Annotated in this window: 417 protein-coding genes, 5 tRNA genes, 2 pseudogenes and 1 riboswitch (2 of these 425 cut by a window edge); of the genes and pseudogenes, 260 read left to right on the plus strand and 164 right to left on the minus strand. The window is 68.2% G+C overall.

Annotation, left to right across the window (positions count from 1 at the left end):
- The 37 genes from flgH to MJ605_RS02705 form a co-directional block, all read left to right on the plus strand.
- Positions 1 to 227 carry the 3' end of a flagellar basal body L-ring protein FlgH gene (gene flgH, locus MJ605_RS02525; protein ID WP_243039280.1) on the plus strand. The gene continues 457 nt to the left of window position 1, outside the view, so only the last 227 of its 684 coding nucleotides appear in the window; its start codon lies beyond the left edge, outside the window; its stop codon occupies positions 225 to 227.
- 194 nt (positions 228 to 421) lie between these two features.
- Positions 422 to 1504 (plus strand): flagellar basal body P-ring protein FlgI, encoded by a 1083-nt coding sequence (locus MJ605_RS02530; protein WP_243039281.1) that lies wholly within the window; start codon positions 422 to 424, stop codon positions 1502 to 1504.
- Entirely contained in the window at positions 1504 to 2460 is a 957-nt protein-coding gene (gene flgJ / locus MJ605_RS02535) for a flagellar assembly peptidoglycan hydrolase FlgJ (RefSeq protein ID WP_243039282.1), read from the plus strand. Before MJ605_RS02530 ends, flgJ begins: the two co-directional genes overlap by 1 nt.
- A 24-nt stretch (positions 2461 to 2484) precedes the next feature.
- Complete coding sequence (flgK, locus tag MJ605_RS02540; protein ID WP_243039283.1) at positions 2485 to 4362, plus strand: flagellar hook-associated protein FlgK; 1878 nt, start codon at positions 2485 to 2487, stop codon at positions 4360 to 4362.
- A gap of 6 nt (positions 4363 to 4368) precedes the next feature.
- Positions 4369 to 5595 carry a flagellar hook-associated protein FlgL gene (gene flgL / locus MJ605_RS02545; RefSeq protein ID WP_243039284.1) on the plus strand — a complete coding sequence of 409 codons (1227 nt, stop codon included), beginning with the start codon at positions 4369 to 4371 and terminating at the stop codon, positions 5593 to 5595.
- Between the two features lie 239 nt (positions 5596 to 5834).
- On the plus strand, positions 5835 to 7637 hold the full coding sequence (locus MJ605_RS02550; protein WP_243039285.1) for a flagellin N-terminal helical domain-containing protein: 1803 nt from the start codon (positions 5835 to 5837) through the stop codon (positions 7635 to 7637).
- A gap of 196 nt (positions 7638 to 7833) precedes the next feature.
- Entirely contained in the window at positions 7834 to 9354 is a 1521-nt protein-coding gene (fliD, locus tag MJ605_RS02555) for a flagellar filament capping protein FliD (protein WP_243039286.1), read from the plus strand.
- Positions 9355 to 9370: 16 nt separating this feature from the next.
- Entirely contained in the window at positions 9371 to 9802 is a 432-nt protein-coding gene (fliS, locus tag MJ605_RS02560) for a flagellar export chaperone FliS (protein WP_243039287.1), read from the plus strand.
- On the plus strand, positions 9799 to 10092 hold the full coding sequence (locus MJ605_RS02565) for a flagellar protein FliT (protein ID WP_243039288.1): 294 nt from the start codon (positions 9799 to 9801) through the stop codon (positions 10090 to 10092). The genes fliS and MJ605_RS02565 overlap by 4 nt, the downstream gene beginning before the upstream one ends.
- Positions 10093 to 10178: 86 nt before the next feature.
- On the plus strand, positions 10179 to 10760 hold the full coding sequence (locus tag MJ605_RS02570) for a PilZ domain-containing protein (RefSeq protein ID WP_243039289.1): 582 nt from the start codon (positions 10179 to 10181) through the stop codon (positions 10758 to 10760).
- 315 nt (positions 10761 to 11075) lie between these two features.
- Complete coding sequence (locus MJ605_RS02575) at positions 11076 to 12527, plus strand: sigma-54 dependent transcriptional regulator (protein WP_243039290.1); 1452 nt, start codon at positions 11076 to 11078, stop codon at positions 12525 to 12527.
- Between the two features lie 120 nt (positions 12528 to 12647).
- A complete protein-coding gene (fliE, locus tag MJ605_RS02580; RefSeq protein WP_243039291.1) occupies positions 12648 to 12971 on the plus strand; it encodes a flagellar hook-basal body complex protein FliE in 324 nt (107 codons plus the stop codon).
- A gap of 49 nt (positions 12972 to 13020) precedes the next feature.
- Complete coding sequence (gene fliF, locus MJ605_RS02585) at positions 13021 to 14730, plus strand: flagellar basal-body MS-ring/collar protein FliF (RefSeq protein WP_243039292.1); 1710 nt, start codon at positions 13021 to 13023, stop codon at positions 14728 to 14730.
- Between the two features lie 114 nt (positions 14731 to 14844).
- Positions 14845 to 15858: a flagellar motor switch protein FliG gene (fliG, locus tag MJ605_RS02590; protein ID WP_279237364.1), complete on the plus strand. Its 1014-nt coding sequence runs from the start codon at positions 14845 to 14847 to the stop codon at positions 15856 to 15858.
- Positions 15855 to 16505 carry a flagellar assembly protein FliH gene (locus tag MJ605_RS02595; RefSeq protein ID WP_243039293.1) on the plus strand — a complete coding sequence of 217 codons (651 nt, stop codon included), beginning with the start codon at positions 15855 to 15857 and terminating at the stop codon, positions 16503 to 16505. Before fliG ends, MJ605_RS02595 begins: the two co-directional genes overlap by 4 nt.
- Positions 16502 to 17866 (plus strand): flagellar protein export ATPase FliI, encoded by a 1365-nt coding sequence (fliI, locus tag MJ605_RS02600; RefSeq protein WP_243039294.1) that lies wholly within the window; start codon positions 16502 to 16504, stop codon positions 17864 to 17866. The genes MJ605_RS02595 and fliI overlap by 4 nt, the downstream gene beginning before the upstream one ends.
- Positions 17863 to 18300: a flagellar export protein FliJ gene (fliJ, locus tag MJ605_RS02605; RefSeq protein ID WP_243039295.1), complete on the plus strand. Its 438-nt coding sequence runs from the start codon at positions 17863 to 17865 to the stop codon at positions 18298 to 18300. The genes fliI and fliJ overlap by 4 nt, the downstream gene beginning before the upstream one ends.
- 30 nt (positions 18301 to 18330) lie before the next feature.
- Positions 18331 to 19554: a flagellar hook-length control protein FliK gene (locus MJ605_RS02610; protein WP_243039296.1), complete on the plus strand. Its 1224-nt coding sequence runs from the start codon at positions 18331 to 18333 to the stop codon at positions 19552 to 19554.
- A gap of 288 nt (positions 19555 to 19842) precedes the next feature.
- The gene (locus MJ605_RS02615) at positions 19843 to 20337 is read left to right on the plus strand and encodes a flagellar basal body-associated FliL family protein (protein ID WP_243039297.1); all 495 of its coding nucleotides are present in this window, start codon (positions 19843 to 19845) and stop codon (positions 20335 to 20337) included.
- A gap of 13 nt (positions 20338 to 20350) precedes the next feature.
- Positions 20351 to 21370 carry a flagellar motor switch protein FliM gene (gene fliM, locus MJ605_RS02620; RefSeq protein ID WP_243039298.1) on the plus strand — a complete coding sequence of 340 codons (1020 nt, stop codon included), beginning with the start codon at positions 20351 to 20353 and terminating at the stop codon, positions 21368 to 21370.
- On the plus strand, positions 21367 to 21705 hold the full coding sequence (fliN, locus tag MJ605_RS02625) for a flagellar motor switch protein FliN (RefSeq protein ID WP_243039299.1): 339 nt from the start codon (positions 21367 to 21369) through the stop codon (positions 21703 to 21705). The genes fliM and fliN overlap by 4 nt, the downstream gene beginning before the upstream one ends.
- A 5-nt stretch (positions 21706 to 21710) precedes the next feature.
- Positions 21711 to 22079, plus strand: a complete 369-nt coding sequence (gene fliO / locus MJ605_RS02630) for a flagellar biosynthetic protein FliO (protein WP_243039300.1) — start codon at positions 21711 to 21713, stop codon at positions 22077 to 22079.
- Positions 22076 to 22867 carry a flagellar type III secretion system pore protein FliP gene (gene fliP, locus MJ605_RS02635; protein WP_243039301.1) on the plus strand — a complete coding sequence of 264 codons (792 nt, stop codon included), beginning with the start codon at positions 22076 to 22078 and terminating at the stop codon, positions 22865 to 22867. The genes fliO and fliP overlap by 4 nt, the downstream gene beginning before the upstream one ends.
- A 168-nt stretch (positions 22868 to 23035) precedes the next feature.
- Complete coding sequence (gene fliQ / locus MJ605_RS02640; RefSeq protein WP_243039302.1) at positions 23036 to 23305, plus strand: flagellar biosynthesis protein FliQ; 270 nt, start codon at positions 23036 to 23038, stop codon at positions 23303 to 23305.
- Positions 23302 to 24072: a flagellar biosynthetic protein FliR gene (gene fliR, locus MJ605_RS02645; protein WP_243039303.1), complete on the plus strand. Its 771-nt coding sequence runs from the start codon at positions 23302 to 23304 to the stop codon at positions 24070 to 24072. The genes fliQ and fliR overlap by 4 nt, the downstream gene beginning before the upstream one ends.
- 10 nt (positions 24073 to 24082) lie before the next feature.
- Positions 24083 to 25219, plus strand: a complete 1137-nt coding sequence (gene flhB, locus MJ605_RS02650; protein WP_243039304.1) for a flagellar biosynthesis protein FlhB — start codon at positions 24083 to 24085, stop codon at positions 25217 to 25219.
- A 12-nt stretch (positions 25220 to 25231) separates the two neighbouring features.
- Positions 25232 to 27322: a flagellar biosynthesis protein FlhA gene (flhA, locus tag MJ605_RS02655; protein WP_243039305.1), complete on the plus strand. Its 2091-nt coding sequence runs from the start codon at positions 25232 to 25234 to the stop codon at positions 27320 to 27322.
- A gap of 125 nt (positions 27323 to 27447) precedes the next feature.
- Entirely contained in the window at positions 27448 to 28857 is a 1410-nt protein-coding gene (gene flhF, locus MJ605_RS02660; RefSeq protein WP_243039306.1) for a flagellar biosynthesis GTPase FlhF, read from the plus strand.
- 14 nt (positions 28858 to 28871) lie between these two features.
- On the plus strand, positions 28872 to 29801 hold the full coding sequence (locus MJ605_RS02665) for a MinD/ParA family protein (protein ID WP_243039307.1): 930 nt from the start codon (positions 28872 to 28874) through the stop codon (positions 29799 to 29801).
- Position 29802: 1 nt separating this feature from the next.
- Positions 29803 to 30582, plus strand: coding sequence for an RNA polymerase sigma factor FliA (locus MJ605_RS02670; protein WP_243039308.1), 780 nt, complete (start codon positions 29803 to 29805; stop codon positions 30580 to 30582).
- Between the two features lie 66 nt (positions 30583 to 30648).
- Entirely contained in the window at positions 30649 to 31056 is a 408-nt protein-coding gene (gene cheY, locus MJ605_RS02675; protein ID WP_243039309.1) for a chemotaxis response regulator CheY, read from the plus strand.
- The gene (locus tag MJ605_RS02680; RefSeq protein WP_243039310.1) at positions 31053 to 31694 is read left to right on the plus strand and encodes a protein phosphatase CheZ; all 642 of its coding nucleotides are present in this window, start codon (positions 31053 to 31055) and stop codon (positions 31692 to 31694) included. Before cheY ends, MJ605_RS02680 begins: the two co-directional genes overlap by 4 nt.
- A gap of 4 nt (positions 31695 to 31698) precedes the next feature.
- On the plus strand, positions 31699 to 33651 hold the full coding sequence (locus MJ605_RS02685) for a chemotaxis protein CheA (protein ID WP_243039311.1): 1953 nt from the start codon (positions 31699 to 31701) through the stop codon (positions 33649 to 33651).
- 1 nt (position 33652) lies between these two features.
- Complete coding sequence (locus MJ605_RS02690; protein WP_243039312.1) at positions 33653 to 34393, plus strand: flagellar motor protein; 741 nt, start codon at positions 33653 to 33655, stop codon at positions 34391 to 34393.
- A complete protein-coding gene (gene motD / locus MJ605_RS02695) occupies positions 34390 to 35475 on the plus strand; it encodes a flagellar motor protein MotD (RefSeq protein ID WP_243039313.1) in 1086 nt (361 codons plus the stop codon). The genes MJ605_RS02690 and motD overlap by 4 nt, the downstream gene beginning before the upstream one ends.
- A gap of 31 nt (positions 35476 to 35506) precedes the next feature.
- On the plus strand, positions 35507 to 35977 hold the full coding sequence (locus MJ605_RS02700) for a chemotaxis protein CheW (protein ID WP_243039314.1): 471 nt from the start codon (positions 35507 to 35509) through the stop codon (positions 35975 to 35977).
- An 81-nt stretch (positions 35978 to 36058) separates the two neighbouring features.
- Positions 36059 to 37942, plus strand: coding sequence for an AI-2E family transporter (locus MJ605_RS02705; RefSeq protein WP_243039315.1), 1884 nt, complete (start codon positions 36059 to 36061; stop codon positions 37940 to 37942).
- A gap of 51 nt (positions 37943 to 37993) precedes the next feature.
- Here MJ605_RS02705 and MJ605_RS02710 read toward each other — a convergent pair whose 3' ends face one another.
- The 4 genes from MJ605_RS02710 to fliK all read right to left on the minus strand — a co-directional run bounded on the left by MJ605_RS02710 (position 37994) and on the right by fliK (position 40505).
- A complete protein-coding gene (locus MJ605_RS02710) occupies positions 37994 to 38335 on the minus strand; it encodes a zinc ribbon domain-containing protein YjdM (RefSeq protein WP_243039316.1) in 342 nt (113 codons plus the stop codon).
- Between the two features lie 56 nt (positions 38336 to 38391).
- The gene (locus tag MJ605_RS02715) at positions 38392 to 38916 is read right to left on the minus strand and encodes a lipocalin family protein (protein ID WP_243039317.1); all 525 of its coding nucleotides are present in this window, start codon (positions 38914 to 38916) and stop codon (positions 38392 to 38394) included.
- A gap of 180 nt (positions 38917 to 39096) precedes the next feature.
- Entirely contained in the window at positions 39097 to 39369 is a 273-nt protein-coding gene (locus MJ605_RS02720) for an EscU/YscU/HrcU family type III secretion system export apparatus switch protein (protein ID WP_243039318.1), read from the minus strand.
- Complete coding sequence (gene fliK / locus MJ605_RS02725) at positions 39366 to 40505, minus strand: flagellar hook-length control protein FliK (RefSeq protein WP_243039319.1); 1140 nt, start codon at positions 40503 to 40505, stop codon at positions 39366 to 39368. Before fliK ends, MJ605_RS02720 begins: the two co-directional genes overlap by 4 nt.
- Positions 40506 to 40729: 224 nt before the next feature.
- Between fliK and MJ605_RS02730 the strand changes: the two genes are divergently transcribed.
- The 11 genes from MJ605_RS02730 (at position 40730) to MJ605_RS02780 (ending at position 52074) form a co-directional block, all read left to right on the plus strand.
- On the plus strand, positions 40730 to 41047 hold the full coding sequence (locus MJ605_RS02730; RefSeq protein WP_243039320.1) for an STAS domain-containing protein: 318 nt from the start codon (positions 40730 to 40732) through the stop codon (positions 41045 to 41047).
- Between the two features lie 14 nt (positions 41048 to 41061).
- A complete protein-coding gene (locus MJ605_RS02735) occupies positions 41062 to 41424 on the plus strand; it encodes a response regulator (protein ID WP_243039321.1) in 363 nt (120 codons plus the stop codon).
- A 198-nt stretch (positions 41425 to 41622) separates the two neighbouring features.
- Positions 41623 to 43596, plus strand: a complete 1974-nt coding sequence (locus MJ605_RS02740) for a chemotaxis protein CheA (RefSeq protein ID WP_243039322.1) — start codon at positions 41623 to 41625, stop codon at positions 43594 to 43596.
- A gap of 174 nt (positions 43597 to 43770) precedes the next feature.
- Positions 43771 to 45426, plus strand: a complete 1656-nt coding sequence (locus MJ605_RS02745) for a methyl-accepting chemotaxis protein (RefSeq protein ID WP_243039323.1) — start codon at positions 43771 to 43773, stop codon at positions 45424 to 45426.
- Positions 45427 to 45620: 194 nt separating this feature from the next.
- Complete coding sequence (locus MJ605_RS02750) at positions 45621 to 46103, plus strand: chemotaxis protein CheW (RefSeq protein WP_243039325.1); 483 nt, start codon at positions 45621 to 45623, stop codon at positions 46101 to 46103.
- 26 nt (positions 46104 to 46129) lie between these two features.
- Positions 46130 to 47845 (plus strand): methyl-accepting chemotaxis protein, encoded by a 1716-nt coding sequence (locus MJ605_RS02755; protein ID WP_243039327.1) that lies wholly within the window; start codon positions 46130 to 46132, stop codon positions 47843 to 47845.
- A 2-nt stretch (positions 47846 to 47847) separates the two neighbouring features.
- The gene (locus MJ605_RS02760) at positions 47848 to 48729 is read left to right on the plus strand and encodes a CheR family methyltransferase (RefSeq protein ID WP_243039329.1); all 882 of its coding nucleotides are present in this window, start codon (positions 47848 to 47850) and stop codon (positions 48727 to 48729) included.
- Positions 48726 to 49385 carry a chemoreceptor glutamine deamidase CheD gene (gene cheD / locus MJ605_RS02765; protein ID WP_243039330.1) on the plus strand — a complete coding sequence of 220 codons (660 nt, stop codon included), beginning with the start codon at positions 48726 to 48728 and terminating at the stop codon, positions 49383 to 49385. Before MJ605_RS02760 ends, cheD begins: the two co-directional genes overlap by 4 nt.
- A 76-nt stretch (positions 49386 to 49461) precedes the next feature.
- A complete protein-coding gene (locus tag MJ605_RS02770) occupies positions 49462 to 50559 on the plus strand; it encodes a protein-glutamate methylesterase/protein-glutamine glutaminase (RefSeq protein ID WP_243039333.1) in 1098 nt (365 codons plus the stop codon).
- 15 nt (positions 50560 to 50574) lie between these two features.
- On the plus strand, positions 50575 to 51759 hold the full coding sequence (locus MJ605_RS02775) for a methyl-accepting chemotaxis protein (protein ID WP_243039334.1): 1185 nt from the start codon (positions 50575 to 50577) through the stop codon (positions 51757 to 51759).
- Positions 51760 to 51771: 12 nt separating this feature from the next.
- The gene (locus tag MJ605_RS02780; protein WP_243039341.1) at positions 51772 to 52074 is read left to right on the plus strand and encodes an STAS domain-containing protein; all 303 of its coding nucleotides are present in this window, start codon (positions 51772 to 51774) and stop codon (positions 52072 to 52074) included.
- Between the two features lie 137 nt (positions 52075 to 52211).
- On the opposite strand, the gene MJ605_RS02785 is transcribed toward MJ605_RS02780, so the two are convergent.
- From MJ605_RS02785 to MJ605_RS02810, 6 genes are all read right to left on the minus strand, one after another.
- The gene (locus MJ605_RS02785) at positions 52212 to 53399 is read right to left on the minus strand and encodes a GGDEF domain-containing protein (protein WP_243039343.1); all 1188 of its coding nucleotides are present in this window, start codon (positions 53397 to 53399) and stop codon (positions 52212 to 52214) included.
- 243 nt (positions 53400 to 53642) lie between these two features.
- Positions 53643 to 54005 carry a hypothetical protein gene (locus tag MJ605_RS02790; RefSeq protein ID WP_243039344.1) on the minus strand — a complete coding sequence of 121 codons (363 nt, stop codon included), beginning with the start codon at positions 54003 to 54005 and terminating at the stop codon, positions 53643 to 53645.
- Positions 54006 to 54100: 95 nt separating this feature from the next.
- Positions 54101 to 54676, minus strand: coding sequence for an NUDIX hydrolase (locus MJ605_RS02795; protein ID WP_243039345.1), 576 nt, complete (start codon positions 54674 to 54676; stop codon positions 54101 to 54103).
- A 558-nt stretch (positions 54677 to 55234) separates the two neighbouring features.
- Entirely contained in the window at positions 55235 to 56137 is a 903-nt protein-coding gene (locus tag MJ605_RS02800; protein ID WP_243039347.1) for a 5'-3' exonuclease, read from the minus strand.
- Entirely contained in the window at positions 56125 to 56694 is a 570-nt protein-coding gene (locus tag MJ605_RS02805) for a nitroreductase family protein (RefSeq protein ID WP_243039349.1), read from the minus strand. The genes MJ605_RS02800 and MJ605_RS02805 overlap by 13 nt, the downstream gene beginning before the upstream one ends.
- Positions 56695 to 56786: 92 nt before the next feature.
- Complete coding sequence (locus MJ605_RS02810; protein WP_243039351.1) at positions 56787 to 57194, minus strand: cytidine deaminase; 408 nt, start codon at positions 57192 to 57194, stop codon at positions 56787 to 56789.
- 163 nt (positions 57195 to 57357) lie between these two features.
- On the opposite strand from MJ605_RS02810, the gene MJ605_RS02815 reads away from it, so the two are divergent.
- The gene (locus MJ605_RS02815; RefSeq protein WP_243039354.1) at positions 57358 to 58458 is read left to right on the plus strand and encodes an NAD(P) transhydrogenase subunit alpha; all 1101 of its coding nucleotides are present in this window, start codon (positions 57358 to 57360) and stop codon (positions 58456 to 58458) included.
- A gap of 50 nt (positions 58459 to 58508) precedes the next feature.
- Here the strand turns inward: MJ605_RS02815 and MJ605_RS02820 are convergent, their stop codons facing one another.
- From MJ605_RS02820 to MJ605_RS02830, 3 genes are read right to left on the minus strand one after another with little or no spacing between them, the layout of a single operon-like run.
- Positions 58509 to 59066, minus strand: a complete 558-nt coding sequence (locus MJ605_RS02820; RefSeq protein WP_243039355.1) for a DUF3106 domain-containing protein — start codon at positions 59064 to 59066, stop codon at positions 58509 to 58511.
- Positions 59067 to 59068: 2 nt separating this feature from the next.
- Positions 59069 to 59458, minus strand: a complete 390-nt coding sequence (locus MJ605_RS02825; protein WP_243039356.1) for a hypothetical protein — start codon at positions 59456 to 59458, stop codon at positions 59069 to 59071.
- Positions 59455 to 60039: an RNA polymerase sigma factor gene (locus MJ605_RS02830; protein WP_243039359.1), complete on the minus strand. Its 585-nt coding sequence runs from the start codon at positions 60037 to 60039 to the stop codon at positions 59455 to 59457. Before MJ605_RS02830 ends, MJ605_RS02825 begins: the two co-directional genes overlap by 4 nt.
- Before the next feature lie 141 nt (positions 60040 to 60180).
- Here MJ605_RS02830 and MJ605_RS02835 point away from each other — a divergent pair, with 141 nt between their 5' ends.
- Together MJ605_RS02835 and MJ605_RS02840 are read left to right on the plus strand one after the other, a co-directional pair.
- Positions 60181 to 60486, plus strand: coding sequence for an NAD(P) transhydrogenase subunit alpha part 2 (locus MJ605_RS02835; protein WP_243039360.1), 306 nt, complete (start codon positions 60181 to 60183; stop codon positions 60484 to 60486).
- The gene (locus MJ605_RS02840) at positions 60486 to 61919 is read left to right on the plus strand and encodes an NAD(P)(+) transhydrogenase (Re/Si-specific) subunit beta (RefSeq protein ID WP_243039361.1); all 1434 of its coding nucleotides are present in this window, start codon (positions 60486 to 60488) and stop codon (positions 61917 to 61919) included. Before MJ605_RS02835 ends, MJ605_RS02840 begins: the two co-directional genes overlap by 1 nt.
- 7 nt (positions 61920 to 61926) lie before the next feature.
- On the opposite strand, the gene MJ605_RS02845 is transcribed toward MJ605_RS02840, so the two are convergent.
- Positions 61927 to 62364 (minus strand): hypothetical protein, encoded by a 438-nt coding sequence (locus MJ605_RS02845; protein ID WP_243039363.1) that lies wholly within the window; start codon positions 62362 to 62364, stop codon positions 61927 to 61929.
- 193 nt (positions 62365 to 62557) lie between these two features.
- Between MJ605_RS02845 and sufT the strand changes: the two genes are divergently transcribed.
- The 3 genes from sufT to ppk2 (MJ605_RS02860) all read left to right on the plus strand — a co-directional run bounded on the left by sufT (position 62558) and on the right by ppk2 (MJ605_RS02860) (position 64673).
- The gene (gene sufT / locus MJ605_RS02850; RefSeq protein WP_243039365.1) at positions 62558 to 63115 is read left to right on the plus strand and encodes a putative Fe-S cluster assembly protein SufT; all 558 of its coding nucleotides are present in this window, start codon (positions 62558 to 62560) and stop codon (positions 63113 to 63115) included.
- Between the two features lie 173 nt (positions 63116 to 63288).
- Complete coding sequence (locus tag MJ605_RS02855; protein ID WP_243039366.1) at positions 63289 to 63507, plus strand: HP1242/YdcH family protein; 219 nt, start codon at positions 63289 to 63291, stop codon at positions 63505 to 63507.
- A 77-nt stretch (positions 63508 to 63584) separates the two neighbouring features.
- Positions 63585 to 64673: a polyphosphate kinase 2 gene (gene ppk2, locus MJ605_RS02860; protein ID WP_243039367.1), complete on the plus strand. Its 1089-nt coding sequence runs from the start codon at positions 63585 to 63587 to the stop codon at positions 64671 to 64673.
- A 69-nt stretch (positions 64674 to 64742) separates the two neighbouring features.
- Here the strand turns inward: ppk2 (MJ605_RS02860) and MJ605_RS02865 are convergent, their stop codons facing one another.
- The 4 genes from MJ605_RS02865 to MJ605_RS02880 form a co-directional block, all read right to left on the minus strand.
- The gene (locus MJ605_RS02865) at positions 64743 to 65234 is read right to left on the minus strand and encodes an asparaginase domain-containing protein (RefSeq protein WP_243039368.1); all 492 of its coding nucleotides are present in this window, start codon (positions 65232 to 65234) and stop codon (positions 64743 to 64745) included.
- Positions 65235 to 65291: 57 nt separating this feature from the next.
- A complete protein-coding gene (locus MJ605_RS02870) occupies positions 65292 to 66938 on the minus strand; it encodes an acyl-CoA dehydrogenase family protein (protein ID WP_243039370.1) in 1647 nt (548 codons plus the stop codon).
- Between the two features lie 100 nt (positions 66939 to 67038).
- Complete coding sequence (locus MJ605_RS02875) at positions 67039 to 67506, minus strand: cupin domain-containing protein (protein ID WP_243039372.1); 468 nt, start codon at positions 67504 to 67506, stop codon at positions 67039 to 67041.
- A 66-nt stretch (positions 67507 to 67572) separates the two neighbouring features.
- A complete protein-coding gene (locus tag MJ605_RS02880) occupies positions 67573 to 68493 on the minus strand; it encodes a transporter (protein ID WP_243039373.1) in 921 nt (306 codons plus the stop codon).
- Between the two features lie 169 nt (positions 68494 to 68662).
- Here MJ605_RS02880 and pdxR point away from each other — a divergent pair, with 169 nt between their 5' ends.
- Entirely contained in the window at positions 68663 to 70144 is a 1482-nt protein-coding gene (pdxR, locus tag MJ605_RS02885) for a MocR-like pyridoxine biosynthesis transcription factor PdxR (RefSeq protein WP_243039374.1), read from the plus strand.
- 42 nt (positions 70145 to 70186) lie between these two features.
- On the opposite strand, the gene MJ605_RS02890 is transcribed toward pdxR, so the two are convergent.
- The 3 genes from MJ605_RS02890 to wrbA form a co-directional block, all read right to left on the minus strand.
- On the minus strand, positions 70187 to 72688 hold the full coding sequence (locus MJ605_RS02890) for a S9 family peptidase (protein WP_243039378.1): 2502 nt from the start codon (positions 72686 to 72688) through the stop codon (positions 70187 to 70189).
- Positions 72689 to 72870: 182 nt separating this feature from the next.
- A complete protein-coding gene (locus tag MJ605_RS02895) occupies positions 72871 to 73218 on the minus strand; it encodes a DUF2069 domain-containing protein (protein ID WP_243039379.1) in 348 nt (115 codons plus the stop codon).
- The gene (gene wrbA, locus MJ605_RS02900; protein ID WP_243039381.1) at positions 73215 to 73817 is read right to left on the minus strand and encodes an NAD(P)H:quinone oxidoreductase; all 603 of its coding nucleotides are present in this window, start codon (positions 73815 to 73817) and stop codon (positions 73215 to 73217) included. The genes MJ605_RS02895 and wrbA overlap by 4 nt, the downstream gene beginning before the upstream one ends.
- A gap of 126 nt (positions 73818 to 73943) precedes the next feature.
- On the opposite strand from wrbA, the gene MJ605_RS02905 reads away from it, so the two are divergent.
- From MJ605_RS02905 to MJ605_RS02920, 4 genes are all read left to right on the plus strand, one after another.
- Positions 73944 to 75221 (plus strand): YihY family inner membrane protein, encoded by a 1278-nt coding sequence (locus MJ605_RS02905; RefSeq protein ID WP_243039383.1) that lies wholly within the window; start codon positions 73944 to 73946, stop codon positions 75219 to 75221.
- Entirely contained in the window at positions 75218 to 75697 is a 480-nt protein-coding gene (locus tag MJ605_RS02910; RefSeq protein ID WP_243039387.1) for a TlpA family protein disulfide reductase, read from the plus strand. The genes MJ605_RS02905 and MJ605_RS02910 overlap by 4 nt, the downstream gene beginning before the upstream one ends.
- 2 nt (positions 75698 to 75699) lie before the next feature.
- The gene (locus MJ605_RS02915; RefSeq protein WP_243039388.1) at positions 75700 to 75966 is read left to right on the plus strand and encodes an acylphosphatase; all 267 of its coding nucleotides are present in this window, start codon (positions 75700 to 75702) and stop codon (positions 75964 to 75966) included.
- 119 nt (positions 75967 to 76085) lie between these two features.
- Entirely contained in the window at positions 76086 to 76586 is a 501-nt protein-coding gene (locus MJ605_RS02920) for a VOC family protein (protein WP_243039389.1), read from the plus strand.
- 5 nt (positions 76587 to 76591) lie between these two features.
- Here the strand turns inward: MJ605_RS02920 and ppk2 (MJ605_RS02925) are convergent, their stop codons facing one another.
- From ppk2 (MJ605_RS02925) to hemA, 4 genes are all read right to left on the minus strand, one after another.
- Positions 76592 to 77383: a polyphosphate kinase 2 gene (ppk2, locus tag MJ605_RS02925; RefSeq protein WP_243039390.1), complete on the minus strand. Its 792-nt coding sequence runs from the start codon at positions 77381 to 77383 to the stop codon at positions 76592 to 76594.
- A 116-nt stretch (positions 77384 to 77499) separates the two neighbouring features.
- The gene (locus tag MJ605_RS02930) at positions 77500 to 79605 is read right to left on the minus strand and encodes an O-linked N-acetylglucosamine transferase, SPINDLY family protein (RefSeq protein WP_243039392.1); all 2106 of its coding nucleotides are present in this window, start codon (positions 79603 to 79605) and stop codon (positions 77500 to 77502) included.
- A gap of 72 nt (positions 79606 to 79677) precedes the next feature.
- The gene (gene prfA / locus MJ605_RS02935) at positions 79678 to 80757 is read right to left on the minus strand and encodes a peptide chain release factor 1 (protein WP_243039401.1); all 1080 of its coding nucleotides are present in this window, start codon (positions 80755 to 80757) and stop codon (positions 79678 to 79680) included.
- A 113-nt stretch (positions 80758 to 80870) separates the two neighbouring features.
- On the minus strand, positions 80871 to 82142 hold the full coding sequence (gene hemA / locus MJ605_RS02940; protein WP_243039402.1) for a glutamyl-tRNA reductase: 1272 nt from the start codon (positions 82140 to 82142) through the stop codon (positions 80871 to 80873).
- A gap of 110 nt (positions 82143 to 82252) precedes the next feature.
- On the opposite strand from hemA, the gene MJ605_RS02945 reads away from it, so the two are divergent.
- Together MJ605_RS02945 and lolB are read left to right on the plus strand one after the other, a co-directional pair.
- The gene (locus MJ605_RS02945; protein WP_243039403.1) at positions 82253 to 83989 is read left to right on the plus strand and encodes a tetratricopeptide repeat protein; all 1737 of its coding nucleotides are present in this window, start codon (positions 82253 to 82255) and stop codon (positions 83987 to 83989) included.
- A complete protein-coding gene (gene lolB / locus MJ605_RS02950; protein WP_243039404.1) occupies positions 83986 to 84615 on the plus strand; it encodes a lipoprotein insertase outer membrane protein LolB in 630 nt (209 codons plus the stop codon). The genes MJ605_RS02945 and lolB overlap by 4 nt, the downstream gene beginning before the upstream one ends.
- Positions 84616 to 84622: 7 nt before the next feature.
- On the opposite strand, the gene MJ605_RS02955 is transcribed toward lolB, so the two are convergent.
- Positions 84623 to 85192 (minus strand): hypothetical protein, encoded by a 570-nt coding sequence (locus MJ605_RS02955; protein ID WP_243039406.1) that lies wholly within the window; start codon positions 85190 to 85192, stop codon positions 84623 to 84625.
- Between the two features lie 153 nt (positions 85193 to 85345).
- On the opposite strand from MJ605_RS02955, the gene ispE reads away from it, so the two are divergent.
- The 6 genes from ispE to ychF all read left to right on the plus strand — a co-directional run bounded on the left by ispE (position 85346) and on the right by ychF (position 90474).
- On the plus strand, positions 85346 to 86740 hold the full coding sequence (gene ispE / locus MJ605_RS02960) for a 4-(cytidine 5'-diphospho)-2-C-methyl-D-erythritol kinase (RefSeq protein ID WP_243039408.1): 1395 nt from the start codon (positions 85346 to 85348) through the stop codon (positions 86738 to 86740).
- A gap of 17 nt (positions 86741 to 86757) precedes the next feature.
- Positions 86758 to 86834 (plus strand) — tRNA-Gln (locus MJ605_RS02965).
- A gap of 56 nt (positions 86835 to 86890) precedes the next feature.
- A complete protein-coding gene (locus MJ605_RS02970) occupies positions 86891 to 87829 on the plus strand; it encodes a ribose-phosphate diphosphokinase (RefSeq protein WP_243040008.1) in 939 nt (312 codons plus the stop codon).
- A 105-nt stretch (positions 87830 to 87934) separates the two neighbouring features.
- Positions 87935 to 88579 (plus strand): 50S ribosomal protein L25/general stress protein Ctc, encoded by a 645-nt coding sequence (locus MJ605_RS02975; RefSeq protein WP_243039411.1) that lies wholly within the window; start codon positions 87935 to 87937, stop codon positions 88577 to 88579.
- Positions 88580 to 88624: 45 nt separating this feature from the next.
- Positions 88625 to 89206, plus strand: coding sequence for an aminoacyl-tRNA hydrolase (gene pth, locus MJ605_RS02980; protein ID WP_243039412.1), 582 nt, complete (start codon positions 88625 to 88627; stop codon positions 89204 to 89206).
- Positions 89207 to 89382: 176 nt separating this feature from the next.
- Positions 89383 to 90474 carry a redox-regulated ATPase YchF gene (gene ychF, locus MJ605_RS02985; RefSeq protein WP_243039413.1) on the plus strand — a complete coding sequence of 364 codons (1092 nt, stop codon included), beginning with the start codon at positions 89383 to 89385 and terminating at the stop codon, positions 90472 to 90474.
- Between the two features lie 40 nt (positions 90475 to 90514).
- On the opposite strand, the gene MJ605_RS02990 is transcribed toward ychF, so the two are convergent.
- The 3 genes from MJ605_RS02990 to MJ605_RS03000 form a co-directional block, all read right to left on the minus strand.
- Positions 90515 to 90907 (minus strand): STAS domain-containing protein, encoded by a 393-nt coding sequence (locus tag MJ605_RS02990; RefSeq protein ID WP_243039415.1) that lies wholly within the window; start codon positions 90905 to 90907, stop codon positions 90515 to 90517.
- Positions 90885 to 93221 carry a SpoIIE family protein phosphatase gene (locus MJ605_RS02995; protein ID WP_243039416.1) on the minus strand — a complete coding sequence of 779 codons (2337 nt, stop codon included), beginning with the start codon at positions 93219 to 93221 and terminating at the stop codon, positions 90885 to 90887. Before MJ605_RS02995 ends, MJ605_RS02990 begins: the two co-directional genes overlap by 23 nt.
- A 121-nt stretch (positions 93222 to 93342) precedes the next feature.
- Positions 93343 to 93813 (minus strand): MarR family winged helix-turn-helix transcriptional regulator, encoded by a 471-nt coding sequence (locus tag MJ605_RS03000; protein WP_243039418.1) that lies wholly within the window; start codon positions 93811 to 93813, stop codon positions 93343 to 93345.
- A gap of 139 nt (positions 93814 to 93952) precedes the next feature.
- Between MJ605_RS03000 and MJ605_RS03005 the strand changes: the two genes are divergently transcribed.
- The 52 genes from MJ605_RS03005 (at position 93953) to MJ605_RS03260 (ending at position 136125) form a co-directional block, all read left to right on the plus strand.
- Positions 93953 to 95482 carry a DHA2 family efflux MFS transporter permease subunit gene (locus MJ605_RS03005; RefSeq protein WP_243039419.1) on the plus strand — a complete coding sequence of 510 codons (1530 nt, stop codon included), beginning with the start codon at positions 93953 to 93955 and terminating at the stop codon, positions 95480 to 95482.
- A 41-nt stretch (positions 95483 to 95523) separates the two neighbouring features.
- On the plus strand, positions 95524 to 96003 hold the full coding sequence (locus MJ605_RS03010; RefSeq protein WP_425600957.1) for a GNAT family N-acetyltransferase: 480 nt from the start codon (positions 95524 to 95526) through the stop codon (positions 96001 to 96003).
- 72 nt (positions 96004 to 96075) lie between these two features.
- On the plus strand, positions 96076 to 96564 hold the full coding sequence (locus MJ605_RS03015; protein WP_243039422.1) for an acyl-CoA thioesterase: 489 nt from the start codon (positions 96076 to 96078) through the stop codon (positions 96562 to 96564).
- A gap of 105 nt (positions 96565 to 96669) precedes the next feature.
- Positions 96670 to 96755 (plus strand) — tRNA-Tyr (locus tag MJ605_RS03020).
- Positions 96756 to 96785: 30 nt separating this feature from the next.
- Positions 96786 to 96859, plus strand: a tRNA-Gly gene (locus MJ605_RS03025).
- A gap of 27 nt (positions 96860 to 96886) precedes the next feature.
- Positions 96887 to 96962, plus strand: a tRNA-Thr gene (locus MJ605_RS03030).
- 65 nt (positions 96963 to 97027) lie between these two features.
- Positions 97028 to 98218, plus strand: a complete 1191-nt coding sequence (gene tuf, locus MJ605_RS03035; RefSeq protein WP_243039424.1) for an elongation factor Tu — start codon at positions 97028 to 97030, stop codon at positions 98216 to 98218.
- 154 nt (positions 98219 to 98372) lie between these two features.
- A tRNA-Trp gene (locus MJ605_RS03040) sits at positions 98373 to 98448 on the plus strand.
- Between the two features lie 81 nt (positions 98449 to 98529).
- Positions 98530 to 98925, plus strand: coding sequence for a preprotein translocase subunit SecE (gene secE / locus MJ605_RS03045; protein WP_243039426.1), 396 nt, complete (start codon positions 98530 to 98532; stop codon positions 98923 to 98925).
- A gap of 9 nt (positions 98926 to 98934) precedes the next feature.
- Positions 98935 to 99495: a transcription termination/antitermination protein NusG gene (gene nusG, locus MJ605_RS03050; RefSeq protein WP_243039428.1), complete on the plus strand. Its 561-nt coding sequence runs from the start codon at positions 98935 to 98937 to the stop codon at positions 99493 to 99495.
- 341 nt (positions 99496 to 99836) lie between these two features.
- Positions 99837 to 100265 carry a 50S ribosomal protein L11 gene (gene rplK / locus MJ605_RS03055; RefSeq protein ID WP_038620472.1) on the plus strand — a complete coding sequence of 143 codons (429 nt, stop codon included), beginning with the start codon at positions 99837 to 99839 and terminating at the stop codon, positions 100263 to 100265.
- A 3-nt stretch (positions 100266 to 100268) separates the two neighbouring features.
- On the plus strand, positions 100269 to 100976 hold the full coding sequence (gene rplA, locus MJ605_RS03060; RefSeq protein WP_243039430.1) for a 50S ribosomal protein L1: 708 nt from the start codon (positions 100269 to 100271) through the stop codon (positions 100974 to 100976).
- Between the two features lie 356 nt (positions 100977 to 101332).
- A complete protein-coding gene (rplJ, locus tag MJ605_RS03065) occupies positions 101333 to 101857 on the plus strand; it encodes a 50S ribosomal protein L10 (protein ID WP_243039431.1) in 525 nt (174 codons plus the stop codon).
- Between the two features lie 45 nt (positions 101858 to 101902).
- Entirely contained in the window at positions 101903 to 102274 is a 372-nt protein-coding gene (gene rplL / locus MJ605_RS03070) for a 50S ribosomal protein L7/L12 (RefSeq protein WP_243039433.1), read from the plus strand.
- Positions 102275 to 102469: 195 nt separating this feature from the next.
- Positions 102470 to 106630 carry a DNA-directed RNA polymerase subunit beta gene (gene rpoB, locus MJ605_RS03075; protein ID WP_243039437.1) on the plus strand — a complete coding sequence of 1387 codons (4161 nt, stop codon included), beginning with the start codon at positions 102470 to 102472 and terminating at the stop codon, positions 106628 to 106630.
- Between the two features lie 89 nt (positions 106631 to 106719).
- Entirely contained in the window at positions 106720 to 110934 is a 4215-nt protein-coding gene (rpoC, locus tag MJ605_RS03080; RefSeq protein ID WP_243039438.1) for a DNA-directed RNA polymerase subunit beta', read from the plus strand.
- 178 nt (positions 110935 to 111112) lie between these two features.
- Complete coding sequence (gene rpsL / locus MJ605_RS03085; RefSeq protein WP_199100721.1) at positions 111113 to 111487, plus strand: 30S ribosomal protein S12; 375 nt, start codon at positions 111113 to 111115, stop codon at positions 111485 to 111487.
- Between the two features lie 16 nt (positions 111488 to 111503).
- Positions 111504 to 111971, plus strand: coding sequence for a 30S ribosomal protein S7 (gene rpsG / locus MJ605_RS03090; RefSeq protein WP_243039440.1), 468 nt, complete (start codon positions 111504 to 111506; stop codon positions 111969 to 111971).
- Positions 111972 to 112004: 33 nt separating this feature from the next.
- Positions 112005 to 114122, plus strand: a complete 2118-nt coding sequence (gene fusA, locus MJ605_RS03095) for an elongation factor G (protein ID WP_243039442.1) — start codon at positions 112005 to 112007, stop codon at positions 114120 to 114122.
- Positions 114123 to 114227: 105 nt separating this feature from the next.
- On the plus strand, positions 114228 to 115418 hold the full coding sequence (tuf, locus tag MJ605_RS03100; RefSeq protein ID WP_243039424.1) for an elongation factor Tu: 1191 nt from the start codon (positions 114228 to 114230) through the stop codon (positions 115416 to 115418).
- 526 nt (positions 115419 to 115944) lie between these two features.
- Positions 115945 to 116256, plus strand: coding sequence for a 30S ribosomal protein S10 (rpsJ, locus tag MJ605_RS03105; protein ID WP_014402136.1), 312 nt, complete (start codon positions 115945 to 115947; stop codon positions 116254 to 116256).
- A gap of 20 nt (positions 116257 to 116276) precedes the next feature.
- The gene (rplC, locus tag MJ605_RS03110) at positions 116277 to 116918 is read left to right on the plus strand and encodes a 50S ribosomal protein L3 (protein WP_243039444.1); all 642 of its coding nucleotides are present in this window, start codon (positions 116277 to 116279) and stop codon (positions 116916 to 116918) included.
- An 11-nt stretch (positions 116919 to 116929) separates the two neighbouring features.
- On the plus strand, positions 116930 to 117532 hold the full coding sequence (gene rplD, locus MJ605_RS03115) for a 50S ribosomal protein L4 (protein WP_243039446.1): 603 nt from the start codon (positions 116930 to 116932) through the stop codon (positions 117530 to 117532).
- Positions 117529 to 117822, plus strand: a complete 294-nt coding sequence (gene rplW / locus MJ605_RS03120) for a 50S ribosomal protein L23 (RefSeq protein WP_243039447.1) — start codon at positions 117529 to 117531, stop codon at positions 117820 to 117822. The genes rplD and rplW overlap by 4 nt, the downstream gene beginning before the upstream one ends.
- Positions 117823 to 117840: 18 nt before the next feature.
- Positions 117841 to 118662 (plus strand): 50S ribosomal protein L2, encoded by an 822-nt coding sequence (rplB, locus tag MJ605_RS03125; RefSeq protein ID WP_243039450.1) that lies wholly within the window; start codon positions 117841 to 117843, stop codon positions 118660 to 118662.
- Positions 118663 to 118674: 12 nt separating this feature from the next.
- A complete protein-coding gene (rpsS, locus tag MJ605_RS03130; RefSeq protein ID WP_243039451.1) occupies positions 118675 to 118947 on the plus strand; it encodes a 30S ribosomal protein S19 in 273 nt (90 codons plus the stop codon).
- Positions 118947 to 119282, plus strand: a complete 336-nt coding sequence (gene rplV, locus MJ605_RS03135; RefSeq protein WP_109126891.1) for a 50S ribosomal protein L22 — start codon at positions 118947 to 118949, stop codon at positions 119280 to 119282. The genes rpsS and rplV overlap by 1 nt, the downstream gene beginning before the upstream one ends.
- Positions 119283 to 119297: 15 nt before the next feature.
- Positions 119298 to 120047 carry a 30S ribosomal protein S3 gene (gene rpsC, locus MJ605_RS03140; RefSeq protein WP_243039453.1) on the plus strand — a complete coding sequence of 250 codons (750 nt, stop codon included), beginning with the start codon at positions 119298 to 119300 and terminating at the stop codon, positions 120045 to 120047.
- An 11-nt stretch (positions 120048 to 120058) separates the two neighbouring features.
- The gene (gene rplP, locus MJ605_RS03145) at positions 120059 to 120472 is read left to right on the plus strand and encodes a 50S ribosomal protein L16 (protein ID WP_243039454.1); all 414 of its coding nucleotides are present in this window, start codon (positions 120059 to 120061) and stop codon (positions 120470 to 120472) included.
- Between the two features lies 1 nt (position 120473).
- Positions 120474 to 120659, plus strand: coding sequence for a 50S ribosomal protein L29 (gene rpmC / locus MJ605_RS03150; RefSeq protein WP_243039459.1), 186 nt, complete (start codon positions 120474 to 120476; stop codon positions 120657 to 120659).
- 12 nt (positions 120660 to 120671) lie between these two features.
- Positions 120672 to 120932, plus strand: a complete 261-nt coding sequence (gene rpsQ / locus MJ605_RS03155; RefSeq protein ID WP_199100441.1) for a 30S ribosomal protein S17 — start codon at positions 120672 to 120674, stop codon at positions 120930 to 120932.
- 14 nt (positions 120933 to 120946) lie between these two features.
- On the plus strand, positions 120947 to 121315 hold the full coding sequence (gene rplN / locus MJ605_RS03160) for a 50S ribosomal protein L14 (protein WP_038620422.1): 369 nt from the start codon (positions 120947 to 120949) through the stop codon (positions 121313 to 121315).
- Positions 121316 to 121329: 14 nt separating this feature from the next.
- Positions 121330 to 121644, plus strand: coding sequence for a 50S ribosomal protein L24 (gene rplX / locus MJ605_RS03165; protein WP_243039461.1), 315 nt, complete (start codon positions 121330 to 121332; stop codon positions 121642 to 121644).
- Positions 121645 to 121656: 12 nt separating this feature from the next.
- A complete protein-coding gene (rplE, locus tag MJ605_RS03170) occupies positions 121657 to 122199 on the plus strand; it encodes a 50S ribosomal protein L5 (RefSeq protein ID WP_243039462.1) in 543 nt (180 codons plus the stop codon).
- Positions 122200 to 122217: 18 nt separating this feature from the next.
- Positions 122218 to 122523 (plus strand): 30S ribosomal protein S14, encoded by a 306-nt coding sequence (gene rpsN, locus MJ605_RS03175; protein WP_243039464.1) that lies wholly within the window; start codon positions 122218 to 122220, stop codon positions 122521 to 122523.
- A gap of 222 nt (positions 122524 to 122745) precedes the next feature.
- A complete protein-coding gene (gene rpsH, locus MJ605_RS03180; RefSeq protein ID WP_243039466.1) occupies positions 122746 to 123141 on the plus strand; it encodes a 30S ribosomal protein S8 in 396 nt (131 codons plus the stop codon).
- Positions 123142 to 123151: 10 nt separating this feature from the next.
- Entirely contained in the window at positions 123152 to 123679 is a 528-nt protein-coding gene (rplF, locus tag MJ605_RS03185) for a 50S ribosomal protein L6 (RefSeq protein ID WP_243039468.1), read from the plus strand.
- Positions 123680 to 123762: 83 nt separating this feature from the next.
- Positions 123763 to 124122 carry a 50S ribosomal protein L18 gene (gene rplR, locus MJ605_RS03190; RefSeq protein WP_243039470.1) on the plus strand — a complete coding sequence of 120 codons (360 nt, stop codon included), beginning with the start codon at positions 123763 to 123765 and terminating at the stop codon, positions 124120 to 124122.
- Positions 124123 to 124240: 118 nt separating this feature from the next.
- Positions 124241 to 124750, plus strand: coding sequence for a 30S ribosomal protein S5 (gene rpsE / locus MJ605_RS03195; protein ID WP_243039472.1), 510 nt, complete (start codon positions 124241 to 124243; stop codon positions 124748 to 124750).
- Positions 124743 to 124940 (plus strand): 50S ribosomal protein L30, encoded by a 198-nt coding sequence (rpmD, locus tag MJ605_RS03200; RefSeq protein WP_243039473.1) that lies wholly within the window; start codon positions 124743 to 124745, stop codon positions 124938 to 124940. The genes rpsE and rpmD overlap by 8 nt, the downstream gene beginning before the upstream one ends.
- On the plus strand, positions 124940 to 125377 hold the full coding sequence (gene rplO / locus MJ605_RS03205; protein WP_199535325.1) for a 50S ribosomal protein L15: 438 nt from the start codon (positions 124940 to 124942) through the stop codon (positions 125375 to 125377). Before rpmD ends, rplO begins: the two co-directional genes overlap by 1 nt.
- Before the next feature lie 5 nt (positions 125378 to 125382).
- Positions 125383 to 126708: a preprotein translocase subunit SecY gene (secY, locus tag MJ605_RS03210; protein WP_243039475.1), complete on the plus strand. Its 1326-nt coding sequence runs from the start codon at positions 125383 to 125385 to the stop codon at positions 126706 to 126708.
- A gap of 137 nt (positions 126709 to 126845) precedes the next feature.
- Positions 126846 to 127202, plus strand: coding sequence for a 30S ribosomal protein S13 (gene rpsM / locus MJ605_RS03215; RefSeq protein WP_243039477.1), 357 nt, complete (start codon positions 126846 to 126848; stop codon positions 127200 to 127202).
- Between the two features lie 12 nt (positions 127203 to 127214).
- Positions 127215 to 127601, plus strand: a complete 387-nt coding sequence (rpsK, locus tag MJ605_RS03220) for a 30S ribosomal protein S11 (protein WP_007513384.1) — start codon at positions 127215 to 127217, stop codon at positions 127599 to 127601.
- Positions 127602 to 127613: 12 nt separating this feature from the next.
- Positions 127614 to 128240 (plus strand): 30S ribosomal protein S4, encoded by a 627-nt coding sequence (gene rpsD, locus MJ605_RS03225; RefSeq protein ID WP_038620398.1) that lies wholly within the window; start codon positions 127614 to 127616, stop codon positions 128238 to 128240.
- Between the two features lie 16 nt (positions 128241 to 128256).
- The gene (locus MJ605_RS03230) at positions 128257 to 129255 is read left to right on the plus strand and encodes a DNA-directed RNA polymerase subunit alpha (protein WP_243039478.1); all 999 of its coding nucleotides are present in this window, start codon (positions 128257 to 128259) and stop codon (positions 129253 to 129255) included.
- Positions 129256 to 129564: 309 nt separating this feature from the next.
- Positions 129565 to 129945, plus strand: coding sequence for a 50S ribosomal protein L17 (gene rplQ / locus MJ605_RS03235; protein ID WP_243039480.1), 381 nt, complete (start codon positions 129565 to 129567; stop codon positions 129943 to 129945).
- Positions 129946 to 130203: 258 nt separating this feature from the next.
- Complete coding sequence (locus MJ605_RS03240) at positions 130204 to 130701, plus strand: disulfide bond formation protein B (protein WP_243039481.1); 498 nt, start codon at positions 130204 to 130206, stop codon at positions 130699 to 130701.
- A gap of 24 nt (positions 130702 to 130725) precedes the next feature.
- On the plus strand, positions 130726 to 132099 hold the full coding sequence (locus tag MJ605_RS03245; protein WP_243039483.1) for a class II 3-deoxy-7-phosphoheptulonate synthase: 1374 nt from the start codon (positions 130726 to 130728) through the stop codon (positions 132097 to 132099).
- A gap of 127 nt (positions 132100 to 132226) precedes the next feature.
- The gene (locus MJ605_RS03250; protein WP_243039485.1) at positions 132227 to 133885 is read left to right on the plus strand and encodes an MASE1 domain-containing protein; all 1659 of its coding nucleotides are present in this window, start codon (positions 132227 to 132229) and stop codon (positions 133883 to 133885) included.
- Positions 133886 to 134092: 207 nt separating this feature from the next.
- A complete protein-coding gene (locus MJ605_RS03255; RefSeq protein ID WP_243039487.1) occupies positions 134093 to 134851 on the plus strand; it encodes a c-type cytochrome in 759 nt (252 codons plus the stop codon).
- Positions 134848 to 136125, plus strand: a complete 1278-nt coding sequence (locus MJ605_RS03260; protein WP_243039490.1) for a cytochrome c — start codon at positions 134848 to 134850, stop codon at positions 136123 to 136125. Before MJ605_RS03255 ends, MJ605_RS03260 begins: the two co-directional genes overlap by 4 nt.
- Here MJ605_RS03260 and MJ605_RS03265 read toward each other — a convergent pair.
- Positions 136097 to 136549, minus strand: coding sequence for a Rossmann-fold NAD(P)-binding domain-containing protein (locus tag MJ605_RS03265; protein ID WP_243039491.1), 453 nt, complete (start codon positions 136547 to 136549; stop codon positions 136097 to 136099). The two genes, MJ605_RS03260 and MJ605_RS03265, sit on opposite strands and share 29 nt — an antisense overlap.
- Positions 136550 to 136554: 5 nt before the next feature.
- Between MJ605_RS03265 and MJ605_RS03270 the strand changes: the two are divergent.
- Positions 136555 to 136653 (plus strand): annotated as a pseudogene (locus tag MJ605_RS03270) (LysR family transcriptional regulator); the annotation flags it as partial.
- A gap of 77 nt (positions 136654 to 136730) precedes the next feature.
- Here MJ605_RS03270 and MJ605_RS03275 read toward each other — a convergent pair.
- On the minus strand, positions 136731 to 137243 hold the full coding sequence (locus MJ605_RS03275; RefSeq protein ID WP_243039492.1) for a mismatch-specific DNA-glycosylase: 513 nt from the start codon (positions 137241 to 137243) through the stop codon (positions 136731 to 136733).
- Between the two features lie 178 nt (positions 137244 to 137421).
- On the opposite strand from MJ605_RS03275, the gene rng reads away from it, so the two are divergent.
- The 5 genes from rng (at position 137422) to MJ605_RS03300 (ending at position 146196) form a co-directional block, all read left to right on the plus strand.
- Positions 137422 to 138909 (plus strand): ribonuclease G, encoded by a 1488-nt coding sequence (rng, locus tag MJ605_RS03280; protein WP_243039496.1) that lies wholly within the window; start codon positions 137422 to 137424, stop codon positions 138907 to 138909.
- A gap of 45 nt (positions 138910 to 138954) precedes the next feature.
- Positions 138955 to 142830 (plus strand): YhdP family protein, encoded by a 3876-nt coding sequence (locus tag MJ605_RS03285; protein ID WP_243039498.1) that lies wholly within the window; start codon positions 138955 to 138957, stop codon positions 142828 to 142830.
- Between the two features lie 123 nt (positions 142831 to 142953).
- Positions 142954 to 144393 carry a metalloprotease TldD gene (gene tldD, locus MJ605_RS03290; RefSeq protein ID WP_243039500.1) on the plus strand — a complete coding sequence of 480 codons (1440 nt, stop codon included), beginning with the start codon at positions 142954 to 142956 and terminating at the stop codon, positions 144391 to 144393.
- A 178-nt stretch (positions 144394 to 144571) separates the two neighbouring features.
- Positions 144572 to 145987 (plus strand): YeiH family protein, encoded by a 1416-nt coding sequence (locus tag MJ605_RS03295; RefSeq protein WP_243039502.1) that lies wholly within the window; start codon positions 144572 to 144574, stop codon positions 145985 to 145987.
- Positions 145984 to 146196 (plus strand): hypothetical protein, encoded by a 213-nt coding sequence (locus MJ605_RS03300; RefSeq protein ID WP_243039506.1) that lies wholly within the window; start codon positions 145984 to 145986, stop codon positions 146194 to 146196. Before MJ605_RS03295 ends, MJ605_RS03300 begins: the two co-directional genes overlap by 4 nt.
- Before the next feature lie 19 nt (positions 146197 to 146215).
- Here the strand turns inward: MJ605_RS03300 and yjgA are convergent, their stop codons facing one another.
- Complete coding sequence (gene yjgA / locus MJ605_RS03305; protein ID WP_243039508.1) at positions 146216 to 146764, minus strand: ribosome biogenesis factor YjgA; 549 nt, start codon at positions 146762 to 146764, stop codon at positions 146216 to 146218.
- A 13-nt stretch (positions 146765 to 146777) separates the two neighbouring features.
- A complete protein-coding gene (locus tag MJ605_RS03310) occupies positions 146778 to 147020 on the minus strand; it encodes a DUF1653 domain-containing protein (RefSeq protein ID WP_243039509.1) in 243 nt (80 codons plus the stop codon).
- Between the two features lie 110 nt (positions 147021 to 147130).
- Between MJ605_RS03310 and pmbA the strand changes: the two genes are divergently transcribed.
- Positions 147131 to 148498, plus strand: a complete 1368-nt coding sequence (pmbA, locus tag MJ605_RS03315; protein WP_243039511.1) for a metalloprotease PmbA — start codon at positions 147131 to 147133, stop codon at positions 148496 to 148498.
- 168 nt (positions 148499 to 148666) lie between these two features.
- Positions 148667 to 149011 (plus strand): DUF4870 domain-containing protein, encoded by a 345-nt coding sequence (locus MJ605_RS03320; protein WP_425600976.1) that lies wholly within the window; start codon positions 148667 to 148669, stop codon positions 149009 to 149011.
- A gap of 24 nt (positions 149012 to 149035) precedes the next feature.
- Here MJ605_RS03320 and MJ605_RS03325 read toward each other — a convergent pair whose 3' ends face one another.
- The 7 genes from MJ605_RS03325 to dnaE form a co-directional block, all read right to left on the minus strand.
- Complete coding sequence (locus MJ605_RS03325) at positions 149036 to 149791, minus strand: hypothetical protein (protein WP_243039514.1); 756 nt, start codon at positions 149789 to 149791, stop codon at positions 149036 to 149038.
- Positions 149792 to 149852: 61 nt separating this feature from the next.
- Positions 149853 to 150752: a polyprenyl synthetase family protein gene (locus MJ605_RS03330; RefSeq protein ID WP_425600958.1), complete on the minus strand. Its 900-nt coding sequence runs from the start codon at positions 150750 to 150752 to the stop codon at positions 149853 to 149855.
- Positions 150736 to 150993 (minus strand): exodeoxyribonuclease VII small subunit, encoded by a 258-nt coding sequence (locus MJ605_RS03335; RefSeq protein WP_243039522.1) that lies wholly within the window; start codon positions 150991 to 150993, stop codon positions 150736 to 150738. The genes MJ605_RS03330 and MJ605_RS03335 overlap by 17 nt, the downstream gene beginning before the upstream one ends.
- Before the next feature lie 153 nt (positions 150994 to 151146).
- Complete coding sequence (gene tilS, locus MJ605_RS03340; RefSeq protein WP_243039524.1) at positions 151147 to 152436, minus strand: tRNA lysidine(34) synthetase TilS; 1290 nt, start codon at positions 152434 to 152436, stop codon at positions 151147 to 151149.
- Positions 152429 to 153181 (minus strand): NYN domain-containing protein, encoded by a 753-nt coding sequence (locus MJ605_RS03345; protein WP_243039525.1) that lies wholly within the window; start codon positions 153179 to 153181, stop codon positions 152429 to 152431. Before MJ605_RS03345 ends, tilS begins: the two co-directional genes overlap by 8 nt.
- A 163-nt stretch (positions 153182 to 153344) precedes the next feature.
- Positions 153345 to 154301, minus strand: coding sequence for an acetyl-CoA carboxylase carboxyltransferase subunit alpha (locus tag MJ605_RS03350; RefSeq protein WP_243039527.1), 957 nt, complete (start codon positions 154299 to 154301; stop codon positions 153345 to 153347).
- Positions 154302 to 154500: 199 nt separating this feature from the next.
- Positions 154501 to 158076, minus strand: a complete 3576-nt coding sequence (gene dnaE / locus MJ605_RS03355) for a DNA polymerase III subunit alpha (RefSeq protein WP_243039528.1) — start codon at positions 158074 to 158076, stop codon at positions 154501 to 154503.
- A gap of 227 nt (positions 158077 to 158303) precedes the next feature.
- On the opposite strand from dnaE, the gene MJ605_RS03360 reads away from it, so the two are divergent.
- Positions 158304 to 159743, plus strand: a complete 1440-nt coding sequence (locus MJ605_RS03360) for an amino acid permease (protein WP_243039530.1) — start codon at positions 158304 to 158306, stop codon at positions 159741 to 159743.
- Positions 159744 to 159794: 51 nt separating this feature from the next.
- Here the strand turns inward: MJ605_RS03360 and MJ605_RS03365 are convergent, their stop codons facing one another.
- From MJ605_RS03365 to rpsB, 15 genes are all read right to left on the minus strand, one after another.
- Entirely contained in the window at positions 159795 to 159995 is a 201-nt protein-coding gene (locus tag MJ605_RS03365) for a hypothetical protein (protein ID WP_243039532.1), read from the minus strand.
- Positions 159996 to 160350: 355 nt separating this feature from the next.
- Positions 160351 to 160971: a ribonuclease HII gene (gene rnhB / locus MJ605_RS03370; protein WP_243039534.1), complete on the minus strand. Its 621-nt coding sequence runs from the start codon at positions 160969 to 160971 to the stop codon at positions 160351 to 160353.
- The gene (gene lpxB / locus MJ605_RS03375; protein ID WP_425600959.1) at positions 160961 to 162241 is read right to left on the minus strand and encodes a lipid-A-disaccharide synthase; all 1281 of its coding nucleotides are present in this window, start codon (positions 162239 to 162241) and stop codon (positions 160961 to 160963) included. The genes rnhB and lpxB overlap by 11 nt, the downstream gene beginning before the upstream one ends.
- Before the next feature lie 18 nt (positions 162242 to 162259).
- On the minus strand, positions 162260 to 163033 hold the full coding sequence (lpxA, locus tag MJ605_RS03380) for an acyl-ACP--UDP-N-acetylglucosamine O-acyltransferase (protein WP_243039535.1): 774 nt from the start codon (positions 163031 to 163033) through the stop codon (positions 162260 to 162262).
- Positions 163030 to 163503 (minus strand): 3-hydroxyacyl-ACP dehydratase FabZ, encoded by a 474-nt coding sequence (gene fabZ, locus MJ605_RS03385; RefSeq protein WP_243039537.1) that lies wholly within the window; start codon positions 163501 to 163503, stop codon positions 163030 to 163032. Before fabZ ends, lpxA begins: the two co-directional genes overlap by 4 nt.
- Entirely contained in the window at positions 163496 to 164524 is a 1029-nt protein-coding gene (gene lpxD / locus MJ605_RS03390) for a UDP-3-O-(3-hydroxymyristoyl)glucosamine N-acyltransferase (protein ID WP_243039539.1), read from the minus strand. The genes fabZ and lpxD overlap by 8 nt, the downstream gene beginning before the upstream one ends.
- A 115-nt stretch (positions 164525 to 164639) precedes the next feature.
- Positions 164640 to 167114 carry an outer membrane protein assembly factor BamA gene (gene bamA / locus MJ605_RS03395; protein ID WP_243039541.1) on the minus strand — a complete coding sequence of 825 codons (2475 nt, stop codon included), beginning with the start codon at positions 167112 to 167114 and terminating at the stop codon, positions 164640 to 164642.
- A 215-nt stretch (positions 167115 to 167329) separates the two neighbouring features.
- Entirely contained in the window at positions 167330 to 168676 is a 1347-nt protein-coding gene (rseP, locus tag MJ605_RS03400; RefSeq protein WP_243039542.1) for an RIP metalloprotease RseP, read from the minus strand.
- Between the two features lie 22 nt (positions 168677 to 168698).
- Positions 168699 to 169889 (minus strand): 1-deoxy-D-xylulose-5-phosphate reductoisomerase, encoded by a 1191-nt coding sequence (locus MJ605_RS03405; RefSeq protein ID WP_243039544.1) that lies wholly within the window; start codon positions 169887 to 169889, stop codon positions 168699 to 168701.
- Positions 169886 to 170704, minus strand: coding sequence for a phosphatidate cytidylyltransferase (locus MJ605_RS03410; protein ID WP_243039551.1), 819 nt, complete (start codon positions 170702 to 170704; stop codon positions 169886 to 169888). Before MJ605_RS03410 ends, MJ605_RS03405 begins: the two co-directional genes overlap by 4 nt.
- A 13-nt stretch (positions 170705 to 170717) precedes the next feature.
- Positions 170718 to 171458 carry a polyprenyl diphosphate synthase gene (gene uppS / locus MJ605_RS03415; protein WP_243039554.1) on the minus strand — a complete coding sequence of 247 codons (741 nt, stop codon included), beginning with the start codon at positions 171456 to 171458 and terminating at the stop codon, positions 170718 to 170720.
- Positions 171459 to 171482: 24 nt separating this feature from the next.
- Positions 171483 to 172040 (minus strand): ribosome recycling factor, encoded by a 558-nt coding sequence (gene frr / locus MJ605_RS03420; protein ID WP_243039556.1) that lies wholly within the window; start codon positions 172038 to 172040, stop codon positions 171483 to 171485.
- 125 nt (positions 172041 to 172165) lie between these two features.
- A complete protein-coding gene (gene pyrH / locus MJ605_RS03425) occupies positions 172166 to 172888 on the minus strand; it encodes a UMP kinase (RefSeq protein WP_243039558.1) in 723 nt (240 codons plus the stop codon).
- 232 nt (positions 172889 to 173120) lie between these two features.
- Entirely contained in the window at positions 173121 to 173999 is an 879-nt protein-coding gene (tsf, locus tag MJ605_RS03430) for a translation elongation factor Ts (protein WP_243039560.1), read from the minus strand.
- A gap of 58 nt (positions 174000 to 174057) precedes the next feature.
- A complete protein-coding gene (gene rpsB / locus MJ605_RS03435; RefSeq protein WP_243039562.1) occupies positions 174058 to 174948 on the minus strand; it encodes a 30S ribosomal protein S2 in 891 nt (296 codons plus the stop codon).
- A 357-nt stretch (positions 174949 to 175305) separates the two neighbouring features.
- Between rpsB and map the strand changes: the two genes are divergently transcribed.
- The 6 genes from map to dapE all read left to right on the plus strand — a co-directional run bounded on the left by map (position 175306) and on the right by dapE (position 182577).
- Positions 175306 to 176073, plus strand: coding sequence for a type I methionyl aminopeptidase (gene map, locus MJ605_RS03440; protein ID WP_243039563.1), 768 nt, complete (start codon positions 175306 to 175308; stop codon positions 176071 to 176073).
- Positions 176074 to 176140: 67 nt separating this feature from the next.
- Positions 176141 to 178789 carry a [protein-PII] uridylyltransferase gene (glnD, locus tag MJ605_RS03445; protein WP_243039566.1) on the plus strand — a complete coding sequence of 883 codons (2649 nt, stop codon included), beginning with the start codon at positions 176141 to 176143 and terminating at the stop codon, positions 178787 to 178789.
- Between the two features lie 121 nt (positions 178790 to 178910).
- Complete coding sequence (gene dapD, locus MJ605_RS03450; protein WP_243039570.1) at positions 178911 to 179738, plus strand: 2,3,4,5-tetrahydropyridine-2,6-dicarboxylate N-succinyltransferase; 828 nt, start codon at positions 178911 to 178913, stop codon at positions 179736 to 179738.
- Between the two features lie 110 nt (positions 179739 to 179848).
- Positions 179849 to 180211, plus strand: coding sequence for a Spx/MgsR family RNA polymerase-binding regulatory protein (locus MJ605_RS03455; protein WP_243039572.1), 363 nt, complete (start codon positions 179849 to 179851; stop codon positions 180209 to 180211).
- An 88-nt stretch (positions 180212 to 180299) separates the two neighbouring features.
- Positions 180300 to 181361, plus strand: a complete 1062-nt coding sequence (locus tag MJ605_RS03460) for a VIT1/CCC1 transporter family protein (RefSeq protein WP_243039574.1) — start codon at positions 180300 to 180302, stop codon at positions 181359 to 181361.
- A 79-nt stretch (positions 181362 to 181440) separates the two neighbouring features.
- Positions 181441 to 182577, plus strand: a complete 1137-nt coding sequence (gene dapE / locus MJ605_RS03465) for a succinyl-diaminopimelate desuccinylase (RefSeq protein ID WP_243039576.1) — start codon at positions 181441 to 181443, stop codon at positions 182575 to 182577.
- A 106-nt stretch (positions 182578 to 182683) separates the two neighbouring features.
- On the opposite strand, the gene MJ605_RS03470 is transcribed toward dapE, so the two are convergent.
- Positions 182684 to 185104, minus strand: a complete 2421-nt coding sequence (locus MJ605_RS03470; protein WP_243039579.1) for a penicillin acylase family protein — start codon at positions 185102 to 185104, stop codon at positions 182684 to 182686.
- A 63-nt stretch (positions 185105 to 185167) separates the two neighbouring features.
- Positions 185168 to 185983 carry a phosphodiester glycosidase family protein gene (locus tag MJ605_RS03475; protein WP_243039582.1) on the minus strand — a complete coding sequence of 272 codons (816 nt, stop codon included), beginning with the start codon at positions 185981 to 185983 and terminating at the stop codon, positions 185168 to 185170.
- An 88-nt stretch (positions 185984 to 186071) separates the two neighbouring features.
- On the opposite strand from MJ605_RS03475, the gene MJ605_RS03480 reads away from it, so the two are divergent.
- On the plus strand, positions 186072 to 186560 hold the full coding sequence (locus MJ605_RS03480) for an NUDIX hydrolase (RefSeq protein WP_243039584.1): 489 nt from the start codon (positions 186072 to 186074) through the stop codon (positions 186558 to 186560).
- On the plus strand, positions 186557 to 186958 hold the full coding sequence (locus MJ605_RS03485; RefSeq protein WP_243039592.1) for an NUDIX hydrolase: 402 nt from the start codon (positions 186557 to 186559) through the stop codon (positions 186956 to 186958). Before MJ605_RS03480 ends, MJ605_RS03485 begins: the two co-directional genes overlap by 4 nt.
- Positions 186959 to 187533: 575 nt before the next feature.
- Here MJ605_RS03485 and MJ605_RS03490 read toward each other — a convergent pair.
- The 14 genes from MJ605_RS03490 to MJ605_RS03555 all read right to left on the minus strand — a co-directional run bounded on the left by MJ605_RS03490 (position 187534) and on the right by MJ605_RS03555 (position 199825).
- On the minus strand, positions 187534 to 189618 hold the full coding sequence (locus MJ605_RS03490) for an FUSC family protein (protein ID WP_243039594.1): 2085 nt from the start codon (positions 189616 to 189618) through the stop codon (positions 187534 to 187536).
- A gap of 79 nt (positions 189619 to 189697) precedes the next feature.
- Positions 189698 to 190444, minus strand: a complete 747-nt coding sequence (locus tag MJ605_RS03495; protein ID WP_243039596.1) for an N-acetylmuramoyl-L-alanine amidase — start codon at positions 190442 to 190444, stop codon at positions 189698 to 189700.
- A 97-nt stretch (positions 190445 to 190541) separates the two neighbouring features.
- Positions 190542 to 191105: an elongation factor P-like protein EfpL gene (gene efpL, locus MJ605_RS03500; protein WP_243039598.1), complete on the minus strand. Its 564-nt coding sequence runs from the start codon at positions 191103 to 191105 to the stop codon at positions 190542 to 190544.
- A gap of 172 nt (positions 191106 to 191277) precedes the next feature.
- Entirely contained in the window at positions 191278 to 192039 is a 762-nt protein-coding gene (locus MJ605_RS03505) for an SDR family oxidoreductase (protein ID WP_243039600.1), read from the minus strand.
- A gap of 173 nt (positions 192040 to 192212) precedes the next feature.
- On the minus strand, positions 192213 to 192788 hold the full coding sequence (locus tag MJ605_RS03510) for a GNAT family N-acetyltransferase (RefSeq protein ID WP_243039602.1): 576 nt from the start codon (positions 192786 to 192788) through the stop codon (positions 192213 to 192215).
- Positions 192785 to 193252, minus strand: coding sequence for a GNAT family N-acetyltransferase (locus tag MJ605_RS03515; protein WP_243039604.1), 468 nt, complete (start codon positions 193250 to 193252; stop codon positions 192785 to 192787). Before MJ605_RS03515 ends, MJ605_RS03510 begins: the two co-directional genes overlap by 4 nt.
- Complete coding sequence (locus MJ605_RS03520) at positions 193252 to 193848, minus strand: YdeI/OmpD-associated family protein (RefSeq protein WP_243039606.1); 597 nt, start codon at positions 193846 to 193848, stop codon at positions 193252 to 193254. Before MJ605_RS03520 ends, MJ605_RS03515 begins: the two co-directional genes overlap by 1 nt.
- An 8-nt stretch (positions 193849 to 193856) precedes the next feature.
- A complete protein-coding gene (locus MJ605_RS03525) occupies positions 193857 to 194342 on the minus strand; it encodes a GNAT family N-acetyltransferase (protein ID WP_243039608.1) in 486 nt (161 codons plus the stop codon).
- Positions 194339 to 195607 carry a metal-dependent hydrolase family protein gene (locus MJ605_RS03530; protein ID WP_243040011.1) on the minus strand — a complete coding sequence of 423 codons (1269 nt, stop codon included), beginning with the start codon at positions 195605 to 195607 and terminating at the stop codon, positions 194339 to 194341. Before MJ605_RS03530 ends, MJ605_RS03525 begins: the two co-directional genes overlap by 4 nt.
- A gap of 111 nt (positions 195608 to 195718) precedes the next feature.
- Positions 195719 to 196093, minus strand: coding sequence for a hypothetical protein (locus MJ605_RS03535; RefSeq protein ID WP_243039610.1), 375 nt, complete (start codon positions 196091 to 196093; stop codon positions 195719 to 195721).
- A 29-nt stretch (positions 196094 to 196122) separates the two neighbouring features.
- Positions 196123 to 196887, minus strand: coding sequence for a LytR/AlgR family response regulator transcription factor (locus MJ605_RS03540; RefSeq protein WP_243039611.1), 765 nt, complete (start codon positions 196885 to 196887; stop codon positions 196123 to 196125).
- Positions 196884 to 198140, minus strand: coding sequence for a sensor histidine kinase (locus MJ605_RS03545; RefSeq protein ID WP_425600977.1), 1257 nt, complete (start codon positions 198138 to 198140; stop codon positions 196884 to 196886). The genes MJ605_RS03540 and MJ605_RS03545 overlap by 4 nt, the downstream gene beginning before the upstream one ends.
- 139 nt (positions 198141 to 198279) lie before the next feature.
- Positions 198280 to 198906 carry a GIY-YIG nuclease family protein gene (locus MJ605_RS03550; protein ID WP_243039616.1) on the minus strand — a complete coding sequence of 209 codons (627 nt, stop codon included), beginning with the start codon at positions 198904 to 198906 and terminating at the stop codon, positions 198280 to 198282.
- Positions 198907 to 198925: 19 nt separating this feature from the next.
- Positions 198926 to 199825, minus strand: coding sequence for a hydroxymethylglutaryl-CoA lyase (locus MJ605_RS03555; protein WP_243040012.1), 900 nt, complete (start codon positions 199823 to 199825; stop codon positions 198926 to 198928).
- 459 nt (positions 199826 to 200284) lie between these two features.
- Here MJ605_RS03555 and MJ605_RS03560 point away from each other — a divergent pair, with 459 nt between their 5' ends.
- Together MJ605_RS03560 and MJ605_RS03565 are read left to right on the plus strand one after the other, a co-directional pair.
- Entirely contained in the window at positions 200285 to 200557 is a 273-nt protein-coding gene (locus tag MJ605_RS03560; RefSeq protein ID WP_243039618.1) for a type II toxin-antitoxin system Phd/YefM family antitoxin, read from the plus strand.
- A complete protein-coding gene (locus tag MJ605_RS03565; RefSeq protein WP_243039625.1) occupies positions 200554 to 200820 on the plus strand; it encodes a Txe/YoeB family addiction module toxin in 267 nt (88 codons plus the stop codon). The genes MJ605_RS03560 and MJ605_RS03565 overlap by 4 nt, the downstream gene beginning before the upstream one ends.
- A 121-nt stretch (positions 200821 to 200941) precedes the next feature.
- Here MJ605_RS03565 and MJ605_RS03570 read toward each other — a convergent pair whose 3' ends face one another.
- The 3 genes from MJ605_RS03570 to MJ605_RS03580 form a co-directional block, all read right to left on the minus strand.
- Complete coding sequence (locus MJ605_RS03570; RefSeq protein WP_243039628.1) at positions 200942 to 202939, minus strand: acetyl/propionyl/methylcrotonyl-CoA carboxylase subunit alpha; 1998 nt, start codon at positions 202937 to 202939, stop codon at positions 200942 to 200944.
- A gap of 193 nt (positions 202940 to 203132) precedes the next feature.
- On the minus strand, positions 203133 to 203525 hold the full coding sequence (locus MJ605_RS03575) for a VOC family protein (protein WP_243039629.1): 393 nt from the start codon (positions 203523 to 203525) through the stop codon (positions 203133 to 203135).
- An 18-nt stretch (positions 203526 to 203543) separates the two neighbouring features.
- Positions 203544 to 204338 carry an enoyl-CoA hydratase/isomerase family protein gene (locus MJ605_RS03580; protein WP_243039637.1) on the minus strand — a complete coding sequence of 265 codons (795 nt, stop codon included), beginning with the start codon at positions 204336 to 204338 and terminating at the stop codon, positions 203544 to 203546.
- Positions 204339 to 204576: 238 nt separating this feature from the next.
- Here MJ605_RS03580 and MJ605_RS03585 point away from each other — a divergent pair, with 238 nt between their 5' ends.
- From MJ605_RS03585 to MJ605_RS03595, 3 genes are all read left to right on the plus strand, one after another.
- Positions 204577 to 206526, plus strand: coding sequence for a M61 family metallopeptidase (locus MJ605_RS03585; RefSeq protein WP_425600960.1), 1950 nt, complete (start codon positions 204577 to 204579; stop codon positions 206524 to 206526).
- 239 nt (positions 206527 to 206765) lie between these two features.
- Positions 206766 to 207794: a quinolinate synthase NadA gene (gene nadA / locus MJ605_RS03590; RefSeq protein WP_243039639.1), complete on the plus strand. Its 1029-nt coding sequence runs from the start codon at positions 206766 to 206768 to the stop codon at positions 207792 to 207794.
- Positions 207791 to 209230 (plus strand): L-aspartate oxidase, encoded by a 1440-nt coding sequence (locus tag MJ605_RS03595; protein ID WP_243039641.1) that lies wholly within the window; start codon positions 207791 to 207793, stop codon positions 209228 to 209230. Before nadA ends, MJ605_RS03595 begins: the two co-directional genes overlap by 4 nt.
- 9 nt (positions 209231 to 209239) lie before the next feature.
- Here the strand turns inward: MJ605_RS03595 and MJ605_RS03600 are convergent, their stop codons facing one another.
- On the minus strand, positions 209240 to 210283 hold the full coding sequence (locus MJ605_RS03600; RefSeq protein WP_243039642.1) for an MBL fold metallo-hydrolase: 1044 nt from the start codon (positions 210281 to 210283) through the stop codon (positions 209240 to 209242).
- Positions 210284 to 210604: 321 nt separating this feature from the next.
- Between MJ605_RS03600 and MJ605_RS03605 the strand changes: the two genes are divergently transcribed.
- Genes MJ605_RS03605 through MJ605_RS03615 form a run of 3 tightly spaced genes read left to right on the plus strand, consistent with a single transcriptional unit; the run spans position 210605 to position 212987 of the window.
- Positions 210605 to 210850 carry a FeoA family protein gene (locus MJ605_RS03605; RefSeq protein ID WP_243039644.1) on the plus strand — a complete coding sequence of 82 codons (246 nt, stop codon included), beginning with the start codon at positions 210605 to 210607 and terminating at the stop codon, positions 210848 to 210850.
- Positions 210847 to 212691 (plus strand): ferrous iron transporter B, encoded by a 1845-nt coding sequence (gene feoB, locus MJ605_RS03610; protein WP_243039645.1) that lies wholly within the window; start codon positions 210847 to 210849, stop codon positions 212689 to 212691. Before MJ605_RS03605 ends, feoB begins: the two co-directional genes overlap by 4 nt.
- Positions 212688 to 212987, plus strand: a complete 300-nt coding sequence (locus MJ605_RS03615) for a DUF6587 family protein (protein ID WP_243039647.1) — start codon at positions 212688 to 212690, stop codon at positions 212985 to 212987. The genes feoB and MJ605_RS03615 overlap by 4 nt, the downstream gene beginning before the upstream one ends.
- A gap of 661 nt (positions 212988 to 213648) precedes the next feature.
- On the opposite strand, the gene MJ605_RS03620 is transcribed toward MJ605_RS03615, so the two are convergent.
- The 3 genes from MJ605_RS03620 to MJ605_RS03630 all read right to left on the minus strand — a co-directional run bounded on the left by MJ605_RS03620 (position 213649) and on the right by MJ605_RS03630 (position 218305).
- The gene (locus MJ605_RS03620; RefSeq protein ID WP_243039648.1) at positions 213649 to 214557 is read right to left on the minus strand and encodes a tetratricopeptide repeat protein; all 909 of its coding nucleotides are present in this window, start codon (positions 214555 to 214557) and stop codon (positions 213649 to 213651) included.
- A 134-nt stretch (positions 214558 to 214691) separates the two neighbouring features.
- Complete coding sequence (locus MJ605_RS03625; RefSeq protein WP_243039649.1) at positions 214692 to 216617, minus strand: hypothetical protein; 1926 nt, start codon at positions 216615 to 216617, stop codon at positions 214692 to 214694.
- Entirely contained in the window at positions 216614 to 218305 is a 1692-nt protein-coding gene (locus MJ605_RS03630) for a molecular chaperone HscC (RefSeq protein WP_243039650.1), read from the minus strand. The genes MJ605_RS03625 and MJ605_RS03630 overlap by 4 nt, the downstream gene beginning before the upstream one ends.
- A 114-nt stretch (positions 218306 to 218419) precedes the next feature.
- Between MJ605_RS03630 and MJ605_RS03635 the strand changes: the two genes are divergently transcribed.
- Positions 218420 to 218602 (plus strand): hypothetical protein, encoded by a 183-nt coding sequence (locus MJ605_RS03635; RefSeq protein ID WP_243039652.1) that lies wholly within the window; start codon positions 218420 to 218422, stop codon positions 218600 to 218602.
- Positions 218603 to 218629: 27 nt separating this feature from the next.
- Here MJ605_RS03635 and agaR read toward each other — a convergent pair whose 3' ends face one another.
- Positions 218630 to 219439, minus strand: a complete 810-nt coding sequence (agaR, locus tag MJ605_RS03640) for a transcriptional repressor AgaR (protein ID WP_243039653.1) — start codon at positions 219437 to 219439, stop codon at positions 218630 to 218632.
- A 148-nt stretch (positions 219440 to 219587) separates the two neighbouring features.
- On the minus strand, positions 219588 to 220865 hold the full coding sequence (locus tag MJ605_RS03645; protein WP_243039655.1) for a sugar MFS transporter: 1278 nt from the start codon (positions 220863 to 220865) through the stop codon (positions 219588 to 219590).
- A gap of 492 nt (positions 220866 to 221357) precedes the next feature.
- On the opposite strand from MJ605_RS03645, the gene MJ605_RS03650 reads away from it, so the two are divergent.
- Positions 221358 to 222554, plus strand: coding sequence for an SIS domain-containing protein (locus MJ605_RS03650; protein ID WP_243039657.1), 1197 nt, complete (start codon positions 221358 to 221360; stop codon positions 222552 to 222554).
- A 91-nt stretch (positions 222555 to 222645) separates the two neighbouring features.
- On the plus strand, positions 222646 to 223935 hold the full coding sequence (locus MJ605_RS03655) for a D-tagatose-bisphosphate aldolase, class II, non-catalytic subunit (protein ID WP_243039659.1): 1290 nt from the start codon (positions 222646 to 222648) through the stop codon (positions 223933 to 223935).
- A 12-nt stretch (positions 223936 to 223947) separates the two neighbouring features.
- Here the strand turns inward: MJ605_RS03655 and nagA are convergent, their stop codons facing one another.
- Both nagA and MJ605_RS03665 read right to left on the minus strand, forming a co-directional pair.
- Positions 223948 to 225081, minus strand: a complete 1134-nt coding sequence (gene nagA / locus MJ605_RS03660) for an N-acetylglucosamine-6-phosphate deacetylase (protein WP_243039660.1) — start codon at positions 225079 to 225081, stop codon at positions 223948 to 223950.
- Between the two features lie 4 nt (positions 225082 to 225085).
- Complete coding sequence (locus MJ605_RS03665) at positions 225086 to 226015, minus strand: ROK family protein (protein WP_243039662.1); 930 nt, start codon at positions 226013 to 226015, stop codon at positions 225086 to 225088.
- Between the two features lie 536 nt (positions 226016 to 226551).
- Between MJ605_RS03665 and MJ605_RS03670 the strand changes: the two genes are divergently transcribed.
- From MJ605_RS03670 to MJ605_RS03685, 4 genes are all read left to right on the plus strand, one after another.
- Positions 226552 to 229017 (plus strand): TonB-dependent receptor plug domain-containing protein, encoded by a 2466-nt coding sequence (locus MJ605_RS03670; protein ID WP_243039663.1) that lies wholly within the window; start codon positions 226552 to 226554, stop codon positions 229015 to 229017.
- Between the two features lie 144 nt (positions 229018 to 229161).
- Positions 229162 to 231483, plus strand: a complete 2322-nt coding sequence (locus MJ605_RS03675; RefSeq protein WP_243039665.1) for a beta-N-acetylhexosaminidase — start codon at positions 229162 to 229164, stop codon at positions 231481 to 231483.
- Positions 231484 to 231577: 94 nt separating this feature from the next.
- The gene (locus tag MJ605_RS03680) at positions 231578 to 233569 is read left to right on the plus strand and encodes an enterotoxin (protein WP_243039667.1); all 1992 of its coding nucleotides are present in this window, start codon (positions 231578 to 231580) and stop codon (positions 233567 to 233569) included.
- A 35-nt stretch (positions 233570 to 233604) separates the two neighbouring features.
- Positions 233605 to 235461, plus strand: coding sequence for a beta-galactosidase (locus tag MJ605_RS03685; protein WP_243039668.1), 1857 nt, complete (start codon positions 233605 to 233607; stop codon positions 235459 to 235461).
- Positions 235462 to 235480: 19 nt separating this feature from the next.
- Here MJ605_RS03685 and MJ605_RS03690 read toward each other — a convergent pair whose 3' ends face one another.
- The 3 genes from MJ605_RS03690 to MJ605_RS03700 all read right to left on the minus strand — a co-directional run bounded on the left by MJ605_RS03690 (position 235481) and on the right by MJ605_RS03700 (position 238834).
- Positions 235481 to 237088 carry a carboxyl transferase domain-containing protein gene (locus tag MJ605_RS03690; RefSeq protein ID WP_243039674.1) on the minus strand — a complete coding sequence of 536 codons (1608 nt, stop codon included), beginning with the start codon at positions 237086 to 237088 and terminating at the stop codon, positions 235481 to 235483.
- A gap of 144 nt (positions 237089 to 237232) precedes the next feature.
- Positions 237233 to 237499, minus strand: a complete 267-nt coding sequence (locus tag MJ605_RS03695) for a hypothetical protein (RefSeq protein WP_425600961.1) — start codon at positions 237497 to 237499, stop codon at positions 237233 to 237235.
- A 150-nt stretch (positions 237500 to 237649) separates the two neighbouring features.
- Entirely contained in the window at positions 237650 to 238834 is a 1185-nt protein-coding gene (locus tag MJ605_RS03700) for an acetyl-CoA C-acyltransferase (protein ID WP_243039676.1), read from the minus strand.
- Positions 238835 to 239061: 227 nt separating this feature from the next.
- Between MJ605_RS03700 and MJ605_RS03705 the strand changes: the two genes are divergently transcribed.
- A complete protein-coding gene (locus MJ605_RS03705; protein ID WP_425600962.1) occupies positions 239062 to 241890 on the plus strand; it encodes a S8 family serine peptidase in 2829 nt (942 codons plus the stop codon).
- A gap of 226 nt (positions 241891 to 242116) precedes the next feature.
- The gene (locus MJ605_RS03710; protein WP_425600963.1) at positions 242117 to 245020 is read left to right on the plus strand and encodes a S8 family serine peptidase; all 2904 of its coding nucleotides are present in this window, start codon (positions 242117 to 242119) and stop codon (positions 245018 to 245020) included.
- 109 nt (positions 245021 to 245129) lie between these two features.
- Here the strand turns inward: MJ605_RS03710 and MJ605_RS03715 are convergent, their stop codons facing one another.
- From MJ605_RS03715 to MJ605_RS03730, 4 genes are all read right to left on the minus strand, one after another.
- Positions 245130 to 246287, minus strand: coding sequence for an isovaleryl-CoA dehydrogenase (locus MJ605_RS03715; RefSeq protein ID WP_243039685.1), 1158 nt, complete (start codon positions 246285 to 246287; stop codon positions 245130 to 245132).
- 133 nt (positions 246288 to 246420) lie between these two features.
- Complete coding sequence (gene yccS, locus MJ605_RS03720; RefSeq protein ID WP_243039687.1) at positions 246421 to 248577, minus strand: YccS family putative transporter; 2157 nt, start codon at positions 248575 to 248577, stop codon at positions 246421 to 246423.
- A 98-nt stretch (positions 248578 to 248675) separates the two neighbouring features.
- Entirely contained in the window at positions 248676 to 249779 is a 1104-nt protein-coding gene (locus tag MJ605_RS03725; RefSeq protein ID WP_243039689.1) for a Glu/Leu/Phe/Val dehydrogenase dimerization domain-containing protein, read from the minus strand.
- A gap of 266 nt (positions 249780 to 250045) precedes the next feature.
- Entirely contained in the window at positions 250046 to 250369 is a 324-nt protein-coding gene (locus MJ605_RS03730) for a YXWGXW repeat-containing protein (RefSeq protein WP_243039691.1), read from the minus strand.
- Between the two features lie 171 nt (positions 250370 to 250540).
- Here MJ605_RS03730 and MJ605_RS03735 point away from each other — a divergent pair, with 171 nt between their 5' ends.
- The 5 genes from MJ605_RS03735 to MJ605_RS03755 all read left to right on the plus strand — a co-directional run bounded on the left by MJ605_RS03735 (position 250541) and on the right by MJ605_RS03755 (position 257661).
- Complete coding sequence (locus tag MJ605_RS03735) at positions 250541 to 251167, plus strand: TetR/AcrR family transcriptional regulator (protein WP_243039693.1); 627 nt, start codon at positions 250541 to 250543, stop codon at positions 251165 to 251167.
- The gene (locus tag MJ605_RS03740) at positions 251164 to 252102 is read left to right on the plus strand and encodes an alpha/beta fold hydrolase (RefSeq protein WP_243039694.1); all 939 of its coding nucleotides are present in this window, start codon (positions 251164 to 251166) and stop codon (positions 252100 to 252102) included. Before MJ605_RS03735 ends, MJ605_RS03740 begins: the two co-directional genes overlap by 4 nt.
- Before the next feature lie 182 nt (positions 252103 to 252284).
- Positions 252285 to 255752, plus strand: a complete 3468-nt coding sequence (locus MJ605_RS03745; protein WP_243039695.1) for a methylmalonyl-CoA mutase family protein — start codon at positions 252285 to 252287, stop codon at positions 255750 to 255752.
- A gap of 166 nt (positions 255753 to 255918) precedes the next feature.
- Positions 255919 to 256587, plus strand: coding sequence for a glutathione S-transferase family protein (locus MJ605_RS03750; RefSeq protein ID WP_243039696.1), 669 nt, complete (start codon positions 255919 to 255921; stop codon positions 256585 to 256587).
- Between the two features lie 780 nt (positions 256588 to 257367).
- Complete coding sequence (locus MJ605_RS03755) at positions 257368 to 257661, plus strand: HigA family addiction module antitoxin (RefSeq protein ID WP_243039705.1); 294 nt, start codon at positions 257368 to 257370, stop codon at positions 257659 to 257661.
- 265 nt (positions 257662 to 257926) lie between these two features.
- On the opposite strand, the gene MJ605_RS03760 is transcribed toward MJ605_RS03755, so the two are convergent.
- Entirely contained in the window at positions 257927 to 258727 is an 801-nt protein-coding gene (locus MJ605_RS03760; RefSeq protein ID WP_243039706.1) for a class I SAM-dependent methyltransferase, read from the minus strand.
- A 170-nt stretch (positions 258728 to 258897) separates the two neighbouring features.
- Between MJ605_RS03760 and MJ605_RS03765 the strand changes: the two genes are divergently transcribed.
- Positions 258898 to 259308 carry a VOC family protein gene (locus MJ605_RS03765; protein WP_243039707.1) on the plus strand — a complete coding sequence of 137 codons (411 nt, stop codon included), beginning with the start codon at positions 258898 to 258900 and terminating at the stop codon, positions 259306 to 259308.
- Between the two features lie 22 nt (positions 259309 to 259330).
- Here the strand turns inward: MJ605_RS03765 and MJ605_RS03770 are convergent, their stop codons facing one another.
- Both MJ605_RS03770 and MJ605_RS03775 read right to left on the minus strand, forming a co-directional pair.
- Positions 259331 to 260041: a DUF899 family protein gene (locus tag MJ605_RS03770; RefSeq protein WP_243039708.1), complete on the minus strand. Its 711-nt coding sequence runs from the start codon at positions 260039 to 260041 to the stop codon at positions 259331 to 259333.
- 112 nt (positions 260042 to 260153) lie between these two features.
- Positions 260154 to 260774 carry a hypothetical protein gene (locus MJ605_RS03775; protein WP_243039709.1) on the minus strand — a complete coding sequence of 207 codons (621 nt, stop codon included), beginning with the start codon at positions 260772 to 260774 and terminating at the stop codon, positions 260154 to 260156.
- A gap of 165 nt (positions 260775 to 260939) precedes the next feature.
- Between MJ605_RS03775 and MJ605_RS03780 the strand changes: the two genes are divergently transcribed.
- Both MJ605_RS03780 and MJ605_RS03785 read left to right on the plus strand, forming a co-directional pair.
- Positions 260940 to 262382: an alkaline phosphatase family protein gene (locus MJ605_RS03780; RefSeq protein ID WP_243039710.1), complete on the plus strand. Its 1443-nt coding sequence runs from the start codon at positions 260940 to 260942 to the stop codon at positions 262380 to 262382.
- Between the two features lie 123 nt (positions 262383 to 262505).
- A complete protein-coding gene (locus MJ605_RS03785) occupies positions 262506 to 264809 on the plus strand; it encodes a transferrin receptor-like dimerization domain-containing protein (protein ID WP_243039711.1) in 2304 nt (767 codons plus the stop codon).
- A gap of 585 nt (positions 264810 to 265394) precedes the next feature.
- On the opposite strand, the gene MJ605_RS03790 is transcribed toward MJ605_RS03785, so the two are convergent.
- Positions 265395 to 265661 carry a GIY-YIG nuclease family protein gene (locus MJ605_RS03790; RefSeq protein ID WP_243039712.1) on the minus strand — a complete coding sequence of 89 codons (267 nt, stop codon included), beginning with the start codon at positions 265659 to 265661 and terminating at the stop codon, positions 265395 to 265397.
- Positions 265662 to 265671: 10 nt separating this feature from the next.
- Positions 265672 to 266145, minus strand: a complete 474-nt coding sequence (locus MJ605_RS03795) for a hypothetical protein (RefSeq protein ID WP_243039713.1) — start codon at positions 266143 to 266145, stop codon at positions 265672 to 265674.
- 137 nt (positions 266146 to 266282) lie between these two features.
- Here MJ605_RS03795 and MJ605_RS03800 point away from each other — a divergent pair, with 137 nt between their 5' ends.
- Positions 266283 to 266942, plus strand: coding sequence for a 2'-5' RNA ligase family protein (locus MJ605_RS03800; RefSeq protein ID WP_243039714.1), 660 nt, complete (start codon positions 266283 to 266285; stop codon positions 266940 to 266942).
- 51 nt (positions 266943 to 266993) lie between these two features.
- On the opposite strand, the gene MJ605_RS03805 is transcribed toward MJ605_RS03800, so the two are convergent.
- Positions 266994 to 267545, minus strand: coding sequence for a Spy/CpxP family protein refolding chaperone (locus tag MJ605_RS03805; RefSeq protein ID WP_243039715.1), 552 nt, complete (start codon positions 267543 to 267545; stop codon positions 266994 to 266996).
- A 42-nt stretch (positions 267546 to 267587) separates the two neighbouring features.
- Positions 267588 to 267914 (minus strand): hypothetical protein, encoded by a 327-nt coding sequence (locus tag MJ605_RS03810; RefSeq protein ID WP_243039716.1) that lies wholly within the window; start codon positions 267912 to 267914, stop codon positions 267588 to 267590.
- A 169-nt stretch (positions 267915 to 268083) separates the two neighbouring features.
- On the opposite strand from MJ605_RS03810, the gene MJ605_RS03815 reads away from it, so the two are divergent.
- The 6 genes from MJ605_RS03815 (at position 268084) to MJ605_RS03840 (ending at position 273327) form a co-directional block, all read left to right on the plus strand.
- Complete coding sequence (locus MJ605_RS03815) at positions 268084 to 268680, plus strand: 2'-5' RNA ligase family protein (RefSeq protein ID WP_243039717.1); 597 nt, start codon at positions 268084 to 268086, stop codon at positions 268678 to 268680.
- Between the two features lie 101 nt (positions 268681 to 268781).
- Positions 268782 to 269549 carry a class I SAM-dependent methyltransferase gene (locus tag MJ605_RS03820; RefSeq protein ID WP_243039718.1) on the plus strand — a complete coding sequence of 256 codons (768 nt, stop codon included), beginning with the start codon at positions 268782 to 268784 and terminating at the stop codon, positions 269547 to 269549.
- A 4-nt stretch (positions 269550 to 269553) separates the two neighbouring features.
- On the plus strand, positions 269554 to 269766 hold the full coding sequence (locus MJ605_RS03825) for an oxidoreductase-like domain-containing protein (protein WP_425600964.1): 213 nt from the start codon (positions 269554 to 269556) through the stop codon (positions 269764 to 269766).
- Between the two features lie 97 nt (positions 269767 to 269863).
- Positions 269864 to 270676, plus strand: coding sequence for a creatininase family protein (locus MJ605_RS03830; protein ID WP_243039719.1), 813 nt, complete (start codon positions 269864 to 269866; stop codon positions 270674 to 270676).
- A gap of 40 nt (positions 270677 to 270716) precedes the next feature.
- Positions 270717 to 271892 carry a YncE family protein gene (locus MJ605_RS03835; RefSeq protein ID WP_243039720.1) on the plus strand — a complete coding sequence of 392 codons (1176 nt, stop codon included), beginning with the start codon at positions 270717 to 270719 and terminating at the stop codon, positions 271890 to 271892.
- Between the two features lie 436 nt (positions 271893 to 272328).
- Positions 272329 to 273327 carry an LLM class flavin-dependent oxidoreductase gene (locus tag MJ605_RS03840; protein ID WP_243039721.1) on the plus strand — a complete coding sequence of 333 codons (999 nt, stop codon included), beginning with the start codon at positions 272329 to 272331 and terminating at the stop codon, positions 273325 to 273327.
- Positions 273328 to 273679: 352 nt separating this feature from the next.
- Here the strand turns inward: MJ605_RS03840 and MJ605_RS03845 are convergent, their stop codons facing one another.
- The 7 genes from MJ605_RS03845 to MJ605_RS03875 form a co-directional block, all read right to left on the minus strand.
- Positions 273680 to 274717 carry an HDOD domain-containing protein gene (locus MJ605_RS03845; RefSeq protein WP_243040015.1) on the minus strand — a complete coding sequence of 346 codons (1038 nt, stop codon included), beginning with the start codon at positions 274715 to 274717 and terminating at the stop codon, positions 273680 to 273682.
- 100 nt (positions 274718 to 274817) lie between these two features.
- Positions 274818 to 276077, minus strand: a complete 1260-nt coding sequence (locus MJ605_RS03850; protein ID WP_243040016.1) for a TIGR03862 family flavoprotein — start codon at positions 276075 to 276077, stop codon at positions 274818 to 274820.
- 161 nt (positions 276078 to 276238) lie between these two features.
- Entirely contained in the window at positions 276239 to 276745 is a 507-nt protein-coding gene (locus MJ605_RS03855) for a hypothetical protein (protein ID WP_243039722.1), read from the minus strand.
- A gap of 60 nt (positions 276746 to 276805) precedes the next feature.
- A complete protein-coding gene (minE, locus tag MJ605_RS03860; protein ID WP_243039723.1) occupies positions 276806 to 277075 on the minus strand; it encodes a cell division topological specificity factor MinE in 270 nt (89 codons plus the stop codon).
- A gap of 5 nt (positions 277076 to 277080) precedes the next feature.
- A complete protein-coding gene (gene minD, locus MJ605_RS03865; RefSeq protein ID WP_243039724.1) occupies positions 277081 to 277896 on the minus strand; it encodes a septum site-determining protein MinD in 816 nt (271 codons plus the stop codon).
- A 43-nt stretch (positions 277897 to 277939) separates the two neighbouring features.
- The gene (gene minC, locus MJ605_RS03870) at positions 277940 to 278704 is read right to left on the minus strand and encodes a septum site-determining protein MinC (RefSeq protein WP_243039725.1); all 765 of its coding nucleotides are present in this window, start codon (positions 278702 to 278704) and stop codon (positions 277940 to 277942) included.
- A complete protein-coding gene (locus tag MJ605_RS03875; RefSeq protein WP_243039726.1) occupies positions 278701 to 279321 on the minus strand; it encodes a GNAT family N-acetyltransferase in 621 nt (206 codons plus the stop codon). Before MJ605_RS03875 ends, minC begins: the two co-directional genes overlap by 4 nt.
- A gap of 212 nt (positions 279322 to 279533) precedes the next feature.
- On the opposite strand from MJ605_RS03875, the gene MJ605_RS03880 reads away from it, so the two are divergent.
- From MJ605_RS03880 to MJ605_RS03915, 8 genes and pseudogenes are all read left to right on the plus strand, one after another.
- On the plus strand, positions 279534 to 280763 hold the full coding sequence (locus MJ605_RS03880) for a sensor histidine kinase (protein WP_243039727.1): 1230 nt from the start codon (positions 279534 to 279536) through the stop codon (positions 280761 to 280763).
- Between the two features lie 203 nt (positions 280764 to 280966).
- On the plus strand, positions 280967 to 281608 hold the full coding sequence (locus MJ605_RS03885; protein WP_019464490.1) for a response regulator: 642 nt from the start codon (positions 280967 to 280969) through the stop codon (positions 281606 to 281608).
- Between the two features lie 238 nt (positions 281609 to 281846).
- Entirely contained in the window at positions 281847 to 283196 is a 1350-nt protein-coding gene (locus MJ605_RS03890; RefSeq protein WP_243039728.1) for an SRPBCC family protein, read from the plus strand.
- A 168-nt stretch (positions 283197 to 283364) separates the two neighbouring features.
- Positions 283365 to 284297: an ABC transporter ATP-binding protein gene (locus MJ605_RS03895; RefSeq protein WP_243039729.1), complete on the plus strand. Its 933-nt coding sequence runs from the start codon at positions 283365 to 283367 to the stop codon at positions 284295 to 284297.
- Positions 284294 to 285028 (plus strand): ABC transporter permease subunit, encoded by a 735-nt coding sequence (locus tag MJ605_RS03900; protein ID WP_243039730.1) that lies wholly within the window; start codon positions 284294 to 284296, stop codon positions 285026 to 285028. Before MJ605_RS03895 ends, MJ605_RS03900 begins: the two co-directional genes overlap by 4 nt.
- Positions 285029 to 285030: 2 nt before the next feature.
- Positions 285031 to 286926 (plus strand): GldG family protein, encoded by a 1896-nt coding sequence (locus MJ605_RS03905; protein ID WP_425600978.1) that lies wholly within the window; start codon positions 285031 to 285033, stop codon positions 286924 to 286926.
- A 137-nt stretch (positions 286927 to 287063) separates the two neighbouring features.
- Positions 287064 to 287222, plus strand: a pseudogene (locus MJ605_RS03910) (transposase); the annotation flags it as partial.
- Positions 287223 to 287565: 343 nt separating this feature from the next.
- Positions 287566 to 288435 carry a cytochrome c oxidase assembly protein gene (locus MJ605_RS03915; protein WP_243039732.1) on the plus strand — a complete coding sequence of 290 codons (870 nt, stop codon included), beginning with the start codon at positions 287566 to 287568 and terminating at the stop codon, positions 288433 to 288435.
- A 31-nt stretch (positions 288436 to 288466) separates the two neighbouring features.
- Here MJ605_RS03915 and MJ605_RS03920 read toward each other — a convergent pair whose 3' ends face one another.
- Complete coding sequence (locus MJ605_RS03920) at positions 288467 to 288946, minus strand: copper chaperone PCu(A)C (RefSeq protein ID WP_243039733.1); 480 nt, start codon at positions 288944 to 288946, stop codon at positions 288467 to 288469.
- Positions 288943 to 289560 (minus strand): SCO family protein, encoded by a 618-nt coding sequence (locus MJ605_RS03925; protein WP_243039734.1) that lies wholly within the window; start codon positions 289558 to 289560, stop codon positions 288943 to 288945. Before MJ605_RS03925 ends, MJ605_RS03920 begins: the two co-directional genes overlap by 4 nt.
- Before the next feature lie 80 nt (positions 289561 to 289640).
- Between MJ605_RS03925 and MJ605_RS03930 the strand changes: the two genes are divergently transcribed.
- Complete coding sequence (locus MJ605_RS03930; protein ID WP_243039735.1) at positions 289641 to 290027, plus strand: DUF423 domain-containing protein; 387 nt, start codon at positions 289641 to 289643, stop codon at positions 290025 to 290027.
- Positions 290028 to 290033: 6 nt separating this feature from the next.
- On the opposite strand, the gene MJ605_RS03935 is transcribed toward MJ605_RS03930, so the two are convergent.
- The 5 genes from MJ605_RS03935 to MJ605_RS03955 all read right to left on the minus strand — a co-directional run bounded on the left by MJ605_RS03935 (position 290034) and on the right by MJ605_RS03955 (position 293442).
- A complete protein-coding gene (locus tag MJ605_RS03935) occupies positions 290034 to 290498 on the minus strand; it encodes a DUF1203 domain-containing protein (protein ID WP_243039736.1) in 465 nt (154 codons plus the stop codon).
- Positions 290499 to 290574: 76 nt separating this feature from the next.
- A complete protein-coding gene (locus MJ605_RS03940; protein WP_243039737.1) occupies positions 290575 to 290772 on the minus strand; it encodes a hypothetical protein in 198 nt (65 codons plus the stop codon).
- Between the two features lie 84 nt (positions 290773 to 290856).
- A complete protein-coding gene (locus tag MJ605_RS03945) occupies positions 290857 to 291045 on the minus strand; it encodes a type II toxin-antitoxin system antitoxin (protein WP_243039738.1) in 189 nt (62 codons plus the stop codon).
- On the minus strand, positions 291035 to 291904 hold the full coding sequence (locus tag MJ605_RS03950; RefSeq protein WP_243039739.1) for an SPFH domain-containing protein: 870 nt from the start codon (positions 291902 to 291904) through the stop codon (positions 291035 to 291037). Before MJ605_RS03950 ends, MJ605_RS03945 begins: the two co-directional genes overlap by 11 nt.
- Positions 291905 to 291978: 74 nt before the next feature.
- Positions 291979 to 293442, minus strand: a complete 1464-nt coding sequence (locus MJ605_RS03955) for a transglutaminase-like domain-containing protein (RefSeq protein WP_243039740.1) — start codon at positions 293440 to 293442, stop codon at positions 291979 to 291981.
- Positions 293443 to 293562: 120 nt separating this feature from the next.
- Between MJ605_RS03955 and purT the strand changes: the two genes are divergently transcribed.
- From purT to adhP, 3 genes are all read left to right on the plus strand, one after another.
- Complete coding sequence (gene purT / locus MJ605_RS03960; RefSeq protein WP_243039741.1) at positions 293563 to 294744, plus strand: formate-dependent phosphoribosylglycinamide formyltransferase; 1182 nt, start codon at positions 293563 to 293565, stop codon at positions 294742 to 294744.
- Between the two features lie 75 nt (positions 294745 to 294819).
- Positions 294820 to 296340, plus strand: a complete 1521-nt coding sequence (locus MJ605_RS03965; protein WP_243039742.1) for an FMN-binding glutamate synthase family protein — start codon at positions 294820 to 294822, stop codon at positions 296338 to 296340.
- 119 nt (positions 296341 to 296459) lie between these two features.
- A complete protein-coding gene (adhP, locus tag MJ605_RS03970) occupies positions 296460 to 297497 on the plus strand; it encodes an alcohol dehydrogenase AdhP (protein ID WP_243039743.1) in 1038 nt (345 codons plus the stop codon).
- A gap of 57 nt (positions 297498 to 297554) precedes the next feature.
- Here adhP and MJ605_RS03975 read toward each other — a convergent pair whose 3' ends face one another.
- From MJ605_RS03975 to MJ605_RS03990, 4 genes are all read right to left on the minus strand, one after another.
- Entirely contained in the window at positions 297555 to 298265 is a 711-nt protein-coding gene (locus MJ605_RS03975) for an arginyltransferase (RefSeq protein WP_243039744.1), read from the minus strand.
- Positions 298266 to 298356: 91 nt separating this feature from the next.
- Entirely contained in the window at positions 298357 to 298749 is a 393-nt protein-coding gene (locus MJ605_RS03980) for a putative signal transducing protein (RefSeq protein ID WP_243039745.1), read from the minus strand.
- 89 nt (positions 298750 to 298838) lie between these two features.
- A complete protein-coding gene (tesB, locus tag MJ605_RS03985; protein ID WP_243039746.1) occupies positions 298839 to 299702 on the minus strand; it encodes an acyl-CoA thioesterase II in 864 nt (287 codons plus the stop codon).
- Positions 299703 to 299757: 55 nt separating this feature from the next.
- Complete coding sequence (locus MJ605_RS03990; RefSeq protein WP_243039747.1) at positions 299758 to 300321, minus strand: N-acetylmuramoyl-L-alanine amidase; 564 nt, start codon at positions 300319 to 300321, stop codon at positions 299758 to 299760.
- A gap of 79 nt (positions 300322 to 300400) precedes the next feature.
- On the opposite strand from MJ605_RS03990, the gene MJ605_RS03995 reads away from it, so the two are divergent.
- The 3 genes from MJ605_RS03995 to MJ605_RS04005 all read left to right on the plus strand — a co-directional run bounded on the left by MJ605_RS03995 (position 300401) and on the right by MJ605_RS04005 (position 303588).
- A complete protein-coding gene (locus MJ605_RS03995; protein ID WP_243039748.1) occupies positions 300401 to 300928 on the plus strand; it encodes an alpha/beta hydrolase in 528 nt (175 codons plus the stop codon).
- Positions 300925 to 303120 carry a bifunctional 23S rRNA (guanine(2069)-N(7))-methyltransferase RlmK/23S rRNA (guanine(2445)-N(2))-methyltransferase RlmL gene (rlmKL, locus tag MJ605_RS04000; RefSeq protein ID WP_243039749.1) on the plus strand — a complete coding sequence of 732 codons (2196 nt, stop codon included), beginning with the start codon at positions 300925 to 300927 and terminating at the stop codon, positions 303118 to 303120. The genes MJ605_RS03995 and rlmKL overlap by 4 nt, the downstream gene beginning before the upstream one ends.
- A 132-nt stretch (positions 303121 to 303252) precedes the next feature.
- Positions 303253 to 303588, plus strand: coding sequence for a hypothetical protein (locus tag MJ605_RS04005; protein ID WP_243039750.1), 336 nt, complete (start codon positions 303253 to 303255; stop codon positions 303586 to 303588).
- Positions 303589 to 303649: 61 nt separating this feature from the next.
- Here the strand turns inward: MJ605_RS04005 and MJ605_RS04010 are convergent, their stop codons facing one another.
- Entirely contained in the window at positions 303650 to 304078 is a 429-nt protein-coding gene (locus tag MJ605_RS04010) for a DUF6491 family protein (protein WP_243039751.1), read from the minus strand.
- Positions 304079 to 304293: 215 nt separating this feature from the next.
- Here MJ605_RS04010 and egtB point away from each other — a divergent pair, with 215 nt between their 5' ends.
- Entirely contained in the window at positions 304294 to 305547 is a 1254-nt protein-coding gene (gene egtB / locus MJ605_RS04015) for an ergothioneine biosynthesis protein EgtB (RefSeq protein ID WP_243039752.1), read from the plus strand.
- Positions 305544 to 306530, plus strand: coding sequence for an L-histidine N(alpha)-methyltransferase (gene egtD, locus MJ605_RS04020; RefSeq protein WP_243039753.1), 987 nt, complete (start codon positions 305544 to 305546; stop codon positions 306528 to 306530). Before egtB ends, egtD begins: the two co-directional genes overlap by 4 nt.
- 12 nt (positions 306531 to 306542) lie before the next feature.
- Here egtD and MJ605_RS04025 read toward each other — a convergent pair whose 3' ends face one another.
- The 3 genes from MJ605_RS04025 to MJ605_RS04035 all read right to left on the minus strand — a co-directional run bounded on the left by MJ605_RS04025 (position 306543) and on the right by MJ605_RS04035 (position 311977).
- Entirely contained in the window at positions 306543 to 307661 is a 1119-nt protein-coding gene (locus MJ605_RS04025) for a calcium:cation antiporter (protein WP_243039754.1), read from the minus strand.
- A gap of 138 nt (positions 307662 to 307799) precedes the next feature.
- Positions 307800 to 311252, minus strand: coding sequence for a transcription-repair coupling factor (gene mfd / locus MJ605_RS04030; RefSeq protein ID WP_243039755.1), 3453 nt, complete (start codon positions 311250 to 311252; stop codon positions 307800 to 307802).
- Positions 311253 to 311368: 116 nt separating this feature from the next.
- A complete protein-coding gene (locus MJ605_RS04035) occupies positions 311369 to 311977 on the minus strand; it encodes a GNAT family N-acetyltransferase (RefSeq protein WP_243039756.1) in 609 nt (202 codons plus the stop codon).
- A gap of 197 nt (positions 311978 to 312174) precedes the next feature.
- On the opposite strand from MJ605_RS04035, the gene MJ605_RS04040 reads away from it, so the two are divergent.
- Both MJ605_RS04040 and MJ605_RS04045 read left to right on the plus strand, forming a co-directional pair.
- Complete coding sequence (locus MJ605_RS04040; protein ID WP_243039757.1) at positions 312175 to 312537, plus strand: MmcQ/YjbR family DNA-binding protein; 363 nt, start codon at positions 312175 to 312177, stop codon at positions 312535 to 312537.
- Positions 312534 to 312929, plus strand: coding sequence for a VOC family protein (locus MJ605_RS04045; protein ID WP_243039758.1), 396 nt, complete (start codon positions 312534 to 312536; stop codon positions 312927 to 312929). Before MJ605_RS04040 ends, MJ605_RS04045 begins: the two co-directional genes overlap by 4 nt.
- Positions 312930 to 312962: 33 nt before the next feature.
- Here the strand turns inward: MJ605_RS04045 and MJ605_RS04050 are convergent, their stop codons facing one another.
- From MJ605_RS04050 to MJ605_RS04060, 3 genes are all read right to left on the minus strand, one after another.
- On the minus strand, positions 312963 to 313871 hold the full coding sequence (locus MJ605_RS04050) for a cation diffusion facilitator family transporter (protein ID WP_243039759.1): 909 nt from the start codon (positions 313869 to 313871) through the stop codon (positions 312963 to 312965).
- Positions 313872 to 313939: 68 nt separating this feature from the next.
- Positions 313940 to 314458: a Slp family lipoprotein gene (locus tag MJ605_RS04055; RefSeq protein WP_243039760.1), complete on the minus strand. Its 519-nt coding sequence runs from the start codon at positions 314456 to 314458 to the stop codon at positions 313940 to 313942.
- 85 nt (positions 314459 to 314543) lie between these two features.
- Positions 314544 to 315419: a 23S rRNA (adenine(2030)-N(6))-methyltransferase RlmJ gene (locus tag MJ605_RS04060; protein WP_243039761.1), complete on the minus strand. Its 876-nt coding sequence runs from the start codon at positions 315417 to 315419 to the stop codon at positions 314544 to 314546.
- Positions 315420 to 315629: 210 nt separating this feature from the next.
- On the opposite strand from MJ605_RS04060, the gene MJ605_RS04065 reads away from it, so the two are divergent.
- The 3 genes from MJ605_RS04065 (at position 315630) to MJ605_RS04075 (ending at position 318692) form a co-directional block, all read left to right on the plus strand.
- Entirely contained in the window at positions 315630 to 315977 is a 348-nt protein-coding gene (locus tag MJ605_RS04065) for a hypothetical protein (protein ID WP_243039762.1), read from the plus strand.
- 79 nt (positions 315978 to 316056) lie between these two features.
- The gene (locus MJ605_RS04070; RefSeq protein WP_243039763.1) at positions 316057 to 317808 is read left to right on the plus strand and encodes a copper resistance system multicopper oxidase; all 1752 of its coding nucleotides are present in this window, start codon (positions 316057 to 316059) and stop codon (positions 317806 to 317808) included.
- On the plus strand, positions 317805 to 318692 hold the full coding sequence (locus MJ605_RS04075; RefSeq protein WP_243039764.1) for a copper resistance protein B: 888 nt from the start codon (positions 317805 to 317807) through the stop codon (positions 318690 to 318692). Before MJ605_RS04070 ends, MJ605_RS04075 begins: the two co-directional genes overlap by 4 nt.
- A gap of 46 nt (positions 318693 to 318738) precedes the next feature.
- On the opposite strand, the gene MJ605_RS04080 is transcribed toward MJ605_RS04075, so the two are convergent.
- From MJ605_RS04080 to MJ605_RS04100, 5 genes are all read right to left on the minus strand, one after another.
- Entirely contained in the window at positions 318739 to 319380 is a 642-nt protein-coding gene (locus MJ605_RS04080) for an NAD(P)-dependent oxidoreductase (protein ID WP_243039765.1), read from the minus strand.
- A gap of 69 nt (positions 319381 to 319449) precedes the next feature.
- The gene (locus tag MJ605_RS04085) at positions 319450 to 320379 is read right to left on the minus strand and encodes a DMT family transporter (protein ID WP_243039766.1); all 930 of its coding nucleotides are present in this window, start codon (positions 320377 to 320379) and stop codon (positions 319450 to 319452) included.
- A 94-nt stretch (positions 320380 to 320473) separates the two neighbouring features.
- A complete protein-coding gene (locus MJ605_RS04090) occupies positions 320474 to 322633 on the minus strand; it encodes an AsmA family protein (protein WP_243039767.1) in 2160 nt (719 codons plus the stop codon).
- A gap of 113 nt (positions 322634 to 322746) precedes the next feature.
- Entirely contained in the window at positions 322747 to 323541 is a 795-nt protein-coding gene (locus MJ605_RS04095) for a siderophore-interacting protein (RefSeq protein WP_243039768.1), read from the minus strand.
- A gap of 73 nt (positions 323542 to 323614) precedes the next feature.
- Complete coding sequence (locus MJ605_RS04100; RefSeq protein WP_243039769.1) at positions 323615 to 324556, minus strand: peptidylprolyl isomerase; 942 nt, start codon at positions 324554 to 324556, stop codon at positions 323615 to 323617.
- Positions 324557 to 324713: 157 nt separating this feature from the next.
- On the opposite strand from MJ605_RS04100, the gene MJ605_RS04105 reads away from it, so the two are divergent.
- Positions 324714 to 325535: a plasmid replication/partition related protein gene (locus MJ605_RS04105; protein ID WP_243039770.1), complete on the plus strand. Its 822-nt coding sequence runs from the start codon at positions 324714 to 324716 to the stop codon at positions 325533 to 325535.
- A gap of 318 nt (positions 325536 to 325853) precedes the next feature.
- On the opposite strand, the gene folE2 is transcribed toward MJ605_RS04105, so the two are convergent.
- The 8 genes from folE2 to MJ605_RS04145 form a co-directional block, all read right to left on the minus strand.
- Positions 325854 to 326801: a GTP cyclohydrolase FolE2 gene (gene folE2, locus MJ605_RS04110; RefSeq protein ID WP_243039771.1), complete on the minus strand. Its 948-nt coding sequence runs from the start codon at positions 326799 to 326801 to the stop codon at positions 325854 to 325856.
- A 34-nt stretch (positions 326802 to 326835) separates the two neighbouring features.
- Positions 326836 to 328137 (minus strand): S8 family serine peptidase, encoded by a 1302-nt coding sequence (locus tag MJ605_RS04115; RefSeq protein WP_243039772.1) that lies wholly within the window; start codon positions 328135 to 328137, stop codon positions 326836 to 326838.
- A complete protein-coding gene (locus MJ605_RS04120) occupies positions 328134 to 328766 on the minus strand; it encodes an anti-sigma factor (RefSeq protein WP_243039773.1) in 633 nt (210 codons plus the stop codon). The genes MJ605_RS04115 and MJ605_RS04120 overlap by 4 nt, the downstream gene beginning before the upstream one ends.
- A complete protein-coding gene (locus MJ605_RS04125) occupies positions 328763 to 329344 on the minus strand; it encodes an RNA polymerase sigma factor (RefSeq protein ID WP_243039774.1) in 582 nt (193 codons plus the stop codon). The genes MJ605_RS04120 and MJ605_RS04125 overlap by 4 nt, the downstream gene beginning before the upstream one ends.
- Positions 329345 to 329432: 88 nt before the next feature.
- The gene (locus MJ605_RS04130) at positions 329433 to 330203 is read right to left on the minus strand and encodes a TorF family putative porin (RefSeq protein ID WP_243039775.1); all 771 of its coding nucleotides are present in this window, start codon (positions 330201 to 330203) and stop codon (positions 329433 to 329435) included.
- A 204-nt stretch (positions 330204 to 330407) separates the two neighbouring features.
- The gene (locus MJ605_RS04135; protein WP_243040017.1) at positions 330408 to 330743 is read right to left on the minus strand and encodes a c-type cytochrome; all 336 of its coding nucleotides are present in this window, start codon (positions 330741 to 330743) and stop codon (positions 330408 to 330410) included.
- Between the two features lie 91 nt (positions 330744 to 330834).
- Positions 330835 to 332205 carry a cytochrome C gene (locus MJ605_RS04140; RefSeq protein ID WP_243039776.1) on the minus strand — a complete coding sequence of 457 codons (1371 nt, stop codon included), beginning with the start codon at positions 332203 to 332205 and terminating at the stop codon, positions 330835 to 330837.
- A gap of 29 nt (positions 332206 to 332234) precedes the next feature.
- Positions 332235 to 332753, minus strand: a complete 519-nt coding sequence (locus MJ605_RS04145) for a cytochrome b (protein WP_425600979.1) — start codon at positions 332751 to 332753, stop codon at positions 332235 to 332237.
- A 345-nt stretch (positions 332754 to 333098) separates the two neighbouring features.
- Here MJ605_RS04145 and MJ605_RS04150 point away from each other — a divergent pair, with 345 nt between their 5' ends.
- The 15 genes from MJ605_RS04150 to MJ605_RS04220 all read left to right on the plus strand — a co-directional run bounded on the left by MJ605_RS04150 (position 333099) and on the right by MJ605_RS04220 (position 348365).
- A complete protein-coding gene (locus MJ605_RS04150; RefSeq protein ID WP_243039778.1) occupies positions 333099 to 333536 on the plus strand; it encodes a sugar 3,4-ketoisomerase in 438 nt (145 codons plus the stop codon).
- The gene (locus MJ605_RS04155; protein WP_243039779.1) at positions 333521 to 334186 is read left to right on the plus strand and encodes an acetyltransferase; all 666 of its coding nucleotides are present in this window, start codon (positions 333521 to 333523) and stop codon (positions 334184 to 334186) included. Before MJ605_RS04150 ends, MJ605_RS04155 begins: the two co-directional genes overlap by 16 nt.
- Positions 334187 to 334190: 4 nt before the next feature.
- A complete protein-coding gene (locus MJ605_RS04160) occupies positions 334191 to 335144 on the plus strand; it encodes a glycoside hydrolase family protein (protein WP_243039780.1) in 954 nt (317 codons plus the stop codon).
- Positions 335131 to 336060 (plus strand): GNAT family N-acetyltransferase, encoded by a 930-nt coding sequence (locus MJ605_RS04165; protein ID WP_243039781.1) that lies wholly within the window; start codon positions 335131 to 335133, stop codon positions 336058 to 336060. The genes MJ605_RS04160 and MJ605_RS04165 overlap by 14 nt, the downstream gene beginning before the upstream one ends.
- Entirely contained in the window at positions 336060 to 337172 is a 1113-nt protein-coding gene (locus MJ605_RS04170) for a DegT/DnrJ/EryC1/StrS family aminotransferase (protein WP_243040018.1), read from the plus strand. Before MJ605_RS04165 ends, MJ605_RS04170 begins: the two co-directional genes overlap by 1 nt.
- A complete protein-coding gene (locus MJ605_RS04175; protein ID WP_243039782.1) occupies positions 337169 to 338443 on the plus strand; it encodes an O-antigen translocase in 1275 nt (424 codons plus the stop codon). The genes MJ605_RS04170 and MJ605_RS04175 overlap by 4 nt, the downstream gene beginning before the upstream one ends.
- Positions 338422 to 339369 (plus strand): glycosyltransferase, encoded by a 948-nt coding sequence (locus tag MJ605_RS04180; protein ID WP_243039783.1) that lies wholly within the window; start codon positions 338422 to 338424, stop codon positions 339367 to 339369. Before MJ605_RS04175 ends, MJ605_RS04180 begins: the two co-directional genes overlap by 22 nt.
- Complete coding sequence (locus tag MJ605_RS04185; protein ID WP_243039784.1) at positions 339366 to 340517, plus strand: hypothetical protein; 1152 nt, start codon at positions 339366 to 339368, stop codon at positions 340515 to 340517. Before MJ605_RS04180 ends, MJ605_RS04185 begins: the two co-directional genes overlap by 4 nt.
- Before the next feature lie 24 nt (positions 340518 to 340541).
- Positions 340542 to 341360: a Wzz/FepE/Etk N-terminal domain-containing protein gene (locus MJ605_RS04190; protein ID WP_243039785.1), complete on the plus strand. Its 819-nt coding sequence runs from the start codon at positions 340542 to 340544 to the stop codon at positions 341358 to 341360.
- Between the two features lie 483 nt (positions 341361 to 341843).
- Complete coding sequence (locus MJ605_RS04195) at positions 341844 to 342680, plus strand: class I SAM-dependent methyltransferase (protein ID WP_243039786.1); 837 nt, start codon at positions 341844 to 341846, stop codon at positions 342678 to 342680.
- 16 nt (positions 342681 to 342696) lie between these two features.
- Positions 342697 to 343917: an amidohydrolase family protein gene (locus MJ605_RS04200; protein ID WP_425600980.1), complete on the plus strand. Its 1221-nt coding sequence runs from the start codon at positions 342697 to 342699 to the stop codon at positions 343915 to 343917.
- Positions 343914 to 344612, plus strand: coding sequence for a class I SAM-dependent methyltransferase (locus MJ605_RS04205; RefSeq protein WP_243039788.1), 699 nt, complete (start codon positions 343914 to 343916; stop codon positions 344610 to 344612). The genes MJ605_RS04200 and MJ605_RS04205 overlap by 4 nt, the downstream gene beginning before the upstream one ends.
- 21 nt (positions 344613 to 344633) lie before the next feature.
- Positions 344634 to 346139 (plus strand): B12-binding domain-containing radical SAM protein, encoded by a 1506-nt coding sequence (locus MJ605_RS04210; RefSeq protein ID WP_243039789.1) that lies wholly within the window; start codon positions 344634 to 344636, stop codon positions 346137 to 346139.
- A gap of 70 nt (positions 346140 to 346209) precedes the next feature.
- Positions 346210 to 347256, plus strand: coding sequence for a glycosyltransferase family 4 protein (locus tag MJ605_RS04215; RefSeq protein WP_243040019.1), 1047 nt, complete (start codon positions 346210 to 346212; stop codon positions 347254 to 347256).
- A complete protein-coding gene (locus MJ605_RS04220; RefSeq protein WP_243039790.1) occupies positions 347253 to 348365 on the plus strand; it encodes a glycosyltransferase family 4 protein in 1113 nt (370 codons plus the stop codon). The genes MJ605_RS04215 and MJ605_RS04220 overlap by 4 nt, the downstream gene beginning before the upstream one ends.
- A gap of 19 nt (positions 348366 to 348384) precedes the next feature.
- Here the strand turns inward: MJ605_RS04220 and MJ605_RS04225 are convergent, their stop codons facing one another.
- Together MJ605_RS04225 and MJ605_RS04230 are read right to left on the minus strand one after the other, a co-directional pair.
- Complete coding sequence (locus tag MJ605_RS04225) at positions 348385 to 349590, minus strand: nucleotidyltransferase family protein (protein WP_243039791.1); 1206 nt, start codon at positions 349588 to 349590, stop codon at positions 348385 to 348387.
- A gap of 5 nt (positions 349591 to 349595) precedes the next feature.
- Positions 349596 to 351122: a B12-binding domain-containing radical SAM protein gene (locus tag MJ605_RS04230; RefSeq protein WP_425600981.1), complete on the minus strand. Its 1527-nt coding sequence runs from the start codon at positions 351120 to 351122 to the stop codon at positions 349596 to 349598.
- Positions 351123 to 351262: 140 nt separating this feature from the next.
- Here MJ605_RS04230 and MJ605_RS04235 point away from each other — a divergent pair, with 140 nt between their 5' ends.
- The 3 genes from MJ605_RS04235 to MJ605_RS04245 all read left to right on the plus strand — a co-directional run bounded on the left by MJ605_RS04235 (position 351263) and on the right by MJ605_RS04245 (position 354956).
- Entirely contained in the window at positions 351263 to 352282 is a 1020-nt protein-coding gene (locus tag MJ605_RS04235; RefSeq protein ID WP_243039793.1) for a phosphoenolpyruvate carboxykinase (ATP), read from the plus strand.
- Positions 352283 to 352402: 120 nt separating this feature from the next.
- Positions 352403 to 354121: an ATP-binding cassette domain-containing protein gene (locus MJ605_RS04240; RefSeq protein WP_243039794.1), complete on the plus strand. Its 1719-nt coding sequence runs from the start codon at positions 352403 to 352405 to the stop codon at positions 354119 to 354121.
- Positions 354122 to 354446: 325 nt separating this feature from the next.
- Positions 354447 to 354956 (plus strand): PepSY domain-containing protein, encoded by a 510-nt coding sequence (locus MJ605_RS04245; protein WP_243039795.1) that lies wholly within the window; start codon positions 354447 to 354449, stop codon positions 354954 to 354956.
- Positions 354957 to 355393: 437 nt separating this feature from the next.
- Here MJ605_RS04245 and MJ605_RS04250 read toward each other — a convergent pair whose 3' ends face one another.
- Together MJ605_RS04250 and MJ605_RS04255 are read right to left on the minus strand one after the other, a co-directional pair.
- Positions 355394 to 355837, minus strand: a complete 444-nt coding sequence (locus tag MJ605_RS04250) for a hypothetical protein (protein WP_243039796.1) — start codon at positions 355835 to 355837, stop codon at positions 355394 to 355396.
- The gene (locus MJ605_RS04255; RefSeq protein WP_243039797.1) at positions 355825 to 360501 is read right to left on the minus strand and encodes an RHS repeat-associated core domain-containing protein; all 4677 of its coding nucleotides are present in this window, start codon (positions 360499 to 360501) and stop codon (positions 355825 to 355827) included. Before MJ605_RS04255 ends, MJ605_RS04250 begins: the two co-directional genes overlap by 13 nt.
- Positions 360502 to 360762: 261 nt before the next feature.
- On the opposite strand from MJ605_RS04255, the gene MJ605_RS04260 reads away from it, so the two are divergent.
- Both MJ605_RS04260 and MJ605_RS04265 read left to right on the plus strand, forming a co-directional pair.
- Complete coding sequence (locus tag MJ605_RS04260; protein WP_243039798.1) at positions 360763 to 361128, plus strand: PadR family transcriptional regulator; 366 nt, start codon at positions 360763 to 360765, stop codon at positions 361126 to 361128.
- On the plus strand, positions 361125 to 362039 hold the full coding sequence (locus tag MJ605_RS04265; protein WP_243039799.1) for a sensor domain-containing protein: 915 nt from the start codon (positions 361125 to 361127) through the stop codon (positions 362037 to 362039). The genes MJ605_RS04260 and MJ605_RS04265 overlap by 4 nt, the downstream gene beginning before the upstream one ends.
- Before the next feature lies 1 nt (position 362040).
- Here the strand turns inward: MJ605_RS04265 and MJ605_RS04270 are convergent, their stop codons facing one another.
- The 3 genes from MJ605_RS04270 to MJ605_RS04280 form a co-directional block, all read right to left on the minus strand.
- On the minus strand, positions 362041 to 363240 hold the full coding sequence (locus MJ605_RS04270; protein ID WP_243039800.1) for a DUF1501 domain-containing protein: 1200 nt from the start codon (positions 363238 to 363240) through the stop codon (positions 362041 to 362043).
- Between the two features lie 10 nt (positions 363241 to 363250).
- Positions 363251 to 364804 carry a DUF1800 domain-containing protein gene (locus MJ605_RS04275; RefSeq protein ID WP_243039801.1) on the minus strand — a complete coding sequence of 518 codons (1554 nt, stop codon included), beginning with the start codon at positions 364802 to 364804 and terminating at the stop codon, positions 363251 to 363253.
- A 174-nt stretch (positions 364805 to 364978) separates the two neighbouring features.
- Complete coding sequence (locus tag MJ605_RS04280) at positions 364979 to 365266, minus strand: hypothetical protein (RefSeq protein ID WP_243039802.1); 288 nt, start codon at positions 365264 to 365266, stop codon at positions 364979 to 364981.
- Between the two features lie 117 nt (positions 365267 to 365383).
- Here MJ605_RS04280 and MJ605_RS04285 point away from each other — a divergent pair, with 117 nt between their 5' ends.
- Positions 365384 to 365992, plus strand: coding sequence for a class I SAM-dependent DNA methyltransferase (locus MJ605_RS04285; RefSeq protein ID WP_243039803.1), 609 nt, complete (start codon positions 365384 to 365386; stop codon positions 365990 to 365992).
- A gap of 43 nt (positions 365993 to 366035) precedes the next feature.
- On the opposite strand, the gene MJ605_RS04290 is transcribed toward MJ605_RS04285, so the two are convergent.
- Entirely contained in the window at positions 366036 to 367370 is a 1335-nt protein-coding gene (locus tag MJ605_RS04290; protein WP_243039804.1) for a carbohydrate porin, read from the minus strand.
- 294 nt (positions 367371 to 367664) lie between these two features.
- Positions 367665 to 369494, minus strand: a complete 1830-nt coding sequence (typA, locus tag MJ605_RS04295) for a translational GTPase TypA (RefSeq protein ID WP_243039805.1) — start codon at positions 369492 to 369494, stop codon at positions 367665 to 367667.
- Between the two features lie 589 nt (positions 369495 to 370083).
- Here typA and MJ605_RS04300 point away from each other — a divergent pair.
- The 3 genes from MJ605_RS04300 (at position 370084) to MJ605_RS04310 (ending at position 371159) form a co-directional block, all read left to right on the plus strand.
- The gene (locus tag MJ605_RS04300) at positions 370084 to 370269 is read left to right on the plus strand and encodes a hypothetical protein (RefSeq protein WP_243039806.1); all 186 of its coding nucleotides are present in this window, start codon (positions 370084 to 370086) and stop codon (positions 370267 to 370269) included.
- 87 nt (positions 370270 to 370356) lie between these two features.
- Positions 370357 to 370677, plus strand: coding sequence for a hypothetical protein (locus tag MJ605_RS04305; RefSeq protein ID WP_243039807.1), 321 nt, complete (start codon positions 370357 to 370359; stop codon positions 370675 to 370677).
- A complete protein-coding gene (locus MJ605_RS04310) occupies positions 370641 to 371159 on the plus strand; it encodes a hypothetical protein (RefSeq protein WP_243039808.1) in 519 nt (172 codons plus the stop codon). The genes MJ605_RS04305 and MJ605_RS04310 overlap by 37 nt, the downstream gene beginning before the upstream one ends.
- Before the next feature lie 114 nt (positions 371160 to 371273).
- Here MJ605_RS04310 and MJ605_RS04315 read toward each other — a convergent pair whose 3' ends face one another.
- Positions 371274 to 372671 carry a GntP family permease gene (locus MJ605_RS04315; protein WP_243039809.1) on the minus strand — a complete coding sequence of 466 codons (1398 nt, stop codon included), beginning with the start codon at positions 372669 to 372671 and terminating at the stop codon, positions 371274 to 371276.
- Positions 372672 to 372840: 169 nt separating this feature from the next.
- Between MJ605_RS04315 and MJ605_RS04320 the strand changes: the two genes are divergently transcribed.
- From MJ605_RS04320 to MJ605_RS04330, 3 genes are all read left to right on the plus strand, one after another.
- Positions 372841 to 375072, plus strand: a complete 2232-nt coding sequence (locus tag MJ605_RS04320; protein ID WP_243039810.1) for a TonB-dependent receptor — start codon at positions 372841 to 372843, stop codon at positions 375070 to 375072.
- A gap of 22 nt (positions 375073 to 375094) precedes the next feature.
- Positions 375095 to 376105 (plus strand): extracellular catalytic domain type 2 short-chain-length polyhydroxyalkanoate depolymerase, encoded by a 1011-nt coding sequence (locus MJ605_RS04325; RefSeq protein WP_243039811.1) that lies wholly within the window; start codon positions 375095 to 375097, stop codon positions 376103 to 376105.
- A 106-nt stretch (positions 376106 to 376211) separates the two neighbouring features.
- Positions 376212 to 379517, plus strand: coding sequence for a hybrid sensor histidine kinase/response regulator (locus tag MJ605_RS04330; RefSeq protein ID WP_243039812.1), 3306 nt, complete (start codon positions 376212 to 376214; stop codon positions 379515 to 379517).
- Between the two features lie 220 nt (positions 379518 to 379737).
- Here the strand turns inward: MJ605_RS04330 and MJ605_RS04335 are convergent, their stop codons facing one another.
- Positions 379738 to 380394 (minus strand): response regulator transcription factor, encoded by a 657-nt coding sequence (locus tag MJ605_RS04335; RefSeq protein ID WP_243039813.1) that lies wholly within the window; start codon positions 380392 to 380394, stop codon positions 379738 to 379740.
- 156 nt (positions 380395 to 380550) lie between these two features.
- Here MJ605_RS04335 and MJ605_RS04340 point away from each other — a divergent pair, with 156 nt between their 5' ends.
- The 3 genes from MJ605_RS04340 to MJ605_RS04350 all read left to right on the plus strand — a co-directional run bounded on the left by MJ605_RS04340 (position 380551) and on the right by MJ605_RS04350 (position 383587).
- The gene (locus tag MJ605_RS04340) at positions 380551 to 382383 is read left to right on the plus strand and encodes a 3-hydroxybutyrate oligomer hydrolase family protein (RefSeq protein WP_279237431.1); all 1833 of its coding nucleotides are present in this window, start codon (positions 380551 to 380553) and stop codon (positions 382381 to 382383) included.
- 113 nt (positions 382384 to 382496) lie between these two features.
- On the plus strand, positions 382497 to 383006 hold the full coding sequence (locus tag MJ605_RS04345) for a peptidylprolyl isomerase (protein WP_243039815.1): 510 nt from the start codon (positions 382497 to 382499) through the stop codon (positions 383004 to 383006).
- Between the two features lie 155 nt (positions 383007 to 383161).
- Complete coding sequence (locus tag MJ605_RS04350) at positions 383162 to 383587, plus strand: YidB family protein (protein ID WP_243039816.1); 426 nt, start codon at positions 383162 to 383164, stop codon at positions 383585 to 383587.
- 54 nt (positions 383588 to 383641) lie between these two features.
- On the opposite strand, the gene MJ605_RS04355 is transcribed toward MJ605_RS04350, so the two are convergent.
- A complete protein-coding gene (locus MJ605_RS04355) occupies positions 383642 to 383983 on the minus strand; it encodes a GlsB/YeaQ/YmgE family stress response membrane protein (protein ID WP_243039817.1) in 342 nt (113 codons plus the stop codon).
- Between the two features lie 165 nt (positions 383984 to 384148).
- Here MJ605_RS04355 and MJ605_RS04360 point away from each other — a divergent pair, with 165 nt between their 5' ends.
- From MJ605_RS04360 to MJ605_RS04410, 11 genes are all read left to right on the plus strand, one after another.
- The gene (locus tag MJ605_RS04360; RefSeq protein ID WP_243039818.1) at positions 384149 to 385348 is read left to right on the plus strand and encodes an aminotransferase class I/II-fold pyridoxal phosphate-dependent enzyme; all 1200 of its coding nucleotides are present in this window, start codon (positions 384149 to 384151) and stop codon (positions 385346 to 385348) included.
- A 72-nt stretch (positions 385349 to 385420) separates the two neighbouring features.
- Positions 385421 to 386407 carry a malate dehydrogenase gene (locus MJ605_RS04365; RefSeq protein WP_243039819.1) on the plus strand — a complete coding sequence of 329 codons (987 nt, stop codon included), beginning with the start codon at positions 385421 to 385423 and terminating at the stop codon, positions 386405 to 386407.
- Positions 386408 to 386538: 131 nt separating this feature from the next.
- A complete protein-coding gene (locus MJ605_RS04370) occupies positions 386539 to 386880 on the plus strand; it encodes a hypothetical protein (RefSeq protein ID WP_243039820.1) in 342 nt (113 codons plus the stop codon).
- A 97-nt stretch (positions 386881 to 386977) separates the two neighbouring features.
- Positions 386978 to 388873 (plus strand): propionate--CoA ligase, encoded by a 1896-nt coding sequence (gene prpE / locus MJ605_RS04375; RefSeq protein WP_243039821.1) that lies wholly within the window; start codon positions 386978 to 386980, stop codon positions 388871 to 388873.
- 217 nt (positions 388874 to 389090) lie between these two features.
- Complete coding sequence (gene prpB, locus MJ605_RS04380) at positions 389091 to 389978, plus strand: methylisocitrate lyase (RefSeq protein ID WP_243039822.1); 888 nt, start codon at positions 389091 to 389093, stop codon at positions 389976 to 389978.
- 61 nt (positions 389979 to 390039) lie between these two features.
- The gene (prpC, locus tag MJ605_RS04385; RefSeq protein ID WP_243039823.1) at positions 390040 to 391188 is read left to right on the plus strand and encodes a bifunctional 2-methylcitrate synthase/citrate synthase; all 1149 of its coding nucleotides are present in this window, start codon (positions 390040 to 390042) and stop codon (positions 391186 to 391188) included.
- A 449-nt stretch (positions 391189 to 391637) separates the two neighbouring features.
- Positions 391638 to 392594: a hypothetical protein gene (locus MJ605_RS19270; RefSeq protein ID WP_279237367.1), complete on the plus strand. Its 957-nt coding sequence runs from the start codon at positions 391638 to 391640 to the stop codon at positions 392592 to 392594.
- A gap of 129 nt (positions 392595 to 392723) precedes the next feature.
- Positions 392724 to 393146, plus strand: a complete 423-nt coding sequence (locus MJ605_RS04395) for a hypothetical protein (RefSeq protein ID WP_243039824.1) — start codon at positions 392724 to 392726, stop codon at positions 393144 to 393146.
- A complete protein-coding gene (locus MJ605_RS04400; RefSeq protein WP_243039825.1) occupies positions 393143 to 393829 on the plus strand; it encodes a C39 family peptidase in 687 nt (228 codons plus the stop codon). The genes MJ605_RS04395 and MJ605_RS04400 overlap by 4 nt, the downstream gene beginning before the upstream one ends.
- A gap of 11 nt (positions 393830 to 393840) precedes the next feature.
- A complete protein-coding gene (locus MJ605_RS04405) occupies positions 393841 to 394365 on the plus strand; it encodes a hypothetical protein (protein WP_243039826.1) in 525 nt (174 codons plus the stop codon).
- Positions 394366 to 394473: 108 nt separating this feature from the next.
- Positions 394474 to 395901 (plus strand): coiled-coil domain-containing protein, encoded by a 1428-nt coding sequence (locus MJ605_RS04410; protein ID WP_243039827.1) that lies wholly within the window; start codon positions 394474 to 394476, stop codon positions 395899 to 395901.
- On the opposite strand, the gene MJ605_RS04415 is transcribed toward MJ605_RS04410, so the two are convergent.
- A complete protein-coding gene (locus MJ605_RS04415; RefSeq protein ID WP_243039828.1) occupies positions 395898 to 396596 on the minus strand; it encodes a TerC family protein in 699 nt (232 codons plus the stop codon). The genes MJ605_RS04410 and MJ605_RS04415 overlap by 4 nt on opposite strands.
- 293 nt (positions 396597 to 396889) lie before the next feature.
- Between MJ605_RS04415 and MJ605_RS04420 the strand changes: the two genes are divergently transcribed.
- The 4 genes from MJ605_RS04420 to MJ605_RS04435 all read left to right on the plus strand — a co-directional run bounded on the left by MJ605_RS04420 (position 396890) and on the right by MJ605_RS04435 (position 402035).
- Positions 396890 to 398341 (plus strand): bifunctional 2-methylcitrate dehydratase/aconitate hydratase, encoded by a 1452-nt coding sequence (locus MJ605_RS04420; protein ID WP_243039829.1) that lies wholly within the window; start codon positions 396890 to 396892, stop codon positions 398339 to 398341.
- A gap of 210 nt (positions 398342 to 398551) precedes the next feature.
- A complete protein-coding gene (locus MJ605_RS04425; protein ID WP_243039830.1) occupies positions 398552 to 399667 on the plus strand; it encodes an OmpA family protein in 1116 nt (371 codons plus the stop codon).
- A 381-nt stretch (positions 399668 to 400048) separates the two neighbouring features.
- Positions 400049 to 401155, plus strand: a complete 1107-nt coding sequence (locus tag MJ605_RS04430; RefSeq protein ID WP_243039831.1) for an OmpA family protein — start codon at positions 400049 to 400051, stop codon at positions 401153 to 401155.
- Positions 401156 to 401300: 145 nt separating this feature from the next.
- Positions 401301 to 402035 carry a pseudouridine synthase gene (locus tag MJ605_RS04435; protein ID WP_243039832.1) on the plus strand — a complete coding sequence of 245 codons (735 nt, stop codon included), beginning with the start codon at positions 401301 to 401303 and terminating at the stop codon, positions 402033 to 402035.
- A gap of 95 nt (positions 402036 to 402130) precedes the next feature.
- Here MJ605_RS04435 and kbl read toward each other — a convergent pair whose 3' ends face one another.
- The 3 genes from kbl to tdh all read right to left on the minus strand — a co-directional run bounded on the left by kbl (position 402131) and on the right by tdh (position 408604).
- Positions 402131 to 403324 carry a glycine C-acetyltransferase gene (gene kbl, locus MJ605_RS04440; RefSeq protein WP_243039833.1) on the minus strand — a complete coding sequence of 398 codons (1194 nt, stop codon included), beginning with the start codon at positions 403322 to 403324 and terminating at the stop codon, positions 402131 to 402133.
- A gap of 123 nt (positions 403325 to 403447) precedes the next feature.
- Positions 403448 to 407113, minus strand: a complete 3666-nt coding sequence (locus MJ605_RS04445; RefSeq protein ID WP_243039834.1) for a DUF748 domain-containing protein — start codon at positions 407111 to 407113, stop codon at positions 403448 to 403450.
- Positions 407114 to 407569: 456 nt separating this feature from the next.
- Entirely contained in the window at positions 407570 to 408604 is a 1035-nt protein-coding gene (gene tdh / locus MJ605_RS04450) for an L-threonine 3-dehydrogenase (RefSeq protein ID WP_243039835.1), read from the minus strand.
- Positions 408605 to 408726: 122 nt separating this feature from the next.
- Between tdh and miaA the strand changes: the two genes are divergently transcribed.
- From miaA to MJ605_RS04490, 8 genes are all read left to right on the plus strand, one after another.
- Entirely contained in the window at positions 408727 to 409671 is a 945-nt protein-coding gene (gene miaA, locus MJ605_RS04455) for a tRNA (adenosine(37)-N6)-dimethylallyltransferase MiaA (RefSeq protein WP_243039836.1), read from the plus strand.
- Between the two features lie 170 nt (positions 409672 to 409841).
- Entirely contained in the window at positions 409842 to 410108 is a 267-nt protein-coding gene (gene hfq / locus MJ605_RS04460; protein WP_243039837.1) for an RNA chaperone Hfq, read from the plus strand.
- Positions 410109 to 410260: 152 nt separating this feature from the next.
- A complete protein-coding gene (gene hflX, locus MJ605_RS04465; protein WP_243039838.1) occupies positions 410261 to 411577 on the plus strand; it encodes a ribosome rescue GTPase HflX in 1317 nt (438 codons plus the stop codon).
- A gap of 346 nt (positions 411578 to 411923) precedes the next feature.
- Complete coding sequence (hflK, locus tag MJ605_RS04470) at positions 411924 to 413102, plus strand: FtsH protease activity modulator HflK (RefSeq protein WP_243039839.1); 1179 nt, start codon at positions 411924 to 411926, stop codon at positions 413100 to 413102.
- Entirely contained in the window at positions 413099 to 413968 is an 870-nt protein-coding gene (hflC, locus tag MJ605_RS04475) for a protease modulator HflC (protein WP_243039840.1), read from the plus strand. Before hflK ends, hflC begins: the two co-directional genes overlap by 4 nt.
- 14 nt (positions 413969 to 413982) lie before the next feature.
- A complete protein-coding gene (locus tag MJ605_RS04480; protein ID WP_243039841.1) occupies positions 413983 to 414168 on the plus strand; it encodes a DUF2065 domain-containing protein in 186 nt (61 codons plus the stop codon).
- Between the two features lie 146 nt (positions 414169 to 414314).
- Positions 414315 to 415607 (plus strand): adenylosuccinate synthase, encoded by a 1293-nt coding sequence (locus tag MJ605_RS04485; RefSeq protein ID WP_243039842.1) that lies wholly within the window; start codon positions 414315 to 414317, stop codon positions 415605 to 415607.
- A gap of 286 nt (positions 415608 to 415893) precedes the next feature.
- Positions 415894 to 418542: a M1 family metallopeptidase gene (locus tag MJ605_RS04490; protein ID WP_243039843.1), complete on the plus strand. Its 2649-nt coding sequence runs from the start codon at positions 415894 to 415896 to the stop codon at positions 418540 to 418542.
- A gap of 87 nt (positions 418543 to 418629) precedes the next feature.
- Here MJ605_RS04490 and MJ605_RS04495 read toward each other — a convergent pair whose 3' ends face one another.
- The 13 genes from MJ605_RS04495 to MJ605_RS04555 form a co-directional block, all read right to left on the minus strand.
- Positions 418630 to 420210, minus strand: a complete 1581-nt coding sequence (locus MJ605_RS04495; protein WP_243040033.1) for a carbohydrate-binding protein — start codon at positions 420208 to 420210, stop codon at positions 418630 to 418632.
- Positions 420211 to 420675: 465 nt separating this feature from the next.
- Positions 420676 to 423642: an aminomethyl-transferring glycine dehydrogenase gene (gene gcvP / locus MJ605_RS04500; protein ID WP_243039844.1), complete on the minus strand. Its 2967-nt coding sequence runs from the start codon at positions 423640 to 423642 to the stop codon at positions 420676 to 420678.
- 37 nt (positions 423643 to 423679) lie between these two features.
- Positions 423680 to 423773, minus strand: a riboswitch (glycine riboswitch).
- Between the two features lie 182 nt (positions 423774 to 423955).
- The gene (locus MJ605_RS04505) at positions 423956 to 424555 is read right to left on the minus strand and encodes a cytochrome c3 family protein (protein ID WP_279237368.1); all 600 of its coding nucleotides are present in this window, start codon (positions 424553 to 424555) and stop codon (positions 423956 to 423958) included.
- A 2-nt stretch (positions 424556 to 424557) separates the two neighbouring features.
- The gene (locus MJ605_RS04510) at positions 424558 to 425130 is read right to left on the minus strand and encodes a nitrate reductase cytochrome c-type subunit (protein WP_243039845.1); all 573 of its coding nucleotides are present in this window, start codon (positions 425128 to 425130) and stop codon (positions 424558 to 424560) included.
- Between the two features lie 13 nt (positions 425131 to 425143).
- Positions 425144 to 427633 (minus strand): periplasmic nitrate reductase subunit alpha, encoded by a 2490-nt coding sequence (gene napA / locus MJ605_RS04515; protein WP_243039846.1) that lies wholly within the window; start codon positions 427631 to 427633, stop codon positions 425144 to 425146.
- Between the two features lie 17 nt (positions 427634 to 427650).
- Positions 427651 to 427932, minus strand: a complete 282-nt coding sequence (locus tag MJ605_RS04520; protein ID WP_243039847.1) for a chaperone NapD — start codon at positions 427930 to 427932, stop codon at positions 427651 to 427653.
- 68 nt (positions 427933 to 428000) lie between these two features.
- Complete coding sequence (napE, locus tag MJ605_RS04525; RefSeq protein WP_345779512.1) at positions 428001 to 428162, minus strand: periplasmic nitrate reductase, NapE protein; 162 nt, start codon at positions 428160 to 428162, stop codon at positions 428001 to 428003.
- Positions 428163 to 428344: 182 nt separating this feature from the next.
- Positions 428345 to 428575 carry a formate dehydrogenase subunit delta gene (locus MJ605_RS04530; RefSeq protein ID WP_243039848.1) on the minus strand — a complete coding sequence of 77 codons (231 nt, stop codon included), beginning with the start codon at positions 428573 to 428575 and terminating at the stop codon, positions 428345 to 428347.
- Positions 428572 to 429423 carry a formate dehydrogenase accessory sulfurtransferase FdhD gene (gene fdhD, locus MJ605_RS04535; protein WP_243039849.1) on the minus strand — a complete coding sequence of 284 codons (852 nt, stop codon included), beginning with the start codon at positions 429421 to 429423 and terminating at the stop codon, positions 428572 to 428574. Before fdhD ends, MJ605_RS04530 begins: the two co-directional genes overlap by 4 nt.
- Positions 429410 to 432340 carry a formate dehydrogenase subunit alpha gene (fdhF, locus tag MJ605_RS04540; protein WP_243039850.1) on the minus strand — a complete coding sequence of 977 codons (2931 nt, stop codon included), beginning with the start codon at positions 432338 to 432340 and terminating at the stop codon, positions 429410 to 429412. The genes fdhD and fdhF overlap by 14 nt, the downstream gene beginning before the upstream one ends.
- A gap of 11 nt (positions 432341 to 432351) precedes the next feature.
- Entirely contained in the window at positions 432352 to 433911 is a 1560-nt protein-coding gene (locus MJ605_RS04545) for a formate dehydrogenase beta subunit (RefSeq protein ID WP_243039851.1), read from the minus strand.
- Positions 433908 to 434405 carry a formate dehydrogenase subunit gamma gene (locus tag MJ605_RS04550; RefSeq protein WP_243039852.1) on the minus strand — a complete coding sequence of 166 codons (498 nt, stop codon included), beginning with the start codon at positions 434403 to 434405 and terminating at the stop codon, positions 433908 to 433910. Before MJ605_RS04550 ends, MJ605_RS04545 begins: the two co-directional genes overlap by 4 nt.
- A gap of 88 nt (positions 434406 to 434493) precedes the next feature.
- A complete protein-coding gene (locus MJ605_RS04555; RefSeq protein WP_243039853.1) occupies positions 434494 to 436152 on the minus strand; it encodes an L-lactate MFS transporter in 1659 nt (552 codons plus the stop codon).
- A 269-nt stretch (positions 436153 to 436421) separates the two neighbouring features.
- Here MJ605_RS04555 and MJ605_RS04560 point away from each other — a divergent pair, with 269 nt between their 5' ends.
- The 16 genes from MJ605_RS04560 to MJ605_RS04635 all read left to right on the plus strand — a co-directional run bounded on the left by MJ605_RS04560 (position 436422) and on the right by MJ605_RS04635 (position 456488).
- Entirely contained in the window at positions 436422 to 437669 is a 1248-nt protein-coding gene (locus tag MJ605_RS04560; protein WP_243039854.1) for a molybdopterin molybdotransferase MoeA, read from the plus strand.
- A gap of 12 nt (positions 437670 to 437681) precedes the next feature.
- A complete protein-coding gene (locus MJ605_RS04565; RefSeq protein ID WP_243039855.1) occupies positions 437682 to 438026 on the plus strand; it encodes a hypothetical protein in 345 nt (114 codons plus the stop codon).
- A gap of 73 nt (positions 438027 to 438099) precedes the next feature.
- On the plus strand, positions 438100 to 438876 hold the full coding sequence (modA, locus tag MJ605_RS04570; RefSeq protein ID WP_243039856.1) for a molybdate ABC transporter substrate-binding protein: 777 nt from the start codon (positions 438100 to 438102) through the stop codon (positions 438874 to 438876).
- Between the two features lie 10 nt (positions 438877 to 438886).
- Positions 438887 to 439570, plus strand: a complete 684-nt coding sequence (gene modB / locus MJ605_RS04575; protein WP_243039857.1) for a molybdate ABC transporter permease subunit — start codon at positions 438887 to 438889, stop codon at positions 439568 to 439570.
- Positions 439563 to 440651, plus strand: a complete 1089-nt coding sequence (modC, locus tag MJ605_RS04580) for a molybdenum ABC transporter ATP-binding protein (RefSeq protein ID WP_243039858.1) — start codon at positions 439563 to 439565, stop codon at positions 440649 to 440651. The genes modB and modC overlap by 8 nt, the downstream gene beginning before the upstream one ends.
- 106 nt (positions 440652 to 440757) lie before the next feature.
- Positions 440758 to 441960 (plus strand): molybdopterin molybdotransferase MoeA, encoded by a 1203-nt coding sequence (locus tag MJ605_RS04585; RefSeq protein ID WP_243039859.1) that lies wholly within the window; start codon positions 440758 to 440760, stop codon positions 441958 to 441960.
- A gap of 1 nt (position 441961) precedes the next feature.
- The gene (gene moaA, locus MJ605_RS04590) at positions 441962 to 443011 is read left to right on the plus strand and encodes a GTP 3',8-cyclase MoaA (RefSeq protein WP_243039860.1); all 1050 of its coding nucleotides are present in this window, start codon (positions 441962 to 441964) and stop codon (positions 443009 to 443011) included.
- Between the two features lie 76 nt (positions 443012 to 443087).
- Positions 443088 to 443597 (plus strand): cyclic pyranopterin monophosphate synthase MoaC, encoded by a 510-nt coding sequence (gene moaC / locus MJ605_RS04595; RefSeq protein ID WP_243039861.1) that lies wholly within the window; start codon positions 443088 to 443090, stop codon positions 443595 to 443597.
- Positions 443594 to 444193, plus strand: coding sequence for an NTP transferase domain-containing protein (locus MJ605_RS04600; protein WP_243039862.1), 600 nt, complete (start codon positions 443594 to 443596; stop codon positions 444191 to 444193). Before moaC ends, MJ605_RS04600 begins: the two co-directional genes overlap by 4 nt.
- Positions 444190 to 444432: a MoaD/ThiS family protein gene (locus MJ605_RS04605; protein ID WP_243039863.1), complete on the plus strand. Its 243-nt coding sequence runs from the start codon at positions 444190 to 444192 to the stop codon at positions 444430 to 444432. The genes MJ605_RS04600 and MJ605_RS04605 overlap by 4 nt, the downstream gene beginning before the upstream one ends.
- A complete protein-coding gene (locus tag MJ605_RS04610) occupies positions 444432 to 445976 on the plus strand; it encodes a ThiF family adenylyltransferase (protein ID WP_243039864.1) in 1545 nt (514 codons plus the stop codon). The genes MJ605_RS04605 and MJ605_RS04610 overlap by 1 nt, the downstream gene beginning before the upstream one ends.
- Before the next feature lie 586 nt (positions 445977 to 446562).
- Positions 446563 to 447705 carry a GNAT family N-acetyltransferase gene (locus MJ605_RS04615; RefSeq protein WP_243039865.1) on the plus strand — a complete coding sequence of 381 codons (1143 nt, stop codon included), beginning with the start codon at positions 446563 to 446565 and terminating at the stop codon, positions 447703 to 447705.
- Positions 447702 to 448907, plus strand: a complete 1206-nt coding sequence (locus MJ605_RS04620) for an efflux RND transporter periplasmic adaptor subunit (protein WP_243039866.1) — start codon at positions 447702 to 447704, stop codon at positions 448905 to 448907. The genes MJ605_RS04615 and MJ605_RS04620 overlap by 4 nt, the downstream gene beginning before the upstream one ends.
- Positions 448904 to 452011, plus strand: a complete 3108-nt coding sequence (locus tag MJ605_RS04625; protein ID WP_345779513.1) for an efflux RND transporter permease subunit — start codon at positions 448904 to 448906, stop codon at positions 452009 to 452011. The genes MJ605_RS04620 and MJ605_RS04625 overlap by 4 nt, the downstream gene beginning before the upstream one ends.
- Positions 452008 to 455124: an efflux RND transporter permease subunit gene (locus MJ605_RS04630; protein ID WP_243039868.1), complete on the plus strand. Its 3117-nt coding sequence runs from the start codon at positions 452008 to 452010 to the stop codon at positions 455122 to 455124. The genes MJ605_RS04625 and MJ605_RS04630 overlap by 4 nt, the downstream gene beginning before the upstream one ends.
- Positions 455121 to 456488 carry an efflux transporter outer membrane subunit gene (locus tag MJ605_RS04635; protein ID WP_243039869.1) on the plus strand — a complete coding sequence of 456 codons (1368 nt, stop codon included), beginning with the start codon at positions 455121 to 455123 and terminating at the stop codon, positions 456486 to 456488. The genes MJ605_RS04630 and MJ605_RS04635 overlap by 4 nt, the downstream gene beginning before the upstream one ends.
- Before the next feature lie 185 nt (positions 456489 to 456673).
- On the opposite strand, the gene MJ605_RS04640 is transcribed toward MJ605_RS04635, so the two are convergent.
- Positions 456674 to 456946: the 3' end of a hypothetical protein gene (locus MJ605_RS04640; protein ID WP_243039870.1), read on the minus strand. Its footprint extends 567 nt past the window's final position; 273 of the gene's 840 nt are visible here — the last part of the coding sequence; the start codon falls outside the window, past its right edge; the stop codon is at positions 456674 to 456676.

Genomic DNA, 456946 nt, shown 5'->3' on the forward strand with positions numbered 1-456946 from the left:
GCAACCTGCTGGTGCGCGGCGAGAAGGAAGTCACCATCAACCAGGGCCAGGAGCTGATCCGCATCTCCGGCATCGTGCGTCCGCAGGACATCCTGCAGGACAACAGCGTGCCGTCCACGCGCGTGGCCGCCGCGCAGATCGCCTATACCGGCAAGGGCACGCTGGCCGACGCGAACACGCAGGGCTGGCTGTCGCGCTTCTTCAACTCCAAGTGGATGCCGTATTGATGAACGCGTCCGTCACAGGTCCGGTGCCGTGCGCTGGCGTGGCGCCACTCCCTCCCAGCCTCTCCCTGCAAGCAGGAGGAGCAGAGCATGGTGCTTCTCTCCCCTCGGTGGACAGGGAAGAAGCCAGGCGCCGCATTTTTCCCGCCCTTGCGCACAGGGGAGGGCTGGGGAGGGGGTGGGCTTTCATCCTCGCCATGCTTGCCTTCGCCATCCTCTCGGCCCCGCTGCATGCCGACAAGATCCGCGACCTGGCCCAGGTGGCCGGCGTGCGCAGCAACCAGTTGATCGGCTATGGCCTGGTGGTGGGCCTGGACAACAGCGGCGACCAGACCACGCAGACGCCGTTCACCACGCAAAGCCTGGAGAACATGCTGGTGCAGTTCGGCATCACGGTGCCGGCCAACGTGCGCCCGCAGCTGAAGAACGCGGCGGCGGTGACGGTCACCGCGCAGCTGCCGCCATTCGCCAAGCCGGGCCAGGCGATCGACGTCACCGTGGCCTCGATCGGCAACGCCAAGAGCATCCGCGGCGGCGAGCTGCTGATGACGCCGCTGCGCGGCGCCGACGGCAACGTCTATGCCATGGCGCAGGGCAGCGTGGTGGTCGGCGGCGTCAGCGCCTCGGGCAGGAGCGGCTCCAGCGTGCAGGTGAATATTTCCGCCAGCGGGCGCGTGCCCAACGGCGCCACGGTGGAACGGGCCGTGGCCTCGACCTTCGGCAATGGCGGCGACCTGGTGCTGGACCTGAATACGGCCGACTTCACCACCGCCACGCGCATCGCCGAGGCGATCAACCGTACCTATGGCGTCGGCACCGCCAGCGCCATCGATGGCGGTTCGGTCGCCGTGCGCGGCCCGGCCGATCCCAGCCAGCGCGTGGCGTGGCTGGGCGCCATCCAGGCACTGGACGTGACGCCGGGCGAGGCGCCCGCGCGCGTGGTGGTCAACTCGCGCACCGGCACGGTGGTGATCGGTTCCGAGGTGCGGGTGACGCCGGCCGCGGTGGCGCATGGCTCGATCCAGGTCACCATCAGCGAGCAGCCGCAGGTGAGCCAGCCCGGTCCCTTCAGCAAGGGCGGGCAGACCGTGGTGGTGCCGCAGAGCGACGTGCAGATCAGCGAGGACGGCGGCCACATGTTCAAGTTCGGCCCCGGCACCAACCTCGACACCATCGTGCGCGCGGTGAACCAGGTGGGTGCCTCGCCCAGCGATCTGATCTCCATCCTGCAGGCGCTCAAGCAAGCCGGCGCCTTGCATGCCGAGCTGGTGGTGATCTGATGGCGTTGCCGGGCGATGCTGCCAAGAGCCTCAGTACCTGGACCGACCTGTCCGGGTTCCAGGCGCTGCGGCAGAGCGCGCAGGCCGACGCGAAATCGACCCTGCCGGCGGTGGCCAGGCAGTTCGAGTCGATCTTCACCCAGATGATGCTCAAGTCCATGCGCGAGGCCAGTGCGGGCGACGGCCTGTTCGACAGCGAGGCCGGCGATGCCTGGCGCGACATGTTCGACCAGCAGCTGTCGATCGAGCTGTCACAGCACGGCAACGGGCTGGGCATCGCCCAGATGCTGGAGCGCCAGCTCGGCGGCGCCAGCACCAACGGCGCCGATGCCGCCAGCGTGGCGGCGGTGGACGACGATTGGCGCGAGCGGCTGCGCTCGGTGGCGGGCACGGCCCGCGCGGCGGGCGCGCGGGTGCTCAAGTGGCTGCCGCAGGATGCCCAGGATTTCGTGCGCCAGCTGGCGCCCTACGCGCAGAAGGCGGCCGACCGGCTGGGCGTGTCGGTGCGCGCCGTGCTGGCCCAGGCCGCGCTGGAGACCCAGTGGGGCCAGCGCCTGCCGGCCCATGCCAATGGCGACACCAGCAACAACCTGTTCGGCATGAAGGCCGGTGGCGGCTGGGACGGCGAGAAGGTGAGCGTGCCGACCCTGGAATTCGAGGACGGGGTGCCGGTGCGCCGCCATGCCCAGTTCCGCGCCTATGCCAATCCGGGCGAATCCTTCGACGACTATGCGCAATTGATTGCGGACAATCCGCGCTACGCCCGTGCGCTCAACCGCGGCGAGGACGTGGTGGGCTTCGCCCATGGCCTGGTCAGCGGCGGGTACGCCACCGATCCCTCGTATGCGCAAAAAATCGTGGCGATCGCCAACAGCCCTGCGATGCGTGACGCACTCGACACCATCCGCCGCGAGGCGCTCAAGAAAGTCGGCGACGCGCCGAATCCCTCCGAGTGATCCGACCCCCGGAATGAATGACCCATGTCCAATCTTCTCAACATCGGTGCTTCAGGACTCAGCGCGGCGCAGGTAGCGCTGAGCACGGTCGGCAACAACATCAGCAACGTCAACACGGCCGGGTACAGCCGCCAGACGGTGGTACAGGTCGAGAGCATTACGCAGTCGGCGGGGAACTACACCATCGGCAGCGGCGTGGACGTGCAGTCGGTGCAGCGCGCCTATAGCGACTTCCTCACCACCGCGCTGTGGAGCAGCAACTCCGGCCTGCAGCGCGCCACCACGTACAACGACCTGGCCACCACGCTCAACGGCGCGCTCAGCGCCAGCGGCAACCTGCAGAGCGCGCTGGACAATTTCTACGGCGCCTTCAGCACGGTGGCCAACACCCCGGGCGTGGCCTCCAGCCGCCAGTCGCTGCTGGGCAACGCCAGCTCCCTGGTCACCGTGTTCAATACGCTGGGCCAGCAGCTGGCCTCGCAGCAAAGCCAGGTGAACAGCCAGATCGGCAACACGGTCAACAGCATCAACAGCGTCGCCAGCAGCATCGCCGACCTCAACGCCAAGATCCGCGAGGCAGGCGACAACCCGCCCAACGACCTGCTGGACCAGCGCGACAGCATGGTGCAGACGCTGTCGGGCTACCTGGGCGTGTCCACCTACACGCAGAAGGACGGCACCATCAGCGTGTACGCCTCCAGCGGCCAGGCCCTGGTCAGCGGGGACAAGTCGTTCGCGCTGACCACCGGCGGCAACGCCTACGATGCCTCGCGCACCGACGTGTTCGACAGCACCGGCACCGACATCAGCAGCAAGCTGAGCGGCGGCAGCCTGGGCGCCCTGCTGGATTACCGCAGCAACGTGCTGGACGGCGTGCAGAACCAGCTGGGGCAGGCGGCCGTGGCGCTGGCCAGCAGTGTCAACCAGCAGCAGTCGATGGGCCTGGATCTCTACGGCAAGCAGGGCGGGTCGATGTTCAGCGTGCCTTCGCCGGCCGTGCAGGCCAGTTCCGCCAACCAGGGCAGCGCCAGCGTATCGGCCGCCATCAGCGACGTATCCCAGCTCACCAGCAACGACTACGTGCTGAGCTACGACGGCGCCAACTGGAACCTGCAGACCACCAGTGGCCAGAGCGTGGCGATGACCGCCAACGCCGACGGCACCTATTCGGCGGATGGCCTCACCTTCACCCTGTCGGGCACCGCGCAGGCGGGCGACAGCTTCCAGATCCAGCCCACGCGGCAGGCCGCCACCGGCCTGGCGCTGACCATGACCGACCCCAACGATATCGCCGCCGCCGCGGCGCTGGCGGCGACGGCGGCCACCAGCAACACCGGCAACGGCAGCATCGGTTCGGTGACGGTGGACGATCCGGCCAATGCCGCGCTGCTCAGCAACGCCACCGTCAGTTTCCCGACGGCCGGCACCTATCAGGTCCTCGGCAGCGATGGCGTCACCGTGTTGGCCAGTGGCAGCTATGCGCCGGGCCAGACCATCAGCGCCAACGGCTGGAGCATCACCCCCTCCGGCACGCCGGCGGCGGGCGACAGCTTCAGCATCGGCATCAACAGCAACGGCCTCAACGACACCAGCAACGCGCTGGCGCTGGCCGGGCTGGCCGACAAGGGCGTGCTTGCCGGCGGCACTCAGTCGGTGGTCGATGCCTACGGCACGCTGACCACCAATATCGGCACGGTGGGCAGCCAGGCCCAGACCAACCTCACCACGCAGACCAGCCTGTACAACCAGGCGATGTCGGCGCAGCAGAGCGTGTCCGGCGTGAACCTCGACGAGGAGGCCGCCAACCTCGTGCGCTACCAGCAGGCCTACCAGGCCTCCGCACAGGTGATCTCCACCGCGCAGACCATCTTTTCCAGCCTGATCACGGCGATCCAGGGATAATCCGTTATGCGTCTCTCCACCGCGTGGATGTACCAGCAGTCGCTCACCACCATGCTCAGCCAGCAGAGCGCGCTGGCGGTGACGCAGAACCAGGTCGATACGGGCAACCGCATCAACGTGGCCTCGGACGATCCGGCCGGCGCGGGGCAGGTGGTCAGCCTCAACCACGTCATCGCGGCCAATACCCAGTATTCGACCAATATCGACAGCGCCACCACCCGCCTGAATACCGAGGCGAGCACGCTCAGCTCGGTCAATAGCGCGCTCGACACCGTGCGCACGCTGGGCTTGCAGGCCGTCAACGGCACCCTGTCGGACAGCGACCGCCAGAGCATCGCCAGCCAGCTCAGCCAGATCCGCGACCAGCTGGTGCAACTGGCCAACACCACCGACAGCAACGGCAACGCGCTGTTCGCCGGCACCAGCACCACCACCACGCCGTTCCAGGTGGGCGCCAATGGCGTGGTCAGCTATTCCGGCAACGGCGGCGAGCAGTTCTCGGCCATCGGCTCGGGCCTGCAGGTCGTCACCGGCGATTCGGGCGCGGGCCTGTTCATGAACATCCCGCAGGGCAACGGCTCCTTCGTGGCCAATGCCGGTTCGGGCAATATCGGCACGCTGGTGGTCGGTTCCAACAGCGTCACCGATCTTTCGGCCTGGAGCAGCGCGCTGGCCGGCAGCGGTGGCGGCTATACCATCACCTTCGATGCGGACGGCAACTGGACGGCCGCGGATGCCAATGGCAATCCGGTGCTCGACAGCAGCGGCAACGCGGTGACGGGAACCTACACGGATGGCGGCTCGATCAGCTTCAACGGCATGACCATCGCCATGAGCGGCACGCCCGCGGCGGGCGACACGGTCAGCGTGGCCTCGGGCCAGCAGCAGGACGTGTTCAGCACCTTGAACAACATGATCGCCGCCCTGCAGGGCGGTGGCAGCGATACGCAGCTGACCAATGCCATGAACCGGCAGATCGAGTCGATCGATCAGGCGCAGTCGGCGATCAGCGCGACCCAGGTCGCCATCGGCGGACGGCTGGACACGTTGACGCAGCAGCAAGGCACCTACAGCGACCTCAACGTCACCTACCAGACCGCGCTGTCGGACGTGCAGGGCGCGGACGCCTATACCGCGATCAGCAACCTGTCGCTGCAATCGACGGCGCTGCAGGCGACGCAGCAGGTGTTCGCGCAGGTGAAGTCGATGAGCCTGTTCAACTACCTCAAGTAGGCATGGCGATCGACGGGCAGGATGTTGCGGTTTTCCCTCGGGCGGGAGGCAAGACGGAACGCAAGCTTGCGGTTTTGTCAGCGCGACAAGTGAGCTGCATCACGAAATGGCACCATCGGCTCAAGTAATCCGAGCCAGCGCCGAAAAGCTCACCGAGGCGGATGGTGAGCCCAAACGGGAACCCTGACGCCGGAACGACAACGCCAACAGACCGGCTACCGGTTCCGCAGGAGAAATCCATGTCTCTCGTTATCAATACCAATATTTCGTCGCTGACCGCGCAGAATAACCTGACCAAGTCGCAGAACGCCTTGTCGCAGGCCACGCAGCGCCTGTCGTCGGGCCTGAAGATCAACAGCGCGGCCGACAACGCCGCCGGCTTCGCCATCGCCCAGCGCTACACCACCCAGATCGGCGGCCTGACCCAAGCCAGCGCCAATGCCTCGGACGCCATCAACCTGGCGCAGACCGCCGGTTCCGCGCTGGACCAGGTCACCGCCAACCTGCAGGCCATCCGCGACCTCGCCGTGCAGTCGGCCAACGGTACCTACACCGACGACGACCGCAACTCGATGGACCAGGAAGTGCAGCAGCGCCTGGCGGAAATCACCCGTATCGCCAACCAGACCACCTTCAACGGTTCGAAGGTGCTGGACGGCTCGCTGGGCACCAAGAGCTTCCAGATCGGCGCCGACGTGGGCCAGACCATCAGCGTGAGCCTGGGCACCAGCGTGAAGGCCAGCGACATTGGCCAGATCGCGACCAGCAAGACCGGCGACATCAGCGGCCTGTTCAAGAACAGCGGCACCAAGAGCCTGACGCTGGCCGCTGGCGACCTGAGCGTCAATGGCACCGACCTGGCTGGCACGTATGCCTCGGCTCAGGATCTTGCCAATGCGATCAATACGGCCGTTGGCGACAACAACTTTGCTTCGGTCGATGCGACCAGCGGGGAACTGGACTTCTCCAACAGCTCCGCCACTGCCGTCACCTTTGCCGGCGCCCAGGCCGCGACGGTGGTCGGCGCCAACCTGACGGTTGCCGCCCAGACCACGGGTACGGTGCCCGGCACGGCATCCTCCACCGGCGTGCCTGCCGCTGTGGGCGGCGCCGGCCTCACGCTGGCGGCTGGCGACCTGACGGTCAACGGCACCAACGTTGCCGCTGGTACCTACACCACCGCGCAGCAGTTGGCCGATGCCATCAATACGGCTGCCGGCGGCAACATCGCCACAGTCGATGCGACCAGCGGCGAGCTGGACTTCTCCAACAGCACCGGCACGGCGATCACCTTCGGTGGTACCGAAGCCACCGCGCTGAGCCTGACCAACGTGCCTGCGGCCAGCGCTGGCGCCGCTACGCCGGGTACCGGCGCCACCACCGGCGTCGCCGCCGAGTTCGGTACCAACGGTGCGGCGGGCACTGCCCAGTCGGTGACCCTGGCTGCCGGTGACCTGAACATCGACGGCACCAACATCACGGGCACCTTCACCAGCGTGCAGGACCTGGCCGATGCCATTAATGCCGCCAGCTACAAGAACAGCGATGGTTCGAGCCTGAGCGTGAGCGCGGCGGTGAATGCCGATGGCACGGGCCTCAACCTGTACTCCAGCTCCGCGCTGACCATCTACGGCACGGCGGCCGATGCGGCCTCCACCGCGACCAACGCGCTGAAGTTCAGCGGTGCCGCCGATACCCAGGCGGACGCGACGGCCATCGCGACCAGCGGCTCGCTCGCCGGTTCCGACGTAAAGACGGTGGACGACGCCAATGCGCTGATCTCGCGCATCGACGTGGCCCTGCAGGCGGTCAGCGACTTCTCGGCGCAGCTGGGCGCGGTGCAGAACCGCTTCCAGTCCACCATCTCCACGGTGGCGGCGCAGACGACCAACCTGCAGGCCTCGCAGTCGACCATCCAGGACGCGGACTTCGCGGCCGAGACGGCCAACCTCAGCAAGGCGCAGGTGCTGCAGCAGGCGGGCATCTCGGTGCTGGCGCAGGCCAACTCCAACCCGCAGCAGGTGCTGAAGCTGTTGCAGTAACGGACGCACGCCGGCCACGCCTCTCCCTGGGCGTGGCCACGGCGACCGGCAGTACCACCCGGCGGGTCCGCTTCGAGCGGCCCGCCAGGTGTCACGGGAGCCACCGGCAAAGTCCTGGCGTGCGAGGATTTTGCCGGCGGCTCGATACCCCCGCCCGCAGCGGGATCAGTTCGGGACATTAAGGGATAGACAAGCGATGAGCTCTACCGGCAATGCCACCTCCGGCAACAGTCTCAGTGCACTGCTCAACCAGCTTTCCGGCGCGGGGAGCGGCAGCAGCGCTTCGTCCAGCAGCGCCACGGGCGCCACCTACGGCAACGCCTCGGGCGGCGGCACCATCAGCTCGCTGGGCATCGGCTCGGGGCTGGACGTCGACTCGATCGTCAATGCGCTGGTGAACGCGCGCGCGGCCGCGCCGCAGCAGCAGATCACCACGCGCACCAACCAGACCAATACCCTGCTGAGCGGCCTTTCCTCGCTCAATTCCGCCCTGGGCAGCCTGCAGAACGCGCTGGACACGCTCACCTCGGCCAGCACCTTCAGCAGCTATACCGCCACGCTGACGCCGGGCGGCGACAGCAGCATCGGCACCGCCACCACCATGGCCAACGCCCACCCCGGCACCTACAGCATCGAGGTGAGCCAGCTGGCGACGGCGCAGAAGCGCGCCAGCGGCGCCTATACGGCCGGCTCGGCGGTGGGGGCGGGCACGCTGAACATCACGGTGGGCTCCAGCACCATGAATGTCTCGGTGTCGGCCACCGATTCGCTGTCCAACATCGCCAGCGCGATCAACAATTCCTCTTCCAACCCGGGCGTCACCGCCACCATCGTCAATGGCGTGAACGGCCAGCAGCTGATGCTGAGCTCGAGCAAGACCGGCGTGGCCAATGCCTTCTCGGTCAGCGCCGACGCCACCAGCAGCGACGGCCTGCTCGGCCTGGCCAACACGCTGAACACCGCGGGCGCCAACGAGGCCCAGGACGCCAAGCTGACCATCGACGGCATTCCGGTCACCAGTGCCACGAACAGCGTGACCGGCATGATGGACGGCGTCACGCTCAACCTCACCGCCACCGGCACCAACACGCTGACGGTGGCACAGGACAACACGGCGGCGACCAACGCCATCCAGGGCTTCGTCACCGCGTACAACAGCTATGTCAGCACGGTGTCGCAGCTGTCCAGCTTCAGCGAGACCAGCAGCGTCGCCGGCCAGGCCAGCGGCACCGCAGGGCCGCTGCTGGGCGATACCACGCTCACCTCGGTGCAGCGCCAGATCGGCTCGGTGCTCAGCAGCTCGGTCAAGGGCAACAGCATCGGCACGCTGGCCAGCCTCGGCATCACGCGCAATCCGGACGGCACGCTCAGCCTGGATTCGGACAAGCTGGCCTCGGCCTTCCAGTCCAATTCCGCGGCGGTGAAGGACCTGTTCACCGGCACCAACGGCTATGCCACCACGCTGAACACGACCATCGACGCCTATACGTCGTCCGACGGCATCATCACGACGCGGATGAACAGCCTGAACGACACGCTGACCCAGCTGAGCCAGCAGCAGACCTCGCTCAATGCGCGCATGAACACCTACCAGACGCAGCTCCAGCAGCAGTACACCGCGCTGGACACGCTGATGTCCTCGCTCAACAACACCAGCAGCTACCTGACCACGGCGCTGGCGCAGTTGAACAACTCCAACAACAGCTCGAACAATTGAACGTGGGGAAGCGACCATGACCTACGGCTACATGCGCAACGCCAGCGCGATGTATCAGGACACCAGCGCGCGCGGCAGCGTCGAGGGGGCGGACCGTCACCAGCTGATCGGCATGCTCTACGACGGCATGTTCGACCGCATCAGCCAGGCACGCGGCGCCATGGTTCGCGGCGACGTGCCGGCGAAGGGCCAGCATTTCAGCCGTGCACTGGCCATCCTGGGCGAATTGCGCGCCAGCCTGGACCACGGCGCCGACGCCACCCTGGCCGGCCGGCTCGATGCGCTGTACGACTATGTGGGACGGCGCCTGCTGCAGGCGCAGCTCAACGACGACGAGCGCGCGCTGGACGAGGCGGTGGCCCTGCTGACGCCGATCCGCGACGCCTGGCGCCAGATCCGCGAGACCTTCCTGGCCTCGCAGCGTCCCGCCGCGGTGGCCGCCGCATGAACGCCCAGGCGGCGCCCGGGATCCTCGAGGTCAGCGCGCGCATGCTCGCCTCGGCCCATGCGGGGGAATGGCTGGAAGTGGCTGCGCTGGACCAGGAGCGGCGCCGGCTGCTGGCCGGGCTGCCGATGTCCGAGGCCGCCACGGCCGACACCCTGGGTGTCCTGCTGAGCCACAACGAAGAGCTGCGCACCCTGGCCGAGGATGCCCGGGCCAAGGCCCGCGATGCGCTGGACCAGCACCACCAACGCCACCGGGCGCTGAGCACCTATCTTCATGTAGGTATCGACTGACGCCAGTTCGAGGCTGTCGCCGCATCGAATACGCGCATAATGCCGACGTATTCCAGCGGCGCCGCCGCGGAGCGAATGAGGCGCCCATGCAAGACTCTCCCTGGCACGCATTCACCGACCGGGTCAGCTACGAGGATGAGCTGCACGCGGGCTGCGAGCCCCTGGCCGCCCCACTAGGCGAGCAGCAACTGGCGGCGATGCGCGAACGCAACCTGGGAGTGCTCGGCACGCTGGCCGCGTTCGGCGAGCGGCGCAACGACGCCCTGGACGACGAAAACCCGCTGGCGCAGGAACTGCTGCGGCTGGACAGCAAGATGAATGTCCTGATGGCGATGCTGGAGCAGTTGCTGCGGCGCGATGCGGTGCTGCCGCCGCGCCGGGCGGTCCGCTTCAACGCCGTCGGTGCGCTGCTGCCGCGCGCTTTGTGGCCCACCGGCGCGGCCGCCGCGCTGCTGCGCCTGCATTTCGACGGTTGCCTGGCGCTGCCGTTGGAACTTTCGGCACGGCTTATGCCTGTCGCCGCACAAGAGTGTGATGTAGATCACGTTTTCGCGGTGTTCGAGGCGCTCGACGAAGTGACGCTCGACGCCATCGAGAGGCTCGTGTTCCGTCACCACCGACGTAAAGTGGCAGGCAAGCGGCTGACAGGATTTTGGGAAGTAACCTGACAACACAACGACTATGTGAACTACATCACGTTACGAAAAGTCGACACGAAAAAACTTTGACGCGCTTCACGCGCGATTGCCGCGGAAGGTCACTTTCCGGCGCAGCTTCCTTCGCTGGCTTACGCCAGTAAATTCATGGACATGCTGCACACCCTTGCGAATCCCCACGGCAATTGGCCGCACAGGTGACGCTGTCCGGCAGCCGCCTGCGTCGAAAAAGCGTTGTGGACTGGCCTTCTTCTTGCTGAACCCCGGGCAAGGGGTGACGAGGGATCGTCGCTAACGAGCACGCAGTCCACGGTTCAGGGGTTACCGATGAAGCAGCACGCAAGCGAAGCAGGCGCAGGCAAGTTCGATGTACTGGTGATCGAAGCGGATCACCGCAGGGCGGAATCAGTCATGGCGGCCATGGAGTTCCTTGGTTATCGACCGCGGCATGGCGAAGTGATCGAAACCTTCGACGAAGCCTCCCATGCCTGGCGTGCCGTCTATGTGGGATGCGTGGATGACGATGCCGAGGCGGAGCGGCAGTTCTCGCTGCTGGGACCGGCCGCGGCGCATGTGATGGTGTTGCTGGCCTCCGATTCGGCCTGGTTGTCGCGCCTGGGGGCGGATGCCTCGCCGTGCGCCGGCCGTATCGGCATCCTCGAGTTCCCGCTGCGCTACGAGCAGCTGGCCGAGCTGCTGCGCGGGCCGCAGGCGCAGGCCGTCCCGCGCCGGCCGGAATTGCGGCTGGTGGGCAGCTCTGCCCCGATGGCGCGCGTCAACGCGCTGGTGCGCCAGGTGGCCCCGTTCGATTCCAGCGTGCTGGTGCTGGGCGAGTCGGGCACCGGCAAGGAAATGGTGGCGCGCAGCATCCACGAGTGCTCGCCGCGGCGCGACAAGCCGTTCGTCGCCATCAATTGCGGCGCGATTCCCGCCGAACTGCTGGAGAGCGAGCTGTTCGGCCACGAGAAGGGCGCGTTCACCGGGGCCATCAGCACCCGCAAGGGCCGCTTCGAGCTGGCCGAGGGCGGCACGCTGTTCCTCGACGAGATTGGCGACATGAGCCTGCCGATGCAGGTGAAGCTGCTGCGCGTGCTGCAGGAGCGTGTGTTCGAGCGGGTGGGCAGCAACCGCACGCAGCGATGCGACGTGCGCATCATCGCCGCCACCCACCGCAACCTGGAGGCCGCCATCGCCGATGGACGGTTCCGCGAGGACCTGTACTACCGCCTGAGCGTGTTCCCGCTGGAGATGCCGGGCCTGCGCGAGCACCTGGACGACCTGCCGGAACTGGTCAACGAGTTCAACCAGCGCCTGGCGCGCCGCGGCCTGGGCAGCGTGCGCTTCAGCGCGGGCGCGATGCATGCGCTGCATGGCTACAGCTGGCCGGGCAACGTGCGCGAGCTGTACAACCTGGTGGAGCGCCTGGCCATCCTCTATCCGCACAGCGAGGTGCGCGTGAACGACCTGCCGGAGAAATACCGCGGCCAGCAGGTGATCGAGGAAGTGCGCGGCGCGGCGTTGCTTTCCCTGATGACGGGACAGTCCAGCGTGCTGCCCGAGCCGATGACGGTGATGCCCGCCGACTCGCTGGTGATGCTGCCGGAGGGCGGCCTGGACCTGAAGGACCACCTGGCCGACATCGAGGTGGGCCTGATCCGTCAAGCGCTTGACGTCACCGGCGGCGTGGTGGCGCATGCGGCCAAGCTGCTGCGCATGCAGCGCACCACCCTGGTGGAGAAGCTGCGCAAGTACGGCCTGCAGCCGAGCCTGCAGGCGTAACACACGCCTTCGCCCTCGCCCCTCTCCTCGCGCTCCTACAAGAGGCTGCGCGGGGGAAAGGCCGTGGCACGCATCGTGCTTCTACACCCCTAGAACATCGTCACGCGTTGGAATTCCGACATGAGCCAGATCGACGTCAACAACCTGTTGTCGCAGATGCGCCAGCTGTCCTCGCAGCTCAAGCCCAATACCGAGCAGGCGATCGGCGCGGCGCCCGCGCAGACTGATTTCTCCACGCTGCTCAAGCAATCCATCGGCTCCGTGGCCGAGGCGCAGACCCAGGCGGGCCAGCTCGCGGCAGGTTTCGAGCGTGGCGACGCGGGCGCGGACCTGGGCCGCACCATGGTCGCCATCAACAAGGCGGACCTGTCGTTGAACACCCTGACCCAGGTGCGCAACAAGCTGGTCGATGCGTACAACAACATCATGAACATGTCGATCTGAGCGATTTTCCCGACCACGTTCCGGCACCCCTACCGCACGAGCTTCCTTCATGGCCGATAACGCCCTAGCGACCACCGACGACAAGGCCGGTTCTCGCCTGGACCTCAAGCAACTGGCGCGCACGCCCGCCACGCGGCAGCTGCTGCTGCTGGTGGGCGTGGCCGCGGCCGTGGCGCTGGGCGTGGCCGTGGTGCTGTGGTCGCGCGGTCCCAACTACGGCCTGCTGTACGCGGGCCTGGACCAAAAGGACGCCGCGGCCGTCACGCAGGCGCTGCAGGCCGCCAACACGCCCTACACGCTGGGGCCGGACGGCGCCTCGATCATGGTGCCCGCCGCCGACCTGGCGGCCATCCGGCTCAAGCTCGCCTCGCAGGGCCTGCCGCAGGGCAGCGTGGCGACGGCTACCACACCCGGCGGCGATTCGCCGTTCGGCATGAGCGACCTGGCCGAGCGCACGCGCTACCAGCAGATGCTGGAGACCGACCTGGGCAACACCATCGCCGGCCTGCAGTCGGTGCGCGCCGCGCGCGTGCACCTGGCGCTGCCCAAGCCTTCCGCGTTCATCCGCGACAGCCACGAGGCGAGCGCCTCGGTGCTGGTGACGCTCTATCCCGGCCGGCAGCTCGATGCCAGCCAGGTGGCGGCTATCGTGCACCTGGTGGCCTCCAGCGTGCCCAACCTCGATCCCAAGCAGGTGTCGGTGGTGGACCAGCAGGGCCAACTGCTCACCACCAGCGACCCGGGCAGCGCCAGCGCCATCGGCGATGCGCGGATGCGCCTGGCCACCCGCCTGGAGAACACCTACGCGCAGCGCATCGAGGAACTGCTGACGCCGCTGGTCGGTCCCGGCAAGGTGCGCGCGCAGGTCTATGCGGACCTGGATTTCAGCGAGACCGAGAAGGCCACCGAAACCTATGGCCACGACCACCCGGCGCTGCGCAGCGAGCAGACCAGCAGCGAGCAGCGCACCGGCACCGCCAACGACGCCGGCATCCCGGGCGCGCTGAGCAACCAGCCGCCCAACACGGTGGCGCAACCCACGGCGGCCCGCCCGAATGCCGGCAAACCGGCCACCGGCAAGGGCGCCAATGCCGCCGCCGTGGCCACGCCGCCGCCGCCCGGCGAGAATTCCAGCAGCGCCACGCGCAACTACGAACTGGACCGTACCATCAGCCACGTCAGCGACCCGGCGGGCCGGCTGGCCCGGCTTACCGTGGCGGTGGTGGTGGACAACAAGACGGTGCCTGGCGACAAGGGGCCCAAGAGCGTGCCGTTCACCGCGCAGGAACTGGACCACCTCACCACGCTCACCCGCAACGCGGTGGGCTACAGCGAGGCGCGCGGGGACAGCGTCAGTGTGATCAACCAGCCCTTCCACCAGGACGCTGCCCCGGATACCGCGCTGCCGGAGCAGCCGTTCTGGGAGCGTCCCGGCATGCTCGACCTTATCAAGCAGGCCGCCGGCATCCTGGTGGCGCTGCTGGTCGCCTTCGGCCTGCTGCGCCCGCTGCTGCGCGGCCTCGCCCGCGGCCCGGCGCCGGGCAAGGGACTGGCGGTGGCGCAGCAACCGGTGGCGCCGACCATCTCGGTGCGCGTGGGCGACAAGGACGAGGGCGACGAACTGGTCCGCCTCAACAACGGCGTGGCGCCGACCGTGGCCTACGAGCAGCGCATCGGCCTGGCGCGCCGCATGGTCAGCGACAACCCCAAGCAGGTGGCGCAGGTGGTCAAGAGCTGGGTGGGCGAGGATGGCGGCTGAGCACGCCATCGGGCTTGGGACGGGCCGCGTTCGGCCGATAAGACATGGGCGTGCCTTGCGTGGCGCGGCGCGGCGGACGGGTCCGGCAATGCAGGCGAGTGGGCGGAACGAATCATGAAGTCAGAATCGCAGATCGGTGGCGCGCAGCGCGCGGCGATCCTCCTGCTCACCCTCGGTGAACAGGATGCGGCCGAGGTGCTCAAGCACCTGAGCGCGCGCGACGTGCAGGCGGTGGGCACGGCCATGGCCAGCCTCACCGACGTGTCGCGCGAGCAGGTGGAGCAGGTGCTCACGCGCCTCAACGAGGACATGGGCCGCCATACCGCGCTGGGCGTCGGCACCGAGGAATACATCCGCAAGATCCTGGTCAACGCGCTGGGCGAGAGCAAGGCCGGCGGCCTGATCGACCGCATCCTGCTGGGCCGCTCCAGCAAGGGGCTGGAATCGCTCAAGTGGATGGAGAGCCGCGCCATCGCCGAGATGATCAACCAGGAGCATCCCCAGATCATCGCGCTGGTGCTGGCGCACCTGGAACCGGACCAGGCCGCCGAGGTGATCGGCTACCTGCCGCCGCGCGTGCGCAGCGACGCGGTGATGCGCATCGCCACGCTGGATGGCGTGCAGCCGCATGCCCTCAACGAGCTGGACGAGATCATGGAGCGCCAGTTCGCCGGCGGCAGCACCAAGAAGCTCAAGTCCGCCAACGTGGGTGGCCTCAAGGCCGCGGCCAACATCCTCAACGCGATGGAGTCGACGCGCGAGAACGAGCTGATGGCCGCCATCCGCAGCCACGACGCGGGCCTGAGCGGGCGCATCGAGGAACTGATGTTCGTGTTCGAGGACCTGGCCGAGATCGATGACCGCAGCATGCAGACCCTGCTGCGCGAGGTGCCCACGGCGCGCCTGGTCACCGCGCTCAAGGGCGCCGAGCCCAGCGTGCGCGAGAAGATCTTCGCCAACATGTCCAAGCGTGCCGCCGACATGCTGCGCGACGACCTGGAGGTATCCGGTCCGGTCCGCCTCAGCGAGGTCGATGCCGCGCAGAAGGAAGTGCTGGCCATCGCGCGCAAGCTGGCCGATTCGGGGGCGATCAACCTTTCCGGGTCGGGTGACGAGCTGGTGGTATGAGCGCCGTGATGAACCGCGACAACCACGTGATGTTCGAACGCTGGCTGCCGCCCGAGATGGGCGAGCCGCGCGCGCCCGAGCCGGCGCCGGCGGAATCCGCCGCGCAGCCCACCGTGCGCGAACTGGAAGCCCTGCAGCAGCAGGCCCGCGACGAAGGCTACGCGGCCGGCCACGCCGAGGGCATGGCCGCGGCGCGCGACCTGGTCCAGTCCCGCGTGGCGCGGCTGGATGCCTTGCTGGAATCCGCCGCGCGCCCGCTGCGCTCGATGGACGAACTGGTCGAATTGGAACTGGCGCGCCTGGCCATGACCGTGGCCCGCCAGGTGGTGGCGTACGAACTGCGCACCTCGCCCGACCTGGTGGTCGAGGCGGTGCGGCAGGCCGCGCTGGCGCTGCCCGCCGCATCCGGCCAGTTGCGCGTGCGCCTGCACCCGGACGATCTCGCCCTGCTGCGCTCGCTCGGCGCGGCCGAAACGGACTGGCAACTGCTGCCCGACGCCAGCCTGCAACGCGGCGACTGCCTGCTGGAAAGCGAGCGCTCGCGGTTGGACGCGCGCGTGGAGACGCGCCTGGCGGCCGTGGTCGACGCGGTACTGGGCGCCGAGGCCGACGGCATCGACGCGGCGGCCGACGAGGTACGCGGATGAACGCCGCCGCCGGCCATTCGCCTTCGGCGCTGTGGCAGGAACGGTTGGCGCGGCGTCGCCAGCGCGCGCTCGGCGCGCGCACGCTCACCGTCGAGGGGCGCCTGCGCCGCGTGGTGGGCCTGACCCTGGAGGCGGAAGGCTGCGAGGCGCCGCTGGGCGCGCGCTGCATGGTCACCACGGCGGACGGCAGCGAACTGGACACCGAGGTGGTGGGCTTCGCCGACGAACGCCTGCTGTTGATGCCGGTCGCCGAGATGCATGGCGTGCTGCCCAACGCGCGCGTGCGCCCCTGCGCGCATACCGGCGGGCTGCCGGTAGGCATGGCCCTGCTCGGGCGCGTGATCGGTGCCGATGGCGCGCCGCTGGACGGGCTCGGTCCGCTCGACGTGGACGAGCACGCGCTGCTCAAGCGCGAACCGATCAACCCGATGGCTCGCAAGCCCATCGACACCCCGCTGGATACCGGCGTCCGCGCGATCAACGCGCTGCTCAGCGTGGGGCGCGGCCAGCGCCTGGGCCTGTTCGCCGGCTCCGGTGTGGGCAAGTCCACCCTGCTGGGCATGATGACCCGTTACACCGACGCCGACGTCGTGGTGGTGGGACTGGTCGGCGAACGTGGCCGCGAAGTGAAGGAATTCGTCGAGCATACGCTGGGGCCGGAAGGCCGCGCGCGCGCGGTGATCGTGGCCGCGCCCGCCGACGCGCCGCCGCTCAAGCGCCTGCGTGGCGCGCAGTACGCCACGGCCATCGCCGAATGGTTCCGCGACCGCGGCCAGCGCGTGCTGCTGCTGATGGATTCGATCACCCGCTACGCCCAGGCCCAGCGCGAGATCGCCCTGGCCATCGGCGAGCCGCCGGCCACCAAGGGCTATCCGCCCTCGGTGTTCGCCATGCTGCCGGCGCTGGTGGAGCGCGCCGGCAACGATGCCGAAGGACGCGGCTCCATCACCGCCTTCTACACCGTGCTGACCGAGGGCGACGACTATCGCCACGACCCCATCGCGGATGCCTCGCGCGCCATCCTGGACGGCCATATCGTGCTCTCGCGCGACCTCGCCGAGGCCGGCCACTACCCGGCCATCGACATCGAGGCATCGATCAGCCGCGTGATGCCGGCGGTGGTGCGGCGCGAACACCTGCGCGCCGCCCAGCGCTTCCGTCAGATCTATTCGGCCTACCGCCAGCAGCGCGACCTGATCGCGGTGGGTGCCTACCAGAAGGGTTCCGATCCCCAGGTAGACCACGCCATCGCCATGTGGCCGCGCCTGCGCGACTTCCTGCAGCAGGAAGTCGATGCGCCGACCACGCTGGCCCAGTCCATCGCCTCGCTCGAACAGCTGGTTGCCGGAGGCGCGCCGTGAACTCGCGCGCCAATCGCCTGCAACCGGCCGCCGACCTGGCGCGCGAACGCCAGGAAGCGGCCATGCAGAAACTGGCCGAGCAGCAGCAGCGCCTGGCCAAGGCCGAGCAGCAGCTGGCCGAGCTGCAGCGCTACCGCCAGGAATACGCCGAGGCTTCCGGCGGCGTCTCGGTCAGCGCGCTGCTCAACCGCCGCCAGTTCGTCGAGCGCATCGACCAGGTCATCGCCCAGCAGGCGGTCGAGGTCGCGCGCCAGCAGCGCCAGCTCGACCACGCGCGTGGCCAATGGCGCGAGGCGCACGCACGCGAGCAGGCGCTGGACCATGTGATCGACCGCTATCGCGAGCAGGAGCGCAAGAGCGAGGAACGCCGCGAGCAGGCCGAGATCGACGAACGCATGCAATACCGGCGTCCACCGCGAGGCAGCCATGACTAGGCCAGCCCTCGCCATGAAGGAGAATCCCGCATGACGTCCCCCGTTGCCCTGATGGCGAACGTGGCGCCGCCGGCCAGCACGCCGGCGAACGACAGCGCCACCCGCGACACCTCCCCGTCCAGTGCCAGCGACTTCAGCAAGCCATGGCGGCAGGCGCACCAGCAGCTGGCGCAGCAGCGATCCCAGGCCGCGTCCACGCCGCCGGAACGACCCTCGCCGGGCAAGGCCGCGCATGCCGACGGCAAGGCCGGCAAGCATGCCCGCGACAAGGACGACGATCATCCGGCCTCCGGTCCGGATGCCAGCCACGACACGGCGGCGATGCTGGCGTTGCTTGGCCAGAGCGTGCCGGCCCAGGCCGCGCCCGCGTCGCCGGCCACGGCCACGGCCACGAGCGCGGCCGACGATGGCGACGATGCCACCGTGGGCTCGGCCGGCACGACGGGCAACGCCTCGTCCGCCACGGCATCGAACGTGGCGCTGCTGGGGGCGATCCAGGCCGGAGCCCAGGCGGGCAGCACCACGGACGCCACCAAGGCGCCGGATGGCCTCAAGGACAAGGCCTTGTCGCTGGACACGCAAGGCACCGCCGACGCGGATGCGGCCGATGACGGCAGCGATGCCGGCGCGACGGCATCGTCGCCGGGCGGCCAGGCCCAGGCCATCGACGCCAAGCTCGCCCAGGCATGGCAGTCCGCCACTACCGACACGACCCATCGCCAGGACGACCACAGCGACCCGCTCGACGCCTTGCACGCCCTGGCCAATCCCACGCTGGCGCCGGCCACCAACCCGGCATCCACGGTGGCGGCGCCGCATGCGCTGGCCATGCAATCCAGCGCCGGCACGCCCGCGTTCGCGCAGGAGCTGGGCCAGCAAGTCGCCTGGCTCGGCGGGCAGGACATCAAGCAGGCCCGCATCCGCCTGCACCCGGAAGACCTGGGCGAACTCGACGTCAAGGTCAGCGTGCAGCACGGCGGCAGTGTCGACGTCAGCTTCATGGCCCAGCATCCCCAGGCCGTGCACGCAGTGCAGCAGACCCTGGGTCAGCTGGACACCATGCTTGCGCACCATGGCCTTTCCCTGGGACAGGCCATGGTGGGGCAGGGCGGGCGCGGCGGTGACGCTGGCCACGGCGGGTCGTCGTCGGGCTCCTCTTCGAATGGTGATGCGGGGAGCGAGGGTGGTGCGGAGTTGGGGGCGATAGTGGCGCCGGTGGTGAAGGCGGTGGGGTTGTTGGATATGTTCGCGTAGCGAAGGGGGTTCTTGTTTGGCGTGCGCCAAGCCTTCCTTCTTCCCCGTGTAGGAGCGCACCGGGGGAGCGGGGTCCCCCCCCCCGCGCATCCTCCTCCCCGCCGGCAAGGCGTCGCGCCTAATCCCCGACACGCGTCAAGAAAGCGCCACCGGCGCCACCGCCACCACCGCAACTCCAATGGCGACAACGGTTTCCGTCGATGGCATGGCGCTTGCTACCAGCAGATACGAGGCTGCCCCCGGCGGGTGGCCGGAAGGTATCGGCAACTGACTGACGACGAGATCGGCATGGCTCAGAACGAGCAGACAACGGAAACCACGCCCCCCCCGGTGAATACCGGGGTGCCACGGAGCGTGATCGTCATGGGCGTGGCCTTGGTGGTCATGGCCGGCGTGAGCGCCTATGCGCTACTGGGAACGCGTCATGCGCCCCACGAGGAAGAGCCCAAGGTGGTGCTGTCCAAGCAGGAACAGTACCTCGCGCTCGATCCGCCCTTCGTGGTGAATTTCAAGGACGACCAGTCCATGCGGTTCCTGCAGGTGGGCGTGAGCCTGATGTCGCACGACAGCGCCGCGCTGGCCGTCGCCAAGGATGCCGACCCGGTGATCCGCAATGCCCTGGTGATGCTGTTCAGCAGCCAGGACTACACCATCCTCAGCGACGCCGCCGGCAAGCAGAAGCTGCAGGCGCAGGCGCTGGACGCCGTGCGCAAGATCGTCGAGACGCGCCTGGGCCGTCCCGGCGTCGAGGCGCTGTATTTCACCAGCTTCGTGATGCAGTGAGGGGAAGGCGCCGATGAGCGACCTGCTTTCACAGGAGGAAATCGACGCCCTGCTCGATGGCGTGGAGGGCGGCGCGGTCGAGACCGGCAACGACGAGCCGGTGCCGCTCGATGCGGTGGTGCCGTACGACTTCACCCAGCAGGACCGCATCGTGCGCGGCCGCCTGCCGACGCTGGAGATGGTCAACGACCGTTTCGCGCGTTTCTTCCGCAGCGCCATCTTCGGCGTGCTGCGCAAGACCTGCGAGGTGTCGGTGCTTGGCGTGAAGATGATCAAGTTCGCCGAGTACGTGCACAGCCTGGTGGTGCCGAGCAACCTCAACCTGGTGCGCATCAAGCCGCTGCGCGGCACCGCGCTGGTGGTGCTGGAGCCGCGCCTGGTGTTCAGCGTCATCGACAATTTCTTCGGCGGCGACGGTCGCTTCCATGCGCGCATCGAAGGACGCGACTTCACCCCGACCGAGAACCGCGTCATCCAGATCATGCTCACCGAGCTGTTCACCGCGATGGCCGAGGCGTGGGCGCCGGTGCTGCCATTGCACTTCGAGTACCTCAACTCGGAGATCAACCCGCAGTTCGCCAACATCGTCAGCCCCACCGAGACGGTGGTGGTGTCCAAGTTCCACGTCGAGCTGGACGGTGGCGGCGGCGAGGTGCACCTGACCCTGCCGTACGCGATGGTCGAGCCGATCCGTACCCTGCTGGACGCGGGCGTGCAGAGCGATCGCGTGGACCGCGACGACCGCTGGGCCGAGATGCTGCAGGACGAGGTGCTGGACGCGGAAGTGGAGCTGAGCGCGCTGCTGCTGGAGACGCGGCTGAGCATCGGCCAATTCCTGAGCCTGCGCCCGGGCGACGTCATCCCGATCCAATTGCCCGAACTGTGCACCGTATTCGCCGAGGACGTGCCGGTGTTCCGCGGCCGCTACGGCCAGTCCAACGGCCACAACGCCATTCGTTTCCACACGCCGACCGGCCGCCGTGAAATACGCCTGTCGACGGATACCCTCATTCCGGAGAAGAGCCTCGCATGACTCAGTCCAATGACGCCGGCGCCACCCAGCGCGTCGAGTTCGATCCGCTTACCGCCCCCGCCGCCGAAGGCCATGACGTCAACCTGGACATGATCCTCGATGTGCCGGTGACGCTGGCCATGGAGGTGGGCCGCACGCGCATCAGCATCCGCAACCTGCTGCAGCTCAACCAGGGTTCGGTGGTGGAGCTGGACCGCTCCGCCGGCGAGCCGCTGGACGTGTTCGTCAACGGCACGCTGGTGGCGCACGGCGAAGTGGTGGTTATCAACGAGCGCTTCGGCATCCGTCTCACCGACGTGATCAGCCCGGCCGAGCGCGTGCGCAAGCTGCGGTGATCCCCATGGTGCTTGCCCTGGCCCTGCCGGTCGCCGCCGCGCCGGAGATCAACGTGGGCGGCGAACTGGTGCGCGTGCTGCTGAGTCTGCTCGGCATCGTGGTGCTGATCTTCGCCGCCGGCTGGCTGAGCCGGCGCTTGCAGGCACGTAGCCTGCCGGGCGGCCGCCGCCTGCGTTGCGTGGAGAGCATGGCGGTGGGCGCGCGCGATCGCCTGCTGCTGATCGATGCCGACGGCAAGCGCCTGCTGGTGGGCGTGGGGCAGGGCGGCATCCGCACGCTGCATGTCTACGATGGCGCCGCGCCGGCATCAGAGCCGGCGCCGCCCATGCCGGGCTTTGGCGACGTGCTGGCCCGCTGGAAGCGCACGCCATGAGCCGGCACCGCCGCTGGCTCCTGCTGTTGCTGCTGCTGGTGCCGATGTTCGCCTGGGCCGCGCCGGCGATGCCCGTGATGCCGCAGATGCCGCAGATGCCGGCGTCGTCGGCCGGCATCCCGGTGCTGACCGTGCAGAACGCGCCGGGCGGCGCGCAGAACTGGACGCTCTCGCTGCAGCTGCTGGCGCTGATGACGGTGCTGACGCTGCTGCCGGCGGTGCTGCTGATGATGACCTCGTTCACGCGCATCATCATCGTGCTGGGGTTCCTGCGGCAGGCGCTGGGCACGCAGTCCACGCCGTCCAACCAGATCCTGCTGGGCCTGTCGCTGTTCCTCACCCTGTTCGTGATGTCGCCGGTGCTCAATCATGCCTACGCCGACGGCGTGAAGCCGTACATGGACGGCAAGCTGGCTGCCGAGCAGGCGGTGCCCGCCGCCGCCGCGCCGTTCAAGCGCTTCATGCTGGACCAGACGCGCGAGGCCGACCTGCAGCTGTTCACCCACTTGGCCAACGAGCAGCCCTACGCCAGCAAGGACGACGTGCCGTTCCGCGTGGCGATGCCGGCGTTCGTCACCAGCGAGCTGAAGACCGCGTTCCAGATGGGTTTTCTGCTGTTCATCCCGTTCCTTATCATCGACCTGGTGGTGGCCAGCGTGCTGATGTCGATGGGCATGATGATGGTGTCGCCCACCATCATCTCGCTGCCGTTCAAGATCATGCTGTTCGTGCTGGTGGATGGCTGGACGCTGCTGCTGGGGACGCTGGCGGGGAGTTTCTACTCGTGAGCGCCGCAGCACTTTTTTCTCCCGTTCCCCTCCGGGGTGAGGAGCGGGTGCTCGCGGTGGCGTTTCATTCCATGCGCCTAAACAAAGACAACAAGCTCCCTCGCAAGCCCCAACCCCTCACCCCACCCCTCTCCCCGGCGGGGAGAGGGAGTGAAAGCGGAGCGCGCCATGACGCCTGAATCGGTCATCGAGTTCGGCCAGCATGCGCTCTACGTGGCCATGATGGTCGCCGCGCCCCTGCTGCTCACCGCGCTGCTGGTGGGCCTGGTCATCGGCGTGGTGCAGGCGGCCACCCAGATCAACGAAATGACCCTGAGCTTCATTCCCAAGGTCATCGCGATGGCGGTGGTGGCGCTGATCGCCGGGCCGTGGATGCTGCGCACCCTGGTGCAGTTCACCCGCCAGCTGATCGAGAGCCTGCCGGGAGCGGTCAAGTGATCGACCTCGACGCCGCCCAGATCCAGCGCCTGCTCGGTTCGCTGCTGTGGGCGATGGGCCGCGCGGGCGGGCTGTGCCTGATCGCGCCGGTGTTCGGCGACGCCGTGGCGCCGCAGCGCGTCCGCCTGGGCGTGATGATGGTGCTGGCCTTCGTGCTGGCGCCGCTGGCGCCCACGTCCATCGACCTGACGAGTGCCGAAGGCGTGTCCACCATGGTGAGCCAGGTGCTGATCGGCGCCGCCATCGGTTTCGTGCTGAAGTTGGCGTTCGAGGCGGTATCGCTGGGCGGCCAGTTGGTGGGGCAGAGCATGAGCCTGGGCTTCGCCGAGACGGTGGACCCGAGCGGCGGCGGCAGCTCGACGGTGCTCAGCCAGTTCTATCTGCTGACGGTGACCCTGCTGTTCCTTGCGATGGATGGCCATCTGCGCCTGATCGCCCTGCTGGCGGACAGCTTCCACAGCCTGCCGCCGGGCCAGTCGGCCATCGATGGCAACGGGCTGCATGCGGTGGTGGCGTTCGCCACGCATTTGTTCGGCGGCGCGGTGCGGGTGGCGCTGCCGGCGATGACCTCGCTGCTGATGGTCAACATCGGCTTCGCCGCGATCAGCCGCGCGGCGCCGGCGATGAACCTGTTCGCGGTGGGCTTTCCCATCACGCTGACCCTGGGCCTGGTGGCGCTGTGGCTGTCGATGCGCAGCGTGCCGGGGGCGTTCGAATCGCTCGAGAACAGCGCTTGGTCGCTGATGCGCGAGCTGGCGGGCGGATAGGGGAGGCGCCATGGCCGAGCAGGACAACGAAGACCGCACCGAACAACCTTCGGAAAAACGCCTGCGCGAAGCGCGGGAGAAAGGCGACGTCCCGCGCTCGCGCGACCTGTCCGGCGCGGTGGTGGTGCTGGCCGGCGTGGCCACGCTGATCAGTGGCGGCCACGGCGCCATGGCGCATGTGCGCCGCATCTATGGGTTGGGCCTGGACTATGGCCGCGACGCCTTGTTCAGCGACGAGCTGCCGGTCCGCGTGCTGAGCCTGGCCATGCGCGAGGCCTTGCTGCTGTTGACTCCGGTGGCGCTGGCCACGGTGCTGGCCGCGCTGGCCGCGCCGGTGCTGCTGGGCGGCCTCAACTTCAGCGCCGAGGCCTTGCAACCGAAATTCGAGCGGCTCGACCCGGTGGAAGGGCTGGGCCGCATCTTCGCCATGCGCGGCTTGGTGGAGCTGGGCAAGTCGCTGCTCAAGCTGGTGCTGATCGGCGCGGTGCTGGTGCTGGTGATGAAGAACTGGCAGACCGAGCTGATGGGCACCGGCCGCGGCGACGTCGCCAGCGGCACGGTGCGGGCAATGACCCTGCTCGGGCGCGGCGCGCTGCTGTTCGGCACCGTGCTGGCGCTGATCGGCGGCGCCGATGCGCTGTACCAGAAGTACGACCACACCAAGCGCCTGCGCATGACGCGCCAGGAACTGAAGGACGAGGCCAAGGAAAGCGACGGCAATCCGGAACTGAAGGGCCGCATCCGCCAGCTGCAGTTCCAGATGGCGCGCAAGCGCATGATGCAGGAGCTGCCCAAGGCCGACGTGGTGGTGACCAACCCCAGCCACTTCGCGGTGGCCCTGCGCTACGACGAGGGCCGCATGGGCGCGCCGCGTGTGATCGCCAAGGGCGTGGACGAGCTGGCGCTGCAGATCCGCCTGGTCGCCGGCAGCCATCGCATTCCCACGGTGGAGGCGCCGCCGCTGGCACGCGCCTTGTATGCCACCACCCAGCTCGACCGCGAGATTCCCGCGTCGCTCTACGTCGCCGTGGCGCAGGTGCTGGCCTACGTATTCCAGCTCAAGCAGGCCACCGCGCGCGGCGAGGAACCGCCGAAGGCGCCGCAGCCCGAGATCGATCCGGACCTGATGGGTCCCTACCAGTTCTGACGGAACATGCGCATGGCCTCCGCTTCCGCCCTCGATAGCCTCAAATCATTGGGACGCCGCGGTGTCGGCGCGCCCGTGATCATGCTCGCCATGCTGGCGATGATGATGCTGCCGCTGCCGCCCTTCGTGCTGGACATGCTGTTCAGCTTCAACATCGCGCTGTCGCTGGTGATCCTGCTGGCGGTGATCTACGTGATGCGGCCGCTGGAATTCGCCGCGTTCCCCACCGTGGTGCTGATGGCGACCCTGCTGCGCCTGGCGTTGAACATCGCCTCCACCCGCGTGGTGCTGCTGCACGGCCACGACGGCCCCGGCGCGGCGGGCAAGGTGATCGAGGCGTTCGGCGAGTTCGTCATCGGCGGCAATTTCGCGGTGGGCCTGGTGGTGTTCGCCATCCTCACCATCATCAACTTCGTGGTGGTGACCAAGGGCGCCACCCGCGTGTCCGAGGTGACCGCGCGCTTCACCCTGGACGCGATGCCCGGCAAGCAGATGGCCATCGACGCCGACCTCAACGCCGGCCTGCTCAACCAGGAGCAAGCGCGCGAGCGGCGCCAGGAAGTGCGCGAGGAAGCGGACTTCTACGGCTCGATGGACGGCGCCTCCAAGTTCGTGCGCGGCGACGCCACCGCCGGCATCCTGATCCTCATCATCAACATCGTCGGCGGTTTCTTCGTCGGCGTGATGCAGCACGGCCTGTCCGCCAGCGACGCGGCCAAGACCTATACGCTGCTGACCATCGGCGACGGCCTGGTGGCGCAGGTGCCCTCGCTGATGCTGTCCATCGCCACCGCGGTGATCGTCACCCGCGTGTCCAAGGCGCAGGACATGGGCAAGCAGGTGCTGGGCCAGGTGTTCGGCCAGCCGCGGGCGCTGGCGGTGGCCGGCGTGGTGCTGGGCGTGATGGGGTTGATCCCGGGCATGCCCAACATCGCCTTCCTGTTGCTGGGCGGCGCCTGCGGCGGCTCAGCCTGGCTGATGATAAAGCGCGAGCGCGAGGCCAAGGAGCGCGTGGCCAGGATCGCCACCGAGACGCCGCCGCCCGCCACGCCGCCGGAGCGCGTCGAACTGGGCTGGGAGGACGTGGCCGGCGTCGATCCGCTGGGCCTGGAGGTGGGCTATCGCCTGATCCCGCTGGTGGACCAGCACCAGGGCGGCGAACTGATGGGCCGCATCAAGTCGGTGCGCCGCAAGCTGTCGCAGGAGCTGGGCTTCCTGGTGCCGCCGGTGCACATTCGCGACAACCTGGATCTGGGCCCCAACACCTACCGCATCACCCTGATGGGCGTGCCGATGGGCGAGGCCGAGGTACACAACGACCGCATGCTGGCGATCAACCCCGGCCGCGTGCAGGAGGGCCTGCAAGGCATCCCCACGCGTGACCCGGCGTTCGGCCTGGAGGCGATGTGGATCGAGCCGGGTCACCGCGAGCTGGCGCAGAGCCTGGGCTATACGGTGGTGGACCCGGCCACGGTGATCGCCACCCATCTCTCGCACATCCTGCAGGGCCACGCGCACGAGCTGCTCGGCCACCAGGATGTGCAGCAACTGCTGGACCGCCTGGCGCAGACCGCGCCCAAGCTGGTGGAGGACCTGGTGCCCAAGCGGCTCTCGCTGGGCGTGGTGGTGAAGGTCATGCAGAACCTGCTGGCCGAGCGGGTGCCGATCCGCAACATGCGCTCGATCGTCGAATCCTTGGCGGAACACGCGGGGCAGAGTCAGGATCCCGGCACGCTCACCGCCGCCGTGCGCGTCGCGCTCGGCCGCCAGATCGTGCAGGAGATCGCCGGCCTGGGTACCGAGATCCCGGTCATCACGCTGGCGCCGGAGCTGGAGCAGATCCTGCTGGGATCGCTCGCCAACGGCGGCGTGGCGGGCGCCGCGGTGGAACCGGGCCTCGCCGACCGCCTGCAGCAGGGCGTGGCCGAGGCCGCGCGCAAGCAGGAAATGAGCGGCGAACCGGCCGTGCTGCTGGTCGCGCCGCAGCTTCGCCCCTGGCTCGCGCGCTTCACCCGCCATGTGGCACAGAACCTGCACGTACTGGCCTACAACGAGGTGCCGGACAACCGCCGGGTGCGGTTGGTGCAGGCTTTGGGCCGCTGATGCGGCCCTGGGAATCGGGAATAGTGAATCGTGAATAGGAAAAGCAGGCGGCAGCAGGGTTTCGACGGTACGAGCTGCACCGATTCCCCATTCACCATTTTCCATTCCCGCGAGCGGAGCGAGCAATGAAGATCAAGCGTTTCGTGGCCACCGACATGCGGCAGGCCATGCGCGAGGTGCGAGAGGAACAGGGGCCGGATGCGGTGATCCTGTCCACGCGTCGCCTGGACGATGGCATCGAGATCATCGCCGCGGTGGATTTCGACGAGGCGCTGGTGCGCGAGGCGGCACGCCACGGCGCACCGTTGCCGGTGGAGTCGCGCGGCGCGCCGGCCGAGGCCCCGTTGCCCCGCCGCCCCGACGCCATGCCGCCGCCGCTGCCGCCGGTTTCCCGGCGCGACGACGAAGGCGTCAGCGTGACCTGGTCGCGCCGCGCGCCGTTGTCCGCGCATCCCGCCGACGCCCGGGAGCAACCCGTGGCCCGCGCCACGCCCGCGCCCAGGCCCGCCCCGGCACCCGCGCCGGTCCAGGCTGCCGCGCCGGCGCCGGTCGAGACGCCGCCGGTGGTGGACCCTTCCGCGCCGATCCATCCGCTGGTCGAACGCGCCATGCAGGACACCGCCCGCGTGCGCGCCGAACTGGGCAGCCTGCGCGATCTGCTGGAAACCCAGCTGTCCAGCCTGATCTGGAACGACATGGAACGGCGCCATCCGATGCGCGCCCGCGTGCTGCGCGAGATGACCCGGCTGGGCATCGAGCCGGACGTGGCCCGCCAACTGGCTGACGAGCTGCCGGCGCAGATCAATGCCGAGCAGGCGCGCTACCTGCCGCTGGGCATGTTGAGCCGCAGCCTGTCGATCAGCCGCCGCGACCTTGCCGAGCAGCGTGGCGTGACCGCGCTGGTCGGCCCCACCGGCGTGGGCAAGACCACCACCCTCGCCAAGCTCGCCGCGCGCGCCGTGATGCGCCACGGCGCCTCGCAGGTGGCCCTGGTCAGCACCGACCACTACCGCATCGGCGCGGCCGCCCAACTGGAACACTACGGCCGCCTGCTCGGCGTGCGCGTGTATCCCGCCTACGACGCCGACAGCCTGCGCCAGGTGCTGGCCTTGCTGCGCGGCTGCCATACCGTGCTGGTCGATACCGCGGGCCTGGCCGGCGGCGACCCGCGCCTGGCCGAACAACTGGAGGTGCTGGGCAACGGCGGCGAGCTGCGCGCCTGCCTGGCGCTGGCGGCCAATGCCCACGCGTCCTCGCTGGACGAAGCGGTGCGTGCCTACCTGCCGGTGCGGCCGCACGCCTGCATTCTCACCAAGCTCGACGAGGCGCCCAGCCTCGGCGGCGCCCTGTCGGTGCTGATACGGCACCGGCTGGCACTGGATTACGTCACCGACGGCCAGCGCGTGCCCGAGGACATCGCCACAGCCGATGCGCGCGTGCTGGTGTGCCGGGCCGCGCAGGTGCTCAAGGGCAACCTGCCGGCGGACGACGTGTTGATGGCGGAACGTTTTGGACTGGCGGTGGCAAGCGTATGAACGGAGCTTTTGCGATGCATCAGGCGACGGGTTTGGAAAGCATGTTGCGCGCGCTGGCCGAACGCCATGGCCGCCCGCCCGCGTCCGCTCCCGCGCCCGCCCCGGCCCAGGGGCTGGCCAACCCGCCGCGCCGGCGCTGCCGCACCATCGCGGTGGCCGGCGGCAAGGGAGGCGTGGGCAAGACCACCGTATCGGTGAACCTGGGCATGTCGCTGGCCATGGCCGGCCGCGAGGTGATCCTGCTCGACGCCGACATGGGCCTGGCCAACATCGACGTGCTGCTGGGCCTGACCCCCACGCGCCACATCGGCCACCTGCTGGACGGCAGCTGCGGCATCGAGGACCTGCTGCTGCCCGCGCCGCACGGCCTGAAGATCGTGCCCGCCGGCTCCGGCACCCGCCGCCTCGCGCAGCTGGGCAACGGCGAGCAGGCCGCGGTGATCCGTGCCTTCGACGACCTGGTGGCGCCGCCCGACTACCTGCTGGTGGATACCGCCGCCGGCCTGTCGGACAACGTGGCGATGTTCGCCGCCGCCGCCGACGACGTGCTGCTGGTGGTCTGCGACGAGCCGGCCTCGCTCACCGACGCCTACGCGCTGCTCAAGGTGCTCAGCCGCGATTTCGGCGTGCGCCGCTTCCGCATGGTGGCCAACATGGTGCGCACCCTGGGCGAGGGGCGCCAGTTGCACCAGAAGCTGGCCCGCGTGTGCGACCGCTTCCTGGACGTGGCGCTGGAGTTCATGGGCCACGTGCCCAGCGACGAGCGGCTGCGGCAGGCCATCCGCCGCCAGAGCGCGGTGGTGGACCTGTGGCCGTCCAGCCGCTCGGGCCAGGCATTCAAGCAATTGGCGGGTGCGGTCGATACATGGGGTGAACCCGAGCGACTGGGCCTGGACCGTATCGCCTTCTTCAGCAGGCAGGCCGCAGCAGCGACTGGGTGGTGAGATGAGCGTGGCTTCCGAATATCTGCAACTGCAACGGCAGAGTGCCGACGAACTGGTACGCCAGCATGCGCCGCTGGTGCGCCGCATCGCCTATCACCTGATGGGCCGCCTGCCGCCGAGCGTGGACGTGAGCGACCTGATCCAGGCCGGCATGGTGGGTTTGCTGGAAGCGGCGCGCAATTTCGCCACCGGTCGCAATGCGAGCTTCGAGACCTTCGCGGGCATCCGCATCCGCGGCGCCATGCTCGACGAGCTGCGGCGTACCGACTGGACCCCCCGCTCGGTGCACCGCAAGGTGCGCGAGATGGCCGAGGTGGTGCGGCAGATCGAGATCGAGACGGGCGCCGACGCCGACGATGCCGAGGTGATGCGCCGGCTGGGCATGGGCGCGGAGGAGTACCACCAGGTACTGGCCGACGCGGCGAGCGCGCGCCTGCTCAGTCTGTCCGCGCCGGACGACGCGGAAGGCGGCACGGCGTTCGACGTGGCCGATGCCGACGGCCTGGGGCCGCAGGACAGCGTCGAGCAGGCGGGCCTGCGCGAGTCGCTGGTCGAGGCGATCGCCAGCCTGCCCGAGCGCGAGCAGCTGGTGATGTCGCTGTACTACGAGGAGGAGTTGAACCTCAAGGAAATCGGCGCGGTGCTCGGGGTGACCGAGTCGCGCGTCTGCCAGATCCACGGTCAGGCCATCGTGCGCTTGCGTGCGCGCATGGACGGCTGGACCGAGGGTCAGGGAATCGGGCACAGGGAGAGGGGAGCTGGAAGGAGCAAAGCCCGCTGACCGCACGTCGTTGCCGATTCCCGATCCACACCACCCCCTTTTCCCTCGAAACACGTGGAGCCCCCTTTGGACAAGAACCTCAAGATCCTCGTGGTGGACGACTTTTCCACTATGCGGCGCATCGTCCGCAACCTGCTCGTGGAGCTGGGTTTCAGCAATGCGCTGATCCAGGAGGCCGACGATGGCGAAAGCGCGCTCACCATGCTGCGCGCGAACGCCTTCGACCTGGTCGTCACCGACTGGAACATGCCCAACATGACGGGCATCGAGCTGCTGCGCGCCATTCGCACCGATGCCTCGCTCAAGGCGATGCCGGTGCTGATGGTCACCGCCGAGAACAACCGTGACCAGATCATCGCCGCGGCCCAGGCCGGCGTGAACGGCTACATCGTCAAGCCGTTCACCGCCGCCACCCTGCAGGAAAAACTCACCAAGATCTTCGAGCGGCTTGCCGCCAGCGGAGCTACTGCATGAACGACCAAGGAACCCTGATGGCCGGCGAATCGCTGCCCCAAGAGCTGCACGACCTGCTCAACAGCACCGACGGCGCCGCCTTCGAACAGGCGCTGGACGCGCTGGTGCGCCAGCGCGAGCAGCGCCTGTTCCGCGCGCTGGGACTGCTGGCCCGCGAGTTGCACGACGCGGTGCGCCGCCTCGGCGGCGACCTCGCGCACGAGGGCGTGCCCGGCAGCGTGGCCGATGCGCGCCAGCACCTGCAGGACGTGCTGGAGATGAGTTCGCAGGCCGCCCACCGCACGCTCGACTTCGCCGATCGCATGCGCCCGCAGGCCGAGGCGCTGGCGGCGAACGCCAGCGAGGTGATCGACGGCACGCCGGAGGGCGACGTGGCCAACGTGCTGGCCCGGCAGGCCCAGGCCTTCGCCAACGATTGCCGCGACGGCCTGGCCGATTTCGTGGTGGCGCAATCGTGGCAGGACCTGTCCGGCCAGCGCATCAAGAAGGTGGTCAACTTCATCGGCAGCGTGGAGAACTCGCTGCTGGAACTGGTGAGTCTCACCGGCGCGCTGGCCAACGGCGAGGCTGCCGCCACGCCGGTCCGGGTCACCAGCCAGGACGAGGCGGACCGCCTGCTCAGCGAATTCGGCTTCTGACGGTATGGATCCCACGCTGGACAGCGAGCTGCGCAACGATTTCCTGGTGGAAGCCGGGGAACTGGTGCAGCGCCTGGGCGAACAGCTGATCGGGCTGGAAGCCTCGCCGCGCGATGCCGACCTGCTGAACGCGGTGTTCCGCGCCTTCCACACGGTGAAGGGCGGCGCGGGCTTCCTGGCCATCGAGCCGATGGTGCAGCTGTGCCATCACGCCGAGGACCTGCTCAACGTGGCGCGCAGCGGCCAGCTGGTGATCGACGCCGAGCGTATGGATGCGCTGTTGGAAGCGCTGGACCTGCTCAACGACATGCTGGTCGCGCTGGCCGGCGGCGGCGCCATGGCGATGCCGCCGCCGGATCTGCTGCGCCGGCTGTCGCCGAACGGCGCCGTCGCGGCGCCACCGGCGCCGCCCAAGCCGTCCGCCCCGCCGCCCGCCGACGGCACCATCGACGACAGCGAGTTCGAGGCGCTGCTGGACAGCCTCTACGGCGCCGGCGGCGTGCCGGGCGCACCGGCCGCGTCGCCGACCACGCCGGAAGGCATCTCCGACGACGAGTTCGAGGCCCTGCTGGACAACCTGCACGGCAAGAGCGGCGCGCCGGGCTCGTCCGATGCCGCGCCCCCGGCACCGGCCGCTTCCGGCGCCATCAACGACGACGAGTTCGAGGCGCTGCTGGACAACCTGCACGGCAAGGGCGGGGTACCGGGTGCTCATGCCGCGCCCGCGCCCACGCCGGCGGCCCCGGCGCCCGCCGCGGCGACGCGCCATGCCGCGCCGCCGGTGGAGAACACCGTGCGCGTGGATACCGCACGCCTGGACACGCTGGTGCGCCGCGCGGGCGAACTGGTGCTGGTGCGCAACCGCCTGCTGAGCCTGGCGGCCAAGCAGGGTGACGAAACCCTGGAGCTGGCCGCGAGCGAGCTGGACCGCGTGGCCGACGGGCTGCAGAACGCCGTGCTCGGCATGCGCATGCAGCCGGTGGGACGCCTGTTCCAGCGCTTCCCGCGCATCGTGCGCGACCTGTCGCGCCAGTTGGGCAAGGAAGTGGAACTGGTGCAGGAGGGCGAGGACACCGACCTGGACCGCAGCCTGGTCGAGGCGCTGGCCGACCCGATGGTGCACCTGATCCGCAACGCGCTCGACCACGGCGTGGAAATGCCGGAAGAACGCGAGCGCGCCGGCAAGCCGCGCAAGGGCAGGGTGACGCTGGGTGCCAGCCAGCGCGGCGAGCGCATCGTCATCACCGTGTCCGACGACGGCCGCGGCATGAACCCGGACGTCCTGCGCCGCAAGGCGGTGGAGAAGGGCGTGATCGACGAGGCGCAGGCCGCGCGGCTCACCGAGAACGAATGCTATGAACTGATCTTCCGTCCTGGCTTCAGCACCGCCGCCGTCGTCTCGGACATTTCCGGCCGCGGCGTGGGCATGGACGTGGTGAAAACCCGCGTGGCGGAACTGGGCGGCATGCTGCAGGTGCGCTCGAAGCTGGGCCGCGGCAGCACCCTGGAACTGGCGGTGCCGCTGACGCTGGCGATCCAGCGCGTGCTGATGGTGCGCGTGGGCACGCGCCTGCTGGCCCTGCCGCTGGGCAATGTCGAGGAAGTGTTCGAGCTGGCCGCCGGCCAGCGGCAGCAACTGGATGGCCGCGTGGTGGCCGCGCACCGCGGCCGCGCCCTGGTCCTGGCCGACCTCGCCGGCTGGGTCGGCATCGAGGGCCCGTCGGGGCGCCACGTGGTGGTGCTGCACATCGGCCACATGCGCCTGGGCTGCCTGGTGCACGACGTGCTGGGCCGTGAGGACGTGATGGTCAAGCCGCTGGGGCCCCTGTTCGAAGGCGTGCCCGCCGTGGCGGGGGCCACCGTGACCGGTGACGGCCGCCTGGCGCTGGTGATGGACCTGGCCGGGCTGGCGGGCGGCGACGGCCAACTTCTCCCTTCATTGAGAGTAAGCGCCTGACATGGACCTGATAAGTCTCATCGGCACGATCCTGGCCTTCCTGGTGGTGATCGTCGGCACTGTCCTGAAGGGTTCCAGCGTGGAAGCGCTGTGGAACCCGGCCGCCTTCGTGATCGTGTTCGTCGGCACCTTCGCCGCGCTGCTGGTGCAGAACCCGGGCCGGGTGCTCAAGCGCGCGCTGTCGATCTTCCCGATGATCTACAAACCGCCGCAGCACCAGCCGTCGGACCTGATCAGCCGCATCGTGGGCTGGAGCGAGATCTCGCGCCGCCAGGGCCTGCTCGGCCTGGAGCCGCAGATCGATTCGGAGAGCGACAGCTTCGTGCGCAAGGGCCTGCAGCTGCTGGTCGACGGCAGCGAGCCGGAAGCGATCCGCGGCGTGCTGGAGGTGGAGGTGGAATCGCGCGAGCATACCGACATCGCCGCGGCCAGGGTGTTCGAGCATGCCGGCGTGTTCTCGCCCACCATGGGCATCATCGGCGCGGTGATGGGCCTGATGGCGGTGATGCAGAACTTGGCCGATCCCAGCAAGCTCGGCCACGGTATCGCGGCCGCGTTCGTCGCCACCATCTACGGCGTGGCGCTGGCCAACCTGCTGATGCTGCCGATGGCCGCGCGCCTGAAGAGCCTGATCCACCAGCAGACGCAGATGCGCGAGATCCTGGTCGAGGGCCTGGTGGCCATCGCCGAGGGCGCCAACCCGCGCCAGATCGAAGCGCGGCTGCTGGGCTACCTGCCGTGAAAAAGGCTTCCCGCAAGCGCCGCGAGGAGCCGCACATCAGCCACGAGTCGTGGGCGATCCCCTATGCCGACCTGATGACGCTGCTACTGGCCTTCTTCGTGGTGATGTATGCCGTGTCGGTGGTGAACGAGGGTAAGTACCGGGTGATGTCCGAATCCATCATCGAGGCGTTCAACGGTTCCAGCCACGTGATCGCGCCGATGCCGTCCACCCGCGTGAAGCCGCGCAACGTGGACCCCGCCGTGGCCGCGCCCCAGCGCCAGCCCGGCGCCGCCACCACGCCGATCGAGGTGCCCATCCCGCAGCGCCCGCAGCCGATGCGGGCGGTGGACGTGCGCGCCGCGCAGCAGCATGCCGAACAGCAGCGCAATGCGGAGCGCAACCTCGAGATGATCCGCGACCAGGTGCAGCGCGCGCTGCAGCCGCTGATCGACAAGAACATGGTGATCGTGCGCAAGACCACCTCCTGGCTGGAGATCGAGCTGCGCACCGATATCCTGTTTCCCAGCGGCGTGGCCCGGTTGTCCGAGCCGGCCTCGGGCGTGCTCGACCAGATGGCCGGCATCCTCAAGCCGTTCCCGAACCCGGTGCGCATCGAGGGCTATACCGACGACCGCCCGATCAACACCGCGCTGTATCCCTCCAACTGGGAACTGTCGGCGGCCCGCGCGGCCAGCGTGGCGCGGCTGTTCGCCGAGCAGGGCGTCGATCCCACGCGGCTGGGCATCGTCGGCTGGAGCGAATACCGCCCCAGCGCGGACAACGCCACCGAGGACGGCCGCAACCACAACCGCCGCGTGCTGATCGTGGTGCTCAGCACCGAGGATGCGCCCAAGCGCTTCTACAACGATGTCGAGCACCAGGGGCAGTTCGCCGGAATGGACGAGGCCGGCCAGCCGGCCGCCGCGCCGCCCGTCGCGGCGGGCACGCTGCCGCAGGTGCCGGCACTGTCCCCGCTGCCCGTGGCCGCCGGCAAGGCCGTGCCGCCGGCGCCAGTCAGGGATGGGGGCACGCCATCGGGCGCCGCCGCCACAGTGACGGTGACCGCGCCGCGCCAGGCGCCGTCGGAGCGTGGACCATGACCGTGCATGCCCATGCCGGGGAGTCGAAGTCTTGAGCGATACCCAGTTCCAGCACAGCGACCAGCGCTGGCTTTCCTTCCGCATCGGCGGGCAGCTCTATGCCGCCCCGCTGGCGCAGGTCAGGGAGGTGATCCGCGACGGCGAGCTGACCCCGGTACCGGGGGCGGCCGCCGACGTGCTCGGCATTCGCCACCTGCGCGGGCGCATCGTGCCGGTGCTCGACGGGCGCCGTCGGCTCGGCCTGCCTGCGGACGAACAGGGCGGCGATGCCGATGCCCGCCTGGTCATGCTGATCTATGGCCAGCACCTGGTCGGCTTGCGCGTAGATGCGATCGGCGACCTGCTGACCCAGAACGGCAGCGACATCGCGCCGCCGCTGCCGGGCGGCGCCGCCCGCGCCGACGATCCGGTGCATGGCGTGCTGCCGTGGCAAGGCGGTTTCGTCGCCCTGCTCGACGTGCGGCGGCTGTGCCGCCTGCCGGAGGAAAGCGAGGCCGCCTGAGCCCGGAGGCGCGGCGCGTTGCGCCGCCGCCGCGTGGGCTATGCTTCGGCCTGCCTCGCGGTATCGCAGGACGAGCCCTCCATGACGCCAGAAACCAGCTCCCCGCCCGCCCCGGCCGGCCAGCACGCCATCACCCTGTTGGCCGCCGCCACCGTGTTGGCCCTGCTGTATTTCGGACGCGAGGTGCTGGTGCCCATCGTGCTCGCGCTGTTCCTCAGCCTGCTGATCGAACCGTGGGTACGGCTGTACCGGCGCCTCGGCCTGGGGCATGGCCCCTCCGTACTGGTGGCGGTACTGGCGGCGGTGCTGATCGCCGCCGGGCTCACCGCCGTGATCGGCTCGCAGGTGGTACACATGGCCCGGGGGCTGCCGCAGTACGAGGCCACCATCCACAGCAAGGTGCAGACCCTGCGCACGCTGACGCTGGGCCGGCTGGAGCTGGTGCGCGGCGAGTTCGGCAAAGTGATCGACGCCGCCGAATCGCCACCGGGGCATGCCGTCACGCCGTCCGCGCAGGCACCAGACGCGGGAGCCGCCGCGGCCACCGCGGCGCCCGCCACGCCGATGGCCGTGATGGCGCGCCTGCTCTCCACCGCGTGGATTCCGCTGCAGACGGCGGGCATCGTGCTGGTGGTGCTGGTGTTCGTGCTGCTGGAGCACGAGTCGCTGCGCGACCGCTTCATCCGCCTGGCCGGCGGCGCCGACCTGCGCGCCACCACGGCGGCGATCAACGATGCGGGCGAGCGGCTGTCGCGCTTCTTCCTTTCCACCTTCTCGGTGAACGTCGGCGTGGGCGTGGCGATCTGGGCGGGACTGTCCCTGCTCGGCCTGCCCAGCGCGCCGCTGTGGGGCGCGCTGACGGCGGCGCTGCGCTTCGTGCCGTATGTCGGCATCTGGCTGGTGGCGGCGCTGGCCGTGCTGTTCGCCGCCGCGGTAGGGCAGGGCTGGTCGCTGGTGGTGATGACGGTGGTCCTCTACCTGGCGGTGGAGTTGATCGTGTCCCAGCTGATCGAGCCGTTCCTCTACGGCCATACCACCGGCCTGTCGCCGCTGGCGGTGGTGGTGGCGGCGATCTTCTGGAGCTGGCTGTGGGGGCCGGTGGGGCTGGTGATGTCCACGCCGCTCACGCTGTGCCTGGTAGTGGCGGGACAGCACATGAAGGCGTTCGGCCTGCTTACCATCCTGCTGGGCGACGCGCCGGCGCTGACCATGCCGCAGCGGCTCTACCAGCGCGCGCTGTCCGGCGATGCCGGCGAGATCGTCGCCGAGGCGCGCGGCTACCTCAAGCGCAAGACCTTCGCCGCCTATTGCGATGTCGTGCTGCTGCCGGCGCTGCAGCTGGCGCGCATCGACCTTTCCCATGGGGCGATCAGCCCGGAGCAGCAGGCCGTCGTTCGCAACACCCTCGTGGCCGTGGTCGAGGCGCTGGGCGGCGAGGGCCGCCACCGCTCGCGCCGCCGGCGCGGCAGCGTGCTCGACGACGTCAGCATCGGCCGCCGGCTGCGCCGGCAGCGCGAGGACGTCAGTGGGCGCTGGCAGGGGCCCTTGAAGGTGCCGCCGGGATCGGTGGTGCTGTGCGTGGGCATGGGCACGGTGGTCGACGACCTGGCGACCGAACTGCTGACCCGCGTGCTGCGCGACCTGCACATCGACGCGCGCCACCTGGCGGTGGAGGATTTCGCCGCGTTCGACGCCGAGGAGCACCGGGACATGTCCGCTGACGCGGTGTCCATCGCCTTCATCGTCAGCACCGACCCGGCCGCCCAGCGCGAGAGCGTGGATACCCTCGCGGTGAATCTTCGCCGCCGCGTGCCGCAGGCCTGCATCATCGTCATGCGCCTGCCCGAGCCATTGGCCGCGCGCGAACTCAACCTGCCGGTGGGCGCCGAGGTGGACGACGTCGCGCATTCGCTGGAGGAGGCCGCCCAGCAGGCGATCTCGCGTTTTCCGGAGAATGGGACGTAAGCTTAGAGCGATCCGCTCGGCCCTCAGCACTATGAGTCGGGGGGCAGGCTCTCAGGCCTTGCGCAGGAAACAGACCTTGAGCACCAGGCCCTTGATCTTGTCGGAGTTCCCTTCGATGTGCTCCGGGTCGCCCTCGACCAGGCGGATGCCGCGGATCACCGTGCCCTGCTTGAGCGGAATGGACGAGCCCTTCACCTTCAGGTCCTTGATGACCACCACGGTGTCGCCGCTGGCGAGCGGATTGCCGTTGACGTCTCGTACCACCATCGCGGCCTCCTCGGCCTGCGCGGCGACCTGCGGCCATTCGTGGGCGCAGTCGGGGCAGATGTAGAAATCGCCATCCGGGTAGGTGTTGTCCATGCCACAGAGGGGGCAGGCGGGGATATCGGACATCGCGCGATCCAGGTTCGGGGAATCGGCCATTATAGGAGATGGCGCCAGCCCCACCGTCAGCCCAGGCCAGCCGCCGTGACCAGCCTGTCCACCGGGTAGCCGCGCAGCCCCGCGCGCAGACGCAGGCGGCCGAACAGCTCCGGGCTCATGCTGGGCGTGCGCGAGAGCACCCATAGGCATTTCCGGTTGGGGCTGCCGACCACCGCCCAGTGGTACTCGCTGTCCAGCTCGATGATCCAGTAGTCGAGCCACGCCAGCGGCAGCCAGGCCAGCGCGAAGCGCACGCGCAGCACGCCTTCGCCCTCGGCGGCCTGCCGCGCCACCGCGCGCACATGGCCGCGGCGGCTGCGGCAGGCATGGTGCATGGCGATGCTGCCGTCGGGCCGCAGCGTATAGGTGGCGACGACGTGGTCGGTGAGCGGCCGCTGGAAGTGCATCGGCAGATGGGCGATCTCGTGCCAGGTGCCGGCGTACCGTGCCAGTTCCAACTGGTCCACCGGCCGGATCGGCAGGGCGGGCGAGGTGGGCCGTGGCGCCGGCAGCGCGGCGAACAGCAGCGACAGGGGATGGCGGGGATACATCGCTGCCCCCTTTCAGGCACGGCCCGGGCCGCCGGGCCTGGCGCGGCAGGGCAGGAACGTGCGCCGCCGCCCGGCCGGGCCAGCGGCGAGATGGATGAATGCGGACATGGCCAATCCCGTGGGGAACGGCACTACTGTCGCCGAAGGCGCATGAAGGCCATGTCATGCGCGGCGACCGGCTCAGTGGGATTCTTCGGACGCCTCGTAGATGCTGGAAAGCACCGCCGCCGCCGCCGCGTACAGGGTGGCCGGCACGTCCTGCCGCAGGCGCAGGGAGGCGAGCAGGGCGGCCATCTGCGGATCGTGGTGCAGCGGAATGCCCAGCGCGCGGGCGCGGGCCAGCAGGGTTTCCAGCGATTCCGGCGGCAGGCTGGCCGCGGGCGCGGTGTCGTGCGTGCTGCTGGACAGGCGCAGGGTCACGCGGCGCTGGGCGGGCGGCATGGGCGTGCTCATGCCATGGTTCTCAGCAGGATGGCGCTGTGCGGGCCGCTCGACTGCGGCAGGCCCTGCTGGCAGCTCAACTGGTCCAGGATCAGGCCGCTGGCGGCCAGTTGCTGGCGCAGGCCGGGAAATTGCTGCTCCAGCCGTTGCACGGTGCCGAGGCGCTCGGCCCACAGCCGCACCGACAGGCGTAGCTCGCGCAGCTGCAGCTCGCCCTGCAGGGGGCCGAGTGCCGGCAGGTCCAGCGCGAAGCCCAGGGTCCAGGCCGAGCCGCCCTCGCCCTCGGCGTGCTGCTGCAACTGGATCTGCAGGATGTCGCGGCCGTCGTCGCCTTGGACCGGGATCTCGATCATCCAGGCTGGCACGGTGGTGGCCTCCAACTGCGCCACCTCCACGCGGGCCAGGGCGGCATGCACTTCGCCATGCAGGCGGCCGAGCAGCGCGTCCACGTCGTCGTTGAGCAGCTCGGGCGGCAGCGTGACGCGCGGTTGCACCTGCAGGCCGCGTTGTTGCAACGGCGGCGGCGTTTCGCTGCCGCCGGAGGCGGTGCGCCGGGGGGGCAGGTAGTCGTCCAGCAGGCTGGCCAGGCGCAGCAGCGCGCCCTTCCAGTCCTCCTGGCTCAGCACCGCGTTGTCCACCTCCGACTGCGCCAGCTGCGATTCCAGGAACAGGCCGCTGCGGTTGATCGCCTCGCGCAGCCCTTCGCCGCTGGTGATCTCGGCCGGCGTGCGCACGCCGTGTTCGAGCAGGGCCAGGGCGGGGCGCAGGTAGGCGGGCAGCTGGCGCAGCGCGGGACGCTGGGCCAGCGCATCCAGTGTGGCCAGCAGCGGCGCATAGCCGTTCTGCTGCGGCAGGCGCTCGCGCAGCGCCACTTGCAGGGCCGGCTCGGGCGTCTGCGGCGCGATCACCTCCAACTGCGGCTGCGCGCCCAGGCTCAGCACGCGCACCTGGAACTGCGAAGGCAGCTGGCCGCGCGGCGCCTCGGCCTCCACCGCCAGCGCGCCGATCTGCAGCACCAGCAGCCCCTGCGGATTGATCCCCAGGGGTCGCGCAGCCAGCACCGTGCCGATGCGCCAGCTCTCGGCGGCACTGCCGGAAGCGGCGCCGGCCCAAGTGAGGGCGGCGAAACTGGTGGGTTGTATGACCAATCGAGACTCCTTGCGGCCGGGTGTCCTGCGCGCGCCCTTCCGTGCCTGTGAGGATCGGCTGCCCCGGTGGAAACTTGAGCACGGTTTTGTGTCGCGGTTCGCGATTTCGCGATCGGTCGCCGGGCGGAGGGGGCCGCCAATGTGCGGCACAGCCCCTAAAGCGATCGCCGCCATGGCCGATAAGCAGGCCGTAGACCCCTGCGGGGGCGAGGCGAGGTCAGGCAATGGGCAAGGCGGCACAACGCAAGGGTGGCGATGGGGCGCGCGTGATCGTGCTGCCCGCGGATTTCCGGCTGGGCGCGGTCGCCGGGGTCAAGGCCGACCTGGTCGAGGCCCTCGAGGCGGCCGGGGCGCAACTGGACGGTGGCGCGGTGGAGCGTGTGGACACCGCGGCGCTGCAACTGCTGCTGGCCTATCGCCGCGAAGCGGCGGCGCGCGACCTGTCGCCGGCCTGGCGGGGCGTCAGCGAGGTGATGCGCGATGCCGCCGGGGTGCTTGGCCTGGCGCGAGATCTGGAATTGCCGGCGAACATGCCGGCCTGAAACTGAGGTGGAAGATGGCGAAGATTCTTGCGGTTGACGATTCGGCTTCGATGCGCGGCATGGTGGCCTTCACCCTGCGCGGCGCGGGCCACGAGGTGAGCGAGGCCGAGAACGGCCAGCTGGCGCTGGATGCGGCGCGCGGCGGTAGCTTCGACCTGGTATTGGCGGACGTGAACATGCCGGTGATGGACGGCATCAGCATGGTGCGCGAGCTGCGCGCGATGCCGGCCTACAAGGGCGTGCCCATCCTGATGCTGACCACCGAGTCGCACACCGACAAGAAGATGGAAGGCAAGGCCGCCGGCGCCACCGGCTGGCTGGTGAAGCCGTTCGACCCCGAGCAGTTGCTGGCCACTGTCAAGCGCGTGCTGGGCTGAGGCTCCTGATCCCTCTGATTGAGGGGGGCGGGCAAACAGTCCCTCTCCCGTTGAGAGAGGGGTTGGGGAGAGGGTGCGGGGCTTGTGCAACCCTCGACGGAGCGCTCTGCCCGCATCCCCATCCGCCTGCCGGCACCTTCTTCCACGGGGAGAAGGGACTCGATTCGCAAGTCACCGTTCCATGAGAGAAGCATCCCCATGAGCAAGGCCGGTCTGGCGCAGTTCCAACAGGTGTTCATCGAGGAGAGCCTGGAAGGGCTCGATACGATGGAATCGTCGCTGCTCGCGCTGGACAACGGCGGCGACGGGGAACTGGTGCACACCATCTTCCGCGCGGCGCACTCGATCAAGGGTGGCGCGGCCACCTTCGGCTTCCCCGAGATTTCCTCGTTCACCCATGAGGCCGAATCGCTGCTGGACGAGGTGCGCAGCGGCAAGCGCGCCATCGACGGCGGCATCATCGAGCTGCTGCTGCGCACGGTGGACTGCCTGCGCGGCATGTTCGCCCGCGCCCAGGGCGGCGAGCCGCTCAACGACGCGGTGGCCGCGGGGCTGCGTGGCGAGCTGGCCGCGGCGATGGGCCGTGGCGCGGCGGCGGGCGGCGCGCAGGAGCGGCGCGAGGTGGACCAGGCCGATGCCTGGACCGTGCGCTTCCGCCCGCATCCGGGCATGCTGGCCGGTGGCAACGACCCGCTGCGGCTGATCCGCGAACTGGGCGCGCTGGGCGAGATCGCGGTGACGCCGATCTTTGATCGCCTGCCCGCCACGCTGGCGGCGCTGGAGCCGACCGAGTGCCACCTGGGCTGGACCATCGCGCTGAAAGGCCCGGCCAGGCGCGCGGACATCGCCGCCGTGTTCGACTGGGTGGAGGACGAGTGCGACCTCGCCATCGAGGCCCAGCACGTAGTGGCGCCAGCGGCCGCCGCCGCGCCCGCCCCGGCGGCCGTGGCCGACGCGGGCGCGGCGCGCGCGCAGCGCGAGGCCAGCGCCGAGTCCAGTTCGGTGCGCGTGTCGATCGACAAGATCGACGGCCTTATCAACCTGGTGGGCGAGCTGGTGATTACCCAGTCCATGCTCGACACCTTCCGCGAGGGCGAGATCGACGCCGCGCGCATGGCCGTGCTCGAACAGGGCCTGGCCCAGCTGGCGCGCCACACGCGCGAGCTGCAGGAAAGCGTCATGGGCATCCGCATGCTGCCCATCGCCTCCGTGTTCAACCGCTTCCCGCGCATGGTGCGCGACATCAGCCAGAAGCTGGGCAAGCAGGTGAAGCTGGAAATGATCGGCGAGCACACCGAGCTGGACAAGACGGTGCTGGAGAAGATCGGCGACCCGATGGTCCACCTGGTGCGCAACGCCATCGACCATGGCCTGGAAACGCCGGACAAGCGCCGCGCGGCGGGCAAGCCGGATGTCGGCACGCTCACCCTGCAGGCCGCGCACCGCGGCGGCAGCATCGTGGTGGAAGTGTCCGACGACGGCGCCGGCCTCAACCGCGAGGCCATCGTCGCCAAGGCGGTCCAGCGCGGCCTGATCGCCTCCGGCGAAGGCTTGAGCGACGATGCCGTGGCCGAGCTGATCTTCCAGCCCGGCTTCTCCACCGCCGCCGTCACCACCGACCTGTCCGGCCGCGGCGTGGGCATGGACGTGGTCCGCCGCAACGTGGCGGACCTGGGCGGCTCGGTCACTATCCGCAGTACGCCGGGACAGGGCAGCGTGTTCACCATCACCCTGCCGCTGACCCTGGCCATCATCGACGGCCTCACCGCCGCGGTGGGCGAGGAACGCTACATCGTGCCGCTGGTTTCCATCGTCGAATCGGTGCAGCTGAAGGCCGAGGCGGTGCGCAGCGTGGCCGGCGGCGGCGAGCTGTTCCGCTTCCGCGGCGAATACCTGCCGGTGATCCGCCTGCACGACGTGTTCGGCTGCAGCGGCGCGGTGCAGGCCATCGACCAGGGCCTGATGGTGGTGGTCGAGGGCGACGGCACGCGCGTGGGCCTGTTCGTCGATGGCCTGATCGGCCAGCAGCAGGCCGTGGTGAAGTCGCTCGAGGCGAACTATCGCCGCGTGCAGGGCATTTCCGGCGCCACCATCCTGGCCGACGGCTCGGTGGCGCTGATCGTGGACATCGTCGGGCTGGTCCGGCTGCAGGGGCGCCGCAAGGCGGCCTGATCGCCCGGGCTTTTTCCGCTTTCCCGCCTCGCCATGCCGGCTAGCCGGCCGGCGGAGCCTACCCGAAGCCGCGACAGGAAGCCGCGGCCGCCGCGATAGCCGGCGAAGAGCAGTACATGGAATGAATCCGGGGGACATCGCAACCCGGCCTTTTCATTCTCAAGGACACGTCCCATGAAGTTCTCCCTGACGTATATCGATCGCCTGAGCCTCGCGGCCAAGGTATGGCTGGTCATCGCCTTCGTGGTGGCGGGACTGGCCGCGCTCACCCTGCTTTCCGCCGTGGACAGCCGGCGGCTGCAGATGCAGGCCCGGGTGAACGCCCTGGGCGACGAGGTGGCCACGGCCATGTCGCTGCTGGACAGCTACCACGCGCGCGCCGCCGCCGGCGAGCTGGGCGAGGACGAGGCGAAGAAGCAGGCACTGGCCGCGGTGTCCGCGCTGCGCTGGGACAACGGCACGGGCTATGTCTTCCTGTTCGATTCGGGCTATGTCATGCGCATGCACCCGATCATGCCCAAGCGCGTGGGCATGAACATTCGCGACGAGGCGGATTCGCAGGGCACCTTCATGTACCGCAGGATGCTGGAGGCCGACCAGCGCGACGGCCATGGCGCCACCGAGTACCTGTGGCCGATGCCAGGCGGCCGGCAGGACGAGCACAAGATCACCTACACCGCCTGGTACAAGCCGTGGGACCTCCACGTGGCCTCGGGCGCCTACTTCGTGGACATCAACCAGCAGTTCCGGCATGCACTGGCGATCAGCCTGCTGGAGGCCGGCCTGGTCGGCCTGCTAGTGATCGGCGTGGTCTGGCAGTCCATGCGCAGCATCCGCCGCAACCTCGGCGGCGAGCCGGCCTTCGCCCTGGCGATGGCGGCCCGCATCGCCGGCGGCGACCTGTCCGCCCAGGGCGAGCGGCGCTTCCCGCCAGGCAGCATGCTCGATGCGCTGGAGCGCATGCGGGCCCGGCTGGTGGAGATCGTGAGCGAAGTGCAACGCGGCTCGCAGGTGGTCTCCGGCGCCGCGCGGCAGATCGCGCGCGGCAACGACGACCTCTCCCAGCGCACGCAGGAACAGGCCTCCAGCCTGGAGGAAACCGCCGCCTCGATGGAACAGATGACGGCTAGCGCGCGCCAGAGCGCCGACCACGCCGGCCATGCCGACCAGCTCGCCCGCAGCGCCCGCCGGCAGGCCGAGCGCGGCGGCGACGTGGCCGCGCGCACCAGCGAGGCCATGTACGAGATCGAGGCGGCCAGCCGCCGCATCACCGAGATCGTGCAGCTGATCGACGAGATCGCCTTCCAGACCAACCTGCTGGCGCTCAACGCCGCGGTGGAAGCGGCGCGCGCCGGCGAGCAGGGGCGTGGCTTCGCGGTCGTGGCGGGCGAAGTGCGCAACCTTGCCCAGCGCAGCGCAGGCGCGGCCCGAGAGATCAAGGCGCTGATCGGCGACACCGCGGACAAGGTGCGCGCCGGCGCGGTGCTGGTGGACGAATCGAGCCGGGTGCTGGCCGACATCGTCGGCGGCATCCAGCGCGTGACCGATATCGTGGCCGAGATCGCCGCGGCCAGCCAGGAACAGTCCTCGGGCATCGACCAGGTCAACCGCGCGGTCACCCAGATGGACGAGGTCACCCAGCAGAACGCCGCCCTGGTGGAAGAGGCCGCCGCCGCCGCGCGCGCCATGCAGGAACAGGCCGAGGAACTGGCGGGCCAGGTCGGCTACTTCCGCCTGCAGGAAGGCGCCAGGGTTGCCGTTACCCGCCCGGCCCCGGCGCAGGGGCCCGCCCCACAGCTGGCCACGGCCAGCGGCTGGGCCGGCCTCTAGGCCCGTCCATCCCCCGGTAGGAGCGCACCCAGTGCGCGACCATGGCACGCCGGTCGCCTGGTCGCGCACTGGGTGCGCTCCTACCGGGAGAGAGGCGAAAACCCACCTTTGACCTCGCTCAAGTTTCCCTTCCCGCAGCCGATTCAGACCCAGAGAGGGGGCCACCGCGGCCGGCCCCGACGAAGAGGCAAACCATGTCCGACACGCAATACCTCACCGTCAACCTTGCCCACGAGGAATACGGCATCGACATCCTCGCGGTGCGCGAGATCCGCGGCTGGACGCCGGTGACGCGCATCCCGCAGGCACCGCACTACGTGCTCGGCGTGCTCAACCTGCGCGGCGCCATCGTGCCGGTGATCGACATGCGCCTGCGCTTCGGCCTGCCCCGCGAGGAATACGGCCCCACCACCGTCACCGTCATCATCACCGTGGCCGGCCGCAACTTCGGCGTGGTGGTGGACGCGGTGTCCGACGTGCTCGACGTGGTCGCCGACGCGATCCGCCCAGTGCCGGACATGGGCACCGCGGTGGATACCGAATACCTGAAGGGGTTGACCTCGGCCGGCGAGCGCATGGTGCTGCTGCTGGACGTGGACAAGCTGCTGCAACCTCAGGATGCCCAGATGCTGGAGGCCGCGCTGCCCGCAGCCTCCGATGTAAAAGCCGTAGCCTGACCGAATTAGCCGGAAGTGGAACCAACATGAAGAAGTTCACTCTGAAAATCCCCGCGTTGTCCGTCCGCAACCGGTTGCAAGCCGTGCTGGGCCTGCTGGGCCTGATGCTGATCGGCGGCGCCATCGTCGGCCTGGGCGGCATGCAGCTGCAGAACGATGGCATGGGCAAGATCTACGACGAGGAGATCGTGCCCTCCCAGTTGATCTCGCAGATCTCCACCCGTTCGCTGATGTCCTTCATCCTGCTGGGCGAAGCCAGCAACCTGGTCGGCAAGCAGCCGGACCAGGTGAAGGCCAAGCTGGCCGAGTACGACAAGCTGGAAGCGGAAATGGCCGCGATGAAGAAGCAGTACCAGGCCATTCCGATGAGCGAGGCGGTGAAGAAGAACTTCACCGACTGGAGCTCCACCGACGGCGACTACAAGGACGCCAAGGATTCCCTGGTCGACGCGCTCAAGCAGGGTGACACCACCTCGGGCGAACTGCTTGAAATGCAGGTGCGTCCGCTGATGATGCAGCGCCAGGACTCGCTGGCCAAGCTGGTCGATGCGCAGCGCGCCGACGCCAAGCAGATCTATGACGGACAGGTCTCGCGCTACCACCTGATCCGCTTCTTCAGCGTGGTCGCCCTGATCGGCGGCCTGTTCGTGGCAGCGCTGATGGCCGTGTTCCTGATGCGTTCGATCCTGAGCGCGCTGGGCGTGGCGGTGAAGGTCGCCAACGAGATCGCCGGCGGCCGCCTGGGTCATAACATCGTGGTGCGCAGCAAGGACGAGTTGGGCGAGCTGCTTTCCGCCTTGCGCACCATGGACGAGCGCCTGAGCACCATCGTGGGCGAAGTGCGCCATGGCGCCGGTTCGGTCAGCTCCGCCGCGCAGCAGATCGCGCGCGGCAACGACGATCTCTCCCAGCGCACGCAGGAGCAGGCCTCCAGCCTGGAGGAAACCGCCTCCTCGATGGAGGAGATGACCTCCACCGTCAAGCAGAACGCCGAGAACGCCAGCCACGCCAACCAGCTCGCCACGGCCACGCGCCGCCAGGCCGAGCACGGCGGCGAGGTGGCCTCGCAGGCCAGCGCGGCGATGCGCGAGATCAACGACTCCAGCCGCAAGATCTCCGACATCGTCAGCCTGATCGACGAGATCGCCTTCCAGACCAACCTGCTGGCGCTCAACGCGGCGGTGGAGGCGGCGCGCGCCGGCGAGCAGGGCCGCGGTTTCGCGGTGGTCGCCACCGAGGTGCGCAACCTCGCCCAGCGCAGCGCGGGCGCGGCCAAGGAGATCAAGGGCCTCATCAACGACAGCGCCGAGAAGGTCAAGGTCGGCTCGTCGCTGGTGGACCAGTCGGGCAAGGCGCTGGCCGAGATCGTGGACAGCGTGAAGAAGGTCACCGACATCGTGGCCGAGATCGCCGCGGCCAGCCAGGAGCAGTCAGCCGGCATCGACCAGGTGAACCACGCCGTGCTGCAGATGGACGAGATGACCCAGCAGAACGCCGCCCTGGTGGAAGAGGCCGCCGCCGCCGCCCGCGCCATGCACGAGCAGGCCGGCGAACTGGCCCGCCAGGTGAGCTTCTTCCAGCTCGGCCAGGCCTCGTCCGAGGCGCCGTCCGAGCAGGCGCGCGGCAAGACCGTGATGGCCGAGGCCGAGGCGGTGTTCGCCGCCGTGCGCAACACTCCGGCCTCGTCGCGCCAGCCGCGCGCCGCCGAGGCGGCCGACGCGGGCGCTTGGAAGGAGTTCTGAGCATGGCCGCCCAGCCCGCCGCGATGGATGGCAATGCCGCCGCGGCGGGCGTGGGCGGGCCGTTGCTCGGCGACGGCGAGTTCGATTTCCTGCGCGGCTTCGTGTACGAGCACTGCGGCATCTCGCTGGGCGAGCACAAGCGCCAGTTGGTGCAGGGTCGCCTGCTGCGGCGCCTGCGCGCGCTGCGGCTGCCCGACTTCGCCAGCTACTGCGAGTTGCTGCGGCGCGATCCGCAGGGCGAGCTGGGCGAACTGGCCAGCGCCATCAGTACCAACGTGACGTCGTTCTTCCGCGAGTCGCACCACTTCGATCTGCTGGCGAACGAACTGCTGCCGCGCTGGATCGCCGAGAAGAAGCACGGCGGCCGGCTGCGGCTGTGGTCGGCCGGCTGCGCCACCGGCGAGGAACCCTACACCCTGGCCATGGTGCTGGCCGAGGCGCTGGAAAAGCATGGCGCCGGCATCGACGCGAAGATCCTCGCCACCGACCTGTCGCCCCAGGCGCTGGACACCGCGCGCCAGGGCGTCTACCCGATCGACCGGCTGGAGGGCGTCAGCGCCGAGCGCCGCCGCCGCTGGTTCCTGCGCGGCGAGGGCGAGTACGCCGACTACGCCTGCGTGCATCCGCGCCTGCGCGAGCTGGTCAGCATCCTGCCGCTGAACCTGCTGCACGAGTGGCCGATGCAGGGGCCGTTCGACGCCATCTTCTGCCGCAACGTGGTCATCTATTTCGACAAGCCCACCAAGCAGCGCCTGTTCCAGCGCTATGCCGGCCTGCTGCCGGAGGGAGGCTACCTGTTCCTCGGCCACTCCGAATCCATGCACGGGCTCAACGACAGCTTCGACCTGATCGGACGCACGGTCTACCGGAAACGCAGTGCATGAGCGTCCCCGCCTTGAATCTTCCCGCCAGCGCCGGCTATGACCCGGCCCGGGTGCTGCCCGGCTTCGAGCACCTGCGCCGCTTCTGGGATCCGGCGCAGTCCTGCGTCACGGTGAAGGTGCTGCCCGGCGAGTTCTACGTCAGTATGCAGAACGAGATGATCTCCACCGTGCTCGGCTCGTGCGTGTCGGCTTGCATCTACGATCCCGCGCGGGGCATCGGCGGCATGAACCACTTCATGTTGCCCGAGCCACTGAACGGCGAGCGCGGCGGCTGGGCCGACACGGTGGGACGCGCCGCGCGCTACGGCAACGACGCGATGGAGCAGCTCATCAACGCCATCCTCAAGGCGGGCGGGCAGCGCGCGAACCTGGAGGTGAAGGTGTTCGGCGGCGGCCGCGTGCTGGCCACCATGACCGACATCGGCAAGCGCAACATCGATTTCGTGCGGCGCTATCTCCAGGCCGAGCACCTGCCGGTGCGCGCCGAGGACCTGGGCGACGTGCATCCCCGCCACGTGCAGTTCTTCCCCTTTACCGGCAAGGCCCGGGTGCGCCAGCTGAGCGGGCGCGCCGAGACGGTGCTGGCGGACGGCGAGCGGCTGTATCTCAAGCGTTTGGCGAACGATCCGATAAAGGGAGAGGTGGAGCTGTTCTGACGCGCACGCGCGGCGGCGTTCCCCACCGCAGTATCCGGGCCCGCAAGAGCCCGCACGAAGGCGAGACTTCTAAGCGATGGAAAGAGTACGTGTCCTGGTGGTCGATGATTCCGCGCTGGTGCGGAAGCTGCTGTCGACCATGCTTTCGTGCGACCCGGGCATCGAGGTGGTCGGCACCGCGGCCGATCCGCTGATCGCCCGCGAGAAGATCAAGCAGCTCAACCCGGACGTGCTCACGCTCGACGTGGAAATGCCGCGCATGGACGGCCTCACCTTCCTCGAGAACCTGATGCGGCTGCGGCCGATGCCGGTGGTGATGGTGTCGTCGCTGACCCAGGAAGGCGCGGAAGTGACCCTGCGCGCGCTGGAGCTGGGCGCGGTGGATTTCTTCGCCAAGCCCGCCAACGACCTGGCCAGCACCTTCGCCGAGGGCGCGCAGGAGATCTGCGCCAAGGTCAAGCTCGCCGCGCTGGCCAAGCCGCGCCAGCGCACCGCCGTGCACAAGCTCGACGTGCCGCCCAGGCTTTCCGCCGACGCCGTGCTGCCGCGCGCGCAGACCGCCGGCACGCGCGGCGGCAGCCCGATCATCGCCATCGGCGCCTCCACCGGCGGCACCGAGGCGATCCGCGTGGTGCTGGAAGCGATGCCGCCCGACGCGCCGCCGATCGTGATTACCCAGCACATCCCGGCCGCCTTCAGTGGCCCGTTCGCTGCCCGCATGGACGCCTGCTCGGCCATGCGCGTGAGCGAGGCGCGCGACGGCCAGCCGATCCAGGCGGGCCACGCCTACATCGCGCCGGGCAGCGAGCACCTGCTGGTGATGTGGGACGGCGCCAAGTACGTCTGCCGCCTGCACAACGGGCCGCCGGTCAACCGCCACAAGCCCAGCGTGGACGTGCTGTTCCGCTCGGTGGCGGCCAGCGTGGGCAAGGCGGCGATCGCCGCGCTGCTCACCGGCATGGGTGACGACGGCGCGCGCGGCCTGCTCGAGCTGCGCCAGGGCGGCGCCCAGACCCTGGTGCAGGACGAGGAAAGCGCCGTGGTATGGGGTATGCCGGGCGCGGCCTGGAAACTCGGTGCCGCCAGCGAAAAGCTCCCCCTCGAACAGATCGCCGCGCGCCTGCTGGCGCTGGCTCACACACCTCACCATCGCGCGGCCGCACCGGCCGCCTGACTTGCGGATATCTCCATGGATGCCTTTCTTTCCTTCCTGCGCGTGCGCCCCGTGGTCGGCCTGTCGGCCAGCGCGGTGGCCCTGCTGCTGACGCTGGTGTGGCCCTCGGCCTGGCTGGCCCCGGTGCTGGTGGTGCTGCTGGCCGGGGCCTGGATCGTCGAACTGCGTCGCGCCGCGCCCGTGGCCGAGCCGGTGATCGCCGACTCGCTGGAGCAGCACGCGCCGGTGCGCGAGGCGCTGGAAGAGGTGCGCAGCTCGCTGGTGGACGAGCTGGGCCACGCCTCGCGCGAGCTGCACCAGGCGCTGGAGCTGCTGCGCGATGCCGTGTCTGAGCTGGGCGGCGGCTTCGACGGCCTGTCGCGCAAGACCGGCCTGCAGCAGTCGCTGCTGCGCCAGATCATCGATGCGCAGAACGAAGGCGTGTCCGTGCAGGACTTCGCCGCGCGCACCGGCGACCTGTTGGAGCACTTCGTCGACGTGGTGGTGCAGATGTCGCGCGAGAGCCTGCGCATCGTCTACCGCATCGACGGCATGGCCAAGGAAATGGACGCGGTGTTCGGCCTGCTGAAGAACGTCAACACCATCGCCGAGGAAACCAACCTGCTGGCGCTCAACGCCGCCATCGAGGCTGCCCGCGCGGGCGAATCCGGCCGTGGCTTCGCGGTGGTGGCCGGCGAGATCCGCAACCTGGCCAGCCATTCCAACCAGTTCAACGAGCAGATCGGCAGCCACGTCGAGCGCGCCCGCACCGCGATGGAACAGCTGCGCGGCCTGGTCGGCACCATGGCCTCGCAGGACCTCAACGTGGCGCTGTCGGCCAAGGGCGGCATCGACGCCATGATGGCCCACGTCACCGAGAGCGACGCGCGCACCAGCGCGGTGGCCGATCAGGTGGTGGAGATCAACCGCGGCCTGGGCACCGACGTGTCCACCACCATCCGCTCGCTGCAGTTCGAGGACATCCTCAGCCAGCTCATCAGCCAGACCCGCACGCGCCTGGTCGAGCTGCAGGAGATCACCACCGAGTGCACGCGCGACATCGAGGAGCTGGCCTGCAACCCGATCGACGCCGAGCTGCTGGCCCAGCGCGCCGAGCGCGTGCGCAGCCGCCTGGCCATCCAGCGCGAGAAGGCGCGCCTGCGTTCGCGCGGCCCGGCGCTGCAGAACTCGATGGATGCCGGCGAGATCGAACTGTTTTAAGGGATGCGAGCCATGAGCCTGACCGTACACCACGACCAAGAACTCGATTGCGTCACCCTGCAGCTGGGCGAGCGCTTCGACTTCAGCGTGCACCGCGATTTCCACGACGCCTGCCTGAGCGGACGTCCCGCGCGCAGCTACGTGATCGACCTGGGCGAAGTCGCCAGCATGGACAGCTCCGCGCTCGGCATGCTGCTGCTGCTGCGCGAGTACGCCGGCGCCGACCGCTCGGAGATCCGCATCGTCAACGCCAACAGCAGCCTGCGCGGCACCCTGCGCGTGGCCGGCTTCGACAAACTGTTCGTCCTGCACTGACCCGGCTTTCCCCTCTCCCCGCCGGGAGAGGGGCGGGAGCCGCCCGGCGACATCGCCTGCTCGCGGCGTTTCGACCTATTTGCCCATTCCGCTTCTTTCCGGCATACCGATGCACCCGGGCCATGCCGGCGGAGATATCACTCGTCAGCCGCCATCAGCTGCGCGTCGCCGAGATCCGCCGAGCTGACGCCGTTGCGCCCGTCGAACTTGGTGCGATACATCGCCTCGTTGGCCTGGCGCACCAGGTGCTCGAAGCGGGTGCCGGCATGCGCAACCGCGACGCCGATGCTGGCGGTGACCGGGATGTGCTGGTCGTCGATGCGCGCATGCGAATGGGCCAGGGCCCACCGCAGCCGCTCGGCCACTTCCACGCCCTGCTGCAGGGTGGCGCCGGGTAGGGCGAGCACGAATTCCTCGCCGCCGTAGCGGCTGGCCAGGTAGCCCGGCCAGCGGGTGATCTCGCGCAGGATGCCGCTGACGTGCCGCAGCACGGCATCGCCCGCGTCATGTCCCCAGCGGTCGTTGATCTGCTTGAAATAGTCCAGGTCGAAGATAATCAAGGCGAACGGCTGGCCCCGCTGCTGGCAGCGCTCCAGGCTGGCGCGTCCCTCGGCCACGATGGCGCTGCGGTTGAGCAGGCCGGTCAGGCCGTCGGTACGGGCGGCATGGCGCAGGTCCACCATGAGCCGCTCGGTGACCAGTTGCAGCAGGGCGAAATAGGAGGCCAGCCCGGTCAGGATGCCGATCAGGTAGGTCGCCTCCACCGGCAGGCCTGCCTGCATGATGCTCTGCCCATGGCCAGGATCGGCCGGCAGGAACACCCGCGCCAGGTAGAACAGTCCATTGAGCAGCATCACCCCGCCGGCGATGCGGCAGCTGGTGCGGATGTCCGGTTCGCCGTGGCGCAGCAGCAGGTAGGCGTAGACCAGGTAGAACGCCATGGCCTGCAGGCTGCCCATCAGCAGGCGGGTACCCAGGTTGGGCGTGACATAGGCGAACCAGAAGATGCCCAGGGCATAGGCCAGCACGAAGGCCAGCGGCCAGCGCCAGCGCCACGGCAGCCCGAGGTGGGCGGCGATGCCCTTCAGGTACAGCATGTTGGCGAACACCAGCAGGCCGTTGCCCATCACGATCGACAGGCCATCGGGGATACGGGTGCGCAGGCCGATCAGGCTGATGGCGAGCGTGCCGATCCAGATGCCGGTCACCCAGATGCGCAGCACGCGCTGGGTGTGCAGCACGATCATGAGCGACGTGAAACCGATCGAGGCGCTGATGCCCATCAGCAGGCTGACCAGGGTCAGGGTCGGTATGTCCAGATGCATGGCGCTCCCTTGTGCCGCTGCGCCCGGTGTGGCGGAACGCGCTGGGTCTAGGCCGAGGCTGGCGGATCGACGTTGTCGTCGCAGGTCAAGCGGGATATCGGACGAAACGTCAAAAACTTGAACTGGATCACATTGTGCCAGGATGGAAGGCCATCGGACATGCGCCACCGGGGGGAGGGCACAAAAAAAGAGGCCCCTTGCGGGGCCTCAAGTAAGACAAGGGTTAGCTAAAAGAGGAAACCATTACCAGGTGCGCACGTCGGCGATGCCGATGGTGTAGGACTGCATTTCCGGGTCGAAACGGAACAGGCGGCCGAGGTCGAAATCCACGGTCTGGCCGGGGCCGATGTTGGTGGTACCCGCCGGCCAGCCCTTCTTGCTCTGCAGCACCTTGCCCGAGCCGTCCTTCGCGTCGATCACGATCTGGGCGGCCGCGGGTTCGGCGCAGTGGTTCACCAACTGGCCGCTCAGGCTCAGGCGGGCGCCGGCGCCGGCGCCGGTAATCTTCATCTTGAAGTCCTGCACCGTGAAATCGTTGGCGGAGCAGGCGGCATGGGCCGCCAACGGGGCGAACAGCAGCAGGGTGGAGGCAATCAGGGTCTTCATGGGCGGGTTCCGTCGAAAAGGGGTCAATCAAAAGGCACGCCTGACTGACATCGGCAGATCCGCCCGGATCTTTAAGGTTTGGAGACGCTTTTTGTTCAGCTTCGCGACATCAGCTCGGTGTGCTCGATGAACCACAGCCCGGCGAACAGCTTCGGGTCGATGGAATAACCCTCGGCGGCCCGGGCGAACAGCCATTGGCCGGCTTCCCGGCGCGGCACCTCGTGCACCACGATGTTCTCGGTCTCGTCGCCGCCGCCCGGACCGACCTTCTCCAGCTCCCAGGCGCGCACGAAGGTAATCATCTCGGTGCTCATGCCCGAGGAGGACGGCCCCTCATGGACGTATTGCAGCCGCTTGCAGCGGTAGCCGGTTTCCTCCTCCAGCTCGCGGCCGGCGGCCAGCAGCGCGTCCTCGTCGCCATGCTCGTGCAGGTCGCCGACCAGGCCTGCCGGCATCTCGATGGTGTTCTTCAGGATCGACACGCGGTACTGCTCCACGAACAGCACCTTGTCCTCCGGCGTCACCGCCAGGATGATCACCGCCCCGCCGGGATTGTTGCGCTCGGCGAACTCCCAGCGCCCACGCTTGCGCAGACTCAGCCACTTGCCGACGTAGAGCGTTTCCACGGGGGCGTGGGCGTCGGGGGGGATCATTGCGTCGAGGTGGGGCATCGTGGTCGGCCATGGCGGTGGGAAGGGGGCATGGTGCCGCGCGGATGTGGCAGCCACAACCACGTCGTCCATGGCTGTGGGAGCGCACCCTGTGCGCGACGCCTTTCGCCTCAGTCCCCATTGCTCGTCATCCCGGCGCACCCCGCAAAAGGGGGCAAGGGCCGGGATCCAGATGCGTCGGTCTTCGATTGTCGCGCTATCGCCAGGGTGCCGCCTACGACCGAAGGAAGTCCCTGTGGGACGCGGCGGGCGTTTCGACGTCCTGCCAGCGACGCGAAGCTAGTCCCCGTGAGGGGGCCGCCAACCCAAAGAGAATGGCCTCACAGGCTGGCAGCACTGTGTTGAATACAAGCTCGGGAGACCGAGGCCAGCCCGATAAATGACGTGCTACCTCAAGCGGCGCCGCTATCCCGCGACGCGCCGTGGCGGAGAGGAAGCGTAGCACTGCGCGGCATACAAGCCTTATAGGCTTCGCAAGCCGAATCAGTTTTTCCTTCCGCTACACACCGCGGCTACCCCGCGGGGCGTCAGTGGACTGAGGACTTAAAGCGGCGCGCCTTACCCTTCCAACAACGCCTTCAACCGCGTCCTGGTCAGCGGTCCGAAGCGTAGCCGTCCGCATAGCGCATCCATCATGTCGGCATCGCCACGCAGGCGCCGCAGCGCATCGGCTTGCGCGGCGACCGGCGCATCGAGGGCGATGCGGGTGAGCCGGCGGTAGAGCCGCGCGTCTTCCGCGTGGATGCGCAGCTTCGCCGCACAGCTGGCGGCGCCGCGCAGGCGCAGGAAGGGCACTTCGTCGACGCGTTCGAGCAAGGCGTCCAGGCTGCCGAAGTGGGCCAGCAGGGCCGCCGCGGTCTTGGCGCCGATGCCGGGCACGCCGGGAATGTTGTCCACCGCGTCGCCGCACAGAGCCAGGAAGTCGGCCACCTGGTGCGGATGCACGCCCAGCCGCTCGTGCACGCCGCCCGGTCCCCAGCGCAGGTTGCGCGCGTAGTCCCATTGCTCGTCGTGCTCGCCCAGCAATTGCCCGAAATCCTTGTCGGCGGACACGATCACGCCGCGGAAGCCATGCCCGCGCAGGCTCCACAACGCGCTGCCGATCAGGTCGTCGGCTTCGTAGGTGTGGTCGATCAGCACCGGCAGGCCCAGGGCCTGGGCCACTTCGCGGCACAGCACGAACTGGCGTTCCAGGTCGGGCGGCGGCAGTTCGCGGTTGGCCTTGTAGGCGGGATAGATCGCGTTGCGGAACGAACTGGTCAGCGAGGCGTCGAAGGCCACCGCCAGGTGCTCCGGCCGGGTCCGTTCGAGCAGTTCGCACAGGAAGCGGGTGAAGCCGTGCACCGCGTTGACCGGATGGCCGTCCTCGTCGTGGAACTCGTCCGGCATCGAATGCCAGGCGCGGAACACGTACAGGCTGCCATCGACCAGATGGACGGCTGGACGGCTCACGGGGTCCATACGCGCAGCACCTCGTCGAGCGCGGGGCGCTCGCGGTCGGGCACGTCCACCTGCGGCGTGCCGATGTGCACGAAACCGACGACCTGCTCGTGTGCGGCCAGGCCCAGGATGCCGGCTGCCTCGCGGTCGTAGGCCGCCCAGCCGGTGAGCCACTGCGCGCCGTAGCCCAGCGCGTGGGCGCCCAGCAGCAGGTTGTAGGCCACGCAACCGGCGCTGAGCTGCTGCTCGATCGCCGGCACCTTGCTGTCCGGGTCCAGGTGTGCGATCACCGCGACCACCAGTGGCGCGAAGGCATAGCGCGTGCGCTCCTTCTCGCGCTTGGATTCGGGCAGGTCCGGATGCAGGCGCAGCGACAGCGCCGCCATGCGTTCGCCGAACGCCCGCTTCGCCTCGCCGCGCAGCAGGATCAGCCGGAACGGCACCAGCTTGCCGTGGTCCGGCACGCGGATGGCCGCGTGCAGCAGGGCCTTCAGCTCATCCCCGGCCGGCGCGGGCTCGCCCAACTGGCGGGAGGGGGCGGAGTGGCGTTGCAGCAGCAGGGACAGGGGATGGGGCATGGGGTGGTCCGGCAGGGCAAAGCCGCCATGCTAAACCCCGCCAGCGAGTGAAGCGAGCATGGCGCGGGGCATCGTTCCCGTGGCGCCCGGCTTCAGCTGGCGAGCCGGAACGAGCCGGGCAGCAGCGCCTGCACGGTGGTCTTCTGCACGGCGCCGGCGAGATTGCCCAGCCATACCGGCATGGCCTCGTCGCACAGCTCGGCCATGACCTGGCGGCAGGCCCCGCAGGGACTGATCGGCGCGGGCGTGTCGCCGATCACGGCGAGCGCGGCGAAGTCGCCGGGCCGGCAGCCGGCGGCCACGGCGGCGAACAGGGCGGTGCGTTCGGCGCAGTTGCACAGGCCGTAGGCGGCGTTCTCCACGTTGCAGCCGGTGAAATGCCGGCCGTCCTTGGTCACCAGGGCCGCACCGACCAGGAAACGGGAGTAGGGCGCATAGGCGCGTTCGCGCGCCTGGCGCGCCAAGTCCAGCAGGACATCGGAAACAACCACAGCAGTCATCGGGATCTCCATGGCGGGATCCCCATCGGCACGGCGGCCTCGCGGGACGCCAGGACCGGTGGCGGGCCAGTTAACTCCCTTGGCGTGGCCGCCGCAAGTGGCCGGTGGTTCGCGCGCTCGGGCATGGGCTAGGATGCACGGACCTTTCCGCAGGGGATGCACGATGCCGATCACCGTGGCTGCATTGCGTGAAACCGCCGCCGGCGAGCGCCGGGTCGCCATCACCCCTGAAGTGGCGCGGAAGCTGCGAGGCAAGGGACTGCGCGTGCTGCTGGAACGCGGCGCCGGCGCCTCGGCGGGCTTCCCTGACAACAGTTACGCGGATACCGAATTTGCCGATGCCGATGGCGTGCTCGCCCAGGCGGACCTGTTCACCTGCGTGCTGCCGCCCGACGATGCCGTATGGGGCCGGTTGCGCGAGGGGGCCACCGTGGTCGGCCAGCTTCGGCCCTATGGCGCGGCCGCGCGCATCGTGGCGATGGGCAAGCGCCGGCTGACCGCCTTCGCGCTGGAACTGTTGCCGCGCACTACCCGCGCCCAGGCCATGGACGTGCTCAGCTCGCAGGCGGCGGTAGCGGGTTACCGCGCCATGCTGATCGCGGCCGAGGCGGCGCCGAAGTTCTTCCCGATGCTCACCACGGCGGCGGGCACCATCCGTCCGTCGCGGGTGCTGGTGATCGGCGCGGGCGTGGCCGGTCTGCAGGCCGTCGCCACCGCGCGCCGGTTGGGCGCGCAGACCGAGGGCTACGACGTGCGCCCCGAGACCCGTGAGCAGGTGGAGTCGCTGGGCGCGAAGTTCCTCGATCTCGGCGTCAGCGCGGCCGGCAGCGGCGGCTATGCGCGCGAGCTGTCGGCGGAAGAGCGCGCGGCGCAGCAGCAGGCGCTGGCCGAGCACCTGAAGTCGGTCGACGTGATCGTCACCACCGCGGCGGTGCCGGGGCGTTCCTCGCCGACCATCCTCACCGCCGCCATGGTGGATGGCATGAGGCCCGGCGCGCTGATCGTCGACCTGGCCGCCGAGGGCGGCGGCAATTGCGAGCTGACCCGGCCGGGCCAGCGCGTGGAGCATGGCGGGGTGACCATCCTCGGCCCGCTCAACCTACCGGCGGGCGCGCCGCTGCATGCCTCGGAGATGTACGCGCGCAACGTATTCAACTTCATCGGGCTGCTGGTGCAGGGCGAGGCGCTCGCACCGGACTTCGACGACGAACTGGTGGCCAAGACCTGTGTGACCCGCCAGGGCGAGCCGCACTTCCAGGGCTGAGCGGCGGCTTGCCGCCAAGAAAAAGCCCCGCGACGGCGGGGCTCTTCCGATCAATGGTGCGGCGGCCCGCCGGGCGGCCCGTGCAGGCCCGGAAGAGGCCCGTGGAAGGGCGGCGCATCCGGTACTTCCTGGCGCCACTGCCGCAGCAGCTCCTGGCGCTGGTCCGGCGGCAACTGCTGGAAGTGCTGGAACGCGGCGTGCAGGCGCTCGCGCTCGGCCGGCGGCAGCTGCTGGAAGCGGCGGCTGTTCTCGCGGGCCTGCTCGCGCTGCTGCGGCGTCATCTTCTGCCACTGGTCGATGCGCTGGCGGATCTCCGCGCGCTGGTCGGGCGGCAGCGATTTCCATTCCTGCGCACGGTCGAGCATATGGGCCTGGCGATCCGGCGGCAGCGTGTCCCACTTGCTCGCCAGCGGCGCCAGGATGTCGCGTTCATCGGCGGACAGGCTCGACCAGGGGCGTGGCCCCGGCGGCATGCGCACGCCCGGCGGTCCCATGGGCGCCGCCCCCGGTGGCGGGGGCGGCGGTGCGTTCTGGGCGAGGGAGGTGGAGGTGATCCCGCTCAGCCCGAGAGCCAACAGCATCAGCACGCAAATACCGCATCGACGCATGGTCACCTGCTCGCCTGGCTTTCGCCGTTCCTGGCCAACCATCCGTAGAAATCCATGTTCTGGTAGAGCGCCGGGTCGGCCGCGGCGGCGTCCGGCGGCAGTTCGCTGTCGGCATCCAGCACCGGGGCCGGCACCAGGCTGGTGGGCGTGGCGCTGTTGGGGTTTTCCACCGGCGTGGACAGCATCAGAGCCGCGAAGGCGATCGCCGCGAACGCCCCCGCAGGCAGCAGCAGCCGCAACAGGCGCTGGGCCGGCGATCCGCCCTCGGTGCCGGCCAGGGCCGCGCGCCGTGCCGCGCGCAAGCGAGCGGCGGTGGCGGGATCGAGCTGACGCGCTGCCACGCGATACAGTTCGCGGGCGCGGCGTTCCAGGTGGTTGTCAGGCGCATTCATCGCCAGTCCTCCAGTTGGTCGCGCAGGCGTTGCAGCGCGCGCGACAGGTGTGTTTTCACGCTCCCTTCCGAACAGCCCATGGCCTGGGCGGTTTCCGCCACGTCCAGGCCTTCCAGCACGCGCAGCATGAAGGCCTCGCGCTGGCGCTGGGGCAGCAGTTTCACGGCCGCTGCCATGTCCGCGTACGACTGGGCGTCATGCAACCGCTCCAGTGGGCCCGGCGCGGTGTCGGCCGGTTCCCAGCTGGGCAGGTCCTCCCCGTCCTCGTCCCTTCCGCCCAGCCAGCCCACCATGATCGAGCGCACCTTGCGGCGGCGCTGCAGGTCCACGATGCGCCGGCGCAGGATGCCCCAGAACAGCGGCGTCCATTCCTGGGCGGGCTTGTCACTGTAGTGCTTGACCAGCCGCAGCATGGCGTCCTGCACCGCGTCCAGCGCATCCTCGCGGTGGCCGAGGTTCAGCTCGGCCATGCGAAAGGCACGCCGTTCGACCTGCGCCAGGAAGGCGTCCATCGACGCCGGCACTGCCCTGGCGCCATCGGCCAACAGCTCGGCATCGAGGGTGGAGAGGACGCTGCTCATGGCGTCGTCGCCGTCCGCTTCGCCGGATCGAGCATGCTGAGACTCCATCGGTACGTCTTCGTGCATCAACGTCCGAGGCTCGCGCGGGTTGACCCGCACCCGTATGATGCGGGGACAACGATGTCCTGGCGGGGAGGGGTCATGATTGACGGGTTCCTGGCGCTTTACATCTTCATGCTGGCCGCGTTCACGGGGTACGAGATCATCGCCCGGGTGCCGGTGATTCTCCACACGCCCCTGATGTCGGGCTCCAACTTCATCCACGGCATTGTGCTGGTTGGCGCCATGATAGCGCTAGGGCACGCCCAGACCCCGTTCGAGCTGGCCATCGGCTTCCTGGGCGTACTCCTGGGTGCCGGCAACGCCGCCGGAGGTTACGTGGTGACCGAGCGCATGCTGGAGATGTTCAAGGCCAGCAAGCCCGCCGCCGGCAAGGAGCCGCGCTGATGGCCTGGCTCCCGGTGGTGATCAAGGCCTGCTATTTCCTCGCTGCCCTGCTGTTCATCCTCGGCCTCAAGCACATGAGCTCGCCGCGCAGCGCGCGCGGCGGCATCGTATGGGCGGGTTTCGGCATGCTGGTGGCGGTGGTCGCCACCTTCGCCCTGCCGGACATGCATCACCTCGGACTGATCCTGGCCGCCGTGCTGATCGGCGTGGCGGCGGCCTGGTGGTCGGGCCGCCGGGTGGCGATGACGGCCATGCCGCAGATGGTGGCCCTCTACAACGGCATGGGCGGCGGCGCGGCCGCGGCGATCGGCGCCGCCGAGCTGGCCGGCTACGCCGGCAATGCGATCACCTTGCTCGATGGCGGGCAGTTCACCGCCAGTGGCGCGGCCAGCCCGGGCACTGCCCAGCTGGCGCTGGCCGTCCTGGGCGCGCTGATCGGCTCGGTAAGCTTCTCCGGCTCGCTGATCGCCTTCGCCAAGCTGCAGGGATGGCTGGACAAGCGCTTCACCTTTCCCGGCCAGCGCGTGGTCAACCTGCTGGTGCTGGCGGCGGCGGTGGTGCTGGGGGCGATGATCGCCGGCGGCCAGCTGAGCATGCCGCTGATCGCGGCGTTCTTCGTGCTGGCGCTGTTGTTCGGCCTGATGATGACCCTGCCCATCGGCGGTGCCGACATGCCGGTGGTGATCTCGCTCTACAACGCCTTCACCGGCCTGGCCGTGGCGTTCGAGGGCTTCGTGCTGCAGAACGAGGCGATGATTATCGCCGGCACCGTGGTCGGTGCGGCCGGCACCCTGCTGACCCAGCTGATGGCCAAGGCGATGAACCGATCGATCGGCAACGTGCTGTTCGGCAGCTTCGGCGCGGCGGGCGGCGCGGCGGGCCAGGCCATCGGCGGCAGCCAGAAGCCGATCGAGGCCAGCGACGCGGCGGTGATGATGGCCTATGCCGAGCGCGTGGTGATCGTGCCGGGCTACGGCATGGCCGTGGCGCAGGCGCAGCACAAGGTGTGGGAGTTCGCCAAGCTGCTGATCGAGCGCGGGGTGAAGGTGAGGTTCGCCATCCATCCGGTGGCGGGGCGCATGCCGGGCCATATGAACGTGCTGCTGGCCGAGGCGGGCGTGCCCTACGACCTGATCGCGGACATGGACGACATCAATCCCGAATTCCCCAACACCGACGTGGTCCTGGTGATCGGCGCCAACGACGTGGTCAACCCCCTGGCCAAGACCGATCCGTCCTCGCCGATCTATGGCATGCCCATCCTCGACGTGGCCGCCGCCCGGCAGGTGATCGTCATCAAGCGCGGCAAGGGCACCGGCTTCGCCGGCATCGAGAACGCGCTGTTCTATGCCGACAACGCACGCATGCTGTATGGCGACGGCCAGGCGGCCGCGGGCCAACTGGTGGCGGAACTGAAGGCGCTGGACGGCTGAGCCGCGCTCAGGCGGCCGGGCCGTTGCGATCGAGGCGGCCCGCGGTCAGGGCCGCCAGCCCGATGCCGATGGCGTACCAGGCGCTGTCCGCCGGGGCATTGCCCAGCCTCGCCAGTTGCAGCAGCAGCGCGACGCCGGCGGTATGCAGCGCATCGACCAGGCCTAGTCCCATCAGCCCGGCGATGCGCGCGGCCGCGGTCAGCATGCTCATGTAGAGCGCCGCCGTCAGCGCGGCCAGAGCCGCCAGCAGCGCGGCGCCCGTCCCCGCCGGGCGCACCCAGTGGCGGACGGCCTTGCCCAGCAGCCAGCCGGCCGGCAGCGCCAGCCAGGGCAGCGGGCGCTGCAGGTAGAGCATGGGCACCATCCATACCGCGCCGGCCGCCAGGCCGAGCATGGCGGTGCTGAATAGGGCGAAGAGCCAGGAGAAAGCGGCCCGTGCGTTCATGCGCGGGCAGGATGGGGCTGGGCGGGCACGATTCTTCTCTGGCGTAAAAACCCCCATGATAGCGCGCCGCCCGGGTCGGCCGCCCCTTGAGATTCCCCGGCGTTGGCCTGACCTACGGGGCATGCCCCGCCATCTGGCGGCATAATGGATAGCTTGGCGCGACACCTTGCCGCGCCCATCGATGAGATTCGGCATGAGCGGTTTCAGTCTTAGCAGCGAGCCCTTCACCCTGGAGCGCGATTGCCAGGCGGTCATGGTGCCGCAGGGCGAGGTGGTGAGCCTGCCGGCGGGGCAGATCGGCTACATCACCCAGGCGCTGGGCGGCAGCTTCACCGTCTATGTGGAGGGCAACCTGTTCCGCATCGCCGGCAACGACGCCGATGCCCTGGGCAAGGAGACGCCGCCGCCGATCGAGCTGCCGGCCGATGCCACCGATGCCGATGTCGAGGCCCTGGTGTGGCAACAGCTGCGCACCGTGTTCGATCCGGAGATCCCGATCAACGTGGTGGAGCTGGGGCTGGTCTACGACGTCTCGCTCGAACAGCTGGCGCCCGGCCAGCGCAAGGTGTACGTGAAGATGACGCTCACCGCGCCGGGCTGCGGCATGGGCGACATCCTGGTGGACGATGCGCGCACCAAGCTGGAGCTGATCCCCACCGTGGCCGAGGCGGACGTGGACCTGGTGTTCGATCCGCCGTGGAACCACTCGATGATGTCCGACGCGGCCAAGCTCGAAACCGGCATGCTGTGAGAGTGTCCCTCAGAGGGATGAGCCAGAGCGCGCGCACTGGCTCCCTCCCCTGCGCGCAGGGGAGGGCTGGGGAGGGGGCTCTTATGGCCGCACCAGGCTGACCAACATCAAATAGCTGGGTCCCGGGCGATGCCAGACTGCCTTGCGCAGCCTGACCGTTACCTGGAGCGTGCATGTTTCCCGAGTTCCGCGATCTGATCACCGAGCTGAAAGGCCGCGATCCGCATTTTTCCCGCCTGTTCCACCGGCACAACGAGCTGGACCAGGAAATCAAGAACATGGAGTCGGGCGTGGTGCCTGCCGCCCCGCTGGCCATCGAGCAGCTCAAGAAGGAAAAGCTGCTGCTGAAGGACCAGCTCTACACCATCCTGCGCCGCGTCTCGGCCTCCTGAACCCTGCGCCTGTCCGCATCGCCGCGCCATAACCGGGGCGGCCTTCCCCTGTCCATCGTCCCAAGGGGTGACAAACCATGTCGTCGACCACCATTCCGCCGTCCGTTCCAGCCACGTCAACCGTCGACGATCCCGCGCTCGCCAGCGAACGCCGGGCGGTCAACGACGCCATTGCGTCCGCGCAGTCGCTGATGGCCGACGGCATGCAGGACATCCTGGAACAGGCCGCGGAACAGGAAGAGGAGGCGGGGGCGGACACGCTGTTCGACAGCGTGAAAACCATCATGGACGGGCTCTCGCCCGACGATGCCTCGCGCCTGCGCAGCCTGCTGCTGGAAGGCGACCCGCACCTGCGCAGCGGAGGCTCCCGCCATCCTGACGACGAACTCTCGCCCGGCTGGCGCAAGGGCGAGTACCCGTACCGCCACAAGATGTCGCGCCGCAACTACGAGAAGCAGAAATACCGCCTGCAGGTAGAACTGCTGAAGCTGCAGGCCTGGGTACGCGAGACCGGCCAGCGCGTGGTGGTCCTGTTCGAGGGGCGTGACGCGGCGGGCAAGGGCGGCACCATCAAGCGTTTCATGGAGCACCTCAACCCGCGCGGCGCGCGGGTGGTGGCGCTGGAGAAGCCGTCCGAATCCGAGCGCGGGCAGTGGTACTTCCAGCGCTACATCCAGCACCTGCCCACGCGCGGCGAGATCGTGATGTTCGACCGCAGCTGGTACAACCGCGCGGGCGTGGAGCGCGTGATGGGCTTCTGCACGGACGCCGAGTACGATGACTTCATGCGGCAGGTGCCCGAGTTCGAGCGCCACCTGGTCAGCAGTGGCATCCACCTGTTCAAGTTCTGGTTCTCGGTGAGCCGCGCCGAGCAGCGCCGCCGTTTCGAGGAACGCAAGCTGCACCCGCTCAAGCAGTGGAAGCTCAGCCCGGTGGATCTGGCCTCGCTGGACAAGTGGGAGGCCTACACCAAGGCCAAGGAGGCGATGTTCGCGCATACGGATACCGCCGATGCGCCGTGGATCGTGATCCGTTCCGACTGCAAGAAGCGCGCGCGGCTCGCCGCCATGCGCCATGTGCTCAGCCGGATGCCATACGACAACCGCGACGCCAAGGTGGTGGGGCTGCCCGATCCGCTGATCGTGGGACGCGCGCTGTTCGGTTGATGACCGGTCCCTGAAAACCGAGGGCCCCGCTGGCAAGGCGGGGCCTTCGTGGTTTTCGGAGGGGGGCGTTCAGCCGCCCGCTTCCTCGAAGCGGTTGGCCTCGCGGTTCTTGCGCACCTTGGCCGGGTCCCATACGCGGCCGTTCATGGTGATGTACACGCCATCGGGCAGGGTCTGCACGGCGGCCACGGCGCAACCGACGTTGAATACCGCATCCGAGCCCTGGAAGCGTGCCGGGTTCAGCGCGCCGGTGAGCACGATCACCTTGCCCTTGAGGCTGGCCAGTTCGCGCGCGGTCTCGACCATGGTGTCGGTGCCGTGCGTCACCAGCACGTGGCGGTGCGGCTGTGCCTCGATGGTGGAGCGCACCAGGGCGCGGTCCTCGTCGGTCATGTGCAGGCTGTCCTTGCGCAGGATCGGGATCACGTCGAACTGGAAGGCCACGCCGAGCTGGCTGAGGATCTCGCCGATCTGCGGCGAACCGATCTTGTAGTCCGACTTGTCGTCGAAATAGATCTTGTCGATGGTGCCGCCGGTGGTGACGATGGTCAGGTGCTGCATGGTCGAGGGCCGCAAGGTGGGGAGGCGCGCATTTTAGCCGGTGGTGCCGCCCCGTGCTCAGTGCGGACCCAGCAGCAGCGCGGTGTCGGTCGCATCGGTCACGCCCAGGCGCGACAGCCCATGCCCCACGAAGCGCCGCAGTGCCGCGCCGGCGCGGGCGTGGCCGTGCGGCGCGGCCCAGCTGTCGTGGCGCGCCAGCAGTGCCGCCGCCGCGCAGCGCGCCAGGGTCAAGGCAAGGCCGCGCGCGCCGGCTTCCAGCGCGTCGCGCTGCTTCGCCCCAGCTTCGAGAAAGGCTGCCGCTTCCTGCAGGGCGGCGTGGATGCGTTGGCGCGCGTGGGCATCGATGCTGTCGGCCAGCCAGCCGTCGATGGCAGTGTGCAGCGCGGCGAACGAATCGCCGGCCAGCGCGCGCAGGCTGTCCAGCGACAGCACGTTGGTGGTGCCTTCCCAGATCGCATACACCTGCGCATCGCGCAGCAACTGGGGCAGGCCGGTGTCCTCGATATAGCCGGCGCCGCCGAAGCATTCCAGCGCCTCCGAGCACAACCGGATCGCCAGCTTGCCGGTCCATAGCTTGGCCAGCGGCGTGAGCAGGCGCAGCAGGGCGGCCTCGTGCGGCTGCGCGGCGCCGTGCTCGACGCGGCCGAGCAGGTGCGCCACTTCGAAAGTCAGCGCGAAGGCGCCCTCGAACTCGGCTTGTATGTCGGCCAGGGTCTGCGCGTGCAGCGGTTGTTCGATAAGCGGTTTGCCGAAGGCCTGGCGTCGTGTCGCGTAATCGCGCGCCAGCGCGATGGCGCGCGCCATGCTGGCGGTGGCGCCCACCGCGTTCCAGGTGCGGGTGATGTTGAGCATCGGCGCCACCTGGCGCACGCCGTTGGCCAGCTCGCCCAGCGGCCAGGCGGGCAGGCCGTCAAGGTGGATCTCGGCGGTGGGCAGCTCGTGCGTGCCCAGCTTGTCCTTCAGGCGGTCGATGACCAGTTCCGGCCGGCGGCGCCCACCATCCATGGTTTCCACGTAGAACAGGGCCAGCGCGCCCGGACCGTGGCCGGCGCCCTCGGGCCGCGCCAGGGCCAGCGCCATCTCGCCCACCACGGCCGAGCTGAACCACTTGCGCCCATGGAGCCGCCACTGCCCGTCGGCATTCTGGCGCGCCACCGTCTCGGTGTTGCCCACGTCGGAGCCGCCGGTGTTCTCGGTCATCCATTGGCCGCTGAGCCAGAAGGTGGCCGGGTCGCGGCTGAGCAGCCGGGGCAGGGCGCGTTGCAGCAGCGCCTGGTTGCCCGAGGCCTTCAGCGCCGTCGCCGCGCCATCGGTCATCGCCAGCGGGCAGGTGTAGAACTCGCTGGCCACGTGATAGAGGTAGGCGCGGGCGAATTCCTCCAGCCGCGCGTGCTCGCTGGCCTCATGGCCGGCGGCCAGCACGGCGTGGCGGGTGGTGATGCGTGGGCCTTCCTGCCAGGCCTCGGTCAGCTCGATGCGGTCCACGCGATTGCCCCAGGCGTCCCACTGGGTCAGCACCGGTTTGCGCCGCGTGCTGCGGCCGACCCGCTGCCAGGCCATCACCGCGTAGTCGCCGAGCGCCTGCAGGTCGGCGTCCAGCGCGCCGCGCCGCGCGGGTGGCAGCGCGCGGTCGAGCATGGCGCGCAGCAGGTGGTCCTCGCGGTACGGGTGGGCGAGCTGCGGCGGATCTTGCACGAATCCCATGGTCGGCTCCCGACAGGTCAATACGCCCGAGTATAGTCGCCAGCCCTTCGAGCCTGTTCACGATCTCCGTGTGACCCGTGCTGAGATCGTGAACAGGCTTTTAGCCCGGCTGGATGGCGCCGAACTCGACCAGATCTTCCTGTTTGCCGTTGATGTAAAGGCGTAGCCCGCGATGCGGGTAGTCGCACACGTCCTGCTCCAGGCGCTGGCCGACCACCAGCAGGACCAGCGGCTCGTCGCTGCTGTTGCTCAGCACATGGGCCGGGCCGCCGCGCGCGAAGCCGAGGAAGTCGCCGGGTCCTACCGCATGGGCCCGCTCGTCGATGAGCGCGGTGCCGTGGCCGGACAGCACGTAGACGCATTCCTCTTCGTACAGGTGGCGGTGGTATTCGCTCGAGTCGTGTCCCGGCGCCAGCTCGATGCGGTGGAAGCCCAGTGCGGTGAGCCCGGTGGTATCACCCAGCGACTTGCGCTGGCGCACCGCCAAGGGGTTGAGTGCATGCACCTTGACGGTGGCTTGCATCGCCGCGATGTCGGCGGCCTTCAGCAGTTCGCGTGGCTTGGTCACGGGCGTCTCCGGCGTGGCTTGGCGGGCGTGTCGCGTCCATCCTACTGTGCCGCGCCGATGGCGGCCTCAATGCACGACGTTGAGCGCGATGGCTGGCGTGACCGAGGTGGGCGTGCGGCGCGTCGAGGGAATCACCCGCACGCCGAGCAGCACGCCGAGGTTGGACGACCAGTTGTATTCGATGGCGGGCGCGATCCCGACGTTGCTGGTGGGGCCGGCGCCCAGCGGCGCGGCGGGAGGAAAAGGATCGCCGGGCGCAGCCACTTCCTGCCCGCCGACGCGCGTGCCGGTGGTGTGGCTGTAGGTGAGGTCCAGCGCCAGCACCCAGCGCCGGGTCAGGCTGTACTCGGCCGCGACGTTGGCGAACTGGTTGTCGCCCGGCCGGGCATGGCCGCGAAAGGCGGCGTCGGTGCCGTACACGCTCACGCCCTCGACGCCGGCACGGGTGGAGAAGGAGGCCGATACGTTGAAGCGTAGGCGCAGCAGGCGGCCGTTCGGCAGCCACAGGTAGGTCTGCGTGTCGATGCCCAGCGTGGTGGTGTAGGCGCCGCTGCCCAGGCCGTCGGCGGGGCGATGGCCGAGCCGGTCGTACCTGCCGGTGGGAAAGGTCTGTTGCAGCAGCAGGGACACGGTCGGCGCCCAGTAGCCTTCCTGGAACTCGTGCAGGCGGTACTGCGCCTGCACGGTCCAGTCGCCTAGCTGGGCGCCGTTGCTGTTCGGGCCGCCGCTGACGCGGTTGTAGCCGAACACCGGGATCACCCCGACGGTGAAGCGGTCGGCCAGCCCATAGTTGAGATAGGTACGCGAGCCGAAGCCGTCCACGCCGGGCGAGCGGACGTCGTAGAGATACGGCTCGAACAGCCAGTGGCTTGGCGGCAGGGTCTCGGCCGAATTGGCCAGCATAGGGCCGGTCCACCAGGCGTCCTCGCGGCTTTCGGGCGCGGCCACCGATGCTTCCTGCGAGCAGGCCGGGACCGGGGCCGCCATCGCGAATACCAGGGCGAACCCACCCAGGCCGGCGAGGCGCCGGGCCAAGGGCAGGAGCGGGAAGGAAGATGGCGCCGCTTGCTTCATGGCGCGCAAGCTAGGCTGGGAAGTGGTTGCCTGGAATAACCACTTCCTGTCGACTGGATATGACCACTTGGAGCCGCCCGCCATGCGTCGCCTGCCCGCCAGCTACCTGCCGCCGATCGCGCTGGACCCGAGCGGCTCCACGCCGCTCTACCAGCAGCTTTCCGAGTGGCTTCGCCAGGCCATCCTCGATGGCCGCCTGCGCCCCGGGCAGCGGGTGCCTTCCACCCGGAGCCTGGCTGGTGAACTGGGCATCTCGCGCATTCCGGCGCTGGGCGCCTACGAGCAGTTGCAGGCGGAAGGCTACCTGGAGACCTTCCGGGGCGCCGGCACCTGCGTTGCCCGCGCCCTTCCCGACGACCTGGCGCGGCCGCTCAGGCCACGGTGCCTGCCGCCATCCGTGTCGGTGGACAAGGCGACGGCCTCGCGTCGCGTATCCCAGCGCGTCGCGGGGATGCGCCCGCCCGCGCAGACCTGGCTCGACAGCCTCGGCGCGTTCCGCGTGGGCATGCCCGCGCTGGACCATTTCCCGGCCGCGCTGTGGTCGCGCCTGGTCGGCCGGCATGCGCGCCAGTTGCCCATCGAGGGGATGATCTATGACGACCCGATGGGCTACCTGCCGCTGCGCGAGGCCGTCGCCGGCTACCTGGGCACGATGCGGGGCGTGCGCTGCGACGCCTCGCAGGTGCTGATCACCACCGGCTCGCAGCAGGGCTTGCAGATCTGCGCCCACGTACTGCTCGATGCCGGCGAGCGGATCTGGATGGAGGAGCCGGGCTATCCGGGCGCGCACCAGGCCTTCGCCACCGCCGGCGTCCGCATGGCGCCGGTGCCGGTGGACGAGGAAGGCCTCGACGTGGCGCGGGGCGAGGCGCTCGCGGTGGATGCGCGGGCGGCCTATATCTCGCCCTCGCACCAGTTTCCCCTGGGCACCACCCTGAGCGCCGCGCGGCGCATGCAACTGCTCGACTGGGCGGCGCGCCGCCATGCCTGGATCATCGAGGACGACTACGACAGCGAATACCGCTTCGGCAGCCGCCCGCTGGCGTCGCTGCAGGGCAGCGACCGCCATGACCGGGTGATCTACCTGGGTACCTTCAGCAAGGTGATGTTTCCCGCGCTGCGGCTGGGCTGCCTGGTGGTGCCGAAGGACCTGGTGGCGGATTTCCGCGCCGGCCGCGACGCCATCGATACCTTCACCGCCACGCTGTACCAGCGTGCGCTGGAGGAATTCATCCGCGAAGGCCATTTCGCCCGGCACATCCGCGCCATGCGCACGCTCTATCGGCAGCGCCGCCAGGCCGTGCTGGCGGGCCTGCGCGACCACCTGGGCGATCGCTTCCAGGTAATCGGCGCCGATGCCGGCATGCAGCTGGCCGGCCTGCTGCCGCCGGGCGTGGACGACGTGGAGGTATCGCGCGAGGCCGCGCGGCGCGGCGTGTCGGTGCGTCCGCTGTCGCCCTGCTACCTGGGCGAGTCCGCGCGGAGCGGGTTGATCCTGGGTTACGGCGGGGCGTCGCTGGAGGCCATCCGCGAAGGAGTGCGCCAGCTCGCCCGTTGCTTCTGAACCTGGGGAGGGACACCACCGGGTGCCCTCCCGCAGCGCTTCCTACGGCGCGGACTTGGCGGATGGGGCCGCGTCGGCCTTGGCCGGGGCGTTCTTCACGTAGCGGTCGAACCAGGTGAGCATCTCGTACACCTCCTGCTCGTTCGACTCCATCGCGGTGTACCAATGCGGCTCGTGCGGCAGCATCACCAGGCGGGTGGTGCCGCCGAGGCCGCGGATGGCCTGGAACAGCTTCTGCGACTGGATCGGCTCGGTGCCCGGGTTGGCGTCGTCCATGCCATGCATGATCAGCAGCGGGGCCTTGACCTTGTCGGCATGGAAGAAGGTGGACGCCTGCTCGTACACCGACGGCGCCTCCCACAGCGAGCGCCGCTCGTTCTGGAAGCCGAACGGGGTGAGCGTCTTGTTGTAGCTGCCGCTGGTGGCCACGCCGGCGCGGAACAGGCCGGTATGGGCCAGCAGGTTGGCGGTCATCAGCGCGCCGTGGCTATGGCCGGTGACGCCGATGCGGTTGCGGTCCACCACGCCCATGTCCACCGCCTTGTCGACCGCGGCCTGCGCGTCCATCACCAACTGGTCGATATAGGTGTCGTAGGCGGTGCGCGGATCGCCCACGATGGGGAACGAGGCGTTGTCGATGATCGCGTAGCCCGACAGCAGCAACAGGCGGTAGCCGCGCAGCACGTCGAATTTCTGCTGCGAGCCGCTGATCTGGCCGGCCTGGCTGGGGTCGGCGAAGTCCTGCGGATAGGCATACAGCACCGCCGGCAGGCGTGTGCCCGGCTTGTAGCCCGGCGGCGTATAGAGCGTGAAGGACAGTTCCACACCATCCTTGCGCTTATAGGTCACCAACTGCTTACCGATGCCGCGCACCTGCGGCGTCGGGTCGGCGATGTGCGTGATCGCCGCCGGGGTGGAGGCGAATGCCGCCTCGCCGTCCGCGGCGTTGGCGACCGGCTGGCCCAGCGTGTAGAGGAACAGGTTGGGCGGCTCGACCGGCGACTGGCGCGCGGTGATGAAACGTTCGCCGCCCGGCAGTACCGCCAGCGGCCGTTCGTAGCTATCGGCGCTGCTGCGGAACAGGCGTTCGGTGCGGCCGCTGGCGAGGTTGTAGCGATCCAGGAACGGACGGTCGCCCTTGGGCGTGCCGCCCGGTCCGGCCAGGTACACGTTGTCGCCGTCCTGGCGCACCACGGCGGCGCCGTTGGGCAGCACCTGCATCAGCAGCGAGCCGGGATTGCGGTAGACCTCGTTGAGCGAGTAGTCCCAGATCGTGCGCGCCGGCTTGCCGGGATGGGCCACGTCGATGCGCGTGACGTGGATCCACTGGCGGTTGGCGTCGAACTCATACACGAACGGCTCGTCGCCCTGGGCCAGCCAGCGCATGCCGCTGAAGCGTTGCGCGGTGCGGGCGATCTCCCTGGGCTTGCCGGTGAACGGCGCGCTCCACAGCATTACCTTGTCGCGCTGGGGCACGTTGACCTTCCAGTTGCCCTGGTCCAGCGCCTCCGGCCAGATCAGCGTGGCCGGCGCATTGGCGCGCCACTCCAGCTCACGCGGTCCCACCGGCACGCCGTGCACCGGCACGCGGTCGGCCACCGGCAACGTGGCGATGGGTGTGGACTGCCCGCTGCGCACGTCCAGCACGCTGACGTCGCGCGCGAAGCGCTCGTAGGTGGTCACGTAGGAATAGGGCCGCTTGAGCGTCTCCACCAGTACGTGCTCGCCATCGGGCGCGCCGGCCACGCCGGCCAGCACGCCGGGCTTGCCGACGGCATGGGTCTGCCCGCTGGCGGCGTCGACCACGGCCAGCTGCGCCGTGCCGTAATAGTCGAACAGCGCCTCGTCCTCCGGGCTGGCGAGCGTGTCGCGCGCCTCGTAGGTGCTGCTCTCGCCCTTACCCTGGATGGACTCCTTGATTTCCGGGCCGGCTTCGACCCCCGCCTTGGGCGCCGCGCCGAGGTTGGCCGGCACCAGCTTGACCAGCAGCGAATCGCTGCCGTGCAGCCACTGCACGGCATCCTTCATCACCGGGTTGAGCGATGCGCCCTCGACGCGGTGCACCGCGCCGGTGAGGGCGTCGCCCAGCCACAGCTCGGTACGCTCGCCGGTGGTGTTGGTGAAGGCGAACCGATGGCCGTCCGGCGACCACAGCGGCACGCTCGGGCAGGCATCGGCCGGCAGCATCACCGGGACCTGCTGGTGGCTGGCGACGTCTTCCAGCGTGAAGCTCTTCAGGCAGGCGCGGATGCCGTAGCCATTGGAGGCGTCATGACGACTGTGGTTGCGCGGCTCGATGCGCAGGCCGGCCAGCTTCACGTACGGCTCGGCCACGCGTTCGATCGACGGGTATTGGGACTGCTCGACCAGCAGCATGCGCTGGCGGGTGGGGTCGAGCATCGGGATGGCCGGCAGCGGCGCGTGCATCACGCCGAGCAGGGGTTCCGGCGGCTTGTCGTAGGCGGCCTGGAGGGCCAGCGGCAGCAGCAGGGTCAGGCATCCGGCAAAGAAGGGCGCCCGCCGGCGAACGGTGGCAAGAAGCATCGTGCATTCTCCCTGGGTGATCGTCCCGAGATAGCACAGCCGCCACCATCGGCATCCCTGCTGGAAGTCATGGCATACGGGATTTTCCGAAATGCCGGACGCAAGCTGCACGCCCGCACTTACTCCCTCTCCTGCGTGCAGGGGAGGGGTACTTGGCTACGCAGTGACCTAGAACGGGGCCTTTACGCCGCCGATTTGTGGCGCACGCCCCAGCCGAGCGTGCCGATCAGGGCCAGGGTGAAGGCTATCTCCAGCCAGGCCAGCCAGCGCTCGTCGGGCGCGCTCCAGGCCTCGGACACGCCATGGCAGAAGTAGAACAGGCTGAGGATGCCCACCCACAACAAGGCGCGGCGCACGTTGCGCAGGGCCAGCAGCGGCAGCAACAGCGGGATCACCGTAATGGCCAGCACCAACGGCGCCGGCAACTGCTGCGCAGGGAACAGCCAGCCATGCCATGCCAGCTGCAGCAGGGCCAGCGCCGCCCAGGCGGCCAGGCCGACGCGGTAGGGGGCGGCGAGCGGCGCGCTCATGCGCCGCCGCCCAGCCGGCGCGCCACGTCGGCGAGGCGGCGGCCCAGCGCGCGCGCCAGTTCGCGTTCGTGCTCGGTGATGGCGTGGTCGCCCCTGGGGCCGGCCACGTGGCTGGCTCCGTACGGCGTGCCGCCGCTCTGCGTGGCGCCGAGCGCGGGCTCGGTGTATGGCAGGCCCACGATCAGCATGCCGTGGTGGAGCAGCGGCAGCGCCATCGTGAGCAGGGTCGATTCCTGGCCGCCATGCATGGTGCTGGTGGCGGTGAACACGGCGGCGGGCTTGCCGGCCAGCGTGCCGCTGGCCCATTCGGCGCCAGTGCCGTCGAGGAAGTATTTCAGCGGCGCGGCCATGTTGCCGAAGCGCGTGGGGCTGCCCAGGGCCAGGCCGGCGCACTCGGCGAGATCCTCGCGGGTGGCGTAGGGCGCGCCGTCCTCCGGCTCGGGCGGCTGCGCCACTTCGGTCACCGGCGCCACCGGTGGCACCTGGCGCAGGCGGGCGCGCATGCCGGGCACTTCCTCCACGCCGCGCGCGATAAGGCGCGCGAGCTGGGCGGTGTGGCCGGTACGGCTGTAGTAGAGCACCAGGATGTCTTGGCTCATGGTTTGGGCCGCAGGGAGTTGATCGGTTAGTGTACCGGTCGATCAAGCCCATGTTGGCGGCCTGTTCACGTCGTGCCCATGCGGCATGGGGCATGCAGGAGCCGACTCGTGCACAAGGAAATCCCCATGGCCTTGCGTTTCGACCGCGATCGCCTGCGCAGCTTCAGCCGCTTCGTGTGGCGGCGCTTCATCGACGACAAGTGCTTCGAGACGGCCGGCGCGCTGTCCTACACCACGCTGGTGTCGCTGGTGCCGCTGATCGTCGCCTCGCTGGCGATCTTCGCCGCGTTCCCGGCCTTCGCCGAGGCGCGCACCACGCTGATCGAGTTCGTCTTCAGCAACTTCGTGCCGGCGGCGGGCGAGCGCGTGCAGGAATACCTCAACGGCTTCGCCGACAACGCCAGCAAGCTCACCGGCATCAGCGTGCTGGTGATGTTCTTCAGCGCACTGTCGATGATGGTAAGCATCGAGGACCGCCTCAACCGCATCTGGCGCGTGCAGCGCCAGCGAAGCTGGGGCTCGCGCCTGCTGCTGTACTGGGCGGCGCTGACGCTTGGGCCGGTGCTGGTGGTCGGCGGGCTCGCGGTGGCCTCCTACGCCACCGCGCTGCCCCTGCTCAACGAGGCCGCCGGCACGCTGGGCCTGGGCCAGCGGCTGGTGGGTGTGCTGCCTTTCATCGTGACCTTCTTCACGCTCGGCCTGATCTACATGCTGGTGCCCAACCGCCGGGTGCGCTGGCAGGAGGCGGCCATCGGCGCGCTGCTGGGCTCGGTGCTGTTCGAAATCGCGCGCTGGGGATTTTCGCGCTTTATCCATCACGCGCACACTTACCAGCAGGTGTACGGCGCGGCGCTGGCGGCGATCCCGATCTTCCTGCTGTGGATCTATCTCTCCTGGGTGATCGTGATCCTGTCCGCCTCGGTGGCCGCCTCGGTGTCGGCGTTCGAGTACGAGCCATCCGACGAGCACCTGCCCGAGGAGGCGGCCTTCCTGGGCCTGCTGGTGGTGCTGGGGCGTTTCATCGAGGCGCACCGGCAGGGACGCGAATTGCGACCGGAGGCCGTGCGCGACAGCGAGCCGAAGTTGCGCCGTGCCGCTATCGCCGGTTATTTCGACGACCTGGAGCGCGCGGGGGTGATTCGCCGCCAGGAAGGCGGCGGCTGGCTGCTGGGCCGCAGCCTGGACAGCATCGACCTGTGGCGAGTGTATGCTCATTGCGCGTACCGGGTGCCGCTGCGGCCCGCGCAGGAAGCGGCCGAATACGGCTTGCGCCTGCCGGCCGAGCTGGTGGCGCTGCTGGACGGCGTGGCCGGGTCGCTCGATGAGGCGCTGCACACCCGTCTCGACCAGATCTATCCGCCGGCGATGCCGGCAACGCATCCATCCGAGGAACTTCGTCCATGACTATGCTGAAGCCGCTTGCCGCCCTGGGGCTGGTGCTGGCCCTTGCCGGTACGGCGCAGGCCGCGATGCCCGAGCAGCCTTCCATCAAGGTGACCACGCTCGACGGCAAGCCCTACGATCTGGCCACGCAGCGCGGCAAGTGGGTGATCGTCAACTACTGGGCCACCTGGTGCGTGCCCTGCATCAAGGAGATGCCTGACATCTCCAGGTTCGTCAGCGCGCACCAGGACAAGGTGAGCGCCATCGGCCTGGCCTACGACGACAGCGACAAGGCCGATATCCAGGCATTTCTGGCCAAGCACCCGGTGAGCTATCCGGTGGCCCAGGTCACCATGGACAAGCCGCTGAAGGATTTCGACGAGCCACGCGGCCTGCCTACCACCTGGCTGATCGGCCCGGACGGCAAGGTGGCCAAGCGCTTCGTGGGCACGGTCAACGACGTCTCGCTCGGCCAAGCCACCGGCCTGGGCAAATAGCCGTGGCCACGCTGCGCTTCCTGGTCAGCGGGCGGGTGCAGGGCGTGTTCTACCGCGCGAGCGCCCGCGAGCAAGCGCTCGCGCTGGGCCTGGACGGCCATGCCAGGAACCTGCCGGACGGCCGCGTGGAAGTGCTGGCCAGCGGCTCGTCGATGGCGCTGGAGGCACTGGAGCGTTGGCTGTGGCAGGGACCGCCGGCGGCCCAGGTGGAACGGGTGGTTCGCGAGGCGAGGGATACGCCGGCGGCGCCCGGTTTCCATACGGGCTAGGTTCCCTCCCTGTGGGAGCGCACCCTGTGCGCGACCGCCTTTCGCCTCCTCGAGCCTGTCGAATCCGCTGCTTGTCGTTCGTCGAAGGGATGAGCCAATCGCTTCCATCGGAGCATGCCATGCCATCCCGCTTCCAGCGCATCACGCCTTTCCTCTGGTTCGACCGCCAGGCCGAGGAGGCCGTGGCGTTCTACGTCTCGGTGTTCGAGCACTCGCGCATCCTCGCCACCACACGCTTCACCGCGTCCAGCGCGGCCGCTTCCGGGCAGCCAGAGGGCTCGGTGATGACCATCGATTTCGAACTGGACGGCCAGCGGTTCGCCGCGCTCAACGGCGGCCCGCAGTTCCGCTTCAACGAGGCGGTGTCGCTGGTGGTGAATTGCCGCTCGCAGGAGGAAATCGACTACTACTGGGACCGGCTGGGGACGGGCGGCGACGAACGGGCGCGGCAATGCGGATGGCTGAAGGACCGTTACGGCCTGTCCTGGCAGGTAGTGCCGGAGGAACTGACCGGACTGCTCACCGATGGCGATGCCGGCAAGGCGGCGCGGGTGGTCGACGCCATCATGCGCATGCAGAAGCTGGATCTTGCCGAGCTGCGCCGCGCGGCGGCGGGATAAAGCGTTTAGCCGCTGTTGCCATCCCCGAAGGTGTCGGGCACCCATAGCGCCTTGCGGGTGACATGCTCGGTCTTGGGCTTGCCCTTGAGCTTGGGCAGCTTCGGTTCGGGAATCGTTTCGTCGTGCCGCGGCACCTGTTCCAGCATGTGCCGGATCAGGTTGATGCGGCCGCGCTTCTGGTCGTTGAAGTCCACCACGAACCAGGGCGCATGAGGGCGATGGGTGCGTTCGATCATCACGTCGCGCAGGTGGCCGATCTCGGTGTACTTGCCGCGCGAGGCCAGGTCGTTCGGCGACAGCTTCCAGCGCTTGAGCGGATTGGTGGCGCGCTCGGCGAAGCGTTTCTCCTGCTCGTCCTGGTCCACCGCCAGCCAGTACTTGAGCAGGATGATGCCGTCGTCCGCCAGCAGCCGCTCGAAGACCGGCGCCTCGGCCATGAAGGTCTTGTACTGCGCCTTGGTGCAGAACCCCATGGCTGGCTCGACCACCGCGCGGTTGTACCAGCTGCGGTCGAACAGCACGAGTTCGCCGGCGCTGGGCAGGTGCGCCACGTAACGCTGGAAATACCATTGGGTGGATTCGGTCTCGCTGGGCTTGGGCAGCGAGGCGATGCGGTAGCCGCGGGTGTCCATCGCTTCGGTGATGGCCTTGATGGTGCCGCCCTTGCCGGCGGTGTCGCGCCCCTCGAAGATCACCACCATCCGATGGCCGCTGCGCTTGAGCCATTGGTTCAGCCCGGCCAGCTCGATCTGCAGCGCCTCCATCGTGCGCCGGTAGGACTTGCCTTTCTTGGCCATGCGGAGCGTCTCCTTGGTTCGACCCGGAAGACATTGTGCATGCAGTGCGGGAGAAACGGGTGAAGAGGCTCGGCAGGCGTGGATCATCCCGTCACCCGGGATGTCCTCGCCGTTCCCTATAGATCCAGGTCCACCGGCTTGCGCCCGATCCGGTAGCGGGCGCTCATCGCCTGCACCGCGCGGTGGAAGTCGGCGGCGAAGCCGCGCATGTCGAACAATGTGCTGCGCGTGCGCTGCCGGGACAGGTGCTGGCGCAGCGTGGCGAGCGCCTCGCGGTCGTTGCCCAGCTGCGTGGCCATGGCCAGGAAGGCTTCCTCGTCCTCGCAGACCAGCTCGGGCAGGCCCAACTGGTGCAGCAGGCTGGTGGCGACGCGGCCGGCGAAGGTGGCGCCGGTGCAGGTGAGTATCGGGCAGCCTGCCCACAGTGCGTCGGAGGCGGTGGTGTGTGCGTTGTAGGGCAAGGTGTCCAGGAACAGGTCAGCATGGACGTAGCGCGCCAGGTAGTCCGCGTGCGGCAGGCGCGGAAGGAACACCAGCCGTTCCGGCGCCACCCCGGCCGCGCCGGCGGCGGTGCGCAGGCGGTCGTCGGCTCCCTCGGGGCCGCTGAGCAGCCATAGCACGCTATCGGGCACCTGTTGCAGCACCAGCATCAGCCGCGCGAACGCGGCGGGATTGAGCTTGTAGCTGTTGTTGAAGCAGGCGAACACCGTGCCCTGCCCGGGCAGCCCGCATTCGGCGCGCGAGGGCGGCGTGCCCACCGTGCGTGTGTTGTCGTTGGGCTGGTAGCAGCGCGGCAGGCGCATCAGCTTCTCGCTGACGTGGGCGCGCAAGGCGTCGGGCAGTACCTGCTTGTCGGCCAGCAGGTAGTCCATCCAGGGCGCGCCGGAACTGCCGGGATAGGCCAGCCAGTTCACTTGCACCGGCGCGGGGCGCAGCGCGAACAGCTCGGCGTTGTCGCGGCCGGAATAGCCGTTGAGGTCGAACAGGATCTCCACGCCGGTATCGTGGATGCGCTGCGCGACCTGGGCATGGTTCAGCGCGGAGACGTCGTGCAGCGTGGTGGCCGCCGCCAGCCGGCGGCGGATCGGGCCGCCGTCGTCCACGGTGGTGGCGAACAGGTGGATGTCCAGGTCCTCGTCGTCGGCCAGCGCCTCGAACAGGGCAACCACCAGCAGGCCGGTGGCATGCTCGTTGAAGCCGTCGGCGACGAAGCCCACGCGCACGGGTGCGTCCGGCGCGGGCTTGGCATGGCTGAAAGCCAGCTGCTTGCGCAGCGGCGCGGTCTGCTGTTCGATCGCGGCGGCATAGGTGGTGGCACAGCGCAGCTGCAGGGCGGCGTCCACGTCCTCGGCCAGCATCACGAAGGGGCTGACCATCGCCTCGCCGTCGCGGGCGGCCTGCTGGAAGCGGGCACTCAGGTCGTCCAGGTCGTGCCAGTCGCACAGCCGTCGGCGCAGGAACAGCAATTGCCCCAGCGCCGGGCCGTCGTCCGGATGGAGCCGCAGCGCCCGTTCGTAGGCTTCCGCGGCGGCACCGAGCCGGCCGGTGTCTTCCAGCGCCTGGCCGGCGGCGAACGGATACTGCGGGTTGCGTGGCGAGAGGCGCTCGGCCAGCAGCCAGGCTTCGGTCGCCTGGGCGGGCTGGCCCTGGCTCTGCAGGATGCGGCCGCGCAGCGCATGGGCGGCGTCGAAGCGGGGATGCAGTTGCAGCGCTTCGTCCGTGTGCAGACGCGCCTGGTCCAGGTGGCCCAGTTCCAGCTCGGCGGCGGCCAGGTTGAGGCGCAGGCCGGGGTGTTCCGGCGCGCCATGGGTCGCCATCGCATAGGACTCGCGGGCGTGGTGGTAGCGGGCCGCCGCCATCAGCGCGTTGCCCAGGGTCAGCAGCACGGCGGGATTGCCCGGCGACATGCGCAACGCGGCGCGCAGGCGCTCGATGGCGCCATCGGCATCGCCGCTGTTCAACTGCGCTGTGCCCAGGTTGCATTGCACCTCGATGCTCCGCGGGGCCAGCGTGGCGGCATGTTCCAGCGCCTGCAGCGCGTCGGCATGGCGCCGCAGTTGCATCAGCGCGATGCCATGCAGGCGGGCCAGTTCCGCATCGTCGGGATAGTGGCCGCGCGCCTGCCGGGCGGACTGCTCGGCCTCGGCGAAGGCGCCGCGTTCGATCTGCTCGACGATCTGCTGCGTCAGAGCCTCGGAGGAGGGGGTGAAGAGGTCGGTCATTCGCCCAAACTAGCGCAGGGCGCGGTGGCTGCCAATCCACCGTCGGCCACTGGCGGTGCCGCCTGGCCGGGATCAGCCCGCGGTGAGCGCCTTCAGTTCGTCGGCCTGGTTCTCGCGGGTCAGCGTATCGACCAGTTCGTCCAGGTCGCCCTGCAGCACTTCCGGCAGGCGATAGAGTGTGAGGTTGACGCGATGGTCGGTGATCCGGCCCTGCGGGAAGTTGTAGGTGCGGATGCGCTGGCTGCGGTCGCCGGAGCCCACCTGCAGGCGGCGCGACTCGGCCTGCGCGGCGGCCTGCCGGCTGCGCTCGTCGTCGAGCAGGCGCGCCTTGAGCAGGCTCAGCGCGCGGGCGCGGTTCTTGTGCTGGCTGCGCTCGTCCTGGCACTCGACCACGATGCCGGTGGGCAGGTGGGTGATGCGGATGGCCGAATCGGTCTTGTTGACGTGCTGGCCGCCCGCGCCCGAAGCGCGGAACGTGTCGGTCTTGAGGTCGGCCGGGTTGATCTCGATATCGTCGATCTCGTCCATCTCGGGCAGGATCGCTACGGTGGCGGCCGAGGTGTGGATGCGGCCCTGCGATTCGGTCTCCGGCACACGCTGCACGCGGTGCGTGCCGGACTCGAACTTCAGCCGCGAATACGCGCCCTTGCCCTCGATGCGCGCCACGATCTCCTTGTAGCCGCCATGCTCGCCCGGGTTCTCGCTGAGCACCTCGACATGCCAGCGGCGGCGCTCGGCGTAACGCGCATACATGCGGAACAGGTCGCCGGCGAAGATCGCCGCCTCGTCGCCGCCGGTGCCGGCACGCACCTCCAGGAACAGATTGGCTTCGTCGCGCGGATCCTTGGGCAGCAGCAGGATCTGCAGTTCCTCGTCCAGCCCGGCCAGGCGCTGTTCCAGCCGGCCGACGTCGTCGCGGGCCATCTCGCGCAGCTCCGGGTCGTCCAGCATCGCGCGCGTGTCGGCCAGCTCGCGTTCGGCCTGGTCGCGTTCGCGCAGCGCGGCGGTCACCGGCTCCAGCTGCGCGTATTCGCGCGACAGCTCGCGGAAGCGCGCGTTGTCGGCCAGCACGTCGGGCTGGGCCAGCAGCAGGCCGAGCTCCTCATGGCGTTCGGCGAGGGATTCGAGCTTGCGGCGGATGGATGGCGTCATGTGAGGGGCGAGAGAGTCTGGTGGCGATGGCGCAAGCCCGTGCGCCTGCTTGAGGGGCGCAAGGTTAGCGCACGACGGTGTGGGGCACGAGCGAGGCGGAACGGGCGCCCTCGCTACTCGTCCCTCTCCCCTTGCTCGACGATGCCGTAGAGGCGGCCGGCCGCATGCAGCAGGTCCATGTCGCCGCTCAGCGCGGCCTCGCGCAGGCGGGCGCTGGGATGGTGCAGCAGCTTGTTGGTCAGCGTGTTGGCGAGGAAGGCCAGCGCCTCGTCCGGCGACTTGCCGCGGGCGAGCATGGCGCGCGCCTTGACCAGCACTTCGTCGCGGTAAAGCTCGGCGTGCTGGCGCAGGTCGATGGCGGGATTGCGCAGGGTGAGCGCGCGGCGCCAGGCCATGTAGCGCTCCACCTGCAGGTCGATGATGGCGTCGGCCTCGCGGGCGGCGGCCTCGCGCGAGCGGCGGTTGTCGTCGATCACCTGGCGCAGGTCGTCGATGCCGTAGAGGAACACATCGCCCAACTCACTCACCGACGGCTCGATGTCGCGCGGCACGGCGATGTCCACCATGAACATCGGCTTGCGCCGGCGCGTGGCGATGGCCTTCTCCACCATCGCATGGGTGACCACCGGCTGGCGCGCCGCGGTGGAGCTGATCACGATGTCGGCATCGGCCAGGTGCTGCGGCAGGTCGGCCAGGGCAATGGCGTAGCCGCCATGGCGGCTGGCCAGTTCCTGGGCGTTCTCCAGGGTGCGGTTGGCCACGATCAGCCGGCGCACCTGCTTGTCCACCAGGTGGCGCGCCGCCAGCTCGATGGTGTCACCCGCGCCGATCAGCAGCACGCAGGCCTGGCGCAGGTCGGCGAACACCTGCTCGGCCAGGCGCACCGCGGTAAAGGCCACCGATACGGTATGCGCGCCGATGCGAGTGTCCGTGCGCACCCGCTTGGCCACCGCGAAGGTGTGCTGCAGCAGGCGCTCCATAGGGGCTCGCAGGGCCTGGGCGTCGCGCGCGGCCTGGTAGGCGTCCTTCACCTGGCCGAGGATCTGCGGCTCGCCCAGCACCATCGAGTCCAGCCCGGTGGCGACGCGGAACATGTGGCGCACGGCGGCGTCTTCATCGTGCCGATACAGGAACTCGTCCAGCCTGCCGGCAGTCAACTGGTGGTGGCGGCTCAGCCATAGTTGCGGGATTTCCTCGGCGCCCGCCGCGACGCTCACGTAGAGTTCGGTGCGGTTGCAGGTGGAGAGGATCAACGCCTCCTCCACGCCCGGCTCGCGGGTGAGCGCCTGCAGGGCGGTGCCGGTGGAATCCGTATCGAACGCCACTTGCTCGCGCAGGCTGACCGGCGCGGTGAGGTGATTGAGCCCTAGGGCGATCAGCGTCATGGTTTGGAGCGATCCGGGGCGGGATACATCCGGCGGCGTAAACTAGGCTTTGGCGACGGTCGTTCTACAGTGTGGCAACGGCCGTGACGGACGGATGAGCGGAGAATAGTGTGCTGAGCAGGTGGTTCAAGTTCAAGCAACTGCGGCATTTTGCGATCAGCGGGGCCGTGGTGCTGGCCGTGGCCGGGTGCGCCTCCATGCCGGGCGGGTCGGGCCGTTCCTCGTCCTCCGGCCAGCCGCTGGGGCACCTGGTGGTGGCGACGCCGGACGAGGACCACGACCTGATGGCCCAGTTGCTGACAGGCGAGATGGCGCTTACCCGCACCGACCTCAAGGCCGCTTCCGCGGCGTATGGCCGGGCCGCGGTGCTGTCGGACGACCCCAAGGTGGCCGAGCAGGCCGCCGCCCTGGCCATTGCCGTGCGCGATACCGGCGCCGCCCAGGCGGCCATCACCCGCTGGCAGGCACTGGGCGGCAAGCCGGCCCCGCTGGCCCAGGCACGCGCCCAACTGGCGCTGGGCCAGGGCGATACCGATGAGGCCCTGCGCCAGCTCCAGATCCTGGTGGGTACCGGCGATCCGGATGCCTGGCGCCAGTTCGGCCGGGTGCTGGTGGGCAGCCGCGACGCCGCCCAGGCCGCACGGCTGCTGGAGGCCGTGGCCACGCCGCAGCGCCTGCCCGCCGACCCGCAGGCCTGGATGGCGATGAGCGAGCTGGGCGACAAACTCGGCCGCCATGCCTACGCCCGGCAGATCGCCGAGGCGGCGGTCAAGCGTTTCGGCACGGCCGAGACCTATGCCTGGCTGGGGCAGATGAAGTATCACGACGGCGACAAGGCCGGGGCCAAGGCCCTGTTCGACAAGGCCATGGCCAAGGACCCGAAGAATCCGCACCTGCGCCTGGCCTACGCCACCCTGCTCGGCCAGGGCGGCGACTACGCCGAGGCGGCGCGCCTGCTGGACAGCGGCCCGCAGGACTCCGACACCTACGCCATGCGCGCCGCGCTGGCCGCCCGCGCCAACGACACCAAGACCATCGGCCGCCTCTATAGCCAGCTGCAGCGCTCGCCGGACGACGTGCGCCAGGGCAGCGCCTACCTGCTGGGGCAACTGGCCGAGATGCTGGACAAGAAGGAAGAAGCGCTGAAGTGGTACGACCAGGTGGCGGACGACGACGACCACGCCTTCGACGCCGACCTGCGCAGCGCCGTGCTGCTGCAGGACCTGGGCCGTAGCGCCGAGGCCCACGAGCAACTGGCCCAGATGCAGACCGACTACCTCGACCAGCCGGCCCAGCTGCGGCGCGCCTATGAGGTGGACGCCGAGCTGTACATGAACGAGCAGCAGTACGCCCAGGCCGAGCGTGCCTTCACCCGCGCGCTGCAGGTGGCGCCGGACGATCCGGCCCTGCTGTATGGCCGTGGCCTGGCCTACGCCGAGGCAGGCCAGACCGACCAGGCGGTCAACGATTTCCACCGCCTGCTGGAGCTCAAGCCCGACGATACCGACGCCAGCAATGCGCTCGGCTACACGCTCGCCGACGCCAATCGCGACCTGCCGGAGGCGGAGCGGCTGATCCAGGCGGCCCGCGCCGCGCGCCCGGACGACCCTGCCATCCAGGATTCCTGGGGCTGGCTGCAGTACCGCCTGGGCCACCTGGACCAGGCCGAGAAAGCCCTGCGCGGCGCCTGGACGGCGCACAAGGACGCGGACGTCGGCGTACACCTGGGCGAAGTCTTGTGGAAGCAGGGGCGCCAGGAAGACGCGCGGCGCGTTTTCGACGAAGTGCGTAAGATCGACCCGCAGAGCAGCAGCCTCCACGACACCCTCAAGCGCCTCAATCCATGAAGCATCCCCATCGTTTCCTCGCCGCGGCAGCCTTGCTGCTGCTTGCCGCCTGCGCCCACAAGGAGGCGGTGAAGCCGCAGCCCAAGGCGGATTTCGCCATGCTGCTCGACGAGCAGCGCGCCCGCGAACACCTGTTGGCCCGCACCGACCACTGGGTGCTGCAAGGCAAGATCGGCGTTTCCGGCGTGGTCAACGGCAAGAAGGACGGCGGCAGCGGCACGCTCACCTGGACCCAGAACGGCGACAGCTACGAATTCGTGGTGCATGGCCCGGTGGGCAGCAAGAGCTTCCGCCTCAGCGTGACGCCGGACGGTGCGGTGCTCGAGGGCCTGGAAGGCGGTCCGCAGCGCGATCCCAACCCCGAGCTATTGGTGCAGAACGCGTTGGGCTGGCATGTGCCGCTGCGCGACCTGCGCGCCTGGGTGCTGGGCACGCGCGCGGACAGCGGTCCGGCGGAACTGAAGTTCGGCGACGACGGCCTGCCCTCGACATTGGCCCAGGATGGCTGGAGCGTGGCCTACCCGGCGTGGGACACCACGCGCGAGCCGGCCGTGCCGTCCAAGGTCTTCGCGGACAATCCGCCGTACACGGTGCGCCTGTCGGTGGAGTCCTGGCACTTTCAGTAAAGGGCGCTCACCAGCGGCCAGGCCCGCCTTGCCTGAAGGCGCCGCCGGCCATCCGGGAAACCAGCGAAGGCAGGTCGGGCACCCTTCCGCCATCCACGCCGCCCCAGCTCAGCGTGGCCTTGCCTGCCGCCGACAGGTCGAACACGACCACGGCCTGGGTGGCCGCGATTCCCCCAAGCTCGTAGTAGACGAGGCATCGGTCGCGGGACAGGCCGCCGAAGATCAGCCGCCGCCAGGGCAGCGGCTGGCCCGGCCCGATGGCGTCCGTCGCCTGGTAGGGCTGACCGGGGTTCGCCAAGGCAAAAGCGGCCTCATGGGTGAGCTTGGCGAATGCCTCCCTGCACGAAGCGGGCAGGGCCTCGACCTTGCCTATCTCGACCAGGGAGCCGCTGGTCAGCTTGTCGATCTCGCGCTGTGGCGGCTTCGTCGAGTCGGCGAAGGATGGCTCCACGCGGGCTTGGGCTTCGGACGCGCCGTGGCCTTGGGCGTACGAGGGGGCGGCGAGTGCCATGCCGCACAGGAGAAGGGCCACGCGCATGCTGATGTCCTTGGGAATAGCCAGGATCGACGATGACATGATTCGCCGATTCGGCCGGCGCGGCGCGATGCCGCGACTGGTTTATGCTGATGGGCGATCTTTGGTTCGTGTGGCATGGACAGGCATGCCGGCCTTGCCTGGGCCGCGTCCGTCGCCGTGTATGAAAACAAGAAAGCAGGTAACGGAATACGCATGAGCTTCCATATCGAACGCGCCCGCCTGGACCAGACCGAGGCCCTGTGCGCCATCGAGCGCGCCGCGATGACGCTGTTCCGTGGCCATCGCGCCTGGGATGCCTATCGGCGCGTCTCGGTGCCGCCCGAGGTGCTGCGCGAGGCGATCGCCCGCGGGCTGGTCTGGGTGGCGGTGATCGGTTCCGGTGAACCGGTCGGCTTCGTCTGGCTGGATGCGGAGGCGGGCGGCGAGGTGATCGGCCTGGCCGAGATGGACGTGCTGCCCTCGCACGGCCAGCGCGGCATCGGCGCGGCCCTGCTGGAACATGCCTGCGGCTGGGCGCGCATGGCCGGCTACCACCGGGTGGACCTGGGCACCCTGGCCGACGTGCCGTGGAACGCGCCGTTCTATGCCCGCCATGGGTTCGTGACGGTGGACAAAAGCCGCCCGGAGTTCGCCTTCTACCGCGAGCGCGACCGCGAGAACGGCTTTCCCGACGACCTGCGCGTGTTCATGAGCCGCCCGTTGGCGCCGCCCGATCCCGCCGACTGGACCGTGTGGCCGGCCCCGGCCAAGCTGAACCTGTTCCTGCGCATCACCGGCCGGCGCCCCGACGGCTACCACGACCTGCAGACGGTATTCCGCCTGCTGGACTGGGGCGACGAGATCCGCCTGCGGCCCCGCCGCGACGGCCAGGTCCACCGCCTCACCGACGTGCCGGGCGTGCCCACCGACAGCGACCTAGTGGTGCGCGCCGCCCGCCTGCTGCAGCCCTATGCGCCGGCCGGCGCCGGGGCGGACATCGAGGTGGACAAGCGCATCCCGATGGGTGGCGGCCTGGGCGGCGGCAGCTCGGACGCGGCCACTGTGCTGGTGGCGCTGAACCGGCTGTGGGGTGCCGGCCTGGGCGAGGACGCCCTGGCCGAGCTGGGCCGCCAGCTGGGTGCCGACGTACCGGTGTTCGTGCGCGGCCGTTCAGCCTGGGCCGAGGGCGTGGGCGAGAAACTCACGCCCATGGCCCTGCCGCCGCGCTGGTACGTGGTGCTGGACCCCCACGAACACGTGCCCACCGCAGCGCTTTTTCAAGCGCCTGAATTGACACGAAATGCTCCGCCCGCCACAATTTCATCCTTTGCATCGGGCGAAACGGTCGAGAACGCGTTCGCGCCCGTGGTGCGCGCGCGTCACCCGCGCGTCGCCGCGGCGTTGGACTGGCTCGACGGTTTCGGCCGGGCAAGGCTTTCCGGCAGCGGTGCGTGTGTGTTCCTGGAGACGGAATCCCCGGAGCGCGCCGAGGCCATTGCGGAGCGTTGTCCCGCCAGTTTCACGGCCCACGTGGCCAGGGGCGAGGACGTCTCTCCGCTGCTCGTCGCCCTGGCGCGCCATCGCGGTGCCGACGGGGCGGCAGGCTAGGAAATTCCAGTTGATACTGGGGCGTCGCCAAGCTGGTTAAGGCACGGGATTTTGATTCCCGCATGCGCAGGTTCGAATCCTGCCGCCCCAGCCATTCCACACATGGCTCATCAGGTCCACAAAAACATGGCTCTCGACACCACCGGCCCGATGCTCTTCACGGGCAACGCCCATCGCGCGCTCGCCGAGGATGTTGCCCAGCGTCTTGGCGTGCCCCTCGGCAAGGCGCTGGTGGGCCGTTTCAGCGACGGCGAGACCCAGGTGGAGATCGAGGAGAACGTCCGCCGCCAGGAAGTGTTCGTGCTGCAGCCGACCGGCGCGCCGAGCGCGGAGAACCTGTTCGAGATGCTGGTGCTGGTGGACGCGCTCAAGCGCGCCTCGGCGGCCAGCGTCACCGCGGTGATCCCGTACTTCGGCTATGCCCGCCAGGACCGCCGTCCGCGCTCGGCGCGCGTGCCGATCACGGCCAAGATGGTCGCCAAGATGATCGGCACCGCCGGCGTGGACCGCGTGCTCACGGTGGACCTGCATGCGGACCAGATCCAGGGTTTCTTCGACATCCCGGTGGACAACGTCTATGCCTCGCCTGTGCTGCTGGCGGACATCTGGCGCAACTACAGCATGGACGACCTGATCGTGGTCAGCCCGGACGTTGGCGGCGTGGTGCGCGCCCGTGCGATGGCCAAGCGCCTGGACGACGCGGACCTGGCCATCATCGACAAGCGCCGCCCGAAGGCGAACGTCGCCACGGTGATGAACATCATCGGCGAGGTGGACGGCAAGACCTGCGTGCTGGTCGACGACATCGTCGACACCGCCGGCACCCTGTGCGCGGCCGCCGCGGCCCTGAAGGAGCGCGGCGCCCGCAAGGTGGTGGCGTACTGCGTGCATCCGGTGCTGTCGGGCGCGGCGCTGAGCAACATCGACAACTCCCAGCTCGACCAGCTGGTGGTGACCAACACCCTGCCGCTGCGCCCCGACGTGGCCGCCTGCGCCAAGATCCGCCAGCTCTCGGTCGCCGAGCTGCTGGCGGAAACGATCCGCCGCATCGCCTTCGGCGAGTCGGTGAGTTCGTTGTACATCGACTGAGTTTTCGCGGCTGGCGCATGCCGGCCGCCGCTTCACGGCTCCCCTGGTCGCGGGGGAGTCGCACGGCCGCCGCGAGGCGGTTCACCTACGATAGGCAATACCAACATGGCTATGATTCATGAAATCAAGGCGCAGAGCCGCAAGGACGAAGGGAAAGGTGCGAGCCGCCGCCTGCGTCATGCCGGCTTCGTGCCCGCGATCGTCTACGGTGCCGGCCAGGCCCCGCAGAGCATCCAGATCGAACACAACACCATCCTGCTCGCCGCCAAGCACGAGTGGTTCTTCTCGTCCGTGCTCGACCTGAGCATCGACGGCAAGGTGCAGAAGGTGCTGGTGCGCGACTGGCAGAAGCACCCGTACAAGCTGCAGATGCTGCACATGGACTTCCAGCGCGTGGACGAGAACGCCGCGCTGCGCGTCAACGTGCCGCTGCACTTCCTGAACCAGGAGAAGTCGCCGGCCGGCAAGACCTCGGGCGTGGTGATCTCGCACAATCTGACGGAAGTGGAAATCTCCTGCCTGCCGAAGGACCTGCCGGAGTTCATCGAGCTCGACCTGGCCGACCTCAAGCCCGGCGACATCATCCACCTCTCGCAGCTGAAGCTGCCCAAGGGCGTGGAAATCGTCGCCCTGCACCTGGGCGCCGACCACGACACCGCCGTGGTCACCGCCAACACGGTGAAGGAAGAGGCCGAGGAAGCGCCGGCCGCCGAGGGCGAGGCCGCCCCGGCCGAGGCTCCCAAGAAGTAAGCCGCGGCGGCCCGCGTCCCACCAGGGCGCGGGCCGCATGCCCGCATGACAGGTCTGCGACTCATCGTCGGGCTGGGCAATCCCGGCGCCGACTATCTCCGAACCCGGCACAACGCCGGGTTCTGGTTTGTTGACGCCCTGGCGTCGGGGCAGGGCGAGCGCTTCGGCCTCGACGGCAAGCTGCATGGCGAGACCTGCAAGGTCCGCATCGGCGGCCAGCCGGTATGGCTGCTCAAGCCCGCCACCTTCATGAACAAGAGCGGCATCGCCGTGGTTTCGGCGCTGCGCTACTACAAGATCGAGCCGGAGGAGTGCCTCGTCGCGCACGACGATCTCGATCTCGACGCGGGCACCGTGCGGATGAAGTTCGACGGCGGCCACGGCGGCCAGAACGGCCTGCGCGACATCATCGCGCACCTGGGGCACGCCAGGTTCCATCGCCTGCGCATCGGCATCGGCCATCCCGGTCACAAGGACAAGGTCACGCCGTGGGTGCTCGGGCGCCCGTCGGCCAAGGACGAGGACGCCATCGTCGACGGCATCGCGCGCGCGCTCGACGTGCTGCCGCTGGCGGTCGACGGGCAGTTCGACAAGGCGATGCAGAGGCTTCATACGCCAGTAGGGTGAAGTCGCTCGCGTTGCTCGCTGTAAGTCGCGCCTGCGGCGCTGTCAATGGTCAAAGCATACGGGCTCAGCGGTTCTGGCTCTTTCCATTTACCATCTACGATTCACCATTTACAGGCGCGCAAGCGCCGACTCCACCATTGACAGGCGCCGTAGGCGCCGACTTCACGGATTCAAACATGGGCATCAAATGCGGCATCGTCGGCCTGCCTAACGTCGGCAAGTCCACCCTGTTCAACGCGCTGACCAAGGCCGGCATCGCCGCCGCCAACTTCCCGTTCTGCACCATCGAGCCGAACGTGGGCGTGGTGCCGGTGCCCGATCCGCGCATGGACGCGCTGGCCGAGATCGTCAAGCCGCAAAAGACGATCCCCACCGCCGTCGAGTTCGTGGACATCGCGGGCCTGGTAGCCGGCGCGTCGAAGGGCGAGGGCCTGGGCAACAAGTTTCTCGCGCACATCCGCGAAGTGGATGCCATCGCGCACGTCGTGCGTTGCTTCGAGCACAGCGACATCGTGCACGTGGCCGGCAAGGTCGATCCCATCGCCGACATCGAGACCATCGACACCGAGCTGGCGCTGGCCGACCTCGATTCGGTGGAAAAGGCGTTGAACCGCGCCGAGCGCGCGGCCAAGGCCAACGACAAGGAGGCCATCGCCCGCAAGCCGGTGCTGCAGAAGCTCGCCACTGGCCTCAACGAGGGCAGGACCGCGCGCAGCCTGGGCCTGGACGAGGAAGAGAAGGCACTGGTGCGCGACCTGTTCCTGCTCACGCTCAAGCCGCTGATGTACATCGCCAACGTGCGCGAGGACGGGTTCGAGAACAATCCGCACCTGGACGCCGTGCGCGCCCGCGCCACGGAGGAGGGCGCCGAGGTGGTGCCGGTGTGCGCCGCCATCGAGGAAGAACTCTCGCAGCTGGACGATGCCGACCGCGACGAGTTCCTCAAGGACCTGGGGCTGGAAGAGCCCGGCCTGAACCGCGTGATCCGTGCCGCCTACAAGCTGCTCAACCTGCAGACCTACTTCACCGCCGGCGTGAAGGAAGTGCGCGCCTGGACCATCAAGCGCGGCTTCACCGCGCCGCAGGCGGCCGGGGTGATCCACACCGACTTCGAGCGCGGCTTCATCCGCGCCGAGACGGTGAGCTACGACGATTTCATCCAGTACAAGGGCGAAGCCGGCGCCGCCGCCGCGGGTCGCCTGCGCAAGGAAGGCAAGGACTATGTGGTGAAGGATGGCGACGTCCTGCACTTCCTGTTCAACGTCTGACGAAAAGGGCCGCGATGCGGCCCTTTTTCATTGGGGTGATTCAAGGCTCCTGGTCGTCGCCGTCCATGATCCGGCGCTGGATGTTGTCGAGATAGGCGTCCAGTTCCCGGGCGCTGGTGAATACCTCGTTCACCGGTACCGCCTTGACGATCTCGAATACCTTGCGCACCTGCGGCTGCGGATTGAGCAGCAGGGTGTGGCCGCCGTGCGCGCGCATGCTCTTGCGGATCTTGGCGATGCTGCGCAGGCCGGCGCTGCTGATGTATTCCAGCGCGGAAAGGTCGAGCACCAGGGTGCCACCTTCGGCGATCCGGGGCAGCAGGTCCAGCATGGCGAGGTCGAGCTCGCCGAACGTCTGTGCATCGAGCCGGCCATGGAGGTACAGCGTGGCGCGCTCGGACGATGCGCTTTCAGTGCTCAGGGTGAGCGTCATGGTCGTGCTCCGTACGTGCGGGGTGGAGGAAGCGTAGTTGCAGGTGGTTGCCTTGCTCGTCATGGCTGTAGATCAACTCGTTGGCCATGGCGCGGACCAGGTGGATGCCCAGGCCGCCGATCTCGTCCCGGTCGGCGAGGTCGCCGGGAAGTTCCGGCAGGGGCGCCTGCAGCGGATCGAACGGTTGCCCGTCGTGGTGCAGCTCGACCAGCACGGCATCGCCGCCCAGGCGCATGTGCAGGCTGATGCTGTCGCCGGCGGCGTGGGCCTGCCCGTGCTGCACCATGTTGACCATCAGTTCCTCCAGCACCAGGCGGATATCCTCCCGCGTGTCGGTCGCCACGCCCTGGGCGCGCAGCGAGGCGTCGCAGCGTTCGAGGGTGTCGAACACGTCGCTGATCGATGCGCGGATGGTCAGGTCCAGCATGGGAGCGTTCCTGTCGTCGAGGGCATGATGCCAACTGAGCGCGAGGACGGTGATGTCGTCGGCCTGTCCCGCGTCGGCGGCGAAGCGATCCACCTCGGCCAGCAACCCGTCGGCCAGGCCGGAGGCGGTGCGCGTGGGTAGCCGGGCAAGGCAGTCCAGCATCCGTTGCGTGCCGAACATGTCCTGCCGGGTATCGGTCGCCTCGGTGATGCCGTCCGTATACATCAGCAGCGTCTGGCCCGGCTGCAGGCGCAAGGTGTGGGACGGGTAGCCGGCCTCTTCGTCCAGCCCCAGCGCCGCGCCCGTCTCCAGTTCCAGCAGCCGCGCGCCTTCCGCGTCGCACAGCGCGGGGGGCTCGTGCCCGGCGCTGGCCATGACCAGTTCGCCCGTGTAGGTATCGAGCATGCCGCACCACAGGCTGACGAACATGCAGCTTTCGTTGTTGCGGCAAAGCTCCCGGTTGAGCATCGAGAGCAGTTGGCGGGGCGAGCCTGCGCGCGGCGCCAGCGCCTTGGCCAGCGTGATGGTACGGGCCATGAACAGGGCCGCCGGGATGCCCTTGTCGGAGACGTCGCCCACCATCACGCAGAAGCGCCGTTCGTCCAGCATGAAGTAGCTGTACAGGTCGCCGCCCACCGCGCGTGCGGGACGCAGCAGCGCGTGCAGCTCGAAGCTTTCGCAATGCGCGTCGAGGTAATGCTGGCCGGGCAGCAGTGCCGTCTGGATCTGCTGGGCGATGTCCAGTTCGCTGGCCAGGCGCTGCTGCTCGCGGGCATTGCGGGTGAGTTCGGCGATGTGCAGCGCCAGCTCGGTGCGCATGTGGTCGAAGGCCTGGGTGAGCCGGCCCACCTCGTCGGGGCGGCGCGCTGGAGGTAGTTCGAAGGCCAGCGCGCCGCGAGCCACCTGCTCAGCATGCGAGGCGAGGGTGCCGAGCGGGGCCAGGGTGCGCCGCACCACCGCCAGGGTGATCATGGCCAGCGCCACGAGGGCCAACAGGCCCAGGGCCATCGTATAGGCGAAGGCCTGGCGCACGCCGACATAGATGCTGTTCTCCGGCATGGCCAGGCCGAAACGCCAGCGCGTCCCCTCGATGGGCGTGAAGTAAATCCATACCGGCTGGCCTTCCGCCTGGGGATGCGGCGCCACGGTCAGTCGTACGTGGGACGCCTCGTGCTGCGCCAGCGCTTGCAGCAGGCTGGGGGCACCACGCTGGCCGACCATGGCCGGGTCGTCGTGGGCGAGATAGGCGCCGCTGTCGTCCAATACGAAGGCGTAGGCGCCGGCCGGTTTGGCAAGCGCCTTGAGGATGCCGTTGAGCCAATCGAGGCTGACGTCGGCGTTGATTAGCCCGATAGGGTGGCCGTCCCGCGTGATCGCCACGGCGTAGTCCACCAATTCGCGCTTGCGCGACTTCGAGTAGAAGTGCCGCTGCCAGCAACCCTGCGTACAGGCCAGGCCCGCAAGGAACCAGTTCGTTTCCCAATACCGGGTGGGGTCCTTGCGCATGTCGCGCTGGACCAGCGTGCCATCGTCCTGCCGACTCAGGAACGGGGAGGCCAGGCTCGGGGTATCGTCGGGGGTGAATACGGCAGCCAATCCCGAAAGGTCCTCGTTCCTGGCCAGTGCGCGCCGCAGTAGCACCTCCGCTTCCGCAGGCCGTGGCGCGACCACCGCGGCCAGGGTCTGGGTCGTGTCGGCTACGCGCGCCAACCGTTGCTCGATACGGTTGCCGGCCTCGTTCGCCAGGGCGGCCGCCTCGCTGTGGGATTGCTGCAGGGTCTGCTGCCTGACGCGCTGGAACAGCGCGCCGCAGGCGACGGCGAGCACCAGCGCGGAGCCGGCGAGGACCCCCAAAGACAGCCGTGAGGCGATGCTGCGCCAGACCATGCCAGTTCCCCCGTGGACGACGCATCTAGCCATGCTGGACATGACCTCGGCAAGTCGTTCGGATGGCTGTTCTCGCTTGTGACGACCAGCGCACAGATGGCGCGGCACCGGCCATGACCGCCTAGTCCCTGGCGTCATCCTTGGCGCTTTCGCTGTAGCGTCTCGCGCGATCCTCCAGCGCCTGCAGCACGCGCACGGCGGCGTCGATGTCCTCGGCAGGCAGGTCGCCCAGCACCTGGGCACGCAACGCGCTCAGTGCCAGCTCCATCTCCTGGGCCAGTCGCTTGCCCTCGGGCAGCAGGTGGATCGCCCGCTGCCGCCGGTTGCCCGGCACCACGCGTCGCTCCAGCAGTTGCGCCTGTTCGGCCTGGTCCAGGGTTCGCACCAGCGCGGCAGGGTGGACGCCGATGCGCTCGGCCAGCGCCTGCTGGGAGATGCCGTCGCCCATGCGCGATACCAGCAGGACGGGCGTAGCCAGCGTGACCGACAGGCCGACGCCGGCCAACACGATGCCGGCCGCCTGCTGCCAGGCCTGCCGGGTGGGCTGGAGGGCGACGGTGAGGGCGTAGTGCAGATCCTGGGGTCGGGTCATGGGCGTCCGCCGGGGCAGGGGCAGGACAATCTTTGCAGGTCAATCATTGGAATGCATATAGTTCATTTGACAATAATAGTCATGACATAAACAATTATGGACATGGGCCCGCCCGTGGGCCTCCCTGGCCCGCACTTCGATGACCACCTCGTTCCGCCCACCGAACATGGTCCTTGCGACCATCGGCCTGTCGCTGGCCACCTTCATGCAGGTGCTGGACACGACGATCGCCAACGTCTCCCTGCCCACCATCGCCGGCAACCTCGGCGTCAGCAGCGACCAGAGCACCTGGGTCATCACCTCGTTCGCGGTCAGTCAGGCCATCTCGCTGCCGCTGACCGGTTTCCTCAGCCGGCGCTTCGGGGAGGTGCGGCTGTTCGTGTGGTGCACGCTGCTGTTCGTGGTCGCCTCGTTCCTGTGCGGCGTCTCGCAGAGCATGGGCATGCTGATCCTGTTCCGGGCGATCCAGGGGGCGGTGGCGGGGCCGATGTATCCCATCACGCAGAGCCTGATGATCGGCATCTATCCCCCTAACAAGCGGGGCATGGCGCTGTCGTTGTTGTCGATGGTGGCGGTGGTGGCGCCGATCACCGGCCCAATCCTGGGCGGTTGGATCACCGACAACTATTCCTGGCCGTGGATCTTCTTCATCAACGTGCCGGTGGGTGTGTTCGCCAGCATGGTGGTGGCCAACCAGATGCGCGGCAAGGTGGAGGTCACCGAGCGGCCCCGCATGGACTACGTGGGCCTGGCCGCCCTGGTGATCGGCGTGGGCGCGCTGCAGATCATGCTGGACAAGGGCAACGACGAGGATTGGTTTCACTCCAATTTCATCATCGTCACCACCCTTGTCTCGGCGATCGCGCTGGCGGTGTTCCTGATCTGGGAGTTGACCGACGAGCATCCCATCGTCGACCTCAGGCTGCTGCGCCACCGCAACTTCAAGTACGGCACGCTGGCACTGGTACTGTCGTACTCGGCGTACTTCGCCATCAACCTGCTGCTGCCGCAGTGGCTGCAGCGCAACCTGGGCTATACCGCCACCTGGGCGGGCTTTGCCGCGGCGCCGATCGGCATCTTCCCGGTGCTGCTCAGCTTCGTGGTGGGCCGCTACGCGATGCGTTTCGACCTGCGCCTGCTGGCGTCCTTCGCCTTCGTGGTGATGGGCGTGACCTGCTTCCTGCGCTCGAATTTCTACCTGGAGATCGACTTCGCCCACGTGGCCGCGATGCAACTGCTGATGGGCCTGGGCGTGGCGCTGTTCTTCATGCCGGTGACGGTGGTGCTGTTGTCCGACCTCGACCGCAACGAGATCGCTTCCGGTTCGGGCCTGGCCACCTTCCTGCGCACCCTGGGTGGCAGCTTCTCCGCCTCGCTCACCACCTTCCTGTGGGAGCGCCGCGCCGTGCTGCACCATGCCCAGCTGGCCGAGCACGTCACCGTCTATGACCAGGACGCCATGGCCACCGTGAACCAGCTGGGCGGCGGCCATGTGCAGTTGGGCGCGGGCATCGTGGACGGCATGATTACCCAGCAGGGCTACCAGATCGCCTTCAACGAGTTGTTCCACGCCCTGGGCTGGATCTTCCTGGGTCTGATCGTGTTCGTCTGGCTGACCCGCCCGCCGTTCGCGGCCAAGTCGTCCGATGCGGGGGCAGGGGCCCACTGAACGGCTTGTAGGCGGACTCCCGGGCATGCTGTGATCCGGCGATGGAAAGCTTGCGGCTGCGGCTGGCTCGGGTCGAGGACGCGCCGGCCATCGCGGCGCTGGCGCGGCGGGTCGTGCGCCGCTGGATCAGCCCCGGGCAGCCTCCCGGGGGCGTGGCGGCGCTGGAAGCGACCTTCACTACGCCGTCCGTCCGGGCGAGATTGCTGGCCGGCTACCGGATGCACCTGGCCTATGCGGACGGCGCGCTGGCCGGCATCGCCGCCGTGCGCGACGACAGCCACGTCGCCCAGTTGTTCGTCGGCACGCGGCACCAGGGGAGGGGCATCGGTCGCCGGCTGTGGGAGCGGTTGCGCCGCGACTGCCTGCGGCGGGCCGGGACGCGGGTATTCACCCTCAACGCGGCCGAGGGCGCCGTGCCGTTCTATCTCCACCTGGGATTCGTCCGCGACGATGATCCGGCGCGTCGGCGGGGCGGGGTGGTCGCCGTTCCCATGATCTACCGGGTCTCTGGCTGCGATTGATCTATTTCATTTGTGTGCGACTAGGCGTCGCAGCGCATAATGCGGCTTTCCCGCCCTTGGAGTCCCCGGTCCATGCCCGGCAAGCAGCACGAAGTGAACTTCCGTTTCCTGGCCCAGCCCACCGACGTGAATTTCGGCGGCAAGGTGCACGGCGGCATGGCGATGAAGTGGATCGACCAGGCCGGCTATGCCTGCGCGGTGGGCTGGAGCGGGGCGTACTGCGTGACGGCCTCGGTCAGCGGCATCCAGTTCGTGGCGCCGATCCTGATCGGCGACCTGGTGACCGTGCGCGCGCGCCTGATCCATACCGGGCGTTCCAGCATGCACATGGCGGTGGACGTGATGGCGCGCGACCTGAAGAAAGACGAGCATCGCCTCGCCACCAGCTGCGTGATGGTGTTCGTGGCGCTGGACGCGCCGGACGGCAAGCCCACGCCGGTGCCGCCCTGGCAGCCGCACGACGAGCGGGAACATCTGCTGCAGCAGCAGGCCATGAAGCTGATGGAGCTGTCCAAGGAGATGGAGCGGCTGGTCGATATGCACGTGGCCGAGGATCTCTGACGCCGGGAGCTCGGCGCACGGGAAAAGATCGTGGGAAAACGCCGAAATTCCCGCGGCGGGTGTTGACAGTCACCGGGCCGATCCACACAATAGCCGTTCTTTGTTGGAGGGATACCCAAGCGGCCAACGGGGGCAGACTGTAAATCTGCTGGCTTACGCCTTCGGTGGTTCGAATCCACCTCCCTCCACCAGACGATTTCCGCAAAGGCTGATTCAACCAGGCGGGAGTAGTTCAATGGTAGAACCTCAGCCTTCCAAGCTGATGGTGCGGGTTCGATTCCCGTCTCCCGCTCCATTGAAGTCGTCGTAAGGTGTTTTCCGTGCTCATGTAGCTCAGTCGGTAGAGCACTTCCTTGGTAAGGAAGAGGTCGCTGGTTCGATTCCAGTCATGAGCACCATCTCACCGCGCTTCGCGGGTTCCATCCCACTTTTCATCATTTGACTCCATCGGGGTTTTAGACGTATGGCAAAGGGTAAATTCGAACGCACCAAGCCGCACGTCAACGTCGGCACGATTGGTCACGTGGACCACGGCAAGACGACGCTGACGGCCGCGCTGACGAAGGTGGGAGCCGAGCGTTTCGGAGGCGAGTTCAAGGCATACGACGCGATCGACGCGGCGCCGGAAGAGAAGGCGCGCGGCATCACGATCTCGACGGCGCACGTCGAGTACGAATCGCCGACCCGCCACTACGCCCATGTGGACTGCCCGGGTCACGCGGACTACGTGAAGAACATGATCACGGGTGCGGCGCAGATGGACGGCGCGATCCTGGTGTGCTCGGCCGCGGACGGCCCGATGCCGCAGACGCGCGAACACATCCTGCTGTCGCGCCAGGTGGGCGTGCCGTACATCGTGGTGTTCCTGAACAAGGCCGACATGGTGGACGACGCCGAGCTGCTCGAGCTGGTGGAGATGGAAGTGCGCGAGCTGCTGAGCAAGTACGACTTCCCTGGCGACGACACCCCGATCATCAAGGGTTCGGCGAAGCTGGCGCTGGAAGGCGACCAGTCGGAGATCGGCGTGCCGGCGATCATCGCGCTGGTGGACGCGCTGGACAGCTACATTCCGGAGCCGCAGCGCGCGATCGACCAGCCGTTCCTGATGCCGGTGGAAGACGTGTTCTCGATCTCGGGCCGCGGCACGGTGGTGACGGGTCGTATCGAGCGCGGCATCATCAAGGTGGGTGACGAAGTGGAAGTGGTGGGCATCCGCCCGACCCAGAAGACCACGGTCACCGGCGTGGAAATGTTCCGCAAGCTGCTGGACCAGGGTCAGGCGGGCGACAACGCGGGCCTGCTGCTGCGCGGCCTGAAGCGCGACGACGTGGAGCGTGGGCAGGTGCTGGCGAAGCCGGGCACGATCACGCCGCACACGGAGTTCGAGGCGGAAGTGTACGTGCTGTCGAAGGATGAAGGTGGCCGTCATACCCCGTTCTTCAAGGGCTACCGTCCGCAGTTCTACTTCCGCACGACCGACGTGACGGGCGCGATCCAGCTGCCGGAAGGCGTGGAGATGGTCATGCCGGGCGACAACATCAAGATGACGGTGACGCTGATCCACCCGATCGCGATGGACCAGGGCCTGCGTTTCGCGATCCGCGAAGGCGGCCGCACGGTCGGCGCCGGCGTGGTGGCGAAGGTCATCAAGTAAGCTGTAGAGTGGTAAGTCGCCCGCCCCGGTGGGGCGGGCTGTAAAGGGCAAATGGTGAAGGGCAGGAGCCAAGGCTGTTACCCATTGACCGTTTCCAGGCAGCGAAGCTGCCGGCTTTACAGCTCGCGCCAGCGAGCGGCTTCACCAAATTCCTACGCCAGTAGCTCAATTGGCAGAGCAGCGGTCTCCAAAACCGCAGGTTGGGGGTTCGAGTCCCTCCTGGCGTGCCATCTTTCCGAGGATCCACGGCGGATGGTGGATGGCATGCTGGCCGTGACCCGGTCGGTACCTCCCTCATTCGATCACGGCGCATGAATACGAAGGCAGAACCGACCAAGGGCGCCAGCGGCGCCGACATCGCCAAGCTGGTGCTGGCCCTGCTGGTGCTGGCGGCCGGCGTCTTTGCGTATTCGTGGTTCGGCGGCGACGGCTCCATCCCGCAGTCGGTGCGCCTGCTCGGCGTGCTGGTCGCCCTGGCGGTGTCGCTGGCCATTGCCGCCTTTACGGCGCCGGGCCGCCGCGTACGCGCCTTCCTTGGTGAATCGCAGTTCGAACTGCGCAAGGTGGTCTGGCCCACCCGCGACGAGACGCTCAAGACCACCGGCATCATCATTGTCGTGGTTATCGTCCTGTCGCTGCTGCTGGGCCTGATCGATCTGATCCTGAAGTCGGTCGTGCTCGACTGGCTGCTCAAGCTCGGTACGTGAGGTGATGGCATGAGCAAGCGTTGGTATGTGGTGCACGCCTACTCGGGCTTCGAGAACCAGGTGAAGCGCTCGCTGGACGAGCGGATCCGCCGGGCTGGCATGGAAGAGCGGTTCGGCGAAGTGCTGGTGCCGACCGAGGAAGTCATCGAGATGCGCAGCGGCCAGAAGCGCCGCAGCGAGCGCAAGTTCTTTCCGGGCTACGTTCTCGTGCAGATCGAGACGGACACCGAGGGCAAGGCGCCGCGCATCGACGACGAGTGCTGGCATCTGGTCAAGGAAACCCCCAAGGTGATGGGCTTCATCGGTGGCACCGCCGACCGGCCGCTGCCGATCCGGGATTCCGAGGCCGATGCCATCCTGAGCCGCGTCCGCGAGGGCGTGGAAAAGCCCAAGCCCAAGGTGCTGTTCGAGCCGGGCGAGATGGTCCGCGTCATCGACGGTCCGTTCAACGACTTCAACGGCGTGGTCGAGGAAGTCAACTACGAGAAGAGCCGCCTGCGCGTCGCCGTGCTGATCTTCGGCCGCTCGACCCCGGTCGAGCTGGAGTTCGGCCAAGTGGAAAAGGCGTAAAAGGATGAAATCGCCCGCTTTGCGGGCTGTAAACGGTAAAGCCCCCACAGCGTGGGCTGTAAATGGTAAGAGCTTGGCCGGCAAGGCGCTTTTGCCATTGGCCATTTACAGGCGGCGCAAGCCGCCGACTCGGAGCCCACGCAGCGGGCGACTTTACAGGGGTGCAACGGCACACCCCTTGCTTAAAACTTAATCAATCTCTATAGTATGCGGTTCACGCTGGGATTCTTGCCCCGGCGTGCCCGTGTTTCAGGGTCCGCAGGGCGGCGGATTCCCCTCCCATCAGGGATCGACAACACAGCGAGGAGCCGCAAGGCGCTTGAACTCGCGAGGAAAATTCAATGGCAAAGAAAGTAACTGGCTATATCAAGCTGCAGGTCAAGGCCGGCCAGGCCAACCCGTCGCCGCCGGTGGGCCCCGCCCTCGGCCAGCGCGGCCTGAACATCATGGAATTCTGCAAGGCATTCAACGCCGCCACGCAGAAGATGGAGCCGGGCCTGCCGATCCCCGTGATCATCACGGCCTACTCGGACCGCAGCTTCACCTTCATCACCAAGACCCCGCCGGCCACCGTGCTGATCAAGAAGGTCACGGGCGTCGCCAAGGGCTCGTCCAAGCCGAACACCGACAAGGTCGGCAAGATCACCCGCAAGCAGCTGGAAGACGTTGCGAAGCAGAAGGAGCCGGATCTCACGGCAGCTGATCTGGACGCCGCGGTGCGCACCATTGCCGGTAGCGCGCGCAGCATGGGCCTGGTGGTGGAGGGCTAAGACATGGCAAAGATCACGAAGCGTATGAAGGCGGCCCAGGCCGCTGTGCAGCCGGGCAAGCTCTATGGCCTGGAAGATGCCCTGAACATCGTCAAGGCCAACGCCAAGGCGAAGTTCGCCGAGTCCGTGGACGTCGCCGTCCGCCTCGGCATCGACGCCAAGAAGTCCGACCAGGGCGTGCGCGGCTCCTCGCTGCTGCCGCACGGCACAGGCAAGACCGTCAAGGTCGCCGTGTTCGTGCCGGCCGGTGAGAAGGCCGAGGCCGCCAAGGCCGCCGGCGCCGACGCCGTGGGCATGGACGACCTGGCCGAGCGCATGCAGGCGGGCGAGCTCGACTTCGGTCGCGTGATCGCCACGCCGGACGCGATGCGCGTGGTCGGCAAGCTCGGCCAGCTGCTCGGTCCCCGTGGCCTGATGCCGAACCCGAAGGACGGCTCGGTCACCGCCGACGTCGCCACGGCCGTGAAGAATGCCAAGGCCGGCCAGGTGAAGTTCCGCAACGACAAGGCGGGCATCATCCATGCCACCATCGGCAAGGCCACCTTCGAGGCCGCCCAGCTCGCGGACAACCTGAACGCGCTGGTCAACGACCTGCTGAAGGCCAAGCCGGCCACGGCCAAGGGCCAGTACCTGCAGAAGATCGCGCTGTCGTCCACCATGGGCGTTGGCGTGCCGGTCGACACCTCGACTCTGTCGATCTCGACCAAGTAAGCATTGAAGTCCCGCACCGGCGCATGCCGGTGCGGGCGCGTTTTTGAGGGCAGGCCCGGCTTTCCGGCCGGAGCCGCCGTCAAAGACCGCAGGCGCGAACAGCGCGCGGCGACGACGAGCAGGGAGCTCGTGTTGGCAAGGAAACGCCGTCGTCGCAAGCGAGTTCGCTTAATCGGGTTCCTCCGCGGATCCGGCCTGCGCAGATGGTGCTGCCCCTTCTGGAATCCTGATGTTCTAGGAATGTTTTCTGGAAAGGCCACCACCCGGGATCGATGCGATCCCCGACGTCACGGAAGGCGTCGCCCAGGACCGCAAGTGGCAGGAGTCGCGAGCGGATTTAAAAGTGGAGGAGTGATATGGCTCTGAATCTCTCTCAGAAGCAAGAAGTAGTCGCCGAACTGGCAGAAGTTGCCGCGAAGGCTCACTCCTTGGTCGCTGCCGAGTACGCGGGCACCACGGTCGAACAGATGACCGCGATGCGCAAGAAGGCCCGTGAATCCGGCGTGTTCCTGAAGGTTGTCAAGAACACGCTGGCATCGCGCGCCGTCGGCGGTACCGAGTTCGAGGTCGTCAAGGACGCCCTGACCGGTCCGCTGCTGTACGCGTTCTCGCTCGAGGAGCCCGGCGCCGCCGGTCGCCTGATCAAGGAATTCGCCAAGAGCAACGACAAGCTGAAGGCCAAGGTCGTCTCCGTGGAAGGCAAGCTGCTGCCGGCTGCCCACGTGGACGTGCTGGCCTCGCTGCCGACCCGCGAAGAAGCGCTGGCCATGCTGGCCCGCGTGCTCGCCGAGCCCGCTGCGATGTTCGCCCGTGCCGTCAAGGCCGTGGCCGACAAGCAGGGTGGTGGCGAAGTCGCCGCGGAAGCCACGGCTGAAGCCTAAGTTCGACGATTATCCAAATCGAATCAATTTCCAGAGGTAAATCAAATGTCCCTGACCAACGCACAGATCGTTGAAGCCGTCGCCGCCAAGTCGCTGATGGAAGTGATGGAGCTGGTGAAGGCCATCGAAGAGAAGTTTGGCGTGTCCGCCGCTGCCCCGGTCATGATGGCCGCCGGCCCGGCCGCCGCTGGCCCGGCTGCCGAAGCGCAGACCGAGTTCGACGTCATCCTGAAGAGCGCCGGCGACAAGAAGGTCGACGTGATCAAGGCTGTGCGTGCGATCACGGGCCTGGGCCTGAAGGAAGCCAAGGACCTGACCGAGGCCGGTGGCGTCGTGAAGGAGCAGGCTTCGAAGGAAGATGCCGAGAAGTTCAAGAAGGACCTCGAGGCTGCCGGCGCCACGGTCGAACTGAAGTAATCGGCGCTCTTGCGCGCCGTCAGTTTGATCCAGCGTCAAGCCAAGCCTGGGGGCGTAAGCCCCCGGGCTTTGCCTGTTTTTTGAAGGGAATGGGGAATAGGGAATAGGGAACAGTTCCGAACGAGCTTTTCCGATTCCCTATTCCCGATTCCCTGTTTCCGATTCATCGAATACACAACCGAGGCGGTACCCACCATGACCTACTCGTTTACCGAGAAGAAGCGCATCCGCAAGGACTTCGGCAAGCGTCCACCTGTACTGGGCGTGCCGAACCTGCTGACCATCCAGACCGATTCCTACCGCGAGTTCCTGCAGGAGCACGTCGCTCCGAAGGCCCGCGACGAGAAGGGTCTCCACGCCGCGCTGAAGTCGGTGTTCCCGATCGTGAGCTATTCGGGCAACGCCGCGCTTGAGTATGTCGACTATCGCCTGGGCGAGCCTCCCTTCGACGAACGCGAGTGCCGCAACCGCGGCATGACCTTCGGCGCGCCGCTGCGCGTGACCGTGCGCCTGGTCATCTACGACAAGGACAGCCCGGCCTCCAAGAAGGCCGTGAAGTACGTGAAGGAGCAGGAGGTTTACATGGGCGAAATCCCGCTCATGACCGAGACCGGCACCTTTATCATCAACGGTACCGAGCGCGTCATCGTCTCGCAGCTGCACCGTTCGCCGGGCGTGTTCTTCGACCACGACCGCGGCAAGACCCACAGCTCGGGCAAGCTACTGTTCTCCGCCCGCGTGATTCCTTACCGTGGCTCGTGGCTGGACTTCGAGTTCGACCCGAAGGACGCACTGTTCACCCGTATCGACCGTCGCCGCAAGCTGCCGGTGACCGTGCTGCTGCGCGCGCTCGGCTACAGCAACGAGGAGATGCTTGCCATCTTCTTCGAGCACAACGTGTTCCACCTGGGCAAGAAGGGCGGCACCACGCTGGAGCTCGTCGCCGAGCGCCTGCGCGGCGAGACGCTGAGCTTCGACCTGACCGTGGGCGACAAGGTGCTGGTGGAAGCCGGCAAGCGTATCACCGCGCGCCACGTGCGCCAGCTGGCCGCCGAAAACATCACCGCGCTGGAAGTGCCGGACGACTACCCGGTCGGCCGCATCCTCGCCATCGACGTGGTCGATGCGAAGACCGGCGAGCTGTTGGGCCAGGCCAATGACGAGATCACCGCCGAGCAGCTGGAGAACTTCCGCAAGGCGGGCATCGAGGTCGTGCCGACCTTGTACGTGAACGACCTGGACCGCGGCGCGTACATCTCGCACACCCTGCGCATCGACAACACCAAGACGCAGCTCGAGGCGCTGGTGGAGATCTACCGCATGATGCGCCCGGGCGAGCCGCCGACCAAGGATGCCGCGCAGAACCTGTTCTACAACCTATTCTTCACCTTCGACCGCTACGACCTGTCGGCCGTGGGCCGCATGAAGTTCAACCGCCGCGTGGGCCGCCAGGAGATCGTCGGCCCGGGCGTGCTGTACGACAAGAAGTACTTCGCCGACCGCAAGGAAGAGGAATCGCAGGCGCTGGTCGCCTCGCAGGGCGACCGCTCCGACATCCTCGACGTGCTCAAGGTGCTCATCGACATCAAGAACGGTCACGGCACCGTCGACGACATCGACCACCTGGGCAACCGTCGCGTGCGTTCGGTCGGCGAAATGGCGGAGAACACCTTCCGCATTGGCCTGGTGCGCGTCGAGCGTGCCGTGCGCGAGCGCCTCAGCCTGGCCGAGTCCGAGGGCCTGACCCCGCAGGAGCTGATCAACGCCAAGCCGGTCGCGGCGGCGGTGAAGGAGTTCTTCGGCTCCTCGCAGCTCAGCCAGTTCATGGACCAGAACAACCCGCTGTCGGAAGTGACGCACAAGCGCCGCGTCTCGGCCCTGGGGCCGGGCGGCCTGACCCGCGAGCGCGCCGGCTTCGAAGTGCGCGACGTGCATCCGACCCACTATGGCCGCGTCTGCACCATCGAGACGCCGGAAGGCCCGAACATCGGCCTGATCAACTCGCTGGCCGTGTACGCGCGCACCAACCAGTACGGCTTCCTGGAGACGCCGTACCGCAAGGTCGCGAACGGCAAGGTCACCGACACCGTCGACTACCTGTCGGCGATCGAGGAAGGCGACCACGTCATCGCGCAGGCGAACTCGCCGCTCAACAAGGACGGCAGCTTCGTCGAAGACTTCGTGTCCTGCCGTTTCCGCGGCGAATCCGAGCTGCGTCCGGCGGCCGAGGTGGACTACATGGACGTCTCGCCCATGCAGACCGTGTCGGTCGCGGCGGCGCTGGTGCCGTTCCTGGAGCATGACGACGCGAACCGCGCGTTGATGGGCGCGAACATGCAGCGCCAGGCCGTGCCGACCCTGCGTTCGCAGACCCCGCTGGTGGGCACCGGCATCGAGCGCGCCGTGGCGCGCGACTCGGGCGTCATCGTCACCGCCAAGCGCGGCGGCGTGATCGACCAGGTCGACGCGGCACGTATCGTGGTGCGCGTGAACGAGGAAGAGGTCGGCGACAACGACGCCGGCGTCGACATCTACACGCTGACCAAGTACACCCGCTCCAACCAGAACACCAATCTCAACCAGCGTCCGCTGGTGAACGTGGGTGACGTGGTGGCCAAGGGCGACACGCTGGCCGACGGTTCGTCGACCGACCTGGGCGAGCTCGCGCTCGGCCAGAACATGCTGATCGCCTTCATGCCGTGGAACGGCTACAACTTCGAAGACTCGATCCTGCTCTCCGAGCGCGTCGTTCAGGAGGATCGCTACACCTCGATCCATATCGAGGAGCTGTCCTGCATCGCGCGCGACACCAAGCTGGGTGCCGAGGAAATCACCGCCGACATCCCGAACGTGGGCGAGCAGGCGCTGGCCCGCCTCGACGAATCCGGCATCGTGTACATCGGCGCCGAGGTGAAGGCGGGCGACATCCTGGTCGGCAAGGTCACGCCCAAGGGCGAGAGCCAGCTGACCCCGGAAGAGAAGCTGCTGCGCGCGATCTTCGGCGAGAAGGCCTCGGACGTGAAGGACAGCTCGCTGCGCGTGCCGCCGGGCATGGACGGCACCGTCATCGACGTGCAGGTCTTTACCCGCGACGGCATCGAGAAGGACAAGCGCGCGCGCCAGATCGAGGAGATGGAGATCAAACGCATCCGCAAGGACTTCGACGACCAGTTCCGCATCCTCGAAGGCGCGATCTACAACCGCATGCGTACCCAGCTCGTCGGCAAGACCGCGATGAGCGGCCCGGGCGGCCTCAAGCGCGGTGCCGAGATCACCGATGCCTACCTGGACGGCCTGAAGAAGGACGACTGGTTCAAGATCAACGTCAAGGAAGAGGACGTCACCGAGTTCCTCGAGCGCGCCGCCGACCAGATCAAGCGCCACAAGGAAGAGTTCGACAAGCGCTTCAAGGAGAAGCAGGGCAAGATCACCCAGGGCGACGACCTCGCGCCGGGCGTGCTGAAGATGGTCAAGGTGTTTCTGGCCGTGAAGCGCCGCATCCAGCCGGGCGACAAGATGGCCGGCCGCCACGGCAACAAGGGTGTGGTGTCGAACGTGGTGCCGGTGGAGGACATGCCGTTCTCCGAGGACGGTACCTCGGTCGACATCGTGCTCAACCCGCTGGGCGTGCCGTCGCGCATGAACATCGGCCAGATTCTGGAAGTGCATCTGGGCTGGGCCGCCAAGGGCCTGGGCAAGAAGATCCAGAAGATGCTCGAGGCGCAGGCCAAGGTCACGCAGATCCGCGAGTTCCTCGACCAGGTGTACAACCACCACGTCGCCGGCGCCGTGCAGCATGTCGACCTGAAGTCGCTGACCGACGAGGAGATCCTCGCCCTGGCCAAGAACCTGCAGGAAGGCGTGCCGATGGCGACGCCGGTGTTCGACGGTGCCGAGGAAACCGAGATCAAGGCGATGCTCAAGCTTGCCGACCTGCCGGAGTCGGGCCAGACCACGCTGTACGACGGCCGCACCGGCGAGGCGTTCGATCGCCCGGTCACCGTGGGCTACATGCACTACCTGAAGCTCAACCACCTGGTCGACGACAAGATGCACGCGCGTTCGACCGGTCCGTACTCGCTCGTCACCCAGCAGCCGCTGGGCGGCAAGGCGCAGTTCGGCGGCCAGCGCTTCGGCGAAATGGAAGTCTGGGCACTGGAAGCCTACGGCGCGGCCTACACCCTGCAGGAAATGCTGACGGTGAAGTCTGACGACGTGCAGGGCCGCAACCAGATGTACAAGAACATTGTCGACGGCAACCACGAGATGGCGGCGGGCATGCCGGAATCCTTCAACGTGTTGGTGAAGGAAATCCGCTCGCTCGGTATCGATATCGATCTGGAAGAAGTGAAGTGAGTTGAGGCGGAGACGAGGAGCGAACCTCCGTTCCTCGTTCTCCCGGCTACCGATTCTCCATTCCCTATTCCCGATCTTCGGAGACATCCATGAAAGACTTGCTCAACCTGTTCAACCAGCAGCGCACCGCGCCTGACTTCGATGCGATCAAGATCGCCCTGGCTTCGCCGGAGCTGATCCGCTCGTGGTCGTACGGCGAGGTGAAGAAGCCGGAGACGATCAACTACCGCACCTTCAAGCCCGAGCGCGACGGCCTGTTCTGCGCCGCCATCTTCGGTCCGGTGAAGGACTACGAGTGCCTGTGCGGCAAGTACAAGCGCATGAAGCACCGCGGCGTGGTGTGCGAGAAGTGCGGCACGGAGGTGACGCTGGCCAAGGTGCGCCGCGAGCGCATGGGCCATATCGAGCTGGCCTCGCCGACCGCGCACATCTGGTTCCTCAAGTCGCTGCCCTCGCGCATCGGCCTGATGCTGGACATGACGCTGCGCGACATCGAGCGCATCCTGTATTTCGAAGCCTTCGTGGTGATCGATCCGGGCCTGACCGCGCTCGAGCGCGGCCAGTTGCTCAGTGAAGACCAGTACCTGGAAGCGGTGGAAGAGCACGGCGACGAGTTCGACGCCCGCATGGGCGCCGAGGCCGTCTATGAGCTGCTCAAGTCCCTGGATCTTCCGGGCGAAGTCGTGCGCCTGAAGGAAGAGATCGCATCCACCAATTCCGAGACCAAGCTCAAGCGCCTCACCAAGCGCGTGAAGCTGATCGAGGCGTTCCTGGAATCGGGCAACCGTCCGGAATGGATGGTGCTGACCGTGCTGCCGGTGCTGCCGCCGGACCTGCGCCCGCTGGTCCCGCTGGACGGCGGCCGTTTCGCCACGTCCGACTTGAACGACCTGTACCGCCGCGTCATCAACCGCAACAACCGCCTGCGTCGCCTGCTCGAACTCAACGCGCCCGACATCATCGTGCGCAACGAGAAGCGCATGCTGCAGGAATCGGTCGATGCGCTGCTCGACAACGGCCGCCGCGGCCGTGCCATCACCGGCACCAACAAGCGCGCGCTGAAGTCGCTGGCCGACATGATCAAGGGCAAGCAGGGCCGCTTCCGCCAGAACCTGCTCGGCAAGCGCGTGGACTACTCCGGTCGTTCGGTGATCGTGGTGGGTCCGACCCTGCGCCTGCACCAGTGCGGTCTGCCCAAGAAGATGGCGCTGGAGCTGTTCAAGCCCTTCATCTTCGCCAAGTTGCAGGCCCGCGGCGAAGCCACCACCATCAAGGCCGCCAAGAAGCTCGTCGAGCGCGAGGAAGGCCAGGTGTGGGACATCCTCGAAGAGGTGATCCGCGAGCACCCCGTGCTGCTGAACCGTGCGCCGACGCTGCACCGCCTGGGCATCCAGGCGTTCGAGCCGAAGCTCATCGAAGGCAAGGCGATCCAGCTGCATCCGCTCGTGTGTACCGCGTTCAACGCGGACTTCGACGGTGACCAGATGGCCGTGCACGTGCCGCTCTCGATCGAGGCGCAGCTCGAAGCGCGCGCCCTGATGATGGCGACCAACAACATCCTGTCGCCCGCCAACGGCGAGCCGATCATCGTGCCGACCCAGGACGTGGTGCTGGGCCTGTACTACATGACGCGCGAATTGGTGAACGCGAAGGGCACTGGCATGGTGTTCTCGGGCATTGGCGAAGTGCGTCGCGCCTACGACAACCGCGCCGTGCAGCTGCACGCCAAGATCAAGGTGCGCATCAAGCAGGTCCGCTTCGACGAAGAGGGTGGCCGCACCGAGCAGACCTCGCTGGTGGAAACCACCGTGGGTCGTGCGCTGCTGCTCGAGATCATGCCGGAAGGCCTGCCGTTCGAGCTGGCCAACACCGAGCTGACCAAGAAGAACATCTCGCGCCTGATCAACCAGTGCTATCGCCGGCTGGGCCTGAAGGAAACGGTGATCTTCGCCGATCAGCTGATGTACACCGGCTTCCGCTTCGCCACCCGCGCGGGCATCTCGATCGGCATCGATGACATGATCATCCCGGATCAGAAGAAGCCGATCCTGGAAGAGGCCGAGAAGGAAGTGGTCGAGATCCAGGAGCAGTACCAGTCCGGTCTCGTCACCGCCGGCGAGCGCTACAACAAGGTCGTCGACATCTGGTCGCGCACCAACGAACTGGTGGCCAAGGCCATGATCGACGGTATCGGTACCGAGAAGGTGACCGATGCCGAGGGCAAGACGGTCAACCAGAAGTCCATGAACTCGCTGTACATCATGGCCGACTCGGGCGCCCGTGGTTCGGTGGCCCAGATCCGCCAGCTGGCCGGCATGCGCGGCCTGATGGCTCGCCCGGACGGCTCGATCATCGAGACGCCCATCAAGGCGAACTTCCGCGAAGGCCTGAACGTCCTGCAGTACTTCAACTCCACCCACGGCGCCCGCAAGGGCCTGGCGGATACGGCGCTGAAGACCGCGAATTCCGGCTACCTGACCCGCCGCCTGGTGGACGTGGCCCAGGACGTGGTGATCACCTCGACCGACTGCGGCACCGACGAGGGCCTGACCATGCAGCCGATCGTGGAAGGCGGCGACGTGGTCGAGCCGTTGCGCGACCGCGTGCTCGGCCGCGTGGCGCTGGAAGACGTCTACGGCCCGGGCGAGGACAACGAGCCGCTCGTCACCCGCGACACCCTGCTGGACGAGGCACTGGTCGAGAAGCTGGACAAGGCCGGCGTGCAGTCGGTGAAGGTGCGCTCACCCATCACCTGCGCCGCCGACCATGGCGTGTGCGCGCTGTGCTATGGCCGTGACCTGGCCCGTGGCCACCTGGTGAACATGGGTGAGGCCGTCGGCGTCGTTGCCGCGCAGTCCATCGGCGAGCCGGGCACTCAGCTGACCATGCGTACATTCCACATCGGCGGTGCGGCTTCCCGTGCGGCCGCGGTGGACAACGTGACGGTGAAGACCACCGGCACGCTGAAGTTCAACAACCTCAAGACCGTGCAGCACTCGCAGGGCCACCTGGTGGCGGTGTCGCGTTCGGGCGAAGTGAGCGTCATCGACGCCAACGGCCGCGAGCGCGAGCGCTACAAGGTGCCTTACGGCGCCACCATCACCGTCAAGGACGGCGATTCGGTCAAGGCCGGCCAGGCCGTGGCCAACTGGGATCCGCACACCCATCCGATCGTGTCGGAAGTGGCCGGTACCGTGCGCTTCATCGACTTCATCGATGGCGTCACCGTGCAGAGCCAGACCGACGAACTGACCGGCCTGGAGTCGGCGGTGGTGACCGATCCGAAGCGCCGTGGCACGGCCGCCAAGGACCTGCGCCCGATCGTGCGCCTGGAAGACGCCAAGGGTCGCGAGCTGAAGCTGCCGGGCACCGACGTGCCAGCGCAGTACATGCTCCCGGCCGGTGCCATCGTGTCGATCCAGAACGGCGTGCAGGTGGGCGTGGGTGACGTGGTCGCCCGTATCCCGCAAGAAACCTCCAAGACCCGCGACATCACCGGCGGCCTGCCCCGCGTGGCCGACCTGTTCGAGGCGCGCAAGCCGAAGGAGCCGGCGATCCTCGCCGAGCGTTCGGGCGTGGTCAGCTTCGGCAAGGACACCAAGGGCAAGCAGCGCCTCATCATCAAGGACGTGGACGGCAACGAGCACGAGGAGCTGATCCCGAAGTGGCGTCAGGTCATCGTGTTCGAAGGCGAGCACGTGGAGAAGGGCGAAACCATCGTGGACGGCGAGCCCAGCCCGCACGACATCCTGCGCCTGCTGGGCGTCGAGCCGCTGGCTGCGTACCTGGTCAAGGAAATCCAGGACGTCTACCGTCTGCAGGGCGTGAAGATCAACGACAAGCACATCGAGGCAATCATTCGCCAGATGCTGCGCAAGGTCGAGATCACCGAGCCGGGCGACAGCCACTACCTCCGCGGCGAGCAGGTCGAGCGCGTCCGCATCAATGCGGAGAACGAGCGTGCCATCAACCGCGGCGAGCGTCCGGCGGAGTTCCAGTCAGTGCTGCTGGGCATCACCAAGGCCTCGCTGGCCACGGAATCCTTCATCTCGGCGGCCTCCTTCCAGGAGACCACCCGAGTCCTGACGGAGGCCGCGGTCCGCGGAACGCGCGACACCTTGCGCGGCCTGAAGGAAAATGTTATTGTCGGCCGTCTCATTCCGGCAGGTACGGGTCTGGCGTATCACGCATCGCGTCATCGCCAGGGCGGTCTGACCGCCTCGGAGCTCGAAACGCTTTCCGGCTCCGCCTCTCCGGCCTCCTTCGCGGAAGCCACCACCGGTAGCGACATTGGTGTGGAGTAAGCCCCTCACGGGCACTGCTCGCTGACATACGAAATGAGGCGCATGGATGGCGCCTCGTGTTCGGGCTAAGGATGGCAGGGACTTAGCTTGTCTGTGGCAGGCTGCCCATGTTAAATTCCCGCTTCTTGGCAGACCGAGCCGGTTCGGTCTGCCTTTATGTTTCTCAGGAACAGCTTCAATGACGACAGTCAACCAGTTGGTTCGCAAATCCCGTAGCCCGAAGTCCTACAAGAGCGCTTCGCCGGCTTTGCAGAACAGCCCGCAGCGTCGCGGCGTGTGCACGCGCGTCTACACGACCACCCCGAAGAAGCCGAACTCGGCCCTTCGCAAGGTCGCCAAGGTGCGCCTGACGAACGGCTACGAGGTCATCAGCTACATCGGTGGCGAAGGCCACAACCTGCAGGAGCACTCGGTGGTGCTGATCCGCGGCGGCCGCGTCAAGGATCTGCCGGGTGTGCGTTACCACACGGTGCGCGGCAGTCTCGACTGCGCCGGCGTCACCAAGCGCCGCCAGTCGCGCTCCAAGTACGGCGCCAAGCGCCCGAAGTCCTGATCTTTAGGAATTAACTATGTCGCGTAAAGGTTCACATCCCGCCCGTCTGATCCTGCCGGATCCCAAGCACGGCAGCCAGCTGATCGCCCGCTTCATCAACATGGTGATGAAGAGCGGCAAGAAGTCCGTCGCCGAAGGCATCGTCTATGGCGCGCTCGATCACCTGGGCGAGAAGCACGCCGAGCCGGTCCAGCTCGTCGAGAAGGCCCTGAACAACATCGCCCCGGCGGTCGAGGTGAAGTCCCGTCGCGTCGGCGGCGCCACCTACCAGGTGCCGGTCGAAGTGCGTCCGGGCCGCCGCATGGCGCTGGCCATGCGCTGGGCCATCGAGTCCGCCCGCAAGCGCGGCGAGACCTCGATGCCGCGCAAGCTGGCGGCCGAGCTGCTGGAAGCTTCGGAAAATCGCGGCGGCGCGATCAAGAAGCGCGAAGAGACGCACCGCATGGCGGAGGCCAACAAGGCCTTCTCGCATTACCGCTGGTAAGCAGTACAGCTAGAACTTTCAGAGGTTAAGACCGTGGCACGCACCACTCCCATCGAGCGCTACCGCAACTTCGGCATCATGGCCCACATCGATGCCGGCAAGACCACCACCACGGAGCGCATCCTGTTCTACACCGGCGTCAGTCACAAGATTGGCGAGGTGCACGACGGTGCGGCGACGATGGACTGGATGGAGCAGGAGCAGGAGCGCGGCATCACCATTACGTCGGCGGCGACGACGGCGTTCTGGAAGGGCATGGACCGCTCCCTGCCCGAGCACCGCTTCAACATCATCGACACCCCAGGCCACGTGGATTTCACCATCGAGGTGGAGCGTTCGCTGCGCGTGCTCGACGGCGCGGTGTTCGTGCTCTGCGCCGTGGGTGGCGTGCAGCCGCAGTCTGAAACCGTCTGGCGCCAGGCCAACAAGTACCATGTGCCGCGCCTGGCGTTCGTCAACAAGATGGACCGCACCGGCGCGAACTTCTACAAGGTCGTGGACCAGCTGAAGGCCCGCCTGGGTGCCAACCCGGTGCCGATGCAGGTGCCGATCGGCGCCGAGGACAACTTCGAGGGCGTGGTCGACCTGCTCAAGATGAAGTCCATCATCTGGGACATGGAATCCCAGGGCATGAAGTTCGAGTACCAGGACATCCCGGCCAACCTGGCGGACAAGGCTGCCGAAGCCCGTTCGTACATGGTCGAGTCGGCCGCCGAGGCCTCCGAAGAGCTGATGAACAAGTACCTCGAAGAGGGCGACCTCACCGAGGAAGAGATCATCGGCGGTCTGCGCACGCGTACGCTGGCCAGCGAGATCATCCCGGTCTACTGCGGCACCGCGTTCAAGAACAAGGGCGTGCAGGCCATGCTCGACGCGGTGGTGAACCTGCTGCCGTCGCCGGTCGATCGTCCGCCGGTGCAGGGCGTGGACGACGACGAGAAGGAAGCCACCCGTACGGCCGACGACTCGGCACCGTTCTCGGCGCTGGCGTTCAAGATCATGACCGACCCGTTCGTGGGCTCGCTCACGTTCTTCCGCGTCTACTCGGGCACGCTGAACGCGGGCGACCAGGTGTACAACCCGGTCAAGTCCAAGAAGGAGCGCATCGGCCGCATCCTGCAGATGCACGCGAACGAGCGTCAGGAAATCAAGGAAGTCCGCGCCGGCGACATCGCCGCGGCGGTCGGCCTGAAGGACGTGACGACCGGTGACACGCTGTGCTCGCAGGACCACATCATCACCCTGGAGCGCATGACGTTCCCGGAGCCGGTGATCTCGATGGCGGTCGAGCCGAAGACCAAGTCCGACCAGGAAAAGATGGGTATCGCGCTGGGTCGCCTGGCTGCCGAGGATCCGTCCTTCCGCGTGCGCACGGACGAGGAATCCGGCCAGACCATCATCTCGGGCATGGGCGAGCTGCATCTGGACATCCTCGTGGACCGCATGAAGCGCGAGTTCAACGTGGAAGCCAACGTCGGCAAGCCGCAGGTGGCCTACCGCGAAACGATCCGCAAGAGCGACGTCAAGTCCGACTACAAGCATGCCAAGCAGTCGGGTGGCAAGGGCCAGTACGGTCACGTGGTGATCGAGCTGTCGCCGATGACGGAAGAGGACAAGAAGAACCCCGACGTCAAGGACGATTTCCTGTTCCTCAACGAAATCACCGGTGGCGTGATCCCGAAGGAATTCATCCCGTCGGTCGAGAAAGGCCTGCGCGAAACCATCACCAGCGGACCGCTCGCGGGCTTCCCGGTGGTGGGTGTGAAGGTCAAGCTGGTGTTCGGTTCGTACCACGACGTCGACTCGTCCGAAATGGCGTTCAAGCTGGCCGCATCGATGGCCTTCAAGGAAGGTTTCCGCAAGGCCGACCCGGTCCTGCTCGAGCCGATCATGAAGGTCGAGGTGGTGACGCCGGAAGACTACGTCGGTGACGTCATGGGCGACCTGAGCCGTCGTCGCGGCCTGCTCCAGGGCCAGGACGACACGCCGTCGGGCAAGACCATCAATGCGATGGTTCCGCTGGGCGAGATGTTCGGTTACGCGACGACCATCCGCTCGCTGACCCAGGGTCGTGCCACCTTCACGATGGAGTTCGACCACTACGCCGAGGCGCCGAACAACATCGCCGAGCAGGTCATGAAGAAGGCCTGATAAGGCCTTCTATTTAATTAGTGCGATCATTCCGTGATCGCGTGGATCAAAAAGCGGCCACTCATGGCCGCACTAATTAATCCGTTCTTTTTAGAGGTTTAAGTCATGGCAAAGGGTAAATTCGAACGCACCAAGCCGCACGTCAACGTCGGCACGATTGGTCACGTGGACCACGGCAAGACGACGCTGACGGCCGCGCTGACGAAGGTGGGAGCCGAGCGTTTCGGAGGCGAGTTCAAGGCATACGACGCGATCGACGCGGCGCCGGAAGAGAAGGCGCGCGGCATCACGATCTCGACGGCGCACGTCGAGTACGAATCGCCGACCCGCCACTACGCCCATGTGGACTGCCCGGGTCACGCGGACTACGTGAAGAACATGATCACGGGTGCGGCGCAGATGGACGGCGCGATCCTGGTGTGCTCGGCCGCGGACGGCCCGATGCCGCAGACGCGCGAACACATCCTGCTGTCGCGCCAGGTGGGCGTGCCGTACATCGTGGTGTTCCTGAACAAGGCCGACATGGTGGACGACGCCGAGCTGCTCGAGCTGGTGGAGATGGAAGTGCGCGAGCTGCTGAGCAAGTACGACTTCCCTGGCGACGACACCCCGATCATCAAGGGTTCGGCGAAGCTGGCGCTGGAAGGCGACCAGTCGGAGATCGGCGTGCCGGCGATCATCGCGCTGGTGGACGCGCTGGACAGCTACATTCCGGAGCCGCAGCGCGCGATCGACCAGCCGTTCCTGATGCCGGTGGAAGACGTGTTCTCGATCTCGGGCCGCGGCACGGTGGTGACGGGTCGTATCGAGCGCGGCATCATCAAGGTGGGTGACGAAGTGGAAGTGGTGGGCATCCGCCCGACCCAGAAGACCACGGTCACCGGCGTGGAAATGTTCCGCAAGCTGCTGGACCAGGGTCAGGCGGGCGACAACGCGGGCCTGCTGCTGCGCGGCCTGAAGCGCGACGACGTGGAGCGTGGGCAGGTGCTGGCGAAGCCGGGCACGATCACGCCGCACACGGAGTTCGAGGCGGAAGTGTACGTGCTGTCGAAGGATGAAGGTGGCCGTCATACCCCGTTCTTCAAGGGCTACCGTCCGCAGTTCTACTTCCGCACGACCGACGTGACGGGCGCGATCCAGCTGCCGGAAGGCGTGGAGATGGTCATGCCGGGCGACAACATCAAGATGACGGTGACGCTGATCCACCCGATCGCGATGGACCAGGGCCTGCGTTTCGCGATCCGCGAAGGCGGCCGCACGGTCGGCGCCGGCGTGGTGGCGAAGGTCATCAAGTAAGCTGTAGAGTGGTAAGTCGCCCGCCCCGGTGGGGCGGGCTGTAAAGGGCAAATGGTGAAGGGCAGGAGCCAAGGCTGTTACCCATTGACCGTTTCCAGGCAGCGAAGCTGCCGGCTTTACAGCTCGCGCCAGCGAGCGGCTTGGCTGGCCAAAGGAAACACTTTCCTTTGGCCGCCTTTACGGTTATAGTTTCGGTCTTGCTTGTCGGCGGGCCATGGTGGCTGGCCGGCCTTACCGCGAAATGAGGCACAGGAAGTGCTTCGAGTTCGCTGACCGGGATGGTCAATACGCAAGAGAGCTTGGGTTGCGAAGCATGACGCTTTGTTGACCCGGGCATTTCGCGCGTTTTATACTTTTCCGTCTGGGCGGGCCCGTTTCGGGCCTGCCTAGTCTTTTAAGGTCGATTCGCGGCACTGGCTGTCGCTCGCCGCATCGACTGGAAGTGCCGCAGCGACAATGGGTTGTGCGGGTGGGTGAGAAGCCCATCCGGTTCACAGATAGTTCTTTCGATAACAGGACACGGTTTATGGCGAACCAAAAGATTCGCATCCGGCTCAAGGCGTTCGATCATCGTCTGATCGACCGTTCGGCCAGCGAAATCGTCGAGACGGCCAAGCGCACGGGCGCTACGGTTCTCGGCCCGATTCCGCTCCCGACCAAGATCGAGCGCTACACCATTCTGGTGTCGCCGCACGTCGACAAAGATGCCCGCGACCAGTACGAGACCCGTACGCACAAGCGCGTGCTGGACATCGTCGACCCTAACGACAAGACCGTGGACGCGCTCATGAAGCTTGACCTCGCCGCCGGCGTGGACGTTCAGATCAAGCTTGGTTGAGCGATAGACAGGATACGAAGATGAGTATCGGACTGGTTGGCCGCAAGTGCGGCATGAGCCGACTCTTCACTGAAGACGGACGCTCGATTCCGGTGACGCTGATTGAAGCCACCCCGAATCGCGTCACGCAGCTGAAGACGGAAGATAACGATGGCTACAGCGCTGTGCAGGTCGCGGCGGGCGTCAAGCGCGCCAGCCTGCTGACGCAGCCGCTGAAGGGCCACTACGCGAAGGCGAAGGTCGAGCCGGGTCGTGGTCTGTGGGAGTTCCGCGTGTCCGCCGAGGATCTCGGCAAGTACAGCGTGGGCGCCGAGATCAAGGCCGACGACGTGTTCCAGGTAGGTCAGATCGTTGACGTCGCCGGCGTGTCGAAGGGCAAGGGTTTCCAGGGCACCATCAAGCGCCACAACTTCACTATGGGCGACGCGACCCACGGTAACTCGCTGTCGCATCGCGCGCCGGGTTCCATCGGTCAGCGCCAGACCCCGGGTCGCGTGTTCCCGGGCAAGAAGATGGCGGGCCACATGGGTGCGGTGAACCGCACTCAGCAGGGCCTGGAAGTGGTCAAGGTCGACGCCGAGCGTCATCTGATCGCGGTGAAGGGCGCGGTGCCGGGTGCAACCGGTGGCGACGTCGTCATCCGTCCGACGACCAAGGGCTGAGGAGAGACGCCATGGAATTGAATGTCATTGGCGCCAAGCCGCTCAATGTGTCCGACGATGTGTTCGGCGGTGAGTTCAAGCAGGCCCTGATCCACCAGGTGGTGGTGGCCTATCAGGCCGGCGGTCGCGCCGGTACCAAGGCCCAGCTGTCGCGTGGCGAGCTGTCGGGTACCACCAAGAAGTTCAAGAAGCAGAAGGGCGGCGGCGCTCGTCACGGCGACTACCGCGCTCCGATCTTCGTGGGCGGCGGTGTCACCTTCGCGGCCAAGCCGCGCAGCTACGAGCAGAAGGTCAACCGCAAGGCCTATCGCGTCGCGATCCGCTCCATCCTGTCGGAGCTGAACCGCCACGGTCGCCTGAAGGTGGTCGAGAGCTTCGGCATCGACGCCCCCAAAACCAAGGCGATGGTCGCCAAGCTGGCCGAGCTGGAAGTGTCCGGCCGCGTGCTGCTGGTGTCGGAGGACGCCAACGAGGCGACTTTCCTGGCCGCGCGCAACATTCCGTATCTCCACGTCGTGGACGTGCTGGCCCTGAATCCGGTCAGCCTGGTCGGTTCCGACTATGTCGTCCTGACCGTGGATGCGGTGAAGAAGATCGAGGAGTGGCTGGCATGAGCAACGAACGCATCCTGAATACGCTGCGCGCGCCGCACATCTCGGAAAAGGCCGCTCGCCTCGCCGAGAAGAACCAGTACGTATTCGTGGTCGCCCCCGAGGCGACCAAGGCCGATGTCCGCGCGGCGGTGGAGCAGATGTTCGACGTCAAGGTCGAGCAGGTGAACCTCGTCAATGCCAAGGGCAAGGTCAAGTCCTTCCGTTTCCGCGCTGGCAGCCGCCAGGGCAAGCGCAAGGCCTACGTGCGCCTGGCCGATGGGCAGACCATCGACGTGGCGGCCAAGGCCTGAGCCAGGAGTTGAATTGAGATGGCACTGATCACTCACAAGCCGACCTCCCCCGGACGCCGCGACGCAGTCAGCGTGCGCACCGAAGGCCTGCACAAAGGGGCGCCGTACGCGGCGCTGACCGAGGCCAAGGCCAAGAACGGCGGTCGCAACCATTACGGTCGCATCACCGTCCGCCACCAGGGCGGCGGTCACAAGCAGCGTTACCGCATCATCGACTTCAAGCGCGACAAGGAGGGCATCGCCGCCCGCGTCGAGCGCATCGAATACGATCCGAACCGCACCGCGCACATCGCGCTGCTGTGCTACGCCGACGGCGAGCGCCGCTACATCATCGCGCCGAAGGGCGTGCAGGTGGGCGATCGCCTGGTGTCGGGCAGCGATGCGCCGATCAAGGCCGGCAACAGCCTGCCGCTGCGTTCGATCCCGGTCGGCTCGACCATCCACTGCATCGAGATGAAGCCGGGCAAGGGCGCGCAGATCGCCCGCTCCGCCGGCGCCTCGGTCCAGCTGGTGGCCCGCGAGTCCGGCTACGCCACCCTGCGTCTTCGCTCCGGCGAAATGCGCAAGGTGCCGGTCGACTGCCGCGCCACCATCGGTGAAGTTGGCAACAGCGAACACAGCCTGAAGAAGCTCGGCAAGGCCGGTGCGAAGCGCTGGCTCGGCATCCGTCCGACCGTTCGCGGTGTCGTGATGAACCCGGTCGACCATCCGCACGGCGGTGGTGAAGGCCGTACCTCCGGTGGCCGCCATCCGGTCAGCCCGTGGGGTACGCCGACCAAGGGCTACAAGACCCGCAACAACAAGCGCACGCAGCAGTTCATCGTGCGTCGTCGCAAGTAATAGGAAACGACTATGCCGCGCTCTCTAAAGAAAGGTCCGTTCGTTGACCTGCACCTTATCAAGAAGGTGGAAGCCGCCGTTTCCGCCAACAACAAGCGTCCGATCAAGACCTGGTCGCGCCGCTCGATGATCCTGCCGGAGATGGTCGGCCTGACCATCGCCATCCACAACGGCCGTCAGCATGTCCCCGTGCTGGTCAACGAGAACATGGTCGGGCACAAGCTCGGCGAGTTCGCGGTGACCCGTACCTTCAAGGGCCATGGCGGCGACAAGAAGGGCAAGTGATGAGCACTGAAGCCAAAGCGATCCTGCGCAGCGCCCGCATTTCGGCGCAGAAGGCACGCCTGGTAGCTGACCTGGTCCGCGGTATGCCCGTGGGCCGTGCCAGCGACGTGCTCAATTTCACCAACAAGAAGGCCGCGCACATTGTCCGCAAGGTGCTGCTGTCCGCCGTCGCCAACGCCGAGAACAATCTCGGCGCGGACGTCGACGAGCTGAAGGTCGCGCGCATCTTCGTGGACGAGGGTCCGGCGATGAAGCGCATGTATGCCCGCGCCAAGGGTCGCGGTTCCCGCATCCTGAAGCGCACGAGCCACATCACCGTGGTCGTTGGCAACTGAGAGAGGACGTAGACGATGGGTCATAAAGTTCATCCCACCGGTATCCGCCTCGGCATTGCCAAGGATTGGAACTCGAAGTGGTACGCCAATAAGGGCGAATATGCCCAGTACCTCGCCGCCGACCTGAAGGTCCGCGAGATGCTGCGCAAGAAGCTGGCCCAGGCCGGCATCTCCAAGATCCTCATCGAGCGCCCGGCCAAGACCGCGCGCGTGACGATCCACACCGCCCGTCCGGGCGTGGTGATCGGCAAGAAGGGCGAGGACATCGAGAAGCTGCGCAAGGAAGTCAGCGACCTGATGGGCGTTCCGGCGCACATCAACGTCAGCGAAGTGCGCAAGCCCGAGCTGGACGCGCAGCTGGTCGCCGAGTCGATCGCGCAGCAGCTCGAGCGCCGCATCATGTTCCGCCGCGCGATGAAGCGCTCGGTCGGCAACGCGATGCGCCTGGGCGCACTGGGTATCAAGATCAATGTCTCTGGCCGTCTGAACGGCGCCGAGATTGCTCGTTCCGAATGGAGCCGCGAAGGTCGCGTGCCGCTGCATACGCTGCGCGCCGACATCGACTACGGCTTCGCCGAGGCTCATACGACCTACGGCGTCATCGGCATCAAGGTGTGGATCTACAAGGGCGAGATCTTCGATCTGTCCCAGGTCAACCAGGAGTCGAAGGAAGAGCAGTCCCAGCCGCGCCGCGAAGGTGGCGAGGGTCGTCGTGAATCGCGTCGCGAGGGCGGTGAAGGCCGCCGCGAGCGGACGGCGAAGTAAGGAGAGTTGCCATGCTGCAACCCAAGCGAACCAAATACCGTAAGCAGTTCAAGGGCCGTAACGATGGCCTGGCCTTCTCCTCGAACCTCGTCAGCTTTGGCGAGTTCGGCCTGAAGGCGACCACGCACGGTGCGCTGACCGCCCGCCAGATCGAGGCCGGCCGTCGCTGCATCACCCGCTTCGTCAAGCGCGGCGGCAAGCTCTGGATCCGCGTGTACCCGGACAAGCCGATCACCAAGAAGCCCATCGAAGTCCGAATGGGTGCCGGTAAGGGCGGCGTGGAATACTGGGTCGCCCCGATCCAGCCGGGCCGCATGCTTTATGAAATCGAGGGCGTCGACGAGACGACCGCACGCGAGGCGTTCCGCCTGGCCGCGGCCAAGCTGTCCGTCCAGACCCAATTCGTGACCCGGGCGGTGATGTGATATGGCCATCAAAGATCTGACCAACAAGACGGCCGACGAGCTGAATAAGCACCTGCTGGACCTGCGCAAGGAGCAGTTCAACCTGCGCATGCAGAAGGGTACCGGCCAGCTCAACCAGCCGCACCAGCTGCGCCGCGTTCGGCGCGACATCGCCCGCACGAAGTTCGTGCTCGGCGGCAAGAAGTAAGGGACGGCCGATATGAGCGACAACCAGAAGCAGACGCGCACCCTCGAGGGCCGCGTCATCAGCAACAAGATGGACAAGACCGTGACGGTCCTGATCGAGCGCCAGGAACAGCATCCGCTGATCGGCAAGATCATCCGCCGTTCGACCAAGCTCCACGCGCAGGACGACCTGGGCGCGAACGAGGGCGACGTGGTCCGCATCGCGGAGTGCCGCCCGCTGTCCAAGACCAAGCATCACCGCGTGGTCGAAATCGTCACGCGCGCTAACGTCTAAGGGAGGGTGCAGACATGATCCAGATGCAAAGCACGCTTTCCGCGGCGGACAACAGCGGCGCCCGCGAACTGATGTGCATCAAGGTGCTCGGCGGCTCCAAGCGCCGCTACGCCGCGATCGGTGACGTGATCAAGGTCACCGTGAAGGATGCCATCCCCCGCGGCAAGGTGAAGAAGGGCGAGGTGTACAACGCCGTGGTGGTGCGTACCGCCAAGGGCGTGCGCCGTCCCGATGGCTCGCTGATCCGTTTCGACGGCAACGCAGCGGTCCTCCTCAACAACAAGCTCGAGCCGATCGGCACCCGTATCTTCGGGCCGGTCACCCGCGAGCTGCGCAGCGAGAAGTTCATGAAGATCGTCTCGCTCGCGCCCGAAGTGCTCTGAGCGGAGACAAGACCATGAACCGTATCCGCAAGGGTGATCAGGTCATCGTGATCACCGGCAAGAACAAGGGGCAGCGCGGCGACGTGCTGCGCGTTGAGGGCGACCGCGTGTTCGTCTCCAACGTGAACCTGGTCAAGCGCCACACCAAGCCGAATCCGCAAGCCAACCAGGCCGGCGGCATCGTCGAGCGCGAGGCCTCGATCCACATCTCCAACGTCCAACTGTTCAACTCCGCCACCGGCAAGGGTGAACGCGTCGGCGCCAAGGTGCTCTCCGATGGGCGCAAGGTCCGCGTGTTCCGCTCCAGCGGCGAAGTTGTGGACGCGTAAGGAACCCACGTTATGACGACGCGTCTCGAAACGTTTTACAAAGACCAGGTCATCAAGAAGCTCACCGAGCGTTTTGGTTACCAGAACGTGATGCAGGTTCCCCGCATCACCAAGATCACCCTGAACATGGGCGTGGGCGAAGCGGCGGGCAACAAGAAAGTGCTCGAAAACGCCGTGGCCGACATGGCCAAGATCGCCGGCCAGAAGCCGATCCAGACCAAGGCCCGCGTGTCGGTCGCCTCGTTCAAGATCCGCGACGGTTGGCCGATCGGCTGCAAGGTCACCCTGCGCCGTGCCCAGATGTGGGAATTCCTCGATCGCCTGATCAACATCTCGCTGCCGCGTACGCGCGACTTCCGTGGTGTGTCGGGTCGTGCCTTCGATGGCCGTGGCAACTACAACTTCGGCATCAAGGAACAGATCATCTTCCCGGAAATCGACTTCGACGCCGTCGACGCGATCCGTGGCATGGATATCTCCATCACCACCACCGCCAAGACCGACGAAGAAGCCAAGGCGCTGCTGGAAGCCTTCAGCTTCCCGTTCCGCAACTAAGAGAGCCGCGAGAGACACATGGCCAAGACCTCGATGGTTAACCGCGACCTCAAGCGGACCAAGCTCGCCAAGAAGTACGCCGCCAAGCGCGCCGAACTGAAGGCGATTGTGCTGAGCCCCACCGCCTCCTACGAGGAGAAGATGGAAGCCCAGGCCAAGCTGCAGAAGCAGCCGCGTGACGCCAGCCCGTCCCGCCAGCGTACCCGCTGCGCGTTGACCGGCCGTCCGCGCGCCGTGTACCAGAAGTTCGGCCTCGGCCGCAACAAGCTGCGCGAAGCCACCATGCGTGGCGACGTTCCTGGCCTGCGCAAGGCCAGCTGGTAAGACCCACACAGGGCAGGGGCGGGGATGAACCGCCTCTCGTCCGAGGCGGCGGCGGGCCAACCGGCCTGCCGCCGTTGGCGCGATTACGCGCCGCTGTTCGCAAAGCCGGAAAAAAGCTGATATAGTCGTCGGTCTGCATTCCTGCAGGTCGGCCCCATGCCGGCTCACAATTCAATTGATTTCCGGTTTTTCGGATATCGGTGCACTCTGAAGGATGTTTTCATGAGCATGACTGATCCCATCGCCGATCTGTTTACGCGCATCCGCAATGCCCAGCTCACGGGCAAGCAGGCCGTAAGCATGCCGTCGTCGAAGCTGAAGGTGGCCATCGCCAATCTTCTCAAGAACGAGGGCTATATCCTCGACGCCAAGACCTCCAGCGCGGAGGGCAAGCCGGTGCTCGAGATCAAGCTCAAGTACTTCGAAGGCCGCCCGGCCATCGAAACCATTACCCGTGTCAGCCGCTCGGGCCTGCGCGTCTATCGCGGCAAGGACGAGCTGCCGAAGGTCCTGGGTGGCCTGGGTATCTCGATCATCTCGACTTCCGCCGGTCTGCTGACCGACGCGCAGGCCCGTGCCAAGGGCCTGGGCGGCGAAGTCATCGGCCAGGTCGCATAAGGAGCCGACGATGTCCCGCGTTGCCAAGAAACCGATTACCCTGCCCAAGGGCGTTGAGATCACCTCGAACGCCAACGGCATCACCGTCAAGGGCCCGAAGGGCACCCTGGCGACCCACGCCCTGCCGGGCGCTTCCGTGGCCATCGACAACGGCGTGGCGAACATCGCCGTGGCCGAGGGCGCCGATGACAAGTTCGGCGGCACCCTGCGCGCCCTGCTGGCCAACATGGTCAAGGGCGTGTCCGACGGCTACGAGCGCAAACTCGAGCTGGTCGGCGTGGGCTACCGCGCCTCGATGGCCGGCAAGTCGCTGAACATCGCCCTGGGTTTCTCGCACCCGGTGGTGTTCGACGCGCCGGAAGGCATCACCATCGAAACCCCGTCGCAGACCGAGATCCTTATCAAGGGTACGGACAAGCAGCGCGTCGGCGAGGTGGCCGCCAAGATCCGTGCGATCCGTCCGCCGGAACCGTACAAGGGCAAGGGCGTCCGCTACTCGGGCGAGAAGATCACCCTGAAGGAAGCCAAGAAGGCATAAGCGGTCCCTCGCGAAGAAGCAGCCATCCATGGCTGCACTCTTCAAAAGAGCCAAAGCTGTTTGCCGATCCGTTTCCAGGAATTATGACGATGAACAAGAACGAATCCCGCTTGCGCCGCGCCAAGGCCACTCGCTCCCACATCCGCAAGCTCGGTGTGGCTCGCCTGTCGGTCCATCGCACCGGCCAGCACCTGTACGCGCAGGTGTTCGATGCCACCGGCCAGAACGTGGTGGCTGCCGCCTCCACCGTGCAGAAGTCGGTCGCCGAGGGCCTGAAGGGCACCAAGAACCTCGCCGCCGCCGCCGCTGTCGGCAAGGCTGTGGCTGAGCGTGCACTGGCCGCCGGTGTCGAGTCCGTGGCGTTCGATCGCTCGGGCTTCCGCTTCCATGGTCGTATCAAGGCGCTGGCCGATGCGGCCCGCGAAGCCGGCCTGAAGTTCTAAGCCGGTTGGCATCGAGTGCCGGGTTGGCCCGGCACTTGAAGCCACATGTAGTACCCACAACTCCAAGCGGCCCAGCCGCAAGCAAAAGTCCTGGTTCGCCAGGCATACGGAAAAGAACATGTCTTCTACCGATCGCGAAAATTCGGACGGCCTGCTCGAGAAGCTGATTGCCGTCAACCGCGTGGCCAAGACCGTCAAGGGTGGCCGCCAGATGAGCTTCACCGCGCTGACCGTGGTCGGCGATGGCGAAGGTCGCGTGGGCTTCGGCTATGGCAAGGCACGTGAAGTGCCGGTCGCCATCTCCAAGGCCATGGACCGCGCCCGCCGCAACATGGTGAGCATCGATCTGAACAACGGCACCCTGTGGTACGCCATCAAGGCCAACCACGGCGCGGCCCGCGTGTTCATGCAGCCGGCCTCCGAAGGTACCGGCGTGATCGCCGGCGGTGCCATGCGCGCCGTGCTGGAAGTGGTGGGCGTGAAGAACGTGCTGGCGAAGGCCGTCGGGTCGCGCAATCCGATCAACCTGGTCCGCGCGACCATCAAGGGCCTGCAGGCCGTTGCCTCGCCGAAGCATATCGCTGCCAAGCGTGGCAAGACCGTGGAAGAGGTGCTGGGTCATGGCTAAGAAGAACGAAACCGCCGCCACCGTGCGCGTGCGCCTGGTCAAGGGCCTGCGCGGTGTGCAGAGCCGTCATCGCCTGAGCGTGAAGGCGCTTGGCCTGAACAAGCTCAACGACGTCCGTGAACTGAAGGACAGCCCGCAGGTGCGGGGCCTGATCAACACGGTCTACTACCTGGTGCGGGTCGAGGAGTAATCACCATGCGTCTTAACGACATCAAGCCGGCCGCCGGTGCCCGCAAGACCCGCCTTCGCGTCGGTCGCGGTATCGGTTCGGGCCTGGGCAAGACCGCCGGCCGCGGTCACAAGGGACAGCATGCCCGCGCGGGCGGCACCCACAAGTACGGCTTCGAGGGCGGCCAGATGCCGCTGCAGCGCCGCCTGCCCAAGGTGGGCTTCCGTTCGCTGAAGAAGGCCGAGAGCCAGGAAGTGTTCCTGTATCAGCTGGCCACCCTCAAGGCCGACGTGATCGATCCGATCGTGCTGCACCAGGCCGGCCTGATCGACAGCCGCGCCAAGAAGGTCAAGGTCGTCGCCAAGGGCGAGATCGGCCGTGCGGTGAAACTGTCGGGCGTGCTGGCCACGGCCGGCGCCAAGGCGGCGATCGAAGCCGCCGGCGGCAGCGTGGAGTAATCACAGTGGCGGCAGCCCAGGGCACATCGCTCGGATCGCTCGGCAAGCTGACGGAACTGCGCCAGCGCATCTTCTTCGTGATCGGTGCGCTGATCGTCTTCCGTCTCGGTTCCTTCATCCCAGTTCCCGGCGTCAACCCGGAAGCCATGACGAACCTGATCGAGCAGGGCGGCGGCCTGATGAACATGTTCAACATGTTCTCGGGCGGCTCGCTGGCGCGCTTCTCGGTATTCGCGCTCGGCGTGGTGCCGTACATCTCGGCCTCCATCGTGGTGCAGATGATGGGTTCGGTGATCCCGAGCCTGCAGGCGCTGCGCAAGGAAGGTGAGGCGGGACGTCGCAAGATGACCACCTACACCCGCTTCGGCACGGTGGGGCTGGCCGCCTTCCAGGCGTTCGGCATCGCGGTGGCCCTGCAGAAGCAGGTCGCGGCGGGCGGTGCGCCGGTGGTGTATACCCCGGGCATGGGCTTCATCATGGCCTCGATCGTCGGTCTCACCGCCGGCACGATGTTCCTGATGTGGCTGGGCGAGCAGATCACCGAGCGCGGCATCGGCAACGGCATTTCGCTGCTGATCTTCGCCGGCATCGTGGCCGGCCTGCCCGGCGCGGTGGCGCATACGCTGACCATGGCCGGCAATGGCGAGCTCTCCGTGATCAAGATGATCATGGTGGTGGCCCTGATCCTGCTGGTGACGGCGTTCGTGGTGTTCATGGAGCGCGCCCAGCGGCGCATCACCGTGAACTACGCGCGACGTTCCGGCGGGCAGCGGGCCTACATGAACCAGACCTCGCACCTGCCGTTGAAGATCAACATGTCGGGCGTGATCCCACCGATCTTCGCATCGAGCCTGCTGATGTTCCCGGCCACCGCGGCAACGTGGTTCGGCCAGGGCCACCAGTCGCGCTGGCTGACCGAGCTGACCCAGGCGCTGACCCCGGGTGAGCCGCTGTACGACATCGTCTTCGCGGTGCTGGTGATCACGTTCGCCTTCTTCTATACGGCGATCGTGTTCAACTCCCAGGAGACGGCGGACAACCTCAAGCGCTCCGGCGCCTTGATTCCGGGTATCCGCCCCGGCCGCTCGACGGCCGATTACATCGATAACGTGATGACCCGTCTGACCGGTGTCGGCGCCCTCTACCTGGTGCTGGTCTGTCTGGTTCCCTCGTTTATGCAAAAGGCGTGGCACGTCCCGTTCTACTTCGGCGGCACCTCTCTGCTGATCGTCGTGGTTGTGGTGATGGATTTCACTGCCCAGGTGCAGGCGCACCTGGTCAGTCACCAGTACGAAAGCCTGCTCAAGAAGGCCAATCTCCGCCGCAACTGATGGCTGCTGGGGTGGTGGGAAGTTGGTCTAAATCGGAGGGCGGCGGCACCCCTGGTGTCGCAGGGCTTTCCTGTTGGGTTAATTACGGTTAGAATTGCGCGTTTACCGCGCACGAAACGCATCGGAGAAAGTACATCATGGCGCGCATCGCGGGTGTCAATTTGCCGGTCCAGAAGCATGTCTGGGTTGGCCTGCAGAGCATCTACGGCATCGGCCGCAGCCGGGCCAAGAAGGTCTGCGCGGACGCTGGCGTGGTTCCCACCACGCCGATCAAGTCCCTCAGTGAGGGCGAGGTGGAGAAGCTCCGCCACGAAATCAGCAAGTACGTGGTCGAAGGCGACCTCCGCCGTGAAGTCGGCATCGCCATCAAGCGTCTGATGGATCTGGGGTGCTACCGCGGTCTGCGCCACCGCCGTGGCCTGCCGGTGCGCGGCCAGCGCACGCGTACCAACGCACGCACCCGCAAGGGCCCGCGTCGCGCGATCAAGAAGTAACGGATTCCGAACATGGCCAAGCCTGTCAAGACCAAGAAGAAGATCAAGCGCGTTGTCACGGATGCCGTGGCCCACGTGCAAGCCTCCTTCAACAACACCATCGTCACCATCACCGATCGCCAGGGGAACGCCCTGTCGTGGGCGACCGCCGGCGGCGCGGGCTTCCGTGGCTCGCGCAAGTCGACCCCGTTCGCTGCCCAGGTGGCCGCCGAGAAGGCTGGCCGCGCGGCTGGCGACTACGGCGTGAAGACCGTGGAAGTGCGCATCAAGGGCCCGGGCCCGGGCCGCGAGTCCGCCGTGCGTTCGCTGAACGCGCTGGGCTACAAGGTTCTCAACATCATCGACGTGACGCCGATTCCGCACAACGGCTGCCGTCCCCCCAAGAAGCGTCGAGTCTAAAGGAGCACACCCATGGCACGTTATCGTGGAGCTACCTGCAAGCTCGCCCGTCGCGAGGGTGCAGACCTCAGCCTGAAGAGCCCGGCTCGCGCTATCGATTCGAAGTGCAAGCTGGAAAACAAGCCCGGCCAGCATGGTGCCAACAAGCGCGCCCGCCTGTCCGACTACGCGCTGCAGCTGCGTGAAAAGCAGAAGGTCAAGCGCATCTATGGCGTGCTCGAGCGCCAGTTCAGCAACTACTACACCAAGGCGTCGACCCTCAAGGGCAACACCGGCGAGAACCTGCTGCGCCTGCTCGAAAGCCGCCTGGACAACGTCGTCTACCGCATGGGTTTCGCGGTCACCCGCGCCCAGGCTCGCCAGCTGGTCAGCCACAAGGCTGTGCTGGTCAACGGCAAGAAGGTGAATATTCCGTCGTACCAGGTCCGTTCGGGCGACGTGGTGGCCCTGACCGAGCGCGCCCGCAACCAGCTGCGCGTGCAGGAAGCGGCGACCGTGTTCGACACCATGGACCTGCGCCCGCAGTGGGTGGAAGTCGACAGCAAGAAGTTCGAAGGCACCTTCAAGGCGATGCCGGACCGCGGCGACCTGCCGACCGACATCAACGAGAGCCTGATCGTCGAGCTCTATTCGAAGTAATCAACCGGAGCCCTGCATGGCAGTTTCGTCAACTAGCGTGCTGCGGCCTCGCGGCCTCAGCGTCGAGCAGCTTGGACCCAACCGCGCGAAGGTGGTGGTCGAGCCGCTCGAGCGTGGCTTTGGCCACACCCTGGGCAACGCGCTGCGCCGCGTGCTGCTCTCCTCGATCCCTGGCTCTGCCATCGTCGAGGTGGAAATCGATGGCGTGCTGCATGAATACACCACGCTCGAGGGTCTGCAGGAGGACGTGATCGAAGTCCTGCTGAACCTCAAGGACGTGGCGATTCGCCAGCACTCGGGTGACGAAGTCACCCTGACCTTGTCCAAGAAGGGCAAGGGCGTGGTCACGGCCGGCGACATCGTCGTCGACCACTCGGTGGAAATCATCAACCCCGAGCACGTGATCTGCCACCTGACCAAGGATATCGCCCTCAACATGCGCCTGAAGGTGCGTCGCGGCGTCGGCTACCAGCCGGCCAGCGCGCGCCAGCATCCGGATGATGAGGCCCGTCCGATCGGTCGCCTGCAGCTCGACGCGTCGTTCGCGCCGGTGCTGCGCGTGGCCTACGAGGTGGACGCCGCTCGCGTGGAGCAGCGCACCAACCTCGACAAGCTGGTGCTGGACATCGAGACCAACGGCACCATCGGTGCGGAAGACGCGGTCCGCAAGGCCGCCGAGATCCTCAACGACCAGTTGTCGGTGTTCGGTGACTTCTCGCGTCGCGAGAGCGCCACGGACAAGGCGGAGAAGGGCGGTTTCGACCCGCTGCTGCTGCGCCCGATCGACGACCTGGAGCTCACCGTGCGTTCGGCGAACTGCCTGAAGGCCGAGAGCATCTACTACATCGGCGACCTGGTGCAGAAGACGGAAGTCGAGCTGCTCAAGACGCCGAACCTCGGCAAGAAGTCCCTGACCGAAATCAAGGACGTGCTGGGTGGTCGTGGCCTGGCCCTGGGCATGAAGCTCGAGAACTGGCCGCCGCCGGGCTTGTCGCACGGTATGCAGCTGGGCTGATGTTTCAAGGTGGCCGTTCGTGGTCACCCGTGGTATCGGTGGTTGGCGAGCGTGCTTCGGTGCGCTCGCCAGTTGCCAAGAGGCGGCCCGCAAGGCCGCGTGAAGTTTCGGGCGGCCGCCTTGGTCGCTTGGCATTGGTCGTCTGACGAGTGTGTTTCGCCTCGGATGTTGCAGGCGCCCTGAACGGCCTTCCTGGCCGTCTTGCTCAACAAGAGCCCGTGTCACGAAGGGCTTCATCAGCGGGTAACCGCGGGAAGTCGGACATAACCGCCGGCTTTTCATAACAACAGACAAAGAGAGTACTAAGCCATGCGCCACCAGAAATCCGGTCGCAAGCTCAACCGCACGAGCAGCCATCGCGAGGCCATGTTCAAGAACATGGCGGCGTCGCTGATCAAGCACGAGCTGATCCGCACCACCCTTCCCAAGGCGAAGGAACTCCGTCGCGTCGCCGAGCCGCTCATCACGCTCGCCAAGACCGATGGCGTAGCCAACCGCCGCCTCGCTTTCGCGCGCCTGCGCGACAAGCAGGCCGTGGGCAAGCTGTTCGTCGAACTCGGCCCCCGCTACCGCGAGCGTCCCGGCGGCTACCTGCGCATCCTCAAGTGCGGCTTCCGCCCGGGCGACAATGCGCCGATGGCGTATGTCGAACTGGTCGACCGTCCGCGCGCCGAGACGGCCGACGAGTAATCGCCGGTTGCCGATGTACCGCGAAACCCCGGCAGGGCGACCTGCCGGGGTTTTGTTTTTGGGGGCGGACGTTCCCCTTGTGGGGGCGCACCCTGTGCGCGACTGCGGGCAGGGCGAGGATTGGGTGAATCCTCAGTCGCGCACAGGGTGCGCTCCCACAAGGGGGAGAGGGCGATAAGGAACCGGGCTGTCCGACAGGGCTGACAGTGGCGGGGCAAGCGGGTAATGTCCCGCTTTCGCAACGCAGCATGCCGAACCATGAATCCTCTTCGCTGGTCGTACCGTACCGCCTATCTCGCCGGCTTCCTGGTCTGCGTGGCCCTGCTGGGCTATGCCCTCTATGCCGAGCACGTGCAGGGCATGAATCCCTGCCCGCTGTGCATTTTCCAGCGCATTGCCTTCATGGTCATGGGCCTGTTCTTCCTGCTGGGCGCCCTGCATGCGCCACGGGGCGGCGCCCGCTGGGTTTACATGGGCGGCACATTGCTGGGCGCACTGGGCGGCATCGCCACTGCCGGCCGCCACCTGTGGCTGCAGACGCTGCCGGCGGATCAGATTCCCGCCTGCGGACCGAACCTCGGCTACATGATGGATACCTTCCCGTTCGCCAAGGTGCTGAAGATGGTGTTCACCGGCTCGGGCGAATGCGCCAAGATCGAGCCGGTATTCGGCTTGCCCATGCCGGCCTGGACGCTGCTCTGGTACCTGCTGCTGGCGTTCCTGGCGCTCTGGGCCGCCGCGCGCAAGCGCGCCTGAAGGGTCACCGCGATGTCACACGCCATGCCGATCGCACCGAAGTCCGCGCCGCTTTCCTCCGAATGGTCGCCCGCCAGCTGGCAGCAGCGGCAGGCGCTGCAGCAGCCGACCTATGAGGACGCCGCGGAGCTTGCCCGCGCCACTGGCGTACTGGCCACGTTGCCGCCGCTGGTGACCTCGTGGGAGGTGCTGGCGCTCAAGCAGGCCCTGGCCGAGGCGCAGGAGGGCAAGCGTTTCCTGCTGCAGGGCGGCGATTGCGCCGAAAGCTTCGCCGACTGCACCAGCCCGATCATCTCCAACCGGCTCAAGGTGCTGCTGCAGATGAGCCTGGTGCTGGTGCACGGCCTGAAGAAGCCGGTGCTGCGCGTGGGCCGTTTCGCCGGCCAGTACGCCAAGCCGCGCTCGGCCGATACCGAGACGCGCGATGGCGTCACCTTGCCCAGTTTTCGTGGCGACCTGGTCAACAGCCCCGAGTTCACTCCCGAGGCGCGCCGGGCCGATCCGCAGCGCTTGATCCAGGCCCACGCGCATTCCGCGCTGACCATGAATTTCGTGCGGGCGCTGATCGACGGCGGCTTCGCCGACCTGCATCATCCCGAATACTGGGACCTGGCCTGGGTGGAGCATTCGCCACTGGCCGCCGAGTACCGCCGGATGGTGACGGCGATCGGCGATTCGCTGCGCTTCATGGAGACCCTGGCCGGGCCGATCGCCGGCTTCACGCGGGTGGATTTCTTCACCTCGCACGAGGCCCTGCTGTTGCACTACGAGCAGGCGCTGACCCGCCAGGTGCCACGGCATCACGGCTGGTTCAACCTGTCCACCCATTTTCCCTGGATCGGCATGCGCACGGCGGCGCTGGACGGCGCCCATGCGGAGTACTTCCGCGGCATCCGCAACCCGATCGCGGTCAAGGTCGGGCCGTCGGTCACCCCCGACCAGTTGTTGCCCCTGATCGGCGTGCTCAATCCGGAAGACGAGCCGGGGCGCCTCACCCTGATCCATCGCATGGGCCAGGCCGGTATCGCCAAGGCCCTGCCGCCGCTGCTGGACGCGGTGAAGCGGGAGGGGCGCCGCGTGCTATGGGTGGCCGATCCCATGCACGGCAATACCGAGACCACCTCCAACGGCTACAAGACCCGCCGTTTCGACAATATCCGCGGCGAGCTGGACCAGGCCTTCGATATCCATGCCGCGGCGGGCACGCGTCTCGGCGGCGTGCACCTGGAGCTGACCGGCGAGGACGTGACCGAGTGTATGGGAGGCGCCCGCGACCTGAGCGAGACCGACCTGGACCGCGCCTACAAGTCCATGGTCGACCCCCGGCTCAACTACGAGCAGTCGCTGGAGCTGGCGATGCTGATCGTGCGCAAGTCGGTGGGCGTGCCGTCGGCCTGAGCGCGGAGCGTCCTGCCGGGCGTGCACGATGAGTCCCGGCTGAACCATGGGCGGGTTTTCCTGCGAGAATGACCCTGTGCCCGGTGGTGAACCAGGGCGCCTTTCGGACAGGGGCGGGCGGCGGTTGATGGGCACGGTGGCAATCGAAGCGGAAGACACAAGGACGCGCACGGCATCGCGTACGGCGCTGCAGCAGATGGCGGTACTGGTGGCGTATGCCGTCTGTCATGCGCTGCTGCGGCATGTGTCGGTGTCGCATTGGAACCTCATGTCGGGCCTGCGCGTGCTTTGCCTGCTGCTGGTGCCGACCCGCTTTTGGCCGGGCCTGTTCCTGGGCGAGGCGACGGCCCTGGCGTTCGAGGGCTGGCCCTACCACCAGCGCTTCGGCATGGTCTGGATGGGAATGTTCATGGTGCCGCCGCTGCTGTTGATGGCCCCGGCCTTCGCCTGCTATCGCGGGCGTTCGACCCTGCTTCGCGGGCAGCAAGTCGATGTGGCGGCGCTGCTGTCGTGCGTGCTGGCCGGCGCCATCGTGAACACCATGGCCAACACCGCCACGCTGGCGGTGATGCGCACCTTGCCGGGCGAAACGGCGCCCGCCATCACCGGGCGCATCATGCTGAACTATTTCCTGGGCGGTTACTTGGGGGCGCTCACCCTGGTGCCGTTCGTGCTGGTGCTGATCCAGCGCTGGCGCCAGCCGGCGGCGAGCGGCGCCTTGGCGCGGGATGCGCTCGGCGTGGCCCTGCCGCCGCTGCTGCTGCTGGTCTGGTTGGCTTCCGCGACCCATGGCGCGGATGCCGTGCAGGTGGCGCGCATGGCCATGTTCGTGCCGGTGGCGTGGATGACGATGCGCCATGGCTGGCAGGGCGCTGCCGTCGCCGGCATGCTGGCTAGCCTGGCGGTGCAGGTGACCATGCCCAGCGTACGCGATCCGGCGGTCATCCAGGCACAGGCACTGATCGCCTTCGCCATATCGAGCCTGCTCATGCTCGGAGGGCGGCTGTCCTCGCCGGCCAGGCCCGCCGCCGGCCAGCCGAAGGAGGGTGACCGGTTGCGCGGTTTCCAACTGGCGCAACAGGGGCTCTACCAGGAAGAACAGCGCCTGCGCCATGTGGCCGAGTCGCTCGACCGCCTGGGGCTGTCCATGCGCGACGGGCACAAGCGCATGATGGATCGCTTGCGTCCCGTGCTGCCGGCCAATGTCGAGCAGGCCTACCTGCGCCATCTCGACCTGACCCAGCGCGAGGTGCACCGCCTGGCCAATGCCTTGCATCCGCGCGCCTGGCGCGAGCACGGCCTGAAGGCCACCTTCCAGGAGGGGCCGCTGGCGCAGGCGGCGGCGCTGGTCGGCTCCGGCTACGCTTGCGAGCTGGCGGGCAGCGGCCTGGACCACCTGGCGCCGGACGTGCACATGATGCTGTACCGCCAGGCCTGCGAGGTGATGGTGTACCTGCTGGCGTGCGAACCGGCGCGGCGCATCCAGGTACGGATCCGGGGCGGCAGCAGCCGCGGCCGCCGCTGGGTGGTGTTGCGCATGACCGCCGTCCGGGCCACCCCGGCGCTGCGTGGCCGGCCCGTGCCGGAGTGGCGCCAGCTGGTGGCCTTGCTGGGGACCAACGGACAGGGCCTCGCCACGGTGCGCGAGCGCGCCTCGATCTACGGGGGCCAGGTGCACGAGTGCCGGGACGAGCACCATCTGCGCGTTACCCTCCTGCTGCACGATGCCCTGCGGCTGGAGTCTGAAGTGCCGCCAAGCCGATCCGTGCCGGCCTGGCACGCATAGCCTCCCTCGCGTGGAGAACCGGCACGGCCCAGTCCTTGGCGTGCCGCGCAAGCCGCCCCTGCTGGACAAGGATGTGCGACATGATGTCGCAAAGAGTGCGGCCTGTCGGGGTTTGCCATCGCCCGGAGAGGGTCACTGCCTATAATGTCCGCACGGCGTTGCCGCGCCGTCCTGGCGGCTGCGCACCACGCGCATGATGGGGACAGCATGAAAGGGCTTTCAGTGACGTGGCGCCGCGCCAGGCGCGCGCTAGGCGCATGGGTGTTGCTGGCTGGCGTGGCGCTGGCCGGCGGGACGAGGGCGCAGGAGGCACCGCATCCGGCCATTCCCGACACCCTCCAGCAGCGCATCGCCGCCTGCACCGCCTGCCACGGCGTGCATGGCGAAGGCACGCCGGAGAGCGGCTTCTTTCCCCGCCTGGCAGGCAAGCCGGCCGGCTATCTCGCCCGCCAGCTGAAGGACTTCCAGGACGGCCTGCGCAAGTACGGCCCGATGGAGTACACCGTGCGCCAGCTCAGCCCGGCCTACATGCGCGAGATCGCGGAGTACTTCTCGGCGCAGGAGGTGCCCTACAGCCGCTCGCCGCTGCCGAGGCTGTCGGCCGACGCGCTGAAGCGTGGAGAGGAGTTGGTGATGCATGGCGATCCCGTGCGGAAGATCCCGCCCTGCATGGCTTGCCACGGCAGCCAGCTCACCGGCGTGCAGCCGGACATCCCGGGCCTGGTCGGCTTGCCGTACGACTACATCAGTTCGCAGCTCGGCTCCTGGCGCACCCATACCCGCGCCACGGTGGCCCCCGACTGCATGGCCGAGATCGCCAACCGCCTGGGCGATTCGGACATCAGCGCGGTCTCGGCCTGGCTGGCCGGGCGCGAGCTGCCCGCCGACATGCATGCGCAACCGCCGGGCTCGGTGAAGCCGCCGCTGCATTGTGGCGTGCTGGGCGACAAGGAGGGCGGCGCATGAAGCGCGTGGGATTGATCGTGGTGGTCGTGCTGCTGGCCCTGGGCGGCTGGTGGCTGTTCCGTGGCACGTCGCCCCAGCCGGCCTCGCCAGCAGCGGTGGACGTGGCCGCGCTGAAGGACCCGGCGCTGGTCGCCAAGGGCGAATACCTCGCCCGGGTGGGCGACTGCGCCTCCTGCCACACCGAACAGGGCGGCACCCGCTTTGCCGGCGGTCGCGTGCTGCCGACGCCGTTCGGCAATATCCCGGCGCCCAACATCACGCCCGACCGCGAAACCGGGCTGGGCGACTGGCGTTTCGAGGATTTCTGGCAGGCCTTGCACAGCGGCAAGGGACGCCACGGCGAGCTGCTGTATCCGGTGTTCTCCTACACCTCGTTCACCAAGGTCACCCGCGACGACGCGCTGGCGATCTTCGCCTACCTGCAGTCGCTGGCGCCGGTGCGCCAGGCGGCCAAGCCGCTGGGACTGGAATTCCCCTACAGCGTGCGCAGCAGCCTCAACGCCTGGCGCGCGCTGTATTTCCAGGAAGGCGTCTACCAGCCGGACCCGTCCAAGCCGGTGGCCTGGAACCGGGGCGCCTACCTGGTGCAGGGCCTTGGCCATTGCAACGAGTGCCATGCGCCGCGCGATTCGCTGGGCGGCTCGCAGAGCAAGCCTTCGCTGGCCGGAGGACAGATTCCCGCGCAGAACTGGTACGCGCCGGACCTGAGCACCCAGGCCAACGGCGGGCTGGCGGGTTGGAGCGAGCAGGACATCGTCGACCTGCTCAAGACCGGCCAGTCCGCGCGTGGCGCCGCATTCGGCCCGATGGCCGAGGTAGTGGCGCAGAGTACCCAGCACCTCAACGATGACGACCTGCACGCCATCGCCACCTACCTGCAATCCCTGCCGGCACGCACGCCGGCAGCGGCCGAGAAGTCGCCGCTCGACACCCGGCCGATCCTGGCGCAGGGCGCCAAGGTCTATGCCGAGCGCTGCGCCGACTGCCACGGCAAGGATGGCAACGGCGTGGCCGGCGTCTATCCGCCGTTGAACGGTAATTCCTCGGTCAACGAACCGAGCGGCATCAACGCCATGCGCGTGGTGCTGCTGGGTGGCTTCCCGCCGGTGACGGCGGGCAACCCGCGGCCGTATTCGATGCCGCCGTTCGCCCAGCAGCTCAGCGACAGCGACGTGGCGGCGGTGGTGACCTACATCCGCCAGTCGTGGTCGAACAATGCCTCGCTGGTGCAGGAGCGCGACGTCATCAAGTACCGGCACACGCCGATCGACTGAGCGTGGCGCCTGACGCCGGCGGCCGTTCATCGAGGCAGCCGGCGCCGGCCAGCGCGGCGCGCACGGCGTCGTCCAGCGGCGTGTAGAGGTCGTCGCCCAGGAAGGCCCGCAGCCTGGCATCGTCGAGCCGGATCGGCTCGCGCCACAGGTAGTGCATCTTGCATAGCTCGCGCAGCGTCTCGTTGAACGGTGAGGCCAGCCGCGCCAGCCACCATGGGAAGTAACCCGCCTTGATCCCGGGCCGGCCGGCGGCGCGACGGATGGCGGCGAGCATGGCGTGGCCGTCCAGCCAGTGGCCGCCGAAGTGGAAGCTCTCGAAGAGCCCCTGCTCGGATTCGCGGTCCAGCAGGCGGGCCATCGCGTCGCCCACGTCGGGCAGGTAGGCCCAGGCGTGGCCCAGCTCGTAGCGGCCGCCGTACTGCATGCGGCGCAGCGGCCGGCCGCGGCGAGGTGAGCGGCACGGTGCGGCTCACCGCTAGCGAGATCATCGGCGGAGAAGTGTTGCCGCCGATCCTGGCCGCCTTCCGCGAGCGGCAAACCTGGGCGTGCGGCGGCTGTTCGAGCACCTGGCCGGGGCGCTGGAACCTATATGGCGTGACCGGCGGCTACGCCTTGGCGTTTGCCAGGCCCGCCAGCGCCTGCCATGGCCCCAGGTCCCAATGCCCGCGCGCCTGGCCCGACGGCGAGGGCAGCACGAACAGTCGGGTGTCGCCGATCCGCTCGACCTGCAAGCCATAGGGGGCCTGGCGCCCCAGCGCGGCCCGCGCGGCGGCCTTGCTGGTGAAGGCGAGCAGGCGCGGCGCGTGGCGTTCGATCCGCTGGCGCAGCGCGGCGACGTCGAAGGCATCGCGGGGCAGTTCGTCGTCGTTGCCCATGTGGTGCTTGGCCAGGTCGGTGAGGCCGATGCCCAGCGCGGGCAGCAGGGGATATTCCGCCGGCGCGTACAGGCGCGGCGTGAGGCGCACGGCGTGCAGCGCCCGCCAGAACAGGTTGCCGGGGTGGGCGTAATAGGCCTTTTCCGCCGCCGAGCGCCGCCCTGCGGCGGTGCCGCAGAACACCAGGCTCAGGCCAGGCTGCAACAGGTCGGGAAGGATCGGTTCGCGCATCGCGGCAAGCATAGCGGCTGCCTCGCCCGTACCCAATGAAAGACTGCCGGGTACACAAAATCATGCGATCCAGGGCGTTTCTGCGCGCCAGTTGGCGACGTCGCCGAAAGTGCCGCCAACGTGCAGGCGCATGCATCGACAGTGTGCGCATACTGCCGCTATAAAGGTCGCCCATCCACGGGAGCACCCGGTGAGCGAAGAAATCCTGATCAACGTGACTCCGCGCGAGACCCGCGTCGGCGTGGTGGAGAACGGCATGTTGCAGGAGGTGCACGTGGAGCGGGCCTCCAAGCGCGGCTACGTGGGCAATGTCTACAAGGGGCGCGTGCAGCGGGTGATGCCCGGCATGCAGGCGGTGTTCGTGGATATCGGGCTGGAGCGCGCGGCCTTCCTGCACGCCTCGGACATCCTGCGCCCGCCGCTGCCGGTGGCCGCCGACGGCGCCGAGATGCCGGCCAACGGCAATGGCCACACGCCGTCCATCAGCGAACTGGTGCACGAGGGCCAGGAGATCGTGGTGCAGGTGGTGAAGGACCCCATCGGCACCAAGGGCGCGCGGCTGTCCACCCACCTGTCGATTCCCTCGCGCTACCTGGTGCTGCTGCCGCACGCGCGCACGCTGGGCATCTCCGCGCGCATCGAGGAGGAGGCCGAACGCCAGCGCCTCAAGGACGTGCTGAACGGGCTGATCGGCGAGAACCCGCTGGGCTACATCGTGCGCACCAACGCCGAAGGGCAGACCGCCGAGTCGCTGGCCTTCGACGTCACCTACCTGGGCAAGGTCTGGCGCGTGGTGCAGGAGAACATCGCCAAGGCCAAGGTCGGCGAGCGCGTGTACGAGGAACTCTCGCTGCCGCTGCGCAGCCTGCGCGACATGCTCAACGACGACATCGAGAAGGTGCGCGTGGACTCGCGCGAGACCTTCGAGAAGGTGGTCAAGTTCGTGCACAAGTTCATGCCCCACCTGGACGACCGGGTGGAGCACTATGGCGGCGAGCGCCCCATCTTCGACCTCTACGGCGTGGAGGACGAGATCCAGCGTGCGCTGAAGAAGGAAGTACCGCTGAAATCCGGTGGCTACCTGATCGTCGACCAGACCGAGGCGATGACCACCATCGACGTGAACACCGGTGGCTACGTCGGTTCGCGCAACCTGGAGGAAACCGTCTACCGCACCAACCTGGAGGCCGCGCAGGCGGCGGCGCGCCAGCTGCGGCTGCGTAACCTCGGCGGCATCATCATCATCGACTTCATCGACATGACCGACGAGGAGCACCGGCGGCAGGTGCTGCGCATGCTCGAGAAGGGACTGGCGCGCGATCACGCCAAGACCACCGTCTATCCGATGTCGGCGCTGGGCCTGGTGGAGATGACGCGCAAGCGCACCACCGAAAGCCTGGAGCGCCAGCTGTGCGAGCCGTGCCCGGCCTGCGGCGGACGCGGCACGGTGAAGACGGCCGAGACGGTGACCTACGAAATCTTCCGCGAGATCACCCGCGCCGTGCGCCAGTTCAATACCGAGAAGCTGCTGGTGATGGCCAGCCCCAAGGTGGTCGGTCGCATCCTGGAGGAAGAGTCCAGCGCGGTGGCCGAACTGGAAGAGTTCATCTCCAAAAGCATACGCTTCCAGGCCGAAGAGCATTATTCGCAGGAACAATTCGATGTGGTTCTGTTGTAAGCGCGCGGTGTACGCCGCGTCGTGAACACGCATTGGCGATCCCACATGCACCTGGCCAGCCGGGCCCTGGCCTGGATCGCTGGCGTGGCCGTGATCTCGCTGGCGGTGGCGATGGCGCTGGCCCAGTTGCTGCTGCCCACCCTGGCGAGCCATCCCGACTGGGTGGCGGCGCAGCTGAGCGCCAAGCTGCAGCGCAAGGTGACGTTCGATGCGCTGGAAGGCCGCTGGCAGCCGGCCGGCCCGCTTTTCGTGATGCGCGGCATGCGCATCGACACCGGCAACGGCGAGGTGCCGATGCGCATTCCGGAGGCCGAGCTCAAGCTCGACTTCGGCGGCTGGCTGCTGCCGGCGCGGCACCTGGTGAACCTGCGCGTGCGTGGCCTGCAACTCGATCTCGGCCGCGATGCCGACGGTACCTGGCATATCAACGGCATTGGCCTGGCCGGCGGCGAGGAACGGCAGAGCCTGTCGTTCCGGCAGCTGTCGGTGGGCCTATGGCTGCGCGATACGCGGCTGGACATCACCGACCATCGGCTGGAGCGCCACTACACCCTGCTGGCGGACCAGCTGCGCCTGAGCCGGCAGGGCCGGCGCATCCGCGTCGGCGCGCTGCTGCGGCGCGAGGGCGCGCCGGGCCAACTGCGCGGCGCGGGCAGCTTCAGCGACGACGGCGCCGATGGCCGCCTGTGGCTCAGCGGCAGCGACCTCGACCTGCATGCGATGTCGGCCGGCATCGATCTGGGCGGCTATACGGCCGACAGCGGCCGCGGCGCCTTCGACAGCTGGCTGGACTGGCGCCATGCCAAGGTGGTGCGCAGCCTCACGCACTTCCATCTGTCGCAGTTGTCCATCGCCAATCCCGACGGGGTGAAAGCCAACGTGCCCTCGCTGGACGGCCTGGCCCAGCTGACGATCGGCAACGACAGCTATGAACTGCGCTGGGCCGGCGACGACGGCAGCGCCCTGGTGGCCAGCCTGCAGGGCATGGGCGGCGACCAGGCCCAGGCCGCGGTGGCTGCGCGTGACCTGCAACTGGCGCCATTGCTGCCTTGGCTGGCGCTCAAGCCGGGACTGTCGCCCGCGCTGGCGCAATGGGTGGGCGGCGGCCAGCCGCGCGGCCGGTTCTCCCATGCGCAACTGCGCTGGACGCGCGCGGGCGGCCTGCAAGGGCTGGATGCCGGCTTTACCGGCCTGGCCATCGACCCGGTCGGCAAGCTGCCTGGCATCGATAACCTGCATGGCGAGCTGCGCGGCGACGCGCAGGCCCTGGCGCTGTCGCTGCCGGTGCAGGCGACGGTGTTGCGCTTCCCGCACACGTTCCGCCAGCCGTTCGTGATGTCGCGGCTGGGCGGCGACGTCGCCGTGTGGCACGAGGACGACGCCTGGCACATCGGCACCGAGTCGCTGGTGTTCGAGGGCGCCGATTTCGGGGGCGCGGCGCGCGGCGAGGTGGCGCTGCCCGATGCGGTCGGGCGTCCTTTCCTCGACCTGTATGCCACGCTGAGCCATGCCGACGTGGCGGCGGCCAAGCTGTTCTGGCCGATCGATTCGATGTCGCCGGCGGCGGTGCAGTGGCTCGACCAGGCGCTGGTCGCCGGCCAGGTGGACCGCGGCGACGTGCTGGTGCGCGGCGACCTCAAGGACTGGCCGTTCCACCACAACGAGGGCCGTTTCGAGGCGCGTGCCGAGATCAGCGGGCTGGAGCTGGACTACGGCAGGAGCTGGCCGCATGCGGATGGCATCAGCGCGGTGGCCAGCTTCGTCAACAGCGGCATGCTGGTGGAGGCGAGCCAGGGACAGTCGCTGGGAAACAAGGTCAGCCGCGCCGTGGCGCTGATTCCCGAACTCGGCCATACCGTGCTCGATCTCAATGTCAGCGGCAGCGGCACCGGCGCGAGCCTGATGGAGTTTATCCGCCGCAGCCCGATCGGCAGTCACCAGGCCGATACCCTGGCCAAGCTGAGGCTGGGCGGTACCGGTTCCTTCGACTTCCACCTGTCGCTGCCGGTGGCGACTTCCAGCGACTTCCTGCTCGATGGCCGCGCGCAGCTCGATGGCGTGGATTTCAATGCGCCGGAGTGGAACCTGCGGCTGGACAAGCTCACCGGCCCGGCCACTTTCGACAAGGCGGGATTCCACGCCGGTCCCCTGGATACGAGCTTTCGCGGGCAGCCGTCGAAGCTGGACCTGGCCATCGCCGGCGCCACCGGCCAGCCCGATGCCGTGCTTTCGGCCAGGCTCACCGGCCGCTACGGCATGGGCGAACTGACCCAGGGCTACAAGCAACTGGACTGGCTGAACCAAGTGTCGGAGGGGCGCAGCGACTTCACCATCGGCTTCACCATCGCCCATGCGGGCGGCAGTGCCGCCGCCACGCAGCAGCTCAGCGTGGATTCGGGCCTCGTCGGCATGGCGCTCGCCTTCCCGGTGCCCCTGAAGAAGGCCGCCACTGACATCCTGCCCCTGCACCTGGACATGAACCTGCCGATGGAGGGCAGCGACGTGCAACTGGGCGTGGGGCAGGTGATGCGCGCGCGCCTGCGCCTGCCGCAGAACGAGGGCCAGTCGATGGCGGCCACCTTCGCCTTTGGCACCCGGGCGCCCGACACCCTGCCGGACAAAGGCATCCGCGTGCGCGGCCGCGCCGCGCGGCTCGACGTGACCGGCTGGGTGCAGTACGCCGCCTCCGGCAGCAGCGCCGGCGGTCCGGGCCTGGAAAGCATCGACGTCGGCGCCGACCAGGCGCAGGTGTTCGGCCATAACTTCGCCAACATGCACCTGCTCGCCAGCGCCCAGCCGGAGGGACTCACCGTGGACGTGGACAGCGCGGGGTTGGCCGGCCGCTTCGCCATTCCGCTGAACGACCTCGGCAAGCGCGGCATCACCGCGCGGCTGCAGCGCCTGTACTGGCCCAAGGACGTGGTGCCGCCGAAGCCGGCCGGGGCCGGCGCCGAGGTGGCCTCGGCATCGTCGGCGCCGGCCAGTCCGGAGGCGTCGGCGGCCCCGGCGCCGAACCCGGCGGCGACCGGCATCACGCCTTCCGCGCTGCCGCCGTTCCACCTGTGGGTCAGCGACCTGCGTTTCGGCGATTCCAAGCTGGGCGACGCGCGGCTGGAGACCTGGCCGACCGACCGCGGCCTGCATATCGACCAGTTGCGCACGCTGGCGCACGGCGTGCAGATCAACGGCACCGGCGACTGGGACGGCACGGCGGGCAACAGCGCCTCGCGCATGCGCATCGACTTCGCCGCGGAGAACCTCGGCGACATGCTGGGCGCCTTCGGCTACGAGGGCCTGCTGGCCGGCGGCAAGGTGCGCGCGCAGCTGGACGCCAGCTGGCCGGGTGCGCCGTCGGCGATGGAGCTGGGCAACATGGACGGCAAGCTCAGCATCAACGTCACCGATGGCCGCATGCCCGAGGTGACGCCCGGCGTGGCGCGCCTGTTCGGCCTGGTCTCGGTGCTGGAGCTACCGCGCCGCCTGTCGTTCGACTTCGGCGACGTGTTCGGCAAGGGCCTGGCCTTCGATGCGATCACCGGCGATTTCAAGCTGGGCGACGGCAACGCCAATACCGACAACCTGCGCATCCGCAGCCCGGCCGCCGAGATTTCCATCAAGGGGCGTACCGGCGTGCGCGCCAAGGACTATGACTTGCAGGTCCACGCGGTGCCCCATGCCGGCAACAGCCTGCCGGTGGTGGGCGCGGTGGTGGGCGGCCCGATCGGCATCGCGGCGGGCTTCGTGGCGCAGAGCATCCTGGGATACGGCATCAACCATGCCGCCAGCGCCCGTTACAAGATCACCGGCAGCTGGGACAAGCCGGTCATCACCCTGATCGAGAAGAAGGACGTGCCGCTGGTGCCCGCCGCCACGCCTCCGTCGGCCGGCGAACAGCCGGTGGATGGGCAGGTGAGGGATTAGGGACGAGTCGCCGCCCCGCACCGGTACGCCTGTGCAAGGGGCAGCGGCGCCCGCAGGGTTTAAACCGCCGGCTGGCGGCCCCAACTTGCTAAAGTCCCTTCTTTTACGCATGGCTGAGACTTCATGGATTCCCTGATCGCGCAGGCCGAACGCCGCCTGCTGGCGCCCGGCGGCCTGGCCGCCACCGACCTCGACCGCGTGTTCAACCAGCTGATGGGCCCGTCCATCGACGCCGCCGACCTGTATTTCCAGCATTCGCGCAGCGAGTCCTGGGTGCTGGAAGAGGGCATCGTCAAGGACGGCAGCCACTCCATCGAGCAGGGCGTGGGCGTGCGTGCGATCAGCGGCGAGAAGACCGGCTTCGCCTATTCCGACGAGATCGTGCTGCCGCAACTGCTGGAGGCTTCCCGCGCGGCGCGCGCCATCGCCCAGGGCGGCCACGGCGCCGGCAAGCCGCTGGCGCTGAACGGGGCCCGCCAGCTGTACCCGGCCATCGATCCGGTGGAGAGCCTGCCCAATGCCGACAAGATCGCCCTGCTGCGCGAGGTGGATGCCTATGCGCGCTCGCGCGACCCGCGCGTGAAGCAGGTGATCGTCAGCCTGGCCGCCACCATGGACACCGTGCTGGTGGCCGCCTCCGACGGCACCCTGGCCGCCGACGTGCGCCCGCTGGTGCGTCTCAACGTCACCGTGATCGCCGAGCAGGAGGGCCGCCGCGAGCAGGCCCATGCCGGCGGCGGCGGCCGCTACGGCTACCGCGAGCTGATCGACAACGGCCGCGCCATGGCCTTTGCCGACGAGGCCGTGCGCCAGGCGCTGGTCAACCTGGAGGCGGTGGACGCCCCGGCCGGCAGCATGCCGGTGGTGCTCGGCCCTGGCTGGCCCGGCGTGCTGCTGCACGAGGCGATCGGCCACGGGCTGGAAGGCGACTTCAACCGCAAGGGCAGCTCCGCCTTCGCCGGCCGCATCGGCCAGCGCGTGGCCGCGCCGGGCGTCACCGTGGTGGACGACGGCACCCTGGCCGGCCGCCGCGGCTCGCTCAGCGTGGACGACGAGGGCACGCCCACCGAGTGCACCACCCTGATCGAGGACGGCATCCTCACCGGCTACATGCAGGACAAGCTCAACGCGCGCCTGATGGGCATGGCGCCTACCGGCAACGGCCGCCGCGAGTCCTTCGCCCAGCTGCCGATGCCGCGCATGACCAACACCTACATGCTGGCCGGCCAGCACGACCCGCAGGAAATCATCCGCTCGGTCAAGAAGGGCCTGTACGCGGTGAACTTCGGCGGCGGCCAGGTGGACATCACCAATGGCAAGTTCGTGTTCTCCGCCAGCGAGGCCTACCTGATCGAGGACGGCAAGGTCACCCGCCCGGTCAAGGGGGCCACCCTGATTGGCGCCGGTCCCGAGGTGCTCACCCGCGTCTCCATGATCGGCAACGACCTGGCCCTGGACGAGGGCGTGGGCGTGTGCGGCAAGGACGGCCAGAGCGTGCCAGTCGGCGTGGGCCAGCCCACGCTCAAGGTCGATGCGATGACGGTGGGCGGCACCGCGTCCTAGTACGATCCCCGCCGGGAAGAAGACCGGGACGAGGGGCGGCGCCGTTCCTGCATATCGATAGAACGAAAACTCATTTCGCTTCGGCCGCGTGTGCGCCGAGAGTGTCCGCTGCGGCTTTCCCGTTGGCCGCCCGGACGTCTGGACGTCCGGTTCCATCCGTGTCGACGAGGGGCGAACGATGAGCGAAGCCACGCGTATCCTGCCGGGCCAGGCGCGGACGCCGGACGTTGCCGTCCGGGCGCCCCGCGCCGGCCTTTTCTCCAACGAGGACTGGTGGTCGGTGTGGATCGGCCTGCTGGTGATCGTGGTAGCCTGGGCCTTGTTCGCCAACGGCGGCAGCCTGAAGTGGCTGGCAGTGGCGCCGGCCAAGTGGAAGACGCTGGCCGAGGCATGGCAGGGCATCGCGGCCCACGGGGCGAACTACCTCGCCCTGTTCGCGGCCTTCGCCCTGCTGTTCGGCACGGCGCTGGCGCTGCTGGGGCATTCGCTGTCGCGCTTCCTGCCCAGCTTCCTGGTGCTGTTCGCGGCCTCGCTGCTGATCTTCACCGCCTCGGCCTGGACCGAGGCCTCGCGCTACAACCTGGAATCGCCGCTGATCGCCCTGGCGCTGGGCCTGGTGGTGTCCAATGTGTTCACCCTGCCCGCATGGTTCCAGTCGGGACTACGCGTGGAGTTCTACATCAAGGTCGGCATCGTGCTGCTGGGCGCCACCTTGCCGCTGACCTTGCTGGTGTGGGCCGGCCCGGTGGCGGTGGGGCAGGCGACCATCGTCTCGCTCAGTACCTTCGGGGTGATTTTCCTCGCCGGCAAGGCGCTGGGCCTGGACAAGCGCTTCGCCGCGGTGCTGGGCGTGGGCGGCGCGGTATGCGGCGTGTCCGCCGCGATCGCCACCGGTGGCGCGGTGCGCGCCAAGCGCGAGCAGACCTCGATGGCGATCACCCTGGTGGTGCTGTGGGCCATCGTGATGATCTTCGTGCTGCCGTTCGCCTCGCGCGCGCTGGGCCTGTCCACGGCCGTGGCCGGCGCGTGGATCGGCACCTCGGAGTTCGCCGACGCGGCCGGTGTGGCGGCCGCGCAGGCCTATGGCGATGCCGCGCGCAACGCGGGCGGTGCGATCGCCGGCGCGCCGGATGCCGCCGTGCAGGCCTTCACCCTGATGAAGGTGGTGGGCCGCGATATCTGGATCGGCATCTGGGCCTTCGTGCTGGCATGGGTGGCTACCACGCGCTGGAACGAGGAAGGCGGCGTGCAGGCCAAGGCCGACGTGCGCGAGATCTGGGCGCGCTTCCCGAAGTTCGTGATCGGCTTCGTGCTGGCCTCGGCGCTGGTGACCTGGATCGCCAGCCACTATTCGCTGGCCGACTACCGCAAGATCGTCACGCCCGACCTGGTGGCGCCGATCAGCACGCTGCGTACCTGGGCCTTCACCTTCTGCTTCCTCAGCATTGGCCTGACCACGCGGCTGCGCTCGCTCACCGCCACCGGCTGGCGTCCCCTGTTGGCCTTCAGCATCGGCGTGGCGGTCAACATCGTGATCGGCTACGTGCTGTCGGTGCACGTGTTCGCCGACTACTGGAACGGATTGGGCGGATGAACGCGGCCGCCGAGCGCCGCGCGGCATGCTGCGCGCGTTGCCGCTTCCGCCGCGACGATCCGGACGAACTGGAGCGGCGCGTGCCGGGCCTGGCGTCGTTCGGCTCGGCCTACGGCGCCAGCATCGGGGCGAGCGCGCTGTGTGAGGCGCACGATGCGTGGGTGTCGCCGGGGGACAGCTGTTCGCGCTTCCGGGCGATGGCGGATTGAGGGTTAGGGGAGTCGCGCCTCAGCCTTCCCCAGTCTCCACCGCGTCCTCGTCCTCGCCCAGCTGCTTGAGAAGCTGGAAAATCTCGCGATACGCCCGCGGCGGCTTGTTGCCGTCCTTTTCGACTTTGGCCTGGCGCACCAGCGAGCGCAGGTGCTGGCGGTCGATGGAGGGGTATTGCTCGACCAGCTCGCCGATGGCGGCATCGGCATCGGCCAGCAGGCGCTCGCGCGTCGCCTCGAGGCGATGCATGGCCGCGGTTTCCTGGCGTTGGCGTTCGCGGTTCTCGCCGAGCGCGGCACGTACGCCATCGAACACGGCCGCCTCGTGGCGGCGCATCACCTTCGCCAGGAAGGCCAGCTGCCGCTTGCGCGCGATATGCGCGGTAATGCGGCGCGTCTGCGCGATTTCGCGTTGCACGTCCTCGGGCAGGTCCAGCTTGGCCAGCTTGCTCGGCGGCAGCTCGACCAACTGGTTGGCCAGCGCCAACACGGCCAGCGCGTCGCGGCGCTGCTGGGTGCGCGTGGGGCCGTAGTCGTGGTCGGGCTCGTGGGTGTAGGTACGGTTCACGGAAGGCTTCCGGTCAGGGCGCGGCGTGGTCGAACGGCGCGGGTTCGGCCCGCTCCAGGGCGAAACGGGGGATCGGCTCGCCGTCCAGTTCCACGGTCTCGCAGAACATCGCGGCGGGGCGCACCCACAGTCCATGGTCGCCATAGAGCGCCTGGTACACCACTACTTCCTCCATCGTCTCGCTGTGCCGGGCGGTGCCCAGGACGCGGTAGCGCTGGCCTTTGTAGTGGCGGTAGATGCCGGCTGTCGGCGACATGGGCGGTCTCCGCGGGACGCTCTTTGCAAAACGGCCGCGCCACCCCCATGTCGGGAGGCTGCGCGGATAGGACCGCGTATTCTACCCGTCCCACCCTAGGAAGCCCACGCGTGACCGAACTTGCCCCCGACCAGGACCGCAGCCTGGAAGAACTCGACCGGCTGGCCCAGCTCGCCGAGGACGTGATCCGCCGCGCCCGCGCCGCCGGCGCCAGCCAGGCCGAGGTGGCCGCCAGCATCGACACCGGGTTGAACGTGAACGTGCGCCTGGGCGAGGTGGAGACGGTGGAACACACTCGCGACCGGGGCTTCGGGCTTACCGTGTACTTCGGGCAGCGCAAGGGCTCGGCCAGTACCGCCGACCTCAATCCGGACTCGATCCAGGCCACGCTGGAGCAGGCCTGCGCGATCGCCCGCTACACCGAGGAGGATCCGGCCGCCGGCCTGGCCGACGCCGCGCTGATGGCCACGGCTTTCCCTGACCTGGACCTGTGGCATCCGTGGCGGATCGACACCGCGCAGGCCATCGCGCTGGGCCAGGAGATCGAGGACGCCGGCCGCAGCCATGCGGGCATCACCAATTCCGATGGTGCCAGCGTGCAGATGGGTGAAAGCCTGGCCGTGTACGCCAACTCGCACGGATTCGTCGGGCGCGAGCGCGGCACGCGGCATTCGCTGTCGCTCTCGCTGATCGCCGGCGATGAGGAGGGCATGCAGCGCGACTACTGGTACGACAGCGTGCGCGCCGCGGGCGATTTCATCAGCGCCCGGGCCCTGGGCGACAAGGCGGCGCAGCGTACCCTGGCGCGCCTGGGCGCGCGTCGCCTGTCCACCCGCCAGTGCCCGGTGCTGTTCGCGCCGGAGGTGGCGCGCGGGCTGATCGGCCATCTGGTCGGCGCGGTGAGCGGCGGCTCGCTGTACCGGCGCGCCAGCTTCCTGCTCGACCATGCGGGCCGGCAGATCATGCCCTCGTGGCTGCATATCGTGGAGCGGCCTTTCCTGCGCCGCGGCCATGGCTCGGGCGCCTTCGATGCCGAGGGCGTCGCCAGCCGCGACAGCGCCCTGGTGGAGAACGGCGTGCTGGCGCGCTACGTGCTGGGCAGCTACTCGGCGCGCAAGCTGGGCCTGGCCTCCACCGGCAATGCGGGCGGCATTCACAACCTGATCGTCGAGCAGAGCCATGGCGAGCAGGCGCCGGACGACTTCGAGGGCATGCTCCGGCGCATGGGCACCGGCCTGCTGGTGACCGAGGTGATGGGGCAGGGCGTATCCACCGTGACCGGCGACTATTCGCGCGGCGCGGCCGGTTTCTGGGTGGAGAACGGCGTGATCGCCTACCCCGTGGAGGAGATCACCATCGCTGCCAACCTGCGCGACATGTACGCCAACATCGTGGCGGTGGGATCGGACGTCGATCCCCGCTCGCAGATCCTCACCGGCTCGATCCTGCTCGAACGGATGACCATCGCCGGCGAGTAGGCCGGCCACCGCCGGCAACGGGCACTTTGCTAGGATCGGGGCGCCGGCCGGGTGCCGGCCATGAACAGGCTCTTAGGAGATGTGCGCATGAGCGTTCCCCCCGAGTCCGTCGTACCGCCGCCGTCGGAGACTTCCGACACCCCTTCGTCCGAGGAAAAGCACTGGGCCGTGGTGGCCCACCTGTCCGCCCTGATCGGCGTGGTCATCACCGGTGCCTGGTTCGGCTGGGGCTGTTTCCTGGGGCCGCTGGTCGTATGGCTGGTGAAGAAGGAGACCATGCCCTTCGTCGACGACCAGGCCAAGGAGGCGCTGAACTTCAATATCACCGTGGCCATCGTGATGGTGGCGCTCAAGGTGCTGGTGCTGATCACGCTGGGCCTGGGCAAGCTGGTCGCCTGGCCGGTGGGCGTGGTGGTGTGGCTGGGCTGGCTGGTATGCACGGTGCTCGCCGCGATCCGCGCCAGCGAGGGTGTGCGCTACCGCTATCCGTACACCTTGCGCCTGATCGGCTAGGTTCGTGGCGGGGCCGGCCCTGCTTCAGTGCAGGCCGACGTAGGTCCGCTTGAAGCTCACCGGCTGCTGCAGCGTCGGCACCTTCCAGGCGCCGGTGACGACCAGTTGCCGGCCATCGGGCGACAGGACCCAGCTCTGGTCCAACTGGGTGCCGTCGGCATATTGGATCGATACCGACAGGCGGCCGTTTTCGGCATGGCCGCGCACCATCGCATTGCCGTTGAGCGTCTGGCGGGGCTGGCCGTCCAGCTTGCCGGTGAGCTGGTCGCCATTGTCCAGGCGCACCTGGAAGGTCTTGGCATCCTGCTGCACCAGCAGCACCGAGTCCGCCTTGAGCAGCGGCGGCATCGGGTAGGTGGCGGTGGCGATCGGGTCCTTGTCGGTGCCGGCGGGCTTGCTGCCGGCATTGCCGCCACCGTGCCGGCCATGGCCGCCGCCCATGCCGCCACCACCGCCCATGCCACCGCCCATGCCACCGCCGTGGCCCATGCCGCTGCCGCCACGGTGGCCGCCACCGCCATGGCTGGCGGGCGGCGTGGCGCTGGAGGATGAGGCTGCAGGCGCCGCCTGCTGCGCGCTGGCCTGCTGCTCGGCGCGCGCCTCGTTGCGCATGGCGGTGGTGAGCGTGTCGGCGGTGTCGCTGTTGTGGTCGTCCAGGCGCCAGGCACCGCTAAGGTCGGGCACCTGCGGCGTGGCGGCATGGGCCGCGGCGGCGAGCAGGGCGCAGAGCGCGGGCAGCAGGGGGCCGGTCGGACGGAGCAGCGGGCGGAAACGGGGCATGGCGGACGGCGGTGGCGGACGATCCGCCCTCAAACGTTCCGTAGCGATCCCCAGTTGACACTCATCGCAGGCGGGCCGCCGCGTAGCGGGCCAGTTCTTCCAGCAGGATGCCCTGCTTGCCGAAGGGCGCGATGGCCGCCAGTGCGTCGGCGGTCAGGCGGGCCAGGTGCTCGCGGGAAGCCTCCATGCCGAGGATGGAGGGGAAGGTGGGCTTGTCGGATGCGGCGTCCTTGCCGGCGGTCTTGCCGATCACGTGGGACTCGCCTTCCACGTCGAGGATGTCGTCGCGCACCTGGAAGGCCAGGCCCACCGCGTGGGCGTAGCGGTCCAGTGCCTCCAGCGCATCGTCGGACGCGCCGGCCGCCAGGCCGCCCAGGCGCACGGCGGCGCGGATCAGCGCGCCGGTCTTGCAGGCGTGCATGTGCTCCAGCTCGGCCAGGCCCAGCTTGTGCCCGACCGCGATCAGGTCCAGCGCCTGCCCGCCGGCCATGCCCTCGGCGCCGCAGGCGCGGCCGAGCACGCGCAGCATCTCCACGCAGCGGGCCGGGGACACGCCCAGCTCCACGTCGTGCGCCAGCCATTCGAAGGCCAGCGCCTGCAGGGCGTCGCCGGCCAGGATCGCCATCGCCTCGCCGAACACGACGTGGCAGGTAGGACGGCCGCGGCGCATGTCGTCGTCGTCCATCGCGGGCAGGTCGTCGTGCACCAGCGAGTAGGCGTGGATCAGCTCCACCGCGCAGGCCGGGGCGTCCAGGCACGGGCCGGCCTCGCCCAGCGCATGGCCGGCGGCGTACACCAGCAGCGGGCGCAGGCGCTTGCCGCCGCCGAGCACGGCATAGCGCATCGCGCGGTGCAGTTCGACCGGGGCGGTGTCTTCCGGGGGCAGCGAGCGGGCCAGCGCCTCCTCGGCGCGGGCGATCAGCGACTTGAGATCGGCGCCGAGTTCAGAGCTCGGGTTCAAACGGTTCGGCAGTGTCTGGGGCATCGGGGTCGAGCAGCAATCGCACGCGCAACTCGGCATTTTCCAACGCCTGCTGGCAGTGGCGATAGAGGCCGATGCCGCGCTCGAAGGAAGCGAGGGATTCGTCCAGGCTCAATTCGCCGCCTTCCATGCGCGCGACCAACTGTTCAAGCTCGTCCAGCGAATGCTCGAAATCGGCGACGGGCGCGGGGTTGGCGGGGGCGGAAGCAGACTTGGCCATGGCCCGCAAAGCTAGCGCAGGGGGCGCTGGGAATCAATCCGCAGGCGGTCGTGGCGTGTGTGTCGTTGTGGGAGCGCGGCCCAGTGCGCGACTGCGGGACAGTGCCGCTACGCGAGTCGCGCACAGGGTGCGCTCCCACAGTGGAGGGAAGTTTCAGCGGCCCGGCTGCCAGTGGGGGCGGGTGTGGCCGAACAAGGCTGCGCCACGCGCGGTGAGCCAGCGATCACCCGCGCCGACCAGTTCCTCGCCCAGGTAGATGAGCGGGCAGGCGGGGCGGCGCCAGGGCGGCACGGCGCCTTGCTGGAACAGGTCGCGCAGCTCGCGGGTGTGCCGGTCGCCCGCCGGGCGAAGCCGTTCGCCGCCGTGGCGCAGGCGCACGGTGAGCACCTCGGCCAGTCGGCCTCCCGGTTCCAGGGCGAGCCGGCCGCCATCGGGCAGGACCAATGGCTCGCCTTGCCAGCGTGCCGTCCAGGCCAGATCGATCGCCGGCCCGGGCGGCAGCGCCCAGAGTCGGCCCTTCCATACATGCAGTTCGGCGCCAGGCCAGCGGATGCATGGCAACTGGCCGTCGCCGGCGACGCACTGGCGCTCGATCTGGGCACGCTGCGCGGTGGTGGGGGCGGGCAGGCCGCGCGCATGCAGCCATTCGTCCAGCAGCGGCTGGCGCAGCGCCGGCGCCAGGGCCAGCCAGCCGGCGGCATCCAGGCTGCCGGTCGCGGGGTCCTCCAGTTGCGCCAGCGCGGTGCGCCATTGGCTCGCCAGCGCCTGCGCCGCGGCACGGCTGAGGCTGGCGCTGTGCACGATGGACGTCACCGCCTGCGGCCAATGCCGGGTGAGGCGCGGCAGGATCTCGTGGCGGAGGAAGTTGCGCGACAGCGCGCTGTCGGCGTTGGAGGGATCGTCGATGCACGGCAGCTGATGCGCATGGACGTAATCGCGCAGCACCGCGCGGGGCAGGTCGAGCAGCGGCCGCCACAGCATGCCCTGGCCCAGCGGCCGCCTCGCGCGCATGCCGCCCAGGCCCTCGGGGCCGGCGCCGCGCAGCAGCTTCAGCAGCACCGTCTCGGCCTGGTCGTCGCGGTGATGGCCCAGCAGCAGCCATTCACCCGGGTGCAGCGCGCCGGCGAAGGCACGGTAGCGGGCGGCGCGGGCGGCGGCTTCCAGGCCGTAGCCGCGCGCGTGGTCCACGTCCACGCGCAGCACTTCGCAGGAAACACCCCACGCCAGGGCCTGTTCGCGGCAATGGGTCGCCCAGGCATGGCTGTCCGCGTGCAGGCCATGGTCGATGTGCAGCGCGCGCAGTCCGCGTTCGCGAGCTTCCGGCAACCGCGCCAGTACATGCAGCAGGGCGGTGGAATCCGGGCCGCCGCTGTAGGCGACGCACCATGCGCCAGGCACTTGCTCGCGCAGGGTGCGCCGCAGGTGCTCCACCAGTTCATTCACGGGTGGACGGTTTCCGCGTCTTGTTGCGCACGTAGATCACCTTGGGCCGCCCCTCGCCGGGGCTGCGCCGGTCCATCTCGAACAGGGTGGTGGCGGCGATCAGCTCGCTGAGCTTGTTGTAGCCGTAGCTGCGCGCATCGAAGTTGGGGCGTTGCTTGGTGATGATCGAGCCCACGCCGCCGAGCGCGGCCCAGTCATCGTCGTCGGAGGCGGCCTCCACCGCGTTGCGCAGCAGGTTCACCAGGCTGGAGTCCTGCTTGAGCTGGGTGGCGGTGCGCGGCACCAGCGGCGTTTCCTCGTCGGGCTTGGCGGCAAGGATGTCGGTGTAGACGAACTTGTCGCACGCGGCCACGAAGGGGTCGGGCGTCTTGCGCTCGCCGAAGCCGTAGACGATCAGTCCCGATTCGCGGATGCGCGCGGCCAGCCGGGTGAAGTCGCTGTCGCTGGAGACGATGCAGAATCCGTCGAAGCGGCCCGAGTACAACAGGTCCATCGCGTCAATGATCATCGCCGAGTCGGTGGCGTTCTTGCCGCTGGTGTAGCCGAACTGCTGGATCGGCTGGATCGATTGCGTGAGCAGTTGCTCCTTCCAGCTCTTCAGGTGATTGGACGTCCAATCGCCGTAGGCGCGCTTGACGTGCGCGGTGCCATACTTGGCGACTTCGGCCAGCAGGGCCTCGGCGATGCCGGGCTGCGCATTGTCGGCGTCGATGAGGACGGCGAGCTTGGTGCTGTCGGTAGCCATGTCGCGTTTCCTGGCGGAGATGCCGTGGATGGTAGCGCGGTGGCGTGATGAAGCTGTAGGAGCCCACCCAGTGGGCGACCGCGACGTGTCGCGATGCCTCATGCGCTTGTCGCGCACTGGGTGCGCTCCTACACCCTAATTCTGAAAGGTGCGGTTAGGCGGGTTATTCGGTGAAGGCGCCGTAGCCGCGCAGGCGCTGGTAGCGCAGTTCCATCAGGTCCTTCACCGGCACCGCCTCCAGCTCGTCGAGCTGGTTGAGCAGCACGGCCTTCAGGCGCACCGCCATCGCATGCGGGTTGCGGTGCGCGCCGCCCAGCGGCTCGCGCACCACCTTGTCGATCAGGCCCAGTTCCTTCAGGCGCGGCGCGGTGAGGCCCAGCGCCTCGGCGGCGTCGCGGGCCTTGTCCGCGCTCTTCCACAGGATGGAGGCGCAGCCCTCGGGCGAGATCACCGAATAGGTGGAGTACTGCAACATGACGGTGCGGTCGCCTACGCCGATGGCCAGCGCGCCGCCGGAGCCGCCCTCGCCGATCACCGTGCACACGATGGGCGTCTTGAGGTCGGCCATCTCCAGCAGGTTGCGGGCGATCGCCTCGCTCTGGCCGCGTTCCTCGGCGCCCACGCCGGGGTAGGCGCCGGGGGTGTCGATCAGGGTGAGCAGCGGCAGGCCGAAGCGCTCGGCCATCTTCATCAGGCGCAGCGCCTTGCGGTAGCCCTCGGGACGCGGCATGCCGAAGTTGCGGCGCACCTTGCCCTTGGTGTCGCGTGCCTTCTGGTGGCCGATGATCATCACCGAGCGGCCGTTGATGCGGCCCAGGCCACCCACAATGGCGGCGTCGTCCGCGTAGGCGCGGTCGCCGGCCAGTTCATGGAACTCCTCGCACATCACGCTGATGTAGTCGAGCGTGTACGGCCGCGCCGGATGGCGCGAAAGCTGGGTGACCTGCCACGGCGTGAGGTTGCGGAAGATCTCGTTGGTCTTGAGCTTGAGCTTCTCGCGCAGGCGGGCGACTTCCTCGTCGATGTTGAACGCCTGTCCATGGCTGGCGTGGCGAAGCTCTTCGATCTTCGCGTCCAGCTCGGCGATAGGTTGTTCGAAATCGAGGAAGTTGGGATTCATTCGGTGCAGTTCAGAACACGGAAGCGCGGCAGTATACCGGTCCGCGGAAAATCGCGGGAACGGGGGCGTATGGGGGCGCAGGGGTTAGGGGTGGGTAGCGGGGGCACCGAATCTGGCCACCGGGGGCGGACACACCACCTGACGACAGTTTCTGCCGCGGCTCATCGTCTTGACTCAGTGGCCAGACTTGGCGCCTTCGCTACTCACCCCTAACTCCTCGCTCTTCTGTCCTCACGATCCGCAGCTTGGCCGCCTCCACCCCCGGCACCGCGCGGATGGCGCGCAGCAGCTCGGGGATGGCATCCACGCGCCAGTCCTCGCCCAGCTCCAGGTCGGCCTGGGCCAGGCGGTTGTGGTAGCCGTGCAGGATCACGCTGGCGCGGCCGCCGCGGTAGCCGGCGAGGGTGCGGCGCAGTTCCTCGATGAAGCCGGGGCCGACGCCGTTCAGTTTCAAACGCAGCAGGCGGGCATAGCGGCGGCAGGCATCGCCCAGGGTGCAGGCGCTGCGGGCGCGCAGGGCAAAGCCGCCGCCGGAAAATTCGTCGATGCGCAGGCCGCCTTCCACCACGAGCAGTTCGTCGCGGGTGAGCAGCGGGGCCACCTGCTGGTACAACTCGCCGAAGAAGCTCACCTCGATGATGCCGGTGCCGTCTTCCAGCCGCACGAAGGCATCGCTGTCGCCGCGCTTGCGCACGGCGGTGACCATGCCGGCCACCGTCCACGGCGTATCCGGACCGCGGCGGAAGCGGTTCTCCTCGCCATCGCTCTTGCGCGGCTTGGGGGGCTGGTAGCGTTCGGCGATCTCGCCCAGCGGGCAAGTGGAAAGCTGGGCCAGTTCGTCCCGCCACGGGTCGGTGGGGTGGCCGGAAAGATAATGGCCCAGCGTGTCGCGCTCGCCCTGCAGGATCTGTTCGAGCGGCCACTCGGCCACCACCGGCAGCTCCACCTGCACCACCGGCGCGGCGCTGCCCCCGCCCGTATCCGACATGAAGGCGCCGAACATGTCGTTCTGGCCGCTCTGCTTGTCGCGCAGGTGCTGCTCGGCGGCCTTCATGGCGCCGGGCAGCTGCGCCATCAGGCTGGCGCGGTTGGGCGCCAGCGCGTCGAGCGAGCCGGACAGGATCAACGCTTCCAGCACGCGGCGGTTGAGCTTGGTCGAATCGACGCGGCGGCAGAAGTCGGCGAGATCCTTGTACGGCCCGCCGCGCTTGCGTTCCTCGGCGATCGCCTCGCAGGCGCCCTGGCCCACGCCCTTGATGGCGCCCAGGCCGTAGCGGATGACCTTGGGCTCCACCGCCACGAACATGAATTCGGAGGCGTTGACGTCCGGCGGCAGCACGGTGAGGCCGATCGCCTTGGACTCGTCGATGAAGGTCACCGCCTTGTCGGTGTTGTCCATGTCCGACGAGATCGTCGCGGCCATGAATTCGGCGGGGTAGTGCGCCTTCAGCCAGGCGGTCTGGTAGGAGACCAGCGCGTAGGCGGCCGCGTGCGACTTGTTGAAGCCGTAGCCGGCGAACTTCTCCATCAGGTCGAAGATGGCGTCGGCCTTGTCCTGGCTGAGGCCGTCCTTGGCGGCGCCCTCGCGGAACTTGGCGCGCTCCTTCGCCATTTCCTCGACTTTCTTCTTGCCCATCGCGCGGCGCAGCAGGTCAGCGCCGCCGAGCGTGTAGCCGCCCACGATCTGCGCCATCTGCATCACCTGCTCCTGGTAGACCATGATGCCGTAGGTCTCTTTCAGGACAGGCTCGACGCGCGGGTCGGGGTATTCCACTTCCTCGCGGCCGTGCTTGCGCGCGACGAAGCTGGGGATCAGGTCCATCGGGCCGGGGCGGTACAACGCGCCCAGGGCGATGATGTCCTCGATGCGGTCGGGCTTGGCGTCCTTGAGCATGCGCTGCATGCCCGCCGATTCGAACTGGAAGATCGCGACCGTCTGTGCTTTCTGGAAGATGTGCTGGTAGGTGTAGGCGTCGTCCAGCGGCAGCTCGGCGATGTCCAGCGGCGCCTCGCCTGCCTGCGCGCGGCGCGCGTTGATGGCCTTCACTGCCCAGTCGATGATGGTGAGCGTGCGCAGGCCGAGGAAGTCGAACTTCACCAGGCCGACCGCTTCCACGTCGTCCTTGTCGTACTGCGTCACCACGCCGCCGCCGCCCTGTTCGCAGTACAGCGGGGCGAACTCGGTGAGCGGCTTGGGGCCGATCACCACGCCGCCGGCGTGCTTGCCGACGTTGCGGGTGAGGTTCTCCAGCTTGAGCGCCAGGTCGATCAGCGTACGCGCTTCCTCGTCCTGCTCGTAGAGGTCGCAGAATTCCTTGACGATGCGGTCGGGTTCTTTCCTGGCCTTCTCCGAGCGGCCCAGCGCGCACTGCAGGGTGAGGTCGAGCGGGCGCGCGGGGATCAGCTTGGCGATGCGGTCGACCGCGTTGTAGCCCATGCCGAGCACGCGGCCGGAGTCGCGCAGCACCGCCTTGGCTGCCATCGAGCCGTAAGTGATGATCTGGCTGACGTGGTCGCGGCCGTACTTGCGCGCGACGTAGTCGATCACCTCGTCGCGGCGGTCCATGCAGAAGTCGATGTCGAAGTCCGGCATCGACACGCGTTCGGGATTGAGGAAGCGCTCGAACAGCAGGTCGAACTGCAGCGGGTCCAGGTCGGTGATCTTGAGCACCCACGCCACCAGCGAGCCCGCGCCCGAGCCGCGGCCCGGGCCCACCGGGATGCCGTTCTGCTTGCCCCAGTTGATGAAGTCCGACACGATCAGGAAGTAGCCGGGGAAGCCCATCTTGATGATGACGTCCAGCTCGCGTTCCAGCCGCGCCTCGTATTCTTCCAGCGTGCGCCCCGGCGCCAGTCCGGCGGCGGCGAGGCGTTCCTTCAGGCCCTGGCGCGAGATCTCGCGGATGTAGCTGGCCAGGTCGTGGCCTTCGGGTACCGGGAAGTCGGGCAGGTAGTAGGTGCCGAAGCTCAGTTCCAGCGTGCAGCGCCTGGCCAGCTCGATGGTGTTTTCCAACGCCTCGGGAAGGTCGGCGAACAGCGCCTCCATTTCCTCCGGCGACTTCAGGTACTGCTGGTCGCTGTAGTCGCGCGGGCGCTTGGGGTCGGCCAGCACGCGGCCCTGGTTGATGCACACGCGCGCCTCGTGCGCCTCGAAGTCGTCCTGCTTGAGGAAGCGCACGTCGTTGCTGGCGATCACCGGCAGGTCCAGCGCGGTGGCGAGCGCCAGCGCGGCGGTGTTCCAGCTTTCCTCGCCCTCGCGGCCGGTGCGGGTCAGCTCCAGGTACAGGCGGTCGGCCATCTGCGTGGCGAACGGGCGCAGCCGCGCGGCGGCGGCATCCACGCCCTGGTTCACCGCCAGGCGGCCGGCTTCGCTCTCGCGGCCCATCAGCGCGATAAGACCCTGCGTCGCGTCGGGCGTGAGCCAGGCCATGTCGACCATGGCGCGGCCGCTGTGCTGGCCCTCGCGCCAGGCGCGCGAGACCAGGCGGGAGAGATTGAGGTAGCCCTCGCGGTTCTGGCAGAGCAGGGTGAGGCGCCAGGGGCGCGGGTCGTCCGGCACGCTGACCCACAGGTCGCTGCCGCCGATCGGCTTGATGCCGGCCGCGCTGCAGGCCTTGTAGAACTTCACCAGCGCGAACATGTTGCTCTCGTCGGTGAGCGCCACCGCCGGGATGCCGAGGCGCACGCAGGCCTCGACCAGCCCCTTGATGCGGATGGTCGAATCGACCAGCGAGTACTCGCTGTGCAGGTGGAGGTGGGCGAAGCGGACGGACATGGCGTGCGCGCAGGATGGAGCATCAGCCTACCGGCGCGACCGGAGGCGGGCAAGGATTGACATCATCCCCGCGGCGCGTTTTTGCGCGCCAGCCAAGGGCCGGCGGCCGTGTCCGGCACGCCGCGAAAGCCAACCAATGGCGGTTGCGGGTTGCCGCGCGGGCTGGCATGGTCCCGGACTTTGTGCGCCGGCGGGCCATCTCGCCGGCCGTGGTCCGGAAACCGTCGATGTCATTGCTCCGCTCGCTGTTTACCGTCAAGCCCATCGAGGCGTCGCTCACCGCCAACGACAACCTTCGCCGCACGCTGGGACTGAAGGATCTCATCGTGCTCGGCGTGGGCGCGGTGATCGGCGCGGGAATCTTCGTCATCACCGGGCAGGCCGCGGCCGAGCATGCCGGGCCGGCGCTCACTCTTTCCTTCGTGCTGGCCGGCCTGGCGGCGGCGCTCGCGGCGCTGAGCTACGCCGAGTTCGCCGCCATGCTGCCGGTGTCGGGCAGCGCCTATGTGTATGCCTACGCCACCTTCGGCGAACTGCTGGCCTGGTTCATCGGCTGGAACGTAGTGGCCGAGTACCTGCTGGCGGTGTCCTCGGTGGCGGTGGGCTGGTCGGGCTATGGCGTGGGCCTGCTGCACAGCCTGGGCGTCGACGTGCCGGCGGTGCTGTCGAATGCGCCGCTGGCCTTCCGCGACGGCCATTTCGTGGCCACCGGCGCCTGGATCAACCTGCCGGCGCTGCTGGTGGTGGCGGCGATCACCGCGCTGCTCTACGCGGGTACGCGCCAGTCGACCCTGTTCGCCAGCATCGTGGTGGTGGTGAAGGTGCTGGTGGTGATGCTGTTCGTGGTATTCGGCCTGCAGTACATCGACACCTCGCTGTGGCATCCCTACGTGCCGCCCAGCCAGGGCGGCGACCGCTATGGCTGGGCGGGCGTGTTCCGCGCGGCCACCAGCGTGTTCTATGCCTACATCGGCTTCGACGCGGTGGCGACGGCGGCGCAGGAAACGCGCAACCCGCAGCAGAACGTGCCTGCCGGCATCCTGATCTCGCTGGCCGTCTGCACGGTGCTCTACATCGTGGTGGCGGCGGTGCTGACCGGCCTGGTGCCGTATCCCCAGCTGGCCACCGCCGAGCCGGTGGCCACCGCGCTGGCGGCGCACCCGCCGCTGGCCTGGCTGAAGCTGCTGACCCAGGTCGGCGCCGTCGCGGGGCTCACCTCGGTGATCCTGGTGATGCACCTGGGGCTGGCGCGCATCCTCTACACCATGGCGGGCGACGGCCTGCTGCCGGCCACGTTTGGTGCCGTGCACCAGCGCTTCCGCACGCCGCATCGGACCACCCTGCTGGTCGGCGCGGTGGGCGGTGTGCTGGCGGCGCTGTTCCCGCTCAGCCTGCTGGGCGACCTGCTGTCGATGGGCACGCTGCTGGCGTTCGCGACCGTCTGCGTGGGCGTGCTGGTGCTGCGCCGCACGCGGCCCGAGCTGCCGCGTGGCTTCCGCGTGCCGGCCGCGCCGCTGGTGTGTTCGCTGGGCGTGCTGGTCTGCCTGTTCCTGCTGGCCCAGATGAACCTCGGCAACTGGTTGCTGCTGGCGGGCTGGACCACGCTTGGCATGCTGATCTACGCCGGCTACGGCTATCGGCACAGCCGCCTGCGCGCGCGCGGCTGATCGCGCGCATCCCATGGCGGATGGGCAATGCCATCCACCATGCCCGTGGCGTCACGAGATGCGGAAGCGCTCGTCGCCCACGGGAGGCGCGATGTAGTGTTCCAGGCTTTGTACCTTGAGCGGATGCCTGTCGTAATCCACGTGCTTGGGTTCGACCGCGGCGGTGCCGCCGGGAGCGCGCTGCGGCGCGGGCGTCACGTCCGGGTGGATGCCAGGGTCGGCGTTGCGGCTCGACGGATGGAATAGCGTCATGACACGACTCCTGCGGCGGATGCGCGCGATGGGGGAGTCTCGAATGACCCAGGCCGCTGGGGGGCCGCCTGAGACCCGCGTCCCTGCCTTGATGGAAGCGCATCGCGCCATGGCATGGCGCCCCGGGGGGAGCATGGGCTGGGGATGGCCCGGTGGCTTCGTTTCCCGTACCTGCTGGGATGCGTCCGCGACGGAAAAGGTTGCCTGGCCCGCGGCTGGTTCCGTACAGGCGAGCCTATGCTAATCCGGTGACATGCGGGCGACGTGGGCCATTGGGCATGCCCCGGCGCGGGCGTGTTGGCCTTTCCCATGCATGGTGGGGCGCCCGGGCATATGGACGTCCATTCGCCGGGAGTCAGAACAGCACGCCCTGGTCCAGCAGCAGCTTGACCGGCGCGAAGCTGCGGCGGTGCTCGGGGCAGGGCCCCAGCCGCTTCAGCGCCTCCAGGTGGGCGGGCGTGGCATAGCCCTTGTGGTCGGCGAAGCCGTAGCCGGGATGCGCGCCGTCGAGCGCGACCATATAGCGGTCGCGCGTCACCTTGGCCAGGATCGAGGCCGCGCTGATGGCCGGCTCCAGCGCATCGCCGCCAACGATGGCGCGTCCCGCGCAGGGCAGTTCCCGGGGCAGGGCATTGCCGTCGATCCAGGCCTCGTGCGCCGAGGGCGTCAGGCCGGCAAGCGCGCGACACATGCCGACCATGGTGGCCTGGTAGATGTTGATGCGGTCGATCTCCTCGCGGTCCACCATCACCACGCAATACGCCACCGCGCATTCGATGATCTGCGGATAGAGCGCTTCGCGCCGCATTTCGGAAAGCTTCTTGGAGTCGTCGAGTCCGGCGATGGGGCGGGCGGGATCGAGGATGACCGCGGCGATCGCCACCGGTCCGGCCAGGGGGCCGCGTCCCGCCTCGTCGACGCCGGCGATGCGCCATGCGTCGGCCGCCGGGGTGGCCTTGGGCGCACTAGCTGACATGGGGCGCCTCCACCAGCTCCGCCACGGCCGCCGCCGCCAGGTCGCCGGCGTGGCCATCCAGGTCGCCGCGCAATGCCTGATGCAATTGCTCGAAAGCGGCCACGACATGCCCGCGCCGCTCGCTGTCGCGGAACAGCGCGAGCGTGGCCTCGGCCAGCTTGCCGGCGGTGAAGTCGTCCTGCATCAGCTCGGGCACCAGCATCGCATCGCGGCCCATGCCGCTGGCCCGGGCCAGGATGTTGGGCAGCGCGTAGACGTCGGTCTTGAGCATGTTGAGCGCCCTGGCGATGCGGTAGCTCACCGGCGACACGCGGTAGCCCACCACCATCGGCCGCTTGGCCAGCATGGCCTCCAGCGTGGCCGTGCCCGAGGCCAGCAGCACCACATCGGCGGCCAGCATGGCCTCGTGGGCATGGCCATCCAGCAGCAGCGGCGAGCCTTCGCCGGCCGCGTTGCCGAGCAGGGCCTGGATACTCGCCCGCACGCGCTCGTTGGCGGCGGGAACGACGATGCGCAGCCCGGGCAGCTGCGCCGCCACCTTCCGGGCCGCCTCGATGAAGCCAGGCCCCAGCATGGCCACCTCGGACGGCCGGCTGCCCGGCAGCACGGCCAGCACCGGTACTTGTTGAGGCAGCCCCAGCGCGTCGCGCGCGCCCGCGCGATCGGAGACCATGGCGAAGCGGTCGGCCAGCGGATGGCCGACGAAGCGCGCGTCGATGCCGTGGCGGGCGTAGATGGCCGGTTCCATCGGGAACAGGCACAGCACGCGGTTCGCGCTGCGGCCGATCTTTTCCGTGCGCTTCTCGCGCCATGCCCATACGGAAGGGCTGACGTAGTGCACGGTGCGCAGGCCGGCGTCGCGCAGGCGCTTCTCCACGCCCAGGTTGAAATCCGGCGCATCGATGCCGACCACCACCGCCGGTTTCGCCGCGATCAGGCGCGAGACCAGCGCATTGCGCAGGCGCAGCAGGCGCGGAAGGTGCGAGATCACCTCGGCGAAGCCGAACAGCGACAGCTCCCTGATGTCGTACCAGGATTCGAAGCCCTGCGCCTGCATGCGCGCACCGCCGATGCCGACGAAGCGCGCCCCGGGATAGCGGCGACGCAGCGCCGCTATCAGGTCGGCGCCGAGCTGATCGCCGGAATCCTCGCCGGCAATCAGCGCAATGGTGGGCGCGCCGGGAATAGGGAATGGGGAATGGGAAATGGGAGCGCGCGCTCCGTCCTGCGTGGCGGGAGGTCCAGGCAGTTTTCCCGATTCACTATTCACCGTTCACTACTCCCCGCGCTAGCGCGCCAACGCGCGCTCGCTGCGTTCGAGGAATTCCAGCATCGCGCGCACGTCCTCGCTGTCCGCCGCCTGGGCGGCCAGTTGCTCGCGCGCGTCGGCCAGGGTGAGGCCGGCCATGTACAGCGTGCGGTAGGCGCGCTTGATCGCCGAGATGCGCGTGGCGTCGAAGCCGCGGCGCTTGAGGCCCTCGCTGTTGATGCCGCGCGGGCGGCCGCGCTGCTCGTTGGCCATCATCACGAACGGCGGCACGTCCGAGCCCAGCAGGCAGCCCATGCCGATGAAGGCGTGCGCGCCGACCTTGCAGAACTGGTGCGCGCCGGAGAAGCCGGCCATCACCACCCAGTCGCCGATCTCGACGTGGCCGGCCAGCGCCGAGTAATTGGAGAACACCGTGTTGTTGCCGATCTTGCAGTCGTGCGCGATGTGTACGTAGGCAAGGATCCAGTTGTCGTCGCCGATTTGCGTGACGCCGCCGCCGTCGCCCGTGCCGCGGTTGATGGTGACGTATTCGCGGATCTGGTTGCGATCGCCGATGACCAGTTCGGTGCGCTCGCCCTTGAACTTCTTGTCCTGAGGCGCGCCGCCCAGCGAGGCGAACTGGCTGATGCGATTGTCGCGGCCGATGCGCGTGGGGCCCTCGATCACCACATGCGGGCCGATCACCGTGCCTTCGCCGATCTCGACGTCGGCACCGATGACGCTGTACGCGCCGATGCTGACGTTGGCCCCGACGATGGCGGAGGGATCGATCTGCGCGGTGGGGTGGATCATTTGTCGGCCCTCGCCGCGCACATCAGCTCGCAGCTGGCCACCTCCTTGCCGTCCACGAGGGTGCGCGCCTCGAACAGGCCCATGCTGCGCAGCAGGCGCTTGAGCTCCACCTCCAGGCGCAGCTGGTCGCCCGGCACCACCGGCGCGCTGAAGCGCGCGTTGTCCACCTTGGCCAGGTAGAACAGCGGGCTGCCCGTGGTGCCCTTGAGACGGCTGGAGATCTGCGTGAGCAGGCCGGCGGCCTGTGCCATCGCCTCCACGATCAGCACGCCCGGCATCACCGGATGGTCCGGGAAGTGGCCCTGGAAGAACGGCTCGTTGATCGTCACGTTCTTGATCGCCACCGCGCTCTTGTCGGGCACCAGTTCGATGACGCGATCGACCAGCAGGAACGGATAACGGTGCGGCAGCAGCTGCCGGATCTGTTCCACGTTCACCGGAAGGTGGAAGGGCACGGTGAGCTCACTCATTGTTGCTGTCCTTCTCCAGCGCCGAGAGCCGGCGCGCGTATTCGTCGAGATGCTTGAAACGGGCCGCGTTGCGCCGCCATTGGCGGTTTTCCTGCAGCGGGACGCCCGAGGAATATTCGCCGGGCTCGCGGATGGAGTGCGTGACCAGGCTCTTGGCGGTAATGGTAACCCGGTCGGCCACTTCCAGATGGCCCAGCACGCCGGCATTGCCGCCGATCATGCAGTAGCGGCCGATCTTGGCGCTGCCAGCCACCGCGGCGCAGCCGGCCAGGGCGGTGTGCGCGCCGATGTGCACGTTATGGGCGATCTGGATCTGGTTGTCCAGGCGCACGTCCTCTTCCAGCACGGTGTCGTCCAGCGCGCCGCGGTCGATGGTGGTGTTGGCGCCGATTTCGCAGTCGTCGCCGATGCGCACGCCGCCGAGCTGCGGCAGCTTGATCCAGTGGTCGCGGTCGAAGGCGAGACCGAAGCCGTCCGAGCCGAGCACCGCGCCGGGATGCACCAGCACGCGCTTGCCCAGGGTCACGCGGATCACCAGCGTCACGCGCGCCACCAGGCGCGATTGCGCGCCGACCGTGCAATCGGTGCCGATGATGCAATGGGGGCCGAGGATCGCGCCGTCCTCCACCACCGCGCCCGCGTCGATGACGCAGCCGGGGCCGATGCTGGCGGTGGGCGCGATTTTCGCGCCCGGCGCGACCACGGCGCTGGGATGGATGCCCTGCGGTGCGTGGGGCAGGCGCTCGAACAGCGCGGCGATCTTCGCGTAGGCCACGTAGGGATCGCGCGCGACGAGCGCGGGCACGGGGCTGTCGGCGACGTTCTCCTCGCGCATCACCACCACGCCGGCGCGCGTGCCGGCCAGCAGCGAGGCGTACTTGCTGTTGGAGAGAAAGCTCAGCTGGCTGGGGCCGGCGCCGGCCAGGGTGCCGACGCCGTCGATGAGGCGGTTGCCGTCGCCGTGGAAGGCGAGCCCGAAGCGCACGGCCAGCTCGGACACGGTTGTCTTGAAAGCGCTCATGTTGACTCCCTGCGATCGGGCCATTGTAGGGGGCGCCGTCGCCGGCCGCATGCAAAAAAGAAAGCGCGGCATGGCCGCGCCCTCCTTGCTACTGGCCTTCGGCCATTCAGCGCATTTAGAACTGGCTGCCGAAGGTGAACTGGATGCGCTCCTCGTAGTGGCTGTCGTCCTGCTGGGTGCGGATCGGGAACGCGAAGTTGATGATCAGCGGGCCGATCGGCGCCTGCCAGTGCAGCGACAGGCCGGTGGATACGCGCAGCGTCTTGGCCGAGAAGCTCTGGTAGTTCTCGTACACGTTGCCGACGTCCACGAACCACGACACGCGGGCGGTGTTGATGTCCTTCAGGAACGGCAGCGGCAGGTACATCTCGGCCGTGCCCAGCACCTTGAACGCACCGCCCAGCGGCTGCGCGTAGGAGTACACGCTGCCGTTGCAGTAGCCGTTGCGGGCAGGCGTGATGGGGACCGTCTTGCCCGTAGTGGGATCGGTGGTGGTACCCACGCAGACGCGGGGACCGAGGGTGTTGTCCTCGAAGCCGCGCACGTCGCGCACGCCGCCGGAATAGTAGTTCTCCCAGAACGGGAACGGGATCTTCTGGCCGGCCTGGTAGAGGCCGTCGGCGCTGCTGTAGTCGAAGGTCTGGCCATAGGTGTCGCCGTAGCCGACCTGGCCGTCCAGGTACAGCACGAAGCCCTTGCCGATCGGCCAGTAGTGGTTGGCCTCACCGAAGATCTTGTAGTACTGCACGGTGGAGCCGGGCAGGGCCACGTCGGTCGACAGCGAGATCAGGCCGCCGCGGGTGGGCGCCCAGTAGCCGTTGCGCGTGTCGTGGGTCCAGCCCAGGGTGGCGTCCCAGGTGTGGATGGTCTGGTGGCCCAGCGCGTTCTGGTAGTCGATCAGTACCTGAGGCGAGTAATTGGCCGTCTCGGTGACGATGTTGCCGTTCTCGTCGGTGGTCAGGTACTGGTAGCTGAGGTTGATCTTGTTGCTGTTCAGGCCCAGGCCGGCGCGGATGGTGTCCGTCTCGGAGATCGGGAAGCTCAGGTAGCTGGAGAACGACTTCTCCGAGCTCTCGTAGTTCACGAAGTCGCTGTTGGTGTCGCCGTAGTTGGACTTGGTGAAGCCGACGCTGTAGCCGATGCCCACGCCGCTGTCGGTGAGGTAGGGATTGAAGTAGCTGGCGTTGATCGCCGTGGAGTAGTCGCTGCGCGACGCGCCCACGGTGAAGCTGTCGCCGGTGCCCATGAAGTTGTTCTGCGACACCGACGCGGACAGGATGATGCCCGAGTACTGCGAGTAACCCACGCCGAACATCAGGCTGCCGGCAGACTGTTCCTCCACCTTCACGGTCAGGTCGACCTGGTCCTCGGTGCCGGGCACCAGGGCCTTGTCGATGTTGACGGTCTTGAAGTAGCCCAGGCGCTGCAGGCGGATCTTGGAGCGGTCGATCGCCGGCTGCGAGTACCAGCTGCCTTCCAGCTGGCGCATTTCGCGGCGCATCACGTCGTCTTCCGTGCGGGTGTTGCCCTGGAAGATCACGCGGCGCACGTACACGCGCTTGCCCGGCTCGATGTAGAGGGTGAGGTCGACGGTGCGCTTGTCCTTGTCCAGCTTCGGTACCGGGGTCACCTTGGCGAAGGCGTAGCCAATGCTGGCCAGGATGGTCTTGATCGCGTTGGAGCTGGCCTCGATCGCCTTGCGGTTGAAGGTGTCGCCCTTGTGCACGTACACCAGTTGCTTGAGCGATTCCTCGGGCAGGATCAGCTCGCCGAGCAGGTGCACGTCGGAAATGGTGTAGATATCGCCTTCCTTGACGCTGGCGGCGATGTACATCGAGCGCTTGTCCGGCGCGATGGTGACCTGGGTGGAGTCCATGCCGAAGTCGGCGTAGCCGCGGTCCATGTAGTAGGACTGCAGCTTCTCAAGGTCGCCGGAGAGCTTCTCGCGCGAGTACTGGTCGTCCTTGGAATACCAGGACAGCCAGTTGCTGGTATCAGACTCGAAGCCCTTGCGGATCGCCTTGTCGGTGAACGCCTTGTTGCCGACGATGTTGATTTCCTTGATCTTGGCGACCTTGCCCTCGCGGATCTCGATGTCGATGGCGACGCGGTTGCGGTCGAGATTGGTCACGTGCGGGTCGACCGACACGTTGTACTTGCCGCGGTTGTAGTACTGGCGCACCAGTTCCTGCTGCACGCGGTCCAGCGACAGGCGGTCGAAGGTCTCGCCCTCGGACAGGCCGATCTCCTTCAGGCCCTTGCGCAGGTCGTCTTCCTTGATGTCCTTGTTGCCGCGAATGTTCAGCTTGGCGATGGAGGGACGCTCCACCACCTTGATGACCATGATGTCGCCTTCGCGGTCGATCTCCACGTCGCTGAAGAACTTGGTCTGGTAAAGGGCGCGGATGGCGCGCTGGGCGCCGTCGTTGGTCAACCGGTCGCCCTTGCCGATCGGCAGGTAGTTGAGCACCGTGCCGGCGGAAATGCGGCTGAGGCCATCAATGCGGATGTCGGAAACGACGAACGGCTCGAATGCGAGGGCATTGGCAGAAAGAGAGGCAAGCAGGATCAGGGCGGCGATACGCTTCATCGTCGATTCCGTTGTTTTTTATTCCGATGGAGCGGCCTGGACCGCCCCGATCAAATACGTGAAGCCAGGACGGGCCCAGCCAAAGGGTGCTTGCATCATCCCCGGATGCGTCGGGTGGCCCACCGCCGTGTTCCCGTGGCGCGCGTGCCGTCGCACGCATCCCGGGCACGCCTCGTCCCCCGGACACTGTGCGACTTCGGTAAAGCCGGCATGCGTCACGAGGGCAGGAAGCGGTGGATGTCGTTGTAGAAGGCCAGTCCCATCAACGTGAACAGCAAGACCAGGCCGACATATTGACCGGCCATCATTGCGCGTTCGCTGACAGGGCTGCCCTTGACCAACTCGATAAGGTAATACAGTAGCCAGCCACCGTCCAAGACGGGGATGGGCATCAGGTTGAGTACGGCGAGGCTGAGCGAGACCAGCGCCAGGAACTCGATGAACCAGGCCGGGCCCATGCTGGCCGAGGCATTGGCCACCTGGGCGATGCCGATCACGCCGGACAGGTTCTTGGTGGAAGCCTGGCCGCTGACCATCTTGCCGATCATGTTGAAGATCGAGGCGGCGCGCTCCCAGGTGGTGTCGAGGGCGACGCCAAAGGCCTTGAGCGGCCCGTAGCGCACCAGCGCCTGCTCGGCCGGCGGCGGGCGCACGCCTACCAGCCACTGGGCGGGGCGGCCTTCCTTCGATTCCCAGCGGGCCTTGATGTGCAGGGTCAGCGGCTGGCCGGCGCGCTCCACCACCACGGTCAGCGCCGGCGACTTGGCTGCCTCGCCGGCCACCAGCGTGGCGAAGGCCTCGAAGTCGGCCACGGCCTGGCCGTTCACGCTGACCAGGCGGTCGCCGCCGCGCATGCCGGCGACCTGGGCCGGGTCGCCCTCGGTGACGGTGGCGGCGACGGCCGGCAGCGGGGCAGGCCGCAGGCCGAGCTTGTCCAGGTACTGGTCGATGCCCTGGCCGGCGGGCAACTGCTGCAGCGGCAGCACCACGCGGCGCTCCCGGCCGTCGGTGCCGCGCACGTCCAGCGGCAATGGCGCGCGGCCCAGCAGGGCGTTGGCCACGGTATCCAGCGAGTCGCTCCAGGTACTGACCGGCTTGCCGTCGATGCGCAGCAGGCGGTCGCCGGGATGGATGCCGGCCTCGGCGGCCATGCTCTGCGGCGCGGCGGTGACCAGTGGCGCGTAGTCCGGCTTGCCCAGCATGAACATCAGCCAGAACGCGGCCACGGTGAAGATCAGGTTGAAGGCGGGCCCGGCCGCCACGATGGCGATGCGCTGCCATACCGGCTTGCCGGTGAATTCCTGGCCGGCCAGGGCGGGATCGACCTCGCCTTCGCGGGCGTCGAGCATCTTCACGTAGCCGCCCAGCGGGATCATGGCGACCTGGTATTCAGTACCGTCCTTGGCCGTGCGCTTCCAGATGGCCTTGCCGAAGCCCACGGAGAAACGCAGCACCTTGACGCCGCAGCGCCGTGCTATCCAGTAGTGGCCGAATTCGTGAAAGGTCACCAGCACGCCGAGCGTGACCAGCAACCAGAACACGGAACCGAGGAGACTATTCATCTGCAAGAGCTTATCAGGCTTGTCAGCACGCGTTGCGAAGGATGCGCCGGGCGGCCTCGCGGGCCAGCCGGTCGCGTTCATTCAGGGTCTGCACATCGACCACGGCTTGCGGTGGCAGTTCCGCAAGCACGCTCTCGACCAGGTCGGCGATGCCGAGGAAGGACAGGCCGCCGGCCAGGAAGGCCTCCACCGCCACTTCGTTGGCGGCGTTGAGGATGGCGGTGGCGTCGCCGCCCGCGCGCAACGCCTGGAACGCCAGGGCCAGGCAGCGGAAGGTGGCCAGGTCCGGGTGCTGGAAGGCGAGCGGGGCGGTGGCGGCCAGGTCCAGCGGCGCCACCCCGGCCTCGATGCGCGCGGGCCACGCCAGCGCGTGCGCGATGGCGGTGCGCATGTCCGGGTTGCCGAGCTGGGCCAGGACGGAGCCGTCGACATACTCGACCAGCGAATGCACCAGGCTCTGCGGATGCACCAGCACGTCGATCCGGTCCGGCGGCGCGCCGAACAGGTGATGCGCCTCGATCACCTCCAGGCCCTTGTTCATCAGCGTGGCCGAGTCCACCGAGATCTTGCGGCCCATCACCCAGTTGGGGTGCTTGCAGGCCTGCTCGGGCGTGACGCCGGCCAGTTCCGCCCGCGTGCGGCCACGGAACGGCCCGCCGGAAGCGGTGAGGATGAGGCGGCGCACGCCGCTGTCGTCCAGCTTCGGCCGGCCGCCGGGCAGGCATTGGAAGATGGCGTTGTGCTCGGAATCGACCGGGATCAGCTCGCCGCCGCCGGCGGCCAGCGCCTCCAGCAGCAGCGCGCCGGCCATCACGATGGATTCCTTGTTGGCTAGCAGCAGGCGCTTGCCGCCGCGCGCGGCGGCCAGGGTGGAGTCGAGGCCCGCGGCGCCCACGATGGCGGCCACCACGGTGTCGCACAACGGGCTGGCGGCAGCCTGGGCGATGGCGTCATGGCCGCTGGCGACGTCGCAGCGCATGCCCGCCGCCGCGAGACGGCGCGACAGTTCGCCTTCCAGCGCCGGATCGGCGATCACCGCGAGGTCCGGCCGGAAACGGACGCACAGTTCGGCCAGCGCAGCCACGTTGCGATGGGCGACCAGCACGCTGGCGCGGAAACGCTCAGGGTGCCGCGCGATCACGTCGAGCGTGCTACCGCCGATCGAGCCGGTGGCGCCGAAGACGGCGACCTTGCGGAACGGGACGTTGCTCATAGGCCCAGCAGCAGCTTGCCGGCGGCGAACACCGGCAGGGCGGCGAACACGCTGTCGAGGCGGTCGAGCAGGCCGCCGTGGCCGGGGAACAGGCTGCCCGAGTCCTTCACCGCGGCGTGGCGCTTCATCAGGCTCTCCAGCAGGTCGCCCACGATCGAGGCCACCACGGTCAGAGCCGACAGCACCAGCAGCCCCGCCAGCTGTCCGCCCGCCACGCCCAGCAGCAGGCCGCCGGCCAAGGCGACCAGCGCCGCCGCGGCGAAGGCGCCATAGACGCCGGCCCAGGTCTTGCCGGGGCTGATGGTGGGCGCCAGCTTGCGGCCGCCGAAGGTGCTGCCGCTGAAATAGGCGCCGATGTCGGCGGCCCATACGAGGAACAGCGCGAGCAGAGTCCACCAGTGGCCGTATTCGCCCGAGCCGTGGATGGCGACGACGGCCACCCAGGCCGGCACGATCACCAGCAGGCCGGCACCCAGCTTGACCATGCGGTTCTCACGGGTCGGCGCGGCGCCGAAGGCGAAATGGCGCAGCCACTGGCCGGCGGCGATCCACCAGGCCACGCCCAGGCCGATCAGCAGCGGCCAGCCGAGGGTGCCGCGCATCAGCCAGCACAGCACGAGCAGGATGGCGGTCAGCGCCAGCAGGGCGGCGCGGGGGGCGGTGGCCTTCAGCCCGGACAGGCGGCTCCATTCCCACATGGCCGCCAGGAAGGCGATGGCGACGATCGGCGCGAACAGCCAGGTCGGTGCCAGCAGGATCAACCCGATCACCAACGGAGCGAGCAGCAGGGCGGTGAGGGTGCGCTGAAGCAGCATGCGGATCCTTGAGTTACGCCTTCTGGGCGACCTGTTCGCCGGTCTTGCCGAAGCGGCGTTCGCGGCGTGCGTAATCCTCGATGGCGCCCTTGAGGCAGGCCTGGTCGAAGTCGGGCCACAGGGTATCGGTAAAATGCAGCTCCGCGTAGGCCAGTTGCCACAACAGGAAGTTGCTGACCCGGCATTCGCCGCCGGTGCGGATGAACAGGTCCAGCGGGGGCAGGTCCGACAGGCACATCCAGTGGCCCAGCAGCGCCTCGTCGATCTCGTCGGAGCGGATCTCGCCGCGGGCCACCGCCTCGGCCGCCTTGCGGGCGGCCTGCACGATGTCCCAGCGGCCACCGTAGCTCACCGCGATGTTCAGGTGCAGCGCATCGTTGCCGGAGGTGCGCGCCATGGCGCCGTTCATGCGCTGGCGCAGGCTGGATTCGAAACTGGCCAGGTCGCCCACGAAGCGGATGCGCACGCCATTGGCATGCAGCTCGTCCACTTCCTTGTCGAGTGCACGGACGAATAGCTCCATCAGCGCGCCCACCTCGTCCTGCGGGCGCTGCCAGTTCTCGCTGGAGAACGCGAACAGGGTGAGCACCTTCACGCCTTCGCGCAGGCAGCCCTCCACCACGTTGCGCACGGCCTTGCGGCCGGCGTTGTGGCCGAAGCTGCGCGGCCGGTGGCGCAGCTTTGCCCAGCGGCCGTTGCCATCCATCACGATGGCGATGTGGCGCGGAATCCGCGCGGTATCGGCGCCGGTCATGGGCGGAAGCTCAGCGACGGCGCCTTAGAGCGCCATCAGCTCCTCTTCCTTGTGCTTGACCACGGCGTCGACGTCCTTGACGAAGCGGTCGGTCAGCTTCTGGATCTCGTCCTCGGCGCGGCGCTCGTCATCCTCGGTGATCAGCTTTTCCTTGAGCAGGTCCTTGACCTGCTGCATGGCGTCGCGGCGCACGTTGCGGATGGCGATCTTGGCTTCCTCGCCTTCGTGCGCCACGTGCTTGGCCAGTTCGCGGCGGCGCTCCTCGGTGAGCGGCGGCATGTTGAGGCGGATGGTGGTGCCGGCGGTGTTCGGGGTGATGCCGACATCGGAGGCCATGATGGCCTTCTCGATCGGGCCGACCAGGGTCTTCTCGAACGGGGTGATGATGATCGAGCGCGAATCGCCCAGCGCGACCGTGGCCACCTGGTTCAGCGGCATGTCCGAGCCGTAGTAGGGCACCTTGATGCCATCGACCAGGGCGGTGCTGGCGCGGCCGGTGCGCAGGCGCGTCAGGCTGTGCTTGAGCGAGTCGATGCTCTTGCCCATGCGGGTCTGGGCATCGTTCTTGATGTCGTTAAGCATGGGAAACACCCCTTAGAGCCGTGCAAGCCGGCAAGTATAGCAGGGGGTTGGGGGAACATTGGGGAGGGCTGAGGGGCTACTCACCTCTAACCCCTAAGCTCCAGCCACGAGCCACCGGCTCGCTTTCAGTCGCCCGACACGATCGTCCCCACCGCCTCGCCGCGCATGATGCGCATCAGGTTGCCGGGCACCGTCATGTCGTAGATGCGCAGCGGCATGCCGTGGTCGCGGCACAGGGCGATGGCGGCGGTGTCCATCACGGCCAGCTTGCGCTCGATCACCTCGTCGTAGGTGAGCGTGTCGTAGCGGGTGGCATCGGCATGGCGGGCCGGGTCGGCGGTGTAGACGCCATCCACCTTGGTGGCCTTCAGCAGCAGGTCGGCGCCCACTTCCACCGCACGCAGCGCGGCGGCCGAGTCGGTGGTGAAGAACGGGTTGCCGGTGCCGGCGGCGAACAGCACGATGCGGCCCTTCTCGATATGGCGGATCGCGCGGCGGCGGATGAAGTCCTCGGCCACGTCGTGGATCTGGATCGCGCTCATCACGCGGGCGTAGCCGCCGCGGCGCTCGATGGCGTCCTGCATGGCCAGCGCGTTCATCACCGTGGCCAGCATGCCCATGTGGTCGCCGGTGACGCGGTCCATGCCGGCGGCGGCGAGGCCGGCGCCGCGGAAGATGTTGCCGCCGCCGATGACGACGCCGATCTGTACGCCGGCCTTCTGTACCTCGATGATCTCGTCGGCCAGGCGGCCGATCACCTTCGGGTCGATGCCGTAGTCGGCCTCGCCCATCAGGGCTTCACCGGAGAGTTTGAGCAGGATGCGGCGGTAGGTAAGCGGTGCGCTCATGGGGTCTCCGGATTGTGTGGTGCAAACCGCCGCATTGTAGCGGATGGTTGGAGTGGTGGGATGGGGGCGCGAAAAGCGTTGCCCGTCGTAATGCCGGTGCGCACCGACAAGAAGCGGCGAACAATGCTTGCCGCTACCCATCCCTTATCCCCCATCCCCAGTTTCCACGAGGCAACAAAAAAAGCCGCGGTTTCCCGCGGCTTTTCCTGGGTATCACATGAAGCGGGAAGCCTTAGCCCTGCATCGCCTTGGCGACTTCGGCCAGGTAGTCTTCCTGCACCTTCTCGATGCCTTCGCCCACGGCCAGGCGGACCACGGCCACGACGTCGGCGCCTTCCTTCTTCAGGACTTCGCCCACGGTGACGTTGGTGTCGATCACGTACGGCTGGCCGACCAGGGTCACTTCCGAGACGATCTTGTTGATCTTGCCGGAGATGATCTTCTCGAGGATCTCGGCCGGCTTGGCCTTGTCCTTCTCGGTCATCTGGCTCAGCGCGATGTCCTTTTCCTTCGCGATGAACTCGGCCGGGACGTGTTCCGGCTTGATGTGCGGCGGGTTCATGGCCGCCACGTGCATGGCGATGCCCTTGGCCAGCTCTTCCGAGCCGCCCTTGAGCGCCACGATCACGCCGATCTTGCCGCCGTGCGAGTAGGTGGCCAGTGGGCCATCGTTCTCGATGCGGGCCACGCGGCGCACTTCGATCTTCTCGCCGATGGTGGCGGTCTGGGCCTTGGCGGCGGACTCGACGTTGTCGGCGCCCGGGAAGGCGGCGGCCTTGGCGGCGTCGATGTCGGCGGCGCCGGAAGCCAGCACGGCCTCGGCGACGTCGTTGGTGAACTGGATGAAGTTCGGCGCCTTGGCGACGAAGTCGGTCTCGCTGTTCACTTCGACTAGCACGGCCTTGCCGTTGGCCTGGGCGGTGGCGATGCGACCTTCGGCGGCCACGCGGTCGGCCTTCTTGTCGGCCTTGGCCAAGCCGGTCTTGCGCAGGTACTCGATGGCGGCGTCGATATCGCCGTTGTTCTCGACCAGCGCCTTCTTGCAATCCATCATGCCGGCGCCGGAGCGCTCGCGCAGTTCGCTAACCAGTTTTGCGGTAATGGCGGTCATCTGGGTTCCTCAAAAGCTTTGATGCGCCCCGGTCCTCGCGGGCCGGGGCAGGGAGGGCTTACTCGCCGTCCGACGACTCGTCGCTGCGGCCGCCGCGGCCACCACGGCCGCCATCGCGACGCGGCGCGCCGGCACCCTTCCGGGCCGGGCCGCGGTTGTTGCGGTCGTCACGGCGCGGCGCGGCCTTGCGCTCTTCCTTGGCGACCGGGTTGCCTTCTTCGTCGAGCTCGACGAATTCGTTGGCGTCGCCCTGGGCGGCGGCCGGCGCGGCGGCCTTGCCTTCCAGGATGGCGTCGGCGGCGGCGCGGGCGTACAGCTGGATGGCGCGGATGGCGTCGTCGTTGCCCGGGATGGCGTAGTCGACCAGTTCCGGGTTGTAGTTGGTGTCGACTACGGCGATGACCGGGATGCCGAGCTTCTTGGCTTCCTGCACGGCGATGTCTTCATGGCCGATGTCGATGATGAAGAGGGCGTCCGGCAGGCGGTTCATGTCCTTGATGCCGCCCAGCGAGTTCTCCAGCTTCTCGCGCTCGCGGCGGCGGGCCAGCACTTCGTGCTTGACCAGCTTGTCGAAGCTGCCGTCGGTCTCGGCCGCTTCCAGCTCCTTCAGGCGGGCCACGGACTGCTTGACGGTGCGGAAGTTGGTCAGCATGCCGCCGAGCCAGCGGGCGGTGACGAACGGCATGCCGGCGCGGGCGGCTTCCTCGGCCAGCGGCTCGCGGGCGGAGCGCTTGGTGCCGACGAACAGCACGGTGCCGCGCTTCTGCGCGATCGCCGACAGGAAGTTCATCGCGTCGGTGAACAGCGGCAGGGTCTTTTCCAGGTTGATGATGTGGATCTTGCCGCGCGCGCCGAAGATGTACGGGGCCATCTTCGGGTTCCAGTAGCGGGTCTGGTGACCGAAATGCACGCCAGCTTCGAGCATCTGGCGCATGGTGACTTGGGCCATGGGTAAAACTCCGAGTTGTTGGGCCGCCCTTTGCGGGGAGTGGCCCGGGGGTTGGGACCTCCACGCATCCCCGGCTTCGACCCCGCCGGCCCTTGGTTGGTGATGGGCTGGGCGGGGCACCCCGAAGGCGGTGCCGATGCGTGTGTGGCGTTTAAGTAGTCCAATCAAGGACTTGTAGGGGTTGTACCGCAACGCGGTTACAATCTTCCCCGCTTTGCGACGACCGGCGGCGTCGATGGAATCCGACACGCCGGCCAGCAAAACTTGGAAATTGTAGCCGGTGCGCCGGCAGCGCGGCAAGTTGCTGTGGATTCAAGGAATTGAGTCCCGGGCGATTGCCGCCATATGAGTACAGCTATGGCAGTCACCCTCAAAACCCCCCAAGACATCCAGGCCATGCGCGAGGCCGGCAAGCTGGCCGCCGAGGTGCTGGCCATGCTCAAGGAGCACGTCAAGCCCGGCGTCACCACCGAGGACCTGGACCGGCTCGCCTACGAGCACATCACCCAGGTGCAGAAGGCCATTCCGGCCAACGTGGGCTACAACGGCTTTCCCAAGACCCTGTGCACCTCGGTCAACCATGTGATCTGCCACGGCATCCCGAGCCCCGGCAAGGTGCTCAAGGACGGCGACATCATCAACCTCGACGTCACCGTCATCAAGGACGGCTGGCATGGCGACACCAGCCGCATGTACTTCGTCGGCACCCCGACAGTGCTGGCCAGGCGTCTGGTGGACACCACCTACGAGGCGATGATGCGCGGCATCCAGGCGGTGCGGCCCGGCGCCACCCTGGGCGACATCGGCGCGGCGATCCAGAAGCACGCGGAGGCCGCCGGCTTCTCGGTGGTGCGCGAGTACTGCGGCCACGGCATCGGCAAGGTCTACCACGACGAGCCGCAGGTGCTGCACTACGGCCGTCCCGGCACCGGCCTGGAGCTGAAGAAGGGCATGACCTTCACGGTCGAGCCGATGATCAACGCCGGCAAGCCGCAGACCAAGCAGTTGCCGGATGGCTGGACGGTGGTCACCAAGGACCATTCGCTGTCGGCGCAGTGGGAGCACACGGTGGCCGTGACCGACGACGGCTTCGAGATCCTCACGCCCTGGCCGGACGCCGCCTGACGTTCTCGCCTCCTGTGGGAGCGCGGGCGTGGCAGACTTGCCGTATCGCCTACACGCCTGCGTCCCCATGTCCGTTGCCCCGATCGTGCTGCCTCCCTTGCCGCGCCTGCCCACGGCGGTGCCGCGCTCGGGCGTGTCCAGCGACGCGCGACGCGCGCTGCGGCAATTGCTGGGCGACGTGGATCGCGCGCTGGCCACCGCCTTCCGCGATGGCGCTGACGCCACCGCGCTGGCGCACCGGCGCAGCGAGTCGGTGCAGCGCATCGTGGCGCACGTGTGGACCGCCTGCCTGGGCGAGGTGAGCGACGCGGCCCTGTTCGCCGTGGGCGGCTTCGGCCGCGGCCTGCTGTTTCCCCATTCGGATGTCGATCTGCTGGCGCTGGTCGGCCCGTCCGGGCCGGCGCGCCTGCGCGCGCTCGAACAATGCTTCGCCACGCTGTGGGACATCGGCCTGAAGGTCGGCCATGCGGTACGCGACCTGGCCCAGTGCCGCGCCCTGGCCGCGCAGGACGCCAGCGTGTTCACCAGCCTGCTGGACGCGCGGCGGCTGGCCGGCGACCCGGCGATGGAGGAGGGCCTGCGCGCCATCGTCGAGGATCAGGCGCTATGGCCGCCCGCCGCCTACCTGGCGGTGCGCCTGGCCGAGCGCGACGCGCGGCACGCACGCTTCAACGACACCGCCTACAACCTGGAGCCCAACCTCAAAGATGGCCCGGGCGGCCTGCGCACGCTCGATTCGCTGCGCTGGCTCGGCCGCCGGCTGGCCCATGCGGACGACTTCGAGGACATGGTGGCCGAAGGGCTGCTCGATCCGGCCGAGAAGGACACGCTCGAGCAGGCCGAGGCCACGCTGCGCCGCTACCGCTACGCGCTGCACCTGGAAGCGGGGCGCGCCGAGGAGCGGTTGCTGTTCGACTACCAGCGCGCGCTGGCGTCGCGGCTGGGCTTCCAGGACGAGCACGAGAAGAACCTCGGCGTCGAGCAGTTCATGCAGGGCTACTACCGCGCGGCCAGCCAGGTGGAGCGGCTGGGCGTGCAGATCGTCGAGCGCTTCGAGGAAATGCTGGAACCGCCGGCGGCGGCGCAGCCGGTGGGCGAGGATTTCGTCCGCTACGGCAAGCGTCTCGCCGTCCGCGATCCCGGCTTGTTCATGCGCCGGCCCGCGGCGCTGGTGGAGGCCTTCATCGTGCGCCTGGGCGCGCCGGGCATCACCGGCTTCACCGCCGACACCATGCGGCGCATTCACCAGGCCACCGCCGCGCTGGGCCCCACGCTGGCCGACGATGCCGAGGTGCTGGCGGCCTTCCTGCGCCTGCTGCGACTGGGCGCGCCAGCGGTGGAGGCGCTGTGGCGGATGAATCGCCATGGCCTGCTCGCCGCCATCCTGCCGGCCTTCGGCAAGGTGTTCGGGCGCATGCAGTACGACCTGTTCCACGTCTACACGGTGGACGAGCATACGCTGCGGGTGCTGCGCAACGTGGCCCGCTTCGCCGATCCGGCGGCGGCTGCCGAGTTTCCCATCGCCTGCGAGGTCTGGCCCACGCTGCCCAGGCCAGAGCTGTTGCTGCTGGCTGCGTTGTTCCACGACATCGCCAAGGGGCGTGGCGGCGACCACTCGGTGCTGGGCGAGGAGGAAGCTCGGGCGTTCGGCCATCGCCTCGGCCTGCCGGAGGAGGACACCTCGCTGGTGGCCTGGCTGGTGCGCTGGCACCTGCTGATGAGCACCACCGCCCAGCGCCAGGACATCACCGATCCCGAGGTGGTGCAGCGCTTCGCCGAGGCGGTGGGCAACGTGGAGCGCCTGGACTACCTGTACCTGTTGACCATCGCCGACATCATCGGCACCAGCCCAAAGCTGTGGAACGGCTGGAAGGACCGCCTACTGGCGGACCTCTATGCGGCCACCCGCTATGCCTTGCGCAGCGATGAGGAACTGCCGCCCGACGCCGCCGCGCGCGTCGCCAACTGCCGCGCGCAGGCGCTGGCGCTGCTGCGCGCGGAGGGTGTCGGCCGCGACGCGTGCACTTATGTGTGGCGCAATTTCCCCGAGCAGAGCTTCCTGCGCCATCGCCCCGAGCAGATCGCCTGGCAGACCGTCGCCATCCTGGAGGCGCATGGCAGCACGCCGCTGGTGGCAGTGCATCCGCAGTCCGTGCGCGGCACCACCGAGCTGTTCGTCTATACGCCGGACCGCGACGGCCTGTTCGCGGCGGTGGCGGTCATGCTCGACCGCCTGCACTTCTCGGTGATGGAGGCGCGCATCCTGAGTTCCTCCAACGGCATGGCGCTGGATACCTTCCTGCTGCTGGAGTCGGACACCCAGCAGCCTGCCTCGCCCGAGCGCGCGGAGGAGCTGAAGCAGCGCCTGCATCGTGCGCTGTCGCAGCCCGGCCACGCGCACCAGCCGTCGCGGCGCAGCATGTCGCGCCATTTGAAGCACTTCCAGGCGGCGCCCAAGATCGCCTTCGGCACGGTGAACGGGCGCACGCGACTGGCCCTGGTGTGCAGCGACCGCCCTGGCCTGCTGGCCGCGGTGGCGCAGGCGATGCTGGAAGCGGGCGTGCGCGTGCACGACGCGCGCATCGCCACCTTCGGCGAGCGCGTGGAGGACTTCTTCCTCATCACCGACCGCCACGACGCGCCGCTGGGCATCGAGCTGCAGGACCGCCTGCTGCACGCCTTGCTGGGACGGCTGGGATCGACCAAGGCGGCCTAGCGGGCCGGCATTTGGACGGCCATTGCCGCCGATGGTGCGGAAACGCCGCGCCGGGCGGTTCTCCGCGATGCGGGGCTGGGTTAGCATGCGAAGGCCTGGACCCAAGGACTTCACCGCTCGCATGCAAACCCTCGAAACCCTCATCGACGACGCCTTCGAGCGTCGCAACGAACTGACCCAGGCCGAGATCGAGACGCACCTGCGTCCCGCCGTGGAAACGGTCCTCGGCCTGCTGGAGTCCGGCGAGCGCCGCGTGGCCGAGCCCGACGGCAAGGGCGGCTGGACGGTGAACCAGTGGATCAAGAAGGCGGTGCTGCTGTATTTCCGCATCAGCGGCAACCGCGTGGTGGACGGCGGTTCCGCGCTGGCCTTCGACAAGGTGCCGCTGCGCTTCGCCCACGGCAACGATGCCGAGCTGCGGGAACTGGGCGCGCGCGTGGTGCCGGGCGCGCTGGTGCGCCGTGGCGCGCACATCGCCAAGGACGCGGTGCTGATGCCCAGCTACGTCAACATCGGCGCCCACGTGGGCGCGGGCAGCATGATCGATACCTGGGCCACGGTGGGGTCGTGCGCGCAGATCGGCGCGGGCGTGCATCTCTCCGGCGGCGTGGGCATCGGCGGCGTACTGGAGCCGCTGCAGGCCAACCCGACCATCATCGAGGACCACTGCTTCATCGGCGCACGCTCGGAAGTGGTCGAGGGCGTGATCGTGGAGAAGGGCAGCGTGATCGGCATGGGCGTGTTCCTGGGCCAGTCCACCCGCATCTACAACCGCGCCACCGGCGAGGTCAGCTACGGCCGCGTGCCAGCGGGCAGCGTGGTGGTGGCCGGCAGCCTGCCCTCCAAGGACGGCACGCACAGCCTCTACGCGGCCATCATCGTCAAGCAGGTGGACGAGAAGACGCGCAGCAAGACCGGCATCAACGAGCTGCTGCGCAGCGCGGAATGATGGTGGGGGGCGGGTAGCGGGGGCGCAAGGTTTCGCCCCAACGCAAGCCTGCGGTTTTCGCGCCCCCACGACCCATCTCCCACTACCGCTTTTCCATAAAGGCCTCGCCCATGACTCAAAGCCTCACCCTCTACGGCCTCACCACCTGCGATACCTGCCGCAAGGCGCGCAACTGGCTGGACCGCTTCGAGGTGCCGTATACCTTCGTGGACTACCGCGCCAACCCGGTGCCGGCGGCGACGCTCAAGGCGTGGGCGCAGCAACTGGGCGGTTGGGAGAAGCTGGTCAACAAGGCGTCCACCACCTGGCGCAACCTGCTGCCGCAGCGCAAGAACCCGGGCAGCGACCCGGAGTGGACCCTGCTGCTCAAGGAATATCCCGCGCTGGTGCGCCGCCCGGTGGTGCAGCAGGCGGATGGCTCGGTCAGCGTGGGCTTCAGCGACAACGGCTTCAAGAAGCTGTTCGGTCGTTGAAGCGCATCCGTGCTGGTGTTGCCGGCCGCGCTGCTTTACCTGGGCCAGCGCGAGGACGAACTGGACGGGTGAGCCACCTGGAGACGCCATGAAGAACCACCGGCAGCGGCACTACCGCAACAACCTGCGCATCGAGCGCGACAACGCCGCGCTCTACGACAGCCTTGCCGGTCTCGCATCCGATCATCGGCTTGGCCTGGCCTACCGCCGTATCGCGGATGGCGAGCGTGCCAACGCGGCGTTCTGGGAAGGGCAGCTCGAACGCATGGGCGTGGCGGTGCCGCCGCCGCGCATCGGCGTGCGCGTGAAGGTGCTCACCTGGTTCGCCCGACGTTTCGGCACCGAGTTCGTGATACCCACGGTGGCGCGGCTGGAACACGCCGACCACCTGCCGACGCCGGTGGATCGCGAGAGGCATCGCGACCACTTCGTCGAATCGCCTGCGCCGGACACGCGCGGCCGCCATCGCACGCGCAGCGGCAACACGCTGCGCGCCGCGGTGCTGGGCGCCAACGACGGTCTGGTCTCCAACGGCAGCCTGGTGATGGGCATGGCCGGCGCCACCACGGGCGACCACGCCATCCTGCTCGCCGGTTTCGCCGGCCTGGTGGCGGGCGCCTGCTCGATGGCGCTGGGCGAGTGGTTGTCGGTCAACAGCTCGCGCGAGTTCTACCAGGCACAGATCGCCGCGCGCGCCGAACGCCTGGCGGTGGCGCCGGAGGACGGGGCGCGCAGCCTCGCCCATATCTATCGCGAAAAGGGCATGGAGCAGGACACCGCCAGGGCGCTGGCCGACCAGATCGCCGAGCGGCCGCGCACCGTGCTCGATACCCTGGTGCGCGAGGACCTGGGCATCGACCCGGACGAACTGGGCGGTTCCGCCTATGACGCGGCGATTTCCTCGTTCTGCCTGTTCGCCCTCGGCGCGCTGTTCCCGGTGGCGCCCTACCTGTTCCTCAAGGCGCATGCCGCCTTCATGGGCAGCATCGCCTCCACCGTGGCGGGGCTGGTGCTGATCGGCATGGGCACCGCCCTGTTCACCGGGCGCAGCATGGCGTTCTCGATCGCACGCCAGTTGGGCATTACGGCGGCGGCAGCGGGCATCACCTATGCCGTGGGGCACGTGCTGGGTACCGCCCTGGCCGGATAAGGCCGCGGCGGATGCGGCCCGCGCCGGGGCAGGGGCCTTGCTATGCTCACTCGCCAAACCCGCCAGCCCGCAGGAATCCATGTCCGACGTACTTGCCCTGACTCGCGAATTGATCCGCCGCCGCTCCGTCACGCCCGAGGACGCCGGCTGCCAGGCCCTGATCGGCGAACGGCTGGCGCAGGCGGGATTCGAGGTGGCGAACCTGCGCTTCGGCGAGGTGGACAACCTGTGGGCCACGCACGGCAGCGGCGGTCCGCTGCTGGTGTTCCTGGGCCATACCGACGTGGTGCCGCCGGGGCCGGTGGAAAGTTGGCAAAGCGATCCGTTCGATCCGGTGGCGCGCGATGGCCATCTATACGGCCGTGGCGCCGCGGACATGAAGGGTTCGGTGGCGGCGATGGCGGTGGCGCTGGAGGATTTCGTCGCGGCGCATCCGCATCACCGGGGGCGCGTGGGCCTGCTGCTGACCAGCGACGAGGAAGGCCCGGACAACCTCAACGGCGTGCGCCGCGTGGCCGAGCATTTCCGCGCCACCGGCGAGCGCATCGACTGGTGCGTGGTGGGCGAGCCGTCCTCGAAGGAACGCCTGGGCGACCTGATTCGGGTGGGACGGCGCGGCTCGCTCTCGGGCAAGCTCGTCGTGCGCGGCGTGCAGGGCCATGTGGCGTATCCGGAAAAGGCGAAGAACCCCATCCATGCCTTCGCGCCCGCGCTGGCCGAACTGGCGGCAGAACGCTGGGACGAAGGCAATGCGGACTTTCCGCCCACCTCGTTCCAGGTCTCCAACCTCAATGCGGGCACCGGCGCCAACAACGTGATTCCCGGCACGCTGACTGCCCTGGTCAACTTCCGCTACAGCACGGCCAGCCGCGCCGAGGACCTGCGCGCGCGCACCGAGGCCATCCTCGACAAGCACGGGCTGGACTGGCGGATCGACTGGTCGCTGTCGGGCGAGCCCTTCCTTACGCCTCCCGGCGGCGCGCTGCGCGACGCCGTCGTGGCCGTCTGCCGCGAGCTGTGCGGCATCGCGCCGGAGGAAAGCACCGGTGGCGGCACTTCCGACGGCCGCTTCATCGCGCCGCTGGGCGCGGACGTGGTCGAACTGGGCCCGGTCAACGCCACCATCCACAAGGTCGACGAATGCGTGGCCGTGGCCGACCTGGAGCGCCTGCCGGCGCTCTACCGGGCGATCTGCGAGCGGATGCTGCTTTCCTGACGACCTCCGCTTGCCTTTCCCTGTAGGAGCGCACCCAGTGCGCGATCAAGGCTACGTCAAGCCAGGTCGCGCACTGGGTGCGCTCCTACAGAGGGTATTGAGTCTTTCAGGGCGCCGCCGGCAACAGCGTCAGCGTATGCTGCGTCGGCCCCGGCAGCAGCGGGGTGGGGCGGCCGTTGACCCAGTCGGCCTCGCCAGCGCCGTGGTAGGGCGAGAGCGGATGGTCGCTCTGGCCGCCGGGCATGTGCAGGATACTCTGCGCCTCGTGGCCGGGCATCACGTCCAGCCGTTCGGAGGCGCCGAAGCCGGGCGAGACGACGCGCGGCATGTTGTGGTCGCCCGCCACCGGCTCGTCGGGCATGTCGAGCCAGCGGCCGATGACGCTGGGCAGCGCGCGCGACAGGGGATGGCGGATGCCGGTGCGGTTGACCTCGCCCCAGTTGCGCGCGGCGAGGCCGCCGGGCTGGTTGCCGAGTTCGTCCACCACCGCGTGCGCGGCGGCGGTGAGCAGGGCGTTCCAGCTGTCGTACTTCGGATCGAGCAGGTGGGGCGGGCGGTCGCGCAGCAGGGTCCACACCGCGGCCTCGGCGTCGATCATGCCGGGCCAGCTGAAATCGTCGTGGCGAGACTTCACCTGGGCCACGAAGGGTTCGAGCACGGCCGCCTTCACCTTGTCGCGGAACAGCCGCACCAGCCGGTAGTCCACGCTCTCCGGCGCGGCGTGGCCGCTCCAGGTGGCGGTGAGCTGGCGCAGCTGCTCCAGCGCGGGATCGGCCGTGCTGGCCAGCGTGTCCTGCAACAGGCGTTGCCAGCGGGTGAGCAGCACCGCGCGGTTATCCAGCTGCACGTCGAGCAGGTTGCCCGGTGTGAAGCTGCTGCGCGCGCGCAGGTCGTCGCGGATCTGCTGCGCGCGGGCGCCCAGGTCGTAGCCGCTGTTGCCCAGCAGGTCGAGCGCCGCGCCGTCGACGGTACGGTTGTTCGCCGTCCACAGGCGGCCGTCGGCGGGGTCCTCGATGCGCGGATAGCGCGAGGCATCGGCGCAGCCCTGCCAGCCGGCGTCCTGCGTCGACCAGTCCGCCGGCCGTTGCGGATCGAAGCCGCTGCGCAGCGGAATGCAGTTGCCGGTGACGGTCCAGCCGATATGGCCGGCGCTGTCGGCGGCCAGCAGGTTCTGCGGCGGCATGCCCATGGTCGGCGCCAGGTCCAGCGCGGCGTGCGCGCTGGCGGCGTGCTCCAGTTGCATCACGCCCAGGTTGTAGCCGCGCGGGTAGTCGCCGATCCAAGCCAGCGCCAGCGGCGTGCCGTCCACGTCCTTGCCCATGACTGGCCCCCAGCGGGTGTCTTCCACGACCAGTGTGTGGCTGGGCGCATCCTTGATGCGGATGACCTCGTCGTGCGTCTCGATGCGCGCCCAGCCTTCGGGCACCTTGTAGCGCGAGGGATCGTTCGGATCGCGTATCACGCGTACCCAGTCCATCCAGTCGCCGTAGCTGTTGGTGAAGCCCCAGGCGACCTGGCCGTTGGAGCCCACCACCAGGGCCGGCGTGCCGGGCAGGCTGACGCCGTTGGCGTCGCGCTGGCCGTTGGGCGCGGTGGGGTCGGGATAGCGCAGCCGCGCGCGGAACCAGATGTTGGGCACGCGCAGGCCCAGGTGCATGTCGTTGGCGAGGATGGCCGCGCCTTCCTCGGTCAGGCTGCCGGCCACGGCGAAATTGTTGCTGCCGGGGCGCGGCTGGTCGAGCGCCGGCAGCAGGGCCGCGGTGAACGCGCTGTTGTCGGCGCGGGTCGCAGGGGCGGCCTTGCGCAGGTCGAGTACCTCGGGGCCCGGAATCACCGGCGGGCGCGACAGATCGCCCTGCAGTGGTGCCTCCCAGTCCGGATCGGGCGAGAGCAGGAAATCGGCCACGGCGGCGGGCAGCGCCGAGCGCAGCTCCGCGATATGCAGCTCGCGCTGGTTGCTGCCGTCGCCGTTGAGGTCCAGGTACATCGAGGCGATCACCAGGAAGCAGTCCTCCGGCTTCCAGGGCTGTGGCCTGGCGTCGAGCAGCAGATATTCCCAGGGCCTGACGCGCAGGCCGGCCAGGCCGGCGTTGACGCCCGCCGTGTACCGGACGAGCGTGCGCTTCTGTTCCGGCGGCAGCGCCGCATAGGCGGCCTGGGCCACGCTGCGCAGGCGGTGGCGGCGATGGTTGATGTCGGTGTCCAGCGCCTTGGCGCCCACCAGCTCGGACAGCTCGCCGGCGGGCAGGCGGCGCATCAGGTCCATCGCGAAGAAGCGCTCCTGGGCGTGCACGTAGCCGAGGGCGTAGCTGACGTCGTCACGGCTCTTGCCTTGCAGCGTGGCGATGCCCAGGGCGTCGCGGTTGATCGCCACGGCGTCGCTGGGGCCGGCGAGGTGGACCTCGCCGTCCAGCCGGGCGAGACTGCCGGCGAGCAGGTACCAGCCGGCGGCGAAGGCGCCGACGATGAGGATGAGCAAGGTGCCGAGGAGGTAGCGGGGCCAGCGGAAGCGTCGGGATGGGGTCATGGCGCGTAGGGCTCGGTCCGTTGGAAAAGTGGAAAGACGAAACCGGCCGCATGCGGGCGCCGGTCAGGGCGTGGGTTGGGCGAACACCGCAAAGATGCCGGCGTAGGGTTTCACCATGAAGGTGGGCGCGCCGGCATAGCCTTCGCCGTCCACGTAGAACTGCGAGATGGTGCCATCCAGGTACAGCGCGTCGCGGCAGCCCAGCTCGTCCTTGAACAGGCGCGCGAAGGTGTGGAAGTTCACTGGCGCCTCGCTCACCGCGAACACCACCTGGTGCGGTGTCTTCGCGCACACGCCGCTGCGCCACTTCAGGCTGTTGGAGTCGTCGATGAACTGGTCGTTGAGCTTGCCGCCGATCACCAGCATGGGACCGGACTGGCTGGCCCACTGCACCGGCTTGCCCTCGGCCTTGAAGGCGGCGCTGGTCAGCACGGCGGCGTGGCCGTCGGGATAGACGGCGAACACGCCGTTGGGCAGCAGCGAGAAATTGCCCGAGGCCGGGTTGCCGTGGGCCAGGTTGAGCGGCACCACGGTCTTGCCATCTTCCACGTACAGACCGAGCGGGGCGTACTGGCGGTCGTAGATGCCCGCGTTAGTGGCGAACAGCAGGCGCCGGCCGTGCGACATGCCCCACTGGCGCAGCGCATTGATGGTGCCGTAGGGTTCGCCGTTCTCGGGGTCCTTCCAGTGCAGGCTGAGCGTCTCGCGCCTGAGGTCGATGCCGACCACGCGGAAGTTCTGTCCCTCGAACACGCGCTCGCCGCTGTCCACGGCGCGTGCCTGTGGCTCGCAGCCGCTCAGGACGCACAGCAGCAGCGGCGCCAGCAGGTGCCAGGGCAGGCGGCGAAGCGGCGAACGTCGGGAAGGTGACGCGTGCATGCCCCAGATGGTCGCCGGGCCGGTGCGATCGGCGCAAGCCCGGGACCGCATGGCTTAGACTTGAGTCTTTCCCCGGTGTCGCAGTCCCATGCCCTATACGCCCATCGTCGCCACCCTCGGTTACGTGCTGTCGCCCGATCGCCGGCAAGTCCTGATGATCCACCGCAACGCGCGCCCGGACGACCTGCACCTGGGCAAGTACAACGGCCTGGGCGGCAAGATGGAGCCGGGCGAGGACATCGCCGCCTGCATGCGCCGCGAGATCGGGGAGGAGGCGGGCATCGTCTGCGAATCCATGTCGCTGCGCGGCACGCTCAACTGGCCCGGCTTCGGCAAGCAGGGCGAGGACTGGCTGGGCTTCATCTTCGTCATCGACCGCTACAGCGGCACGCCGCACGCGGGCAACCACGAGGGCACGCTGGAGTGGGTGGCGCTGGACCGGCTGATGGACCTGCCGATGTGGGAGGGCGACCGCCATTTCCTGCCGCTGGTATTCGACGACGACCCGCGCCCGTTCCACGGCGTGATGCCGTACAAGGACGGGCGCATGCAGTCCTGGACGTACTCGCGGCTGTGAGCGGCGCGAGGCTGATCCGCATCGTCGCCGCGGTGATCCGCGACGAGCGGGGACGGGTGCTGATGGTGCGCAAGCGCGGCACCGAGGTGTTGCAGCAGCCGGGCGGCAAGCGCGATGCGGGCGACCGCGACGACCTGCATACGTTGGCGCGCGAACTGCATGAGGAACTGGGCTGCACGATGCATCGCGAGGGCGCGCGCTGGCTGGGATGCTTCAGCGCGCCGGCGGCGAACGAGCCGGGATATGTGGTGGAGGCGGAAGTCTACGAAGTCCGCGCGGATGGCCCGTTCGTAGCGCAGGCGGAGATCGAGGCGCTGTGCTGGATCGATCCGGCGGCGCCTTGCGATGTGCCCATCGCGAGACTGAGCCGCGAGCAGATCATGCCCCTGCTGTCCTGACGTCCGTCAGCCCGGTGGGCGCGAAGTCCCGGCTGGGCATCTCCATGTCGCCATGGATGGACACTGGGCCGCCAGGCACCTTATGGGTCTCGGCTGAGACCCGACGCTAATCGTCCCTCTCTCCTGTAGGAGCGCACCCTGTGCGCGACCGCCCTTGCTCGTCATCCCGGCGCAGGCCGGGATCCAGGTGTGTCGGTCTTCGGTTGTCGCGCTACCGCCAGGTTGCCGCCTACGCGGCGGGCGTTTCGACGCCCTGCCGGCCGCCGAGTCACTTTTCTCTTGCTGGCCCAAGAGAAAAGTAACCCAAAGAGAATGGCCTTAAAGGCTCGCAGCACTGTGGTGAATACAAGCCCGGTGGACCGAGGCCAGTCCGATCAGTGACGTGCTACCTCGGACGGCGCCGCTACGCCGCAACGCGCCGTGGCGGAGAGGGAGCGCAGCACTTCGATAGATACGAGCCTTGCAGGCCCTGGCGAGCCGAATCAGTTTCCCCTTCCGCTACACACCGCGGCTACACCGCGGGGCGGCGAGGGACTGAGGACTTAAAGCCTTTTCAATATTCGATCGGAATCGGTTTACACCGTCGCCGCCGACTTGTTGCGGCTGCGTCCGGTGATATGGGCCAGGGTGTTGATATTGTCCACCAGCCGGTCGCTGATGCGCGTGAGCAGTTCGGCCACCTGCCGATCCTCCGCCATGCCCAGCAGCGCCGCATAGGTGCGTTGCAGGCCGCGCAGGTCGGGCAGCTGTTCCGGCGGGCGTTGCGCGCGCAGCGCGGCGGCGATCTCGTGCAGCGCGTTGGCGCCATGGTCGATGAAGGCGCACAGTTCCGCTGCCTCGGGCAGGCTGGCGTGGTCGTCGATCAGCGCTTCCAGCGTCATCGCGGTGCGGGCGAGGCGGTTGCCGTTGGCGAACAGCGCGTTGGCCAGTTCCAGCAGCATCGCCGGCGTGGCGGGCTCGGCGCGCATGCGATCCAGCGAGGCCTGCGCGTTGCTGCGCGCGGTGCGCGCGGCGGTGCGCGCCTCGCGGCGGCCGTCGTGCCGCTCGGGCCGGGCGAGCGCGTGCAGGTAGTCGGCATAGGCGTCGAGCATGTCCGACAGGGCCGTGCGAGCCCGCCCGCGCTCCCAGGTGGGCCATAGCACGTAGGCGACCAGTGCCATGCCGCTGCCCAGCGCGGTGTTGATCACGCGGTCCATCACCGCGTCGCTGGAATTGACGCCCTCGAAGGAGAGCAGGATCACCACCGTGCCGGTCAGCGCCGCCACGGCCACGCCGTAGTGCGCGGTGGCGAGGTAGCGGAAGGCCATGCACAGCACCGCCATCAGCGCCAGGTGCGCCCATACCTCGTGCGGCGTGACGTGCAGCAGCGCGGTGGTGAGCACCAGGCCCAGCACGGTGCCGACCACGCGCAGCAGGCCGAAGTTGAAGGTGGCGGCGAAATCGGGCCGCAATACGATGGCCGCCGTCATCGGCAGCCAGTAGCCGTGCGGCAGCGCCAGCTCGCGCGCCACGAACAGCGTGGCGGTGAGGCATACCGCGCTGCGCACGGCATGGCGGAACGCCACCGAATGCGGCGTCAGGTTGGCGCGCAGCGTGGCGCGCGCCGAGCCGCTGCGCAGCGCGGCGGGCAGCGGCGTCTCGGCGGCGGCCGCGCGCAGTTCGCCGCGGCTGCCGGCCCAGTTGGCGTTGCGCACGGCGGCGGCCAACTGGCCGGACAGGGCATGGATATGCGTGGCCAAGCCGTCCGCGTTGCCGCCGTTGCCGAGCAGGGCATTCTCGCTGGCCTGCAGGGTCTGCAGGGCATGCTCGGCCTGGCGGGGCGGGTCGCCCGCCTCCAGCGCGTCGGCGATGGCGGCCAGCACGCGCGAGGCATCGCCGCGGAACATGGCGTGGATGGTGGCGTTGGCGCGCAGTTCCGCCATCGCGGTGAGTTCCAGGCGGATGCGCTCGGCCAGTTCCAGCAGCACGCCGAACGCCTCCATCGCGCGGCCGCGCGCATGGTGGCGGCCGAGCAGGGTGTGCTGGAGGGTGGTCATGGCGTCGGTGAGCGCGGGCACGTCGGCATCGTCATGCGCCTGTTGGCTGGCCAGCGTGGACAGGCCGCGATACACGGCGGCCAGTGCATGGCGCTCGGGCCGATAGCGCTGCAGCGGCCAGGCCGCGACGGAGAACAGGGTGAGCAGCAGGCCGCCCGCGAAGATCAGGCTGGCCGCGCCGATCGCCTCATGCAGCGGGCGCGGCGTCGCCGCGGTGACCACCAGCAGGATCATGCTGGTCATGCCCACGCGCGTCATGTCGGTGCCGAACACTACCAGCAGGCCGCCGCAGAAGCCGAACACCGCCGTGGCGACCAGCATCGGCACCAGCTGGTCGCCGATCACGAACCCGATCAGCGAGGCGAGCCCGGCCGCCAGCGAGGCCAGCAACAGGCGCGCCATGCGCTGGCGGTAGGGACCTGGCTGGTCGGAGAACATGGTGTCCAGCGCGCCGGCGCCAATGCCCAGTCCGATGCCGGGATGGCCGCTGGCGATGCCGATGGCCAGCGGCAGCACCACCGCGGCGGTGTTGCGGATCACCACGCGCGGCGGCACGTCCGGCCGCTTGGCCGTCAGCAGGCTGTCGACGACGGTGGCGCGCAGCGAATAACCGCTCGATGGCATGACGCTTCGTTCGCTCCTAAACGACGCGGCGATTTTGCCTCAACGCGCCTGAAGCGCGCGCGACGGGCGGCGATGTCGCTCAGCCGCCCAGCTGCCGCGACAGCGCATAGAGGATGCGCCGGTCCTGGTCATCCAGCGTATCGCCGTCCATGCCGCGGAAATGGTGGTGGAACGCACGCACCGTGGCGGCGCGGTCGTCCAGCGGGTAACCGACCAAGCCCAGCGCCATCCATGGGTCGAAGCCCTCGGGCGGATCGACCAGCGGCCCTTGCGGCCACAGCCCGAAGCCGGCCTGGGCCAGTTGCCGCCAGGGAAAGCGGGGGCCCGGATCGTCCTTGCGGGCCGGCGCGAGGTCCTCGTGGCCGATGACCTGCGTACGCGGGATGCGCAGCCGGTCGGTGAGGTCGGCCAGCAGCCGCAGCAGGCTGTCGATCTGCACCTGGGTGAAGGACGAGTCGCCGTCGTTGTCCAGCTCGATGCCGATGGAGGCCGCATTGACGTCGGTGATGGTGCCCCAGCGCCCGGCGCCGGCATGCCACGCGCGCTCGCTGTCGGCCACCAGCTGGTAGATGCGGCCGTCGTCGCCAACCAGGTAGTGCGCGCTCACCGGCCCGCCGCTGTTGGCGGTGCGCAGGGTATGCAGGGCCTGCGCCGCCGAGTGCTCGTCGGTGTAGTGCAGCACGATCAGCACCGGGCGGCGCGCGTCATGGTTGGGCGAGGGCACCCATTGGGCGATCGGGTTGCGCACCGGCGCGGGCGCGCAGGCGCCCAGCAGGGCCAGCAACAGGCAGGACAGCAGCGCACGCCGCGGGGGAAGGGAAGGCATGGCGGCGAAGCTGCCCCAGCGGCGCATCGCGGTCAAGCCGGAAGCGCGATGGCGCCCGATGTCCCGGGCGCCGCGGCAACGCATGGGCGGGCCGGGATCAGGCCCGGCCGGCGAACTCGCCGGTCAGCGTGTTCACCCACACTTTCTCGTCGTTGGTGATGTACTCGGGCACCTGGACCTCGATGCCGGTGTTGAGCTTGGCCGGCTTGGTGCGCTTGGTGGCGCTGGCGCCCTTCAGTTCCGGCGCGGTGTCCACCACGGTCAGCGCCACGCTGGTCGGCACCTGCAGGCCGACCGGCGCATCGTCGATCAGCTGCACGTAGTAGCCCTCCAGGCCTTCCACGATGTAGCCGGCGTTGTCGCCCACCAGCTCGGGCGGCAGCGTGTACTGGGTGTAGTCCTCGTTGTCCATGAACACGTAGGCCTCGCCGTCCATGTACGAGAAGTTCGCCGCGCGGCGCACTAGGTCCATTTCCTTCAGGTCGTCGTCGGCGCGCAGGCTCAGGTCGAACTTGCGGCCGCCGGGGATCGAATACATGGTGAAGCGGAAGGTGACGTTACCGCCGCGCGCGGTGGGCGCGCTGCGCTCGATGTCGCGCACCTGGTAGACGGTGCCTTCGTGTTCGACCACGTTGCCTTTCTTGACGTCGGAAGCTTTCATGATTTTGGGTAAATGGTGAGTGGTAAATGGTGAATGGATAGAGCGGACCGAGGTGGTGCCAGCGTCTGGCCATGTTGCAGACGGCGCCAGGATAAATAGTTGGGCGGAGTGGAGCGAAAGCGCGGGCTCTTGCTCTCTCCATTCACCATGGACTATTTACCATTCACCGCTTTCATTTCGGCTGCAAGCGAACCGCGCCGTCCAGGCGGATGGTCTCGCCGTTGATGTAGCGGTTGCCGAGGATGAAACCCACCGTATTGGCGAATTCCTCCGGCTTGCCCAGGCGCGAGGGGAAGGGGATGGAGGCCGACAGCGATTCCTGCACCTGCGGCGGCATGCCGTCGACCATCGGCGTCCAGAAGATGCCCGGGGCGATGGTGGCCACGCGGATGCCGAAGCGCGACAGCTCGCGCGCCATCGGCAGCGTCATGCCGACCACGCCGCCCTTGGAGGCCGAATACGCGGCCTGGCCGATCTGGCCCTCATAGGCGGCCACCGAGGCGGTGTTGACGATCACGCCACGCTCGCCGTCCTCGCCCGCGTCGTTGTGCTGCATCAGGGCGGCGCCGGCCTTGGCCACGTTGAAGCTGCCCACCAGGTTCACCATCACGGTGGTGGCGAAGGTGCCGAGCGGCATCGGGCCTTCCTTGCCGAGCATGCGGCCCGCGCCCAGGATGCCGGCGCAGTTCACCACCACGTTCAGCCCGCCCAGCGCCTCGCGCGCGGCGGCGACGTTGGCGGCCACGCCTTCCTCGGAGGTGACGTCGGTGCGGTAGAAATGCCCGCCCAGCGCCCCGGCCGCCTCCTGGCCCTTGGCCTCGTTGACGTCGAACAGCGCGACCTGGCCGCCCTGGGCCACCAGGTACTGGGCCACCGCATGGCCGAGACCGGAGGCGCCGCCGGTGATGATCGCCTTGACCTGGGAGAGCTGCATGGGAAGTCCTCGGGATGCCAAAAGCGGAATGGTAGCCGAGGTCGGGCCGCGTCGCCCTGCCCTTGTGGGAGCGCACCCTGTGCGCGACGGCTACGTGGGATTCGTCTCTTGCCCCTTCAGCGCCAGGCCGTCGCACACAGGGTGCGCTCCCACAAGGGCAGGGGGAATCGGGGTCAGGCGTTGGCGTGGCGCAGCAGCTCGGCCCATGCCGGGGTTCCCCGCAACTCGGCGAACGGCGTGACGGGGCGTGGCGGGTTCTGCGGCGGCTGCAGCTCGATCTGCCAGACGCCGACGTCCCACCAGGCGTCGAGCTTGTAGCCGGCGCTGCGCCATACGCCCGCCGGCGAGAATCCCATGGATTCGTGCATGGCCACGCTGCTCGCGCCGGGCAGGGTGATCACGCCCATCGCCTGGTTGATGCCCTGCAGGCGCATCGCATCGAGCAGCGCGCCGTACAGCCGCCGGGCGATGCCGCGCCGGCGCGCGTCGGCGTGCACGTAGATGGAGGTCTCGGCGACCCAGTCGTAGGCGGCGCGCTCGCGGAAACGGCTGGCGTAGGCATAGGCCAGCACGCGGCCATCCTGTTCCCAGGCCAGCCAGGGATAGTGGCGAAGGCGTGTCTCGACGCGTTCGCGCATGGCAGCTACGCCGGGCAGCTCGGTCTCGAAGGTCTCCACGCCGTGCAGCACCGAGGGCGTGTAGATGTCGTGGAAGGCGCCGGCATCGTCGCCGTGGGCGATGCGGATCATGCGAGGACCTTTTCCATGCAGATGCTGCGGGCGCTGGCGCGGTGACCGCCGAACGGCGGGCAGCGGCGATAGCCGGCGCGCTCGTACAGCTCCAGCGCCTCGGCCTGGGCGGTGCCGGTTTCCAGCCTCACCAGCCGGCCGCCGCGCTCCCTGACCTTGGCCTCCAGCGCTTCCAGCAGTTGCTTGCCCAGCCCCAGGCCGCGGCAGGCGGGCAGCACGTACATGCGTTTCACCTCCACGTAGTCCTCGTGCCACAGGCAGGCGCCGCAGGCCACCGGCGTGCCGTCCACCCGCGCGGTGAGGAAGGTGGCATGGGGTTGCCGGAGCTCATCCACCGCCATCGGCGGGTTAGGGCCGGTGGCATGGGGTTGCGCCAGGTGGCCATCGAGCTGTTCGAGCAGTGGCGCGACGTCGGGCGAGGTGGGATCGTCCATGCCGAAGCGTAGCGCGGGAATCTTCATCATCACTCGTATTTCCAGTTTCTTCGCTTGCCTTCGGCCAGCCACGCCAGCGCGGTGGCGATGCGGTTCTGCCGCGTGGCCTCGGTCTTGGCCTCGTTGATCCACGCGATGTATTCACGTTGCGCGCCGGGTGGAAAGCCCTCGTAGTGCCGGCGCGCGGCGGCATGCTTCTTCTGCGCGAGCAGGGCGGCAAGGTCGTCGGGCAGCACGGGCACGTCGGTGGCCGGCCGCCTGGGACGCTGCACCTTCTGTCCCGCCTCGTTGAGCGCCATGGCCTTGCGGATATGCCCGGCCAGTTCCCGCCGGGAGGGCAGGTCCTTCAGCGTGGCGAGCTTGCCGAACTGGCCCATGCCTTCCCCGGCCGTGGTGCCCATCACCTCCTGGTGCAGCCAGAAGCCGAACGAGCAATGCTGCTTGAAGGCCGCCATCAGGCACATCGGCGAACCCTTGTAGCTGAAGAACGGCTTGCCCCATTTCAGGCCCTCTTCCACCTCGGGGCAGGTGGCATGCACCACCTCGCGCAGGTGGCCGAGGATGGGCCGGGCGAACGGCGCCGCCTGGGCGACGTAGGCATCGACGCGCGGATCGTGGCTGGCCATGGACACCTCTACAGCTCGCGGAGATAGAACTGGTCGCAACTGAAGTGGCCGGTGCCGCCCATCGGCGCGCACAGCGGGGCGAAGCCATGCCGGCGGTACAGCGCCTGCGCCCCGTCCATGCCAGTGAGCGTTTCCAGGTAGCAGCGGCGGAAGCCGTGGGCGCGGGCCGCTTCCAGGCAGCGCTGCATCATGGCGCCGCCGGCGCCGATGCCGCGCGCCGGCGGCAGGAAATACATCTTGCGCAGCTCGCACACGTCGGGCTCGCCCCCCTCCAGCGGGGCGATGCCGGCGCCGCCGAGCACCGCGCCGTCGCGTTCCACCACGAAATACGCGCTGCGCGGCCGCGCGTAGGCCTCGTACATGGCGTCCACCTCGGCATCGTGGATGGCGAAGCCAGGGCCGTCGGCGCCGAATTCCGGCATGACGGCGCGGATGACGCGGGCTATGGCGGCGTTGTCGCGTGGCTCGATCGGGCGGATGCGGTAGTCGGTCATGGCATGGCTTGCGGTGTGCGGTAGACGACGCCGTCCTTCATCACGAACACGGCGTGCTGCAGATCGTCGATATGGGCACTGGGATCGCCCTCGAACGCGGCGAGGTCGGCGCGCAGGCCCGGCGCGATGCGGCCGAAGCGCTCCTGCTGGCGCAGGATGCGCGCGGCCACGTCGGTGGCGGCATGCAGCGCCTGCAACGGCGTCATGCCGTCGCGCACCATGTTGGCCGGCTCGCGCCAGTTCTCGCCATGGGCGAACACGCCCACGTCGCTGCCGTTGCCGATGGTGACGCCCAGTTTCAAGGCGGTGCGGAAGGCGCGCTCGGCTTCCTTCATGCGCGCGGTCGGCTCGCCCTGGCCGGGCACGTAGTGCTCGAAATACTCCGCGGTGGCCTCCACCGCGGTGAGCGTGGGCTCGTAGGCCACGCCGCGCTGCTTGATCAGCCGGAAGGTGGCCTCGCTGGTGCCATAGCCGTGTTCGACGCTGTCCACGCCCGCTTCCACCGCCATGCGCACGCCGGCCTCGCTGGCGGCGTGCACGGCGACGGGGCGGCCGAGCTGGTGCGCGGTATCCACCAGCGCCTTCAACTCCTCCGGCGTGAAGGTAGGCGCGGTGGCGCCATCGGGCCCCACGCGGTAGTCGCCATAGATCTTGATCCAGTCGGCGCCGCGCGCGGCCTGCTCGCGCACGGCGGCCATCGCCGCGGCCGTGCCGCTCACTTCCTGCGCGCCGCCCGGCAGTTCCATGTCGGGGCGGAAGCCGCGCGGGCCGGGACCGTAGCTGGCGGTGGCGACGATGGCGCGGGTGGCCACGAACAGGCGCGGCCCCGGGATCATGCCCTCGTCGATGGCGCGCTTGACCGAGACGTCGGCGAAGCCCGCGCCTTCCGTGCCCAGGTCGCGCAGCGTGGTGAAGCCGGCCAGCAGGGTGGCGCGCGCATGCGCGGCGGCCTCCAGCGTGCGGTAGTCCTGCGCTTCCTTCAGCACCTGGTCGTTCCATAGCGTCTCGTTGTACGGATGCAGGAACAGGTGCGAATGCAGGTCGACCAGGCCGGGCGTCAGCGTGGTGCCGGGCAGGGCGATGCGCCGGGTGCCGGCGGGTGCCTGGATACCCGATTCAGGCCCTACCGCCGCGATCGCGCCGTCATGCACCAATACGGCCCAGCCGCCGTGCGCGGCATCACCTTCGGCCGTCCATACCCGCGCGGGCACCAGCAGGGTGTCGCCTTGGGGGGCCGCCGCCGATGCCGTGCCGGCCATCAGCATGGCCGCCAACGCACCCCATCCCCGTGTCCACCGATTCCACCGCATCGACCGCTCCCGCCCCGCGAATGGACTGATTCTAGCGAGGCACGGCGTCCCGCCGCGAGTCGCGGCTCAGAATACGGCGAGGGACGCGTCGGCGAATTGCGAGGCGCACTCGCTGGCCGCCGAGGGATCGGCGGTCACGCAACTGCGGAAATCAGCGGGCAGCGTGGTGAGCACCAGCGTATCGCCCTGGCGCATGCTGAAGGTGGAGAGCGGTGGCTTGCAGCCGACGCCGTTGGCCGCGCAGGTGCCGGGCAGCACGGTGTAGTGGCAGATGCCGCTCTTGCTGCGCAGGCAGCGGAAGGTGGCCAGTTCGCCGACGATACGGACCTGGCTGTCGATCACTTCCTCGCCATCGACGACCACGTGGGTGGCGACAGTGTGCCCACGCCCGCAGCCGGTGAGGGCGAGCGCCAGGTAGAACAGCAGGATCAGCTTGTGCATGACGACCTCCGGTGCGGCGCTTTTGCGCCTCACATGTGGCGGAACAAGGCCATGAAGGGTTGGCTGACCACCAGCGTTTCCGGACGCTGCCGCAGGCGCAGCGTGCCCTTGCCGGTATCGTCGCGGACGATGGAGGCCACGGCCTTGAGGTTGACGATGGTGGAGCGGTGGATCTGCTTGAACAGGTTCGGATCGAGCCGGCCGGCCAGTTCGCGGATCGGCGTGCGCAGCAGCAACTCGCCCTCGGCGGTCATGGCCAGGGTGTACTTGCTGTCGGCGCGGAAATAGGCCACGTCGTCCACCATCACCAATCGCGTCTCGCGGCCGTGGCTGGCGGTGATCCAGGTCAGCGGCGGCGCGGCCTGGCCGCGGTCCACCGCCAGCTCGCGCAGCAGCGAGGCCAGCGTCTCCGCATCGCTCGCGGAGGCCGCCCCCCGTGCCTTCAGCCGCTGCACGGTGGTGGCGAGGCGCTCGGGGCTGATCGGCTTGAGCAGGTAGTCCACCGCGCCGCGCTCGAAGGCATCGATGGCGTACTGGTCGTAGGCCGTGGTGAACACCACGCGGGTGCCCGGGCTGGCCTCGGCCGCGGCGGCGGCCACCTCCAGCCCGTTCAGGCCCGGCATGCGGATGTCGAGGAAGGCGACGTCCGGCCGCTGTTCGGCGATCGCCTCCAGCGCGCTGGCGCCGTCCTCGCATTCGGCCACGATGGCCAGCTCCGGCCAGGCCTGCGCCAGCGATTCGCGCAAGGCGTCGCGCAGCAGGGTTTCGTCCTCGGCGAGGATGGCGGTGCTCATGGCGCGTCACCCGCTTTCGGCGCCTGTGCCGGCACGGTGATGGTGCTGGCCACGCCTTCCGGCGCATTGCTCACCACCGAGAGCGTGGCGGCGCCGCCGTAGATCAGGCGCAGCCGCTCGCGCACGTTCTTCAGGCCGATGCCGGTGCCACTGGTGGCCTCGCTGAAGCCGCACCCGTCGTCGGCCACGGTGATCGCGATGGCGCCGTCGTCGCGGCGCGCGGTGATCCACACCGTGCCGCCGCCGGGCTTGGGCTCCAGGCCGTGCTTGATCGCGTTCTCCACCAGCGTCTGCAGCATCATCGGCGGCAGCGGCACCGCGCGCAGGGCGTCAGGCACCTCGATCTGCAGCGACAGGCGCGGTCCCATGCGCAGCCGCATGATCTCCAGGTAGGCGCGGGTGCGCTCCAGCTCGTCGCCCACGGTGGACAGCGCGTCGTCGTTGAGCGGCAGCGAGTGGCGCAGGTAGTGGATCAGGTGGCCGAGCATGCGGTCGGCCTGCGCCGGCTCGCTGCGCGTGAGGTACTGCGCGCTGGCCAGCGTGTTGTAGAGGAAGTGCGGCTCCACCTGCGCGTGCAGCAGGTTGAGGCGGGCCACGGTGCGCTCCTTCTCGCTTTCCGACTGCTCGGCACGCCGTTTTTCCTGGCGGCGCTTCTCGGCCACGCGGCGGGTGATGGCACGGGTGATCGCCTCGGCGTTCTCCAGGTTGGTGCCGTCGTCCACGCGGAACCAGTCGCTCCAGGCTCCGGCCTCCGGCTCGCAGATCAGGGTGACGCTGCCGGCGCCGTTGCCCGGGGTCACGGTGGCGTAGATCTGGTTGCGCAGGTGGCCGAACCAGTTGCCGGGGTTGAGCCGTTCGAACGGGCTGCGCCCGTAGGTGAGCGGACGCTTCACCTTGGCGCGGATCTGCAGGCTGTCGCGGGCGCTCTCGATATCCTCGGTGCGCGGCAGTTCGCGGATGGCGGCGTCGAGCAGGTCGAACGCCTCGTCCGCCTCGAAGGGCACTTCCACGCGCCGCCGCTGGCGATTGCCCAGAGTGTCGCTGTCGATGTGCCCCGCGATCAGCCGCACCCGCCGCAGATGCGAGACGGCACCGGTCACCACCATCAGCAGGGCCAGGAAGATCAGCAGCATGGTGACGCCGCCGGTGTCGCGGTAGCGGAATGGCGGGCTCTCGCCCAGCACGAGGGCGATGAACAGCAGGGCGAGGAACCAGGCCACCACCAGGCGGGCGACGAACATCAGGCTCTTGATCACGGCGGAATCCCTGGCGGCGATGGCAATGGGCGGAGCATACCCAGCCGGTGCGAGCAGGGGCGGGCCCGGGCGACGAAACCGGGAAGGCGGCGACGGAACCGCCGCAGGCCGCGACGGAGGCCAGGAGCCGCGAAGGCTACGCCCCGAACAGCGAGCGATGCGGGCCGTGGCGGTACCAGTCCAGCACCGCCTCCGGCAGCACGTCCGCCAGGGATGGGCCCAGCGCCTCGCACAAGGCCAGCGTATCCAGCAAGGCGCGCTCGCACGGGCCGGCGGCTCCGGTGTACTCGCGCTCCAGCCGGGCCTGGGCGAGCATCGTCTCGCTCCAGCCGTAGAGGGCCTCCGTGCGCCCGGCAAGACGGGCCGCCAGCCAGGGACGCAGCGGCTCATGGCACGGCAAGGAATCCTCGTGGGCCAACTGGCGAGCGAGGGTGGTCACCTGCGCGTCGATGCCGCGATACCACTCGGTATGGCCCGCCGCCGAATCCGGTACGGCCAGCGGCGCGGGCGCACGATGCGCGGCCCAGGCCGCATGCAGGCGCCGCTCGATGCGCCGCGCCTGGGCCACGCGTTCCGCTTCGACCAGCAGGCCGCGATCCAGGTCGAAGAAGTCGTGGAAGCGCCGGTGCAGGGTATGGAAGCGCTGCCATGGATCGCGCGAGAAACCCACCTTGAGCAGGTCCTGCTCGCGGCAGGGCAGCAGATACACATAGGCGCGCCCGCGCGACGCGAAGCGCGGTTCGACGAAAAGGTCATCGTCCACGGGATACCCGGCGGCGGCGCTACGCCGCGGTACGCGCCCGGGTGACCCGGCTGGCGGTTTCCTTGTGCAACTGCCCGGCCAGCCAGGCGCCGGTGGCGACGAGGATGTCCAGGTCGATGCCGGTATGCAGCCCCAGGCCGTGCAGCATGTACACCACGTCCTCGCTGGCCACGTTGCCGGTGGCGCCCTTGGCGTAGGGACAGCCGCCGGTGCCGGAGACGGCGCTGTCCACCACGCGCACGCCTTCTTCCAGGCAGGCCAGGATATTGGCCAGCGCCTGGCCGTAGGTATCGTGGAAATGCACCGCCAGCGCGTGCATGGGCACCTCCTGCGCCACCGCGTGCAGCATGGCGCGCGCCTTGGCCGGCGTGCCCACGCCGATGGTGTCGCCCAGCGAGACTTCGTAGCAGCCCAGTTCGTGCAGGCGGCGCGCCACACGCACCACGTCGCCCACCGGCACCTCGCCCTGGTAGGGGCAGCCGAGCACGGTGGAGACGTAGCCGCGCACCTTCACGCCATCGGCCCTGGCGCGCTCCAGCACGGGCACGAAGCGCTCGATCGACTCGTCGATGGAGGCATTGACGTTCTTGCGGTTGAACGCCTCGGAGGCCGCGGTGAACACCGCCACCTCGGCGACGCCCACCGCGCGCGCGCGTTCGTAGCCCTGCTCGTTCGGTACCAGCACCGGATAGCCCACCCCCGGCACCTTGCGGATGCCCTGGTAGACCTCCGTCGCGTCGGCCATCTGCGGCACCCACTTGGGGCTGACGAAGCTGGTGGCCTCGATGGTTTGCAGGCCGGTGCTGGACAGACGGTCGATCAACGCGATCTTCACGTCGGTCGGCAGCAGGGTCTTCTCGTTCTGCAGGCCGTCGCGCGGGCCGACTTCGACGAGGCGGACGTGGTCGCTCGTATGCATAACGGCGAGCATAGCGCGATCCCGGCGATGGGCGCATATGCGTTCATCGAGGCGCATCCGCTTCAGGAAGTGGGGAAACAGAACCCGCACCCATCATGGGCGGATAGGTCGGCGCGGCGATTCTTCGCGCGTCTCGCCTCATCATCGTTGCCCCACTGGCGGCAACGAAGCGTGCCGACATGCTTATCCCTTATCCCGCCCCCTGGCTCTCCTTGGGCTTTGGCCACTTCTGCCCAGGCCAGAGGAGGGGCACTGGAGCACTTGATTACCTGTCTGGCACCAAGGTGCTTCCTGGATTTGGTCTCGAAGGCGCCTATGGCAGGTAAATTTAATAAAATCATGAACATGGATCTAGGTTTTCCCCGACTAACGCTTGTTGTCCTGTAGCGACTTCGCTACACTCAACTTGTGCAACAAACTGCACAAGTCATATGAGCGCAGGCAAGACAGGAGAACCTCATGCGTGTCGTCAGCTTTTCCGACGCCCGTAACAACCTCAAGGAAGTGCTGGATACCGTAGCGAGCGATTGTTCCATCACGGTTATCCATCGCCGCGACCACGAGGACGCAGTAGTGATGTCCCTTGCGGACTACAACTCGATGGCGGACACCATTCACCTGATGAGCACCAAGAGCAACCGCGAGCGCCTGGCTAAGGCCATCGCTCAGTTCAAGGCCGGCAAGGCCAAGAAGCGGGAATTGGTCGAAGAAACGGAGGAGGAGAACGCTTGAGTAGGAAGCTTTGCTTCACGGATGAAGGTTGGGAGGACTATCAGTTTTGGCTCGACGACAGGAAAACCCTCAAGAAGGTCAACGCATTGATCAAAGAGGCACGTCGAACGCCTGCTGAGGGTGCAGGCGATCCACATGAGTTGCATGGCGACCTGGCCGGCTTCTGGGCCAGGAACATCAGCAAGAAAGATCGCCTGGTTTATGCCTTCGACAAAGATTCGATCACAGTGATCCAGGCACGTTTCCACTACGACGATCACTGATCCTGGCGCGCCTCGATTGCCGGGGCAGGCCAAGGAAGAAAAAGTGTACGTTCGTACACGACCGAGTGATGACGCCAGCCTGGCGACACACCGGCTCAACGAGGGCTATGTAAACAGGCTCTCAGGGAACGAAGCGCACCAGCACGCTGTCGGCCTCGACGAAATCGCCCTGCGCGGCGCTTACGCTCTCGATGGTGCCGGCGCGTGGTGCCTTCAAGGCCAGTTCCATCTTCATCGCCTCCATCACCAGCAGTTCCTGGCCTTCTTCCACCACGTCGCCGGGTTGCGCCTTCACCAGCACGATGCGGCCCGGCATCGGCGCCACCACCTGGTTGCCGCCGCCGGTCTCTTTCGACTGCCAGGCAAAGGCGGCGGCGCGCTCGAAGGCATGGCGGTAGCCCTGGGCGTCGTGCACGGTGACGCGCGCGGCATCGACCCGCACGGGGAAGCGTTGCGCCTCGCCATCGAAGCGCGCGCCCAGCGTTTCGCCGTCATGGCGTGCGCCGCGCACTTCGGTGACGACCTCGCCGTGCTGCAGGCGGTAGTCGCCGCGATGGCCATGGGCTTCCACTTCGTGGCGTTGGCCCTGCAGCGACAGGGCGACGATGCGCTTGCCGGCGTGTCCCACGCGCCAGGCATCGGCGCGCGCCCACGGCGAGAACGGATCGGCGCCGTGGCGCGCATCGCTCGCCGCGGCGCCTTCGTCGTGCAGCAGGGCGGCGACCGCGGCGGCGAACAGCACGCGGTCGGCAGGCGATGCATCGCCCGCCAGGAACTCATCCAGGTGACGGTCCAGGTAGCCGGTGTCGATGCGGCCCTCGACCACGACGGGATGCCGCGCCAAGCGCTCCAGGAAGGCGATGTTGGACTTCGGCCCCACGATCTCGCACGCGGCCAGCGCGTCGCGTAGGCGTTGCAGGGCCTGCGGACGATCCTGGTCCCAGACGATCAGCTTGGCGATCATCGGGTCGTAGAAGATCGTCACCGTGTCGCCCTCGACCACGCCGCCGTCCAGGCGCACATGGCGCGACGGCGCGGGCAGACGCAGCACCTGCAATTTGCCGGAACCGGGCAGGAAGTTCTGGTCCGGGTCCTCGGCGTACAGGCGCACCTCGATGGCATGGCCCTGCGCGCGGACCTGTTCCTGCGCCAGCGGCAACGGCTGGCCAGCGGCGACGCGCAGCTGCCATTCCACCAGGTCCAGGCCCAGGGTTTCCTCGGTGACCGGATGCTCCACCTGCAAGCGCGTGTTCATCTCCATGAAGAAGAACGCGCCGTCCTGGCCCACGATGAATTCCACCGTGCCGGCGCCCACGTAGTCGACCGCCTTGGCCGCCGCAACCGCCGCCGCGCCCATCGCGGCGCGGCGCGCTTCGTCCAGGAACGGCGAGGGCGTTTCCTCCAGCACCTTCTGGTAGCGGCGCTGCGCCGAGCACTCGCGCTCGTTGAGGTGGATGACGCGGCCGTGGCTGTCGCCAAACACCTGGAACTCGATGTGGCGCGGATGTTCCACGTAGCGTTCGAGGATCACGCGCGTATCGCCGAAGGCGCCGGCCGCCTCGCGCTGGGCGGAGGCGAGCGCGTCGGCAAACTCGCTCTCCGCGCGCACGATGCGCATGCCCTTGCCGCCGCCGCCCGCCGCGGCCTTGATCATCAGCGGGAAGCCGGTGCGGCGGGCCTGCTCGCGCAGCACGTCGGCCGACTGGTCCTCGCCGTGGTAGCCGGGCACCAGCGGCACGCCGTGCTTTTCCATCAGCGCCTTGGCGGCGGCCTTGGAGCCCATGGCGTCGATGCTTTCCGGGCGCGGCCCGATAAAGGCGATGCCCGCCTCGATGCAGGCCCGCGCGAACGCGGTGTTCTCCGATAGGAAGCCGTAGCCGGGATGGATGGCCTGCGCGCCGCTACGTCGCGCCACCTCCAGGATGGCCTCGCCGCGCAGGTACGACTTGGCGGGGCGCGGGCCGCCGATGGGCCAGGCCTCGTCCGCCAGGCGTACGTGCTGGGCGTCGGCATCGGCCTGCGAATACACCGCGATGGTGTGGATGCCCAGCCGGCGGCAGGTGCGGATCACGCGGCAGGCGATCTCGCCGCGGTTGGCAATGAGTACGCGCTCGAACATGCGAAGTCCGGAGGGGAAGCCGAGCCGCTAAACCTAGCAGATCGCCGCGCCGCCGCCGATGCGCGCCGCAGCATGGACTTGCCCACCTTGTGTGGGACTTATGTAGGAGCGCACCCAGTGCGCGACCGCCCTCTTGCGCCGGTATCGCGCACTGGGTGCGCTCCTACAGAAAAGTCGGGAGGCTGGGTCGCCATCACGCCGGCTGGTGGCAGACCGCCTCGATGTTGTTCCCGTCCGGGTCGAGCACGAAGGCGCCGTAGTAATGCTCGTGGTAGTGGGGACGCAGGCCAGGCGGGCCGTTGTCCTTGGCGCCGGCGGCGATCGCCGCGCGGTGGAAGGCATCCACCGCCTCGCGGTTGGCCGCGGTGAAGGCGATATGGGCCGGGCCCGTCGCGGGCGCCTTGCGCGAGGTGCCGATCCAGAAGATGGGCACGCCTCCGATGCCGAAGCCGGCGTGGTCGCCATCGCCGGTCTGCGCGGCGGTCACTTCCATCACCAACGTACCGCCCAGCGGCACCAGCACCTTGCCGTAGAACTCGCGGCTGCGGGCGTAGCCCGATACCTGCAATCCGACATGGTCCAGCATGTTCGCTCTCCTTCGTATTCAGCCCGGCGCGCACCACGCGGGCGGGCGCTTGTCGAGGAAGGCTCCCAGGCCTTCCTGGCCTTCCGCCGATACGCGCAGGCGCGCGATCAGCACCGCGTTCTCCTCGTCCAGCCGCTCGGCTTCCGCCTCGCTGGCGCCGGCCATGCGCAGGGCGAGCCGCTTGGCCTCGGCCTGCGCCACCGGACCGGCCTTGGCCAGCAGCGCCAGGGTGGCATCGACCGCGTCATCCAGCTGTCCGGCGGGCACGCATTGATGGAGCAGCCCCAGCCGCAACGCGGTGTCGGCGTCGAACAGTTCGCCGGTAAGGAACAGGCGCCGCGCCTGACGCAGGCCGATCGCCTGGATCACATAGGGCGAGATCACTGCCGGCACCAGGCCGAGCTTCACCTCGGTAAGGCCGAAGCGCGCGCTGTCTACGCCGATGGCGATATCGCAGCACGCCACCAGCCCCACGCCACCGCCGTAGGCCGCGCCGTTCACCCGCGCGATGGTGGGCTTGGGCAGGTATTGCAGCGTGCGCATCAGTCGCGCCAGCCGCCGCGAATCCTCGCGATTCTCCGCCTCGCTCGCCGCCGCCATGCCACGCATCCACTGCAGGTCCGCTCCCGCGGAAAAACTGGCGCCTTCGCCGGTCAGCACCACGGCCCGCACTCCTGCGTCACGCCCTGTTTGCTCCAGCGCCGTGGTCAGTTCCGCGATCAATCCATCGTCGAAGGCGTTGTGCACCTGCGGCCGGTTCAGGGCGATGCGGCGGATACCGGCGTGGTCGGTGATCTGAATGCTGGAAGTCATCGGGTTCCTGCCGGATGGAAGGGGCGCCTACGCAAGGCAGGCCCTGTCATGGGCCATCAAGGGCCAGATGCCCGGATTCTAGGATTTTTCGACGCGCTGTAGAAAACCGCGGTGGGCCGGAGTGAACATCTTGCCGGCGCGACGGCTTCGGCGTGGGACTGGGGTGGGTGCAGGCGGCACTTTCCGGAAGCGGTAATGTTAAGTTGAAGGAATTGCCCAGTCGCTTGCCGGAGTCCTCATGTCGCTCGTGCTTCCTGCCGTTTTGTCCATCGCCGCGCGCCGCAAGTTCTCGCGCCTCGCCCTGGCCACCGCCATGGTGCTTGTGGCCGGCGCCGCCCAGGCACAGGGCGCGAAGGTGCCGCCGCCGCAGGACACGCCGTATGCCGGCACGGTGAACCTGCGGGTGGACGCCAGCGATACGCGGCAGGGCATTTTCCGCGTCCACGAGACGTTGCCGGTGAAGGCCGGCGCGCTGACGCTGCTTTATCCGCAGTGGATTCCCGGCGACCATTCGCCGACCGGCCCGGTCGCCATGCTGGCCGGATTGAAGATCAGCGCCAACGGCAAGCCGCTGGCGTGGAAGCGCGACGAGTACGACGTGTACGCGTTCCACCTGGACGTGCCGGAGGGCGTCTCCGCCATCGACGTGGATTTCCAGTACCTGTCGGGCCGCACCGAGAGCCAGGGTTTCGAGATCACCGACCGCATGATGGACATGGAGTGGAGCAAGGTGTCGCTCTATCCGGCCGGCTACTACACGCGCGGCATCACCTTTGCTCCCAGCGTCACGCTGGCCCATGGCTGGCAGTTCGGCACCGCGCTGGAAACCGCCTCTCAATCGGGCGATACCACCACCTTCAAGCCGGTGGCCTATGACAACCTGGTCGATTCGCCGATCTACGCCGGGCGGTATTTCAAGCGCGTCGACTTGAATCCGGGCGGAGGCGCGCCGGTGCGCCTGGACATCGTCGCCGACGAGCCGAAGTACCTGGAGATGACGCCCGACCAGCTCAAGGCGCACCGCGAGCTGGTGACGCAGGCGGTGAAGCTGTTCGGCTCGCATCACTACGACCACTACGACTTCCTGTTCTCGCTGTCGGACCAGTTGGGCGGCAACGGCACCGAACACCACCAGTCGAGCGAGGACGGCCTGGGCGCCGACTACTTCACCGCCTGGAAGGAATCCGCGCCCGACCGCGACCTGCTGGCGCACGAATACACCCATTCGTGGAACGGCAAGTTCCGCCGCCCGGCCGATCTGTGGACGCCCAACTTCAACGTGCCGATGGGCGACTCGCTGCTGTGGGTGTACGAGGGACAGACGCAGTACTGGGGGTTCGTGCTGACCGCTCGCGCCGGCCTGTGGTCGCCGCAGGAATTCCGCGACGCGCTGGCGATGGTCGCGGCCAACTACGAGCGCAACCGCGAGGGCTTCCAGTGGCGCACGCTGGAGGACACCACCAACGATCCCACCGCCGCCCGCCGTTCCAGCCTGCCGTACCGCAGCTGGCAGATGAGCGAGGACTACTACAGCGGCGGCCAGATGATGTGGCTGGAGGTGGACGCGAAGCTGCGCGCGCTGACGCACGACCGGAAGTCGCTGGACGATTTCGCCAAGGCGTTCTTCGGCATCGACGACGGCAGCTACGTGCCCCGGACCTATACCTTCGACGACGTGGCGAAGGCGCTCGATGGCGTGGCCCCCTACGACTGGGCCGGCTTCCTGCGCGAGCGCGTGGCCACGCTCAACCCGCCGCTGCAGAACGGCATCGCGGCGACCGGCTGGAAGCTGGTCTACACCGAGCAGGAAAGCGAGTACGAAAAGCAGTACAACAGCCGCCCGCAATCGCCGCGCCACCTGTACAACTTCGCCTGGTCGATCGGGCTGACCCTGAACGACCAGGGCCAGGTCAACGACGTGCGCTGGGATGGCCCCGCGTTCAAGGCCGGCGTCAGCACGGGAGCCACCCTGGTCGCCGTCAATGGCCAGGCTTTTTCCAATGACGTGCTGAAAGACGCCATCACCGCGGCCAAGACCGGCAAGGCGCCGATCCAGCTGATGCTGAAGTACCAGGGCGGCTTCCGCACGGTGGCGGTGGACTACCACGGCGGCCTGCAATACCCGCACCTGGTGCGCGTCGAGGGCACGCCCGACTACTTGAGCGAGATCATCGCGCCGCGCAAGTAGGTACCGAACCGGACAGTGAGCCGCGGGATGACATGCCGCGGCCCTGCTTCCGCGTCTTGATCTGCATCAGGGTCGGGTAGCCGCTTTCCTCAAGAAGATAGGCGTCGCCCTTCACGACGGCGCGGGCTCATGGGCTTGCGCCGTCGTGAAGGCTTCGTGGATGCGTGTCGTTGCACATCGTGGCGTGCCGCGCGCCGTGCGCATCTTCTCCCTGGGATCCATCGGCGCTGACGACCCTCATGACTGTTCTCCTGGACCTGCCCCTGCCGACGTGGCGCGACGAGCTGGCGGAGGAATATGCCGAGCTGACCGAGCGGCTGGCCTCGCGCATTCCGTGCCTCGAAGTATCCATGCACCTGCCGTGGATCGATGCGATCAACCGGTTGAAGAAGCAGCGCGGCGCCGTGGTCATGGCGCACAGCTACCAGTCGCCGGAGATCTTCCACGGCGTGGCGGACGTCACCGGCGATTCGCTGGGGCTGGCGCAGGCGGCCGCCGAGTGCGACAGCGGGCTGATCCTGCTCTGCGGCGTCCATTTCATGGCCGAGAGCGCCAAGATCCTGGCACCGGAAAAGACCGTGCTGATCCCCAGCCTGGAGGCGGGCTGCTCGCTGGCCTCCTCGATCACGGCCGAGGACGTGCGCCTGCTGCGTCGCCGCCATCCCGGCGTACCGGTGGTCAGCTATGCCAACACCTCGGCGGCGGTGAAGGCCGAGTCGGATGCGATCTGCACCTCGGCCAACGCCGTGCAGGTGGTGGAATCCATGGGTGCGCCCAAGGTGATCTTCCTCCCTGACCAGTTCCTCGGCCGCCACGTCGCCAGCCAGACCAAGGTGGAACTGGTGCTGTGGAAGGGCCGCTGCGAGGTGCACGAGAAATTCACGGCATCGCAGGCGCGGCATGCGCGCGAGCAATTCGACGCCAGGCTGGTGGCGCATCCCGAATGCCCACCGGCGGTGCTGGCGGAAGCGGATTTCGTCGGCTCCACCACCGCCATGGGGCGCTGGCTGGAACAGGAAAAGCCCAAGCGCGTCGCCCTGATTACCGAATGCTCGATGGCCGACAACCTGCGTGTGCAATTCCCGGCCATCGAGTTCATCAAGCCGTGCAACCTGTGCCCGCACATGCAACAGATCACCTTGCCGAACATCTACGCGGCACTGCGCGACCTGCGGCATGCGGTGGACGTGGCGGAGGACGTGGCGGAGCGCGCAAGGGCCGCCCTGCAGCGGATGCTGGCGGTCGGCCGATGCGAGGCGGTTCGATGAGCGGGCGGCGGCCCTTGGTGATCGTCGGCGGCGGCGCCGCCGGCCTGGCGGCCGCGCTCGCCGCCGCGCCGATGCCGGTACGCCTGCTGTGCCGCTCGCGCCGCGGACAGGGCAGCGCCAGCGCGCTGGCGCAGGGCGGCATCGCGGCCGCGCTCGGCAAGGGCGACAGCGCGGCCGGCCATGCCGCCGACACCATGGCGGCGGGCGCGGACTACAACAATGCCGCCCTGGTGCGCTGGTTGTGCACCAGGGCCTATGCCGCGATCGACTGGCTGGTATCGCTGGGCGTGACTTTCGACCGCGACGAGTACGGGGGACTGCAGCTTGGTCGCGAGGGCGGCCACCAGGCGGCTCGCATCGTGCATGCGGGCGGGGACGCCACCGGCGCCGAGGTGGCGCGCGCCATGCGCCGGAAAGTGCAGGGGGAATCGCGCATCGACTACCGCGAAGGCGTGGACGTCGATGCGCTGCTGTTGCGCGGCAACCGTGTGTGCGGGGTGCGGGTGCGCGGCGAGGGCGGTTTCAGCGAGGAAATCGAGGCGTCCGCCGTGGTGCTGGCCACCGGCGGGATCGGCGCCGCCTTCGCGCGCACCAGCAATCCGCCGGGAGCGGACGGCAGCGGGCTGGCCCTTGGGTTGGCGGCCGGCGCGGTGGCACGCGACCTGGAATTCGTCCAGTTCCATCCCACGGCGCTTGACGTCGATGGCGGCCATTGCCTTCCGCTGATTACCGAGGCCTTGCGCGGCGCGGGCGCCCGGTTGGTGGACAGTGCGGGCGCGCCATTGATGCGGGATGTGCACGCGCAAGGCGACCTGGCACCGCGCGACGTGGTGGCCAGGTGTGTATGGCAGGCGCAGCGCGAAGGGTGGGGCGCCTGGCTGGACACCCGCGAGGTCACCGGCGATTGGACGCGGCGTTTCCCCACGGTGCTGGCGGCATGCACGGCGCACGGCGTCGATCCGCGCCACCAGCGCATCCCGGTGACGCCGGCGGCGCACTTCCACATGGGCGGGCTCGCCACCGACCTCAATGGCAGCACCACCGTGCTCGGCCTGTACGCGGTGGGCGAGGTGGCCTGCAACGGCATGCACGGCGCCAACCGGCTGGCCAGCAATTCGCTATTGGAGGCCATCCTGTGCGGGCAGCGCCTGGGCGGGCACCTGGCCCGCATGCCGCAGGCCCAGCCCAAGGGCGCCTTCCGCTGGTCGCGGCGCGGCAACACCTTGCCGGAGCCGCGGCGGATCGAGTTACGCCGCCTGCTATGGGAGGCGGCCGGGCCGGTCAGGGAGGAGTCCACGCTCGAACGCGCCTTGCAGCGCTGCGCCGAACTGGCTGGGCAAGGTTGGCAGGCGCGCCTGGCGCAGCCCTTGCTGGAGGCCGCGCAGCAGCGGCGTACCAGCCTGGGTGCGCATTACCGGCTGGACAGCACCGCCTGAAACTGGCCGCTAGTCCTTTACCGGCAGGGCCAGGAACTCCGCCGCCTCGCGCGCTTGGCCGCGATGGCCGGGCATCGCCTCGCGCCACCACGGGGTCACGGTTTCCACGTGCGCCGGCTCGATCGCCTCGCCCAGACGCGGCATCAGCAGGCCTTCCGGCGCCTTGGCCAGCAGGACCTCGGCCGGTTCGGCCCAGGGATGCATGGCCAGGTTGAAGGTGCCCCAGTGCACCGGCAGCAGGCGGCCGCTGCCGAGCTGGCGCCAGGCGGCGAGCGCATTGTCCGGGCCCAGGTGCACGTTGCCCCAGGAGGGGTGAAACGCGCCCACTTCCAGCATCACCAGGTCGAACGGGCCGAGGCGCTGGCCGATCTCGGCGAAGTGGGGCGACAGTCCGCTGTCGCCGCTGAAGTACACCGCGTGGCGCGTGCCGCGCAGCACGAACGAGGACCACAGCGTGGCGTTGCGATCCTTCAGGTTGCGGCCGGAGAAATGGTGCGACGGCGCGGCGGTGATGGCGAGGCCGCCGGGCAGTTCCGCCTGCTCCCACCAGTCCAGCTCGGTGATGCGCTCCGGCGGCACGCCCCACGCTTCCAGATGCACGCCGACGCCCAGCGAGGTGATGAACGGCACGTTGCGCCTGGCCAGTGCACGGATGCTCGGGTAATCCAGGTGGTCGTAGTGATCGTGCGAGACCAGCACGGCGTCCAGCGGCGGCAGTTCCTCGATGGCCACCGGCACCGGCTGGAAGCGCTTGGGACCGAGGAAGGAGAACGGCGAGGCGCGCTCGCCCCATACGGGGTCGGTCAGCACGCGTACGCCGTCGATGTCCAGCAGCACCGTCGAGTGGCCGAGCCAGGTGGCGCGCAGGCCGGTTCCGGCCGGCTTGCGCCACGACGCGCGGGGATCGAGCGCGGGCAGCGCCTTGCCCGGCACGCGTCCCTCGTTGCGGAAGAAGAAATCGGCCAGCGAAGGGCGATCGTCCATGACGCGCGGCGTGCTGGCCGGGTAGGTGTTGACGAAGCTTTCGCCGGCGTACTGCGCGGAAGCTCGCATGCGCTCCAGGCGAAGTCCGTTGGCGTGGCGGGCAAACAAGGGCATATCGACCTCTGCATGGCATGGCGCCCGCACGGGCAGCCGGGGATCGCCGCGGCGAGCACGGCGTCATCGTCCTCGTATCGGGGCACCGCGCCGGTTTCCAAGCAGACTGTGCCGGAAGGCATGGCCTGCCATTCAGTGGTGGGGCCAGCAGGTTCTTGCTTGTCCGCCGACACCGGACGAAGGCTTTTGCGCTCGCGCGCTGCGGCATATGACTACGCTGCAGGCAGCAGGCGACTAGGCTACAATGCGAACTATTCTTATTTAAGTTGGTGACCAGTGCGCCTGTCCGACCTGCCGAAAGGGGTTACTGCCGTGGTGGACCGAGTGGACGATGCCCATGCTTCCGACCCGATCGCGCAACGCCTGCGCGACCTGGGCTTCGTGGCGGGCGAACCGGTCCGCGTGGTGGCGATCGGGCCGGTGGGTGCCGATCCCCTGTTGATCCAGATCGGCTCGACCCGCTTCGCGCTGCGCCGCAACGAGGCGGCGCGCGTGCTGGTCCAAGCGGAGGCCGCGGCATGAGCGCCGGCACGTTGCGCATCGCCCTGGTGGGCAATCCCAACTGCGGCAAGACCGCGCTGTTCAACCAGCTCACCGGCGGCCGCCAGAAGGTGGCCAACTATGCCGGCGTCACCGTGGAGCGCAAGGAAGGCCGCTTTACCGCGCCCTCCGGCCGCGTGCTGCACGTGCTGGACCTGCCCGGCACCTACAGTTTCGACGCCACCAGCCCGGACGAGCAGATCACCCGTGACGTGCTGGAAGGCAACTACCCGGGCGAGTCCGCGCCGGACCTGGTGGTGTGCGTGGCCGACGCCACCAACCTGCGCCTGCACCTGCGCTTCGTGCTGGAAGTGAAGCGTCTGGGCCGCCCAGTGGTGCTGGCGCTGAACATGATGGACGCAGCGCGCCGCCGCGGCGTGGCCATCGACGTGCCCGAGCTGTCGCGCCGCCTCGGCATCCCGGTGGTGGAGACCGTGGCGGTCAGGCGCGATGGTGTAAGGGCGCTGATCGCCCAGGTGGACGGCGAGATCCCGCAGGCACCGCCGGCCTTGCCGGACGATCCGGCGAGCCGTGCCGACCTGCACACGCAGGTGCGCGAACTGCTCGCCGCCGCCGTCACCATGCCGCGCGCCACCGACGCGCTGGACGATGCGCTGGACCGCTGGGCGCTGCATCCGGTGTTCGGGCTGGCGATCCTGGCGGCGGTGATGTTCCTGGTGTTCCAGGCGGTGTACGCCGCCGGCAAGCCGATGACCGACCTGATCGGCGACGGCTTCGCCTGGCTGGGCGAGCACGCCACCACGTGGATGCCCGCCGGGCCGCTGCAGAGCCTGATCGTGGACGGCATCTTCGGCGGCCTGGGCACGGTGGTGGGCTTCCTGCCGGTGATCCTGGTGCTGTTCTTCTTCATCCTGGTACTGGAGGAATCGGGCTACCTGCCGCGCGCGGCCTTCCTGCTCGACCGCCTGATGGTGTCGGTGGGGCTGACCGGGCGTTCGTTCATCCCACTGCTTTCCAGTTTCGCCTGCGCCATTCCCGGCATCATGGGCACGCGCAGCATCACCGACCCGCGCGACCGCCTCGCCACCATCCTGGTGGCGCCGCTGATGACCTGCTCGGCGCGCCTGCCGGTGTATGCGCTGCTGATCGGCGCGTTCATTCCCACCCGGCGCGTGCTGGGCGTGTTCAACATGCAGGGGCTGGTGCTGTTCGCGCTGTATGCGGCGGGCATCATCGGCGCGATGGCGGTGGGCTGGGTGATGAAGAAGCTGCGCCGCGACCGCAGCGAGCACGCGCTGCTGATGGAGCTGCCCTCGTACCGCCTGCCCAAGGTGCGCGACGTGGCGATCGGCCTGTGGGAGCGCGGCATGATCTTCATGAAGCGCTTGACCGGCGTGATCCTCGGCCTGACCGTGTTGATGTGGTTCCTGTCCAGCTTCCCGGCGCCGCCGCAGGGCGCCACCGGCCCGGCCATCGACTACAGTTTTGCCGGCTATATCGGCCGGGGGCTGCTGGTCATCTTCACTCCGCTGGGCTTCAACTGGCAGATCTGCGTCTCGCTGATTCCCGCCTTCGCGGCGCGCGAGACCGCGGTGGCCGCCCTGGCCACGGTGTACGCGGTGGGTGGCGACGGCGCCGAGGGCGCGGGGCTGGCCCAGGCGCTGGCGGCCAACTTCCCGCTGGCCAGCGCGCTGTCGCTGCTGGTGTGGTTCGCGTTCGCTCCGCAGTGCATGTCCACGCTGGCGGTGATCCGCCGCGAGACCAATTCCTGGCGCAACGTGGGCATCTCGTTCGGCTACATGTTCGCGGTGGCGTACGTGGCCTCGTTCCTCACCTACCAGATCACCAACCTGCTGACATGAGTACCGGCCTGCTCGCGCAATACGTGGTGATCGGCCTGGCCGTGCTGGTCAGCGCGCTGCTCACCTTCCGCAAGCTGGCGCCGCAGCTCACCAACCGCTGGCTGGCCGCGCTGGCCCTGTATGCCGACCGCCCCGGCCGTGCCGGCTGGCAGCGTGCGCTGGGACGCCGCCTGCAGCCCCGGCAGGCCACCGGCAACTGTAGCGATGGCTGCAGCACCTGTGGTGCCTGCGGCCCCAAGCCGCCGGCCTCGGCGCGCGACGCGCAGCCGCTGGAATTCCGCCCTCGGGCCAAGTGAAGGCCCGTTCAATCCCGGCGTACTCCAACCTCCCCGTGCAAGCAGCCCGATCAGTGTCGAGTCTCAGCCGAGATCCGTAGAAGGCACGCCGGGATCTTGAACAGGCTCTAAGCCCTCAGTCCATCGCCGCTCCGCGGTGTAGCCGCGGTGTGTAACTGAAAGAGAAGCTGATTCGGCTAGCGAGGCCTGCATGGCTTGTATGCCGCGCAGTGCTGCGCTTCCTCACCGCCATGGCGCGTTGCGGGGTAGCGGCGCCGTTTGAGGTAGCACGTCACTGATCGGACTGGCCTCAGGCTCCCGAGCTTGTATTCGACACGGCGCTGCGAGCCTTTAAGGCCATTCTCTTTTACTTTTCTCTTGGGCCAGCAAGAGAAACGTGACTCGGCGGCCCCACGGGGACTAGCTTCGCGTCGCCGGCAGGACGTCGAAACGCCCGCCGCGTCCCACGGGGACTTCCTTCGGTCGTAGGCGGCATCCTGGCGATAAGGCGACAACCGAGCGATACCGTTACTGGATCCCGGCCCTTGCCCCCTTTTGTGGGGTGCGCCGGGACGACGAGCGGGGCGGACCGAGGCGAAGAGCGGTCGCGCACAGGGTGCGCTCTTACAGCTGTGGGTGGCTGCCCCCGTGGCCACGCCGAGATTGAACAGGCTCCCAGGTTTCAGGGATGGCTCGGCGGGTCATCGTCCATCGGCGGATGGATCCTGCGCATGGCCGGATCGTCCGGCTTGACTGGCGTGAGGATGCCCACCGTCACCGTGCCCGACAGCAGGTCGGTCATGAACTTCGGATCGTAGGGATCGTCCGTCGCGCGCAGCGGCAGGTAGGCGAGATAGCCGTCCGTCTGGTGCACGCCGGTGACCTCGCCCGGCGTGACAGCGAGGATGCCGCCGTTGCCGACGTCGTAGTTCAGTGGTGCCTGGTGATTGTTCATGCCGACCATGCCGCCGACCATCACGTGGTCGGCGGCCGATCCCACGTGCGAGCCCGTGGCCGAGTAGCGCACCTCGCGCCAGCGCGCCTTGGCGCGCACCAGGGCGGATGCATCGCCGTAGGTCGGCAGCAGCTCGCGCCAGATCCGGTTGGCCTCCTCGAACTGCTCCGGCGTCAGGTGCGCATAGAGCAGTTGCTTGGCGTAGACGTATTGCGTCCCGCCGCGCTCGGCGGCGAGCGCGAACCATGCCATGGCGCGCGGCAGGTCCACCGGCGAGCCGTGGCCGTTGAGATAGAGCACGCCCAGGTTGTACTCCGCCGGCTTGTACGCCCAGGAGGCGGCGACCTTGTACATGGCGATGGCGTGCGCGTAGTCGTGCCGCTGGTTGGCCAGCGCGCCCAGGTAGAAGAAGTATTCGCCCGGGCGGGCGTCGTCCACCGGCGTGTTGAAGGCGTCGGTACGGCTGGTGGGCACGTCCGGCGTGGCGCGGTAGCTCACCACCTTGGGCGGTGCGCCGCTGGTATCCACGGGGATGGTGGGCAGCGTCGCGTCGCTGCCGGCGAAGGCACCCGGGGACGCGGCAAGAAACGCGGCGAGGCACAGCAGACGCAAGCTCGAAACACGTTGCCTGTTCATGGCGACACCTCGGTGCCTGCATGAGAATTTCGACGCATGCACGCTACTCCCAACGCTGGCGTGGGGCAACGGTGGTCCGGCACCGGGGAGGATGGCGCCGCATGGCGCATCGCCATGCGGGCGCGGCCGTGCCTTCAGGCGGCGTCGGGCACGGGAGATCCATCGTCGGCAGGGCGATAGCGGAAGCGCAGTTGCTTGCGCTGGCTGGCCAGGTCCAGCACCCAGTAGAACAGCGCGATGCCGGCGGTGACGGCCGGGTAGCGCAGCACCACCCACGACACCATGGCCAGCAGGTACACCAGCACCACCAGGTTGCCGGCGGCGCTGGTTGCCTTGCCGCGCGGATTGCGCTGGCGGTAGCGCGTGTAGGCGAGCCCGGCCGCGGTGATCAGTACGGCCTGCGCCGCCACTAGCTGGTCGACGCCGAAGGCCAGGGCGAGGCCGGCGGCGATCAGCGCGGGAATCAGCCCCATGCGCAGCAACGGGCGTGGCTGCACCGGCTCCTCGGGGCGCTGCTGCCATAGCCGCAGCGCGGTGAAGCCGAGGTAATACAGCCAGCCCGCCGTGATGCCGCCGCCGAGCATCAGTGGCAGCCAGGCATCGCCGGGGTGCGGGAAGGCATCGACCCGGAGGGTCCAGGCGTTGAGCGCGGCGCAGGCCAGCAGCGCCGCCACGCAGCGGATCGCGCCGACCAGCACGCGCGGCCAGGTGATGCGGGTACGGTCGGCGGTAGCGATGCAGAAGCGGGTCAGGCGCCCGTTGAAGAAGTGGTCCAGGCGTGGAGGCACGCCGCCGCTCAGGCGCCAGGCGAACAGGCCCAACCGGTACAACCGCTTGGGCACGAGGGAGGACAGCACGATCCACCACCAGCGGAAGGGTCGCTGCAGCCAATGCAGCTGGCGCTTGGCCAGGCCCGGGTCGCCGTAGCGCTCGGTGGGCTCCTTCACCTGCAATACGAGCTTGCCCGTCTGGCTTGGCAACATCAGCCATTGCATGTGCAGCCTGGCCACCAGTTCACCCGGCGGCTGGTTGGCCTGCGCCAGCAGCGCGCCCAGGCCGAATGCGTTGAGCAGCAGGCCGGTGCACGCCTGCGGCATCGGCGGAAGCTCGCGCTGCAGCCGTTCCAGCAGCCTCGGGGCGACCCGCTGGCGCACCGCCAGGGAAAGCAACGCCGGCTGCACCGACATGGTGGCGGCCAGGGCGTCGTCCTCGCCCATCATGGCCAGTTGGCAGAACCAGGCGAAGAACGCCGGCACATCCAGCAGCCGCCGGTTCGCGCCCCAGGGCTGCACCGCCGGTTGCATCCGCCGCACCAGCGCGTGCCGCTGCTGCATGGCTTCGCGCAGCTGCATCATCTGCAGCGGGTCGACGCCTGTCAGCGCATGGTCGAGGCCAAAGAAAGCCAGCATGGCCTCGACATTGGCGGTGTCGATGGGCGGCGGATCGCGGAACAGGCGTTGCAGCACGGCGCGACCGGCCTCGTGCTTGAGATGCAGCGACCACAGTTCCTGCCGCTGTTCCAGCCATGCCTGCACGGACCGGGCATCCTGGCGGATGGCCACCTCCAGGACGTCGGCCATAAAGACGTCCATATCGAACTGCGAGGTCAGCGCCTGGCTGGCCGAGAAGGCAGGCCGTGGCGGCAACGGCCTGCCATCCGTCGCGGGCGGGCGCGGCAGCGTGGAGGCCGGTGGATGCGGGGACGACGGCGGCGCGGCGGGGAGCGTGGCGATGCGTGGCCCGGGCAGGGGCGGTTGCGTGGCCGGTGGCGTGTCGCCGGACGGCGGTACATGTGCCGCATCGGCGGGCGGCATGTCGTGCGGCGTTGGCGCGTCGTCGCCGCCTTGCATGGGCGGCGACGGCGGTTCCATCCCAGGCGAGGCGGGAGTCGCCTGCCGTTGCGACCACGCCAGCGCCTGGCGATACATGTCGTGCAATTGCTGGAAACCGGCCGGGTCGGCATCCGGCCGCACGCTTTTCAGGCGCTGCGCGTAGGCGCGCTTGATGGTGCGCTCGTCGGCATCGTCAGGCAGTCCGAACCATGCCAGCGGCGAACTCATGCATTGGCCTCCAGCGTGTCCAGCGCCTCGCCGAACTGGCGGCGGTGTTCGCGGATCAGTTGCTCGTCCTGGCTGTCCAGGATGGAGCGGAAGTAGGCGATCCACTGCTGCAACTGGGCGCGCGCCGCGACGTATTCCTCGTAGAGGCGCTCGGCGCGGGCGAGGATGGCGATGTTTTCCTGCTTGTGGCGCGGATGGATCTTGATGTCCTGCAGCGCCGCCAGGCGTTTGCGGATTTCGGCCGGGTCAAGCAGGCCCGGGTTCTGTTCCAGCACCAGCTCGTAATGCTGCCTGGTGGCGATCAGTTCGGCCTCCACCTGCAGCACGCCGTTGATGTCGTAGGTGAAGCGCAGGCGCACCGCGTTTTCCGCCGCGGTGCGCTTGGGCGGCAGCGGGATCTCCAGTTCGCCCAGCTTGATGTTGCGCTCCACCATTGGGTTCTCGCCCTGGTAGACCTCCAGCGTGAGCTTGGCCTGGTGGTCGCGCATGGGCTGGAAGACTTCCTCGCGGCTCACCGGCACCGTGCTGTTGCGGTGGATGATCGGCGCGAAGAAGCCGGTCTGCTCGTTGCCCTTGTCGTCGCGGCGCGAGACCTTGGTGCCCAGGGTGTAGGGGCATACATCGGTGAGGATCACCTCGTCCAGGCGCTGGTCGCGGCTCTTCAGGCCGGCGGCCACGCAAGCGCCGAGGGCGATGGCCTGGTCGGGATTGACGTGGCGCAGCGGCAGGCGGCCGAACATGCGCGACACCATGCGCGCCACCAGCGGCATGCGGCTGGCGCCGCCCACCAGTACGATCTCGTCCAGCTGCGCGGGCTGCAGGCGCGCGTCGCGCATGGCCCGCTCCAGCGGGGTGCGCATGCGCTGCACCAGCGGTTCGCACAGCCGGGCGAAGCGTTCCTCGTCGATCTCCCAGGCGAAGGGGCGCTCGTCCCGGCGCCATTCCATGCGGGCGACGGCATTGGCGCCCAGTTCGCGCTTGGCCTGTTCCAGGCGCCGGCGCAGCTGGCCGCGTTCCTGCGGCGTGAGTTCGTCGAGCGACAGCTGCTGGTCGGCGGCGAAGGCGGTTTCCAGCGCGTCCAGGAAATCCTCGCCGCCGAGGAAGTTGTCGCCGGCGCTGGCGTGCACCTCGACCACGCCCTCGAACATCTCCAGCACGGAAACGTCGAAGGTGCCGCCACCCAGGTCGAACACCAGGAAGCGCGCGCCGTCGTGCTGTTCCTGCAGGCCATAGGCCAGCGCGGCGGCGGTGGGCTCGTTGATCAGCCGTTCCACGCGGATGCCGGCCAGTTCGCCGGCCGCGCGCGTGGCCTTGCGCTGCGCATCGGAGAAATAGGCCGGCACGCTGATCACCGCCTCGGCGACCTTCTCGCCGGTGACGGCCTCCGCATCGGCGATCAGCGAACGCAGGATCAGCGCGGAAAGCTCCTCGGGGCGGAAGTTGTGCGGTCCCAGCCGGGTCTCGCGGGGCGTGCCCATCCAGCGCTTGAAGGTGGCCACGCTGGCCTCCGGGTGGCTCACCATGCGGTCGCGCGCGGCCTGGCCGACGATGACGTGGCCCTCGTCGTCCACGCTCACCACCGAGGGCGTGAGGTATTCGCCCAGCGCATTGGGAAACAGCACGGCACCCTCGTCGCCAAAGGTGCCGATGAGCGAATGCGTAGTACCGAGATCGATGCCGACGATCATCCCTGACGACCCCCTGTGGGAATGCCACGAGTGTACCCAAGCCCGGGCCTCCGACGCATGACGGGCGCACCGGCGAAAAGCCGGCTAGAATCGCCCGACCCCCAGGAGTCTCCCATGCACCGTACATCGCCCATGGATCCGACCTTGCCGGCCGGCGAGGCCACCGACGCCACCGTGCCGCAGCCGACCCTGCGCCATCCGCCGGGACATCTGCTGGACAACGTGGAAATCGCCTCGCAGGACGAACTGGAACACGAGGCCGCGCTGCGCGACTCCAGCCTGCGCGTTCCGCGCTGACATTGGGGCCTGCCTGCGAGCAGGCTCTTACACCAGCATCGTCCTTACGCCCTTGGCCTCCAGCGCCTGCACATACTCGGCGGGCGCGGCGGTGTCGCTGATGACGATGTCCAGGTCGCCCACCGGGGCGATCACCGACAGGCTGCGCTGGCCGAACTTGCTGGCGTCCAGCACCGCCACGGCCTGGCGCGAGACACGGATCATCAATGCGTTGAGCGAAGCTTCCAGCGGGTCGGGCGTGGTCACGCCCACGTCCGGGTCGAGCCCGTCCACGCCCAGGAACAGGCGGTCGGCGGAAAGCCGCGACAGCGCCTGCTCGGCGTCGGGGCCGGCCAGCGAATAGGAGGCCTGGCGCAGCAGGCCGCCCAGCATCATCACGCGCACGGCGGGCAGGGCGGACAGCTCCATCGCGATGTTCAGCGCGTTGGTGATCACCGTGAGCGAGGTCCATTTCTGCTGGCGGATCTGTCGCGCGATCTCCACCGTGGTGGTGCCCGAGTCGAGGATGATGGTGTCGCCGTCCTGGATCAGCTGCGCCGCGGCCTGGCCGATGCGCCGCTTCTGCGCGTGGTGGCGGGTTTCCTTGATGTCGAGCGGCGTGTCAAGCGCGTTGGGCGCGGCGGGCAGGGCGCCGCCGTGCGAACGGCTGATGGCGCCGGCGCGGTCCAGCGCTTCCAGGTCGGCACGGATGGTCACGGCGGAAATGTCGAACAGCGTCACCAGTTCGTCCACCGTGACGCGGCCCTGCTGGTTCACCCGCTCCACGATGCGGCGCCGGCGTTCTTCCACCAGCAGCTTGGGCGGCGGGGGCGTGGCGGCCTTGCGTCGTGTCGTCATGGGTCCTTTCCAGGCAGGCGGGCGGCGTTGTTTGGCTTGCGCAGGAACTCACGTGGGACGCCGTCATCGGCCGGCGTTCCTGCGGCGCATGGCGGCAGGAGCATAATCGAAACCTTCGTTCGCTGTCTCTCCAGGATGCGGCCTGCCTTCAGCGCGTGCCGGCGGCGTGGCCGCGCATGCCGTAGTACAGGATGTAGAGGTAGCAGGGCACGGTGACCAGCGCGAAGGACAGCTGGAAATCGACGTGCTGCTTGAGGTGCACGAACACCTGAGGCACCAGCGCGCCGCCCACGATGCCCATGACCAGCAGGGCCGACCCCTGCTCGGTATGGCCGCCCAGTCCCTTGATCGCGAGGGGGAAGATGGCCGGCCACATCATGGCGTTGGCGAAGCCCAGGGCGGCGACGAAGGCTACCGACGGAAGGCCGTGCGTGACGAAGGCGCCGATCGCGAACAGGACGCCCAGCACGGCCGACACGGCCAGGTAGCGCTGCTGCGAAATGAAGCGCGGGATCATCGCCGAGCCGAACAGGTAGCCGGCCAGCATGGCGAACATGGTGTAGGTGGTGAAGTGCGAGGTCACCCGCAGCGGCAGGCCAAAGCCCTGGCCATAGGTATTGATGGCGTCGCCGGCCATCACCTCTACGCCCACGTAGAGAAAAAGGCACAGCACGCCCAGCCACAGGTGCGGGAAGCCAAAGATGCCGCCCTGGCCTCGGGCCGGGTTTTCGTTTTTCGCTTCGGCGGCTTTGACGTCCGGCAGGGGGGAAAGCAGGATCCAGGCCGCCAGCGCCACCAGCAGTCCCGCCAATCCCAGATACGGCCAGAACACGCGCGCGGCGAATGCGTCGAGCAGGCTTTCGCGCGCCGGGCTCGCCGCCATCCGGGTGGCCTGTTCCAGGAACGCATCGATGCCGGACATGACCAGCGCGCCGAAGGCCAGCGGTGCCAGGGCGCCGGCGAACTTGTTGCAGATGCCCATGAGCGCGATGCGCCGTGCCGCGCTGTCGATCGGGCCGAGGATGCTGATGTATGGATTGGCGGCCGTCTGCAACAACGACAGGCCCGCGCCGATCACGAACAGGCCGGTCAGCGAGCCCGGATAGACGCGGATGCGCACGAACTGGCCGAACACGGCCGCGCCTATCGCCATGACGAACAGGCCCAGGGCCATGCCTCTTTTCATGCCGGTGCGCTTGAGCACCGCGCCGGCCGGCAGGGCGAGCACAAAGTAGGAAAGGTAAAAGGCGAACGGCACCAGGAAGGCGTTGACGTCGTCCAGGGTGAAGGCGACCTTGACGAACGAGATCAGCGGCCCGTTGAGCCAGGTGAAGAAGCCCATGGTGAAGAACAGCACGCCGATGATCGTCATCGGCAGCAGGCTGGATGGATGTGGCGCTTCGCCGGTGGGCGTGATGGACGACATGGATGGATTCCCCCTGTGATTGAACCGGCGGCGTCACCGCCGACGCCAGGCCGCCGCGGAGCCTTCACGCGCCGCAAAAGACGCTATCGCATGCCTGGCCACGATGCCTTTATGCCGGCGTGGCGAGGAAGCTTCCCGCGCACGATTCGTGCCGGACTTGCGCCCCCGCGTGGTGCCGCCGTTGCCGTGCATGAAAAAGCCGCCGGCCGCGGCGAGTCGAAACGGGAAGCCAGGCGCGGCAGCCGGCGGAGAGGGGAAGCGATGATGGCGGGCATGGAGTCGGCTCGTGCCCTTGGCACGAATGCAACGGCCGGTTCCATGGTCATGGCGTACGGACGTGGATCGGTGTGTCCTGTGGTGCGGATGGCGAGGTCCTGAAAGCGGTAGTCTCGAAGGGTTTTAGAAGATATCGAACAGTATTGAAAGATAATTTCATTTCGAGTACTGTGCTTTTCAGTCTTTCGGCTTCGAATTTGGACGGATTGGGGACTAATGTCAAGCATTGACAAGAAAACGAAAACAATCGTCACCCTGGCGGAACTGCAGGCGCGTCCCCCGGCGGAGCAACGGGAGCTTGGCTATGCCGATACCCTGCGCGAGATCCTCCAGCAGCCCGCCACCTGGCGCGATACCGCCGGCATGTTACGGGGCAGGACGGCGCAGCAGGCCATCGCCCACGCCCTGGAGCCCATGCCCGGCCAGGTGGTGCTCACCGGCTCGGGCAGTTCGATGTACATCGGCGAATGCCTGGCGCCCACCCTGCAACTGGGGCTGGGCGTGCCGGTGCAGGCCATCACGGCCGGCACCCTGCTCACGCACTGGCGCGGCGTGCTGCCGCCGCAGCCGGGCCTGCTGGTTTCGCTGGCGCGTTCCGGCGACAGCCCGGAGAGCGCGGGCGTGGTCGATCGCCTGCTGGCCGAGGCGCCGGCCTGGCGCCACCTGGTCATCACCTGCAACGCCCACGGCAAATTGGCTACCCGCTATGCGGACGATCCGCGCGTGACCGTGCTGGTGCTCGACGAGCGCACCAACGACCGCAGCCTGGTCATGACCAGCAGCTTCACCAATCTGCTGCTGGCCGGCACCGGGTTGATCCAGGGGCGGCATGGCGACATCGCGCCGGCCGCCATCGACCGGGCGGCAGCGGTCGCGCAGCGCATCTTCGAGCGGCAGGCCGATGCGGTGGCGGCGCTGGCCCGCCGCGAGTTTTCCACGGCGGTCTATCTCGGCAGCGGCGGCGCGCTCGGCGCCGTGCACGAGTGCGCGCTGAAAATGCTGGAGATGACCGGCGGCCAGGTGCTGACCATGGCGGAAACCTTCCTTGGCCTGCGCCATGGGCCGATGTCCGCCGTGCATCCGTCGACGCTGGTGTTCGGGCTGCTGTCGCCCGATCCCGCCACGCGCGCCTTCGAGGTCGACCTGCTGCGCGAACTCTCGCGCAAGCGGTTGGGCCTGGCGAGGCTGCTGGTGGGCGAGGGCATCCCGGCCGACCTGGTCGGTCCCGACGATGTGGCGATCGAACTGGATGGCCTGGCGGCGGAGGCCCATGAAGAGGTGCCGGCCCTGTTGGCGGGCATCGCCGCCGGCCAGCTGCTGGCGTTCTTCCGCTGCCTGTCGCAGGGCGGCAAGCCGGATACCCCCTCGCAGGGTGTGCTGACCCGCGTGGTCGAGGATTTTGCGATCCACTGATGGCTTCCGGGCCGGCGGCCGGTTCCCCGACGGCGCCGGCAAGCGTGGAGTGGGTTGAGGTGTTGGACGAAACGCGGGTTCGGAATATTCCATGAAAGCATTGCTCGACATCGTCGCCAGGCATCGCGCCGGCCACGCCGTTGGTATCCCCTCGATCTGCTCGGCGCATCCGGTGGTGCTGGACGCCGCGCTCTGCCACGGCCGTGACAGCGGCCAGCCGGTGCTTATCGAGGCGACTTCGAACCAGGTCAACCAGTTCGGCGGCTACACCGGCATGCGTCCGGTCGATTTCCATGCCTTCGTGATAGACAAGGCGGACCGGGCTGGGCTGCCGCGCGAGCGCGTGCTGCTCGGCGGCGACCACCTGGGACCGAACTGCTGGCAGGACGAATCCGCGTCCTCGGCGATGGCGAAGTCCGAGACGCTGATCGACGAGTACGTCGCCGCAGGCTTCCGCAAGATCCATCTCGATTGCTCGATGTCCTGCGCCGATGATCCGCACGTGCTGCCCGACACCGAGGTGGCCGCGCGCGCCGCGCGTCTTGCCGTGGTCGCCGAGCGTGCCTGGCAGCGTAGCGGCGGCGAGGCGCCGGTCTACATCGTCGGCACCGAAGTGCCGGTGCCGGGTGGCGCGAAAGAAGAGCTGGACGAATTGCAGGTGACGCGTCCCGAGGCGATGGCGGCGACCGTGGAGGCGCACCGCGACGCGTTCGCCAGGCAGGACCTCGGCGAGGCGTGGCGGCGCGTGATCGGCCTGGTCGTACAGCCCGGGGTCGAGTTCGACCACCACGATGTCGTCGACTACAAGCCGGAGAAGGCGCGCGCCCTCAGCGCCGCCATCGAGGCCTACCCCGGCCTGCTCTATGAGGCGCACTCCACCGACTACCAGACCCCCGAGGCGCTGGCCGCCCTCGTGCGTGGTCACTTCGCGATACTCAAGGTCGGCCCGGGCGTTACCTATGCCCTGCGCGAGACGCTGTGGGCGCTGTCCTTCATCGAGGACGAGGTGGTGGTGGCCGCGCAGCGCTCGCAACTGCGCCGCACCGTGCTCGATGTCATGCGCGCCGAGCCGAAGTACTGGAACAAGTACTACACCGATGAGAACCGCCTGGCGCTGGACCTGCAGTACAGCCTGAGCGATCGCATGCGCTACTACTGGGCGTATCCCAGGGTGCGCGAAGCCTGCGACACGCTGCTGCGCAATCTCAATGCGCTGTCGCCGAAGGGCGCCTTGCCGCTGGCCCTGCTCAGCCAGTACTTGCCGCGCCAGCACGATGAGATACGCGCCGGCTGGCTGGCGAACTCGGCGGGCAGCATTCTGCGCTCCGGTGTGGCGCATGTCGTGCGCCAGTACGCACAGGCTTGCGCGCAGGCCGATTGAGCGAACCGGCGCTTAGGGAGGCGAAGCGGGAGCTACCTCGGCTCCTTCGATAAACACCTGGGTCAGCGCGTACTGCGGGTCGAGCACGACCAGGTCCGCGCACGCGCCGGGACGGATCCATCCGCGATCCTGCAGGCCCAGGTATTCGGCGGGATAGCGCGACAGCCGGTTGGAGGCGTCGCCCACATCCAGTCCGATGGAGATCAGGTTGCGCAAAGCCTGGTCCATGGTGAGCGCGCTGCCGGCGAGGGAGTCGCCATGCGCCAGCCGCACGCAGCCGGCGCATTTGGTCACGCGCTGCGTGCCGAGGCTGTAGGTGCCGTCCGGCATATCGGTGGCCGCGGTGGCGTCGGTGATGCCGTACAGGCGCGGAATCGCGCGCAGCGCCGCATGGATGGCGCCCGGGTGCACGTGCGCCAGGTCCGGGATCAGTTCGGCGTATTCGCCGTGGGCCAGCGCGGCCGCGGCGACGCCGGGCTCTCGGTGGCTGGCGCCGGTCATGCCGTTGAACAGGTGGGTGAAGCCCGAAGCCCCCGCGCGCAGCGCGGCGACGGCCTGCTCGTAACTGGCGGCGCTGTGGCCGATCTGCACGCGGATGCCCAGCGCGGCCAGCGCGGGAATCAGTTCCATGTGCCCAGGAACCTCCGGCGCCAGCGTCAATACGCGGATCGGCGTGATCGCATGCAGCGCCTCCACTTGTGGCAGCGTGGCGGTGACGACGCGGTCGGGCTGGGCGCCGAGGCGATGGGCGCTGATGAAGGGTCCTTCCAGGTGCGTGCCCAGCACGCGCGCCGCGTCGGTAGCCGGCGCGGCCTTGACGCGCTCGATACCGTGCAGGGCCTGCGTGATCCGCTCGATGCTGTCGGTCATGGTGGTGGCCAGCAGCGCGGTCGTGCCGTGTCGCGCATGGGCGCGCGCGATGGCCTGCGTGCTGTCGCCGCCCTCCATCACGTCGACCCCGCGGGCGCCATGCACATGCAGGTCGATAAAGCCGGGCAGGATGAGCGGAAGCGCCGGGGTGCCGGCCACACGGACCAGCGCCTCGTACGGCATCGACTGCAGTTCGCGAATGCGTTCGTCGAATACCACGGCGCCCAGCAGCCAGCCCGCGGGCGTGAAGATACGTCCATACACTTGCCGCAACATGGCACTAACCTCGATGACTTTGCTGGGCCAGGATCGCCGCGCCGCGGGTGCCGCTGGCATCGCCGAACAGCGGGCGAAGGATCGGCGGCGGCCGTGGGCCAGCGAAAAGATGCGTGGCGATGAGCGGCGGCAAGCGGGTATAGAGCTCATCGAGTTTGGACAGGCCGCCGCCAAGCACGATGGCGTGCGGGTCCAGGTGCAGGACGAGCGTGGCGATGCCGTGGGCGAGTACCGCGACATGCACGTCCAGGCTGTAGCGGGCTGCCGTGTCGCCGTCGCGGGCCAGGCCGACGATCTGCACGGCATCGAGTTGCTGCCCGGTGAAATGGGCATGGATGGCGCTGATGCCGCTGCCTGAGGCATATCGCTCGATGCAGCCGCGCAGGCCGCAGGGACAATCCAGCACCGGCAGCCGATAGCGTTCCAGCGTCACCGCCGGCACCGGGACGTGGCCCACGTCGCCCAGGATGCCGTTCGATCCGCGGATCAGGCGCTGCCCCACGCAATAGCCGCCGCCCATGCCCGTGCCGAGGATAAGCCCGAACATCGTGGGCGCCTCCGCGGCGGCGCCGCCGTTCGCCTCGGAGAGCGCGAAGCACTGGCAATCGTTGCCGATCGCGATGGGGCGCTGCAGGCGTTCGATCAGCAGGGCGGACAGGTTCTGGTTCGTCAGTGCGGGCACATTGGCGCTGAGATGGCAGCCGGTGACGGGATCGGCGATGCCCGGCAAGCCGATGCCGATATGGCCTTGCCCGCCGACATGCGCATCGGCCTGGTGGACCAGCGAGACCACCGCATCCTGGAACTGCCCCAGGTCGCGGGTCGGCGTGGGGATTCGCCATTGGCGTACGAGGCGCAGTTCGTCGTCGTAGCAGGCCAGTTCGATCTTGGTGCCGCCGATGTCGAAGCCGTAGTAGTGGCGTGCCTTGCTCATGGCCTGTGGCTGCCCTGGAACCTGCCGGGTCTGGTCGATCGATGTGTTGGCATCCGCATGGGCGTCAGGAGGGAAGTGCGATCGCGCGCATGGCTTCTTGCAGCGCTGGAAAGGCGCGCGCGGGGTGGGCTGGCGTGGAGATGGGCCGGCACGATGGCTCCGGTACTAACGAAAGAATACGAAGTCTAGCAACGGCAAAAAAAATTGCCACTCTCGCAATTGTTGACAGGTTCTTTACGCAATGATAGAAAACGTAACAATACGAAGGATCGAATGGTGTCGAACGTCAAGCCTGGATGGTGCCCGTCAAGCCGAGGGCGGTCTTCGACACAACGCTTGGACCCATGTTGTCCGGCCGGGGAGGTCGGGTTGTGGGATGGCTGGGCCAGGTGCGCCGGGTCATCGAGCGGCGCGGCATCAGGGATGGGACGTTACACGACCTAGCGGCTGACCAGCCGAACTGACTTGGCTTTCGGACAGCACAAGTCGAATAAAACCGACAACACCGGGGAGGAAGTTCAACGATGAAAAGCTGTATGAAGCGTTCATTCATTGCGTCGGCTATAGCTTTGGCGCTGGCCCAGGTAACAGGGGCGGCCTGGGCACAGAGCGCATCGGCGGATCAGGCGAGCAGTCCCGCCACGCCATCGCAGGCCCCGGCGGTGCCCAGCAAGGCCAATACAACGGATCTCGACGCGGTCGTGGTAACGGGCTCGCGTGTGCAGACCACGGTCGGCAAGAGCGCGACCCCGGTGACCGTGATCAACGCGCAGACCTTGCAGTCCACCGGCCAGGTCAACCTGCGCGACGCGCTCATCACGCTCCAGCCGTCGATCACCCGCACCTCCTTCGGTTCCGACAACGCGGAACTCACCGATGCGCTGCAGATGGATGGCCTCAGCCCCGACCACGTGCTCGTGCTGGTCAACGGCAAGCGCCGCCACGGCTCGGCCAACATGATCGAGGACGGCGGCCTGGACCAGGGCTCGACCGGCGTGGATCTGGACATGATCCCCACCGACCTGATCGACCATATCGAAGTGCTGCGCGACGGCGCGGCGGCCCAGTATGGCTCGGATGCGATCGCCGGCGTCATCAACATCATCCTCAAGGACAACACCAGCGGCGGCGCGGTGTCGAGTACCAACGGGCAGACCTACCAGGGCGACGGCTTCCGCAGCACCGAGACCGCCAGCATCGCGACGACGCTGGGCCAGAACGGCTTCCTGGACCTGAGCGCCGAATACGATCGCGTCAACCACACGATCCGCACCGGTCCCGACTACGCGGACGGCGCCTACGGCCACGGCGACGCGGCGGCGTACATCGCGGCGCACGGCTACAGCCCGACATTCCCGGTCGGGCCGGCCTACAAGAACCTGACCACGGGCGATACGGCCAGCACGCGCCAGCTGGTGGGCTTCAACGCCGGCTACGATTTCAGCAACGACGTCGAGGCTTATGCCTTCGGCACCTTCGGCCATCGCGAGGCCGAAGGCTACGAGAACTATCGCCCGCCCTACGTGGCGCCCTCGGTCTATCCGAACGGCTTCACGCCCACCTTCACCGACCATGAGAACGACTACTCGATCACGGGCGGCGTGAAGGACAGCGATTTCCACGGCTGGGACGTCGACCTGGGCATCACCTACGGCGGCGACCGGAACAACCTCGGGCTGCTGCACTCGATCAATGCGTCGATCGCGGACTCGCCGACCAGCTTCGACCTGGGCGCGGTCAGCAATACGCAGCTGACGACCAATCTCGATTTCACGCGGCCGTTCCAGCTGTCGGCGTTCGCCCAGCCGCTGAACTTCTCCTTCGGCTTCGAGCAGCGCCGAGAGACCTACCAGATCCAGCCGGGCGACGAGGATTCGTACCAGTACGGCGGTTCCTCGTCAGAGCTGGGCTTCAACCCGCTCAATTCCGGTTCGTGGGAACGCAACGTGCTCGGCGCCTACGTCGACTTCGCCACGCACATCACGGAGAAGTGGCAGGCCGACCTGTCCGGCCGCTACGAGCACTACAGCGATTTCGGCGGCACCAGCAACGCCAAGCTCTCCACCCGCTACGACTTCACGCCGCGGATCGCCCTGCGCGCCAGCGCCAGCACCGGCTTCCACGCGCCGTCGCTGGCCGAGGAGCATTTCTCCACGCTCGGCGTGAACCCGTCCAGCGCCACCGGCCAGCTGGCGCCCAATTCGCCGGCCGCCCAGGCGCTCGGCGCCCAGCCGCTGAAGCCGGAGGAATCGACCAACCTCAACCTCGGCTTGGTGCTGAACCCGCTGGACAACTGGAACATCACGGCGGATGCCTACCAGATCAATATCCGCCATCGCATCGTCTCCGGCGGCTCCGAATCGGGGCAGGTCGCGCTCGACGCCCTGGCCGCCTCCGGGATTTCCGTGCCCGGCATACCGGCCAACAACGTCAGCGTGTGGTACTTCACCAACGGCGCCGACACGCGTACCCGGGGCGTCGACATCACCAGCGTCTACCATGCCGACTACAACGCCTGGGGCAAGGTGGACTGGAACCTGTCGGCGAACATCAACAACACCCGCGTCACGCACGTGGGGCTCAACGCGGCAGGCGAGCCGCAGCTGAGCCTGCAGCAGATCAGCTACCTGACCTCGTCCACGCCCCACAACCGCGTGATCTTCGGCCCCACGTGGCACGCGGGCAAATGGAGCGTGACCCTGCGCGAAAACCGCTGGGGCTCCACCAGCGACAAGCTCTCGTATTCGTCCGGCCCGGATGCGTATTCGATCTCGAACTTCTACAACATGTACAACAAGCCGATGTACACCACCGACTTCGAGGTCGACTACAACGTCACCAAGGGCCTGCAACTGGCGGTCGGCGCCAACAACGCGTTCGACCGCTACCCGACCAAGATCCCGTACATCGTGGCGGTGGGCGGCCAGCAGTACGACCTCTTGAACTCGCAGATGGGCTGGGACGGCGGGTACTACTACGCGCGCGTGTGCTACCAGTTCTGACGGAACATCGAAAGAAACGTTGTGGGCCATGGAAGGCCCAATGACCCGAAGAATGCAAGAATGCGGCTTGCCGACATCCTGCCGGACGGCTCATGGGCGGTTCGATCGGGCCACCGCTTTCTTTTCCTGCCGACGGTACGCGCCATGAGCATCGCACGCTTTCTCGCCTTCCTGTCCTTCTGCGGACTGGCCACCGTGGCGCTGGCCCAATCGCCTTCCGTGCCTCCGCTGATTCCGTTGCCGGCGCAGATCGAATACGCCGATGGCGGTTTCGAGGTGGATGCCGGCACGCTTATCGCCGTCGGCGACCATGACGCCTCGACCCGGCAGACGGCCGATTACCTGGCCGGGCTGCTTTCCCGCACGCGTGGCCTGTCCTTGCGCGTGGCCCCGGCGGCTGGCGCGGCGCATGCCATCGTCCTGCAGCGCGATCCGCAGGCGCCGGTGGCGGAGCCGGAAGGTTATGCGCTGGACGTCACGCCGCAGGGCATCCGCGTCGTCGCCCGCGACGACGCGGGCCTGTTCTACGGCGCGATCACGCTCTGGCAATGGCTGACGCCCGATGCGCAGCGCGGGGCCGTACGCGTGCCGGCGTTGCGCATCCGCGACTGGCCACGCTTCCGCTGGCGTGGCCTGATGCTGGATTCGGCGCGGCATTTCCAGTCGGTGGACGAGGTCGAAGGCCTGCTCGACCAGATGGCCCAGCACAAGCTCAACATATTCCACTGGCATCTGACCGACGACCAGGGCTGGCGCATCGAGATCAAGCGCTACCCCGAACTTACCCGCATCGGCGCATGGCGCACGCCGCCCGATGCCGGGCACGATGGCGAGCCGTTGCGCTACGGCGGTTTCTACACGCAGGCGCAGATTCGCCAGGTGGTCGCGTTCGCCGCGGCGCGGCACATCACCATCGTGCCGGAGATCGACATGCCGGGCCATGCGATGGCGGCGATCGCCGCCTATCCACAGGTCGGCGTCACCGGCCAGCGCCCGTCGGTGTCGGTGGACTGGGGCGTCCACCCCTGGCTCTACAACGTAGACGATGCGACCTTCCAGTTCATCGACAACGTGCTCGATGAGGTGATGGCGTTGTTCCCGTCGACGTATATCCACGTGGGCGGCGACGAGGCGGCCAAGGCGCAGTGGAAGAACTCGCCGGCGGTGCAGGCGAGGATGCGTGCCCTGGGCATCAAGGACGAGGATGCGCTGCAAGGCTGGTTCATCGGCCGTATCGGCAGCTATCTCGCCGTGCACGGACGCAGGCTGGTTGGTTGGGATGAGATCCTCGAAGGCGATAACGTGCCCACCGACGCCACCGTGATGTCCTGGCGCGGTATCGACGGCGCCGTGGCTGCCGCCAGGGCCGGCCACGACACGGTGCTGTCGCCGTCGCAGCGGCTGTATTTCGATTACGTGCAAAGCGAGCATGACGATACCTATGCCGGCCGTCTGCCGGCGACGAGCCTCAAGAGCGTGTACGACTACGAGCCGGTACCCAAGGCGCTCGACGCGGCGCAGGCCCGGCACGTGCTGGGCGCACAGGCGAATGTATGGACCGAGATTGTCAACTCGATGGCGCACGTGGAGCATGCGGCGTTCCCGCGGCTGGCCGCGTTCAGCGAGGTGGTCTGGTCGCCTGCCGCGTCGCGCCGATGGCCGGGGTTCCTCGACCGGCTGATGGCGCAACTCGCGCGCTACCGCACCCAGGGCATCGGCTATGCCGACAGCGCGTTCGTGGCGGACATCGACATCGACCGCAACCAGGCGCTGGCCAGCGGCAGCGCACAGGTGAGCCTGTCCGACCAGGCCGGTTATGGCGCCATCCACTACACCCTGGATGGCAGCGCGCCGGACCTGCGTGCGCCACTGTACCGCGCGCCTTTCGTGGTCAAGCTTCCGACCACCGTGCGTGCCGCCACCTTTGCCGCCGATGGCAGTGCGCTCGCCGCGCCGAGTCGGCGCGTGCTGGACCGAGCCAGCCTGCTGAGCTTCAGCGGCGATGAACTGGTCAACTGCCCCGGCAGCGATTTCCGCCAGCGCGAGCAACCGATGCCCGATGCGGTCTCGACGCAACCGGTCTACGTGGTGAACCTGTACGATCATTGCCAGCAGCTTCCGGCCACGCGGATGGATGGCGTGGCGGCTATCCATGTACGTGCCGTGCGCCTGGAAAACAATTTCCTGTTGACGTATGAAACCCGCCATGCGGTGCCGCATCCGAACAGCACGCCTTTCGGCGAACTGGTGGTGCATGGAAATGGTTGCGACGGCCCGGTGCTGGCCATGCTGCCGCTGCCGGATCCGACCCGCAGCGCACGCCAGTTCTCGCTGCAAGCGGCCTTGCCCAAGCCGCAGCACGGCGAACACGCGCTATGCCTGATCTACGCCACGCCCACCGACGGCCCGCTGTACGTGTTGGATCGGGTTTCATTGGTGGCGGCGGCCGTGCCGGCAACGCATTGATTCATCGGACAGACGAGATTTCCCCATGCATATAGGTTCTTCCCTTTGCGGCGCATACAAGCGGCGTGCGCGAGTCCGGTCCACACTTGCTTCGGTGGCCGTCACGTTTGGCCTGGCTGCCGGCATGGTGGCGTCGGCGAGTGGCGCGGATGCCGACCGATCCAACGCCGCTGTGCTGACGCTCGGCAAGGGAACAGCGAGCCTTGGCAACGGGGTGATCTCCGCCTCGTGGGATATGGCCGATGGCCATCTGGCAGGCCTCGCCTTCACCGACCATGCGGGCGGCGCGCGACTCGGCATCCTGGCGCCGTTCGCGCTCGTGCTTGCCGACGGCAAGACGATCACGCCAGCGGACATGGCGCTACTCGGCATGCCCGGCAAGCGTGACCTGACGGCCGACGCCACCGCCTCGCGCCTGGCGGAGCACTTCGCGGGGGAAGAGGCCACGGCCAGCTTCCGCGATGCCGAGGGGCGTTTCCGCATCGACTGGCAGCTGCAACAGCGTGACGGTTCGGCCTATCTGCGCGAACGCGTCACGATCACCGCGCTGAAACAGGATGAGCCGATCGCGGAAGTGCGGTTGCTCGATACCCATGATGCCATCGGCGCCACGATCTATGGCGACGTGAAGGGATCGCCCGTCGTTTCCGGCAACTACTACCTCGGCTTCGAGAATCCGTTGTCCGAAAGCGAGGTGCACGGCTCGCGCGTGAAGCTGTCCATCGAGCGCAGCCTGCCATTGCGCAAGGGGCAGTCGATCGAATATTCCGCGGTGGTCGGCACCGTTCGCGATGGGCAGCTGCGGCGCGATTTCGCGACCTATATCGAGCGGGAGCGCGCGCACCCCTATCGTCCCTTCCTGCATTACAACTCGTGGTACGACATCGGCTATCTCACGCCCTACACGCAGGAACAGGCCCTTGACCGCATTCATGCCTTCGGCGAGGAGCTGAGCGTCAAGCGCGGCGTGAAACTGGACTCCTTCCTGTTCGACGATGGTTGGGACGATCGTTCGGGCAGCTGGCATTTCAGCAAGGACTTTCCGCAGGGCTTCGTACCGCTGAAGGAGGCTGCGGCGAAATATGGCGCGGCGCCGGGCATCTGGTTGTCGCCATGGGGCGGCTACGAGAAGCCGAAGCAGGAGCGGGTCAGCCATGGCGGCGCGGCGGGCTATGAAATCATCAACCACGGCTTCGCGCTGTCGGGGCCGAAGTACTACCAGCGCTTCCACGACGTGGTCATGAGCCTGCTCGACACGAACGGCATCAACCAGTTCAAGTTCGACGGTACCGGCAACGTCGACAGCGTGTTTCCCGGCAGCCGTTTCGACAGTGACTTTGCCGCGGCGATCGAGTTGATCAAGGACATACGCGCCGACAAGCCCTCGGTCTTCATCAACCTGACCACCGGTACCTGGGCCTCGCCCTTCTGGCTGCGTTACGCCGACTCCATCTGGCGCGGCGGCGAGGACGACTACCTGGCGGGCGTGGGCAGCAACCGCGAGCGCTGGATCACCTATCGCGACGCGCAGACCTACCACAACATCGTGCAGAAGGGACCGCTGTTCCCGCTCAACTCCCTGATGCTCCACGGCATCATCTATGCGCAGATGAACCAGCGGCTCAACACCGACCCGGGCCATGATTTCCCTAACGAAGTGCACTCGTACTTCGCCACCGGCACGCAGCTGCAGGAGATGTACATCACTCCATCCCTGTTGAGTCCGCGGGATTGGGACATGTTGGCCGAGGCGGCCCGGTGGTCGCGCGCGAATGCCGACGTGCTGCGCGACACGCACTGGATCGGCGGTGATCCGATGCGCCTGGACGTCTACGGATGGGCGGCATGGTCGCCGGCGAAATCGTTCATCACGCTGCGCAATCCCTATGACCACGCGCAGATCGGCGTGATCGACCTGCAGCGGCAGCTGGAGCTGCCCGCGGGCGCGCCGCGACGCTTCAGCGTCGGCGATGTGTGGCGGAGCGGTGGCACCGGGGTGCCGCGTGAGCTGGATGCGGATACCCAGGCCACGGTCCCGCTGGCGCCGTTCGAGGTGCTTACGCTGGAGCTGACGCCGATTCACTGAACCATCGCGGACGTTTTCATGCCGAAGGGGATACCGTGCAGCGCAGAGACTTCCTACGCCTGACCGCCTTGATGCCGCTGGCGACGATGGGGCAGCCGCTCATCGCCGCCACGGCGCCCGTGGGCCCCATCATCGAGGCACGGCCCGACGGCCGGCCGCACCGTTTCGCGTTGTCCCACCGGCAGTTCCTGCTGGACGGCCAACCGTTCCAGATCCGCAGCGGCGAGATGCATCCGATCCGCATCCCGGTCGACTACTGGGACCATCGCATCCAGATGGCCAAGGCGATGGGCCTCAACACCATCGCCCTGTACCTGATGTGGAATGCGCTGGAATCGGAGCCGGGGGTATTCGATCTCGATAGCGGAAATCGGAATTTCACCCGCTTTATCCAGCGCTGCGCCGCGCATGGCATGTGGGTCTACCTGCGACCGGGACCGTATATCTGCGGCGAGTGGGACTACGGCGGATTGCCGCCGTACCTGCTGCGTGAGCCGGATATCCGCGTGCGCGATCGCAACGACGACCGTTACATGCGGGCGGTGGCACGCTACATGGATGCGATCGCCCCGCGTATCGCGCCACTGATGGCGAGCCGAGGCGGCCCCATCCTGATGATGCAGATCGAGAACGAATACGCCTCGTTCGGGCATGATCTGGCCTATCTGGAGCAGTTGCGCACGATGTGGCGCGAGCGCGGCATCGACGGACCCTTCTCGATCTCCGATGGCCTCAGCCAGTTGCGCGAGCAACGCGGCTACTTGCCCGGTGCGGCGCTCGGCCTGGATGGTGATACCGACTTCGGTCAGGCCCAGCCGATCGCCGGCGATGCACCCGTATGGATTGGCGAGGGCTATCCCGGCTGGCTGACGCATTGGGGCGACGCCACGCTGCAGCATCGCGACTATCTCGATACCTTGCGGCAACTGCTCGGGCAGGGGCGCTCATTCAATCTCTATGTGGTGCATGGCGGCACCAACTTCGGCTACGGCGCCGGGGCCAACGCCGATGACGACTACGGCAACTTCGAGCCGGTGATCACCAGCTACGACTATGGCGCGCCGATCAACGAACGCGGCGAGGCCACGGCCGACTACCATCGCTTTCGCACCGCGATCGGCGCGCACCTGGGCAGGCAATTGCCCGAGCCGCCTCCGGCGCCGCCCACCATCGCGCTGCCGGAGTTGAAGGCGCGGCCGTGGGCATCGTTGTGGGAAAACCTGCCCGAGGCGCGCCATGTCGAAGAGCCTCAGGCGAATGAATTGTTGCTCGGGCAGGACCATGGCATGGTGCTGTATCGCCGCCGCGTGCGCGGCGGCGCCACGCTGGACGTCGAGGGCGTGCGCGACTACGCCACCGTCAGCCACGCCGGCCGCTACCTCGGCTACCTGTCGCGCGTGCGCAAGCCGGGGCTGCAGGCCCCGGCGCCCATCGCGCTGCCGCCGGGCGACGAGGCGGTGCTCGATATCCTGGTCGACAGCTTCGGACACGTGGGCTATGGCGCGGCCATGGCCGACCGCAAGGGCATCCTGGGCAGCATCCGTTTGGACGGCCAGGCGGTGCGGGACTGGGAGGTTTGCAGCCTGCCGTTGGCGATGGACTATCTGGCGGGCCTGCGCCCCCTGCGGCAACCGGTCAGCCGGCCCGGCCTGTTCTTCCGCGCCGGCTTCGAACTGGCCGAGGTGGGCGACTGCTATTTGGACATGAGCGGCTGGGACAAGGGCTACGTCTGGGTCAACCGCCAGTTGCTGGGGCGCTACTGGCGCATCGGGCCGCAGCACCGGCTGTATTGCCCGGCGGCCTGGCTGCGCAAGGGCGCGAATGAAATCCTGGTGCTGGACCTGCATCGCACCGAGGCGGGGGTGATCGGCGGCGCATTGGACCTCACCTAGTCCAATGGATGCCGCGCCGCTACATGCGGAACACGCCGTAGCGCTGCGGCTCGATCGGCGCATTGAGCGAGGCGGAGATCGCCAGCCCCAGCACGCGGCGGGTGTCGGCCGGGTCGATGATGCCGTCGTCCCACAGCCGCGCGCTGGCGTAGTAGGGATGGCCCTGGCGCTCGTACTGCTCGCGGATCGGCGCCTTGAAGGCTTCCTCCTCCTCTGCGCTCCATTGCTTGCCACCGGCCTCGATGCCGTCGCGGCGCACCGTGGCCAGCACCGAGGCGGCCTGCTCGCCGCCCATCACGCTGATGCGCGCGTTCGGCCACATCCACAGGAAGCGCGCGCCGTAGGCGCGGCCGCACATGGCGTAGTTGCCGGCGCCGAAGCTGCCGCCGATCACCACGGTGAACTTGGGTACGTGCGAGCAGGCCACGGCGGTCACCATCTTGGCGCCGTCCTTGGCGATGCCGGCGTTCTCGTACTTCCTGCCGACCATGAAGCCGGTGATGTTCTGCAGGAACACCAGCGGCACGTTGCGCTGGTTGCACAGCTCGATGAAGTGCGCGCCCTTGAGCGCGGACTCGGAGAACAGGATGCCGTTGTTGGCCACGATGCCCACCGGGTAACCGTGGATATGCGCGAAACCGCACACCAGGGTCTTGCCGTAGCGGGCCTTGAACTCGTGGAAGGCCGAACCGTCCACGATGCGCGCGATCACCTCGCGGATGTCGAACGGGCGGCGTGTGTCCTGCGGGATCACGCCGTACAGCTCCTCGGCCGGGTAGAGCGGCTCGCTGGGTGCTTGCAGCGCCAGTGGCATGGGCTTGATGCGGTTGAGGCTGGCCACGATGTCGCGGGCGATGGACAGCGCATGCGCATCGTTCTCGGCATAGTGATCGGCCACGCCGGAGACGGACGTATGGACGTCCGCGCCGCCCAGAGCCTCGGCGTCCACTACCTCGCCGGTGGCGGCCTTCACCAGCGGCGGTCCGCCTAGGAAGATGGTGCCTTGCTCGCGCACGATGATGGTCTCGTCGCTCATCGCCGGCACGTAGGCGCCGCCGGCCGTGCACGAGCCCATCACCACCGCGATCTGCGGTATCCCCAGGGCCGACATGCGCGCCTGGTTGTAGAAGATGCGGCCGAAGTGCTCCTTGTCCGGGAATACCTCGTCCTGCAGGGGCAGGAAGGCACCGCCGGAATCGACCAGGTAGAGGCAGGGCAGGCGGTTCTCCAGCGCCACTTCCTGCGCGCGCAGGTGCTTCTTCACCGTCATCGGAAAATAGGTGCCGCCCTTGACGGTGGCGTCGTTGGCCACCACCACCACCTCGATGCCGTTGACGCGGCCGATGCCGGTGATGATGCCGGCCGCCGGCGCGGCATCGTCGTACATGCCATGGGCAGCCAGCGGCGACAGCTCCAGGAAGGGCGAGCCCGGATCGAGCAGGGCTCGGATGCGCTCGCGCGGCAGCAGCTTGCCGCGCGCGGTGTGCTTGTCGCGGGCCTTCTCGCCGCCGCCCTCGGCGCTGCGGGCCAGTTCATGCCGCAGGTCGTCCACCAGCCCCTTGAGCTGTGCGCTGCTGGCCTGGAACTCGGCGGAACGGGGATCGATCTGCGAAACGATGACGCTCATGGGCTGGCACTGCCGTTCAAGGAGAACCCCGGATGATAGCGGCGCGTGCCAGCCGGCTAAATCGGCGGCGCAGCATCGTCGTGCGCGCACAAAAAAACCGGCCGCGCGAGGCGGCCGGTTTTCGGAAGTACGCGAAGGTACTTCTTAGTGACCGGAGGTCGTGGCCGGAGCCGGCTGTTCGGTCGGAGCAGCGGCGGTCGAAGCCGGAGCCGGCTGTTCGGCCGGGGCAGCGGCGGTCGAAGCCGGAGCAGCCGCCGGCGCTTCGGCAGCAGCCTTCTGAGCCTGGTCAGCAGCCTGCTGAGCCTGGTCAGCGGACTTCTGGGCGTCCTGCGCGGAATCCTGCGCGCCGTTGCTGCAAGCCGCCAGCAGCGCGACGAGCGCAGAGGCGAGAAGGGTACGCGTGAACTTCATGTTGAATCTCCTTTGCCGTGGAATGCCGTTTGGCGGGCGTATTAATAGCGCTTTCGCGGAAAATGCGCCACCTATTTATGTAAAACGCCAAATCCGGTTAACCCCGCTTTCATCGGCGGCCGGACGTCCAGCCGCCGTGAAGGAGGGGTGTCAGTCCAGGCACTCCACCGCGACGGCGGTGGCTTCGCCGCCGCCGATGCACAAGGAGGCCACGCCACGCTTGAGGCCACGGGTCTTCAGTGCGTTGACCAGGGTGACCACCAGGCGGGCGCCGCTGGCGCCGATCGGATGGCCCAGCGCGCAGGCGCCGCCGTTGACGTTGATCCTGTCGTGGGAGATCTCCAGTTCGCGCATGGCGGCCATGGCCACCACGGCGAAGGCCTCGTTGACCTCGAACAGGTCCACGTCGGCGACTTTCCAGCCGGCCTTCTCCAGCACCTTGTGCAGGGCGCCGACCGGCGCGGTGGTGAACCACTCGGGTTCCTGCGAATGGGTGGCGTGGGCCACGATGCGTGCCAGCGGCTTGATGCCGCGGGCCTTGGCGTCGTCGGCCGAGAGCAGCACCACCGCGGCGGCGCCGTCGGAGATGCTCGAGGAACTGGCGGCGGTGATGGTGCCGTTCTCCTTGCGGAAGGCGGGCTTGAGCGAGGGGATCTTGCCGATGTCGGAGCGACCCGGCTGCTCGTCGGTATCCACCCGCACCTCGCCCTTGCGGCTGGCCACGGTCACCGGGACGATCTCGCCGGCGAAGGCGCCGGACTGCTGCGCGGCCTTGGCGCGCTCGACCGAGGCGGTGGCGAAGGCGTCCTGCTCCTCGCGGGTGAAGTGGTACTTGTCGGCGCACAGTTCGCCGAACACGCCCATCGCCTTGCCGTCGTACGGGTTGGTCAGGCCGTCCCAGGCCATATGGTCGACCAGGGTGCCGTCGCCGTAGCGGATGCCGGTGCGCGCGTTGACCATGTGCGGCGCGTTGGTCATCGACTCCATGCCGCCGGCCACCACCACGGCGGCCGAGCCGGCCTTGATCAGGTCATGGCCCAGCATGATCGCCTTCATGCCCGAGCCGCACACCTTGTTGATGGTGGTGCAACCGGCGGCGGGCGGCAGGCCCGCACCCAGCGAGGCCTGCCGCGCCGGGGCCTGGCCCAGGTTGGCGGGCAGCACGCAGCCCATGATGACCTCGCTCACGTCGGTGGCCGCCAGGCCCGACTGTTCCAGCGCGGCGCGGATGGCGGTGGCGCCGAGCGTGGGCGTAGGGACACCGGTGAACTGGCCGAGGAAGGAGCCAATGGCGGTGCGCTTGGCACCGGCGATAACAACGCTGACGTCGGACATGGGGATCTCCGCAAGTACTTGATGGGGCAGGTAGTGCCCAGGCATTAGCCCGACGATTATCGCAGTCCGCGCCGGACCGGGGCAAACCAGGGCGGTTGCGCTGGCAGTGCGATCTTGCGGGCATTGAGTTGCGTTTTCGTTGTGCGACGATGGGCGCCGTCGCGCGTTGCCGTGGCAAGGGGCAGCGCCACGCCGTTCGGGACATGTGCTTTGAGGGGTGGGGACCTATGGGTACGGGGATGCGGGGGGTGCGGTACCGCCATGCGGCGGTGCTGGTGGGACTGGCGCTTGGCCTGTCCGCATGCGGCGGCGGTGGCGGCAACGTCAAGCCAGCGCAGTCCAGCGACACCTCGCCGCCGCCTCCGCCGCCCTCGACGCCGCCGCCCGCCACGAGCGTCGCGCAGCCGCCGATCGACGCGCAGCTGAGCCTCACCGATACCTATGCGGCGCATACGGCCGGCTATACCGGCGCGGGCGTCACCATCGGCATCGTCGATACCGGCGTGATGGCCACGCATCCGGCGCTGGCGGGGCGCGTGACCAAGGAACTGACCTACGTCGATCCCAGCACCAACAACCTCAACATCGACGACGTCAACGGGCACGGCACCTATGTGGCGGAGATCGCGGCGGGCACCGCGTTCGGCCAGTTCGCCGGCGGCGTCGCGCCGGGCGCAAGCATCGTGTCGGCGCGCATCATCGACGACAATGCGCCCGACGATAACGGCAGCACCGCGCCGGCGCCGGTAAGCGCCAGCGATGCCGTGCCGCTGGGCCAGGTGAACGCCGGCCTGATCGCCAATGGCGTGAGAGTGATGAACAACTCCTGGGGCGGCATCAGCTGGAGTTCCAGCGACACCGCCACCACCCAGGGCTTCCACGATGCCTACAACACTTTCGTCAATACCTGGGGCGGATTGGTGGTGTTCGCCGCGGGCAACGACTCGCAGGCCAACCCGAGCACCATCGCGGCTCTGCCCAGCCTGGCGCCCGACCTGGAGAAGGGCTGGCTGGCGGTGGTGGCGCTGGACAGCAACCACCCCACGCAACTGGACAGCTATTCCAACCAGTGCGGCATCGCCATGAACTACTGCCTGGCCGCGCCCGGCGATGTGATCGTCAGCGGCAAGGACGACACCAGCGCCAGCAGCGCGACCTATTGGATCGTCGAGGGTACCTCGCTGGCGGCACCGCAGGTGACCGGCGCCGCCGCGCTGGTGTGGCAGGCCTACCCGTATTTCAGCAACGACCTGGTACGGCAGACCCTGCTGGGCACCGCCGACCCGCTGGGAGGCTCGCAGCCCAACCCGACCTATGGCTATGGCGCACTGGACGTCGGCAAGGCGGTGAACGGCCCGGAGCAGTTCAACTGGGGCGACGTCACCGTCAGCTTCAGCGGCAGCTCCAGTTGGAACAACCCGATCTCCGGTGCCGGCGGCCTGGTCAAGCAGGGCACCGGCACGCTCTATCTGACCCAGTCATCCAGCTACACCGGCCTGACCCAGGTGCAGGGCGGCATGCTGGTGGCCAGATCGCTGGCCTCCAGCGTCAGCATCGGCGCGCAGGGCGTGCTCAGCCAGACGCCTTCCATCGCCGGCTCCGTGACCAACGCCGGCGTGCTGGCCACCGGCGGCGCGGACGTCACCGTGGGCGGCAACTACACCCAGCAGGGCGCGGGCCGTTTGGCGGTATCGCTGGGCTCGGCCTTGCGGGTGGCCGGCACCGCCAGCCTTGCCGGCGGCGACCTCTACGTGACGGGCGTGAACCAAGGCTACCAGGTCAATTCGCACACCGATGTGCTGACCGCGCAAGGCGGCCTGAGTGGTACCTTCTCCACGCTCAACACGGCGACGGGCGTGCTGCTGACGGCCACGCTCAACTACGGCGCCAACGATGCCTGGTTGAACGTCAGCCAGGTACAAGCCAGCGCGGTCACCGGCATGACTTACACGCCGGCCTCGTTCGGCGCCGCGCAGCGGATCGATGGCGCCTTCAGCCAGATCAACTCGCAGGTCTCGCAAGGCGGTACGGTCAACGGCGGCACACCCAGTTCCTTCGTCAGCGGCGCGGCCCGATTGCAGCAGACCGCCACGCTGAGTGCCTTGCAGCAGTCGCTGTCCAGCCTGTCGGGCCAGTTGCACGCCGCCAGCGCGGCGATGACCTTCGATGCGATGGATGCCGGCACGCGCGCGCTGTCGTCCCGCTTCGACCAACTCGGCGATGTCGCCGGTGCCGGCGGCTGGACGCAGACGCTGGGCGACTACGGCAGCCTGAGCCGCAGCGGCTACGGCAGCGTGGGCTATGACCTCAGCGGCTGGATGGTGGGACAGGACCACCGCGTCGGCAGCGACGGCGTGGCCGGCTTCGCGGTCAGCCAGAGCCAGAACCTGGGACGCCTGGACGAATTCGCCGACCAGGGCTGGAGCCGGGCGGTGGAGGGCATGCTTTACGGCGGGCTGGTGCGGAACCAATGGTACGCGATGGGACGGCTGGGCTTCGGCAGCTATCGCGAGGACATGCGCCGCCACCTTGAACTGGGCAGCGACGTGGAGGGCGTGGCCAGCGACAGCAACGGACGCTATGGCATCGCGTATGGTGAAAGCGGCTATCGGCTGTCGCTGGGTGGCATGCGCATCACGCCTTATCTCAACCTGCAGTACGCCAATATCCATACCGACGGTTTCGACGAAGTGGGTGGCGACGGCTTCGGCCTCAAGGCCAATGCGCAAGCCATCGAGCGCTGGCAGGCCGGCGCCGGCCTGCGCGCCGGCGAGGACTGGCCGCTGGCCGGCGGCGGTCGCCTGGGCCTGCAGGGCCATCTGCTGTGGCAGCGCGCCTTCAGCATGCGCGGCGCCCTGCCGGATGCCAGCTTCGCCGTGCTCAACCAGTGGGCCCCGGTAGGCGGCATCGGGCTGTCCCGCTATGGCGGCGAGGCGGGCCTCAGCCTGGACTGGGCGATGTCCGGACACGCCCGCCTGTCACTGGGCCTGGACGAATACGTGGCCCAGTACGATCGCGGTCGCATGGAAACGCTCAACTACCGCCTGGACTTCTGAGCAGCGCCAGCACACTGCGTTTTTTGTAGGCGCGCACCCTGTGCGTGCCCCATAAAACCCTGGCATCCGTGTAAGCCCTCGCCCTTCCATTCGCGGGCGCAAGGACCGGCGATCCCGTCATCGAAAAATTGTGCGAATATTTCGCAAGGAGTTGCTGGCGGAGTCCAGTCAGTCGGGGACCGCCGCGCGTGGATGGCACGGTTCGCTAAGGGGCACAGGGGAAACTATGGACAGTGGTGTGCGCGGAATGCGTTTCCGCCAGATGTCGGTATTGGTGTGGGCGGCGCTGGGCTTGAGCGCCTGCGGTGGCGGCGGCAACGGCAACGTCAAGCCGGCCGGACCTTACACGCCCCCCAGTCCGGGCTATATCCCGCCAGGCCCCGGCTATACGCCACCGACGGCTCCGGGCAATCCGGCCACGCCCACCACGCCCACGTCGCCGCCGTCGGACCAGCCGCCGTTCGATGCGCAGCTATCGCTGACTCATGCCGATGCCGCGCACGCCGCGGGCTTCAACGGCGCCGGCGTCACCATCGGCGTGATCGACAGCGGCATCATGCGCAACCATCCCGCGCTGGCCGGACGGGTCACGCAGGAGCTGATCTACATCGACCCGTCCATCAACAACACGTCGGTGGACGACGTGATCGGCCATGGCACCTGGGTTTCGCAGATCGCCGCGGGCAAGGCCTATGGGAGTTTTCCCGGCGGCGTGGCGCCCGGCGCGAACCTGGTTTCGGCACGCATCATTTCCGACAAGGCGCCCAGCGATAATGGCTCGACCCCGCCTTCCATGGTCACCGCCGACGACGCTTACATCTTCCGGTTCATCAACGCCGACCTGATCGATGCCGGCGTGAAGGTGATGAACAATTCGTGGGGCGGCATCGCCTGGGATGCATCCGACACGGCGACGACCAAGGGGTTCCACGACGCGTACGACACCTACGTCAACGCGTGGGGCGGGTTGGTGGTATTTGCCGCCGGCAATGCCTCGCAAGCCAACCCGAGCACCATCGCGGCCTTGCCGAGCCTCGCGCCGGATCTGGGGAAGGGCTGGCTGGCCGTGGTCGCGGTGGACAGCAACCATCCCACGCAGCTGGCGAGCTATTCGAACCAATGCGGCATCGCCATGAACTATTGCCTGGCCGCACCGGGCGACGTGATCGTCAGCGACAAGGACGTCACCAAGGTCAGCGAGGGCTATTGGATCGTCAAGGGCACCTCGTTCGCGGCGCCCGCCGTGTCCGGTGCCGCGGCGCTGGTATGGCAAGCCTTCCCGTACTTCACCAACGACCAGGTGCGCCAGACGCTGCTGGGCACGGCGGACGATCTCGGCGCACCCGGCGTGGACCCGGTATTCGGCTACGGCATGCTCGACGTGGGCAAGGCGGTGAAGGGGCCGGCGCGCTTCGACTGGGGCGATTTCGACGCCACCCTCAACATCGACTCCACCTGGGGCAACGCGATCAGCGGCACCGGCGGCCTCACCAAGGACGGCAGCGGCACGCTCACGCTGACCCAGGCGCCCAGCTACCAGGGCGACACTCATGTCGTGCACGGCGTGCTGTCCGCGCCATCGCTCGCTGGCTCGCTGTACATCGACAACGTCGACGCCGTGATGCGCGGCGCGCACAGCTTCGGCAAGAACGTGCGGAACCTGGGCACGCTGGTGGTGGCCGGCGGCGATGTGCACATTGCCGGCAATTACGACCAGGGCCTCAACGCCGCCAGTCCGCAGGCCGGCCGGCTGGCACTCGAATTGGGCTCGGCCCTGCGCGTGGACGGCAAGGCCACGCTGGCGGGCGGGGACCTGTACGTGATCGGCGCCGCGCAGGGCTACGTCGCCAACGCGCATACCGAGGTGGTTACCGCCACCGGCGGCCTTACCGGCCAGTTCTCCGGGCTGGACGTGGCGCAGGGCATCCTGTTGTCAGCGACGCTCAACTACAACAGCACCAGCGCATGGCTGAACGTGAGCCAGGTGCAGGCCACCGCCGTGGCCGGCATGAGCTACACCGCAGCCTCGTTCAGCGCGGCCCAGCGCGTGGACAATGCCTACGGGCAGATCAACACGCAGTTGGGGCAAGGGGGCGGCATGGCCGGCAATGGCCCGATGCCCACCGGCTTCCTCGCCGGTGCGGCGAGCCTGCAGCAGACGCCCACCACGGCCGCGCTGCAGCGCTCGCTGGAAAGCCTGTCCGGCCAGCTGCACGCGGCCAGCGCCGCGATGACCTTCGAGGCGATCGACGCGGGCACACGTGCGTTGTCCGACCGTTTCGGCAACCTGGCCGACACGCAAACGGTCGGCGGCTGGGCGCAGACGCTGGGCTACCACGGCAGCATGAGCCGCAGCGGCTACGACAGCGTGGGCTACGACCTCAGCGGATGGATGGTGGGACAGGACCGCCGCTTCGGCAGCAACGGCGTCGTCGGCTTCGCGGTCAGCCAGAGCCAGGGCCTGGGGCGTCTGAGCGAATACGCCGACCAGGGCCGGAGCCAGGCGGTCGAGGGCATGCTGTACGCCGGCTTCGTGCACGACGCCTGGTACGGCATGGGGCGCCTTGGCTACGGCAGTTATCGCCAGGACATGCGCCGCCACCTGGAACTGGGCAGTGCCGTGGCCGCCGTGGCCAGCGACAGCAACGGCCGCTACGGCGTGGCCTATGGCGAAAGCGGCTATCGCGCCAACCTGGGCGGCGTGCAGATCACCCCGTACGCCAACCTGCAATACGCACGCATCGAGCGCGATGGCTTCAACGAACTGGGCGGCGACGGCTTCGGCCTGAAATCCGCCTCGCAAACGGTGGACCGCTGGCAGGCGGGCTTCGGCCTGCGCGCCGGCCATACCTGGGCGCTTGCCGGTGGCGGCAGCCTCAGCCTGCAGGGGCGCCTGCAATGGCAGCAGGCGTTCGCCACGCGCGGCGACGCGTTCGACGCCAGCTTCACCGCGCTGGACCAGTGGGCGCCGGTGGGCGGCGTGGGCCTGTCGCGCCACCAGGGCCAGGCGGGCGTCACGCTGGATTGGACCCTGTCCTCGCGTTCCAGCCTGCGGTTCGGCATGGACCAGTACTTCGGCCAGCGCGACCAGGGCATGATGGGCATGCTCAACTACCGCCTGGATTTCTAGGCGAGCTTGCCCCGCGCTTTCTTGTGGGAGCGCACCCTGTGCGCGACTGGCGTGGCATCGTCATCATCCAGTCGCGCACAGGGTGCGCTCCCACAGGGAGATGGCTGGCTCAGGCCTTGCCGTGGAACAGCTCGCGGCCGATCAGCATGCGGCGGATCTCGTTGGTGCCGGCGCCGATCTCGTAGAGCTTGGCGTCGCGCAGCAGGCGGCCGGCCGGGAACTCGTTGATGTAGCCATTGCCGCCCAGGGTCTGGATGGTTTCCAGCGCCACCTTCACCGCATTCTGCGAGGCGTTGAGCAGGCAGGCGGCGGGATCGATGCGCGACTTCACGCCACGGTCGAACTGTGACGCCACCATGTAGGCGAAGCCGCGCGAGCTTTGCAGCGCGGTATACATGTCGGCGATCTTCGCCTGCATCACCCCGAAGGTGCCGATCGGCGCATTGAACTGCTTGCGCTCGCGCACATACGGCAGGGCGATATCCAGCGCCGCCTGCATCAGGCCGATCGGGCCGCCCGACAGCACCAGGCGCTCGGTATCCAGGCCGCTCATCAGCACGCGCACGCCCTCGTTCACCTCGCCCACGATGTTCTCGGCGGGGATCTCGCAATCCTCGAACACCAGCTCGCAGGTGTTGGAGCCGCGCATGCCCAGCTTGTCCAGCTTCTGCGCCGTGCTGAAGCCCTTCATGCCTTTCTCGACGATGAAGGCCGTCATGCAGCGGCTGCCCGCCACGCGCGGCGCCGTGCGCATGTAGACCAGCAGCACGTCGGCGTCGGGGCCGTTGGTGATCCACATCTTCGAGCCGTTGGCGACCCACGCGTCGCCCTTCTTCTCCGCCTTGCAGCTCATCGAGCCGACCACGTCCGAGCCTGCGCCCGGCTCGCTCATCGCCAGCGCGCCCACGTACTCACCCGAGCACAGCTTGGGAATGTACTTGCGCCGCTGCGCCTCGTTGCCGTTGTGGAAGATGTTCTGCACGCACAGGTTGGAATGCGCGCCGTAGGAAAGGCCGACCGAGCCCGAGGCGCGCGAGATTTCCTCCATCGCCACCATATGCGCGAGAAAGCCCATGCCGCTGCCGCCGTACTCCTCGGGAATGGTGATGCCGAGCAGGCCCATGTCGCCGAACTTGCGCCACAGGTCCGCAGGAAACAGGTTTTCGCGGTCGATGTGATCGGCGCGGGGCGCGATCTCCTTCTCGGCGAAGGCGTGGACGCTTTCACGCAGCAGGTCGATGTCTTCGCCCAGCGGGAAGGGACGCATGCCTGGAACTCCGGGTGCAGGTGGGTAGGCAATGGTAACGCGCACGGCGTGACGGGCCGTTGCGCGTCGCACAACTTTGGTACACGGATGGATGCGTGGAGCATGACGCTCTTCAGAGCAGAGCGCTTCACGCTCATCCCGCATGCACCGCATTCGCCAACTCCGCAAGTCGATCGCGTTGCGCCAGCACCTGTCCCAGTTGCCCCAGCACCAGCCGCGTGACATCGTCGCCGTCGCGCAAGGCCAGGGTTTCGGCCAGTACCGGGTCGTCGGCCGATGGAGCGGCGTGGTGGCCCTGGGCCAGCGCGTCAGCCAGGTGGTCGAGCGTGGCCACGACCAGGGCGCCCGCGCGCGCCACCGCTTCCCGTGCCGGGGCGGAGGCGATGGCCTGGCGATGCACGCCCAGGGCCGAAAGCTGGCCCAGCAGCGTGTGCGCGGCGGCGAGGAAGCGCATCAGGCGTTCGGCGCCGCGTTGGTGCTGGCCGGGTTCGCGCAGCATGTTGGCCAGCACGCCGCTCAGAGTGGCGTTGGCGTTGTGCGCGTCGCGGCGGGCGATGCGGTAGTCGAGGTCGTCGCGGCGGCCGCAGGCGTATTGGGCGATGATCCGTGACAGGTAGCGGGCGTCGCAGCGCAGGGTATCGGCGAGCACATCGTCGAAGCGGCGGCCCTGCCAGTCGGGCATCACCAACCGCATGGCCAGCGCGGCGATGGCGGCGCCAAGCAGGGTGTCCAGCAGGCGCGGCAGCATCACCTCGTAGCCCTTGCCGAGCTGGTTGAAGCACAGCACCACGAACAGCGTGATGGCCGCGGTGGCGGTGGGGTAGCGGCGCAGGCGGGCGGCGAAGAACACCACGCCGGAGACCACGATCAGTGGCATCTGCCACGGACCGTAGGGCAGCAGCCGCAAGGCAGCCCAGCCCAGAACCAGGCCGATGGTGGTGCCGATGATGCGCTGGACCAGGCGCAGGCGCGTGGCGCCGTAGCTGGGCTGGCACACCAGCAGGGTGGTGAGCAGGATCCAGTAGCCATGGCGGGGATGGATCAGGTGCAGCACGCCGTAGCCGGCCAGCAGCGCCAGGGCCAGCCGCAGCGCATGGCGGAAGCGGAACGAGCGTGGCGTGAGCTGGACCCGGATGCGTTCCCAGCCCTCGCGCAGCGACTGCGGCTCGGGATTCTGCAGCACGCTTTGCCGGCCCTTGGCGGGCAATCCGATCGGCTGGTCGCCCTGCAATTGCTGCTGGATCGCGGCGAGGTTGTTCACCAGGGCCTCGAGCGAACGCAGCAGGTGCGCGGCTGGCGGCTGGGGGCGAGCGCCCAGGGCGGCCAGCGCGCTTCGCAGGTCTTCCACCGAGATGCGCATGCCGTCGTCGGCGGCCGCGGTGGTGTGCAGCCGCAGGGCGTCGGCGCGTCGGCGGCACGCCATGGCTTCCTCGCGCAGCAGGTGCTCGCAGCGGAACAGCACATCGCTGTGGAACAACGCCTCGGCCAGGGCGTCGTAGGGATAGTGGGCGGAGCTGATGCGCTCGTGGATGTCCTGTGCCATGAAGTAGAGCCGCAGGCGCGTGCCGGCGCTGCCGCGCGGGCGCCGTGCGCCGATGCGGTCGATCAGCACCGTGCGCGTATCGTTGAGCGCCTCGACCACGCGCTCGTTCTTCATCGCCAGCGACAGCTGCAGGGCCTCGCGGTCCACGCCGTGCACCGGTGTGAAGAGGGCGGCCTTGGCTTCCAGATAGGCGGCGAGGGTGTCGAACAGGCGCGCCAGCGACAGCCGTACCGCCTGCTGCGGCGCCAGCGCACTCCACAGCAGGGACAGCACGCCGTACCAGGCGGCGCCGGCGAGCAGCAGCAGCGGCTGGCGCCAGGCGGCCACCGGCACGTCCATGGCCTGGTCCGCGCCGATCATGGTGTAGACGGCCAGCAACAGGGTGGCGCCGGCGATGGTGGCGTAGCGTTCGCTGGCCGCGCCCAGCATCACCAGCACGAAGGTCGACAGCGGCAGCCCCAGCGCGAACAGCGCGGGATAGGGAAACAGCCATTGCACCGCGAACGAGGACACCGCGAAGCAGGCCAGCGTCAGCAGCAGGGTACCCGCGCGGTTGCGCCAGTGTTCCTCGGTTTCCGCTAGCGCGCAGGCGATCACGCCCAGCAGGATGGCCAGCGCATCGTCGATATGCCCGCTGCCGGAGCACCACGCCGCGGCGCCGCCCAGCGCGAGGAACACGCGCAGGCATTCGGCGAAGCGGTCGGAACCGCGCAGGCGGCGCCAGCGATGGGCAAGGGTATCGGGCATGTGTCCAGCATACGATGCGGAGGCCGCGGTGCGCCGGTGAAACCGGAAAGAAAAACGCCGGCGCGAGGCCGGCGTTTTCCTGGGACTTGCGACGGCGCCTACTGGCCGCGCATGCGACCGGCGAAGCGCGGGCCGTGGTTGCCCATGGTCGGCAGCTTGATCTTGCCGATGGACTCGATGCGCTCCTCCGCCAGGCGGTCAGCCGCCTTGTAGGTCGGCACGCCCTGGGTGCGGGAGATCTCGAAGATGCGGCCCAGGTTGTAGTAGATGGTGCGCATCATGCGCATGGCGCGCTCGCGGTTGTAGCCGTCGATCTCCAGCGACACGTTCATCACGCCGCCGGCGTTCACCGCATAGTCCGGCGCGTACAGCACGCCGCGGCGCTGCAGCTCGTCGCCGATGGCGTCGGTGGCCAGCTGGTTGTTGGCCGCGCCGCAGATGATCTTGGCCTTGATGCGGTCGATGGTCTGCTCGTTGAGCGTGCCGCCCAGCGCGCACGGCGAGTACACGTCGGCGTCGACGTCGTAGATCTCGTCCAGGCCCACGGCCTCGCAGCCCAGCTCGTCCACGCAGCGCTGCACGGCGTCCTTGTTGATGTCGGTGACGAACACCTTGGCGCCCTGCTCGCGCAGCAGCTTGATGAACTCGCTGCCCACGTGGCCGGCACCTTGCACGGCGTAGCTGTACTTGCCCACGTCCTCGTTGCCGTGCTTGGCCTGCAGCGCGGCCATCAGGCCCTGCAGGGTGCCGAACGCGGTGAACGGCGAGGGATCGCCCGAGCCGCCGTGCACCTGGTGCACGCCGGTCACGTATTCGGTCTCGCGGAACACGTATTCCATGTCGTTGACGTCGATGCCGACGTCCTCGGCCGTGATGTAGCGGCCGTTGAGCGAGTTGACGAAACGGCCGAACGCGCGGAACAGCGACTCGGACTTGTCCTTGCTCGGATCGCCAATGATGACGGCCTTGCCGCCGCCGAGGTTCAGGCCGGCCACGGCGTTCTTGTAGGTCATGCCGCGCGACAGGCGCAGCACGTCGTTGACCGCGTCCTGCTCGCTCTTGTACGGCCACATGCGCAGGCCGCCGAGCGCGGGGCCCAGCACCGTGTTGTGGATCGCGATGATGGCCTTCAGGCCGGCGTCCTTGTTGTGGCAAAAGACGACTTCTTCGTGGCCCGTGTTGGCGATGGTTTCGAAAATCATTGGAACGCAAACTCCAAAGTTGTGTGCCCGGGGACGGCACGCCGGGATGGCGGCGGGAACGATCCAGCATGTCCCGCCAAGGCTGAAAACGCCTGAAACTCAAACGCCCCAGCGGGGGCTGGGGCGATGAGTCGAGATCCCTATTGTAGTACGCGCCGACTGGCCGCTGGTTCTGCGCCGCATCAAAGCCCGTGCGTATGGCGGTGGTGCGCCGGTCTTCCTTGCTGGTTGGAGCCTACGCAGGCATCAGCCATCGCCTACGGGGCTCAATGGCCCCAATAGCCCTCGTGGAAGCGCCAGCCATCGCGGTAGTGCTCCCAGTGGGGCTGGTGATAGACGAAGCCCGGGCGGGCCGGGATCCAGTAGCCGTGGACCCATACGTGGCGATGTCCCTCCCAGCGCCAATAGCCCGGCGCCCACACGTAGCCGGGGCGCGGCGGGGGCACCACCTCGTAGACCGGCGCCGGCGGGGCGACGTTGATGCCGATCCCCACCGCGACGCCGGCCGTGGCGGCGGGGGTATAGACGGCGCCCGCGCTTGCGATGCCAACCACGGCAAGCAGGGCGAGTTTGCGGGCAATGCTCAGCATGACGTTTTCTCCTGGTGATGGCCGCGATGGGCGGCTTCATGGCGGGAAACGACAACGCGTCGCAGGGTGTTGACGTCATTTCTTGAGCTCGTTCAGCTTTGTGATGGCTGCGCGGTGGCTTCCGTTCAGTCGGTCGGGCAAAAGAACGAACGATCGTGCTATTTTCGTGACATGAACGCATCGATATACCCTGGCAAGCGGGCCGCCACGCGCGAACTCATCCTGGACCACGCCTACGCGCTGGCCCGCCGCGAGGGCCTGGAAGGTCTTTCCATCGGCGCCCTGGCGCAGGACGTGGGCATGTCCAAGAGCGGCGTGTTCGCCCACTTCGGCTCGCGCGAGGAATTGCAGCTGGCCGTGCTGCAGGCCGGGCAGCAGCGCTTCCTGGAACAGGTGAAATTTCCTGCGCTGTCGCAGCCGCGCGGCCTGGCGCGCCTGCGCGCCATCATCGGCGCCTGGATCGGCTGGATCCGTGCCTATCCCAGCGGCTGCGTATTGCTGGCGGCCGCCAGCGAGTACGACGGACGCGAAGGCCCGCTGCACGACAAGGTCGCCCAGCAGCAGGCCGGTTGGCGTCGCGAACTGGTGCGCACCATCGGCCATGCCGTGGAAAACGGCGAACTGCGCCAGGGCGCCGAGCCCACCCGGATCGCCTTCGAGATCCATGCCCTCATGCTGGGCCTGCACCACGATGCCGCCCTGTTCGGCTTCGACGAGGCGCAAGGGCATGCATGGGCGGCGTTCGAGCGCCTGCTTGCCAGCTACCGCCCGCAGGGCGGGCAGGGAGGCGCGCCATGAAGCGCACGGCATTCCCGCGCAAGAAGGGCCATTCGCACGGCCCCGGCGCGTTCAAGCTCAAGGCGGTGCGCACCGGGTTCGCGGTGGGCGGCCGATTGGCGCCCGCGCGCACCGTGGCGCAGGCGCTGCGCCTGTTCGTCACCCCTTTCGCCAGCAGCCGCGCGCGGGCGCAACGCGCGCAGCCCGATGCGGAGATGCGGCGTGGCGAACTGGTCGTCCATGGCCGGCGCATCGCCACCTATACCTGGGGCGATCCCGTGCGCCAGCCGTATGCGCTGCTGATCCACGGCTGGTCCAGCTTCGGCCTGCGCTACCTGCCGTGGGTAGCGCCGCTGCGCGCGCTGGGCTACGCGCTGGTGGCGTTCGACCAGCCGGGGCATGGCCTCAGCGAAGGATGCACCTGCACGCTGCCGGACTTCATCGATACCGTGCGCGAAGTGGGACGCCACCATGGCCATGCCGCGCTGGCCGTGGCGCATTCGCTGGGTGGCGCCGCGGCCGCGCTGGCGCAGGGCGAAACCTGGCATGCGGATAAGCTCATCCTGATTGCGCCCGCCGCTGATCCGGTGGCGGCGACGCAGCGCTTCACGCGCCTGGTGCGCCTGGGCGAACACCTGCATGGGCGCCTGCATGACGGGTTGCGGGCGATGACCGGTTTCGACATCCATCAGTTGCAGGTGCATCGTCACCTGCCGTCGCTGGGGCAGCCCGCGTTGATCGTGCACGACATGGATGATCGCGACGTGCCCTGGTCTGAGGGCGAACGCTATGCCCGCCACTGGCATGGCGCGCGGCTGCTCACCACCCAGGGGCTGGGGCATCATCGCGTGCTGGACGCGCCGGAGGTGGTCGAGGCATCGCTGGCCTTCCTGCGTGGCGAGGCCATCGGCGAACGCGTGGTGTCGTCGCCGAATCTGCCATTTGGGGATGGCTGAGGCGTCGAATCGCGCACTGGGTGCGCTCCCGCAATGGTTGCGTTCTCCCGTGGGAGCGCACCCTGTGCGCGACGGTGGAGAAATCCCCGGCGCAGCGGCTTTCCACCGCGCCGCAACATGTTCCAAACGTAACCATCCACTAAAATCCAGGGACCAGCCGCACAGCCGTTGCCGGAGTCCCCATGAGTTCCCCCGCCCAGCACGTTCCCGCCAGCGCCGCCCAGGCGGAAACCCGTCCATTGCGCTTCGTCACCGCGGCCAGTCTGTTCGACGGCCACGACGCGGCGATCAACATCATGCGCCGCATCATCCAGTCGCAAGGCGCGGAGGTGATCCACCTGGGCCACAACCGCTCGGTGGAGGACGTGGTGCGCGCCGCGTTGCAGGAGGACGCCGACGCCATCGCGCTGTCGTCCTACCAGGGCGGCCACGTCGAGTACTTCAAGTACATGGTGGACATGCTCAAGGAGCACAACGCCTCGCATATCCGCGTGTTCGGCGGTGGCGGCGGCACCATCACGCCGGAGGAAATCCGCGAGCTGCAGGCCTACGGCGTGGAGCGCATCTACCATCCCAACGACGGCATGAAGCTCGGTCTCGCCGAGATGATCGAGGACGTGATGCATCGCGCCCGCGCGGCGGCGGTGAAGCGCGCCAAGGACGGCGCGGCCACGACGGTGAAGCCGCTGGTGGACATCGCCGACGAGATCGCCGTCGGTCACGTGCTGTCGGCGCTGGAAGAAGGCGAGCTGTCGGAAGCCGAGCTCGACCACCTGCGCAAGCAGTGGAAGATGGCCGGCAAGCAGACCCCGGTGCTCGGCGTCACCGGTACCGGCGGCGCCGGCAAGTCCTCGGTGGTGGACGAGTTGCTGCTGCGCTTCCTGCATGCGTTCCCCGGGATGCGCATCGCAGTGCTCGCCGTCGACCCGACCCGGCGCCGCAGCGGCGGCGCGCTGCTGGGCGACCGCATCCGCATGAACTCCCTGCGCAGCCATCGCGTCTACATGCGCTCGATGGCCACGCGCCGCCAGCACGCTGCGACCAGCGCGGTGCTGCGCGACTGCATCGATTTCCTCAAGGCGCAGCCCTACGACCTGGTGATCGTGGAGACCGCCGGCATCGGCCAGAGCGATTCGGAGATCGTCGACCTGGTGGATTTCCCCGCCTACGTGATGACCAGCGACTACGGCGCGGCCAGCCAGCTGGAGAAGATCGACATGCTCGACTTCGCGGAACTGGTCGTGCTCAACAAGTTCGACAAGCGCGGCGCGGAGGATGCGCTGCGCGACGTGCGCAAGCAATGGAAGCGCAACCGCACCGCCTTTACGCTCAGCGACGAGCAGGTGCCGGTGTTTCCCACCATCGCCAGCCAGTTCAACGACCCCGGCGTGACCTGGATGTTCGCCAGCCTGTGCCGCCTGCTGCGCGAGAAGCTCCACCTGCCCGCCGAGAAGTGGACACCCGAGGTCGATACCTCGTTGAAGGAGCCGCGCGCCACCGTGCTGATTCCCGGCAGCCGCGTGCGCTACCTGGCCGAGATCGCCGAGCAGGGACGCGGCATCAATCGCGAGATCGAGCGCGAGGCCGGGTTCGCCAGCAAGGCGCAGCACTACTACGAGTCGCTCAAGGAACTGGGCGACGCGCACCTGCCGCGTGAGCTGGCGCGCTATGAATCCGAAGCGCTGCACGAGGAAGGCGCGGACCGCACGTTGCTCACGCTGCGCCAGCGCTACAACGAGGCCATCAAGGAACTCAGCCACGAGGCTATCCACCTGCTGCACGAGTGGCCGGCGCGCTACCAGTCGGTGACCGAGGAGGTCAACGAATACAAGGTGCGCGACAAGGTGATCCGGGTGGAGAACTACCGTGAATCGCTCAGCCACCAGAAGATCCCGAAGGTGGCGCCGCCCAGGACCAAGGATTGGGGCGACCTGTTGCGCTTCCTGATGCGCGAGAACCTGCCCGGCCATTATCCCTACACCGGCGGCGTGTACCCGTACCGCCGCACCGGCGAGGACCCGACCCGCATGTTCGCGGGCGAGGGCACGCCCGAGCGCACCAACCGGCGCTTCCACTACCTCAGCCAGGGCGGCGCGGCCACGCGCCTGTCCACCGCGTTCGACTCGGTGACGCTGTACGGCGAGGACCCGGCGCCGCGCCCGGACATCTACGGCAAGATCGGCAACTCCGGCGTCAACATCGCCACGCTGGACGACATGAAGAAGCTGTACTCCGGCTTCGACCTCAGCGCGCCGACCAGCTCGGTATCGATGACCATCAACGGCCCCGCGCCCATCATCCTCGCGATGTTCATGAACACCGCGATCGACCAGAACATCGAGAAGCACCTCAAGCAAGACCCCACGCGCTGGGCCGCGGCGGAAAAGCAGATCGCCGCGATGTTCCCCCACGGCCGCCCGCAGTATTCCGGCGAGCTGCCCAAGGGCAATGAAGGGCTGGGGCTAGGCCTGCTCGGCGTCACCGGCGACCAGCTGGTGGACGCGGAAACCTACGCCCGCATCAAGGCCGAAACCCTCAGCACCGTGCGCGGCACCGTGCAGGCCGACATCCTCAAGGAGGACCAGGCGCAGAACACCTGCATCTTCTCCACCGAGTTCGCGCTGCGCATGATGGGCGACATCCAGCAGTATTTCGTCGACCACAAGGTGCGAAATTTCTACTCGGTGTCGATCTCCGGCTACCACATCGCCGAGGCCGGCGCGAACCCGATCAGCCAACTCGCCTTCACGCTGTCCAATGGGTTCACGATTGTCGAGTATTACCTCGCGCGAGGTATGAAGATCGACGACTTCGCGCCCAACCTGTCGTTCTTCTTCTCCAACGGCATGGACCCGGAATACACCGTGATCGGCCGGGTGGCCCGCCGCATCTGGGCGCGCGCCATGCGCGAGCGCTACGGCGCCAGCGCGCGCAGCCAGATGATGAAGTACCACATCCAGACCTCCGGCCGCTCACTGCACGCGCAGGAAATCCAGTTCAACGACATCCGCACCACGCTGCAGGCGCTGTACGCGCTGTTCGACAACTGCAACAGCCTGCACACCAACGCCTACGACGAGGCGATCACCACGCCGACCGAAGAGAGCGTGCGTCGCGCGGTGGCGATCCAGATGATCATCAACAAGGAACTGGGCCTCAACTTCAATGAGAACCCCTGGCAGGGCAGCTACATCGTCGAAGAGCTCACCGACCTGGTGGAAGAGGCCGTCTACAAAGAGTTCGAAGCCATCAGCGAGCGCGGCGGCGTGCTCGGCGCCATGGACACCATGTACCAGCGCGGCAAGATCCAGGAAGAGTCGATGTTCTACGAGCAGAAGAAGCACGACGGGAGCCTGCCGCTGATCGGCGTGAACACCTTCCTGCCCAAGGACCACGGCGGCGAGATCGCCACCGAGATCGAGCTGATCCGCTCCACCGAGGCGGAGAAGGCTCAGCAGATCGACAACGTGCAGGCCTTCGGCAAGGCCCGCAACGGCCTGGCGCCGGACAGCCTGAAGGCGTTGCAGGACGCCGCGCGGGAGCGCCGCAACGTGTTCGAGCAATTGATGGAAGCGGTGAAATACAACTCGCTCGGCCAGATCAGCCACGCGCTCTACGACGTGGGCGGCGAATACCGCCGCAACATGTAGCGGATCCACCTTTTCCTCTCCCGCGGGGAGAGGAAAAGGCGAGGGGAGGTCCTGCCGGGCGGCGTGGGCTTCCACGCGGCGCCCTTGCGAAGGGAGGCAGGCGCGCGGCGTTTCCGCGACAATACGCGTATCCCCTCTTGCATCTGCCAGCCCTGCAGGACTCCCCATGCTTATCGTCCATCATCTCAACGATTCGCGTTCCCAGCGCGTGCTGTGGCTGCTGGAAGAACTGGACGTTCCCTACGACATCGTCCGCTACCAGCGCGATCCCAAGACCCTGCTGGCGCCGCCGGCGCTGCGCGCCATCCATCCGCTGGGCAAGTCGCCGGTGATCGAGGACGAGGGCCATACGCTGGCCGAGTCGGGCGCCATCATCGAGTACCTGATCGACCGCTACGACGCGGGCCAGCTGGCGCCGTTGCGCGGCATGCCGGAACGGCTGCGCTTCAACTACTGGCTGCACTACGCCGAAGGCTCGGCCATGCCGCCGCTGCTGCTGAAGCTGGTCGCGCAGCGCATCGCCAACGCACCGATGCCGTTCTTCGCCCGGCCCATCGCCCGCAGGATCGCCAACACCTTGCAGGCGAGCTTCGTCGACCCGCAACTGGAACTGCATCTGTCCTATATCAATCGCGCCCTGGCCGCTACCGGCTGGCTCGTGGGCGATGCCTTCAGCGCGGCGGACATCCAGATGAGCTTTCCGCTGGAGGCGGCCATGGCGCGCAGCGGCATGGTGGATCGCTTGCCGCACATCGCGCGGTTCGTGGCGCGCATCCGCGCGCGCCCGGCCTACCAGAGGGCGTTGGAGCGCGGCGGCCCGTTCAAGCTCGGTTGAGCGCCAGGCGAAGTCCAGAAGGCTTGCAACCGGAGCCGCAGGCTCTAACAAGCCTTCTGGACCTCGACGCCAGTCGATGCCGGGACGGCGGTCGCTTCATGGCGCCATTCTGCGAGCACCCCCCGTAAAGAAGCGATGCGGACTTGCGTGGCGCGCATATGGAACGCGTAAAGATTCGTGGGTGCGTGTCGGTCATTCCGTGGTAGGCGCGATGGCGAAACCCGTCACCGCGCTGAGGGTTGCTCTACCACGTTTGTAGCCGGGAACGATCCCATCCGGTAGACGAAACTTACAGACCGGGCGGGATGGGCTTGCTATGGTCGGCCGGCCATCCACGTGGCGCCTCGACGGAACACCGTGGATGGCCATTGCAGGCATGCAATGAGTAGCGCGGATCGTGTGAGCGGCAACTCACGCGATCCGCTGGCCATTACCAACTAGACCAAGGAGTTGATCATGGCTGCGCCGGATCATACGGCACTTGCACGCTTGTCGGTTCCCGCCGACGACACCTTCGCCCTTTCTCCCCGCCGCGTTTTCCCATTCCTGCACACGTGGGGTGAGCTACGGCTACACGGCATTTCCCTGTCGCCTGCCATGGTGGCGACGGCGATCCGTGGCTCCCGGGCCTGAGCCCGGAGCGGCATACCAAGTCCTGTGATCCTTTCCGCGGCGTGCCGCACCCATGGCGAGGCACGCCGTTTTCGGAAGGACCTGCATGGCATGTGGCGATTCCCGCCGGCCCACCGCGAGCCGGGCGGATCAACGGCGAGTGGCATCATGACGAAGCGTCCAGCTCTTCATCCAGGCATTGTCCTGCTCCATAGATATCTGAAACCCCAACGCATCAGTCTGAGTGCCCTTGCACGGGCGACGGGCATTCCCTCACGGCACTATGGGGCGATCGTGAAGGGGCGGCGTCCCATCACACAGGACGTCGCCGTGCGGCTGGCGGCCTACCTGGACGTGCCGGCGATCTTCTGGATGAGGATGCAGAAGCACTACGACGAGTGGCAGGAGTACAAGGCCCTGCTGCGCGAGGGCGGCGTGGATATCGACGCGCCCCGCAAGTGAACAGGCGCTAAGAGCCTGTTCAACATCTCGGTGTCATCCCAGCAACCCCTCCCCGCCGATGCCCATCGGTCCCCTCTGTGGGAGCGCACCCTGTGCGCGACCTCCTTTTGCCTCGGTCTGCATGGTTCGTCATCCTGGCCCTTGCCCCCTTTGGCGGGGTGCGCCGGGACGACGAGCCATGAGGCGAAAGGCGTCGCGCACAGGGTGCGCTCCCACAAGGCTGCGTGCAGGGGGGAGGAGGGCCTACCAAGATTTTGAACAGTCGCTAAGGCTTGATGAACTTCAGCGTCATGCGGTCCGACTCGCCGATGGCCTTCATCTTCGCGTGCTCCTCCTCGGGGCCGGCGAGGTCGGGCGGCAGGCGGTGCACGTTGATGTCTTCCGGGTCGTTGGGGTTGGCGTTGACCTGCGAGACGTCGGCCAGGCGGAAGCCGGCCTTGATCGCCTGCGCGATCATGTAGTCCTCGGGGATGCGGTGCAGCGCGCCGGCGGTGACGCGCGCATCGGCGAATGGCCTGGCGCGGTGTTCCTCGATGCCCAGGATGCCGCCGGGCTTGAGTACCTCGAACGCGGCCTTGAACACGGCGTCCAGTGTCTCCGGGCTGTCGATCAGCCAGTCATGGGTATTGCGGAAGGTGAGCACCATGTCCGCCGAGCCGGGCGTTCCCAGGTCCACCTGGCCGGGCGGCACGAACGGGATCACCTTGCTGATATGGCCGAATACCTCGGGTTGGGCCTTGAGCTTGGCGTTGAACTTGTCGGCCTTGGGCGGCGCCGCTTCGATCAGCTGGCCGTGCGCGGCCAGGTAGGGCGCCAGGATCTCGGTGTACCAGCCGCCGCCCGGCGACAGCTCGATCACCGTCATGCCCGGTTGGATGCCGAAGAACTGCAGGGTTTCCACCGGGTGCCGGTAGACGTCGCGGGCCTTGTTGGCCGCCGGGCGCCAGCTGCCGGCGACGGCCTGCTGCAGGGTGATGTCCTTGGCGGGCGGCACGGTGCCGGTGGCCTGGGCGATGGGGATGGACAGTGACAACACACAGAGCAGGATGGTGATGCGCCGCAGCATGGTCCGGCCCTCCTGGTGGCGTCGGCCAAGGGTACGCCGCCGGGGAAAGCGGAATGTGAAGTGCGGGGAGGAGGGCCGGTCGATCCGGCCTCGCCTCGTTCGACGTCCTGATGGAAGGCGTCGCGTGGATGCGCGTGGCGTCCCATGCCATCGATACAGGAGCAGGACCCATGCGCTTTATCCCGTACCTCAATTTCGACGGTGATTGCCGGGAGGCGTTCGACTTCTATGCCGCGGCGTTCAACGGCAAGCTCACCGCGCGCATGAGCTTCGGTGAATCGCCCATGGCTGGGGAGATGCCGCCGGAAACCCACGGGCGCGTGATGCACTCGCAACTGGAAACACCCAGCGGCATCCTGATGGGCGCCGATGGCCCGCCAGGCTCCAGCACGCGTGGCGGCGTGGTGAACGTGGACGTGGGCACGCCGGCGGAGGCCGAGCGCGTGTTCCATGCGCTGTCCGAGGGCGGCAGCGTGCAGATGCCGCTGGGCGAGACCTTCTGGGCGCACCGCTTCGGCCTGCTGACCGATCGCTACGGCAAGGGCTGGATGGTCAACTGCCTGAAGATGCCCGGCGAATGACGCCGGGCATGGGCGGCGGATGTCAGTCCGCGTAGTCCAGCTTCGGATACCAGTCGGTGCCGCGTCCTTCCGGTACGCAGTCGAGCACGGTCCAGATCGGCATCAGGTCCGGCGCGCCGCGCGGGTCCTGGCCGGGATCGGCGGTGGCCCCCTCCATCTCGCCGGCCCAGAACAGGCGCATGCGGCCGTCGCGGCGGGTGAATACGTTGAAGGCGGGCTCGTCGCCGCCGTTGTCGCCGATGGCGCGGTAGTCGCGGCTGAAATGCCCGTCGAGGTCGGAGTACAGCTTGAGGTGGCGCCAGCCGCGCTCGCGCTTGAAGGTCAGCAACCGCTCGATCGGCGAACGGGCGATGATGGCCAGCGCCACGCGCTGCCCGATGTCGCGGGCCTCGCCGTCCCAGGCGCTCAGCAGCGAGGTGCACATTGGGCAGGGCCGCTCGCGCTGCGGGCCGAACATGTAGCTATAGGTCACCAGGGTCGGCTTGTCGCCGAACAGGCCGGCGAGGTCGGTGGGACCGTCCTCGCCCATGAAGCGGTAGTCGCCCACCACTTCCGGCCCCGGCGGCAGGGCGCGGCGCTGCTCGGCCACGCGCTCGATGTGGCGGCGCAGTTCGATCTCCTCGGCCAGCAGGGCATCGCGGGCGCGGCGGTAGTCCTCGCTTTCGCGGGGAAAGCGCACGCCATTGCGCCGTACCAGTTCGGCGGCGGGGACGAGCGGGGAAGCGTGTGTCATGTCGATGGCCTCGGCGGTGGAGGGGCGGGGTGCCTCGCCTGTGGCGGCGAGGCGGTCCTTACCATCGACGACGGACGGAGGCGAAGAAAATCGACATGCCCCCGCGCGGCGTTCAGGCAGCCAGCTGCGAGGGCGGCTCGGGATCGGTCGCGGCGTTGATGGTCTCGCACATCCGTTGAGCCAGTTCGGCATAGTTGTCCGCGCGCGGTACGCGCATGCGCTTGGGTGCCTCCGCCAGCAGGTCGATGTGCTGGCGCGTCGCCTCGTGGGTGACGATGGCGAACAGGCAGGCGCGAGGGGCGTCCAGGAACACGCGCATCTCCACCCGCAGGGTGGCGGGCAGCACGGACGGGTCGAGCGGCCGGACCAGGATGGACAGCGAACGGTTGCCCTTGCGGCGCAGCAGGCGCAGGCATTCCTCCAGCTCGATCACCATCTCATGGCCGCGTGGCACGCGCAGCGTCTCGCGCAGGATCGGCTCCATCTGCGCCACCACCTTGCGCACCTCGTTCTCGATGCGGCCCAGGAAGCCCACGCGCAGGTCGTGGCGCGAGTAGCGCACGGGCATGGTGGAGACCTGTACGTCGTTCTTGCGCACCAGGGTGGAGTGGTTGACGCGGACGAAGCTCAGCCCCGCGGCTTCGTAGCTCTGCCTGGCATTGGGGCCGCTGATGCCGGCGAAGGCGGCCCAGGCGGCTTTGAGATAGGCGAGGTTCGGCGCCGTGTGCAGCATAGGTGTCCCGAGGATCGGGCACGCCGCCGGCGCGCCCGGAAGAAGGCATGCCCGGGTTATCGGCGCCGGCGCGCGGAACTTCAGTATGCCCCGGGCCGGTTCATCCCTCGGACATGCGCGCCTGCTCCAATGGCCGGGCGACCGACAGGAAGGAGGCGAGCAGCCATGTCCACCGCGGTGCCATCCAACGGCCTGGCAGCCGTCGAGCACATCGTCGTGCTGATGCTGGAGAACCGTTCGTTCGACCATATGCTGGGCTTTCTCTATGCCGATGCCGGCAATGTCTCGCCCAGCGGCCAGCCCTTCGAGGGGCTGACCGGCCAGGAATCCAACCCGGGCGATGCCGGCGGGGCGCCGGTCGGCGTGTTCAGGATCGCGCCGGATACCGCCAGCACCTATTTCATGCCGGGCGCGGATCCGGGCGAGGGCTACAAGGCCACCAACTCGCAGTTGTTCGGCAGCACCACGGCACCCAGCCCGCCGCTGGCGACCAACCAGGGCTTCGTGGGCGACTTCGTCTATACGCTGGGCTGGGAGACCAAGGAAAAATGGTCGATCCTGCCCGGCACCGTCGCCGGCGACATCATGGGCATGCATACGCCCCAGACGCTGCCGGTGCTGTCCGCGCTGGCGCGAGGATTCGCCGTGTGCGATCACTGGTACGGCTCGGTGCCCACCGAGACGCTGCCCAACCGCGCGTTCATGCATGCGGCCACATCGCAAGGCCACATGGACGACAATACCAAGTCGTTCACCGCGCCGACCATCTACGCGGCGTTGAGCCAGCACGGCGTGTCGTGGCGAGTACACGGCTACGACGCGGATCCGCTCACACGCATGACCTTCACCGACCTGGTCGGCGCGCCCGACGCCAACTTCGGCCGCTTCGCCGATTTCCAGGCCGCGGCCGCCGCCGGCACGCTGCCGGCCTATACCTTCCTGGAGCCGAGCTGGGGATCCAGTGGCAACAGCCAGCATCCCAACTACGACGTGGCGCTGGGCGAGCAGATGATCCACGACGTCTACTACGCGCTGCGCAATGGCCCGGCGTGGAACCGGACGCTGCTCGTCATCACCTACGACGAGCACGGCGGCTGCTACGACCACGTGCCGCCGCCCTCCGGCGCGGTGCCGCCGGATGCCGCGGCGGGGGAGTACGGCTTCGACTTCACGCGCTTCGGGCCGCGCGTGCCCACCGTGCTGGTCTCGCCGCTGATCCCCGCCGGCACGGTGCTGCGGGTACCCGAAGGCGGCATGCCGTTCGACCACACCTCGATCCTGCGCACGGTGCAGCAGCGCTGGAACGTGCCCGCGCTGACCGCGCGCGATGCGGCGGCCATGGACGTGGGCGCGGTGCTGAGCCTGGCCAGCCCGCGCACCGACGATCCGCTGGCCGGCGTGACGGTACCCGTGTCCCAGGGCAGCAATCCGGCGGCGGGAAAGCCCTCGCACCTGCTTGAGGTGTATGCCGAACTGGCATCGCGCCTGCCCGTGCCGGATGCGCAGGGCGGTACGCACCATGCGATGCCGGCGCTCGCCACGGAAGCGGACTGCCTGCGCTACATCGACGAGCGGCTGGCCGCCTGGAAGGCGGCGCGGACGGCCTAGCGCACCGGCCGTCCAGACGGCCGGAAACTCTTGCGATACGGTGACGTGACCTTTGTCCTAGCCCGGCAGGGCCGTGCGCTTGCTATAACTGCCTGGTACGTCCACTCCGGGGAGAGACACGGCATGACTCGAATCACCATGCGGCCCTTGCTGGCCGCCTGCCTACTCGTGGGCATGGGTAGCGCGCTGGCCACTGACGGTGCCGGCCAACCCGGCGGCATGCTCGGCTTCACCGCCGCCGGCGCGGCGGCGCAGCAGGACCTGGAGCAGCGCTTCGACGCTCTGCTGGATCCCGCCGAGCAGCGCGAATGGCTCAAGCAGATGGCCGCCGGGCCCAACCAGGTCGGCTCGCCGCACGACAAGGCGAATGCCGAGTTCATGCTGGCGAAGTTCAAGGCGTGGGGCTGGGACGCGCATATCGAGACCTTCAGCGTGCTCTATCCCACCCCGAAGAAAGTGGCGCTGGAGCTGCAGGGGCCGCATCCCTATACCGCCCGGCTGCGCGAGCCGGACGTGCCGGGCGACAGCACGCCGGCCACGCAGCCGGGCGTGCTGCCGCCGTACAACGTGTACGGCGGCGACGGCGACGTCACCGCGCCGCTGGTCTACGCCAACTACGGCATGCCGGACGACTACAAGGAACTGGAGCGCCGCGGCATCGACGTGCGCGGCAAGATCGTCATCACGCGCTACGGCGGCGGCTGGCGCGGCCTCAAGCCCAAGCTCGCGCAGCAGCACGGCGCGGTGGGCTGCCTGATCTATTCCGACCCGCACGACGACGGCTACGCCGCGGGCGACGCCTACCCACAGGGCGGCTGGCGCCCGGCCGACGGCGTGCAGCGCGGTTCGGTGGCCGACATGCAGCAATACCCCGGCGATCCGCTCACGCCCGGCATCGGCTCCACGCCGGGCGCCAAGCGGCTGGCGCTGAAAGACGCCAAGACCATTCTTTCCATTCCGGTATTGCCCATTTCTTACGCCGACGCCACGCCGCTGCTGGCGGCATTGACCGGCGACGTCGCGCCGGCCGGCTGGCGCGGCTCGCTGCCGTTGACCTACCACGTGGGTCCCAGCACGGCGTCGGTGCGCCTGGTCGTGCAGTCGGACTGGAGCCAGAAGCCGGTGTACGACGTGATTGCCACCTTGAAGGGTTCCACCGAGCCCGACCAGTGGATCGTGCGCGGCAACCACCATGACGGCTGGGTGTTCGGCGCGTGGGACCCGCTCGCCGGCAATGTGGCGCTGCTGGCCGAGGCCAAGGCCATCGGCACGCTCTACCGGCAGGGCTGGCGTCCGCAGCGCACCTTGGTCTACGCCAGCTGGGACGGCGAGGAACCGGGCCTGCTCGGTTCCACCGAATGGGCCGAGACGCATGCCCGGGAGTTGCGGCAGAAAGCCGTGCTGTACCTCAATTCCGACACCAACGGACGCGGCTTCCTCAATGCCGGCGGCAGCCATTCGCTGCAGCACCTGGTGAACCAGGTGGCGGCCGGCGTCACCGATCCGGAAACCAAGGCCAGCGTGCTCGACCGCATGCGTGCGCGGATGCTGGTCGCCGGCAGCGCGAAGGACGCCAAGCCGCAGGCCAAGGAAAACGCCGAACTGGCGGCCAAGGGCGGCGACGTGCCGATCGGCGCGCTGGGTTCGGGTTCCGACTACAGCGCCTTCCTCGAACACCTGGGCATCGCCTCGCTCGACCTCGGCTTCGACGGCGAGGACGACAACGGCGGCATTTACCACTCGGCATACGACACCTTCGACCACTACGTACGCTTCGGCGACCCGACCTTCCAGTACGGCGTGGCCTTGTCCAAGGTGGCCGGCCATATCGTGCTGCGCACGGTGGATGCCAGCGTGGTGCCGCTGCACTTCGGCGACTTCAGCGACACGCTGGGCCGCTACGTCGAGCAACTGCACAAGCTCACCGACAGCACGCGCAAGGACACCGAGCAGCAGCACCAGCTGATCGATGGGCGCGCCTATGCGCTGGTAGTCGATCCCACGCGTCCGGTCGGACCGCCGGCGCGCGATTCCGACGTGGCCGACATCCGGCTCGCGCCGCTGGACCAGGCGGCCGAGGCGCTCACGCAGAGCGCGCAGGCCTTCGAGGCGGCCTATGCGCAGCGCGCCGCCAGCGGCTTCGACCTGCCGCCCGAACGGCTGCGTGAAGTGAACGGCCTGATCGGCAGGATGGAGCAGTCGCTCACCGACCGCGCCGGCCTGCCGGGCCGCCCCTGGTTCCAGCACATGATCTACGCCCCGGGCCTGCTCACCGGCTACGAGGTGAAGACCGTGCCGGGCGTGCGCGAGGCGCTGGAGGCCCGCCGCTGGGACGAGGCAAACCAGTACGCGAAGGCGACTGCCAAGGTGCTGGACGGCTATCGCGCGCAGCTGGACCGGATCACGGCGCTGCTGGAAAAGTCATAGGGAGGCGATGCGTACCGAAGGGTCGTGTTTTGCTTTTCCTGGACTCCTACGGTTCCCGGCTGAGACTGGATGCTAATCAGCCCTCCCTTGTAGGAGCGCACCCTGTGCGCGACCTCCTTCCGCCTCGGTCTGCCTTGCTCGTCACCCCGGCGCAGGCCGGGGTCCAGCGCCTCGGTATCTGGTTGTCGCGCTATCGCCAGGTTGCCGCCTACGATCGAAGGGAGTCCCCGTGGGACGCGGCGGGCGTTTCAATCGCCTGCCGGCGCTCGAGTCACTTTTCTCAGCTGGCCCAAGAGAAAAGAGAATGGCCTCAAAGGCTCGCAGCGCTGTGTTGAATACAAGCCCGGTGGATTGAAGCCAGCCCGGTAAGTGACGTGCTACCTCGAACGGCGTCGCTACCCCGCAACGCGCCATGGCGGTGAGGAAGCGCAGCACTGCGGTAGATACAAGCCCTGCAGCCCTCGCCAGTCGAATCAGCTTCTCCTTCAGCTACACCCAGCGGCTACCCCGCGGTGCATCGACGCACTGAGGACTTAAAGCCACGACTTGCGCCCTCTTTCCGTTGGGAAGAGGGCGCAAGCGATGTCAATCGCCCGCCATCTCCAGGTAGGCGAGCTTTCGCCCTTTCGGCAACCGCTTGATCTCCCATTCGGCACGTGAGGCCTGCGAGCGGTCGGCATAGGCGCGCGCACCGAGCAGGCGCATCGGCGGATGCGAGCGCGTGTAGCGCGCGCCCTTGCCGGCGGCATGCGCGGCATAGCGCGCATCGACGTCGTTGGTGATGCCGGCGTAGTAGGAGCCGTCCCGGCATTCGATCAGGTAGAGCCACCAGGAGTCGTGTTCCGTCGCCATCGCGTTTCCGTCAGGTTTGCACCGGCGCCGATGATGCCAGGAAGATCCGTGCGACGAAGGCCACGATCCAGCCGAACAGCAGCATGGCGACCAGGTTGGCGATAAAGCCGGCGACGCCGAAGTGCGGGCTGGCGTGCAGCGCCGAGAGGGGCAGCACCACATAGTTCATGACCACGAAGACCGCCACGCCATAGGCCGCGCCCCACAGCGGCCACGAGGCCAGGCGTGCGAGGCGCCGCCGCATGGCCAGCACGAAGATGGCGGCGATGACGACTGACATGGCCCATTGCAGCAGCAGGCCCAGCACGGCGACGGAGAGGCCGCCCGCCATGGCCGCCTTGCCGAACAGGCCGCCGGCGATGAGCTTGAGCACCATCAGCGGACCGAGGCCGGTGATGAGGGCGGCGGCGCCGATATCCACGGTGCCGGCGATCAGGCCACCCCACAGGATGGCGGAAACAACCGGATGGCGTGTGCGTGGCATGGTGGTCTCCGTTGGATGGGCGTCCTGCATGCGCGGTGCCTCGTCCTGAAGCGGGACCCACTCTAGTCGCTGGCAGAGCCGTGGGCGATATGCCCTTCCTCATGGGCGACCGGGCGACGTGGCGCTACCATGGACACATGCTGTTTTCCGATCCCAGGCACGCGCCGGCCTGCACGCTGGCGGCCGAACTGCGCGACTACCCCGAGTGGCATCGCGGACGCGAGCGCTATGGCGTGTGGATCGTGCCGGTGCTGCAGCCCGAGCTGATCTCATACATCGAGGCGGCGCGGCGGCAGCTCGCCGACCTGCTGCATCCCTGTCCGCGGCGGCAGCCGCACCTCACCGTGTTCGTCTGTGGATTCCCGCAGCCAGCGCGGCGGCTGGACGATGACTTCACGCCCGCGCAACTGGCGCGGCAGCTCGCCTTGCTGGAAACGGCGGCCGAACGGCCTTGCCCGCTGCCGCTGGCGCGGCCGGACAGCTTCGCCAGCGCGGCGGTTATTCCGGTCGGCGATCCGCAGGGGCGATTGGCCGGTTGGCGCGCCCTGTTGGAGCGGGCCGGGCCTGAAATTCGCCAGGCCGCCTACGTGCCGCACGTGACGCTGGGGTTGTACCGGCGATGCGTGCCGGCCGATGTCGTGCGGCAGCGGCTGGCCGTCCTCGCCGCGCCGCCGGTGTCGCTGGCCGTCGATGAACTGCGCTACGTCACCTACGAGGCGCGCCGCCAGTTTGGTCCCTTGCGCGACCATCACCGGCTGGCGCTGGGCAATGCCGGCGAAGTGCCGGCCGCCCGTTGAGCCGTACCGCCATGCGCCTCGTTTCGGCGGCGCATGGCGGCGGTCCCCATCTTACGTGCCGGAGCTGCCGCTGGACGAAGCGCTGGCGGGCGCGCTCTTGCCCTTGCCGCCCTTGCCGCCGCCCTTGTGCGGCCCGCGGGAACCCGGACCGTCGGGGTGGCGGTACAAGTCATCGGCAATCTGCTTCTGTTCCGGCGACAACGCCGCGTACAGGTCGTCGAAGGCGGAGGAGAGCTTCTTCATGTTGTCCGCATGCAGCGCGGTGAGATCGGCATAGGATTTCATCGCATCGGAAGCGGTCATGGTGGCCAGCTTCTGCGCGCGCTGGTGGAAGGCCTCGTCGGCGCGCCTGGCGTTGTCGCGCATGGTCTGCGCGAAGGCGTCCCATGGCTTGGACTGCTGGTCGGTGATCTGCAGCCTGTCGTGCAGGTCGGCGATGCGCCGCTCCACCGCGTCCTCGCGCTTCTGCGCCGGCGTCTTGCCGGTTGCGGTCGGGCTGGACGGGGCGGGCGCCGTGGGCGTGGTCTGTGCCCAGGCGTTCGCGCCGATCAGCGCGAACGCCAGCGCCGCCGGTAGGGCCATGCGTCGAATGGACAATGTCATGTCGGGTGCTCCAATGCGTAGTGGCCGCTTGGCCGGATGGGCTCAATAACCTTGGTCGTAGTACACGACGCCGGGTGGCGGCGGGGGCGGCGGCGAGCTGTACACCACCGGCGGTGGCGGCTGCGGCGTGGCGGCATTGGTGATGAGCGCGCCGGCCGCCACGCCCAGCAGGGCGCCGGCCACGATGGCGCCGGTGTTGTCGCGGCCGCCGCGATGGCGGTCATAGTGGCCGCGGTCGTAGCGCGGCGGGGGCGGCGGGCCGTGGCGGTAGTGTTGCGCCAGCGCCGACAGCGGCATCGCTGCCCAGACGGCGGCGACGGCGGCCGCCGCGATCCGGTGGCGTAGGGCGAAGGATGGGGCGTGTTTCATCGGTATTCCCTCCTGCGGTGCGACGGAATGGTCGCATACCCGCAAGCCTAGGGCAGGAAATGTGCATGGTGGCTCAACGGCCGGACGAGGCGGCTCGGCCGGATGGGGCCCATGCGGGCGGTGCGGGACCTACAATCGGCGTTTGCGCTGCCTCGCCGTCCGGCCATCCATGCCTCGCCACGTTTCTTCCTCGCCGCAACTGGACCTGCTGGGCGGCAACCATCCGCAACCCACGCATCGTCTGTTCCTTGCGCTGCTGCCGGGCGAGGCGGTGGCGCGCCGCATCGAGGCCGCCGCCGCGGCCGTGGCGGCAAGCCAGCCGCTGCGCGCACGGATGGTCCGGCCCGCGCGCTACCATCTCACCCTGCATTTCCTGGGTGACTCCCCCATGCGGCGCGAGGACGTGGCCCGTGCGGCCATGGCCGCGGCGAGTCAGGTGCGCGCCGAGCCGTTCGAGCTGGTGCTCGACACGGCGTCGGCCTTCCATGGCCGGGAGCCGCCCTGCGTGCTGCGCTGCACCGAATCGCCCGCCGGCCTGCAGGCGCTATGGAAGGACTTGCGCCTTGCGCTGGTGCGGGCCGGTGTCGGCGGGCACCTGTCGCCGCAGTTCACCCCGCACGTCACCTACGCGTATGCCCATGGCGCACTGCCGCCGACAGTGCCGATCGAGCCGATCGCCTGGTGGGTGGACGGCTTCGCGCTGCTGCATAGCATCGTCGGGGGCGGGGCCTACCAGATGCTCGATGCATGGCGTTTGCAGCCGTAGGGGCGAAAGTTTTTGACGCGCTGCTCGTGCCGAAGGTCCTGCTGCGGTTTATCCTGTGAAGGCGCAAGATCGCCCCCCCATCCCTGACCACGGAGTTCGCCATGCGACCGACCATCCTTGCCGTGCTGGTTGCCCTCGCTCTTCCCGCCGCCGCGGCGCTGGCCGAGCCGGCGGATACCACCGCGATGCCGTCCTACGTCGCCGCGGCCGTCAACGATCCGGCCCGCAAGGACGACACCGTCAACGACGACCGCCGCAAGATCGCCGACATCATGGCCTTCGCCGAGGTGAAGCCCGGCCAGGCGGTGGTGGACCTGATCCCCGGCAGCGGCTATTTCACCCGCGTGTTCAGCGCCATCGTGGGGCCGAAGGGGCGCGTGTACGCGGTATGGCCGAACGAATACGGTGCCGAGGCGAAGTCCGAGGTGCAGGCGTCCAAGGCGCTGGTGGCCAACCCGCACTACGCCAACGTGGGCGTGCTGATGGTGCCGTCCAAGGAGTTCAGGACGCCCGAGAAGGTGGACCTGGTGTTCACCTCGCAGAACTACCACGACTACCCGGACAAGTTCATGGGCAACGTCGATCCGGTGGTGTTCGACAAGCAGGTGTTCGATGCGCTCAAGCCCGGCGGCCTGTTCGTGGTGATCGACCACGTGGCCGAGGCCGGCTCGGGCATGCGCGACACCGACACGCTGCACCGCATCGACCCGGCCATCGTGCGCAAGCAGGTGGAATCGGCGGGTTTCGTGTTCGACGGCGAGAGCGACGTGCTGCGCAACCCGGCCGATCCCCACGACATCAAGGTGTTCGACAAGTCGATACGCGGCCACACCGACCAGTTCGTCTACCGCTTCCGCAAGCCGGGATGATGGCTTGACCGATTCACTGCACGACCCCATGGCGGAGGGCGCTGCGGCGCCCTCCCGCGATCCGCCCCCCACCAAGCCCCAGCGGCCGGACGACGAGGACTGCTGCGGCCAGGGCTGCGTGCCATGCGTCTTCGACCTCTACGACGAGGCGATGGGACGCTACCGCGAAGAACTGGCGGCGTGGAAGGCGCGCCATCCCGGCGAGCCGGCCGACTGAACGGCGCCCCCTGGCGGGAGCGCCGCGGCAGGATTTCATGATGCGTGGCCACCGGGCATCGCCTTACACTGGCGGCTCCGTTTGGCTGGACCGTCCGATGCACTACCCCTCGTTGCGTGCGCTGGCATGTGGCCTGCTGCTGTTCGCCGCCCAGGCGGCCCTTGCCCAACCGCCGCACAGCGTGCTGATCGAGGACCTGACCTGGACCGAGATCCGCGACCAGGTGCATGCCGGCAAGACCACCCTCATCATCCCCATCGGCGGCACCGAGCAGAGCGGGCCGGGTATCGCGGTGGGCAAGCACAACGCGCGCGCCGCCTTCCTTTCGCGCCGGATCGCCGAGGCGCTGGGCGATGCGCTGGTCGCGCCGGTGGTGGCCTATGTGCCCGAGGGTGGCTATGCGCCGCCCAGCTCGCACATGCGCTTCCCCGGCACCATCACCGTGCCCGACGCGGTGTTCGAGCAGATGCTGGAATCGGCGGCGCAGAGCTTCGCCGCGCACGGCTTCCATTACGTGGTGTTCCTGGGCGACCACGGCGGCTACCAGAAGGACCTGGAACGCGTGGCCGCGCGGCTCAACAAGGGCTGGGCCGGCAAGGCGCGCGCCATCGTGCCGCCCGAGTACTACGCCAGTTCGTCGGATGGTTATGCGCAACTGCTGCGGCAGCGCGGCTATCGCGACGACGAGATCGGCACCCATGCCGGCCTGGCCGACACCTCGCTGCAACTGGCCGTGGCGCCGCAGATGGTGCGCCTGGACCAGCTCCAGCACGGCCCCAGGCTGGGACCGGCCGACGGGGTCTATGGCGGCGATCCGCGCCGCGCGTCGGCTGCGCTGGGTCAGCTGGGCGTGGATGCTATCGTGTTACATACCGTCGACGCCCTGCGCCGAGACACGCAGGGCCGTTGACTTCCTCTCTCCCTCCGGACCACTCCAAGCTGTTCCCTCTATGGCCAACAAGACCTCTACGCGCTCGTCCCGTCTGTTCCGCCTTGCCCCGTTCGCGCTCGCCGCGGCGTGCGCCGCCGGCTCCGCCCTGGCGGCCTCGTCCGTCGCCACCGTCCCTGGCATGCCGCCGGTGGCCGATCCTTCCAACATGTACAGCGAGGCCGGGCTCGGCCACCTCAGCCCTGCGGTGAAGAACGACCTGCCGCGCATCTACGTGCCCAACCTGCGCTCGAACGACGTCTACGTGATCGACCCGGCCACCTACAAGGTGGTGGACAAGTTCAAGGTGGGCGAGGGCCCGCAGCACGTGGTGCCCTCGTGGGACCTGCGCACGCTGTGGGTGACCAACAACGCCGAGCGCAAGAGCGATGGCAGCCTGACCCCGATCGATCCGCGCACGGGCAAGCCGGGCAAGGCGGTGCCGGTCGACGACCCGTACAACATGTACTTCACCCCGGACGGCAAGGAAGCCATCGTGGTGGCCGAGGCGCATGCGCGCCTGGACTTCCGCGACGCCCACAGCATGGCGATGCATTCCAGCCTGGAGGCGCCGGAGTGCAAGGGCATCAACCATGCCGAGTTCGCCATCGATGGCACCTACGCCATCTTCACCTGCGAGTTCACCGGCAAGCTGACCAAGATCGACATGGTCAACCGCAAGGTGCTGGGCTACCTGGACCTGGCCAAGCACGGCATGCCGCAGGACATCCGCGCCTCTCCCGACGGCAAGACCTTCTACGTGGCCGACATGATGGCCGACGGCGTCTACCTGATCGACGGCAAGAGCTTCAGGCAGGTCGGCTTCATCAAGACCGGCGTGGGCACCCATGGCCTGTACCCCAGCCGCGACGGCACCAAGCTGTACGTGGCCAACCGCGGTTCCAACAAGGTACATGGCCCCAGGCACGGCAAGGGCAGCGTATCGGTGATCGACTTCGCCACGCAGAAGGTGGTGGCGACCTGGCCGATCCCCGGCGGCGGCAGCCCGGACATGGGCAACGTCAGCGCCGACGGCAAGACGCTATGGCTGTCCGGCCGCTTCGACGACGTGGTGTACGCCTTCGACACCACCACCGGCCAGGTGCGCTTCGTCAAGGTGGGCCAGGAACCGCACGGCCTCGCCGTGTGGCCGCAGCCGGGCCGCTACTCGCTGGGCCATACCGGCATCATGCGCTGATGGCGGTGCGGGGCAGGGCGGAAACGCCTTGCCCCCTTGCGGAGTTGGCGCCGGGTCGTGCCGGCCCTGCATCCGCCCGCTCGACGAGTAGAGCACCGCGAGGCGGGGGGCAGAAATGAACCGTGCTGTCATAAACTGCCGTCATCCTGCTGTTATCGCTATGACCCTGTCCCAGTTGTAGGATTGTGAGCCATAGCACGTTTTCGAGCGTGCGGTTCATGAAGGAGACGGGGGCATGACAGGAAAGCCTTGGCTAAGGCGGCTGCTATGCCGCATCTTCAGGCACAAGTGGACTCGCCCCGAGCCTGGCCGTCGTGAATGCGCCCGGTGCGGCCGCGTCGAGCAGCGCACCTGGCGCTACGGCTGAGCGTCCATCTGCCGCTGGCAATTGGGGGCGCCGTCCCCACATCGGGGGCTTCCCGCATGAGGAAACCCGATGATCCCATTCTCCGTACTCGACCTGGCGCCGGTCACTGAAGGCAGCGACCCGGCCCGGGCCTTCGCCAACACACTGGACCTGGCCCGCCGTGCCGAACGATCGGGCTATACGCGCTACTGGCTGGCCGAACACCACAACATGCCCGGCATCGCCAGCGCAGCGACGGCGGTGCTGATCGGCTATGTCGCGGGCGGCACCTCGACCATCCGCGTAGGTGCGGGCGGCATCATGCTGCCCAACCACGCGCCGCTGCAGGTGGCCGAGCAGTTCGGCACGCTGGCCTCGTTGTATCCGGGGCGCATCGATCTCGGGCTTGGCCGCGCGCCGGGCACCGACCATGCCACGGCGCGCGCGCTGCGCCGCTATTTCGACAGCGCGGACGCCTTCCCGCAGGACGTGGCGGAGTTGCTGGCCTATTTCGAGCCGGCCACGCCCGGGCAGCCGGTGCGCGCGGTGCCGGGCGCGGGGATCGAGGTGCCGGTATGGCTGCTCGGCTCCAGCCTGTTCAGCGCGCGGCTGGCGGCGGCGATGGGTTTGCCGTTCGCGTTCGCCTCGCACTTCGCGCCCGACGCGATGGACGAGGCATTGGCGCTTTACCGCCGCGATTTCCGGCCGTCCCGGCGCTTGCAGGCGCCCTACGCGATGCTGGGCATCAACGTGGTGGCCGCGGGCAGCGACGCCGAGGCGCGCCGCCTGTTCACCACGCAGCAGCAGAGCTTCATCAACCTGCGCCGCGGCCGTCCCGGCCTGATCCCCCCGCCCATCGACGATATCGAGAGCTATTGGACGCCTACCGAGAAGTTCGGTGTGGAGCATGCGCTGGCCTGCGCGGTGATCGGCGATGCCGGTAGCGTGCGGCAGGGCCTGGAGGCCTTCATCGCCCGGCATCGCCCGGACGAGCTGATGGTCACCGCCAATGTGTTCGACCACGAGGCGCGCTGCCGCTCGTTCGAACTCGTGGCAGAGGTGCGCCAGTGCATGGCTGCCGCCGCGTGACCCGGCAGAGTGGCTCGGCGTGGCGAGGCAGCGCCATGCCGGTGCCGAGGGATTAGCTGGAGTACGCCTGGATTTTGAGGCCCTCAGAGCCTGTTCACGATCTCCCCGTAGCCCGCGTTGAGCCGGTGTGCCCGCCAGGGAATCGAGCGTGGCGAAGCGCCTGACTGGCGGTCAGGTCGAGCCGCGCGCGGCTTCCTGGCGGGCACACCGGCGCAACCCTCCGGGCCGGGTCTGTTTGCCCCCAGGCCGGCGTCATCGCTCGGTCGTGTACGGACGTACACTCCCTCCCTCTTCCTTGCCCTGCGCGCAAACAGCTCCCGGCGCGGACCACGGGGAGATCGTGAACAGGCTCTCAGGGGGCGTCGATGGCTGCGAAGTTCCGGCGGAGGTCCTGCCGGCAGCGGGCCAGCAGCGGGGAAGGGAACAGGCTGACCGAGTCGTCGGCGTAGTGGGCCTCGTCGTCCAGCAGGCCCTGCTCGGCCAGCAACTGGCACATGGCCAGGCGCTGCGCCGCATGCAGCACGCGGCTCATCGGCAGGGTGAGGCTGTCGGCATCGCCGTTGGCATGCTCGATCAAGGCGTCGAGGACCGGCGGCGGCAGGTCCCAGTGCTGACCGGCCTGCACGGTGAGCCTGGCGGCGACGCGCGCGCAGCCGGCGATGAAGGCCGGCGAGCAGGCGGGCAGGGCATCCTGCAGTTCCTTGCCGAGCAGGCGCGATACCGCGCCGAGCCCGCTGTAGCCGACCAGGCCGGCCAGCTGGGCCTCGAACGGATCGCACTGGCCCTTGCTGAGGAACACCGCGGCATGGGCGCAGCGCTCGGCGTGGTCCCACAGCCGCTGGCCCGCCAGCTGGCCCTGGGCGCCGGCGCTGGCCATCAGGATCGGCTTCATCACGTAGACCGACACCACGTGGCGCAGGCCGATCTGGCCGAGCAGTACCACGGCGTGCTGCAGGCTGCCCACCGGGTGGGCGGTGCGGTAGGCCACGCTGCCGGTGACGCGCATGACCTCGCCCACCAGTACCGGATCGCGCCGGATCAGGCCGGCCAGTTGGGCGCCGTTGAGGTTGTCGCTCTTCATCGCCCGCATCAGCTGGGGCAGCACGCTCGGCATGCGCGGCAGGCTGCGCACGTCGAAGCGGCCGCTGTCGCACCATTCCTTCAGGCGTTGCAGCACGGCCTGTTCCCGCGCGGCATGCACGTTCTCGCCGGTATCTGCCGGCAGGTCGAGGACGAAGCGGTAGAAGCATTCCTCCAATTGGTGGCCGGGAATGGTGCCGTCAGGCGCCAGGATGGGGGTTTCCGTGGCCTGCTCGTTCGCAGGGCGATGCGACGCTGGCGTGGCGGGCCTGCGTTCACGCGCGAACCATCGACCCCAGAAACCCATCATCAGCTTCACCCGCTCCCCGTCGACCCGCTTTCGCTCCGCTCCTGTATCGGCACCGGGCGGGAGACCTATAGGGTCAATCGGCGGTTCTGCGACGTGCGGCTCAGCCGTGGAGAGCGGGCGCCCGACCCCGCAGCCAGGCGGCGGCGCCCTGTCCCGCGCGGCGCCCGCTGGCGAAACAGGCAGTGAGCAGGTAGCCGCCGGTCGGGGCTTCCCAGTCCAGCATCTCGCCGGCGCAGAACACGCCGGGCAGGGCCTGCAGCATCAGGTCCTCGCCGAGCGCTTCCAGACGCACGCCGCCAGCGCTGCTGATGGCTTCCTCGATGGGGCGCGCCCGTACCAGGCGCAGCGGCAGGCGCTTGATCGCACGGGCCAGGGCGTCCGCGTCGCGGAACGATTCGCGGGCCAGGCATTCATGCAGCAGCGCGGCCTTGATGCCGTCGATGCCGGCCTGCCGGCGCAGGTGGTCGCCTATGCTGCGGCTGCCCCTGGGCCTGGCCAGGTCGGCACGCAGCCGTTCCAGGGAACGGCCGGGCGACAGGTCCAGCGCGATGGTGGCGGCGCCATGGGCGGCGATGGCCTCGCGCAGCGGGCCCGAGAAGGCGTAGATCAGGCTGCCCTCGATGCCGGTGGCGGTGATGACGCACTCGCCCTGGCGTGTATGTTCGCGGCCGGCGGGATCTCGCCAGTGCAGCACCACCGGCTTGAGCGGCGCGCCAGCGAAGCGGCCGGACAGGTGCTCGCTCCAGCCGATGTCGAAGCCGCTATTGGATGGCGCGAGCGGCGCCACCGCCACGCCTCGGCCGGCCAGCCATGGCTGCCAGGCGCCATCGGAGCCCAGTTGCGGCCAACTGCCGCCGCCGAGGGCCAATACCGCCGCGTCGGCGTGCAGGGCGTGTTCGCCATCGGGCGTGGCCATGCGCAGGCTGCCGTCGCCATGCCAGCCCAGCCAGCGGTGATGCACATGGAAACGCACGCCGCTCTCGCGCAGCCGGTGGACCCAGGCGCGCAGCAGCGGCGCCGCCTTCAGGTCGCTGGGGAATACCCGGCCCGAGCTGCCGACGAAGGTATCCACCCCCAGCCCGCGTGCCCAGGCGCGCAGGTCGTCGGCGTCGAAATCCTCAAGCCACGTGCCGATCTCCCGCGCACGCGCGCCGTAGCGTTGCACGAAGTCCGCCTTGGGCTCGCCGTGGGTGAGGTTCATGCCACCCTTGCCGGCGATGAGGAACTTGCGGCCGACCGAGCCCTTGGCCTCGAACACATCGACTTCGAAGCCTGCGGCATGCGCGACCTCGGCCGCCATCAGTCCGGCGGGACCGCCGCCGATCACGGCGAGACGGGCATGGGAGGGCGTTGCGGACATGGCGAAGGGCTTGGCGGACGGCCGGGCATTGTATCGCCTGTCCATGCCAGCCTCTTGCTTCCTGTAGGAGCGCACCCAGTGCGCGACTGGAGCACTGGAAGGGTCTGCCCAGTCGCGCACTGGGTGCGCTCCTACTGGGGAGAGTCGAAGGGCGGGCGATTTCAGCCGAACACAGGCCGGCCTTCGCGGTCGAGCAGGCCATGCTCCACCAGCCAGCACCGCGCGTTCTCGGCGTCCTGCTCGAACCAGGCTCGGGTCGAGCCGAGCCGGTACGAATAGCCCCAGGCATCCATGTCCGCCATCAGGCGGTCGCGCCCCACGCCGGGCAGTTCGTCGGCCAGCACGATCTGCAGGTAGCAGGTGGCGTCCTCCTCGTCGATGGAGTCGGTGGCGTCCGTGTGCACGAAGGCGCGCCGTTCGGGCGGCAGCACGATCAGGTGGCCGGCCTCGTGCAGCAGCGAGTGCACCGGCGTGTCGCCGCGCGCATAGACGGTGGTGCCGATGATGCCGGCTTCCTCGTCGCCCCAGAAGCTGCCCGGAATGGCCTCGCCGGGCGCCACGTGCACCAGTTGCAGGCCGTAGCGCGCCAACAGCCCCGCCGCGGCCGCGAAGCCGACCTGGTCCAGCCGCGTCACGTCGGCTTCGGTGAGGGTGGGCGCTGATGGCATGGTGGTGGCGGTTCCGGCCAGGCGTCGCGGCGCGCCGCGCGGGACGCGCCGTGGGCCAGGTCAGCCCGATTTGGCTTCGGCCGGATCGGGTAGCGCCACCGAAAGCTCGAGCACCTCGTGCCCGCTGTCGCGCTCGACGTTGATGTTGATGGCCTCGAGGTCGACGTGGACGTATTTCTTGATCACTTCGAGCAGTTCGTTGCGCAGCAGCGGCAGATAGTCGGGCGCGCCGCGGGTGGAGCGCTCCTGGGCCACGATGATGCGAAGACGCTCCTTGGCGACGGCAGCGGTGGGCTCCGGCTTGCGCTTCAGGAAATCAAGAATACCCATCGCGATCAACCTCCGAATACGCGCTGGAAGAAGCCCTTCTTGGGCGCGTCGAGGAAGCGCAGGGCACGTTCTTCACCCAGGATGCGGGCCACGGTGTCGCTATAGGCCTGCCCGGCATGGGAATTGTCGTCGAGGATCACCGGCACGCCCGCGTTGGAGGCGGCCAGCACGTTCTCCGATTCCGGAATCACGCCGACCACGTTGATGCCGAGGATTTCCTCCACGTCCTTGACGCTGAGCATTTCGCCGATGGCCACGCGCGCTGGGTTGTAGCGGGTCAGCAGCAGGTGCTGCTTGATCGCGCCGTCGCCGCGCTCGGCGCGGCGCGTCTTGCTGGCGAGCAGGCCGAGGATGCGGTCGGAATCGCGCACGGAAGAGACCTCGGGGTTCACCACCACCACCGCGTGGTCGGCGAAATACATCGCCAGGTGCGCGCCCTTCTCGATGCCGGCGGGCGAATCGCACACCACGTAGTCGAAGCCTTCCTTGCCCAGGTCCTCGAGCACCTTCTCCACGCCTTCCTGGGTGAGGGCGTCCTTGTCGCGCGTCTGGCTGGCGGCCAGCACGTAGAGGTTGTCGTAGCGCTTGTCCTTGATAAGGGCCTGCTTGAGCGTGGCCTCGCCGTGCACGACGTTGACGAAGTCGTACACCACGCGACGCTCGCAGCCCATGATGAGGTCGAGGTTGCGCAGGCCGACGTCGAAATCGATCACCGCGACTTTCTTGCCGGCCATGGCCAGGCCCGTGGCAAGCGAGGCACTGGTGGTGGTCTTGCCTACGCCACCCTTGCCCGAAGTGACAACGATAATCTCAGCAGTCAAGGCTCATCTCCGCATCATGCTTTGTTGTAGTAATGGCCGTCGATCACAGCTTGGCGATCAACAGTTTCTCCCCTTCGAGCCAGCATTGCACAGACTGGCCTTCCAGGTCTTTGGGAATTTGTTCAAAGACGCGGTAGTGGCCGGCGATCGCCACCAGTTCCGCGCGAAAGTCGGAAATATAGATGCGCGCCTTCTCATCGCCCTGTGCGCCGGCCATGGCGCGGCCGCGCAGGCTGCCATAGACGTGGATGCTGCCGTCGGCGATCACCTCGGCGCCGTTGGCCACCGCGCCGGTGATGACTAGGTCGCGGTCGCGCGCATAGACCTGCTGGCCCGAGCGCACCGTGCCATCGACATGCTGCGCGCCCAGCGAGGCGGCGGCAGGTTCATCGCGCGCCGGTTCGGCATCGCGGGGCGCCTCGGCCTGGGCAGCGGGCGTGGGCGGCGCGATGCTGCCGCCGTCGGCCGGCTCGTAGGCGGCGCGGAACTTGGCGATCAGCGGCAGGCCCATGCGCCGCGACAGCGCTTCGACTTCGCTGGTGCCGTAGGCCAGTCCCACCGGCAGCATGCCGGCGCTGCGCACGGCTTCGAGCAGGGCGTCGATGGTGCCGTCGTCCGGCAGGTCCAGCAGGTGGCTCAGGTCCAGCACCACGGCGGCGCGGGAAAACAGCTGCGGCGCGGCGCGCACGCGGCGTTCCAGCTCCTCGCACAGCGCGGCGGCGTCGGCGCGGCGCACGCGCACGTTGGCAATGCCGACCTGGCCGAAGCGCAGGTCGCAGGCGTCTTGGGTATCCATTCGTGCATTCATGGGCGCCGCTCTCCGGCGAGGCGGCGCTGGGTGGCATCGGAAAGGGACGGACGGGGGCGCTCGGCCAGCCAGGGCTCGTCGGGCAGGCTGCCATGGTCCAGGTAGGTTTCGCGCACGTAGGCGTAGCTGGGCAGGTCCTTGGCCAGCAGGCTGACTTGCGGGCCGTCGGCGCCCATGCGCTGCTGGCCCACTTCCTGGAAGCCGTAGGTGCCGTGGAACAGCACCACCACGTCGTCGCGCGGCTCCAGGAACACCTCGCAGGTCAGCAGGGGCACGCGCACCTCCGCATAGCTGGTGACGTCGCAATAGAAGATGCGACCCAGGCCGTGGCGACGGTAGGCGTTGGCGATGACGATGCGGTCGATGTAGGCGAACTGCGGATAGTGCCCGGAAAACCAGAGGTAGTTGGGGCTGTCGTAGTCGCTGCCTTCGCGCAGGGCGATCAGGAAGCCGGCCAGGTGTCCGTCGATCTCGGCCACCCGGAAATAGTCCGCATGGTCGTAGAAGTAGCGCAGCTGGGCCGCGTCCAGGGCGAGGATGGTGCGGCCGGCGGCGTTGTTGAGCGCCAGTACGGCATCCAGGTCGTGCTCTCGCACGTCGCGGATGGCAAGGGCCATTCGGTGCTCCGCATTGGTATGGTTCGAGGACAAGACCGTTGGTTCGGCCCCGCGTGACAGGGAGGCATTATGGCATGCGTGCGGGGGGCGCACACAGCACGCCGCACCATGTAAAACCTTTGTAAAGCGCCCGCAGCCATGGCTTCCGGCAGGGGGAGGGCAATGACTTCTCGCGCATTGCACCATGCCCGCCGGCGGCCGATGATGCGCCCATGGCCTGGTCCAACATCAATCACATCCGGCTGCTGAGATATGCTGGCCTGACCACTTATCTGTGCGTCGCCCTGCCGCTGCTGCCCGGCAGCTGGAGCCTGGCGCAGGTCAATTCGTGGTGGAGCAATCCCGACATCAGCGGCTGGATCGTTTCCTATCTGATGTTCGGGCTCACCTACCTGCTGCTGACCCGCCGTTCCAGCGTGACCCGCCAGAGCGGGCTGCCCACGCCGGCGCGCTTCGTCGGCCTGGTGATGCTGACCGGCTCGGCCATCGCCATGGGCTGGTTCAGCCAGAGCGGCCTGTCGGCGATGCTGATGCTGGTGATCGCGGTGGTGCTGCCGTGGCAGCTGCCGGTAGGGGCGGGGCTGGTGTGGATGCTGGTGCAGAACCTTCTGCTGATCCCCATCATCGCCAGCTACAAGGGCTGGACCACGGTGACGGCGATCCTGCAGGTGTGCATGTACCTGGGCATCTCCGCGCTGGTGTTCTTCACCTCGATGATCGCCAGCCTGCAAGCCGAGGAACGCGAGGCCCAGCGCCGCCTCAATTCCGAGCTGCGCGCCACCCGCGCGCTGCTGGCCGAATCCACCCGCATCGCCGAGCGCATGCGCATCGCGCGCGACCTGCACGACCTGGTGGGGCATCATCTCACCGCGCTCAGCCTTAACCTGGAAGTGGCCAGCCACCTGGTCAACCCGCAGGCGGCCGAGCACGTGCAGAAGGCGCAGGTGACCGCCAAGCACCTGCTGTCGGACGTGCGCGAGGTGGTCAGCGAGCTGCGCCAGGACGACGCCATCGACCTGACCCAGGCCCTGCGCAGCCTGATCGAGGGCGTGCCGGGCCTGCGCGTGAACGTGGAGACGCCGCCGCGCTTCAGCGTGGAGGACCCGCGCCGCGCCCAGGTGCTGCTGCGCTGCGCGCAGGAGATCATCACCAATACCGCGCGGCATGCCGGCGCGCGCAACCTGTGGCTGCGCTTCGACTACGTCAACGCCAACCTGCTGGAATTGTCCGCGCGCGATGACGGCCGCGGCGCGGCCAACTTCAGGCCGGGCAACGGCCTGTCGGGCATGCGCGAGCGCCTGAACGAGTTCGAGGGCAGCGTGACGGTGGACCAGGCGCTGGCCCAGGGGTTCGCGCTCACCGTGCGGCTGCCGCTGGGCGAGGCGCCCGAACTGGCGCATACCCCGTCACGGTTCGAGCCGCCCGCCCTGGGCATGGTTTAGGGCCGCAGGAATTCACGCCTTGTCACCATGTCATGCCAAAATGCGCCGCTTGGATAGCCGCATCGTCAGAGCCTATGCCATGCCTGCACAGGGGCCGTGCCGGGCGCTGCTTGCCCGACAATCATGTGTCGACATGGCATAGGCTCTTTTCCCCGCTGGCCGCGGGCATCGCACGCAGGCCGGCACCGTTTCGAGGATCCGCGATGATTTCCGTCTGTCTTGTCGATGACCAGAACCTGGTGCGCCAGGGAGTCCGTTCGCTGCTGGACCTGGCGGAGGACATCCGCGTGGTCGCCGAGTGCGCCGATGGCGCCCAGGCTGTGCAGGACATCCCGAGGGTCAAGCCCGACGTGGTCCTGCTGGACCTGCGCATGCCCAACATGAGCGGCCTGGAAGTACTGCAGGCGCTGTCCGCGCGCAACGAGTTGCCGCCCACCATCATCCTGACCACTTTCGACGACGACCAGCTGGTGTTGCAGGGCCTGAAGGCCGGCGCACGCGGCTACCTGCTTAAGGACGTCTCGCTGGAGCAACTGGTGGAGGCCGTGCGCACCGTGGCGGCGGGCGGCTCGCTGGTGGCGCCGATGGTCACCCAGCGCCTGCTGGCTGGGGTGGGCCGCATGCAGAACCAGTTCACCAGCCTGGAGCAGCCCGACCCGCTGACTGAGCGCGAGACCGAGATCCTGCGCCTGCTGTCGGGAGGCTACAGCAACAAGGAGATCGCCAACTCCCTGAAAGTGGCGGAGGGAACGGTGAAGAACCACGTTTCCAACATCCTCTCCAAGCTGGGCGTGCGCGATCGCACCCGGGCCGTGCTCAAGGCGCTGGAGCTGGGCATCGTATGAGCTACCGCCGATCGGCGGGAGTTCCGTTGCCGGGCCTTGCCCGGCGCCATTCGCAGGCGTCTGGAAGGCCAATCCACGGCCGGATGGCGTTCCTGCGCGCGAGCAAGTAGTATCGGTGGCTTCGGCGCTGGCCGACCCCCTGTCATGACGCGATCCTTCGGGCATCTCCCGTGGCGGGCCGGTCTCCGGCGACTGCCCTTGTGTGCCGTATACAGAGAGACGTGCGGAGAACCCCGGAATGATGCGTGTTCTTGAATTTATTGTTGCCCTGGTCATCGTCGCCGTCGTGGCGGTGGTGGTGGGCGTGGTCATGCCCGGCAGCGGCCACGTGGAAAGGTCGTTGGTCGTCGGCAAGGACATGCGTCAGGTCTATGACGTGCTGAACAACTTCCGCCGCTTCCCGGAATACACCGTGCAGCGCGAGTACGACCGTAACGTCAAGTTCGATTTCGGCGGCAAGGCCTATGGCCCGGGCGCCGAACTGAGCTGGTCCAGCACCGACGACAAGGTCGGCAACGGCAAGCTGACCATCGCTTCGGCCGACCCGACCTTCGACAAGGTCGACGCGCAGGCCAAGAAGGCCACCATCGTGTGGAACCTGGACAACGACTGGCGCGGCAACGACAAGCACTTCACGCTCGACCTGGAGCGCCAGGGCAGCCGCGGCCAGCTGACCAAGGTCACCTGGTCGTATGACGTCGACTACGGCTTCAACCTGATCAATCGCTATTCCAATCTCTACATCCACGGCGATCCGGATGCCTTCATCCAGTTCACCGTGAACAACCTGCAGAACGTGCTGGCCTCGGTCCAGAACGTCGACTACACCAAGCTGATCCCGTACATCGAGCAGACCCAGCCGACCCCGGTGCTGCTGGTGTCCACCTCGATCGAGCGCAAGGGCGGTCTCGAGGCGCTCAACGACGCCACCGACAAGGCCATCGGCCAGATCCAGGCCGCCGCCAAGAAGCTGGGCGTGACCACCACCGGTCCGCGCATCATCTACACCACCAACTACGGCGACCAGACCTACACCTTCGACGTGGCGATGCCGATCAGCGCGACCAGCCTGAACGTCGGTGGCCAGACCGTCGAGCTGGCCGCGGCCAAGTCGCCCGACCTGTCCACCGCTCCCGCCGAGGCGAGCACCAGCGCCAATGCCGCCGCGTCCGGCGACAACACCCCGGGCGGCCACGACCGCTTCGGCCGCCTGATCGTGGACAACGACGTACGCGCCTTCCTGGCCTTCGGCGGCCCGGCCCTCAAGGCCGTGTGGAACGGTACCGCCGCCGGCGTGCCGCAGACCCGCGACCTGCTCAAGGCCTACTCGCAGACCCACGGCTACAAGTTCGACGAAGTGGTGAACCGCTTCTACGACATCGAGGCCAAGCCGGAAGTGAAGCAGGGCGACGACGTGAAGCAATACGCCGAGTACGACGTGTACCTGCCGCTGAGCTGGGCGCCGGACCAGACCCCGGAACAGGAAGCGGGCATCAAGCCGCCGTCGCTGGACGACAACAGCGACCAGGCGCCGGCCTCCTCGGGTTCCGCCGCCGCGCCGGCCAGCGCCGCCAGCGCAGGCAAGTAATCCTTCCCAGGCAAGTCTCGAAAAGGCCCTTCCCCGCGGAGGGCCTTTTCATTTCCGGGCGCGCAAGGCCCGGCATGGGCGAACTTTTCGGTTACATTGCGAGTCGATTCGCTTCGGTCGGCCGGCATCGTGCCGCTGGCCGACGCCCGCTTCCTGCTCCGACCGGACATGATCGAAACCGAACAGCTGACCCGGCGCTACGGCGCACTGACGGCGGTGGACGCGCTGAGCTTCCGCGCCGAACCCGGACAAGTGCTGGGCCTGCTCGGCCCCAACGGTGCCGGCAAGACCACTGTGATGCGCATGATCGCCGGCTTCCTCGCGCCCAGCTCGGGCACGGCGCGCGTGTGCGGCCACGACGTGCGCAAGGAACCGCTGAAGGCCAAGCGCCTGCTCGGCTACCTGCCCGAGGGCGCGCCCAGCTACGGCGAGCTGACCGTGCGCGAGTTCCTCACCTTCATCATCCGCATGCGCGGCCTGCAGCGCGACGAGGGCTACCGCCGCTTCGAGCGCGTGGTCGGCGGCCTGCAGCTGGAGGGCGTGCTGGACCAGTGCATCGACACGCTGTCCAAGGGACTACGCCGCCGCGTGGGCCTGGCGCAGGCGATCGTGCACAACCCGCAGGTGCTGATGCTGGATGAGCCCACGGACGGCCTCGATCCCAACCAGAAGCACACCGTGCGCCAGCTGATCGACGCGATGGCGCGCGACCGCACCATCCTCATCTCCACCCATCTACTGGAAGAAGTGCACGCGCTGTGCAATCGCGTGGTAATCATCGCCAATGGCCGGCTGCTGGCGGATGCGACGCCGGCCGAACTGGAAGCCCGCTCGCGCTACCACGGCGCAGTGTCGTTCAGCGCGCAGGGCAGCGGCGTATCGCAGGAGATGCTGGGGCGGCTGCCGCAGGTGGCCTCGATCGAGGTGGATCCGCTGGACGGGCGCATCACCGTGTTCCCGCGTCCCGGCGAGCGCATCCTGGAGCCGGTGGAGTCGCTGCTGCGCCAGCAGGGCCTGGAGATATCGGAAATCCAGCTGGAGCGGGGACGCCTCGACGAGGTGTTCCGCCACATCACCACCGGCACGGAGGGACGCGCATGAGCCCGGTCATGGCGGTGATGCGGCGCGAGCTGCGCAGCTATTTCGTCACGCCCGTGGCGTACGTGTTCCTGGTGATCTTCCTGGTGCTGGCGGGCATCCTCACCTTCTATGCTGGCGATTTCTACGAGCGCGGCCAGGCAGACCTGCAGCCGTTCTTCGCGATGCATCCCTGGCTGTACCTGGTGCTGGTGCCGGCCGTGTCGATGCGCCTGTGGGCGGAAGAGGCCAAGGGCGGCACGCTGGAACTGCTGCTGAGCCTGCCGCTGACGCTGGCGCAGGCGATGCTCGGCAAGTTCCTGGCGGCCTGGCTGTTCATCGGGCTGGCCCTGCTGCTGACCTTCCCGATCTGGATCACCGTGAACTACCTGGGCTCGCCGGACAACGGCGTGATCCTCGCCGGCTACCTCGGCAGCTGGCTGATGGCCGGCGCCTTCCTGGCGATCGGTGCCTGCCTCTCGGCGGTGACGCAAAGCCAGGTGGTGGCCTTCGTGCTGACCCTGGTGGTGTGTTTCCTGCTGATACTGGTGGGTCAGCCGCAGGTGATGGAATTCTTCCAGGGCGCCTTGCCGCGCAAGCTGGTCAATGGCCTGGCGCACCTGAGCATGCTGCGGCACTTCGAGGCCATCTCGCGCGGCGTGCTGGATCTGCGCGACCTGCTGTACTTCCTGCTCAGCATGGCCGCGTGGCTCGTTGCCGGCATGCTGGTGCTCGACCTGAAGCGCACGCCATGACCATGCCGCGCCTTCGTTCCGGCCGCCGCGCCGCCTTGTTCGCCCTGCTGGTGCTGCTCGCCCTGGTCTTTGTGGCCCTCGTGCTCGGCAGCAGCCGCTGGCTGCGCGTGGCCCGGGTGGACCTCACCGCGGACAAGCTCTACACGCTGACGCCGGGCACCGTGCATATCGTGGACAGCCTGCACGCGCCGCTGCGCCTGACCCTGTATTTCTCCAGCCATGCCGCGCGCGACCTGCCGCAGATGCGTACCTACGAGCAGCGCGTGAGCGAGATGCTGCAGGAGATGGTGGCGCGCGCGCGCGGCCGCCTACGCCTGCAGATCGTCGATCCGGTGCCGTATTCCGACGACGAGGCCAGCGCCGAGGGCTATGGGCTCACGCCGGTCGCCGGCGGCACCAACGGCGAGCGCGTGTTCTTCGGCCTGGTGGGGCGCACACTGCCGGCCAACGCGGATGCCGACGGCGATGGCGACGAGCGCCTGCCGGTCAAGACGCTGGCGATTCCCTTGTTCGATCCCTCGCGCGAGACCTTCCTCGAATACGACATCGCCAAGCTGCTCTACGAGCTGGACCAGCCGTCCAAGCCGCATATCGGGCTCATCAGCAGCCTGCCGGTGGAAGGCAACCCGGTGATCGGCGAGCAGCCGTGGACGGTGATGCGCCAGCTCGGCCAGCAGTTCGACGTCAAGACCCTCGATCCTTCCACGCTCAAGCAGGTCGATGGCGACATCAAGGCGCTGCTGCTGGTCCATCCCAAGCACCTGCCGGCCGATGCGCTGTACGCGATCGACCAGTACGTGCTGCGGGGCGGCCACCTAGTGGTGTTCGTCGATCCGGTGGCGGAGATGGACAACACGCCGTTCGTGGACAGCAGCGGCAACATCGACGATCACAATTCCAACCTGTCGCGCCTGTTCGAATCCTGGGGCGTGCAGTACGACCCGCAGAAGGTGGTGCTGGACCGCTCGCGCGCGCTGCGCATCGAACTGGCCGACAGCAGCGCGATGGGGCACCCGGCCATGCTCGGGCTGGGGCAGCAGGAGCTGAACCACGATGACGTGATCACGGCGAGCCTGCAGCGCGTCAATACGTCCAGCGTGGGCTACTTCGACCTGGCGCCCGGCACCGCCTCGCGGCTGGTGCCGCTGATGCAGAGCACCGTCGATGCTGAGGTGGTGTCCAGCCAGCGCGTGCGCGAATCCATCAGCAATCCCGCCGCGCTGCTCGACGGCTACCGGCCGGACAACAACCGCTACGTCATCGCGGCGCGGCTGCGCGGCCAGTTCACCAGCGCCTTCCCGGAACGCGCGAAGCAGCCTGGACACCTGGCCTCGTCCGGGGAGACGGCGGAGGTGATCCTGATCGCCGATACCGACCTGCTCAGCGATCGCCTGTGGGTGTCCTACACGCAGAGCCTGCTGGGGCAGCCGCAGCTCAGCGCGATCGCCAACAACGGCGACTTCATCACCAACGTCGCCGACAACCTCAGCGGCTCCTCGGCGCTGCTGTCCATCCACGGCCGGGTGAGCTCGCAGCGGCCGTTCGCGCGCGTGCTGGCCCTGCGCAGCGCCGCCGACCAGCGCTACCTCGCCAAGATGCAGGAGCTGCAGCGCGAATTGGGCGTCACCCGCACGCGATTGAGCGAGTTGCAGCAGGCCAAGGGTGCGCACGGCGATACCCTGAATGCCGAGCAGCGCGCGGAGATCGAGCAGTTCCTGCAGCGCCAGCTGGCGATCAACCGGGAACTGCGCGAGGTGCAGCACCAGTTCAATGCGGAGATCGACGCCTTGGGGCTGCGCCTGAAATTCATCAATATCGCGCTGGTGCCGCTGCTGGTGACGGTGGCCGGCCTGCTGTACGGCTGGCGGCGCTCGCGCCGCAACCGGCGCCGCGCCTGAGCCGCTCCGCTGACTCTAAGATCGTGAACAGGCTCTAAGTCCTCGGTCCACCGCCGCTCCGCGGGGTAGCCGCGGTGTGTGGCGGAAGGAAAACTGATTCGGCTTGCGGAGCCTACAAAGCTTGTATGCCGCGCACTCGCCGCTGGGATCGTGATTTTTACAAGGCGCGCCACCTGATCGAAAACTTCTTTGTACGGCTCAAGCCGTATCGAGCGATTGCCACGCGCTATGACAAGACCGCTCGCAACTTTCTCGGTGCCATCTACCTCGCTGCGGCCATCGCTTGGCTTAATTGATGACAGGTCCTAGCTTCGCGTCGCCGGCAGGGCGTCGAAACGCCCGCCGCGTCCCACGGGGACTTCCTTCGGTCGTAGGCGGCAACCTGGCGATAACACGACAACCGAGCGGTACCGTTACTGGATCCCGGCCCTTGCCCCCCGGGGTGCGCCGGGATGACGAGCCATGAGGCAAAAGGCGGTCGCGCACAGGGTGCGCTCCTACAGGCGTGATTTCCTGCGTCGCGGGGAAGGCCACGGGGCATGCCGGATGCAAGGTCCCGATGCTGCGGCGCAAGCGAAGCCGCATGCACGGCCGGGCTATCATGGCCTCGTCGCCGCTGACCCGGCCCGGACCTGATCGATGATGGCAAGCGTGCTCAAGTGGATCGTGCCCTGGGAGTTCTCCTGGGTGTTCCTGCTGGCCTTCGTGGCCTGCGGCGCGCTCTACCTGCGCGGCAGCCGTCGCCTGCCGGTGAGCCTGGGGCGTCGCCTGGCGTTCTGGATCGGCATGGCGATGATCTACGTGTCGCTGCACACCTATCTGGATTTTTTCTTCGAGCATGAATTCTTCATGCATCGCATCCAGCAGATCGTGCTGCATCACCTGGCACCGCTGCTGATCGTTGCCTCGTACCCGGGCACGGTGCTGCGCAAGGGTCTGCCGCTGGCCTGGCGCCTGCGCCTGTTGAAGCCGTTGTCGCGTTCCTGGCCATGGCGCGCGGCGAGTGCGGTGCTGCTCAATCCCACCGTGGTGACTATCCTGTTCGTCGCCTTCATCCTCCTCTGGCTGATTCCGGCGATGCAGACGCTGGCCATGCTGGACTGGCGCATCTACCGCTTCATGAACTGGTCGATGCTGGCCAGCGGCTTCAGCTACTGGTGGCTGGTGCTCGATCACCGCCCGCGTCCGCCGGGCCGCATGACGCCGGGCCTGCGCGTGCTGTCGCCGGGCCTCACCATGACGCCGCAGATCCTCGCCGGCGCCATCGTCACGTTTTCCAAGACCGATCTCTACCCGATCTTCGAGATCTGCGGGCGCGCCTTTACCTTCAACGTGATCACCGCGCAGCTGGTGGGTGGTGTGATCATGTGGGTGCCGGCGGCGATCATTGAATCGATCGGCGGGTTGCTGGCGATGCGGCAATGGCTGCGCCTGTCGCGTAGCGGGCGCATCCGCCGCAAGCCGTGGCCCGCGCGTCGCGCCGCGACGGCGATACCCGTGCAGGATTGAGCCGCGCCGCCGGCCGGCCACCCTGGTAGATTCAGTGCGTGTGTTCCGTGCCGGTTCCGGCATCCGTCGCATTCGCCGGCCGCGCGAGGAAGTCCGCATCCAGCGTGCTGCCATCGCCGAAGTGCAGCATCACCTTTACCGTATCACCCGCCTTCACCGGTGCGGCCGCCTGCATCAGCATCAGGTGATAGCCGCCGGGAGCGAGCGCGGCCCTGCCGTGCGCGGGGATCGCCATGCTGTCCACCATGGCCATGCGGTTCACGCCGCCTTCGTGGCTGCTCTGGTGCAGCATGACGCTGGCGTAGCGGGTGCTGCTCGCGCCTTTCAGGCTGGCCGGCTGGTCGCCGTCGTTCTCCAGCGTGGCGTACGCGCCGGCCGGCAGGTCGCCGGGGAGAAGGCGGATCCACGCCTGGCTGACGTGGATGTGGTCGGCCTCGCCGGCATGGACGCCGGCGCCCAGGCACAGGCCGCCCAGCAGCCAGGGCAGGGCGCGTGCGATGCGGAACCTCATGCGGATACTCCGGGATCGAGCAGCAGGTGCAGGTCGTGGACGAGATCGTCCTGCGAACGGTCCGGCGTGGACAGCAGCCGCGCCTTGCCGTTGCGGTCGAAGATATAGATGGCCGAGCTGTGGCTGACCTCGTACTGGCCGTTGCCCTGGTCCGGCTCGCGGGTGAAGGCCGAGCGGTAGCGCTTGCTCAGGGCCTCGATGTCGCGCGGCTGGCCGCTGAGGCCTACCGCGCGAGGATCGAAGGCGCTGACGTAGGCGTGCATCACCTCGGGCGTGTCGCGCGCCGGATCGACGCTGACGAACAGGATGCGCGCGCCATCGGCCAGCGGGCCCAGGCGCTGCATCACCACGTGCAACTGGGCCAGGGTGAGCGGGCATACGTCGGGGCAGTGCGTATAGCCGAAATACAGCAGCACCACCTTGCCGCGATAGTCCTGCCCGGTGACGGGCTTGCCGTGGTCGTCGATCAGGCGGAAGTCGAGGTCGGGCATGTGGCCGGTGACGTCGGTGAGGCGCCAGGCGACCGCATCGCCGCGATGGCAACCCGCGAGGGCCAGTGCGCAAAGGCCAAGGGCCAGCAGCAGCGCCAGGCGGGCGGCGCGACGACATGTCATGCGAAAGGGGATGGGAATCATCCCGCCAGCATACGACACTGCCCGGCGGCCGGCACACGGCCTCTCGAGGGAATACGCCCATGCGACGATCCATCCCCACTGTTGGACTCCTGGTTGGCCTGGCCGGGGCCAGCGCGGTCATGCTCGGCGCGTTTGGCGCCCATGCCTTGCGCGACGTGCTCGACGCACGCGGCACCGAGTTGTGGCATACCGCGGTGAGCTACCACTTCTGGCATGCGCTGGCCCTGGTGCTGGCAGTGTCCGCCGCGCCGGGCCGCGCGCGCCGCGTGGCGTCCGCCTGTTTCGCGCTGGGCATCGTGGTCTTCTGCGGCACCCTGTACGCGCTCGCGCTGGGCGCGCCGCGTTGGGTCGGCGCCATCACCCCGGTGGGCGGGGTGTCCTTCATCGTGGGATGGCTGGCCTTGGGCCTGGCGCTGGCGCCACTGCTGGCGCGCGACCCGCACTGACTGGCGTCAGGCGCGGTCCACGCGCGCCGCATAGCAGCCGTAGCGGGCCATGTGGATGTGCAGGTAGGCGATGTGCCCGTCGCCGAACAGCCGCTCGACCAGCGGTTCCAGCGCGGTGCCCTGCGCCACATCGGCATCGCGCAGCATGCCGTGACGGTCGAAGCCGCGCACCGAGAGCAGGCGGCGGCGCAATTGGTCGGGCACGTCGTCGATCTCGTCGTATTGCCGCTCGTCTTCGCGGATGAAGATCGCATGACTGGAGCGGTACGGCGTATCGGCGGGCTGGTGCTCGTAGTTGAGCAGGATCAGCGATTGTCCCGGCTCCGCGTCGGTCAGGCTGATGCGGCAGGGATAGCCGTGGGCCTGGTCCGCCACCATGCGCACGGCGCGGCGCGCGGCCAGGGCTTCGTCGGACAGCGTGAACAGTTCGGCGAACGGTTCGGCGGGAAGGCCGGTGATGCGGAAGTGCATGGCATGTGCTCCTGGGAAGGGGAACACAGCGTCGCGCCGGCGTTCCGTCGCCGCCATCCGGATCTTGCGCGGCGGATCAGTCGACGCGGAACACCTGGACGCTCTCGCAGGCCGGACAGCGGTAGCTTTGCAGCTCGGCATCCTCTTCGTCAGCCCATTCGCGCGCCGATTGCGGCAGCGAGTCCTGCGGTTCCATCTCGACCGGCTGGCCGGCCCGGGAGCAGGCTTCGCACAGCACGGGGCCGTCGGGCAGCGGGCGATAATCGTCGGCCATGGTGGTTCTCCGCAAGGTGGATGTCGGTGTGCCACCGTAGCGCGCGTACCGTGCATGCAGCGTCGAAGCTGCGGCGTCGGTCGATCAATCGCCGTCGTCCTCGACGGGTTCGGAGGGCCTGAGCTTGAGCCGTCCGTTCTTGCGCAAGGCCTCGCGCAGCACGAACTCGATCTGCGCGTTGACGCTGCGCAGATCGTCGTCCGCCCAGCGCTGCATGGCTTCGAGCACCACGGCGCTGATACGCAGGGGATAGGCCTTCTTGTCAGCCGCCATAGAGCGTGCCGGCATTCACCACCGGCTGGGTGGCGCGGTCGCCGCACAGCACCACCAATAGATTGCTGACCATGGCGGCCTTGCGTTCCTCGTCCAGTTCCACCACGCCCTGCTGGCGCAGCTTGTCCAGCGCCATGGCGACCATGCCCACCGCGCCTTCCACGATGCGCTCGCGCGCGGCCACGATGGCGCTGGCCTGCTGGCGCTGCAGCATGGCCTGGGCGATCTCCTGCGCATAGGCGAGGTGGCTGATGCGCGCCTCGATCACCCGCACGCCGGCCTTGTCCAGGCGGGCCTGGATCTCGTCGCGCAGATGGTCATTGATGACCTCGCCGTGGCTGCGCAGCGCCGGCTTGCCATCCTCGTGCGCGTCGTAGGGATAGTTCTGCGCCATCTGGCGCAGGGCCGACTCGCTCTGGATGGTCGCGAAGTTCTCGTAGTCGTCCACGCAGAACACCGCCTCGGCGGTATCGACCACCTGCCACACCACTACCGCCGCGATCTCGATGGGATTGCCGTCGCTGTCGTTCACCTTGAGCTTGCCGCTCTCGAAGTTGCGCGCGCGCAGCGAGACGCGGCGGCGGCTGCAGAACGGGTTGGTCCAGCGCAGGCCCTCGGCGCGCACGGTGCCGGCGTACTTGCCGAACAGCTGCAGCACCTGGCCCTCGTTGGGAGCGACCTGGAAGAAGCCTTTCAGCATGAGGACCACGAGCACCTCCATGCCGATGCCGGCCAGGACCTCCCAGCTCAGCCTGCCGCCCGCCATGCCGGTGAACAAGGCGAGTCCAAGCAGCGCCAGAAGCAGGCAGACCACGACGGTGGGGATGCCGGCAACCGAAAAACCCTGACGTTCGTTCATGGTGGTTCCTCCCTAGGTGGGAAGAATTAGATATCAAAATGATATCTCCATGCAAGCCAGCCCCGGCGGGGCGGTCAGGACGAGGGCGGCGGCAGGTTGCCCGCCAGCTCCGTGGTGGGGGTGATTTCCTCGATGCGCATCTGGCCGAACAGGTTGGCGGCATTGAAGAAATGCCATGGGTCGCCGTCGCCCGCGTCCAGCGCGATGTGGCCGCTGTCGAACCGGCGCAGGGCGGCGTCGAAGCTCTGCCAGCGGCCGTTGATCCAGGACTGCACCCAGGCGTGCGGCACGAATACGCGCGAGGTACCGCCGTAGCGGTCGGCATAGACCATGCCGCTGACCACCCGGGTGGGAATGCCCTGCGCGCGGGCCATCGCGGCCAGCAGCACGGCGTACTCGGTGCAATCGCCCTGGCGGGTGTGCAGCACCTCCAGCGCGGAGGCATAGCCCACGTCCAGCCCGTGCTGGACGATGTAGCCGCTGACGAAACCGCGCAGGCGCCGCATTTTCTGCAGGTCGCCCTGGGCGCTGCCGGCTACCTTGGCGGCGAGATCGCGGATCTCCAGTGCATCCGACTGCACCCAGTCGTTGGGCTGGGTGTCCTGTGCGCTCGGCGGCGGCTCGCCGCCACTCTGGGCGTTGCCTACGTCGATCAGCCAGTCGCCGCGGCCGAGGCGGGTCACCCGCTGCTCGTCCGTATCGATCGCCGGCGGCGCGTCGCCATCGGCCATGCGGATGCGGTAGCGCAGGAAGCCGCCGCGCAGGTAGACCGGCAGCAGGCGCGGCGCCTCGACCATGGCCGCGCGGAACATATCCACGCCTTGCGTCGGCGCCACGGCGCAAGGCTGGCTGCAGGCCAGCATGTCCAGTTCCTGCCCCAGCATGCGCAGGGCGCCCTTGCGGGCCACGCCCTCATCGTCCAGCCACAGGTCCATCTCCTGCTCGCCGCGGGCCGTGTGCAGCACCTGGCGCTGGTGGTCGAGCACTTCGGGACCGTCCGGCAGCGCGACCCGCTCCTTGCCGAGTACCTGCATGTCCACATGGGCCACCGTCTGGCTGGCCGGGTCGAACATGCTCATCGTATAGCGCTGGCCCGGATGGGCGGCCGCCTGCCTCAGCATCAGGCGCTGGCCCTCGCTCAGCACGGCGCCGGCCGGCCAGGCCAGCACGGTTCGCCGGGTGGCGCCGCCGACGCTGGTGGTGACGATGAAGCTGCCATCCGGCTGGCGCCGGCCATCGACCGAACTCTCGGTATGGGACAGCGTGCTGCGGGAGTAGAAGGCCAGCGGCTGCCCGGATGCGTCCTCGACGCTGCGGGTCAGCACGCCCAGCGGGACGCCGTTGCCATTGCGGTTGAGCTCGATCACCAGGTTCTGCGTGGTGGTGACCACGCCGCCGGAGCGCTGGTGCTGGATCTCCAGGTGGCCGATCTTGCGCCCGCCCAGCAGCACGCTCATCCAGGTGGTGTCGGCCGACGTCGTTCCGGCCCAGGCAAGAGGCCACAGCGACAGCCACAGCACGGCAAACCGCTTGCGCATGGTTGCTCCGCGGGGGACGGCGATGGAGACAGTCAATGCTGGTCGATGGCCTTCGTCAAGAGGGGATGGGGCATGGCGGCCGCGCCGCTTACAATGGCGCTTTGTCCCGTGGAGACGCCGATGAAGCCGTTTGGCACGCCTTATTCCGACCATGCCCTGCGCGTGCTGCTGCTGGGCTCCGGCGAACTGGGCAAGGAGGTGGCGATCGAGCTGCAGCGCTACGCTGTGGAAGTGATCGCGGTGGATCGCTACGCCCATGCGCCGGCCATGCAGGTGGCGCACCGCAGCCATGTGATCGACATGCTCGATGGGACAGCCCTGCGCGCGCTGATCGAGCAGGAGCGGCCCGACCTGGTGGTGCCGGAGATCGAGGCGATCCACACCCCCACGCTGATCGCGCTGGAGAAGGAGGGCCTGCGCGTGATCCCCACCGCGCGGGCCGCCTGGCTCACCATGGACCGCGAAGGCATCCGCCGCCTGGCCGCCGAGGAGCTCAAGCTGCCGACCTCGCGCTACCGCTTCTGCGACACCGAGGCGGAATACCGCGAGGCCGCGGCCGCCATCGGCCTGCCGTTCGTGGTCAAGCCGGTGATGAGTTCCTCCGGCAAGGGGCAGAGCGTGGTGCGGCGGGAAAGCGAGTTGCAGCCGGCCTGGGACTACGCCCAGTCCGGCGGCCGCGCGGGCAAGGGACGCGTGATCGTCGAGGGCTTCGTCGATTTCGACTACGAGATCACCCTGTTGACCGTGCGCCACAAGGACGGGGTGAGCTTCTGCGCGCCCATCGGCCATCGCCAGGAGGACGGCGACTATCGCGAGTCCTGGCAGCCGCAGCCGATGAGCGAGGCGGCCCTCGCCGAGGCGCAGCGCCAGGCCGCGGCGATCACGGGCGCGCTTGGCGGCTGGGGCGTGTTCGGCGTGGAGTTCTTCGTCAAGGGCGACAGCGTGATCTTCTCCGAGGTGAGCCCGCGCCCGCACGACACCGGCCTGGTCACGCTGATCTCGCAGGATCTCTCCGAGTTCGCCCTGCACGCGCGCGCGATCCTGGGCCTGCCCATTCCCGCGATCCGCCAGTTCGGGCCATCGGCATCGTGCGCGGTGCTGGTGGAGGGCGAGGGCGCGGCGCCGCGCTACTTCAACGTGGAGGCGGCGCTGGCGCAGCCCGACACGCAGCTGCGCATCTTCGGCAAACCGGCGGTGAAGGGGCGCCGGCGCATGGCGGTGACGCTGGCGCGCGACGAGAGCATCGAGACGGCCAAGGCCAAGGCCATCGCGGCGGCGAGGGCCTTGCGCGTGGAGCTATAACGCCTCGGATAAATCGCATCGCAAGACGATCCCTTCGCCCTGACCGGAGGGAAAAAAAGACAACGGAGACGAACGATGGCATCGACGGAATTCGCGCATTGGCTGGTGGTGGTCGTCGAGACCTTCGCCGCCTTGTTCCTGCTGCTGCTGGCCTTGCTGGTCGTGGTGGTGTTGGTGGTGTGGTTCGTCGACCGCAACCAGACCAGCAACTCTGTGTTGCGCAACTTCCCGGTGGTCGGTCATTTCCGCTACTGGTTCCTGCACCTGGGCGAATTCTTCCGGCAGTACCTGTATTCCAGCGACCGCGAGGAACTGCCGTTCAACCGCGCCCAGCGCACCTGGGTCTATCGCGCGGCCAAGAACGCGGACAACACCAATGCCTTCGGTTCCACCCGCGACCTGCGCGGCGAAGGCGTGCCGTTCTTCGTCAACGCGCCGTTCCCGGCGCTGGGCGAGAAGCACGTGGAGCCCCGGCCGGTGACGCTGGGGCCCTATGCGCGCGAGCCTTACCAGCATGCCGCGTTCTTCAACATCTCCGCGATGAGTTTCGGCGCGCTGTCCGCGCCGGCCGTGCGCGCGCTGTCCCACGGTGCGGCCAAGGCCGGCATCTGGATGGACACCGGCGAGGGCGGCCTGGCGCCTTATCACCTGGAGGGCGGCTGCGACATCATCTTCGAGATCGGCACCGCCAAGTACGGCGTGCGCACGCCCGACGGCAAGCTGGATGACCACCGGCTGCTGGCGATCTGCGCGCACAAGCAGGTGAAGATGGTCAGCATCAAGCTCGGCCAGGGCGCCAAGCCGGGCATGGGCGGCCTGCTGCCCGCGGCCAAGGTCACGCCGGAGATCGCCGAGATCCGCGGCATTCCGGTGGGCGAGGACTCGCAAAGCCCCAATCGCCACCTGGACATCGGCAGCGTGCGGGAACTGATGGACGCGATCGGCCACATCCGCGAACTCACCGGCAAGCCGGTCGGTTTCAAGGCGGTGTTCGGCGGCGTGGACTGGATCGGCGAGCTGTGCGATGAAGTGCACCAGCGCGGCATCGAGAGCGCGCCGGACTTCATCATCGTCGACGGTTCGGAAGGCGGCACCGGCGCCGCGCCGCAGACCCTGATGGAAGGCGTGGGCCTGCCGCTGCACGAATCCCTGCCGGCCCTGGTGGACATGCTGATCGTGAAGGGGCTGCGCGAGCGCATCAAGGTGATCTGCTCGGGCAAGTGCATCACCGCCTACGACGTCGCCTGGGCGCTGTCGATGGGCGCGGACTTCGTCAACTCGGCGCGCGGCTTCATGCTGGCGCTGGGCTGCATCCAGTCGCTGCAATGCAACCGCAATACCTGCCCCACCGGCATCACCACGCAGAATCCCAAGCTGCAGCGCGGCCTGGTGGTCACCGACAAGAGCGAGCGGGTGGCCAACTACGCCACCAATGTCATGCACGAGGTGGGCATCATCGCGCACAGCTGCGGCGTGGACGAGCCACGCCAGCTCGATCGCACGCATTGCCGCATCGTCGGCGATGACGGCCTGTCGGTGCCGCTGGTGAAGCTGCATCCCTATCCGGTGATGCCGCAGGCCGCGCTCTCGTCCTGACGATACGTGGTTTCGTTGATCCTGGTCATTCGTTCATCACACGAGGGGCGGCATCTTTGCCAAGGTCGAGCCCGCTTCCGCGGGCCGCACGATTCCATGACCTGACAGGAGAAGGCCTGATGGCACCCAGGACGATGAAAGCCGCCGCGGCCTACCGCTTCGGCGAGCCGTTGCGTATCGAGGAAGTGCCCGTGCCGGCGCCAGCGCGCGGCGAAGTGCTGGTGAAGATCCTTTACAGCGGCGTCTGCCATACCGACGTGCACGCGGTCGACGGCGACTGGCCGGTGAAGCCGCAGCCGCCGTTCATTCCCGGCCATGAGGGCGTGGGCGTGGTGGCGGCGCTGGGCGAGGGCGTCGAGCACCTGAAGCTGGGCGATCCGGTCGGCATCGCCTGGCTGCACGACGCCTGCGGGCATTGCGAGTACTGCATCAGCGGCTGGGAAACGCTGTGCGAGACGCAGCACGACAGCGGCTACAGCGTGAACGGCAGCTTCGCCGAGTACGCCATCGGCAACGCCGCCTACGTGGCGCGCCTGCCCCATGACGTGGACTACGCGGCGATGGCGCCCATCCTCTGCGCCGGCGTGACCACCTACAAGGGCATCCGCGAGACGGAGGCGCGCCCCGGCGAGTGGATCGCCATCTCGGGCATCGGCGGCCTGGGCCACCTGGCCGTGCAGTACGCCGCCGCCATGGGCCTGCAGGTGGTGGCCGTGGACGTGGCCGAGGAAAAGCTGGCATTGGCGCGCCAGCTGGGCGCCGCGGCCACCGTGGATGCGCGCGATCCGCAGGCCGTGCAGCACGTGCTCGACGCCACCCATGGCGGCGCCCATGGGGTGCTGGTGACGGCGGTGTCGCCGCCCGCGTTCTCGCAGGCGCTCAACTTCATCCGCCGCCGCGGCACCATGGCCCTGGTGGGCCTGCCGCCCGGCGACTTCGCCACGCCGATCTTCGACGTGGTGCTCAAGCGCCTCACCATCCGCGGCTCCATCGTGGGTACCCGCAAGGACCTGGCCGAGGCGGTGGACTTCGCCGCCCGCGGCAAGGTGAAGGCGACCATCGAGCGGCGGCCGCTGGAGGCCGTGAACGACGTGCTGCAGGGACTGCGCGAGGGGCATATCCAGGGCCGCGTGGTGCTGGATATCGGCAAGGCATGAATGGCGGCAGGAGTCCCGCTCGTCCCGCGGCGGCGGAATGAGCGGGACCGCTGCCGGTCACCCTTCGGGCATCTCCACCCAGCCCTCGCTGGTGCGGATCTGCAGCGGTCGGAAGCGCCGCTTGTAGTCCATCTTGGGATGGCCGGCGATCCAGAAACCCAGGTACACCCAGGGCAGGCCCCGGCGCCGCGCCATCGCTACCTGCTGCAGGATGGCGAAGGTGCCCAGGCCGCGCGCGGTCTCGTCCGGATCGTAGAAGGTATAGACCGCCGACAGGCCCTGCAGGCACACGTCGGTGACCGCCACGCCCAGCAGGCGCGGGCCCTCGCGGAACTCCAGGAACAGGGTGGGGCTCCAGGGCGCGGTGAGGAAGCGCCGGAAATCGCTGGCGTCGGCCTCGTCCATGCCGCCGCCGGGATGCCGCTGGCGCAGGTAGCGCTCGTACAGCGCATGCCGCTCGGCGTTGTAGCCGGCCATGGATTCGATCACCTGCACGTTCTCATTGCGCTTGAGGCAGCGCCGCTGGGCGCGGTCCGGCGCGAACCGGGCCACGTCGATGCGGCAGGGCGTGCAGGCCCGGCAACTGCTGCAATAGGGGTAGTACAGGTGGCCGCCGGCCCGGCGGAAGCCGCGCTCCAGGGCGGGGCCGTACAACTGGTCCAGCTGCGGGGCCGCCGGGTCGATCACCAGGTTCTGTGCCGTGCGCTCGGCAAAATAGCCGCAGGTGTGCGGCAGGGTCTGGAAGAGGCGGACACGGTCGGAGCGCATGGGGACGATTCTATGTCCGCCCCGGCCCGTCGTGTGAGTAGGAAAAAGCCGACAAATGCCGTCAGCCGAGCCTGCTCGTGGCGTCAGGGCCTCAGATGACGCCCATATAGCGCAGCATCAGCACCACGAAGGCGCCGGCCAGGGCCAGCATGACGATGCGCCGGACCCGGTTGGCCATCCCTTTCCGCCGCATGTCCGGGGTGGCGTTGCGGGCCAGGGCCAGTTCCTCGCCATGGCGGACCACCGGCTCGATGCCCAGCTCCCTCAATGCGGCGCGAGCCCGGGTGTAGTCATCGGCCCGGGCTACCCAGACCTGGGGCCAACTTTCCCGGTTCTCGGTGCGCTGCGAATAGCTGAAGCGCTGGTAGCTGGGCCGGTTGTAGTTGGAGCGGTTCTCGACGGAGCACTCAATGCCCTGCTCGGACAGCAGCGCGACCACGCGGTCGATGTTTTCCTGGCGGGGCGAGGTATAGAGCTGGCGCATGGGGAAACCTGTGTTCGTCGCCCGGAGGGCAGCCGGGCGGCGGGGCGGGCGCCCGGCGAGGGGCGATGTTACTACGCTGCCCCGGCGGGTCAGCTGCGCAGGCGGATCAGTCCTTCCTGGGCGGTCGAGGCCACCAGCCGCCCGTCCTGGGCGAAGATCTGGCCACGCGCCAGGCCGCGCGCGCCCTGCGCGGTCGGGCTGTCGAAGGAGTACAGCAGCCATTCGTCCACCCGGAGCGGACGATGGAACCATAGCGCATGGTCCAGGCTGGCCATCTGCACGTTGTGCGTGTAGTAGGAAATGCCGTGCGGCAGCGTGGCCGTGCCGATCAGGTTGAAGTCCGAGGCATAGGCCAGCAGGGAACGGTGCAGCGCGGGCGAATCGCCCACCGGCGCGCTCAGCCGGAACCAGATGTGCTGGTAGGGCGGCCGCTTGACCGGGTGCAGCTTGTCTTGCGGCCACACGTGGCGGAACTCGAACGGCGCATCCACACCCAGCCAGCGCTGCAGCTTCTCCGGCAGCTTGGCCAACTGTTCCGGCGGCAGCGGCTGCATCGGCTCGATGTCCTCGGGCCTGGGCACTTCGGGCATGGATATCTGGTGCTCGAAGCCGGTTTCCGGCACCTGGAACGAGATCGAGCCGTTCAGGATCGGCTGGCCATGCTGGATCGCCACCACGCGGCGCGAGGAGAAGGTGCCGCCGTCGCGGGTGCGCTCCACGCTGTAGACGATGGGGGCGTTGATGTCGCCGGCGCGCAGGAAGTAGGCGTGCAGCGAATGCGCCTCCCGCGTGGGTTCCACCGTGCGCTGCGCGGCCGCCAGGGCCTGTCCCAGCACCTGGCCGCCGAACACGAAATGGGTGCCGATGTCCCGGCTCTGGCCGCGGAACAGGTTGTCTTCCAGCCGTTCCAGTTCCAGCAGGTCGATGAGTTCGCGGACGTGGGTTTCCGTCATGGGAGTGCGTGCAGGCGAAGGAGGCCGGCGATTATAGCCGGCGTCCCCCGGCGCATCAGCGGCCGTCACGGGTCCGCACCAGGCCGCTGCCCTCCAGTACCTCGGCCCAGGGGAACAGCGGGCCGGGGTCGAGCTTGCGCGGCACCTCCACCGAGGGATCGTCGGTGGAGGGCAGGCGGGCGGTGTCCAGGTCCTCGTGGCCGGCGATCCGGCGCAGGTTCGGGTGCTCGCGCCTGAGTTCGCCCAGCAGGGCGTCCAGCGCATCGAGCTGGGCAAGGGTGTACGGCTCGGTCATGGTCTGGTGGCGCGAATCCCACCAGTGAGGGTAGCGGCCCAGGTTCACCAGCTCGATGCCGATGGAGTTGGGGTTGTGGCCGCGCACGTGGTTGGCGACCCGCGTGCCGGGCACGTACCGGTAAACGCTGCCGTCGCGGTCGATGTAGAAGTGCCCACTGGCGCCGGCCCCGCTGTCATAAAGCACCCGCTCGCCGTACTCGCGCGCCATCGCGAGGTCGGGTAGTTCGGTACAGTGGATCACCACCATGTCCACCGCTTCGGCTGGCCGCTCGGGCAGCAGGGAAACGTAGGGCAGGGGCTGGTCGACGATGTTCAGGGGCATGACCAGCAGTCTATCCGGCGTGCCTCGAGACGTCGCCTGTTACGATGCGCGGCCTTACAGATGTCGTTCGGAGACCGCGATGGGCGGCCAGATCATTCTTTCGCATGGGTCGGATTCCGGTCCGGACGCCACCAAGGTCAGCGTGCTGGCGGCCTTCGCCGAATCGCTGGGCTGGCAGACCCAGCGCCCCGATTACCGCAGCGACGACCTGCCGGGCTACGCCGGCGCGGTTGATCCGCGCATCCGGCGGCTGGTGGCCGCCATCGATACGCTGGATGTGCCGCCGGTGCTGGTCGGCTCCAGCATGGGCGCGTTCGTGTCCGGGCTCGCGTCCCTGCAGCGGCCGGTGGCGGGCCTGTTCCTGCTCGCCACGCCCAGCGAGATTCCCGGTTATCGCCAGGCGTTCGATCTGCCCGAAGGCGTGCCCAGCCTGCTCTACCATGGCTGGCGCGACGACGTCTGCCCGCCCGAGGGCGTGATCGCCTTCGCCGCGCGCCGCCGCCTGCCGCTGATCATGGTGGACGACGACCATCGCCTGGGCGGCAGCGTGGAGCGCATCGTCGAGCAGTTCGGGCTGTTCCTGGCTCAACTGGCGCCGGCGGCATGAGCGCCTTCTTCGCCACCTGCCCCAAGGGCCTGGAATACCTGCTGCGCGACGAACTGGCCGCGCTGGGCGCCGAGGACGTGCGCGAGGCGCTGGCCGGCGTGCATTTCGCCGGCTCGCTGGAGACTGCCTACCGCGCCTGCCTGTGGTCGCGCTTGGCCAGCCGCGTGCTGATGCCGCTGGCCGAGTTCGACGCGGCCACCGACGAGGCGCTGTACGCGGGCGTGCAGTCCATCGACTGGTCGCAACACCTCGCCGCCCACGGCACCCTGGCGGTGGACGCGGTGACGGCGCAGAGCCGGCTCACCCACAGCCAGTTCATCGCCCAGCGCGTGAAGGACGCGGTGGTGGACCAGTTCCGCCAGCGCGAAGGCTCGCGGCCCGGCGTGGATACCGACGAGCCCGACGTGCGGCTCAACCTGCGCCTGCGCCGCGATCGCGCCACGTTGTCGTTGGACCTGTCCGGTTCGCCGCTGCACCGCCGCGGCTGGCGTGAACTGCAAGGCGAGGCGCCGCTGAAGGAGAACCTCGCCGCCGCCATGCTGCTGCGCGCGCGCTGGCCGGAGATCTACGCCGAGGGCGGCGCACTGCTCGATCCCATGTGCGGCTCGGGCACGCTGCTGGTCGAGGGCGCATGGATGGCGGCCGACGTGGCGCCGGGCCTGCACCGCGAGTACTACGGTTTCCTGGGCTGGGCGCGGCACGACATCGCGCTGTGGCGCCGCCTGCTGGAGGAGGCCCGCCAGCGCGCCGAGGCCGGCCTGCGTTCGCTGCGCGCCTGCTTCTTCGGCAGCGATGCCGATCCGCGCATGGTGCAGACCGCCAAGCGCAACGCCCAGGAAGCGGGCGTGGCCGGCTTCCTCACCCTGGACCGGCACGACGCCACCCACGTGTCGCCGCCGCCGGGCTACGCGCGCGGCCTGGTCATCACCAATCCGCCCTACGGCGAACGCCTGGGCGACCGCGCCGAGCTGCCACGCCTGTACCGGGCGCTGGGCGAGGCGCTGCGTGAACGCTTCGCCGGCTGGCGGGCGGCGGTGCTGGCCGGCGACGCGGAGCTCGGGCACGCCATGCCGCTGCGGGCGGAGAAGAAATACACGCTCTACAACGGCGCGCTGGAAACCCAGCTGCTGGTGTTCGAGCTGCACGCGCGCAGCGAAGCCCCGCGTGAGGCCAGGCCGCTCTCGGAAGGCGCGCAGATGCTGCGCAACCGGCTGGAGAAGAACCTGCGCCACCTGCGCAAACGCCTGGCGCGCGAGGGCATCCATTGCTGGCGTGCCTACGACCAGGACCTACCCGAGTACGCGGCCGCCATCGACGTCTACGCCCGGGTGGACGGCGAGCCCTGGCTGCACGTCCAGGAATACCGCGCCCCGGCGGAGATTCCCGCCGAGACCGCGCGCCAGCGCCTGCGCGAGATCGTGCGCGTGGCCGGCGAGGTGTTCGGCGTGCCCCGCGAGCGCATCGCGCTGAAGACGCGCGAGCGTGGCAAGGGCGGCTCCAAGTACGGCCAGTTGGACCAGCGCGGCGAGTTCATCGAGGTCGAGGAAGGCGGCCTGCGCTTCCTGGTCAACCTGACCGACTACCTGGACACCGGCCTGTTCCTCGACCACCGGCTGGTGCGGCAGAAGCTGCGCGGGCTGGCCGAGGGCCGGCGCTTCCTCAACCTGTTCGCCTATACCGCCACGGCCAGCGTCTACGCGGCGGCCGGCGGGGCGCGCGACACCACCAGCGTGGACCTGTCGGGCACCTACCTGGACTGGGCCTCGCGCAACCTGTCGCTGAATGGCTTCGCCGGCAGCCAGCACCGCCTGGTGCAGGCGGATGCGATGGCCTTCCTGAAGCAGGACCGGGAGCGCTACGGACTGATCTACGTCGACCCGCCGACCTTCTCCAACTCCAAGCGGGCGGAGGACTTCGACGTGCAGCGCGACCATGCGGCCCTGCTGCTGGCTTGCGCCGAGCATCTGGCGCAGGATGGAGTTATCGTGTTTTCCAACAATTTCCGCCGCTTCAAGCTGGATCGTGAGGCGCTGGACGAACGGTTCAGCATCGAGGACTGGAGCACGGCCAGCATCCCGTTCGACTTCGCCCGGCGGGCCGACATCCATGGCTGCTGGCTGCTGCGCTTCCACCCCCAGGCATCGCCCTGGATGGAGAGTGTGAACCATGTCCGCAAGCAGGCTAAACGTTGAGTGAAAAAGGCCGTTCCACTCAGTGCCGATTCAGCGCAAAAGTCAGAGCATGGATCCCGGCAAAGAGCGACAGAAGGCAACCCTACCCATAGCCCTTCTGCCGGAATCAAGCCTCCCTTGGGAGACATTCATATGAACAAGACAAAGGTTTCCACCGTCAAGCGCGTCGCCCTGGCTGCCGCCATGCTGGTCGGCTGCGTGGCGGTCGCCCCTGCCTTCGCTGGCCATGTGAGCCTGAACGTCGGCATCGGCCTGCCGGTGGTAGGCGCGGGCTACTACGCCCCGGCCCCGGTGGTCTACGCCCCGCCGCCGCCGGTCGTGTACGCGCCGGCTCCGGTCGTGTATGGCCCGGCCCCAGTGGTCTATGGCCCGGCCGTGGGCGCCACGGTCGTGGTAGGCGGCCATCCGGGCTACTACCATCGCGGCGGTTATTACTATCGCGGCGGCTATCGCTACTACGGCCACTGAGCGCCATAGCGGCCAGGTACGCAACGAAGCCCGGCATTGGCCGGGCTTCGTCGTTTCCGGGTCATGGCTGGGTGCCATGCCGGGTGGCCTTGGCACTCAGCCGGTCAAACCGGGCCTTGTCGATTTTGGCGACGGACTGGACGGGGCAAGGGGCCTGGTCACGCGAGGCGACGGTTTCGCCGGCCTCGCCGCACAGGGCGCCCATGCCCACCGTCCGGTTGGACGGGTTGGCCTGGAAGCGCAGGCTTTGCCCGATGCCCAGGCGGGGGCATCGCGTCCGCAGTTTGACCAGGTAGCGATTCGGGCCGGTGCGTGCGATGACGGTATGCGGATCGACCACATGCCATTCGTTGATGCGGTCGGGCCGCAGGCATTCGCTCACGGGCCGCAGTGGCGTGTAGGCCGGCGGGCGGGGCGGGGTGGCGGCAAGGCCCGGTGAGGCAGCCGCGGGCAGCAGGACGGCAAGCAGAAGGGCGGTCATGGACTTCATGGCAGTCACCTCGCTGGAAGCGGGATCATCCCATATCAAAGCCAGGCGTGGCGGCGCCACGCGTGGCGCTGTCAAGCATTCGCCATCGCCGCATCACACGATGTGAACGCTTGCTGCGGCATGGTGGCCGGCATGTTGCCGAGTGACGCCCCAGATAAGAAAAACCCGGCCGCCCTCGATGGAGGCAATGCCGGTCCGCCGCGCCGGAGGCGGCAATGAGCTTCGCGCAATCGGCCGTGCAAGCCGAGGCGCTGGTTCTGCGATTCCGGCAAGTCCGCTCCCGCAGCGTGGCGTTGTGCGCGCCGCTGAGCGCCGAAGACATGATGGTGCAGTCCATGCCCGACGCCAGCCCGGCGAAGTGGCACCTGGCGCATACCACGTGGTTCTTCGAGCAGTTCGTACTGGCGCGCGATGCGGCCTACCGGCCGCCGCATCCGGAATGGCATTACCTGTTCAATTCCTACTACCAGTCCGTGGGACCGATGCATGCGCGCCCGCGGCGCGGCCTGCTGTCGCGGCCTGGCGTCGACCAGATCCTGGACTACCGCGACCGCATCGACGACGCGGTGGGCGAATGGCTGGAACGCGGCATGGACGGCGCCACCCGCGCGATCGTCGAGCTGGGCCTGCACCACGAGCAGCAGCACCAGGAATTGCTGCTCACCGACATCAAGCATGCGCTGGCTTCCCATCCCTTGCTGCCCGCCTATGCCGGACCACCGGCCGCGGCGGCCGCGACGGCCGTCGCGCCCTTGGATTTCATCGCGGGTCGCGAGGGCATCGTCGAGATCGGCCATGGCGGCAACGGCTTCGCCTTCGACAACGAGTTGCCCCGGCACCACGCGCTGTTGTCGCCCCATGCGCTGGCGAACCGGTTGGTGACCAATGCGGAATACGCCGCCTTCGTGCATGACGGCGGCTACCGCGAGCCGTCGCTGTGGCTGTCCGATGGCTGGGACATCGTGTGCCGCGAGCAATGGCAACGACCGCTGTACTGGCAGGACGATCTCGCCAGCGAGTTCACGCTGGCCGGCGTGCAGCCGATCGATCCGCATGCGCCGGTGTGCCACGTCAGCTACTACGAGGCCGACGCTTTCGCGCGCTGGGCCGATGCCCGGCTGCCGACCGAGGCGGAGTGGGAGAGCGCCGCCTCGCCGCTGCCGGTCGAAGGCCATCTGCTCGATGACCAGGTACCGTGCCCGCGCCCGGCGCCGTCGCGGCCGGGCCTGCTGCAGATGTACGGCGACGTGTGGGAGTGGACCGCCTCGCCCTATGTCAGCTATCCCGGCTTCCGCCCGTTGGCGGGGGCGCTGGGCGAATACAACGGCAAGTTCATGTGCGGACAGTGGGTGTTGCGCGGCGGTTCGTGCGCCACGCCGCGCGGCCATATCCGCGCAAGCTACCGGAATTTCTTTCCTCCCCATGCGCGCTGGCAGTTCATGGGGATACGTTTGGGGCAGGACCGATGAATGTGCAAGCCTACGACCTCCGCGACGACGACCGCCGCCCACCCGTCGACGACCTGACCGGCATCGTGCAGCGAGGTCTGCGCCTGAAGCCCAAGCGGCTGCCGTCCTGGCTGTTCTACGACGAACGCGGCTCCCGGCTGTTCGAGACGATCTGCGAGCAGCCGGAGTACTACCTGACCCGCTGCGAGGTCGCGCTGATGGCGCGGCACGCCGCCGACATGGCCGACGTGCTCGGCGAGGAAGTGCGCCTGGTGGAATACGGCAGCGGCAATGCGGTGAAGACGCGCATGCTGTTGCAGCACCTGCACGCGCCGGTGGCCTACGTGCCGGTGGAGATTTCACCCGAGCCGCTGCGCCGCTGCATGCGCGACCTGGCCGAGCATTTTCCCGGCCTGACGGTACAGCCGCACCTGGGCGACTTCACCCGTCCGTTGCGCTTGCCCATTCCGCCGCGCGCGTCGCGCCGTACCGTGGTGTACTTCCCCGGGTCCACCATCGGCAATTTCGAGACGCGCGAGGCCGCCGAGCTGCTGCGCAAGATGCGCAACGAGATGGGCGACGGCGGCGGCATCCTGATCGGCGCCGACCTGAAGAAGGATGCGGCCACGATCGAGGCGGCCTACAACGACCGCGCCGGCGTCACCGCCGAGTTCACGCTGAACATGCTGGTGCGCCTGAACCGCGAGATCGGCAGCGACTTCGACCTGGGCGCCTTCCGCCATCGGGCGCATTACAACACCATGGCCGGCCGCATCGAGACCTTCCTGGTCAGCACCCGCGAGCAGAGGGTGCGCGTGGGCCGCTTGCAGGTGCCGTTCGGCATGGAGGAAGCCATGCAGGTCGAATACAGCTGCAAGTACTCGCACGAGGATTTCGACGCGCTGGCTGGCAAGGCGGGGCTCGAGGTGGCGCGCGCCTGGACCGATCCCGAGGCGATGTTCGCGGTGTACTACCTGGTGCGCGCTGGATCGTTGCGGCACTGACCGCGGCGTGCCTCAGGGGCTGAACACCAGCACCAGGAATACCGCGAACATCGACAGGTGCACGGCGCCTTCCAGCATGGTCGTGCGCCATCCCGAGAAGGTCAGCGTACCCAGCACCAGGGTGGAGGCCAGCAGCACGATGCTGGCCGGCGGCAGTCCCAGCACTACCGGCTTGCCGGTCAACAGGCCGATCGCGAGCACGGCCGGCACGGTAAGCCCCACGGTGGACGCGGCGCCGCCCAGGCACAGGTTGATGGCACGGGTGAGCTGGTCGCGGCGGATGGCGATCAGCGCGGAAAGGCCCTCCGGCGTGAACACCAGCATGGCGATGATGATGCCGCCCAGCGCCTGCGGGGCGCCGGTGGCCGCGATGCCATAGTCGAGCACCTTGGCCAGGCTCTTGGACAGGATCACGATCGGCAGGATGTTGACCAGCAACAACAGCACGTGGAAGAGCAATTCGCCCTTGCTTGGCCGGGGCGGCGGCGGTGGCGGCGTTTCCGGCACATTGGCGTCGGAATCGGATCGGGGCGCCACGAAATAGCCCTTGTGCCGTCCGGTTTGCAGCCACAGGAACAGGCCATAGAGCACGAGGGTGAGCAGGGAGAACGCGATCGCCTGTACCGAAGTCAGCGTGCCGTCGGAGGTCGATGCGGTGAAGTTGGGCAACACCAGCGCGATGGTGGCCAGCGGGATGATGACGGCGAGATAGGCCGATGCGCCGTGCAGGTTGTACGCCTGCTCGTGATGGCGGATGCCGCCGATCAGCAGGCCCAGTCCGACCACGCCGTTGAGCACGATCATCAGCACCGCGAACATGGTGTCGCGCGCCAGCGTGGAGGTGTCGCCGGCGCCGAGCATCACCGCGGAGATCAACACCACCTCGATGATGACGATGGACAGCGTGAGCACCAGCGTGCCGACCGGTTCGCCGAGCAGCACCGCCAGTTCCTCGGCCTCGTGCACCACGCCGAATGCCACCCACACGATCACGAAGAACAGCCAGGCGAACAATGCCAGGCCGATCTCGTGGCGGCTCAGATGGGCCATCCAGTCCGAGCCGAACACCAGGAACAGGCTGACGGTGATCCAGGCGATGGCGGGGCGGACGAGCAGCTTGGGGTGGAACATGGGCAGCTCCATGGCCGGTGCCGATGCGTTAGGCCACGCGCGGCCCATCGGGCGAACAAGGCCCGATGGTACGGCAACAGCCGGCATGCTGCGCTGCCCATGGCGCACCGGGCAGGTGTCCGGTGATCGGCCAGCCGCTCAGCCCGGCCGGCGCGCGCCCAACTGCACCAGTACCTCCTGCGCCGCGCGGATGCGCTCGCTGGCGCCGGGCAGCTCCAGGTTTACCTTGAGCTTGTCCTGGCCATCGAGCTTGTACACGCGCGGCTGGCCCTGGATCAGGCGCAGGATCGCCATCGGCTCGACCTCGGGCTTGTCGCGGAAGGTGATGCGGCCGCCGTTGGCGCCGAAGTCCAGCTTGCGGATGCCCAGCGGCGTGGCCATCCGCTTGAGTTGCGCTATGGCGAACAGCTGCTTGGTGGCGTCGGGCAGCAGGCCGAAGCGGTCGATCATTTCAACCTGCAGGTCGCGCAGGTGATCGTCCGTGCGCGCGCTGGCGATGCGCTTGTACAGCGTCAGGCGCGTATGCACGTTGGGCAGGTAGTCGTCCGGAATCAGCGCGGGCAGGTGCAGCTCCACTTCCGTCTCGTGCTCGCTGCTCAAGTCGAAGTCCGGCACCTTGCCCGACTTCAGCGCGCGCACCGCGCGTTCCAGCAGCTCGGTGTAGAGGCCGAAGCCGATTTCCTGGATCTGGCCGGACTGCTCGTCGCCCAGCAGTTCGCCCGCGCCGCGGATCTCCAGGTCGTGCGTGGCCAGGGTGAAGCCGGCGCCCAGTTCCTCCAGCGAGGCCAGCGCCTCCAGGCGCTTTTCCGCGTCGGCGGTCATCGCCTTGCGGTCGGGCACCACCAGGTAGGCGTACGCGCGATGGTGCGAGCGGCCCACGCGGCCGCGCAACTGGTGCAACTGGGCCAGTCCGAAGCGGTCGGCGCGGTTGATGATGATGGTGTTGGCGGTGGGGATGTCGATGCCGGTCTCGATGATGGTGGTGCACACCAGCACGTTGAAACGCTGGCGATGGAAGTCCGCCATCACGCGCTCCAGTTCGCGCTCGGGCATCTGGCCGTGGGCGATGCCGATGCGCGCCTCGGGAATCAGCTCTTCCAGTTCGCGCGCCGTGCGCTCGATGGTGTCCACCTCGTTGTGCAGGAAGTACACCTGGCCGCCACGTTGCAGCTCGCGCTGGAAGGCCTCGCGGATCAGCGCCGGCTCCCAGGCCGAGATGAAGGTGCGCACCGCCATGCGGTGCGCCGGCGGCGTGGCGATCAGCGAGAGGTCGCGCAGCCCGCTCATCGCCATGTTGAGCGTACGCGGGATCGGCGTGGCGGTCATGGTGAGCAGGTCCACCTCGGCGCGCAGTTTCTTCAGCTGTTCCTTCTGGCGCACGCCGAAGCGCTGCTCCTCGTCCACCACCACCAGGCCCAGGTTCTTGAACTTCACCTCGGGCGCGAGCAGCTTGTGGGTACCCACGATCACGTCGATCTGGCCATCGGCCAGGCGCTTGAGCGCCTCGTTCACTTCCTTCGTTGACTTGAAGCGCGACAGCACATCCACGCGCACCGGCCAGTCGGCGAAGCGGTCGGCGAAATTGCGGTAGTGCTGCTGGGCGAGCAGGGTGGTTGGCACCAGCACGGCGACTTGCTTGCCGGCGGTGGCGGCGGCGAAGGCCGCGCGCAGCGCCACCTCGGTCTTGCCGAAGCCGACGTCGCCGCAGATCACGCGGTCCATCGCGCGCGGCGCGGCGAGGTCGCTGAGCACGGCATCGATGGCTTGCTGCTGGTCGGGCGTTTCCTCGAAGGGAAAGCTGGCGCCGAATTCTTCCACCAGTTGGCGGTCGATCGGCAGCGACTCGCCGCCGCGCGCCTCGCGCTGGGCGTAGATGGCCAGCAGTTCCGCCGCCACGTCGCGTACCTTCTCGGCGGCCCTGCGGCGGGCGCGTTCCCATGCGTCGCCGCCCAGCGAATGGAGGGGCGCCAGTTCCGGCGCGGTGCCGGTGTAGCGGCTCACCAGGCCCAGTTGCGCCACCGGCACGTAGAGCTTGTCGCCCTTGGCGTATTCGATGGTGAGGAACTCGCCTTCCATGCCGCCCAGTTCCATCGACACCAGGCCCTGGTAGCGGCCCACGCCATGGTCCACGTGCACGATGGGCGCGCCGATGGTCAGCTCGGTCAGGTCGCGGATGATGCTGTCCGGATCGCGCGCCGCGCCACGGCGGCGCTTGCGCTCGGTGCGTACGCGTTCGCCGAACAATTCGCGCTCGGTGAGCACGGTGAGCGCGGGCTTGGTCAGCGCGAAGCCTTGTTCCAGCGAAGCGATGGTGATCGCCAGGCGCGTCGCGTCGCCCGCCATGAAGGCCTGCCAGCCGTCGATGGTGTCGGGCTTGAGGCCGGCGCTGGCCAGTTGTTCGATCAGCGCCTCGCGGCGGCCGGCCGAGTCGGCGGCAACCAGCACACGGCCCGGATAGCTGGCCAGGAAATGGCGCAGCGAGGTGCCGGGTTCCTCGCCCTTGCGGTTGAGCGGCAGCTCCGGCGCGGGCTGCGTGCCGCTGGGCAGTGCATGCTCGTGGCCGCTCTCCACCAGTTCGATGCGCAGGCGCCGGTTGAGCTGCTCACGCAACTGCTCGGGCGCCAGGTACAGCTCGGTCGGCGGCAGCACCGGCCGCTCGATGTCGTGGGCGCGCTGCTCGTAGCGCTCGCCGGTCTGCGTCCAGAACTGCTCGGCGGCCTCCAGCGCGCCTTCGCCGAGCAGGAATACCGCGTTGTCGGCCAGGTAGTCGAACAGCGTGGCGGTTTGCTCGAAGAACATCGGCAGGTAGTACTCGATACCGCCCGGGGTGACGCCTTCCTTCATGTCCTGGTACAGCGGGCAGCGCCGCACGTCGATGGGGAAGCGTTCGCGCAGGCGCGTGCGGAAATCCTTGGCGGCATGCTCGGTGAGCGGGAACTCGCGCCCGGGCAGCAGCTCGATGCGCTCCACCTGCTGCTGCGAGCGTTGCGTTTCCGGATCGAAGCTGCGGATGGACTCGATCTCGTCGTCGAACAGTTCGATGCGGTACGGTTCGGCCGTGCCCATCGGGAAGATGTCGATCAGCGCGCCGCGCACGGCGAAGTCGCCGGGCTCGGCCACCTGTGGCACGTTGCGGTAGCCGGCGGCCTCCAGCCGGCGCTGCTCGGCGGCGAGGTCCAGCTTCTGGCCCTTCCTCACCATCAGCCCGCTGCCGGTGATGTGGCTGCGTGGCGCGATGCGCTGCATCAGCGTGGCGATCGGCACTACCAGTACGCCGCGCTGGGTGCCGGGCAACTGGAACAGTGTGGCGATGCGCTGGGAGACGATGTCCGGATGCGGACTGAACACGTCGTAGGGCAGGGTCTCCCAATCCGGGAAGTGCAGCACCGGCAAGCCGCCGGCGAAGACCTTCAGCTCGTCCTCCAGCGCATGGGCACGCTGGGTGTCGCGGGCGACCGCTACCAGCAGGCCCGGATGCGAGCGGGCGGCCTCGGCCACCAGCAGGGCACGCGAGGAGCCGTGCGGCGACGTCCAGAAGCGGCGCTGCTTGGGGCTGGTGGGCAGGGAGGGATGCGGAATCGTATGGGGCATGCAGACGTGACGTTCGTGGGCGCGGCAGCAGGCCGCACCGGGAAAGCGGGCAAGTGTAACGCGACCGCCCCGGAAGACCGGGGCGGTGGTTCACATCGGCATATGGAGGCGCAGCCCTAGAGCTGCAATGCGATCTGCGTCGTGCCGGGTTCGTCGGGGCTGGGGCGGCGCTTGAAGCCCAGTTCCTTGCACAACTGCAGCATGGGGCGGTTTTCCAGCAGTACGTAGCCCCAGATTTCGTGCAGGCCGCGGCGGCGACAGTCGTCCACCAGGCGCTGCATCAGCAGGGCGCCCAGGCCCTGGCGGGTCCACGAGGGTTCCACCAGCACGGAGAACTCGGCGCTGTTGGCGGCCTCGTCCACGTAGATGCGGCCCACGCCGCGCAGCTCGGCGGGCTTCACCGTCTCGTCCATCAGCACGAAGGCGGTCTCGATGGCGGGGTCGATGCGGCACAGGCGCTGCGCCATGGGTTCCGGTAGCTCACTCATCGAATGCAGGAAGCGGCGGCGGATGTCCTCGGGCGACAGCCGGGCGAACTGGCGCTTGAGGGCGGCCATGTCACCGGGTTCGATATGGCGCAGGCGCAGTTCGCGGCCATCGTGGGCCTGCACCCGTTCGCCCTTGGCGGGACGGGGCAGCTCGATCAGCCGGGGCCGGGCGAAGCGCTCGTTGCTGCGCGGGGGAAGCATGGCGCGATGGCTGTCATAGTCGATGGCGGCGTTCATGTCCATACTTTAGCGTATTGTGTGCATCGCAACATGAATAAATCGCCTTATGAAACGGGGTATTGGGCGGTTTTGTGTCGCACTGCATGGCCAGTTGCCGGGCTGCCTGCGCGCCATCGCCATCTGGCAGTGGGCAGAATGCGCCCATGGCGGCGCGGGCGCGTCGATGGGGAGTGAAGTCCATGGCGAGGCGGGGCATGACCACACGGCAGTTGGAGGCGCTGTGCCGTGGCTGGCCGGGCGTGACGGTGGACATCAAATGGGGTGCCGACCTGGTGTTCAGCGTGGCCGGCAAGATGTTCGTGATTACGCCGGTCGAGGGTGGCCGCCTCACCTTCAAGGTGGAGGAGGAACGCTTCCTTGAACTCACCGACCAGCCCGGTATCATCCCGTCCCCCTATCTCGCGCGCTCGCATTGGGTCGGTGTCATCGAGCCCTGGCGCTTCGCCACCGAGGAACTTGCCGCCCTGATCCGGACCTCCTATGGGCTGGTGCGGGCGCGGCTCACCAAGAAGATGCAGGCGGCGCTTGGCCCCTGGCCCCCGGAGCAGGACACGTGAAGCAATACATCGGAAGCATCGCCGTGATCGTGGCCGACTACGATGAGGCGATCGCCTGGTACACCCGGGTGCTCGGTTTCGACCTGGTCGAGGACGTCGACATGGGCGGCGGCAAGCGATGGGTGGTGGTGTCGCCGCCGGGCGCCGCCGAGACCCATCTGTTGCTGGCCAGGGCCGCCACGCCGGAACAGGCGGCGCGGGTGGGCAACCAGACTGGCGGCCGCGTGTTCCTGCTGCTGCACACCGACGATTTCTGGCGCGACTACCGACGCATGCAGGCGGCTGGCGCGGTGTTCTGCGAGCAGCCGCGCGAGGAAAGTTACGGGACCGTGGCGGTGTTCCAGGACCTGTACGGCAACCGGTGGGACCTGTTGCAGCGTAAGGCGGCCTGAGGGAGCCGGCTTATTTTTGTGGGTGGCAGCGGGTCAATCGGCCACGTCGGGTTCGAAGAAGCTCCAGCGCACGTCGGGAAACTGCGCCTTGATGGCGCGCTCGACGCTGTTGATGCCCTCGACCAGCGCGGACTGGTCGGGCATCGGGGCCATGCGCGCCTTCACCGCGAGCATCACGTCGGGTCCCATCTGCAAGGTGATGAGGTTGAGCACCACGTCGACCTCGGGGCGGGCGTTGATGAAGGCGATCATCGCCTCGCGGCGTCCGGACTCGACGCCTTGGCCGATCAGCAGGTCCTTCACCTCGTTGGCCACCGCCACCGCCACGATCACCAGCAGCACGCCGATGACGATGGTGCCGGCGGCGTCATAGAGGTGATTGCCGGTGAGCATGGTGGCGAGCACCGCCGCCAGCGCCACGCTGAGGCCGAACAGGGCGGCGAGGTCCTCGCCGAAGATCACCAGCAGCTCGCTGGATCGCGTCTCGTGGAACCAGCGCCACAGGCTGCGGCCCTGGCGTGCCTTGTTCACTTCCTTCAGGCAGCCGTGCATGGAGAACGATTCGGCGACCACGCCGAAGGCCAGCACGGCAAGCGCCAGCCAGGGCCACTTCAAGGGTTCCGGGTGGCTGAGCTTGTGCACGCCCTCGTAGATGGAAAACATGCCGCCGACACTGAACAGCAGCATGGCCACCAGGAAGGACCAGAAATACAGCGCGCGGCCCCAGCCCAGGGGGTATTCCTCCGACGGCGGCCGGTCGGCCTGGCGCATGCCGAGCAGCAGCAGGCCCTGGTTGCCGCAGTCGGCCAGCGAGTGCACGGCCTCGGCCAGCATGGCGCCGGAGCCGGTGACGAGCGCGGCCACCAGCTTGCTGAGGAAGATCGCGAAGTTGGCGCCCAGGGCGAGCAGGATGGCCCTGAGCGAATTGGCGTGGCCGGACATCCGTCACTTCCTTATCGGTAGAAGGTGTACTCCCCGGGCGCCTGCTTTGCCCATGCTGCCTCGGCTGGTCAGCGGATGCCCACGCCGACGCCCACGCCGAAGTTGACGTTGCCACGGCCGTTTTGCAGCTCCGCCGCCGTCCACAGGTGCGATTGCGCCACGCTGACCAGCGGGAACACATAGTCGGCCTGGCCCACCGCGCCCGCCCGCGTGCCGGAGATGCGACCGGAGAGGGTAATCAGGGCGCCGCCGGGATAGTCGAACGACTCCACGTAGCCGGGCATCACCGCGATGAAGCGACCCCAGCCGCCGCCGTTGTCCGCCTTGGGGCGCTGCGAGTTGTCGAGCGGGTAGCCGACGATCTCCACCTCGCTGTGGTCGGCGAGGTTGCGCACCGCCACGATGCGGCCGCCCCAGATCACGTCGGCGCCCGCGTAGCGCTCCGGCGATTGCGCCACCATGTTGGGCGCGGCGGCCACCGTGGCGGGCGTGGGCTTGTAGATCGGCGCCGGCGCGCAGGCGGCCAGCGCGAGCATGCTGGCGGCGAGGACGCCGCGGACGGGATGGGACATGGCGAACTTGGACATGGCGTGGTTCCGCGCGTGGGTTGCCACGAGCTTAGCGGGCGCGCCATGGGCTGGGTAGGCGGCGGATGCCGCGGGAACCCGGCGTTCAGCCGGCGCTTTCTTCCACCAGCCAGTCCAGCCGCCATTGCGCGGGGCGTCCCTGCGAGAGCAGCGGCGCCATCGCGCGCAGCGGCTCGCGCAGCGCGTCGTCGAGTTTCCACGGCGCATTCAGGATGACCATGCCCGAGCCGTTGAGCCGCAATGGTGAGTCGTCCGCATGCACCAGCAGTTCGGCGCGCAGCACGCGGCGCGCACCGCAATGCTGCAGCCAGCGGTGGAAGGGCTGGACCTGGCTGCGCAGCTTGATCGGGTACCACACCGCGTAGACGCCGCTGGGCCAGCGCTGCAGTGCCGCCTTGAGCGCCTGCTCGATCAGGCGGTACTCGGCCTCCTGCGCCTCGTAGGGCGGGTCGATCAGCACCAGGCCGCGTTTCTCCCTCGGCGGCAGCAGGGCCTTCAATGCCTCGTAGCCGTTGCGCTGATGCACGTGCACGCGGCGGTCGCGGTGGAACAGTTCGCGCAGCCGCGCGGCCTCTTCCGGGTGCAACTCGCACAGTTGCGCGCTGTCCTCCACGCGCATGGCGTTGGCCGCCTGCAATGGCGACCCCGGATACAGCTTCAGGCCGTGCTCGTTGCCGGGCAGGGCCAGGATGGCATCCAGCCAGTGGCGCAGCAATGGCGGCAGTGGCCCGCCATGGGCGCCGGACAAGTCGGGGAACAGCAGGCGGGCGATGCCGTCGCGGTATTCGCCGGTCTTGCCGGCCTCGACGCCATCCAGCGCGTAGCAGCCGCTGCCCGCATGCGTGTCGATGAAGGCGAACGGCGTGGGCTTGGCCCGCAAGGCTTCGATCAGCGCGAACAGCACCGAATGCTTGAGGACATCGGCGAAGTTGCCGGCGTGGTAGGCGTGGCGATAGTTCATGGGCATGCTTGCGCCGGATGGCAGGCGATTATACGGCCGGCCCGCCGGCTCCTGTGGGAGCGCACCCTGTGCGCGACTGCACAGCGGAGCGGAAACGCCGCAGCGTCGCTGCCGTGCACAGGGTGCGCTCCCACAAAAGAGCCGTGCCCGTGCTGATGGAGCCACCTCCAGAGTTGAGCCCATGGCAGCGCCGTGGCTATGCTCCCGCGCATGACCCGCCATCTGTTCCGCCATCTGCGTCGATGCCGCGCCTTGTTCGCGCTGGCGCTGTGCGCCTGGCTGGCGTTGGGCAGCGTGGCCTGGGCCATGCCTGTCGAGGACTGTTGCGCATCGATGGGGCCGGACATGGCGCAGGCCATGGCGGCGCCGGACCATGCGCCCATGCACGGCGCCACGCTGGCATCCGACACCTGTTGCGCGCATGCGGCGGCGCAGGTGCCGCCTTCAGCGATCGGCCATGTCCAACCCGTGCCATCCGGCCGACTGGCCTGGCAGCGGCATCGGATCGATGCGCCCCAGCCGGTCTACGATCCCCCGTTGCGGCCGCCGGTCGCCTGATTCTCCGCTCAACGCCATAGTCGGCCAATCGGCCGGTTCGATGTGTCCGCGTGACGGACACGATTGACGGAGCAAGCACATGGACAAGCAGGAACCGCACGGCATACGGTTGCCGCGGCGGCGTTTCGTACAGGGGCTCGCGCTGGGTGGCGTGGCGGCCGGACTCGGGCTTTGGCGCGGCAATGCGCTGGCCCAGGCGCCGGCGCCGCGTACCGAGCTGAGCGGCCAGCATTTCGAACTGGAGATCGACGAGCTGCCGGTCGATTTCACCGGGCGCAAGCGGCTGGCCACGGTGGTCAATGGGCAATTGCCGGCGCCGCTGCTGCGCTGGCGGCAGGGCGACACGGTGACGCTGCGCGTGCGCAACCGCCTGCGCGTGCCCAGCGCGATCCACTGGCACGGCATCGTGCTGCCGGCGGACATGGACGGCGTGCCGGGCCTGAGCTTCGACGGCATCCCGCCCGGCGGCGAGTACGTGTACCGCTTCACGGTGAACCAGGCGGGCACCTACTGGTACCACAGCCACGCGGGCTTCCAGGAGCAGACCGGGTTGTACGGGCCCATCGTGGTCGAGCCGCGCGGCGGCGAGCGCCACCAGGTGCAGCGCGACTACACGCTGCTGCTCAGCGACTGGACCGATGAGGACCCGGAAACGCTCTACGCCAACCTCAGGAAGCAGGGCGGCTACTACAACCACGGCAAGCGCACGGTCGGTGATTTCATGCGCGACGCCGGGCGCGAGGGCGTGGCGAAGGCGCTGGAGGATCGGCGCATGTGGAACCGCATGCGCATGGATCCCACCGACCTGTCAGACGTTTCCGGCGCCACCTACACCTACCTGGCCAACGGGCTGTCGCCAGTGGGCAACTGGACTGGCCTGTTCGGGCCCGGCGAGAGCGTGCGGCTGCGCCTCATCAACGGCGGGGCGATGACCTTCTTCGACGTGCGCATTCCCGGCCTGACGCTGCGGGTGGTCGCGGCGGACGGGCAGGACATCGAGCCGGTGAGCGTGGACGAGCTGCGCATCGCCCCGGGCGAGACCTACGATGTGATCGTGCAGCCCTCGGCCGACCGCGCCTGGACCATCTTCGCGCAGAGCATGGACCGCTCCGGCTACGCGCGCGCCACGCTGGCGCCGCGCGCGGGCATGAGCGCCGAGGTGCCCCCGCTCGATCCGCGTCCCTTGCTGTCGATGGCCGACATGATGGGTGCGATGGACCACGGCGGCATGGGGCACGACATGGCCGGCATGCGGCACGACATGGCGGGCATGGACATGATGGGCATGATGCCGGGGATGGCCATGCCGATGGCGCAGGAGCCGGCGCCGTCCCTGGAAACGGGACCCGAGGTGGACATGCGGGTCGCCACGCCGCGGCGCAATCTGGACGATCCCGGCGTGGGCCTGCGCGGCAACGGCCGCCGCGTGCTGGCCTACGCGGACCTGCATGCCATCGATGCGCCCATCTCGCCCACGGTGGACCGCGAACTGCACCTGCGCCTCACCGGCAACATGGAACGCTACCTGTGGTCGTTCGACGGCCAGCGGCCGCCGCAGGGCGGGCCGCTCCGCCTGCGCCATGGCGAACACGTGCGGATCACGCTGGTGAACGACACCATGATGACGCACCCCATCCACCTGCATGGCATGTGGAGCGAGCTGGAAACGCCGGAGGGCGGCTTCCTGGCGCGCAAGCACACCGTGTCGGTGCAGCCGGCGCAGCAGCTGAGCTATCGCGTCAGCGCCGATGCCGTGGGGCGATGGGCCTACCACTGCCACCTGTTCTATCACATGGCCGCGGGCATGTTCCGCGAGGTGGTGATCGCATGAACGCGCCACGTCGCTTGACCGGCGTGCTGGCACTGTGCGCGGCCTGGCCGGCGCTGGCCTGGGCGCAGAACATGGACATGCAGGACATGCCGATGACGCCCGCGCCGGCCGACGCGCACGCCGGCCATGCGCACGAGGATAGCCACGGGGACGCTGCCACGCAGGAGGCCACGCCGATGCTTCCACCCAACGACCATGTGGCGCCGCCTCCGCCGCAAGCCGAGCCGTCGGCCTCGATGATGCACATGGAAGGCGAGCCCACGCTCGGCATGTGGCAGTTCGACCGGCTGGAGCGCGGCCGCGGCACCGGCGGCGACTACGCCACCGCGTGGGAGACGGAAGGCTGGTGGGGCACCGCGCTCGATCGCCTGTGGCTGAATACCGAGGGCGAGCGTGACGGCGGTGGTACCGAGGGCCGCGTCGAGGCCTTGTGGAGCCACGCCTGGAGCAACTTCTGGGACTGGCAGCTGGGCGCCCGCCAGGACTTCGGGCAGGGGCCGAACCGCCAGTGGGCCGCCGTGGGCGTGCAGGGATTGGCGCCCTACTGGTTCGAGACGCAGGCAACGTTCTATGCGGGCGAGCAGGGGCGCACCGCGTTGCGCGTGGAGAGCAGCCACGAGCTGCTGTTCACCCAGCGCCTGATCCTGGAGCCACGGCTGGAGCTGAACTTCTACGGCAAGAGCGATCCGCGGCGCGAGGTCTCGTCCGGCCTGTCTGACCTGGAGGCGGGCCTGCGCCTGCGCTACGAGTTCAGCCGCAAGTTCGCGCCTTACCTCGGCGTGACCTGGACGCGGCGTTTCGGCGATGGCGACGAACGGCCGGGCGCGCCGCCGTGGCGCGCGCGCGAAACGACCTGGGTGGCCGGCGTGAGGCTGTGGTTCTGACGTGCGGAAAGCGGGGAGCGGCCGGAAGGCCGCCCCCCCGGGAGTTTCAGTAGGCGACGGTGATGCGCCGGTCGCGCGCGTCGCGCTTCTCCACGCGGTCGAGCAGGGCGGCCGCGTAGTCGGGCACGCTGATGCGGCTGTTGCCGTTCGCATCGGCCAGCAGCTGGTCGCCGCCCACGCGGTAAGTGCCGGTACGCGGGCCGTCCTCCAGCAGGGCGGCTGGACTGATATACGTCCATTCCACCTCCGCCTTGCCCTGGCGGAACACGTCCAGTGCCTTGGCCTGGCCGGTGGCTTCGGCCTTCCAGGCCTCGGGGAAATGCGGGTCGTCGATCACGCGCACACCAGGCGCGGTTTCCAGCGAGCCCGCGCCGCCCACCCAGACCAGGCGCTTCACGCCGGCGCGCGGCAGTTGCTCGAGCAGGATGGCCGCGTTGGCCGGGATGCTGTCCGGCGTGCCGTCGCGGCGGGCAGACAGGCTGGCCACCGCGGCGTCGGCGCCGCGCACCGCGTCCAGCCAGCTTTCCGGTTTCGCCACGTCGCCGGCGACGACGTCGAGACGGTCGTGGCGGGTCGCCAGCCGCGCCGGATCGCGCACGATGGCGGTGACCGAATACCCGCGCGCGAGCGCTTCGTCGAGGATGGCGTGGCCGACGTGGCCGGTGGCGCCGAACAGGGCGATCTTCATGGATAGATGCTCCAGGCAAGGGAGGAAATGGGGTGCATGGCGAGCTCCATGATGCGCCCTTGCGAGGGGCTATTCGACCACGCCGTGGCTTTCCGCCGTACCCACCAGTTCCGGCTGGGTGGGCTGACGCCGGCGGCGCGTGAGCAGCGGATGGGTGAAGACGGCGGTGAGGATCACCGCCACGCCCGCATAGAACCAGCCATCCAGCTCGCGCTGCTCGCCCAGCAGCAGGATGGCCAGCACGATGGCGTAGACCGGCTCCAGGTTGGTCACCATCTGCGTACCAAAGGCGCTCATGTGGCGCAGCGCCACCAGTGCCAGCGCGAATGGCAGCAAAGTGCAGCCGAAGGCAAGCAGTACCAGCAGCGTGGCGTCGTGCAGGCCGGGCAGTGCGAAAGCCGGTCCCGCGTGAGGCAGGATAGGCGCCAGCAGGGTCAGGAACAGCGTGCCGGTACCCAGCTCGATGCAGGTGACGGTGAGTGGATCGCCATGTTCCACCAGGCGCTTGTTGAAGGCGCTGAACAGCGCGACCAGCAGCGCGGATAGCGCGCCCACCGCGATGCCGGCGCGCATCGTCACCGGCACGCCGCCCACCACCATCGCCACGCCGGGCACCACCGCCACGCCGATCAGCAGCTCGCGCGGATCGAACCGGCGCCGCGCGATCCAGGGTTCCAGCAGGGACAGGAACACTGGCCCCAGCGCGATGCAGGTGGCACCCACCGAGGCGTTGGCCAGCTTGATCGCGCCATAGAAGGTGAGCCAATGCAGCGACACCAGTACGCCGATGCCGGCATAGCCCCAGCGCAGCCGCGCCGGCATCGTCATCAGGCCGCGCCACACCTTGGGGCTGAGCAGCAGCGCGGCGGTCACCAGCAGCATGCGCCACCACACCAGCGACAAGGCGGGCAGGGTGATCAATTTGCCCAGGATGGCGGTGAAGCCCCACAGCAGGACGCAGAAGTGGATCTGCCAGCGGGCTTGGGTGGCGGCTTGCATGCGCTTGGGATGGCCGTGGGGATGGCCGCGTATTCTAGCGGCCGCGCGCGCCCGGTGCGGACGCCTCGCAACGGCCATGGGGCCCTGGGGTGCTTCAGCGAGCGGCTGCGGCCGGCGGCTTTGCGACCGCCGGCCCGGCCTTCGGCGGATGGCGCATCTGCTCCAGCACGCTGACGCAGGTGTTGTCCGGCGCGCCCTTGCTGGCGGCGACCAGCGGCAGCAGCGCGGCCACCGGCGCGGCGAGCACGCCCAGCGCCAGGGCGCCGCCGCCGCGCAGGATCAGCGGGCCGGGCTGTACGCCGACGTCGGGGTTCTTGAGCGTGCCCTTGACGTAGAGCGGCGAGCGCAGCGACAGCAGGCGCAGCCCCTTCGAATCGGGGCGCACGTCCAGGTTGAGCTGCTCGTTGGCGAAGTTCACCGTGCCGTCGATGCGGATGGTGGCGTCCTCGGTGTCGAATACGAACAGGCGCGTCTGGTACAGGCCGTTGCTGGCGGCCAGGTCGGTGGCGGCGCAGTGGATCTTCACCGTCTTGTCGCCGAACAGCTTGCTGATGATGACGTTGCCCACGTTGAGCCCGGCCGTTTCCAGCAGGGCCTTGCTGATCGCGCCGTCGTTCATCAGCAGCTTCACCTCGCCGCTGGACGAGCCCATCAATTCGCTGACGGAATTGCCGTGCGCGGCGAGGGCGGCGTCGCCGTTGATCTCGCCGAAGCTGGTCTGCATCGGCTGGAAGGTGGGAAACAGCTGCTTGAGCTTGAGGTGGCGGGCGCCCAGGTGGATGTCGCCCTGCATGGGCGTGCGGCTGCCGTCGAGCTTCAGGCGACTGTCGATCTTGCCGCCGGCGAGGCCGAAGGTGAGCGGATCGAGGTGCAGCACGCCGTTGTCCATCATCACGTGGGTGGAGAGGTTGTCGATGGGCAGCGAGGCCTCGCGCACGATGCGCGCCGCGTCGAAGGCCACGTCGGCATCCATCGCGCGCCAGCGGTCGGTGCGAAACGGCTCGACCGGCAGCACCTTGTCCGCCGGTTGCGGCGTGGCGTCGCCGCGCTGCTGCTTCTGCGCGTTGCTGTCGGCGCCGATCAGCGGCGCCAGGTCGGCGAAGCGCAGCAACTGCGAGGCCACCTTGCCGCTCAACTTGGGACGGGGGCCGCCGGTATCGAAGGCCAGGTCGCCGGCCAAGTCGCTGCCGCCGACACGGCCGCGGAAGTGCTGGTAGGAATAATGGCTGCCGCTGCGCGAGAGGTTGGCCTTGAGATGGCCCTCGGTGGCGTAGGGCGGGGTGTCGGGCAGGGTGACGCCGATCAGCGGATACAGCTTGGCCATGCTGCTGCCGGAGAACCACAGCCGGATGTCCAGCGCCGCCAGGTGCAGCGGATCGGTCAGCGTGCCCACCAGGGCGATATGGCTGTCGCCCACGTGCACGTCGGCCTGCAGCGGGAAGGGCTGGTCGGCCTGCTGCAGCGCCAGTACGCCGCCGGTCTTGCCGCTGCCCTTGACCGCCGCGCCCTGGTAATGGCCGGTGGCCTGCCAGGCGAACTGGTAGGCCGCGCTCGTATGGCCGGGTTGCTCGCGGTCGGCTTCCTTGGCCAGCGCCTCGCGTGCGCTGGCGCCCACGGTCTTGCCGGCCTGCTCGCGCGCGGCGGTGGATTGCTGCGCCACGATCTGGTCGTAGGGAATCGCCCGCCCCAGCGTTTCCATGGTCACCTGCAGCGTGGTCTTGCTGGCCGCGTCGTCCAGCGCGATCTGGCCGCGGTCGAAGCCGATGGCGCGCAGGTCGAGTTGCCAGGGCGAGGGCTGGTCGCTGGCGGCGAACTGGAAGGTCCAGGTGGCGCGCCCCTGCGCATCGCGTTCGAGGTCGACACGCGGGTGCACCAGGTAGAGCACCGGGATCTCCACGCGATGCGCCAGCAGCGGCAGCGGCGCGAGGCGGAAACGCACGGCGTCGAGCTGCGCGAACTGGGGCTGCTTCGCCCAATCGGGGTTGGCGATGACGATGTCGCGCGCCTCCAGCCGGGGCCAGGGCACCAGCGCGGCGAGGCCGCCTTCCCGGGGGTCGCGGGCCCAGCTCACGCTCAGGTCGCCCTGGATGGCGAATGGACGTCCGATCGCCTGGCTGACGCGGTCGTCGATGGTGGGCTTGAGGCGGTTCCAGTCGAAGGTGGCGATCACCACGATCGCCACCACGACGAGCAGCACCACGATGGCCAGCGGCGTGTAGACGAACCACACCAGCTTGCTTCGACGTCCAGCCATCGCCCTCTCCCGTGCGGGACCGGCCGAAGCCGGTCGGTGCGTCCAGTGATAACGGCGGCGGTGGCAATTTTTCGTTGTCGCTGGGTGGAAGCGCTCAGCGCTGGTTCATGCCGTCACGCTTCCTCGACGGTGCCGTCGGCCTTCCAGTAGCCGGTGGCACGCACCCATTCCTTGGGCACGCCCAATGCCTCGTTGAGGTACTGGCGCATGCGCCGCGCGCGCCCCGATTCGGCGGCGATCCACCAGAAGCTGTCGCCAGGCAGCTCGGGTAGGCGTTCCAGGGCGTTCTCCAGCAACTGGCTGCCAGCGGGATCGATGCCGTCGCGCTCGAACCAGCTCAGATCGACCTCGGCGCGCGAGCTCAGCGGCTGGCGGTCGGCGCTGCCGGGAATCTCGGCCAGCACGACGGCATGCGCGCCATAGGGCAGTTCGTCGAGCCAGCGGCCAATGGCGGGCAGGGCGGTCTCGTCGCCGATCATCACGTAGTGGTCGAAGTCCTCCGCCACGATGAAGGAACCGCGCGGGCCGCCGGCGCCGATGCGCTGTCCCGGCGCCGCCTGCTCGGCCCAGGCGGAGGCGGGACCGTCGCCGTGCAGCACGAAGTCCACGGTCAGTTCGTTCAGTTCATCGTCGTAGCGGCGCGGCGTGTAGTCGCGCATCGGCGAGGGCTCGGCGCCTTCGGGAAATTCCAGCCGGCCCTGCTCCAGCGAAGGCAGCACCAGCCTGCCCTCGCGGTTGGGGAAGAACAGCTTGACGTGGTCGTCCGGCGATACGCTGAGGAAGCCGCGCAGGGCATCGCCGCCGAATACGACGCGTTGCATGTGGGGCGTCAGGCGCTCCACGCGCAGAACCTCGATCTCGCGCAGGATGACCGTGTGGCGTTGCATCTGGTGGGCATGTCGGGTCATGGCAGGTCTCCATGGGGGATGGGGAAAGCGTTCGATCGCGATGGCAGGCCATGCCGGCGGACGGCCGCCGGGCTCAGGGCGTGGCCTTGGCCTCGCGCACGGGCAGGGTGACGCTGCACAGGTCGACCTTGCCCGCCGGGTTGCGGTAGAAGTCGTCGCGGCGATGGCGCTTGGCATCGATGAGGGCGGCGAAGGTGGCGCTGTCCGTGCGCAGCACTTCGAGCGCCGGACGCTGCGCGGGCGGCAGTTCGGAAACCAGCTGCACCGAGCGGATCGCCACGCGCTGCGCCGGCTTGTCGTAGAAGCCCAGCGGCCCGGTGCCGCGCGGCAGGCCGGAGAGGTATTCCATGCCTTGCAGCACGCGCCCGGCGATGGCGAGGTTGCGGTCCAGCCCGCGCGGGGCCTGGCCGATCACCGCGTACAGCGAGCTGCCGCTGCCGGTCTGCGGATCGTTGTCGCGCGCCACGCCCACCATGCCGTAGCAGTGCGCCAGCCATTCCTGCCCGCTGGCCTTGTCGCGCGCCACCGGGAAGCCTTCGGAGAAACCCACCTCGGGCGCGTAGACGTCGCCGTCGGGCAGCGGCGTGAACGGCGGGGCGCCCTCGATGGGGCGCGTATATTCGGGCGGTAGGGTCGCCTTGGCCGAGCCCAGCGGCTTGAGCTTGCTCTTGTCGCCGTCGTCGTCGTCTTCTGGATCGCCCCACTGGGTGACGAAGTTGTCCTGCACGCGCACGATGGCCAGGCCGTCGAAGTAGTGCTCGCGCACCAGCGTGCGGATGTTGGCGGCGTGCAGCGGGGTGAAGTCGCTGGCCAGCTCGATCACCACCTGGCCCTGCGGCAACTGCATCAGCAGCAGGTTCTGCGGGTCGGGAGCGCGCCATTCCTGCGGGCGCGACTTGGCGAGCAGTTCCTTGGGCGTGGGCGTATGGGCCGGCGTGGCGTCGTCGGCCAGGATGCCCGCGGGCAGGATCGTGGCGAGTACGACGGCGGCGGCGAGGCAGTGGCGCAGCGGCATGAGGTTCCCCCTGGGATCGGTAGCCGGACGTTAGCAGACCGCGTGCCGGGACGCCGCCCTCGCAGGACGCCGGCGGCGCGAATCGTCAAGAGCGGCGGAGGCGGCCCGGCTTCACTACAATGCCGCCCCTTTTCAGCGCATCGTCCGCACGCCGCCCATGGATATCGTCGTCAACGAAGAACTCAAGGCCTATATCGATCCCCTGACGCCGGACGAGTACGAGGCGCTGGAACGCAGCCTGCTCGCCGAGGGCTGCCGCGACGCACTGGTGCTGTGGGGCGACGTGCTGGTCGATGGCCACAACCGCTACGGCATCTGCCGCAAGCACGGCCTGCCGTTCCAGACCGTGCAGAACACGCATTTCCAGTCGATCGAGGACGTGCACCTATGGATGATCGAGCAGCACCTGGGCCGGCGCAGCGTGTCCGATTTCCAGCGCGGCGTGCTGGCCTTGCGCAAGCGGGAAATCCTGGCCGCGCGCCGCGTCCGCGCGCAGGCGGTGGAGGCGCCGCCTGCGACCGCCGACGAGGCGGTGCCAGTGATGGCCGACGAGCCCGCATCGGCGCCGTCCGAGCCGTTGCCGAGCCGCCAGGCGCTCGCCCGCGAGGCGCGGCTGAGCAACAGCCAGGTCGTGCTGATCGAGAAGATCCACAAGCAGGCGGCGCCGGAAGTGGTGGCCGCGGTGAAGTCCGGCGCGTTGTCGATCAACGCGGCGGCCGCGGTGGCCAGCCTGCCGGAGGAAGAGCAGCGTGCCGCCGCGATGGCCGGCGACAAGGAGTTGAAGCAGGTCGCCAGACGCGTGCGCGAATCGCGCCGCAAGCCGCCGAAGGAAGCGGCGGCCGCGCAGGAGGACGACCTGCCCACGCTGCGCCGCCGCGTGGCCGAACTGGTCGCCGAGGTCGCCGAGCTGAAGGCGGACAACGAGGCCCTGCGCCAGCAACTGGCGCGCTGGGAACGTAGCGAGGCTAGCAGCGTCTGAGAGCCTGTTCAAAATCTCGATGTCATCCCAGCTACCCCTCGGCGCTAATCGGTTCCCTCTGTAGGAGCGCACCCTGTGCGCGACCGCCTTTTGCCTCAGTCTCCATGTCCGTCATCCTGGCCCTTGCCTCCTTTGGCGGGATGCGCCGGGATGACCAGCCATGAGGCGAAAGGCGTCGCGCACAGGGTGCGCTCCTACAAGGCTGCGTGGAGGGCACACAGTAGGGAAGGGGAGCGGTGCTCTTGGCCCCTCCCCCTGCGTGCAGGGGGAGGTTGGGAGGGGGGCTTGTGCTACATGGAAATCGAACGACGCCGAGGTCTAGCCGCCGATCCAGCCGCCCGCCGCCTCGCCGCCGCTGGCGTGCGCCACGGCGTCATGTGGGTGCAGGCTTTCATGGTGTTCCACGCGCACGCGATAGCGGGCGATGCCCGCGCCATCGTGCAGCGCGCGCTGGATGCGCCGCGCCGCGTCCTCGCAGAACATCAGGTTGCCGCCATTGGCGAGGGCGAAGGCCTGTTCGTCCTCGCGCTTGACCGCCGTCTGCACCGGCGTGGCCAGCGCCTGCTCGATGCGGTCGAGCAGCGGCAGCAGATCCAGTGGCGCGTCCTGTGCGGGGCGTACCCGTACTTGCGCCGTGCTGCGCTGCGCGTGGGGCGTGGCGACGATGCCGCGCTCGCTGCCCAGCCACGCCATGACGGCCGCATGGTCCAGCGGGGCGTCGGCGCGGAAGTCGCCGGCGAACTGTTGCTGGATAAGCTGGCGCGCCAGCGCGGCGGAGGCGGGGCAGGTGGAGGAATAGGTGACCGCGGTTTCCAGCTCCCAGCGGAAGCCGCGCTCGTCCAGCAGGGCCTCGACCAGCACCGGATAGGCGCGCCAGCCGCTGTTGCCGCTGCGCAGCGCGGCACGGCGCACGAGATGCTCGAAGCGCAGGCTGACGCGGGCGCGATCGGCGAGGCCATCCTGCGAGCGCAGGAAGGCGTGCAGCAGCCGTTCGAGCACGGGACCATCGAGCCTGCCGCCGCCCAGGTGCCCGTCCAGCAGCAGGTAGAGGCGGGACATGTGGATGCCCCGGCTGGCCGCGCGCGTGAGGTTGACGAAGGCGTCGACGCGGGCGCCGCATCGTTGTGTTTCGCCATTCCCGGCATCGAAGGCGATGGGCAGTTCGATGCCGGCCATGCCGACCCAGTCCAGCGTGCCGGCCGTGTCGCGCGGGGCTTCCACGGCCACGTCGGGCAGGGCGAGGATGCGGTGGTCGCGGTGCTTCATCGGGGTTCTCCGCCATCGGCGTGCGTGGAGGGTATCAATGCGGCGCTTTCTGTTGCGTGCGCAGCATCGCGATGGCCGAGGCGGCGTTCACCTGCAGCATGCCGTGGGACACCCGGCTGCTGCGCAGGAGGATGTCGTGCAGCGTGCGCGCGTCCAAGCGTGGCGACAGTGAGAGCAGCAGCGCCGCGATGCCGCTGACGTGCGCGGCCGCCATGGACGAGCCCGAGGTGAAGTCGTAGCCGCCGCCGGGCTGGGTGGTGAGGATGTCGTTGCCTGGCGCGCTCAGGATGCCGGGAGGCGCTGGCTGGGCGCCGCTCATGCGGACCACGAGCACGCCGGGACGATCGTTGGGGAAGCCGTCGGGATTGCCTTCCGGCGGCATCGCGGCGACCACGATGCGCCCTTGTTGCAGCAACTGGCCGAGCAGCTTGTCCAGCAGCGGGTCCGACGGCCCGCCCAGGCTGAGGTTGACGATGCGCGCGTCGGTGTCGATCACCGCCGCCAGCGCCTTGGCCAGGGTGAACGAATTGCAGCGCGCGCCGGTTCCGGCCGAGCCGTACCAGCAGGCCTTGTAGATGCTCAGCTCCGCCTTGGGGGCGATGCCGACGATGCCCTGGTGGTTGTCGCCGACGGCGGTGATGATGCCGGCCACTTCCGTGCCGTGGCCATCGGCGCCGAAGGCGCTCGCGTCGGCGTCCACCAGGTTGCGCGCCGCGACGATGCGGCCCTTCAGGTCCGGATGCATCATGTCCACGCCGGTGTCGATGATCGCGACATGCACGCCGCTGCCCTGGCTGATGTTGTGCGCGAGGGCGGCGTCGGTCTCGACGAAACCGCGCTGCAGGTTGGCATAGGGATCGTTGTAGTGGTGCGCGCCGGCCGTGTCGTCCGAGTACACCGCATAGTCCTGCAGCGGCTGCGCCAGCGCGACGCGGCTGTCCTTGGCCAGCGCGGCGAGCAGCGCCTCGCGGCTCATGCCCGGCGGCGGCTCCAGCACGATGCAGTACAGGTCCAGCGCCTTGATCGGCCAGCCGGTGATCTGGCGGATGCCGTAGCGTTGCTTGAGCTCGTCCAGGGTGGACACCGCGCGCTGGCCGGCACCGTAGTTGCCGGCGGGCGCGTAGCCGAGCAGGCTGGAACCGGCGTGGGTGGCGGGGGGCTCGACCGGATTGGCCACGGCCAGCACGATGTCGCGCCGGGCATCCATGGTGGCTGCGCTGGCGGCCGTGGCCTCGACGCTGCCGTCGCTCGACGGCGCGACGGGGCGCGGTGCCGCACAGGCGGCCAGCAGGGCCAACAGCAGGGCCAGCAGGGCAAGGCGGACGCGTCGCGTCATGGTGCGGTGGCGACCGGCTCGGCCAGGCGGATGCCATGGGCGGCGCGCAGCTTGCGCAGCGTGTCGTCAGGCGCGGCGGTGTCGGCCGCCGGCACTACGGTGTAGGCACCGACGTCGTTGGGGCCGCCGACCACCCGCAGCCGCAGGCTGTGCAGCAGGGCGTTCCAGTCGGCCAGCTTCATGGCCTCGTCGGGCACCACGTGGATCGCACCCTGGGGCGCGGGCAGGCTCGGCTGGCTCAGCGTGCGGTAGGCGGGGTGCTGGCTTTCGGACCACAGCCTGGCTCCCAGCACGCCGATGCCCAACGCCTGCACCAGCACCGCGGCGACCAGGGCGCGCATGGTCCAGGAGGTCCGCGAGCGCGGCGACGTTTCCTGGATATCCGGCGCATCGATGCGGGCCAGCAGGTGCCGCAGGCCGGCATCGGCATCCACCGCGATGTCCGGCGGCAGGGCGACGGCGCGGCGCAGGCGTTGCTGCTGGGCGAACTCGGTGCGGCACGATTCGCACTCGACCAGGTGCCGGGTCAGCCATTCGTCCTGTGCCTGCGGGGCACTGCCCTGCAGCGTCCAGGGCATGATCTCCCAGGCACGGGCGCAATCCTTGCCGACGTCCATTGGAAATTTCATGGCGTTTTCTCTTTCTGCAAAGGCGGCTCTCCCGCGAGCGCCGGTAGCGTGTTGCGCAACTTGACCCGCGCATGGAACAGCCGGGCCTTCACCGTGCCCACCGGGCACTGCATGATGACGGCGACGTCCTCCAGGGTATGGCCCAGTCCGTAGACCAGTTCGACGACCACCCGCTGGTCCGCCGAAAGGTGCTTGAGGCCCTTGGCAAGCCAGTCGCGCAGCTCGCGGTCCTCGCCCGGGTCGTGCGAAGGCATGCGGTCCTCGCGGCCGTCGTCCTCCACCGGCTCGTCGCCGTGCTGGCGCAGCGTCTTCAGGCCGCAGCGGTAGGCGATGCCGAAGATCCAGGTGGACACGCGCGAGTCGCCGTGGAAGCCGCTCGCCTTCTGCCAGGCGATCCAGAAGCAGTCGTTGATGACCTCCTCGATCACGTCGGCGCGGCGCGTCAGGCGTGACAGGAAGCGGACCAGCCGGCCGTGGTAGCTGCGGTACAGCACGGCCAGCGCGGCGCGGTCGCCCCCTGACATGCGTTGGAGCAGCATGCGGTCTGTCGCGTCTGCGTCGATGTCGGCGTCGTTCATGACCATCTCGGAAGGGTGGTTGCTCGCCCGGTGAGTGCCCTGTCGGCGCGAAAAGGTTGTCTGGCTCCAAGAGCCTGTTCACAGGCTCCTAGAAAGACCAGGACGCCGTGGCGACCCAGGCGGCGGTGCGCAGGTCGTCCGGCACGCGCGGCAGCCCGTCGGTCGCCACCCGGTCGACCTCGATGCGCCAGGGACCATGGCTCCACAGCAGTCCGACATGGCCGTAGCGATAGGGCCGGGTGCTGCCGTATCCGTAAGATTCTGCGTCACCGTGGTCGGCCGCATGGTCATCAGCATAGTAGCCGTAGGCCAGCGGCGTGGGCTGGGCGATGCCCACCCCGGCGGAAAGGGCGAGGCGCCAGGGCAGCGGCCAGTGCACGCCCAGGTCCACCGCGCCACGCAGCCGATGGTCGCTGCCGCTCACGGGATGGATGGCCGACAGGCCAAGCGAGAGGACGTCGCGGTAGAGCCAGCCCAGGCCGGCCTCGGCGCGGTCGAATGCCTTGCGGCGGTCGTGGCCGGGGTAGTTGTCGTACAGCGCATTCGCCTGCATCTGCCAGTCGGCCGAAAGCCGCCAGTAGCGCATAGCCTGCACCAGCGCCTCGGCGACATGGTCCGGCGAACGTGTCTCGATGCTGGCCGAGGCGCCGAGATTCCAGCCAGACGCGACGGCCCAGGCGGCCGCGCCCTGCAGCACCGGCGTCTGCGGCGTGATCGCCTGTCCCCGGTCCACCAACTGCGAGCTGAGGGCCACGGAACCGCTCACGCTGCCCGACTGGGCGTGGACCGCCAAAGGCAGGCCCAGCCCGAGGGCCAGCGCGAGCCGGCCGATCCGCGCGGCGGGCGAGGCGAACGCCATGGATCTGTCGGCAGGGGGCTTCATGGACGCATCAGGCGCCGTTGCGCCACGGATCTCCGTGGCGCGGGGAAGGGGCTGTGCGGTGGAAGGCGGCTTGCCAGTCGTCTCGCCACATCGGCTCATTGTCTGCGTGATCCCTTGCCGGCACGATCGGGGCGTGCGCCATGCCCGCGATTCTATAAGGCCGGCCTGGCGGCGTGGCGGTCAGTGGAGGGTGTCGAGGTAGGCAATCAGGTCCTCCAACTGCTTGGCGTTGTCCAGGCCGCTGTACTTCATCTTGGTGCCGGGGTTGGCCTGCTTGGCGGGCTGCGACAGGTAGCCGTGCAGCTTGTCCGCGGTCCAGGTCCAGGGCGCGTGCCGCAGCGCGTCGGAATAGTTGTAGTCCGGCAGGGTGCCGGCCGCGCGCCCCACGATGCCGAACAAGCTGGGGCCCTTCTTGTTGCGTCCCTGCTGGACGCTATGGCACTCGGAGCATTCGCTCTTGAACACGTCCGAGCCGGCGGCCGCGTCACCGGCCGTGGCGGCCGGCGACGCCAGCATCCCGCCGGCGGCGATGACGCCGGCCGCGGCTATTCCCAGGATCTTCCCAAACGACGACTTGATCACTTGCATGGCTCCCGTGTGACGTGATTCAGAACGCAAGGCTGGCGGAAATGGAGAACTCGTCCAGGTCCCGCGCATTGGTTACGGGAAAGCCCGGCGGCGCGCCGAAGACGTTGCTGCTGGTGCCGTTGAAGCGGGTGAAGCGGAACCAGGTGGCGGCGATCTTCAGGTTGGCGAACGGCGTCAAGGAACCTTCCTTGCCGAACGGCGCCCAGAACAGGGTGTATAGGTTGCTGGTGACCGCCGGGTCGCCGAACGGCGGGTAGCGGAGGGGATCGCTGGTGCCCGTGCTGCGCAGGTGCGCCACGGTGATGCCGTAGGTCTGCCTGAAGGTGTAGGTGGCGCTCAGGGTCTGGTCGTGCGCGGCCACGTGCTGCTTGCTGGTCAGGCCCGGCACGGGGCCGGCTAAGACGCTGCCGTAGTCGCGCTGTTCGAGGATGTTCACGTAGCTCATCTGCACGATGTGCTCGCGGTTGCCCAGGAACTGGTAGCTCAGGTCGTAGCCCAGGTCGGTGATGTCGTCCTTGGGCGCGTTGCGCGGCAGCTGCCGCTTGGTGGTCAGCGCCACCAGGCCGGCGGAGAAGAACTGGCGCTTCAGGTCCTTCATGTAGGCCAGCCGCAGGTAGCCCGTGTCGCTGAGCTTGCCCGGGTCGCTCGATGGCGTGTAGCCGACGTCCGACTGGGTGGAGCGCGGCAGCGAGTTGTAGGTGCCCAGCTCGCCCAGCCAGCTGCCGTCGAACAGGCCGTAGGCGACGGCGCCGATGACGTGGGTCGCCAGCGGATTGGGGCTGGAGGGATTGAGCAGCGTGCCCGAGTTGGCCGGCGGGCCGAAGTTGGAGGCGCTCGGCAGCACGCTGATGGGATCCTCGAAGCCCGGGCTGTTGTTGACGCTCACGCCGAACATGGCGTCGTGGCCGGCCAGCGTGAGGTCCTTGGCCACGTAGCGCAGGTCCACGTTGCTGAGCTTGGTATGGAAATGGTCGTGGCCGTCGTTGTCGGTCTCCACCTTGACGTAGCCGCCCGCGTTGTCGCTGATGCGGCCGGCCAGATAAAGATCGGCCTCGGTCAGCTGGGTCGTGTCCTTGCTGTTGCTGCCGGCCGGCACGGCGCGCGTGCCGATCAGCTGGATCGCCGCCGGCAGGCTGCCGCCCTTGCCGCCCGTATCCGTGTAGCCATTGAGCTTGAAGCGTATGCCGTAGGGCGTCAGCGCGGGTCCATAGGCGCCGGCATGGCAATCGGCGCAGGCCGAGCCGGTTTGCCTGGCGTAGGCGGGCGTGGCCTGCGCGCCGTGGCTGGCGAACAGCAGCATGGCCGCCACCAGGCCAAGCCACGGAAACCAGCGGGCGGCGCCGCGCGTGGCCTGCCTGTCGCGCGCGCGTTGGATCGAAGCGGTAGGCATGGGATCTCCCTTGTCTTGATGGATGGAGCTCAGCGCCGGCGCCGGGGCAGCATGGCGCGGAGCACGCGGTCCTTGAGGATGAAGTGGTGCCAGAGCGCGGCCCCCACGTGCAGCGCGACCAGGCCCAGCAGCAGCCATGCGGCGTCCTGGTGCCAGTCGCTGAGGTTGTCCGCGAGGTCCTCGTCGGGCGCCACCAGCGCCGGCAGGGTGAGGCCGAGGAAATGCACCGGCTTGTCCTCGGCGTTGCTCAGCGCCCAGCCGAGCAGCGGCTGCGCGAGGATCAGCAGGTACAGCGCGGCGTGGTTCACGGCGGCCGCGGCGCGCAGCGGCCATGCCACGTGCCCTTCCTCGGTGGAGGGCAGTTTGCCCAGGCGCAGGCGAAGGAGCGCGCGCGCGAAGAACAGGAGCAGCACCAGCAGCCCGACATGACGATGGCCCTCGAGCAGCCAGAGGCGAACGGCGCGTCCATCCAACTGGTCGCGCAGCAGGATCAAGGCTACGCCGAGCAACAGGAGCAGCGCGGTCAGCCAGTGCAAGGCTACCAGCATGCGGGGACGCGTCGGCGCGGGCACCGGAGCCTCCTGCGAGGGAAGCGTGCCGTTGCTCCCGGCCTGGTTCTGCCAGGCCATATCCGGATTGTCCTCGTGCATCGCGGTCATTCCACGGTGTCCCCATGCGTGATTCGCCGTGCCGCCTCGCATCCGGGGAGGATGCAAGGCGCGAAGCGGGCGTGATCTTTGTGCGGGGTGGGTGCCGCCATCGCCGCGAAAGGTTGCATGCATCGGCAAGCGGCGCGAGCCGCGCCGCGCATGCCGCCGACGCAACCTTTCCTCGCACGGCCGGCACTCAGCTAGCGACGCTTGCGTTCAAGCGTTCCCTGCCTGGTCGTGGACATGGACATCGAACGTATTCCCTTGCAAAAGCATGGCGACAGCCGGGGCATGCTCATCGCCCTGGAGCAGGACCGCAACGTGCCGTTCGAGATCCGGCGCGTGTACTACCTGTTCGCCACCAAGGGCGGCGTGCATCGCGGCATGCATGCGCATCGCAACCTCAACCAGTTGGCGGTGACGGTGCGCGGTTCGGTCACCTTCCTGCTGGACGACGGCAGCGGCCCGCACGAGGTCGTGCTCGACGACCCCTCGCAGGGCCTGCTGCTGCGGCGCATGGTGTGGCGCGAGATGTACGACTTCAGCGACGACTGCGTGCTGATGGTGCTGGCCGACCAGTTCTATGACCCGGCGGACTACATCACCGACTACGACCTGTTCCTGCGCGAGGTAGCCGGCGCAGGCCATTCGGGAGACAGGGCAGCATGCCTAGGCCGCTAGTGCTCATCGGGGCCGGCGAGCTTGCGCTGATCGCCTGCGAATACTTCGAACACGACGGCGGGCGCGACGTGGCCGCCTTCAGCGTCGATCGCGACTACCTGGCGCAGCCCACGCTGGCCGGCCGGACGGTGGTGCCGTTCGACGAACTGGAAGTCTCGTATCCGCCCGCGGACTACGACGCCTTCGTGGCCATTCCCGCCAGCCAGCTCAACCGCCTGCGCACGCGCTTCTACCTGGAAGCCAGGCGCAAGGGCTACCGGCTCGCCAGCTACGTCAGCTCGCGCGCCTTCGTGTGGCGCAACGCCGAGATCGGCGAGAACTGCTTCATCTTCGAGAACAACGTGATCCAGCCGTTCGTGCGCATCGGCAACAACTGCATCCTGTGGAGCGGCAACCACGTCGGCCACCGCACGGTGGTGCGCGACCACGTGTTCGTCGCCTCGCATGCGGTGATCTCCGGCTATTGCGACATCGGCGAAAGCAGCTTCATCGGCGTCAACAGCGCCTTCAACGATGGCGTGAAGATCGCGCCGGACAACGTGATCGGCGCCGGCGCCCTGGTCACCCGCGACACGGAGGCGGGCCGCGTCTACGTCGGCTCGCCCGCGCGCGCGGTGCCGGACCGCTCCAGCTTCGATGTGAGGCTTTAGGCGCATGGTCGAGTGGACCAAGAAGGGGCTGGTGTTCGAGACCGCCCGCCACGGCGTGGGCGGCTGGATGGCCCATTCCGCGCTGACGCCCACGCCCTGGCGGCTCGACGACGAGTTGATCCGCGTCTACGCGGGTTTCCGCGACGGGGACGGCGTCAGCCGCATCGGCTACGTGGACGTGCGCGCGGACGAGCCGACGGTGGTGGCGCGCGTCAGCGCCGAGCCGGTGCTGGACGTCGGCAGGGGTGGCTGCTTCGACGACAACGGCATGATCCTCGGCGACGTCGTCCAGGCGCCGGACGGCCTGTACCTGTTCTACGTCGGCTTCCAGCGCGTGGCCCGGGCCAAGTTCCTCGCCTTTACCGGCCTGGCCGTTTCCCGCGATGGCGGCGAGCATTTCCAGCGCGTGCAGGAGACCCCGATCCTAGACCGCGCGCCGGGCCGCAGCACCATCGGCGCGGTGCACTCGGTGCTGCGCGAGGGCGACCGCTGGCGGCTGTGGTACGCCGTGGGCGACGACTGGGAATACATCGACGGCCGGCCGTTCCCGCGCTACCACATCCGCTGCGTGGAGACGGACGACCTGGCGGCGATCCCGCGCGAGGACCACCTATGCCTGCTGCCGCGCGGCGGCGAGTACCGCATCGGACGCCCGCGCGTGTATCGCCTCGGCGATGGCTATGTCATGTACTTCACGCGCGGCACGGTGGCCGGCGCGTACTTCCCCGGCGTGGCCTACAGCACGGACGGCCTGGCCTGGGAACGCCACGACGAGGCACTGGGCCTGTCCCTGTCGCCCAGCGGCTGGGATTCGCGCACGCTGTGCTATCCCGCGCTGATCCGCCAGCGCGACCGGTTGCTGATGTTCTACAACGGCAACGACATGGGCGTGGACGGCTTCGGCGTGGCCGAAGCGCGCCTGCCGCATGCCGAGGGTGGCCCGCATGCTTGCGGTTAGGCCCTATGCGCCCGCCGACGCGGCGGTCTGGAACGGCGTAGTCGCGTCGTCGCGCAACGGCGTCTTGCTGCATCGGCGCGACTACATGGATTACCACGCCGACCGCTTCGTCGATCAGTCGCTGCTGGTCGAGCGCGACGGCGAGCCGGTGGCGGTGTTTCCGGCCAACCGGCAGGGCGGCGCGGTGGTGAGCCACGGCGGCCTCACCTATGCCGGCCTGATCGCGACGCGCGCCCTGCGCGCCGAATCGACGCTGGCCGTGTTCGAGCGGATCGGCGAGCACTACCGCGCGCAAGGTGTCGAGCGCGTGGTCTACAAGGCCGTGCCGCACGTGTTCCATGCGTACCCCTGCGAAGAGGACCTGTATGCCCTGCACCGGCTGGGCGCGCGGCTCAAGCGGCGCGACCTGTCCTCCGTGATCGCGCTGCACGAGCCGTTCCGCTTCACCGAGGAGCGCCGCCGGGCCGTCGACAAGGCGAAGAGGGCGGGCCTGCGGACCGGCATTGGCGACGACCTGGCCAGTTTCCACGCGCTGCTCACCGAGGTATTGCGCAGGCACCATGCCGTGCCGACGCACAGCGTGGCGGAACTGGACCTGCTGCGCTCGCGCTTTCCCGGCCGGATCACACTGCACCAGGCGAGCCGCGAGGGTGCGCTGCTGGCCGGCGTGATCGTCTATGACTTTGGCCGGGTGGTGCATACGCAGTACATGGCAGCCTCGGAGGAAGGGCGGCGCCTCAATGCGCTCAACCTGCTGCTGGCGGAACTGCTCGACCGCTACGCGGATCGGCATTACTTCTCCTTCGGCATCTCCACCGAGCGGGAAGGACAGGCGCTCAACGGCGGCCTGGTCGCGCAGAAGGAATACTTCGGCGCGCGCGCCATCGCGCACGATTTCTACGAATGGGTGCTCTGATGGACGTGCCGTTCTTCGACCTCGGCGCGGTGAACGCGCGCTATGCCGACGAGCTGAAGGCGGCGGCGGCGCGGGTGATCGATTCGGGCTGGTACATCCTGGGCGAGGAACTGGCCGCCTTCGAGCGGGAGTTCGCCGCCTATTGCGGCGCGGCCCACGCCGTCGGCGTGGGCAACGGCATGGATGCGCTGACGCTGATCCTGCGCGCCTATCGCTCGCTGGGCGCCCTTGCCGAGGGCGACGAGGTGATCGTGCCGGGCAACACTTTCATCGCCAGCCTCCTCGCGGTGAGCGAAAGCGGCCTGGTGCCGGTGCCGGTGGAGCCGGACCCCGCCACCTTCAATATCGACCCGGTCCGGGTGGAGGAGGCCATCGGCCCACGCACGCGGGCGATCATGGCCGTGCACCTGTACGGCCAACTGGCCGACATGCCGGCGCTGGCCGCCATCGCCCGCCAGCATGGCTTGCTGCTGATCGAGGACGCGGCGCAGGCCCACGGCGCGGCGTGGGATGGCCGCAAGGCGGGTTCCCTCGGTGACGCCGCGGGCTTCAGCTTCTTCCCGGCCAAGAACCTGGGCGCGCTGGGCGACGGCGGCGCAGTGGTCACCGGCGACGCCGCGTTGGCCGAACGCGTGGCGGCCCTGCGCAACTACGGCTCGCGGGTGAAATACGAGCATCCGCTCTGCGGCGTCAATTCGCGGCTGGACGAGATGCAGGCGGCGATGCTGCGCGTGAAGCTCAGGCACTTGGATGAGGAAATCGCTCGGCGCCGCGAGGTGGCGCGCCGCTACCGCCAGGGCATCGACCATGCGCGGATCGCGTTGCCCGGTGTGGCCGATGAGGATCGCCACGCCTGGCACCTGTTCGTGGTGCGCTGCCCGCAGCGCGATGCCTTGCAGCGCCACCTGCGCGCGCACGGCATCCACAGCCAGGTGCATTATCCGGTGCCGCCGCACCGGCAGCCCGCCTATGCCGGCCTGAAGCACGGTCCGCTGCCGCTGACCGAGCGCCTGCACGGGGACGTGCTGAGCCTGCCGATGGGGCCGGCGCTGTCCGATGAAGCCGTGGCGCGCGTGATCGTGGCCTGCCAATCGTTCGGGGCGGCGCCATGAGCCTGTTGCGCGCCGGTTTCTACAGCGCCGCCGCCACGGCCTCGCGCCTGCTGGCCGGCCTGGTGATCGTCAAGCTGGTGGCCTGGTTCGCCGGCCCGGAAGGCGTGGGCAAACTGGGCCAGTTCATGAGCTTCATGTCGCTGCTCGCGGTGCTGGCGGGCGGCGGCATCAGCACGGGGCTGGTCAAGTACATCGCCGAATACCGCGACGATGCGCAACGGCTGGCGCGCCTGCTCGGCGCCGCGCTGTGGTACGTGCTGGGTGCCTCGCTGGTGATGGGCGTGCTCACCTTGCTGTTCAGCCGCCAGGTCGCGCAATGGCTGCTGGCGGACGCGCGCTACGCCAGCCTGGTGCGGGTGCTCGCCGCGGCCCAGCTCGGCATCGCGCTGGCCAACTATGTGCTGGCGGTGATCAACGGCTTCATGGACGTGCGCCGGCTGGCGCTGGTGCAGGTGGCGGGTTCGGTGCTGAACATCGCGCTGGTGGCGTGGCTGGCGCAATGGCTGCACCTGTACGGCGCGCTGCTGGCGCTGGTGGTGGGGCAGGGCCTGTGGCTGGCGGTGGGGCTACCGGCCTGGTGGCGCAGCCCGTATTTCCAGCGCGCGATGCTGCGCGTGCGTTTCGACCGCGACATGGTCGGCCGGCTCGCGGCGTTCTCGGTGATGACGCTTACCGCCGCGCTGGTGTCGCCGCTGGTCAACATCGCCGTGCGCGACCATCTCGCCGCCGGGCTGGGCTGGCGGCAGGTGGGCTACTGGCAGGCGGTGTCCAGGGTGTCGGACGCCTACCTGCTGTTCGTCACCTCCGCCATCAACGTGTATTACCTGCCCAGGCTCGCCTCGATCGCCGACCGCGCGGCGCTGCGGCTCGAATTACGGCAGGCGTTCCGCGTGCTGCTGCCGCTGGTGACGGCGATGGCCCTGGTCATCTACCTGGCCCGGCGCTGGGTGACGGCGGTGCTGTTCAACGCCGACTTCGCGCCGGCCAACGACTTGTATGCGCCGCAACTGGCCGGCGACGTGGTCAAGATCGCGTCCTTCGTCCTTTCCTACCTGATGCTGGCCAAGGCCATGACGCGGCTGTTCGTCGTGTCCGAGTGCGTGTTCGCGGCGAGCTATCTCGCGCTGGTCTACGCATGCACCGCGCGCCTCGGGTTGGCCGGGGCGGTCTATGCGTTCGCGCTCAACTACGTGCTGTACCTGGCGTTCAACCTGTGGATGGCGCGCCGCTACCTGGGAGGGCAGGAACCATGGCCAATGCCGCATCGCTGAAGGGGGCGGCGCCGCCATTGGTGTCGGTGCTGATCCCCGCCTACAACCATGAGCGCTACGTGCGCCGCTGCCTGGACAGCGTGCTGGAGGACCCGTACCCGGCCAAGGAACTGGTGGTCATCGACGATGGCTCCACCGACGGCACCGGCGAGCGGATCGCGGCCTGGGCGCGGCGGCACCGTGGCGAGATCGCCATCGAGTACGTGCGCCGGCCCAACCGTGGCATCGCGGCCACCATGAACGAGCTGGCGGCGCGCGCGCGGGGCGAGTTCCTGCGCCTGGGCGCCAGCGACGACTATCTGCTGCCCGGCGGGCTGCAGGCCCAGGTGGGTTACCTGCTCGCCCATCCGCGCAAGTGGGCGGTGATCGGCGACTCGCGGGTGGTGGACAGGGAGGGCCGGCCGCTGCACGACAGCGGCATGCGCGACCTGCATCGCGCCGACAAGCGCCTGTATGGCTCCGACGAAGGCATCCGCCGCGCGGTCATCAGCCATTGGGCCATCGGCGGCCCGGTGGCCCTGATCCGCAAGCGTTCGCTGGAAACCGTGGCCGGCTGGAGCGAGAGCCTGCGCATCGACGACTGGGATTTCTTCCTGCGCCTGGCCGCCCACGACGCGATCGGCTTCATCGACGTCCCGGTATGCGCCTACCGCCTGCACGGCTCGAACGTCAGCCGCACGCGCGACACCCGCGCGCGCATCCTCAACCTGCTCGAATCGCAGGGCGTGGCGCTGCGGCGGGAGGCGTTGTTCGAGGAGCCGTACCGCACCCTGCTCAGGGCGCAGTCGCACCTGATCGGCGCCAAGATCGCCTTCCTGCAGCGGCATCCCGGAACCTTGTCGCTGCACCTGCTGGCCTACCTGTCGCTGGTGGCGGCATCCCGGGTCCGGCGGCGCACGCCCCTGCGGCTGGCGGAGGGCGCATGAGGTCGCTGCTGCGCCTGCCGTCGGCCTACCTCGGGCTGCCCATGCTGCTCACCTGCGGGCTCACCCTGCTGGCCTACGACTTGCCGCCGGGCTACCTGGACGGCATCGTGCTGCTGGTGGCGGTGTCGCTCGCCATCATGCTGTTCGACCTGCTGGCGGGCCTGCGGCTGCCCGAGGCGAGCCGTTTCCGCGCGCGCGACTACGCGGGCAGCCGCGAGGCCCTGGTCGCGCTGGCGTTCGCCGCGGGCATCGTGCTGTTCTGCCTGCTGGACCTGACGCTGTTTCCCATCCCGCTGATCGACGCGCCGGCCTCCTATGCCCAGATGGAAGGCGGCCGCGCGCACGTGCGGCATATCTCGGACATGTGCTGGGTGCTGCCGCCGATCGGCCTGCTGTGCACCCGCAACCGCTGGCTGCGCGGCGCGCTGATGGTTTTCGGCTTCGCCTTTCCCGTGCTGGTGATCGACCGCAACCGGGTGTTCGCCGCGCTGTTCGCGACGGCGCTGGTCCTGTTGTTCCGGCGCGAGGAGTCCAGGCCGCTGCCCTGGAAGACCGTCGGCCTGCTGGCCATCGCGGGCGGCACGGTGTTCTCGGTGCTGGGCATCCTGCGCTCGGGCACGCTGGATACGGTGACGCTGCCCTTCAGCGACACCTACCGCGCGATGCCGGTGGGCATCCGCTGGCTGCTGCTCTATGCGAGCGCGGGGCCGTACAACTTCGCCGCGATGCTGGCCAAGCACTACGCCAACGCCAGCTTCCTCATCAACCAGCTGGTGCCGATGGCCGGATCGATCGCCACCGCCGGCACGGACATTCCGCTGGACGCCTCGAACATCAACGTCGGCTCGGAGTTCCTGCCGTTCCTGCTGGCGCTCGGCCCGTTCGGCGCGGCGTTCTCGATGGCGGCGCTGTATGCGCTGCAGCGGTGGAGCGTGCGGCGGCTGTATCCGCGCGTGTCGCTGTTTTCCCTGCTGATCTTCCTGCGCATGGCCTACGTGTGCGTGATGTCGCCGTTCGCGCCGCAGGCGTTCACCTGGACCAACGCCGGCTTCATCGCGCTCTGCCTGGTGCTGCAGGCATTCGCCGCGCTGCTGCCAGACCACCGGACCGAGGCGGCTCCCGCCACGGCCGCGCGGCCCATCCCCTGACGACTTTCCCAGCGAGCCAACGACATGGAACGAGACGAGATCTACCTGTTCGACCTGTGGCGCATCCTGCGCCGCGAGTGGAAGTGGTGCGCGGCGGCGCTGCTGCTGGCCCTGGTCGCCACCTATGCCTTCGCGCACCTGGCGAGGCGCCAGTGGGAGGCTACCGCGTGGATCCAGATCGGACAGGTCGGGCCGGCGCCCTCGGGGCAGGACCCCAAGGTGGAACCGCTGCTGCGAGTCATCGAGCGCCTGCAGACGACCGCTTTCCAGGCGGATGTCATGCGCAGCGTCGGCCTTGCGCCGGATGCGCCGGAAGCCAAGCTCTACCACCGCAGCATGAAGCTGGAACCGATGCCCTACGCGGGGCCGATGGTCCGCTTGAGCGTGCGCGCGTATTCGCCGCAGCAGGCGCGTCAGCTGGCGCAGGCCACGGCGGACCGGCTGCGCGCCATCCACAGGGCGATCGCGGCGGCGCCGTTGTCGCTGGCGCGTACTCGCCTGGACGAAGTGCAGGCCGAGTTGAAGAACGCCCTGGCCGAGCGCGATCGCCTGCTGCAGGCGGCGGACGGCAACGATGCCGGCGCCAAGGCGCCGCCGCTGGCCGGCGTGCTGCTGGCCGGCATGAGCGAGGACATCCGCAACCTGCAGATGCAGCGCAACGACCTGCTGATGCGCCTGAGCGCCAACTACACCTACGAGACCTTCCTGCCCTGGCCGGTCTACGTGCCCGAAGGGCAGGCCTTCCCGAATCCCGCGATCACCTGGGGCATCGGCCTGCTGGCCGGGCTGTGCCTGGGCATGTTCGCCGCCGTGGCGAGGAATGCAACGCGGCGCATGCGCTGAAAGCCTGTCCACGATCCTCTCCTCCCCCCAAGAGATTTGAACAGGCTCTAAGAGCCTGTTCAAAATCGTCGCTCGGCCCCTCCCCGCTGACGCCGGTCCCCTTTGTGGGAGCGCACCCTGTGCGCGACCTCCTTTTGCCTCGGTCTGCATCGTTCGTCATCCTGGCCCTTGCCCCCTTTGGCGGGGTGCGCCGGGACGACGAGCCATGAGGCGAAAGGCGTCGCGCACAGGGTGCGCTCCTACAAGGGGGAGGGCGATGAGCGCCGTGTCTCAATGATCGACTATGGCGGCACGCCCCGCGACCACCGTGGAGACTCAACCATCCGAAGTTTCCGACAACCAAAGCGTCCCGCGCCGGCACTCACCGCATGAATAGATGCGCCACGCCGGCAGGCGGCGTGGCATGGGTGAACAGCCGGAGCGTGGATGGACATGAGTGGGCGACATGGGTTGGGTAGCGGGCGGCATGGCGCCGTGTTCGGAATGGACGTCCAAACCCCGGCGCATGACGCCACGCGGGAAGAGGACCGCCTGCTGGACACGCAGCGCGCCTTCGACAGCGTCGCCGCCGACTACGACGGCCCGCGCGGCAACAACGAGCTGATCCAGCGCATGCGGCTTTCCCTGTGGGAGACCGTGCTCGACAAGGTGCCCACCGGCGGCAGCCTGCTCGACCTGGGGTGCGGCACCGGACTCGATGCCATCGAACTGGCGCGTTGCGGCTACCAGGTGACCGCCACCGACTGGTCGCCGCAGATGGTGGGCCGCACGCGTTCGCGCGCCGCCATGGCGGGCCTGGAATCGCACGTGACGGCCACGCACCTGGGCATCCACCAGCTCGACCGGCTGCAGGGGGCGTTCGACGGCATCTACTCGAACTTCGGCCCGCTCAACTGCGTGCCGGACCTGCCGGCGGTCGCCGCCGAATGCGCGCGCCTGCTGCGGCCCGGGGGGCACTTGGTGTTCTCGGTGATCGGCCGGATCTGCCCGTGGGAAGTGGCGCACTATGCGCTGCGCGGCCGCTTCAAGCGGGCCGCCGTGCGTGCCCGGCGCGGCGCGACCGCGGTCGGCATGAACCGCCATACCATCTGGACCTATTACTACCTGCCGCGCGAGTTCTACCGCGCCTTCGCCGGGCATTTCACGCTGGAGGGCTATCGCGCGCTGAGCCTGTTCCTGCCGCCGCCTTACCTGGTGGAGCATTACCGCCGTCATCCCCGCCGCAGCGAATGGCTGGGCCGGCTCGACGACCGCCTCGGCGCGCTGCCCCTGCTGCGCGACATGGGCGACCATTTCCTGATCGTGATGCGCCGGTGCTGAGGCGATGAAGCTCCCGCTGCCCGGCGCCAACGCCAGCCTGTGCCACGCCGCGATCATCGCGTCCGGCGACGCCTTGCACGCGTCGCTGCATGTGAGCGAAGGACGGGTGAGCGCTACTCCGCGGGCAGGGGCTTACCGGGTCGATCTTCGTGGCCACCTGGTGTTCCCCGGCCTTATCAATGCGCATGACCACCTGCACGTCAATGCCGTGCCGCCGTTGCGCGCGGGGGCGCCGTTCCCCAACAGCTACGCCTGGATCGAGGCCTTCCAGGCGCATTTCCACGAGCCGGCAGTGGCGGCCGCGCTGCGGCTGCCCAAGGCCCTGAGGATGCGGCACGGCGCGCTGAAGAACCTGCTGGCGGGAGTCACCTGCGTGGCTCATCACGATCCCTGGCACACGGCGCTGGACGCGGCGGATTTTCCCGTGGCCCTGCTGCGTCATTTCGGCTGGAGCTATGCCCTGGACTGGCCCGATTACGGGCCGCCGGTACGGGAAAGTTTCCTGGCGACGCCCGCGATGCGGCCCTGGATGATCCATCTCGCCGAGGGCACCGACGAGCAGGCACGGGCCGAACTGGCAACGCTGGACCGGCTCGGCTGCCTGGCGGCCAACAGCGTGCTGATCCATGGCGTGGGCCTGGGCGAGCGCGATATCGAGCGCATCATCGAAGTTGGCGCCGCCGTGGTGTGGTGCCCGGCCAGCAATCGCGCCCTGCTTGGCGAGACGCTCGATCCAAGGCGCCTGTTCGCCGCCGGGCGGCTGGCGCTGGGCAGCGACTCGCGGCTGAGCGGCGCACGCGACCTGCTGGAGGAAATCCGCGGCGTGCTTGCGCAGGGCGACCTCGCGCCGCGCCAGTTGCTGGCAATGGCCACCGCGCATGCCGCGACCATCCTGCGCCTGCTCGGGCGCGGTCACCTGGCGCCGGGCGCGCACGCGGACATGGTGATCGTCGAGGACCGTGGCGGCGATCCGGCGAGCGGTTTGATGGGTATCGGGCGCGATGCGATCCGCGCCGTCGTGCGCGATGGCATGCCACGCATCGCGGACGAGGATTTCGCCGAGTGGTTCGAGGCAGCCGGCGTGGAAACCGTGCCAGTGTGGCTGGACGGCCGGCGCAAGCTGCTGGACAAGGCGCTGGCCGAACCCGCGCTGGTGGCACTGGAGCCGGGGCTGGAACTTGCCATGCCTCATGCGTGGCACGGCCGCGGCGCCGTCGCCGAGGCGCGCGCACCATGAGCGCGACGCCCATCCTCGATCCCCTCGCGGCCTATGCCTTGTGGGCCGAGCATTATCCCGCGCACGCGCACAACCCGGTGATGCAGGCCGAGGAACGCGCCATGCTTTCGCTGATGCCCACCGGCCTGGCAGGCCGCCGCGTGCTCGACGCGGGCTGTGGCAGCGGGCGCTACCTGCTGCATGCGCTGCGACGCGGCGCTACCCGCCTGACCGGCGTGGATGCCTCGCCCGCCATGCTGCGCCGCGCCGGCGAGGAACTGGCCGGGCCCGGCGGCGAGGCGGTGATCGAACTGCTGGAAAGCAGCGTGGAGGCGATGCCGGTGTCCAGTGCCTGGGCCGACCTCACCGTGTGCGGCCTGGTGCTAGGCCACCTGGAACAGCTGGCGCCCGCGCTGGCCGAGTTGTGCCGGGTGACGCGGCCGGGCGGCACGCTCTTGTGCAGCGATGTGCATCCGATCGGCCATGCGCTGGGATGGCGGCGCGATTTCAAGTCGGGCGGGCGGCGCTATGCCGTGCGGCATACGCCGCACCTGTACAGCCATTGGCATGCCGCCTGCGCCCATCTCGGGCTGGCCATCGAGCAGGTGCTCGAACCCATGCTGGACCCGGCCGACATACCGGCCGGAGCGCACTTCGACTCGATGGCGCTGAATGTGCCCGTCGTCCTCGTGTTCCGTCTCCGACGGCTGCCCTGACCCCAACGCCACGCTGCCGCCATGGCCAACACGCTACTGATCAACCCGACCATCACCTCGCGCGCCAGCGCGCGCTTTCCGCTCTCGCTGCTGCACCTGGCGACGGCGCTGGACCGCACCGGGCAAAGCCGCATCATCGACGGCAACGTCGATCGCGACTTCATCGACGACACCCTGCGCGCGCTGGCGAGCGAGCGCTTCGACGTGGTGGGCATCAGCGTGATGGGCGGGCCGCAAATGGCGCCGTCCATCGCGGTGTCGCAGGCCATCCGCGAGCACTTCCCGGCGCTGCCCATCGTATGGGGCGGCTATTTCCCTACGCTGTATCCCGACACGGCGCTGTCGGCACCCTACGTGGACTACGCCGTGCGCGCCCAGGGTGAGGAAGCGCTGGGCGAACTGGCCGCCGCGCTCGCGCGCGGGGACCGTTCGGCCATCGAGCGCATCGGCGGCCTGTCGTGGAAGCGCGACGGCGCCATCGTGCACAACCCCAATCGCCGCATCGCCATGGCCGAGCAGGCCACGGTGCTGCCCTACGACAAGCTCGGCGACCCGCGCCGCTACCTGGCATCCACCTTCCTGGGGCGACGCACGGTGGCGCACCAGGCGGCCATCGGCTGCCGCTTCCGCTGCACCTTCTGCGGCGTGGCGGCGATGTTCGGCGGCGCCACGGCGCTGCCCGCCGCCGCGCGGCTGGACCGCGACCTGGGCTATCTCAAGCACACCTTGGGCGCCGACTCGGTGCAGTACTTCGACCACAATTTCTTCGACCGCGAGGAAGAGATGGTGCCCCTGCTGGAAGTGATGGCCCGGCATGAGCTGCCCTGGTGGTGCTATGCGCGCGCCGACGCCCTGATGAAGCTGTCGGAAAGCTCGTGGAAGCTGGTGCGCCGCAGCCGGCTGCGCATGGCCTACGTGGGCGCGGAGTCGCCCAGCGGGGCGATGCTGAAGGAGATCCGCAAGGGCACGCGTCCGGACCAGACCCTGGCCGTGGCCGAACTGTGCCGCCGCCACGGCGTGATCCCCGAGCTTTCCTTCATGGTGGCGCCGCCGCAGAACACCGAGGAGGAAACCGAGCTCACCTTCGAGTTCATCCGCGAGCTGAAGCGGATCAACCCGCAGGCAGAGATCGTCGTCTACATCTACACGCCGCTGCCCGAGAGCAGCCGCCACGAGAAGGATCGCGGCAGGCGACCCTCCGCGCCGCTGCTGGACGTGCATGGCGAACCGGTGGTGTTCCCGCGCACGCCGGAGGAATGGACGCAGCCGCAGTGGGTCGCCTATGCCTGCCATGCCGATGCGCCGTGGCTCACCGACAGGATGCGCCAGCGCATCCACGATTTCGTCACCGTGCTGCGCTGCCGTTTTCCCACCGTGCAGGACCTGCGCTCGCCACCCTGGGCCAAGCGCGCATTGAGCGCGGCGGCCGCGTGGCGGTACCGCTTCCGCCGCTACGACCAGCCGTGGGAACTCAACCTGGCCAACCGGCTGGTGCGCCTGCGTCTGCCGCAGGTGTCGGGCCTGTAGCGCGGAGCCGGCCTTGCACGTCGCCCAGATCAATTTCCTGCCACTGCCGCCGGATTGGGCGTCGGCGGAGATGTTCGAGCGATGGCCGAGCGTGGCCGACATCGCCGAATCGGTGGCAAGTAGCGGCATACGCGTATCGGTGGTGCAGATGGCGGCGCGAGCGGAGCGCATATCGCGCGAAGGCGTGGAGTATCTCTTCGTCGATGCGGCCCAGGCCATGGCCGACGATGGCCGTCCGCTGGCCGCCTTGCTCGAAGGCCTTGGCGCCGACGTGCTGCACGTACACGGGCTGGGCTTTGCCGAGGCGGCGCACGCCGTGGCGCGGCACCTGCCAGGACGGCCGATGCTGCTGCAGGACCATGCGAGCCGGCCGCCGCGCTGGTGGCGCCGCGCGCCATGGCGCCGCTGGTATGCCGCGGCGGCGGGCGTGGCCTTCACCGCGCCGGTGCTGGCGCGGCCCTTCGTGCAGGCGAGGCTGTTCGGACCGGCGACACGCGTGTTCGCCATTCCCGAATCGAGCAGCCGCTTCACGCGCGGCAGCCGCGCCGGCGCTTGGGCGGAAACCGGCCTGTACGGCGACCCTTGCGTGGCCTGGGTCGGACACCTCAACGCGGGCAAGGATCCCCTTACCGTGCTGGAAGGCATCGCCCGCGTAGCGGACCGATTGCCCGGACTGCACCTGTGGTGCGCGTTCGGCAGTGCGCCCCTGCTCGCGCAGGTGCGGCGGCGCATCGAGCGCGATCCTCGCCTTGCCGGCCGCGTGCATCTGCTGGGCAAGCTCGCGCATGCGAAAGTGGAATCCCTGCTGCGCGCCGCCGACCTGTTCGTGTCGGGCAGCCGCTCGGAAAGCTGCGGCTACGCATTGCTGGAGGCGATGGCCTGTGGCGTGGCGCCGGTGGTCACCGACATACCCGCGCACCGCGCGCTGGTCGGTGATGTCGGCCGCCTGTGGCCTTGTGGCGATGCGCAAGGGCTGGCCGATGCGCTGCTCGGCATCGCCACCCATCGGCCGTCGGCCGAGCGCGTGCGCGCGCATTTCGATGCAAACCTGTCGTTCGCGGCGGTCGGTCGGCAATGGGCGGCCGCCTATGCGCAATTGCTGGATGGCCACCGATGAAGCTGGCGCTGGTGGTGCCGGGCGGGGTGGACCGCACGGGCAAGTACCGGGTGATCCCCGTGCTGCTGGCGCTGATCGAGCGCCTGGCGCGCGAGCACGAGGTGCATGTCTTTGCCTTGCGGCAGGAGGCCCGGCCGGATCGCTGGGAATTGGCCGGCGCCACCATCCACAACATCGGCGACGGCTGGCAGCGCCTGCGCGCCATCGCGGCGATCCGCGCCGAGCACCGCCGCGCGCCGTTCGACCTGATGCAGGCGATCTTCTCCGGATCGTGCAGCCTGGTGGCCGTCGGCGCCGCCCGTTCGCTGCGGCTGCCGAGCCTGGTGCACATCGCCGGCGGTGAGCTGGTGGCGTTGCGCGATATCGGCTACGGCGGGCGGCTCACCTGGCGAGCGCGCCTGCGCGAGGCGGTGGTGCTGCGCGCCGCCGACCGCGTGACGGCGGCGAGCGCGCCGATCGTCGACTCGCTGCATCGGTTGGGCGTGGAGGCGCGGCGGGTGCCGCTGGGCGTGGACCTGTGTCGCTGGGCGCCGCTCGCCCCGCGCCGGCGCGAGCATGCGTGTGCGCGCCTGATCCACGTGGCCAGCCTCAACCGCGTCAAGGACCAGGCGACGCTGCTACGCGCGCTGGCCGTGCTGGCGCAGTCGGGCGTGCCGTTCCGCATGGACATGGTGGGCGTGGATACGCTGGACGGCGAGGTGCACCGGCTGGTGGAGGAACTGGGGCTGCAAGCGCACGTGCATCTGCTGGGCTTCCGGACGCAGGATGAACTGCGCCCCTTGATGGCCGGGGCCGACCTGCTGGTGATGTCCTCGCGGCACGAGGCGGGTCCCCTGGTCGCGCTGGAAGCGGCGGTGATGGGCGTGCCGACGGTGGGCACCGCCGTGGGACATATCGCCGAATGGGCACCGAATGCGGCGCTGGCCGTACCGGTGGGGGATTGGGCCGCGCTGTCGGGGGCGATCCACCAGGTGCTCGGCGACGAGGCCTTGCGCCTCCGGCTGGCGCTATCGGCTCAACGGCGTGCGATCCAGGAGGATGCCGAGGAGACCGCGCGCACCTTCGAGACCTTGTATGTCCAGTTGCTGGCGAAGGGCCTGGGGCGCTGAGCCACGCCGGCCAGCGCCATCACGGTTGCCGCAGCGCCGTCCGCACGACATAGAGCGTATCCATGCGCGGCGCGCGTCCGGCCAGCGAAGCCAGCATGCGGCGCCCGCGCGACAGGCCGACCCAGCGCTGCCCCTGCAACCATAGCTGCGTGCGTACCATCGCCTGCCGTTCCGCGATCGCCTCTGCCGGCGGGCTGATCCGGTTGGCGAGGTAGTGCCGTGCCTCGCCCAGGCTGCGCGACCATTCGATGCCCGCGAGCGGGTGCAGCCACAGCGCCGAGCACGACATCCGGGTAAGGTCCTGCCGCCGCGCCACCGCGCGCAGCACGGGCGGGCAGCATGCCGCCAGCCGCGCCAGCAGGTCCGGGCTGATGGCATGCGGGTAGTAGCGCGCGACCAAGGCCAATGGCGGCAGCGCCCACCACGGCGCCTCGCCGTCGGTGGCCTGCCACAGCACATTCCAGTCGTCCGGCAGCATGCGCATCGCCAGCAGGGCAATGTCGTTCAACTGGATCAGCCGCGTCGTGCGGTTGCACAGGTTGCCCGCCGCATGCAACAGCAGGTGGCACATCAGGGCGCCATTCGACGGGTACGCGTTCAGGCCGGGCCGGGCATCCGGCGCAAGGATGCGCGCGGTGACGTCCACCGTGGACAGCGGCAGGCGCTCCTGGATGCGGGTATGCAGTTCGATATTGACCGGTGTGTCGCGGTGCTCGCCGAGCACGGCCGGCGGGCTGTCCGCGACCGGCTTGAAGACACGATGCTTCCATTGGGCGAACGATTCCTCGTAGCCCAGTTCCAGCAGCAACCGTGCCGCGCGATCGGCATCGCGTCCATCGACCAGCAGGTCGATGTCGGCCATCGGCCGGTCGCCGGGCAGGTAGAGCCCGGGGCCATGCAGCGCGGCACCCTTCAGGGGAACCAGCGCCACGCCTGCGGCATGCGCGGTTTCGGCCAGGCGTTCCAGCAGGACCTGGATACGACGGTGGCGATGCAGCACGTGCGCGCGCTGTTCGGCAACGAAGCGCGACCACGCCCCGTGTTGCCATGGCGCAAGTGTGCCCAGCAGCGGCGAAACGCCATGCGCGGCGGCGACCGCCATGGCCAGCTGCCATTCGAGTTCGTTCCAGTCCGGCGTGGCCTCCGTCGGCCGCGCGAGCTGGCGCGCCAGCGCCTCGGTGGTGCGCCGCAGGCCTTGCCGCAGGGTTTTCATGGATGGCGACATGGCGGTCAGCCCGTGGCCTTGACCTTGTCGGCGGGCGCGGCGAGCGGCATCGCCGCCGGTACCGTGCGGTGCGCATGCTCGCTGGCGATCAGCGCATCCCAGCGGGCATCCAGCGCGTCGCGGCCGGCGGCATCCGGCGCCGTGGTCTGCAGGTTCACCTGCGCGTGCAGCAGGTCACGCACGCGGCGGTAGAACTCCGAGTCGTAGGCGCCGCGGAACATCATGGACAGGTCGTCGCTGTCCCGCCAATGCGTCTTGGCGCCAAGCTGAGCCCGTACCTGCTCGTAGAAGCGGGTGCCCGGCAGCGGGTAGGACACGCTCACGCCGATGTCGTCCGGCGCGGCGCGGGCGATCAGCGCGCGCGTCGCCAGCAGGTCCTCCAACTGTTCGCCGAGGTAGCCCAACTGGATGAAGAAGCCCACGCGGATGCCTTGCCGGCCGAGCCGCTCGCGCGCGGTCACCAGGTCGTCGACCTTGGTGCCCTTGTTCATGCGGTCCAGCACGCGCTGGCTGCCGCTCTCCGCGCCGATCCACGCCTCGGCGCAGCCCGCCCGCTTCAGCGCGGCGGCCATGCGCTCGCTGATCAGGTCGGCGCGGGTCTGGATGGTGAAGGGCACCGCGCCGCCGATGCTTTCCAGGTGCGCGGCGAACGCCTCCACCCACTCGACGTGGAAGCCGAAGATATCGTCCGCCATCCAGATGTGATCGGGCTGGTACTCGGCCTTGAGATAGGCCATCTCCTCGGCCACGTCGCGCGCGTCGCGGCGGTTGTAGTGGTTGCCCCAGATGGGCTTGGCGCACCAGTTGCAACGGAACGGGCAGCCGCGCGAGGCGGCCATGTTGAGGCTGAACAGGCCATGCCGCTCCCGCCACAGCGCGCGATAGCGCGGCATGTCCACCAGATCCCAGGCGGGATGGCCGACGATGCGCGGATCGGGCGGCATCACGCCCACGCGCGTCAACCGGGTCTGGGCGTCGGCCAGCGAGGCCACGCCGGCCAGGCCCGCCGTCCACTGTGGCGTATCGATGGCGGGATCGCGCTCCAGCCGCGCCATCAGCTCGATCAGCGGCGCGATGCCTTCGCCGATCAGCACGGCATGCGCGCCGGCCGCAAGGAAGGCCCCCGGCTGGTCGGAAGCGTCGGAACCGGCGACGATCACACGGGCGCCCTGGGCGCGCGCCTCGCCGATCATCTGGCAGGCCGCCTCGCGCATGCGGTCCAGGCACATCTTGGTGAGGTAGTTGAAGTTGTCCTCGTACAGCACCACCACGTCCGGCCGCTGCTGGCGCACGGCGGGCGCGTAGTCCTCCACGCCATCGGCGAGCATGGCGTCGAACAGCGCCACCTCATGGCCGCGCTGCCGCAGCAGCGCCGCCACCTGCAGCGTGGCGAGCGGAGGATAAGGCTTGCCGCGTTCCCACTGTTTCGGATCGAGCCGAAGGTAGTAGGAATGGCCAACCTGGATCTTCAGCATGTCTGGGACGCCTCTATCGGGACGAGCGGCAACCGCGCCTGGGCGGCGGACAGGGATTTCCCGCCGGCCGCGTTGGCGCTTGGTTGGACGTGAGTGCCGAACCGTTGGGCGGGGGTTGCCTGCGGCGGGAAAAATATTTGGATGTCCGTTCGCGTGGCGATGTGCTATCACATGGCGCGCCAAAACGATCGCCGACCATGACCCCGACTTCCCTTTCCCACGCGCGCGACGCCGGCCTGGATGCTTTCCCCGAACGGCAAGGCGGCGGTGTCGTGCGCGGGCAGGTGCTCGGCGGCGATTTCCGCTTCCGTAGCGAAAGCGCCGCGCTGCTGCGGCTGGTGGAGCAGGCCTATGCCGGCCTGCCGCCGCATCGCCTGCCTGGCGACGCGCCCGTGTTCGAGGTGGAACTGCGCCTGGCGCCGCGCCTTGCCGCAACGGATGGCGGCGAGCCGCCGCCGGTGCGCATGCAATCGGGCGCGGGCCTGCTGTGCGGCGTGATGGATGCGTCGAACTACGTCGTCCTTTCGCCGGAGCAGGGCAGGGCGCTGGTGGTGGCCTCGCAGGACATGCTGGATCGCGCCTATTACCTGCGCTACGAACTGATCGAGTTCGCGGTGTTCATGCTGGCCGCGCGCAGGCAGGGGCTGGTACCGCTGCATGGCGCCTGCGTTGGTCGCCATGGACGCGGCGTATTGCTGATGGGCGAGAGCGGGGCGGGCAAGTCGACCCTGGCCCTGCACAGCCTGCTGCACGGACTGGATTTCCTGGCGGAGGATGCGGTGTTCGTGCATCCCGAGCATATGCTCGCCACCGGCGTGGCCAATTTCCTGCACATGAGGCCCGAGGCGCTGCAACTGGTGGACGATCCGGCGGCGAAGCGCTGGATCGCGCAGGCACCCATGATCCGCCGGCGCAGCGGCGTGGAGAAGCACGAAGCCGACCTGCGCCAGTGGCCGGGCGCATGCGCGGTCGCGCCGCTGGCGCTGGTGGGCGCGGTGCTCGTATCGGCCGAGCGGGCGGGCGATGCCTCGGCGCTGTTGCAAGCCATCCCCGCCGACGAGGCTGCCGCGCGGCTGGCCAGCGACCAGCCTTATGCCGCCAGCCAGCCCGGCTGGCAGCGCTTCCTGCAGCGCCTCGCGCCGCTGGGCGTGCATGTATTGCGGCGCGGCGATCATCCCCGTGATTCCGTCGATGCCCTGCTGGCGCTGTTGGGCTGAGCCGACAACCTTTTCCCGCGTCCATGGCACCCACGGTCGAGTTCGTGTCGGAAGAGTCCGGCACGCGATATCGCCGCGATGGCCGTTTGGATGGCCAGGCCGTGGCACGGGCGAGTGAACATGGCAGGCCACCCACCGCGAACCGGCGATCGAGAGCATGACCCGCTGCGTACCGTGCTGCGTACGCTGGCCAGCGGCGACCTGAGGGACATCGCGCTATATGTCGCGCTGTCGCTGGCGGCCGCGCTGGCCGGCGGCGTGGCGGCGCTATCGCTGGTGCCGCTGATCCAGCCCGGGCATCCGCTGCCGTTCGCCGACGCCGTGCTGCATGCGCGCGGTGCGCGCGCCCAGGCCGTGATATTCGGTGGCATCACCGCGCTGTTTGCGCTGCTGCGCTGGTGGACGGCGCGGCTGGGCGCACGCCTGGTCAGTCGCTACGGCCTGCGGCTGCGCTGGCAAGTGCACGCGCGGTTGACCGGCGCCTCGCTCGCCGCGCTGGCGGACTCGACCTCGGCGGAAATCGCCAACGTGCTCACCTACAACGTCGATATCGCCATCCAGGGCCTGAGCGCATTGCTACAGTTGCTGGTGGCGAGCCTGACCTGCGTGGCGAGCCTGGGCCTGGCGCTATGGGTATCGCCGCCGCTGGTGCTGGCCGCGCCCGTGCTGGCCGGCATCGGCCTGGCCACCTCGCGCTTGTTCGCACGCGAGCAAGCGGAAGTAAGCCGTGGCTACATCGCCGACATGACCCGCCTGTTCTGGCACAGCGAGGATTTCCCAAGGCGCCTGCGTCACGTGCGTTCATTCGGGCGCGAGGACGCGGAGCGGGCCAGCTATGCCGACGTCGCCGCGCGCCTGTGCGAAGGCTATGGACGTCAGTTGGAACTGGTGGCCTCCGGCCGGTTGGTGCTCGAATGGCTGGCCGCCGCCGGCATCGCCGCGATCTTCGTGCTGGCGGAGCATTGGCATGGCGTGGACCAGGCTTCGCTGATCGCCGTATGCCTGCTGCTCGGCCGCCTGCTGCCCTACCTGGTATCGACACGACAGAGTTTCCAGCAGTTGCGTTCGGCCATCCCGGCGATCGCGCTCTGGCAACGATACATGCGACTGGCGGACGCCGATGGACCTACGCCCATGGTGCGCCCGCCGGCCGATGGCGCGCTGCATATCGCGTACCTGCGGGTGACGCCTCCCACGGTGGGCCTGGAAGTGCGTGACCTGAGACTCGCGCCTGGCGAAATGACCCTGGTATCCGGGCATTCCGGCATCGGCAAGAGCAGCCTGGTCGACGTGCTGGCCGGCATGGCGTCGCCGCAGGCATTCGCCGCGCGCGTGGGCGGCAAGGCCATCGACTTTGCCGCGTACCGCGAGCAGGTAAGGCACGGCGCCTACGTCAGCCAGAGCGTGCGGCCCTGGCAGCGCACCGTGCGCGAATGCCTGCTATGGGCGGCCCCGGATGCCAGCGAGGAAGCGCTGCGCCAGGCCGTGACGGATGTCGGGCTGGACAAGCGGTTGGCGAACTCGCCGGAAGGGCTGGATACCGAACTGCACGGTTCCGCCAGCCGCCTCTCCGGCGGCGAACTGCAACGCCTGCTGCTGGCCCAGGTGATCCTGCGCCAACCCCGCCTCGCCGTACTCGACGAAGCCACCAGCGCGCTCGATCCCGCCGCCGAAAGCAAGGTGCTTGCCGCACTCCGCCGCCGGTTGCCCCGCACCATCCTGGTGGTGGTCGCCCACCGCCGCGAAGTAGCCGCGCTGGCCGACCAATGGCTGGTGATCGACGGCGATGGACCTTCCGTCATCCATGCGGGCGGGACGATGCATGCGGACCTGGCCTAGGGCCAGTCCAAAATCTGCGTTTGGTCACAAGCACCCCACCCCAACCCTCCCCTGCGTGCAGGGGAGGGAGCGAGTGCTGCACGCTTTGCCCCTCCCCCTGCATGCAGGGGGATGCTGGGAGGGGTGTGCTCTTGGTTCACGCGAAGACTTTGCCCGGCACTAACCCTCCATGGCTGCAAGCCAGGTGAAGACGAAGCGGCGCCAGTGAGCGTAGCTTCAGCTCGCTTAACCGGCGATCGTCATGAGCATTCCACGCATGCGAAGTTCACACCGGGTTGAGCCATGCCTGCGCAAGCTGCCCCCACACTTTCAGGAGGAGCTTGCCATGACCAAGCGTCTGCTTGTCCTGTTGATCGGATTGTCGGGCTGCGGCGTCGCCTTCGCGCAGGACACCATGCCCAGCGCCACGCCACCAGTGACGAGCGCTACCCAGCAAACCACCACCACGGTCACCACCTGGACGTCCACGCCACCGACGGGCGCCTTGACCGAAGACGCCATCAAGACGTCCATCGCCAACGCCGGCTACAAGGAAGTGAAGGACCTGAAGTTCAAGGACGGCGTATGGCGCAGCGAGGCGCGCGGCGGCAACAAGCAATGGGTCAAGCTTGCGGTCGGCCCCGTCAATGGCCGGGTCTACACGGCCGATGCGCCATCGAGGCTCAATGAGAACGAAGTAAAGGCCAAGCTCGCCGCCGACGGCTACGAAGACGTCGGGCACGTGAATTACGACAAGGGTCTTTGGAGCGCCAGCGCCAAGACCTCCCGAGGCCGCGACGTCGACCTGTTGGTCGACCCCAACGACGGCAGCGTCGTGGCCAAGTCCCACGACTGACCTCCGTTACGATCGGAGCGACAAGCCCGGCACGCTAGGCGTTGCCGGGCTTTTGGTCGCAGATGCGGTTTGAGGGAAGTCGACGCTGGGATATCACCCTTCCAGGCTAGCCAGGCATTGCGCATCAGGCTGACTTTTTGCCCTCTCTCGCAGGATCTCATTCGAGAGCTTGCCCCGGCAATGGAAGAAGATTTCCCGGGTGCTCGACATCTCGGCGTCATCGGTGGCATTAGCTCATCAGCCTTTCTTCTGGCACGTGACATCGGTAGCGGATTATCGCGCTACCGATGTCACGTGCTCGTGGTGCTCATCTCACGAAGCCGGATTCGACGGATTGAATTGGCGTGATCGCAGAGCATTGCCTCGACAGTCAGCATGACATGCTCCATGTCTTGCATGTTCGCTTGCATTGCCATAGCTATGCCGCATGCAGGGCATCAATTCCTAGGTTTATATGGAACTCCAGCGACGACACAGAAAATCAACCCTGAAAGCAGGCCGAGGACCAGGCCGGTCGCAAGCTGTTGAGCCGTTCCGCTTAATGCAAATTGCTTGTTACCACTGATTAGTGTGGCAAATAGGAAGAACGCAAACATGCCGATGATGCATGACCCACCGCATACGTATCCGACAGTCAGCTTTCGCCAACGAACCAAGCTGGCTATCCATGGCCAGCCGAGAGTAGCGATGGCTACATAGCCGACTGGAACTCCAAAAAGATACATAAAAGCTAAAGCCCCCCCCCAAGAGAGGCCGGGGCGGTTGTAGCCCATGGCGACAAAATATGTGACATAGGCAAGGAAAAACGCCAAGGGAGTCAATAGCGGCGTGATAACGATTGCCAGCCAAATCGGGCGTCGGGTGATAGTTATGGATGACATGCGGGCGCGGTACACCAGTTCACTAGGGCATTACTGCCGGGAAGGTCGCCACCGAATACGGGAATGCCCCAAGAGGACACTGAGCCGCCTCCGATAGCCCGAAAGATATCATTGTGAAAATCTGCGATTGATTGCCCACTCACAGTCACAGGATTGGTGGGTGACGCGTTGGCTGCGTCTAGCTGTGCAGCTCGCGCAGCGACCAAAGCCTCGCGAATCGCTTCCATCTTCTTGTCAGTAATCGCCCGGTCAGCGGCACATGTCTTGCCCGGTGGAAGGTGATCTGAAATCAAAGACGCAAGGCGATAATTGGTTATCCCAGACAAAACACCGATGTTGTTGGCGACGTTGCTTCCCTCGCAAGCGTAGGGATCACCGCCGGCACATGCGGTGGCGTAGTAGTTCTTCCAGTCACCAGCCTGGGCATAGGCCCGCTCTTGGGGCGTGTTCCAACAACCTTGACCGTTGCAGGCAAGTCCCATGGGGTCAGTATTGGATAGCGGATTGCCACCCACATAGGCATATAGGCTAGGCCCTGCTGCAAGTCCCAGCGGATCAGGCTGGCCGTACCGGCCTGTGGCCGATTCGTAGTGGCGTCGGACGTTGTAATGCAGCCCTGTCTCCACATCGTAGTACTGCCCCGGAAACCGCAAGTAGAAGTTGGCCGTGCCCGTCGTGGGTTGGTTGCCAAAGGCGTTGTTCTGCCAAGGCCAGCTATAGACCATGGTCCCGCTGGTATCCGTCACCGCACGCAATGTACCCAGGTGATCGGCATGCAGGTAATTGATGGCGGGCGCGGCGCGACCCGCATCCGTGGCCGAGGCGACCGGGATGCCGTTCAGATAGACGTACTCGCGATAGTCCTCGGCAAAGTATTCGCCATACAGGTTGCCGGTGCCGGCCGGATCGTAGATGGCGGCCATCTGGCCCGTGCTGGGCGAGGTGATGGTGCGCCAGACGCGGTTGCCCAGCCCGTCGTACTGGTAGTTGGCCATGACCGTGCTGCCCGACGTGACTGCGGTGAGGACGTTGCGGTCATCGTACCCCAGCCCGACCAGCGTCCCATTGGGGTCCGTCAAGGCGGTGGTGTTGCCGTTGGCATCCAAGGAGCGAGACAACCCGCCCACGGCATTGAGCCGGTGCGTGCCAGCCTGATAGGTATAACTGAGAGTGGGCTGCGTGCCGATCGTCGCACTGAGCCGGTCGCCGGTCCGGTTGTAGGTATAGGCTTGCTCGGCGGCACCATTCCCGTCGTCCAGCGCCTGGAGGCGGGAAAGGGGATCGTACGTGTAGCTCTCGGTGGCGGGGTTCGCGCCGGGCAAGGCGCCTGCGGCCGCGATGCGTCCCATGTCGTCACGGCGGAAATGCAGGTTCAAGGCGCTGCTGGTAACGTCCGTTACCTGCCCATTGGCGTTCAGCGTGCGCGCGACTGACTGGCCGCCTAAGGCCCAGGTGTAGCCCGATACCTGCCCGAACGGGAAGTAGGACACGCCGGTGATAAGTGGCGTGACCGTGCTGTTGGCATAGCTGCCATAGGGGCCAGGTTGTTGCAGGTAGCCGATGGTCGTGACGCGGCCGGCCGCATCGAAGCCATACAGGAGTTCGAAACCCGACGGATATTGCAACCACTTGAGCCGGCGCCCAGCCGTATATGCATAGCCGTGCAGATAGGCGACACCGTTGATGACCTGCCGGACTTCGCGAATGTCCCCTTGGTTGGTATAGCACCATGAGGTGTTGCCCGAGGCATCGGTCATGGTGGTCAGGTGACCGATGTTGAAATTGGTAGGGCAACCGGCAATCGGCGAGGGCTGGTCGTAGGTGTAGGTGATATTCAGCTGGGGATGCGCGGGATACATCACCTGCGTCAGGCGATTGAGTGCGTCGTAGGTATATTGGGTGACGACACCTCGCGCATCGATGCGTTGAGTGCGATTGCCAGCCGAGTCGTATGCACTCGTGGCATGGCCCGTATCCGGACTCTGTACCGAGGTGACATTGCCCAGGCCATCATAGCCATAGATCGTGTTGAGGCCTTCCGGGTCGCTGACGCCCTGGAGCCGGTCCAGGGCATCGTAGGCGAACACACTCTGGGTGTTCTGGGTGGCCGTATCGGTGCCGTGGTAGTTATCCAGGGTCTGCACCAGGCGGTTGAGGCCGTCATAGCCCTGCTGGCGCTGGATGCCCAAGGCATCGGCGCTGTGCACCAGGTTGCCGTTGCCGTCGTAGCTGTCGCTGAAGCCGGCGTTGAATACGGCATGGCCCAGGCCATCGGTGACCTGGGTGAGCTGGCCCAGGGTGTTGTAGGTGCGAGAAAGCGTGCGGCGTACGGTGCCACTGGGATCGAAGATCTCTTCCTTGGTCTTGTTACCCGCCGCATCGAGGGTGTAGTGGAGACGATCGCCCAGGGCATCGGTGATGTCGGTGAGGCGGTGGGCGGCGTCGTAGGTGTAGGACAGCGCGACGCCATCGGGATCGGTCAGGGAGGCCACGGCACCATAGGGCGTATAGCCGACGGTGGTCACGGCATCGCCACTGGAGGGTGATCCATCGGCGTTGGCACGCACGATGCGGGTCAGCAGCCAGCCACGGGGGTGATAGGTGAAATCGGTGATCACGCCATTGGCATCGGACTGGCGCACCACGCGGCCGTTCTTGTCGTAGGCGACATAGGTCGTGGTTTGGCCGAGAGGGCGAATGACCTGATAGAGATCACCGGCGCGATGGCAGGCGCCGCCCAGGGTGCCACAGCCGGATTCGTCAGTGGTGAGGTAATAGCGATACTGCGTGACATCGGTGACGTCCGTACGCGGCCCGTCGACCGAGAGCAGCAAGCCGACGAGGGGGCATAGGGTGGTATCGACGGCGTCGCAGTAGGTGTAGGTCCAGCGGCGAACGCCCGCAGGAGGTGTGCCGCTGTTGCCACATGTATAGCTGCTGGCGGCATTGCTTGTGGGGTCGATCTCGCAACGGGCCGTGACCTGGGCTCGACTGTTGTAGCCCCAGGTCGTCATGGCTTCCACCGTGCCACTTACGTCCATGACTGAGCGGGTCAAAGGGACTCGGTTGGCAACATCCCAGGTAGTCGCCGTCGTGCGCTGGGTACTTTCACCTGATGACTCGACCTGTGAGATAACAAGGCCTTGAGTGTTGTAGGTGGACTGAGTGGTGTGGTCGTTGAAATCCGTTCCGGTCGCGGGATAGCCGTTCGCGTCAAAAGTCAGTGATGCGAAGCCTTGGCCGCAGCCTGGGCCACAAGGGCCGCTTGCGGAACTGGCATGCACGGAACCGCTCGGGGTGCTGAAGCCGTACGTCACCTGCACGCCGTTGGGGTATGTAACCGTGTTGGTGCCATTGGTTCCATAGCTGACCTGGGTGACATCAACGGTTCCAGCCATCCGCGATAGGGTCGCGCGCCCCTGGCTGTCGTAGCCGATATCCGTCAGACGTGTTCCCGTTTCATCGATCTCGCCTGTCAGTGCGTTCGGAAGATTGATATTGGAGGTCAGCGCACCTTCGTTGTAGACGTATTGCCTGAACCGGCTATCAGGATAGGTCACTTTGATGAGATTGCCGTTTACGTCATAGCTATAGCTGATCACGCCGCCATCGGGTTGAGTGATCGTCGCGACATTGCCTTGGCTGTTATATGTAAATGCCAGTTGCCGTCCAAGGGGATCGGTCACCGTCAGCAAAAGGTCCGCAGCCGGGGCGATGTTCGTGGGCGTCGAGGTATCGCTGTAGGTGAGGACGGTGAGCTGCTTGTTGACGTCGGTAATGGAAAGTAAGCGGCCTTGTGCGTCGTAGTCTTCCAGTTCGCGTGTTGCTGCGTTGGTGTAGAACCAGCCTGCCAAGCTGCTGCTTGCAGCGTCATAGATTGGCGAAAGCGTATCGGCGACATCCGAGTCGGTAACCCAGGAACCCGACTGGAGTGTAAAGACGACTTGCAGTCCATCTGGACGGTAAATCGTCACTACACCATTTGTAGAGTCACTTAGATATTCAAGGTTGCGGTCAAATGTATGGCGCCAGTGCTTGCCAATATGGGAGGTAGCGGTAGCTGCATGACTGTTGTAGTGGCGATGCAAGCTTAAGGAAGTAAGCGCTATGTCGACATCGTCGCGATACTCGTTGCCTGTACCGAAGTTGATAGGGTCTCCAACACAGTTGCAAGGCTTGCCTGTGGTCTTACCTGGTTTATAGAGATAGGCGGTCCCGGTGACTCGTCCCCAGCCACCACACTGGCCATGTAGGGGCATGATGGCCACATTTCCGACCCTGCCATCCATATTGTTGGAAGAGGTTGGGTCGGTAAGGGTCACACTATAAGAACACTGTGCCTCGGTCACATGATAGTAAAGCAAATAGTCTGGCCACCAAATCGATATGGCTTCACTTATGGAGTCCCAGGGGCCGTAATTACGATAACCGTATTGGTAGTAAGGAGGACCGTAATAAGTAGTGTTGTTCGTTGTCGCCAGCGATGTGGTGTGCGGCTGTGATTTCGTGATGTTTATTGAGAATTTTCCCGCACGATTTGATGCAGTTGAAGCATGGGCAGGTTCGTTGCCATCTGTTGCAGATGGTGTCGTATGGACGAGTGATGTCCATAATCCGAGCACGACGAAAAAGCAGACGCCCAACGCTGCGCGACGAACGAACATGTCTGAGTCCCCTGTGTGACATCCGAGTTGTCTGCGCCGTATGGGCGCCCCGTAGTGAGATATAGCAAACACTTGTGTTAAGAGAGCATCAATACTGATGCGTTATTCGTCACGTTTCTAACGATGAGTGGTGATTCCCTACATGCCGGATATCGTGCGTACGTGTGTGCTAAGTGTCGCCGGCCATGACTTCAGGCCCATGCACTAGTGTTAACTCAATACTATGGTGTACTCCATGGTAAGCAGCAGTGCGGGTGGGTTGTGGACGACAACGCGGGCCATCTGAAGAAATTCCAGAAGGAGCTGTCGGCGGGCACCGTGTCATTGGTGCTGCTGGCGGTGCTGGGGCAGTCGCGGCGGCCGATGTACGGCTACCAGATCGCCAAGCGGCTGGAAGAGGTGGGCGAGGGCGTGTTGGCAGGCAAGCAGAGCGCGCTGTATCCCGTGCTGCGCAACCTTGAAGGGGCTGGGTTGCTGGCGAGCGAGGTGGAGCCTTCCGTCAGCGGGCCGCCGCGCCGCTATTACCGCATTACCAAGCAGGGGCGCGAGGTGCTGCGCGACTGGGTGGAAGCCTGGAACGCCACGCGCGATTCCGTCGATGCCGTCTTGCAAGGAGGGGTGTCATGAACAGTACGCCGCGTACGATCGCCGAATACCTCAAGCAGTTGCGCGTCGCGTTGCGCGGGGCGGACCCGGCATTGATCCAGGATGCGCTGTACGACGCGGAGGAGCACCTGCGTTCGGAGCTGGCGGAGAACCCGCAGCGCAGCGAGGCCGAGATGCTGGCCCATGTGGTGGGCACCTACGGCGCGCCGGAGGAAGTGGCGGACATCTACCGCGACCAGGAGGTCAAGATCCAGCGCGCGTTGCGCCCGCCGCCGCCGCCCAGGCACCGCTCCGCCTTGGGGCGCTTCTTCGGGGTGGCTGCCGATTCGCACACCTGGGGCGCCTTGTTCTACATGCTGCTGGTCCTGGCCACGGGCATCTTCTATTTCACCTGGGCGGTGACCGGCATCTCGCTGTCGCTGGGCCTGGCGGTGCTGATCATCGGCATCCCGTTCGTGATCCTGTTCCTGGGCACGGTGCGCGCGCTATCGCTGCTGGAAGGCCGCATCGTGGAAACCATGCTGGGCGTGCGCATGCCCAGGCGCCCGCCATATCCGCTCCATACCGGCACGTCGCTGGGCCAGCGCATCGGCGCGATCTTCACCGACGCCCGCACCTGGACCACGCTGTTCTACATGGTGCTGCTGCTGCCGCTGGGCATCGTCTACTTCACCTTGACGGTGGTGATGCTGTGCCTGTCGCTGGGCCTGATCGCCACGCCGGTGCTCAAGGTCCTGGACGACATCGACGTGCTTATCTGGAACTGCGGCGGCCCCGACTGGCTGTGCGGCGGCAACAACTGGTGGCTGACGATCCTGGCCTGCGCGCTCGGCATCGTGCTGTTGTTCGCCACGCTGCACCTGGTCCGTGGCCTGGGCAAGCTGCATGGCGCCATCGCCAAGGGCCTGCTGGTGCGTTCGGTCGAGGACTGAATCACACCAGTTGCAGGTCCACGGTGCGCGCGCCGGGGAATACGGATTGCAACTGGCTGCCGGATAGTCCCCACATGCGCCCCAGCAGTCCGCCCAGCAGGTCGCGGTAGTTGGTGAGCACGGGATAGTCGCGGTTCTGCAGCAGGTTCGCCGCATCCACCGCTACCTGCGGCCCGGCGATGCGACCGCCGTTCACCTGGCCGCCCAGCACCCAGTACACGGTGCCATGGCCATGGTCGGTGCCCTTGTTACCGTTCTCGCGGAAGGTGCGGCCGAACTCGGAAACCACCACCACCACGGTGTTGTTCCATTCCGCGCCCAGTGCATCGGCGTAGGCGGCCAGGCCCCGGCCAAGGTTGGCGAGGTTGTTGGCCAACGGACCGCTGGCACCGCCCTGGTTGACGTGGGTGTCCCAGCCGCCCACGTCGACGAAGCCCAGCCGGTACTGGTCGCGCATCAGGGTGGCGATGCGCTGGGTTTCCTCGGCGAAATTCTTCGCGTTCGGCGCGCCACGGTTGGCCTTGGTCATTTCGTCCTGCAATTCCCTGGATACGTTCTGGCGCAGCTCCAGCCCGTCGGAGGCGGCCGAGGCCAGCGCGGTGTCCTTGTACATGCCGGCCAGGATGCTGGCCTGCCGCTGGTCGAACACAGGCTTGGGATTGCCGCGCAGCGAGATATTGGGAATATCGCGCGCGCCGCCCTGGAAACTCAGCGGCAGGGCATCGGTGAAGGCGATGGAAGGCGTGTTGGCCATCTGTCCCGACAGGCGCGCCATGAAGCCGGACCGGAAATCGCCGCGCCGGTCGGTGGGCTCGCCCGCCTCGATATTGTCCTGTGTCTCGAAATGGCTGCGCGACAGGTCGTCGGTACCGGCGAATGGTACGAAAGCCAGCTGCCGTTTCTGCCACAGCGGATAGATCGAGTCGCGCAGTGCCGGGTGCAGTCCCCAGGTGCCGTCTAGGGCGATGGCGCTGTTGGCGTTGGCTGGGTCGGGCCTGGCGATGGCGAGCGTGGGGCGCGCGGCGTAGTAGAAATCGCTGGCGTAGGGCACCAGCAGGTGGTTGCAGTCGTAGCCGCCGCGCAGGAACACCAGCAGGAAGCGCGGGCTTCCCGCGGGCGCGGCAAACAGCCTGCCGGAGAAGCTGAAGGCAGGCGCGATGGCGGCAGCAGCGGCGGCGAGCAGGAATTGGCGACGATTCATGCGGTCGGCCTCAGCGATAATTGAAGTCGGGGGAGGACAGCAGGAAGGTGTTCCATTCCTGCTGCGAGGTGGCCTTGGCCAGCGCGTCGCGCGTGGCCGTACCCAGTCGCGGGTCGAAGGTGTCGTAGTACAGGCGCGTGGCCAGCATGGGGAAGTCGCCGCCGCGCTTGGGCTGGCCCTCGGGCGTCAGCAGGCGGTTGTTGCCGGTGCCGATGGCGCCGGCGATCTCGAAGCGCTTGGCCATCTGCCCGGAACTGGACCAGCCGCTGGCATCCAGTGGCCAACCGTCCGGCGTCAGGCGGCCGAACACCGGCTCGCCCAACTGGTTGAGCCAGTTGAGCAGCGGCCTGGCATTGGCGATGGGCTTGCCGTCGTAGGCCAGGCGCACCGAGGACACCACGAATTGCATGGGGTCCTTGAATTTCCGGCCGTAGCTGGTGGCCAGCGCCTTCGATTCGAACAGGGTGCGCAGCACCTCGGCGATGTCGCCGTCGCTGCGCTGGAAGGTGCGTGCCATCTTCGCCACCAGCTCGGGCGGCGGATCGTCGGCCACGAAATACTCCGCCAGCTTGCGTGAGATGAATTGCGCGCAGGCTGGCTGGCGTGTGATGAGGTCCACCGCCTGGGTCACTTCGTCGAAGCCGCCGCCCTTGATGGCATGGCCCAGCAAGGTCTTGTCGCTGAAGTCGTGGCGCGCGGGATTGAATTCGAACAGGCCGTCCTGCACGAACAGGGCGGCATCCTTCGGTGGCCTTGGCGGTGTGGGGTGGTCGCGCTGCGGCGCGATGCCCGCGCCGGTGAGGATCAGGGCCAACTGCTGCACGTCCTGCTGGGTATAGCCCGAGCCCACGCCCAGGGTGTGCAGTTCCATCAGTTCGCGCGCGTAGTTCTCGTTGACGTGGCCCTTGGCGTTCTGCGCGTTGTCCAGGTATTCCAGCATGGCCGGGCTTTCCAGCGTGGCCATCACCAGGTCGCGGAACTTGCCCAGCGCGTGCGGGCGGATGGCGTGCTCCACGTAGTCGGCCGCCACCCAGCGTACGCGGCCCTTGGCGCCGTACACGCTGAAGTGGTTGAGCCAGAACCACACCATCTGTTCCTTCAGTTGGTTCTCGCCGTACACGGCATGCAGCAGTTCCATCTGCTGGGCCTGTTGCAGCAGGTCGTTGGCGTGCTGCTGCTGGGCCTTCTGGGCGGCGGCCTTGTCGGGGCCATCGGGCATGGCCTTGATCGTCTCCTGCGTCTGGCGCAGGTTCGCCAGCAACTGCCCAGCCGGTGTGCTGGCGGCTTCATAGCTGCCGATCAAGGCGGCGATCGGCGCGGGCAGCGCATCGTCGTCGCGGCTCTCCAACTGCTGGTCGAGGAAACGGGAGCGACCCAGCTCGCGGTAGCGGGCCACGGTGGCGCTATCCAGGTCGAAGCCGTCGCGTCGCAGCCACGCCACGTCGTCCGGTGAGAGCGGATGCTCCCGTGCGATGGCGGCGTCCTGGCCCAGCGCAAGGACCAGGCCGAACAGGACAGGCAAGGCGCGCTTGCCGTGGGAAAGGCGGTTCGGCGTGTCACGCATGCGTCGGGATTCCTGGCGGCAAGGTCGAACGACGGCGTAGGCCTGGTCATGTCAACGCGGTCGCCGCCGCAAGGCTTACCCGGCGGGTGGGCTTGTTCGGCGCGGATTCATGCGTGTGGACAGGCATCGTGGCGGAATTGACCCTCATCCCGGCGGGAAGAAGGCAGCAACAGCCTAGAACTCGTCCACGAACTCCACCACCGCGCCCAGCAGCCCGGATTCCACTTCCGTGACGGCGCGCACGGCGTCGGCGTGCAGGTTGTCGGAAGCCTGCACCTCGATCAGGAACAGCTCACTGCCGTTGTCGTCGACCAGCTCGCTGGAGCTGGAGTCGTCATCGGGATATTCATCCGGAATATCGATTTCCTCGACGTGTTCGATGCCATCGATGCCGTGCAGTGTCGTCAGCAGGGTGTCCGCGTCGTCGCGGCTGCCGGTCAGGCGAATGCGGATCGTGGGCATGGGGCGGTCCTCCCAGGTTCCAGCGGCCGCCATGCTGGCTCAAGCCATGTCCACGCCAGGTGATTCCGGCAAGGGAGCGCGCAGGCCGTAGAATGCCCCGTTTGCTGGAGATGCCACGTGCCCAAAGTCTACGACCGCGCCTATTTCGACAAGTGGTACCGCCACCCCGACCATGCGGTGGGTTCGCCAGCGGAACTGCGGCGCAAGGTGGCGATGGTGGTGGGGCAGGCCGAGTACTATCTCGGGCGTACGGTGCGCAGCGTGCTGGACGTGGGCTGCGGCGAGGCCACCTGGCGCGCGCCGCTGCGCGCCCTGCGGCCAGGCATCCATTACCAGGGGCTGGACGCCAGCGAATACGCGGTGGCCCGCTATGGGCGCCGCCGCAACATCGGCCTGGCGCGCTTCGGGCAGCTGCAATACCTGCGTTTCGACCGCCGCTTCGACGTCATCGTATGCACCGACGTGCTGCATTACCTCAAGCCGGCGGAGATCCGCGCGGGGCTCGTCGGCATCGGCGACATGCTGGAAGGCGTGGCCTTCCTCGAGGTGTTCACCAGCAAGGATGGCGTGGCCGGCGACCTGGAAGGCTTCCATGCGCGCGCGCCCGCCTGGTACCTCAAGGCGTTCTCCGAGGCGGGCCTGATGCCATGCGGCTCGCACTGCTATCTGGGCCCGCGCCTGGAGCGCCGCGTGGCGGCATTGGAGCGGGCGCAACTACCGGCCTGACGGTTGTGTGTAAGAGCGCACCCAGTGCGCGATTCCACGTGCTTCAGAACTCCACGTGCGCGCGAACGGCGGCGAAGCGTGCGGGACCGCGGTCGCGGTTGTAGCCAGGATTGCGGATGAACTGGAAGTCCGGGCTCAACGTCAGGTGCGCGAACACCGCGAAGTTGTAGTACGCCTCGATGATCTGCTCGTGGCCATAGTGCAGCGCGCCATCGCCCAGCACGAAGCCATTGCCGCCCAGGGCCAGGTAGTCGCGGTGCGCCGGCGACAGCATGTCGATGACACCGGCGATGGCGAGGTGGTCGTCGGGCCGGCCCCAGTGCGTCCCCGACAGCTGGAAGCCGCCGCTGACCGTGCGGTCCACCTCGGTGAACGCGAACGATTCGGTGCGCCCGTCGTTCCAGCCGGCCCGCATGAACAGGCCGGTGTCGCCGTGGTCGGCCAGCGGCAGCTCGCCGTTCACCGTGAAGCCGTACTTGTGGCGGCCGGGTGCATCGTCGGCCACGATGTCGGGCACCTGGCCGGTGGCCTGCGCGATGGCGATGGCATCGCGGTAGATGCCCATGCGGGCCTCGTTGCGGAAGGCCAGCAGGCGCAGCGCCCAGCCATCGGCGCGCGGCTGCAGCGTCAGCTCGATCTGCTGGCCGCTGGCGCTGCCCAGCGCAGGTACCAGCCTCTGGCCGTTGGCCTCGTAGGGCATGCGGTAGATGCCATAGCGCAGGGCCCAGGTCGGGTTGATCCAGGCGATCATCACGCCATCGGTGTAGCCGCGCGTATCGGCCGCGAAGTCCCAGGCGGTGTTGTTGAACAGCGCCCAGTTCATGAACTGCGTGCGCGTGCTGTTGGCGTAGCGGTTCTTGTCGAAATCGTCGCTGACGGCCATCTTGCCCAGCTTCACGTCGATGCGCCGCACCGCCTCCTTGCCGGGCAACTGGTCCTGCGCGCCTTCCACGTCTTCCGTCTCGTCGCCCAGCGGCAGCGACCAGCGCAGGAAGCGGCGCGCTACGTACGGCTTCTTGGGCAGGCCGGCGCTGCCGGAGCGGATCACGTCGCCATTGGTCAGGCCGCCCAGTCCGGTGGCGCCGGAGACGCCCTCGCCCTTGAACATCTCCACGTCGAAGTAGATCTGCAGGTGCATCGGCAGGTTCACGCCGGTGTAGGCGCCGAAGGTGTGCGAGCGCGCGGTGTCGCCCTGCGGGCGTAAGCTCAGCTCGCCCTGATAGGGCGAGTGCAGCGAATACTGGTGCTGGTCGATGAAGGTGTACTGCGCGCCCAGCCACTGCGGGACGAAATACTTGTCGTCGGTGCCGTCATCGGCACGCGCCAGCGCCGGGATGGCGGCCAGGCAGGCGGCCAGGAGGGTGAGTGCGGTTTTCATCGCTCATTCCGTGCATGGGCACGGTCACGAGCGGACCCGTCAGGACGGAAGGCCGCTCACGGCCGTGCCGTGATCGTGGTCGAGGCGTGCCGACGCTCGCGCAGGCGAAGCGTGCGGACACGGCTGGCAGGGTCGCTGTCCATGGGTCAGGTCATTTCTTGGGGGCGCCCCGGTACAGGGCGCGCGCATGGTGACTATGCCGCGGGCTTGTGTCAACGCTTTGTCAGCGCTGCGCGAAAAAACGAAAGGCCACCGCAAGGTGGCCTTTCGCAACGGCTGCCGATGGCGGGGCAATCAGCCGCCGCGCGCGGCCTTCTTGCGGTCGTTCTCGGTGAGATGCTTCTTGCGCAGGCGGATTTCCTTCGGGGTGATTTCCACCAGCTCGTCGTCGTCGATGAAATCCAGCGCCTGCTCCAGCGAGAACTTGATCGCCGGGGTGAGCTGGATCGCATCGTCCTTGCCTGAGGCGCGCATGTTGGTGAGTGGCTTGGGCTTGATCGCGTTGACCGTCAGGTCGTTGTCCTTGGCGTGGATGCCGACGAGCTGGCCCTCGTAGACCGAGTCGCCCTCGGCCGCGAACAGCTTGCCGCGCTCCTGCAGCGGGCCCAGCGAATAGGCGGGCGTGGTGCCGGCCGCGTTGGCGATCATCACGCCGTTGGGGCGCTTGGCGATCTGGCCTTCTTCCTTCGGGCCGTAGTGGTCGAACACGTGGAACAGCAGGCCCGAACCCTGGGTAAGGGTCTTGAACTGGTTCTGGAAGCCGATCAGGCCGCGCGCCGGGATCATGTACTCCAGGCGCACGCGGCCCTTGCCGTCCGGCTCCATGTTCTTGAGCTGGCCCTTGCGCATGCCCAGACGTTCCATCACCGGGCCCTGGTGGATTTCCTCCACGTCGACCACCAGCTGCTCGATCGGCTCCATCAGCTGGCCGTCAATTTCCTTGATGATCACTTCCGGACGCGACACGGCCAGTTCATAGCCCTCACGGCGCATGTTCTCGATTAGCACCGACAAGTGCAGCTCGCCGCGGCCAGACACCAGGAACTTGTCCGCGTCCGAACCCTGCTCCACGCGCAGGGCCACGTTGTGCACCTGCTCGCGGTCGAGGCGGTCCTTCAACTGGCGGCTGGTCAGGAACTTGCCGCCGGAAAGGTCCTTGTTGCCGGCGAACGGCGAGTTGTTCACCTGGAAGGTCATGCTGATGGTGGGCTCGTCCACGGTCAGCGCCGGCAGCGCTTCCGGCGCATCCAGCGCGGTGACGGTGTCGGAGATGGTCAGTTCCTGAATGCCGGAGATGGCCACGATGTCGCCCGCCTCGGCGCTGTCCTGCTCGATGCGCTCCAGGCCGAGGAAGCCCAGCACCTGCAGGATCTTGCCCTGGCGCTTCTTGCCGTGGCGGTCGATCACGGCGACCGGCATGTTCTTCTTCAGGGTGCCGCGCTGGATGCGGCCGATGCCGATCACGCCCACGAAGTTGTTGTAGTCCAGCTGGCTGATGCGCATCTGGAACGGGCCGTCCGGATCCACGTCCGGCTTCGGCGCGTGCTCCATGATGGCCTGGTACAGCGGGGTCATGTCGCCTTCGCGGGCCTCGGGATCGAGGCTGGCGTAGCCGTTCAGGGCCGAGGCGTAGACGATCGGGAATTCCATCTGCTCCGGCGTGGCGCCGAGGCGGTCGAACAGGTCCCACACCTGTTCCACGACCCAGTCGGGACGGGCGCCCGGGCGGTCGATCTTGTTCACCACCACGATCGGCTTGAAGCCCATCGCGAACGCCTTCTGCGTCACGAAGCGCGTCTGCGGCATCGGGCCGTCCATCGCGTCGACCAGGATCAGCACGGTATCCACCATCGACAGCACGCGCTCCACCTCGCCGCCGAAGTCGGCGTGGCCTGGCGTATCGACGATGTTGATACGGTTGCCCTGCCAGGTGATGGCGGTGTTCTTGGCCAGGATGGTGATGCCGCGCTCCTTTTCCTGGTCGTTGCTGTCCATCACGCGCTCGGCCAGCACGGTGCGCTCGGAAAGCGTGCCGGACTGCTTGAGCAACTGGTCGACGAGCGTGGTCTTGCCGTGGTCGACGTGGGCGACGATGGCGATATTGCGCAGATTTTCGATGGACATGAGGTCGGCTCGGGCGGCACGAGGCCGCCGCGTGAGGTTTCTGTAGGGATAACCCGTCGATTATACGGACTTATGTGACAACTTGCCTGGATGGCTGTTCAACAAGGTGTTTCGGGCAGATTGCCCAAGAAGCCCACTGGAATCGCAAAATATTACGATATGTTGCCCGGCAGCGCCCACGTATGCCTCTGTGGGAGCGCACCCTGTGCGCGACAAGCCTACGGAGCGGCACGCTGCCATGCCTGGTCGCGCACAGGGTGCGCTCCCACAGGGGCCGGGGCTGAAGCCGGGCCGGCCAGTATCACCGCGAGTACTGCCAGGATCCTGATGACGGTCCGGCGAAGACGTCGCGGCAGGACTGGCGATGGATTTGCAATGAGGACGTTTAGACGTCCGATGTCATCCAAGGCATGCCCTTACAAGAGTTCCTGGTTTTTCCTGATTTCGTGGCCCTGGAGGCTATGGCCTAGTGCTGTCTCTGGCCATGGCATGCGAGACATAAGCGATATGCCAAGGGCCGGCGCCTTGCCGGCGATGCGCCCCGCCGGACATGCGGCCCGAAGGGCGCTCGCTTCAAAGGAGATGGAACATGCAAGAACTGACGCTGCAGGAAACCGACCAGGTCTCGGGTGGTGACGGTGTGACGGCCGGGGCCTTTGGTATTGGCCTTGGGACTTCACTGCTTATCGGCGCCTCTTTGGGGCCCGTTGGAATAGTCACCGCAGCAGGAACTTACATCGTTGTCTATACCGCGGCGCGTCTAATGGCCGCGTAACCCATTAAAAGCGAAGCGGGGGTAATTCCCGCTTCGCATTTTCAATCGAATACCAGTTCAATCATGACAAAAAGAACCGTATTGCCCATGCAGCTTGCCATCCATCCAGTGGCAAGGCGCTTAATGCTGGCGCTGGCCTTCGTTAACGGAGTTGCTACTTGCACTATTGTGGTCCTTTTCGTGGTGAAAAAGGTCCAGGCGATTGAGATCGCGACTGATATCATAGTCCACATGGTCCTTGGTTTTCTCATACTGCCATTCACCACCGCGCTGGTATTCGTGCCCGCCATTCTGAATCGATATCCTGCCTGGGTGGTCCGGATTTTCGGCGAGTCCTACCTGACCAGGTTGCGGTTCGAGGCTGACCTGGCGTGGAAGATGATCGTCAGGGGCACGCGATGGGAATAAGCCATGGCGGCGCCGTGCCAGCCATGCTCACGGCGCTTGTCCTGTTGTCGATGATGCTTGGCTACCGGTTCGCGCCGGATCTCCAGGCAGGCATCCATGAAGGCAAGCGGCAGTGGCTACTGTTGCTTGCGGAGCTCCCCATCGCTGGCCCTGGCGTGATCTTTTTCAACACCGAGAATGTGCCCCTGCGGGTGGTGATAGTCCTGGTCACCTTGGCCTACCTGCTCTTCACGGTCTTTGGCGTCCATGTAAACCTGGCCAGGAGGTACCAGGTGGCGGTTGCTATTGCCGGATGCGCGGTGGCGGCAATGTCCGCCGTCCTGTTCATGGGCGTCCTGATGGCGACCTATTTCCTGTTCGTCATGTTCCTGTTCGGGCCGCTGGATCGCCGTTCCGACGGGTTGGTGTGGTGGTCCGCGATGTTCGCCACGTTCCTGATCGGCCTGTCCAGGTCGTACTTCCGCGTATTGGCGGACGCCTGAGACCAAGGGCCGGCGAATCTGTGGGAGCGCACCCTGTGCGCGACCAGCCTACGCAGCGGCACGCTGCCATGGCTGGTCGCGCACAGGGTGCGCTCCCACAGGGGAAGGGTTGTCTCAAACCAGCCCGGTGAGGCCGTAGGCCAGGATCACCACGAACACCGCCAGGGTCTTGATGACGGTGACCGCGAAGATGTCGCGGTAGGACTGGCGGTGGGTGAGGCCGGTGACGGCGAGCAGGGTGATCACCGCGCCGTTGTGGGGCAGGGTGTCCATGCCGCCGGAGGCCATGGCGGCTACGCGGTGCAGCACTTCCATCGGGATGCCGGCGGCCTGGGCGTTGTGGATGAAGGTGTCGGCCATGGCGGCCAAAGCGATGCTCATGCCGCCGGAGGCTGAGCCGGTGATGCCGGCCAGCGCGGTGACGGTGACCGCCTCGTTGACCAGCGGATGAGGAATGGCGTGCAGGGCGTTGGCGATCGCCTTGAAGCCGGGCAGGGCGGCGATCACGGCGCCGAAGCCGTATTCGGAGGCGGTGTTCATCGAAGCCAGCAGGGCGCCGGCCACCGCGGTCTTGCTGCCCTCGGCGAAGCGCCGCGCCACCGGGCGCCAGGCGAACGCCAGCACGCATACGATGCCCAGCAGCAGCGCACCCTCCACCGCCCAGATGGCGGCGACCTTGGACACCTCCTGCACCACCGGCCTGGCGTCGCCGATCACGGCGGGCATGAAGGACTGGCTGGAGCCATACCAGCGGGGAATCGCATCGCCGAGCAGCTTGTTGAACACGCCCACCAGCACCAGCGGCAGCAGCGCGATGAGGGGATGGGCCAGGCGTCCGCCTTCGAATGGCGCCGGTTCGTTGGCCAGGCTGCCGCCATAGCCTTCGCCGGCGGCTACTGCGGCGCGGCGGCGTGATTCCAGGTAGAGCAGCCCGGTGACCAGGATGAACGCCGCGCCCAGCGTGCCCAGCCATGGCGCGGCCCAGGCGTTGGTGCCGAAGAACGCGGTGGGGATGATGTTCTGGATCTGCGGCGTGCCGGGCAGCGAGTCCATGGTGAAGGTGAAGGCGCCCAGCGCGATGGTGCCGGGGATCAGCCGCTTGGGAATGGCCGACTGGCGAAACAGCTCGGCCGCGAACGGGTACACGGCGAACACCACCACGAACAGCGACACGCCGCCGTAGGTGAGCAGGGCGCATACGATCACGATGGAGAGCATGGCGCGGCCGCGGCCGACCAGCCCGATGGTGGCCGCCACGATGGACTGCGAGAAGCCCGACAGCTCGATCAGCTTGCCGAACAGCGCGCCGAGCATGAACACCGGGAAATACAGCTTGAGGAAGCCGACCATCTTGTCCATGAACAGGCCGGTGAACATGGGCGCCACCAGCGACGGCTCGGTCAACAGCACCGCGCCCAGCGCGGCGAGCGGCGCAAACAGGATCACGCTGTAGCCACGGTAGGCCGCCAGCATCAGAAAGCACAGCGCGGCCAGCACGATCAGAAAAGCCATGGTCGATTCCCGGGACACCCATCGTGGGCATCGTTGAGCGGCGAGTATCGGAAGCATCGCGCGTCGGCGGCACTGTACGAAGGTACAAGTGTGGCCGCGCATGGCGCTGCCTAAGCTCCACGGCATTCGGCATCCTGCGTACCCAGGATGCGTCCAAGCGAGGGGAGCTATGAAACGCACGCATCTGAGTCTGGCGATCGGCCTGGTGATGGGCCTGTCCTTCACGGCCTTCGCGCATGCGGACGACGCACCGCAACAAAGCGGCAACCCTGCCGCGCCGGCCCCCAATCCGGCCAACGTGACCCAACTGGAAGGCGTGAAGGTCACTGCCCGCAAGCGCGAGGAAACGCTGCAGGACGTGCCGATCGCGGTGAGCGCGTTCACCGCGCAGACCTTGTTCAACCAGAACGTGCAGAACCTCGCCGACCTGCAGGGCAAGGTGCCGACGCTGCAGATCTATGCCGCGCGCGGTTCCAACACCACGCTCACCGCCTACCTGCGCGGTATCGGCCAGGCCGACCCGACCTGGGGTTTCGATCCGGCGGTGGGCATCTACCTGGACGACGTCTACATGGCCCGCCCGCAGGGCACCATGCTCGACGTGTTCGACGTCAACCGCATCGAGGTGCTGCGTGGCCCGCAGGGTTCGCTGTACGGCAAGAACACCATCGGTGGCGCGATCAAGTACGTCTCCAACCCGCTGCCCACCAAGACCCAGGGCTCGGTGGAGGCCACGGTGGGCACGCACGGCGAGAAGGACATCAAGGCCGCCCTCGGCGGCGCCTCGTCCGATGGCGTGTGGCGCGGACGCATCGCCTACGCCAGCGAGCACAACGATGGCTACGGCAAGGACCAGCTCAACGACAGCCGCAACGGCGACAAGAACACCAACGCGGCGCGCGCCTCGCTGGGTTTCTTCCCCAGCTCCGACTTCAACGCCCAGCTGTCGGTGGATGGCCTGCGCGACAATTCCAACCCGCGCGGCGCCAAGCTGCTGACGGTCAACTCGTTCGATCCCGGCTACGCGCCGCTGTCCAACAACTACGACACGCGCAGCGGCATGGCCCAGCTCAACCACACCACGCTGTGGGGCACCTCGCTGACCTTGAACTGGATCGTCAACCAGGACTGGACGCTCAAGTCCATCTCGGCCTATCGCGGTTCCTCCACCGAAAGCAACATCGACTTCGATACGCTGCCGGAGAAGATCGCCGACGTCTACGCGGTGTACAAGGACCACCAGTTCAGCCAGGAATTCCAGGCCAACTACGACAACGGCGGCGCCGTGCACGGCGTGTTCGGCCTGTACTACTTCGACGGTACCGCCAAGGGCGCCATCGACAATATCTTCCTGGGATCGCCGCCGTACTACCCCGCGTTCTCGCAGTACGGCAGCACCGGCGGCAGCATCGGCACCAAGAGCTATGCCGGCTACGGCGACTTCACCTGGGACATCGACCCGCAGTGGAGTCTGGACCTGGGCGTGCGCTACACCAGCGAGAAGAAGTCGGCGGTGATCCAGAACTATGGGTTCGCCGACGAGACCTTCACCACGCCGATCTCCACCCTGGCGGACTTTTCCGGATCGCACACCTCGCACAACGTCTCGCCCAAGCTGTCGCTGGACTATGCGGCCACCGACCAGATCAAGCTGTATGCCAGCTTCAGCCAGGGCTTCCATTCCGGCGGTTACAACATCCGCGCCAACTGCTCGGCGATTCCCGAGTCGTGCCGGCCGATCGCCGACGAGAAGGTGACCTCGTACGAGCTGGGCAGCAAGATGTCGTTCTTCGACGACACGCTGATGATGAATACCGCGCTGTTCCACAACATCTACTCGAACATCCAGTTGTCGGTGTTCACCTCCTACACCTTGCCGAACGGCACGCAGGGCTTCTTCGGCGACTTCACCAACGCCGGCAAGGGCCATATCGACGGCTGGGAAGAGGAGTTCGCCTGGAAGCCGGCGGAGAACTGGACCTTCAGCGGCAACTGGGCCTACCTGCACACCAAGTACACCGACTTCGAAAGCGGCGGCGTCAACATCGCCGACACGCAGCGGTTCACCAACGCGCCGAAATGGTCGGGCGGGCTGAACCTGGAGCACACCATCCCGCTGGACAACGGCGGCAGCATCAGCGGACGCATCAACTACACCTACCAGACCGGCGTGTATCCGGAGACCACGCTGTCGCCGCTGATCTACCAGCCTTCCTACGGCTTGTGGAATGCCGGTATCGTCTGGCAGATCGACCAGCCGTGGACGCTGAGCCTGCAGGGCAGCAACCTGGCCAACAAAGCCTACCGCACCACCGGCTACAACATCGCCGCGCTCGGCATCGTCACCGGCTTCTACGGCCCGCCGCGAATGGTGACGTTGACGGCCCGCTATACCTTCTGACCCACCGTTCAAGGAGATGCCCATGCGACGCTGGTCCGGCCTGATCTGTACTGTGTTGCTGGCGAGCACCGCATGGGCAGCGGATACGCCATTGCCGCGGCTCGCGCTGGATGCCTCGCGCGTTGCCGTGGCGGGGTTGTCCTCGGGCGCGTACATGGCCACCCAGGCGCAACTGGCCTATCCGGAACGCTTCCCCTCGGCGGCGCTGGTTGCCGGCGGTCCCTACGGCTGCGCGGCCGGCCGGCTGGACCTGGCGCTCAGCACCTGCATGAAGGGCGTGCCCGTGCCCGATGCCGCCGCGCTGGCGGACAAGGCACGGCAGCGCTCGCAGGCCGGCGAGATCGGGCCGCTGAAGGATCTGGCCCATGGCCGCGTCTACCTGCTGCACGGCAAGGACGACGCGGTGGTAGCGCCGGTGGTGGCCGAGTCGGCCGCGCGCTTCTACACCCTGCTGCGCGAAGGCGATCCCGCGTTGAAAGCGTTCGAGGTGCACGACGACGGCGGGCGCACCTTCGCGCACAACCTGCCGGTCGCCGCGACCGGCGACGATTGCGACAAGTCCGTGTCGCCCTACCTCGGCCATTGCGGCTTCGATGCGGCGGGGGAAATCTTCCGCCAGCTTTACGGCAAGCCCGCGCATGCGGCCGGCGAGGCCAAGGGCGAGCTGCGGCGTTTCAACCAGGATGCCTACCGTCCCGATGGCGCGGACGCCTTCCTCGCGCCGGAAGGCTATGTCTACCTGCCGCCGGACTGCCTGGCCGGCAAGCGCTGCGGCCTGCTGGTGGCCTTCCATGGCTGCAAGCAGAACGCGGACGCGGTAGGTGAGGCTTTCGTGAAGGACGCCGGCTTCAACCGCTGGGCCGACGTCTACGACGTGGCGGTCCTGTATCCTCAGACCCGCGCGAGCACCGCGCCCTTGAATCCGCAAGCATGCTGGGACTGGTGGGGCTATTCCGGGGACGACTACGACAGCCGCCAGGGCGTGCAGCTGCGCTGGTTGATAGGCGCCGTCAAGGCGCTGGGGCTGCCCTGATTGCAAGGCACCACGTTTGCGGCCGTCACCCCGGCCTGCGCCGGGATGACGAGCATGGAGTGGAGCGACATGGCGTGATCGGTCATCGATGGGCTGGTGTCGCTCCATGCTGACCGCCCCCACTATCGCCACCGCCGCGCTGGTCTGGCTCGGCCTGCTGTTCGGCGTGGCGGTGATCGGCGAGCGGCGGCCGGCGCTGTTCGAGCGGCGCTGGGCCGTCGTGTATGCGCTGTCGCTGGCCATCCACTGCACCTCGTGGACCTTCTACGGCACCGTCACCCAGGCTAGCCGTTCCGGCTGGTGGCTGCCGCCGACCTTCGTCGGCGCGATCCTGATGTATGTGTTCGGCGTGACCGTGCTGCGACGGCTGGTACAGCTGGCGCGCGACTACAACGCGGGCTCACTGGCTGACCTGATCGCGGTGCGGCTGGGGCGTCACACCGGCCTGGCCGCGCTGGTCACCGCGGTAGTGGTGATCGGCATCGTGCCCTACATCGCCTTGCAGCTGAAGGCGGTGGCGATGAGCTACGGCATGCTCAGCCGGGGGCAATTGTCCGAGGCCGATCCCTGGCAGGACAGCGCGCTCTACGTGGCATTGCTGATGGCGCTGTTCGCCATGCTGTTCGGCACGCGCCGCGCCTCGGCGATGGCGCACAACCGCGGGCTGGTGCTGGCGATGGCGTTCGAGTCGCTTTTCAAGCTGGGCGCGATGCTGGCGCTGGGTACGCTGGTGTTGTCGCCGGCCAGCCATCGCCTGATGGCCGGCACGGCGAGCCAACAGGACAGCACCGGCTTTCCCGCGCTGATCCTGCTCGGCGCGCTGGCCATGTTCACCTTGCCGCACCAGTTCCACGCGGGCGTGGTGGAGTGCCGCGATGGCGCGCATTTGCGCACCGCGCGCTGGCTGTTCCCGCTCTACATGATGGTGATCGCGCTGCCCATCCTGCCGCTGGCGCGGCTGGGCGACGCCTGGCTGGGGCCGGGCGGCGTGCCGTCGGACCTGTACGTGCTCGCGCTGCCGCTGGCGCGCGGGCAGCACGGGTTGGCATTGCTGGCCTTCCTCGGCGGGCTCAGCGCGGCGACCAGCATGGTGGTGGTGGCGACGCTGGCGTTGAGCCTGATGATCGTCAACCACTTCATCGCGCCGCTGCGCGTGCGCGCGGGCTGGGGCCGCGACGAGCAGGGCGACCTGCGCGGCGAGGTGCTCAACCAGCGGCGCGTGGCGATCCTCGCGATCATCCTGCTGGCGTGGTGCTACAGCCGCGTGCTGGCGCGCAATGACGCGCTGGCCGATATCGGCGCGATTTCGTTCTCCGCGCTGGCCGGCCTGGGGCCGGCGCTGCTGGCGGCGGTGTACCGGCCGCAGCTGGGCCCGCGCGCGGTGGCGGCGGGCTTGGCGGTGGGCACGCTGGTGTGGCTGTACGTGCTGTTGCCCTCGATGCAGCGGCATGGACCGGCCTGGTGGCACGAGGGGCCCTTCGGTTGGTCGTGGCTGTCGCCGGATGGCCTGCTGGGGCTGGACGACTGGAGCCGTCTCGGCCGCGCTGTGGTGTTGAGCCTGGTCGCCAATACGGCGGTGATGTTCGCGGTGGCGGGTTCACGCCTGGGCCGCTCGCCGCGTTCGGCCAGCGTGGGCGATATCGGCGTGATGGAACTGCGCGCGCTGGCCTCGCGCTTCCTGCCGCCGGAACGGGTGACGCACCTGTTCGACGATGCCCCGGCCAGCGGCGTGGCCGGCGGCGCGCGCATCGCCGCGGTGGAGCACGAGCTGGCGGCGGTGATCGGCGCCTCGTCCGCGCGATTGCTGCTGGAAGTGGTGCGGCGGCAGCGCCGCGACGAGCTGGATACCGTCGCCGCCATCGTCGGCGAGGCGGCGCAGGACCTGCGCTTCAACCAGCGCGTGCTGGAGGCGGCACTGGAGAACATGAGCCAGGGCATCTGCGTGGTCGATGCCGAGCTGCGCCTGGTGGCGTGGAACGGCCGCTACGCCAGCCTGTTCGGCTACCCGCCCGAATTGCTGCGGGTGGGACGCCCGGTGGCCGACCTCACGCGCTACAACATCGAGCGCGGCATGATCGGCCCGGGCGAGCCGGAGGCGCGCGTGCAGCGGCGGCTCACGCATATGCGCGCCGGTACGCGGCATCTTTCCGAGCGGCGCTTTCCCGACGGCACCATGGTCGAGATCCGCGGCAACCCGATGCCCGGCGGTGGCTTCGTGGCCACCTTCACCGACGTCACCGCCTTCCGCCAGGCCGAGCAGGCGCTCAAGCGCGCCAACGAGACGCTGGAGCTGCGCGTGGAGGAGCGCACCTTCGCGCTGGCCGCCGCCACCCAGGAGGCCCAGCGCGCGAACGAGGCGAAGAGCCGTTTCCTGGCCGCGGTGAGCCACGACCTGATGCAGCCGCTGCACGCGGCCCAGCTGTTCGCGCACACGCTGGCCGAGCGCGGCAGCGATGGCGAGACGGCACGCCACCTGCACGGCGCGCTGGCCGCCACGGAAGGACTGCTGGCCGGCCTGCTCGACATGGCGCGCCTGGAATCGGGCCGCCTGCAGCCACAGCCGCGCGATTTCCCGCTGGCCGACGTGCTCGACCCGTTGGCGGCGGAATTCCGCGCGATGGCGGCCGATCGCGGCATCCGCTTCGACGTGGTGGGCAATCGCCAGTGGGTGCGTTCCGATCCGCAGCTGCTGCGTCGCGTGCTGCAGAACTTCTTGTCCAACGCGCTGCGCTACGCCGAACGCGGCCGCGTGCTGCTGGGCGTGCGCCGCCAGGGCGAACGCCTGCAATTGCAGGTATGGGACAATGGGCCGGGCATCGCGCCTGGCGAGCAGCGCTTCATCTTCGAGGAGTTCCGTCGCGGCAGTGCTTCCGGCGGGCAGGGGCTGGGATTGGGCCTGTCGATCGCGCAGCGCATGGCGGCCTTGCTGGGCCATCCGATCGGGCTGCGCTCGTGGCTGGGGCAGGGCAGCGTGTTCGAGCTGGCGGTGCCGCGCGCCCGCGCGGCCGTGCCGGCCATGATGGCGGTAGCCGAGCCGCAACCGCTGCCCGCCGGCCGGGCCCTGGTGCTCGACAACGAGCCTGCCGCGCTTTCCGCGTTGAGCGTGCTGCTGGCCAACTGGGGCTGGCAGGTGCATGCCGCGCGCACGCTGGAGCAGGCGCGCGCCGCGCCGTGGCGGCCGGACCTGCAACTCTTCGACTATCACCTGGACGCGGGGTGCACCGGGCTCGACGTGCTGCAATCGCTGGGCGAGGCGGCACGCGACGTGCCTACCGTGATCCTCACCGCCGACCGCGATGGCGACCTGCGCCAGCGCCTGCTCGACCAGGGCCTGGGCGTGCTCTACAAGCCGCTCAAGCCGCTGGCGCTACGGCAGGTGTTGCAGCGCGTGGCCGTGGCGCGCCATCTGTAGGAGCGCACCCTGTGCGCGACCGCGGCGGCATGGCGCTACCGCTCCGCGCACAGGGTGCGCTCCCATAGGAGGGGACATTGCGGGTTTGCCGGGTGCAATCCATCGCGCGCCGCATTGGCTTTCTGTGGGAGCGCACCTTGTGCGCGACTGTGGCGACATGGCGTTACCGCACCGTAGGCTTGTCGCGCACAGGGCGCGCTCCCACAGAGACCGATACTGGTCAGGGGCGCATCGAATCGCCAAGGTCCAATGACCGCAGCAGCACGCCGGCCTGCGTGCGGTTGCGCACGCCGAGCTTCTCGAAGATCGCCGTCACGTGCGCCTTCACCGTGCGCTCCTGGATGGTGAGCCGGTCGGCGATCTGCTTGTTGAGCAGGCCTTCGCCCAGCAGGGCGAGCACGCGGTATTGCTGCTCGGTCAGTCGCGCCAGGCGGCCGGCGAGGTCGACGTCGGCGGGATCGGCGGGCAGGGCGGCCACGGCCCTGGCCAAGCCTGCCGGCAGCCAGCTGCCGCAGCCGAGCACGTTGCGGATCGCTTCGGCGATCTCCGCCGGGCTGGCGCTCTTGGGAATGAAGCCGGCGGCGCCGTGGTCGAGCGCGCGGCGTACCGTGCGCGGCTCGTCGTGCGCCGACACTACCAGCACCGCCGCCGTCGGGAACTGCCCGCGCAGGGCCGCCAGCCCGGACAGGCCCTGGCTGCCGGGCATGTGCAGGTCCAGCAGCACCAGGTCGATCTCGGGGTCGGCCGCCAGGGCGTCGAGCGCGCCGGCCAGGTCGGCGGCCTCGATCACCTCGCAGCCGTCCACGCTTTCGTTGGCGGCCTGGCGCAATGCAGCACGGAACAGCGGATGGTCGTCGGCGATCAGCAGGCGTGTCATGGACGCCGACGTTAGCCGGGGCGACGGCCTGCGTCGAGTTCGGAAAGTCACGGCGCCACCCGGCGACGGCAGCCTGCCGTGCTGGACTTTCGTACGATGGCGGGAACCTTCCCGAGGGTTATGGTGGCGGGCATGACCAATCGACCTTTCCGCTGGATGGTGTGGCTGGCGCCGTTGCTCGCGTCGTGCGGCACCGCAAGCGCTCCCAAGGAGCCCGGCATGTCCATTCCCGATTTCGTGCGCGGCGATGTGCGCGTCACCGAGCACCGCGCGGGCGACGACCTGCTCAGCGCCGGCCTGGGCCTCGCCGGCCTGGCCGCCGCCCCCGAGCCATTCGCCGACCCATCGTCGCCCACGCCCGCCGAACTGCGCCGGCGCGCGATCCAGGCCAGTTGGAAAGGCATCGCCGACCTCGGGCCGCTGGGCGGCTATGGCAGCGTCTATGGCGCCGTGCCGGACGTGTCGGGCCGCGAATACCAGGCCTTCGCCTGGATTCCCGGCGCGCAGTCGCCGCATCGCGTGCTGCTACAGGTACCGGACCACTTCGACCAGGCACGGCGATGCCTGGTGGTGACGGCATCCTCCGGATCGCGCGGCATCTATGGTGCCATCGCGCTGGCCGGCGCCTGGGGCTTGCCGCGTGGCTGCGCGGTGGCCTATACGGACAAAGGCACCGGCGCCGGCTATTTCGATCCCGCCGACGATACCGGCGTGGCGCTGGACGGCACGCGCGCCAGACGCGGCAGCGCGGCGCTGGAATTCGAGCCGCCGGCAGGCATCCACCACCTGGCGGTGAAGCACGCGCATTCCGGCGACAACCCCGAGGCCGACTGGGGCCGCCACGTGCTGCAGGCGGCCCGCTTCGGCCTGGCCATGCTGGACCGCGCCTTTCCCGGGCAGGCACCGTTCACCGCGCAGAACACGCGCATCATCGCCACCGGGCTTTCCAACGGCGGCGGCGCGGTGCTGCAGGCGGCCGGGCTGGACGACGCGCACCTGCTGGCGGGCGTGGTCGCGCTGGAGCCCAACGTGCGCGCGCCGGACCAGGGGCGCGCCCTGTTCGACTATGCCACCGAGGCTTCGATCTGGCTGCCCTGCGCACTGACCGACAACCATTTCCAGGATGTCCCGCTGGCGCGCACGCCGAAGGGCGAGCTGCCGCCCGCCTGGGCACAGCGCTGCCAGCAACTGCACCTGCACGGCATGGTGAGCGGTTCGGCCATCGCCACCCAGGCCGCGCAGGCGCTGGAGCACCTGCGGGCCTCGGGCTGGACCGACGAGGCCATGGCCACCGCCGCCTCCACCACCGCCTTCGACCTGTGGCGGGCGATCAGCGCGGCCTATGCCTCGGCCTATATGCGCCGCGGCGCGGACGACATGCCTTGCGGCTTCCACTACGACGCCACCGGTGCCGGCGGTGCGCCTGGCGTGGCGACGGCGCCGCTGCGCGCCGGCTGGTGGGCCGACGCCTCGGGCATCCCGCCCGGCAATGGCGTAGGCTTGTATGGCGGCACCGATCATTCGGCCGACCCGACCCTGCCGGGCGCGCTGTGCCTGCGCTCGCTGTGGGAGGACACCGACGCCAGCACCCAGGCGCTGCGCGACGGCGTGGCCGCCACCGCGGTGAAGCCGCCGCGCGCGAGCCTGCCCCTGTGGGTAGTGCATGGCGCCTCCGACGGCCTGCTCGCCACCGCCTTCACCTCTGAGCCCTATGTGGCCTGGCTGCGCGCCAACGGTGCGCATCCGCTGTACTGGAAGGTGCCCTATGCGCAGCATTTCGACGCCTTCCTGGCGTTGCCGGGCTTCGGCGACAGGCACGTGCCGCTGCTGCCGTACGGCTATGCCGCGCTGGACCGGCTGTGGGCGCACCTGTACCAGGGCGCGCCCTGGCCGGCGGTGGCGCCTGCGCCGACGCCCCGGCCACGCGGTCCGGCCGCGTTGACCCAAGCCATGCTGGGGCTGCCTTCGGCGTGGACCGTGGGCCCCTGATCGCCGGGCTTCTCCGGGGGCAAGATCGGCCGATGACGCCGGCTGGAGTATCCTTGCCGGCCCGCAGTGCGCCCGTCGTTGCGGCCTGTCTTTGAAAAACCCAAGGATTTCCGATGACCATCCACGTCACCCTGACCACCAACCGCGGCCCCATCCACCTGCGCCTGCACGACGACAAGACCCCGGTGACCGTGGCCAGCTTCGTCAACCTGGCCCGCCGTGGCTACTACGATGGCCTGTCGTTCCACCGCGTGATCGCCGACTTCATGATCCAGGGCGGCTGCCCCGAAGGCAGCGGCCGCGGCGGCCCGGGCTACCGTTTCGAGGACGAGTTCGATCCCTCGTTGCGCCATGACAAGCCGGGCGTGCTGTCGATGGCCAATGCCGGCCCGCGCACCAACGGCAGCCAGTTCTTCATCACCCATGGCGCCACGCCGTGGCTGGACGGCAAGCACAGCGTGTTCGGCGAAGTGGTGGGCGCGGAGGACCAGGCCGTGGTCGACGCCATCCGCCAGGGCGACGTCATCGAGAAGGTCGCCGTCGACGGCGACGTGGACGCGCTGCTGGCCGCCCAGGCCGACCGCGTGGAGGAATGGAACGCGGTGCTCGATCAGCGCGGCTGAGCCATTCGCCAGTGGGGTTTCGAAGCCGCCGTTCGCGAGGACGGCGGCTTTTTTCATGGCCTGATTTCACGAAGCGGTATCTATGGGCGGCCTAAGATCGGGTGGCTACACGCGGCACGCGACGTATGTCATCCCATTCCCAAGGAGATGTAGCCATGTCATTCCTCAATGATCTGCTTGGCGCCGTGCAGGGCGGCCAGGCCGGCGGTTCCTCGCTGGTATCGATTGCCGGCCAGTTGATTGAGAAAGCGGGCGGTGTGCAAGGCCTGGTGGCCATACTCCAGCAGCACGGGCTGGGCGAGGCCGCGCAGTCCTGGGTCGGCACCGGCGCCAACCAGCCAGTGTCCGGCGACCAGTTGGGACAGGCCCTGCAGAACGGCGGGCTGGGGCCGCTGGTGCAGGAGGCGGCGGGCAAGCTGGGCGTCGATCCGGGCCAGTTGCTGGGCCAGCTCTCGCAGGTGCTGCCGCACGCGGTCGACCATCTCACCCCTGACGGCCAGGCGCCGGCGCAGGGACAGGGCGGGTTCGACCTGGGTTCGCTGGCCTCGCTGGCGGGCAAGCTGTTCGGCAGCGCGGCCTGAAGGTTCACACTCCGATCCCCGGCGGCGCGCAAGGCGCCGCCGGGGACGACGGCGTCACGAAGTGGCGCCGCGGCGGAACAATGCGTGATAGATCACCAGCAGGATCACCGCCCCGCCGATCGATCCGAGGAAGTGCACGAAGCCGGTCTCACCCCACCATCCCAGCTTTTCGCCGATGAAGGTGGAGATGAACGAGCCCACGATGCCGAGGATGGCGGTGATGATGAAGCCCATCGCCTCCTTGCCAGGGGTCAGCGCCTTGGCAATCACACCTACGACCAGACCGACAATGAATACCCATAGCCAGTGCATATTCGCGTGTCCTTGGTGAGTGTTCGTAAGGTTTTCCGGGCCGTCCTGCCGAGCTGTCTCGGGCCCGGCCATCTCCGCCGCCATCCTCTCTCCCGGCCGGACTGCGGCGGCTTGCGCATCATGCCACCGCCATCCTCCGGTCGCGCGTGAAGGCGGGCGAGGCGGGGTCGACCATCGGACGACGGGGATGCCGCGCCGCTGCATGCTAAAATCGCCCGGTTTGCTGTCTTCGTCCCCACCGAGGAAGTCATGCCCCCACTCGCCCAGCGCGTTGGTCGCGCCAAGCCCAGCGCGATCATGGTCATCGCCGAGAAGGCCAGGCAGCTCAAGGCTGCCGGGCGCGACATCATCAGTTTCTCCATCGGCGTACCCAATTTCCTGCCGGGTGAGCACGTCTATGCCGCGGCCCGCGAGGCGCTTGAACATGACTCCGGCCAGTACGGCAGCAACCGCGGCGCCGATGCGCTGCTCGACGCCTTCCTGGCGCATATCGGAAAGCTGGGCTTCGCCGGCTACGGCCGCGCGAACCTCTCGGTCGGCATCGGCGCCAAGCAGGTGCTGTACAACCTGGCCGAGGCGCTGATGGACGAGGGCGACGAGATCGCCTTCGCCGCGCCGTACTGGACCACCTACCGCGACATCGCCGACATCGTGGGCGCACGGGCCAACGTGCTGCACTGCGGCCCGGAGCAGAACTACAAGCTGGCGCCCGCGCAACTGGAAGCCGCGCTGGCACGTGGCCCCAAGGTGTTCCTGTTCAACAACCCGTCCAACCCCACCGGCATGGTCTATGCGCGCGAGGAAATCGCCGCGCTGGCCGAGGTGCTGGCGAGATATCCGGATACCTGGATCGTCACCGACGACATCTACAACGCGATGGTGTTCGATGGGCTGGGCTACCACAACTTCGTGCACATCAAGCCGGAGCTGAAGGAGCGGCTGGTGTTCGTCGATTCGGTGTCCAAGACCTACGGCATGCCGGGCTGGCGTGTGGGCCTGATCGCCGGTCCCGAGCATGTGGCCAGGGCCGTCACCACGCTCAATTCCAACCACATCACCAGCCTGCCGGAAGTGATCGCCGCTGCCGCGGTGGCCGCGTTCGCCGGTCCACAGGACATCCCGCGCGCCAAGTGCGAGGAATTCGCCGCCAAGCGCGACCTCGTGGTCGCCGCGCTGCGTGCGATTCCCGGTGTGGCGTGCCCCTATCCGCAGGGCGCGTTTTATGCCTTTCCCGATATTTCCGTCGCGTTCGGCAAGCGCCACGGCGACGTGCGCATCGACAGCGACGTCGACCTGTGCGCCGCGCTGCTGGAAGCCAAGGGCGTGGCGTGCGTGCCCGGCTCGGCCTTCGGCGAGCCGCGCGCCATGCGCATTTCCTATACCTGCCCGTCCGCACAATTGCGGCCCGGGCTGGAACGCATCCAGGCGTTCTTCGATGAACTGACCTGATGGTCTTGGGGCCCGTGCCGCATGGCATGGGCCTCGTTTTTTGTACTCGCCTATGTTGAAGGAGTTTCCCCGATGAAAGCCCCCGTTCGTGTTGCCGTTACCGGCGCTGCCGGCCAGATCGGTTACGCCCTGCTGTTCCGCATCGCCGCGGGCGACATGCTGGGCCCGGACCAGCCGGTGATCCTGCACCTGCTGGAAATCACCCCGGCGCTGCCCGCGCTGCAGGGCGTGGTGATGGAGCTCAACGACTGCGCGTTCCCGACGCTGGCCGGCGTGGTGGCCACCGACGACGTCAACGTCGCCTTCAAGGACGTGGACTACGCGCTGCTGGTCGGCGCCCGTCCGCGCGGCCCGGGCATGGAGCGCAAGGACCTGCTGGAGGCCAACGGCGCCATCTTCGGCCCGCAGGGCAAGGCGCTGAACGACCACGCCAAGCGCGACGTGCGCGTGCTGGTGGTCGGCAACCCGGCCAACACCAACGCCCTGATCGCCCAGCAGAACGCCCCTGACCTGGATCCGAAGCGCTTCACCGCAATGGTGCGCCTGGATCACAACCGCGCGCTGTCGCAGCTGGCCGAGAAGACCGGCAAGCACACCACCGACATCAAGAAGGTCACCATCTGGGGCAACCACAGCTCCACCCAGTATCCGGACCTGCACCACGCCACCGTCGGCGGCAAGCCGGCGCTGTCGCTGGTGGACCAGGCCTGGTACGAGAGCGACTTCATCCCCACCGTGCAGCAGCGCGGCGCGGCCATCATCAAGGCCCGTGGCGCATCCTCGGCCGCCTCGGCCGCCTCGGCCGCGATCGACCACATGCGCACCTGGGCGCTGGGCACGGCCGAGGGCGACTGGGTCTCGATGGGCATCCCGTCCGACGGTTCCTACGGCATCGAGCCGGGCGTGATCTTCGGCTACCCGGTGACCGTCAAGGACGGCCAGTACGCCATCGTGCAGGGCCTGGAGATCAACGCGTTCTCGCAGGCGCGCATCGACGCGACCAACAAGGAACTGCGCGAGGAGCGCGCCGGCGTCGAGCACCTGTTCGCCAAGAAGTAAGCCACGCCTCCGCGATGGCGTCGACTGGAATGGGCGGCCCTGGCCGCCCATTCCGCTTTTCGGGCATGGCCATCCCTGGCGGCCACGCCGAGGATCGGTAGAATGCCCCGAGCACCGACTGGAACCCCGACATGAAGCGATTTCTTGCCTCCTCCCTCTGCATCCTGCTCGCCGCCTGCGGCGGCATGCACGGCATGCGCGACAACCTGCCCAAGATGAGCAGCCGCACCAACAAGGACATCCCGACCTACCTGGAGTGCGTGCATGCGAAGTGGGCCGAGATGGGCGAGGTGAGCCTGTCGGACAAGAAGAAGGAAGAGGGTACGCTGACCGGCTCCAACAAGGAGGGCGCCCGCGAGATGCTCAGCGTGACGCCGGATGGCACCGGCGCGCAGGTGATGATGTACGAGACCCAGAATCCCAAGAAGGACTACAACCCGGCGTACCGCGACGCCGCCGTGTCCTGCCTCTGACGCCTCAAAGGCTGCGGCTCGACCAAGGTCGCAAGGTCCACTCCGTGCCGCTGGTCTAGGCTAGGTCCTGACCCGCGGCAGCCGGAGGAAGGGAGCGATGCGGTACGAGGCGTTCTACCAGCGTTCGATCGAGCAGCCGGAAGCGTTCTGGGGCGAGCAGGCCCAACGCATCCACTGGCATACGCCGCCACGGAAGATACTGGATGTTTCCGCCCCGCCGTTCCGGCGCTGGTTCGTCGGCGGCACCACCAACCTCTGCTACAACGCGGTGGACCGGCACCTGGCGGCGCGCGGCGGTCAGTTGGCGCTGGTGGCCGTCTCCACCGAAACCGGGGTCACCCGCGAGCTGACCTATCGCGACCTCTATCGCGAGGTGAATACGTTCGCCGCCGTGCTCGCCTCGCTGGGCGTGGGCCAGGGCGATCGCGTGGTGATCTACCTGCCCAACATCGCCGAGGCAGTGTTCGCCATGCTGGCCTGCGCGCGCATCGGCGCGATCCACTCGGTGGTGTTCGGCGGCTTCGCCGCGCACAATCTGGCGCTGCGCATCGAGGACGCGCAGCCCAAACTGCTGGTCGCGGCCGACGCGGGCATGCGCGGCGGCAAGGTCATTCCCTACAAGCCGCTGGTCGATGCGGCGCTGGAGGAGGCCAGCCACAAGCCGCCGCACGTGCTGATCGTGGATCGCGGGCTCGATCCGCAGATGACCCGCGTGGCGGGACGCGACCTTGACTACGCCAGCCTGCGCGCTTCCTACGAGGGCGCCGAGGTGCCGGTGGCCTGGCTGGAATCGAACGAGCCCAGCTACCTGCTCTACACCTCCGGCACCACCGGCCGGCCCAAGGGCATCCAGCGCGACGTGGGCGGCTATGCGGTGGCGATGGCCATGTCCATCGCCGACATCTTCGACATCGCGCCGGGGCAGGTGATGTTCTCCACCTCCGACGTGGGCTGGGCGGTGGGGCATTCGTACAACGTGTACGGCCCGCTGGTCGGCGGCGCCACCTCGCTGTTGTACGAGGGGCTGCCCACCCATCCCGATCCCGGCGTCTGGTGGCGGCTGTGCGAGCGCTATGGCGTGCGCACCATGTTCTCCTCGCCCACCGGTATCCGCGTGCTGAAGAAGCAGGACCCTGGCTGGCTGAAGAAGTACGACCTGTCCAGGCTCAAATGGCTGTTCCTCGCCGGCGAGCCGCTGGACGAGCCCACCGCGCAGTGGATCACCGAGGGATTGGGCGTGCCGGTGATCGACAACTACTGGCAAACCGAGACGGGCTGGCCGGCGATCACCCTGATGCCGGGCCTGGACCTCAAGCCCGTGAAGTTCGGCTCGCCCGGGCTGCCCAGTCCCGGCTATCGCCTGAAGGTGATCGACGAGACCACCGGCGAGGAACTGCCACCGTACCGCAAGGGCGTGCTGGTGTTCGAGCCGCCGCTGCCGCCCGGCTGCCTGACCACCGTGTGGCGCGACGACGAGCGCTACGTCAACAGCTATTTCAGCCACTTCAAGGAGCTGCTCTACAGCTCGCTGGACTGGGCCATCCGCGACGAGAACGGCTACACCACCATCCTCGGCCGCACCGACGATGTGATCAACGTGGCCGGGCACCGCCTGGGCACGCGGGAGATCGAGGAGTCGGTCGCCACCCATCCCGCCTGCGCCGAGGCGGCGGTGGTGGGCGTACAGGACGAGTTGAAGGGCCAGGTGCCGGTGGTGTTCGCTACCCTCAAGCAGGGCGTGGGCGAACCGGCCGCGACGGTGGCGAAGGCGATGCAGCAGCGCGTGGTGGAACAGCTTGGCGGCGTGGCCAGGCCGGCGCGGGTGTACGTGGTCAACGCCTTGCCCAAGACGCGCTCGGGCAAGCTGCTGCGCCGCTCGCTGCAGGCGCTGGTGCAGCATACCGATCCGGGCGACCTGTCCACCCTGGACGATCCCAACGCCCTGGACGAAGTGCGCCGCGCGCTGGATCGCGGCCCGGACCAGGGCACCTGACCTACGCTTCCCTGTAGGAGCGCAGTGCGCGACCGCGGCGTTTCGACGCCCCATTCCGCGGATTTGTCGCGCACAGGGTGCGCTCCTACAAGACGCGGGGAAGAAAGCCCTCGCCCCTGAAGCAACATCTCATACAGCATGCGAAACCTTTCATGCTGCCGCGCAACAGGGTGTAAACGCGCGCTGCGGTAAAATTGCTGTTTTACGCGGAGGTTCCATGGCCCACATCGCATCCCCCGGCGCGGCATTCCGCGCTGCCCTCGCGGCCGAGCACCCCTTGCAGGTGATCGGCGCCATCAACGCGAACCATGCCCTGCTCGCCAAGCGCGCAGGCTATCGCGCCATCTATCTCTCGGGCGGCGGCGTGGCGGCCGGCTCGCTGGGCCTGCCGGACCTCGGCATCAATACGCTGGACGACGTGCTCACCGACGTGCGTCGCATCACCGACGTCTGCGACCTGCCGCTGCTGGTGGACATCGACACCGGCTTCGGTCCCAGCGCCTTCAATATCGCGCGCACGGTGAAAAGCCTTATCAAGTTCGGCGCGGCCGCCTGCCATATCGAGGACCAGGTGGGCGCCAAGCGCTGTGGCCACCGTCCGGGCAAGGAGATCGTCCCGGTCAGCGAAATGGCCGATCGCGTGAAGGCGGCGGCCGATGCCAAGACCGATCCGGATTTCTTCCTGATCGCCCGCACCGACGCCATCGCCGTGGACGGCGTGGACGCCGCCATCGAGCGCGCCATCGCCTGCGTGGAGGCCGGCGCCGACGGCATCTTCGCCGAGGCGGCCTACGACCTGCCGACCTACCGCCGCTTCGTCGACGCGGTGAAGGTGCCGGTGCTGGCCAACATCACCGAGTTCGGCAAGACGCCGCTGTTCAGCGTGCAGGAACTGGCCACCGCCGGGGTGGGCATCGTGCTCTATCCGCTCTCGGCCTTCCGCGCCATGAACAAGGCCGCCGAGAACGTCTACGAGGCCATTCGCCGCGACGGTCACCAGCGCAACGTCATCGACACGATGCAGACGCGCGAGGAGCTGTACGACCGCATCGGCTACCACGACTACGAGCGCCGCCTGGACGAGCTCTTCGCCAGGAAGGGCTGACCGCGGCCCCCGTTCCACCTGATCCGTTTTCGACGCTGCACGTCTTCAGGAGAAGCACCGAATGACCGAGCAAACCACCCTCCCCAAGCCCAAGAAATCCGTTGCCCTCTCGGGCGTGGCCGCGGGCAACACCGCGCTGTGCACGGTCGGCCGCAGCGGCAACGACCTGCACTATCGCGGCTACGACATCCACGACCTGGCGGCCAAGGGTTGCTTCGAGGAAGTGGCCTACCTGCTGGTGTACGGCGTGCTGCCGAACTGGGCGGAACTGAACGCCTACCGCGCCAGGCTCAAGCGCCTGCGCGGCCTGCCGGCCCCGGTGAAGGGCGCGCTGGAGCTGCTGCCGGCCGCCACCCATCCGATGGACGTGCTGCGCACGGGTTGCTCGATGCTGGGCACCGTGCTGCCGGAGAAGGACGACCACAACGTCACCGGCGCCCGTGACATCGCCGATCGCCTGATGGCCAGTTTCGGCTCGATGCTGCTGTACTGGTACCACTTCAGCCACAACGGCAAGCGCATCGAGACGGAGACCGACGACGAGTCGATCGCGGCCCACTTCCTGCACCTGCTGCACGGCAAGCGGCCGAGCGACCTGCACGCGCAGTCGCTGGACAAGTCGCTGGTGCTGTACGCCGAGCATGAGTTCAATGCCTCCACCTTCACCGCCCGCGTGATCGCCGGCACCGGCTCGGACATGTACTCGGCCATCACCGGCGCCATCGGCGCGCTGCGCGGTCCCAAGCACGGCGGCGCCAACGAGGTGGCGATGGAGATCATCGCGCGCTACCGCAGCGCGGCCGAGGCGGACGCGGACATCCGCGCCCGGGTGGATCGCAAGGAGATCATCATCGGCTTCGGCCACCCGGTCTACACCGTGTCCGACCCGCGCAACGAGATCATCAAGGAGATCTCTCGCAAGCTCTGCACCGAGGGTGGCAACCCGACCCTGTTCGACGTGTCGGAGAAGATCGAGAAGCTGATGTGGGAGCAGAAGAAGATGTTCCCCAACCTCGACTGGTACTCGGCCAGCGCCTACCACATGATGGGCGTGCCCACCGCCATGTTCACCCCGCTGTTCGTGATCTCGCGTACCTCCGGCTGGAGCGCTCACGTGATCGAGCAGCGCCAGGACGGCAAGATCATCCGCCCCAGCGCCAACTACACGGGGCCGGAAGACCAGGCCTACGTGCCGATCGAGAAGCGCTGATCGCATCGACGGCGCGGCGCAAGGAAGAGGGAGCGAAAGCTCCCTTTTTCTTTGCCGTCTTTCGTTTCGGTTCAGGACCCTGTACGACATTGCTATCGTTTCGTGCGCATCGGTGTAACAGGCCTGTTACGCCTGTTCCACAGCGAGGTGCGTTGTGCGCTAGGTGCCGCAAGCCGCTGATCGCCCGACTCATGTCCGCGCGGTTATGAACGCAGCCCCGCGCCTGCCATTCCGGCAGGTGTAACAGCCGTGCGCCAGCCGGAGCCCGCGGGCGATTCGCCCTGGCCGGCCCCGGGAGGAAAGAGTCTTTTCAAGTCACTGATTTCGCAGCCGTCGCAGGCATGCTTGCGCCAATCCGGTGCATGGCATGCATGTTGCGATAAAGGCGTGCTGGATGGCGCAACGCCAGCACTACAGGGGGTCACCGCATCGTTCCAGGAGTAATGACTATGCGTAAGACTCTAATCGCGACCGCGATCGTACTGGGATTGGGATTGGCCCTCCCGGCCTTCGCGGATGACAACACCTCCCATGGCAGCAGCACGTTGACCGACTCGAGCACGCACACCAACTCGAGCACGCATACCAAGACTTTTACTGATGCCTTCAACCCAGGCGATGCGACCACTTCGGGTGAGGGCACCGCGGCGGCCAACAATGGCGGCACCGCTACCGCGACGTTCTCCGATTCGTTCAACACCAACATCGCGGTGGCCAACAGCGAGCTTTCCGGCTCCGTCAGCGATGTCGGCGTCAGCGGCATCGGCAACTGGGCGCAGAACAACGGCGCGGCCAGCGGCGGCCGTGGCGGCAGCGGCGGCAAGGGCATCGGCGGCAAGGCGATCGGCGGCAACGGCGCCAGCGGCGGCGATGGCGGCAACGCCTTTTCGCACAGCGGCCGGGCCGGCGGATCGGGCGCCGATTCGGGCGATGCCGGCGCCTTGAGCGCCTCGCTGGGCGGCTTCTCCAACGGCGGCAGCTCCGGCGATGCCGACAGCCATGCGCACAACCGTGGCGCCGGTTCGGCAGGCGGCGGCACCAACAGCTCGGGCGCCGGCGGCGAATCGACCGGTGGCGCGGGCGGCGCCGGCACCTCGACCGGCACCAGCGGCTATGCGAGCGCGACGGGCGGCACCAGCGGCGCATCCACGGCGGATGCCGGTGGCGGTGGCGCGGGTGGCTCGGGCTCGGGCGGCACCGGCGGTGCCGGTTCGGGCGGCTCGGGTGGCGCGGGCGGTACGGGCGGCACGGCCTATGCCGATGCCGGCACGTTCGACATGTCCAACCAGATGAACAATGCCGCAGCGGCTGCCGCGGGCGTCACGATCATGGCGCAGAACAGCGGTGCGGCATCGCTGGTTCAGCAGAGCGTGAACGTCCAGGCCAACCTCAACCTCGGCCACTGAAATCCGCGGGACCCGCACGGTGGGGCGCTTGCGCCCCGCCGTGCCGGATGCGGATCGCGAAAGCCTGACGGAAAGGGCAGGAGCGTTTGCATCCCTGCCGTGGCGACAACCGAAGCTGGGAGGTAGGCCGTGCAAGCTCTCCAATGGACGCTTGGTTTTACTCTTGCCTGTGCGGCTGCGGTACCGGCCGGAGCCTGCGCGGAAGACGCGCCTGCGCCCGCCGGCTATCTCGCGACAGGCGCGGATTCGCCCATCGCCGTCTATGCGTCGGCGGCGCAGGCGGATGGCGAGGCGGCGATGGATGCAGGGCTGGGCGAGCGCGTGGACAACGCCGCGCTGGCCGGCATGAGCGGCGGCACCATGGTGATCCAGCACACCGCGCTCACCGGCACCGTCTCCAACGACACGGCGAACCACGTGGTCACCGGTGACAACGTCATCATGGGCAGTTCGTTCGCCGGCGAGGCCGGCATCCCGGTGGTGATCCAGAACTCCGGCAACAACGTGCTGATCCAGAACGCCACCGTCCTCAACGTGCAATTCAAGCCATGAACAGGTGGGCGGTGCTGCTGATGGGACTGGCGGCACTGCCGCTCGGAAGCCTTGCTTCCACGCCCATGGGCGTGGTCAGCCCGGGGGCGGGCACCTTCACGGTGCACCTGACGAGCCTGAAGGAGGCGCGCTACAAGAGCACCATCCACCAGAAGTACGACTTCAGCTGCGGCTCGGCGGCCGTGGCCACGCTGCTCACCTACCAGTACGGCTACCCGGTGAACGAGCAGGTCGCCTTCGAGCAGATGTACGTGCATGGCGACCGCGCCAAGATCACCAGGGAAGGCTTCTCGCTGCTCGACATCAAGCGTTTCCTGGCGGCCAACGGCTTCGATGCCGACGGCTTCCGCGTGCCGCTGGACAAGCTGGCGCAGGAACGGCTGCCGGCCATCGTGCTGATCGACGAGAAGGGCTACCACCACTTCGTGGTCATCAAGGGCCTGCGCAACGAGCGTGTGCTGGTTGGCGATCCGGCGCGGGGCACGCGGGTGATCGCGCGCGCGCGCTTCATGGCCATGTGGAAGAACGGGCTGGTGTTCGTCATCCACAACCGGCGCGACCTGGCGGTGTTCAACAGCCTGGGCGACTGGAAGGTGGCGCCGCCCGCGCCATTGGATACCGCCGTCGACCGCAACAGCACTTTCAACCTCGTGATGCCCAAGAAAGGGCCGGACGATCTCTGAGGGACCCGACGATGCGAGCCACGACACGCGTGATCTGTCTCGGTACGGCCTTTGTCGCCGCCGGCACCTGGGGCCTTGGCGCCAGGGCGCAGGCCGCGGCCGCCGTGGCGGGCCTTGCCGACTGGACGGCGCCGGTGAGCCAGCAGACGCTGGCGGAGACGCGGGGCGGCTTCGACGTGGGCAACGGCCTGATGGCGTCGTTCGGCATCGACCGCGCTGTCTACGTCAACGGCGACCTGGTCGCCTCGACCAGCTTCAACATCCCCGACATCGCGCGCATGACCCAGGCGCAGGCGGCGGCGATGGCGACCGCGCTCAATGCGATGTCGCTGACCCAGGTCGGGCCCAACAACACCTTCGATCCCTCGGCGCTCGGCCAGACCTCCGCCGGTACGGTGATCCAGAACACGCTGGACAACCAGAACATCCAGAGCATCACCACGCTCAACACCTCGGTCAACTCGCTCAATGCGTTCCGCGATGCGAACTTCCAGAGCGCGTTGCAGCAGGCGCAACTGCAGTCCCTGGGACATTGAGATGGGACGCGCGCCACCGCCAGCCGTTTCCATCCACGGGCGCGCCGCGGCCGATACCCGCGGCGTGTTCGTCTGCGCACGAAGGCATACCGGGAATCATGGGGAAGCATGATGCGACACGCAGCGTGGCGGTATCTTTGGTCGTCGGGATGTGCCGGGCTGGCCCTGCTCGGCGCGCCGGTCGCGGCGCAGGAACCACCGCCGCCGGCGGGAGCGGCGGCCCCGGCATCATCGGTCCCGCCGGATGAGCTGCGCAGGCAAGTCCAGGAGCAGGGCGAGCGCATCGAGGCGATGCGCAGCCAGATCAGCGCGCAGATCGAGCAGCTCGACGCCATGAAGCGCGCGCTGGCGCAGCAGGAAGCGGACTACCAGTCGCTGCGGCACGCGGTAGGCATGGACGAGCTGGACAAGCAGCGCGCGGGCAGCATCGCCGCTGGCGGTCCGCTGGCCTCGGCCCTGCCCATGCCCGCCTCGGAAGCGGTAGCGTCCAATGCGCCGTCGCCCGATCCGCAGTCGGCCCAGCAGCCAGTCGGGCAGGCGCCGAAGCAGGACACGCGGCCGCCGGAAGTGGCGCCGATCTTCCAGCAACCCGGCGTGCTCACGCCCAAGGGCAAGTTCATCATCGAGCCGGCCTACCAGTACCAGTATTCCTCGGTCGATCGCGTGGCGCTGGTCGGCTATACGGTGATCCCGGCCATCCTGATCGGCCTGATCGATGCGCGCCAGGTCAAGGACACCACCCAGATCGGCTGGTTGACGGGACGCTACGGCATCACCAACCGGCTGGAGGTGGAGCTGCGCGTGCCCTACGTCTATGCGCACCAGGACACGGTCAGCCGCGAGATCTTCACCGGCGCCGCCACCGACAACGCGTTCGGCTCGAGCGGCCACGGCCTGGGCGACATCGAGGCGACCGCGCGCTACCAGCTCAACGTGGGCGGGCCGGACAAGGCGTTCTACGTGGGCTGGCTGCGCGTGAAGTCGCGCACCGGCAAGGACCCGTTCCAGGTCACCACCGACTGCGTCCAGCGCTGCGTGGAGAACGTCATCGACACGGTGGATCTCTCCGCCACCGGCACCGGCCTGCCGCTGCAGCAGCCGACAGGCTCGGGCTTCTGGTCGATCCAGCCCGGCGTCACCTGGCTCTATCCCTCCGATCCGGTGGTGTTCTTCGGCAACGTGAGCTACCTGTACAACGTGGCGCGCGACAACGTGAGCCGGAAAATCCTGCTCGGCGGCACCGAGTACCTGGGCAAGGTCAAGGTGGGCGACGTGGCCGACGTGAGCGTGGGCATGGGCCTTTCGCTCAACGAGAAGGCCTCGATCAGCATCGGCTACGACCAGAGCTTCGTAGGCATCACCAAGCAGAACAACAAGACCGTGCCCGGCTCGGTAAAGACCGTGCTGGGCACGCTGCTGATCGGCGGTTCGTGGCGCTTCAGCGACAAGCGCACGCTCAACTTCACCCTGGGCGTCGGCGTCACGCGCGATTCGCCCGATGCGACGGTGACCGTGCGTGTGCCGATGATGTTCTAGTGTTCTTTGGAGCCTCCATCCCCGCGCGGAGACCGGGAACAGCGCGCCAGCCAGCCGCCCGCGCACACGCCGGCCACCAGCAGCGCGTCGAGCACATACATCGCCCAGGGGCGCGCGTCGAACCAGGGAGCCAGCCAATGGTCGTGGGCGATCATACGCGCCGAGGTCCAGGCGATCGCCGCCGCGCCGATGTACACGATGACCGGAAAGCGCTCGATCAGGCGCAGGATCAGCGACGAGCCCCACACCACCAGCGGCACGCTGATGGCGAGGCCGAGGGCCACCAGCAGCATGTGGCCTTTCGCCGCACCGGCGATCGCCAGCACATTGTCCAGGCCCATCAGCGCGTCGGCCACCACGATCGTGCGCATGGCGGCCCAGAAGTTGCCGGCGGCATCGACCTCGTGCGGCGGCCTGGATTCCTGCCGCAGCAGCTTCCAGGCGATCGGCAGCAGCAACAGGCCGCCCGCCAGCATCAGGCCGGGCAATTCGAGCAGGTAGATCACCACCGCGGTCAGCGCCAGGCGCACCGCCACGGCGCCCATCGTGCCCCACAGCACGGCCTTGCGCTGGATGTGGCGGGGCAGGTTGCGCGCGGCCAGCGCGATCACGATGGCGTTGTCGCCCGCCAGCACCAGGTCCAGCAGCACGATGGCCAGCAGGCCAGAGAGGAAGTCGGTACCCGTCAGTTCCATGCATCGGTCTCCGCGCGTCGGACGAATGCAGCGGCGACGGACGCGCGCGGCCCGTCGCTACTGCAAAAGTCTCGTTCGCGGCGTGGCCGCCGCGGTGACCGGAGCGTGTGGTTCGCTCGTGATGACGGCCGCCGCGTGGGCACGAAAGGACACGTGCCCGGAACTACTCCCTTTTGGAGTCAGTGTTCGACCATTGTCGATGTCAGCGTGCATACCAGTCAAGGCAAGCCGCTTAAGAAGCAGGCTTTCTCCCGTTACAATGGCGGTTTCCCCGTTGCCACGAGATGAGCCCCATGAGCGCGCATGACATCCGTTCCGCCAAGCGTCCCGATCCCGACCAGCCCATGGTCGATGTCGCCAACTATGTCGCCGACTACACGATCGACTCGACCGAGGCGTACGACACCGCGCGCTACATGCTGCTGGACTCGCTCGCCACCGCGATGATGGCGATGAAGTTTCCCGAGTGCGTCAAGCACCTGGGGCCGGTCGTGCCGGGCGCGACCCTGCCGGGCGGCGCCCGCGTGCCGGGCACCAGCCACGAACTGGACCCGGTGCAGGCCGCGTTCGCCATCGGCACGCAGATCCGCTGGCTCGACTTCAACGACACCTGGCTGGCCGCCGAGTGGGGCCACCCGTCGGACAACCTCGGCGCGATCCTGGCCGTGGCCGACTACCTCGGCCGCCAGGCCGAGCGCACCGGCGGCACCTCGCTGACCGTGCGCGACGTGCTCGGCTATGCCATCAAGGCGCATGAGATCCAGGGCTGCTACGCGCTGAAGAACAGCTTCAACCGGGTCGGCCAGGACCACGTGATCCTGGTCCGCCTGGCCTCCACCGCCGTGGCCACCGCCATGCTGGGTGGCAGCAAGGAGCAGATCGTCACCGCTGTGTCGCACAGCTGGATCGACAACGGCGCCCTGCGCACCTACCGCCACGCGCCCAACACCGGGCCGCGCAAGAGCTGGGCCGCCGGCGACGCCTGCCGTCGCGCGGTCACCCACGCCATCAACGCGGTGTATCGCGGCGTGGTGGGCTACCCGTCGGCGCTCTCGGCCAAGACCTGGGGCTTCTACGACGTGGCCTTCAAGGGCAACGCGTTCGAGTTCGAGCGCCCGTTCGGCAGCTACGTGATGGAGAACGTGCTGTTCAAGATCAGCTACCCGGCCGAGTTCCATGCCCAGACCGCGGTGGAGTGCGCCATGAAGCTGCACGGTGCGGTGGCCGGCAAGCTCGACCAGGTCGAAAAGGTGGTGATCGAGACCCAGGAAGCGGGCGTGCGCATCATCGACAAGACCGGTCCGCTGGCCAACTACGCCGACCGCGACCATTGCATCCAGTACATGGTGGCGGTGCCGCTGATCTTCGGCCGCCTGGAGGCTTCCGACTACAACGACGAGGTCGCCGCCGACCCGCGCATCGATGCGCTGCGCGAGAAGATGGTGGTCAGCGAGAACCCGCAGTTCACCAAGGACTACTTCGATCCGGACAAGCGCTACATCGGCAACTCGGTGCAGGTGTTCTTCAAGGACGGCACCAGCACCGAGAAGGTCTCCATCGACTATCCGATCGGCCACCGCAAGCGCCGCGCCGAGGGCATCCCGGTGCTGCTGAAGAAGTTCGAGGCGGCCATGCGCGGCCACTTGCCGGCCCACCGGGTCAAGGCCATCCTGGAAGCCACGGCGGACCCGGCAAAGCTGGACGCCATGCCGGTTCAGGCCTTCCTGGGTCTCTTCACGCTGTAAAGACGGCGTGAGCCGAAAATGAACGGGCGTTTGGGGTCGATTTGCAATTGTTTAACTTTTGCTAAGCTACTCCGCGCCCGTTTCGGGTAAATCAAGCTTCAAGGGTTCGAAGGTCAAATCCGTGGGTTCGAGAGGAGTGGCGATCCACGGCTGATGTATTTCCCGTCTGGGGTGAACGGACGCGTACACCAATAAACGAGGAGACACCTGATGAAACGTAAGGGCTTGTACATCCTGATTGCCCTGGCCCTGGGCGGCGCAGGCGCCGTTCATGCGCAGGACAACACTTCCAGCTCCACGCCGACCTCGACGACGACGACCTCCTACGATGATCGCTGGTACATCGCGCCGACGGTGGGCGGCTACTACAACGATACCGATCGTCACACCAACAGCCGCCAGTTCTACTATGGCCTGGGCTTCGGCCGGTTCTTCTCGCCGAACTTCTCGCTGGACTTCTTCTTCGACCGTACCAAGCGCACGATCGACGACAGTGCCGGCGGCGGCCGCTGGTTCAACAACAATTACGGCGTGGCCGCCCGCTACTACTTCCTCGGCTGGACCGACTGGCGCCCGTACATCCTGGGCGGCGTGATCGGCAGCGATCACCACAACCCGTACGACAGCGGCTGGGATCCGGCCGCCGAGCTGGGCGTGGGCCTGTCCAAGACCATCACCGACAGTTCGGACTTCCGCGTGGAAGCCGGCTACCGCTACGACTGGGACGACAAGTCACAGCCGAGCAAGAACGGCTATGGCGACTGGTTCCTGGGCTTCAGCATCGTCTCGCGCCTCGGGCCGCCGCCGGCCGCCCCGGCGCCGCCGCCGCCGCCGCCGGCTGCGCCGGACTGCTCCAAGCAGTTCCGCAACGGCGTGAACCTGTGCGACAACAAGTGCCCGGATCTGCCGGAAGGCACGATCGTGGGTCCGGATGGCTGCCCGCAGAAGGTGGTGATCGACCTGCGCGGCGTGAACTTCAAGTTCGACCGTCCGAAGAAGGGCGAGACCGACATCGCCAAATCGCTGGCCGAACCGACCAAGGACTCGCTGGCGATCCTCGACCAGGCCGTGGATACCCTGCAGCGCTATCCGCAGGTTCGCGTCACCGTTGCCGGCTACACCGACGGCATCGGTACGGCCCAGTACAACCAGGGCCTGTCGGAGCGCCGCGCGAAGATCGTGTACGACTACCTGACCGCGCACGGCATCGCCGCCAGCCGTCTGGATGGCCCGATCGGCCATGGCAAGAACGACCCGATCGACACCAACGACACGGAAGCCGGCCGCGCCCGCAACCGCCGCACCGAGCTGCAGGTGGAGCAGTAACAGGTTCCATCAGGGACGAAGAGAAAAGCCCGGCGCAAGCCGGGCTTTTCTTTTGGGGGGAGCGCCCTCGCACAGGGTCGGGGGATAAGCAATAGCGTTTTAGGTGGGCCGAGACGCGACATGTTGTCGCATCAAGGGTGTTTCAAGGCAACCCATGCAATGCCAGCCTGAACCATGCTTCACCGGCGTCGTCTCTGCAGGCGTGCGATGGCCTTAACGGTTTTGCTACACTTCGCCCCGCTTTGAATCTTGTGACACTTTCTCGATCGGGACGCAAAGCGCAGGGCAGTGGTTGGGTCCTGCAAGTGGAAGTCAGTTTTGATGCGCGTTTTCCGTCTGGGGTGGAACGGACGCGAATACCAATAAATAAGGAGACACCTGATGAATCGTAAGGGCTTGTATTTCCTGATTGCCCTAGCCCTGGGCGGCGTAGGTGCCGTTCACGCGCAAGACAACACTGCCGGCGCCACGACCGCGCCGGGCTACGACGGCCGCTGGTACATCGCGCCGACCGTTGGCGGCTACTACAACGACACCGATCGCAACACCAACAGCCGCCAGGTCTACTACGGCCTGGGCTTTGGTCGCTTCATCGCCCCGAACACCTCGATCGACCTGTTCTTCGATCGTACCAAGCGCGACGTGGACAACTCGCTGGGTGGCGGTCGCTGGGCGAACAACAACTACGGCGTGGCCGCCCGCTTCTACTACGGCGACTGGAACGCATGGCGTCCGTACGCCCTCGTGGGCGTGATGGGCAGCTACCACCAGAACGCGTCGGACAACGGCTGGTCGCCGGCCGCCGAGGTGGGCGTGGGCCTGTCCAAGACCATCACCGACAGCACGGACTTCCGCGTGGAAGCCGGCTATCGCTACGATTGGGACGACAAGACCCAGCCGAGCCAGAACGGCTACGGCGACTGGTTCCTGGGCTTCAGCATCGTGTCGCGCTTCGGCGAGCCCGCTGCCGCCCCGGCCCCGGCTCCCGCCCCGGCCCCGGCCGCGCCGGACTGCTCCAAGCAGTTCCGCAACGGCGTGAACCTGTGCGACAACAAGTGCCCGGATCTGCCGGAAGGCACGATCGTGGGTCCGGATGGCTGCCCGCAGAAGGTGGTGATCGACCTGCGCGGCGTGAACTTCAAGTTCGACCGTCCGAAGAAGGGCGAGACCGACATCAAGAAGGCGCTGGCTGAGCCGACCGCCGACTCCGTCGCCATCCTCGACCAGGCCGTGGACACCCTGCAGCGTTACCCGCAGGTCCGCGTGACCGTCGCCGGCTACACCGACGCGGTGGGCACCGATGCCTACAACCAGTCGCTGTCGGAGCGCCGCGCGAAGATCGTGTACGACTACCTGACCGCGCACGGCATCGCCGCCAGCCGTCTGGATGGCCCGATCGGCCATGGCAAGAACGACCCGATCGACACCAACGACACGGATGCCGGCCGCGCCCGCAACCGTCGTACGGAGCTGCAGGTCCAGCAGTAATCGGACTTGTCCGCAGCCGTACCGAAAAGCCCGGCGCAAGCCGGGCTTTTCTTTTGCATGACGCGCGCCACGGCGTGCGATCGCCTACCATGCCGTGGTGTCCACCGTGCCTCCGCCTCGCTCCATGCGTCCAGCCCGCCCACCCATGCGTTCCCCTGCGACGCAAGCCCCGCGCCATGGGCTGGCGCGCGTGCTGAGCAAGCTGGGCGTGTGCTCGCGCAGCCAGGCGGAGAAGGCGATACGGGCAGGCATGGTCAGCGTGGATGGCAGGGTGGTACTCGACCCCGAGCGGCCCGCCGACCCGCAACGCCAGCGCATCGTTCTCGACGGCGGGATGGTGGCGGCCAGCGAGCGCATCTATATCGCGCTCAACAAGCCGCGCGGCATCGTGGTGAGCGCGGCGGACGAGCGCGGCCGCGATACCGTGTACGACCTGCTCCGCGATGCCGGCCTGCCATGGCTGGGGCCGGTGGGGCGGTTGGACAAGGCCAGCGAGGGCCTGCTGCTGCTCAGCAATGACAGCGCATGGTCGGCGCGCCTGACCGAGCCCAGTCACCACGTGGATAAGACCTATCACGTGCAGGTGGATGCGATACCGGATCAGGCCTTGCTCGACGCGCTGGTCGCTGGCGTGGTGGAGCAGGGGGAGCGCCTGGCGGCGCGGCGTGCCGTGCTGCTGCGCCAGGGCGAGAAGAACGCCTGGCTGGAGATCGTGCTGGACGAGGGGCGCAACCGGCACATCCGCCGCCTGCTGGCGGCGCATGGCATCGCCGTGATGCGGCTGGTTCGCGTGGCGATCGGTCCGCTGGCGCTGGGCGACCTGGCCAAGGGGCAGTGGCGCCACCTCAGCGAAGCCGAGGTGCAGGCGCTAGGCCTGTAGGAGCGCACCCTGTGCGCGACCGCTTTTCGCGGACACGTTAGCTTTTTGAGGGGCGGAAGAGGGCTCGTCAAAGCCCTCTTCATGGCGCTGTCTGCTCAGATCACGCCGAGCTTCCTGCCCACCTTGGTGAACGCGGCGATGGCCTGGTCGAGGTGCTCGCGGGTATGCGCCGCGCTCATCTGCGTGCGGATGCGGGCCTGGCCCTGCGGCACCACCGGGTAGAAGAAGCCGGTGACGTAGATACCTTCGTCCAGTAGCTCGGTCGCCATGGCCTGGGCCTTCTTGGCGTCGTAGATCATTACCGGCACGATCGGGTGCACGCCCGGCTTGATGTCGAAGCCGGCCTTGCCCATCTGCTCGCGGAAATAGGCGGTGTTGGCCTTGACCTGGTCGCGCAGGTCGCCGGCGGCCGAAAGCATGTCGAACACCTTGATGCCCGCGGCCACCACGTGCGGCGGCAGCGAGTTGGAGAACAGGTAGGGGCGCGAGCGCTGGCGCAGCATCTCGATCACCTCGCGGTGGCCGGTGGTGAAGCCGCCCAGCGCGCCGCCCAGCGCCTTGCCCAGGGTGCCGGTGATGATGTCGATCTTGTCCAGCACGCCGTTGACCTCGGCCGAGCCGCGGCCGGTGTCGCCGAGGAAGCCGGTACAATGGCATTCGTCGATGTGCACCAGCGCGCCGTACTTCTCGGCCAGCGCGGTGATCTTGTCCAGTGGGGCGATGAAGCCGTCCATGGAGAACGCGCCGTCGGTGGTGATCAGCTTGGTGCGCGCGCCGGCGGCGTCGGCCGCCTGCAGCTGCTTCTCCAGGTCGGCCATGTCGCAGTTGGCGTAGCGGAAGCGCTTGGCCTTGCACAGGCGGATGCCGTCGATGATCGAGGCATGGTTGAGCGCGTCGGAGATGATCGCATCCTCCTCGCCCAGCAGCGGCTCGAACAGGCCGCCGTTGGCGTCGAAGCAGGCGGCGTAGAGGATGGTGTCCTCGGTGCCGAAGAATTCGGCGATCTTCTTCTCCAGTGCCTTGTGCAGGTCCTGGGTGCCGCAGATGAAGCGCACCGAGGCCATGCCGAAGCCATGGGTGTCCAGCGCTTCCTTGGCGGCCTGGATCACCGCCGGATGGTCCGCCAGGCCAAGGTAGTTGTTGGCGCAGAAGTTGAGTACTTCCTTGCCGCTGTCGAGGCGGATCTTCGCTGACTGCGGCGAGACGATGATGCGCTCGGCCTTGAACAGGCCCTGCTCGCGGATGGATTCGAGTTCGGCGGCGAAGCGCGACTGGCCGGGGTAGCTCATCGGGACGTTCCAGGTAGGCAAAGGGCTATTTTGATCCCTCGCGGCCGGGCTGTGAAGGAAGTCGCCCAGCCGTCATTCCGGCCTGCGCCGGAATGACGGTCTTGAAGGCCGTTCCGCCAACCGTCACTGATGCAGCCCGAACTCCACCCGCGTGGTCGCGCCCTTGTCGTCGATGCCGTCGGCGTTGAGCTTGGGGCTGCCCAGCGACACGCGCTTGTCGTCCAGCTTGCCCTTCAGCCAGGCCTGCACCGCGGTGGCGCGGCGCTGGGCCAGTTCGCGCATGGCGTTGTCGTCCACCGCGACGTTGGTTTCCATCAGGCTGCGCATCTCGTCCGGCTCCAGCGATTTCTTCAGGCCGATGATGTTCTTCGGTTTGCCCTTAAAGTCGTCGTTCTTGTAGGCGCGCTTGAGATATTTCTCGTACTGGTCAGGCGTCACGTTGACCTTGGCCAGCGCGGCGTTGGAGGTGTCGGCCTGCTTGCCGGAATCGTCCAGCGCCTTTTCACGGCGCACCATCATGTCCACGGTGAACTTGCGCAGGCCGTCCTGGTCCTTGGCGGGATCGGCGCGGCCGATGATGTCCAGGTTGAGCGAGGTCTTCTGGTTAAGCATGGCCACGACCTTGCCCAGGCGTTCCTGCGCCGCGGCGTTGAGCACGTCCGAGCCCGGGTCGAACTCCACGTAGCCCAGGTCCTCGTGGTTGCCGCCGCCGAACGCCGCGCCGAGCAGGCGGAACGGGGCGGTGGCCGCCTTCGCGATCAGGTTGCCGATGGCGCGCCAGATCAGGCCGCCCATGCTGAACTGGGGATCGTCCAGCGAGCCGGACACCGGCACGTTCACGTCGATGTTGCCCTGGGTGTCCTTCAGCAGCGCGACCGCCAGCTTCACCGGCAGGTGCTTGATGCCGGGGCTTTCGTCACGGTCGCCGAAGGTGAGCTGGGTGATGAAGATGTGGTTGTCGGCATTGAGCTTGCGGTTGTCCAGCATGTAGTGGACGTCCACGGTGAGCTTGCCGGCGGTGATCGGATAGCCAGTGTACTTGGTGGAATAAGCGGTGAGCCGGGTCAGCTCCACGCCATCGGCCTTGCCCTTGATGTCGAGGAAGGCCACCGGCTGCAGCGGGTTGATGGTGCCGTCGATGTCCACCGGCGAGTTGTCGTCGAGCGCCGCCTGCACCGACAGGTCGGCCGGCGGGTCGCCGGGCTTGGTGCCGAAAGCGCCGATCTTGCCGGTGAGCTTGGTGAGGTTGGCGGTGTAGTTGGGCTTGATGAAATTGTCGGTGTAGTTGAGCTGGCCGTTGACCAGGGTGATGCCGCCGAGATGGATGTCGGCCGCGGGCGTTTCCGGCGCCGCCGGCGCGGGGACCGCGGCGGTGGCGTTGCCGGCCGGTGGTGGCGGCTTGGGAGCTTCAGGCGCGGGCGCGGACGGTGTCTCGGCGCGCGTCACCGATACCGGCGCCTGTTCCGGATTGGCCACCACGTCGGACAGGTTCAGCTTGCCGTCCGCGTTGACGATCATGCGCGCATAGAACGAGCTGAGCACCAGGCCGCCGATATGCAGGCGGGGTGTGCCTGGGCCGTAGTCCACGTTGACGCCGGAGCCGCTGAGCGTGCGCCAGCGCAGGAAGTCGTCCCCGGTGAGCTTGTCCTGCACGCGGACCTGTTCGAGCGCCACGTTGCCCCGGTAGGCGAGCTTCGGCGTCTTGCCGCGGCCGTCGTAGTGCAGCTTGCCGTTGCTGCTCAGGCGCGCGCTGGAGATGGTCACGTTGAGCGGCACGCTGATGTAGGACTCGAACAGTGAGATGTCCAGTTGCCTGGTGGCGAGCTGCAGGTCGGCCACGGCGGGGATGGGCTGCACCTTGCCGGTGACGTTGAAACTGCCGCGGCCGGCCTGGCCCTCCAGTTTCATCGCGCGCGGCTCGTTGAGCCGGTCGCTGAGGTCGTCCACGCCGCCCTTGAGCGATTGCAGCTTGATCTTCACCGGCTGGGGACCGGCAGCCAGGTCGGTAAAGGCGACCGAGGCGTCGTCCAGCACCAGGTGGGCGATGCTCCAATGCCAGGGCGGGCCGCTCTCGCCTGCCGGCGCGGCCTTGTGGCCGGTGGGCTTGGCGGCGACCAGGTCCAGCAGGTCGATGCTCTTGTTGGCGCGGCGGCGGACGTCCAGGCCCAGCCCGCTCAGCGTCACGGTGCCCAACTGGGCCTGGCGGCTGGCCAGGTCGATGAGGGGAATCTCCACGGCCAGCGTGTTCCAGGCCACCGGTGCGTCATGGCCCTTGGGTGGCGGTTCCAGCGCGAAGTCGCTCGCCGTGGCATGGGCGTTGGCGAGATGCACATTGAAGGCCTTGCCCCAGGTCAGCTGAAGCTGACCGTCGGCATCGAGCTTGCCCTTGGCCAGGCGGGCGGACATCGAGGAGGCGGCCAGCGCCTGCAGGGGCGCCATGTCCACGCCCTTGAGGCCCAGCGTCGCGGACATCTGGGAGGCGGCCAGGTCCAGCGGGCCCTTGGCGGTCACGTCGCCGCCGAACAGCTGACCGGCCAGGTCCAGCCTGCCCGCCGGCGCGGGGAGCAGGCTGAGGCCTTGCAGGCTGCCATGCAGGTTGGTCAGGTCCAGCTTGTTCTGCGCGGCGTCGGTGTAGTGCACGGCGCTGTCGCTCAACTGCAGCGCGGCGATGCGCAGGTCGGTGGGCGTGGCCTGCTTGCCGGCATCCGCGGGCGCGGGGGAAGAGGCGGTCAGCGTGTCGACATTGCCGTGTCCGTCGGCGTCCAGGGTGTAGTAGAGCTGCGCCTGGTCCAGCTTGAGCGCGCGCAAGTGGTAGCGCGAAGCCAGTGGCTGCACGTCCTCCAGGTCCGCGCTGCCATGGCCTAGTTGCACGATCGCCTCGCCACGGCTGCTGTCGAGGACGAAATCGTCCAGCTGCAGGCTGCCGGTGAGCTGCAGCTGCGGGGTGGGCTTGGCTTGCACGAAATGCAGGTCCAGCGCGCCGCTGAGCTGGCCCTTGGGAATCGCCACCGGCAGCTTGGCCGGCACGTAGCCCAGGTAGCGGGCGAGGTCCAGGTGGTCCAGCTGGAAGTGGACGGTCGAGTCGAGGGTATCGGCGAACGGCTTGGTCTGTCCCACGATGCGCAGCGCGCTGCCGTCCACCTTCATCGACAGCAGCGGCTGCACGAACACGTCGGCGTCGCTGGGCAGGTTGGCGATGAAGGGGATGCCGAGCTCCAACTGCTCGACATGGTGGCTGGCCTTCATCGCCTCGTCGTCGAACTGGATGTCGCCGTCGTGCACGCTGATGTTGGAGAGGGCGAAGCGCGCGGGCGAGGCGTTCGGGTCGGAAGGCTGGGAAGCGTAGCGGTCGATGATGTCGCTGAAGTTGAAGCGCTGGTCGCCGGTGCGCACGATGTGGATGCGCGGGCGCTGCAGGGACAGCTGGTCCAGCACCGGCGCCAGGCGGAACACCGACGACCACGAGGTATTGATGACGGCCTGGTCGATGTCCACGAACGGCGATTTGCCGTCGCGGTCGGCGATATGCAGCCGGTCCAGCTGCAGGCGCAGCGTATAGGGATTGAGGTGCACCGCGCCCAGCGTCACCGGGCGCGCGAGGGCCGCGCTGGCGCGCTTCTCGATCTGGCCGCGGATGATCGACGGCGCCGCGAGGAAGCCGAGCAGGCCAAAGACCACCAGCACGATGGCCAGGATCAGCAGCGCCTTGCGCATGCGGTGGGACCGATAGACGGCGAGGGCGCGGTCGCGTCCTGCGGCCAGACGGGGATTGCTGAACAGATCAGCCATGCCGGCGATGCTCCCTTGGTCATCGCGAGCCGACCATGCCCGGCCTTGCAGGCCTGGCAACGCATGATCCTGATGGTGCTGTCGGCGCGCCCTGGTGCGAGTGTACTAGGGCGACCGCCGGGGTAGCAGGCTTTTCCGCCGGGCCATGCCGGCGTAAAAACCGATTATGTGATGGTTTCGTGGATGCTTAGAGCCTGTTCACGATCTCCACGTAGCCCGCGTTGAGTCGGTGTGCCCGCCAGGGAGTGGTGCGTGGCGAAGCGCCTGACTGGCCGTCAGGTCGAGCCGCGCGCGGCTTCCTGGCGGGCACACCGGCGCAACCCTCCGGGCCGGGTCTGTTTGCCCCCAGGCCGGCGTCATCGCTCGGTCGTGTACGGACGTACACTCCCTCGCTCTTCCTTGCCCTGCGCGCAAACAGCTCCCGGCGCGGGCCACGCGGAGATCGTGAACAGGCTCTTAGACCCAGGAGCACACCACCTTGCCGCACTTGCCCGCGTCCATCAGGTCGAAGCCCTTCTGGAAGTCGTCGATATGGATCTGGTGGGTGAGCACCTTCTGCAGCGGGAAGCCGGTGAGCACCATCTGGGTCATCTTGTACCAGGTCTCGTACATCCTGCGGCCGTAGATGCCCTGCAGGGTGAGGCCCTTGAAGATCACCTTGTCCCAGTCGATGCCGGCGCCCTTGGGCAGGATGCCGAGCAGGGCGACCTTGCCGCCGTGGTACATGCAGTCGAGCATGTCGTTGAAGGCGCGCGGGTTGCCGCTCATCTCCAGGCCCACGTCGAAGCCCTCCATGTGCAGGTCCTTCATCACGTCCTTCAGCGACTGGTTGGCCACGTTCACCACGCGGGTGGCGCCCATGTCGGCCGCCAGCTTCAGGCGGTAGTCGTTGACGTCGGTGACCACCACGTTGCGCGCGCCCACGTGCTTGGCGATGCCGGCGGCGATGACGCCGATCGGGCCGGCGCCGGTGATCAGCACGTCCTCGCCGATCAGGTCGAATTCCAGCGCGCAGTGCGCGGCATTGCCGTAGGGATCGAAGAAGGCGGCCAGCTCGGAGGGGATCTGGTCGGGGATCGGCCACAGGTTGGAGGCCGGCATGGTCATGTATTCGGCGAAGGCGCCGTTGCGGTTCACGCCGATGCCGATGGTGTTCGGGCACAGGTGCTGACGGCCGGCACGGCAGTTGCGGCAATGGCCGCACACGATGTGGCCTTCCGCCGAGACGCGGTCGCCCACCTTGTAGCCGGTGACGCCCGGGCCGATCTCCACGATGCGGCCGACGAACTCGTGGCCGATGGTGAGGCCGGGCTTGATGGTCCGCTGCGACCACTCGTCCCACTTGTAGATGTGCAGGTCGGTGCCGCAGATCGCGGTCTTTTCCAGCTTGATCAACACCTCGTTGGGGCCGACCTCGGGAACGGGCACTTCTTCCATCCAGATGCCCTGCTCGGGCTTGCGCTTGACCAGGGCTTTCATCGTCTGAGGCATGGGATTTCCGTGGGGAAGGGCGGGTAAACCGCCATTATAGGAGGCGGGAGGGGCGCCGGCTTCATGCAGTGCAGCGTCGCCCCGGCCGCCGGAGGGGACGGGGCGCCCGCTACAATGACCGGATGCCGATCGACCAGCGCCCGCTTGCCGTGTTCCTGATGGGCCCGACGGCGTCGGGCAAGACGGCGCTCGCCTGTGCCTTGAGCGACCGGTTTCCGGTGGAACTGGTGAGCGTGGACTCCGCGCTGGTCTATCGCGGCATGGACATCGGTACGGCCAAGCCCGACGCGGCGACCCTGCAGCGCTACCCGCACCGCCTGATCGATATCCGCGATCCCGCCGAGCCCTATTCGGCGGCCGATTTCCGCGCCGGCGCCATCGAGGCGATGCGCGATATCGCCTCGCGGGGACGGGTGCCGCTGCTGGTGGGCGGCACCGGACTCTATTTCCGCGCCTTGCAGCAAGGGTTGTCGCCATTGCCGGAAGCAGACGCCGCCATCCGCGAGCGGCTGGGCGCCGAGGCTGCGCGCATCGGCTGGCCGGCGCTGCACGAGCGCCTGCGGCAGCTCGATCCCGCGGCGGCCGCGCGCATCGGTCCCAATGATGCCCAGCGCATCCAGCGCGCGCTGGAAGTGATCGAGCTGACCGGACGGCCGCTGTCCGAGCAGCAGCGGGGTGGCAATGGTGCGCGCTTCCTCTGGCGGGTGCTCAAGCTGGCCTTGCTGCCGGCGGACCGCGCGCCGCTGCATGCGCGCATCGCCCAGCGCTTCGATGCCATGCTCGCCGCAGGATTTCTCGACGAGGTGCGCGCACTGCGCGAGCGCGGCGACCTGCACGCCGACCTGCCGGCCATCCGCGCCGTCGGCTATCGCCAGGCCTGGGAGCATCTGGACGGCCAGACCGATGCGGCCCAATTCCGTGATCGCGGCGTGTTCGCCACGCGCCAGCTCGCCAAGCGGCAGATCACCTGGCTACGTGGCGAGTTGGATGCGAGGACGCTGGACCCGGAGCGCAGCGGCCTGCTTGAACGTGCCCTGGATGCGCTGGCGCTGTTTCTCGATGCGTGAGCGAGTGCCTTCGACGGCTTGGCCTGAACGTCTTTTTTACACCCGGCGAAAGCTCGCATTGAGTCTTTCATCAACGATTTAAAAGTGGTTAATATTCATGCCGTCTTGGGCCGGGGCGTCGTGCACGCCTTTTTCTCCGGCCCGTCCGTTTCGCGAGGGGAGAACAAGAAATGTCCAAAGGGCAATCGTTGCAGGATCCGTTTCTCAATGCACTGCGCCGGGAGCGCGTTCCGGTCGCCATCTACCTGGTCAATGGCATCAAGCTGCAGGGCACCATCGAATCCTTCGACCAGTTCGTGGTGCTGCTGCGCAACCAGGTGAGCCAGATGGTCTACAAGCATGCCATCTCCACCGTGGTGCCCAGCCGCAACGTGCGCGTCGGCAATGGCCATGAGGGCCATGCCGATGTCGCCACCGCCACCGACGCGGAAGGTTGATTCGACGGACCGGCCACCCCATCTGGTAGGGGAAGAGGCCTGGCCCAGCGTCACGCTGCGATCAGGCCGTATCGGCATACACTTCCCACTCCAGCCTGGCGCCGCGGCCCTGCCGCTCGCGGCACGGCGCTTCCATAGGTCCCTCCCCCCACGTGTTTGATCGTCAAAAGAAAGGCGAGCGTGCCGTCCTGGTGCTTCCGCACTCCCGCGGCGAGGGCGATGCCGCGCGGCGCGCCGACGAGTTCGCCGAGCTGGCTCGCTCGGCTGGCGCCGAGATTCTCGCCACCATCGCGGCGCGCGTCGACGTGCCCAACCCCCGCTATTACATCGGTACCGGCAAGGCCGACGAGATCGCCGAGGCGGCCCGAGCGCTTGGCGCCGACCTGGTCCTGGTCGACCACCTGCTTTCCCCGGTGCAGGAGCGCAACCTCGAGAAACTGCTCAACGTCCGCGTGGTCGACCGCGCCGGGCTGATCCTCGACATCTTTGCCCAGCGCGCCCGTTCGCACGAAGGCAAGCTCGAGGTGGAGCTGGCTCAGCTCAAGCACCTGGCCACGCGCCTGGTGCGCGGCTGGACCCACCTGGACGCCCAGCGCGGTGGCGCCATCGGCAACCGCGGCCCGGGCGAAACCCAGCTGGAAACCGACCGCCGCCTGCTCGCCGAGCGGGTGAAGATGCTGACCAAGCGCCTGGAGAAGGTGCAGACCCAGCGCGGGCAGCAACGCCGTGCGCGCCTGCGCAACACGGTGCCGCGCGTGGCCCTGGTCGGCTACACCAATGCCGGCAAGTCCACCTTGTTCAATGCGCTCACCGAAGGCGAGGTGTTCGCCGCCGACCTGCTGTTCGCCACCCTGGACCCCACCGTGCGCAAGCTCGATGGCCTGTCCTGCGGCCCGGCGGTGCTGGCCGATACGGTGGGCTTCGTCCGCGACCTGCCGCACGACCTGGTGGCCGCGTTCCGCGGCACCCTGGCGGAGGCGCGCGACGCCGACCTGCTGCTGCACGTCAGCGATGCCGCCGACGAGGAGCGCGAGCGCCTGGCCAGCGTGGTGGACGGCGTGCTGGAGGAAATCGACGCCGGCGAGCTGCCGCAGCTGCGGGTGATGAACAAGATCGACCTGGCCGGGCTGGCGCCGCGCATCGACCGCGATGAGCAGGGGCGGCCGGTCACGGTGTGGCTGTCGGCTGCCACTGGCATCGGGCTGGACCTGCTGCGGCAGGCCCTGGGCGAACTGCTGGGCGGCGATCGCGTGCAGTCCGAGCTGCGCCTGCCGCTGTCCGCCGGTCGCCTGCATGCCCGCCTCAAGGCGGCCGGCGCCATCGCCGGCGAGGAAGTGGACGAGCAGGGCTGGCGGCTGAACATCGACGCGCCGCGCAGCGTGATCGCCCCCCTGAGCGGCGGTAGCGCCGACGAGGCCGCGCTGTTGCGAGGCTTGCTGGGTGCTGCCGAGGAACAGACGGCGCTATAGGAGCGCACTCTGTGCGCGACAGGCAGGGGCTGTGGAGGCGGGGGGCGCAAGCTCGAAAGTCTGTCGCGGCATGCAAACTTGCTTCTGGTCGCCGGACTTGGCGCTCCCACTACCCGTCCCCATTCCCCACACCATGGTCGCGCACAGGGTGCGCTCCTACAAGGCGACGGGTGCATCCGGGGAAGGAATCGCCATCAGGCTCTGGTAGAATGGCAGGTGTTTGTGCGGCCTTCCGTGCCTGGGGCGGCGCATTGCACAGGACAAGCACCGACATCATGTCCAAACCCGTTCAACGCGTTTCCCGGCCAATGTTGCCGGCCTCCCAGCGGCCTCAAGGAGACTGACCATGGCCTGGAACGAACCCGGCAACGGGCAACGTGATCCCTGGGGCAAGCATCGCCCTGCCGGCGGCAAGCCGGGCCTGGAGGATCTGCTCAGGCAATGGCGCAACCGCCTGGGGCGGCTCGGCGGCGGTCCCGGCGGCCTCTTCACCATCGTGCTGGCGTTCGCGCTGGTCTGGGTGGTCTACAGCAGCTATACCATCGTGGATGCCCGCCAGGCCGGCGTCGTGCTGCGCTTCGGCAAGTACGCGCGCACCCTGCCGCCGGGCTTCCACCTGAAGCTGCCCGGGCCGATCGAGACGGTTACCAAGGTCGGCACCACCGAGATCCGCTCGGTATCGGACAAGGTGCGCATGCTGACCAGCGATGAAAACATCATCTCGGTCGACTTCAACGTGCAGTACCAGGTTTCCGATGCCCGCAAGTACCTGTTCTCGCTGAGCGGCCCGCCGGAGGACACCCTGCGCCAGGCCGCCGAGGCCGCGGTGCGCACGGTGGTCGGCGCCAATGTGATGGACAACATCCTCACCAGCCAGACCGGCGCGCAGCAGGCCGCCGCGGCGCCGGCCACGGCCAGCACCGCCGTCGTGCCGTCGGCCGAGGCCTCGGTGATGGCGACCTCGGCCGCCGCGGCCGCCGCCGCGCAGACGCGCGACACGCTGCAGCAGCAGACCCGCGAGATCCTGCAGGCCACCCTCGACGAATACGACGCCGGCCTGGTGGTCACCGACGTCAGCTTCCAGAACGTGGCCCCGCCGCAGGAGGTGAAGGACGCCTTCGACGACGTCAACGCCGCCCGCGAGGACAAGCAGGGTACCGAGAACAACGCCCGCGCCTACGCTAGCCAAGTGGTGCCGGTGGCCCGCGGCGACGCCGCCCGCATTGCCGCCGAGGCACAGGGCTATGCCGCCCAGCGCGTGGCCACCGCTACCGGCGATGCCGACCGCTTCAATCTCATCCTCAAGGAATACAAGGCCGCGCCGGACGTGACCCGCCGCCGCCTGTGGCTGGAAACGATCGAGGACGTGATGTCCAACAATCCCAAGGTGCTGGATGGTTCCGGCGGCCGCAACATGATCTACCTGCCGCTCGATCGCGCCACCGGCAAGGACGTGCCGGGCGTGGGCGCGGTGATGCAGTCCGCGGGCAACGACGGCCTGGCCGGCAAGGAGAAGCAGCCATGAAGTTCGCCACCGGCATCGTTGCCGTGCTGCTCGTGCTGATCGGCTTCAACAGCCTGTTCGTGGTGCGCGAGGGCCAGACCGCCCTGGTGCTGCAGTTCGGCCGCATCGTGCGCACCGGCGACCAGCCCGGCCTGCACGCCAAGCTGCCGTTCGTGCAGCAGGTGATGACTTTCGACAACCGTATCCTCACCCTGGAAGCGCCGCCGGAGCGGTACTTCACCTCAGAGAAGAAGAGCGTCAACGTCGACTTCTACGTGAAGTGGCGCATCGCCGACAACGCCGCCTACTACCGCGCCACCGCCGGCGACGAGCTACAGGCGGCCAACCGCCTGACGCCCATCGTCAAGGACGCGCTGCGCTTCGAGTTCAACGGCCGCACCCTGCAGGAACTGGTCGCTGCCGGGCGCAAGGACATCACCGAGCGCGTGCGCCGGCAGACCGACGCGGCCGCCAGCAAGAACCTGGGCATCACCGTGGTTGACGTGCGCATCAAGCGCATCGACCTGCCGGACGAGGTGAGCGAATCGGTCTACAAGCGCATGCGCGCCGAGCGCGCCCAGCTGGCCAACGAGCTGCGCTTCACCGGCCAGCAGGCCGCCGAGACGATCAAGGCCGACGCCGACCGCCAGGCCCAGGTCATCAAGGCCGAAGCCGAGCGCGACGCCGCCAAGGTGCGTGGCGAGGGCGACGCCCAGGCCGCGGCGATCTATGCGCAGGCCTACGGGCAGGATCCGGAGTTCTTCGCGTTTTATCGAAGCCTGGCGGCGTACCGTAAGTCGTTCCAGGACGGCAAGGGCGTGCTGGTGCTCAAGCCTGACTCGGAGTTCCTGAGGTACTTCAACGACGGCGCGTCGTCCAGGCATTGAGCGGGTGAGGGTCGATGTCGCGTGAGCTGCTGGCCGCCTTGTGCCTGGTGCTGGTGATCGAGGGCCTGGTGCTGTTCGCCGCGCCGCGCGGTTGGCAGGCCACCATGCGCGAGGTGGTGAAGCTGAGCCCGCGCACGCTGCGCCTGTTCGGCGCGGTGGCGATCGGCATCGGACTGGTCGCGTTGCAGTTGATGCATTGATGTGATGCGGCGGATGGGCCGTTCAAAACCATCGTGAACATGCGGGGCGTGGCGGTTGCGGCAAGTCGCTTGCCGACGGAAAGCCAGGCTGCGGAACGAATGCGCCCGTCAGGGCGCCGACCTTTCAAATTGACGAGAGCAACATCATGGGCAAGTCAGTAGTCATCCTCGGCGCGCAATGGGGCGACGAAGGCAAGGGCAAGATCGTCGACCTGCTGACCGAGCAGGTCAAGGCCGTGGCGCGCTTCCAGGGTGGCCACAACGCCGGCCATACGCTGGTGATCAAGGGCAAGAAGACCGTGCTGCACCTGATTCCCTCGGGCATCCTGCGTGACGACGCGCTGTGCCTGATCGGCAATGGCGTGGTGCTGTCGCCGCAGGCGCTCAAGCAGGAAATCGAAGAGCTGGAGGCGCAGGGCGTGGAAGTGCGTTCGCGCCTGAAGATCAGCCCGGCCACGCCGCTGATCATGCCGTACCACATTGCCGTGGATAAGGCGCGCGAAATCGCCGCCGGCAAGAGCGCCATCGGCACCACCGGCCGCGGCATCGGTCCCGCCTACGAGGACAAGGTCGCCCGCCGCAGCGTGCGCGTCGCCGACCTGATGTACCCGCATGAGCTGCCGGAGAAGATCAAGGCGGCCGTGGAGTACCACAACTTCATCCTGACCCAGTGGCTGAAGGCCGAGTCGGTCGATTTCCAGCAGGTACTGGACGATGCGCTGGCCTATGGCGAATTCATCCGCCCGATGGTCGATGACGTCGCCACCATCCTGCACGACGTGCGCAAGGAAGGCGGTCATATCCTGTACGAAGGCGCGCAGGGCGCGCTGCTCGACATCGACCACGGCACCTATCCCTACGTCACCTCGTCCAACACCACGGTGGGCGGCGCGCTGGCCGGCACCGGCGTGGGCGCGGGCGACATCGACTACGTGCTGGGCATCTGCAAGGCCTATGCGACGCGCGTGGGTGGCGGTCCGTTCCCCACCGAGCTCAACGACGAGATGGGCGAGCGCCTGCGCAAGGTCGGCAACGAGTTCGGCGCCAGCACCGGCCGTCCGCGTCGTTGCGGCTGGATCGACCTCGTCGCGCTCAAGCGCGCCGTGCAGATCAACGGCATCAACGGCCTGGCCATCACCAAGCTCGACGTGCTCGACGGCTTGCCGAGCATCAAGGTCTGCATCGCCTACGAATACCGCGGCAAGCGCCGCGAGCTGGCGCCGCTGGACGCCGACGGCTGGGCCGAGTGCAAGCCGGTGTACCTGGAGTTCCCGGGTTGGGAAGAATCCACCGCGGGCATCCGCGAGTGGGACAAGCTGCCGCCCGCCGCCCGCGCCTACCTGCGCGCGGTGGAAGAGCTCTCCGGCTGCAAGCTCTCGCTCGTCGCCACCGGCGCCGACCGCGAGGACACCATCGTGCTGGACGATCCGTTCGCCTGATCGAGCGACCTCACGTGCAGAACCCAAAAAGCCCCGCATGGCGGGGCTTTTTGTTGCGCCACGCACACGCCCTTCCTTGTAGGAGCGCACCCAGTGCGCGACCGCGGAGTCACGACGTCATCGCTCCGCCGGCTTTTCGCGCATTGGGTGCGCTCCTACAGAAGGGGCGCGGTGCCGGCCCACCATGACTTCCGGCCTTGTCGACTGGCGCCCGCATGCGCGACGATCGATGTGTTTTGCACCATTTCAGGGCCGCCCGCTTGGCCCACCAACGAGGGGATACAACATGCGTACTCGCTTGGTTTCCGCCATTGCGCTTGCATTGGCCGGCGTGACTTTCACCGGTGCTGCCCTGGCTGCCGATGCCGCGTCGATGGCGCAGACCACCACCCAGTTGCCGCGCGCCGTGCGTCCTTCGCACTACGCGGTGTCGATCACGCCGCATGCATCCACGCTGAGCTTCGACGGCAAGGTGACGGTGGACGTGGAAGTGCTCGCGCCCACCAACAGCATCACGCTCAACGCCATCGACATGAGCTTCGGCAAGGTGGAGCTCACGGCGGGCAAGGGCGCCTCCGCGCTGGTGCCGAAGGTGAGTACGGACAACGATGCGCAGACCGCCACTTTCACCTTCGACAAGCCGGTCGCCAAGGGCAAGTACCGGCTGTCGATGAGCTACACCGGCAAGATCGGCACGCAGGCCAACGGCCTGTTCGCCATCGACTACGACACCAAGGCCGGCAAGAAGCGCGCGCTGTACACGCAGTTCGAGAATTCCGATGCGCGCCGCTTCATCCCGTCGTGGGACGAACCGAACTACAAGGCCACGTTCGATCTCGACGTGACCGTGCCGTCCCAAGACATGGCGGTGAGCAACATGCCGGTGGCGTCGAAGACCGACGCCGGCAACGGCCTCTCGCACATCACGTTCAAGACCTCGCCGAAGATGTCGACCTACCTGCTGTTCTTCGGCACGGGCGAGTTCGATCGCATCACCACGACCTCCGAAGGCGTGGAAATCGGCGTGGTGACGCAGAAGGGCCTGAGCTCGCAGGGCGCCTTCACGCTGGAATCGGGCAAGGCGGTGTTGAAGGAGTACAACGACTATTTCGGCGTGCCGTATCCGCTGCCCAAGCTCGACAACGTCGCCTCGCCGGGCAGCAGCCAGTTCTTCTCGGCGATGGAAAACTGGGGCGCGATCTACACCTTCGAATACGCGCTGCTGCTCGATCCGTCCTTCTCCACGCTGCAGGACAAGCAGAACGTGTTCGGCACGGCCGCGCACGAAATGGCGCACCAGTGGTTCGGCGACCTGGTGACCATGCGCTGGTGGGACGACCTGTGGCTCAACGAAGGCTTTGCCTCGTGGATGGCCTCGCGCACCACCGATCGCCTGCATCCGGAGTGGAACACCAAGCTCGATGCGGTCGGCATCCGCGAAGGCGCGATGTCGCGCGACGCCGTGGCGACCACGCATCCGGTCGTGCAGCGCATCGACACGGTGGAACAGGCCAGCCAGGCCTTCGACTCGATCACCTATTCCAAGGGCGAGTCGGTGATCCGCATGCTGGAAAACTACGTGGGTGCCGACAGCTGGCGCACCGGCGTGCGCAACTACATCAAGGCCCACGCCTACGGCAACACGGTGTCCGACGACCTGTGGCACGCCATGGATGCGGTCGTGCCGGGCAAGCAGGTCACTACCATCGCCCATGAATTCACCTTGCAGCCGGGCATTCCGCTCATTCGCGTGGAAGCCGGCGCGTGCGCGGACAACACGGTGACGCTCAAGCTCACCCAGGGCGAGTTCACCAAGGATCGCCCAGACAAGAGGCCGTTGCGCTGGCACGTGCCGGTGACCGCGCAGAGCATCGGCGGCCAGCCGGTGCGCACGCTGGTCGATGGCGAAGCCACGCTGGCCGTGCCCGGTTGCGGTCCGGTGCTGGTGAATGCGGGGCAGAGCGGTTACTACCGCACGCTGTACGCGCCGGCGCAGGTCGCGGCGATCAAGGGCAGCTTCGCCAAGCTCGAGCCGATCGACCAGCTCGGCGTGATGAGCGACACCTGGGCGCTGAGCATGGCCGGCCTGCAACCCGTGGCGGATTTCCTGGATATGGCCCAGGCCATGCCGATCGATGCCGATCCGCAGATCTGGGACGAAGTGGCCGGCAGTTTCTCCGCGCTCAACGACTACTATCGCAGCGATGCCAAGCGCCAGGCGACGTTCCGCGCGTACGCCATCAAGCGCCTGTCGCCGGTGTTTGCGCGCGTAGGCTGGGAAGCCAGGCCGAACGAGAGCGTGCCGACCACGATCCTGCGCAGCCACCTGATCAATACGCTGTCCAGCCTGGGCGACAGCGCGACCATCGGCGAGGCACGTCGCCGCTACGCGGCGCAGGCCACCGACCCGAAGGCCGTGCCCGCCGAGCTGCGCAAGACCATCCTGGCGATCGTGGCCACCCACGCCGACGCGGCCACCTGGGACAAGATGCATGCCGCCGCCAAGGCCGAGACGACGCCGCTGGTGAAGGATCGCCTGTACGCGCAGCTGGCGTCGGTGGAAGACGAAGCGCTCGCCAGGCGTGCCCTCGATCTCGCGCTGACCGACGAGCCCGGCGCCACCAACAGCGCCGGCATGATCCGCATCGTGTCGCGCCTGCATCCGGAGCTGGCCTTCGATTTCGCCATGGCGCACCGCGAGCAGGTCGACAAGGTGGTCGACGGCAGCTCGCGCAGCCGCTACTACCCCGCGCTCGGTACCAGTGCGTTCGACCAGGCCATGATCGACAAGATCAACGCCTACGCCACCCAGTACCTGGCGCCCAGCTCGCGTCGCGATGCCGAGACCGCCGTGGCCAACATCAAATACCGCATGATGGTGCGCAACGAACGCCTGCCGTCGGTGGATGCCTGGCTGGCGAAGAACGGCGGCTGACCGAAAGCGGTCCTCAGTATGTAGTAAACAGAGGGCCCCGTTTGACGGGGCCCTCTGTTTTTGGGTGTCCCCCTGGATCGATGGCGCTTATCTTCCCAGGTCGCTGAGGAAGCGCTTGGTGAACTGCAGGTTCGTGCTGGAGGGCACGGAGTTGCAGGTGGGCGACGCGGTGGTCTGGTTGCACGGGTTGTCGCGATCGAGCGACCAGAAGTGCAGGCCGGCAAGGCCGTTGCTCACGGCATAGCTGGTGATGGCGTCGGCGTTGGCGACGGTGAAGTTCTCGCTGGAGACGTCGTTCACGCCGATCATCGGGGTCAGCTCGATCTTGTTGGGCGAGATGCCGTAGGTATGTTCCAGGTTCACCGCGGCCTGGATCGCCGTCTGGCCCATGTCGCACGATCCGCCCGACACCACGCAGACGCCGGCGCCGGCCGAGCCGTAGTCCATCGTCATCAGGTTGATGGTGTAGTGGGTGAGCGAAGAGGCCTTGATGGCTCGCACCACCATGTCGCCCAGGCTGTTCACGCCGCCGTAGCTGCCGTCCGATGCGCCGAGCGTGGCGAGCGTGAAGGAGAAGCGCAGGTTGGGATACAGCGACTGGCCGTAGACGGCCGCGGCGACCAGGTTGTCGATGGTCTGTTGCGACTGGCCACCCTCGATGTCGAAATCCACGCCCACCATCTGCGGCGACATGTAGCGCGACAGGAAGCTGGCGAAGCCGGCCGTGCTGCCGCAGGTGAACACGCCGGCCTGGCCGCCGGTGGAGACCACGTAGGGCAGGCCCGCGTTGGACAACGCGGTGATGTTGGCGCTGGCGAAGCTGGCGCCGGGCACGCCACCCCAGTTCTCGCTGCCGCATTCGCCGGTGGCGAAGGCGAGGGTGATGGCGCTCAGGTTGGATACGTAGTTCGCATACAGGCTGCCGCTGCCCACTACCGGGATGGATGCGCCGGTCGCGGCGGCGGTCTGCATCACGTTGGTGTTCCAGTTGAGGTTGATGGTGACGTCCTTGTAGGGACTGAACAGCAGGTTGGCGCCGGTGCCCGGTGGGTTGGCGGTGCCGCCGCCGCCCGAACCGCCACCGGAACCACCTCCCGAGCCACCACCGGAGCCACCACCGGAGCCACCGCCCGAGTCGCCACCACCGCCCGTACACGCGCCTTGCGAAGTCCAGGGCTCGGCCGAGCCAGTGGGACCGCTGCTGGTGGCCGGGTCATTGCCCTGGGTCCACCAGTTGGCCACGTAGTTGATGCCGTTCTCGCTGGCCACCTGGCCGCCGGTATAGACCTGCGTGGCGACCCAGGCCGCCGCGCAGGTGCCCGACGACCCACCGCCGCTGCCGCCGCCCGAGCCGCCTCCGGAACTGCCTCCGCAAGCGCCTTGCGAGGTCCAAGGCTGGCCCGAGCCGGTGGGGCCGCTGCTGGTGGCCGGGTCGTTGCCCTGGGTCCACCAGTTGGCTACGTAGTTGGTGCCGTTCTCGCTGACTACCGCACCACCCGAGTAGGCAGTGCCCGCATTCCAGGCGGCCGCGCAGGCGGGCGTGCTTTGTGCGTGCGCTACCTGCATGGGTGCCATCGTCATCAGGCTCATCGCCATCGCGCCGCCGGCCATGCTTGCCAGGGCATGCAGCGCCGTCCGTACCGACATCACCGATTGCTTCATACGCATAGGGTTTCTCCTGTGGCATTGCAACGTCAGGGTGAGTGTTAGGCGACGACCGGCCGATTCCCGATGGCCGTCAGGGACGGTTCGTTCCAGGTAGTCCTGTGCGCCGTGGCGGCAAGCCATGGTGGAGCGCTGTCGTCTTTGTGTCCCCAGGATGACAACGTTGTCCCCAATGGCTTGAAGGAACTGTGATGCCGGGCGGGGAAATGGCGGTCCGCGAAGGTCCTTATGGCAAAGAAGTTATGTACTGCGATGCAGCAATGACCGCCGTAAAGGAAAGCTGACAACGTTGTCTGACTCTGTCCTTCGATCCCCTTGTGGGAGCGCACCCTGTGCGCGACCGCTGGGCCTCGACGCTCCACAGCTTGTCGCGCACTGGGGGCGCTCCTACAGCGGAGAGGTGAGATGGGGGCATGAAAAAGGGCTCCGCATGCGGAGCCCTTTTGATGACAGCGCTGGGCAGGTCTTTTACGCGACGCTCGGTTCGCTGAAGGCCTCGATCTCGCCCTTGAACGCTTCCACCGGCACGCAGCTGCAGAACACGTTCTTGTCGCCATAGACGTTGTCCACGCGCGCCACCGGCGACCAGTACTTCTGGAACTTCAGGCTGGGCAGCGGGAAGGCGGCCAGCTCGCGGGGATAGGCGTGGGTCCACTGCGAGGCGGACACCATCACGGCCGTGTGCGGAGCGTGCTTGAGCGGGTTGTCCTCGCGATCGAGCTTGCCTTCCTCGATGGCGCGGATCTCGTTGCGGATCTGGATCATCGCGTCGATGAAACGGTCCAGTTCGTACTGCGATTCGCTTTCGGTCGGCTCGACCATCAGCGTGCCGGCCACCGGGAAGCTCAGCGTCGGGGCGTGGAAGCCGAAGTCGATGAGGCGCTTGGCCACATCCTCGGCGCCGATGCCGGTGGCGTCCTTGAGCGGACGCAGGTCGAGGATGCACTCGTGCGCCACCAGGCCGTTGCGGCCGGTGTAGAGCGTCTCGTAGTGCGGCGCCAGGCGCTTGGCGATGTAGTTGGCGTTGAGCAGGGCCACCTGGGTGGCGCGGCGCAGGCCGGCGGCGCCCATCAGGGTGATGTACATCCAGCTGATCGGCAGGATCGACGCCGAGCCGAAGCTGGCGGCCGAGACCATGCCCACGCTTTTGTGAGAAGTGCGGCCATGGATGGCCGCTTCTTGATCTTCGCCGACTGGGATGTCGGCATAAGTACCAGGCAGGAACGGCGCGAGGTGCGACTTCACCGCGCACGGGCCCACGCCCGGGCCGCCGCCGCCGTGCGGGATGCAGAAGGTCTTGTGCAGGTTCAGGTGCGAGACGTCCGAGCCCCACTTGCCGGGCTTGGCCACGCCGACCAACGCGTTCATGTTGGCGCCGTCGGTGTACACCTGGCCGCCGTGCTCGTGCACGATCTCGCAGATGCGCACGATGTCTTCCTCGAACACGCCGTGGGTGGACGGGTAAGTAATCATCAGCGCGGCGAGGCGGTCGCTGTACTTCTCGGCGGCGCGCTGGATGTCCTCGACGTCCACGTTGCCGTTGGCGTCGCACTTGGTCACCACCACCTGCATGCCGGCCATCTGCGCGGAGGCCGGGTTGGTGCCGTGCGCGGATTCCGGGATCAGGCAGATGTCGCGATGGCTTTCGCCGCGCGAGCGGTGGTAGGCGCGGATCGCCAGCAGGCCGGCGTATTCGCCCTGCGCGCCGGAGTTCGGCTGCAGGCTAACCGCGTCGTAGCCGGTGCATTCGACCAGCATCGCTTCCAGCTCGTCGATCAGCTGCCTGTAGCCGGCGGCCTGCTCGGCCGGGGCCAGCGGATGGATATTGGCGAACTCGGGCCAGGTCACCGGTATCATCTCGGCGGTGGCATTGAGCTTCATGGTGCAGCTGCCCAGCGGGATCATGGTGCGATCCATCGCCAGGTCCTTGTCGGCCAGCGAGCGCATGTAGCGCAGCAGTTCGTGCTCGCTGTGGTGCGTGTTGAAGGCCGGATGGGTGAGGAACTTGCTCTTGCGCAGCAGGTGGGGCGGCAGGGCGTCGTGGATTTCCGCATCGAGCGCATCGATGGTTGCTGCGACGCTCGCGCTGCCCTGCGCATCGTCGGCGAGGTCGGCGCCGAACAGCGAAGCCAGCGCGATCACGTCGGCGCGCGTGGTGGTCTCGTCCAGGCTGATGCCGACGCTGCCGGCGTCGATCGCGCGCAGGTTGATGCCGGCGGCCCGCGCCTTGGCATGCAGCGCGGCGGCGTCCACGCCGGTGATGTGCAGCGTATCGAAGAAATGGGTGTTGGTGGCGATGCCGGCCCGGCGCAACGCCACGGACAGGATCGCCGCCAGGCGGTGCACGCGGCGGGCGATGCGGATGAGGCCTTCCGGACCGTGGTAAACGGCGTACATGCTGGCCATCACCGCCAGCAGCACCTGCGCGGTGCAGATGTTGGAGGTGGCCTTCTCGCGGCGGATGTGCTGTTCGCGCGTCTGCAGGGTGAGACGGTAGGCCGGCTTGCCCTCGGCGTCGATCGACACGCCGATCAGCCGGCCCGGCATCGAGCGCTTGTAGCTGTCGCGGCAGGCCATGAAGGCCGCGTGCGGGCCGCCGAAGCCGAACGGCACGCCGAAGCGCTGGGTGTTGCCCACCACGATGTCGGCGCCCCATTCGCCCGGCGCGGCGATCAGGGTGAGCGCGAGCAGGTCGGTGGCCACGCAGACCACGCCCTGGCGCGCGTGCACCGCATCGGCCAGCGCCCGGTAGTCATGGATCTGGCCGAAGGTGTCGGGGTACTGCAGCAGCACGCCGTAGCTGTCGACGCTGGCCGCCTCGCTGTCCTCGCCCACGTGCAGGTCGATGCCCAGCGTCTCGGCGCGCGTGCGGATCACGGCCAGGGTCTGCGGATGCACGCCACGGGAGACGAAGAACACGTTCGACTTGGACTTGGCCGAGCGCTTGGCCAGCGTCATCGCCTCGGCGGCGGCGGTGCCCTCGTCGAGCAGGGAGGCGTTGGCGATCTCCATGGCGGTGAGGTCGGCGCACATGGTCTGGAAGTTGATCAGCGCCTCCATGCGGCCCTGGGAGATTTCCGCCTGGTACGGCGTGTAGGCCGTGTACCACGCCGGGTTCTCCAGGATGTTGCGCAGGATGACGTTGGGCGTGTGGGTGCCGTAGTAGCCCTGGCCGATGAAGCTCCTGAACACCTGGTTCTTGCTGGCGATGGCGCGGATCTTGGCCAGCGCCTCCACCTCGGTGACCGGGGCGGGCAGGTCCAGCGGGGCCGGCGACTTGATCTTGCCCGGCACGATGGCGTCGGTCATCGCCTCCAGCGACGCGTAGCCGAGCACGCCGAGCATGCTGGCGATTTCCGCGTCGTTGGGGCCGATATGGCGTTCGATGAAGGCGTCGTGGTGCTCGAGGTCGCGCAGGGAGGGGTTGTGGCTCATGGCAGGGCGTCCGAAGGTAGCGTGCAAGCCGCACGCGAAGCGCCCCTCTGTCCTTTTGCCTGAGAGTTTGGAAGCGGTCGCTTCGTGCCCCTTCGGCGCCGGATCGAACCGGTCTCTCCAGAGTGTTGGAGCGGATGATGGTATGGGGCCTGAGCGATTACGGGCGTTGCGCCTTCGGCAGCGGCTCGCGCCGCTTCTCCCACCACACGCTAAACGGCGATTATAGGGCGCCCGGGGCCGGAATGCCTCCCCGGCGGCGGCGCCGTCTCAATCCATCCGGGACACCGCGGCGCCCCCGGGGGCGGGCAAGGGCCTAGCCTTGCGGTATTCCGGTCATGTCCGGCAGGTGGTGGGCGATGCCCTTGTGGCAGTCGATGCAGGTCTTTTCGCCGCTGCCCAGCCAGCGCTTGTGGATTTCGGCGGCGCGGGCGGACTGGCGCGTAAGGTCCATCGAGGCGTAGTTGTGGCAGTTGCGGCATTCCAGCGAATCGTTGGCCTTCAGGCGCGCCCATTCGTGCTCGGCCAACTCCAGCCGGTGGTCGAGGAATTTCTCGCGGGTGTCGATGGTGCCGAAGAGCTTGCCCCACACTTCCTTGGAGGCCTGCATCTTGCGCGCGATCTTGTCCGTCCACCGGTGCGGCACGTGGCAGTCGGGGCAGGTGGCGCGCACGCCGGAGCGGTTGGTGTAGTGGATGGTGGCCTTCAGCTCCTGGAACACGTTGTCGCGCATCTCGTGGCAACCGGTGCAGAACGCCTCGGAATTGGTGGCTTCCAGCGCGGTGTTGAACGCGCCCCAGAAGATCACGCCGGCGATGAACCCGCCCAGGACGAGGAAGCCCAGGCTGTAGTGCACGCTGGGGCGGCGCATGGTGCGCCACACCGCGACGAGCCATGACCTGATCCTGGCTCCCATGCTCAATTCGCCTTCTGCTGCGGCTGGTCGATCTGCCCGGAAAGGATCGTGTCGATGTCCTTGAAGTTGTTGGCCACCAGCGGCTTGGCGTCGGTCTGCACCACGTGGCACTGGTTGCAGAAGTAGCGGCGCGGCGAGATGGTGGCGAGGAACTGGTCGTCGCGGTCCATGTAGTGGGTGACGCTGACCGGCGGCGCCTGGAACTTGTCCGCGTTGGCGCGCGCATGGCACAGCAGGCAGCGGTTGGAATTCCTGTCGATCTGGTAGTTGTCGATGCTGTGCGGGATGGTCGGCGGCTGCATCGGGTAGGCGCGGTTGCGCTTGACGTCGGTGTTCTCCACGCGGGCCATCAGCGGCGGCTCGCCTTCCTGGTCGACCGGGATGCCGCGCCGGATGGCATCGATCTGGCCGCTCGCGGGCGGCGCCCCGGCATTGTCGGCGGGCGAATACGCGGTCGTGGTTTCCGCGGCCGGCGATGGTGGCGGCGGGGCCTTCCTTCGACCCACCGCATAGCCCACGGCGATCGCGGCCAGCACCACCACGATGGCCAGGGCGACAAGCGGCTTGTCACGCATCTTCGTTCCCTCCCTAGACGGCGACGACCTTGACCGCGCACTTCTTGTAGTCGGTCTGCTTGGAGATCGGGTCGGTGGCGTCCAGCGTGACCTTGTTGATCAGCTGGCCAGCGTCGAACCACGGCACGAACACCACGCCGCGCGGCATGCGGTTGCGGCCCCGCGTTTCCACGCGCGAGCGCATCTCGCCGCGTCGCGACACCAGTTTGACCTGGTCGCCGCGCTTGAAGCCGCGCGCCTTGGCGTCGTCGGGATTCATGAATACCACCGCCTCGGGGAAGGCGCGGTACAACTCGGGCACGCGCATGGTCATCGAGCCCGAGTGCCAGTGTTCGAGGATGCGCCCGGTAGACAGCCACAGGTCGTACTCGGCATCGGGCATCTCGGCGGGCGGCTCGTAGGGCAGCGCCCAGATCACCGCGCGGCCGTCGGGGTTGCCGTAGAACTGGAAGCCGGTGCCGGCCTTCACATAGGGATCGGAACCCTCGCGGTAGCGCCAGCGCGTTTCCTTGCCGTCGACCACCGGCCAGCGCAGGCCGCGCGCCTGGTGGTAGGCGTCGAACGGTGCCAGGTCGTGTCCATGGCCGCGGCCGAACGAGGCGTATTCTTCAAACAACCCTTTCTGCACGTAGAAGCCGAACGCGGCCGACTCGTCGTTGTCGTAGCCGGCCTCGATCTGCGAGGTGGGGAACTGGTCGACCTTGCCGTTGCGGAACAGTACGTCGAACAGGGTCTTGCCCTTGAACGACGGATGGGCGGCGAGGATGTCCGCCGGCCAGCACTCGTCCGTGGTGAAGCGCTTGGAGAATTCCATCAGCTGCCACAGGTCCGACTTCGCCTGGCCCGGCGCCTTCACCAGCTGGTGCCAGAACTGCGTGCGGCGCTCGGCGTTGCCGTAGGCGCCTTCCTTCTCCACCCACATCGCGGCGGGCAGGATCAGGTCGGCGGCCTGCGCGGTGACGGTGGGGTAGGCGTCGGACACCACGATGAAGTTGCGCGGATCGCGGTAGCCGGGATAGGTCTCCTGCATCAGGTTGGCGCCGGCCTGCATGTTGTTGTTGACCTGCACCCAGTAGGCGTTGAGCACGCCATCGCGCAGCTTGCGGTTCTGCTCCACCGCGTGGAAGCCGGGCTTGGGCTGGATGATGCCGTGCGGGATGGCCCAGATGTCCTCGGCATGCCTGCGGTGCTCGGGGTTGTTCACCACCATGTCGGCCGGCAGGCGATGGCTGAAGGTGCCTACTTCGCGCGCGGTGCCGCAAGCGGAGGGCTGGCCGGTGAGCGAGAACGGGCTGTTGCCCGGCGTGGCGATCTTCCCGGTCAGCAGGTGGATGTTGTAGACCATGTTGTTGGCCCACACGCCGCGCGTGTGCTGGTTGAAGCCCATGGTCCAGAACGACACCACCTTGGTGCCGGGATCGGCGTACAGCTCGGCCAGCTGCTGCAGCCAGCCCTTCTCCACGCCGGTCATCGCCACCGCCTTCTCCAGCGTGTAGGGCGCCACGAAGGCGGCGAACCGCGCGAAGTCGATCGCCTCGCCGGCGTTGGGGTCCTTGGCGTTCCTGGCCTTCAATTCCAGCGGATTGTCAGGCCGCAGGCCATAGCCGATGTCGGTGACGCCCTGCTTGAAGGTGGTGTGCCGGTCGACGAAATCCTTGTTGACCTTGCCGCTCTGGATGATGTGGTTGGCGATGTAGTTGAGGATCACCAGGTCGGTCTGCGGGGTGAACACGATGGGAATGTCGGCCAGCTCGAAGCTGCGGTGCTCGAAGGTGGACAGCACCGCCACCTTCACGTGCGGGTTCGACAGGCGCCGGTCGGTCACCCGCGTCCACAGGATCGGATGCATCTCCGCCATGTTCGAGCCCCACAGCACGAAGGCGTCGGTGGCCTCGATGTCGTCGTAGCAGCCCATCGGCTCGTCCATGCCGAAGGTGCGCATGAAGCCCATCACCGCCGAGGCCATGCAATGGCGCGCGTTGGGATCGATGTTATTGCTGCGCAGGCCCGCCTTGAACAGCTTGTTGGCGGCGTAGCCTTCCCACACGGTCCATTGGCCGGAGCCGAACATGCCGACGGCTTCCGGGCCTTTCTCCTTCAGCACGCGCTTGAACTGGGCGGCCATCACGTCGAAGGCCTCGTCCCAGGAGACTTCGGTGAACTCGCCGTCCTTGGCATAGGCGCCGTCCTTCTTGCGCAGCATCGGCGCGGTCAGGCGGTCGGCGCCGTACATGATCTTGGAAAGGAAATAGCCCTTGATGCAGTTGAGCCCGCGATTGACCTCGGCCAGCTGGTCCCCATGGGTGGCCACCACCTGGCCGTTCTTCACCGCTACGTTGACACTGCAGCCCGTGCCGCAGAAGCGGCACGGCGCCTTGCTCCACTTGAGCTGGGTGAGATCGCCTTCCAGCAGCACGTTGGTGGCGCCAGCGGGCAGGGCGATGCCCGCCACGTTGGCGGCGACGGCCACGGCCGTGTTGCGGATGAATTCGCGTCGCGTCATGTGCATGAGTCACCTCCCTATGTCGAAGCGATCGGGTTGAGCGGTGCGTCGAGCTCGTCTCGCGGCTCCGCGTGGTGGTAGATCAACGACACGTTGATGACGCCGGGCACCGCCTCCATCGCCTCCACGTGCTCGACGATGGCGCGCTGGCTGTCGGTCTCGCAGAGCACGACGCAGCGGCTTTCCGCATGCGTGGCGATGGACAGGCCGGGACGGGTATCCACCAGGGCTTGCAGGCGCGACAAAGCATCGGGTCGGTGCAGCACGAGCAGGCTGGAGATGTGCTGTTCGTGGTTCATGGCGTTTCTCTTTGCCGCGGGAGGCGCGTTGTCACGGCCATGGCGAAGGCTGGGCGGCACATGCATGGTCAGCCTCCGGGCGGCCCGCTGACGAACATCTGCCAGAACCAGACCGCGAACCCGTAGGAGGCCACGGTCAGCACGGCAAGCACGGGAAACAGGGCGACGGCGAGCAACAGGAAGGCCGTACGTTCCTGGCGCCTGCTTGCCATCTCCGTGAACGTTGCCATGCGTGCCTCGACAGGAAGCCCGCCCTGCGTGGCGGATTTCGCCAAGAGCACAACGCTACCGGTGAAAGCGTCGTGAACCCAGGAAGGACGCGGCGTGGCGCGCCGTTATGGGCTCGCCTATATAACGGTGCAGTCCAGCGGACGGCCCATGCAGGGCCGGGCGTGAAACGGCTGGGGTGGGGTCAGGCCGGGTTGCCGGCGGAAACTTCGAGGCCGGCCACGGCTTCGCGTGCGAGCGGATGCAGGCCTTCGCCGCCTTCGTCGAGATAGGTCCTGATCTGCCTGCGCATCGCCGGATCCCAGAAGCGCGTGATGTGGTCGCGCACGCCATGGACGGCGGTGGCATGGTCGGGCTCCACCGCGAAGAAGGTGGCGATGTCGTTGGCCATGGTGACGAGTCGTTCGATCTTCATGACGGATTCTGCTCTGTCGCTGGCTGCAACCGGCCGGGATGGGTATAGACATTGTGGCTGCCCGGGCGGGCGAAGCCCACCAGGGTGATGCCGGCGCTGCGTGCCAGCTCGACGGCCAGCGCGGTCGGTGCGGAAATCGCGGCGAGCACGGCGATGCCGGCGCTGGTGGCCTTGGTCACCATCTCGTAGCTGGCGCGGCTGGTCACCAGGGCCAGGCCGTCACCCGGCTGGATGCCGGCGTGGTGCATGGCGCCGATCAGCTTGTCCAGCGCGTTGTGGCGGCCCACGTCCTCGCGCACCAGCAGCACGTGTCCCTGGCGATCGGCCCAGGCGGCGGCATGCACTGCGCCGGTGGCGGCGTTCATTGGCTGCAGGCCGTGCAACTGGCGCAGCGCCTGCTCCAGCGCCTCGTGCGTCAGCGTGTGCCCGGGGCCGACCGGTGCGCCCTGGCGGATGGCGTGCTCCAGGTCGCGCGTGCCGCAGATGCCGCAGCCGCTGCGGCCGGGCAGCAGGCGTGCGCGTTCCTCCTGGCCGATGCGGGCGCCTGGCGCGGCTTCGTCGACGCGCATGGCCAGTTGGGTGCCTTCGAGCAGGGTGTGGACCACCACGTCGAGCAACTGGTCCGGTCGCTCGATCAGGCCCTCGCTCAGCGAAAAGCCGAGCGCGAAATCCTCCAGGTCGTGCGGCGTGGCCATCATCACGGCGAAGGTGTCGCCGTTGTAGACCATGGCCACCGGCATTTCCTCGGCCACGCAGTCGTCCTCGCGCGAGGCGGCGCCGTGGCGCCAGCGCTCGACGGGACGGACGGCATAGCCGTTGGGCGACGTTTCCTGCTCAGGCGTGGTCAAGCGGCTTCACCGATCGTTCCAGCAGGGCTTCCTGCGTCTCGGTGAAGGCCCGGTAGCGCTTCTGCCATTCGGATGGCTGGGTGACGCGGGTGACCTGCACCGCCGTGACCTTGTACTCGGGGCAGTTGGTGGCCCAGTCGGAGTTCTCGGTGGTGATGACGTTGGCGCCCGAGCCGGGGAAGTGGAAGGTGGTGTAGACCACGCCCGGCTGCATGCGCTCGGAAATCCGTGCGCGCAGCACCGTCTCGCCGGCGCGGCTGACGATGCCGACCCAGTCGCCATCGGCGAGGCCGCGCTCCTCGGCGTCGTGCGGATGGATTTCCAGGCGGTCCTCGCCGTGCCACAGCACGTTGTCGGTGCGCCGCGTCTGCGCGCCCACGTTGTACTGGCTCAGGATGCGGCCGGTGGTGAGGATCAGCGGGTACTCGGTGCTGACCCTCTCCGCGGTGGGCACGTATTCGGTGAGCATGAAACGGCCCTTGCCGCGCACGAACTCGTCCACGTGCATCACCGGCGTGCCGAGCGGATGTTCCTCGTTGCACGGCCACTGGATCGAGCCGAGCCGGTCGAGCTTGTCGAAGCTCACGCCGTGGAAGGTGGGAGTGAGCCGCGCGATCTCGTCCATGATCTCCGAAGGGTGCGCGTAGTGCATCGGATAGCCCATGGCCTGCGCCAGCAACTGGGTGATCTCCCAGTCGGCATGGCCGCCCTTGGGCTCCATCACCTTGCGCACTCGCGAGATGCGCCGCTCGGCATTGGTGAAGGTGCCGTCCTTCTCCAGGAACGAGCTGCCGGGCAGGAACACGTGGGCGAACTTCGCCGACTCGTTGAGGAACAGGTCCTGCACCACGATGCATTCCATCGCCGACAGCGCGGCGGTGACGTGCTGGGTGTCGGGATCGGACTGGGCGATGTCCTCGCCCTCGATGTAGAGCCCCTTGAAGCTGCCGTCCAGCGCGGCCTCGAACATGTTGGGAATGCGCAGGCCAGGCTCGCCCAGCAGCGGCACGCCCCAGGCCTGCTCGAACAGATGGCGCACGGTGTCGTCGCTGACGTGGCGGTAGCCGGGGAACTCATGCGGGAACGAACCCATGTCGCACGAGCCTTGCACGTTGTTCTGCCCGCGCAGCGGGTTTACGCCCACGCCTTCGCGGCCGATGTTGCCGGTGGCCATGGCCAGGTTGGCGATGGCCATCACCGAGGTGGAGCCCTGCGCGTGCTCGGTGACGCCCAGGCCGTAGTAGATCGCGGCATTGCCGCCGGCGGCGTAGAGCCTTGCGGCGCCGCGCACCAGCGCGGCGGGCACGCCGGTGGTGGCTTCCATCGCCTCGGGGCTGTACTTCTCCTGGCTTACGAAGGCACGCCAGCGCGCGAAGGCTTCGGGCTCGCAGCGCTGGGCGACGAAGTCCTCGTCCACCAGGCCCTCGGTCACGATCACGTGGGCCAGGGAATCCAGCAGGGCGACGTTGGTGCCGGGGCGCAGCTTGAGGTGGTAGTCGGCCTTGATGTGAGGCGAGCGCACCAGGTCGATGCGGCGCGGGTCGATCACGATCAGCCGGGCGCCCGCGCGCAGCCGTCGCTTCATCTGCGAGCCGAACACCGGGTGGGCGTCGGTGGGGTTGGCGCCGATCACCATCACTACGTCGGTCAGTTCGATCGAGTCGAAGTCCTGGGTGCCGGCCGACTCGCCGAGCGTGGTCTTGAGGCCGTAGCCGGTGGGCGAATGGCACACGCGCGCGCAGGTGTCCACGTTGTTGTTGCCGAAGCCGGCGCGCACCAGCTTCTGCACCAGGTAGGTCTCCTCGTTGGTGCAGCGCGAGGAGGTGATGCCGCCGACGGCATGCCGGCCGTAGGTGGCCTGGATGCGCTTGAATTCACTGGCCACATGGGCGATGGCTTCTTCCCAGCTCACCACGCGCCACGGGTCGCTGGTCCTGGCGCGGACCATCGGCGTGGTGATGCGGTCGGGATGGCTGGCATAGCCGATGGCGAAGCGCCCCTTCACGCAGGAATGGCCATGGTTCGCGTGGCCTTCCTTGTTGGGCACCATGCGCACGATCTCCTGGCCCTTCATCTCGGCGCGGAAACTGCAGCCGACGCCGCAGTAGGCACAGGTGGTGACCACGCTGTGCTCGGCCTGGCCCTTCTCGATCAGCGATTTCTCCGACAGCGTGGCGGTAGGGCAGGCCTGCACGCAGGCGCCGCAGGAGACGCATTCGGAATCGAGGAAGCGGTCGCCCTGGCTGGCGGCCACCTTGGATTCGAAGCCGCGGCCCTGGATGGTCAGCGCGAAGGTGCCCTGCACCTCGCCGCAGGCGCGCACGCAGCGCGAGCAGGCGATGCACTTGGACGGATCGAAGGTGAAGTACGGATTCGATTCGTCCTTCGCCGCGAAAAGCGGATTGGCCTGCCGGTCCGTGTGGGAAGGAGGACTCGCTTTTTGATCTTCGCGAGCCGGGACGCTTGCAAACACATGATTGGCCCCCTCGTAGCCGTAGCGCACCCCGCGCAGGCCGACCACGCCGGCCATGTCCTGCAGCTCGCAGTGCCCGTTGGCGGGGCAGGTGAGGCAGTCCAGCGGGTGGTCGGAGATGTACAGCTCCATCACGCCGCGGCGGATCTCGGCCAGCCGCGGCGTCTGCGTGCTGACCTTCATGCCCTCGCTGACCGGCGTGGTGCACGAGGCGGGGTAGCCGCGCCGTCCCTCGATCTCCACCAGGCACAGCCGGCACGAGCCGAAGGCCTGCAGCATCTCGGTGGCGCACAGCTTGGGAATGCCGATGCCGGCCTGCGAGGCGGCGCGCATGACGGAGGTGCCTTCGGGCACCTGGATGCGGCGGCCGTCGATCTCCAGCGCGACCATCGTGGTGGAGGTCGCCTTGGGGGTACCGGCATCGATCTCGACGATGGACAGCATGGGTGGGTCTCCTAGGCGGCGCTCTGGCGCGCTTCGTCTGCAAAATCCTCGGGGAAATGGTCGAGCGCGCTGAGCACCGGGAACGGCGCCATGCTGCCCAGCGCGCACAGCGAGCCGTCGATCATGGTGTGGCACAGGTCACGCAGCAGCGTTTCCTGCCGTTCGCGTTCGGCGATGTCGCCCGCCAGCAGGCGGTCGATCACCTCCACGCCGCGGGTGGAGCCGATGCGGCAGGGCGTGCACTTGCCGCAGGATTCCAGCGCGCAGAACGCCATTGCGTAGCGCGCCTGGGCGGCCATGTCGACGCTATCGTCGAACACCACCACGCCGCCGTGGCCGAGCATGCCGCCGGCGGCGGCGAAGGCCTCGTAGTCCAGCGGCGTGTCGAGTCGCGAGGCCGGCAAGTAGGCGCCCAATGGACCGCCCACCTGGATCGCGCGCACCGGACGGCCGCTGGCGGTGCCGCCGCCGTAATCCTCCACCAGCTCGCGCAGGGTGAGGCCGAAGGCGCGCTCGACCAGCCCCGGGCGCTTGAGGTTGCCGGCGAGCTGGAAGGGCAACGTGCCGCGCGAGCGGCCCATGCCGTAGTCGCGGTAATAGGCGGCGCCGCGCTCCAGGATGACCGGCACCGAGGCGAAGCTGATGACGTTGTTGATGACCGTGGGCTGGCCGAACAGGCCCTGCAGGGCGGGCAGCGGTGGCTTGGCGCGCACCTGGCCGCGCTTGCCCTCCAGCGATTCCAGCAGCGAGGTTTCCTCGCCGCAGATATAGGCGCCGGCGCCCATGCGCACCTCAAGGCGGAACGCCTTGCCGCTGCCGCGCACATTGTCGCCGAGGTAGCCGGCCACCTCGGCGGCGGCGATGGCCGCCTCCAGCGCGCGTCGCGCATGGGGATATTCCACGCGCAGGTAGATGTAGCCCTGGGTCGCGCCGACCGCCAGGCCGGCGATGGTCATGCCCTCGACCAGCACGAACGGGTCGCCTTCCATCAGCATGCGGTCGGCGAAGGTGCCCGAGTCGCCCTCGTCGGCGTTGCACACCACGTATTTCCGCGGGGCCCTGGCGTCCAGGCAGGTCTTCCATTTGATGCCGGTGGGGAAGGCCGCGCCGCCGCGGCCGCGCAGGCCCGAGTCGAGCACGGCCTGCACCACGCCGGCGCCGTCGAGCTTGAGCGCCGCTTCCAGGCCGCGATAGCCGCCGTGCGCGAGATAGTCGTCGAGGCGGCGCGGGTCGGTCACGCCCACGCGCGCGAAGGTGAGCCGCTGCTGGCTGGCCAGGTAGGGGATCGCCTCGGTGGGGCCATGGCCCAGGGCGTGCGCGCCGCCCTGCAGGAAGCCGGCGTCGAACAGCGCGGGCACGTCCTGCGGCCGCACCGGCCCGTAGGCCACGCGGCCCTGCGCGGTGGCCACTTCCACCAGCGGTTCCAGCCACATCATGCCGCGCGAGCCGTTGCGCACGATCGTCACGTCGGCGCCGCGCCGTTGCGCCTCGGCGGCAATGGCCGCGGCCACCGCCTCGGCGCCCAGCGACAGGGCGCTGGCGTCGCGCGGTACGTAGACGGTGGTGCTCATGTCGCCTCCGTGGCGAGCCAGGCGTCGAAGTGCTCCGGCGTCACCCGGCCCTTCAATTCGCCATCGACCATCATCGCCGGCGAGCAGGCGCAGTTGCCCAGGCAATACACCGGCTCCAGCGTATAGGCGCCATCGGCGGTGGTCTGGTGGAAGTCGATGCCCAGGCGATGCTTCACATGCCGTTCCAGCGCATCGGCGCCCACCGCCTGGCAGGACTCGGCGCGGCACAGCTGCACGATGTGCCGCCCGGGCGGATGCCGGCGGAAGTAGTGGTAGAAGGTGACGACGCCGTGAACATCGGCACGCGAGAGGTTCAGCTCCCGCGCGATCAATGGCAGGGCTGCCTCGGGTACATGGCCGAGCGCGTCCTGCACGCCGTGCAGCACGGGAAGCAGGGCGCCGGGCAGATCCTTCAGCCGGGCGGTGACCTCGAGGACGGCGGCGCGGACGTTCTCGGGAACGTCGGGCAACGCCGCGCCATTGGCACGTTTCATGGATCCACCATCGATTGGCATGGGGCGGCTGGTCGGATGGTTCCCCGGGCCTGCGTAGGCCGGGGGATGTACCGATTGTAGTCCTAGCTCAGTGGAACAGGGGCGTCGCCTTCTGCACGGCGATCCACAGGCCGATCAGGAACGGGATGCCCACCAGCAGCCATGCCACCGCGCCCACCGCGCCGAACGCACCGCGCGCGGCGGCCTCGGCCGTGGCCGAGGTGGTCGAGGACTCGTGCTGCAGCGCGCGTTCGCGGGCCAGGTCCTCATCGGTCATGTGGTGGTCTTCCTTCACCGGCTTGACCAGGAAGTTGCAGACCATGCCGACCAGCAGCAGCGCGGCGAGGATATACAGCGTGCGGTCGTAGACCAGGTTCTTGGCCACGCCGGCGTTGAGCTGCGCCTCGCGCACCGCCGCGATCAGGAACGGGCCCACCACGCCGGCCACCGACCAGGCCGTCAGCAGGCGGCCGTGGATGGCGCCCACCATCTGGGTGCCGAAGATGTCCGCCAGGTAGGCCGGCACCGTGGAGAAGCCACCGCCGTACATCGACAGGATGATGCACACCGCCACCACGAACAGCCCGGCCAGGCCCACGTGGCCGAGCGTCGGCAGCGCGCAATACAGCACGATGCCCAGGGCGAAGAACAGGAAGTAGGTGAGTTTGCGTCCCAGGTAGTCCGAGGCCGAGGCCCAGATGATGCGGCCCAGGCTGTTGAACAGGCTGACCAGGCCGACCAGGCCCGCGGCGGCGGCGGCGATGGCGGCCTTCTGGCCGGCATCGAGCGCGGCATTGGCGTCCAGGCCCAGCAGCCTGCCGCCGAACACGTCCTGCAGCATCGGGCTGGCCATCGAGATCACGCCGATGCCGGCGGTCACGTTCAGGCACAGCACCAGCCAGATCAGCCAGAACTGCGGCGTTTTCCACGCCTTGTCCAGATGCACGTGGCGGTGGGTGATGAGCTTGTTGGACGATTGCGCCGGCGCGGTCCATCCCAGCGGCTTCCAGCCGGCGGGCGGCACGCGGAAGCCGAAAGCGCCGGCCGCCATCGCGATCAGGTAGATCACGCCCAGGCAGGCCAGCGCGCCGGCCACGCCGGGCACGCCATCGGCGGTGAATTTCTGGATCAGCGCCACCGCGATCGGCGCGCCGATCATCGCGCCGCCGCCGAAGCCCATGATGGCGAAGCCGGTGGCCAGGCCGCGCCGGTCGGGAAACCACTTGATCAGCGACGACACGGGGGCGATGTAGCCCAGCCCCAGCCCGATGCCGCCGAGGATGCCGCAGCCCAGGTAGACCAGCCACAGCTGGTGCAGCTTCACGCCGATGCCGCCGACGATCAGTCCGCCGCCCCAGCACAGCGCGGCGTAGAAGCCGGCCTTGCGTGGGCCGGCATGTTCCAGCCAGCCACCCCAGATCGCCGCCGAGATGCCGAGCACGGCGATGAAGGTCTCGAAAACGTGGTTCACCGAAGCCACCGACCAGTTGCAACTGGTGGTGAACAACTGTGCCCAGAAGCCCAGGTTGGCGCAGGCGGCGTCAGCGTTCGCCAGAAGCTTGCTCATCGGCAGCCAGAACACCGAGAAGCCATAGGCCATGCCGATGCTCAAATGGATGGCCAAAGCCGCGGGCGGGACCAGCCAGCGGTTGAAGCGGGGGCCTGCGATCGTGCGTTCCCTGGCCAGTAAACCAGGCGCGCTTCCGTTCGCCGCCTTAAGGACATCTGTCTCCGGTACGCTAACCATGAGCCATTCCCCCGCGTTGTCGCCCGGCCGATGGACCGGGCATCAGGTCGAACTAATAAGGCGCGACAACTTGCCGCGCCACCCGACTTAAGTCGAAGGGATGTTTCTTGCATTGCGATGACAGTGCCGGGACGGGGCGCACGTATCCGAATGGTTGCTGCAATGCAGCATGCCGCCAGGCAAGCGGCGGCGCGCGGCTTGCAACGGGCGTGTTGTGCACGCAGCATGTGGCCCACGCTACCTCGCGGGTCCCGCATGCCACGAGTCTCATGATCGATTACGCCCAGGCCATGGAACGATTGCTCGCGTCCGGCCAGCGCCTGCCCCCCGAGCCGTGCGCGGCGCAGGCATCGCTGGGGCGCATCCTGGCACGCGACGTGGTGAGCCCGATGGCGCTGCCCTCGTTCGACCATGCGGCGATGGACGGCTATGCGCTGAACGCCTTTGGATCGCTGGCGGCGGGATCGGAACACGATGTGTTTGGCTCGCAGGCCGCGGGCGACCCGGCGCGCGGTTCCGTCGGCATGGCCTGGGAGATCATGACCGGCGCGCAACTGCCCGAGGGATTGGACACGGTGGTGCCGGTCGAACGCACGCAGCTGCTGGCGATGCGCGAGGGCGGCATGCCGGCGCGCATCCGGTTGACCGAGGACGTGGCGAAGGGGGCGAACGTGCGCCTCGCCGGCAGCGACGTGGCGGCGGGCGCCAATGTCATGGCGGCGGGTACCCGCATCGGGCCGGCGCACATCATGTTGCTGGCCGCGCTCGGCGTGGCGCGCGTGGAGGTGGCGCGCCGGCCGACCGTGGCCCTGATCGGCACCGGCAACGAACTGCAGGACGACGCTGCCCGGCCGTTGGCCGCCGGGCAGATCCATCACTCCAACGGGCCGTACCTCAAGGCCGCCTTCACCGCCCTCGGCGCGACGGTGCTCTCATGCGTCGCCGTCGACGACACGGTGGAGGCCTATGTCCGGACCGTGCGGCGCGCCTGCGAGGAGGGTGCGGACCTCATCGTCAGCACTGGCGCCGTGTCCATGGGGCGCTACGACCTCGTGCCGGAGGCGCTGCATGGCCTGGGCGCGGACCTGCTGTTCCACAAGGTGGCCATCCGTCCCGGTAAGCCCTTGCTGGCGGCGCGCCTGCCCCAGGGCCCGCTGGTGTTCGCCTTGCCTGGCACGCCGATGGCGGTCGCGGTGGGGTTTCGCTTCTTCATCGTGCCGCTGCTGCGCGCCTGGCAGGGGCAGGGCGAAGAAGGGCGTCTGCGCGCCGTGCTTGCCTCGGCGCAGCAGCCCAAGCCGGGACTGCGCCATTTCCTGCGCGCCACGCTGAGCCAGGATGGCGACGGACGCCTGCTCGCCCACGTGCAAAGCCACCAGCAGCCGTTCCGCATCCGGCCGTTCGCCGAGGCGGACGGCTGGGTCGTGTTGCCCGAGGAGGCGGGCGATTGCCCCGCCGGCACGCGGGTGGAGTTCGCCAGCCTGCAGCCGGGCGTGGCGCCCTCGATCACCGGTCACTGAAGGAGCCCTCGCATGAAACTGCAGATCGAAGGACAGCATCTTCGCGTACGCATCGGCGAGGAGGAGCTCGCCCGCCTGCTCGCCGGCGAGCCCATCGACGCCCATACGCACCTGGCGCCGGGGCTGGACATCGGCTGCCGCTTGGCGCTGCATGGCGGCGACGCGGCGCGCATGGGCGGGCAGCCCGGCGACTGGCGGATCGATCTGCCCGACGCGGCCGTGCGCGGGCTGGCCGCCAGGCTTCCCTCGCGCGATGGCTTGAGCTTCCCGTTGCCCACCGGGCAGCCGGACGGGACGCTTACCCTGCTGTTCGACGTGGACGTGCGCGACAGCGTGCGCCAGCGCCGCTCGTCCTGATCTCGTTCCCCCGCGCCGATTGGGCTACGCTCGCGCTGCCTGCGTTAGGCAGATACGACCCGAGGAGAGTGGCATGACACGTTTCCTGTTGCGTGGCGTGGTGGCGCTGGCCGTGCTGCTGGCGCCCTGGACAGTGGCGACCGCGGCGGACGACCACATCACGGTGGCGGCGGCGGCGGACCTGCACCAGGCGCTGGATAAGGTCGCGGATGCTTATCGGCAGCAGCATCCGGGCAGCAAGGTCGAGGTGGTCTACGGCGCCTCGGGCACCTTGCTTAGCCAGATCGAGCAGGGCGCGCCGTTCGAGCTGTTCTTCTCCGCCGACAGCAATTACCCGCAGCAACTGGTGGACCACGGCAAGGCCGGCGGCCAGCCGGTGCCTTATGCGATGGGGCACCTGGTGCTGTGGAGCGCCAGCATCGACATGCGCCAGGTGCAGGTGGCCGACCTTGCGCAGGCGCGCTTCGGGCGCATCGCCATCGCCAATCCCCAGCATGCCCCCTACGGCAAGCGCGCCGAGGAGGCCCTGCGCGCGGCGGGCGTATGGGATGCCGTGCAGCCGCGGCTGGTGTTCGGCGAGAACATCGCGCAGACGGCGCAGTTCGCGCAGAGCGGCAATGCGCAGGTCGGGCTGATCGCCGAGTCATTGGCGATCGCGTCGCCGGTGAAGGGCAGCTATGCGCCGGTGCCGGCGAACTTGTACGAACCGCTGCGACAGAGTTTCGTACTGACCCAGCGCGGCGCCGGCAATGCGCTGGCCCAGGATTTCGCGCGCTACGTGCAGAGCGCGCCGGCGCGGGCCATCCTGGCCGGCTACGGCTTCAGCCTGCCCGCCGACGGCGGGCACTGAGCCTGGCGCCATGGCCCTGTTGTCCGGCCAGGATCTGCAGGCGCTATGGCTGACCTTGCGCCTGGCGGCCACCGTCACCACCCTGCTGTTGCTGCTTGGCATGCCGCTGGCCTGGTGGCTGGCGCATACGCCTTCGCGCTGGCGCCGCGTGGTGGCCGCCGTGGTGGCGCTGCCGCTGGTGTTGCCGCCCACCGTGCTGGGTTTCTACCTGCTGCTGCTGCTCGGACCGCAGGGAGCAGTGGGGCAGGCGATGCAGGCGATGGGCTTGGCCACGCTGCCCTTCACCTTCCGTGGCCTGGTGGTGGCCTCGATGCTCTACTCGCTGCCGTTCGTGGTGCAGCCGCTGCACGATGCGTTCGAATCGATCGGGCCGCGGCCGCTGGAAGTCGCCTCGTGCCTGGGCGCCGGGCCGTTCGACCGCTTCTGCTCGGTGGCGCTGCCGCTGGCGCTGCCGGGCGTGGCCACGGCCACCGTGCTGGGTTTTGCCCACACCGTTGGCGAATTCGGCGTGGTGCTGATGATCGGCGGCAATATCCCCGGGCAGACGCGCGTGCTGTCGATGCGCATCTACGACCATGTGCAGGCCGGCGAATACCCGCAGGCGCAGGTGCTGTCGCTGTGCCTGCTGGTAGCGTCGTTCGCCGCGCTGCTGGCCATGTCGCTGTTGCGTCCCCGCAGGCACGCGCGTGGCTGAAGCGAGGCGCGGGCTCGACGCCAGCCTGTCGTGGCGCCGTGGCGCGCTGGCGCTGGAGATCGCCATGGCCTTGCCGGCGCACGGCATCACCGCGCTGTTCGGTCCTTCCGGGGCCGGCAAGACCAGCTGCCTGCGCGCCATCGCCGGCCTCGACCGCGACGGCGTGGGCCGGGTAGCGTTCGGCGACACGGTCTGGCAGGACACGCCGCGCCGCGTATTCGTGCCGCCGCACCGGCGCCGGATTGGCTATGTGTTCCAGGAGCCCAGCCTGTTTGCCCATCTTTCGGTCGCCGGCAATCTCGACTACGGGTTCCGCCGGGCCGGGCGGCCCGCGCAGCTGGACCGCGACGGCCTGGTCGAACGCTTCGGCCTGGGCGCCTTGCTGCATCGCCGCGCCGCCACGTTGTCCGGCGGCGAGCGGCAGCGCGTCGCCATGGCGCGTGCGCTGCTGTCCGATCCGGTGCTGCTGCTGTTCGACGAGCCGCTCTCGGCGCTGGACGACGCGGCCCGCGCCGGGCTGCTGGGCCAGTTGGAAAGCCTGCGCGCCGCGCTGGACGTGCCGATGGTCTATGTCAGCCACAACATCGACGAGGTGGCCCGGCTGGCCGACCATATCGTGCTGATCGAGGGCGGCCGCGTGGCCGCGCAGGGTAGCCTGCAGGACACGCTGACCCGGCTGGACCTGCCGCCGGCCCTGGGCGAGGCGGTGGGCGCCGTGATCGAGGGCGAGGTAGTCGGCTGCGATGCGCGCGACCAGCTCATCGAACTGGCCTTTGCCGGCGGGCGGCTATGGCTGCCGCGACGGCGGGAAGTGGTGGGCCAGGCGCTGCGCTGCCGCATCGGCGCGCGCGACGTCGTGCTTGCCCTCGCGCCGCAGGAAGGCAGCAGCGCGTTGAACCAGCTCCGTTGCCGTGTGGTGGCGATGGCCGGGGCGGACCATCCCTCGCAATGCCTGGTGCAGCTCGATGCGGGCGGCAGCCGCCTGCTGGCGCGCATCACGCGGCGTTCATGGCATGCCCTCGGACTGGCGCCGGGCGTGGAAGTGTGGGCGCAGGTCAAGGCCGTGGCGCTCGGCGCATGAATGGACGGATCGGCGTTCCGGTTGTACCCGTCCCGAGCCGTTACCATAATCCCTCGCAGCACCGCCCCACGGCGGTCGGAGGCCAGCCCTTGTTGGTGTCATGCCGATGACCGAATTGATCAGCGTCAGCCAGGCCCAGGCCCTGATTGCCGGGCACATGCCGTCCTTCGGCAGCGAGCGGGTGCCGCTGGAGCGCGCGGCGGGCCGCATCCTGCGGCAGGCGGTGCATGCCGAGCACGATCATCCGCCGTTCGACCGCGTGATGATGGATGGCATCGCCGTGCATTGGCGCGCAACGCTGCCGCGGGATCTTGCGATCGCCGGCGCGCAGATGGCGGGCATGCGCCTGCAGACGCTGGCGGCCGGCGATGCCTGCATCGAGGTGACCACCGGCGCCATGCTGCCGGCCGGCTGCGATTGCGTGATCCCGGTGGAGCAGCTCCAGCGCGAAGGCGCGCGCTACCGGCTGCTCGATGGCTACCGGCCGCTGCAAGGGCAGTTCGTGCACCGGCAAGGCTCCGACTGCGTGGCCGGCACCTTGCTGCTGGAGCCGGGCACGCGCATCGGCGCCCCGGAGATGGCGCTGCTGGCGGCCAATGGCCTGGCCAGCGTCGAGGTGGCGCGGGTGCCGTCGATCGCCATCGCCTCCACCGGCGACGAACTGGTGTCGGTGGCCGCGCCGATCGGCGAGGGACAGATCCGCCGCTCCAACGATATCGCCATGGCCACCGCGCTGCGCCTGCACGGCTTCGACCGGGTGACGCTCGATCATGTGGTCGACGACGAGGCGGCCACCCGCGATACCCTGACCCACCTGCTGGCCGAGCACGACGTATTGATCCTTTCCGGCGGCGTTTCCATGGGGCAGCGCGACTACGTGCCGGCGGCGCTGGATGCGCTGGGCGTGCGCCGCGTGTTCCATCGCATCGCGCAACGGCCCGGCAAGCCGATGTGGTTCGGCATCGGGCCGCGGGGGCAGGCGGTGTTCGCGCTGCCGGGCAATCCGGTGTCGGCGCTGGTCTGTGCCGTGCGCTACGCCAGGCCGGCGCTGCTGGCGGCGATGGGCCTGGCCGCCGCGCCGCCGGAACAGGTCTGCCTGGACGCCGAGGTGGAGGCGAATGCCTCGCTGGCCTGTTTCGTGCCGGTCCACGTGCGCACGGACGGGCAGGGACGGCTGCTGGCACATCCGGTGCCTGCGCGCACGTCGGGCGATTTCTCCTCCCTGCCGCGCACGCATGGCGTGGTGCAGGTTCCGTCCGGCGACCGGCCCGTATCCGTCGGCACGGTACTGCCGCTCTACCGGTGGTGACATGAACGCCATTCCCGCCGACGATGCCGCCGCCACGACCCTGCCACTCGACCGGCACGGCCGGCCATTGCACGACCTGCGCATCTCGGTGATGGATCGCTGCAACTTCCGCTGCGCGTATTGCATGCCGGAATCGACCTATGGCGAGCACTACACCTTCCTGCGCAACGACCAGCGCCTGAGCTTCGACGAGATCGAGCGGCTGTGCCGGCTGGCGGCGGGCCTGGGCGTGAGCAAGCTGCGCCTGACCGGCGGCGAGCCGCTGCTGCGCCCGCAACTGGCCGAACTGGTGGCCCGGCTCAAGCGGCTGGAGGGCATCACCGACCTGGCCATGACCACCAACGGCGTGCTGCTGGCGCGGCACGCCGCCGAATTGCGCGAGGCGGGACTGGACCGCGTCACCGTCAGCCTCGATACGCTGGATCCCGCGCTGTTCCACCGCATGAGCGGTGGTCGCGGCGCGCTGGACGACGTGCTGGCCGGCATCGAGGCCGCGCAGGCGGCCGGCTTCCCGCACGGGCTCAAGCTCAACACGGTGGTGCAGCGCGGCGTGAACGAACACACCGTGCCGATGCTGGTGGAGCGCTTCCGCGGCACCGGCATCGTGGTGCGCTTCATCGAGTACATGGACGTGGGCAACCACAACGACTGGCGTCCGGACGCCGTGGTGCCCTCGCAGGAACTGGTGGAGCGGATCCATGCGCGCTGGCCGTTGCGGGCGGTGCCGCCAAAGTATCCCGGCGAGGTGGCCACGCGCTACCGCTACCAGGATGGCGCCGGGGAGATCGGCATGATCTCTTCCATCAGCCAGCCGTTCTGCGGCGGCTGCACGCGCGCGCGGCTGTCGTCCGAGGGCATGCTCTACACCTGCCTGTTCGCCACGCGCGGCACCGACCTGCGCGAGCTGCTGCGCGGCGGCGCCAGCGACGAGCAGCTCACCGGGCGCCTGCGCGAGGTGTGGCTGCGCCGCGCCGACCGCTACAGCGAGGAAAGGGCGGAACGCCACGGCCGGCGCAAGCACAAGATCGAGATGCACTATATCGGCGGCTAGCGGCACGCGCCGCCTAGACGGTTTCTTAATGCCAGCGCCCCGCGACGAGCCGATAATCGGGACCATGCGAACGACCATGCCGGGATCCTCCGTGACTTCCTCACCCGCCACCCTCTCCCATGTCGACGACGCGCAGCAGCCGCGCATGGTGGACGTGGGCGCCAAGCCGGCCACGCGCCGCGTCGCGCAGGCACGCGCACGCGTGGCCTTTCCGGCCGAGGTGGCACAGGCGCTGCGCGCGGCCGGCTACGTCACGCCCAAGGGCGCCGTGCTCACCGTGGCGCAGATCGCCGGCGTCATGGGCGCCAAGGCGACGCCGCAACTGATACCGCTGTGCCATCCGCTGGCCATCGACCGCTGCGACGTCGCCATCCGCATGGAAGGCGACGAGGCGCTGATCGACTGCACGGTGGCCTGCCGCGGCAGCACGGGGGTGGAGATGGAAGCGCTGACCGGCGCCTCCATCGCGGCGCTGACCATCTACGACATGTGCAAGGCGATGTCGCACGACATCGTGATCGGCGAGATCCGCCTGCTGGGCAAGACCGGCGGCAAGCACGACTTCGGATGGCAGGAGACGGCATGAGCGCCAGGCATCCACCGCTGTACGGCCTGCTGCTCAGCGGCGGCGCCAGTCAGCGCATGCGCCAGGACAAGGCCGCGCTGGCCTACCGTGGAGAACCGCAGCTGCTGCGTGCCTGGCGGCTGCTGCAGGTGGCGACCGAGCAGGCCTTCGTCTCGGTGCGCGACAACCAGCGCGCCGATCCGCTGCGCGCCGCGCTGCCGCAGATCGTGGACAGCTACGAGGCGGTCGGTCCCGTGGCCGGCATCCTGTCCGCGCAGGACCGCTTCCCCGAGGCGGCCTGGCTGGTGCTGGCCTGCGACCTGCCGCTGCTCGGCGCCGATACCCTGCGCCAACTGGTCGATGCGCGCGATGTCGGCGCCGACGCCACCGCCTTTACCAGCCGGCACGACGGCCTGCCCGAACCGCTGTGCGCGATCTGGGAGCCGTCCAGCCACGCGCTGCTGCTGCAACGCTACCAGGCCGGCAGCTACTGCCCACGCAAGGCGCTGATCCAGTCGCGCACCGTGCTGCTGCCCGCGCCGGGCGATGCGCTGGACAACGTGAACACCCCCGAGGAACGTACCGAGATGCAGCAACGGATGGAGTCGATGGCATGACCGTGGTCCATCTCCAGTATTACGCGCAGCTGCGCGAGCAGGCCGGGCGGAGCGGCGAGCAGCTTGCCACCAGCGCCGCCAACGTGCGCCAGCTCTATGAAGAACTGTGCGCGCGCCACGATTTCACGCTGGCCGCCGAAGCGCTCAAGGTGGCGGTCAACGCCCAGTTCTGCGGCTGGGACCATCCGCTGCGCGACGGCGACACCATCGTGTTCATTCCTCCGGTGGCGGGCGGCTGATGCGCTTCCGACTGTCCGGCGCCGAACTGGATACCGCGTCGCTGCGCGATGCCATGCGGCATCCCGGCAGCGGCGGCTTCTGTTCCTTCGAGGGCTGGGTACGCGACAGCAACGAGGGACGCGAGGTCGATGGCCTGTCCTACGAGGCCTACGCCGAGCTGGCCGAGGCCGAAGGCGAGCGCATTCTGCAGGAGGCGCTCGCGCGCTACGGCGTCACCGATGCGCGTTGCGTGCACCGCACCGGCGACCTGGATGTGGGCGGGCTGGCCGTATGGGTGGGCGTATCCGCCGCGCACCGCGACGAAGCCTTCCGTGCCTGCCGCTACATCATCGACGAGATCAAGCACCGGCTGCCGATCTGGAAGAAGGAACACTACGTCACCGGCGAGTCCGACTGGGTGGCCTGTACTCATGTCTATCGCGAGCACGAGCACGAGCTGCATCACCACCATCACGCACCGCACATGGCCGCGCCCTTCGTGCCCGACTATTCGCGGCAGGTACGCCTGCGCGAGGTGGGCGAGGCGGGGCAGGCCAGGCTGGCCGCTTCGCGCGTGCTGGTGATCGGCGCCGGCGGCCTTGGTTGCCCGGTCATCAGCTACCTGGCTGGCGCGGGCGTGGGCACGCTGGGCATCGTCGATGGCGATCGCCTGGACGCCAGCAACCTCCACCGGCAGACCTTGTACGACGCGCGCGACGTCGGCGAGCCCAAGGCCATGCTGGCCGCGCACCGCGTCGCCGCGCTCAACCCCTCGGTGCAGGTGCGCACCTGGCTGGACCCCCTGCACGCGGGCAACGCGGTGGAGGTGTTCGGCCAGTTCGACCTGGTGATCGAGTGCACCGACGACATGCGTAGCCGCTACCTGAGCAGCGATGCGGCGGTGCTCAGCGGCACGCCGCTGGTGCTGGCCAGCGTGTACCAGTACGAAGGGCAGCTGCAGGTGATCGAACCCGGCGCGCCTTGCCTGCGTTGCCTATGGCCTCATGAACCGGCACCGGAAGCGGTGGGCAGTTGCGTACTGTCCGGCGTGCTGGGCCCGGTGCCCGGCGTGCTGGGTGCCATGCAGGCGATGGAGGCACTGAAGATCCTGCTCGACCTGCCGCGCCCGCGCGATCCGGCCCTGTCGCTGGTCAACCTGCTCGACCTGGCCATCACCCGCCTGCCCATCGATGCGAAGCAGGGCTGCGCCTTGCAGGGCGGTTGCCGCGCCATGGCGCAGCAGGCACTGGGGCGCGCGCAGGAGGAAGCCGATATCGACCTCGTCTTCGACAGCCTGGAAGACGCCATCGAGGCAGGCTTCCAGCTGGTCGACCTGCGCGAAGCCGGGGAAATTGCCGCCGAGCCATTGGGCATCACGGCGTCGCGGCAGATTCCCGCCACGCAGATCCTCGCGCATGCCGCCGAACTGGCGCAGGGCCGCCAGTTGCTGGTCTGCGCAAGCGGGCGACGCAGCGCCCATGCCGCACGGCTGCTGCGCGCGGAAGGATTGGATGGCGTGCATTCGCTGGCCGGTGGCCTGCTCGCCTTGCGCGTGGAAGGCTGAGCGAGGGGAGGCCCCGTATCACGCGGCGGGCGGCGTTTCGCCGCGTGCGGGATGGTCCCGGCCTTATCCCGGCGAGCCCGCTGTAAGCGCCTGTTCGAAATCTTGTGTAATCCCCTGCAACCGCGGGTGAGATCGCGATGTCGAACATGCTCTAAGAGCCTGTTCAAAATCGTCGCTCGGCCCCTCTCCGCTGACGCTCATCGGTCTCCTCTGTAGGAGCGCACCCTGTGCGCGACCGCCTTTTGCCTCGGTCTGCATCGTTCGTCATCCTGGCCCTTGCCCCTTTTTGCAGGGTGCGCCGGGACGACGAGCCATGAGGCGGAAGGAGGTCGCGCACAGGGTGCGCTCCTAACAGAGGGGAATTAGCCTCGCAGGCAGTCCCCTGTTCGGGTCGCAAGGGCGGCTGAGGGGCCTGTCGCGACTTCCTATACCCATGGGTATACCAATTCGCCCCCGCCATCATTACACTTATCTTTCAAATTCCTCGTGGCCGTCCCGCCCCACGATACCGCCGAAGCGACGGATAGCGCCTCGGCGGCATCGTCCGGCGTCGACGTCGTTTCGCTCGATTACCGGACTTCAGAGATTGAATACACCCGCTCCGCTGCGCATCGTTCCGCTTGAAAGCAAGGCGGAACTAGGGAAATTCCTCAAGGTACCCAACGCCATCCTGGGATCGGATCCGAACTGGATTTCGCCGCTGCTGCTGGAACGCCGCCTGCACCTCGGGGCCAAGACCAATCCGTGGTTCCAGCACGCGCGGTGGAAAGGCTGGGTGGCCTATCGCGGCGACCAGCCGGTCGGCCGCATCAGTGCGCAGATCGACTACCTGTACCTGGAACGCTACGAGGATGCGACCGGCTTCTTCGGCATGCTGGACGCCGAGGACAACCCGGAAACCTTCGCCGCGCTGATCGACGCCGCCGAGCAGTGGCTGCGCAGCGAAGGGATCAAGCGCGTGCGCGGGCCGCTCAACCTCTCGATCAACGACGAGGTGGGCCTGCTGGTCGATGGCTTCGATACGCCGCCGGTGTTCATGATGGGCCACGCCAGGCCGTACTACGGCGAGCACATCGAAAGCGCGGGCTATGCGAAGGCCAAGGACGTGCTGGCCTACATGGTCCCACCCGATTTCCCGGCGCCGAAGGTCATGAGCCGCCTGCTGCGCAGCTCCAAGCAGACGGTCCGCGTGCGTCCCCTCGACAATGCCCGTTTCGACGAAGACCTGGCCGTGCTGCGCGAGATCTTCAACGATGCATGGGCCGACAACTGGGGCTTCGTGCCGTTCACCGAGGCGGAGTTCAAGGACCTGGGGCATAGCCTGAAGCTGCTCATCGCGCCGGAGCTGATCCAGATCGCCGAGGTCGATGGCAAGCCCGCCGCCTTCGTCGCGGCGCTGCCCAACGTCAACGAAGTCATCAAGGATTTCAACGGCAAGCTGTTCCCCTTCAACTGGATCAAGCTGCTGTGGGGCCTGAAGAAGCGCTTCCCGAAATCGGCGCGCGTGCCGCTGATGGGCGTGCGCCGCAGCTTCCACAACACGCCGCTCGGCCCCGGCCTGGCATTCCTCGTCATCGATGCCGTGCGACATCACCTGACGGCACGTGGCGTCGAGCAGGTCGAGATGTCGTGGATCCTCGAGGACAACGAGGGCATGCGGAACATCGCCGAGACCATCGGTGGCCGGGACTACAAGCGTTATCGCGTCTACGAGAAGCATCTCTCATGAGCAAGCCATCATCCCGGACTGGTGTCGTGGCGCTGGCCGTCATCCTGCTGGTGGCCGCGTTCTGGTGGGCCGGCCACCGATCGGGGGCGAACGGCCCGGCGGAAGGCCAGCCCGTGGCCGTCGTCACCGCCGTCGCCCGGCAGGGCAGTTTCGCGGTCTCCCGGTCGCAGCCGGGCACGGTGACCCCCGCCAACAGCGTGGTGGTCCGCAGCCGCGTGGACGGTGAGCTGGTCCGCGTCGCCTTCACCGGCGGCCAGCAGGTCAAGCAGGGCGACCTGCTGGCCGAAGTGGACCCACGCCCGTTCCAGGCCCAACTGCAGCTCGCCACCGGCGACCTGGCGCGTAGCCAGGCGCAGCTCGCCAATGCGCAGGAGACGTTGAAGCATTACCAGGCCCTGCTGTCCCAGGATTCGATCTCCCGCCAGCGGGTGGCCGACCAGCAGGCGCTGGTCGCCCAGTATGCCGGCGAGGTGAAATCCGAGCAGGGCCGCATCGACACCGCGAACCTGCAGCTGTCGAATACGCGCATCACCGCGCCGGTCAGCGGCACGGTCGGTTTGCGCCGGGTCGATCCGGGCAACCTCGTCGGCCCCTCCGATGCACGCGGCATCGTGACGGTGACCCAGTCCCAGCCGAGCAAGGTGGTGTTCGCGGTGTCCGTGCAGGATGCGCCCCACGTGCTGGAACGGTTGCGCGGCGGCACCTGCATTCCGGTCACCGTCTACGGCGACGATCCCGATCGTCCGCTGGCCACCGGCCGGCTGCTGGCCGCCAACAACGAAGTCGATCCGGCCACGGGAACGGTCAAGCTCGAGGCGCAGTTCGCGAACGCCAATGGCGAGCTGCTGCCCAACCAGTTCGTGACCGCGAAGCTTCCCGTGGAAGTCTTGCCGGCTGCCACGCTGGTGCCCACGGCCGCCGTCCAGCAGGGCGCCCAGGGCGCGTTCGTCTACGTGGTCGGCGATGACAAGGTCGCGGCCGCCGTGCCGGTCGAGCTGGGGCCCGGTAACGCGGATGCCACGGTCATCCGCGCGGGGCTGGCCCCGGGCGCGCGGGTGGTCGTGCAGGGTGCCGACCGGCTGCGTGCGGGCACCACGGTCAACGCGACGGCGGCACCGGCGGCACCGGCCGCGACGCCAGCAGCCGCAACGGCATGCCCAGGCGAGGCCGTCGCTACCTCCGCATCGTCCGTTCGACCGTGAGTCCTTCCCGCCTCTTTATCCTGAGGCCGGTGGCGACGTCGCTGCTGGCCCTGGCGGTGCTCCTGGTGGGCTTGTTCGGCTATCGCTTCCTGTCGGTCTCCGCGCTGCCCGAGGTGGATTTCCCGACCATCGAAGTGGTCACCGCCTATCCCGGGGCGGGACCGCAGGTGGTCGCCTCGTCGATCACCGCGCCACTGGAACGCCAGCTCGGACAGATGCCGGGCCTGAGCCAGATGGCCTCGACGAGTGCCGTCGGCACGTCGACGATCACCCTGCGCTTCAACCTCTCGCTGCCGCTCGACGTGGCCGAGCAGGAAGTGCAGGCGGCGATCAACGCCGTGGCGCCTTCGCTGCCGCCGGACATGTCCCAGCCGCCGATTTACCGCAAGGTGAATCCCGCGGATGCACCGGTGATGACGCTGGCGCTGACCTCGCGCACCTTGCCGCTGCGCACGCTTCGCGAACTGGCCGATACGCGCCTCGTGCCCAAGCTCTCGCAGGTAGCGGGCGTGGGTCTGGTGAGCATCGATGGCGGCCAGCAGCCGGCGATCGTCGTGCAGGCCGATCCTTCCCGGCTCCACTCGCTGGGCCTGACCCTGGATGACCTGCGCACGGCGATTCGCGACGCGAACTCGAACCAGGCGAAGGGGGCGATCGAGGGGCCGGAGCGAATTTCCAACATTGCGCTCAATCACCCGGCCGACAACGTGGAAGGGTTGCGCGACCTGGTCGTCAGCCATCGCGACGGCGCGGTGACGCGGCTGGGCGACGTTGCCCATGTCAAGGATGGCGTCGAGAACACGCGCCAGGCGGCGTGGTCGGACGAGGCGCCGGCCATCGTCCTGCGCATTCGCCGCCAGCCCGGCGCCAACGTGGTCGACGTGGTCGACCGCATCCGCGCGGTGCTGCCACAGCTGCATGCGACGCTTCCCGCCGCCGTCGACGTCGCCACCATCACCGACCGTACCGAAACGGTGCGCGCCGCCGTGCGCGACGTGCAGGTCGAGCTGCTGTTCGCCATCGCGCTGGTCGTGCTGGTGATCTACCTGTTCCTCGGCAGCGGCACGGCCACGGTGATCCCGGGCGTGGTGGTCCCGCTGTCGCTGGTCGGCACGTTCGCGGTGATGTACCTGGCCGGTTTCTCGATCAACAACCTGACCCTGATGGCGCTGATCGTGGCGACCGGGTTCATGGTCGACGATGCGATCGTGATGATCGAGAACATCTCGCGCCATATCGAGGCGGGCGAAACGCCGCTGGACGCGGCGCTGAAGGGTGCGCGCCAGATCGCCTTTACGGTGGTGTCGCTGACCGTATCGCTGGTCGCCGTGCTCATCCCGCTGCTGTTCATGGGGGGCCTGGTCGGGCGCCTGTTCCGCGAGTTCGCGGTGACGCTGGCGGTGGCGATCCTGATCTCGTGCGTGGTGTCGCTCACGCTGACGCCGATGATGTGCGCACGCATGCTGCGCCGCGTGCCGGGAGCGAAGCAGGGACGTATCGCGCGCGATGGCAAGGCCTGGCTCGATGACGTGCTCGCGCGCTATGCGCGCGGACTGGAGTGGGTGCTGGCGCGGCAGGCCGGCGTGCTTGTCGCCGTGGCCGCGATGGCGGTGCTGGCGATCGGCCTCTACGTGGCGATGCCGCGCGGACTGTTCCCGGTGCAGGATTCCGGCGATATCCAGGGCATCACCGAGGCTTCGCCCACTGTGTCCTTTGCGGCGATGAGCCGCCACCAGCAGGCACTGACGCAGGCGATCCTGCGCGATCCCGCGGTCGCCGGCGTCGCCTCCTTCATCGGTGGGGAAGGCGGCGCCGCGGCGCTCAACACCGGGCAGGTGCTCATCCACCTGAAGCCGCTCGCCCAGCGTGACCGCGTGCCCACGGTGATGGCTCGCATCGCCGACGCGGCAAGCAAGGTGGATGGCATCACGCTGCATATGCAGCCGGTGCCGGATCTCACTATCGACGACCGCATGAGCCGCGGCCAATACCAGTTTTCGCTCGAGAATGCCGATGCCGCGCAGCTTGCCCAGGCGGTGCCGCGCATCGTCGAGCCCTTGCGCGGCGTGCGCGGCCTTGCCGGCGTGACCAGCGACCAGGACGATCTCGGCCTGGAGGCTTATGTCCAGGTCGACCATGACCTGGCGAGCCGGTATGGCATTACCTCGGTGGCGGTGGGCGACGCGCTGTACGATGCGTTCGGCCAGCGCCAGGTGAGCACCTTGCTCTCCCTGGCCAATCCGCGACGGGTCATCCTCGGAGCGCTTCCGAATGCCGAGGACACCGCCGGGGCGATCCGCGGCATCTATCTCGCCGGCCAGGACGACGCGGGGAAGGGCGCGGCCGGCTCGGCCGATGCTTCGAGTCCACTGGTCCCGCTTTCGTCGATCGCCCACGTGAGCGAACGTACCGCGCCGCTGGTCGTTACCCGCCTGGATCAGCTGCCGGCCGCCACGGTGTCGTTCAATCTCGCCCCGGGCACGGCGCTGGATGGTGCGATGGCCACGGTGGAGAAGGTGCGCAAGGAACTCAACCTGCCGGCGAGCACGCAACTGCGCTGGGAGGGTGCCGCGGCGGCGTTCCAGGTCTCGCGCGAAGGCCAGCCGTGGCTGATCCTCGCGACGCTTATCACGGTGTACATCGTGCTGGGTGTGCTCTACGAGAGCTTCATCCATCCTTTGACGATACTTTCCACGCTGCCGTCGGCGGGCATCGGCGCCTTGCTCGCGTTGCTGGTGGGCGGTTTCGAGCTCGACGTGATCTCGCTGATCGGCATCATCCTGTTGATCGGCATCGTGCAGAAGAACGCGATCATGCTGATCGACTTCGCGATCGATGCGCAGCGCCGGCAGGGGCTCGCGCCGCGCGATGCGATCGTGCAGGCCAGCCTGCTGCGGTTCCGCCCGATCATCATGACGACCCTGGCCGCCATGCTGGGCGCGCTGCCGCTGATGCTCGGCGGCGGCATGGGCGCGGAGCTGCGCCATCCGCTGGGTGTGGGCATCTTCTGGGGCCTGCTGGTGAGCCAACTGCTGACCCTGTTCACCACCCCAGTCATCTACCTTGCCTTCGAGCGCGTGCTGCGCATGGGACGCCGGGCATGAACCTGTCCCGGCTGTTCATCGATCGACCGGTGGCGACGACGCTGCTGTGCCTTGGTCTGGTGATCGCCGGGGCCTTTACGTGGCGCCTGCTGCCCATCGCCTCCATGCCCGAGGTGAACGTGCCGACCATCAAGGTCTCGGCCGCGCTCCCAGGCGCGAGTCCGGAAACCATGGTGTCGGCGGTGGCGACGCCGCTAGAGCGGTCGCTCGGACGCATCGCCGGCCTCACCGAGATGACCTCGGTGAACACCGCCGGGCAGACCGATATCCGGCTCACCTTCGATCTCTCGCGCAATACCGCCGGTGCGGCCCGCGACGTCCAGGGCGCCATCAATGCCGCGCGCAGCGACCTGCCGTCCGACCTCGCCGGCAGTCCGAGCTATCGCGAAGTCAGTTCGGCCGACGCCCCCGTGCTGGTGCTGGCGCTGACCTCGCGGCACGCGACACCGGGGCAGATGTACGAGGTCGCCTCCACCACCTTCAGCCAGACGCTGGCGCAGGTCGATGGCGTGGGAGATGTCGAACTCGTCGGCGGTTCCGTGCCGGCGTTCCGCGTCGCGCTGGATCCGCAGGCCCTGAGCCAGCGCGGCATCGGCTTGGAGGACGTGCGCCATGCGCTGGCCGCCGCCGTCTCCAACCAGCCGACGGGCGTGGTGGAGGTGGGCGACCGTGCCTTGCAGGTCGCGATCAACGGCCAGCTGGATTCGGTCCAGGCGTTCCAGTCGCTGGTCGTGGCCCATCGCGACGGCGCGGTGGTGCGGCTGGGCGAGGTGGGGCGCGTGACCGCGGGCATGCGCGATCCGCATACCACCGCGCTGGCCAACGGCGAGCCCGCGGTGCTCGCGCTGGTGCGGCACAAGCCGGGTTCCAACACCATCGCGGTCATCGATGGGGTCATGCAGCGCCTGCCGGTGCTCCGCGCCTCGCTGCCCGGCGACATGCGCGTGAGCGTCATCGTCGACCGGGCCACCACGGTACGCGCCTCGCTGCGCGCGGCCGAACACACGCTCATCCTCGCAGTGGTGCTGGTGGTCGTGGTGATGCTGCTGTTCCTGCGCGACTGGCGGGCCGCGCTCATCGCGAGCGCGGTGGCGCCCATCGCGATGCTGGGCGCCATGATCGTGATGAAGGCGCTGGGCTACAGCCTGGATATCCTCTCGCTGATGGCGCTGACCATCGCCGTCGGCTTCGCCGTCGATGACGCCGTGGTGGTCGTGGAGAACATCGCGCGGCACCTCGAGGCCGGGCTGCCGCCGCGCGAGGCGGCACGGGGGGGCGCAGGCGAGGTGGGCCTCACCGTCGTGTCCATGAGCGCCGTGCTCATCGCGGTCTTCCTGCCGCTGCTGCTGATGGGCGGCTACGTCGGGCTGTTCGTGCGCGAGTTCGCGGTCACGCTGGCGACCGTGATCGTGATCTCCCTGATGGTGTCGTTGACCGTCGTGCCGATGTGGTGCGCCCAGTGGCTGCGCCCGGCCCGGGCAACCCGCATGCATGGCCGCGTCTACCAATGGAGCGAGCGCGGGCTGGCGCGCCTGCAGCGGGGCTACGACAAGACCCTGATCTGGGCGCTCCGCCATGCGCCACTGACGATGCTGTCGCTGCTGGGCGTGCTGTGCCTCAGCGTGGTCCTGTACATCGTGGTCCCCAAGGGCTTCTTCCCGCGCCAGGACACGGGCGAGCTGACCGGCGATTTCGATGCCGGCGGAAGCACCGCCTTTCCGCTGGCCAAGGCTCGCCTGGCCGAGTTCATCGACACGGTGCGCGCCGATCCCGCCGTGGCCTCGGTCGCCGGATACCTGGAACAGAACGACGGCTCCCTGTTCGTGACCCTCAAGCCGTTTTCCGAGCGGACGGCGACGGCCGACGACGTGGCCGCCCGGCTGAATGCACAGTTGGCGACCCAGCCCGGCGGCGTATTCACCGTGACGTCGGTGCAGAACATTCGCGTGGGCGGCCGACGCAGCCGCTCGTCCAACGAATTCACCCTGCAGGCCGATTCGCCGGCGCTACTGCGCGAATGGACGCCGCGCGTGGTGCAGGCGATGCTCGCGCTGCCCGAGCTGCGCAACGTGCACGGCAATGCAGGCAATATCGGTACGGCCACGTCACTGGATGTCGATCGCGATACGGCCGCCCAGTTTGGCGTAGCCTACGCCCGCATCGACGGCGTCCTGCGCGACGCCTTCGCCGACCGTCGCGTCACGACGGTATTCACGCCCGCCAGCCAGATCCCGGTCGTGATGGGCGTGGCCGCGGAGCAGGCTCCATCCGCGCAGGCGTTCGACCGCCTCACCGTACCTGCCGCCGGTGGCGGCAGCGTGCCGTTGCCGGCGCTGGGCCATATGCGCCAGTTCGATACGCCACTCGACATCGCGCACTATGGGCAATCGGTGGCGGCCACGATCTCGTTCGATCGCGCGCCGGGTGTCTCGCTCGCGCAGGCGTCCCAGTTGATCGAGCGGGCGATGCGCCAGCTCGCCGTGCCGACCTCGGTCCGGGGCAGCTTCCAGGGTTCCGCTGGCGCGGCCCGCCAGGTCGCCGACAGCGAACCGGCCTTGATCCTGGCGGCCTTCCTGACCCTGTTCATCGTGCTGGGCATCCTCTACGAGAGCTGCGTGCATCCGCTGACCATCCTGTCCACGCTGCCTTCCGCCGCCGTGGGGGCGGTGTTCGCGCTGATGCTGTTCCGAACGGACCTGGACGTGATCGCGCTGGTGGGCATCTTCGCCCTCGTCGGCATCGTGATGAAGAACGCGATCATGATGGTGGACTTCGCCCTTGCGGCCGCCCGCGAAGGGCGCATGACGCCGCTGGAGGCGATCCGCGAGGCGTGCCGGCTGCGCTTCCGTCCCATCCTCATGACCTCGCTGGCGGTGATGGTCGCCGCGGTGCCGCTCGCGGTATCGCGCGGCAATGGCGCCGAGATGCACCAGCCGCTGGGCATCGCGATGGGCGGTGGCCTGGTCCTCAGCCAGGTGTTGACGCTGTACACGACCCCGGTTGTGTACCTTTATCTTGATCGTTTCAGCAGGTGGACAAGCCAATGGCTGCAGAGCTTCGGGACCCGGCGCGACGCGGGGTGGTCGACCGATGGCGAGGGACCGCTCGCATGACCGTGCTGCCCGTGAATTCGCTGCTGCGCACGTTGGCGGTGGCCGGCGTCACGGTTGCCCTCGCCGCATGCGCCGAGGTGGGGCCGGACTATGTCCGGCCGGCCGCGCCGACGCCGGCGGCGTACAAGGAAACCGCCGGGCCGGATGCGCAGGCCACGGCGTTGCCGGCGGGCAAGTGGTGGTCCATCTACGGCGATGCCGCCCTGGACGAGCTCGTCTCGCAAGTCCAGGTGAACAACCAGTCGCTGGCCGCCTCGGCCGCGCGCGTGCGCGAGGCCCAGGCGCTGCTCAAGGCGGCCGGGGGCGCCGCGTACCCGTCGATCGGCCTCGGTTCGCTCAAGTCGGGCCGCCGCAACGAAAACGACTTCGGCCTGGGCGTCAGCTGGGAACTCGATCTGTGGGGCCGCATCCGACGCGACGTCGAGGCGCACCGGGCCTCCGCCCAGGCCAGCGAGGCGGATCTCGCCGCCGCCACGCTATCGATGCAGGCGCGGCTGGTGCAGAGCTACTTCGCCCTGCGCGAGGACGATGCGACGATCGCCTTGCTGGAACGCGCGGCGGACGTGGGCACGCGTTGGCACCAGATGGTCCAAAACCAGTACGCGCAGGGACAGGCTTCCAGCGCCAACGTGGCCGATGCCCTGATGCGCGCCAGCAGCGCGCAACTGCAGCTGGCCGATACGAAGAGCGCCCGCGCGCAGCTCGAACACGCGATCGCGGTGATGCTCGGCAAACCGCCGGCGGAGTTCTCGATCGCGCCCGCGCCGTTCGACGTGAACGTGCCGGTCATCCCCGCCAGCCTGCCGGCGACGCTCCTGGAGCGCCGTCCGGACGTGGTCGCCAGCGAGCGCCGCATGGCCGCCGCCAGCGCCCGTATCGGCGTGGCCAAGGCCGACACCCTGCCGTCGATCGACCTGGTCGCGGGTCTCGGTGTGCGCCGTGGCCCGACTGGCACCGTGGATGCCCACGCGCCGCTGTTCGCGGGCGGCCGCCTGGAGGCCGGGGTGGAGAACGCCGACGCGGGCTACAGCGAGGCCGTGGCCAACTACCGGCAGACGGTGCTCGACGCTTACCGCGAGGTGGAGGATGGCCTCATCGCGACCCGCACCCTGGCCGATGCCGCGCCGCTGCATGCCGATGCCGCGAAGGCAGCCACCGAATCCGACCGCGTGATACAGAACCAGTACCGAGAAGGCGTCGCCGACTACCCCGCCGTGGTGGATGCGGCGAACGCCGCGCTCAATGCGGTCCGGGGCGACCTGGACCTGCGGCGCCGTCGCCTGGATGCCAGCGTGGATCTCATCGTCGCGCTCGGCGGCGGCTGGCAGCCCGAAGCCGGCAAGGACGCGACCGCCGAACGCTGAGGTGCTGGTCCAGGACCATCGCGTGGTGGAGTTGAGTATCCCCCTGCGGTTGGGGGCAGGCCCTGCAGGAGCGCATCCTGTGCGCGACCGCCTTTCGCCTCAGTCTTCGGCGTCATCCCGGCGCAGGTTGGCCCCGGTCCCGCCGGGAGAGAGGGTGAAGGTACGGGCTTGCGAACGCCAGGCTCTTAAAGCGGGTAGTGCGCGATGAGGGTTTCCAGACGGATGCGCGTCTGCGTCGCCAGTGGCGTCGGCGTGCGGTAATCGCGCCGGCCCGAGATCGAATCGGCCACCATCTCGTCGTGCCGGTAGCCCATGAGTCCGTTGATCGCAGCCAGGAAGCGCGACATCCGGTAAGCGTGCTCGTCGGGGCCGAACGAACGGACGGTGTCGTAGTACGACACCTGCATGCTGATGATCTTGCGGATCGTGTGGAACTGGTGGCCGGCGAACATGGTGCG

Origin of the sequence: Dyella sedimenti, from assembly GCF_022760995.1 — a bacterium.
GTDB lineage: Bacteria > Pseudomonadota > Gammaproteobacteria > Xanthomonadales > Rhodanobacteraceae > Dyella > Dyella sedimenti.

Coding starts and splice junctions, on each gene's coding strand:
- MJ605_RS02530 (WP_243039281.1), top strand. CDS start 422: ATGCTTGCCTTCGCCATCCTCTCGGCCCCGCTGCATGCCGACAAGATC.
- flgJ (WP_243039282.1), top strand. CDS start 1,504: ATGGCGTTGCCGGGCGATGCTGCCAAGAGCCTCAGTACCTGGACCGAC.
- flgK (WP_243039283.1), top strand. CDS start 2,485: ATGTCCAATCTTCTCAACATCGGTGCTTCAGGACTCAGCGCGGCGCAG.
- flgL (WP_243039284.1), top strand. CDS start 4,369: ATGCGTCTCTCCACCGCGTGGATGTACCAGCAGTCGCTCACCACCATG.
- MJ605_RS02550 (WP_243039285.1), top strand. CDS start 5,835: ATGTCTCTCGTTATCAATACCAATATTTCGTCGCTGACCGCGCAGAAT.
- fliD (WP_243039286.1), top strand. CDS start 7,834: ATGAGCTCTACCGGCAATGCCACCTCCGGCAACAGTCTCAGTGCACTG.
- fliS (WP_243039287.1), top strand. CDS start 9,371: ATGACCTACGGCTACATGCGCAACGCCAGCGCGATGTATCAGGACACC.
- MJ605_RS02565 (WP_243039288.1), top strand. CDS start 9,799: ATGAACGCCCAGGCGGCGCCCGGGATCCTCGAGGTCAGCGCGCGCATG.
- MJ605_RS02570 (WP_243039289.1), top strand. CDS start 10,179: ATGCAAGACTCTCCCTGGCACGCATTCACCGACCGGGTCAGCTACGAG.
- MJ605_RS02575 (WP_243039290.1), top strand. CDS start 11,076: ATGAAGCAGCACGCAAGCGAAGCAGGCGCAGGCAAGTTCGATGTACTG.
- fliE (WP_243039291.1), top strand. CDS start 12,648: ATGAGCCAGATCGACGTCAACAACCTGTTGTCGCAGATGCGCCAGCTG.
- fliF (WP_243039292.1), top strand. CDS start 13,021: ATGGCCGATAACGCCCTAGCGACCACCGACGACAAGGCCGGTTCTCGC.
- fliG (WP_279237364.1), top strand. CDS start 14,845: ATGAAGTCAGAATCGCAGATCGGTGGCGCGCAGCGCGCGGCGATCCTC.
- MJ605_RS02595 (WP_243039293.1), top strand. CDS start 15,855: ATGAGCGCCGTGATGAACCGCGACAACCACGTGATGTTCGAACGCTGG.
- fliI (WP_243039294.1), top strand. CDS start 16,502: ATGAACGCCGCCGCCGGCCATTCGCCTTCGGCGCTGTGGCAGGAACGG.
- MJ605_RS02610 (WP_243039296.1), top strand. CDS start 18,331: ATGACGTCCCCCGTTGCCCTGATGGCGAACGTGGCGCCGCCGGCCAGC.
- MJ605_RS02615 (WP_243039297.1), top strand. CDS start 19,843: ATGGCTCAGAACGAGCAGACAACGGAAACCACGCCCCCCCCGGTGAAT.
- fliM (WP_243039298.1), top strand. CDS start 20,351: ATGAGCGACCTGCTTTCACAGGAGGAAATCGACGCCCTGCTCGATGGC.
- fliN (WP_243039299.1), top strand. CDS start 21,367: ATGACTCAGTCCAATGACGCCGGCGCCACCCAGCGCGTCGAGTTCGAT.
- fliO (WP_243039300.1), top strand. CDS start 21,711: ATGGTGCTTGCCCTGGCCCTGCCGGTCGCCGCCGCGCCGGAGATCAAC.
- fliP (WP_243039301.1), top strand. CDS start 22,076: ATGAGCCGGCACCGCCGCTGGCTCCTGCTGTTGCTGCTGCTGGTGCCG.
- fliQ (WP_243039302.1), top strand. CDS start 23,036: ATGACGCCTGAATCGGTCATCGAGTTCGGCCAGCATGCGCTCTACGTG.
- flhB (WP_243039304.1), top strand. CDS start 24,083: ATGGCCGAGCAGGACAACGAAGACCGCACCGAACAACCTTCGGAAAAA.
- flhA (WP_243039305.1), top strand. CDS start 25,232: ATGGCCTCCGCTTCCGCCCTCGATAGCCTCAAATCATTGGGACGCCGC.
- flhF (WP_243039306.1), top strand. CDS start 27,448: ATGAAGATCAAGCGTTTCGTGGCCACCGACATGCGGCAGGCCATGCGC.
- MJ605_RS02665 (WP_243039307.1), top strand. CDS start 28,872: ATGCATCAGGCGACGGGTTTGGAAAGCATGTTGCGCGCGCTGGCCGAA.
- MJ605_RS02670 (WP_243039308.1), top strand. CDS start 29,803: ATGAGCGTGGCTTCCGAATATCTGCAACTGCAACGGCAGAGTGCCGAC.
- MJ605_RS02680 (WP_243039310.1), top strand. CDS start 31,053: ATGAACGACCAAGGAACCCTGATGGCCGGCGAATCGCTGCCCCAAGAG.
- MJ605_RS02685 (WP_243039311.1), top strand. CDS start 31,699: ATGGATCCCACGCTGGACAGCGAGCTGCGCAACGATTTCCTGGTGGAA.
- MJ605_RS02690 (WP_243039312.1), top strand. CDS start 33,653: ATGGACCTGATAAGTCTCATCGGCACGATCCTGGCCTTCCTGGTGGTG.
- MJ605_RS02705 (WP_243039315.1), top strand. CDS start 36,059: ATGACGCCAGAAACCAGCTCCCCGCCCGCCCCGGCCGGCCAGCACGCC.
- MJ605_RS02710 (WP_243039316.1), bottom strand. CDS start 38,335: ATGTCCGATATCCCCGCCTGCCCCCTCTGTGGCATGGACAACACCTAC.
- MJ605_RS02715 (WP_243039317.1), bottom strand. CDS start 38,916: ATGTATCCCCGCCATCCCCTGTCGCTGCTGTTCGCCGCGCTGCCGGCG.
- MJ605_RS02720 (WP_243039318.1), bottom strand. CDS start 39,369: ATGAGCACGCCCATGCCGCCCGCCCAGCGCCGCGTGACCCTGCGCCTG.
- MJ605_RS02730 (WP_243039320.1), top strand. CDS start 40,730: ATGGGCAAGGCGGCACAACGCAAGGGTGGCGATGGGGCGCGCGTGATC.
- MJ605_RS02735 (WP_243039321.1), top strand. CDS start 41,062: ATGGCGAAGATTCTTGCGGTTGACGATTCGGCTTCGATGCGCGGCATG.
- MJ605_RS02740 (WP_243039322.1), top strand. CDS start 41,623: ATGAGCAAGGCCGGTCTGGCGCAGTTCCAACAGGTGTTCATCGAGGAG.
- MJ605_RS02745 (WP_243039323.1), top strand. CDS start 43,771: ATGAAGTTCTCCCTGACGTATATCGATCGCCTGAGCCTCGCGGCCAAG.
- MJ605_RS02750 (WP_243039325.1), top strand. CDS start 45,621: ATGTCCGACACGCAATACCTCACCGTCAACCTTGCCCACGAGGAATAC.
- MJ605_RS02755 (WP_243039327.1), top strand. CDS start 46,130: ATGAAGAAGTTCACTCTGAAAATCCCCGCGTTGTCCGTCCGCAACCGG.
- MJ605_RS02760 (WP_243039329.1), top strand. CDS start 47,848: ATGGCCGCCCAGCCCGCCGCGATGGATGGCAATGCCGCCGCGGCGGGC.
- cheD (WP_243039330.1), top strand. CDS start 48,726: ATGAGCGTCCCCGCCTTGAATCTTCCCGCCAGCGCCGGCTATGACCCG.
- MJ605_RS02770 (WP_243039333.1), top strand. CDS start 49,462: ATGGAAAGAGTACGTGTCCTGGTGGTCGATGATTCCGCGCTGGTGCGG.
- MJ605_RS02775 (WP_243039334.1), top strand. CDS start 50,575: ATGGATGCCTTTCTTTCCTTCCTGCGCGTGCGCCCCGTGGTCGGCCTG.
- MJ605_RS02780 (WP_243039341.1), top strand. CDS start 51,772: ATGAGCCTGACCGTACACCACGACCAAGAACTCGATTGCGTCACCCTG.
- MJ605_RS02785 (WP_243039343.1), bottom strand. CDS start 53,399: ATGCATCTGGACATACCGACCCTGACCCTGGTCAGCCTGCTGATGGGC.
- MJ605_RS02790 (WP_243039344.1), bottom strand. CDS start 54,005: ATGAAGACCCTGATTGCCTCCACCCTGCTGCTGTTCGCCCCGTTGGCG.
- MJ605_RS02795 (WP_243039345.1), bottom strand. CDS start 54,676: ATGCCCCACCTCGACGCAATGATCCCCCCCGACGCCCACGCCCCCGTG.
- MJ605_RS02800 (WP_243039347.1), bottom strand. CDS start 56,137: ATGGACCCCGTGAGCCGTCCAGCCGTCCATCTGGTCGATGGCAGCCTG.
- MJ605_RS02805 (WP_243039349.1), bottom strand. CDS start 56,694: ATGCCCCATCCCCTGTCCCTGCTGCTGCAACGCCACTCCGCCCCCTCC.
- MJ605_RS02810 (WP_243039351.1), bottom strand. CDS start 57,194: ATGACTGCTGTGGTTGTTTCCGATGTCCTGCTGGACTTGGCGCGCCAG.
- MJ605_RS02815 (WP_243039354.1), top strand. CDS start 57,358: ATGCCGATCACCGTGGCTGCATTGCGTGAAACCGCCGCCGGCGAGCGC.
- MJ605_RS02820 (WP_243039355.1), bottom strand. CDS start 59,066: ATGCGTCGATGCGGTATTTGCGTGCTGATGCTGTTGGCTCTCGGGCTG.
- MJ605_RS02825 (WP_243039356.1), bottom strand. CDS start 59,458: ATGAATGCGCCTGACAACCACCTGGAACGCCGCGCCCGCGAACTGTAT.
- MJ605_RS02830 (WP_243039359.1), bottom strand. CDS start 60,039: ATGAGCAGCGTCCTCTCCACCCTCGATGCCGAGCTGTTGGCCGATGGC.
- MJ605_RS02835 (WP_243039360.1), top strand. CDS start 60,181: ATGATTGACGGGTTCCTGGCGCTTTACATCTTCATGCTGGCCGCGTTC.
- MJ605_RS02840 (WP_243039361.1), top strand. CDS start 60,486: ATGGCCTGGCTCCCGGTGGTGATCAAGGCCTGCTATTTCCTCGCTGCC.
- MJ605_RS02845 (WP_243039363.1), bottom strand. CDS start 62,364: ATGAACGCACGGGCCGCTTTCTCCTGGCTCTTCGCCCTATTCAGCACC.
- sufT (WP_243039365.1), top strand. CDS start 62,558: ATGAGCGGTTTCAGTCTTAGCAGCGAGCCCTTCACCCTGGAGCGCGAT.
- MJ605_RS02855 (WP_243039366.1), top strand. CDS start 63,289: ATGTTTCCCGAGTTCCGCGATCTGATCACCGAGCTGAAAGGCCGCGAT.
- ppk2 (WP_243039367.1), top strand. CDS start 63,585: ATGTCGTCGACCACCATTCCGCCGTCCGTTCCAGCCACGTCAACCGTC.
- MJ605_RS02865 (WP_243039368.1), bottom strand. CDS start 65,234: ATGCAGCACCTGACCATCGTCACCACCGGCGGCACCATCGACAAGATC.
- MJ605_RS02870 (WP_243039370.1), bottom strand. CDS start 66,938: ATGGGATTCGTGCAAGATCCGCCGCAGCTCGCCCACCCGTACCGCGAG.
- MJ605_RS02880 (WP_243039373.1), bottom strand. CDS start 68,493: ATGGCGGCCCCGGTCCCGGCCTGCTCGCAGGAAGCATCGGTGGCCGCG.
- pdxR (WP_243039374.1), top strand. CDS start 68,663: ATGCGTCGCCTGCCCGCCAGCTACCTGCCGCCGATCGCGCTGGACCCG.
- MJ605_RS02890 (WP_243039378.1), bottom strand. CDS start 72,688: ATGCTTCTTGCCACCGTTCGCCGGCGGGCGCCCTTCTTTGCCGGATGC.
- MJ605_RS02895 (WP_243039379.1), bottom strand. CDS start 73,218: ATGAGCGCGCCGCTCGCCGCCCCCTACCGCGTCGGCCTGGCCGCCTGG.
- wrbA (WP_243039381.1), bottom strand. CDS start 73,817: ATGAGCCAAGACATCCTGGTGCTCTACTACAGCCGTACCGGCCACACC.
- MJ605_RS02905 (WP_243039383.1), top strand. CDS start 73,944: ATGGCCTTGCGTTTCGACCGCGATCGCCTGCGCAGCTTCAGCCGCTTC.
- MJ605_RS02910 (WP_243039387.1), top strand. CDS start 75,218: ATGACTATGCTGAAGCCGCTTGCCGCCCTGGGGCTGGTGCTGGCCCTT.
- MJ605_RS02920 (WP_243039389.1), top strand. CDS start 76,086: ATGCCATCCCGCTTCCAGCGCATCACGCCTTTCCTCTGGTTCGACCGC.
- ppk2 (WP_243039390.1), bottom strand. CDS start 77,383: ATGGCCAAGAAAGGCAAGTCCTACCGGCGCACGATGGAGGCGCTGCAG.
- MJ605_RS02930 (WP_243039392.1), bottom strand. CDS start 79,605: ATGACCGACCTCTTCACCCCCTCCTCCGAGGCTCTGACGCAGCAGATC.
- prfA (WP_243039401.1), bottom strand. CDS start 80,757: ATGACGCCATCCATCCGCCGCAAGCTCGAATCCCTCGCCGAACGCCAT.
- hemA (WP_243039402.1), bottom strand. CDS start 82,142: ATGACGCTGATCGCCCTAGGGCTCAATCACCTCACCGCGCCGGTCAGC.
- lolB (WP_243039404.1), top strand. CDS start 83,986: ATGAAGCATCCCCATCGTTTCCTCGCCGCGGCAGCCTTGCTGCTGCTT.
- MJ605_RS02955 (WP_243039406.1), bottom strand. CDS start 85,192: ATGTCATCGTCGATCCTGGCTATTCCCAAGGACATCAGCATGCGCGTG.
- ispE (WP_243039408.1), top strand. CDS start 85,346: ATGAGCTTCCATATCGAACGCGCCCGCCTGGACCAGACCGAGGCCCTG.
- MJ605_RS02970 (WP_243040008.1), top strand. CDS start 86,891: ATGCTCTTCACGGGCAACGCCCATCGCGCGCTCGCCGAGGATGTTGCC.
- MJ605_RS02975 (WP_243039411.1), top strand. CDS start 87,935: ATGGCTATGATTCATGAAATCAAGGCGCAGAGCCGCAAGGACGAAGGG.
- pth (WP_243039412.1), top strand. CDS start 88,625: ATGACAGGTCTGCGACTCATCGTCGGGCTGGGCAATCCCGGCGCCGAC.
- ychF (WP_243039413.1), top strand. CDS start 89,383: ATGGGCATCAAATGCGGCATCGTCGGCCTGCCTAACGTCGGCAAGTCC.
- MJ605_RS02990 (WP_243039415.1), bottom strand. CDS start 90,907: ATGACGCTCACCCTGAGCACTGAAAGCGCATCGTCCGAGCGCGCCACG.
- MJ605_RS02995 (WP_243039416.1), bottom strand. CDS start 93,221: ATGGTCTGGCGCAGCATCGCCTCACGGCTGTCTTTGGGGGTCCTCGCC.
- MJ605_RS03000 (WP_243039418.1), bottom strand. CDS start 93,813: ATGACCCGACCCCAGGATCTGCACTACGCCCTCACCGTCGCCCTCCAG.
- MJ605_RS03005 (WP_243039419.1), top strand. CDS start 93,953: ATGACCACCTCGTTCCGCCCACCGAACATGGTCCTTGCGACCATCGGC.
- MJ605_RS03010 (WP_425600957.1), top strand. CDS start 95,524: ATGGAAAGCTTGCGGCTGCGGCTGGCTCGGGTCGAGGACGCGCCGGCC.
- MJ605_RS03015 (WP_243039422.1), top strand. CDS start 96,076: ATGCCCGGCAAGCAGCACGAAGTGAACTTCCGTTTCCTGGCCCAGCCC.
- tuf (WP_243039424.1), top strand. CDS start 97,028: ATGGCAAAGGGTAAATTCGAACGCACCAAGCCGCACGTCAACGTCGGC.
- secE (WP_243039426.1), top strand. CDS start 98,530: ATGAATACGAAGGCAGAACCGACCAAGGGCGCCAGCGGCGCCGACATC.
- nusG (WP_243039428.1), top strand. CDS start 98,935: ATGAGCAAGCGTTGGTATGTGGTGCACGCCTACTCGGGCTTCGAGAAC.
- rplK (WP_038620472.1), top strand. CDS start 99,837: ATGGCAAAGAAAGTAACTGGCTATATCAAGCTGCAGGTCAAGGCCGGC.
- rplA (WP_243039430.1), top strand. CDS start 100,269: ATGGCAAAGATCACGAAGCGTATGAAGGCGGCCCAGGCCGCTGTGCAG.
- rplJ (WP_243039431.1), top strand. CDS start 101,333: ATGGCTCTGAATCTCTCTCAGAAGCAAGAAGTAGTCGCCGAACTGGCA.
- rplL (WP_243039433.1), top strand. CDS start 101,903: ATGTCCCTGACCAACGCACAGATCGTTGAAGCCGTCGCCGCCAAGTCG.
- rpoB (WP_243039437.1), top strand. CDS start 102,470: ATGACCTACTCGTTTACCGAGAAGAAGCGCATCCGCAAGGACTTCGGC.
- rpoC (WP_243039438.1), top strand. CDS start 106,720: ATGAAAGACTTGCTCAACCTGTTCAACCAGCAGCGCACCGCGCCTGAC.
- rpsL (WP_199100721.1), top strand. CDS start 111,113: ATGACGACAGTCAACCAGTTGGTTCGCAAATCCCGTAGCCCGAAGTCC.
- rpsG (WP_243039440.1), top strand. CDS start 111,504: ATGTCGCGTAAAGGTTCACATCCCGCCCGTCTGATCCTGCCGGATCCC.
- tuf (WP_243039424.1), top strand. CDS start 114,228: ATGGCAAAGGGTAAATTCGAACGCACCAAGCCGCACGTCAACGTCGGC.
- rpsJ (WP_014402136.1), top strand. CDS start 115,945: ATGGCGAACCAAAAGATTCGCATCCGGCTCAAGGCGTTCGATCATCGT.
- rplC (WP_243039444.1), top strand. CDS start 116,277: ATGAGTATCGGACTGGTTGGCCGCAAGTGCGGCATGAGCCGACTCTTC.
- rplD (WP_243039446.1), top strand. CDS start 116,930: ATGGAATTGAATGTCATTGGCGCCAAGCCGCTCAATGTGTCCGACGAT.
- rplW (WP_243039447.1), top strand. CDS start 117,529: ATGAGCAACGAACGCATCCTGAATACGCTGCGCGCGCCGCACATCTCG.
- rplB (WP_243039450.1), top strand. CDS start 117,841: ATGGCACTGATCACTCACAAGCCGACCTCCCCCGGACGCCGCGACGCA.
- rpsS (WP_243039451.1), top strand. CDS start 118,675: ATGCCGCGCTCTCTAAAGAAAGGTCCGTTCGTTGACCTGCACCTTATC.
- rplV (WP_109126891.1), top strand. CDS start 118,947: ATGAGCACTGAAGCCAAAGCGATCCTGCGCAGCGCCCGCATTTCGGCG.
- rpsC (WP_243039453.1), top strand. CDS start 119,298: ATGGGTCATAAAGTTCATCCCACCGGTATCCGCCTCGGCATTGCCAAG.
- rplP (WP_243039454.1), top strand. CDS start 120,059: ATGCTGCAACCCAAGCGAACCAAATACCGTAAGCAGTTCAAGGGCCGT.
- rpmC (WP_243039459.1), top strand. CDS start 120,474: ATGGCCATCAAAGATCTGACCAACAAGACGGCCGACGAGCTGAATAAG.
- rpsQ (WP_199100441.1), top strand. CDS start 120,672: ATGAGCGACAACCAGAAGCAGACGCGCACCCTCGAGGGCCGCGTCATC.
- rplN (WP_038620422.1), top strand. CDS start 120,947: ATGATCCAGATGCAAAGCACGCTTTCCGCGGCGGACAACAGCGGCGCC.
- rplX (WP_243039461.1), top strand. CDS start 121,330: ATGAACCGTATCCGCAAGGGTGATCAGGTCATCGTGATCACCGGCAAG.
- rplE (WP_243039462.1), top strand. CDS start 121,657: ATGACGACGCGTCTCGAAACGTTTTACAAAGACCAGGTCATCAAGAAG.
- rpsN (WP_243039464.1), top strand. CDS start 122,218: ATGGCCAAGACCTCGATGGTTAACCGCGACCTCAAGCGGACCAAGCTC.
- rpsH (WP_243039466.1), top strand. CDS start 122,746: ATGAGCATGACTGATCCCATCGCCGATCTGTTTACGCGCATCCGCAAT.
- rplF (WP_243039468.1), top strand. CDS start 123,152: ATGTCCCGCGTTGCCAAGAAACCGATTACCCTGCCCAAGGGCGTTGAG.
- rplR (WP_243039470.1), top strand. CDS start 123,763: ATGACGATGAACAAGAACGAATCCCGCTTGCGCCGCGCCAAGGCCACT.
- rpsE (WP_243039472.1), top strand. CDS start 124,241: ATGTCTTCTACCGATCGCGAAAATTCGGACGGCCTGCTCGAGAAGCTG.
- rpmD (WP_243039473.1), top strand. CDS start 124,743: ATGGCTAAGAAGAACGAAACCGCCGCCACCGTGCGCGTGCGCCTGGTC.
- rpsM (WP_243039477.1), top strand. CDS start 126,846: ATGGCGCGCATCGCGGGTGTCAATTTGCCGGTCCAGAAGCATGTCTGG.
- rpsK (WP_007513384.1), top strand. CDS start 127,215: ATGGCCAAGCCTGTCAAGACCAAGAAGAAGATCAAGCGCGTTGTCACG.
- rpsD (WP_038620398.1), top strand. CDS start 127,614: ATGGCACGTTATCGTGGAGCTACCTGCAAGCTCGCCCGTCGCGAGGGT.
- MJ605_RS03230 (WP_243039478.1), top strand. CDS start 128,257: ATGGCAGTTTCGTCAACTAGCGTGCTGCGGCCTCGCGGCCTCAGCGTC.
- rplQ (WP_243039480.1), top strand. CDS start 129,565: ATGCGCCACCAGAAATCCGGTCGCAAGCTCAACCGCACGAGCAGCCAT.
- MJ605_RS03240 (WP_243039481.1), top strand. CDS start 130,204: ATGAATCCTCTTCGCTGGTCGTACCGTACCGCCTATCTCGCCGGCTTC.
- MJ605_RS03245 (WP_243039483.1), top strand. CDS start 130,726: ATGCCGATCGCACCGAAGTCCGCGCCGCTTTCCTCCGAATGGTCGCCC.
- MJ605_RS03250 (WP_243039485.1), top strand. CDS start 132,227: ATGGGCACGGTGGCAATCGAAGCGGAAGACACAAGGACGCGCACGGCA.
- MJ605_RS03255 (WP_243039487.1), top strand. CDS start 134,093: ATGAAAGGGCTTTCAGTGACGTGGCGCCGCGCCAGGCGCGCGCTAGGC.
- MJ605_RS03260 (WP_243039490.1), top strand. CDS start 134,848: ATGAAGCGCGTGGGATTGATCGTGGTGGTCGTGCTGCTGGCCCTGGGC.
- MJ605_RS03265 (WP_243039491.1), bottom strand. CDS start 136,549: ATGCAGTACGGCGGCCGCTACGAGCTGGGCCACGCCTGGGCCTACCTG.
- MJ605_RS03275 (WP_243039492.1), bottom strand. CDS start 137,243: ATGCTTGCCGCGATGCGCGAACCGATCCTTCCCGACCTGTTGCAGCCT.
- MJ605_RS03285 (WP_243039498.1), top strand. CDS start 138,955: ATGCACCTGGCCAGCCGGGCCCTGGCCTGGATCGCTGGCGTGGCCGTG.
- tldD (WP_243039500.1), top strand. CDS start 142,954: ATGGATTCCCTGATCGCGCAGGCCGAACGCCGCCTGCTGGCGCCCGGC.
- MJ605_RS03295 (WP_243039502.1), top strand. CDS start 144,572: ATGAGCGAAGCCACGCGTATCCTGCCGGGCCAGGCGCGGACGCCGGAC.
- MJ605_RS03300 (WP_243039506.1), top strand. CDS start 145,984: ATGAACGCGGCCGCCGAGCGCCGCGCGGCATGCTGCGCGCGTTGCCGC.
- MJ605_RS03310 (WP_243039509.1), bottom strand. CDS start 147,020: ATGTCGCCGACAGCCGGCATCTACCGCCACTACAAAGGCCAGCGCTAC.
- MJ605_RS03325 (WP_243039514.1), bottom strand. CDS start 149,791: ATGCCCCGTTTCCGCCCGCTGCTCCGTCCGACCGGCCCCCTGCTGCCC.
- MJ605_RS03335 (WP_243039522.1), bottom strand. CDS start 150,993: ATGGCCAAGTCTGCTTCCGCCCCCGCCAACCCCGCGCCCGTCGCCGAT.
- MJ605_RS03345 (WP_243039525.1), bottom strand. CDS start 153,181: ATGGCTACCGACAGCACCAAGCTCGCCGTCCTCATCGACGCCGACAAT.
- MJ605_RS03350 (WP_243039527.1), bottom strand. CDS start 154,301: ATGAATCCCAACTTCCTCGATTTCGAACAACCTATCGCCGAGCTGGAC.
- dnaE (WP_243039528.1), bottom strand. CDS start 158,076: ATGTCCGTCCGCTTCGCCCACCTCCACCTGCACAGCGAGTACTCGCTG.
- MJ605_RS03360 (WP_243039530.1), top strand. CDS start 158,304: ATGTCATTGCTCCGCTCGCTGTTTACCGTCAAGCCCATCGAGGCGTCG.
- MJ605_RS03365 (WP_243039532.1), bottom strand. CDS start 159,995: ATGACGCTATTCCATCCGTCGAGCCGCAACGCCGACCCTGGCATCCAC.
- rnhB (WP_243039534.1), bottom strand. CDS start 160,971: ATGTCAGCTAGTGCGCCCAAGGCCACCCCGGCGGCCGACGCATGGCGC.
- lpxA (WP_243039535.1), bottom strand. CDS start 163,033: ATGATCCACCCCACCGCGCAGATCGATCCCTCCGCCATCGTCGGGGCC.
- fabZ (WP_243039537.1), bottom strand. CDS start 163,503: ATGAGTGAGCTCACCGTGCCCTTCCACCTTCCGGTGAACGTGGAACAG.
- lpxD (WP_243039539.1), bottom strand. CDS start 164,524: ATGAGCGCTTTCAAGACAACCGTGTCCGAGCTGGCCGTGCGCTTCGGG.
- bamA (WP_243039541.1), bottom strand. CDS start 167,114: ATGAAGCGTATCGCCGCCCTGATCCTGCTTGCCTCTCTTTCTGCCAAT.
- rseP (WP_243039542.1), bottom strand. CDS start 168,676: ATGAATAGTCTCCTCGGTTCCGTGTTCTGGTTGCTGGTCACGCTCGGC.
- MJ605_RS03405 (WP_243039544.1), bottom strand. CDS start 169,889: ATGAGCAACGTCCCGTTCCGCAAGGTCGCCGTCTTCGGCGCCACCGGC.
- MJ605_RS03410 (WP_243039551.1), bottom strand. CDS start 170,704: ATGCTGCTTCAGCGCACCCTCACCGCCCTGCTGCTCGCTCCGTTGGTG.
- uppS (WP_243039554.1), bottom strand. CDS start 171,458: ATGACCGGCGCCGATACCGCGCGGATTCCGCGCCACATCGCCATCGTG.
- frr (WP_243039556.1), bottom strand. CDS start 172,040: ATGCTTAACGACATCAAGAACGATGCCCAGACCCGCATGGGCAAGAGC.
- pyrH (WP_243039558.1), bottom strand. CDS start 172,888: ATGAGCGCACCGCTTACCTACCGCCGCATCCTGCTCAAACTCTCCGGT.
- tsf (WP_243039560.1), bottom strand. CDS start 173,999: ATGACCGCCATTACCGCAAAACTGGTTAGCGAACTGCGCGAGCGCTCC.
- rpsB (WP_243039562.1), bottom strand. CDS start 174,948: ATGGCCCAAGTCACCATGCGCCAGATGCTCGAAGCTGGCGTGCATTTC.
- map (WP_243039563.1), top strand. CDS start 175,306: ATGGCAGTCACCCTCAAAACCCCCCAAGACATCCAGGCCATGCGCGAG.
- glnD (WP_243039566.1), top strand. CDS start 176,141: ATGTCCGTTGCCCCGATCGTGCTGCCTCCCTTGCCGCGCCTGCCCACG.
- dapD (WP_243039570.1), top strand. CDS start 178,911: ATGCAAACCCTCGAAACCCTCATCGACGACGCCTTCGAGCGTCGCAAC.
- MJ605_RS03455 (WP_243039572.1), top strand. CDS start 179,849: ATGACTCAAAGCCTCACCCTCTACGGCCTCACCACCTGCGATACCTGC.
- MJ605_RS03460 (WP_243039574.1), top strand. CDS start 180,300: ATGAAGAACCACCGGCAGCGGCACTACCGCAACAACCTGCGCATCGAG.
- dapE (WP_243039576.1), top strand. CDS start 181,441: ATGTCCGACGTACTTGCCCTGACTCGCGAATTGATCCGCCGCCGCTCC.
- MJ605_RS03470 (WP_243039579.1), bottom strand. CDS start 185,104: ATGACCCCATCCCGACGCTTCCGCTGGCCCCGCTACCTCCTCGGCACC.
- MJ605_RS03475 (WP_243039582.1), bottom strand. CDS start 185,983: ATGCACGCGTCACCTTCCCGACGTTCGCCGCTTCGCCGCCTGCCCTGG.
- MJ605_RS03480 (WP_243039584.1), top strand. CDS start 186,072: ATGCCCTATACGCCCATCGTCGCCACCCTCGGTTACGTGCTGTCGCCC.
- MJ605_RS03490 (WP_243039594.1), bottom strand. CDS start 189,618: ATGCCATCGAGCGGTTATTCGCTGCGCGCCACCGTCGTCGACAGCCTG.
- MJ605_RS03495 (WP_243039596.1), bottom strand. CDS start 190,444: ATGCCTTCCCTTCCCCCGCGGCGTGCGCTGCTGTCCTGCCTGTTGCTG.
- efpL (WP_243039598.1), bottom strand. CDS start 191,105: ATGAAAGCTTCCGACGTCAAGAAAGGCAACGTGGTCGAACACGAAGGC.
- MJ605_RS03505 (WP_243039600.1), bottom strand. CDS start 192,039: ATGCAGCTCTCCCAGGTCAAGGCGATCATCACCGGCGGCGCCTCCGGT.
- MJ605_RS03510 (WP_243039602.1), bottom strand. CDS start 192,788: ATGATCCGCATCGCCCACGGCGACGATGCCGGCGCCTTCCACGACATC.
- MJ605_RS03515 (WP_243039604.1), bottom strand. CDS start 193,252: ATGATGAAGATTCCCGCGCTACGCTTCGGCATGGACGATCCCACCTCG.
- MJ605_RS03520 (WP_243039606.1), bottom strand. CDS start 193,848: ATGGCCAGCCACGATCCGCGCGTCGATGCCTACGTCGCCCAGGCGGCG.
- MJ605_RS03525 (WP_243039608.1), bottom strand. CDS start 194,342: ATGACCGACTACCGCATCCGCCCGATCGAGCCACGCGACAACGCCGCC.
- MJ605_RS03530 (WP_243040011.1), bottom strand. CDS start 195,607: ATGCTGATGGCCGGCACGGCATCGGCGGCGGCCCCCCAAGGCGACACC.
- MJ605_RS03535 (WP_243039610.1), bottom strand. CDS start 196,093: ATGCACAAGCTGATCCTGCTGTTCTACCTGGCGCTCGCCCTCACCGGC.
- MJ605_RS03540 (WP_243039611.1), bottom strand. CDS start 196,887: ATGAGCACCGCCATCCTCGCCGAGGACGAAACCCTGCTGCGCGACGCC.
- MJ605_RS03555 (WP_243040012.1), bottom strand. CDS start 199,825: ATGCATACGAGCGACCACGTCCGCCTCGTCGAAGTCGGCCCGCGCGAC.
- MJ605_RS03560 (WP_243039618.1), top strand. CDS start 200,285: ATGCGTGTCGTCAGCTTTTCCGACGCCCGTAACAACCTCAAGGAAGTG.
- MJ605_RS03570 (WP_243039628.1), bottom strand. CDS start 202,939: ATGTTCGAGCGCGTACTCATTGCCAACCGCGGCGAGATCGCCTGCCGC.
- MJ605_RS03575 (WP_243039629.1), bottom strand. CDS start 203,525: ATGCTGGACCATGTCGGATTGCAGGTATCGGGCTACGCCCGCAGCCGC.
- MJ605_RS03580 (WP_243039637.1), bottom strand. CDS start 204,338: ATGACTTCCAGCATTCAGATCACCGACCACGCCGGTATCCGCCGCATC.
- MJ605_RS03585 (WP_425600960.1), top strand. CDS start 204,577: ATGTCGCTCGTGCTTCCTGCCGTTTTGTCCATCGCCGCGCGCCGCAAG.
- nadA (WP_243039639.1), top strand. CDS start 206,766: ATGACTGTTCTCCTGGACCTGCCCCTGCCGACGTGGCGCGACGAGCTG.
- MJ605_RS03595 (WP_243039641.1), top strand. CDS start 207,791: ATGAGCGGGCGGCGGCCCTTGGTGATCGTCGGCGGCGGCGCCGCCGGC.
- MJ605_RS03600 (WP_243039642.1), bottom strand. CDS start 210,283: ATGCGAGCTTCCGCGCAGTACGCCGGCGAAAGCTTCGTCAACACCTAC.
- feoB (WP_243039645.1), top strand. CDS start 210,847: ATGAGCGCCGGCACGTTGCGCATCGCCCTGGTGGGCAATCCCAACTGC.
- MJ605_RS03615 (WP_243039647.1), top strand. CDS start 212,688: ATGAGTACCGGCCTGCTCGCGCAATACGTGGTGATCGGCCTGGCCGTG.
- MJ605_RS03620 (WP_243039648.1), bottom strand. CDS start 214,557: ATGAACAGGCAACGTGTTTCGAGCTTGCGTCTGCTGTGCCTCGCCGCG.
- MJ605_RS03625 (WP_243039649.1), bottom strand. CDS start 216,617: ATGAGTTCGCCGCTGGCATGGTTCGGACTGCCTGACGATGCCGACGAG.
- MJ605_RS03630 (WP_243039650.1), bottom strand. CDS start 218,305: ATGATCGTCGGCATCGATCTCGGTACTACGCATTCGCTCATCGGCACC.
- MJ605_RS03635 (WP_243039652.1), top strand. CDS start 218,420: ATGCACCGTACATCGCCCATGGATCCGACCTTGCCGGCCGGCGAGGCC.
- agaR (WP_243039653.1), bottom strand. CDS start 219,439: ATGACGACACGACGCAAGGCCGCCACGCCCCCGCCGCCCAAGCTGCTG.
- MJ605_RS03645 (WP_243039655.1), bottom strand. CDS start 220,865: ATGTCGTCCATCACGCCCACCGGCGAAGCGCCACATCCATCCAGCCTG.
- MJ605_RS03650 (WP_243039657.1), top strand. CDS start 221,358: ATGTCAAGCATTGACAAGAAAACGAAAACAATCGTCACCCTGGCGGAA.
- MJ605_RS03655 (WP_243039659.1), top strand. CDS start 222,646: ATGAAAGCATTGCTCGACATCGTCGCCAGGCATCGCGCCGGCCACGCC.
- nagA (WP_243039660.1), bottom strand. CDS start 225,081: ATGTTGCGGCAAGTGTATGGACGTATCTTCACGCCCGCGGGCTGGCTG.
- MJ605_RS03665 (WP_243039662.1), bottom strand. CDS start 226,015: ATGAGCAAGGCACGCCACTACTACGGCTTCGACATCGGCGGCACCAAG.
- MJ605_RS03670 (WP_243039663.1), top strand. CDS start 226,552: ATGAAGCGTTCATTCATTGCGTCGGCTATAGCTTTGGCGCTGGCCCAG.
- MJ605_RS03675 (WP_243039665.1), top strand. CDS start 229,162: ATGAGCATCGCACGCTTTCTCGCCTTCCTGTCCTTCTGCGGACTGGCC.
- MJ605_RS03690 (WP_243039674.1), bottom strand. CDS start 237,088: ATGAGCGTCATCGTTTCGCAGATCGATCCCCGTTCCGCCGAGTTCCAG.
- MJ605_RS03695 (WP_425600961.1), bottom strand. CDS start 237,499: ATGAAGTTCACGCGTACCCTTCTCGCCTCTGCGCTCGTCGCGCTGCTG.
- MJ605_RS03700 (WP_243039676.1), bottom strand. CDS start 238,834: ATGTCCGACGTCAGCGTTGTTATCGCCGGTGCCAAGCGCACCGCCATT.
- MJ605_RS03705 (WP_425600962.1), top strand. CDS start 239,062: ATGGGTACGGGGATGCGGGGGGTGCGGTACCGCCATGCGGCGGTGCTG.
- MJ605_RS03710 (WP_425600963.1), top strand. CDS start 242,117: ATGGACAGTGGTGTGCGCGGAATGCGTTTCCGCCAGATGTCGGTATTG.
- MJ605_RS03715 (WP_243039685.1), bottom strand. CDS start 246,287: ATGCGTCCCTTCCCGCTGGGCGAAGACATCGACCTGCTGCGTGAAAGC.
- yccS (WP_243039687.1), bottom strand. CDS start 248,577: ATGCCCGATACCCTTGCCCATCGCTGGCGCCGCCTGCGCGGTTCCGAC.
- MJ605_RS03725 (WP_243039689.1), bottom strand. CDS start 249,779: ATGATTTTCGAAACCATCGCCAACACGGGCCACGAAGAAGTCGTCTTT.
- MJ605_RS03730 (WP_243039691.1), bottom strand. CDS start 250,369: ATGCTGAGCATTGCCCGCAAACTCGCCCTGCTTGCCGTGGTTGGCATC.
- MJ605_RS03735 (WP_243039693.1), top strand. CDS start 250,541: ATGAACGCATCGATATACCCTGGCAAGCGGGCCGCCACGCGCGAACTC.
- MJ605_RS03740 (WP_243039694.1), top strand. CDS start 251,164: ATGAAGCGCACGGCATTCCCGCGCAAGAAGGGCCATTCGCACGGCCCC.
- MJ605_RS03745 (WP_243039695.1), top strand. CDS start 252,285: ATGAGTTCCCCCGCCCAGCACGTTCCCGCCAGCGCCGCCCAGGCGGAA.
- MJ605_RS03750 (WP_243039696.1), top strand. CDS start 255,919: ATGCTTATCGTCCATCATCTCAACGATTCGCGTTCCCAGCGCGTGCTG.
- MJ605_RS03755 (WP_243039705.1), top strand. CDS start 257,368: ATGACGAAGCGTCCAGCTCTTCATCCAGGCATTGTCCTGCTCCATAGA.
- MJ605_RS03760 (WP_243039706.1), bottom strand. CDS start 258,727: ATGCTGCGGCGCATCACCATCCTGCTCTGTGTGTTGTCACTGTCCATC.
- MJ605_RS03765 (WP_243039707.1), top strand. CDS start 258,898: ATGCGCTTTATCCCGTACCTCAATTTCGACGGTGATTGCCGGGAGGCG.
- MJ605_RS03770 (WP_243039708.1), bottom strand. CDS start 260,041: ATGACACACGCTTCCCCGCTCGTCCCCGCCGCCGAACTGGTACGGCGC.
- MJ605_RS03775 (WP_243039709.1), bottom strand. CDS start 260,774: ATGCTGCACACGGCGCCGAACCTCGCCTATCTCAAAGCCGCCTGGGCC.
- MJ605_RS03780 (WP_243039710.1), top strand. CDS start 260,940: ATGTCCACCGCGGTGCCATCCAACGGCCTGGCAGCCGTCGAGCACATC.
- MJ605_RS03785 (WP_243039711.1), top strand. CDS start 262,506: ATGACTCGAATCACCATGCGGCCCTTGCTGGCCGCCTGCCTACTCGTG.
- MJ605_RS03790 (WP_243039712.1), bottom strand. CDS start 265,661: ATGGCGACGGAACACGACTCCTGGTGGCTCTACCTGATCGAATGCCGG.
- MJ605_RS03795 (WP_243039713.1), bottom strand. CDS start 266,145: ATGCCACGCACACGCCATCCGGTTGTTTCCGCCATCCTGTGGGGTGGC.
- MJ605_RS03800 (WP_243039714.1), top strand. CDS start 266,283: ATGCTGTTTTCCGATCCCAGGCACGCGCCGGCCTGCACGCTGGCGGCC.
- MJ605_RS03805 (WP_243039715.1), bottom strand. CDS start 267,545: ATGACATTGTCCATTCGACGCATGGCCCTACCGGCGGCGCTGGCGTTC.
- MJ605_RS03810 (WP_243039716.1), bottom strand. CDS start 267,914: ATGAAACACGCCCCATCCTTCGCCCTACGCCACCGGATCGCGGCGGCC.
- MJ605_RS03815 (WP_243039717.1), top strand. CDS start 268,084: ATGCCTCGCCACGTTTCTTCCTCGCCGCAACTGGACCTGCTGGGCGGC.
- MJ605_RS03820 (WP_243039718.1), top strand. CDS start 268,782: ATGCGACCGACCATCCTTGCCGTGCTGGTTGCCCTCGCTCTTCCCGCC.
- MJ605_RS03830 (WP_243039719.1), top strand. CDS start 269,864: ATGCACTACCCCTCGTTGCGTGCGCTGGCATGTGGCCTGCTGCTGTTC.
- MJ605_RS03835 (WP_243039720.1), top strand. CDS start 270,717: ATGGCCAACAAGACCTCTACGCGCTCGTCCCGTCTGTTCCGCCTTGCC.
- MJ605_RS03840 (WP_243039721.1), top strand. CDS start 272,329: ATGATCCCATTCTCCGTACTCGACCTGGCGCCGGTCACTGAAGGCAGC.
- MJ605_RS03845 (WP_243040015.1), bottom strand. CDS start 274,717: ATGATGGGTTTCTGGGGTCGATGGTTCGCGCGTGAACGCAGGCCCGCC.
- MJ605_RS03850 (WP_243040016.1), bottom strand. CDS start 276,077: ATGTCCGCAACGCCCTCCCATGCCCGTCTCGCCGTGATCGGCGGCGGT.
- MJ605_RS03855 (WP_243039722.1), bottom strand. CDS start 276,745: ATGCCATCAGCGCCCACCCTCACCGAAGCCGACGTGACGCGGCTGGAC.
- minE (WP_243039723.1), bottom strand. CDS start 277,075: ATGGGTATTCTTGATTTCCTGAAGCGCAAGCCGGAGCCCACCGCTGCC.
- minC (WP_243039725.1), bottom strand. CDS start 278,704: ATGAATGCACGAATGGATACCCAAGACGCCTGCGACCTGCGCTTCGGC.
- MJ605_RS03875 (WP_243039726.1), bottom strand. CDS start 279,321: ATGGCCCTTGCCATCCGCGACGTGCGAGAGCACGACCTGGATGCCGTA.
- MJ605_RS03880 (WP_243039727.1), top strand. CDS start 279,534: ATGGCCTGGTCCAACATCAATCACATCCGGCTGCTGAGATATGCTGGC.
- MJ605_RS03885 (WP_019464490.1), top strand. CDS start 280,967: ATGATTTCCGTCTGTCTTGTCGATGACCAGAACCTGGTGCGCCAGGGA.
- MJ605_RS03890 (WP_243039728.1), top strand. CDS start 281,847: ATGATGCGTGTTCTTGAATTTATTGTTGCCCTGGTCATCGTCGCCGTC.
- MJ605_RS03895 (WP_243039729.1), top strand. CDS start 283,365: ATGATCGAAACCGAACAGCTGACCCGGCGCTACGGCGCACTGACGGCG.
- MJ605_RS03900 (WP_243039730.1), top strand. CDS start 284,294: ATGAGCCCGGTCATGGCGGTGATGCGGCGCGAGCTGCGCAGCTATTTC.
- MJ605_RS03905 (WP_425600978.1), top strand. CDS start 285,031: ATGCCGCGCCTTCGTTCCGGCCGCCGCGCCGCCTTGTTCGCCCTGCTG.
- MJ605_RS03915 (WP_243039732.1), top strand. CDS start 287,566: ATGATGGCAAGCGTGCTCAAGTGGATCGTGCCCTGGGAGTTCTCCTGG.
- MJ605_RS03920 (WP_243039733.1), bottom strand. CDS start 288,946: ATGAGGTTCCGCATCGCACGCGCCCTGCCCTGGCTGCTGGGCGGCCTG.
- MJ605_RS03925 (WP_243039734.1), bottom strand. CDS start 289,560: ATGACATGTCGTCGCGCCGCCCGCCTGGCGCTGCTGCTGGCCCTTGGC.
- MJ605_RS03930 (WP_243039735.1), top strand. CDS start 289,641: ATGCGACGATCCATCCCCACTGTTGGACTCCTGGTTGGCCTGGCCGGG.
- MJ605_RS03935 (WP_243039736.1), bottom strand. CDS start 290,498: ATGCACTTCCGCATCACCGGCCTTCCCGCCGAACCGTTCGCCGAACTG.
- MJ605_RS03940 (WP_243039737.1), bottom strand. CDS start 290,772: ATGGCCGACGATTATCGCCCGCTGCCCGACGGCCCCGTGCTGTGCGAA.
- MJ605_RS03945 (WP_243039738.1), bottom strand. CDS start 291,045: ATGGCGGCTGACAAGAAGGCCTATCCCCTGCGTATCAGCGCCGTGGTG.
- MJ605_RS03950 (WP_243039739.1), bottom strand. CDS start 291,904: ATGAACGAACGTCAGGGTTTTTCGGTTGCCGGCATCCCCACCGTCGTG.
- MJ605_RS03955 (WP_243039740.1), bottom strand. CDS start 293,442: ATGCGCAAGCGGTTTGCCGTGCTGTGGCTGTCGCTGTGGCCTCTTGCC.
- purT (WP_243039741.1), top strand. CDS start 293,563: ATGAAGCCGTTTGGCACGCCTTATTCCGACCATGCCCTGCGCGTGCTG.
- MJ605_RS03965 (WP_243039742.1), top strand. CDS start 294,820: ATGGCATCGACGGAATTCGCGCATTGGCTGGTGGTGGTCGTCGAGACC.
- adhP (WP_243039743.1), top strand. CDS start 296,460: ATGGCACCCAGGACGATGAAAGCCGCCGCGGCCTACCGCTTCGGCGAG.
- MJ605_RS03975 (WP_243039744.1), bottom strand. CDS start 298,265: ATGCGCTCCGACCGTGTCCGCCTCTTCCAGACCCTGCCGCACACCTGC.
- MJ605_RS03980 (WP_243039745.1), bottom strand. CDS start 298,749: ATGCGCCAGCTCTATACCTCGCCCCGCCAGGAAAACATCGACCGCGTG.
- tesB (WP_243039746.1), bottom strand. CDS start 299,702: ATGACGGAAACCCACGTCCGCGAACTCATCGACCTGCTGGAACTGGAA.
- MJ605_RS03990 (WP_243039747.1), bottom strand. CDS start 300,321: ATGCCCCTGAACATCGTCGACCAGCCCCTGCCCTACGTTTCCCTGCTG.
- MJ605_RS03995 (WP_243039748.1), top strand. CDS start 300,401: ATGGGCGGCCAGATCATTCTTTCGCATGGGTCGGATTCCGGTCCGGAC.
- rlmKL (WP_243039749.1), top strand. CDS start 300,925: ATGAGCGCCTTCTTCGCCACCTGCCCCAAGGGCCTGGAATACCTGCTG.
- MJ605_RS04005 (WP_243039750.1), top strand. CDS start 303,253: ATGAACAAGACAAAGGTTTCCACCGTCAAGCGCGTCGCCCTGGCTGCC.
- MJ605_RS04010 (WP_243039751.1), bottom strand. CDS start 304,078: ATGAAGTCCATGACCGCCCTTCTGCTTGCCGTCCTGCTGCCCGCGGCT.
- egtB (WP_243039752.1), top strand. CDS start 304,294: ATGAGCTTCGCGCAATCGGCCGTGCAAGCCGAGGCGCTGGTTCTGCGA.
- egtD (WP_243039753.1), top strand. CDS start 305,544: ATGAATGTGCAAGCCTACGACCTCCGCGACGACGACCGCCGCCCACCC.
- MJ605_RS04025 (WP_243039754.1), bottom strand. CDS start 307,661: ATGTTCCACCCCAAGCTGCTCGTCCGCCCCGCCATCGCCTGGATCACC.
- mfd (WP_243039755.1), bottom strand. CDS start 311,252: ATGCCCCATACGATTCCGCATCCCTCCCTGCCCACCAGCCCCAAGCAG.
- MJ605_RS04035 (WP_243039756.1), bottom strand. CDS start 311,977: ATGAACGCCGCCATCGACTATGACAGCCATCGCGCCATGCTTCCCCCG.
- MJ605_RS04040 (WP_243039757.1), top strand. CDS start 312,175: ATGACCACACGGCAGTTGGAGGCGCTGTGCCGTGGCTGGCCGGGCGTG.
- MJ605_RS04050 (WP_243039759.1), bottom strand. CDS start 313,871: ATGTCCGGCCACGCCAATTCGCTCAGGGCCATCCTGCTCGCCCTGGGC.
- MJ605_RS04055 (WP_243039760.1), bottom strand. CDS start 314,458: ATGTCCAAGTTCGCCATGTCCCATCCCGTCCGCGGCGTCCTCGCCGCC.
- MJ605_RS04060 (WP_243039761.1), bottom strand. CDS start 315,419: ATGAACTATCGCCACGCCTACCACGCCGGCAACTTCGCCGATGTCCTC.
- MJ605_RS04065 (WP_243039762.1), top strand. CDS start 315,630: ATGACCCGCCATCTGTTCCGCCATCTGCGTCGATGCCGCGCCTTGTTC.
- MJ605_RS04070 (WP_243039763.1), top strand. CDS start 316,057: ATGGACAAGCAGGAACCGCACGGCATACGGTTGCCGCGGCGGCGTTTC.
- MJ605_RS04075 (WP_243039764.1), top strand. CDS start 317,805: ATGAACGCGCCACGTCGCTTGACCGGCGTGCTGGCACTGTGCGCGGCC.
- MJ605_RS04080 (WP_243039765.1), bottom strand. CDS start 319,380: ATGAAGATCGCCCTGTTCGGCGCCACCGGCCACGTCGGCCACGCCATC.
- MJ605_RS04085 (WP_243039766.1), bottom strand. CDS start 320,379: ATGCAAGCCGCCACCCAAGCCCGCTGGCAGATCCACTTCTGCGTCCTG.
- MJ605_RS04090 (WP_243039767.1), bottom strand. CDS start 322,633: ATGGCTGGACGTCGAAGCAAGCTGGTGTGGTTCGTCTACACGCCGCTG.
- MJ605_RS04095 (WP_243039768.1), bottom strand. CDS start 323,541: ATGACCCGACATGCCCACCAGATGCAACGCCACACGGTCATCCTGCGC.
- MJ605_RS04100 (WP_243039769.1), bottom strand. CDS start 324,556: ATGCCGCTGCGCCACTGCCTCGCCGCCGCCGTCGTACTCGCCACGATC.
- MJ605_RS04105 (WP_243039770.1), top strand. CDS start 324,714: ATGGATATCGTCGTCAACGAAGAACTCAAGGCCTATATCGATCCCCTG.
- folE2 (WP_243039771.1), bottom strand. CDS start 326,801: ATGAAGCACCGCGACCACCGCATCCTCGCCCTGCCCGACGTGGCCGTG.
- MJ605_RS04115 (WP_243039772.1), bottom strand. CDS start 328,137: ATGACGCGACGCGTCCGCCTTGCCCTGCTGGCCCTGCTGTTGGCCCTG.
- MJ605_RS04120 (WP_243039773.1), bottom strand. CDS start 328,766: ATGAAATTTCCAATGGACGTCGGCAAGGATTGCGCCCGTGCCTGGGAG.
- MJ605_RS04125 (WP_243039774.1), bottom strand. CDS start 329,344: ATGAACGACGCCGACATCGACGCAGACGCGACAGACCGCATGCTGCTC.
- MJ605_RS04130 (WP_243039775.1), bottom strand. CDS start 330,203: ATGGCGTTCGCCTCGCCCGCCGCGCGGATCGGCCGGCTCGCGCTGGCC.
- MJ605_RS04135 (WP_243040017.1), bottom strand. CDS start 330,743: ATGCTGGCGTCGCCGGCCGCCACGGCCGGTGACGCGGCCGCCGGCTCG.
- MJ605_RS04140 (WP_243039776.1), bottom strand. CDS start 332,205: ATGCCTACCGCTTCGATCCAACGCGCGCGCGACAGGCAGGCCACGCGC.
- MJ605_RS04145 (WP_425600979.1), bottom strand. CDS start 332,753: ATGCTGGTAGCCTTGCACTGGCTGACCGCGCTGCTCCTGTTGCTCGGC.
- MJ605_RS04150 (WP_243039778.1), top strand. CDS start 333,099: ATGGACATCGAACGTATTCCCTTGCAAAAGCATGGCGACAGCCGGGGC.
- MJ605_RS04155 (WP_243039779.1), top strand. CDS start 333,521: ATGCCTAGGCCGCTAGTGCTCATCGGGGCCGGCGAGCTTGCGCTGATC.
- MJ605_RS04160 (WP_243039780.1), top strand. CDS start 334,191: ATGGTCGAGTGGACCAAGAAGGGGCTGGTGTTCGAGACCGCCCGCCAC.
- MJ605_RS04165 (WP_243039781.1), top strand. CDS start 335,131: ATGCTTGCGGTTAGGCCCTATGCGCCCGCCGACGCGGCGGTCTGGAAC.
- MJ605_RS04170 (WP_243040018.1), top strand. CDS start 336,060: ATGGACGTGCCGTTCTTCGACCTCGGCGCGGTGAACGCGCGCTATGCC.
- MJ605_RS04175 (WP_243039782.1), top strand. CDS start 337,169: ATGAGCCTGTTGCGCGCCGGTTTCTACAGCGCCGCCGCCACGGCCTCG.
- MJ605_RS04180 (WP_243039783.1), top strand. CDS start 338,422: ATGGCCAATGCCGCATCGCTGAAGGGGGCGGCGCCGCCATTGGTGTCG.
- MJ605_RS04185 (WP_243039784.1), top strand. CDS start 339,366: ATGAGGTCGCTGCTGCGCCTGCCGTCGGCCTACCTCGGGCTGCCCATG.
- MJ605_RS04190 (WP_243039785.1), top strand. CDS start 340,542: ATGGAACGAGACGAGATCTACCTGTTCGACCTGTGGCGCATCCTGCGC.
- MJ605_RS04195 (WP_243039786.1), top strand. CDS start 341,844: ATGGACGTCCAAACCCCGGCGCATGACGCCACGCGGGAAGAGGACCGC.
- MJ605_RS04205 (WP_243039788.1), top strand. CDS start 343,914: ATGAGCGCGACGCCCATCCTCGATCCCCTCGCGGCCTATGCCTTGTGG.
- MJ605_RS04210 (WP_243039789.1), top strand. CDS start 344,634: ATGGCCAACACGCTACTGATCAACCCGACCATCACCTCGCGCGCCAGC.
- MJ605_RS04215 (WP_243040019.1), top strand. CDS start 346,210: ATGTTCGAGCGATGGCCGAGCGTGGCCGACATCGCCGAATCGGTGGCA.
- MJ605_RS04220 (WP_243039790.1), top strand. CDS start 347,253: ATGAAGCTGGCGCTGGTGGTGCCGGGCGGGGTGGACCGCACGGGCAAG.
- MJ605_RS04225 (WP_243039791.1), bottom strand. CDS start 349,590: ATGTCGCCATCCATGAAAACCCTGCGGCAAGGCCTGCGGCGCACCACC.
- MJ605_RS04235 (WP_243039793.1), top strand. CDS start 351,263: ATGACCCCGACTTCCCTTTCCCACGCGCGCGACGCCGGCCTGGATGCT.
- MJ605_RS04240 (WP_243039794.1), top strand. CDS start 352,403: ATGGCAGGCCACCCACCGCGAACCGGCGATCGAGAGCATGACCCGCTG.
- MJ605_RS04245 (WP_243039795.1), top strand. CDS start 354,447: ATGACCAAGCGTCTGCTTGTCCTGTTGATCGGATTGTCGGGCTGCGGC.
- MJ605_RS04250 (WP_243039796.1), bottom strand. CDS start 355,837: ATGTCATCCATAACTATCACCCGACGCCCGATTTGGCTGGCAATCGTT.
- MJ605_RS04255 (WP_243039797.1), bottom strand. CDS start 360,501: ATGTTCGTTCGTCGCGCAGCGTTGGGCGTCTGCTTTTTCGTCGTGCTC.
- MJ605_RS04265 (WP_243039799.1), top strand. CDS start 361,125: ATGAACAGTACGCCGCGTACGATCGCCGAATACCTCAAGCAGTTGCGC.
- MJ605_RS04270 (WP_243039800.1), bottom strand. CDS start 363,240: ATGAATCGTCGCCAATTCCTGCTCGCCGCCGCTGCTGCCGCCATCGCG.
- MJ605_RS04275 (WP_243039801.1), bottom strand. CDS start 364,804: ATGCGTGACACGCCGAACCGCCTTTCCCACGGCAAGCGCGCCTTGCCT.
- MJ605_RS04280 (WP_243039802.1), bottom strand. CDS start 365,266: ATGCCCACGATCCGCATTCGCCTGACCGGCAGCCGCGACGACGCGGAC.
- MJ605_RS04290 (WP_243039804.1), bottom strand. CDS start 367,370: ATGAAAACCGCACTCACCCTCCTGGCCGCCTGCCTGGCCGCCATCCCG.
- typA (WP_243039805.1), bottom strand. CDS start 369,494: ATGTCCATCGAAAATCTGCGCAATATCGCCATCGTCGCCCACGTCGAC.
- MJ605_RS04300 (WP_243039806.1), top strand. CDS start 370,084: ATGCAAGAACTGACGCTGCAGGAAACCGACCAGGTCTCGGGTGGTGAC.
- MJ605_RS04305 (WP_243039807.1), top strand. CDS start 370,357: ATGCAGCTTGCCATCCATCCAGTGGCAAGGCGCTTAATGCTGGCGCTG.
- MJ605_RS04315 (WP_243039809.1), bottom strand. CDS start 372,671: ATGGCTTTTCTGATCGTGCTGGCCGCGCTGTGCTTTCTGATGCTGGCG.
- MJ605_RS04320 (WP_243039810.1), top strand. CDS start 372,841: ATGAAACGCACGCATCTGAGTCTGGCGATCGGCCTGGTGATGGGCCTG.
- MJ605_RS04325 (WP_243039811.1), top strand. CDS start 375,095: ATGCGACGCTGGTCCGGCCTGATCTGTACTGTGTTGCTGGCGAGCACC.
- MJ605_RS04330 (WP_243039812.1), top strand. CDS start 376,212: ATGCTGACCGCCCCCACTATCGCCACCGCCGCGCTGGTCTGGCTCGGC.
- MJ605_RS04335 (WP_243039813.1), bottom strand. CDS start 380,394: ATGACACGCCTGCTGATCGCCGACGACCATCCGCTGTTCCGTGCTGCA.
- MJ605_RS04340 (WP_279237431.1), top strand. CDS start 380,551: ATGGTGTGGCTGGCGCCGTTGCTCGCGTCGTGCGGCACCGCAAGCGCT.
- MJ605_RS04345 (WP_243039815.1), top strand. CDS start 382,497: ATGACCATCCACGTCACCCTGACCACCAACCGCGGCCCCATCCACCTG.
- MJ605_RS04350 (WP_243039816.1), top strand. CDS start 383,162: ATGTCATTCCTCAATGATCTGCTTGGCGCCGTGCAGGGCGGCCAGGCC.
- MJ605_RS04355 (WP_243039817.1), bottom strand. CDS start 383,983: ATGGCGGCGGAGATGGCCGGGCCCGAGACAGCTCGGCAGGACGGCCCG.
- MJ605_RS04360 (WP_243039818.1), top strand. CDS start 384,149: ATGCCCCCACTCGCCCAGCGCGTTGGTCGCGCCAAGCCCAGCGCGATC.
- MJ605_RS04365 (WP_243039819.1), top strand. CDS start 385,421: ATGAAAGCCCCCGTTCGTGTTGCCGTTACCGGCGCTGCCGGCCAGATC.
- MJ605_RS04370 (WP_243039820.1), top strand. CDS start 386,539: ATGAAGCGATTTCTTGCCTCCTCCCTCTGCATCCTGCTCGCCGCCTGC.
- prpE (WP_243039821.1), top strand. CDS start 386,978: ATGCGGTACGAGGCGTTCTACCAGCGTTCGATCGAGCAGCCGGAAGCG.
- prpB (WP_243039822.1), top strand. CDS start 389,091: ATGGCCCACATCGCATCCCCCGGCGCGGCATTCCGCGCTGCCCTCGCG.
- prpC (WP_243039823.1), top strand. CDS start 390,040: ATGACCGAGCAAACCACCCTCCCCAAGCCCAAGAAATCCGTTGCCCTC.
- MJ605_RS19270 (WP_279237367.1), top strand. CDS start 391,638: ATGCGTAAGACTCTAATCGCGACCGCGATCGTACTGGGATTGGGATTG.
- MJ605_RS04400 (WP_243039825.1), top strand. CDS start 393,143: ATGAACAGGTGGGCGGTGCTGCTGATGGGACTGGCGGCACTGCCGCTC.
- MJ605_RS04405 (WP_243039826.1), top strand. CDS start 393,841: ATGCGAGCCACGACACGCGTGATCTGTCTCGGTACGGCCTTTGTCGCC.
- MJ605_RS04410 (WP_243039827.1), top strand. CDS start 394,474: ATGATGCGACACGCAGCGTGGCGGTATCTTTGGTCGTCGGGATGTGCC.
- MJ605_RS04415 (WP_243039828.1), bottom strand. CDS start 396,596: ATGGAACTGACGGGTACCGACTTCCTCTCTGGCCTGCTGGCCATCGTG.
- MJ605_RS04420 (WP_243039829.1), top strand. CDS start 396,890: ATGAGCGCGCATGACATCCGTTCCGCCAAGCGTCCCGATCCCGACCAG.
- MJ605_RS04425 (WP_243039830.1), top strand. CDS start 398,552: ATGAAACGTAAGGGCTTGTACATCCTGATTGCCCTGGCCCTGGGCGGC.
- MJ605_RS04430 (WP_243039831.1), top strand. CDS start 400,049: ATGAATCGTAAGGGCTTGTATTTCCTGATTGCCCTAGCCCTGGGCGGC.
- MJ605_RS04435 (WP_243039832.1), top strand. CDS start 401,301: ATGCGTTCCCCTGCGACGCAAGCCCCGCGCCATGGGCTGGCGCGCGTG.
- kbl (WP_243039833.1), bottom strand. CDS start 403,324: ATGAGCTACCCCGGCCAGTCGCGCTTCGCCGCCGAACTCGAATCCATC.
- MJ605_RS04445 (WP_243039834.1), bottom strand. CDS start 407,113: ATGGCTGATCTGTTCAGCAATCCCCGTCTGGCCGCAGGACGCGACCGC.
- tdh (WP_243039835.1), bottom strand. CDS start 408,604: ATGCCTCAGACGATGAAAGCCCTGGTCAAGCGCAAGCCCGAGCAGGGC.
- miaA (WP_243039836.1), top strand. CDS start 408,727: ATGCCGATCGACCAGCGCCCGCTTGCCGTGTTCCTGATGGGCCCGACG.
- hfq (WP_243039837.1), top strand. CDS start 409,842: ATGTCCAAAGGGCAATCGTTGCAGGATCCGTTTCTCAATGCACTGCGC.
- hflK (WP_243039839.1), top strand. CDS start 411,924: ATGGCCTGGAACGAACCCGGCAACGGGCAACGTGATCCCTGGGGCAAG.
- hflC (WP_243039840.1), top strand. CDS start 413,099: ATGAAGTTCGCCACCGGCATCGTTGCCGTGCTGCTCGTGCTGATCGGC.
- MJ605_RS04480 (WP_243039841.1), top strand. CDS start 413,983: ATGTCGCGTGAGCTGCTGGCCGCCTTGTGCCTGGTGCTGGTGATCGAG.
- MJ605_RS04485 (WP_243039842.1), top strand. CDS start 414,315: ATGGGCAAGTCAGTAGTCATCCTCGGCGCGCAATGGGGCGACGAAGGC.
- MJ605_RS04490 (WP_243039843.1), top strand. CDS start 415,894: ATGCGTACTCGCTTGGTTTCCGCCATTGCGCTTGCATTGGCCGGCGTG.
- MJ605_RS04495 (WP_243040033.1), bottom strand. CDS start 420,210: ATGCGTATGAAGCAATCGGTGATGTCGGTACGGACGGCGCTGCATGCC.
- gcvP (WP_243039844.1), bottom strand. CDS start 423,642: ATGAGCCACAACCCCTCCCTGCGCGACCTCGAGCACCACGACGCCTTC.
- MJ605_RS04505 (WP_279237368.1), bottom strand. CDS start 424,555: ATGGGAGCCAGGATCAGGTCATGGCTCGTCGCGGTGTGGCGCACCATG.
- MJ605_RS04510 (WP_243039845.1), bottom strand. CDS start 425,130: ATGCGTGACAAGCCGCTTGTCGCCCTGGCCATCGTGGTGGTGCTGGCC.
- napA (WP_243039846.1), bottom strand. CDS start 427,633: ATGACGCGACGCGAATTCATCCGCAACACGGCCGTGGCCGTCGCCGCC.
- MJ605_RS04520 (WP_243039847.1), bottom strand. CDS start 427,932: ATGAACCACGAACAGCACATCTCCAGCCTGCTCGTGCTGCACCGACCC.
- napE (WP_345779512.1), bottom strand. CDS start 428,162: ATGGCAACGTTCACGGAGATGGCAAGCAGGCGCCAGGAACGTACGGCC.
- MJ605_RS04530 (WP_243039848.1), bottom strand. CDS start 428,575: ATGAAGATCGAACGACTCGTCACCATGGCCAACGACATCGCCACCTTC.
- fdhF (WP_243039850.1), bottom strand. CDS start 432,340: ATGCTGTCCATCGTCGAGATCGATGCCGGTACCCCCAAGGCGACCTCC.
- MJ605_RS04545 (WP_243039851.1), bottom strand. CDS start 433,911: ATGAGCACCACCGTCTACGTACCGCGCGACGCCAGCGCCCTGTCGCTG.
- MJ605_RS04550 (WP_243039852.1), bottom strand. CDS start 434,405: ATGAAACGTGCCAATGGCGCGGCGTTGCCCGACGTTCCCGAGAACGTC.
- MJ605_RS04555 (WP_243039853.1), bottom strand. CDS start 436,152: ATGGTTAGCGTACCGGAGACAGATGTCCTTAAGGCGGCGAACGGAAGC.
- MJ605_RS04560 (WP_243039854.1), top strand. CDS start 436,422: ATGATCGATTACGCCCAGGCCATGGAACGATTGCTCGCGTCCGGCCAG.
- MJ605_RS04565 (WP_243039855.1), top strand. CDS start 437,682: ATGAAACTGCAGATCGAAGGACAGCATCTTCGCGTACGCATCGGCGAG.
- modA (WP_243039856.1), top strand. CDS start 438,100: ATGACACGTTTCCTGTTGCGTGGCGTGGTGGCGCTGGCCGTGCTGCTG.
- modB (WP_243039857.1), top strand. CDS start 438,887: ATGGCCCTGTTGTCCGGCCAGGATCTGCAGGCGCTATGGCTGACCTTG.
- MJ605_RS04585 (WP_243039859.1), top strand. CDS start 440,758: ATGACCGAATTGATCAGCGTCAGCCAGGCCCAGGCCCTGATTGCCGGG.
- moaA (WP_243039860.1), top strand. CDS start 441,962: ATGAACGCCATTCCCGCCGACGATGCCGCCGCCACGACCCTGCCACTC.
- moaC (WP_243039861.1), top strand. CDS start 443,088: ATGCCGGGATCCTCCGTGACTTCCTCACCCGCCACCCTCTCCCATGTC.
- MJ605_RS04600 (WP_243039862.1), top strand. CDS start 443,594: ATGAGCGCCAGGCATCCACCGCTGTACGGCCTGCTGCTCAGCGGCGGC.
- MJ605_RS04605 (WP_243039863.1), top strand. CDS start 444,190: ATGACCGTGGTCCATCTCCAGTATTACGCGCAGCTGCGCGAGCAGGCC.
- MJ605_RS04610 (WP_243039864.1), top strand. CDS start 444,432: ATGCGCTTCCGACTGTCCGGCGCCGAACTGGATACCGCGTCGCTGCGC.
- MJ605_RS04620 (WP_243039866.1), top strand. CDS start 447,702: ATGAGCAAGCCATCATCCCGGACTGGTGTCGTGGCGCTGGCCGTCATC.
- MJ605_RS04630 (WP_243039868.1), top strand. CDS start 452,008: ATGAACCTGTCCCGGCTGTTCATCGATCGACCGGTGGCGACGACGCTG.
- MJ605_RS04635 (WP_243039869.1), top strand. CDS start 455,121: ATGACCGTGCTGCCCGTGAATTCGCTGCTGCGCACGTTGGCGGTGGCC.